We start from the raw sequence: 461,373 nt of genomic DNA on the forward strand, positions 1-461,373 counted from the left end.
GTTAATGTCCCTGTACTCAACACCTGACTACAATGGATTAGACGATGATGGAGGATTTTATGGAAAATTAATATCCCTACCCTCAGCACTAGAGTGGAATGAATTAGACGATGATGAAAAGTTATTATCCTTGTCCTCAGTACTTGAATACAAAGGATTATACAATGATGGAGCATTTGTATTTATAGAGCAGAATGAATGTAAAACGCAAGACGTAGACCTAAATACATTTGTTTTTAGCATGTCAAAAGATGATTCATATTTTTTGTCGAAGGTTATAAGCCATGATTCAAAAATATTTGAATTCTATGATTCTGAAACAGGTTGTACTATATCAATAATATTCCGTTTTACTGGAAATAACATTCTGGTTATTAGTTATAATCATGGAGATGAGAGTTTATTATGTGAGGGAGCAGTAATAGTAGATGTATACACCTTCACCGAATCAAATGCTATTGAAAAACTGATTCTTGAGTGCAGATCGATTGAAACATTGGATGATCTATATCCTTTGATTGCTAAGCATTCTCTTGAATGGAAACGGCTTTTGGATGTGGATGAGGATGACCTGGAATTTAAAAAATCGTTTAAAGAACTTAACGAAGAAGTTTCCTCTTTATTTGAATCTGAGCCTGCGGTCGTCCAGATAGAGTGGTCATCTGCTATGATAGTGGGTGATTTACTTGGTAATTTTGAGGCGTTGGAATTCATATTAGAAGCATGGGAAGAGAATAATTGCCCACCTTTGATTTTTCTTGGAGATTTTGTTGATGGGGGAAATTGTTCCATAGAGATTCTTCAATACTTATTCCAGTTAAAGATTGAGCACCCGGGTTGGGTTTTTCTGTTAAGAGGAACACACGAAACTGCAGAAATAAACAGGTTATCAGGACTTTATGATGATCTGGATGAAGATGATGAGATGTTCGCTCTTGTGAACAGTACATTTAAAAAGATGCCAGTTGCTGCTGTTTTAAATGAAAAGTGCTTTTGTGTTCATGGAGGAATAGGCCATCCTGTGACTTTAGACCTTATCAAAAAAGAACATTATCACCCTTACTTATGGAATGATCCACAGGAAGATAGGAGACTAAAGGAATCTCCGCATAAATGTGGAGCAGAGTTATTTGGTCCGGATATCTGTGAGGAGTTCCTGAGGCTGAACGGACTTGAAATGATAATAAGAGGTCGCTCCGAATTAGAGGAAGGCTACAAATGGTGGTTCAATGAAAAATTACTTTCTATATTCTCCACACCCGGATACTGTGGATCTGGTAATAAGGGTGCATTTGCACTCATTGAGGATGCAAAATGGAAGCCAGTTAATGATTCATTGAAGATATCCGTTTTCGGAAATCCGATAGTTGAAAACATGGAAAGGTATGAATCTTTAGATTTTGATATCTTCCAGATAACCAATGTCGAAAATCCATACTTTTTGATAGAGGTTGTAGGTTATGACTCTAAAAAATTTGAGTTCTATGATTATGACAACACTATATCTATTCATTTTTACAGGGAAATGAATGAGATCCTGATTAAATGGGAAAACGATGGATATGAGAATCCTTGTTTGAAAGGTGCAGAAATAGTTAATCGATATACCTTCATTGAACCCCATATTATTGACAGATTAATTGCCGAGTGCGAGTCGATCGAAACATCAGATGATATGTATGCTTTGCTGGAAAAGCATCCTCATGTGGAAGAGCAGATATTGGTAGATGTGTAGCTTTTACAAGCTACGCATCAGGATTTTAAAAGAGATTCTAACTCAGTTTTTGCAGCTAATATTTTTTCATTTTTGGGATCAATCTCAAGTGCTTTATCAAAAGCTTCAATTGCTTCATCGTAGTGTTCTATGCGACTTAATGCATCACCTTTACTTAACCAAACAGCTTTATCTTCTGGATCAATTTCTAGTGTTTTATCAAACGCTTTCATTGCTTCTTCGTAGTGTTTTAGGTGAATTAAAGCTTCGGCTTTACCGAACCAAGCACCTTGGTTTTGTGGGTTGATTTTTAGTGCATTATCAAATGCTTTCAGTGCTTCTTCGTAATGTTCTAGCTTAAAAAAAGCTTCGGCTTTTAAGTACCAAACAGTACCATTTTGTGAGTTGATTTCCAGTGCTTTATCAAACGTATTAATTGATTCGTCGTAACGTTCCAGATGGAATAATCCACTTGCTTTGAAGCACAAAGCACCTTCGTCTTGTGGTTCAATCTCGAGTACTTTATCAAATGCTTTCAGTGCTTCCTCGTAGCGTTCTAGGCTGAATAATCCAATGCCTCTATTGCACCAAGAATCTACATCTTGTGGATTGATTTCTAGTAGTTTATCATACTCTTTAATTGCTTCTTCGTAGTGTTCTAGGCTGAATAAGCTAGTGGCTTTTTTGCCTAATATCATAGGCATTAAGTACTCTTTACCTTTTTCATGTAAGTGAAGCTCTAAAACTTTATCATAAGCATCTATTGCCTCTTCATAGTGTCCTATGTGACTTAATAAATCACCTTTACCGCACCAAGCAGCATCATGTTGCGGGCTAATCTTTAATAAATAATCATAAGCTTCTATTGCTTCTTCGTAGTGTCCTATGCGACTTAATGCTTCGGCTTTACCACACAATGCACCTTGGTTTTGTGAATTAATCTCTAATACTTTATCATAAGTTTGAATTGCTTCCTCATAGCGTTCTAGATCATAGAATAATTCATTGGCTTTATAGTGCCACAGTTCTTCACTTTTCGGATTAATCTCTAGTGCTTTATCATAAGTTTGAAGTGATTCTTCATAGCGATCAAGATTGCACAGTACGTGAGCCTTAGAGTGCCAAGCATCTTTATTTTGTGGATTTATTTTGAGTACTTTATCATATGCTTTAATTGCTTCTTCGTCGCATTCATGATTGTACAATGCTTGAGCTTTAGAATGCCATACATCTTCTTTTTGAGGATTAATCTCAAGTGCTTTATCAAAAGCTTCAATAGCTTCTTCGTAGCGATCAAGAATGATTAGAACTTTGGCTTTTAAGTACCAAGCGGTATCATGTTGTGGCTCAACCTCTAATACCTTATTAAAAGCTTCAATAGTTTCTTCATAGCGATCACGATTTCGCCATACGTGACCTTTAGAATGCCGTACATTTTTTTTTACTGGATTAATCTCAGGTGCTTTATAAAAAGCTTCTATTGCTTCTTCATAGCGTCCAGAGTTACTTAGTTCAATTCCTTCATCTAGAAAAGACATTATTTTTAATCTCCATTTTTAATTTTGCAGATGATTGCCAGTTTTGCAATTTTCAGCTGTTTAATTTGGAATCAACTGTTCTTATTTTTCACAGTCAAGTTGATAAATCATTTTTAAATATATAATTCATTTGTATAAATATGTACTGTACACAAATTGGATGGTTATTATACATAATAACAAAAAGTCAAAGTGATGTTATGTATTAGCTTTTTAAAAGAGATTCGATATTACTTTTTTCAGCCAATATTATTTCACTTTGTGGTCCAATCTCAAGTGCCTTATCATAAGCTTCTACGGCATCTTCATAACGTTTCAGATAACATAATGAACGGGCTTTCTCGCACCAGGCATCTGAATGTTGCGGATTGATATCAAGTGTTTTGTCATAAGCTTTAATTGCTTCTTCAGAGTGTTTAAGATAGGAGAATCCCAAACCTTTGTAACACCAGGTCTCTTCGTCTTGTGGATGAATTTCCAGTACTTTATCACACACTTTAATTACTTCTTCGTAGCGTTCTAAATTGAATAAACTACAGACCATTCTAACTAATATCCAATCATAACTTTTTTCGTGTAAGTGAAGCTCTAGTATTTTATCATACACTTCAATTGCTTCTTCGTAGCGTTCTAAGTAGAATAGTACATCACCTTTAGCACGCCTAGCATCATTGTGTTGTGAATTGATCTCTAATAATTTATCGAATACTTTAATTGCTTCATCCCAGCATTCAATGCAGGATAATTCACTGGCTTTATAATTCCACAGTTGTTCATTTTGTGGATTTATCTCTTGTGTTTTGCTATAAGATCTGATTACTTCTTCGTGGAATCCCATCTCGGTTAATGCAAGACCTTTAGCGTACCAGGCATCTTCATTTTGTGGGTTGATCTCAAGTGCTTTATCAAACATTTTGATTGCTTTTTCATAGCATCCCGAATTACTTAGTTCAATACCTTCGTCTAGAAAAGACATATTTCAAACTCCATTTTAATGTATATTCTATAAGAACTACATCACATAAATATCTAATTAACAATTAAACATAATCTTTAAGTATTTTGTTTGTATATTAGAATATACCCACACAATAGGTGGTACTTGGTGGGTTCTCTAAAAGGGAGTGGGTTATCAATATCCCAGGTCACAACCTGGGATTCCCTTTTGAGAAATGACAAGCGGTCACAAGATCGTGGAAAAAAGGTGGGTATATTGAAAAACAAAGATACATATGAGGATGCAGACTTCGAGGAAACAGCAATGACATTAAGAAAGCTGATCCCTGAAGTCACAGGTCTGTTTTCATCTGAACCGGCACTTGTGTATAAGGATTCAGAACCCGTCATTATTGTGGGTGAACTTTTTGGTGATGTAAAGGCACTTGACTTTATCCTCAAAGAGTTTGAAGATGTGGGGAATGGATGTATAGTATTCCTTGGTGGTTACCTGAAAGCTGATAGCCCTTCACTGGATATCCTGGTTCGTCTGTTCCAGTTGAAGATTAAATGTCCTGACAGGGTTATTTTGCTTCAGGGAAGACATGAGCTTGCAAAGAACTCTCCTCTTGATCCTGTGGTAAAAGACCAGGAGTTGTTTGCTCTTGTGAAACAGACTTTTGAGAGAATGCCTGTAGCGGCAGTTGTGAATGGATCGATCTTCTGTATAAATAGTGGAGTCCCTGGGGGATTGGGTGCAAAAAATATCATAAAAGGTGCTCAGGGTAAGTTAACAGAACATGATCCTTTTCAGTATATCAAACTCCTCCCGCCTGAAATGGATAAAGATTCAGAAACATTTGGACGGGCTGTGTATGAAGGATTTATGTATTGCTACAGCTGGATGAAATTGATAGTTCAGAGTCACTCTCCGGTTCCTAAAGGGTACAAATGGTGGTACGAAGGTAAACTGCTGTCATTAGTCTCGGCTCCTGCACGAAATGAAACTTTTACTCGAGGAGCTTTTGCAGTGGTAATGAACGGGCAGCTCGACATTTTCTCATTTGGCGATCTTGAGGAGGGAGAATATCATCTTACCGATGTTGTCAAGGGTCCATACTGGTCTCTATTGTACCGATGTGAGTATGTGGATACTGTCAGGAGATGTCATACATGAAGATCGTTCCTGCTATGCTTTTTGTAAGAATGGATTGCCCCTTCTGTATGAAGGTCATTGAAGAGGTTGAAAAGTCAGGACTTGATTGTCAGGTACTTGATTTCGACAGTGATTCCAGTATCAGATATATGAGGCAGATGAACATGCTGGTTAAGGTACCGCCTCTTCTTCAGACCCCTGATAACTTCTATGTGCTGCCTGATTTCTTTTATGGCTGTGACCTCAACATGTTCGATGATACTCTGCTTGCAAAGATCATGGATGGACTGACGTATATATGGAATTGAGATTGGAGATTTCTTTGATACTAATAATTTAAAAATGAATAATCCAGGAGATAAAAACATGAAATGGACACTTGATGTAGAAAGAAAGGATATTGAACTGGATATCCGGGATGACAGATTTGTACTGAAGACAAAGGACCATGATCTTGAGTTTGACATGAACCCTCACATAGCTTACAGGATGCTCATGCAGTTAAAAGCTATTTTGCAGCCACCAAGGATTCCGGATGAGGATATGGTGGAGTTCATGGGTGACAAGACATTGATGATGGGGTTTGTACTGGATAGGAATGACCACTGGGCAATGAACTTGCAATATGGGAATTCTGGGTTCTATGGGTCGCTGTCATTCAGGGATCTGGGTAGATTCACGCAGGTGCTTGGGGAGTATTTTGAGGCTGCAAAATGATGTGGATTTGATCACTTTGACTCGTTGTATTATAATTTACAGAATATCTTATGGAAGTCTATAAATATAATCAGCATGAATGAATAAGCGAAATACATTACTACACATAATCCGGAGCAATCATTTTGGTATCAGGAACTCTCAATGCAGAACAATTGAAGGCAGTGACACACACTAAAACTCCGCTTCTTATCCTTGCTGGACCAGGATCCGGTAAGACATTTACTATTACTGAGAAAGTTGTTGGCCTTATTGATGGTGGTATCCCGGCAGAGAGGATACTTGCACTGACTTTCTCAGAGAAGGCTGCCAGTGAGATGCAGGAGAGGATCGAGAAACAGATAGGTATTGGCAGTGGTATCAGTGTTTCTACATTCCACTCATTTTGCAATGAACTGATACGTCAATTCCCATTGGATATGGGTATCAGTTATGGTACAAAACTTATCTCAAAAGAGCATTCCCATGTATGGGGTATCCAAAATATCGATACTTTTGGATTTCAGAATCTGGTCATACCTCCATTTCCTTATGATCTGATCACCAGTCTGATGGAGGGTGTTTCCCAGTTCCAGGACCATCTGATAGATCCTGATGATATTAAGGATTATGTTGCTAAGGGTTTAGCAGCTCCTTCACTTACTGATGAAGAGGAGGATGAACTCCTGAAGCTTGAGGATCTTGCAAGATTCTATAGATGTTACCAGGAGTATAAGTGGAATAATAATTTTGTTGACTATGATGATATGATCTCCATGGCCTGCTCTCTTCTTGAGGAGAACAATGTTATCAGGGACAATGTGAAGAGCAGGTACGATTACATTCTGGTGGATGAGTTCCAGGATACTAATTATGCACAACTGCATCTTGTGAATCTGCTTGCTGACAGTGGTAAAATCACATGCGTGGCCGACGATGACCAATGCATATATCGTTTCAGGGGCGCATATCTTTCTAATCTGAAGGAGCTGAAGAAACATTACTCTGATCTTGAGAAGGTAGCTCTGGAAGTGAATTACCGTTCTACTACTGAGATAGTTGAGCTATCCAAACAACTTGTGTCTCTTAATCCGGATAGGGAAATTAAGAATTTTAACTCGCATAATGGTAATGGGGAACTTGTTAAAGCAGTGAAGGCACCGGATGATGACAGTGAGGCTGAGTGGGTGGCTGCTGAGATCAAGAGGCTTGTCGATGAGGAAGGACTTGCTTATCAGGATTTCTATATACTCACAAGGAAGCGTGCCGATGGAGAGAAGTTCAGTGATGCTTTGAAGGCATTGATGATTCCAGTGGAATATGTGGGGTCTCTGCAGTTAGTCGATTTCCCGGTAATTCAGGATGCTCTTGCTTATATGAAGGTGATGGCAGATCCTTTCAATAATGGTGTTTCTTTTGCAAAGATCCTTTTCAGGGAAGGTGTCACGGAACACAACCTGCAGAAGATCAATCTTCTTGCACAGCAGGTGAGGAAGAATGACCCTACACAGGGTGATGGAATATACTCTGTGTTGCTGAATGATCTGAGCAGTACAGGAATTACACAGATGGGGCTTGTAAAGTCCGTTCTTTCCCGGCTTGAGGAGGTTGTGACATACAAGAAGAACCACCTGCCTTCCGATACTGTGAAGTTCCTGCTTACACAGAAGACTGACCTGTATCGCTCTCAGCTTGCTAAGGATGATGAGCATCCCAGGCGTAATATCAGGTTGCTGAACTCACTTGTGCAGCTGGTGGCCGACCTGGAGCTTGTTGACGGTGGTTCGGAATTTGAGGCTGTCATGGAGTATCTGTCCCTTGTGTTCGGTATGGATATCGATGAGGGAGATGCCAGTGAGGATAATACTGTTAAGGTGATGACGATTCACCAGTCCAAGGGTAAGGAGGCTAAGGTTGTCTTTGTTTGCGATTTTGCTACACGTCATCTTCCGTTGCAGTACAGGAAAAAACCGTTCACAGTACCAAAGGATATGGCAAAGGGTGTTCAGAGGAATGTTGATGAGAAGGAGTTGCATCTTGAGGAGGAACGCAGGCTTGCATATGTTGCCATGACGCGTGCAAAGGAGAAGTTGTATCTGGTATTGCCAGAACAGTATACAGCCAATGCCAAGCCTTCCAAGCCAAGTCAGTTCCTTACTGAGATAGACTTTGAGAATAATCCGCTAATTGAGATAATTATGGCAGGTCAGGCGAGTGTTAGCCATGGTCCTGTTAGTGTTTCACTCCTGCAGAGGAAGAAGGAAGAGTACGAGAACCTTGTAAGCATGTATGCCAGACAGGGACAGCTGGATCAGGCACTTGAGTCCGTTGTCGTGCTGGCACAGCTGAAGGAACTTGAAAAGAACGGCAACCTTGCAGCCTTTGACATTGACTCTTTCCTGAAGGTTTCCCCGCTGGAGCCTGCTGAACTGGATGATCTTGTGGATGGAAAAGTTCCTCCGCTTGTTGACCAGAATATGCGTTTCTCGGCTTCCAGGATCAAGGAGTACATGGACTGTCCTCTGAAATTCAAATACAATTCCGTTCTTCGCATACCCACTCCTCAGAAGGGATATTTCAATGTGGGTACCAGTGTGCATGCTGTCTACGAGGAAATGATAAGACAGAAGATGCAGGGCAAGAGTCCTTCAGTTACTGATGCAAAAACCATGCTCAAGGATAACTGGGACGGTTCAGCCTACACTTCCATAACCCAAGAGCAGCAGGATAAGAACAAGATGGAGAATATGCTTGACATCTGGTTCGATTACGAGAAGACCAATCCCAATGAAACGATAGATGTTGAACAGTGGTTCGACCTGGAGCTGGACGGCAATCATTTTGCAGGTTCCATTGACCGCATAGACAAAACCCCTGATGGCGAGTACATCATCATTGACTACAAGACCGGCAAGACCACTCTCAGCAAAAATAAGATGAAAGAGGATGTTCAGCTTGCTCTCTATTGTCTGGCTGTTAAGGAGAAGTATGGTAAGCTGCCTGTGCAGGCCGGACATTTCTACGTGCATCCTGAGCTGAGTGATATGCGACTGGTTGATGTTGTTGAGAAGGAGGTTGATGCAGTGGTTGATAGGGTGAAAGAGGCTGTTGCGGGGATATTGAGCGAGGACTTTGAGGTTGTTAAACAGCCGAATTGTCGTTTTTGTGATTATGGAGATATTTGTGAGTTGAGGAGTTGATTTTAGCCGGATATTTGTCACGATTTTTAGATTCCAAAACACTAACTATCAACATCAATTTTATAAGGTCTCACAACATTAAAGAAAAAAAAGAAGTGATGATTTCTGAAGTTCTCAGATAAAATAATAATATATAATTTGTATAATAATTATCGTGTGTGGTGTTCAACATTACTGACAAAATAGAGTGCTTAAAGCGTAAAAGAGAAATTAATGCGACAAAAGAAGAATTAGTTAGACAAAGCTATTTGGGAAATTTATTCTACTCTTTAAAGTATCCTGAAAGTCATATTGATGTTGAAGTCTCAATTCAGGATGGTTCCACCGAAGTTGTTGATGTTGAAACGAATAAAAAGAAGAGAGCTGATATAGTTGTATATGATGATGCGAAAATGCAGAATATTAAAGCTATAATTGAAGTTAAAAAGAATAAAGCAACAACAGGAGAAAAGCAAGTAAAGTCATATGGGAATGTAACTAATGCAAGGTACTTGGTATGGCATAATGGTGTTGATACAAAAATATGGATGCGTGTAAAACATAAAAATACGTGGAAGTGGAACAAAATCCCTCTTTTACCACGTTTTGGACACGAACATGGAGATGTCATTCCAACTCTTGATGAGCTTGATGATTTAGAAAATAGCATTGGTTTATTCAAATCAATAAATGATTTTATTTGGGTGAATAGTAATATCAAAAATAAAAAAAGTATATTTTTGCAATTTTTGTACATACTGTTTATAAAATTATATGATGAAATGTATAATGCGGAGTTGAATTTTTATATTCTTGAAAGTGAATATAAAGAAATTAACGACTCATCTTCTTGTCTTTCTTTTGAAACAAGAATAAAGGCAATGTTTAATGAACTCAAACAAAGTGTTGACTTCGCAACTATTTTTGATGACAGTGATAAAATTGAACTTGAACCATCTCTTCTAGCTGAAATTGTTTATCGCTTGCAATATCAAAAAATCCGCGGTTCTGACAAAAAGGGAGAGGCTTTCCAATTATTCATATCCCCTTATTATAGGGGTGAAAATGATCAATATTTAACACCAGAACCAATAATTGAAATGATTTTAGATATAGTAAAGCCTACTTTAAAGGATGTAATTTTAGATCCTGCATGTGGTTCTGGAAGATTTCTAACGCATACAATTAATCATTTATCTAGTTCTCTAAGCAAGCAAAACATCGATATAAAAAACTGGGCTTCAAGTCATGTATTTGGAATTGATGTCGAAAAAATATTGGTTAAAATTTCAAAGTTGTACATGGTTCTGATAGGGGACGGACATACTAACATACTTTGTGAAAACAGTATTAGAAAAAAGCGTAGTGAGTTTTCGAATATAAGTGACATCAGTACTGTTATAACCAATCCGCCTTTTGGATCAAGTGAAAAAATAAATGAAATTTCTGTATTAGAAAATTATGAACTAGGGCACGCATGGGACAACAATTTGAATTTAACAGGTGACATCATAAAAGGTCAATCCCAAGGTATTTTGATGCTTGAAAAAAGTTATCATTTTTTGCGAGATGGTGGAAAAATTGGAATTGTTCTGCCAGAAGGCGTGTTTTCAAACTTGAGAGATAATTATATTAGAAAATGGATAGTAACACGTTTTAATGTATTAGCTATTGTATCCCTACCTGAAGAAACATTTAGAGTAAAAACAATTGGTGCAAATGTTAAGACATCAGTTTTAATTGCTGAAAAAAAGCAAGGAGTTAAAACACACAATATTTTCTTTGCAATGCCTAATACAATTGGTTATAATTTGCAGGGTGAAAAGATAAATTCAAATGAAGTGTCAGATGTAAGCAAGTATTTTGAAACCAATAAACAAATTGAAAACAAATATTTCACCATGAGGCTTAGTAATGAACAGCTAATTGATAGGATGGATGCGTCATATTATTCATTCCAAATGGATACAGAAGATACATTTCAACTAGGGGACTTATGTGATGTATTCATTGGGAAAACTCCTACAAAAAAGAATTATCTCGATAAAGGAAATATTAAGATTTTAAAAGTCAGATGTTTAACTAATAGAAACGTTGATTGGTCTGATAAAAATCGAGACTATGTTACAGAGCGGTGGTATAAATCCAAAGATTCAGAATCATTGGATATCAAGAAAAATGATATTATTTTGGCATCTGCAGCTCATGTTGCAAAATACATTGGAGATGAAATAGACATAGTTGATTATATTCCCGATGTATACGATAATGTCATTGCTTCAGCAAAAATAGCTGTCATCAGAGTGAATAACATAAAAATATTAAATCCATATGTTTTATTATTGTATTTGAGAACAGATGAAGGTTATCAGCAAATACAATCAATCGTACGCGGTCAGACTGCTGAAATATATCCACAAGATGTCTTAAAACTTAGATTACCAAATTCATTAAAGGAAATATCTCAAAAAACAGGAACCTTAATACAGGAAGATTATGAAAATGCACTTAAAATGATACGAGACTCTAATTCTACCATTGATAAATTAGAGGAATCATGTGGACTTTCGAAGCATTCAAATATTTTACATACAAAAACATCTCAAAATAACGATTCAGAGGATTGATTTTATTATCCATCTTTAATTTGGGATTATTGGGATCCTTCACTTGAATAATGCACTTGTCTTTGGAATGTTAATCAAGATTATATTTGTTATTTAAGAGAAGGGTTCTACAAAGTTAGTAATATATTAGGACGTTTCCATTCAATTAACCTTATATATAGGTTTATAATCTCTCCCATTTTAATGAAATATGTCCACAATCACCCTTTTCGAATACGAATCCCTTCCCTACTCCTACTCCAAACTCAGTCCCTACTCTAATCACCTCGATCTCATCGACAAACTCAACCAGTCAAACGGTGAACTCCTGACCCTGCACCGCAACAGTCTCCAGGCAAAGCAGTATGTCGGGTTGATCCAGGTCAGGGACCTTTCCATAGAAATACTGCCAAAGATGTACAGGGATGGGTTAACGGAGGCTGGGCAGGTGGAGCATGCTCAGAGGAATCTGCTGTATCTGCTGCATTACTGTTATGACATACCGATCTATGAGAGTGAGGTAGCTCGTATGCAGTCCCGGAAGGCAAACTGGTTCGAGATACTGACCTTTATGTTCACAAGGACGCTTCAGGACATATTCAAGAAAGGTGCTCAGAAGCAGTATATTTCGGTTGAGGAGAATCTTCCTTACTTTAAGGGAAAGTGTTTGATACAGAAACATATCGCAGTCAATAGTTTCAAAAAACACCTGTTCTATGTCAACTATGATGAGTTCAGTCCGGACATTCCACTGAACCAGGTGCTTAAGTTCGTTGTTAATAAGTTAAAGCTCAGGTCACGGGACCTTGAGAACAGAAGGAATCTGCATATTCTGGATCAGGAAATGGACGATATATCATTGGTATCAAATCCTCTTCCATTGCTTGATAAGGTCATCTTCACGAGGTTGAATGAGAATTACAGGCCGGTCTTCAATCTGGCAAAGATGTTCATAGAAGGGAATGTCGTTGAGACATCGGTGGGTTCTACTGGTGCTTTTGCATTCACTTTTGATATGAACTTGCTTTTTGAGCGATTCATTGCTCGTTTTCTCAAAGAACACAGGGAATCTATTCTCCCTGATCATCTTCAGAACTGTGGCATCTATTCCCAGGCAGGTGGCAAAGAGCTTGCCAGGAATTCAAAAGATGGTAAGGTGTTCTGGTTAAGACCGGATATTCTCATTGAAGAAAAAGGTCAGGCACAATTGATCATCGATACAAAGTACAAGAAACTGAAAAAAGAAGACAGGAAACTTGGAATCTCTATTTCAGATATGTATCAGATGGCTGCTTATGCAAGCAGATACTGTTGTTCCAATATCATTTTACTTTACCCTCGTACTGCAGGAGGGAATGAAGCAATTCTTGAGGAATATACAATACAAGGGTCTGGTCACAAGGTCAGGATAGCAACAGTGGACCTACGAGTTGATCTGACAAATCCAATTAACAAAATGAAACTTATAAACGATCTGAAAGGGATACTATGAGAGGTTTAAGAATGGTAAATATATGGTTAATACGACCGGGTGAAGAAGCTCGTTTATGGGAAGAGTTCCAGAATAAAAAATGTATTGCGATCGGATGGGAGGATGATAGTTACTCAAAGTATCAGTCTCTTGCAGATGTAAGATTAGTACATGGTATGAACAATGCGAACTCTATCTGGTACTTCTACAAACACATGAAAATAGGCGACATAGCTGTTGCTATCAAGGGTCAGAAGGGAATCCAGGGTATTGGAAAGATCACAAGCAGATATATTGAACCAAATGATCCACAGAATCCCGGAATGGAATACGGACATGTACGATTTGTTGAATGGTTGGTCGTTGGTAAGGTAAGGGATCTCTCCTATAATCTCCCTCAAAAGACCATCACTCCACTGAAAGATAACTGGAAATGGGAAGAAATAAAGAATGAGTATATTCAGCTCGATGGAAAGTATAAGGAAATATTCGCTGAACTAGAGAGTGAGAATAAAATAGACCTTTCCCAGCTCATAAAAACGTTCGTATCTGAATTGGATTCAGATGAATTGAAAGATAGTCGAAATGATTTCATAGCACGTAGTGAGAACGTACACAATAAAATAAGAACAGAAAACGTTGACTCATTGACTGAAGAAGACATCTTCGATATTTTGAAAAATACAGAGGCTACATCTCTGGGAAGTCTTGAGTTTGATAGGATAATACAAGAGAACGACGGTTTTGACAAATTTAAAAGAAAGCTGGTGGATGTTCTCGAAACAACCAGCTTAGATGAAAGTGATGTTAGCAATCTGTTTACTTCATTTAAAGGGTTGGGACGTGCCTATTCAACTGAATTAATGTGCTTAAAGCAACCGGACAAATTCTGGATATGGAATTCACTCACAGATAAATTATTTTCAAAAATGAACGTTGATAGCGGACAAAATCTTTCCCCCGGAAAAAAGTATTTGGCTATGCAACAATACGTGTCTGATATCTTGCAGGATCTAAAAAACAATGGCTTAGAAGATGCAACCTATTTAGATGTCAACCTGTTTGCCAGATGGTTAAAAGAGAAAGATGTTTCCATTGGTTCTAATAATAATATTACAGATACCACAGCTATTCTGGATAATCCTCTACTCACAGGTGCACTGTCACATACAAAAAATGTGATATTGTATGGTCCTCCCGGCACCGGAAAAACATATACAGTTCAGCAATTCATAAAGACATTCCTGGCAGGTCAGCTATCAAAACCGAAGTCATTTGATGATATCAAAATGGAGTATCTTCAGGATCTGACATGGTATCAAATCACTGCATTATCTATGTATTTGATGGGCAAAGAGAAGAAGATAAAAGTTGCAGATCTAAAAAGTGATGAGTTCATTATATTTTACTCTGATAGAATAAAGGAAAGGGAAAAGGGTCTTTCTCAATCATTATGGGCCACACTACAAATTCATTCTAACCCTAACAGTAAAAACGTAAAGTATGAACGCCGAAGTTCCCCCATTCTGTTTGATAAAACAGAAAATAGTGAGTGGTATTTATTGCCAGATGGCATAGAATATGTTGAAACAAACCTCTCTGAAATTGTAGATGTTCTTTCAAGTAAGAAAGGGGTTAGTGAAGAAAAGACCATTGAGCAGTTCTGCACTTTCGTCACGTTCCACCAGTCATATGGATACGAGGATTTCATTGAAGGATTAAAACCAGTTGTCAATGACAATGGAGATGTTTCCTATAGAGTAGAAGCCGGTGTTTTCAAAGAGATAAGTGAAAGGGCCAGACATGATACTGAAAACAATTATGTCCTTGTCATTGATGAGATCAACAGAGGAAATATTGCCAAGATTTTTGGTGAACTTATCACCCTGATCGAAGATGATAAGCGTAGTGAAGCCAACAAAAAAGGACTAAGTGTAAAGCTTCCGTATTCAAAGACCGAGTTCTCTGTGCCTTCAAACCTTTATATTCTAGGAACTATGAACACTGCAGATCGTTCTATAGCATTATTGGATATTGCTCTGAGAAGAAGGTTCACTTTCCTGGAGATCATGCCGGATTATTCTATTATCGAGTTCAATGTTGGCGGAGTAAATATCGACTCATTACTGGAAGGGCTTAATATCACGGTTTCTGCTTTGATAGATAGGGATCACCAAATAGGTCACAGTTATTTCTGCGACTTAGCAGATCTGGAAGAGGATTTAGCTAAAGACAAACTGTATTTCATATGGTATAAAAAGATCATACCTCTGCTGCAGGAGTATTTCTATAATGACTGGGAGCAGCTCAAGCTTATTCTTGGGGATTTTGTTGTTGAGAATGGAACCCACAGAGTTCCTGCTTTGAAAGATAAGATCGTTAACAAGAGTTATGAGATTAGGGATTTTGAAGGGGATTGGGATGCTTTTTCAAGGGCTTTGAACAAGATATATGCTGGTGAACAAGACTTCACAGTTGATAAAGAGATATCAAGTTCAGAAAATGTAAATGCTCTCTAATGTGTGGAAATACGGAGTGTGCTAAATAAAGCACATAATCATGCTCAGGAATTCGATTATAGATCGCCAGAACTCCTTTGTCCTAGCATCCATAATCGTAATTCTGCCTTACCATCCTGCACTGATACCCAGCTTCTAATGATTATGAAATTTAATTGGCTTGAATGTGCTGAACACTTTAGTGGTTGTGTGACCCATAAAAACCAGGTCTATCCTTTAATCCTGTGTTCTCTGGCAAAACTGATTAACTGCTATTCCTGACAAGCTTGTGGACGCTCTATTTTTCGATGTGTTCAACGATCATGAGTGAAAAGAGACTGTATGATTGAAATATCTACAAATACTTAAACATAGAATTTAAGTATTATTACTACTTTTTATTATATAGGTTTAAAAGTGGTAATTCAAAAGATGTGTGTAGGATTCTGTTAATCCAAGTTCAGTAAATGGGAATTCTTAACTATTTTTTGTTACCATTTAATTTATATGTCAAAATATATTTATACAATTGATTATGTGTATTTATGTGGTTTAATTATACAATTTATTTCTCGCAAAAAACGTAATTATAATGCCTGGAGCAATGGTATGAGTTCTATTAATAAACAGTTGGAAGTCGCACGGCAGGGTTTATTGGATCTAACAATGCGGAATAGTCTTTTAAATTTCCGTCAATCCAAAACAAAAACAATGAAAATTATAGATGAAATTCCAAGTGAGATTTACAATCATCTAGTTATTCAAGAAAAGAAAATGGAATTTCTTCCTAAAAGAATTAACCAGAAAAAAGAGTTTGAATATGATGCTATTGCTAACGATAATAATTTGGATGCATCGAATGTTGATTTAGATTCAGAAGATGTTTCAGTTCTCTGGAAAATGCCAGAAGAAGATATGGATCTAGAAGATAAATATGTTGACAAATATCTTCAAACTGCTTTGAGAAGCGAAGACCTCCAAAAAAAACTTTATTATATCAGCAAGCAAGCACACTCGGCCCTTGAAGAACAAGGACATACTATTCTTTACCTTGCTCTTGGTTATCTGGAGTGGAATGATCCAAAAGATACATCCCAAATGAAAAAAGCTCCATTGGTTTTACTTCCTGTAGAACTGACCCGAAAAGGTGTAGGTGGTTCATTTCAGTTATCATGGACAGGAGAAGACGTATTTACCAACATTTCCCTTCAAACAAAACTTGGTGAATATAATATTTCATTCCCTGATTTTCAAATGCCTGATGAAAAAGAAGGTATCAATGCGTATTATCAGGAAGTTACAGATGCAGTTAAAAAGAAACCCGAATGGAAAGTGCTATCTGATATTAATTTGGGATTTTTCAGTTTTACTAAGTTTATTATGTATAAGGACCTTGACCCTGTTGCATGGCCAAAAGGTAATTCACCAGCAAAGCATCCTTTGATCAAAGAGATTTTTAATCCTGATAATAGCATATCTGATAATGAATGTTCACTAGGTTTCTCAGAAAAAGATGTAGATACCAAACTCAAGGCAAAGGATATCTATCATGTAATGGATGCGGATCCATCCCAAATAGCTGTGATAGAAGATGTAAAATCAGGTATGAATCTGGTCGTTGAAGGTCCTCCAGGCACAGGAAAATCTCAGACCATAACAAATATTATTGCAGAACTTCTTGCATCAGGAAAAACAGTACTTTTCGTTAGTGAAAAAATGGCAGCTCTTGAAGTAGTAAAGAGTCGTCTTGATCAGACTGGCATAGGTGACTTCTGTTTAGAACTGCATAGTAAGAAAGCAAATAAAAAAGAAGTGCTTAAAGAGTTAGAACGTACTCTTAATTTATCGCAACCAAAGTCCGTATCATTAAATACTCATTTTAGTAAGCTGGAATCTCTGAAATCTGAACTAAATGACTATGCAAGTGCTTTACGAGAACCATTTGCTAATATTGGGCGTTCTCCTTTCGATTTATTTTGTATGAAAGAAGATGCTTTGAGACATTTTGAAAAAACAGGAATCGACTTACCACCATTGATTTTATCAAACGTTGAGGAATGTAGTCAGCAAGAGTGGTCAGAAGCAATAGATGCTCTTACAAGTCTATCTGAGGTATTGCCACTCGTAACACCTATTAATAGCCATCAATGGAATGACTGTAATCCAGGAATAGTACTTCCTTCAGACGAATTAGAAATAGAAGGTATGATTAATGACTGTAAGACATCCTTAGATAATCTGACTCGTTCCATTGGTACTCTTAGCCAACTCAGCTCAGTAAAAATCTCATTGACGCTAAAAGAACTTGAATCCTCTCTTTCTGCCTCAGATATTGTAGCGATGTCAAATCCCATTGAAAAGGAAATTCTATTGAATGAAAGGTGGGATAACGAACCTGAAAGAGTCACCTCTCTAATTTCAAAAGTAGATAATTTCAATAAGCAAAATTCTTTAGTTGATACAATATTCAAAGAGGAAGCATTTGATGAGAACATAGATTTATTTATTGAAAAGTACAGTGATTTATGTAATAAATATTCTATAGTTCCATTTTTTGATTCTACATATTTAAATCATCCTTGGAAAGCAAGTACCAACAATGAATCTGTTCACTTAGATTCAAATGAAATCGAATCACTTATAGATAACTGCAAGGAATCATTGTTTGAACTTGAAAGTTCAATTGAAGAAGTGTGTGAGAAATGTTCAATACATCAACCTTTCGCAATAGAAGAAATAAGCTCTTCTATTTCTGCAGCAAGAGTTGTTGCAGCATCAAAACCTGTAGATAAAAAGGTATTATTAAATAAAGAATGGAATGAACAGAGCAGTAAAGCTGAATCCTTGATTAAAAAAGTCCAGGATTTCCAAAAACAAAAAGAGAATCTTGAGTCTACTTTTAGTGATAATGCATTTGAACAGGATATCGATTCTATAACAAAGGAATACAAAGAATTGTCTGCTAAATTCTTTATTATAAGAGTTTTTAATGGCAGATATCGTTACTTGAAAAATGAGATAAATTCTTTTTACAAAGGCATTGCTCCTAAAAAGACAGAGATTATTATTTCTGATTTAAATGATTTGTATGCATGTCTAAAGTGTAAAAAAGAAATAAATGAGTCTAATGATAGTGGACAAAGTCTGTTTGGTTCTCACTGGAAAGAAGAAGATAGTGATCCTCAAATGCTCACTTCCTTTTCAGACTGGATTGTATCTTTCAGACAACAATTATTGAAGGATGCTTTCAATGATCAGGTTGTTGATAAAGTCAGTTCTGGTATTTCCAGAGAAAATGTAGAAGAATTAATCGAGAAACTAAATAAAGCAACGGAGAATTTTATAAAACAGCGTGATAATTTAGCAAGTCTTATAGGTATTTCTCCAAATTTACTATTTTCTTCTAAAAATCAAAAATCCACATTTGAGGACATAAGCCTTCAGTTAGAACAATGGAAACATGGCATCGTAGAGCGTGATAAATGGATAAACTCTACTAAGGAGTTCTATATAAGTTCACCTCCCGAAAAAGCTGAAGATATTATTTTTGATCTTAATGAACTTTTAAAATGTATTACACTAAAAAGTGAATTAAGAGATTTAAATGAAGAAGGATTTGCCTTTTTTGGTCATCACTGGAAATGTGAACAAACTGAATTGCAGACGTTGAATTCATTTGAGGAATGGATATTATCTTTCCGTCAATGTTTATCAGAATTTAAGGAAGATGTATTTGAAAATATAAGTTCAGGTATCTCCAAAGATGAACTGAAAACTACTATTAAGGAAGTAACACAGAATGCAGATGTTTTTACAATACAATGTGATAAATTATTCAAAAGACTTGGTTTAGACTATGAATTAAGCTTTGCCTCAGAATTTGATAATTTATCATTTGAATTTTTAGATTCTCAGCTTCAATTATGGAAAGAGGCGATGCCAATGCTTCAGAACTGGGGACAATTCACTATAAAAAGGGATGCATGTCTTGATACATTTGCTTCACCTATTATAGATCTCGTCAATTCAGATCAAATAGAATATAATGATATTGTTCCGTGTTTTGAAGGTGTTTTTGCTGAAAATCTTCTCAGATGTGCATTCCGTGAAAGAAAAACATTAGCAGGTTTTATTGGCGAACTTCATGAAAAGAAAATTGATTCATTTACAGAACTTGACCGTGAGTTAATTCTAGAGAATAGGCAAAGACTTGCACGTTTACTGTATGAGAAACAACCTTCTATTTACTCAGGTGCATCTCCCGGATCAGAATTAGGTATCCTATTAGGGGAATTCAACAGAAAACGAAAGCATATGCCTATCAGACAGTTGATGAGGAATACGGGAGGCTTAATACAAAAGATTAAACCTTGTTTTATGATGAGTCCTCTTTCAATTGCGCAATTTTTGGATCCTGTTGTTAATGATTTTGATGTAGTTGTATTTGATGAGGCAAGTCAGGTTAAGCCAGAAGATGCTTTGGGAGCATTATTACGTGCAAAACAGTGTGTAATAATTGGAGATACCCGTCAGCTTCCACCGACAAGTTTCTTTGATAAAATGCTTAGTTCAATAGAGGATAATGAGGAAGAAGGGGTGGTTTCAGTATCGGATATTGAAAGCATTCTTCATTTATGCAAGCGTAGTTTTCCAATAAAGAACCTGCGCTGGCATTACCGTAGCAGACATGAGTCTTTGATTGCAGTTTCTAATGAGGAATTTTATGAGCAGAATCTTGTAATATACCCATCTCCTATGGCTGATATGGATAATCTTGGTTTGAAGTTTGTTCATCTTCCTGATACTGTGTATAAGAGCTCAATGAATAGGAAAGAAGCTAAAGCTGTGGCAAAAGCTGCCTTTGAACATTTCAACGATTATCCTGAGAAAAGTCTTGGAATTGGTACTTTTAATGTAAAACAACAGCAAGCAATTCAGGAAGAAGTTGATATACTTCTTATGCAAAATCCTGAGATGAACGAATTCTTTGATAATAAACGCCCAGATCATTTCTTTGTCAAGAATCTAGAAACAATACAGGGTGATGAAAGAGATGTAATTTTCATCAGTACTGGATATGGCTTCGATGAAAATAGAAAATTTAGACTTAATTTTGGTCCACTTAATAAAGAGGGTGGAGAAAGAAGGTTGAATGTACTTATAACACGTGCACGTGAAAAATGTGTTGTATTTTCTAATTTCAAAGCAACGGATCTTAATAGTAGTCGTGAGCTACCCGTTGGTGTTAAAGCTTTAAAGGTATTCATGGATTTTGCTGAAAACAGAACTCTTTCCAGTGTTAATAAAGAAAAAGAACAATGTTCATCTTTTGAGAAATCTGTTTATGACTTCCTTTGTGATTGTGGCTATAAAGTAGAAAAGAAGGTAGGATGTGCAGGCTATCTTGTTGATATGGCAATTGTTGATTCTAAGTGTCAAGGAAGATACATTTTAGGAATCGAATGTGATGCTGATAAATATCATTCATCTCATGTTGCACGAGATAGGGATAGACTGAGCCAGCAAATACTTGAAAACTTAGAATGGAAAGTTTATCGTGTATGGTCTACAGATTGGTATCGAAACAGGAAAGGTAGCCAGACAAAATTAAAAAGCTTCATTGATAATATTATCGAGACAAGTTCTAAACCTCTAAATATAAATAAAAAGCAGTTGAAAAGCCAAATTAAGAGAGAAGATACTATTATAGAACGAAAAGAGATTATTAATACTTCAGTATCTGAAAAAACCCCCTTAGACTTTATTCCTGAATATGAAGTATGTACAACAATTGATATTGATACAACTAGGCAGATACCTGAATTATCACATTCAGAGCTTGAAAGAGCCATAATTCAGATATTAGAAGTTGAGTCTCCAGTCCATTTAGATGATGTAATCAAAAGACTTAGGGAAAATCATGGAATAAAAAGAACCGGTAACAAAATAAAAGATGCTATTTTTGGGACAATAGATTATTCTCAAAAGAGAGGCAACCTTTCTAATTGCAATGGTTTTCTTTGGTTAGATGAACGCCAAACTCCAAAAGTTCGTCAACGTGGAAATGGAGTTCCTGCAAAGATAGAAATGATTTGTGATGAAGAAATCTCAGAAGCTATAAAACTGGTTCTTAAAACCCAACATGCTACTTCTCCGGATGAACTTGCGACTCAAACATCACGTTTGTTTGGAATAAGATCCACTAGCGAAATGGTTGCTGAGAGAATAAAATCTGTAATGAATTCTTTATTAAATAGGAATCATTTGAGAACTTTACCTAATGGTATGATTGATATTGCTGAAATATGAACAAATTTAAAAGGGAGGCATAGTCATGACTTTACTATCAAAAATATTTGGGAAGGAAAATAATTTAGAAAAGGAATCTGTAAATACAAGCACTGATGAGAATGCATCCGTAGGTGATAAAGAGCTTTTCAAAAATAGAGAAGATAAGTCTTCAATTGGAGAAAGACAAAGTATAAAAACAGAAAAAGAAAATAATTTGTTAGATAAAGGCATTGCACTAAGTGAAGCTGGGTTATATGACAAAGCTCTAAAGTTATATGACAAAGTTATAAGAATCAATCCACAAAATGAAGATGCTTGGTATCATAAAGCTGAAATATTCAGAAATATGGGCTTGTATGATGGGGCAATTGAATCTTATGATAAAGTCCTCGAAATTAACCCACAAAACAAAGATGCTTTTTTTAATAAAGAAGAAGCATTATCATTTTTAGGATGCAATGAAGAAGTATCTAATGATTTAGGAATTAATTCGCATGCTGAAGATACTTGGTACTTTAAAGTTAAAGAGTTATGCAATTTAGGACGCTATGAAGAAACAATTGAATATTGTGATAAAGCAATTGAGATTGACCCACAAAACGAAGAGGCTTGGTGTGCTAAAGCTGATATGTTACATGATCTTGAACGCTACGAAGAAGCAATTGAATCTTATGATAAAGCACTAGAAATTAATCCACAAAATGATATGAATTGGCACTTTAAAGGCAGTGCATTAAGTAATCTTGAACGTTATGAAGAAGCAATTAACTCGTTTGATAATGCTATAGATATCAATCCACAAAATGAAGCGAGTTGGGGCTATAAAGCCGCTGTGTTATATGATCTTGAACGCTACGATGAAGCAATTGAATCATATGATAAAGCATTAGAAATTAATCCACAAAATGATGTTAGTTGGCACTTTAAAGGCAGTGCATTAGATGAGCTGGAATGCTATGATGAAGCAATTGAATCTTATGATAAAGCACTAGAAATTAATCCACAAAATGAAGGTTTGTGGCATGATAAAGGTCTTGTGTTAAGCAAGTTGGGACACCACGAAGAAGCAATTAACTTTTTTGATAAAGCTCTAGATATTAACCCACAAAATGAAGATGCTTGGTTTGCAAAAGCCAATTCATTGAACGCTCTGGAACTCTATGAAGAAGCAATTAACTCTTTTGATAAAGTTCTAGATATTAACCCACAACACCTGGGTGCTTGGTTAGCAAAAGCCATTGCATTAATGACTCCTGCATTAAATGTTGAAAACTACAAAGACTACGAAAAAGCAATTGAATCTTTTGATGAAGCAATTGAATCTTTTGATAAAGCTATTGAATCTTTTGATAAGGGGATTGAATATTTAGATAAAGCACTAGAGATTGAGCCAGACAATGAAGATGCTTTGTCATTAAAAGCTACTGTTTTGTCATTAGAAACTACTGTTTTGTCATTAAAGATTAATGCCTTGTACCAGTCCGAAAGTTATAAAGAAGTAATTGAGACTTGCAATAAAGTGCTTGAAATTGACCCACAAGATGAAAATGTTTGGCACTTCAAAGCCACTGCGTTACATAATATGGAACGCTACGAAGAAACAATTGAAGTTTCTGAGAAATTACTCCGAATTAATCCACAAAATATTGCTGGATGGTATATGAAAGCCCATACATTACGCAATCTGGAACGTTACGGAGAAGCACTTGATATTTATGATAAAGCACTTGATATTGACCCACAAAACGAAGCAATATTAAATGAAAAAAAGGAGTTAGAAACTTTTATTCAAGATAATGAGTAATAAATTATAGGGATGCTAGGAGGCTGCGCAGGTGGGACATACTCAGAGGAATCTGATGTAATAGGCAATCAAAGGTAATGAAAACATGAGTTGCAATTATAATTTTGCGAAGTGGGAAAAATGGGAGAATCGGAATATTTTATCTGGAATCAACTATCCTGGTATATATTGTATAGCAATTGCAGAATATGATATCTCTGGAAAGAACTTTGAATGGATTCCTGATATTACATATATTGGCATGACAAACTCAAAGGGTGGACTCAAGAGCCGTTTAAAACAGTTTGATAATACTATTCGATGGAAAGAAGGACATGGTGGTGCTTGTCGTGTTAGAAGGAAATACCCAATTTATCGTGAACTGGTATCCAAACTCTTTGTTTCAGTTTTCTCATTCCACTGTGATGTTAATCAAATCAACCCACAGAATTTGCGGATAATGGGGGATGTTGCAAAACATGAATATGATTGTATTGCAGCTTACGTTGAAATATTTGGAGAACAACCTGAGTTTAATGATAAAGACCGCTCACCTAAAAGTGATAAAAACATGAAATCCCATTATTCAAGTGAAACTTAGTATCCGGTGATTTGATAAGAGATATTTTTAAGATTGTAATTACCAAATAGTATATCCTTTAATGTGCTCTCTTTTTCTTTCATTTCATCCAGTATCTCTATCTCTCTATCAATAATATCAAGAGGAGGAATATTTTCTAATTTGTAAGATTTTCCTATCTCAAAGGTTGGCTTTTTATCAAAGACCATACGAAAATCTGTTGCAGATTCACATTTAGTACATGAACCCAATGCATAGTTCAGTTTGTATGAGCGTCTTTCTCGTATAAGAAACGGGTTGTATCTACGTTCCAGATAATTAAGACTGTTTTTTGAAACGCGCATATCAGCATAATAAAATGTTCTTCCACGCATTATTTTAGTATTGATATCAAGCACATCTACAAAAATGAACGTGTTTTTTTCTTGCTCCAATCTTGATCTTTCAGATTTGAGCCAGCTAATCAATCTATTTAGCTTGGTATGGTCTAATCTGGGATTCGTACTTTCTTTCATTATATCTCCTCTAAAGATCACTTAAGAACAACAATTGAAGAAACAACTGAGTTTAATCCGGATTCAGCATAGATCACACCGAACAGTGCTTCAATAATGGTTCCTTTTGCATGGTTGGTTTTCTCTTTATTTGTCCGGGAAACCTTATTCGGTATCCTCGATGTATATAGATCCCATTTATCGCATACTTTTGCCAGATTCTCATTTGATGCTATATCTGAACGCTGTTTTGTAAGTTTTCCCACATTTGAGATATTTGGCTGCCATAAGACCTGAGCCAAAGCCAGATCGATTGCAGCATCTCCTATAAAGGCTAGAACTTTAGCTGCTTGATCCAAATTAAGATCTGTTTCAAAATCGTAGTCTATTCCTGCTTTTTTGTAAAACTTACTTAGTTCTCCAAAAAGACTTCTAATTCCTGGCTGAATGAAAGTTAAGACTACAAGATCAGGATCATTGAATGTGTACTGTAATTTCTTTTCTAAAAATGGGATTTTCTTGAGTTTTATAGTTTGTATTTCTTCGTTGATAGTATCAATTTGACTTATCCAGTTGTCTATTTTCTTTCTATCATTTTTATTGTTATCAGGTAACATTTTCTTTTGATCATTTAATTGATTGATAAACATAGGAAATTCATCAAAAGTTCCTGCAATATTCCATTTTAGTTTTAGATAAGACTCATTCATACTCGTGTTCAATTCAAACAAACTCCTGACATAATTAATAGTATTCAACAAATTATTATATTATTACTGTATTATGTGTATATGTATATTACGTTTATTCAAAGAGAGTATAATTTTCTGTAATTCATGAAAGTAGATTGTGCTCTCATCAATATTCAAAGAGGAATGAAAAATGGCGGGTTCTATTTCAGTACGAGATTTTGGGGATTTAAGTTTAACATTCAATGGTTTACCTTCAAAAAAAATGGATATTAGACTGCTGCTCAATGAAGATACAATCAAATGCTACAATATAGATTTTAATACAGCAAATGCTCTTGGAATAAATACTGCAAGAAATAAAAAGCCTAATGAGAAAGCTGTCAAAACCAAACTGATCAAACTCTTAAAAGAATTAGATTCAAAAACAGTCTCGTTTCTGGTTGAGAATGTAACAATAAAAGACCAGGAGCATGACAAGATTGGTTTTTGGAGATTAAGGATACATCCAGATATTCCAATATATGATCATTTTATTTTTAACAATCAAACGGTTTTTTTTGAATGTACTAGAAACTCAAGCAGGTTAAAAGTAACAAAAATATATCTCCAAAGAGCATCACGTGGATGTCTTCCGACAGAAGGAAATATTGAAGGCCCGGTTCTTGTTATTGATGATGGGAATGAGCGACTTCCTGATTCCACATACATGAGTGCTGAAGACTTAAATTGGATGCACAAATTAGTACCAAGAAGAAAGGATCTTGAACAACGATTGGAAGAATGGGAAGGCTATTTAAATCTATATCTATCCTTCGTCAGGAGCAAGCAAGCCTGGATTCCATACAAGAACATTAGACGTACTGATTCACAAACTGCAACAATATCATTATCATCCACATTCTATTCGGATAATGCAGCAAGGAGCTTTTTTACAGATGATGAAGTAAGGATTTTAGATCATCCAACACCTGCAGAAAAAAAGTGGATACCAGATGAGGAAACGAATGATCCTGTAGATTTTGGTACTATAAAAGATGCAAAGGTCATTAGACAAAATATAAAGCAGGATGCAAAGAAAAAATCAAAAGATAAGAAGAGTAAAAATGATTGGTTCGATGTTGATATCAAGCTATCTGAAAAATATATCTTCGATCCATCTCAGGAACAGAACACAAAAGAAAAGCAAAGGGCAAAAAAAGATCCTTTAGATAATTTTCCTGCTGAAGGTCTTTTTGTAAATTCCCTTTTTTCTGATGAGCTGCCTGTTAATCTTCAGAAAAAAGCTATTAGAAGATTAAAAGAGGGGAGTGCATCAAATCCAAAATTAGAAGATTTCATTTTTGATATAACCGAGGCAAGGCTTCCTTCAAGGGACGAGGAGGTTCAGAGAGATAATCTTGTAGAGGGAAGTTTGAATAATTCACAATTACAAGCTCTTACTACGTCCTTGAATTCTCCTGACATAAGTTTGATACAAGGCCCTCCAGGAACTGGAAAAACAACTGTTATCGCAGAACTTTGTTATCAAACTGTTCTCAGAGGAGGAAAAGTTCTGCTAGCTTCGCAATCAAATCTTGCGGTAGACAATGCTCTTAGCAGACTGACAACAAAAAGATCAGAGATAATGCCAATAAGGATTGGGAGGAGGACAACAGAAGAAGGACAGGACTTTGTAGAAGAAAATGTTGTTCCAAAATGGTTCCAATCAGTAAAAGAGAATGTAAGCAATACCGTTGATCAAAATAAGAAAAAGATTATCGACATGGAGAGTTCCGAACATGCTGTCAAAGATCTGGAAAGGTGTTTTAAATCAAGGTCTGAAGAAATAAAAAGAAAAGGAACTACAGAAAAACAACTTAATGATCTGAATGTAAAGTTGGAAGAAGTACGTTCCAGAAAACAGATTGTGAAAGAAGAGATCAATTCATTGCAAAAGCAAATATCAATTCTGCAGGAAGTAGACCAGAAAGGTGTGTATCCAGTACAGCAAGATTTAGTAGCGTTTACACATGTTCTCCCTGATGTACTTCCCTTACTGCAGGTTGAGATTAAAAATTTGTTTGATGATGCTGGGATCAAAATCGAAAAGCAGCTTGATGTAATTGATATTGGTGAAATTCTGAGCTACATCGAAAATCTCAGTTCAACAAACATATCCACTTCTATTGATGAACTGGATAAATTAAAAGATCTCATTTCGAAACTTGATCATTTAAAAAATGATGAAATCAAAGACTTAGAATTTAAAAGGTCAGAAATTGTTGGTAAAATAGCCGGGATGACTGATTTGGAAGAAATGGGAAGACTTTCAGCAGAATTAAGTGCGATAAATAATACAATAAACGACTTAAAAAAGAAGAACAATGAGCTGAGATTAGGAGATTTGTGGAGAGATACGCTTTCTAAATTGCGACTTCATTTTACATCTTTGCAGGACATTCTTAAGTTGATACAATCTTCAGATTTGGAAAAGCAGATAGGAACACTTCAATCATCTCTTCAACCTGCAAAAGAGTTTGAATCTGTAATTACTCAAATGAGTACTATTCTAAAAATAATTACAAGTGCTTCATTTAAGATTTCTGATGAACTTCATTTAAAAGATAAACTCTCCAATAATGAAGCAGACTTGATGAGCATAACAAAAGAATATGAAAGTTTAGAGTCACAGCTAGACACTTTACTATCATCAAGAAAAAAAGCTGAAAATGTAATTAATCATATTGAAAAACAACTTGATACAATTTCAATAGATGTAGAGGATAATTCTAAAATACTATTTAAATCCGGCTTTTTTGAGAGCGATTTCAAAATAGATGAAAATGCATTACAGTATATTAAGTCAACACTTGAAACCCAGAAATCTAACAAGAAAGAAGAGCTAAACAAATCTAAGCGATGGATTGATCTGCAATCTGAATGGGTGAAAAGAATAGACTCAGCCTCAAAAGAAGAATATGAATCCTTAATGGATACATATATCGACCTTGCAAATGTTGTAGGAGCAACTTGTACTGAAACCGGGAAATTCAAATTCTGGGGGAAAGAAGGAAGGAATTTTGACCTTGTTATTATTGATGAGGTTTCAAAAGCAACTCCTCCCGAACTTCTAATGCCCATGCTTCTTGGTAAGCAGATAATCCTTGTAGGTGATCATCAACAGTTACCACCATTGTACAAGATAAATGCAAAAGGTGATGAGCTTCCAGTAACTGAAAGTGATGAAGAAGAGATTAAGAGAATGGTAAAGAGGTATGAAAAACTCGTAACCACATCTTATTTCAAAGAAATGTTCGAGGATGCTAGTGATCCATTAAAAGCGCGTTTGACAATGCAATACAGGATGCATCCAAGCATTATGAATGCTATAAATCAATTCTATCCGGTAGGATATAAACTTGAATGCGGGATTAAGGATCCGGAAGAATCAAGAAAACATGGCCTGACAATTAAAGGCAAAACAGGAAATGAACTATCTTCACCCTTATCTCATCTAATTTGGATTGACACTGGTCAAAAAAGAATAGATGGAAAACTCGTACCTAATTATGAAACAGACGAAAAAAAGGATCAGAAAACAAAATATAATTCCAGGTACAACGAATTTGAAGTAGATACTATCAAGGAACTTCTTCTCTCTTTTAGTGAGCAGCTTATTGAGTTATATCCCGGAGATGAAACTCTGATTCATGAAATTGCACTTATTTCCTTTTATTCAGGACAGGTAAGGATGTTAAAGAAAATGGAACAGAGTTTGAAGGATCAAGGCTTGATAAGGAACTTAAAACTAAGAATAGGTACAGTTGACCGTTTCCAGGGCATGGAAAGTCCAATCGTGATAGTCAGCCTTGTCTCATCTCCTGAACGAAGGGGACCTACAAGTTTTGTCAAAGAGTTCAGGAGAATAAATGTTGCTTTTTCAAGGGCTCAATCCTTATTGGCAATTGTAGGTTCAGGTAATACATTTGAGAAAGTAGAGGTTGAGATTGACCACGATGGAAAGAAACAACCTAGAAAGTCCTATGGTGAAATATTGAACGCTGCAAAAGAGTGCAGTTCAGGTAACTTTTATGTAAGGGGGTATGATGTACATGAGTGAAGCAGGAACTTTGACAGGATCTCCATTTTTAATTAAAAAGATAAGCAACAGACTTGATATAAATGAAGTCAAGGTCAGTGCTCAGGCAATCAAAAAACGAAAGATACATTTGCTCGAATGGGCATTACTGGCACCCCTTTCAGAACTCGATGAGCCAAAACCAACCCTTAAAGAAATTGGTACAGAATTTGGTATTGAGAAGGTTGAGTTCCTTGAGCATGTAGCAAATAATCTTACCGGCCTTGGTGTTCTATCCCAAAACAATGGTGATACATATGATATTACTGAAATGGGGCAAAAACTTTACAGAAAAGGGGAGATGGTCAGTGATCCACAAAACATTAGTATTCCAATATATTACGAACCACATTCAAAAGAGTGGGTTGTTGGTGCAAAGAATATAGATGCACGTGAGTTCGTGAATCGCCATGAAGATACTGTTTATGATATTGATAAAACATCGATAACTATTCCAGATAAACTAATTAATAAACATGTCAAAGCTCTAAAACTTCTTGAGAAAGGACAGTCTATAGAAAACCATTCAATAGAAGAGGTAAATACAAAAATTACAGATGTTGAATTAAAGATATTCTTGAACAAGAAAGGTCTGGATTTTCATATTACAAAAAATCCATTTGGTGAAGAATACAATGATCTTTTGAAAAAGATATTAAAAGAACAATTGTTCACAAAAGGTGGTCTAAAACAATATCTTGATGAATACGAAAAAGCAGCTTCTAAATATAGCAATTTACCTGTAAAACAATGCTATGATCTGGATGGAACAAGGTTATATTCCCTTGCTGAAAAGAATCAGATAATAAATGAGCTTTTGACCTCACGTCCTAAATGGATGATAAATTCAAATATGTCATCAGTCAATCATATCAGGAAAAGCAAGATAAAACCAGATATAATGGTTCACTTGAATAATAATTCTAAATTTGAGATTCAAGCAACCTATCATAATTCTCTTATAATACCCAATTCAATAGAGCTTTTTGTACCAGTGACTAAAATTAACATTGGTACAGATAGTATTATCTCTAACAACAAAGTTGCTATAGTTTCACTTATCGAAGCGAGTGGCTATAAAATACCATTATACTGTCTTGAAAAGACAAAAGATGCAAGTATCTTTGAAAATGAGATATATAATCTCTTTTCCATTTCTAAAGGAAATTCAAGTGAGAAACTAGCTATTGCAATTGGAAAATTTATGTTAAGACCCGATGAGAGTCATTTCAATGATATATTGGTCTCTCTCAATACTAATAGCATAAAGGACAAAAAGTCCTCAAAAAATGCATTAAAAGAAATAGAAGAATTAAGGGGTCGTTTGTCTTCATTTAATAATATAATTATCTCAAATGCGCCTGTCTATAAAGCAATCCTTGATAATCTTGACCTTAATGACCTTATTGAACTTGATATTTCCACCATTTTACATTGCAGAGAGCTTTATCTTCAACGCTTAAAGAAAACAACTGAAAAAGGTACTAAAATTAAAGATAGTACTTGGAGTTCAATCTATGAACGAATATTGCTCAATAAGGATTCATATCAACATGTAAAGGAACTGAAAAACAAACTAACCAGTGAGAATAATCAATATTCAGGCGACATTCTTGAGGAAATAGAACACATATTAGCTATATTTGAACAAAATGTGGATGGATACATCGGTATGCTACCAAGACCTTCAAAGAAGAAAGAAGTCGAGGAAATCTATGAAGCTATTGGTGCTTTCAATCCTTCAATAAAACAAAACTATCTAAAGATAATCTATGATGGCCTTGAAGAACAAATTGATAATTTCGAGAGCAATGAACTTTTTGAGATCTACAAATTCCTTCATAAACATGGCTACAAACCAAAAGAAATCACGTTAAGTACCTTAGCAAATAAAAAATTTAAAGCTGTAAATTGGGATTTGCTTGACCCCATGTTCCCAAAGGAAATAAAATCAATAAAGAGTGATTTCAAGGTTTTTGACAATGTATTCAACATTGACTCACTTATCAAAGGGAATTTCCCATCTAATGTAGAGATGGTTTCTGATAAAAACCAAATACAGACATTGTTCAACAATCTTATTTCACTGAGAAAGACAGGAATAATAACAGTTCCAGATATTAAAAATATCCTTGAACAGGAATTTAATTTGCTAAAAAACTCCAATGATCTGGAAAAAACGCCAATTGGTCTATTCCTGCTGGCAAATATGAAAAGGCAGTTTGGAAATGATAAATTATTAGATATGTCCCTGGATGATATTTGGGATTATGCCTATCCATATTTGTCAAGTAACACGAATTCTTGGAAGAAAATAGAAGGCGATTTGAAGTTCCTTGGATTAAAAGAGCAACTGCAACAGTTCGAGAAACAGTTAAAGAATGAGCAATCAAATTCTGCAATTGAAAATAAGGACCATGGAACACAGCTTGTTTTGGATATGCCACCTATTAAAAGAATAATAATTGATGGTAGTAATGTTGCCAGACAGGATCACAAAAATGGTGAAGGAAGCATCAAGCAATTGTTAAAAGCGTATGATGACTTGGTGAACAAGTATGGCTTTGAGGATGTACGCATCATTGTTGGTGCAGGATTAAGACATAAAGCCCCTGATTTTGATAAATTGAATCCATATATAGATAAAAAGATAGCTTTGCAAGCCCCAGCAGGAGTTTCGGATGATGAGTTCATTATCAAAAAAGCTATCGAAAAAGATCTCTTGATAATGACTAATGATATGTACCGTGAGTTTAGAAGCCTTGATCAAAAATATGAAAATGAGATACAAAGACGAAGAACAGCTTATATGATTGATCCTGACACCGGTTCATTCACACTTCAGTTCCCTAATTATGAGGAGGGTAATTAAATGAGCATGAATGGAAGAATGAGAGCTGAAATGATAGCACGACAAAAAGAAGAACTTAGAAAGCAGCGTGTGAGAGAACAGTGCAATCAGATGATTTTAAAGCTGGAATCAAAATTGAACATGTATATGAATAATGTACATTATTCAGATATTTTTGAATCTGATAGTTCAGTTATAAAAGATCAGATAAATGCAACAAAAGTAGTAATCAAGAGTGATCCAGATTCAGCATTATCAAATCTTAATGAAATTTCTACACAGCTCAATAGATTAATATCTAATGTCGTAGCCATTGAAAATAAGTGGTCTGAAGAAAGAAAAGCAAGTTATCAGAAGATAGAGGAGATGATCGATATATTTGCTTCTTCAACAATACGATCAGCACAATATTCTAAAGAAAGGGACAAGCTTCTTTCAAAGCTGGAAAGTTTAAGAGATACTGCTACAAGCTCTCATGATATTGAAAATACATTGGCAAAGGTTCATTCGGAAATTGAACTGATAATTAAGATGGATGAGCAAGAAGAAATAAGGAAAGAAACAGTCAGAAAAATAGTGTCAATTCTCAAAGAACAGGGTTTTTCCATTAAGAAACCGATTCTGAAAGAAGATGCTGTGCATGTTACAGGAACTCTTCCTTCCGGAAAAAAAGTTCTTTTCCAGATATATCCAGAAGGAGCTATTGACTTTGACCTTGATGGATATTCTGGTCAGACATGTAAGAATGAGATCGAGGGTGTGATTGAAAAACTGAATGAAGGAGATGAAATTGAGTCATCTATAGAACAGTTTGCCTGGCATAATCCAGATAAGATCAAGAAAGGTTCAAAGGAATTCCCATATGGAAGTGGACAGACCAGATATATGCGAAAATGAGGGAATAATATGAATGTTCAAATGGAAAATCTGTTGAGAGAAGCGAAGATAAGAAAAGGAATTATTCTCTATGGGAATACTAGAGATGAATTCTTTGATTCAAAAGAAGCAAGATATTCACTTCTCCCTCAACATCTTCGTTCGGTCTTAAAGGACAATGGATTTGGTGTAGTTGGATTATGGAACAATACAACAGGCTTACAATTCAATGACAAATCTGAGATGCGTACTTTTGCTCAATGGTTGGAAATCAACCCTGATCAGGATCAACAAGAAGATGAAGAAGAATATGACCTCGGATTAGATGCTGACGTTAATGAATCAGAAGTACGGTCATACAATGATTTTGATGAACTCGTAGCCGCTCTTACTCCTGTGATGGAAGTCAACGATCAACCTGCAGCATTTATTCTTGACTGGACGGATTTCCAATTTGGAACAGTTCAAACACCGTTATCTCCTGAAGATCGTTCATCTCTTCAAAGATTGGGGATGTTGCTCACAGGTGACCATGGTCTGGGTAAATCGTCTGCCTTTGTAAATAAAGTTCCATGTGTGGTCTTCATAATTACATCAACTCTTAGCTCAATACCTCCTATATTATACCAGCCGGAACCGAGGATAAAATTATTCAATATGGGACTGCCTGACAGGAAAGACCGTATAAGGTTCTTTGAAGGTCATATGGAGGACATGTGCTTAAAGTCGGATCCTGAAAAATCAAGGAGCCGGATTATAGATGATTTGGCTGATTTAACAGAGGGTTTGAAGACCATAGACATGGTGCAAATCACAAAACTTGGTCATGATAACCCTAATCTTACAGCTGAAAAACTAATAAATCTCTATAGATTCGGACAGCGCAGGTCACCATGGGAAGATTTGTCGGATGAGAAGCTTTTGAACGTCGAAGAAGAACTTAAAAACCGTGTTGTAGGTCAGGATCATGCTGTAGATCATGTTGCTACTACCATTATAAAAGCTGCAATGGGTCTTTCAGGAATACAACATTCTGCTAAGATGAGCAAACCAAAAGGAGTGTTATTCTTTGTTGGACCTACTGGAGTCGGAAAAACAGAACTTGCAAAAGCAACCGCTGAATTCTTGTTTGGTGATGAGACTGCTTGTATCAGATTCGACATGAGCGAGTATAGTCATGAGGAATCTGATCAGCGACTTATAGGTGCACCTCCGGGATATGTCGGCTTTGAAGAAGGAGGTCAGCTTATCAATGCAGTTCTGGAAAAACCTTTTAGTGTACTCCTATTCGATGAGATAGAGAAAGCCCATCCAAGGATATTGGATAAATTCCTTCAAATATTTGAAGATGGAAGACTCACTGATGGAAAGGGTGTGACAGCCTATTTCTCCGAGAGTATCATCATTTTTACAAGTAATATTGGTGCTTCAACGGTTGATAACAATAAAGAATATGATGAAATGATATCCGATTATATGAGGGAAGTAAAAGACCATTTCAATAATGTTCTTAAGAGACCTGAGTTACTTAACAGGATAGGGGATAATATTATTGTGTTCAACACAATTGAGGACAAGACTTTCCGTCAGGAGATTATCAAAAGGAAATTGAAACCGCTTCAGGAAATAGTACATAGTAAATTCGATGTAGATCTACTTCTTGATAATGAGATATACACATTTTTTGAAAAGCGTGCTGAAATGTCTCATGGAGGCAGAGGATTACTCAATGCTGCAGAAAGGGATCTAATAAATCCACTTTCAAGATATCTCTTCAGGAATAAACAGTTCCTGATGCCAGGAAGATATGTTCGCGTTAGTTATGATAGCAATTCTGAAACAAAGATAAGATTCGATATAACAGAGTGATTCAATGGATGAAAGTCCTTTACTTAATGTTGCTGATGTGGTAGTAGGTAGCTATGTCAATGGTCCTGGAAAAAGAATTGTGATCTGGGTGCAGGGTTGTACAATTGGATGTAAAGGATGTTTTAACACCACACTTCAACCACATGTAGCCAAAACTCTTGTAGATCCGGAGAAATTCGCACTTAAAATTGTAAAGTTATGCAAGGACAACAACTGTGAAGGCATTACCCTTACAGGAGGGGAACCATTTCAGCAAAGCTATTCATTAGGGATACTTACGAAAGTGGTCAAAGAGAACAAGATATCTGTTGTTTGTTTCTCTGGATACACTTCAAAGAAGCTTTTGAATTCTAATGATAAACATGTTAATTCTCTTCTAGATAATATTGACATTCTAATAGCAGGTCCATTTCAAATGAATGTACATTACCCAAATAGAACTTGGTTTGATGATCCAGATAAAGAACTTGTTTTCTTTACAGACACCTATGACCGAAATGGCTCTTTTTTGACTGATAATGTAGAATATATAGTAGATGGAGAAAAGATTCAATTATCTGGATTTGTCGACGAAATTGATAATGATATTCAAGGTAATTTTAAAAACAGTGTTCGTTGAAGTTAGTGTTAGTGGAGATGTAGATTGAAGATTTGGTACTACATCATTACAGTTCATTTAGTATTATATTTAACAAATTATATATATGGATGAATCAGAATAATATTAGTTTGATTAATATGCTAACCATAATAAGCACAAAAACGGACGTTGTAACTAGCGTTATAGACATAGCAAAGATCAAACATGTTGGTTGTTTTCACACCATACCGGAAACAAAACATCGAGACTACTTATATTATGTTCCCACTCTTGAAGTATACATCATGATCCTGCCATATGATCCATTCGATGATGTTGAGATCCTGGCAATGGATGAGGTTGTAAGGTTCTTCTCCTGACCATAGAGCTTCAGTGTCCTCTCGTCTCCACCCTTGTCCTTGACATAATGATATGCTTCCAGCAGCATACCACCTGAACCACATGCAGGATCGTATATTGATTCCTTCTCCTGTGGTTTGAGGATACTACCCATTAAATGAACAACAGTTCTTGGAGTATAGAACTCTCCTGCCTTCCTATTGGTAAGGTCTGCAAATTTCTTGATTAAATATTCATAAGCCTGACCCAGCATATCAGGTTCAACATAGTTCTTGGAGAGATTCTTGCTTGAGAAATGGTCGATCAGATCAATAAGTAGTTCATCTGATAATCGATCCTTATTACTCCAGTTGACATCTCCGAAAATCTCGTATAACTTGTCCTGATTTTCCTTTTCAATCTCTCTGAAAGCATGCTGGAGTGCCTGACCAACATTGGTAGTTTTCTCTTTCACATCATCCCAATGAGCACCTTCAGGAATTATGTAATCATGCAGTTCTGGAAAAGATGCATATTCCTCGTCACCATCAGACTCATCCAATGCTTGCTTATATTCTTCATCGTAGACATCTGATATTCTCTTGAAGAATAAAAGTGGGAATATGTATGCCTTGAAATCCGATGCATCTACAGGTCCTCGCAGGATGTTTGCTGCATCCCATAGATATTGTTCAAGTTCTGAAAGAGTGATCTTTTCCATTATTGAAATGTCTCCATATTCTGTTTTGATGGCATCTAAGAAGCCCCTGAATAAATAATAAGTATGTATCAATAAAATGGTTTGAATGCTGTATGTCAGACAACTTCATAACTTTAACTTAATAAATTTAAATTTATGTTAATCGTACCTTTTCAAGGTACTTTTCAGTGTTTAATTTATCTTCTAGAAAGGTCTCCTAAGAGTGTATCTAATGTCTCTTGGAATTGTATCTCAAATATAGCATGAGAAGATAAAAGAGACAATAAAATCAACTACTTGCAACAAGCTTTTCCCATTGTTCCATGCGTTCTTTATTATGAGCATTAAGCGTAAAAGGAGTATCTGCCTTCGCATTTATCTTCATGTAATGCAACGTTCCCTTTAGAGAATCCTAGTTTTTTCCAGTCTGAATAAGAAATGCTTAGAATCTTTTTTCGTATGTCGCTTGAGTCTTGTCTCTTTGTCTCATACTGAGGGACAATGAAATCAATGTCCTTTCTTTTGTCAGTTAGATATTGAGCTAATTCTCTGGTTTTTAGGAATATGATATAACTCCACATAGTCATATTTCCTTTGTAGCTAACCCTTTTATTAAACTACAGATTTACTTATTCAGTCAGCTTCTTAGCTCCACTGGGTCTAAGCTCTCAGTCCTGATAAAGTCTGTATTATCTATCTTCTTGGACTCAATAAGGATGATGTCATATCAACAAGAAATCTGAAAGGCTCTTGAAGGTCATAGGCTAAACTGTTCTTTTATCCAGTATTCCAGTTTCCCCACCAAACTTAGCTTCAGGATGATCTACATAATCGGTTAATTATGGCAAAGCTGTTGCAAGTGAACAATAGAATTATCTTGATTAAAATAAATATATATTTTCAAATGAAGATACATTTATTAAGTCGCACAACTTCATAAATAACCGGGAATATAAAAGGTGTTGTTGAATATGAATAAAACATCAGGATGTGCTATCTGTCTAATTCTAATCATATTATGCACAGGATGTATTGAAAACAAACAAGTGCAATTGATTGATGGGGATGAATACGTGGATACACGTAATTCCCTAACGGAAGAAAAGATATCTTTAATTGATAATTTTGCTGAAGATCTAAATAATGCAGAAGAAATAGCATCCTATGTGCAGCAGATGGAAGTAATAGATTTTTATAGTCGACCTAAAGCAGGCTACATATTTGGTGAAGTCGCATTTTACAGGGATGAAGATGAATTAGAGAATTTAGAATATACGGAGTCTCTTATCCACTTTAACAGAACACCGATTCATTTTGTAGGTCTCAACAACATCGAAGAGTTTGGTGATGTAGAATACGGCAGGTCACATTTGAATGCAATCATATCTTCCGCATTCACTCCGATGTATGGTGCTGAGGATGAGCAACTTAATTGCATAATTTTTTCCAGGAATATCCTCTTAAATCATTGTTTGTCAGAGGAACACAAAGAAAGATTAGTAAGCGTCTTAAAGATAGTTGATACATGGGGACAATTCAGAGAGAGCATGATACATACTAATGTCCCAATAAACGGTTCTGACGCAAATAGGACATTTGCAATCGATAATGTTGGAGATGCAAATATAATAATGAATACTGAATGGGATCAGGATGATCTTAAACAGTATTTCGAATTTTTAGATTCATCCGGTTTTAACTCCTCTGAAGAGTTATTGTCTTTTGCACGTCAATTTACAGTTGCAAAAAAGAGCATTAATGACAATATGTCAGAAAGTACACATGTTAAGATAAACAATGCAAGAGTGTATGTAGTTGCCAATTTCCCGCAATATAGTGATGAAGGCATTCAAAAAGATGATATGCGTGCATATCTTACTCTGGATGACTACAAAGAATGAAATCTTTTGTTAGTACTCTTCCCAGAATTCTGACGTATGCACCAATTATTAACTTTCTTTTACATGAACAGAATCATTTTATCCGTTTCCAACAACATCAACAAAATTAATAACCAATATCCACATATACTTATAAAGTTGTTATAGTGTGAGGTAATGAGATGGATCATAAAAGATCAATTGTTTTTGTAGCTCTGGTTTCAATTTGTCTTTTGGTATCTGGGTGTTCTGGGCCGGAAATGACAACTGAAATTACAGCAAATAATACTTTAAGCTACAAGGATGCAAACCTTACATTGACTTTAACGCCTGAAACGGTAAATACAAGTGAACTTTCAAACCTGCAGCTCAGTTTAACAAATGAAGGAAAATACCCGATTAATGTTGATAGATTCCGTCACCAGTGTAATTACAAAATTATTTATGCTGATGGATGGGACGTTGAATATGAGTCGATGCCGATGTGTGTAGAGATAGGAGACGATTCACTTATTGAGATTATGCCCGGGGAATCGTATACAGTAAACGTAGATGATGCAGGTCATTGGCAGGGACAGTTAAGAAAAGGCAATGATTCAATATCTGTTGTGTATTATCCTACAGGTAGTAGCTATACCACTCATAAATTCTGGACTGGAAAGCTTAGATCAAACAACATAACTTACATTTCTGAAAGTGTCAAAAATGAGTCACAGGAAAACATAGAAGGCAACAAAATATTTAATGGTACGATCCAGATGGGAGACGGATATCTGGTAAATGACATTATATTCAATATTAACTATATATCAGTCGGAACAAAATATGCAACCATCGCAGTATATCAGGGTGAAGAGAGAATTGAATATATTAAAATATACAAAGGGGAAACCCGCATAGTTAATTATGAAAACAGCCCTCGTATTGCATTGAAATTAATTGATACCTTCGAGAGAGAAAATGTCGCAGGAAATTTTTCAATAACTGTTGAAAATAGCAATCTTTCGGTTAATGACGGCGGCATAGTTGAAGGTGGATTTTATGAGATGTATCTAAATGATTAAGTAAAAATGATCTCAACTTTCTTTTTTACACATTTCCCTCTTTTTTAGAATTTCATTGTCATTCCTATTGTCTTTCTTTTATTCCTTCAGTTACTTCTTTAATTAATAAAAAAATTCAAATATGAATATCTGAATATGTTGCTGAAGTAATGACTGATGAATTAGCCGGGATTGTGGTTTTATTTTTAGTAATGTGGTTAATGCCACTGACAGGTCTGATTCTCCTGAATTATGCAACAATTGAGACCAGAAAAAATGATAGTCATTACTATAGTCTTGCTATCAAATATCCTTTAATCCTTTTGTCATTAGGTTTATTATGTTTAGCAGCTGGTTTTTTTTCGCAGGAGCTATTTCAAAATGCTTACAGTTTTTACAAAATAGGTTTTTTTGTACTCATTCTTTTCACATTACTATACATTATTACTGAGTCATATTACAATTTTAAAAGCAAAAACAGGGATGAATTATCATATAATGCTACAAAAAGTAGCACACAGGATAAATCAACATCAAACCGGGAATCAGTAAAATTTGTGGCAAAATTTATAGTCAGTAAAACCAAGGAAACTTATGATTATATTTATATGTGCTTTGCGTTAATGGCTATTGTTTCTATCTATTCAATACTCGCAAATGATGTTTTATATTTTACCGCTGTACAATCCTTTGATGACTTGCTTAATCTTGACCATGCAATGATTTTTGAATTTCTGGGAAAAGTATTCCAGTTAATTATTTCTGTGGTAATCTTATTTGTATGTTTTAAGAAACGCATGAAGGAGAACACCGACAACTGACATTAAGATTTAAACGTAGTGTCCTTCTGTATAATATAAAATTATACTATTCACTATTCTTAAATACATTGAAGTTCCACATTTTTATCAATATAAGGATGTGTGGTCATATGAAGAAAATCTTATTCATAATATTGATTTGTTCATTGCTTATCAGTGGGTGTACTGAGTCTGAAAATAGCCAAAAAGTAGAGACAGGAGATCATGTTTCTGTAAATTATACAGGAACACTGGATGATGGAACTGTATTTGACACTTCCAGGGAAGAAGTTGCAATAAAAGAAGGCATTTACCAATCCGGCAGGGACTATGAACCTCTTTCTTTTACAGCAGGGGCTGGACAGGTTATTGATGGTTTTGATGATGCAGTTATAGGAATGGAACCCGGTGAGGTTAAAACCGTTACCATCCCGCCGGAAAATGCATATGGTGCTTATTGTCCGGAACTTCTGGTATCTGTGCCTGTGGAGCAATTCCATTCAGCTAATATAACTCCGATAGTTGGCCAGAAAGTGACAACTCAGAATCAGGTTGGTGTAATTGTTAATATCACTGACAGCAATGTTACCGTTGACTGTAATACCAAACTTGCAGGCGAGACCCTGACATTTACAATAGAAATGGTATCAATAGATAAAACCTGATGTTTAGGTTTTAGGATTGTAAAAAAGGAAAAGAATGAAGATCCGAAACCGGGTCTTCAAAAATATGTTTTATTGAGTTATTAACAGTAAATTTAAGCTAATTCGCCAAATGCGAACTTGCTGAGTACTTTAGTAACTTTAATTGTAACTTCGTCGCCTACCTTTGTTTCTGGTACAAAGATGACAAATCCGCTTACTCTTGCGATTCCGTCGCCTTCTCTTGCGATATCTTCAATTGTTACATCATAAGTTTCTCCAGCTTCTACCGGAGCAGTTGACTGTGTGTTGTTAAACAAATTTTTCACTTCCGTTAAATATTAGCTTAAAAAGAATACAACCATTTAGTTAAACATACGAAAAAACAGTAAATACGATTAATGTAATACCATCTAAACTTATAATTATCAAATTAGTTTAAGCCTCTATAAGCACCCTTACTTAGGGCGGATAGTATATATGCCTATTCATAGTCACAGAAATTTAAGTTCCGAATTGTCTATACTCTCATAAAATTTCCGCATTGTTGTATTCTTCAATTCTTCAAATCATGACCACAAAAACCACCATGCAAGCAATGCGATGATAGGATAAGTGATATACATTACAGGTAGGTTAAACTTTCCAATCTTCACCCATGGATAATAATTAACAAATTCCGGGTTCCATTCTGAAAAACTGACAACAGGGTTCACCAGAAACCAGGTGAAATCCTCTATAACAATACCTGTGAAGTATGCACTCACAAGTATCCCGAAAAGCCGGGTATCCCATCCATTAATGACCAGTGGCAGGGTCAGAAGCAGGGGCCACATGACAAAGAAAAGATAGAAATGATATGCTGTAAGGCTGACATGTTCACCAAACCGGATAGTCCAGCCAATCTTCCCGCGGTTGCCTGCATTTCTGCCTTCAACATACGCTTCCCAGAAAGATGTGGCTATCATAGCAGCCCATATCCATGCAAATATCAGGTAAACATTCACACTAGTATTCGCTTTTTATCGCATATATTACATTTGACAGAGAAAATCAGAATTAATTTATTCCGAGGATTAACAGGCTTGAGTAAAGGCTATCCCTTGATTTCAACAATTATTTATGAGCATAAAATCAATTAGTTTTATGGTTAAATCCCCAGAACCAAGTATAGAACCAGGTATTCATTCATCTAAAGTCACTGAGCGTATAAATGCAACAGCTCTTGAATTACTAAAGAAACATGCTAATGGTCTTCGCTGGTCAGAACTGGTCTCAATGATCATGGATTCAGATCCTGCATTTCATCCAAAAACTGTTAATGGATGTGTCTGGAAACTTGTAGAAAAATACCCTGACAGGGTTTACAAGCCATCTAAAGGGATTTTCAGATTACTGGAATATAAATAATGTTTAATACAATAGGAACAATAGCCACAAAATTTATCTAAAATCCGGACAACTAAGAGCCATTATAAGAAGATGTCAATTTTTTTGATACATATAAACACTCCTTGTGTTAAACTTTCTTATTAATAAATTCACATGCACAAGGTGAAAATTTGATACAAAACAAAAAAGAGAATCTAATCCATACTTTCATGTATGTTTGGTTTATGGCATTTGTAATGACAGGATACAACATAACAATTCATCAGGGACTATCTACGGACATACTAAAAGTAACCTGGCTGAGTTTTCCCGCTACTTTCATAGTGGCATTTACACTTGAATATTTTATTGTAGGAAAACATGGAATGAAATTGGTGTTCAAACTACAAAAACAACATCATACACCTTTTCAAAAACGAGCCATAACTGCATTGGTTTTTGTTGCCGGAATGGCAACCTTAATGTCATTATGTTTTTCAATATCAACTGTTGGTTTTTCAAAAGAACTACCTTTGACATGGGTTTACAATCTTATTATTAACGCAGTATTTGCGTATCCTTTAATAGTGTTTGTTGCAGGTCCACTTGTTGGTTTTATATTCCGGAAAATATTCCCGGAAGGTTCAATTGTTGATGTTTGAAAAACTTCATAAGCAAACTTCTTCTCATTTATTTTTTAAAAAATAATTATTTAATATGTATTATTATTAGTTTAATTGTTGAACAAGTATTATGCCATAATAATATATTGTGCAAAATTTACTTTTTTGGAAAACTATAACTAATATTGATGATATAAGGATTTTGGGGATTATTATGACAGCATCTAATTATATCCAATTGATAAAAGATGAAATGCTGAACGAAATGTCAGTAAACATTAATCAATTGTGTGGCAAATCTTCTGTTATTAAAGGACAGGATGTACTTGTAGAAAATGTGAAAATAGAAACAAGTCGTGTTGTTGATACGTACAAACATCCAATGTATAACATTTATATGAATCATCAATTGAAATACAAAGATGTTTCACTATTTGATGCAGTTTATCATGTGAGTGTACACTTTGAGAAAGAAAGATAACATAGCAGAAGGCATACCAGAAATCTTCTGGCTTAGATGGGTTAACAAATCCATTTAATAGGTTAATTACCCACTTACAGTTAGTTTTAACTTCTTATTTCACTTTCATCTTTGTTTTCTGCATAAACAGCTATCGACTATTTGTTTTGTTTAAAAAGCAATCATATTACGTTTTTTCATCTGAAAATCTATTTTTATAGTTATTCTTTGCCATAAAAAGATATTTCAATACCTTATTTATTCAAACTAGATAAAGACAGATTTTTCATAAATATAACTGCTAAATTCCTATTAATTTTGCTTAAATATTGTATATGCCTACTATTACCAGCAAAAACATTAAATTCATAGTATTTCTTTACATCATTAGTTTAAACTCGCCTAAATAGGCTTAAAGCTGGTGAAAAAAGGTTTATGGAAATAAGCACGGCTGTAAAAAAGGCAATTCGATATAGCATAGTTCAGAATATTCTGAAGCATTATCAATGCCCTGAAACCTGCGGAGCACATTGTTGCAGCCAGGGGCAGATTCACTTTTTTGAGGATGAAGTCAAAATCCTGACTCTTATGGATAAGGAAAAAGCAAAAAATATCACAAACGAAAGTTTATCTGCAGGAATCTACCAGATGAACACACCCTGCTCTTTTCTCAATAGCAGCGGCAGATGCGAAGTCTATAATAACAGGCCTACGGTTTGCGGTATGTACCCTTTCAAGGTCAACACATCCGGCACTTCGCTGGGACTGCAGCCATGTCCGATTGGATTTTTGATAATCCGGGATTTTACAGAATGGATAATTGACACTTTTTCAAGATCTGTTGTCTCAGATGAAGAAAAAAAAAGGATAAAAGAAGAATGGCAAAAGAACATAGAATTATATGAAGCAGAACTTGTAGACTTCCATTTCAAGCCGGTTTTAAAAGAGATGCAGATACCTTTTGATGAGCTTGAAATGCTTTCCATGTTCCTGTCTTCAAGAAAAACTGTGCTGTCTTTGATAGAAGATAAAAATCCTGCATAAATGTCAGAATCAATTATTGGTGAACCCTGATATGAGGTTCAAAAGTAACTTCAGCAGAGGTCATGTTTAAAAATAGGATCTCTGGTTTTAAGTTTATAATTTGTTATGGAAAATTATTAATAGTAATATGATCGCCAACAATTTATACCAATAAGTGCATATAATAAATTGGTTACAAGGAAGTAAGCTGTAAAATGAAGTACCATTCAGGATGGAATAAATCTTCTGTCCCTACCTATAAACTTCATTAACGCATGACTTTATGAAGGAAAATTCATGACAGGATAAAACCTGATCTTGTAATAAACTTCACAAATGCGTAGCCAAGAATGAAGGTAAATTCTGGACGGAATAAAATCCGATCCCGTATCAAACTTCATTACCTTGTAACCACCTTAATCTGAAAATTGCCTGCCAATTCTTTTGTTTTCGAAACCACAGTTTCCTTGTCTTATTGGAAAGTTTGTAGCCTTAAAAGATAATCCGTGATCAGGATTCAGATTTAATGGAAACACGGAAATCCCAGTTCAACTTATTTTTATTCACCGGTGAAAAATCACATCTGACCATTGCTTCCTTAAACTGCTTATTGGTGACAAAAAAGCCAGCAGGTGATTCCTCAAACAGGGTTTTGAGTGCAAAGCTTGCGTATGTCTTTTTTGTTCCTTTTTGCGGGAGAATATTCTCCATTATCCAATCGTCAATGGTTTTAATCTCACTATCACTTAGTTTGTAATCACCCATTTACTTGCTCCTTCCTTTCTAATTATAAAAGATGAAGACTTCATATAGGGTTCCTGGCTTTTTTAATGTTTGTTTATGATTTGTTGTTTTCAAGTAATGTTCTTATTAAACCTAGATGGAGTGATAAGTTTTAAATATAATCACCTCAGTAAATGCATTCCGTATATTAGCACTGTAGACATAGCTCAGAACTTAAAACAGGAGGATTTTCATGCAAAAACCAGAAACTCATATATTCGTTTGTGCAAGCACAAGACTTAACGGAATGGTAAAGGGCGTATGCGAGAACAAGAAATCACATAACCTTGTAGGAATGTTTGCCGAAGAAGTAATGGACAGAGACCTGGAAGGTGAAGTGATGGTTACTGCAACCGGATGTGTAGGTCTTTGCGAGAAGGGACCAATTGTCATGATCTACCCACAGCAGATCTGGTATGGTGAGGTTACAGCAGGTGATGTTGAGGAAATACTTGATGCAATAGAAGAAGGCGAAGTTGTAGACAGACTACTTATTTCATAAAATTAAACACAAAAACGTAAAAAGGGAAAGCGATTTGTTCAATTAATATGAATAAGTCGCTTTTATATATTCTGTAAAACTCATTCCTTTCTGGTGTCTGATTGAACAGCTTTGCGTCTATAAATAAATACAGTAACTTCTTTTATTTGGTAAAATGCATAATCATCATCTTAAATTCTATAGATTCCTGTTACCTATATTTTAATCAATTAACACTCAAATCTAAGCAGTTTGAATATATATTTTGATGCTTGCCTTATTATTTATCCATAACTTTTGATTTACTCTGTTTAAACAAGCCTGAAAGACAAAAAGTTATATGTCAGAGATACCTGTACCAAAGGTATGAAACCAGAATTCTCAAATAAGGTTCTCATCATCGGGTATGGTTCAGTTTCCCAGTGCACCCTGCCGCTTTTACTGGATAAGCTCGATGTTCCGTTAGAAAACATTACGTTAATAGACTTTGAAGACAAATCAAAATCCCTGAGGAAATACACCAATCAGGGATTAACATTTGTCCGTGAGAAGATAACCCCGGAAAACCTTAGTCAGGTTTTATCCAGACATATGGATAATGATGGCCTGATAATAGACCTTTCATGGAATATAGATGCTATTGACATCATCACCTGGTGCCATGAGCACAATGTGCTGTACGTAAACACATCAGTAGAAGTCTGGGATCCTACCGAGGATTTCCTGAACAGAAGCCTACTGGAAAAATCCCTGTATCTGCGCCAGATGAAATTGCTTGAGCTTTCCCGTGACTGGAAAGACGCACCTACTGCCGTTGTAGATCACGGTGCAAACCCGGGTCTTATCACTCACTTCGTAAAGCAGGGACTACTGGATATTGCAGAACGTACCTGTGCTGACAAAAAAGTCTCCCCCGAAGAAGCAGAAGAAATTAGACAACTTGCTGAGAAAAGAGACTTTGCTCACCTGGCTCACAAACTTGGTGTAAAAGTCATTCACTGCAGTGAACGCGACACCCAGGTTGCTAACCGGGCAAAGGAAGTCGATGAATTTGTTGGTACATGGAGCATAGAGGGACTCAGGGAAGAAGGAACAGCTCCTGTAGAAATCGCCTGGGGCACGCATGAAAATAAGATGCCACCAATGGCCCAGGTTCCTGACTTTGGTCCGCAGAATGTTATTTTCATGCCTCAGATGGGTATGAATACATGGGTAAGGTCATGGATACCTGATCAGGAGATTGTCGGTATGGTTATCCGACACGGGGAATCATACGGCCTTTCTAAATTACTGACTGTATGGGATCAGGAGAAAGCAGTATTCAGACCAACTATCCATTACGCTTACATGCCATGTCATGATACACTCTCATCTCTCTTTGAGTTGCGTGGACGTAATTATGAACTTCAGCCAAAGCTCAGGATAATGACAAATGAGATAGTATCCGGTGAAGATATACTGGGTGCCCTTCTGATGGGTCATTCTTACAATTCATGGTGGACCGGAAGTGCATTGAGTATCGATGATACAAGGTCCCTTGCTCCGGGTCAGAATGCAACCACACTACAGGTAGCTGCCGGTGTAGTAGCTGCTGTACTCTGGATGCTTGAAAATCCAAAAGAAGGAATCAGGACACCTGAGGATCTTCCACATGATTTTGTATTGAATATTGCCCTGCCATATCTTGGTAATTTTATATCAACGCCATCTGACTGGACACCACTTAAGAACCGCAAAGTGTTCTTTAAGGAAAATCCGGCAGTTGAACATGATCCGGACCCATGGCAATTTGAGAACTTCCAGTTTATTGGTTAGTTCACAGGATAAAAGTAAAAAATATATTCAAAAACAACATGGCTAAAATGGAACGGGAAATCCGTTCCAAAAAAGCTTATTGTTATTTTTACATAAGTTGAGATTATGGCAAAAAACCATTGGTAAAACTAGTGGTATCAAAAAAGTTAAACGACAGGTTAGCGATCTTTAAATCTTGTCCTGTCACCTGTATCAGGAGCTTCTGACTGTCCGGGACCTGTATCGACTCCGACGCCGGGCTGTTCACCATCTTCTCCGTTGTAATTCTCATCGCCTGAACCTGCCATGGCTATGCCACTAAATGAGGCAACAACCATAAGCAGTACCAATATCAACGTTAGTATTTTTTTCATACACACTCACCTTTTCAAATTTACAATTTATTATATTATTGCTATGTAAACAATAGATATTAGAATCTATGGACAAAACTGCATTTTGAATTTGTTCTTACTTTTAATTTTATGAAATTAATCAGAAATTGAATTTTACTCAGGCAAAATCGGAAATTGATATCTATGGTGAAAATATAATTATCATATAGTTATCCAAAAAATGCGGGTAATAATTTGGGAAGGATTTAGTATTTAAAGAGGTTTGAAAATGGATTTTGAAGAACTGACAACAGTAAGGTATTCCAGCAGAAAATATACTGATGAAAAGATAAGTGATGACACTTTGGGGCGCATTAAGGAAATGATCAGAAATAGTCCTTCTGCCGTTAATGTTCAGCCATGGAAGATCAAAATCATAGACGATGCTGAGATTAAGGAAAAACTTGCTCCGCATATATTTGGTGGAATGACGCAGGTTCCAAGCTGCTCGCATATGCTTATTTTATGCGCAAACACTGATTGGGACAGTCACATCCAGGCAAATATAGAAAGCATGAAAAAAGCTCAGGTTCCGGAACAGAACATCAAATATTACCAGATGGCAGTTGATGGCATGTTTGGTCGTGTGTCGGCCGATGAGAAACTTTCAGAATCACAAAAAAATGTGTATCTAACAGCAGCATGTGCTGTTTTTGGAGCGAAGTCACTTGGTGTGGACTCATGCATCATACAGGGGTTTGACGCTGATGCCCTCAGCAAGGTTCTGGATTTACAATCTAATCTTACACCCACGCTAATTGTAACTTTAGGTTATGCAGCAGATAAGCCTGCACCAAAAAGCAGACTCCCTGATGATAAAATATTCTTCTAACCTAACTGTGAATCGTCCTCATTTAGTTCTTTAAAAGTCAACAATAATACTGATAAAACTGATGATAGTCATTTGAATACGGAAAAGAACACGGATAACAAAAACATGTGTGAGAAAGCCAAAGAGAAAGCACCGTCCATTTCCACAACAAATTCTGTAGGAATGGATTTCATGCTTATTCCTGCCGGAGAATTTTATCTGGATCCATCTGAATTCAGCTATGATATTCCAGTTAAAGTTACTATAAAGGAATCTTTCTACCTTGGAAAATATCAGGTAACTCAAAAGCAGTGGAAAACTGTAATGGGAAATGAACCTTCCTGTTTTGAAGGTGATGACAGACCTGTTGAATGTATTACATGGAATGAAGTCCGGAATTTTATTAAAAGACTCAATGAGATGGAAAATACTGATAAATACCGTCTTCCATCTGAAATAGAATGGGAGTATGCATGCAGAGCAAAAATTGATTCTGAATATTTTTTTGGCAGCCAGGACATGGAACTTGATGAGTATGCCTGGTATTATCTGAATTCCCAAGATGGGACTCATCCTGTCGGGCAGAAAAAACCAAATCCATGGGGTCTGCATGACATGTATGGTAATGTTTGGGAATGGTGCCAGAATAGATATCATAGGAATTATGAAGAAGCTCTTGCAGAAGGTACTGCATGGGAAACAGTTGGTAGTATAGGAATAGTCCTGCGTGGTGGAGGATGGGTAAGTTATCCTGAAAAATGCCGCTCATCATGCCGAAGTAGTTTTGATTCGGATTATGGTTCTTACTCCGTAGGTTTCCGTCTTCTGATGGCATTGTGATATGCAGTTAAGTTTAAAATCTCTGGAATCTTCACTTTATTATGGAAAAAAGCACTTCAAATACAGAATTTCATAATATTGATGAATACATTGCAATGTTCCCAAAAGAGGTGCAGGATAAACTAAGAGAGATGCGTGAGTTAATACAGGAAACTGCGCCGCAAGCCGAAGAAACTATCAGTTACAAGATGCCAACATTCAGGTTAAATGGTATTCTGGTTCATTTTGCCGCCTACAAAAACCATATTGGATTTTACCCTACTCCTTCCGGAATTGAAGCTTTTAAGGATGAACTTTCAATCTACAAGCATTCTAAAGGTTCTGTCCAGTTTCCACTAGAAGAACCACTTCCATTTGATATTATCAGAAAAATTGTGGTTTTCAGAGTAAAAGAAAACAATTCAAAAAAGAATCAGTGAAATGAAATAAGGGTCATCTGATGGTCTGGATAAATCTTATAAGATTTTTCATAAGCTTTATATCCAAAAAAGTTTATTTGCATGCAAAAATATATGGAAGTGAACGCAATAAAAAAAATACCTGTTTTGCTACTATTCTTGCTGTTATCTACAATCAATTCTGCCTGCGCTGATACCGATGTTGATTACGATGCCTACAAAGAGAAGTGGGATCTGTTGTACGAAAATAAAAGCGATTGGTTATGTTTTGATTATTCAATAGATTATGCAAGAAACCATCCTGGATGGGGAATGGTAATCATGTCGCCATCACCTGCGTTCAGGTTTCAGCCCCACATGGCCAATTACATGATAGAAGGAAACACGCTTTATATTCATGAACCTCAGGCCAATCGCACATATGAGCTTGAAATAGTGAATGGATCCATGACTGTCCCTTTCTATGAAGATTTTCCCGATGATTTTTCCAGTCAATGGACACGGCCAACATATTTCCATTTCATACCCGATGAATCAGGTGTTCTCAGGACTTATTATTCACTTAACGACAATCGTGCCGAGTTCTTTGATTATGAAAATATGAGCAAAACTGATGCGTCCGTAAATACGACAATTTTGAATTCTGTGGAAGATTCAGATGTTTATCTATGTGAGAATAGCACTATAAATCAGGAACTAAAGAATAGTTCGGACATTGGAAACAAAACAGCAACTATAAATGAAGTAGACAAGAATGTTAGTGGCATTAGTAATATTGATGAAATTAGCAAATCCAAAAGTATCACTGAGAAAATTGCTTATTTTTTAAAATCCCTGTTTGGAACTTGAAAGCTGTTACTTATGATTTAACAATAGTTTTTGATTCTTTTTTGTATTATTTTCTAATTATTTTCACGCAGTGGTATGCATAGCAATGCTCATTAATTTTAAATACTATAAACTAAGTAAGAGACTTCCGTCTACAAACCCCTTCATCATAAATTCGTTAAAGAAACTAAAATCATCCGGAGTAGCTATTATGAAAATGCCTACACAAATTAAGCATGCTTTGATAGAAGCAATGATAACACAATATACTGAGGATTTTTCTTCATGCAAGATAAGTCAGGAACCTCTTACATTCCAGATAGCTGTGGGCAAAATTCTTGAGGATACGGAAGTTTTTGGGATTACAGAGTCTGATATTCAAGAAACTATATCAGTAAATCCTGGTTCTCTTACACTAACAGAAGATTCAGAATCCATACAATTTATTCCTCCGTTTACCAGAGAATGCGATTCTTACAATAAACTTTTGGATTACATGCAGGAAAGCACAAAAACCAACAGGAAGTTCGCAGTTGAATACGATCCTGCAATAAAGGAATCCCTGATATACAATTTCTTCAGCGGTAAAATTGTGCTCATGGTCCCTGAGGAAATGACAGGTCTTTCACAGTTAAGATTTGCCCTTATGGCAGGAGGAAGCAAACTTCGTGCTATAATTGATGAAACTGGCGGATGGATATATGTTTTCCCAAAACATATAATGGAAGCCATGGAATGTGGAAAAATGCCTGCCAGGGATACAAATGTAAATATGGTGATAGCAAGTTACCTTGCTGACGTTTTCCCTGATGAACAATGATAACGATAATAACAATAATATTTTAATCAGTTTGATTCAGAATAAAAAGTCCAGAGACATGATTTATCATGTCCCGGTTCCTTTTTATTTCTATATCTCAGGTTGTAAATATTCAAAAACAATATTGTTAAACCTGTCATATTGTTCAATTGAACAGACATGACCACAGTTTTCAATGATTTTAATCCGGGCATTTCCCATTTTTTCAGTGTGCCTTTGTGTGTCTTTTAAGAACAGATGATCTTCACTTCCAGATACAAAAAGAACCTGGATATTGTTGTCAAGTTCATCAAGCCATTCCAGACTTTGTTTAGTTTCAGGAATCAAATCAACCCATTTGCAAAATTCATCATAACCGAGTTTTCTGGCTTCAGCTACAAAAATGCTCCTTGACCTGCGGTGATTCTTCCTTGGAAGTATAATGTACGCAAAGAACCTGTAGAGAATCATATAGTTTATCCATTGTTTGAAGGTTATGGCAAGATAAAGCAGGAAGTTTGTTCTCAGGTTGAATTTTACAATTCCACCACCCATGATGAGAGTATCAACCTTTTCAGGATAGAGAAGAGCAAAACGCAGGCAAATCAGAGTACTAAAGGAGAAGCCCATAAAATGAGCTTTTTTCACTCCATGATATACCAATGTGCTATTGATAAGCCTGCAAACTTTATCTATATCAAGTTCATTGAATTGCGGTTTCTTGTGCATCTCAAGAACAAGCAGGTTATAATGTCCTGAAAAAAACTCAATCTGCTTTTTCCATGTCCTGGCACTGCCGCCGAATCCATGCACGAATACAAACCAATGGGCAGAGTCATTCTTAAAATGAACTTCTGCACTAAAACGTTCAGTATTTTCTTCGTCTGCCATCGGTTATTCCTTTCTTAAAAGCAAAGTACCTCAAAAATTTAGGGAAATTCTTCCGGTTGTACTCCGGCATTTCCTGGAAAAGATCAGCTGCCATTTCTTCCCATTCCTTTGCCCGTTCAAAGCTCTTACCGGCAAGCTCCTCGGCAGATTCCGGGTTTGCCAGGTGAGTTGACTTAGCACCACCAGCTTTAACCACATCGATAATTGCCTGCGGATTATCTATTAAAGGACATGGGCGGAGCGGATTATCAGAAAACGGCTGTGCCTCCCTGAATGTTGTAAAGAACTTTGACCGCAGTGCCTCCTTAAGTGAGACGTCGTATATATTAGAATCCGAATAATGGCAGAAAGCACACGGTTCCATATCACCTTTTGCGTTTATATGTGCAAAGCCAACACCAGCTCCTATGCATCCGAAGCAAAGATGACCGTTGTTCCAGAAATCAACAATCACATAATCCTGCTTTTCGCAATAATCCATGATTTTTTTGTGCACATAAGATCGTTCTTCTGCTGTGCACATAAGTGAAGTATCAGCAGTGCTTCCAACAGGAATATACTGGAAGAGCCAGCCAAACCATGCTCCCTTTGCACGCATCAGGTCAAGGAACTCATCACTTGCTATGGTCTTATAGTTCTTTGAGTGATAACATGCTGAGAATGCAAAACCGATGTTTCTTTCTCTCAGAATATCCATAGCCTTTATGGCTTTAGTGTAAACACCTTCGCCTCTTCTGAAATCAGTCTGCTCCTGAGTCCCTTCAATACTTATAAAAACATTAAGATTTCCAAGTTCAGCCATTACATCGGCAAACTCCTCATCAATAAGAGTAGCATTGGTAAAAGCACCGAATGTCATCTTATTATGTTTTCTGCAAAGCTTGATTATGTCATCTTTTCTAAGAAGAGGTTCTCCACCTGTCATCAGGCAATCCATGATTCCAAGCTCTTCCGCCTGATTCAATATATCATCAAACTTTTCATAGGAAATGTTGTGACCACTTTCATAATCTTTAGACCAGCAACCTTTGCACCTCAGGTTACAGTCACTTGTAGGGTCAATAAGAAGAACTCTTGGGATTGAGCATTTGTGCCTGAAACCGTTGTATAATTCTTTTAGTGTGATGAAATCACCCATTGTCAGATGACTTGCAACACCTTTTGCCGTAAAAAACTGTTTACTTCTGTACACGTAAGCTTTGTGATGTGGGAAAGGAGGAATTTCTTCTCTTTTCCCATTGATCATCATGTATTTCAACAGAAAACCCCGCAAACTTATTTTTTAGTCACGGATACTTTCTGTGGAATTACACCATCAAACACAAACTCGCCTTCTGAGTTGGATGACAGGCTGTTTATTTCAAGTCCCGGAACAACAGTATAGATACGTGGGAAATATTCTTCCATTGTGTTTACACTGTCTTCTTCAAGGTATTTTTCTGAAAGAGGTACAGCTCCAAGATAGAAACTTTCAGGGTCACCACTGAGTTTGTTATCTGTAACACTGATTTTTCCCTTACTGTAAATGTTAAGGGTGTCAGGTAATGGAATTGGCACATCACCGGCAACATCTGAATAAAGATCTGTCTTTAATCTGCCAATATCAGCAGTACTTGATCCTTCCATGGTTCCATCAGGCAGGACTTTTACCTGTAGGTTGTCGAACCACCAGAATCCGGGAGCAATTTCATTTAAAAGCGCTGTGGATTCTTCTGCAGTTAACGTGAATTGTTTTTCCTGGTAATCAGAAAATTCAAAGTTATAATCATTTATGGATTTCTTTTCTGCGTTCTGCTTGTACTCTTCAAGTTCTTCACCGGTCATGCCTTCAAATTCAATTTGCATTCCGGTTTTCTCAAGTGCACTTACATAATCTTCGTGGGTGTATCGCACGCCAAGATCCTTGGGTCCGAATAATGAAAAGCTTCCATATACCCAGAAAATACTACCTAATACCACCAGACCAACTGCCAATATGACAAATTTCATATTTCCTTTTTTATCGCTAATTGTATCACCAGCCACATACAAATATAATTAATCAATTATTATAATTGACAGCTCCATATATATAAACCATTATCATACCCTGATTTATAAACATAGGTTTGCATTGTCAATTGTCATGTATACTGTTCTTTCAAGCAAAGAGAAGATATTGAATAAAACAGCGACGTTTAAGCCATTGAACACAGGATAAATATAATCTTTGCTATCTGGTGTTATGCTATGAAAAAAATTTCATCACAAGTCCTAAATAGAACATTATTTCAATATCTAATTGGAGGTTGAATGACTTGTTTGCATCTATTTTCATACTTGTTCTTTGTCTTGCAGGATTTGCATTTATTCATAGTTTGCTTGCCAGCCTTCCAGTAAAACGCTTCATAAGGCGGTCTTTAGGTTCAAAAGCAGACACCCTTTATATGCCGGTGTACAATCTAATTGCAGTTATAACCATAATTCCTCTGGTCTATGTGCTTTACAAATATCCCGGTGAATTTCTTTATGTGATACCATCCCCATGGCGCTGGTTAATGGTAGCCGGACAGGTAATTGCTTTTATAGTTGGTCCGAGAGCTTTGAGGGATGCACCACACAGATTTAAGCTGCGTGCCCAGTTATCAGCACCAAATTCACCTGAAGCAGGTCACCTTGACATCCACGGAATCTATCGCTGGATAAGAGATCCTTTCCTGTTTTCAGGACTTGTTATAATGTGGTTGACACCTTTTATGACAACAAACCTTCTTGTAATTTACATCCTGACCACAGTTTACCTTGTGATAGGTTCACTTCACTGGGAAAGCAGGCTTGTAGCACAATTTGGAGATCAGTACCGTGATTATCAGAAACATGTGCACAGGATAATTCCAAGGCTTAAGCCATATTATGAAAAAGAATAATTTTATTCATTTTTCTTTTTTGAAGAAAATAAGGATAAGATGATAAAAATCTATTATGTCTTTTTTCAAGGTATTGTTACTGGAAGCTTTCTTCCATAAAATTTATACAATTTCAGTACCCTTATACAGGTGATATACATGATGCACGAAGACCGCAGCAAAATGTCCGAAAAGACTCTGAACATGAAAAGGGCTATTGATTCTTTAAGAGAGGAACTCGAAGCTATAGACTGGTATAACCAGAGAGTGGATGCATGCACCGATGAGAACCTCAAAAAAATACTCATCCACAATGCAGATGAAGAGAAAGAGCATGCAGCAATGATTCTTGAATGGATCAGACAGCACGATGATGCATTTGCACATGAGCTTAAGGATTACCTTTTCTCAGAAGAAGAAGACATAGCAAGCCTTGAAGAATAAGGCTTAATCTTTTTTTCTTTATTTTTTATCCATTACACAAGACTATATCCTAATTTTGAAAGTTCTACAAGAACAACTATTAAAGTAAAATTGCCTACCAGTAGTGGACCTATCATTTTCTTAAAAGGGAACTCCACTATTGCAAGTGCAATTGCAAGTATATCACTTGGAAGTGGTGTAAGTGAATAAAGAAATATTAAAAACATAACTATTGTATCGCCGGTTTTTTCCATATAGGATACAAAAGTGTTGACTTTGTTTTCATATCGTTTTTTAATGCATTGTTTGCTTTGTGATCCCAGGTAATAGAATAATAAATCCCCAATTGTAAGGCCTATACTTGCAAGTAACGCAACTATTATTGTATTTACACCACCAACAGCTATTGTTATTAAAGCTGTGTAGAATGTGGTTGAAGTAAAAGTAGAAACTCCGCCAACAAGTGCTATCAGGAAAATAAAAGCATAAATATTGTTAACCCCGATAAAATTTACAATATCTTCAGGTGAATAATAATGCAGAAGTACTGACCATGAAATTATGAATAGCACAATTAATATGACTGGTCTCATACTTCCATTTTCATTGCTCAATGGACAAATTTCAATTTCATCATCCTGTAAAACATCAGTAATATTTGTTTCCTGCATTTTCCCTCTTGCTTGTGATTTAGCACCTTAATGAATGTACGAAATTTTGTACTAATAATAGAAATGATAGTACTTATGAAAGACGGTGAATCCAGAGAGAACTAAATCAAAAAATAGAAGGCAACACCTCCATTTAAAATTAAATTTCACTTATTCAGTGATGTAGATATGCTGTCCAGAATAGCATACCAGAGGTTTGTGCAGATTCCTTCATCGCATCACCAGGCTGACCTGTAAGTGTTAGTTTACTTTCACCAAGCATTGATAGCACATATAAAAAAACTAATCTATGCCAGGGGAAGCTGTACGCTCAAGGAAAACTTAACAGGCATACAGACAATAGATAAAGTATGGGTGACAGGGAAAAGAATGTAGGGTTTGCCGCCTCTTTAAATATATTATTTACACTAATTGAACTTGTAGGCGGAATATTAACTAATAGTCTTGCTTTGATGGCTGATGCGTTGCATGACTTCGGTGACAGTATTGCATTGATCGTGGCTTGGTTTGCTGAAAAACAGGCAAAAAAGCCGGCAACAAACAGAATGACCTTCGGATATAGAAGATTGTCATTATTATCAGCGATATTTGTTACCATCGTTCTTATAGCAGGTTCATTGTTCATACTATCTCAGGCGGTCCCACGTCTGATGAACCCGGAAGCCGTGAATGCCGAAGGTATGATATTGGTATCAATGATCGGTATTACAATAAACATTCTTGGTTATTTGAAATTAAAACAGGGAATAAGTCAGAATGAAAAGATACTTTCATGGCACCTTATGGAAGATATTCTGGGATGGGTAGCCCTTCTTACAGGGTCTGTTATAATCAGATTATGGGATATGCCTATTGTCGATCCATTGATGACAGTTGGATTCACACTTTTTGTACTATGGGGAGTTGCTAAAAACGCAAAGGAAAGTTTTAATCTTCTTTTACAGGGGGTTCCAGAAGAAATTGACATTAACGCCGTCAAAGAATCCATACTCGTTATTGAAGGTGTAGAAACAGTACATGATATTCATATCTGGTCCATGGAAGGTGAGACAAATATTTTGACAGCACATGTTGCAGTTAAAGATAAATATCTTCATAGACCTGATGAAATCAGACTATCTATTAAAAATAAATTAAAGGAGTACCATATATATCATTCTACCCTTGAACTGGAAAGTGAAGGATATTGTTCTGAAAAAGAATGTTTTTTTGAGACCTGAAGTCAAATTAAAAGAGGAACGGAAGCCTGAAGCCTCCATTCAAAATTAAATTTTACTTATTTCATGATGATGCAGATGTTGTCCTGAATAGCAGACCATGGGTCTTTGCAGGTCAATATCCAGAGCTTCCTTGAGGACATCTTCAATTGTTTCAACAGGTACGAATTCCAGCTCAGTTTTTACATCCTCAGGCACATCCTCAAGATCACGTTCATTCTCATGTGGAAGAATTACCTTCTTTATACCTGCCCTGTGTGCTGCAAGCACTTTCTCTTTGATTCCGCCAACCGGCAGGACCGCACCACTGAGAGTGACTTCACCTGTCATGGCAAGTTTGGAATCAACCGCTTTACCGGTTATAAGAGATGTCAGTGCAGTAAGCAGTGTAACACCTGCGGATGGTCCGTCCTTGGGAGTAGCTCCAGATGGTACATGAATGTGAATATCACTTTCAGTAAAATCAAAGCTGTTTGCAGTGTTTGCAAGCCTTGACTTTACAAGACTGTGTGAGATCTGTGCTGATTCCTTCATCACATCACCAAGCTGACCTGTAAGGGTGAGTTTACCCTTACCCGGCATGAAAGTACCCTCTATAAACAGGATATCTCCTCCCACAGGGGTCCATGCGAGTCCGGTTACAACACCTGGTACATTCTCCTTACGTGCTTCATCCTGACGTATAAGTTCCTTACCAAGTATCTCTTTTAGCATGTCAACATGTACAACAAAGGGAAGTTCTGCGGTTCCTGATACGATCTTTTCAGATACGAATCTTGCAGTTCTTGCAAGCTGCTTTTTAAGACCTCGCACTCCTGCTTCCCTTGTGTAACGATCAATGATGCTTTCCAGTGCTTTATCATCGATTTGAAGCATATTCTCATCAAGACCGTGTTCTTCCAGTATATCCGGAAGCAAATGGTCCTTTGCAATTGCAAGCTTCTCATTCTTTGTATAGCCTGATATCTCAATTATCTCCATCCTGTCAAGCAATGGGCCTGGGATAGTTGAAAGTGAGTTAGCTGTTGCTATGAACAAAACCTCGGACAGGTCGTATGGAACTTCCAGGTAATGATCAGAAAAAGCATTGTTTTGCTCCGGGTCAAGGACTTCAAGCAATGCACTTGCAGGATCTCCTGAGTATGAAGATGAAAGCTTGTCTATCTCATCCAGTATGAACACAGGATTTCTGGTTCCTGCCTTTTTGATAGCCTGAAGGATTCTTCCTGGCATAGCTCCAATGTATGTCCTGCGATGTCCGCGTATCTCAGCTTCATCCTTTACACCTCCAAGACTTACACGCACATATTCCCTGCCTAGAGCATCTGCTATACTCTTACCAAGGCTGGTCTTACCTGTTCCCGGAGGACCTGTAAACAAGATTATTGAGCCCTGCTTCTCATGCTTTAGCTTCATTACAGCAAGGTGCTGGATGATTCGTTCCTTTACCTTTTCAAGGCCATTATGATTGTTCTCAAGAACCTTGCGTGCTTCGTTGATATCGATGTCCTTTTTCTCACCACTTGTCCACGGGAGAGCAAGCAAAAGGTCAAGATAATTCCTGATTATGTTAGCTTCAGGACTCTGGGGACCTGCAGATTCCAGTTTTCTAATTTCTGAAATAGCCTTCTTGTGAATCTCTTCCGGCATATCAGAATTGTCTATTCTTTCCTGATAGCCACCTTCACCTGAAATCGGGTCATCGGTTTCGTTGAGTTCTTCCTTTATCACCTTTATTTGTTCACGCAGCATGGCTTCACGATGGGTTTTGTTCATCTTTTCGCCGACTTTCTTTGCTAGTTCCATCTGTAGCTGGATGTTCTCTTTCTGCTTTACCAGTATGTAGAAGAACTTCAAGTAGCGTTCACGAATTGAAAGTGTTTCAAGCAGTGCCTGCTTTTCTTCAATATCTACAGGCAGATAAGGTGTGACATATCCCATTATCTGATCAATTGAATCCATATCATCAATGGGCTTGAGGAAATGTTCTGAGTGCTGGAAATTTTCTCCGATATTTTTAATCGTTCGCTTTATGTCGCGAAGGACAAATTCCCGCATATTCTCATCGAGATCTGCTATGTCAGGAAGCTCTTCATATGTTGCGTAGAACATTTCCTCTTTCTGATACAGGGAAGCGACTTCGACTCTTCCGGCAGATTTTGCAGATATCAGGTAACCTTCACGGGCAGGAGTTACGGATTCAATTTCAAGTAAGTTTCCTATTCTGTAAAGATCATCTTCTCTCATTTCAGTAAGCTTTGCATCTTCTTTCAGGGTCAGTCCTACTGCGTATGTTGCTTCCTGTTCATTTTCCATCTTTGAGAGCAATATCTCGCCGGCATTTCTGTCAGCCAGGAATTTGGTGTTGCTTTCAGGATAGACTACTATCTCAGAGAGTCTGATTATTATACTCTCGTTTTCTGTATTGTTTTCTTGTGTTGTCATTATAATAGTCTCAATTTCCAGCTTTTTTGGCTGCGGATAATTGTTAGTTAGTCTTTACCTAATCAATGATTTACAAAAAAAATCATTTTACTTTTTCCAGAATGTTTATTAGCATTTTTAACTCCTCCTCAGTTAATGAGTATGCCATTTTTTGAGTCAGCCGGGACAAAGCATGTTGTTCGCAGCGACATATTGTCTGTCCTTTTTCAGTCAGGCAAATATGAAAGACCCTGCCATCTTCAGGAGATCTTTTTTTATAAACACATTCCATTTGAATGAACTTATTGATCATCTCTGAAATTGTGGGCTTGGAGTTACTGGTAACTTCAGCCAGTTTACTGAATGTTATTTCTCCATACCTGTCAATTATTTTCAGGTAGCCAATCTGTTTCAGGGTAATGTCCGGTATTCCGCATCCACAAAGGATGTCAGATGAACACTCACTTTTTATTTTGAAGAGATTTTCAAAAACCAAAAATAAATGTTTTTCATTCCCTGTCATATCTCGATCCGATTATTTAGTTAGGCTTTACCTAAATATATAGTTTTGCTTTTCGATTACAATTAATTTAGAAATAAAATGCAAGGAAACATATATACACTAATAACTGAAAATAAAAATGGCGTAAACAAATGATCATAATTCAGGGGAGTAAAAAATGCCTTACGATAAATTAAGTGAATTACCTGATGGTGTAAAGGATAATTTGCCAAAACATGCTCAGGAGATATACAAAGAAGCATTTAACAATGCATGGGATCAGTATGAAGATCCGAAAGACAGAAAAGGAGATGCATCTCGTGAGGAAGTTTCTCACCGTGTTGCGTGGTCTGCTGTGAAACAAAAGTATGAAAAGAACAGCAACGGAAATTGGATAGAAAAATAAATCAAAACAAATAAGTATATTTATTTTTTGGCACGATTTCAGAATACGGTTTATCTTATAAGAGAATAAGTAATCAGTGGTACAAACCATAAAATTACAAATTTATCGCCGGGAAATCAAATGTCAGTCACTGAAAACATAACTTCTGTCCTGAATGAACTTGGAAACACAAAACTCATCTGTGTTACAAAAACCGTTGGCACTGAAAGAATTAATGAGGCTATAAAAGCAGGTGCAACTATAATCGGAGAAAACAGGGTTCAGGAGTTCGAAGAAAAAGCCGACAGTCTCCTTCCATGTGAAAAACACATGATAGGACATTTGCAGACTAATAAGGTCAAAAAGGCTGTGGAATATTTTGATGTAATCCAGTCTGTAGACTCTCTAAAAGTGGCTCAGGAAATAGATAAGAGAGCTGAAGCCATCGATAAAATTCAGGAAATATTTCTCCAGGTAAATATTGGCAACGAGCCGCAGAAACATGGCTTTAAACTTGAAGAACTAAGACCGGAAATTAATGAAATTGCATTACTCAAAAATGTCCGGGTCACAGGAATGATGTGTATTCCACCTTATGTTTCGCCAGAACATGCACGTTCTTATTTTAAAGAAATGAAAGCACTTTTTGATGAAATTAAAATAGAAACACAGGAAAAGTTCGATAACGTTGATTTAAAAGAACTTTCCATGGGAATGTCAGGTGACTACAGGGTTGCAATAGAAGAAGGAGCCACCATGGTTCGTATTGGGTCAGCTATTTTTGGTGACAGAAACTATTGAATTGTAAAAATATCATTATTTTTTCTTTTCTAATTAATTTAGCAATCTTTTTATAGAGCTACTTTATTAATCTTGTAAATAAAATTTTAATAAAATTTGATTTAAGAGTTAGTTCTTTAAGGTTGGTTAAAACGTATGCTGGAATTATTTAAAAATCCGAATGTATTTTTCAGGAATAAAATGAATGAGCCTGAAGACCTGAAAAAACCATTTTACATTATAACAGGTCTCTGGATTGCCAGATTGTTCATGCTGACTATGATTTTAATTATTTTCGCATCGAATTATTCATCAAAATCAGCAGTCGGTTTTTCTTCTATTTCTTCTGATACGTATGCGTTTCTTATAGTGATTTTGTTAATCGTTTTAATTGTTTCTTTTCTTGGAATTCTTTTTTTATGGATTACCACTGCCGGAGTATTTTATCTGTTTTCTGCTTTTTTCCGTGGAACCGGGAGCTTTAAAAGAGTACTTGAATTTACATCATATGGTTTCATCCCATATATCATAGATACAATTACCAGCCCCCTGTATTTTTGGGTAATAAGCTCGAAAATAGATTTAATTTCGATGATAGAAACTATGGATCAGACCGGGGATACCAGTGTTTTTGTAAATGAATTATTGTATGCAAACCTACCTTTAAACATATTAAGCACTCTTGTTTCTGTAGCACTGTTTATTCTGTCTTTATACATCTGGATAAACGGACTGAAAGCCGGAAGAAACCTGTCAACAAAAAGAGCAACCCTTGCAGTTGGAATTCCTGCAGTATTATATGTAATTTATAGAGGATTTATGTTCCTGCTTTATTTTATCTGAACTTAGAAACTTATGAATAAATGATATAATATGCTTTGGCATGAGCCATTTTTCTTTTCTTTTTTTTATATCTCAGTTATCAATTCAGCGTCTCTCTCGTAATAGTCATAGAGATCCTTTCCCCACTTACGCCCTTCAGGACTCATACAGATAATTTGTTTATTGCTAAATTCATTATTGCTAAAAAGTAATCTAAGTAAAAATCCATTATCTGTTATTGTAAGGGAACATACACCCATATTTTTTGAATATGAGTAGATTTTGAGATTATCAAATGAAAGAAAATACTGGCAAGTATCTGGCATTTCATTTATTAACTTATCAGCAAGCTCTTTACTATCAATTACAGAAACATTGATATTATTATCAAGTAATTGTTGTAAAACCGGAATAGTTCCCGGATGCATGAAAGTAAATACAAAGTAAACGGCCTCTGATCCAAGTGCCTCTGCAAGGTATTCTGCATTTAGCTTTTGGGCATCAACATGGTCAGGTTCTATTAGTACAAAATCCTTTATTTCCCTGATACGCTTCAGAAACTGTTCAGGGATACCATCTATATTATGAGTGGCGAAGTAGGAGTCTCCTTCATTCAGGGTTTCAAGGGTTTCCAGTAAAGGCTTTGCTTCATCTGCAAGCAGTTTACCTATTCTTGTGAGTTCATAATTGCTTCCCGAATGAAAAAGAATGTTGTGTTTTTCCATTATTTTTAGTTGAGGAAGCAATGATGTTCTTGTAGTTTTCAATTGTCCAAGAAGGAAACTAATATCTTTAGGTCCGTTATGTAGCAATACAAGCACATTTTTTCGTTTTTCCGAAGCAAAAATGACATCTAATAACGAATTTTTCACAACACTTCACCTTTTTAAATTAAGCATTAAAATATCGGATATTAAAATTATCAGATATGTGTGATAGGTTTTGAATCTTTTAAGTAATAGTCAAATAACTCTTTACCCCATAGTCTTCCCTGCGAACTCGCACAAAGAACCTGCTTATTGCTAAACTCATTACTATTTGACAGCAACCTCAAAAGAAAACCTGCATCAGTTACAGTAAGTGATGAAATATCAACATCTTTTTCATATAAATAGAATTTAACATTATCATAAGCAATATAGTGACGGAATTCATCAAGCCAACCGTCAATTAATTTGTCTACCAAATCTTGAGTGAAAATAATCTCAACATGAATATTGTTATCTGCAAGTTGTTGTAGAACCCAGGGACATCCCGGATGCATGAAAGTATAAACGAAAAAGACAGCTCTTGATGTCATTCCAACTTGAAAATATTCTGCATTCAACTCCTGGGAATTAACTATGCTTGGTTCGACAATCTGGCATCCTTGTATGTCACTAATCCTTTTCTGGAACTCTTCAGGAATACCACTAACTTTGTGTGTGGTCAGGTAACGACTGTTTGCGTCAAGAGTGTCAATAGTATTCAGGAAAGGTTTCATCTCATCAACTACAATCTTACCAATTTTAGTGAGCTCGTAACTGTCGCCTGACTGGTAAATAAGATTACTTTCCTTCAGAATTTTCATTTGCGGCAGTAATGCCGGTCGGGTAGTGTCAAGAATGGAAAGTATGACTGGCATTTCTTTTGTTTCCTCATGTAAGATCAAAAGGACTTTTTTTCGTTTTTCTGAAGCAAAAATAATATCCAGCAAGTCTTTTTTCATAAAAGCACGCTCTCTGGTAGTTTTGAATAAGGTCGTTTTGAATTATTTAGAAAAAACTCCACTGCTTTAATGAATATCATTATAAATTCCCAACCAACCAAAATAATATCAGTCTAATACCGTTCGTGTGTCCAGTGGTTCATATAAAATATATTTTAATATAGATATAATAATATTATATGCTTGTGATTCTGACAGCATCTTTCATGAAATAATCAAAAAAATCCCGGCTCCATTTGTAAGCTTCAGGGTGACAACAATATACCTGTTTGCTGCTGAATTCATTGTTAGCAAAAAGCAGCCTCAGGACAAAACAATCATCACTGATTGAAAGTGATGAAACTTTTATATCCTTATTGTAAACGTAAAATTTGACACCATTATTGCTCAATGTGTTTTGTAATTCTTCGGGATATTCATTTTTAACTTTATCAAACAATTCCCGAGAGAGTATCATGGAAATATCAATTTCCCGGACAAGATAGTATGAAAGAATTTCCAGGAAAGTAGGATGCATAAACGTGAAAACGAACATCATTGAGCTTGATTCCTTTGATTTATCAAAGAACTCCCTATTAATTTCATATGTATTTACAAGGCTTGGTTCTATAATCTTACAGTTCCTTAATTCGCTTATCCGCTCAAAAAGATAATCTGGTATTGATTCTGTATTGTGTGTACTTAAATAATCACTGTGTTTATTAAGTGATTCAATTGTATCGAGGAATGGTTTCATTTCATCAACCACAATTTTGCCAATTGTGGTCAACCCGTAAGAATCACCTGATTGATAAACAAGGGAATGTTCTTCAAGTATCCTTATCTGTGGAAGTAATGCCGGTCTGTTAGTGTCCAGTTCTTCCAGGATAACTGCCATTTCCTGAGGACCATCTTTTAACATGAGAAGTACATTCTTTCTTTTCTCAGAAGCAAAGATAACATCTATAAGTTGTTTTTTTTTCAAAATTTAACCCCCGTGAGAAAGCATCAAATACCTATCCATTTGACTAAAATTAAATTTGATTGCCAGTTAAATTTGTATTCCTTTTACTAAACATGTAGACATACTCATTCATAAGCTTTTATATTTGGACCTTATCTTCTTGCTGTTTTTTAACAGCAGAAGCTAACATATTTAGAAAGTATCTTTCGGAATAAAGTTCTAAAAGCAAGGCAGCTATTATTCAGAACAAATACTATGTTCTTTCATAGCAAATTCATTTTCTGAGATGGAAATATAAGGTTCATTCCATGGATTATAGTCTATTGTCAGAGATACAGAAGAATTGTCATCAAGAGTGCTTTTCACGTGACAGCCACACTCCTCATCAAGGAAATAAGTCTTTGCAATAAGAACTGGAGGCTTTGGTTTTTTTATCGTTTCTTCAGGGCCAAGATAAAATTCATTTTTATGTATAGATTGGTTTTGCGGGTCAAAGATTTCAACTGTAATCTTATGACCTACAGTATCCGTGTTCTTTATCTGATAAAACGGAGTGGGAGTGCCAACAATCAAAAAAGGCAATATCACATACAAGAATAAAAATGAAATTATCAGACCACCTGCAATCTTGTATGCCGTTTTCATGTTATTACCCACTTTTCAATCTATTCCAACCCATAAATTGAACTTTGTAGAAGAAATTGTCCATATACTATTTTATTCTATTTATTATACTAAAATAAATAATATAAAAAGAATCATTTTTTTGTAATTCTTTATGCTTTGTAATTATTCTATTTCAATATCATATACACTCAAAAGTGAGATTACTTCCGGAATAGAAAACTTTGTCTTTTTGAGGAAATTGTTGTTAGGGTCTATAGAATAGTTCTTTGCATTCCTGAAAGATGCATGACTCAGGTTTGCATTTCTGAAAAGACTGTTTGTGAGGTCGCAATCTTCAAAGTTTGCATTTTTAAGATTTGTGTTTACGAAATCACAATCATAAACCTGAGAGCCTTCAAACTCAGTGTTTTCCAGATCCATATCAGAAAACAAACAATACGAAAGATAGCAGTTCTCAAATCCTATACTGAATATAAAGTCATTGCATTTTGAAAAATCCAGACCTACGATTTTACAATTTGTAAATCGAACATCCTGAAGTCTGCTGTTATTCAAATCTACGTTAGATAGTTTGCAGTTCTCAAAAACACAATCAATAAATTTAGTATTTTTGAATGATTCGTCTGCAAAATCAATATCCTTGAAAGTCTCTTCCTCAAATTCCTCGTTATGGTATTCCATGATTATTAGAGGTGATAATAAGCTATAAACAATCTTCTAATTGGAAATATAAAAATATTAAAACAATCAAAAAAAGAGAATAAAATAATTCTCTTTTCCTTAATATTCAGGATTCTCAACTTTTCCCATGAAGAGTATGCATCCTGTCCGCTTATCCTCAATGAAGAACATGAAAGGATGATCAGCTTTGAATTCAAGCACCGTTGGAATTGCACCATCAGTTGCTTCAATTGCCGTTGAAGCTGCAGCTTCCGTACCCTCTTCCTGTACATCAATAAACGCCTGGTGGATTACATCATCTAGCCATAGATTATAATCCTCCGGAACTAACTGAACATTATACATACCTGAGAAATTAGCCAGGGTTCCATCAAATGCATCCACAACTCCCATGTTCCGCAATGTATCTGGCAATTCAGTTTTTACATCGATTTTGAATTTAGGTAAGTATGTATGCACAATGTACTGTGATTCCATGGACGATTTAAGTTCATTATAATCAGAAATAGTAAAAGTATCTTCAAATTCTTCTATGTTGTTTTCTTCAGGGAGAACGATGTACATACATAAATCATCACCTTTATAAGGCAGTTCTAGGATTTTTGCATTTTCAGATTCACCATAACTGAAAAATTCCTGAGTATACATCATATCCACAGGATTTTCGTTTGAGGAGGAATTATAGAAAGCTCTTTTTGCCGTATTTGCCGTATCAAATTTATTCATCCATGCACCTTTAAAATAAACAGCATTTGTAATGATTATAGCTGTATCTTCGGTAATCAGTTCTTCTGGAATCAAATCTTTGATTTTGTCGTTTGTTTTCGAAGCAACCCAATTATTGATTATTACTCTGGATTCTTCCGGTTCAGATCTGAAATCAAGATTTGTTACATTTCCACCATAGTATTCTTTTGAATTTGTTGAAAACTCTGAATTCAAAGGATACTCTTTGCGAACCCAGAGAGCATTTGCAGTACTTAAATCATAGTTATCAGTATCTGAATTGATTGTAGCCATCATATTTTTTGAAGCTTCCTCAAGAACAGGTTTACTCAATGGATAATTGAACACAGATGCTATTTGTTCCTGTGTCGTCCCTCCAGCACCACCATAACAGATCGCCATTGCAGTAAAAATGCTGTATGGGGAAAATACAAGATTCTCTTCTTTTACAATATTTGAATACATATCAAAGGCAAATGCATTGTTTGCAATTGCAATATCATATTCATCAGCCGAACTTGCATACATTGTTGAATCTTCATCTACAGCATTTGTTTCAGAAACCGGGTCATTATTTTCTATGCAGCCAATACATAGGAAAAGAAGACTAAATATCACTGCACATGTAATTTTTGTATTAATCATAAATTATGATAGATGTTGTTGCACATATAACTTACGAATGATAAAACCAGAGGAATTAGAATACCATCAATCCGACAATAAATGATACCAGATTACATGTAAATGACAGAATCAAAGCTCTTTGAACTGTCACTTTCAGAACAAAATAATAAATCACGGCTTCTACCAAAAAGACTGAGATTTCACCGATTAAAGCCAGATCCTGGTATGAATCTATGAATTGTGGCAACAGAAACCACAAATAAGGAATTGTTGAAAAGGAAGAAAAAATACCCGCAAACAAAAGAAGGGAATTGCTGAGATCATCAATTTTGAAATAAAATCTGATTAGCAGGAAAAGAACAGATGTCTCTATAATTATTGTCAGAAAAAGTGAAAACAGAAACAAGTACTCGTAGATCATATATATGAGACCGATAGTTGATCTTTATTAATTCAGCAATCATTTCCAAATAGTTTTCTGATGAAGCACAATATTGAATCTTTAAGAGTCACTCTGGTTTCTGACGGTACAACAACTTCAGTCTCATTCACTTCGTTTTCTTCCTGCAATCCAGAACTATTATCATCTGAATTGGTTTTTTGAATTTTTGTTTTTGATTCATTAATAACCAACCTCAATTCAGGTATTTCAGGCTTATCAAATGTTTCATTTTTATAAACAGTTGAACCATGGAAAGATACTCTTCTTTCTTCATAGAGTATAAGTGCAGTGTCATTAAACCCTGCTACAGAATAGTATCTTTCCTCTTTTGTAAGAGGATTGGTATCACTGGTGACATCAAAATTCATATTAAAATCAAAAGTATAAGGCAATATATTTGTGTCTGACTCAAAATCAATTTCATCTAATCCTATGCTGTCAAAATATTCTTTCTCAATAGCATAAACCGTAAGTGTATTAGCTTTATAGCATTCTGTCAGGCAGTCACTGGAATTGATTAGATATGGATTTTCACAATGAACTAATGGTCCGGTTACGTAACCAACAAAAACAACATCAGGATAATCATTAAGATTAGTGATACTTACACATCTACTGTAACCTTTAGTTCCTGGAAACAGGACATCAGCATTTGAAGTTGGTATAAGAGTTAATAATAAAATTATTGATATCATTAAACAGTTTTGAAGCTTCATATTCCCCTCACTTCCATCAATATAAGGTACCTAACATTTTATAAGTATTTTGATTAAATTTTATATTTTATATGGTGTTATTTTATTTAAGCATAAAAACTACGTACTTTTATAAGAACGCCTAAATACTACTGCCTCGAAATAATACATATAGGGAAATGTGGAGTGAAATTATGAAAAGTAAATTAATTCTTGTACTTGTTTTTGTGTCCATTATTTTAATTGGCGTACCTGTGACATCGGCTAAATCCAGTTATTTGTATTCTTTTAATCAGCGTTACGATACGGCAGATACGGTGCTTGATACATGTGATGTGTGTCATTCCGGGCCTAATGGAGGTTCTCTTGACTCATATGGCAGGGCATATTCCCACACCAGAAATTATGGAGGAATTGAAGATCAGGATTCTGATGGTGACGGATTTACAAATCTTGAGGAGATTAATGCTTTAACGTTCCCTGGGGATTCCAGTGATCATCCTCAGGTTGAACCTGTGATTGTGCAAAATTCAACTGAAGAAAGCACAGAACCTGTAGTTAATGAAACGACAACAATACCCATAGAGGAAAGTTCAATAAACGAAACTCAGGAAAACGCAACATCTGATATCGAAAATGAAAATACTACAGAAACTTCCCAAACCACTGAAGGTGACCGGCAAACTCCAGGATTTGAAGTAGTAATTTCAGTTTTCACAATAATAGCAGCATTCTATTTTAGAAAATAATACTTCGTCCTGGAAAATTATAAAACGAGTGCCTGAAATACTATATACAAAAATAATGGAGTTTATGTATGAAATATAAATTAGTTCTGGGATTGGTTTTACTGACAATTCTTCTGGGTTCTTTTACGACATCTTCTTTAGCACGACCAAATTACATGGCATCATTTTTAGAGCAATATGATGTCCGTGATACACGACTTGCAACCTGCGATATGTGTCATATAAATCCTAATGGAGGAGGTGCTCGTGATAGTTATGGCCTGGCTTATGCAGAAAATGGAAAAGATTTCCTTGCCATTGAAGAGCTAGATTCAGACAATGACGGTTTTACAAACATTGAAGAAATTAATGCACTCACATTTCCAGGTGACTCGGATGATTATCCCGAGATAATAGAAGTTACTGAAACAGAGGGAGCTGAAGCTGCTAACTCATCAGCTGATGAGGAAAGTGAAACAGATACAACTGCAAATACTGAAACTGCAACAGAAACAAGCAGCGAATCCGATGTTGAAGATTCAGCAACGGAAGTGCAATCACCGGGATTTGGAATAATACTTGTTGTTTTTGGAATGATGGCTGCTATCTACATAAAAAGGTAAAAACATGGGTGAAGAAAAAAAACCTGTCATCAAAGTATCAAAAGATGGGCCTTTTATTGTAAAAGATCTTAAAACCATTAGGAATTCAAAGGGCGTGTTCATAGAAACAAGTCCATTCATGGCACTTTGCAGATGTGGAGATACTGAGAATAAACCATTTTGTGATGGAGCACATCTGCATAATGATTTTTCCGGGAAGAAAGAAACAGGCAAATATCCTGATAAAATCGAGTCTTTTGAAGGAAAAGAAATAATAATCCATGACAACAGGGCAGTTTGCTCCCACATAGGACATTGCATCCTGAAACTACCAGGAGTTTTCAGGAAGGGTGAAAAACCATGGATTGATCCTGATGCTTCTGATCCGGAAGAGATTGCCAGAGTCATAAGGACTTGTCCTTCAGGAGCTTTAAGCTACACATTTAAAGGTCTGTTGCATAAGGATTATCCGCATGACCCGGAAATATTTATGGTAAAAAATGGTCCCTATCATGCAATTGGTGGAATAGAACTTGAAGACAAAGAAGGGGCCAGACCGGAAACTTTAGATCATTATGCACTTTGCAGGTGTGGTAAATCTAAAAACAAACCTTTTTGCGATGGAGCGCACATTGAAACTGAGTTCAAGGACAGGATAAATTAACTCCTGTCTTATTCCTGAATCCTCATTTTCTTTGAACTATTTTTATCTTAGAACTGCTTTTAATTTGCAATACTAGAAATCAGAATATTGACTTGAATTTTGAGACCATATTATCAGAAATTATGTGAACCTCTATGGAAAGCACTATTCCTCCAATACTTGCTATCATCAGGCTTGAAGGTATAAGCTCATAATCAATTCCAATAAGCAGGAAAACTGCAGCAACTATAACAAGCAGGTTTAATACGATAGACAAAGGCCCGATAACAGGATGGTGAGAAAGACCCCTGTGCTTGAATAACTCCTTGTATGGCCACCAGAGTATCCTGAGGACGCCCCATCTTTTGTAGGGTTTACTGCTGATATCAAGATCAGGACTCAGAAATAAGGTGGCAAAAATATAGGCTATTGAAAAAGCGGCTATTGTATAGTTATCCAGATAGGTAACTACAGGATTTATTTCTTCCCTGAAAGCATAGTAGAATCCAATAAGTACTATGGTCAGAACTGCTGCATTTATAGCGTCATGTGTTTTTCCGTCCGGAATTTGTTTCATCCCCTGAGTTTGCGCTCACAAAAGGTATTGACCGGATGATATATAATCTTCTTCCATTTATATTGAAATTCAGGAGGTTATATGTTGAGGTTTACAGACAAGGTAATAAAAGCATTAGTGGTTCTTGCCATAATTTCAATGGCAATTTCAGTTTCTGCCTGCATGGACAAAGATCTGAGCCGGGAAAATGATGCGGATAAAATAGTAACTAATGCAGAAAGCATATCCAATGTAACATGGGAGTGGACAGGTACAATTGAAGAAGATGCAAAAACACCGTTAGTTGTTCCTGACCCAAAGAAATACACTATCGAATTCATGGAAGAGGGTACATATTACATTCTTGCTGACTGCAACACAGGAAGCGGAACTTATGTACTTGAAAATAATCAGATGACATTAAATCCCGGACCAATGACACTTATGGCATGCGGGGAAGATTCTATTGACAACAAATATCTTGCATATCTTGGAAATGTAGATTCTGTTGTGCTTGAGGGAGAACAATTGAAACTCTACCTGAAGGACAGTGATGACAGAATGCTCTTTTCATTGCAGTATTGAATATTAAATATAGATAGAATCTATATTGAACATGGTTTGAACATTGAAATCAGTGCACAAAATATAATGCTGTTAATGAACATTTTAGCATCAAATGGATGAAGAGAAATTTAATGAACTGAAAACATGGTTTTATAATTATGTCGGCTCATTTTACACAGATGATAGTTTCATTCAGTTGAATGTGATACTAAAAGAAGAGCACAGTATCAGGGTTTGTGATAATGCAGCCCTGATAGCCGCTTCTGAAAAACTTGACGATAGTGACTATTTTCTTGCAAAAACAATTGCGCTTCTCCACGATATTGGACGTTTTAAGCAGATAAGCAAATACAGGACTTTTAAAGATAGTGATTCTGAAAACCATGCTGTCTTAGGTGTTAAGGTTCTAAAATCTGAAGGCATACTTTCAAACCTGCCAGCCACTGAGCAAAAAATAATCCTGCTTGCCGTTGTTAATCACAACAGGTTCCGGATAAAAGGCAATCTGGATGAACGGACTCTTCTTCATGCTAAACTCATAAGAGATGCAGACAAACTGGACATATTTAAAGTACTGCTGGAACACCATAATCAAAAGGATGAAATACCAAATCCTGCTCTGGAACTGGGGTTGCCTGACAAAGCGGAGTATTCCACTGTAATTGTGAAAGAGCTTCTGCAAAACAAGGTAGCAAGCGTCAGTCACGTAAAAACCTGCAACGATATGAACCTTACACGGCTAGCCTGGCTGTTTGATCTTAATTTCAGGGAAACATTTAGTCTTGTGAAGAAACATGGGTTTATTGACAAACTAATATCCACATTGCCACAAAATGCTGAAATAGAAGCCTTACGAACTCACCTGAATGAATATATGGATTAAATGCTAATAATCATAAATCAGGCAATCTAACTACTACTTATTCTACTACTGACTCCGTATTTTTATTATTTTGTCAATCAGGAAAACTTTATTTAATAATAAATAAATCATAATTGATAATTATATAGATATATGGAATACCGAGGACATGTCCGATTTAAACAGATATAAAAAAATAATTTCTGATCTTCCAATTGGTATTATTTGTTCTGATCTCAAAGGGAATATCACATATATAAACAGATTTCTGAGAGAAAAACAATGGTTTCCATATGAGAATCTAAAAGTGCAAAATAACATATTCTCATTATTGCCGGATTCCCTTGTTGAATCCGGACTTAAATCCATACTTGAAAAAATTCTCACTCACAATTCTGAAAACAATTCTGAAACTGACCAGATTATCAGGCATATCACAAATAACGGCAGTGATGTTACTCTCAGGATCAGAACAAAAACAGAGACAGATGACAATAAAAATGTCACAGGTTATGTTTTTCTTATTGAGGAGATTTTGACTGAAACTGAAATCAATAACCAGTTTCAACGGAAAATGGTTGAAGAGCTGATTGAAAAAACATATTTGAAATTTAAAGATATGTCTGTGGCAGAGATCGATGACAATATTCTGGAATCATTGCCACCCATCGGAAACATAACTGATTCAGACATAATATGCATCTTCCAGTTTGCACCCAGAGGACAATTATTTTGTGAGCATAGCTGGCATAGAAATTCAACTGACATAGTAAAAGAAGAAAAGCTTAAACAGTTTGTAATGGCAAATCCGGGTTGCTTTTCTATTTCAGACAAAAAACTGTTTTTCCTTACTCATAATGACTTGAAAAAATTAAACTGTGACTCAAAACAAGCATCTGATTTTTTCAATGAAGATAACAAACGTTCACTAATAATTGTGCCCATATACGGGCACAGAGCAAAGATAGGTTTCATCTGTCTGAGCTCTTCGTTTGAACCTGAGAATACTGAACCGGAACTTCTTCGTCTTTTTAACTATCTCGGGGAGATCTTTGTCAACGCTTTTGAACATCGCAATACCGATAAACTCCTGTTAAAAAGCGAAGAAAAGTATCACAGGATATTCAACGAAATACATGATATTTATTATGAAGCGGATCTTGGAGGAATTGTACTTACAATCAGTCCTTCTGTCCAGCATTATCTTGGATATACGGACAAAGAGTTACTGGGTCGTTCTATTCAAATTCTATACAAAAATCCTCATGACAGGAATAATTTTCTTCGTGAAATCGTAAAGAATGGTTTTGTATCCCATTATGAGATTACGCTTGCAAATAAGAATGGCAATACAGTTTATGTTTCAGTAAATGCACATCTTGTTTATGAAAATGGTATTCCTTCAATGGTAGCAGGAATGATAAGAGATGTTACTGAGCTTAAAAAAGCACACATGGAATTGAAAGAACAGAAAAAACTGCTTGCCAGTACATTTGAATCAATTCCTGATCTCCTTGCTGTAGTAGACAGGAATCACCAGATCGTCCTGAGTAATTGGAAAGGGCATGAATATTTCATAAATGAAGATATGAGTTCCGAAAGTATTTGTTACAAATCTTTCCTGAAAAAGGATAAACAGTGTGATCCTTGTTTGCCATTTGATGTATTTGATTCAGGAGAAATACTGACATATCAGATTCATAATGAAATTGATAGTACGTTCCGTGAGATACGTGTGATACCTATTTTTGACAATAAAGGAAAAGTATCAAAAATACTTGAACACGTAAGGGATATTACTGAACAGAAAAAAGCTGAAATTCAGCTCATGGATGCAAAATTAATTGCAGAAACTGCCAGTAAGTCTAAAAGTGAGTTCATTGCAAACATGAGCCATGAACTGCGTACACCTCTGAATTCAATAATAGGTTTTTCCGATTTTCTGCTTGAAGGTGCATTTGGAGAGCTTAACGATAAACAGGAAAAATACCTTTCAAATATATCCAATAGTGGCAAGCATCTTTTAATGATAATAAATGATATTCTGGATCTTTCAAAAATAGAAGCCGGTGAAATGGAACTCAGGCCTGAGTGCTTTAATTTTAATGAAGCTGTAGATGAAGTTACTACGATAATGGATTCCCAGGCCCAGAGGAAAAATATCACGCTGACAAACAATGTAACCGGTGTCCTTTCTGTTAATGGTGACCGTGCAAAGATAAAACAGATTCTTTATAACCTGCTGAGCAATGCTGTCAAATTTACACCTGTTGGTGGCCTTGTTGATATCAATGCAAATATAAACAACGAAGCAAACGATAAAATTCTGACAATAACCGTTTGCGATACGGGAATCGGCATTTCAGAGGAAAATAAGGATATATTGTTCCATCCTTTCAAGCAGATAGATTCATTCTACAGCAGGCAGCATGAAGGAACAGGCCTTGGACTTGCTCTTGTCAGTAAGTTTGTAGAAATGCACAATGGTAATATCGATGTAGACAGTAAACCCGGTAAAGGGAGTTGTTTTACAGTAAATATACCGGTAAAAAAGAATATACCTGAATAAAACTAATTCTAAATCACATACTATTCCATACAGGAAAGTATACGTAACCGGTAAAATACAACTATTTTCTGAGGATAGACAGATGATTCACATCAAGGAAGAGACCAGGCTTTTGGGTGTGATTCTGACTAAAATTACAATTATACTTATAATTATTTTAATTTTAAGTTCATCCGGATGTACAGATATTCAGGCACAGGAAGTATCAGAACAAAGTACAGAGCAAAATACCAGCTCAGATAAGACTCCTGAAGTCCTTGGTTCCGAGCCTGATAATTACATCCAGACTGTCAAGAAAACAGGAGTACTGGAAATTGATAATGGATACTCACTGAAAGTTCTGGATATCAGCAAGCAAGACAAAGATGTACGTTTGTCTTTTAGAAAAGATGGGAATGAATATACTACCGGCACACTGTTTGAAAACAAAACGTACAGCATAAAGGACACAAACGGAGAAAATATCATTTACACTATCAGGATAGACAGAATATCTGACAGCAGTTTTTCTGTTAATATCAGTTACGAAATCTATCCTGCAATATTCCTTGAGACCGGAATATATGAAGGTGAAATTACACACACCGATGTAAAGATTAACAGCAACAGCATAACACGTTCATATCGCTGGAAATATGACAATACGGATTTCTCAGTTGAATATGAATATGATACTGATGCATATGATGCATATTCCCGTAGAAGCCGTAACAGGGATTTCAGTCATTTTGTAAATGACCCTTTTGACGATGAACTCATATCCATGATTACAGAACAAATGGCTGGGCTTGCACAAGCAAATGGCTACAGCAGAGACGAAATTCCATATATTGTAATGGCTTTTGTGCAATCTCTTCCTTATGTAAGTGACAGTGCTTCAGCAGGATACGATGAATATCCACGTTTTCCCTTTGAAACTCTTTACCATGGTGGAGGAGACTGTGAGGACTCATCCATTCTACTGGCAGCTCTGCTTTATGATATGGGATACGGGGTGGCACTGGTTGAATTCCCCGGACACATGGGCGTGGGAGTTAAAGGTGCAGAGGCTCTTGAAGGCAGCTACTTTGATTATTCAGGAGTACGCTACTATTATCTTGAAACGACAAATTCCGGATGGGAAGTAGGTGTGATACCTGAGGAATATGCCGACCTTGAAGCTTCAGTAAAACCGGTTCTTAACTCATACCCGCAACTTCTGGTCAAATTTACTGGCAATGCAAGGGGAAATAATTATGTCACTTATGCTGATCTTGAAATCGAAGTAACGAATATTGGTTCTGATGTTGCTCATGATCTAGTAATTTATACCAGCCTGGAAACTACGACTCAAAATATGGTATGGGATGATCTCCAGACAGAGACACATGAGGATCTGGATGTTGATGAGACTGTGACCTATACAATATCAAATCTTAAAGTTCCTGCCGGTGAAACCTACCGTGTTGGAATTTGGGCATGGGGCTCAAATTCTGAAAACGAATATGTTTACAGTGACTGGGCAACAGCCTGAGATTCCAAGCTAAAAAGAAAAGTAAAAAATGAAGAAAAGAAGGACTGTGCCCTCTTCTATCAGATAACGTATGCTTTCAAAGGTGGTAAGCCGTTAAAAGCAATGGAACTATAACTCTGTGTATAAGCTCCGGTGGTGAATATGTAAAGTCTTTCATTCTCATGGAGACTTTCAGGGAAAACATATTTGTGATCTTCGTAGAGAATATCCATGCTGTCACATGTAGGACCCGCAAGAATTACTTCTTCTTCACATCCCTTACTTTCTGAGTATATAGGGTATTTTATGCATTCATCAAGTGTTTCAATTAATCCGCCAAACTTTCCTATGTCCAGATATACCCAATGGTACTGGTTCAGTTTTGCTTTCTTTGAAATCATTATGATTTCTGTTACAATAACACCTGCGTCAGCGACCAGGGATCTGCCAGGCTCTATTATAATCTCCGGATGTTCCTCACCAAAATCTTCCTGTATAAATCGAAGTATTTCATGTGCATAGGTTTCAAGTTCGTTAGCTGGGGACATATATTTTGCAGGAAAACCGCCACCCAGGTTTATCATTTTAAGCTTAATACCCTGAAGTGACACAGCTTCAAAGAGGTATTTACATTTTGAAAGAGCGTTGTCCCATTGTCCGATATCACGTTGCTGTGAACCTACGTGAAAAGAAAGACCATATGGTTCAAGTCCATTTTCATGTGCTTCAAGTATAAGCTCATAAATAACATCAGGGTGAGCTCCGAATTTTCTTGATAATGGCCAGTCTGCACCATCGCTTTCAGTAAGCAGACGGAAGAATACACGTGATCCGGGAGCATTTTTGATTATCTTATGAAGGTCACTCTGTGAATCTGTTGCAAACATCCTGATGCCTTTCTGATATGCATATGCAATATCTTTTTCCTTTTTTATTGTGTTACCATAACTGATCCTTTCCGGTGCAACACCAAGCCTGAGAAGCTGATCAATCTCATAAACAGTTGCAGCATCGAAGTTGGATCCTTTATCCCTTAGGACTGAAATAATCTCATCCATAGGATTTGCCTTTACTGCATAATGTATTTTAACATAAGGCATATTCCTTACAAGTTCATCATACATTTTTTCAACTTTAGACAGGTCTACAACAAGAAATGGAGTCTCCTTATCTTCAGAAAACTCTTTAACCTTTTTAAAGTCGGCCTCTGATGTGAATTCACTCAGAGGAAATTCATATTGCACTTTTCTCATATCTACTCCTTTTAAGTTTCTAAATAAGTATTATTTAAGAATATTATAGCTAAATAACAGTTTAAAATCTGTATATTAAATAAATACTTGATAAATCATCCCTATTAGTATTTTAAATATTTAAAACTAATTCTTCATTGTTTTTAATGCAAAAAAATCTAAAAAAACAAGAACATAGCAAGTTAGCTACATATTTAGTAAAAAAAACATCTAATGCATTTACGATATGAATGTAACATAATTAAACGCAGTGGAAATAAGGTTTCATACCTGATTAACAGGGATGGTAAAAAAGAACTCACTACCTTCCCCTATCGTACTTTCAACCCATATATTTCCGCCATGCATTTTCACAAATTTTTCAATTATAGCAAGACCAAGACCACTGCCCCGGTATTTGCGTGTTGAAGAACCATCAACCTGGTAAAATGGCTCGAATATCCTTTTAACGTCATCTTCCGCAATACCAATGCCGGAATCACTTACTGATATCAGTATTGTATTTTCGTCCTGCAAGTCAATTTTTATATTTACAGATCCATTTTTAGGAGTAAATTTCAATGCATTATCAATCAAATTATAAAGAATCTCTTTTACCTTGATCCTGTCAGCTACAACATCAAGTTTATCCGTATTTGATATTAATTCAAGTGAAACTCCTTTCCTTTCGGACAATATGAACATCATAGAATAAACATCCTGGACAACTCGTACAATATCAAATCTAGTAAGTTTAAGTTCCATTTCACCAAATTCAATTTGCGAAAGATCAAGAATATTATTAATCAAATTAAGAAGAAGGTTTCCACTCTGATAAATGGTCTTCAGATATTTTGTCTGTTTGTCATTCAGATCACCGGAAACACCTTCCAGAAGCAGGTCAGAAAACCCAATGATAGAACTAAGAGGGGTTTTAAGTTCATGACTGGTATTTGCCAGAAATTCAGTCTTACTGCGGTTGGCATTATCCGACATTAGTTTTGCTTTTAGTATCTCTTCTTCGGCTCTTTTTCTTTCGGTTATGTCACGGAAAAAGAAAAGGGCTCCGTTTTTACCTTCATAATTAAGAGGAACTGCCGAGACTTCTGCAACAAAAGAACTTCCATCCATACGCAGACATATCTCTTCCATTATAGGAGCTGCTTGCTTTTTAGAATCAAGGGTGCTTATTCTTTCCTTTACCTGTGAACGTGAATCAGCATGGAATTGCTCAACAACAAAATTTCCTATCAATTGTTCTGGAGAGTCAGCACCAAACAATTCCAGAGCTGCCGGATTCAGATATGCGAATTTGTTGTCTGTCTGGACAAAAATAGCTTCAGGAGCATGTTCTACAAGCAGACGGAAGCGGGCTTCACTTTCCTGCAAAGCTCTTTGTGCTTCCCGTTCTTCAGTCTGGTCACGGAAAACAAGAACTACACCGGATATATCACCAGAAGCATTTTTTATTGGGGAACCGCTGTCTGCAATGGGGATTTCATTTCCTTTTCTGGAAATAAGAAGAGTGTGATTTGCCAGCCCAACGATTTTTCCTTCCCTGAGAACCTTTCTGACAGGAATTTCAACTTCGCTTCTGCTATCCTCATTTATGATCGGAAATATATCTTCAAGCACTTTTCCTTTTGCTTCAGACTCAGACCAACCCGTCAATTCTTCAGCTATTGTATTCATCTGCTGAAGACAACCGTTGGTATCGGTTGTTATTACTCCGTCACCTATACTGTAAAGGGTGGTCCTGAAAATCTCTTCACTCTCTTTTACACGTTCTTCCATTAGTTTTCGCTGTGTAATATCAGTAATGAAACCTTCCAGTGCAATTACATTGCCCTGTTCATCAGCTACACCTTTCCCCTGTTCCCACACCCACTTTAGTTTTCCGGAAGCAGTTTTGATCCTGTATTCATCCCTGAAGAATTCTCCATTTGTCAGGATTCTCTGCCACTTTTCCCAGAGATAATCCCTGTATTCAGGCTCTATAAGGTCATTGAACGATATTTTTCGGTTGTTAATAAGGTCTTCTGCATGGTATCCTGTAAGTTCAAAACAGCCTTGGGAAATAAAACGCATTGTCCAATCTCTGTCAAGTTCACAACGGTAAGCAATACCCGGTAAGTTTGAAAGGAGAACAGATTTACTTCTTTCACTTTCCCTTAGATCATTCTCCAATCTTACACGATCACTTATGTCCCTTACAAAACAGAAAAGGCCATGGGACTCACTGCTTGTATAAATGGCACTGATTTCAACACTAATTATTTTTCCGTCTTTTCTGCGATGATGGGTTTCAAACAGGTCCTTGCCGGATAGAATCGTTTTGTCAATATGGTACGTTATTTCTTTTTTATCCATATCTGCTTCAATGTCAGACACACTCATTTCCAGTAGTTCATAGTACGAATAACCAGACATTTCACAATATTTTCTGTTTACATCAAGTATGCTGCCTTCCCTGTCTAAATACATAAAGCCATCAACAGACATTTCGGTAATAGTACGATATCGTTGGGCGTACTTTTTATCTTCATCTGTTTTCCAGCGTTCATTGTCCTTTTTTGAAATACAGAATTGAATAGAAGTAGCTAATTGTTCATCAGATGCAGGCCATACAATACAGGATGAAAATGATAATGATCTGAGCTTCGTTATTAGCTGATTATTTACATTTGAGATTACAGCAAGAACAGGAATTGTAGATAATTCACTTATAAGTTCAAGTTGAACGAGTGTTTTTCCAAACTCTGTATTTATTTTTAAAATAAGAAGGTCATAGTCAGTTTCAAAAGAAGATTTAAGATGCTCTTGCAGGCTGTTAGTGCTGATCTTTGCCTCGCAAACCACATGTCCCATAGACTGTAGTTTTTCTGATAGCTCTGCCGTATCAGAACCTTCTTCAAAAAGCACCAATATTTTACTCATCACACCATCTTTAGAATATTATTATTATTAAAAATGGGAAATAAATTATATAAATACTTGGTGGGTACAGCTTTCCATTTGATGATAAACAAAACTTATTTATTGATTTGTTCTTTTTCAAATGGAAATGATGCCAGCTCGAAAGTAGTGTTTACAAGAATCTGCTGACTTAATGGAGTTGTAAGTAAAACACCGGTTATGTAGATAACTAAATTGAAGGCAACAGGCCATCCCAGAAATAAACCTGCATAATACGGAAGTACTCCTACAAGAGCCACAAAACCTACTATCAGACTTATTATAACACTTGCTATAATGTTTGACTTTACAATTGCAGCACTTTCTGACAAAGCATCTGTTATGTCATATCCTTTGATTACATATAGTGGCAGCATATAAAGCATGAAAAATACCGGAATAAGGGCAATACAGAGAACTGCAAGATAGAGTATAGCCACTATTGCCAGAATTACTGATTCGGGTATGGAGGAACTGGAAGAACCCAGTGTAAACATAAGTCCAAATGAAAGTATTCCGACAAAAAATAGCAATATCATTGCCACTATTGAAATTAGAACAGCAATTATCATCACAAAAAGCATGTATTTCCAGCTACGGACAAAATTACCGTTCCTGAATCCATCCAGAATATCCATTCCTTTTACCACTTCATTTCTTGTGCCTTTTGCAAGCATCATGACAAAACCATAAAGCAACGGTGGAGCAGTTACAAATAATATTGAGCCAACGCTAAGAATCACCGTTGCGATTGCATAGGAAACAAAGTTTCTTAGAACAGTTTTTATTGAAGTGCCTAAAAGATTACCATATTCCATTTGATCACTTTTCTTTCATTTTTTTAACACAAGAATAATTAATTGATAAATGATATTCTATTAAAAGTTATGTCACTGTTTCATGCAGTAAACCCAAAATAAAATACAAAAATATTTGAAGTATAAATATCCTGAATTAATAAGAGGTTCTTGATTTTGAATTTGTTAATTGCAGCATCGGGTTTACTTTTAATTGTATTGTGCATTCTTCATGTTGTATTTGGCGAAAAAAACTACTTCAACACTAAAGAAAAAAGAAGTATTGCCGGATATGTTCCTTACCATCAGATCTCAGCTGTAATGTTTCTTGAAGGCGCAGGAATGATCTATTCCGCCTTTTATTTCAACATACAACTCTCAGTTTTCATCCTGGTTTTAATTCTTGCCAGCCTGACAGTTTTTGTGCTAATATGCATAAAAGAAAAAGAAGAAGAAACGATAAAAGCTTCCGTTCCTCAATTCATTCTTTTTGGAATTGTTCTCCTTCTTATTGTTCTTGGTATATATCAAGAACTTTCCATTAATCAATAATTACTCAATAATATAAGTGACCTGTACAGACATTGAAACAGTTGATTCGCCCGGACTTATCGGAGTTGACGCTTCCTCTGCCACAGGCATTTCCTGTGCTGTACTATAAATAGTAGAGATGCCACTATTATCATTTACAGATGATGTTTTTACACCTGTAATCTTTACATTCAGACTGCTTGCAAGCATATCTGCTTTTAAGCGCGAATCAGTTACAGCTTCTGAAATAAGCTCATCACGAAGTTCTTTCTGCATTGTGTCTGACACGGAGAATGACAGACTGCCTATCTGGTTAGCTCCGGCTGCAGCAGACCTGTCAATTATCTCATTGATCATGTCAAGTTTTTTAGTGGTTATATCCACACTATTTGAGGCCGAGTACCCGGTTATGGTTCTTCCTCCGGTATAATTGTATACCGGCGATACTGAAACATAAGATGTCTGCATTTCCCTATCCTCTAAACCCAGAGCCTTTAATTCATTTACTATTGAATTCATTATTACAGCATTTTCACTGCTTGAACCGTTTGCTGTTATTTCCTGGGTTACAACTCCGATACTTATTGATGCAGTGTCAGGCACTACTTTCTGTTCCGCATACCCACTCATGGAAATTGTATGTTCTGTGTTTTCCTGTGCTGTCCCCTGTGATCCTGCATACAATGTCGCTGCCATCAGCGCCAGGGCTATAGCCAGAACCAAAATTAAACTATATAGTTTATTGTTTTCCTGTGACAAATTATACACTCCCTTTTATTTCATATTAAAGATTCTTTGTTACCACTAATATAACCTCGTTCCAATAACTTCTTTTTAACTTCTATTGCAGGGATTCTGACACTTTCCTGATCTCATCCCTGCAAAAACTAAAATACATTGCATGCTCTTTTTTATTATATGAGTTCAATTCACAAAGATCTGGTTAAATCGCTCAACTCCAAACAGGAAGCATATGTAAATCTGGAACTGCCTGATCCGACAAATGGTGAATATCTTCTCGGAGTTTTCCACCTGACACCTGGTGGAAAGTTCAATATCCTGCAGGCAGCCGCTGAAGTTGCAGCCGAATCGTCAACCGGTACTAATTTTAAAGTTAATACCGAGACCTCATTTTCCCGGGTCATGAATGCTCTTGTTTATCAACTTGACTTAGAACGTGAACTCGTATGGATAGCATATCCATGGAGACTTTTTGACAGGGGAGGAAATGTACAGAACATCCTCACCTATATCGTAGGTAACATTCTCGGAATGAAGGAAGTTGCAGCCCTTAAACTTCTGGATGTATGGTTCCCTCCGTCAATGCTTGAACAGTATGACGGACCAAGCTATACCGTTGATGACATGAGAAAATACCTTGATGTCTATGACAGGCCTATTCTTGGAACCATAGTCAAACCAAAGATGGGACTCACATCTGCCGAGTATGCTGAAGTCTGTTACGATTTCTGGGTAGGTGGCGGTGATTTTGTCAAAAATGACGAACCACAGGCAAACCAGGATTTCTGTCCCTATGACAAGATGGTAAAACATGTGAAGGAAGCAATGGATAAAGCTGTTCGGGAAACCGGACATAAAAAGGTTCATTCATTCAATGTTTCAGCAGCTGATTTTGACACCATGATTGAAAGATGTGAAATGATAGTTAATGCAGGTTTTGAGCCCGGAAGTTATGCTTTCCTTATCGACGGGATTACAGCAGGCTGGATGGCTGTGCAGACACTCAGAAGAAGATATCTTGATGTTTTTATTCACTTCCACAGGGCAGCTCATGGTGCATTTACAAGACCTGAAAACCCACTTGGATTCTCAGTACTTGTCCTTTCCAAATTTGCAAGGCTCGCCGGTGCTTCAGGAATTCACACAGGTACAGCAGGTGTTGGTAAAATGAAAGGAACACCTGAGGAAGATGTAGTTGCAGCACACGAGATTCAGTACATGAGTACTGAAGGACACTTCTTCAAACAGAGCTGGTCCAAGATACCTGACACTGACAAGGATGCTATCAATATCGTGAATGTGGATCTGGCACATCATGTTGTGCTTGAGGATGATAGCTGGAGAGGCATGAAGAAATGCTGTCCTATTGTCTCCGGAGGGCTGAATCCTGTAAGACTGAAGCCTTTTATTGATGTCATGGGAAATGTTGATTTCATAACAACAATGGGGTCCGGAGTACATGCCCATCCTGGAGGAACACAGGACGGAGCTAAAGCCCTTGTACAGGCATGTGATGCATATCTCCAGAAAATTGATATTGAAGAATATGCTAAGACTAACAAAGAACTGGCACAAGCAATTGAATACTTCACTAATGCGTCAAAAGACGCTATGTGACTTTTTTTAACTACTAAGGATGGCAGGAATGAGCTTCAAGGATATCAGGGATATTGTAGACTGGAACATCTACTGGCTGCTGTTTATGGTGGCTGAATTCTCATTGCTGGCAGCACTTCCTTATGGAATTACAATGTCAGGTGATGCATTGTATGACCTGGCCATGTCAATTCCTAATATTCTGGCGGCACAGTTTGCAAGATCCACAGTCATATTTCTAATTGGTATATTTACAGGATTATATCTTGGAAAAAAAGTTGGTCTGAAAACACCGGTGCTTAGTTCACTTTATGAAGACAGGAAACTACCTTCTGATTTTAAAGACTCTTTCAGGTTCTCGATTCTCATGGGTCTGATTATATCATTTGTAATCATAATTCTGGATACTCTTGTTTTTACACGATATTCAGAATCGTTACTCATCTTCCTGACAACTCCACCCCTATGGCAGCGATTTTTGTATTCATTTTACATAGGTATCACTGAAGAGATTGTATTAAGGTTCTTTTTGATGACATTCCTTGTGTGGATTACCTGGAAAATAAAGAAAAATTCAGAAGGAAAAGCTACAGAAATTGGTGCCTGGATATCTATTTTATTAGTAACCTTGCTTTATAGCACCATTTATGTGTTTCTATCCAGAGAAACAATGGATCCGGCACTTGTTATGCGTATTGCAGTTTTTAATGGAATGTCAAGCATGGTATTCGGATGGATTTACTGGAAAAAAGGACTCGAGTACTCTATAATATCCAATACCACCGCCACTATGATGCTATTTGTAGTGTTTGGAACTCTGTTTCATTGATACTAACCTGTATGTGTTTTGAATTAAAATTGAATTTTAAGTTATTGAGAAAATCCAATACAAAGATTAGAAATCATTTAATAACAGATTTTAAAAACAAACAAGAGAAGAAGAGAAAGAAGCTGGGAATTCTTTATGACAATAACCCCGGCCCAAAGGCCTGAATCCCCTTTGCTCATACTCCATTATGAATGTGATTAACTAAAGTTTACTAAAGCCCGAACGTAACAAACCTGGTGTGTGGTTGTGGGAGTAATGTGGCAGGTTTGTTATCGTTCATGTGCTTTTGTACGTTTCGCTTTAGTTTATTTCAATCAAGGCCATATCGTACCACCGTATATGGTCATGCAGTCTTTCGCATTTCAGCTTGTGACTGCAATTCCTAGTATTATTTTCTACTATATAAATATATGTATACTTCGATATATAATGAGTATCATCATTATTATATTTAAGATTTAGACAGTTAGGTTAGTTGTTTTGTTAGTTATTTTATTACAGAGAATTATGCTTCAACCACTATAATCTTAAATGTCAGAGCCTTGCCTGCAAGTGGATGGTTAAGATCAAAGGTTACTTCATCTTCTGTCAGCTCAACAATTTTTGCAGGGATTGTCTGTCCATGAGGAGACTGTACCCAGAATGTTTTACCTACTTCCATTTCCATGTCAGACCTTACAAGATCCCTGGAAACTGTATCCTTAAGAGCATCATTGTATTCTCCATAAGCATCTTTAGCTTCGATCCTGAATTCTTTTTCCTCGCCAACTTCAAGACCTTTAACTGCTTCATCAAAGCCCTTTATCACATTACCTTCACCTACTGTGAATTCTAAAGGCTGACCGTGTGTCTCTGAAGCATCAAAAACAGAACCATCATCAAGCAAACCTACATATTCTATCTTTACTGTATCTCCATCTTTAATTGCCATATTTATCAACTCAATTAAAATTTATTTCATTCAATTATATTTAATTCTGTAAACTTTAATTCATCGGAGGTGGCGACATTACTTAGGTGTTTTGGTAAATTGATTTTGTTATCCGGATAAAATAACAGTAACTGCAATGTTATTTATAACAGGAATTCGCTAATCCTCACAAAACTCATGGAAGTAAGTATGGAACCAAAACAGGAAGTAAATATGGAATCAAATCTTGCAGCAAGAAAAGGTAACATTAATCCAACATGTAAAAATCCAGAAGAAAATCAGCCATCTAAGAAATCACCTTTAGCTGATAAAACGCAGAAACAGATAGTTCTGCTTATAGCCATACTCGCAGGTTTTATCACTCCATTTGATGGCTCGGCGGTGAACATCGCTTTACCAACCATGGGAGCAGAATTCAATATGGATGCTATTTCACTTTCCTGGGTAGCTACTGCATATCTACTTTCATCAGCAGTATTTCTGGTTCCTTTCGGGAAAATTGCTGACATATATGGGAGAAAAAAGGTTTTCCTTTATGGAATTATTATTTTCAGTCTGGCATCACTGGCAATGACCATGGTTCCCACAGAAGGGATGCTTATAGCTGTCCGTGTCATTCAGGGTCTTGGAAGTGCCATGATCTTTGGTACAGGAGCTGCCATTATAACTTCCGTATTCTCTCCAGGAGAAAGGGGTACTGCTCTTGGTATCTACATCACTGCCGTTTATGTGGGACTTTCCATGGGTCCGTTCCTTGGTGGAATTATGACACAACACCTTGGATGGAGAAGTATTTTCCTTGTTAATGTGCCAATCGGTGCCATTGCAGTTTTGCTTATACTCTGGAAACTCAAAGGTGAATGGGCTGAGTGTCGCGGAGAAAAATTTGACTTTACAGGCTCTGTAATCTATGGAGCTGCTGTTGTTGCAGTTATGTACGGTTTCTCCAGTCTCCCTGAAATAAAAGGTGCGGCTCTTATAGGTCTTGGACTCCTGGGTATCGGGCTCTTTGCTCTTTATGAAATGCGTATACCCACTCCAGTGCTTGATATCAGGCTTCTGACCAGAAATCGTGTTTTTGCACTATCGAATATGTCTGCACTCATAAATTACAGTGCAACCTATGCAGTTACATTTTTACTGAGTCTTGACCTGCAGTATACCAAGGGATTTACTCCCGGACATGCAGGTATGATTCTTATCGCACAGCCTGTCATACAGGCAGCTATATCACCTGTGGCCGGCAAGCTCTCTGACCGCATTGAGCCCCGGTTAATTGCATCAACAGGAATGGGACTTACAGCAACCGGACTTTTCTTATTGACTTTTGTTACGGAAGCAACAGCACTCTGGTATATCGTAGGAACACTTGTTCTTCTTGGTGTAGGATTTGGTCTGTTCTCATCCCCAAATACCAACGTTATCATGAGCTCAGTTGATAAAAGATTCTATGGGGTAGCATCTGGAATGAACGGCACCATGAGACTGCTTGGGCAGATGCTCTCAATGGGTATAGCCATGATGATATTTTCAGTGGTAATCGGTCCTGTGGTGATAACTTCCGAGTATTATCCCCAGTTTGTTACCAGCATGCATTATGCATTTATCCTGTTCACAATCTTCTGTATAATAGGAATATTTGCGTCTCTTGCAAGAGGAAAAAGCTCTTCAGATAATCATTGAGCTTTGCCACCAATTTCAGGTGGTTATCCTTTTGTACAAAACCGGAAGAGTCCCTGGAAGTGAACTCGCATCATCAATTATTGTGTACTGAAAATCGGAAAAAATGTTTTCAAGATACTTTCCCGGATCAGGATCTACTGTTATGCAAAAAAAGTCAATTCCTTTTGTCTTGCATTCCTGAATTGCAATCCTTGTGTCTTCTTCAGCAGTGTTTTCCTTATATGCAGATTCTCCCCGGGAAATGTCGAAAGGTTCTCCATCTGATAACAATATAATTATCTTAGTTTTTACGTCCACCTTTTCAAGTTTCCTGACAGAATGCCGGATTGCAGGCCCAAGTCTTGTATTTGATACGGGTTCCAGCAGGCTTATCCTGCGTGCAACGGTATCTGATAATTCTTCACTGAAATCCTTTATGACAAAGTATTCAACATCATCCCTGTCCTTTCCGGAAAATGCGTAAATAGCGTAGTTGTCACCGATGCTTTCAAGAGCCTGTGTCATGATAATGAGAGAATCTTTTTCAACATCAAGTATGCTTTTTTCCTCATAGTTTAGCATTTTATGAGTGGAATAACTGACATCCACAAGGAAAAGAGTTGCAACATCCCTCTCATGCTTATCCCATCTCATATAGAGTCCATCATCAGGATTGATTCCGCATTTTTTCTGGATAAGCAAGTCGATAAAGGCATCGATATCTATCTCAGTTCCATCTGTCTGCTGTTTCATTCTGCGGAATGTCTCAGGCTTCATCCTGTTGAATATTTGTTTAATAAGGGCTATCTCATTCCTGTATTGTTCTGATGCCTCGTAGTAGTAATCACCTGACATGCCAAAAGGCTCAACCTCATTAACCACAGACCAGTCTGCTTTATAATCACTGATGACAGCATCCCACTCATCGTATCTGTAACTGCCAAGAATGTTCCAGTTCTTTTTTTCGGCATAAGTTGGCTGGCTTTTAAGTATTTCTTCCTGTAAGGAGGCATTTTCTTCTGTCAGTCCAACTTTGCTTTCGGGAATAAATTGCTTGATAATATTCTCATGGGATGTGTTTGAAAGAGAATCTTTGCTGTTGTAAGCTCCAATGCTCACACCTCGGTAGTCAAGGTTTTTCAATACCCTGTACTCTTTCTGGCTTAATGGTCCTTCATGCTCGTCAAGAAATTTGTATATCTTAAAGCTTGTTTCAAGAGAATCAAGTACTGATGAATCATCTCTGAGGATGCTTTCCTCCAGAATTGGTTTTGTCTTATCCAGAAGAAGCCTTGTTATTTTATTTAACTCATAAACGGGTTCCTTTCCGATGGATATCCACAAAAGTGCTTCCATGAATTCTTCAAGGTTTACTGATGGAACAGGTCTTGCCAGGAGCATCTGCTGCCTTATTCTTTCAAGGTCTATCCTGACTCCTTTGTAGCTTTCCATTATCCTGTACTCAACCCGGGCATCTTCCAGAATTCCAAGTATTGTGCCTGCCAGAGCCTGGTTTGGAAAGAGGGCTATGACATCAGCTATACTAATGTTGCCTTCAGCCTGCATTCCTAAACTCGGGAGCCTCTTTTTCATGGTTGAGTATCGTCTTCTGATATCTTCCATTAGTTCTGCTGCTCCGTCACGTTCAAGTTCATTGGAACTGAAACGTATATGGCCAACTTCGTGCATGATGCTTAGCTTGTAAATTTTGTAGTTGTCCTCAAATTCGCCATATTTCTTAATCCTTGGTGCAAGATAGATGGTATTGCCTGCAATCACAGGGTTTATAGAATCCGGTTCTACTTCTGCTCCCAGATTTCTGCGGGATTTTATGTTGAAACTAACACCTGACAATCCAAGAGCATAATACCGGAGTATGTTGGTGATTTCACTGAGTGCCACAGAACCTCTGAGATTCTCTACGAATTCTCTTGATTCTTCTGATTTCAGGTAGAAATAATCCTTGGCCTGTGCCGGATTGGTTTCAAAAACTGTAATGCCTTTTAAAGCCCACTCTTCCAGTTCACTGACGTTTAAATCACTCAAGAGAGATGCTGAGTATGAAAAATAAGCGATTGCCAGGGCTTTGTCCTGATCAAATAACTTTAAGCCAATTCCTGCCCATTTCCTGATGCCTTCCAGACCGGTGTTTTCTGCTGCTGTGGGTATATTTTCAAGGAAAAGTCCTGTTATCATCCAGTCATTATCAAGCAGCAGCCCGATAGTTCTAAGAAATTCAGCATGGTGAGGAAAACTGCCTTTTTTCAAAACACTTAGCAAATTCTCATGATAATTTCTTCCGGGAAATCGGGATTCTATTAGCAGGAGCAACTGTTCTTTAGTGATGACTTCATGCTCAGTGTTTTCATTTGACAAGATATATCCTCTCTCAATGGATTCTCAGTTGTGATGTTGTTTATATATACAAGTTGTTCCTGCTTCTTTATATCTACTATTGCAGGATTAGAGATTGGTTTTTGGTGAAAATATATATAATTTAAGTGCCAAGAGGACGGCTGATGGCAGAAAACGCTTACGACCACAGAACAAAGGTGTACACCTTACAGAATGAGACCATCGAAGTACTGTACAATGCCCAGAAAGAAACAAAATCGACTGTCAGGGAAATTAATTCCCATCTTGGTAATCTCATTCCTCCTACAAGTCGTCAGTCCCTGTACCTGTTTCCTTTTACTGATTCTGTGAATCTCAGTATTCCTATTCAAGCCATCAAGGAAATCTTCCTGAATCAGATAATCCAGATTGAAAGTAACAATTGTCTTAAGATTTCCATCGATTATGAGGAAGTTCTGGATTTCATCGAAAATATGGAATCATATGATGCTTTTAAGATAGCCGACCATATCAAAAATGAGTATTTCTACAATGATGAACACATTTTAAAGAGAATTAAAAGTGATTGCAGACGTCTGATACCCATCGATATTACTTCTCCAACTGATGATGCGGAAAAAAGAAACGGAACTGTCATAAAATTGAAAGCATTAAAAAACCCGTATCAATCGCTTGATTGCCTTGAAAGTCTTGGAAAACTCGTTGACATAACCTTAAACAACACTCCCCCCTCAGCAGCAAAAGTTATAGAAATACAGCCCGGAGGAGCTCACATCGATGAAACGATGAAACTTTACTATTTTAAAAACGGAAACGTCCGTCTCGTATTCAATAACCCGGAGTGCACTGAAAAGATGATTGATGCGCTTGAATTGGGATGTTAGTTTTATGGAATTGAGCTGTGATTCTCCAAGTGGGCGCTGAGCAAAGTATTTTCGTAGGAATGAGCTTTTAAGCCACAGTTCACAAAACAAGGTCTTGCTTTTAGTAAAGGTTTGGTTAGCAGAGGAAAAGTATTGTTTATTAATTAGCCAATTGTAAAGCCACTATCAATAATATACCTACGATTGCAAACGGGCCTATGAGACCAAAAAGAATATCAATCAAACGTTTTTTGTAATAATTGGGGTATTGTTCACTTTCTACATGAATGGAGGAAACTATTGCCACCATTAATGCTATAAGGGTAATACTGGCAACTATCGGATTTGATGTATAATATCCATTGAGTACAAAAGCAAAAACAAAGGAATAAGAGAACGACATTGCTAAAGTGAATTCAATTGATATCAGCAACCCATTACTTTTAGAAGATGCTATAATATCTGAGTATAACAAAATTGTGCATAAAATATACACAAAAAATATAAGAAAATATATTGAAGGCATGTTTTTTGGAACTACTATAGGACTAGCAATTGTTAGTCCCATTAGTATAATGAGTGTTTGTACAAGACGATCTCTTCTTTCAAGAAAACTGTTTATATCTTCTGTATTTTTATGTCTTGCGTCTAAATTTGCAGGTTTAACCATTTATTTTTAATAGTTTTTCAAGAGTTTAAGTATTTCGACATCAATATTAATTGGCGCAAACTTATTTTCCACGTATTTTACGAATATAGTTACGAATATAAGCATCCCAAAAAAACTGACGTTCAATATTCCGAAAAGTACCGCCCACAATTAAGTAAACTATGCAGACTGCCCGTATTATTTCCCAATTTTTTATGATGATATTACGATCACAATTACCGTAATAAGTAAAGAAATAGACAAATAATCGTTTATATGATTACCGAGAGACCTTATTTTTGTTGAATTTTTGTAAAGAAAAAACATGAATATGTATGTGCCAATAATAAAAACTAATGATAAAATACTTAGTATGTTCATACAAATACATCCAAAGTTCTATCTGATTAGTATGTATACTAAATATATGTAATTGTTTAATTGGACTCTTGTTAATAGTTTTAATTGGTGTAAACTCAAAAAATCTATAATAAAAATAGCCCACCCATACAAACAATCAACACTCTAAGCCTTCGTAACCTCCCAGAAAACAACGCTTATTAAATACGCAAGAGTGACTAATCCTAAATTATCCCAATTTCCAGTGTAATACAGAATAAGGACAATTATCGCATATGTTACTGCTTCTGATAGTAATTTTTTTAACTTCATAACCACACCCAAACTTAATTTAGTTGTTTTAGTAAACTTTTAACTATATGTGTTTTTCTATTTAGTCTTGAATTTCAAAATTTAGTATGTGTAGAAATTTTCAGGGGTGTACTAGATATAAGATAGGAATCAAAAGTGATAGCGGGGTGTTTCAATTACAGACAAGAGAATTATTTTTTTCCTGATCGTTGCGTTCTTTTTAGGTATCGGACCTTTGGTAGGCATATATACTGACTATCTGTGGTTCGATATGATAGGATATACTTCTGTTTTCACAACGATATTGCAATGGAAACTGATAGCAATAATACCGGGATTCCTGCTTGCGTTCGTCTTCCTTTATGCAAATGCCAGATATGCAGGAAACTCTAGCAGAAAAATACTGGAAGACAAGGACATTAAGTACAATAACATGGATAGCTCCGGGATACTAATAGTCATTACAGCTTTCTCATTGCTATTCGGTCTCACATTCAGCAGCAGCTGGAGAATAATTCTTCTATATCTGAATAGTTCAACCTTCGGAATAGACGATCCTATCCTCATGAACGATATTGGGTTCTATGTATTTCAGTTACCATTCATTCAGATGATTCACGGGACATTACTAACGCTTGCCATCAGTTCCATCATACTGGTCCTTGGTCTGTACTTTTTCAGACTACAACCGTACTTCAAGTCAGAGGGAATAGAGATAGATGACGCAGAAGAATCATATTTCCTTTATCAGACAGGCGGACTGAAAGATACAATACCTGCAAGAGTTCTTGTCCATCTTTCATTGCTTCTTTCAGTCCTTTTCGCACTGATAGCATTTGGATACTTCCTTAACAGATATGACATATTATTCTCACAGCAGGGTGTTGTTGCAGGTGCAGGCTACACGGATGTACATGTAAGACTTCCCATATTCAATATACTTACCTTATTGTCCATGCTGACTGCCATCTCCCTGGTAGCGAATATCAAACTGAAGAAAGTGAATATACCGCTTGCAAGCGTAGTACTGTTAATCCTCTTTATCGTTACAAATTCATTTGTACCAGGTATATACCAGCAGTTCAAAGTAGAACCTACGGAAATTCAGCTTGAAGAACAATATCTGGAGTACAACATCAATTATACCAGAATGGCCTTCGGTCTGTCGGACATAGAAGAGAAACCATTTGAAGCGAATTCCGACCTTACCGCTGAAGAACTCCAGAATAATACGAATATAACCGAAAATATTCGCATATGGGACCGTAGAGCCTTAGAACAGACCTACAAACAGCTTCAGCAGATAAGGACATATTATACTTTCAATGATGTGGATACTGACCGGTATAGTATGGATGGTGGTTATCAGCAATACATGATCTCTGCAAGGGAACTTGACACCATGCAACTGGCACCTGAAGCTAAGACATGGGTCAATGAACGTCTGGTCTACACACATGGTTTCGGTGTTGTTATGAACCCCGTAAGCACAAAGACAGAGGACGGAAGACCGGAATTCGTGCTTCAGGATATTCCACCAACAGGAGAGTTTTCAGTTGATAACCCACGTATATATTATGGAGAAATAACAACCGGTTATAAGATATCAGATACGGGAAAAGATGAATTCGATTATCCGAGAGAAGGGCAGAACGTATTCGTACAATATGAAGGCCAGAGTGGTATACTTCTGGATTCATTCGTTAAAAAAGTGATATTTGCTTTCGTTTTCAGTGAATACAATTTCATCCTGAGTGAATATATAGATGACAGTTCCAGACTGATGTATCACAGGCAGATAGTGGACAGAGCACAAACAATCGCTCCGTTCCTTGAATATGATAGTGATCCATATCCGGTTATCTATGAAGGAAAGATCTACTGGATAATCGATGCATATACCACTGCTGACAAATATCCCTATTCAGAGAGCTACTATGGTGACAAGTTCTATAACATCAACTATATCCGCAATTCTGTGAAGGTTGTTGTAGATGCCTATGAAGGAACTGTGGATTTTTATGTTATGGAAAATGAACCGGTGATCACTACCTACTCAAAGATATTCCCTGACCTTTTCAAACCTTTCAGCGATATGCCGGAAGGCTTGCAGGAACACATACGCTATCCAAAGGATTTCTTCAAGGTGCAGATGGGCCTCTACGAGAATTACCACATGAAGGATGCAGAGACATTCTACAATAAAGAGGATGCATGGGAAATACCAAGGGAAGTATACCGTGGAACCAGCATAGACATGGAACCTTATTATATGATCACAAAGCTTCCAAACGATGGCGGACTTGAATATGTCCTTTTACAGCCGTTTACACCAAGAAACAGGGAAAATATGATTGCCTGGATAGCAGCCAGATGTGACAATCCGAATTATGGAGAACTCAAGCATTATGAGCTTCCAAAAGGAGAACTCATCTACGGCCCTACACAGATCGAATCCAGAATTGATCAGGACCCTGACATCTCAGAACAGCTGACACTTTGGGGACAGACAGGATCCAGGGTCATCAGAGGCAATCTGCTGGTTGTGCCGATAGGCAACTCCATATTGTACACTGAGCCAATATTCATCAGTGCCGAAGAGTCAGAAATACCTGAACTTAGAAGGGTTGTAGCTTCCTCAGGACAGAGAGTTGTTATGGGAGAAGACCTGCAGGAATCACTGCAAATGCTTGTTGAAGGCAGGATAAGCACTGAAGAAAATACTGAACAGGAAACGGAGGTTCCGACAACTGCAAAGGAACTTGCAAAACAGGCTCTTGATCATTATAACAGAGCACAGGAATATCTTGCAGATGGTGACTGGGCAGGCTATGGCGAGGAAATCGATAAGATGGAAGAGATTCTCAATCAGCTGAATCAGGTACTTGAGAAGGCGGATATCACTATATCCGGATGAATAAAAACTTCCTTCTTTAAGCAGGAAGAATGACTGGTTAGCTGGTCATCTCCTCACACTTTTTTTATAGTTGAACCAAAAAACCAGGAGTATGTAACTTTTTGTAATTGCAAAATAAAAATTTTTGTGAAAATAAGTTAATGATGTCAATATAACTATTAAAAAAAGTTGAAGTTATTTGGTAGCCCGGCACGGATTCGAACCGAGGTTGCGGGATCCAGAGTCCTGCATGATTGACCACTACACTACCGGGCTACGGTGAATGCATCTCCTTAATTGTAAAGCTTGTATATTAAGGTATCGGACGGATGGTTATTCCAGACCTTCCGGATTTTCATTTAGAACAGCAGTCCACCACCATCTGGCCATGTCAACAAGATCCTTGCTGAATTGACCTGATAAGCGATATTCATGGTCTTTATGAGTAATGAGGCCAGCACCTAACAGTTTATTGCGCATGGCATAGAATGAAGCACGTCCAATATCGAGTTCCTGAAGAAGAGCTTCCCACTCACTAGTCTTGATAGGATTACCTGCTTTTTGACGGTCCTCAACCAGCATGAGAAACTTCTGACCACGAATAGCAGTTGCCTCTTCCTGAAAGAGTCGTCTCATCAGGTTATAATAAGGGTCTCTGGAGTGAGTTATACGGGAATTGGAATCCGAACGTATAACAATCGTAGTAGACGTACGCGGTGCGTTTTTTACTATGGACATTGTAATCAGGTTTGTTAATCGCAATTCACTATTTAACAGCCTGAAGATGATGGCCTGGCTTCAAGAGCTGTTCGAATCATGTCCTCATATTCTTCCTTTAAAGAATAAACTATTGGAGTCTTGTAAGACTCTTTATGAGATCTGAGTACGCCTAGCTTGGAATAAATGTAGCCTACCATGGATGCCACTGCACTGCGTGAAATATCGTACTTTTCAGTGATATTTGCATGCAGCTCATCTACTGTTGTCTCTTTTACACTTAAGAAAATTGATAGTATATGACTGCGTAGTCCATTTACATCCAATTCGATGAACTTCTGCAATCTTCGTTTTATTTTTGCGCGAATTGAGTCCATTACTTCACCTCATATATAGCACAAACTTTTATATGTGTTTCAATCTATATATATGTTTTTAAATTTTTATCGTATGAAGCCAATATTAAGTAGTCAAAAGTAAAATGACTAATAAGATAAATGCATTATTCAAACTCTCAATTTTTCCGGTGACCATATGAATATAAAATACGATTTGGAAAACAACGTAATGCAGATCGATGATATAGACTTATATCCCGAAAATCTTGACAGTAACTTTATAGGAATATGCAATTCCTGCAATTCAGATGTCATCAGTCTCAGTTATCATGACCATGATAACGGAATGGTAGTTGCGGGTAAATGTACTGAATGCGATTTGCTTTATGCGATTTTTTACGATAATCTGTGGAACTGGCAGGGAGAAGAACCAATTGTACAGTTCTTTGATATCGATAACAGTAACAATATCAAATTCCTTGACAGTATCGATAGAAAAAAACTTGAAACCATTTTTACTCCTGCAGAAACAACAGCAATGTATGCAAAAGCAAGAGGAGAAAAATATGTCAGGCAGTATCTGTATCGTGCCAGGAAAAAATATAATGATTTCTATGAGTTATTTGGAATACAGATCAACATATAAAAGTTTGTTATATACCCATTATTGTAAAAGAGTATACTATCAAAGAAAACACAACACTTACTAATAAAAATTAACATTTAATATAATTTATTTTATAAGCATACAATAAAATAAAGCTATTTTTATAAAACTATATATCTTTCTAATTTGCTAGAGGTATTAAATAGAAAACATATAGAAAAAACTACATAATTTTTTTTAGATAAATTTACTATTTTTATTAATTGTAATACACATTATAATTAATTTATATCTGTAAACAGACACTTAAATCTCAAGTTATATCAATTTGAGTAACAAAATAGACAATAATTATAAATATCAACATTTGCATATGTGCAAATAGTGAGGGAATAAATATAATCCATTTTCCTGGTAGAGCTATGTAACACCCACTAACCATCTATATTGTACCACCATTGTTTGTTCCCTCATATCTACCAAACATTTAATTTTGATATGCAGCACCAGTTCGTATATTAAGATCCATAGTTTTCTTATTGAATAGAACTAATTAAAAATGTATAAGAATTATACTAATAAACAAAAATAGCTCAATAAAATTATAAATAGTATTGCATTGAAAGTAACTGTTGCATAGTGTAGGAGTGAATAGTCCTCCTTAGGCCTGTAAGGATAACCACTAACTGCCTAACCTAACCCTAACATGTTCTTATCAGGCCTTTATTTATTATATTACAAATTTTACTGTGCCTGCACCACTATATTCTAATTGTAAACAGGGACAAATCTGGTTCAACTATTAAATCAATAACCTTAATTTTACAATTATACTAACTTAGTCCGATTGAACTTATATATAGAATTAGCTTGAAACATAAAAAGAGAGTTGGAGTCTTCTGCTGATCCTCCTTGTTCTGATAAGAAAAACTCATTACGCTACCACCGCCAATCATATATTCTTATCAGATAATTTACTTTTTTAAACAACTTCTCTTTCTTTTTCGGTGAAAATACAATATATTATGTATATTCAACAAATAAGTTGAGATAATTATATATAATATAAAATACAGAGTAACAGTTGCACATAAATACCAGATGATTATAAAAATGTTCAGAAACTGTGCCTCCTGTTGCCTGATAAGCATCAAGTACCAAACAATAACCCTAACACACCCCTTATCAGGCACCTTTCTTTTTACAGAAACAGGTATTTATGACAATCCGGATAATGCTTGTTGCCTGATAAGCCTGAATCCAACCAACCTGTCAAACCACATCCTTTATCAGGCAACTTATTTCAATTGATTTGAATTTAACATTATGTAATATAATTAACTAAAATTAGTTGAATAAACTTATAAATAGAAGTATTCACACTGTGAACATGCTCAGGAAGGTAAAACAGAGATTGTCTGATAAGCAAACCACATCCTGGCAAAATCAACCAACCAACCCTAACATGCCACTTATCAGACAATCATATCTTAATTATCACTATTAGAATTTTAGTTTCAGAACTTTATTTCCTACTACAATAAATATACTACTGACATAAACCTTTTTAGTAGATAGGCCGTATATCGCACCAACTGAAACATAATCATTTTTAAATGATCATATGTTAGGTCCTGTCTACTTTCTCATTAACAGATAACTAATTTTTAAGGAAATCTAACCTATCATATTTGCTAGATTGTACAAATAATCCCCTTATCAATAATTCTAAACATAGATTCCTGCTGCCATAAATATTTTGAAAATATAATTTCTATTAACCATTAGGCATTAGTGGTTACCTTATGGGGCATTACCCAGTTACCCAAACTTTTCTGCCCCGTAAGGTTTTCTTCAACTCTTGATGCCTTCAAAAGCCAAATAATAATTTTGTTCTGAAACATTGCTTCTTAGAATTTAATAAGAAATAGAACATACAGCAGGAAGTCACATTGCTCAGCAGTGACATTTAACAGATTGGTGGGGGTTTACCAATTGCCTTATGAGACATGACAGTAACCCAATAATTGTTTCATAAGGCTATCATTTTACTATGATGCCTTGTTTATTTTCCTATTAGCTTGTGATCCTTAATTTATTGTCAAAAGCAGGGTCTTTGTTGTCAGAAAATTCCAGACATTGTTACTGAACCGTTAAATCAGATACATACATTTAATTAAGTAACTCAGTTTCTTTTAGTTTTATCTCTGTGAAGCGATATAAATGAAACTAACGCTTCCTTTTAAACTTTGATGCCAGCCGGAAGCGACGAGGTGGTGTCATTTGGGCCTCAAAAACACCACCATTGGAATCTTGATTTGTGGTAAAATGCCGTGCAACATAAATCAATTTGGTAACGTACGGGCAGTATTTACATAAATTAAGTGGGGAGTATAATTTAGCCCGGTTTACTGATGAGGATATAACTCGTACCACCAATATAATATCCTTATCAGCTCTTTTCTTTATCTTAATATTAGTTAATTTCCTTTTGACATTTGCATCCAGAAAGATGCCGGTGGATAAATAACAAAAAATGCTCTGAAACTAAGATTCCTACAAGATTAAATAGAAGAGAAATAATTTTTTATTAACCACAAATGTCTATGCAAAATATGTAAGGGTTAGTGGTATCTTATGGGGCAAAACAGTACCCAATTGTTGTAATTCCTCATCCTGCCCCATAAGACTAACATGTTATTGAAAAATACTAATTTATGGATCTCTTTAACATCGTGTAGGTAAACGAAGTTTACCCGCCGTCAAGAATATCATTGTGTTCCTGCATTTCTCTGTTTAATCCATATGCCCTCTTAAAAGCAGTCTTGATCTTGTTGTTCAATCCTTCAACAACACCATTACTGATACCTTGTTTAATTGATTCCAATATCCCATGAGAATTTCTTTTTATCATTTTAGCCATTAATATGGAATTGTTGTATAAGTTAGGAACTATAGAAACTAAGGTTAAATCCTGCAAAACTTCAAAGTTTCACAAAAAATAATAGATAATCTCCTAAAATCGATCATTAAATAGCATACATAAGTGCAAGGATTCCAATTTCATTGCAAAAAATTGATAGCAAAAAAATAGGGATTTATGTAAAATATACTTGTCCCTTACACATAGAATATATGGATTGAATATATGGTTTGCACCAATTTAACAATTTAAATGAATGCTAAGTTAAAGAAGAAATACAAATATCCATATGTATGTTCTACGATATTTCTCTTTCTTTTTTAAGTAGTGGACATTCTGAACATTTCTTTAGAAGACACTTATAATGCATTGATTCGCTAAAGTCAATTTTCCGATTAAAAAGGTCACAGTTCCCCGTTAAAATATTATAATGAGTGCACTCCGAGTAATCGTCCTTTTCAGTTCTATGAATTATTGCCCCCTCCAATAGTAGAAACTTTTATTCCCAATAAAAAGTCCCCTAAACCCATTTATATTTTATATATTCCTCTATATATAGATTTGTATTATTGAATTATAGCGTTTATATTACTTCCATTCCGCTAACCAAATTTCAACTTAAAGAAAGAGCTTATTTTGTGGACTGTAGCAGACTAAAACTACCTATGGAAATGGTATTTCTCAGGAGTTTACATGAGTACTGCGAAAACTTCAAAGTTTCTCCAAAAAACTAAGATGTAACTATATTTAGTTACATCTATCCTATTCTTTAGTGAATATTGCAATGTAACAATATTCTGTTACACATATAATTTAGGATTGTGACAAATTTCTTAATACATCGGCATAGATTTATAAAATTATACTTAATTAATTGTTGATTTCGTACCAATGCGAACAAAAACGCGATTTTTGGCCAATTTTGGGGATTTTGTGAACAAAATCTCAGAATTATAATTATTTGAGTTGCAAGATATTACTTTCAGTTATAATCCGGCGAAGTTACTAACTAAATTATAGAAGTTGAGAGAAATTAGTGTTTACTTTAGATTAAAATTAATAGAGTAGGATTATCTTTACTATAATTTTAACTAAGTTAATTTACAGTTAAGTATTATTTACTATGTTTGAACTCTGCAAAACCAAATTTATTATGCTATTTTTATTTAATAGTTTTTGATACGTTTACTCTAGAGTCACAGCATCGAAAATACCAATCTAAAATTTGCGCGGATTTTCTGAACAAGTCCTAAAAATGAGCTTTACTTTTTGGTAAAAGTTCTAAAGTTTAATCTATGATTCAGGAGATCCTAACAAAATAAATCCATATTCCTATAGTCTATAGGATTGAAAATGGCATTTTGTGAAAATGGCCAAAAAGGGTATGTTTTTCTGAAACTTGCCATTCCATAGTATGTATGAATACGGGGGTTCCAAACTCCAACCCCAACATTATCTACACAAAAGTACCTGGAAAAATACTAGCCATTATAATTCAATCCATATTCTTATAGTGTATGTAATTTACAGATATTGCAGGAATATCAAATGAAATACAAGAAAAACGATACCAATATAGCCATTCATGCAATTAGCACTATAGAAAGCATAACGATAAAATGGATTGGCATTCAAAATGCATTCAAAGTTAATAGAAACTCAGTTTAATAGATAAATAGAACAAAATATGCAAAACCAGAAACTAATTTATATTATTTATAATGTACATGTTTTTGAAAATAATCGAACATACTTTACATTTTTTCTTTGTTTTAATACAAAATAAGTTAGTACGTAGAATTTAATTAAGAATATATTTATAATATATTTTTTGTAACTTTTAGTCTATACTAAACAGGCCATTAAATAATAAATAAAAATATTGCAATAAAAATAGAACTTAACAATTATTTATTAGTTACTAAGAAAATAAAGATGATTTTTACAAATTTTATTTTAACAGATAGTATAAAGTATATAATAAAGTATATGCTTTGGATTAATTGTAATTGTTGTCATTTTATTTTATTATTTAAACATCTGCACTTTAGTATATCAGTACATCCGAAAGTACCTATCATTATAACTAATTTCAACTAGTTTCAAGATATAATCCCGTGAATTGCAACTTTACATATAACAGTATTTCTAAAAGCTAATTAGACTTGTTGTAATAATTGTAAAAAGATTATTGAATAAAATGTAGACTAATCTACAAAAAATCAATCCATGATTTGCCTTTGAAATACCAAATCAAGAAAAATTGATAAAAATGAATCAAGAATAGATGTATAATTAATGATAATCATGGAGGGTTTGTTGAACAATTTTTGTTTCTGGAATGAATGGAGTTGGTCTATAAAGAATCCATTTTTCTTTTTCCTTGTCAGAAAGTGCTTTAAAATGAGAAGCATACATCCAATATACTCTATTTCCTACTTCTTTTTTGTAAACATAACCTTCTTCCTCTAAAATATCCAAGTATTTCTTAACAGTTGCCCATGCAATGTCCGCTTTAGAAGATACCTGAGAAGTCGTTAATTCTCTTCCAGCCTTAAACAAAACGAACATAACTGCTATTTCATATTTGTTAAAAGACTCTTCAAGTATTGACATCTTCGACTACCTTTAATGTGATGGGAACTTCTCTGATAGTTTCAGTCGTAGTTTTTGTTTCTTCAATTATTATCTCTACTTCATCGCCTTTTCTTAAACTATAGTATTTACTGATTTCATTTGGTATGCGAATTAAAAACTGCTTCCCATCATAACTAATTTTAACTTTCTTTTTGATCTCGTTATTATTTTGCAGAATATCTGTTTCTTCGATGTGTGATTTTCTTTTTTTAAGAAATTCTGCGTTTAATTCATTGATTGGTATTCTATGGCTAGGACGCTGCGTATTTTTTAATGATCTTTTTTGATTTTCCATAGTCTCCACTCAAGCATTTTTTGCTCATAATTAAATGGCCGAAATCTTATTAATAGTTTCGTACGATACTTGATATTATATCACAAATCGTACGATTAGATTGGAGTAAGTATAAATAGCAATAAAACATTGCTAAGTTCGGTGATTCAAATGAAACTTGATAAAAAATAAGATGACATTTGAAAATGACTGAAAAAACAAAACAAAAAAAGCTAGATGATTTCTGTTTTAGCAATCATGAAAATAAAAATGTTATAGGATCAAAAATAGGACATGCTTTTAAAAGCATTATAAATCCTTCTATTTTATTTACCATGAAGCATAATTGTCTCTATTCAGATAGAGACATATTACATGTAGTAATGAGAGGAGCATTGACTAATAATTTTATAGAAAATGCTTCTGAATCATTAATATTTGATGGATATTCAAATGTTCCAAATGGAGATACTGTTCGTTATCACATCAAAAAAAATGATATAGACGAAATACTAAAAAGATTCACATTTGTTTTTGATTCTATTTTTAGGGAAGCAAAAAAACAAGGGTTACTTAATAGTAAAGTTGATCTTGCAATTGATTGGACAAGTATAAAATTTTATGGCAAACGCGATACTAAGATGGTTGTTGGAACAAAAGCTGAGAGAGGGACAACAAAAGCTTATCAATTTGCAACCGTAACTATAGTCGAAAAAAACAAAAGGTTTGTTCTAAGGGCATTACCACTTGAATCACGTGATAGTGAACATTTAAAAGCTATAGTCGAAAATCTTTTGTATTATGCTAAATCAAAAGTTCAAATTAACAGAGTTTTTTTTGATAGAGGCTTTTATTCGGTTGCTATAATCTCAACATTAAAAAAAATGGATATTCATTTTTTGATGCCTGCAAAAAAATCCAAAAATATAAAAAAATTAGCAGAAAAAGTTAAACTACCAGCAACCCGGTTATATAGGTTGAAATCGAAAAATAAAGGTACTTTAGTTAAATTGATTTTTGTAGAATCAGATAAAAGGTCAAAAAATAATAACCAAGCAAATGACGAAAAAGAAATAGGTGTATTTGCTACAAATATGTCTCTTTCATCTGATGAAATTAAAGAGTTGTACTTATTATATTCTAAAAGATGGGGTATTGAAACTAGCTATAGAATGTGCAATATATTTAGAACAAAAACAGCTGCAACAGACTATAGAATTCGTCTATTTCTTTTCCTATTTTCAATTATATTATACAATTTATGGGTTTTAATTAACGCTTGCATATTTTCAGATCCTTTCAAGCGACAAGGGAAACGTCAAATAGCAGCCATTAGTTTTCTATCTTCATTGTTAATTACAGTTGCATGCTCGCCCGCAGCAAACTTCTAGTTTATTCTATATAATTTATAAGTATAGTTTATTAAAACTCTGTTTAGTAATATCTAAATATCATAGATGTTATTTTTATTACATGGCAACTGTAAAAATACAAAAAGATGGACATAAATGTGGAAGATGTGGACATGAATGGGTACCACGTACTAAAATAAATGAAGACCCTGTGATATGTCCAAAATGTAAATCCCCTTACTGGAACAAGCCTAGAAAAAATAAGACTAAATTATCAAAAAATAAAGCTATCTAAAGAGTGAAAAAGCATGTGGGAGTACAAACAAGTTATAGTGATACCTGAAGATGTGGAATTGTCTCCCGGGAAACTTGGAGTTCAGGTTGCTCATGCATCGATAACTCCAATCCTCAAAAATCTGGACCATCTTGGTGATATTAAAGAATGGTTCGACAAGGGAACTCAGTATTTCTGTACCAGTTGCTGCAAAACACGCAAACATACTGGAAGATGCAGAACTTATACAGCGCAAGATTTATGGAAAGACCCATGTTCTGCAGCTTAACAATAAGAATATTTTCAATGCGCTTAACATATTCGCACCTATTAGAACAGTTGAAGTTGAAAAAGGTGCTACATTGCTGGAAGCACTCAAAAAAGCAGCAATTGTTGAAGTGAAAGACGTTCACGGTCAGGACAATATTGTTTCAACCAATGGTGAGGAAGGTTTCTTTGTCTATGACGTGGACGGTGTTTTCTCAGATAAGAACGTTAATGATTACGTTTTTGACAAGAGTTGCACAGTTGAGTGGAAAAAACTTGAACCTATCAGCATCTTGAAAGTTAAAGTAAATATTGCAGAAGAATAATTGTTTTGAAGAACGTTAACCCGTTCTTCCAGTATCATTTCTTGTTTTCAATCCTTGTTTTAGTGGATATTGCTTTTGAATTGCGATCACATCGAAGATTTCACACAAATAAATTAAGTGTTACGATACCGAAAACATAACATATCTATTATTATAATTCAATTTTGGCATCAAGTAAAGGGATTAGCAAAGGCTCATCTCTTGTCACGGCTTTCTTTACCTTGTCGAGTGACAAACGTTCAGTGAACCGATATCCTCTTGATTTGTCTTTTTTAGACATGTATCGGGCTTCCACAAAATGAGGTAAATAGGTCGATGCCATTCCCTCTAAACAGTTCCGAACAGTACCCACAGGGAACGGAAGAGTGGTATAGGTATCATTCGGAAGATTAATCTTTTCAAGTTCAGTATCTCTCGTCCACTCTATGCAAACATGGAGTATCTCAGAGTGGTACACATATTTAGGGATAGGATATACCTGTTCATGTATTTTGGCGAGTGCCAATAATACTATTTTTTGATTTAATGGTAGGCGTTCCATAAACCTATATCCCATATAATGTTCGCTACCATAGTCTGCAATTTCTCGGCTATACATTTCTTCATTAGACATCGGTTTGAAATCGCTATCCCTTGCCAACTTGAATCTTGATATTTTCGACACATCCATATTACCACATCCGGACATTGAGTTTCAATTTTTTATTGGCTATTGCTTTCGAATTGATCTTTTGTGTACTGTCATAAGTATCATTATGATTCAATGTTTGAGCAAGTTGTAAGTAAGATATTAGGGCAAGATGGATCAAAATCAATGTCTTTTTAGAACAATTACCTTTTTTTGATGTTCAATGTATTGAAACACACCTGTAGAGCTTTCAACATTATAATTGAATTTATTAACTGTATGAACACTGAAAAAATCAGTATTCAAGGGGATAACATACTATTGTTGGCCACAACAAAAGTCTCTTTTTCAGTAGTTGTAAAGGGAGCAAAGCATGAAGAGTGGCCAACAATAACGTGAGCGGGATAATATTTTGTTTTCGGGGTGGTTCTTAGTTGGTACCTGTATGTTATAGCAGGTTATCATCCGCGCTACATTTCTATACGGTAACATTCGTATTTAAAAACATTCGACTTAAAACAACTAAAAAAGGGTTTTATTCAAAAAGAAACTAAAAAGTCTATAGGATACTTAAAAGAGAAAAGGTGAAATAACACCTTAATCCACATCACCATCAATCATAAAATTAACAAAACAGGATATAATGATCAGACATATTAACGGTCATATCTTCATCAAGACCGTACACCTGACTTTTTTAATCACAACACTCAAAGTTAGCGTCCTTGAATGTTTTTCCTACACATATGGAACTATGTGCAGTATGAGGGGCTTAAAAGAAATATCATCAAGATTTCAATTTGATTTTAACAACTTTTTATTCGCCGTAAGAATATCGATGTCATTACAATGAAAATCGCAATCATTTGTGACGAGGATATAGTTGTTTGTTTTACAAACATCTTGTAAAATAAGATCATTGAAATCATTATTTCCAGATTTATATTCTTGTATTAATTCTGATAAATCGATATTTGCTAATTGAGAATCTGATGATACTGTTTTCGCAAGTATTTTTTCAACATTCAGAGATATTTCTTCAGAGATGGGATCAAATACAGCACTACTGTTTCTAAATGCTTTAAATTGGTTTTGTTTAAAAGGCTTTGTAGAAATCCTCAAAATTCAAGCTATTATCCAAGTCAATAGAAATTCGATATGTAACCCTTAATAATGATTGCTATCGCAGAATTTTAGCTATAGGTGCTGATTTCGATAGGTTTTCTACAGAGTCAAATTTTGAATAAATCATTATATGGTGATAAACATTAATAATATATGATATATAATGTGATATTGGCAATTAAAAGTAAAATAAATAAAGTGATGTATGTCAAACATAGCAATATCAATTTTATTGTTATTTTATTATTGTTAAAGACTTTAGGATTCATGTGTAATCTCATGAAATAATTGCTAAATATTCATGTTATACTGAACGAGATCTTCAATCATTCTTGAACCAAATAAAGAACATTGAGATAAAATCATTGACCTGCCTCCGTTAAATCATTCGAACCTTGCTTTTTTGCCTTTATATTGCAAACCAGTCATCCAATTTCAAATGGAGTGGAAGATTCCCACTCGGTATCTACGAAATGCTTGAAGATCTGAACATGCTCTTTTCCGTTGTACCATGTGGCATTGAGGCTTATTGGAACCACATCATCATTAATAGTAATAACAAGTATCCCTTTGTTGTCAATGACCAGTATTCCACCTTTAAGAGGTTGGGTTCTTTTTCCATTGCTGTACGTACGGACCTGTACTCCAGGAAACTCCTTTACAAGATCTCCCACGTGGCTCTTTTCACGTCCTGTAAGCTTCAGTTTTACACCCATAGCAATTTTCTTATGGATAGTATCCTTGATGGCATCCATTATAGGGTAAACTTCTATCACACGAGTTAGTGAAGGATAGAAGGATGCAAAAATAATCTCCTCGGTAGCAGATTCCATCATTTGCAGTATCTTATCATTGACATTCTTCACACCGTTGATATTCCATGCAGAGTTTTCTTCTGTGTGTTCCGCATTTTCACTATAGATGTTCTCAAGCTGTTCCCTGCAAAACTTGATAGCATCTTCATAGTTAGCCTTGAGTCTGTCAATAACGATATCTGGGGATAGAGCCCTATAACGCATCGGTTTTGTATTCTGGACCTCGATTATACCTCTGTCATTTAAGCGGTCTATCACACCATAAACTGCAGAACGTGGGACACCCGAAAGAGCATGGATGTCCGCTGCATTCCTGCTTCCGTACTGCGTCAGTGCAACAAGGATCTTTGCTTCATAGGACGTGAGGCCAAACAATTGAAGAGAATCTATTAATGAATTCATCATAGTACTTACGTTATTACATCCTATTTGTTATTTTCTTCATCTCTACTCCTTTTTTCTGGACCTTAAATACAGTGGTATACTGACAATACCCACCAGGACTACAGCACCTAACATAGTAGTTCCATTCAGGCTGGATTCGGACTCACCAACATTCACCGAAGCCTTGAGATCATCGGAATACTGACTTTCATCGTGTTTGTCAGTATACTTCACTTCAGTGCTGATCGCATAGGGTTTCACTGTAGCATCATCTGCCACATTAACCTCGAAAGTTGCAGTCTTTGAATCTCCGGGGTACATGTCACCAAGATATGCTTCGTCATCGCTGGTTGTGAATGGATCCACAACACTTATCCTTGCAATACAGTCGTATGCAACATCATCTCCAATGTTCGCATAGGTTATGTTGATGGTTTCCTTATCACCCTTCTGAAGACCAGATTCTGTCTTTATCACCTTGAAATATGGTTCCTCCTCTACAAAAATATCAAGGTACATTGTCTGGTTCATTTCTTCATGCCAGTAGTATGTGTCACCGTAGGGAGGAGTTACAGCAGAATCTTTTTGGTACCTGTATTTCACATTGAGTTTCAATCTGTAAGTACCAGCTTCTGCATTGTCATATACCTCTATAGGGAATTCGGCAGGTGATTCTAAGGATTTACCTGAACTAATTGAACCCAGAAGCAGGGTATCAAGTTTTATGTCTATGGGAGTATCCGGGTCTACAAGTGAAAGTGTTGCTGTTATATCCTCAGCTTTTGTAATGGCTCTGTCAGAAGCGAGTTCACTTGCCATGTAAGTCCTGGTAAGTGTCTCACCAATCTGTCCATCTCTGAAATCATCCTCAATCTCATCCTCATCGGCTTCAAGTCCTGTGATCTGACCATCGTTCATGATGTTCACGTACAGGACAGCATCTTCACCTCTCTCAAATACATCATCGCAGGCGAGGTTTGCTACTAGATGAGGGGAACCGTAAAGATCGTAGTAATCACTTGCTATTTCTGAAATAACGTCTTCATCTATGCTTGCAGACGCACTATGCATACAACTTAGCACCAAGAGTGCTATCGTGAGCATCTTTACATTTTTAAGGGATATCATACATTCACCTTGCTATATTTTGTATTTTTGTTCTCTAATTTATCTGAAGATTGGTGTTTTATTCTCCACCTATCAAGGTTTACCATGATGGGTGGCAGCACAATAACTGTGCTCAACAAGGAAAATGCAACAGCTATCACTGTAACTTTTCCAAAATCACTTATCATTGGGAACGAGGATACAATAAGGGCTGAGAAGCCAAATATGACAGTAGAACCTGATGCAATGATAGCCGGACCAACTGAAGATGCAGCCTTTTCCATTGCATCATATGGTTCCATGCCTTTTTCACGTTCCTCAAAGTAACGTTCAAGCATCAATATTGTGAATTCTGCTCCAATGCCTATTGCAAGAGCACCAAGAGTGGCAGTCAGCGGATTGTATGGCATGTCAAGGAGATACATCACTCCCCCTATCCAGCCTGTTACCATTACAATTGGTAATATTGTGGATACAGCCTTCAGCCAGTCCCTGTAGATCACAAGCATTCCCAAGAAGATAATTACCATCCCAAGATAACCCATAGTTGTCCTGCCGGATGTCAGGGCATCTATAATGGAATTTGTCATTACCTTTGAACCTGTGACAGTTACCGTAGTACCTGCTGGAGGATCATACCATTCCATGTCACTTTTGACAAGGTCAATGGCTGTTGTGATTTGCTCAGAAGGAAGGTCACTCTCAAGTTTCAGGTTTATTACAGCAAGATTGCTTCCTTCGATGTACTGATCCGTTACAACCGAGGACATGCTATCAGTGACAGAAGTAATGGTATCCTTATCTGAGGGAATCGAACCATGACTTGATTCGATCAGGGAGGCAATGCTGCTTGAACCTGTTATATAGCTATTGCTTTCTTCTTCTCTTTCAGAAAAATCTAACATCCATTGCAGCAGGTCTGGATCAAGGACATCATCTGTTCTGACAATAATGTTTATCTGATCAATTCCACCCACCACTGTTGTTAGTTTATTCAGATTCTGCAAAGCCCGCATGTCCTGTGGTACAAAATCCTTTGTCTCGGTCTGAACACCTACATGTTCATCAGCATACAATCCTCCCGCTGCAAGAACAGATGCCAGCACAATGATGATCAAAGGTCTTTTTGCAGAGAACATGGCAACATGGGAAAGTACTTTCCCAATAGCTGTTTCCTTTTGTTCTGCTTTTTTTACAGAAGCCTGTCTTGCAGGATACCTGCGTTTCTTTTTCTCTTCTCGTCTGTCAAGTAGGTATAAGATGGATACAAGAACAAACATTGAAGCAATGTAACAGAGTAGCACACCCACAAGACTCATTTTGCCGAAATCCTGTATCATAGGAACCGGGGATATTAAAAGAGCGATAAAACCCAGACATGTGGCTACAACAGCACTCCCAACAGCAGGACCAGTATGTGTGATTGTATCAATAATGGCTTCTTCGACACTCTCACCTTTTGCAAGTTCTTCTTCCACACGGTTATGGAACTGAATTGCATAGTCGGCACCAAGTCCGATAAGAATTGGGAATACTGCCATGGATGCCATCGTCATGGGTATGTTCAGATAACCCATTGCACCAAAAGTCCATATCAAACCTATAAGAACTACAGGCAATGGCATCAGACACCACCTGACATGTCTGAATACCATAAGCAATGCAAAGATCATCAGGACAAATGCAAGGATAAGCATTGTTTGGAGACTTGAGCTCATCTCTTCGGACATCGCAATCATAAAAGCAGGTTCACCTGTTGCAACAGCATTTGTGCCTGTGGGAAAATCAACCACTTCAATTGTTCTCTCTACCCGCGTAAGCACTCTTTCCTTGTTGTCTTCATCTATGTTTCCCGGCAACTGCACCATAATAATAGTATGCGTGTTGTCAGGCATCAACTGGTCAACATAAGCAGAAGGCAGTAAATCAATTATTGACAGAATGGAATCGTAATTATTGGGTATTTCAGAATGGCCGGTGACGGAATATGCAGTATTCTTAATCAGTGATGCCATACTGATAACATTCTCTACATCCTTATCTCGGGCTATCAGCGTATCAAAATCATCAATTGCTTCGATGACTTCAGATTCCCTTACATCATCAGAATCGATGAGCACCATTATAACTTCGTTTCCAAAATTCTGCTTGTAGATATGATCATAGTTCTGATAGAGGTCAGAGTCTTTTTCTACAAAAGTGTCTGTTCCACTTTTATGTTCTATCAAGCCTGCTCCTTGAAATGCAATCAGCATCATGAGAATCGCAACGATAATTATTCCCAGAGGCCATTTCTCAATCACAGCTCCAATTTGTTCAAATCTTTTTTTTGCAGACATGATATCTGTTAGTAATAGAATACTAACAATATGAATAGTTATTTAATACTAGTTTATTGTTGTACCGAAGATAGTAAATAGAAGATACTTATATCAATGTTATTATGCAATTGTTAATAGAATCTCTGCAACAATTAGGTTTGACAGCCTATGAAGCCAAAATTCTGGCAGCACTAACGCAGTACGGAAGCAGGAATGCAGCTGACCTCCATACTCTTTCGGGTGTCCCACGTTCTGCTGTGTATGGTGTAATAGACAAACTTAAAAACAGAGGGTTAATCGAGATTCAGAACTCCAAACCAATGAGATATAAAGCACAGGAACCCGAAAGAATAATCACTCTGTTGACAAAAGATTACGCGGTTGCTGTGGATTTTTCCCTGGAACAACTTGAAAATATCTATCAAAAACAGGAAGGGACTTTAGAAGATAACTCGGCATGGAATATTAATGGTGTGAAGAATGTCACTGACAAGATACTTCAAATGCTTGAATCATCCAATAAAGAGATTCTTTTTTCTTCGTCATACGTTCCATTGAACCAAATTGTTGCTGTTTATCCTATTATGGGCAGTATTTGGAAAGAGATTCGTGAAAAAATCAGTGAGGGCGTGAAGGTTAAAATAACTGTCAATGATAAAATTTATGCAGATGAAATTGCCACAGAGTTGCCCGGTGCTGAAGTCAAAGTGTATATAATAAAAAGAACAATTCTAGTCCTCTAATGGGTGGTATCCTTTCTGTTGATGAGAAAGAACTTCTTGTAGTCACTGTCAATGATGAAATATTTCCTCCTAACCTCAATGCTACATGGTACTGTGGGAAAGAGCATGTTCGTGTTTTCAGGCATTTCATTGATGCAGAGTGGAATCAATCTGCATCAATAGAATAGTCTCGTATCCATAGCAGATAAAAGTAATAAAAATGGTGAGCAAATGACTAGCAAATGCACAACAGACTGCAATTTGAGTATAAATGTAGTTTCAAAAAATAGCGAAACGGATGAGCTAAATAAAAAACAAAGGTTGCACATAAAAAATACAATCTCACTTTGTCCGGAATGCTTGGACAAAATTCCTGCTGAAATTTTCACAGAAGATGGCAGCGTTTACCTTTCCAAGTATTGTTCTAATCATGGTACTTTCCAAGATATCTATTGGTCTGATTTTGAACTTTATAATAAGTTCTGTCAATCTCATGTAGTAGGCACAGGTGTTTTAAATCCTGCAATAAAGAGCGAGAATCATCTTCTTGATTGTGGATTATGTGAAAAACATACAACCAGCACTATTCTGGCAAACATTGATGTAACAAATAGATGTAATCTTAACTGTCCTGTATGTTTTGCGAATGCAAAAAGAAGTGGATTCATTTATGAGCCAAATGAAGAACAGATTCAGAATATGCTACTTATGCTTAGAATCAGAAACCTGTTCCATGCTGTGCGGTCCAATTTTCTGGTGGTGAACCAACTGTACGTGATGATTTGCCAGAGCTAATATCAATGGCAAAAGACCTTGATTTTTTACATATTCAAATTGCCACTAATGGAGTAAGAATTGCAAAGGATGTAGAATTTGCACATAAATTAAGGACAGCTGGTCTTCAGACTGTCTATTTGTCATTTGATGGTATAGGAGAAGAACCCTATCACATTACACGTGGTTTTAATGCCTTTCCATTGAAAAATGCTGCAATAAACAACTGTCGTACTGCAGGAATTGCGAGCATTGTGTTGGTACCAACTCTTATAAAAGAAGTAAATGATCATCAAGTTGGAAATATAATCAATTTTGCTTCAGAAAGGCTTGATGTTATCAAAGGCGTCAATTTCCAACCAGTTGCTTTCACAGGTCGCATTGATCAGACAGAAAGAGAGAAAAAAAGAATTACAATTCCAGATTTTTTATTAATGACTGAAGAACAAACAAATGGGACTATCTGCAGGGATGATTGGTTCTCTGTACCACAATCAACGTCAATATCCAGATTCATAGCAGCCATGTTGAACAAACAAGTTCTACAATTCACAATACATCCTCACTGTGGAACTGTTACATATATTTTCAAAGATGGAGATAAGCTAATTCCTATTACTCGTTTTGTGGATGTAGACGGTTTGTTTGAATATCTAGATGAGATATCCCCTCAGATAAGTAATACGAATTTTCAGATAAAAAAAGCAGGTCTTACTAGTAAAGCCCTTCACAAAATATCCAGTTTCATCGATCAGAAAACTGCTCCACAGTCTATCAATGTCACGAAAATGATAATGGATTTTTTCAATAAAGGTACAGGAGAAGCTTTAAAGCCCTTCCACAGGAATAGTTTGTTCCTTGGATCAATGCATTTTCAAGATCCCTATAATTTTGATATCGAGAGGGTGCAGAGGTGTGGAATACACTACGCTACACCAGATGGACGTGTGATTCCATTCTGTGCATATAATACAATCCATCGACAGGAAGTAGAGGCAAAATTCTCAAAACCGTTTTACTCATAGACATTTACTGTCCCCAGTTGTAATATACTGACCGGAGAATGTGGAATATTTTAGAAATGGAAAAAATGGGTGTTAAATATGATTGAAGAAGCTGTAAGCCCGACATTAACAGAGAACGATTCTAGAAATAGCGATGTTGGAAATCAGGTTGGTATGGATAAGAATAGGTTGCTGAATTTCATAAAAAAAAGAAACAATTACATCAAAACGCTGCCTAAAAAGGAAAAACAAGCATTTATTGCTTCAATAAATGAACTGAAAGAAAGTAAGAATAGTATTGAAAGACTTTTTTTGAAGAAGAAATCAGGAAAGAATATCGATGACTTTCTTTTTTCATTTGATGATCTTCCTCTTTTTGGAAAAGAATATTGGTTCATGAAATTTACTGCTAATGATGGCTCAAAACGTCAATTTTTTTTGATGTTTGGTAGAACAGACGGTGACATCGAGGTTAATGGTCGCTACATAAAAGATAGCAAAGTGTCTGATAACCGAACAGAGGGTTATTGTGTTTCATGGGAATATGATGAAAAACAGAGAACGATTACAGATGACCTCTGCACCATTGAAATTAAGGATGATATTATAGCTTGTTTTAATGATAATATCAGTGCTGAATTTTGTGGTTCATTTCCTGAATATTCTCTGAATATTATGGAAGCTGGTAAAAAGTTTTGTTCTCTGACGATAAAGAAACCTGAAAATACTGAATTCATTTCCGAGTTGTCAGAGCAATTCAAAGGTTTGTTTGGTTTTCGCCTAGCTAACCTTTATTTTGATTTCGAAGGTCAGCTTTCTTGTAACGATTTCTCAGGTAAATGTTATGCTCAAAAGGTCATAGTAGTTGGTCCGTTCATTCCATGGAAATGGTCAAGGATAGTTTTCAGGAATGGTTCTATATTGACTTATTTTGTACCCTCGATTGAGGTAATGGGGGTGGAATATGATATTTACAATTCTATGAGTTTTTACGATTCCATGACTCAGAAAATGCACTATTTCGAAAAGGTTAGTGTTCATGAATATCCTTCAGAGAAAGAAGATAAAAGGTGGATTGTTACTGCTGAAGGAAATAAGGTATTTGTAGTCATGAAAAGCTACTGTAAAAAGTCATTCAGCTTCAGGAAAGATTTTGATTTTAAATACATTGAAAATCTTGTAGAAGTCATTGATCTTAAAATCGAAACTAATTATGATGTAATTACACTGGATACTACTGGAAGTGGCCAGGGAATGGTGGAAGACACATCGGGATTTGTGATCTAATACGGAATTGGTAAAGGAGCGCAGATCTATGGATTGTAGCAAACTATACTTGGTGATTTTATTTGCGCCTTCTTTGATGTACTTTACAGTAATGCTGCACAATATATTGTGAAATCGGTGACCTTGTATGTATTTTAGTATACTACAGAGATACTTGATAGTAAAACGATACAAGAAAATAATAGAGATTTTGCTAAAGATCGCAATAATCAATACATCTATTATATATTTTATTGTATCGTATTATAATCTTATATAAAAATAGGAGAATCGGTATGAACCTTAGTATACTACGCAAATACTCAATGATAAAAAGGTACAAAAAAATAATAGATATTTTGATAAAATATGAATTTGACTATCTTGTTGATCAGTTGAAACTTCGTCCGTTTCACATTCACATCTTAGATTCAAATAAACTCTATACATCAAAAGAAGAAGCAGTATCACGTCCTGAAAGATTACGGGAAGTACTTGAAGAACTTGGTCCTACCTATGTGAAATTAGGACAAATACTCAGTGTTCGTAAGGATTTGATACCGCTTGAATATGCAGATGAATTTGCAAAACTTCAGGACAATGTCCCTTCATTTGCATTGGAAGATGTTGAATATGTAATTCAAGATGAGTTGGGAGCCACTCTTGATGATTTATTTGAAACTTTTGAACGTAAACCAATGGCAGCTGCATCTATAGGTCAGGTACATAGAGCTAAGTTGAAAGATGGTATGAATGTGGTTGTTAAAATCCAACGTCCACATGTCAATAAAATTATTGAAACAGATCTGGATATTATGAATAGTCTTGCCAGACTTGCTGAAGAACGTGTTCAGGCTGCCAAGCAATATGGATTGGTCAAAATTGTAGATGAGTTTTCAAGATCAATTCGTACTGAACTCGACTACACACAAGAAGCTCAATATATTGAACGTTTCTCTTATAATTTCAAAGATGAAAAGTCAGTCTACATTCCAAAAGTATACTGGAACTATAGTAGTCAAAAGATTTTGACGCTTGAATATATCGATGGCATTAAAGCAAATGATTTTCAATCACTTGACAAATTAGGATATGATCGAGAAAAAATAGCAATGATTGGTTCCAACGCCTTTATGAAACAGATATTTGAAGATGGTTTATTTCATGCAGATATTCATCCTGGTAATGTTTTTATATTGGACAATGAAACTATTGCACTGATTGATTTTGGCATGGTTGGTCGGTTGTCGAATGACCTTCAAAATGGATTTATTGATGCACTCTTCGCAATGAAAAAGGGTGATGTTGAGCAGTTTGTAGAAATTATGTATGAGTATGATGTTATTGGAAGTGATGCAGATACTCAGAGATTAAAAAATGATATTGAAACATTCTTAGATAAATACTACGGCAGATCTTTAAAGCAAATGGATGCAGCATCAATGATTAGTGATATATTCGTTATATTGCAAGAACATCATGCAAAACTTCCACCAAATGTTGCTTTACTTTTAAGGGGAACAATTATGATTACAGGATTTGGTTCTCAGCTGATGCCCGATTTTAATCTGGCACTTGTTTTTGAACCACATGCAAAAAAATATATGAAAAAACGTTTGAGTCCTAAGAATATTACAAATTCAGCATTAAAGAATGTACCGAAATATTCTCGTGTACTGCACAAAATGCCGATGCAGATATCACAAATTCTGTCTTTAATAGAAAAAGGTGAACTAAATATCAAATTCAGGCATAATGAACTTGAAACATTACCTCAAGAAATTAATGATGCAAGTAATCGTATTGCATTTAGTTTTATTGTGTCAGCCATAATAATAGGTTCATCATTGATTTTGCAAACTGATATGGAACCACTCGTCTGGGGCGTTCCATTTCTTGGAGTCTTTGGATTTATCATAGCTTTCCTTTTAGGAATGGGGTTTGTTATCTCTATTCTCAAAACGGAACGTATTTACAATTAGATTCATTCATCTAAGCTTAAAAGCGATAAACAGTAATCTTCCAACGACATCAGAAATGAAAAACATAGAAAAAAAATAAATCATTTAAATGCATTGTATAACAACCAGGCAGAATTATTAGTGCATATATGTCAATGGTATATCGTTAAAAATAACGCTATTTATTTTTGAATACTAAATAAGTAGTTAAAGTTGATGATTTATTAATTTCCACATATGCTTGTAAATCTTTTAGAGTATGTAAGGTAACGACATTAATGACAAGGTAAAGTAAACTTTATTTATACAATTAGAAGATGTGATGTACAAGTACAACTAGATGTTTAATTATAAATATTATTTATTGATGACTGCAAATAATGGTAATAGGTTACATGTTGATATGATGTTGTCCTCTTCAATTTTATTAAATATAGTGCATAATATCGAAGAGGAAGTTTCATCTACTTTCGGATGTACTGTATATAGATTGATATCTAATGTAACATCATACAAAGTACTGTAAATCCAATTACAAATACATCCCATATAAAGAAAACCAAAATAATCTTTTTCAAAACTTAAAACTAAATAACATGCCAATGATCAGTAAATCCGTGAAAGAAGCCTATGACAAAACAACGTTTTTTTATTTACTCAACTGTGTTTCTCATAATGGGTTTATCGAATTCCGTTATCCCTGTATTACCTGAGATTGCTACTGCTTCATCGGTGGAATCAGGCACCATTAAATACACTTTACTTTTTTCCGGCTATTTTATCGGAGCATTGTTAACCCTGATACCTTTCGGATTTTTAGCAGACAGGTATGAACATCTGAAGATAATCATTTTTGCTATTTCCCTTACAGCAATTTCCGGCACAATCCTTACTGTAACCAACAACATCCATATAATGATACTAGCAAGAATACTTGAGGGCAGCGCATGTGGTGCATTTTTCCCAGCAGCATATGCAATGCTTGCCGAATATCAGAAAAAAAATCAATATCTGGGAGAATTCAATTTTCTCCTTAATGCCGGACTTGCAGCTGGTGCCGTAGCTGCAGGATTTCTGGCAGAGGAATTCATTAAAGGAGCAATTATACTTTTCACCCTGCTTTCGTTAATAGTGTTTATTTTTGGCATTATTAAAACAAGTTCACTCCAAAACAAGAACAAGAATAATAACAATGATAAAAATAATTTAATCCTGAAAACAAAAGAAAAAACACATTCAAACACCACATTTTTGATTGAAATTAAAAAGATTCTCAATATAGCATTCAATCCATTATTTATCAGAACATGGATAATTGCATTCTTTATTTTTGGAATCACCGGAGTAATGCTTGCCTATTACCCACAATACAGTAGCGGAATGCTCAGCAAACCGGAACTTGGCATAGTGATAGCTACAGTATATATTAGCTCAATGGCCACCAACCTCATTGCAGGAAGGTCAAACATTAAGTTCAGAAAAATGATCAACATAGGCATAATACTTGCTGCTGCAGGCGTCATAATCTCAATTATACAACCCCTTCCAGGTTTTACGCTTCTTGGCATAGGATCGGGAATGGCAATGATAGGTTTACCAATAGCAGTTTCCTGTATGAATATCAGTAAAAAGGACAAAGGACTGAGCATGGGAATCTTCACAACATTTACATACATGGGACTTGCATTCCTACCCATGATAATGGGCTACTTTACAAAATACGGATATCTTGCAATGTTTGCAGGAACTTCATTGCTTATGGTTCTTACACTTTTACTGAAAGACAGTAGTAAAAATAATATCAGTTAAATCAAATTAACTAAAACAAAATAGAAACTTTATTATGGAGATACTCTCTTTCTTGGATTGATGGCACCAATAAAAAACGTAAAAACGATCATCCCTGAAAGAAAAACAGATACATCACACCTGTTTTCAATGTGTTGTGTCCTCTTACTGGCATTGTGTATTTTCACATCCCAGGCAGGAGCAAATACAGTTGCAGAAATAGGGTCAGTAAACACTCCCCATGGTGCCATTATTCTCATTGTTGATGGTTTAAGTTCATGTTATGTGTACCCTGAATACACTCCTTACGCAATAGATGGCTCAATGCTTGAAAAAGCAGAAGTACCTAAAATGCAGGAAATATTCGATAATAGTTGCAGGGTACTTGATGTAACAGTACCTCAGACATTTACCGAAGGTGGTCACTCTGTGATTGCCACAGGATATTCCAGTGCGGATTCTGAACTCACCGGCTCTTCAGAAACAACATTCTTTGACGTAGCTCATGATTACGATTATCTAACGTTCGCGATTATGGAAAAAGGCGATTCAGGTGGTTTTTGCAGCAAACAAAATGTAGTCATGCATGACACAAAAAACTCCATAAACGAACCTGAAATGGTCATTCAAACAAACAGGATTACAGAAGACAATAAAGATATTTCATTTGAAATCACTGAATTGATGCAGGTTCATTCCTCCGGGTTACAGGAAAAACTTGATCAGTATCCGGAAGGCTCTATTGAACGTTACATTGAATATAACGCGTGGGTTATTGAAACCGGGATTGATGTTATTGAATACATGGAAAAAGAGTATCCTGAACAAAATTACATACTCACATTAAATGCAGGTGCTGTTGACAGTGCCGGCCATTACAAAAAGAATAGCGGTTATATTGAATGTATTGAAGGAATCGACAACATAAGTTATTCACTTTATGAAACCTGCCTTGCCAACAATCTGGCTTTTGTACTTACAGGTGATCACGGAATGGCATTCCCTACCAATGATTCAAAGGGAGGACACCAGGCAGAAAAATATTCCGTAATGACTGAATCACAAAAAGTTCCACTGGCAATAACTGCAAATGATATTGATAATGTTGTTGTGGAAGGGAAGTTCAAACAGGAAGACATTGCACCAACAATTCTTGAGGTACTAAACATCCCCGGTAAACTGAGACTTGCAGACGGAGAGGCAATTGCACTTAAAGATTACACAAATGTTGAAGTAATTATTCCGGAAGAAGGCGAACTATCTTTAACAAAAGAGGGAGAAATTCTCTTTAAAGATGATGTCAGAGAAAACATTGCTTTTCAGGGTATTGAGCCGGATAATGAATATATACTAACATTTAAACCTTTATCAGAACAGGACAATACAGTAGAGCAATCTTTCAGTGCTGGATCATATATTTCAGTCAAACTCTTAACATCAGAACACCGTTCCAAAAGTGATAAATCCTATCAGAACTCTCGTTATATAGAAGGAGGATTTCTGATAGGAGCAGTAAATCTTACAGGACTGTTGCTGATACGTAAAACACTGAAGGAATAATCCACACACTAATTCAAAGGCAGATAATTGCTATAAAGTTACTAAAAGGAATTGATGCCATGAAGCAAGAGCTACATAGACTTTTGCAGAATACATTTGAGATATTTACATCTGAGGAAGCACTGGTACGCATTAACTCATCGAAAGCCCTGATAGTAGGAGACATTCATGGGAATCTGGAAGCACTTGAATTTATTCTGTACATTCGCAAAGCGCTGAAATGTGATCACATAGTATTTCTTGGGGACTACGTTGACAAAGGACCCCATTCTTCCGAGGTTCTCGAAAGGATACTGAAAATGAAATTACGGGAGCCTGAAACTTTTATTCTGCTGAGGGGAAATCATGAAACAAGAGAAATGAACAGAGTTCATGGTTTTTATGATGAAATACTGGACGAGGAATTATTCCTTGCTGCAAACCGCACATTTGAGGAAATGCCTATTTCTGCTGTCATAAATGATTCTATTTTCTGCGTGCACGGTGGCATTCCCGGACCTGTTGATCTGAATCGCATAAATAAAGAAGAAGCTTTTCATTTTTTATGGAATGACCCAAGTGGTTGTGACGGCATAAGCGCGTCTATCCGTGGACCACGGCCCAAATGTTTCGGAGGAGACGTATTTAATGAATTCATGGACAAAAATGATCTGTCCTTAATGATACGGGGACATACAGCACTTTTTACAGGTCATGCCTGGTGCTTTGATCGAAAAATGCTTTCTATTTTTTCTTGCCCGGAATACACAGGAAAATCCAATAATGCCTCTTTTGCCTTATTAAAGGAAGATGAATTATCCATATTTACATTTGGAAGAACTGGCAATTGTTACTCACTAATTCGTAATAACTTCTGATTCACAATTGTTAAATACACTTAGTGAGTATATTTTATTGTTAAACATATTCTGAAATTCTGAATATGGGGGAAGATCATATGTCAGAAACAAACATCGATGTTAGGGGACAGACCTGTCCGGTGCCTCTTGTAGAATGCCGTAAAGTAATTCGTAAAGCTGCCCCGGGAGATGAAATTGTAATAACAGGGACACATTCTGCTTCCAAAAAAGAAATACCCATGGCCTGTGAGGCAATGGGACTTGAAGTTGTGGAAGTGGATGAAAATAACGAAAAAGAGTGGACAATCCGAATTAAGAAATGACACTTTCGGGAGAGTGGGTAGTACATGACAGAAAAGGCAGTAATAGTTGCACATAGTGGTGACCTTGACAAGATATATAGTGCACTTATAGTTGCAAACGGTGCGCTTTCCATGGGAATGGAAGCATCTATATTTTTTACATTCTGGGGTTTGCAATGTCTTAAAAAAGGAGGGCTGGACAAAGGTCCCCTTTCCAGAATGAATTTACTGGGACTGGGTAAATGGATGGTAAAAAGCAGGATGAAAAAAGCCAATGTTGTTTCACTTGAAAAACTGATGGAAGATTACAAAGAACTTGGCGGAAAGATAATCGCCTGCGAGATGACCATGGAAATAATGGGAATCAAGGAAGAGGAATTGAACAACCAATGGATAGACGAATATGGTGCTGTTGGCACTTATATAATGGAAGCAAAAGATGCCAAGATTACCCTATTTATCTAAATATCACAATATTTTGAAGAAACAAACAGGGAGTAACTATGTTAGATGAAATGATTTACCTCGATAATTCAGCCAGTACGCGCCTGGACGAAAGAGTTCTGGATGCAATGAAACCATATTTCTTTGATACATATGCAGTGGCAACATCTGAATTTGGATATTCCATGGGAATCGATGCAAAAGAAGGTCTTGAAGAAGCCAGGACAATAATAGCAAATTCCCTGGGTGCAACACCTGAGGAAATTGTATTCACATCAGGTGACACAGAATCAAGTAATATGGCAATAAAAGGCGTTGTTGCAGCTCTTAAGAAAAAGAAGGGAGAGCACATAATCGTATCAAAATTAGAGGATTTTGCAGTACTTAATACTGCTAAAAATCTCGAGAAACAGGGATACAGTGTAGACTACATTAGTGTTGATTCAGAAGGCTTTGTGGATCTTGAGGAACTCAAGAGCAAGATAAGGGATAATACTGTCCTTGTATCCATCCAGCATGCAAATCAGGAAATAGGTACTCTTCAGGACCTTGATGCCATCGCAAAAATATGTAAGGAAAAAGATGTGCTTTTCCATACTGATGCAACGCACAGCTACATGCGAGTACCAATTAATGTTTCACAAACACCTGTAGACATGATAAGCATGTCAGCCCATACAATCCACGGACCAAGAGGTGTCGGTGCACTTTATATCCGCAAGGGTACACCCATTACTAAATGGATGGATGGCGGCTATCAGGAAACAGATCGTCGTGCAGGACTTGAAAATATCCCGGGAGCTGTAGGTTTTGCAAAAGCAGTGGAACTTGTAACAGACAAGGAAACTGAATTTCTGGCTTCGATGAGAGATTACACTATAAAAAGAGTCTTCGAAGAAATACCCCATGTCACACTAAACGGAAGCAAGAAACAGAGAACGCCACAGAATGCCAATATCACGTTCCATTACGTGGAAGGTGAATCAATGACCCTGCATCTGGATATGAGAGGGTTTGCAGTAAGCACCGGGTCTGCATGCTTCAGCCGGTCACTGGAAGCAAGTCATGTTATTCTCGGCATTGGCGGAGATCACGAAAGGGCACACGGCTCCATCAGGTTCACATTCGGACGCTATAACAGCATGAATGATGTTGATGCTGTGGTAGATGCAATCAAAGAGATAGTAAAGCAACTCAGGGACATTAGTCCCCTGTATAATAAAGAGGCATGAGGCGATAATATGAAATTTCCATACACAGAAAAGGTACTTGAGCATTTTAAGAATCCACGCAATGTAGGAAAAATGGAAAATCCGGATGGAAAAGGACTGGAAGGCAGCCCTGCATGTGGAGACATGGTTGCAGTCTATCTTCAGGTGAACCCGGACACCCAGGTAATCGAGGATATCAAATTCGAGTCATACGGATGTGCTTCTAACATTGCAACAGCCTCCATAATAACTGAGCTTGCAAAAGGCAAGACGGTTGAAGAAGCTAAAAAGATAAGCTGGCAGGAGGCTACCGAAGAGCTGGGAGGACTTCCACCTGTAAAAGCCCATTGTTCCGTACTTGCAGTAGAAGGACTTCGTGCAGCCATAAGAGATTATGAGGAAAAGCACGGCCTTGTAAGTGAACAGGAACCAACCACTGTTGATGTTATCAGAAGCAGGTTGAAGCATGTGATGAACCCAATGGCAGGGCTGGATATTATCAGGACCGAGCTGGTCACCAAAATGGAGATCAACGATGGTGTTGTCAGAATACTTATTGACCTGCCGTCAAACCATCAGTTTGCAGCAAACATCAAGGAAGAGGTCACAGAGAAGCTTGAATCCCTCTGGGATGTTAATGAGGTTAATGTTGTCTTTACTGAGTAAGACAACATCTATTCATTTTCTTTTATTCACTCAATCTCTGCTATAATCACAACATAATTTTTCCCATATTTTTTTGCGCATTTCGGACAGGTAGTATACCACATGAACCATTTCTTTATTTCATATCCCTGTTCTTTTGCATAAGCTTCAAAATCATCACACCATTTCTTAGTGTCCTTAAAAGGACCTTCGTAGACTTTGCTTAAGAACTTTCCACTCAACAGTATATTATTTGCATCAGGTATGTTTTTGTCAACTGCAAGATAGACATCCATGTTCCATTTTGACGTATGATCCGATAGACAGAGATTATCAATAATACCTGCTCCTGCATCCCTGACTTTTCTGTCAAGCTTTCTCATTACTCCGCCAAAGTTGACCGGCATATAGAAAAGTGTTAACACTTTGTCTTTTACGAATTTCTTGTTATCCCACTCGATTACTTTTCCATCCCATGGCATGGGATCAAATTTTGGACAGCATTCTTTTTCCATGTGAAATCACCACTCCCACTTAGATAATTGAATTTTGATAATACAGATATAAAAATAGTATGCTTTACGTCAGGATCTGTTTCTTTGAACCTGCATTGTGCCAGCAACCTGCATTACGGATATTTTTTAAACAATTATACTCAATAAACAGATAGGATGAAAACATAAGTGCAGTCATCGTTTAAAGAGGCAAAAAAGTGAGAGTTAATCCGGATTTGAGTGTTAATGAGAATGACCTTGAAGAGTTCCAGGAGATTATAAGCTTTAAATTCAAGGACAAAAGCTACCTTGTACAGGCACTTTTACATGGCTCACTTTTTAGCGGTGATAAGGAGAAACTGAGTGATTTCAGAAAAATTAACGGACTTGAGAACAAAGACTATGAGAAGCTCGAGTACCTCGGTGATTCAGTTCTTGGACTGATAATTGCAGAACATGCATTTCATGACACTGGCATAAACGAGTATGCCAGGTTAAAAGGACTTACAATAGAAGGAGTTGCTACAAAAATAAGAACGGTACTGGCTTCCAATGAAAGTCTTAAACCTGTGGCAGGAAAAATAAAACTTTCACGTTTTGTCCTTTCAGAAGGGCATGTAAACATTGACGGAAAACTATCTGACATCATGGAAGCACTTATCGGTGCTATTTACATTGATGGAGGGCAGGACAATACCAGCAAGACTGATGAAGCTGAAGGAAACTATTCTGCTGCAAAGGATTTTGTTTACCAGTTCTTCGAAATTGACAGTGCACTGGAAAAAATTGCTGCTTTTAATCCCAAAGGCATGATACAGGAGATATTCCATCACAATGGACTTGGAAATCCAATCTACAAAGTGATGGAAGAAGAAGGACCTGATCATGAGAAAAAATTTACAGTTGGGCTTTACCTTAATGATAAATTGCTTGCAATGGGTTCCGGAAACAGTAAAAGAAAAGCTGAGAAAGCGGCGGCAGAGCTTCATTTGAAGCATTTGCAGGATGAATCACCTGAAATATCACAGGATATTGAGTAAAAGTCATCCTACATTGTTTTTCAATGCATAATAAGTATTTTTACAATCCATTGACCCTAGCAATAAGTATAAATAAATTATCACTATTTTTCATTACAATGTTTCGACTAGTAGTCACTATAAATGTGCAGATGCAGGAAATCGAATATCTGTACATTTGAAACATGCATTAAATTGAAGGTGGTAATAAAAAAATGCTTTATCCAAATCCCCAGAAGCAGCATCCTAAGATAAGTGAAACAGCATGGATATCTGAAAATGCAGTCATCGTAGGTGATGTTACAATAGGAGAGAATGTTTATGTGGCCCACAATGTCATAATCAGGGCTGATGAACCCGGATCATCTATTGTAATCGGAGATAATTGTAATGTCCAGGACGCCGTAATAATACACGGGCTTGGAGGTTCAAAAGTTGATATCAAAAATAATACTTCACTTGCACATGGCTGCATTGTACATGGACCCTGCACAATAGGAGAACGATGTTTTGTTGGATTTGGAGCCGTTGTTTTTGACTGCAATATAGGTGATGATGTAGTTATTTTGCATAATTCAACAGTTCGTGCAGTTGACATACCATCATGTAAAGTGGTAACTGACGGACAGGTTATTACTGAACAAAAACTGGTAGATGAACTTGATGATATCTGCCATAATCTTGAAAAATTTAAGGCATCTGTTATTGACGCAAACCTTGAACTTGTGGAAGGATACTGCAAACTGGCACAAGATTCAGATTAAAAGAAAATGATTTTTTGAATATGGTTTTTTAAAAATGAATTCATAAAAGCAATTATATGCCTCTAAAAACTGAGAGTTCAGAGGCAATATTGCCAGCAGTTAGTACGAAACACTATCAAACAGAACCTATAGCAAATATATACAAACAAAGTCCGTGGAAACTGGATTTATCGGCACCTCAGATGAATTTGCCTTCCATTTCCCTTATTACATTTCTTCCAGCGTCGGTTAACATGTATTTTTTCCATGTGCTTTTTGCAGGATTAATACACTCAATTAAACCTCTGCTTTCGAATTCTTTCATAGCACGGCTCATGTTCTGGGTTGACCTTCTGGTTACCTGAGCAACATCAGAAGCTTTGCCAACTACATTCCTTTTCATATATTCCATCAGCACAAGTCTGCGGTCAACGCTTAATATCCACCTGACATGGTCATCTGAGTCAGGTTTTATTGCTATTTGACACCTCATGTTTTTCACCTCGTTTTTGATAGCACATCATGCATGCTGCACAATGATGCAAATTACAGTTCGTTTTTCGTTCAGGTTCTACCTTACTAAAGCCAGGAACTCTCCGGAATGAATAACAACCAGACCATAGACCAGAATGATCATTTACGTGGATTATTGTGTCATTGTTGAGATTATAGTCTAAATACACTACAGTATAGTGTATATAGAACCTAGCCTCAATTCTTTCCAATAATTATGCCTGCAATTACGGCCATCCACATTAATTGAGATTCATGTACCTTATTGTTCACTGGACCTTATCAGGAACAAATTCACAATTGTGTTTTAAGTATATAAAAGAAACTCTAAGCTGTATATACATATTAAACATCGTTTCCACATATATTTTTAAGAAAGTTATCAACTTTTGCATAATAAAAAGTCTGTTTTAGTTTGAACTAAAATTTTGCATTTAAATTATAAAAAGCAATGAGAACATATTTGAAATTATGAACTGAATATATAATAAACATATGATAAATAGTATATTAAACTTTTAAGAATGCTTAAGATGCTTGGTTTTTAAAGAAAAAAAAGCCAATTTTACCCAATTGATGCTATGAATAACTATTTTTTAAGATATAAATTATTATATTAAAAAATACAGAAATTGAGAGATTAGTTTTTAATAATCTCAGATTATAGAACTATTTTAAAGTAAGCTGAAATACGAACTGTTCGTACATAGGCGAATATTGGAGTACAAAAAAACAATGTCAAAAGTTTCCAGACTTATTATAGTTGAAGGAATCGTACAGGGAGTAGGTTTTCGGCCATTTGTGTACCGCATAGCGAAAAATCACAGTATTTCCGGCTCTGTAAAAAATAACGGAGGAAGAGTTGAGATTATAGCTGAAGGTAGTTGCGGCAATATAGACTCATTCCTTTTAGACTTGGAAACAGAAAATCCTCCAGTAAGCCAGATATATTCTATAAAATCAAAAGATATCGCTATTGAAGGCCATAATGACTTTACCATTGTCAAAAGCAGCACAGAGAAGACACCCAACTCAATACTTGTTCCGGATATTGGAATCTGCAAGAACTGTACACAGGAACTTGGTGATCCTGAAAACAGACGCCACGAGTATCCATTTATCTCATGCACTGAATGCGGCCCCAGATATACGCTTACAAGGACATTGCCGTATGACAGGCAGAGCACATCCATGTTCGATTACAAACCGTGTGCAGTATGTGATGATGAATACACATCACCTGCTGACCGCCGTTTTCACGCCCAGACAATATGTTGCCAGGACTGCGGACCAGAACTCACATTTACAGATAACGCAGGTAACTCCATTTCAAAAGGAAAAGAAGCTATTAGCGATTGTTCAAAAGCCATCAATGAAGGGAGGATTCTCGCAATCAAAGGATATGGTGGATTTCACCTTTCATGTGATGCATTCCAGACTGAAGCCGTAAAACTGCTGAGAAGCAGAATTGGAAGACCACAGCAGCCATTTGCAATTATGGCAAAAGACATTCAAGCTGCAAGGCAGATAGTTCACATAAATGACGACGAAGAAAAACATCTCCTGAGCAGCAAAAGACCTGTTCTTATACTTGATAAAAATGAGGATTCAAATAAGTATTCAGATTTAGATTATGATCTTGAAGAGATTGCACCTCAACTACATAATGTTGGAGTGATGCTACCATATTCAGGTATTCACCACATGCTCTTCAAAAACACATCAAGTAATGCTTATATCATGACATCAGCCAATGTTCCTGGATTACCTATGGTCATCGAGGATGAGGTGGCTATTCACGAACTTGGACACATAGCTGACAATTATCTACTTCACAACCTGAAAATTGAGAATCGTATCGATGACTCAGTAATCAGGACTTTTAAGGACAATCATGTATTCATCCGTCGCTCCCGTGGATATGTTCCTGAACCCATCGAACTGCCTTTTGAGATAAGACCATCTGTTGGTGTTGGCGCAGAACTTAGTAACACCTTGATATTTGCTTCAGGTAACAAAGCATATATTTCCCCTCATATTGGAAATACCAACCATTATGAGACTGCCATGTACCATGCGGAAGTTTTCAACCGGTTCTCAAAGCTCACATCCATAGAACCTGAAAGCTGGGGATGTGACATGCACCCACACTTCAATACCACCAAATTTGCAATGGAGACCGGTGGGAACAATGTTGTACCGGTGCAGCACCATCATGCTCACCTCGTAGCCCTCATGGCAGATGCAAAACTTGACCGGGATTCTGAGATAATAGGAATTGCCCTTGATGGCGTCGGATATGGTTCTGATGGAACTGTATGGGGCGGAGAGATATTACAGGCAAACTATACGGAACACAGCAGACAGGGACACCTGAAAGCTCATGCTATGCCAGGAGGAGACTTCTGTTCCTATTATCCTGAAAGAATGGTTATTTCAATGCTAGGGGGCCTAGTTGACGATGATGAGCTATTTGCCTTACCGTTTGAGCTTAAACATGGCAAAATGGAACTTAAAATGGTAAGAGAGCAATTGGAAAAGAACATTAATGTTGTAATGTCCAGTAGCTCGGGAAGAGTACTTGATGCAGCGGCAGCACTCCTTGGAATATGTAAATACCGTAGTTATCAGGGCGAACCTGCCATGAAGCTGGAATCTTATGCAAGAAAAGCAACTGAAAAGTCACTGGAACTTTCGGTTACTATCAAAGACAATGTGTTTGATACAGGAATGCTGCTTTTTGAGCTTTACAATAAACTCAATGAAAATGAGTATTCCATACCTGAACTTGCATGGGCGTATGAAGATGCATTTGCCCGTGGAGTTTCTGAGATGGCTGTAAGGGCGGCAAAAAGAACTGGTATTGATGTTGTTGGACTTACAGGCGGTGTTGCATATAATGAGCACATAAGCTATCGTATACGCGACATAATTAAAGAGAACGACCTGAAGTTCATTTCTCACTCAAAAGTCCCATGTGGAGATGCTGGCATATCACTGGGACAGGCAATTGTGGCAAGCCTGAAAAGTGAAGAGTAAAATGTGAGGATAAAGAAAATAATATGACATTTTAGAGTAGCCACGTGGCTATCTAACTTATTTCTTTTTTCCTTTTCCTGCGCCCATGATTCTCACGATTATAAGACTTAACTCGAAGAAAACCACCAGAGGCACACCTACCATCATCTGACTGATGATATCAGGAGGAGTGATTACCGCACCTACTATCAGACAGACTACATAGATGTGTTTTCGGTATGTTACAAGGGTTTGATACTGGACTATATCATAACGTGTCAGCAATGTCAATACAAGTGGAGTCTCAAAGACAAGACCAAATATCAGAGTAGCCTGTACTGCAAATGATATGAAACTGAAGATTGAATAAGTGGCCATCACACCTGAAGCTGCAGCGTTCAGGTAGAGATAATCGATAAAAAGTGGCAGCATAATGAAATATGCATACGAGGCACCTGCAAGGAATGAAAGAATAGCAAAGAATGAGACAATTACAACAGGACCTTTCCTTATTTTGATTGTAACAAGTTTCCTTTTCATAAGAGCCCTGACTGCAAAGAAAATCAAAAATGGAAGCAGACAGAACAATCCTACAAATAATGCTATTTTCATCTTAAGCATCATGATTTCCAGAGGAGAGACATAGACAAGCTTTGCTCCTTCCGGCAGGAGGTCGTCCTTGATGGTGCTTATAATTAGACCTGCAAACTGGAAAGATATCATGAAAAGAACAAAGAAAACTGAGAACAGCAGTGCCAGTTTCTTTCTGAGTGAAACTATGACTACACTGATATCTTCCATAAATGAATTCAAAATATCACCTTTACGTTTTTTCGGGTACAATGTTTTTATCCTATATATCCCAAACCTATTATGATTTTATGGATGACGAACAAAACAAAAACGAAAAACAAAAAACCGAAACCATAAATTCAGCAACTATAGGAGTTGCAGGAGATTATAGTGAACATGTCAGATACCATCTGAAGGAGCTGCGCAACCGATTAGCCATCATAGTTGGTGCAATGATCCTTTGTGTTCTAATTGCTTATCCATTCACAGAGTATCTGCTAACCCATGCATGGAGCATGTTCCTGGGTGAGCAGGTTGGTATGAATATCTATACCCCATTTGAATGGATGTTTGCCAGGATTAAGATTGCATTACTGATAGCATTAGCATTTACGTTCCCGTTCACATTTTATGAGCTTTTCAGATTTGCATCAAGGGGATTGTATCCAAATGAGAGGAAGTTCATAAAAAGTGTAGTCCCGATATCATTCCTGTTTTTCATTGCCGGAGCTGCAATTGCACTTGTGTTTATTTTGCCGCTTATGTTCAATTATATAATCCTTTCATCTGACACTGTAGCTGAGAATCAGATATCTGTAAAGCAGACAGTGTCTGTTGCAGTAACACTCATAGCGGGTACAGGACTTGTATTCCAGATACCTGTTTTGATGTTCTTTGCAACCAGAATGCAGATAATCAGGCGTCAGACACTCCGGAAAATGAGACTTCTTGTGTATGCATCACTTCTGACACTCTCATTATTTATTACACCAGACCCCACTTTCATTGCTCAGCTTGTCTGTGCAGTTCTTCTGGTAGTGTTATTTGAGATAGGATTACTTGTTTCAAAGTAGACGAACAAATAAACTATATATTCCAGAAAGGAATTAAGGTCTATTGATATCATGATAGGTTCGCTCGAGATAGTTGTAATTTTGGTCGCTGCGTTGCTTATCTTTGGTCCGGACAAGATTCCAGAACTTGCGCGGGCTGCAGGAAAAGCATGGGGTGACTTCCAGAAAGCACAACTATCAGCTGAACTTGGATTATCTGACCTTGATATGAGTCCGGCTAAGGCTCCTGAAGAACCTGAACCGACTGAAATGGATACCAAGATCAGACAAATTGCAGAATCAGCAGGAATAGATGTGCAGGGAAAAAGCACAGAAGAACTTCTTTCCCTTATGGAAGAAGCCGCAAAGGCCAAATGATATTAAAGTACTAGCATACGGTATAAATTATATACTAGTAATGTATACTAAAAATGTATACTGCAAAAGTATACCAAAAACGCATAAAAACGGAGTAGTGATAGTTAATGATAGGCGGATTAGGCCCTACTGAACTTTTACTGATCTTTGGAGTAATCTTTTTGCTCTTTGGAGCTGCCAAATTACCGGAACTTGCACGTTCCATGGGAACATCCATGGGTGAGTTCAAGAAGGCACAGAAAGAGTCCGAAGTTTCAGTAAAGGAATTTGAACGTTCCCTTAAGAACCAGGTTAACACAACACCAGCAGAAGAAACAAAAAGTGAAGCTGATGTTAAACAGGTAGCTTCAAACCTTGGCATTGACACAAACGGCAAGAGTGATGATGAGATCCTCGCCGAGATCAATACCATGCTGAAAAAGTGAGTTTAACACCTGTTCTTACTCACTTATCTTTTGTTTTAAACCGTTTCTCATATTTATTCACTTATACTCATAACGAGTTTCACATACTCCTTTTTTTGAATCTGCAAAATGAGAAGGGCACGGCGAAGCCGGTATTTTCCCACAGAACAAAAAAATAACTTATTGTACATTCCTTAATTCTACTCTAGCTATATGATGATTAAGATAATTCCACACCTCTTGTAGCTCATATGGAATTGTGTAAGAAAGTGTTATACGTCCATCTTTTCCTTTATTAGAATGATAGAATGTCTGAGGAGTCCGGGATAAATCTCTAACTTTATCAAACTCTTTAAATTCACCTATGTCTTTAATGTCGAGTTTAGGGATAATTTTGACTTCAATGCTATTTTTACCCTCTATCAGACTACGAAATTTGCAATTATTATACCAAAACTGATTATCTCTAATTTCATAAGCATCATCAACTGCAATTGGTTCTTTATCCATATTTCCACCTAACTATTAAGATATTATTACCAAAGCTTAAATTTATCGTTTTGATCCCATCTAAAAATCTATATTTTGGTAGTTTCCTAATATTTTAAAATACCACCAATTACACATTTCATCAGATAAAAAAAACGAAAAATCAAATATATATATATATATAAAATTCTTGAAAAGAGATATTGAAGTTTTTCTGACGCTTTCTACAGACAAAATAATACAAAAAACAATTAGAGCCTGCTTTCAGCAGACTCTTGGAATAGGATCGCCAACAGGCATTCCAAGCTGACGCAGGCTTCCAATGGACGTCCTGAGCAGAACCTTGCCCTTGTGCTCGCTGACAGCCTTACCAACTATTCTGGCATTCTGGCCATATTTGTGAGACTTCAAAAGCTCAAGAACCTGCTCTGCGTATTCGGGACGAACTCCTATCACAGCCTTTCCTTCATTGGCTATCTCAAGAGGATTCAATCCGAGCATCTCACAGGCCGTGCTCACGACCATATCAATTGGAATATCGCTTTCTTCAAGGATAATACCTACACCGCTTTTCTGAGCCATCTCATTGATGCTTGAGGCCAGACCTCCACGTGTAGGGTCTTTCATGGCACAGATAACCGGCTGGTCGTCTTCAGTTCTCAGTTCTAGTGGAGCTTTAAGAAGTCCGTTAACTGGAGCGACATCAGAAACAAGCTTTGTTTCAAAATCAAATCCTTCCCTGTGGGAGAGTAAAGCTATGCCGTGGTCACCAAGATTTCCTGTGACAATGATTACATCATCAGGAGAGAGGCCGTTATCCCTGACAACTTTAGGAGTGACTCCAACACCTGTTGTGTTGATTATCATAGAATCCAGCTTGTTGCCCTGGATTGTCTTGGTATCCCCGGTTATGATGGCAACCTCAGCTTCTTCTGCTGCACGGTTCATAGACTTGATGACCTCTTCAAATTCAGAGAGTTCAAAACCTTCAGGAACAATAATTGCACATGTCAAAGCCAGCGGCTTTGCACCCATAACAGAAAGGTCATTTACAGTTCCACATACAGCAAGTCTGCCAATATCTCCGCCGGGGAAGAATAGAGGGTCAACAACATGACTGTCGGTTGTCATAACGATCTCATAGTCATCTCCCATTCCTTCAGGTATTGAGATTGTTGAACCGTCATCAAGGTCATCAAGACCAACTGTTCCGGCTGAACGTCTGGAGATGTTCTGAAGGATTATTCCGCCAATGAGTTCCTGCATGAACTCTCCACCAGCACCATGTTCCATGCTAATTCTGTTTTTTTGGGACATGAATATCAATCCTTATTGTCCTTATTTTTCTTCTATTAGTTTGTCTGCCATGGACGAAATGGTTGAGAACCACTTTTCCATGCTCTGCGCATCGTGTATTGAAGTTTTAAGAACCGGAATTTCAGAATTGAGATGTCTGACATCCTCTTCCATCTTCTCAGCGCTGGCAAATACAGCTTCTGCAAGGTCTTTCTTATGGATGATTGCAATATCGGTGCTCTTGAATATCACCGGATGTTTCAGGACAATATCATCGCCCTCGGTAACACTTACAACCACAACACGCAGGTGTTCTCCGAGTTTGTAATCTGCAGGACAGATAAGATTTCCAACATTCTCCATTAGCAGAATGTCAATATTCTTGAGGTCAATGGATTTCAATGCCTTTTCAACAAGTTTTGCATCAAGGTGACATTCCCTTCCGGTGTTCACAGGAATTGTAGTAACACCAAGCTTTGCTATTCTTCCGGCATCCATGTCAGCTATCACATCACCTGCAATAACAGCAAGACGATATTTATCACCAAGATTCTCAACCGTCTTTTCAATGAGTGTGGTTTTTCCGGAACCTATGGCTCCCATGAAATTAATTGCCAGAACACCATTCTTGTCGAGAAGCTTCTGGTTCTTGGCTGCAAGCTTATCGTTTGCCTTAAGAACATCATGGCCCACATTGATCACATGCATTAACATAATAAAGGTCTCCAAATTGTTCGTTTTTTGTCAATCTACTGTTCGATATCGATACTTTCGATAATAAGCTCCCTGCCACCTGATGCATGCATCATTTTTCCGCATTCGGGACATGGAACTTCAAGAAAAGCCCTGATATCATCTATAACCTCATCACCCACAATACAGAACTGTTTACCTTCGCCTGAATAACCACAATGGCACTGCATTTCAGGATAGATCTCATTGAGGATTATCTCTGCACCTGTTGCGACATTATCCTCACACAAAGACTCAATGCAGAACATCAACTGATCCGGGTTCACGTGGGCAAGTCTTCCCACACCAACGGTAATCGAGTTAATTTCCTTTGCCTCGTTTTCCTGAGCAATTGAGAGAACATTATTCATGATCTCACATGCCAGTGAATACTCATGCACTGTCAACACCTCTGTAACGGAACCAGTTGTAGCACATGCCTTCCTGGCTTACCATACACGATCCTACCGGATTTGAAGGAGTGCATTTTTTAGAGAACAACGGACAATTGTCCGGTTTTTCCTTGCCTTTGAGGATCTCAGCACAACGACAAAGTGATGAAAGTGAGTTTTCGTATGAGATGTCTTTCATCTTCTCAGCTATAAGGTCTGCATAGATAATCGAAGCATTGTATTGTGAAAATTCAGGCCTCATTACCATTCCGGAATCCGGGATAGTTCCAAGACCACGCCATTCAGAGTCTGTTACTTTAAAGACCTTATCCATCATTTCCTGAGCACGAACGTTTCCTTCATCCTTTACAGCCCTTGGATATGCATTCTCAACTTTGTACTCTCCAGCCTTCAACTGCTCAAGTATCATGAGAATAGAAAGAAGCAGCTCATCCGCTTCAAATCCGGCTGCGATTATTGGGAACCCTTTTTCTGCAAATTGCTCGAAAGGATGAATACCGATAATAGTACAAACATGTCCGGGAGCAATGAAAGCATCAACTTCTATCTCATCTATCAAAGCCTCAATTGCAGGAATCGTGAGTTTGTGTGTTAGCAGCAAGCTGAAATTCTCAGGCGGTTTGCGCAGGATCGCTGCTGCATTTGTAGGTGTTGTGGTTTCAAAACCAATGGCAAAGAACACAACCTTACTTTCAGGGTCTTTTTCTGCAATGGCAATGGCATCATCAATACTGTATACCATCCTGACATCACATCCCCTTGACCTGGCATCCATTAGACTGCCACTGCTTCCGGGGACTCGCATCATATCACCAAATGAGGTGACAATGATACCTGCTTCTGCCAGAGCGATTGCCCTGTCTATTTCTTCTTCAGGAGTAACACATACCGGACAACCGGGACCACTGAGCACTTCGATCTCTTCTGGCAGAACGTCACGTAAACCATAGCGTGAGATGGTTCTCTCATGGGTTCCGCAGATGTGCATAATCTTAACGGGACGAGAGAGTGTGCGTATTTTTTCCAGAAGTTCTGACTCAGCAGACATTGTTATTCTCCTGCAACAAGCTCTCCAAGGAGCTCTAAGGTTTCTTTACCTTCTTCTTCACTAAGCAAAGAGATAGCATAGCCAACATGCACAAGGACATACTGCCCAAGGAGCGCGTCATCACAGTCGCCAAGGAGATCAAGTTTGACCTGCCTTTCCACGCCTCCAAAATCGACAATGGCAGTATACTCATCCAGCAATGAAGTCACTTTGCCGGGGATTGCAATACACATGGAGTCTGAATTAGCACTTGTGGTATATAAAAGATACTTACTTAAAAACTGAATAGCTGTGAGAAATTATTAAAGAATATTATGAAAAATTAGAGACAGTGGAAAAGCTTTATTAGCATGAACAATCATGACATTCCGTTCAACAATCACAATTGTAATTATCCATCCATTTATAGGAGTTTAGCCCCATGGAAAAAACAGAAAAACAGGACTTCTTAAGTATGGACAGACGAACGTTCCTCAAGGTGGTAGGAGCGATCGGAGCGTCCACATTTCTGGGATTACACCGCACCCAGATAACAAAAGCTCTCGAACTCTCAAAGACAAAAGTAATCTGGCTTCACGGTGCTGAATGTACCGGATGTTCTGCTTCTCTTCTCGATGCAGGAAACCCTGACATCATGCAGGCAATCAACAAGCTCAGTGTAGACCTTGTATTCCACGAGACAATCATGGCTCACCAGGGAATCTTTGTAGATGGTGCTCCTGCAGGTACATCAGAACTTAACTCAGAGATCCTTCTTGATGAAGCGATTGAGGAAGGAGACTACATCCTTGTTGTAGAAGGCGCAATCGCAAACGGACCAGATGGCTCAGGTAAATATTGCATGTACGGAGAGCGTACTTTCAAAGATATGTTTGAGAAGGCAGCAAGCAACGCCAGTATGATAATGGCTGTAGGAATGTGTGCAGCATTCGGTGGTATCAATTCAGCAGACAGTGACATTGCAGACCTCACAGATTTCAGAGGTGTGGACTTCGTAAAGGAAAGCCACTCCAAGGGAATGCTCACTGAGCTTGGAATTGACAAGCCCGTCATCAACATCGCAGGATGTCCATCACACCCTGACTGGGTACTTCTCACACTTGCAGCAGTAATTCTTGGAAAGTTCAGTCTTAATGACCTTGATTCAGTTCTTGACAAATACAAGCGTCCAACAGTGTTCTTCCCGGAAACAAACACAATGCACGACAACTGTCCACGCAGGGGCTATTATGACAGAGGCATTCTGGATGACGACTTCTCAGGAGAAGGATGTCTCCTTAAGGTCGGCTGTAAAGGACCATACACCAGATCAGACTGTGGACTCCGTAAGTGGAACAACGGTGTCAGCATGTGTACACAGGCAGGTTCATCATGTATCGGATGTGCAGAACCTGGTTTCCCTGACAGTACATCACCATTCTATGAGATGGGAGAAGACAAGCCACTCATGGGCGGTGTGACCATTGACACAGCAGCAAAGGTAGGTACAGCAGCAGCAGTAGCAGGTGTTGGAGTACACGCACTGCGCAGATTCGTATTCAAGGACAAGGAAGAGTAAAGGAGGTATGAAAAATGACAAAAGTAGTAGTAGATCCATTAACACGTATCGAAGGACACCTCCGTGTATCAACTGAAGTTGACGATAATGGTGTAATTACAGATGCACAGAGCTCAGGAATGCTTTTCAGAGGTATTGAGCGCATTATGATGAACCGTGATCCAAGGGATGCAGCACGTCTTGTCCAGAGAATCTGTGGTCTCTGTCCAACAGCACAGTCAATGGCTTCAGTAAATGCTCTTGACGACCTTTTCGGTGTTGCAGAATCAATACCAAAAGACGCACTTGTAACAAGGAACATCATCCAGGGTCTTAACACTCTTACCAGCCACGCAACACACTTCTATGTACTGTGGATGCCTGACATAGTAAACCCTGCTTACAGGGACATCCTGGCAACAGTAGACAACACAGGCCCTGCACTCTGGAAAGAGTTACTTTCACGCTTTGCACCTATCAGCTACAAGATGGACGGAGAAGCTATCACTCCAGGTACAGGATACATTAACGCCATCAAACAGAAGAAGAATCTCGAAGAAGCAATGGCACTCATCGGTGGAAAAATGCCACACCAGATGTCAACCATCGCTGGTGGTGTAACATACCTCCCAACCGTTGCTGACATCGGAAAACTTACTTCTTATTATCTTAACCTCATGGACTTTGTGAACACTTCAACCTTAAGTGTTGATGCAGAGACATGGCTTGACAACACTTTCAGAGCAAGCTCCCCACAGAAAGCTGTGAATTTTGTTATGGAGCACCTTCAGGAAGTTGTGGACGGTTCACTTGCATCCCAGAACTTCTCAAAAGCAAAGGGATGGGGAGACCTTGAACTCTTTGCAGCATTCGGTTCCGAGCTTATCGGAGAAACACTCGGACTTCCTGCAACTTTCAAATTCGACAGGACAGGACAGTACGCTGAGGATGCGAATGTCGGTTACCTGACATACGGTGTATTCTACGATGTTGAGAATGGTGACGGTTACAACCCAACAGAATTCGGAAAATCAGGGTTCCAGCAGGCTGCTTTCATTAACAGCTCACTTGAGAAGAAATCCTTCAACCATGAGTACATCACTGAGGAAACCACACACGCATTCTACGAAACTGATGAAGGTCTCCATCCATTTGACGGTGTTACAGAACCTGTCAGAACAGCAGACGAGATCAGTTATGAAGGCGGCAGTGACAGCAAGTACACATGGATGAAAGCACCACGATACAATGGAATTCCATGTGAGGTCGGACCAATTTCCCGTATGCTTGCAATGGAAGAGCCACTTACAGTCGGTCTTATGAACCTCTTCAAGGACAACGGTTATTCAGCTGCTAACAGCTTCACAAGAATGATCGCTAAGATGCAGGAAACACTCATACTCTCAGAACAGTTGCTCAAATGGGTGACCGTGGATCTTGATCCAAACGGAAAATACTATGTGAACACTGACCTGAAAATGGCAAAGGATTCCGAAGGTATCGGTCTGTGGGAAGCACCTCGTGGAGCTCTCGGACACTGGATCAAATCCGGTTCAGACTCAATGGTAACAAACTTCCAGATGGTTGTTCCAACCACATGGAACGCATCACCAAGAGACAAGAACGGTGTAGCAGGTCCTCTTGAGCAGGCTCTTATCGGTACAAAGATCTCAGCAGCAGAGAATATGATGGGAATTGACAACACCAACCCAACAGGAATTCTGCACACTGCAAGATCATTTGACCCATGTATCGCATGTGCTGTTCACACAATTGACCTTAGCAATAAAGGCAAAGAACAGGGCACATTCACAATTGTATAATCCAAGGAGTGGAGGAAATGAGGAGAAGACAAAGACTAACTCCCGAAGATAAGAGGATAATTAATCTTCACGACGGGGAAAGGCATATCGAGAGATATTCCTTCCTTGAGAGGTTTGCACACTTTGCACACCTCCTTTCACTGTTTGTCCTGTTGTTCACAGGTTTTAAGATCTACCTCGGCTGGGATTTCATGAGCTATCACCTGGCTCTTTACATCCATATGATATTTGCCATTGTGTTCATCCTGGCAAACTGGGTACTTATCCCTTACAACATTGCAACCACAGAAGTCCCTCACTGTGAGAAATGTAAGTCAGGTGAACACAATGAGTTTATTCACTCAGCTATGAACATTGCAGGCAGGTACCTTCTTGGTCCACAGGACTTCAAGAACATGTACCATATTATGCTCAACTTCATTGGAAAAGGCGACTACCCTGCCTTTACCGTATATGATGTGAAGAACAAGGGTTACATTGGAAAACTCCACCCTGTTACCAAATTCCTTCTTGTGTTTGAAGGTATGGCAGTAGCTGTTATTGTATTCACAGGTATTGTGATCTATAATATCAACTGGGGATTTTTCGGAATTCCTGTAAGCCCAATATTGCTTGCAATAGGTGACTTTGTTGCACCACTGTTTGGTATGGGAACAATATTCTTCATGCGTACACTTCACCTTGCAATGGCTTACTTCTTCATTATAGAAGTGATAATCCACGTAGGTATCATCGAGATGGATCCAAAGGTATGGAAATACCACAAAGCGATCTTTATCGGTGGACATGAAGATATCTGTGACCACAGCTATGTAAAGCTCATCAATACAGAGACAGAAGCAGAAGCCTGAGGGTGATTCTACGATCCGGATACTTGGTTGTGGTAATCCCCTTGTGGGTGATGACGGAATTGGCATCCATGTAATTGAGAAGTTAAGCGAGATCAGGGACGAGCTTCCTGATGAAGTTGAACTTATCGATGCTGGTGTCTGCGGACTTGAAATGTTAAACATGCTGGAAGATGCCAGCAATGTTATCATAGTCGATGCAGTCAAGGGTGCCGGTAACGTCGGTTCTGTTCATCGGTTGTCAGTCGATGACGTAAAAGGAGCCGAATCCGGTAATGACGGTCTGTCTGTTCACGATATCAGTCTTGCAGACGTGCTTAACATAGCCGAACAGGTTCAGGAAATGCCAGACCAGCTTACGATCTTTGCCATAGAGGTTGAGAAGGCCGATGAAATTTCACTTGACCTGTCGGATAAGGTACAGGGTTCACTGGACACGACTGTTAAGCTGATAATTGATGAAATCAGTGCGATGAAAGCTTGTTGAGGGTTACCTGATCCGTCCCTCAACAATTATCACTGCACTATATACTTCTGAATATGAGTTCGCTCATGTGCAGGCTAGTTTAAAACTTTGAATTAAGAGAGAAAAAGTATCATTGAAACAACCACCAACAAACAATGAACACAGAGTAATAGTTGATTAAAAAACATACTCAGGAGATAACAATGGAAAATCCACGCTCAACTCCGTTAGAGGAACTACTTGTCTGGATCCTCAGTGTTGACCGCCGTGTCATCCTTATGGAGTCTATAGACAATCATCAGGTCATTAAAGCATCTGATGTCGCACAGAAAACGAACAGATCAACTCAAAACATAAGCCGTGCTTTGAAGGAACTCAAAAATAAAGGCATTATTAAATGTCTTACACCTGAAAAGACTACCTGGAAAAGGTATATGTTAACAGATACGGGAAAAGAGGTTAGACAAAGATTACAACAGTACCACTGACCTCTAAACTGTAATAACTGACACTGTTAACGTTTGAAATGGGCTTTTGCCCATTTGTTTTTCTTTTTTGTGAATTTTTTACTTCTACATTTGAGATTTGCCGTACTAAATAGACTAGCGAATCTTCTTGCACAAATTGATATAAATATCTATTTTATCCTTTTGAACGAGTTCTTCAATCCAGGCCATTCCTCCACCCTGATCTATGCGAAAACTGAGTTCTTTGAAAAATTCAATTTCATCATCACTGAAGTAAATCATTTTTCCCATTTTACATTCCCTCTGTTATGAGATAGATTATCTTTAGCTATTATCACATATATAGTATTCAACCATACTATTAACTCTTAGTGTATTGAGTAATGGTGTGGATACTAGGAAACAAACTTTTGATTTCTCTATGATAAAAATGAGAATCATATCTACTTTTTATGCAGATGGTACACAAGTTCTATAATACCAGACTCATATTCCTGTGATGATTTTAGATCAAGCCTGATGTCCTTCCTGATATCTCTGAAAAGAGGGATCCCTTTTCCAAGAATAATTGGTTGTATTGCAATCCTCAGCTCACTGATAAGTCCTTTGTTAAGAAGAGGTGATATTATGGAAGAAACACCAACGACCCATATGAAACCACCGGTTCCAAGGATAAGATTCTCTGTGACACCTACCGGGTCGTTGGAAAATATAATCCAGTCATTTATTTTTTCGTCCTCAGGATATGGACTCCGGGTTGTAAAAACGTAACATTCTTTTCCTTCATATGGCCACTTGCCAAAACCAAGTACCTGCCTGTAGGTTTTGTGTCCCATGAGCAGAGTGTCTGTTTTAGCAAGAAAGCTATCAAAATCATATTCGTCTTCACCCAACAGCCAGTCGACATTACCTTCTTCGTCTGCAATATAGCCATCAAGACTACATGTTATCAGTAATATTACCTCACGCATTTAATCCCCACTACTAATTAGGTGCCCTGATTATATTTGCTTAATGGCAATGGTAAAAACTGACAATGATAGATGTATCATGTCAGTGCGTATGGGAACTCTATGATTTTCCATTCATCATCCTGCTTTACAAGATCAAGTTCCTTTGTAACCTCATTGTATTCTGGTTCAACTTCAATGAAATTCTCAAGAGAGAATTTGATAGCAACAGATGACTCATTTACAAGAACATCAACGACTGCAGTATTCTCGTTGACATATTCATTTGTCACTTCTATAAACTCATACTTGTCAGGATTTACATCCTTGCAGATATCTACAAAATCTGAAAGCGATGTCCCTTCTTTGTAAGCTGTTGACATCATGTCATAACAGGTATCATAGTTTTCCTGGCTATATTCTGATGCAAAATTCTCCACGGTCTTTGTAGGACTGCTTCCGATACCTGCACATCCTGCAGTGAGGAGAGCCAGCGTTATAATTAGGATTATTATTTGTTTTTTCATAAGCACACCTTAGTTTAAATTGTACTGTAGTAAAGATTGTTTCTTTTTGTATAAATGTACAGTCGTGAGTATGCAAGAAAAATAAAATTGGAAAAAGAAAAATATTATTCCTTCTTCCTTGAAACTACCAACATTAACCCAACAATAACCAACATTGGGATAGTTATTGTTGAAAATTCAGGTATTTCTTGATCATCTACAACCTCAGTTATATCTGAACAATAAGCAGACTCATGCTGCTCACAATTTACTACAGCAGAATTAGTGATAATACCACATACCACTGCTTTTGTTGTAACAAAGAAACTTACAGATTCATCTGGAGATAATTTTACAACATGCATAGTCACACTGTTGGTACTAAAATTGAATTCAGCATTAGATACAGATACAAAATTTAATTCAGAAGGAATATCATTGAGAATTGAAACATTTGTAAGTTCCATGCTTCTTTTGTTCTTCAATGTTACCTCATAAACGAGTTCAGAACCAAGTGATGTTTTATCTACGTTATCTGTAATTGTAAAAACAAACTCTGGTTCTTCAGAATCATCTTTGACAACAATACAAATGGACTTTAAATCTGTTGACCCGTGTCCATCACTGACTTCAAAAAAAACATCATAGATACCTGCATCATTATGGCCTGTGAGCCAGGAACCTTCACCGGTTTTATTATTGAAATTCTGGAAAAGATCTTTTCTGGAACAATTGAAGAATGGCACATCACCATCAAGGTCTTCAAAATCTGAATATATAGAAACAATATCTCCTTCAGTTACTTCAATATCATAAATTCCTGTTATTGTAATAGGATTATTGTCTAATTGAACATTTGATGAAATAGGTCTTGATAGTTTATTCTTGCTTTTATTGAAAGCATAGACAACTATCGAAGATGTTCCATGTGGATCTAGCGATGTGTCGTTGAAATAATGATATGTTGTTGCATTATGCCAGATACCATTTACACTGACATTGAATGAATCTGTATTTGCACCGGAATTCCATGACCAATTTACATAGAAATTACCTTTGTTAAAAGAGAGATCTGTTGGTGTTGATGGCATATCTCTATCAATGAATACACGTAAATATGGGTATCCATCATTAATATCAGGATGAATAGACCATATATTCTCAAAATCCCAGTTAACGTAAGTATTAGACATGTAAGGATATTTCATTTCAATAATGGTTCGAGCTTCCCCACCTGCACTTGTTGACTGACCTGATGTTTCAGTGTTCCAGTAAGAATCATTTATCGTTGCATTATACCAATGCCTTCCGACAAAACCACCTGCTCTGCTATTTCCTGAAACTTCCCCTATAGAATATGAATTGCTTATGGTCATTGGACCGAACATATTACATCCTATAAATCCCCCTACCTGGTCGTTCCCTATAACGTCTCCAATAGAATATGTGTTGTTTATTGTAGTCAGGCTATTAGATCCAATAAATCCTCCTACCTGATCATTTCCACTGACATATCCGGAGGAACATGAACTACTTATTATCGATGTTTCATAACCTCCTAAAGATTGAGTATACCCAACAAGGCCACCCACCATATTATTTCCCGAAACTGCACCAGTGGAATAGGTATTTTCAAGAATGGATTGATAACTATGTCCTACAAGTCCACCCACCTCGTCAACTCCAAAAACATTTCCAATAGAATGTGAATCTATTATCGTAGCATATCTACTGGATCCAACTAAGCCACCTACCCTTCCCTTTCCTAAAACGTCACCGGAAGAATCTGAATTGCTTATTGTGCCACTGCCAGTATTGTAACCAACAAGGCCACCTACACTAGTATTTGCACTAACATTTCCTCTGGAATAAGAATCAGATATAATTGATCCTGAGTTCTGGCCAACAAGCCCGCCGATATAGTAGTTTCCAATTACTTCTCCCATAGAATATGAGTTCGCTATTATGGCATCATTATAGTTCCATCCAACAAGCCCTCCCACATGATTATCGCCAATGACCATTCCAGTGGAATTGGTTCTGCTTAGTGTGCCACCTTCATTATATCCAAGAAGTCCACCGACAAAATAATACCCCGTAACTTCACCTGTAGAATAGGAATTTTCTATTTCTCCGTACCAATTCCTTCCAACCAATCCACCTATACGACCATTTCCGGAAACATCACCTGTAGAATAAGAATCTATTATGCATCCATCATGCCCGGACCATCCATTAGTTCCAACGAGTCCACCAATATGCATATCTCCAGTGACATTTCCAGTAGAATAGGAATTGATGACTTCGCTATCACAATTCCCTCCAACGAGTCCACCTACTGTATCGTATCCAGAAATGTTTCCAGTAGAATGTGAAGAAGTAATTCTACTACCATGATTGTTTACTCCGATAAGGCCTCCTACCTCTGAACCTTCTGTAATATTTGCATCTGAATAGGAACAACTTACTACTCCATTATCATTATACCCAACGATTCCACCAACACGTAAATATCCGGTAATTTCTCCGGAAGAAGAAGAATCGGTTATCGTACCGCCATCATTGTGACCAATTAATCCACCTACATCATTTCTTCCAGTAATTTCTCCAGTAGAATGTGAATCGCTGATGATGCCACCATTGTTATATCCAGCAAGACCTCCAACATAGTAATTCCCCGTAACATTAAATTCTGTAAGGCCAATATATTTGATTTTAGAACCCTGTCCAGTATATCCAAATAATCCTACATAAAAAGATGAAGACCTGTTGATGTATAAATCATTTATACTGTAGTTGTTTCCTTTCAAAGAACCTGTGAATTGAAGATGTGTTTTGTAACTCCCAACCGGTTCAAACCCAGCGCCATCGTTCCATTCAGATGTAGCGCTTGCATCAATATCATTAATCAGTACATAATGTGCAGTCAGATTCTGGTTCATGTCCTGCAACTCATAGACATTAGATATCTGATATGGATTTGTTTCTGAGCCATCACCACCAGAAAATGCTGATGCTGGTGAGAGGAACAGCAACACAAATAATATAGATGTAAGTGAACGTAAAAGTAATAAATATGCATTAATTTGTTTCAACTGTTTAGTTCCAAAAATATCTATATACAAATATGTTAAATTTTGATACTCCCACATAAAAATACCCCAAAAAACATTAGATTTTTCAATGTATATAGATATCTAAAATCTCTTTTTGATAGTTATTATAATGAATACTAAATTTTTATAGCATTGACCGGAAGTGCACTTCCGCCTTAACTCTCAGACAGGAATAAACGCCCTGTCAAAACAATGCAGAACAGCAAATTTCAGAAATGAAATGTTGAATCAATGTGAGAAGATATGAGAACTTATGAGAGACTGTGAAAAGTTTCGGGAAAGGTTTAATAGCATGAATAATCATGAGGTATCTGATGGCTAACACCATCATTAATCATGATAGATTATTGATGCCGGAGACCTGAACCATGAAAAAAGCAGAAAATGCAATAAAACAACTAGAATCCAGAACATTTCAAAAAATGCAAGATAAAATTTATAACCAGAAAAAGGAGGAGTTGTTTTGTTGAAGATGATGGAAGCACCCAGCATGGAGAAAACTGCTCAAAATCATACGTCAGATGAGGATCTCATAGCATGGGCACTTAGTGTTGATAGACGCCTTGTTGTTCTTGAGTCAATGAAAAACCACCCAATACTTAAAGCGTCTGATATTGCCCAGGAAACAAACCGGTCGACACAGAACATAAGCCGTGCTCTTAAAGAGTTCAACGAAAAAGGTTTCATTATGTGTCTTAATCCTGAAAAAACCACATGGAAAAGATACACAATTACAAGTGCCGGAAAAGAGTTACTGGAAAAACTCGACGACATTTATTTCGATCCGAATTAAGTGAGAGGTGGCTAACGTCAGGGTCAGCTTTCCTCTTTACCTTTTATTTTCATTTCATGGATTACACTTTTGTTTCTATTTCAGTTCTAAAGTTCCAAATATACTATATACACATTTTTAAGAATCATTTTCAACCTGCTTAATATACGGACCAAGAATCATGTCCTTATATGCTCCACCGGCAGGAACCTTTGGATAAAGAACTTCTTCCCTGTCTGTACAGACCTCAAGGAAGCATGGTCCTTCTGAGTTAAGGAAAGCTTCCATTCCGTCTTTCAGATCTTTCCTGTCAGCAATCCTTTCAGCAAAAGCAAACCCGAAAGACTCTGCAATCTCCGCAAAGTGGACATCCTTTGGTCTTTGTGTTCCTGTTCTTTTACCATCATAAGCTGCATCCTGCAGGTTCTGGACCATTCCATCACTCCTGTTGTTGAGCATGAGTATCTTGATTGGCAGGTCAAGTGATGCGATTGTATGCAGTTCACCAAGGTTCATCCGCAGACTTCCGTCACCGTCTATTGCTATGACCCTTGCTTGCGGATTAGCATAGTGAACACCAATGGATGTTGGCATGGAGAATCCCATTGTTCCAAAGGACCCAGAACTCATGAACGATTTTGCTTTCTGCATTGGAAGATACTGTGCTGCAAGCATCTGCTGATTTCCGACACCTGTTGTAACCATCGTATTGCCATCAACATATTCTGACAGAAGTGACATAACCTCAGCAGACTGGATAAATTCGGACTCCCGGTTATAATCCAGCGGCCAGGACCTCTTCAGGAATCTTGCACGTTCCTGCCATTCATAGATGTTCAACGTGATGTTATGCTTTTTAGCATAGTTGAGCAGGTCCATGATAGCTGTGGCAGCATCTCCGATAAATGTGAATTTAGGTCCTCTTTCAATCTTTATCTGATGCATTTTCTCAGGATTTATGTCGATATAAGCTATGTCTGTACCTATTGCAAAACCAACTTTCTCTGCAACCCTGTCATCCCAGCGAACCCCTATTGCAAAGAAGAAATCATTCTCCTGTATTAGCATGTTGGCGTATGGTGTTCCAAACATTCCAAGCATTCCGAGATTGAGGTCATCCCGACCATCCAGGACTCCTTTTGCCATGAGGGTGTTAACCGACGGTATCTGGAAGTAGTTGTTAAACTCCCTGATTGCATGGCTTCCGGCTTCAGAATTGAGACCTCCTCCAAGATAGAGCAGCGGCCTTTTTGAGTTAAGGAATAACTGGAAGAATTCTTCACACTGTTCCTCGCAGAGATGCCTGTCATCATGATAACTTTCCTCAAACCTCATGACGTTCATGTCCTGGTACTCATGCATTTTCTGCTGTTTATCCAGCGGAATATCTATGACAACAGGCCCCGGCTTTCCTGATTTTGCAAAGTAATATGCATCTTTGATTATTGACTCAAGGTCATCACCATCAGAAATAAGCATGACTTTCTTGGCAGCTTCCCCGAATATGCCCTGTACATTGATATGCTGGAATGAATCGGTGCCTATCTTATGTCCGGGGACCTGACCTGCAAAAACAAGCAATGGAATGCTGTCACCATAGGCATCGGCGACACTTGTGAGTGTGTTGGTAATCGCAGGTCCGGATGTGACTATGGCAACACCGACCTCGTTACCTGACCGGGAGTAACCAGCTGCACTGAAAGCTGCTGACTGTTCGTTCGAGTTAATGACTATCTCGATGTCACTCTTTTCAAGTGCATGGAAAACCGGCAGTATCGCCGCTCCGGTGTAACCGAAAATTTGTTTGACCCCGAGGTCCTCCAGACTTTTAACTAATATTTCTGCTCCATTCATTTCTTCCATTATAATTCTCCGTGAAAGAAACGATCCCGGCGCAGGATACACTAATCAGTAAAGTAACCAAAAAACAGTGCACTTGAGCCAGAAAAGTTTCGATTATCGTGCTCAAGCGTTTAGCACTACCACTACTAAAGACACAGATACATTACGTAAAGTGTGAGTTGTGGTAGAGTTTTGCATTAGTTTAGGATTGGAGGTAGTGGTATTTAAGAGTGTTGGAACTTAAATGGTAGATAATATAATTTATTTTGAAATGCCGAGAAAACGTTTGTTCAAATTTGTTTTGTTTATATATAATGAGTACTATATATTTTACATATAATAAAGCACACTTTTAATTTGGTACACTTTTAACGTTGGATATGGGAACTGATAAAAATGGAGCTAGAAGATTCAGAAATACATCCATCTGACAAGAATGGAACTCATGATGAAACAGAATTTTCACTTAAACAAAGGCTTGAGTATGAGCATGCTACAGTACAATGCATGCGAATTCTGCTAAATCCAGGGAGTATAGATGAGATCTTACCCAAGATACTGGATATAGTACACAGGGTTGCTAACAATAGCAGAACCTACATCTTCAAAAATGAAATTGATCCTGATCAGGAACTTTGTATGTCTCTTATATATGAAGTAGTTTCTGATGGTATAGATTCACAGATAGATAATCCGGATCTGCAACAGATTCCCTATAATAAAGCTGCACCTACATTACTCCCGGTTCTTAAATCCAGACAACACTTTGCACTTTTGGTAGAAAAACTGGTTGATCCGGAGAAAACAATCCTTTCAGAGTATGGTATTCTTTCAGTACTAATTATTCCTATTTTTTCCGGTCAGAAGTTATGGGGCTTTTTAGGATTTGATGATTCTATTAAAACACATGAATGGGATGAAAATGAGATCAATCTCATAAAAATGGTTGCTGATGGCATTGGAGCTTTTATATCCTACAGGGAAAATGAACAAAAATTGCTTGAGAATGAGGGAAAGCTGAAACTGTTCATTGAGCATGCGCCAGTAGCGATATTAATGCTAGACCATAATTTGCGACACGTGGCTGTGAGTAACAAATGGCTAGAGATCTTTAATCCTGTTGGCCAGGATATTATAGGGATTCACCATTATGAACTATATCCATACCTGAGTGATGAAATTAAAATAGCTCACCAGAAAGCTCTGAATGGGGAACATGTTCGCAAAGAAGAAGAGGCTATAATGCTACCAAATGGTAGTATGATGTGGACTAAGTGGGAACTCTGGCCATGGATGAGAAACGATGATTCAATTGGTGGAGTTCTTATCTTTACTGAAAATATCACAAAACAAAAGATTGCTGAAAAAAGACTACGTGAAAGTGAAGCTCTTTTGAGTGAAGTTGGTAAGATAGGAATAATTGGTGGATGGGAAAATAATCTTATTACAAAAGAAGTTAAATGGACACCTGAGCTCCGAGAGATCTTTGAATTAGATAATGATGAAATATTAAATATTGCAACCCTATTGAAGTGTTTTCATCCTCCAAAGTCAAGAGATGAAATTCGAAATTATCTCAACAAACTCTACGAAAAAGGAGAGCCATTCGATATTTCGAATGAAATTATTTCTCATAAAGGTACACATAAATGGATCAGATCAATTGGAAAACCAGTAATTGAAAATGATAAAGTTGTAAAAATACTGGGAATAACTCAGGACATAACTACTCTTAAAAAAGCAGAGATAGAACTGCAAGATAAAGAAACTCTTCTCAATGAAGTGGGGGATATTGCTAAAATTGGCGGATGGCATTATGATATAATTGCTGGAACCGCTAAATTTACACCTGAAATTTTTTCTATCTATGAAGATGATCTTGGTACTTATTTGAACATTGAAAATTATGTTGAGCATTTCTTACCAGATTCAAGAAAAATTATTACAGAAGCATTCAATGACGCGATTGTAAAAGCAATACCTTACGACCTTGAACTGGAATTAGTCACAGTAAAAGGAAATCATAAGTGGGTACGGGCTATTGGACGCCCAACAATAGAAAATAGAAGAGTTGTAAGGTTAATTGGATCCTTACAGGATATTACTGAGCATAAACAAGCTGAAGAAGCTCTCAGGGAAAGCGAAAGGAAGTTCAGAACCTATGTAGAAAGTGCACCACACGGTATTTTCATCATGGATGAACACGGAAACTACCTTGATGTCAACAAAGCAGCCTGCATTTTAACCGGTTATGCTGAAGAAGAACTTAAGCATATGAATTACATTGACATCACTGAACCGGGATCATTTACAAGAGCCAGGCAGAGTCTGGATGAACTAAAAACAACAGGATATACTTCCGCTGAACTGCAAATTAGACTGAAGGAAGGAACTGCCATATGGATCAGGAGAGACGGAGCAAAACTTACAGATAATAGATTCCTTATGTTTGTCAATGATATTACTGATAAAAAAATAGCAGAGCACTCTTTAGTAGAAGCCAAAATGCTGGCTGAAGAAGCAAACGATATGAAAAGCCAGTTCCTTGCGAATATGAGTCATGAACTTCGCACTCCTCTTAATGCAATAATAGGTTTTTCAGATATCTTACTAGAACAGAAGAGTGTGACTTCAGCTGAAAAAGAACGTAGATATGTGGAACATATTAATAAAAGTGGGAAGAACCTTCTTGAAATAATAAATGATATTCTTGACCTGTCAAAAATAGAAACTGGTAAAATGATGATAGAATGTGAGGAATTCCATGTTTCTAAGCTTATTTATGATACTCTGGAGTCCATGTATCCAATATCTAATAAAAAGAACATTAGACTCACATTTAATACCAGTATCAATGATGTCTATATACACGCAGACAAAGTCAAATTCCGGCAGATATTGTACAATCTTCTTAGTAATGCTATCAAATTCACTCCTGAGAACGGTGAGGTCTTTGTCAGCATAGAAAAGACAGGTAATGGAATACAGGCTTCTGTTACCGATACTGGCATTGGAATTTCAGCAGAAAGACAGGAAGAGATTTTCAGTCCTTTTACACAGGTGGATGCTTCAAGCAAAAGAAGATATGGTGGCACAGGCCTTGGACTTGCCCTTGTAAAAAAGTTTGTTGAAATGCATAACGGAAAAGTCTGGCTTGAAAGTGAAGAGGGAGAGGGCAGTAATTTTACTTTTACCATTGAAGATCAGAAAAAGAATGAGTGAGTTTTTCTGTTTTTTCCGAATTACGGATATATTGTCTTAAAATCAATTCTGAACTTCTTTTGCACCTACAAAGGTTATCCATATTACCCAGACAAGCTCACCCATTGTGAAATAATCAACAAAGGATGGCACATATCCTATGAGGAAATATGAGACGGTTGCTCCCAGGTACCCTAAGGATCCGACATATAATAGATATCCAATCCATTTCGGGAACATTCCTGATTTAATTACCAGTGTACCAATTGGTATAAGCCACAGTCCCCAGAAGACTTCTGCTAAGTGCATTGCTTCAGGCATGATTATTGCCATCATTGAGAAAGGTACCCCTAATAAACCGAATACGACTATCAGGGATGACTGTTCCTTATCGGTTTCCATGAATAATTTGTACAGCAATAATGCAATCACTATCTGGAACACCTGTACAACAATCTGACCTAACTGACCAACTTTAAAGAGTGTAGATTCGCTTGCAAGTGTCGGCGCATATAACAACGAAAATATGCTTATGACAGTCCATACCGGATAAAGAATTCTGAGCTTTGTTATGGTCTTCATGATAATAATTTTGGTGGGTTAGCATATATATTTTGGGTTATTGATAATATTGGGGGAGGGGAAGTAAGTAGGAATTCCGGCATTAAATTCATTATTCCGTAAATTGACTAAAAACTTGAGTTAGAATTGTTTCTAAACTATACAAGCAAAACGGAGAAGAAATAATGGTTGTTGTTTGCAGAAAATATCTAGTCGGAATTAAATGATTTAGTAATATAATTAAATATCATGCATTATTAATTACACTTTTATTTTACAACGTATATTCCAGATAAAATGTGCAGTAATCCAAAATTCAACAATATTATATATTTTAAAGTTACCTATTATTTAGTAACAGAAAGGTGATTCTATTAGAAGTGAATTACTAAAAATAATCTTTAAGTCCTTTGTGGAAAATGATCAAGATGGTTTTCGTACAGTTGCAAATGAAATTATAAGAGAGGAACAAAAAAAGAAGCACCATCTATTAGCAAAAGACTTGAAGAAAATATTAGAGACAGAAAATCAAAAAGATTTGTTGAATTCTACTACACTATCTTCAAGATATAAAAATAATATTCAAATACCTCGAGATAGCGAAAAGGGTTTTCCACTTCTAGAAATTAAAGAGAGTTACCTAAATTTAGGTGACGTTATAGTAGATTCTGAGTTGCATCACCGTATATCCAAGTTAGTTGATGAAATGAACTCTAGAGATGTATTTGCGACTTATGGTTTAAAGCCTAAACAAAAAGTACTATTTTGTGGTCCTCCAGGGACAGGAAAAACCCTCACAGCACATATTTTAAGTTCATTATTGGGATACCCATTGGTTCACGTTAATTTTGATTCTATAGTTTCTTCTTTTTTAGGAGAAACAGCAACCAATCTCCGTAAAGTATTCGATTTTATTGAACATGGAGAGTGGGTTGTTCTTTTCGACGAGTTTGATGTAATAGGTAAAAAAAGAGACGACCCACATGAGCACGGAGAAATTAAACGCGTAGTAAATAATTTTATGCAAATGATGGATGGATTTAATGGTAAAAGTCTTTTAATAGCTGCTACTAATCACGAATATCTTCTTGATTCTGCAATGTGGAGAAGATTTGATGATATTTTATTATTTCCTTTACCAAACTCATCTCTGAGAGAAGAGATTTTCAAAAGATATTTAAGTGTTGCCCACAAAAATAAGGACTTGGATTTCAAATATTTAGTAGATAATTCGGAAGGTTTTTCACCAGCAGATATTGCACAAGTTTGTGAAGAAGCCATTCGAACAATTATCTTAGAGGATAAAAAGGAAGTTAATTTTGAAATTATGAAATCAGCTCTTGATTATCAAAATCAGAAAAAAAGTATAATTTCCAAGGATAATGAATTATGGAGTCAAAACATGAACATTTAGGTTTGTCTTATATTCCCGATTCTTTTGTCCGTCGTCCTCCTCGTTTTCCAGGTGGACCAAAAAAAACAAACAAAACCAATCAAGAATCAGCTGATGATATTCTTCAATCATTTAACCAGTTGAAAGATGACTTGGATAAAAAGAAAAAATTATATCCAAATGATTTGAAGCCACACTTAATTTTTAAAATTGAAACAAATCAAGATGTACATGAAGAAACATTTAAAGCTCATTTGCGTCGTGCAGGCATATCCATAATATCAACATCCCCAGATAAAAAGGGATTTTGGGTTGCATTTAGTGCTGATGATGAACTAAATGAGTTTCGAAGAAGACTAGATAAACATGTACAAGAAGACAGCTATAAGTTCATTTATTCTATTGAGAAATTTGAAAAAATATCTCCAGAAGAAAAAGAAGGGGATATTTTAAAAAAAGAACCATTTGGTAAAAACGAAATCAGTTATTTAAATGTAGAAATATGGAGGATGAGTGATGCAACCTTAAATGTATTTATTATGAAGTTAAATGAATTTATCTTTGAAAATGGTGGTGAAGTTACTGATCTTTTGACCAAGAATAGTTTTTGCTTATTACGAATTAAAATGAATTGGGAACTTTACAACAACATTATTCAATGGCCAGAAGTCAAGCAAATAGACAGGATTCCAAGAATTAAAATAGAATCTATTTTATCAAAAGATATTGACGAACTATTTGTTGATGCACCTCCTTCTGATGATTCATGTGGCGTTTTAGTTTTGGATTCTGGTATTCTTTCTAATCATCCTCTGTTAGAAAAATGTGTGGCTTATGAAACGGTTGCAAAAGCAAGTGATACTTCAGAATTAAGCGATGATTTTATTTCTGATGATGTCGGGCATGGCACTGAAGTAGCTGGAATAGCAGTTTATGGAGATTTAAAAAATCGTATTTCAACCAATAATTTTTCATCAGATGTATGGTTGTTTTCAGTAAAAATCCTGTTTAATGATGGATATGGATATGCGACATTCAATGAAAAAGAATTAGTTGAACATCAACTTGATAATTCTGTAAGAGAAATTGTTTCTGCCTATCCTAACTGCAAAATAGTAAACATCTCTTTTGGAAATGAAGAATATATCATGTTTGAAAAACGGCATCAATTTACCTTAGCCAGTTTGCTTGATGAGTTATCAAAGGAACTTGATATTATTTTTGTTGTTTCGGCTGGAAATTATGGCTATGCAGAAGAAAACTCATCAGAAAATTATCCTAATCACTTGTTAAATAAAGATGGAAAAACAAGTATTATAGATCCAGCAACAGCAGCTTTAGCCATAACAGTGGGATCCTTGTACAAAGAAGCAAATGTTGGTCTTGCTCGCTTTTGTAAAGATGATGATTTGTGTCACGACTATCCCTCTCCTAGAACTAGGGTCGGCCCTGGTTTCCAAGGCATGGTTAAACCAGATTTCGTAGAATATGGTGGTGGTTACGGTGAGGAAGCAGACGTTGTTACTTTAAACTATAATTGGATTAAGGAAGGAAAACTTTTTTCTCATGGATCAGGTACTAGTTTAAGTGCTCCAAAAGTAGCATATTTTTTAGCTCAATTAATCAATAAATATCCTTATTCATCACTAAATTTAATAAAAGCGTTATTACTCTCTTCAGCAAAAATACCTATTCCTGAAATGCGACCATCTCCTCTTTCTGAAATTGATTTCTATAAAAATGCTCAGAGTTCTTTGGATTTATTGAAGATTTATGGGTACGGTAAACCAGATTTAAACAGAGCATTATTTTCGGAGTCTAACAGAGTCTTATTGACTCGTGAAAATAGAGTTAAATTAAACAATTTTCACATTTATGAACTATATCTACCTGAGGACTTTTCAACACACAGAGGTAACAGAAAAATTGATGTAACTTTTGTCTACAATCCACCTGTTAACAAAAATAGAATTGATTATCTTGGATCAATTTGTGAAGTAAACTTGTTCAAAAACATTGATCTTGAAACACTAAAAATTGCCTATGAAAAACTTGATTTTGACAATATAGACGATGATTTAATTCCTAATCAAAAAGAAGTGCAGTCTAAAAAAATAGACTTGCATCCAGGAGTTAATTTAAGAAAGAAAGGTGTCCATCAAAGATGCTCAAAAATATTTAAGCAGGAAAATAACATTGACACAAGTAATCCTCTGTATTTAGTTGTAGTCTGTAAAAAGCGATGGATAAATGATGATGACTATGAACAAGACTATGCGGTCATAGTTACAATTGAATATGAAGATAACACAGACATATATGACGAAATTCGTTTAAGGAATACAAGCAGAGTAAGATTGAGACAATAATTGTTACTTCAATTATTCTGTATATCATTTAAATTGAATCCTAAAAATAATAGAGGAGAATCTTCCCCTCTATCCCTAAAAAACTTACTCGAAAGCAACGCCATCTACATACAGTGTGTAACCGTTCAGATCTATGTTATCTGTGGTTCCACTGAGTTCTGTAACGTAGCTGTCACCTGTTAGTGTCCATGTGCTTGTATCATCGAGTGTTACTGATAGCAGTGAAGCTTCTGTTCCGTCTGAGTTTATTGCACCGGTATATGTTGAACCGTCTGATATTGACAGGGTCATTTCGGATATTGAATCAACCATTATGTCACCTGTTGCAGTCTGCTCATTGAAGTTGACTTCGCATATACCGCCATTGGAACCTTCAGATCCCCAGCCATTTGAACCATCGTTACCGGCTATGACCATAAGGTAGGTGTCATCAGCAAGTGTCAGGTCAACATTTGTCAGAGTGATGACACTTTCAGTATTGGTGACGTAGAACATATCTCCATTGTTGGAAACAAGGGATCCATCAGTCATTGTGAATGAACTGGTTCCAACTTCTGCATCACCGGACATACTCTGGTATAGCATCACATTGTGGATGTTCTCTGAACTGTCAGCGCCATATACACCTTCCATGCTTCCTGTTACATCACAATTGTTGATTACAACGGAATTCAATCCTTCAACAACAACTGCTTCAGAAGTTTCTGCTATAAGTGTTGCATTGCTTACTGTAACATCTGCTGTGCTGTAAACTGCAGGTGCACCTGAGCTTCCGCTGGTTGTGTATGTTCCGCCATCAACAACCATTGTTCCGCCGCCACGGTCACTGCGTATTGCAGCTTTTACTGTTGAAAAGACATTGAGGTTAGTTGCGTACATTGTTCCGCCACCGGCAACTTCTATACCACCGGCATTTCCTCCGGAAACATCGATCTCAGTATCTTCTATGTATATTGTTGCACCATCATATGCGAAAACACCATTCGAACCTTCAGTTGTAGCTGTAACTGAACCGCCATTGATGTAAAGGACCGCATTATCCAGTGCAAGGATTGCAGAATTCAGACCATAGAAACTTGAAGCATCACTACTTGATGCAGAACCATCTGTCTTCTCTACGGTAACATCGGTAAGTGTTGCAGTGGTTTCATCTTCAGCCCTGATTGCATTTTCATCGTCATTTATAGATGTATATGTCCCTCCATCCAGCTCTTCACCGTCAGTTAAAACATATGCTCCAGTTCCGGTATCTACACTGGTAGAACCTCCACTGCCTCCGGGGGGTGTACCCATTTCACCTTCTGGCATTCCATCTGGCGGTGTCATATTCCCGTCCATTCCTGCTGGTGCTTCCCCCATTTCCTCCATTTGAACATCAGATGAATTTGAATCACTTGATGTTTGTTCTTCCTGTGTAGTGGTACAACCTGAGGTCAGAACCACTAATACAAGAAAAACCATTAGTGTATAAAGTTTAAAATTTTTCATAAAAGTACCTTCCTATTCTTTTATCCTATTTTCTTATTTTTTATCCATAATTCCATAATTATATTAAATTAATTTGTGTACATCTTTTAAACTGAAATAATTAGAATCATTTCTTAAAATTAATGAAAAGGTGGTTGAGATAGGATTTGAACCCTATCTCAAATTGGTGGTATTGTGGATAGTTTACAACAATCGTTTTTCTTATCTTGCAATCATTCTTCGTCTTTAACGTGCTTTTTAGGTAACACAGCCTTGAGCACAACGGCTGTTGCAGCCACACAGGCCATACCTTTCAGGATCTTATGTTTCATTCATATCCTCCTTTCAGTGATTTTTTCCTATTGTTGATTGGTAACTCAGGCAACAACACCTGCAGCAAAGCCCTGAACATTGCAAACAATAGCAATATCGGACCCACAAATGTCATCCATGTATCTCTCATTACATTTCCTCCATCGCCGTTTTGTAACTTTAGTGCTTTTTTGTCAGATTTCTTCAGGACTCTAGAATCTTAGTCCGAGTCACTGTTCTGCCGACAAATCCCTGATTAGCTGGCTTTAATATAAGCATACTTTACAGGAAAAAGATAGATTATAGTGTTAAAATGGAAAATAAAGCTTTATAAAAGCTTCATTTCCAGAGATATTCTTTTTAAAGTATGAAAAAGATAAAAAGAATTTACAGGTTCTTTATCACCTTTCAGCCTAACATTTCTATATACATAAGAATAAAAGATATAAAGTAAAAACGTGTAATACTTCTCCGTTTGTTTGGTACAATTAAAATGGCTAAAATAGTATATTCATGCAATTGGGGTTTGCATGAATTGAATAGTCTGAAATTTAAAGATCACATGCATAAAAGCAGGTGAACAAATGGACGAGAATATTCAAAAACTGAACGAAAAGGCAATCCATTATTCGGAACAGATTGAGAAACTAAGAACAGAGATTCAAAATACAATAATCGGACAGAATGAAATTATTGACAGCCTTCTGATAGCACTCATGTCACAGGGACATGTGCTTCTTGAAGGAGTACCTGGTCTTGCAAAGACCCTTATGGTCAGGACAATCTCAGAATGCCTCGAATGTGATTTTGTGCGACTGCAATTCACACCGGACCTTTTGCCTGCAGATATCACAGGTACCAAGATATACAACCACAACGAAAGCTCATTTTCAACACTTAAAGGTCCTATATTTTCTAACTTCATTCTTGCTGATGAAATAAACCGTGCCCCTCCTAAAGTACAGTCTGCACTTCTGGAAGCAATGCAGGAAAGACAGGTCAGCATCCAGGGAGACACGTTCCATCTTCAGCGGCCTTTTCTTGTAATGGCAACACAGAACCCTATAGAATCCGAAGGAACCTACAAACTTCCTGAAGCCCAGGTTGACAGGTTCATGTCAAAACTTCTCATCGATTATCCAACAAAGGATGAAGAGATTGAGATTATCGAAAGGTTCACCCAGGGAGTCAAAACCAGCGTTTCAAAGATGCTCACATCAACCGAGATAATTGAGATACAGGATTTCATCCCACAGGTATACGCCGACAGGAAGATTATGGACTATGTAGCCCGGATAGTTGATGCAACACGTCATCCGCAGAATTATTCCGTTGATACGGAGGGGCATATAGAATACGGAGCCTCTCCCCGTGCATCCCTCTGGCTCATACTTGCTGCCAAATCACATGCAGTCCTCAGCGGCAGGGGATATGTGATACCTGAGGACGTAAAAGCAGTGGCATATCACGTGCTTCGCCACCGCGTGCTTCTCAACTATGAAGCAGAGGTTGAGGAGATTAGCAGCGACCACGTGATAACTGAGATACTCGAAAAAGTAAAAGTCCCTTAAGCCTCCGGTTTAATCCGAAGACGATAATAACCTGGGGTATGTGCCATGCAACATGCAAAAGAGATTATCAGACAGGTAAGAAAAATAGAGATCAGTACAAAACAACAGGTTGACGGACTGATAGCCGGAAACTACCACTCAGTATTCAAAGGTCAGGGGATCGATTTTTCAGAGATACGTGAATACCGGGCAGGAGACGATGTCCGTGCCATTGACTGGAAAGTGACTGCAAGATTCAATCGTCCTTTCATTAAAGAATTCGTTGAGGAAAGAGACCTGCGTGTCTATTTTGCCATAGATGTTTCAGCTTCAGGAAGCTTTGGAAGCAATATCAGCAAAATGCAGAAAGCAACTGAGATTGCTGCAACCCTGATGTTCTCGGCCATGAAGAACAATGATAATGTTGGTCTGTTCCTCTTTACAAACGATGTCGAGAAATATATCCCTGCAAGAAAAGGCAGGAAACATGTCCTGAAATTGCTTGGAAACATGGTTTCTTACGAGCCACTTGAAAAAAGAACTGACATCATGAAGAGCATGGAATCCATATCTAAAATGCTCAAAAGAAGAAGCATTGTTTTTGTTATTTCAGATTTCATCTCCGACGATTTCTCCAGACCCCTGAACATCATGAAAAACAGACATGATATCGTGGCTTTAAGGGTCATGGATGCACGTGAACAGGAACTTCCTGATGTTGGTCTCATAGAACTTGAGGACGAAGAAACCGGTGAGCAACTACTTGTAGACACTTCTGATGAGGAAATAAGAATGCGCTACGCAGAACTTGTCAAAGAGCATAATGAAAGTTTGCAGAAGCTCTTCAGGAAACTGAAAATTGATATGGTAGATCTGGTAACAGATGAACCTTATGAAGCTGCACTAAATAAGTTCTTTAAAACCAGAAAAATAAAGGAGATACGATAATGGCAGGTTTTGATTCTCCTTACATTCTGCTATTCCTGCTTTTAATTCCTCTTATCTATTATCTTCAGAAAAAAGCAAGAACACAGAAAAAGAATGAAGCTATAAAGTTCAGTAACCTTGCGTTCCTTAAATCCGCAATCGGAGATAGCAGGAAATCAAAAAGGGATATGCACCTCTTTTACCTCTCACTGCTTACCATCGGACTTATGGTAATCGGTTTTGCAAATCCCCACATTCCTCTGGAACAAACCAAGGAAGGAGTTAACGTTGTGCTTGTAATGGATAATTCCGGAAGTATGCAGGCACAGGATTACCAGCCGACAAGACTTGAAGCGGCAAAATCATCTGCAGAGATTCTGATTAAATCTCTCAAAGATAAAGACTATGCAGGAGTGGTGGTCTTTGAATCCGGAGCAACCACCGCTGCTTATCTTAGTCCTGATAAGGACAAAGTGATAGATAAACTACAGGATATTACAGCAAAAGAGGGAGCTACTGCCATAGGAGACGGACTGAGTCTTGGAATTGACATGGCATCATCCATACCTAACAAGAAAAAAGTTGTGATTTTACTCAGTGACGGAGTTAACAATGCAGGATATATCAGCCCGGATGAGGCCATACAGTTTGCAAAAGCCAATGACATTCAGGTATACACAATAGGAATGGGATCCACAGGTCAGGTTTTGCTAGGATATGACTGGTTTGGAAACCCGCAGTATGCGGAACTCGATGAGGCCACGCTTCAAAGTATCGCAGAAGAGACGGGTGGTAAATATTTCAAATCCGTTGATGACGACACACTGGATGAAATCTACAAGAACATCGGAGAGAACATAAGCAGGGAAACTGAAGAAACAAACATCAAGGGCTGGTTCTTTTTTGCAGCATTTGTGACCTCACTTGTCCAGCTCTATTACAGGTACGGAAAAGGGAGGATATTACAATGAGCAGGAAAAACATTGCATTAGATCTTTTTGTTTTTGTATCCCTGTTGATGATAATGCCTGTGGTATCCGCACAGGATATCACTTTCACATTACCACAGGATGAATACTATTTCCTGACAGGCGAGCAGGCCTCTGTTCCTCTCTATATGAACAACTCTTATGGAACTGATATTAACGGAATGCTGCAGGCTACTTTCACCCAGGAGATGAATACAGGTTCTGTACACTTTTCCAGTTCCAATTCAAAATCAACAAGCTTTCAGGTCCCTGCCGGAGACTCAGGAACAAATCTCGGTTTTGGGACAAGCGACGACCCTGAAACTCTGAAAGTGTCGCTTACTTTCAGTTATGATGAAGATGGAGCTAAGACTGTAACTCTTGGAGATATACTGGTACATTTTGTTGATGATGAATCAGAGATCCAGAGCAATTCAAATGCTGTGCAGAGTTCATCACAGGATGCCTCATCCACCCAGCAGTCAACTGACCCGTTTGCTCAGCAGGAACAGCAAATGCAACAGGCGATGCAGCAATTTATGAACCAGCAGTCCTCCACGCAGTCCTCTTCACAATCCTCCCAGCAGGCTGCACAGAACAACCAGCTGGATCAGGACACCTCTGCCCTCAAAGCACAGATGGAAGAGCAGATTCAGGAACAAGAGAAAATAAAGCAGGAATTCCAGGAAAATCTTGCATCAAATGTGGATTTCCAGGAAGCTAATCAGGAACTGGAGGATATGGGTTATAACCTGACAGATGTCAGTGTAAATCCATCTTCAAACAATACCGGAAGCTTTACGGCAAATTATGAAAAGCCAGATGGAGAGACTGCAACTATTCAGGGAGAAATGGAAGATGGAGATATCAAGGAGATTCAGGAAGATACTGCTGAAGACAGGCAAAATCTAAGAGATATACTTGCCCGAAATGAAGAATACCAGAAGTATCTGAAGGAACTGGAAAGCGATGGGTTCATAGAAACAGATGCTACTTTCTCACTAAATGGTAATGAAACCGATCTCCAGATACAATATGCAAATCCAGCGAACGAAACTGCCCTGATAAATGCTATATTCACAGATGAAACTGTGGATAGCGTGGAACTTGTCAGGGACAGGGAAAACAACAATTATTCGCTTTATGTGATTATTGCTTTACTAATCCTTGCTCTCGCTTATCTGGCATATAAGAAATACAAACCTGAGAAAGCAGAGGAAATGCCAATTGCCGTTAATACTGAAGCGAAAAAGGAGAAAATTGACTTCAGGAAAGAAGCAAAGGAACTTGTGGATAAATCAGTTCATCTCTATGAAGATGGACAGATAGAAGATGCATATGGAACTGCTGCCCAGGCTTTGAGACTATATCTAAGTCATTTCTACGGACTCAGGAAAGAAGTGACAAATGCAGAATTGATCCGACACCTGAAGGTGAAGGGAAAGGAATGGAAGGAAATCGAAGATTGTCTGGAACTCTGTACTCTGGTGGAATTTGCAAAACATTTGCCGGAAGAGGATGAGTTTGAGAAGCTGATAAGAACAGTGAAAAAGGCTGTGAATTACTGAATATTTAACCTTAAATAAAAAAGAATAGATGCTTATTAGCATCTATTTTTCATCTTTTTTGTACTTTACAAAACATAACATTATCACCGTTCCACATATCAATATCCGGCAATACATCATCAAAAAAACCGATATCCTCAAAACCTTCCGGCTTTAATATCTGTTTCAGATCATCAGAAGCAAAGAAATGGGTCCAGAAGCGATAGACATCGATATTTTCAGATTCATCAGCAATCACAATATGCTGGTAAAGTATAACCTTCTCATCCGGGTAGAGGAAAGAATCTGAAAGTATAAGGTATGGCCTGTCCTTCCAGAATCCACTCATTTCCACCTCCCATGATCTTTCTGAGACTTTTGTCTCAAGATTTTTGTCACTCAGAACATCAAATACAAAGATTCCACCTGGCTTTAAGGCCCTGTGGACGTTCCTGATAAGTTTTTCTCTTTCATGTGGTTTTAGTACGCCGAAGTCTGTGAAGACCATCATCACAAGATCGTATCTGCTATCCTCATTCAGTTCGAGATAATTCAGGTTCACATACTCGATATCCAGACATTTGTTTGCGGCCTGCTTTCTGGCATACTCAATGGAATTCTTCGAAAAATCGACTCCTGTAACATTGTGTCCTCTCTTTGCAATGAGTTCGCAATACAGACCAGGGCCGCATCCCAGATCGAGTATGGTCATCTTTTCCTTATTCTGCAGATTGAGAATCCATTCAACTGTACTCTCAATGGATGAACTCCGCCTGCTTGCCAGATCGATATCCGGATTGAGATGAATGTTCAACAACTGTTCTGAAATGTGGGCATCCGTCCACATAACTGCATTTCCTTCAGCGTATAGCTGTGGTTTCTGTGTAAATTCAATAATATCTTTAAAATCCATAATGAGCCCTCCTTAATGGCAAAAACCCGGGACTCGAAATCTTCGATTAATAGCTAACAACTTTCAATAGAACAGGATGCTTAGTTGTAGTTCATCAGCGCTTATATGAAAAGATATTAAATTTAAACTTAATGGTACACAATCTTTTTAGTATCTGTAAAACAATCTCATATTTAAGTGGGATTTTATGGCAGCACCAAATATAGCCTACAATATAACTCCTATTCCCATGGGAAAATCCAATGCTTACCTTGTTTCCGCTCCTGACTTAGTTATTCTCATCGATACTGGCTGTTCCAAAAACCTGAAACCATTGGAACAAGTCCTGAGACAAAAAGAACTTCAAATCACTGATATTAATTACATTGTCGTGACTCATGCTCATTATGACCATGTAGGCCACCTTGCTGAAATCAGGGAAAAAAGCGGTGCTAAGGTTTTAGCTCATAGAGATGCAGTTGATTATCTCAAAAATGGGCATACACCTTTTCCAAAAGGGACAATGCTTCTCTTTAAAATCATCAGTAATGCTGGAAATCGTTTCTTCTCTGTTGGTGGTAAATTCACTCCAGTTAAACCGGATATTTTAATTGAAGGTGATTATGACCTTTTGAAATCTGAACTAACAATTCGGATAATTCACACACCGGGTCATACTTCCGGTTCAGTCTGTTTGATAATCAATGATGAGTCTGCAATTGTTGGTGATACTCTTTTTAATGTGCTTCCAGAAACAGTTTATCCACCTTTTGCCAATGATGAAAATGAACTTATCAAAAGCTGGGAAAAGTTACTGGCTACCGGATGCAGTGTTTTTTATCCGGGACATGGAAAGCCGTTTTCACGGGATAAGTTCAGGAAATGTTTTGAGAAGAAGAAAAAGTAGGATTATTCTATAACTTTCTATATTTCCATATATGATAACAGTTCATTTATGTCTCATTCTTAGATGATTTCCAGAAATACGTTGCTTTTGATACTGTATTTTTAATCTTTTGACAAAACAGTAGACTATTTTATTATATCTAAAAATATTCAATTTCTACATTAATATTAATAACCTTTAAATAGCATTTGTTGTATTATTGTTGTCATGACAACAGTTGTATAAACAACTGTTGTAAAAAACGGAGGACTCATCGTGCCAACCATAATGGAGAACATAAAACAGGAAGAAAATATCCAGAACACCATCGATGACCAGCTTATCGCATGGGTGCTTGATGTCGACAGACGAATGGTTTTAACAGAATCCATGAAAAAACATACAATCCTGAAGGCATCATTCATTGCTCAGGAAACAAACAGGTCTGTACAGAATATCAGTCATGCGCTTAAAGAATTCAAAGATCAGGGATTTGTCATGTGTATCAATCCGGAAAAATCAACATGGAAAAGATACACAGTTACCGATAATGGAAGAAAATTACTGGAAAAACTTGACAGTATCCGCATTTATCCAAATTAGACCTATCCGGATTTGAATTATCCTAACTAAAAAGAATGCTGAATTACCTTGGCATTCATCTTTTTTCTAATTTAAAGTCGACAAAACTATTCTGAAAAAGAATTATTTGCAACAACATTCTTAAATATGTTATTAACAGTAGGATGTCGTAACAACAGTTGCTACGACAACATTTAAGAGGAAAACTAATGGACGAAATACCCCTCGGGGCATACATTTCAATGGCATATCGCAGTCATTTTGTAAGAATAAACAAGCAGATGAAAGAACTTGGCCTCTCATCCGGCCAATTCCATGTTCTTATGGTACTTTCCGATCAGCAGGGAATCACGCAGGATTATATGGCAGGATCACTGCTCATTGACAAAGGAACCGTTGCCAGAGCAGTAAATGTTCTTGAGAAAAATGGGATAGTCAGACGTATTCCAGATGAAAATAACCGCAGGGCTGTGCTTGTGTATCTGACAGAAAAAGGTGAACAGCTTATTCCTCAAATCGAACAAATTGACAGAGAATGGGAAGAAGCTGCATATTCAGGATTTACGGAAGAAGAGAGAAAACAGGCAAAATTGTTTCTTCGCAAAATCGCACAAAACAGCTACGAAAATGCTTACGAAAAAGGTGACAGAAAATGGAAGGAATTCCCCCTGAAAAACCAGTAACAGGTCAAAAATCAAAGCAAAAGTCTCAAAGATACGAGACTTTAAAACTCATAGTCATTCTCAGTGCATCCATGCTCACTATCATGGGTTCAGCTGCCGTTGCACCGGCACTCCCGGAGATGCTGGAATTCTTTTCAGATGTACCGGAAGCAAGCCTGCTTGTGTCCATGGTTGTTACTCTCCCTGCACTTGGAATAATCATCAGTTCACCTTTCATCGGAATTCTTGCTGACAAATACAGCAGAAAGAATATGCTCATGATAGCTCTTGGAATATTTGCATTTATAGGAGCTACAGGTGCTGTTCTTAATTCACTCTACATTATACTTGCTTTCAGAGTGCTACTTGGTGTCGGTATCGCAGGAATGACAATATGTGCCACAGCTCTTCTTGCAGACAATTATTCCGGTGCCGAGCTTAAGAAAAAGATAGGACTGCAATCTGCCTGTATGGGTTTTGGGGCTGTGGTACTTGAAGTTGCAGGCGGCGCTCTTGCAGATATAAGCTGGCATGCACCTTTTTACATCTACCTCATAGCACTCTTGATAATTCCCGGAGCCATGATATCGCTCAGCGGATCAAAAAAGAGTAATGGAAATGAGCAAAATAATGAAGAAAAGCATCATGCTGTAAACAACAATGTTGGAAAGCATTTTAAAGAAAAGAAGCTGCCACTCAAAAGTATTGCTCTTATCTATGTCGCTACATTCACCCTAATGGTGCTTTTCTTTTCAGTACCAACGAAACTTCCATTCGTACTGGATGAAAAAGGAATCACATCAGCCCTGATTATCGGTGCTTTGATATCAATTCCAGGACTATTCGGTACTGTTGGAGCACTGGCGCAGGTTAAGGTCTCGGGTTTTGTTACAGAGATGAAGACAAATCTCTTTTTCTTCATAATGATGGGAGCAGGCGTATTCATCCTCTCGGTTGCACCTGATATGCCAACTCTTATAGCCGGGCTGATAATAACAGGAATCGCTTTTGGAATTATAAACACTACAAACCTTAGCTGGCTTGGAAGAATTGCACCTGAAGAATCACGTGGAAAGATATTCTCAGGATTTACCACCGTGCTTTTCCTGGGACAGCTGGCAAGTCCTCTGGTTATTCAGCCAATCCTCAAGACGGGAACACTCTATGATGCATATGCTTTCCTCGGTATTGCAGGTATTTGTCTTGGACTGGTGTTTGGAGTTGTCAATGGTATGGGAATCATTGAGCAGACACCTGTAGTTTCCGGACATCCTGTGGGAATTGAGGCAGAAGAGTAGTATAAGGAAAATATAAGAGATAATAAAGAAAAAAGAAAAGATAAAGGATTGCTGAATGTCAAAATCCTTTTAACTTCTTATTGCATAACAGGCAGAAAAGTCTCAGCGGGATTCCCATCAATCCTGCTTTTAAGGGTGCTAAAATGGATAGGGAAATAAACATTCTCGGTGGAGGAATAAGCGGTCTTGCTTGTGCCATAATACTTCGCAAGAACGGATATGATGTTAATATCTATGAGAAAAGGGAAGTCACAGGTAAAAGGTTTAACAGCGACTGGCAGGGAATAGAAAACTGGTCCGAAGAAACAGATGTACTTGATGAGCTGAAATCGTTCGGAATTGACCTGTCCTTTGATTATGTTCCGGTTTGCGAACTTGACCTTCACTATTCTGACAAGATACGCACCCTTACAGGCGACAATGCCTGTTATCTTGTAAAACGTGGTACAGCCGATGATTGTCTTGACACATGCCTTTTGAATCAGGCTAAAAATATGGGAGTTAAGATTCTCTATGGTACAATGCCTGATGAGAATACACCTGTTCATGTGATTGCAACCGGTCCTGAAAAAGGGAACATTTTTGCAAAAGGAATAAAATTCCGGACTAACAGTCCTGATAATTACCACATGGCATTTGGTGATGATATTGCAAAAGGTTTCTACTCATATCTCCTCATCAAGAATGGTGAAGCTACTATTGCAACGGTTTTTGACAATAAGAACCTGCATGATTCTGAGAATTTCCTGAATAACACTATTGATTACTTTTCCAACTACTACAACCCTGAAGAAGTCAAATCAGGCAGGAAGTTCGGAGGTTTCGGATACTTCGAGATCAGAAAAACTCTCCACGATGACAACGGCGCAATGCTCATAGGCGAAGCCGGCGGCCTTCAGGATTACCTCTGGGGATTTGGCATGAGATACGCATTCCAGAGTGCAAATTTCGCTGCAAGAAGTATCATGACTGGAGAATCCTATGATATTCTGATAAGGGAAAATCTCCACCAGAAACTTAAACACTCACAGAGAAACAGGAAACTCTTTGAGATACTTGGACCTCTGGCATGCCCACTGGCATATCATCTGTTTAACAGAAGCAAGGATCCGCTGAAGCTTTTGAATGTGGTGTATAGGTAAGAGTTTTTGGTTTGACTTGTATCTGTGGGGAATTAATTTTAGGATATAGGTAAGTGTGAAAAACGGAACTCTAGTGACAAATAATAACAGTTAATCAAATCTCAAAATTTAGTATGAGTACAAAATGTATTTATCAGTTTTTTTTCTAGCATTGTGACCATCAATATGCCAATCACTCTTTATTACAGTAAGGTTACTATCGGAATTTGGAATAATAGTTACCGAATAAATATATCCATCTGAATGTTTAAAAATCTCAAGAGGATAATAAAATTGTGCTTCCAAATCACAAAAGGCATAGTCATATTTTGAATGAGAATAAATTCTACACATTGTAGTAATCAACTTTTCTGTAATACTGTCTATTTCCTCATCGGGATAACTGGTTGATTTAAAAATATCTGCTTCCTCAATATCCAAAAGAAAACCAAAAAAATTAGTTTCTTTTACAGTTCTTATTGTATAATCTAGTTTTTTACCCTTTATTATTTCAGAATTGAGTAAAATTTCACCGTAATATCCACTTGAAAAGTCCTTCAGATTTTCCAGTGAAAAAAAAAGCGAGTCTAAATTAATTTCCTTCCAATTTTCTCCATCCGCATTTTCACTATATTTTGCAACTTTGATAGTTCCATTGGAATCCAAAAAATACTCTATTATATTTTTTAATTCTTGTTGTAATTTTTCAACGGTAGCATCATCGTAAACAAGAGTTTTCAAATTTCCAATTCCATATGTAAGACCAATTGATATTCGTGCTCCCATTAAATCATCCTCCCCACATTTCCAACCTTTGACAGATTATTTAAGAAAAGAAATTATTGAACCATAGGAAGAAAATAAGAATTACAATATATATTAACACTATCAAAATAATTGATTTGATTGATTTATCTTCACTATAAGCTTTTGTAGCATATATAAAATACACAAATGTCAACAATGTTACAGGAATTAATAATCCTTTTTCAATTAGTAGTTGAATCATCATTAACCCCATTATTTTACATGTATTTTATATTGGAACATATTACTTTTTTTGATAATCCTTCCTTCTTTTATTAAATAATCAATGGTGATTTTCATGACTCTTGAGGATACAAAAAATGCTAGAGTAGAACTAATTACAAGTTGCATAGCTATTACAAATTTAGAATAATTGCTAACAGATGCATTAAATCCTAATTTATAAGGAGTATAAATGATTACCAGAAATGTTAGAATAGCTGAAACAATGTAAATTAATACAATTGAAATTACAATTAATCCATATTTATTATCCTTGTACAATAATGAAATATTAAAGCCTTTGTAGGCTATTATTAAGAGTATAATAAGATATGTGATAAATAGTATGTCCGCAATTAATTCAATCATATTCAATTTGCTTTAGTAGTTTATCGCATTTAAATTTTGTTTTATAGTTATAACTTAGTAACCTCTTCACCGCCGGAGTATTCAGATTCAAGTCTCCATTATACTATGTTTGATTCCCTGAAACCTGCTCCTTGAAACTCCGAAAGCTTTCGCTTCAGATTGTGACATATGGAGAATGTTATTCATTTTCCAGAGAATATATCTCCTTTCGAGTGTTGCAATATCACTCTCTGATCTATAACTCCGGATGATGAACACACTGTAACTTAGAACAGTTCTTCCACACATTCTTTAAGTTCACGGTAAGCGCGGGTTTCTGCTATGGTCTGCGGACCTGTAGCGAAAGCTTCCAGCATTGAGCGGTAGTACCATTCCTGTTCTTTTTTTGGGGCGTTGAACTTGTCCCAGAAGCATTCTCCATCTATACTTAGTTCGCTGATGAGATCCCTGATGTTTGCAAGCTTGTCCGCACATGAGAGAAGCTTGATCTCCCGGTCAGCACTTTTTATCACACTTATGGTATGTTCCTTGCGCTGCTTCCATGTATGTGCCTTATTACCACTGGCAGGCTGCCTGAGCTCTTCCGGTTCGGTAACAGCGTTCACGTAATCAGCAACTTGTTGACCGTATTTACTTGATATTGTTTCAATGTCAACATCGGTATCTTCAACAACATCATGGAGCAATCCTGCCATTACAAGTTCAAGAGGTGCATTCTCTTTAAGAAGGATGGACGCTACATCCATCGGATGCGAGATATATAGAGTACCGGATTTCCTCGTAGCGTTATTGTGTGCACCAACGGCAAATGCAAACGCATCAGCAAGTCCTGTCAGGTCTGCCTCCTTGTGCACCTCATATTTTTCCTGAAGGCCATCCAGCTGTATCCTGTAGTTTGCCATCCTCACATGTTCGTAAACAGTTAATTTGCCATCTATCTCAGTTGCTATCATCCTGTATTGATCACTGGCCCATATCTTTCTAAAGGGTTCCTCTGACAGGTAACCCAGATAACTGAACAATTCAGGTGCCTCAATGGGCTCAGGAACATCGAGTGTGTATATAGTGATACCGTTCCCTTTTTTCTCAGTACTGCTGCAATACTGGCTGATTAGCTCGCGTATTTTCATGATGATAACTCCAAGATCGATGTAGATGATCTTAATACTGAATTTGCAAGTCCCTATCCATATGCTTTAAAGTTAATGGTAGCCCATTCCTGTCAATAGAATAAAGTGACAAGTAAAATCATCAGGCAGATTCAATTCTTCTCGTCCCTGAATTCAACATCGTAGTGACTGCCGTCACAAAATGGTTTATTTTTTGATGCACCGCATCTGCAAAGTGAATAATGGTCCTGTGTTTCGGGTACTGAACCATCTGGATCATTAAGTTCTATCCCTGTGACATTGTAAGGTCCGTCTTTCATAATCGAGATTTCCGGCTCTTCCGAGTAATCCTTATGCAATTCCCCGTTGATAGTATAACTCAATGCACCGGAAGGACATGACCTGATAAGAGCTGCTATCTCTTCCTGATCTGCAGCATCAGGTTCTGCCCACGGATCTCTACCTCTTTCAAAAACGTCAGGCAGGTTGTGAACACAGTAACCTACATGACAACACACACCTCTGTTACGATGGATGCTGATATTTTTCCCGACATAAGTCTCAACTTTATCAGGAACACGGTCTTCTTCTTTTTCCCCGGAAAAACCTATCTTTGCATGTGTCCCATCACAGAATGGCATATTCGCTGACCCTCCACACCTGCAAAGTGTCATAACGGGTTTTGTCTCAATTAAATCACCCTTTGAATTCCTGAGTGTTTTAACGTCTTTCGCAATGTATGGACCATTTTTTGATACTTTTATTGAAGGTCTGGGCTCTTTATCCACTGACACACCTCTGTAAAGATAAATCTGTGTGCATCAGATTTCAAATTTTTGCAGGGGAGATTTGTTGTAATGGGATTGGAGAAAGTATCAATTGGAATTTTCTTTTGTTTGAATCCTGTCTAGCTCATGGCAAGTTTGGGATATAGTTACCTAGAAAAAACGGAACTCTCGTGTAAAGTATATGAAGTCAGATTAGAACTAACAATTAACAAATTTCTTGGATTTCATGTTTTAATAAAATTCACTTCTTTAGCAGTTATAAAAATAGATTTCACAGATACTTGATCGTAAATCACGAATTCTAGTTTTTCGTTATAATCATTGATTTTAGTTAATTTCACTAAAAGTATCTCATCATCTAGAAATCCCAAAGGCTTTGGATACGTATCAAAATAGGAGATTTCTTTGAATATTAATATGATTTCGATAATTTCAGGTTCCTTTTCTGTATAGTATGATTGCCTCCAATTGCACAATTCAATTGATAAAACTAGTTTTTCAGGTAACTCCGTCATATCTAAACTAGTGACACTGCTATCATGAAAATCATACTTATCTATAAGTTCTGAGAGCTCCATAAAATACAACTCAACAAATGGTAATTCTATTAGACATAAGCTTCAAGTAATTCTGGATGCTCTGCAAGAGCTTTTGTAACCTCATAAGCAACAGCTCCATAACCACCAAGTCCATAAAATCCTATAGTAGAAGGTTTATAATCCAATTTTTGTCCAATTGCAGAATAATAAGAGAGTACACTACGCTTTCTCTCAAAACCATAATCTAAATTTAAATCTTCACAAGTTAATTCCATATTTCCCACTGTGAAAAAATAGCCCATTGTCCAACCTGTAAAGTTTACAATTTGTGGAGGAATCAGTAGTTCATTTGAATCTAAATAATCAGGTAATTCTAATTTTTTTGTTGCTTGTTTGTAAACAAGAATTACTGCAATGTTAACCCCTTCGATACTTTGGAATATATTATTGATTTCAATTACCTTCCCATAAAAATAAATGGATTCTCTTGGCTGAATTACAAAAACATCTCCAACCTTTGGCTTTTTCCTTGACCTTTTAATTGGGAGAAGTTCATCGGTCATGTGGGTTTTATTCTCATCCATTGTTATCTCCTACAAAGGAAATTTATTCATATTTTTCTAGCTCGTCCGGTAAGAATTCATCTTCTACCCAATTACCTGCATCATCCAGAAATTCAACATCATAAGCTTCATCCGGCTTACTAAAAGCTACAATTACAGTACCTCTGTGCCCTTTTTTAATACCTTTATCAGGAATAGCTTTTTTTGTTATTACAGTATCCAATTCTGAAAATTTCATATTAACACCCTTCCCACCTCTCCAACCTTTCCCTTACATGAACATTCATAGTAAATGGCTTATCCACTTCACCACTCAATTTCATGCAACCGGCAATACTTTTCACCAATCACCCAAACACGATTGGCACTCAGAAGCAGCCCTCTCTTCCAACACCTGAATGTTCTTCAACACCTGCTTTTCAGAGAAATCCCTGTCGTTTACGAGATAATCGAACAATGAATCAGAATCAGGTTTTTTCCACTTGAAACTGTAATCCTCTGTGACAGGAGGGTTCATGAAAAACTCCCTTATCTCTTCAAGCGGAGCACATGCACGAATATCCTTATCCTCTTCTCTGATAAGTGTCTCGATGTCACCGTGTTTTTTGATGAGTTTCAGGGCTGTTTTTGCACCTACACGGTGCATTCCTTCGTTAAAATCAGTACCGATGCAGATTGCAAGGTCAATCAACTGCTCACGGCTTAGTTCCAGTTCTTCAAGACTGGAAGAAAGTGAGATGTGTTCGGGAGTTTTTGTGACGTACTTCTTCTGTCCGGGTAACTTTCGCTTTCCTGTACTTCCAAGATTGCGAATTACATTCTCGGCTCCAAACAGGAAAACATCATAATCCTGTGAGCCTACATAATCCACATCTCCACGGGAAACCATATAAGATGCCTGAGCCTCTGCTTCGGATTCTGCCTGCATCCAGGGGATTCCCATGAGTTCAAGCAGCCTTTTTGAATCAGCAAGGATCTGCGGAGTTATACGGGATGTAGCCTGGGCGTATTTTTTCATATCCTCAAGGTTGCCTTCATCCTTGGCAATCTCATAATTTAGGGCTGCATTTTCCTTGCACTCCTTGCGTTTTTCAAGGGTATCCTTCTTCATTTCCGGTGGTTTGCCGTCAAAAATGTAAACCGGTTTGATATTTGCCTCCCTGAGCCTGCTTGTCCTTGAAAAAAGCCCTGTAAGGTGAGATACTGGATTACCTGAAGAATCAGTGAGCATTGAACCGTCACGCTGGCGAATGGCACTGAGGAACTGGTAAATTGTATTGTATGCGTCTATTGCTATTACATTTCCTGAAATTTCCTCGTAGGTTATCGAGTTTTTGGTGAGTAATGTGCCTATTTGTGTGCCCATATTTTCCATCCATTTTTAGTGATACCTGATGATTTTTTGTGCGTTTTATGCTATCTTTGTTTATAGTAGTATCCTGAAATGTATATCTTTGGTGATCTGAACCCAGTGCTTATCAATCATGCAGTATAAATTAAACCAATATTTAAAATTCACAAAAGGGGGAGGCTAATATAGCAAATATAGATGAGAAGGTACCTGAGAATGTTGAGGGACCTTACTATGTGGATAAAAGTTGCATATCCTGCCAATTGTGTGTCGACAGGGCACCGGGGCATTTCAGGATGGCAGAAGCAAATGCAAACTCATATGTTTTCAAGCAACCGGAAACGGACATGGAAAAGAAGAATTGCGATGATGCTCTGGAAACTTGTCCAGTGGATGCCATTGGAAATGATGGATGAAAAGACCACTTCAAAATAGTATCGTCCTGGCAAATATCCTGATATCCCGGTCTTCCACAAATCATAATACTATTCAAAGACAATAATACCTACACCTAAAGAAAATTAGGGTTCGAGTGGGTATAAAATGACAGGCAGCAAATACGTTAGCTGGTTTAAGGAAATTAGTATCGATGACGTGCCTTTAGTTGGAGGCAAAAATGCATCCCTTGGCGAAATGTACAGGGAGCTTACAAACAAGGATATCAAAATTCCAAACGGCTTTGCCATAACTGCGGATGCATACTGGCATGTTTTAGAGTCTGCAGGAATAGTTGATGAGCTGAAAAAGACACTTCATGGACTTGATATCGATGATGTCACTGACCTTGCTAAAAGAGGAAAGAAAGCAAGAAACCTGATACTTGATGCGGGAATCCCGGATGATCTCTGGGATGAGGTCAAAGATGCTTACGATAAACTCTGTGAGCAGTATGGAGAGGATACTGACGTGGCAGTTCGTAGTTCTGCAACAGCAGAAGACCTTCCCAATGCATCATTTGCAGGACAGCAGGAAACCTATCTAAACATTCACGGCTACCATTCACTGAAAGATTCCTGTAACAGGTGTTTTGCATCACTTTTCACTGACAGAGCTATTTCCTACAGGGTGAATAACGGTTTTGACCATTTCAAAGTCGGGCTTTCCATTGGTGTTATGAAAATGGTTCGCTCAGACCTTGCGTCCAGTGGAGTTATATTCACAATTGATACGGAAACCGGTTTTGAGAATGTTGTATTTATCACCGGAGCCTATGGTCTTGGTGAAAACGTTGTACAGGGACTTGTAAATCCTGACGAGTTCTATGTTTTCAAACCTACTCTAAAGGAGAACTTCAAGCCTATAATCAAGAAGGAAAAAGGAAGCAAAGAGATCAAGATGATCTATGGACGTGGGGATTCCCGTGTTCTTACCCGTAATGTTGACGTTCCTGAGGCTGAAAGAAAGCAGTATTGTATTAATGATGAGGAAGTACTGCAACTTGCTAACTTTGCAGTGACTATTGAAGACCACTACTCCCAGAAACGAGGAAAACACGTCCCAATGGATATTGAGTGGGCAAAGGACGGTGAGACAGGTGAGCTGTTTATAGTTCAGGCAAGACCGGAAACGGTTCAATCCCTGAAGCGAAAGGATGTTTTAGAGACTTATTATCTGGATGATTCCTCAGATGTCATTGTCACCGGAAGAAGTGTTGGAGCTAAGATAGCAGCCGGAAAGGTGCATGTGATTCCTGATGTTTCACAGTTAAGCGAATTTAACACCGGAGAAATTCTTGTGGCAGACACCACAACACCTGACTGGGAACCTGTCATGAAACGTGCTGCTGCAATTATTACAAACAAAGGTGGCAGGACATGCCATGCTGCTATAGTGAGTCGTGAACTTGGTATTCCGGCAGTTGTCGGTGCTGAGAATGCCACGGAAATCCTGAAAAATAATATGGATGTGACGGTGAGCTGTGCAGAAGGTGATGCAGGCAGAGTGTATGAAGGAATCCTGCCGTTCCATACTGAGACTGTTGAACTGGAAGGTCTGGAGAAAACTAAAACTGAGATCATGATGAACCTCGGAAACCCGGAGGAAGCTTTTGCGCTGTCCATGATACCTAATGACGGTATCGGACTTGCAAGACTCGAATTCATCATCACAAGCTACATCAAGGTGCATCCCATGGCGCTTATCCACCCTGAAAAGGTTGAGGATGAGGAAGTGCTGGAGGAAATTGACAAACTCACTGGCAGGTACGAGAATAAGGCTGATTTCTTCGTGGAGAAACTCGCCCAGGGTGTTGCAACCATTACTGCAGCATTCCACCCGAAACCTGTGGTTGTGCGTATGAGCGACTTCAAGTCCAATGAATATGAGAGCCTTATCGGCGGGGAATATTTCGAATTCGGGGAAAACAACCCCATGTTGGGCTTCAGGGGAGCTTCACGTTATTACGATGAACGCTACCGGGAGGGCTTTGCTCTTGAGTGCAAAGCCATGAAAAAAGTGAGAGATGATATAGGACTAACCAACCTGATTCTTATGATCCCATTCTGCCGCCGTATAGAAGAAGCCGAAAAGGTGCTTGAGGAAATGAAAATGAACGGGCTTGTCAGGGGAGAGAATGGCCTTCAGGTCTACATGATGACCGAAATCCCAAGCAATGTCCTGCTAATAGATGAGTTTAGCCAGTACTTCGATGGATTTTCCATCGGCTCAAACGACCTCACACAACTGACACTTGGGGTTGACCGAGATTCTGAGATCCTTGCTTCCTCTTTCGATGAACGAGATGAAGCTGTAAAGAAAATAGTATCAATGGCTGTACAGGGTGCAAAGCGAAACAATAAGCACAGCGGTCTCTGCGGCCAGGCTCCAAGCGATTTCCCGGAGTTTGCGGAGTTTTTGGTTCGGGAGGGAATAGATTCAATTTCACTAAACCCTGATTCTGTGATGAAAATAGGGTTGAAGGTGCTTGAGGTTGAGAAGGGGATAGAGAAGAAGTGATATGGAGGGAATTTTCTTTTTTGGTTTAGTGCTTTATTTAGAAGTAAAATAAATTCATAACTGTCAAATATACTATCAATAATATTTAAAATACCTTAAATATGATTAGTGCAAATAGGTAAGAATGTGGGAATTGAGCTATCTGGCTTGAATTTAAAATCAGGTAAGAAAAAGGGAATTTCTGACCTGTGAGTGAAGTAACTGTTGAATAGCGATGTTTCTCTAAGTTATGAAACATACGAGGACAGAACGATAAAGGGGAATTAAAAATGGGATCTTTAAAAAAGTGTCCGGAGTGTCATGGAGACTTTCACAGACTTCCAAATGGGATACAGGTCTGTAAAACATGTGGCTACTGGACAAGAGAAAACACTGCAAGAATGGAATCTTTGATGTTGTATGAAGAAGCTATGCTTAGTGAAGGAGGACTCAGAATGGAAAATCAGCCGGAAAAATCCTGCAAAAACTGCAAGAATATGCTTAAAAGACAAAAGCTTGGAATGAACATCGTTTATTACTGTTCCAACTGCGGATGCATGACCAGTGCTGATCTTCTGTGAAGATTGGTTCAACTGGTTGATTCTTTTAAAGACAGTTAGAATTGGAATATATACTTTGCATTTTTCATTTAATGTTAAATATCTCTATGATTTCAACGAAAATTATAATGAATATCTTTATATCCATTAAGAAGATTTTATACAGTAATGTTAAGGGGGTTTGTTTATAGCAATACATCATGTTAACAAAATAGGGGTTCTATCCCTTGGAAAAATATTTGGTGCAGTTTATGGAATAATGGGACTTATATTAGGGGCTATAATGACCATGATGTCACTAATGATGGGGTCCCTTATGGGTAACGAAGGAGCATTTGCAGGACTTATGTTCGGGGTTGGATCAATAATAACACTGCCTATATTCTATGGAGTTCTGGGACTTATCTCAGGAATAATAACAGCATTGATATACAATGTCGTAACAGGATTTATCGGCGGACTGGAAATTGAAGTAGACTGAAATATTTCATCTGCAGGTAATTTTACTTACCTGAACCCTTTTCCTTTTTTAATTATTACTTTTAATTATTACTTTTAATTATGATTTTTGCATTACATTAACCAATTACTGTCAACATCTTCTTATGTGATATCAGTACATTACATTTATTTAGGAGATGAATGTAAAAATGGTAGAAGTAAATATTACGAAAATTAATCCATTTTCTCTGGGAAAAGTCATTGCACTCATCACAGGAGTAATAGGCCTCTTTTTTGGACTAGTTGGAATATTATTTGCAGGAACCCAGACCATGGGCAGTATTGGTACCACAGAAATAATAGCAATACTAAGTATGGTTTTGCTGGCACCTTTAATCTATGGAATTCTTGGTTTTATTACAGGTCTTATTGCTGCAACCATATTCAATGCTTCAAGCGGATATATTGGCGGTTTGGAAATAGAAATTGAAGAAAAAATATGATTAAGGTTCAATCCATACCTCAAGCACCCTGTCCTTGATCTCATAATCCTTTACAGTTGTGAGCTTCATGTCCTTTGGATTCTCTATCCAGCCAAGGTCATAATCCTTCTTTTCCCTGCCACCGCAGCAGACTTTTCTTGTTATTCCAAGATTCAGTTTAACGCGGTCAACATCTGCCTCACTTATTTGTTCAACTTCATCCTGATATCTTCTTTGAATAAGGATCATAAGAATTACCCGGTAAAAATATACCGTCCTGAGAAGATAATCGTTTCTATCTACTGCGAATATTATGGTAATTATAGCAGTAATTACTACACGACTACATCAGTAGCTTTGCCAGCAGAGGAGCCAGGAATACAGTTACAAGACCTGCAATTCCTATTGCAAGTCCACTCATTGCGCCCTCTGTTTCGCCAATCTCAACAGCCTTGGTAGTTCCAAGAGCGTGGGAAGAAGTTCCGATAGCCACACCAATAGCAACCTCATTTTCAATTTTGAACAGCTTGCAGACCATTGGTCCAAGCAACACACCTGCAACACCCGTAAAGACAATTGCAGCCACAGTAACCGAAGGCAGACCGCCAAGCTGGTTGGATATCTCAATTCCAATAGGAGTTGTAACTGATTTTGGAATCATGGAAACACTGAGTATCTCATCAAGTCCAAACATCTTGCACATAATGATGATGCTGGCAATTCCAGCTGCAGAACCGATGCTGATTCCGGCAATTATAGGAACAACATTTTCCTTCAGCAGACTAATTTTGCGGTACAGGGGAACTGCAAGGATGACAGTAGCAGGTCCAAGGAAGAAAGATATGAACTGGCCACCGTTATTGTAGTCATCAAAACTTATGTGGAAAGTCAGAAGCAGGGCTATTATCATAAGCATGCTGAGAACCAGTGGATTCATCAGAGGAGAGCCTGTTTTTCTGGAAATCTGAACACCTGCGGAAAATGTCAGCAGAGATATTCCAATTCCAAATACAGGAGACTGGACAAACTGAGTTATAATCTCACTCAAGGGACTGCCTCCTTTTGATAAGTAGCTGTACCGTCGCACCGGTAACAACTGCAATGATAAAAGTGGAAACCACAGAAATTGTCACAAGTGCAGTCCATTTTCCTTCAAGTACCGTGAAGCAGGTAATAAGTCCGACTGCTGCCGGGATAAAGAAAAATGCCAGGTGCTTAAGCAGGAAATTGCTTACATCCTCAATCATAGAAAGCTTGACAACTCCTGTTAAAAGCAGTATCAGGAGCAAGACCATTCCCAGAACATTTCCGGGAATTGGGATGTGAAAATAACTGTGGATCAGGTCACCAAGATAGCAGATTGCAAGAATAATGGCGAACTGGAGAATATATTTCATTTAAGGTCACTTACGTTTTTTATGATCATTGGAGGACTGCATTTTTACAGTCTGATGAGATGGTATAAGGTTAATAGAAGATATTAGTGTTTTCGGTTCGCATGCAGTGATAACAATTACCGATTGCTGTAAAAAAACTAAAATAGAGTAACAGGTTTGTAACCTGTTTACATATCATTTCTTTTATTATGTCTTATTACCAAATCTGGAAGCCGGTGATCCACCTTTATTATTACCCTGACTGGAACTCTTCTGCCGGGTAGAAGTATTTTTGCTCCTGGAATTATGGGATTGGATAGACTTTGCCTTCATATTCCTTTTTGGCTTTTTATTTCCATCACCGTTTGGCGAGGATTTCGGAGAAGATTTTTTGGGGCTGGCATCGTTGCCTGCGTTTTTATCCTTGTTCCGATTATTACCACCGCTTTTCCTGCCGCCTTTATTGTCTCCATTTTTGCCTCTGCCCTGTCCTCTTTTAGAACCGCTTCCCCTTGGCCTTCCATATTGTCTTGGTGCAGGTTTGGCATTATCACCGGTGGCATTCTTGGCTTTTTCAGAATGGTACTCATGCTCTGCAATTTCTACCTCCATTCTGATTAATTTCTCAATCTCACGGAGGAAATCACGTTCATCTGCAGCACAGAATGAGAATGCTGTTCCATCGGCTCCTGCCCTTGCTGTACGACCGATACGGTGTACATAGCTTTCAGGGATGTTTGGCAGGTCATAATTGATTACGTGTGAAATGTCCTCAACATCAATTCCACGGGCTGCGATATCTGTTGCAACCAGCACACGAAGTTTTCCTGATCTAAAATCCTGAAGGGCTTTTGTACGGTGTGTCTGGGACTTGTTTCCATGAATCGCATCAGCAGGAATCCTGTTCTTGTTAAGCATCTGGGCTACTTTGTTGGCCCTGTGCTTTGTACGGGTAAAGATAAGTACACATTCCAGATGTTTGCTCCTGAGAAGCTGTAGTATCAACTCGTTCTTGTTCTCTGAATCAACAAAGAATACGAACTGGTCTATGCGCTCTACAGTTGTTGCCTGAGGAGTCACTTCCACGGTTACAGGGTTTGTCAGCATTTTCCTTGCAAGTTTTGAAACGTCAGGAGACATGGTTGCTGAGAAGAAAAGCGACTGTCTCTTTTGAGGCAGCATTTCCACGACTTTATAGACGTCATTGACAAATCCCATGTCAAGCATCCTGTCTGCTTCATCAAGCACGAAGTACTCAACCTCTGAGAGATTTACATGTCCCTGGTCTACCAGATCCAGCAGCCTTCCCGGAGTCGCTACAAGTGAGTCTACGCCCTTTGAAATGGCTTTAACCTGTGGACCCTGTCCTACTCCACCAAAGATAACTGTGTGCTTATATCGTGTATAGCGTCCATATGAACTGAAACTGTCACCTATCTGGGCTGCAAGCTCTCTTGTTGGTGCAAGCACAAGCACGCGTGGATATTTCTTACGTGTGTTCCTGTGAGCTGCTGACATGTTGTGTAAAATTGGTAATATGAATGAAGCAGTCTTTCCCGTACCTGTCTGGGCAATACCAATCATGTCCCTGCCGCCAAGAAGATGCGGTATGGATTGTTTTTGTATAGGAGTAGGTGTTGTGTACCCTTCCTCTTTTAATGCACGCTGTAATGGGTAAATTAGATTAAGATCATCAAATGACATGTGAACCTCGGTTGTATTAGTAGAATCAGAGTTGTGCGACACATTAGCGTCTGCAATGTGAAATTCGTAATATTGGTAAATTTATCGATTATGTTTTTATTTCTACACAAACGATATCAACAAAGTTAAACAGTCAAAATCTTAACAGAAAATGTGAATGCTAACTTCAATAATTTATTTGTAAAAATTGTATGGTGCTCCGGCCGGGATACAACCTCATATTATGATGATGATATCCCGTCCGGCTCTCCCTTACCCGATTAATGTAACGTTTGCGAGATTCGCAGGTTACCAAGAAAACGAATCTCGGCTTTCAACCTGTTGGAGCAGGTAGCCACATGTCAGGCAACATACAATATTTACGTTTGTCTATATATCTTTTTTTCCTGTAGATTTTGAATGATTTTGAACTTTATTTAGTAGGACTGCGAACTATATACTAATAAGATAATAATGTGTCGTTATCCAAAACGTATATATACAAAATAAATTAAATTCAGGATGTCAAAGTTTGGAGACTTTGGCAACACCTTAACAGAAGGTTACCAAAATGAAGAGTATTAACACAGATAGCGAAAGCTCTAGTCATGCTAGTGCACGTATTGATAGTGAAAACCAGAAGAAACTCGAAGAACTGCATTTTGATTATATCCTGCCAGTAATGCAGGAGGTCCAGGCATGAATGGCATAGAACCCGGACAGCTCAGACCAGGAATGCGTGTCATATACCATCCATACATAGGAGCTTCAGGTGAAGAGCATATTGTTGCCAGTGAGCCTTGGGAGCTTGGTTCTGGTGATTGGGTTGTCAAGCTCAAGGATAAGTCCGGAGGCGTTGGTGTTGACTTCATTTCTGAGATACTGGAGGACTGAGCATGAGCGAAGAAAGAAGCAGGTACCAGTATGCTGTGGAAGTCCTCAAACTGGCCATTGATAATGAAGCGGATAAACAGGACCACTTCAACAGGCTAGGACCTGACACCTACAAAGACCACATTGCACAGTCACAAGTCCGTGCTGCAGAATGCTCCGGTGCAATAACTCTCCTGGAGGGTCAGCAATGAGCTCTGATAATGATTACAAGTACACCAGGGAAGAGATTGTACAGATGGTCATGGAAGAGTACCAGCGTGCAAACAAAGAGCTGAAAACCATTGTATCACTGGCCAGGCCAAACTCTCAAACTCAGATTAATTCCCATTTTATCGCTAAAAAAGCAGCATACCACCTTGTACTGGAAATGCTCACTGAAGTCCATACAAATGATGAAGAGGCAGGAGAAAACCCTGACATAACCAACCCCTTAGCCGATCTCCTGCCTTCCCTCCTATACGATGAAACTGCAGGAGAGAATGGCCACATCGTACACCATCCGCCAGCCTCCATCCCCTCTCCTGCATTCACTCCACAAACAGAGCCAGAAGCTCAGGAGGTGATCTGAGTGCCTAAATTCATAGAGTCGCCAGGAGGAGCACGTGCAGCTTCTCTTTTAACAGGTATTCCGCTTCCAGAGCTTAGACGTGATTTTGACACGGATGTCTCGATATATGACGACAAGATAGTGGATCTATTTGCTTCTGCAGCTGAATCTATAGGTGTCTTCGGTGGTGGTGGTGCTGTTATCGTTTTGTATTACATTTTCTACAATGTTTTTGACTTCATCTTTTTCTTAATCGTCTGCATGTTCCTGTTAATTAGTCTCTGGTACAGACGCAGAGCCATACTTGCTCAGTATTTCAAATTAAAAAAAGCTGAAGAGGAGGTGATCTGATTGAAGAAACCTTTCCTGAAGACAGAGATAAAGAGAGCTATTATAGAGCCTGAAACGGACCTTGATGATGTTTGTATAGTACCAGGAATGAATCCCAGGTATATAGGTTCAGCTGTAATTGATGTATCAGAAGATGGCTATGCTTTTGTTTCCTGGTTGCAGCCGGTCATAGACTGGAAATATCACACATGGGGCATATTAAACGGTTTCTTATTCTGGATACTTTTGTATTGTGTTTCTATGGTTGTTTTTGGTGTGGCCATCACTCTGGCTGCAATCAAATTAGAAATTCTGGGAGTGATCTGAATGTCCCTTCCAGAAAATATTCCTGCAGATGATAAAGAACGCCAGAGGCAGGAGGACGATGATGTTGGCTATATCACCTGGATTCAGACGTGGAAAACAGCGTTTGCATCTTTTTTTGTGGGTGTTAGTTTATTTCCGGTAACAGTGCTCGTGAGCACATTTTATCCAGACAGTGGCCATATTATAACGCACCTGGCAAAATTACTGCTAGTACTTCCAATTCCTGCCTTTGTTATCACCGTTTTGCTCTATGCTGCAGAACGACATGAAATAAAGCAATTTGCCATAAAGTACAGGGGGGATGAATAATGCCAGGTCCTTACATAGTTCAGGACCATGTCAGGCCTGACAAACAAACTCACAAGTATGCAGGAAGGCGAAGGCTGACAGGCACACGTTATCCCTGGTCCCGGACTGTTGCCTCTGTACGGCCAGTAACCAGGAAAGTAAAGATTTTCCCCGGGGGATTCTGAATGGTCCGTGCTTCAATAATCACACTGGATAAATCCGGAACACCTGTCTCCAGGGAAGTTGATAATGCAAGTTATGACGATGAAGCAGGGTTCCTTTATGTGCATGGAACAGAAATGTTCCAGGTTGACGAAGTAATCAACATGAAAAGCCCTGCATTCTGTTCTGTTCGCTTCCTGAGAGAAAAGGCAAGGGAGGCTCTGGCATGAGCTTCCTTAAACAAATATGGCCTGTTCTGGCCTTCTATGTCCTGGGAGATCTTCTCACCACCATCATAGCTATGGAGATGGGAGCTCCGGAACTTAACCCTTTTTTAGCCAGTGGTATAAGCTTATACGGCTATCCGTTTTTGATACTCTATAAACTGGTTGTCCTTGCAGTTCTTATCCTGGTATATCGTTCCTGCAGATCTTCCAACTGGTGGAAAGTTTCCAGGTATTCCCTGGGAGCTCTCGGTCTGGTCCTGTGTTGCAACAATGTCTCTGTAATTGGAGGTGCTCTGTGATGGTAAGCAACTCGAAAACAGATTTCTTCTGGATCCTTGCAGGATTGGCAACCGTTGTACACATTTTCTATTTCAAGTTTTTTGCCCATGGTGTCACACCAATTGGGATTGCACTGGAATTTGGATATGTAATTGATGTTTTGGTAATGGGTGCTTATTTCGGTTTTCTTTTCGCTGTTGGGCTAAGTTTGGCATATCAAAAGCTCACTTCTCCGGAGGGTCAGTGATGAGGGGAGACTTTATTTTTTGGATCGCAGTTGGAGTATTTTTGGGAGCTGGCTTAATGGGTGCTCTGGTTGTTTCTACAGGTCCTGATTTCCAACCCATCTATGTCAACGAAAATAATACAATCAGCTATTATCCTGAAGCTCGTATCTCAGAAGCTGCCTGGTCTGATGACTATATAATCTACGTTGAAAACGGGGCTCTAATGCAGCGTAATATTGGAGACGAGATGGATGGAGAATGGTTCAAAGAAACATATAATGGTACCGTAACTGTTTTTGTTTTCAGGAGTGGTCAGTGTGGAGCATAAAAGATGTCCGTTTGCTGATCATATTGCTGGAAGCAGCACGTGCAAAAAAGAGGAATGCGGAGTCTACAACCCAGTCATTAAAGGCTGTGGTCTTATGTGCAGTGCCTTGCCGATGGGCGAGGAGCTGGCTGCCTGCAGGCATGAACTTGCAGGAATTTCTAAGCATCTGGCAACTCTGGTTAGTGTGCTTAGCTCTGGTTCTGACAGGATAATTAATGCAATAGAGGGTGTGGAGCTTGCATTAGAAAAGCAGGCAGAGCATGTTGATGAGGTTCTGTTTAAGTGTGAGGAAATGGCTGCCACTCCCTATGAGGTTCCGGAAGAAGTCCTGGAGGGAGAGCTGTGAGCGAAACTATCGATCATGAAGGAACCCGGAATCTAGTTTGTCCATGGTGTGGATATGAGGATCTCGATTCATGGGAGTATCATCATAATTCAGGTGATGATATGTGCAAGAACTGTGGTAAGCCGTTTGGTTATGAAAGGGATGTTTCTGTCAGTTATACTACATGGAAACCGGGGGTGAAGGTATGACCGGACCACTTCAAGGCCTCTCACCATCAACCAGGCATTGCAGGGCTTCAAAATGTGACCATCTGCAGCCTTACAGAACTGATGTTGTGGGCAAAAAAGAACGTGTGAGTTACTGGTGTGACCTGGCAGAAAAGATTCCGGGAAATATGGGACAATGTCCTCTGGATGTTCCGGAGGAGATCGATGAGATGAAGGTACTTTCCTTCAGACAACCTATTGCTTCTATGGCAGCTGAAGGTATTATGGTTCTTAACATAAGGCCTACAGACTGCCATTATAGAGGTCCTGTGGCAATCTATGCGACACAGGGTCATGTCAGGAGGAGAGACAGGAAATACTTTGAGAAGGTCCTTGGACGAGAGATCTTCAAAAAGGAAAATGGAAAGAATAAGTCACTCCTCCCTCATGGAAAGATCATAGCTGTGGCAGATATTACAGACACTATTCGCTTTGATAATCCGGATAAGTTTGATGCATACTCTGAGTGTCACTACCTCTCTCCATTCTATTTTGAAAAGGGCATGGTCTGTTATGGATTAGTTCTGAAGAACATTAGACCACTTACTGCAGAGATTGGCTGGAAGATGCCAAAGGGTTGCAGGAATTGGTCGAAGATCAGAACCTCAGTGATTAATCCTTACCTTCCTGCAGCTGTGGAGGTGGTGGCTTGAATCTATCCACCAGACTAGCTTTAGAACATTATGATAGAGCAATAGCTGCAAGGAAGATAAGAAGGGGAAAGGACAGACCAATTACAAAAAAGCAGATGCAAAGTGAGCTTGAAAAGCTGAAAGCTAAAGTTCATGAGGCTGAGTGGGACGTGGCAATAGCGGAAGATGAGTTGGCTACGGCTGAGGCTAAACTGGAATATTTGCAAGAGGAAGAAGATGTTCTCAAAGAAATGCTGGATCCTCTTCTGCGTCCATGGGAGCGTCCTAGACCTGAGAAAGAATGTAACCTGTTGTATTTCGGGGAGGGTGCTGCATGAAATTTACAATATCCTCCGGACCTTTTGGGGTTCCTCTTATCAAACACGTGATTATTGTAAAAGGAGATTCAGCTGCACAGATTGAATGGAACTGGATGCTCCTTAAACCTGAATTGGAGAGTGCTTTTCCTTTCCTGGCTAAATGTTCAGACATGCTAATAATGGCCAAAGAGTACGATGAGGAAACAAGGCAGTATCCTCTGTATATTTTGTCATTGGTTGAATTTGAAGAGCAGATCCTCAGAGATATCTGTGATAGGGTAGGAGGTGAGTACCTGTGAGAGGTTTTCATGTTGTCTGGAAAGATGGCAAGTACAGATTACTTGTTGATTGTTGCGGATATTCTGAGAAGGTAACGGATGAGGAACTACCTGAGAAGCTGCAGGAATGGCTAGGTTCCTGTTATCAGGAGTTAATTGCAAGAGTCTGGATCTGCCAGGCCTGCCGTCCTGGTTGTAGAGCATGTGCAAAGATCTGCAATACTGAACCTGACAGGTGCATATATGAGTCTGACTATTCTGATGATGAACTGCAGGAACTTCAAGATGAGGGACATAGAGCTCCTGTGGACTGGACAGAAGGAAAGGTACACAGACTCCCTGTTGAGTTCCTGAATAAGTTAAGAGCTAATGGACAGAATAGCTTTGCAGATAGGTCCTGGCATGAGCTCACCATTAAACAGGCTAAGTTCTGTCTGGGAGATGATGAGGAATGACTGGCCAGAAGTTGATCATAGTTGACAACTGCAGGTCCTGTCCTTATGGATCTCCAAATATGTATGGAACATATTGCAGCGACCTAAAGACACAGATAGCAGAAGGTGATGATCAGAAGGACACTCATCCGGACTGCAAGCTGGAAAGTGCTAAGGGGTTCCTATGAATCCGAAGATCTACACGTCCATATCTATCCTGGGAGCTGCCTGTGCTGCAGCTGGCCAGGTAGGAGCTGCTAACTTTGCATGGTCTGTATCTAATCCTCTCCTGGTAGCTCACAACTGGAGATCCGGACAGAAGGAACAGGCTGCAATGTTCTCTATTTTTGCTGTGCTGGCCATGATAGGAGTGCTCAGAGAGGTGCTGCTATGAGTGGAGATATCGGCAAGGATGATCACAATGTATGGGATGGAAGCAGAGATACTCACCAAGATAAAAGCTATGAACAGCTGAAAGAGGAGGTTGCTGCTCTCAAGAATGATTATGCTGGTTTATTGAGAATTGTGGAAGACCTTGACGCTTTTTCTAATTTGCTTGCTGAGAATATCAAGGATCTCAAGGATAAAAATAGGAGTCTGTCAGATGAACTTAATCACCTAAGAGCTGTAATGTCAGGAGGAGTGAATAAGACCACACAGAGAGCTTATCTGCTAGCTGATGCAGTTAAGGCTTCAAGCTCTGGATTTATTACAAGACCTCAAGCACGCTCAATCCTTGCGGAAGAGGGTGTTAAACTTCATACAAAGACCACTGATGACGCTATGCAAGCAGCTGCAGAAATCTTTGGTTTTGTATATGGTAAGAACATGAGTGGGAAAGTAATATTGAGGGTAAAATGATGTTCTTTTTTTTCACGTTATTACTTCACCTAGCTTCACCTATGAGTGAGGGTGGGGGTGAGGTGGTAGCATGATTAAAAGTTTTTATTTAAATAGTCGAGGTGGTTCTGGCTAAACATCTACAAAAATATAACTAAATGAGATGGGTTACAGGCTAAAAACCTGTTACTTGTAAGGTAAAAATATTCTATTTTTATATACTAACTATTTTTAAATGTTTTTTTAAAATTGTTTTTAAAATTGTTTTTCCCGATAACGTATGTTCTATCAAACCTCACTCACTGGTGACATCTCACCTATAATATCTAAAAAAGAGTTGAAAATGCAATCAGTTTACATCTTTAAAAACTCACCATTTGGTGAGATTATTAAAAAAATAGAAATGTTAAACAACTTTTACATGTTCTTTGTCAGGTTTTATTAAATCTCCGCTTCTTCTCATCCTTGATATCAGGTCTTCAGTACGTTTCTGGTCAAGTTGATGCTGTGCGTTTGCTTCTGCGTAGACTTCTTTCAAAGGAGCTTTTCCTCCTGGATGCTTTTCACCTACTGATTTTATTATCTCTTTGATTTTCTTGATGTCTTTTCTTTGACTAGTTTCTCCAGCATCTTTTGGAGTTACTTTGTTCTCGGTGTCATTCTTTGAAGGCTCGCCCTTATCAAGTATTTCAATTGAAGTGGCAGTTAATGTGTATTCTAGATCCTTTGGAACCTTGCCTTGTTTGTCAGCTGTGGTATTGAGTATGCCTTTCACAATAACAACATCTTTTTCATTAATCCCGTTCACCAGGTCGCCTTCAAGGTCTACTGAAATTGAATATTTTTTGACACTATCCCCATGCTCAAAAATGTGTGCAAGTATCATTTGTAAGTAATTAGTGTATATTGATTTTTCATCTGACAAGATCAATCCATCTGATCTCCCACAAGTTTCATTCTCACAGACTGAATCTTCCCAGGGCCCGGTTGTGACTTCTGTTTCACAATACTTGCACACGAAAGCAGCTGTCAGAAGCTTTGGTCTGATCATATCTAAATCATGAACAATTCCTTTTATGAAAACTTCCTTGCCGATGTATTCAGCTCGGAGATCTCTTACCTGCAAAACATCTGTGGTATTAGTGCATTCGTCCATAATATCAGTTAAACAATGTTTTTCTCTGCACAAAAAATTAACTAAATCTTCTTGGCACTCTCCTGCATCCATTTGACCTGAGCCGCAGATCCTGCAGAGTTCTTCCTGGAACGTCCCAGGAATCCAGGCAAACCACCTGGTCAGATCCGGAGGGCGCCAGGGGTCCAGGCCAGGAGAACAAAATACACTCTTTCTTTTTACTGCTATCGTTTTTCTCTGGATTTAATTATTTTCGGTGTAAGTATGTACATACTAATGTATCATTGACTATTCACCGGTATAACTGGTACTTTCTTTTGAGTATATATTATAATATTTGCTTATCTTGTCAATAACCGTTAAAACTGGTACTTTCTACACTGTATAAATAAAATGCCTATAAAAGTCCTAATTTGATTACTATGGCAAAAGCAAATCAAAATGCTAATGGTGTTGCGCTTGTTAAAGGCGGAACAGACAAGAAACAGAATGCAACGTGGAAGAGTAGAGCCTTGCTGTGGGTAGGAACCTGCATGGTCATGGCAACATGCCTTGTAGGTAGTGCCTCAGCAGCCACCATCAATTGGACAGAAATGATAGATCTTGTTAACGGTGTAACTGGTGTCATGCCATCATTTGGTAACCTTATCATGGCAGCAGTCCCAATCATATTGATACTATCTGTAGTAGGATTTACTACTGGACTGTTTGACAGTATCCTGGATGGGATCTCCAGCGCATTCAAGGTGTTCAAAAGGTAAAATTAAGGAGAGGGTAACACGAAAAAGTACACCACCTTTTTGATCTTCACTCTGGCTGTTACCCTCTTGATTCCCTCTGCAGCTGCAGACAACATCAGCATTTCTTTTTCAGATCTTCAGTTAGGCAGAAACATTGACATTGAAGTTTACCAGCCAACAGCCGGAGGAGCTGTCCTGGTAGCTCAAACAAACAGTACAGGATCATTGCAGCTTGACACCAGCTCAGACTATGTGTTCATCATACGACCAACTGAGGACGTATGGTTCCAGAATCCAATGAATGCACTGGAATTATTGAAACTGCAAATGCCTACAATGCTCTCGTACTTACTATGGGCAGTAGTTGTTTTTGGCGGTGCTTATGTAGTGCTCAAGAGGTTGTAAAATGAGAAAAATAATATTAATGGCACTGTTTTTTTGCTTGCTGGTATTGCCTGCAAGTGCTGACGATGAATTAATTTCAAACGGAAATTTTTCTGATGGTTCTACCGGTTGGACTCTTTTTGGTAATGCTGCTTCTGTGAGTTCTAATGCTGGGTATATTTATTTACAAGGTGCATACCAACCAAGTGGTTTTTATCAAACTGTAGATTTAACAAATGTTGATACGTTAACTTATCGGTGGTGGTTTACTTCTGCATCAGGTTCCAGTTATGTTGTTCTATATATTGATGGGGAGTCTGTCAAAACGTTTTCAAGTGGTTCAGATTCTGATTCTATCGATGTTTCTAATTATACAGGAGATTGTGAGATCAAATTTCAGAGTATCATCACGGGTACTGAGATTAAACGATTTTTTTTCGATGATGTTAGTGCCATTAAAGTTGATTCTGCAATTTCATGGGATGAATCCACATATTCAGCTGGGGATATTGCAAACATTACCTATAACTATCCTTCTTACAGTGCCAGCAGTGAAAACTTCATAGATATTAGGTCTTACAACCCTACTAGCACAGTGTGGGAGCTGGAAGAGCGAAGAATGGTATATAGTGATTCAGGCTCAATACAATATGTTGTTCCTGCATATGAATCAAGACAATTCAGAGCCGAGTTAATGACTCGTGCAAGTGTTCTGTTTAATCCTACTGAAATAGGCAATGCAACAATGCAGATGACCTCAGAAGGTGCAGCCCTGGAATTTACAAAATACACGTATGACAGGGATGAGAACATGACATGGAACTATTACAACATGCCAGAAGGTTCCTTTATCGTGTTCCACAGTGGTCCAACTGCTGCAGATGCAACATACTTCCAGCAGTACAGTGTTTCAGGCAATGGATCTGCAGGATATCAGCTTCCAAGTAATGGACCTTATGGCGAGCTGTTCTACATTAGAGCGTATGACAGTGATGATAATTCACTAAGCTACGACTATGCTTATACAGAGAATGCTCCAACCGGCGAGGCCACACTACACGGACGTGTAAGGGATGCAAGCACTGAGGCAGTGATCTCCGGAGCAACTGTCACTGTTGCAGGTGAAACAACCACAACGGACAGCAGCGGAGATTATAGCATAACGATCTCAAAAGGAACCTGGGATATTGAGGTTTCAGCATCTAACTACGTTACAAAGACAGTATCAGATTTCACTTTCTCCGGATCCACGTATAGCTATAACCCCTATTTGACTCCAGCTCCTGCAGCGTCATCCACGCTGTACGGTAGTGTGTCAGCTGCAGATGATGGAGGATCTATTTCCCAGGCCACAGTGACAGTGTACAACAGCACTAAAACAAAATCCGATGTTACGCATTTAGGAGCCTTTGAGATCAACGGTCTGGCAGATGGCCAGACATACACTATCAAAGTAACACAGGACTATTTTGAGACTTACCAGGACACCTTCACTTTTGACGCTGAAAACAACGTGTTATCTATTGAACTTACCAGAGCGTCAGAAGAGACAGAGGAAGAGGATGAGAGTGGCTCATCCGGTGGTCTCTCTGATGAAGACGATGACAGCAGCTCAGACGATGAATACAGGCCAGGAAGGGCGGCAGCGAGAGGAACACTAGAGCAAGCTGAGGCTTCTATTCCAGGAATGTTCTCTGTCCTTATGATAATCGTATTCATGGCAGCAATTAAAAAAGGTTTAAAATGAAGATTAGGATCTTAGCTCTTTGTCTCCTTTTGTTGTGTTTCACATCCATAGCTACAGCTGCAGAAACTTATGAGCAGGATGATATCACATACATTGATTATGAGGTTGTGGATGGCTATTTAATTAGTACAGTAGATCTTGGGAACATTGATTCGGATTTTAATAGCATTATAGTGCTGGATTCCTTTGGAGAGGAATATGTCCTCTATATCAATAATACAAAATCATGGGGCTATTGGACTTTTGATATAACACTAGAATCTCCAACGGGCACAACCGAAACACAAACACTAAAAAAGTTTCTGCCGTATGCAACTGATACGGATATCCATATTCAATATTTTTATGGTGAGTATGATTTAGGATACGGACTTGATGTTGATGTATATTTAGGATTAAGCCCTCTAACTGCAAGCTTTGATAATAATTTAGTCAGTGAAAACAGCAGTACTTATCAAGAGTACTTAGAATGGACGGGATTGTGGAGTGCCTATTCCAGAAGAGCATTTAGTGACGTTCAAATATCCTGCTCCAATGAATTTGATTTCAAAGCTACGTATGTGGATCTTGAAGAGTTTGAGGCGCAAAAAGAAGAATCACTGGCAGAATGGCTGAGCGGCACATCTGAGCTTTTCTTTGATTGGGCCTGGGACTCTATCCTAGCATTCGTTGAAATGATTCCAGGAGTGGGGCCTTACCTGGCATCAGCTCTGGAAATGAGTGCTTTCATCGTTGGAGAGGTTTTTTTCTATCTGGACCTGCTTTTCATCGAGTATCCGGAAACAACTATTCTGACAATAGAGTTCCTGATTCTGGCTGCAACTATACTAAAAACAGACAAGAAAAGCAGCATCTGGGATATGGCAGAGACTTACATTTCAATGCACAAAGCTGTAATAGAGTTCTTTTATAATTTTGCAATACGCACCATCGAATTACTTGTAAAGATTGTACAAATGGTTGCGGATATTGTGGGGGCAATCAAACCACTGTGAGGTTATAGTATGGGAAGAAAAGACAAAAAAGAGAATGCAAAAGCCCTCATTATAAGACCTGGGCTTGATGGTATTGACCTGCAGACAATCAACATAGATGATGAGGTCGGCAAGGATCCTAAAGTGAATAAGGAATATGCTCTTCCTGAGTCAACAATTACGCTGACAATCAACGGAAAAAAGACACAGAATGTCTATCTCATTGATGGAGCAAAGGGGACCTCTGTAAAGCTTATCAGATCGGACGAGTCGGAGGAGGTAGGCGAGGGAGAGAACAAGCAGGAAGTCTCTCTCCTGACCATGAAGACAAGTCCCAGGAAGATAGCTGCTATCCTGGACACCACAATGATGCAAAGAGCCTACACACTGAAACCTGACAGGCGTACTCTGGGACTTGCTTTCTTTATAGGTATAGGCGTTGGATTCTTTACAGGGCTCTTTTTCTGAGGTGAACATATGGACTCTGAGACAGCAAAGGAATTACTCAAAACAACAGCCAGCAATTACTCCAGCGAGGCTCAGAAGAACCAGGAGATATCAAAGCTCATCACAGATGATTCTGACTCAATGCTGGACCTGTCAGAGCAGCAGATAATCGTCATGGCCATGTACAGATCATTCCATGAGAACGTCCTGCCTTTACCTCAAACAATGTCTTTCCTGGATAACTATGGAGGCCTTAGCAGGTCTAGGGATCGTATGGGTCGACAGGAGTTTGTCGAGTGCCATGCTCGAAGGCCCACATACATAATCAATCCACACGACACTGACAAAGAGCAGATACAAATGGCCAGCCCTCAGCAGCCTAAAAAAAGCGTATGGGATAAGTTGAGGAGAAATAGGAACCAGTGATATTATGGCCAAATCAGCTCTTTCTTTTCATCTGTCAGAGGCTCTTATGTCTCTGATCTACAACTCAAACGGATCTCTTTACCAGAGGACCAACCTGATAGCTATTATTTTTTCTGATGTAGAGGCCATGCTGGATAAAAAAGAGGACTTGCTCAAACCGATAAGGGAAAACATGAAGCTCCTGAGAGAAGGCTATGAGCCTATTATGGACCGTGATATCACTGTGATGGCTAAGAGACTGGCCTATGAGCAGGTCCTTGACGATACCAGGACAGCACTGATCAAACTGATAGACAAGGAAAATCTAGTCTCAACAAGTAATCTGATGACGGTAAAAGCAACTAAATGGGGAAATAATGATGAGTGAGCACATAATGATCACCTGGCTGGACTACCAGAAAGCCTGCTTTGTTGTAGGTCTTACTTGCATGTTCGTTGGCATGTTCATTGGTGAGTTGAAATACAACCGTGACGGCCTGAAAAAGAAGCTAAGCAAAATCATGGAGAGCCTGGAGTGAGCTGGCAGGATCGTTTCAAGAGGGAATTTATCCAGCGACCAGGAGAGCACCTGCTTAACCTGGGAATCACTGGATCCGGGAAGACTCAGGACCTCATCTGGATCCTGGATGCTCTCAGGTCCGGAGCTCCGGAGGAGACTATTCTCTGGAACGATGCCGGAAAGTCTAATGAGCTTCTCCTGGTTGGCCAGTTCGGACCGTTGCATATTCTCCTACCTGAAGGAATGGATATTGACATTACATCCGATTCAGTGGAATATACAAAGACTTGGTTCACAGATCCTGCAGATGTGTGGAGATCCCTGGAACGTGGAAAGATCAACGTGCTCTGCATAGAGCCTTTCATCCGCAAGCCTCAGTACTTTACTCCGGTAGTTACAAGCATATTCTCCAAGCTTATTGACCTGGCACACGATCACCATTTGCCTGTCCCTCTTTCGATCTTTTATGATGAGTTCCACAGGGTTGCACCTGGAAAGGGACAGGCCTATGACTCCAAACACGCTGCCTTTGGTGCCGAGATACAGTACAATATCGAGACATTAAGATCTCTTAGGGTTCGCTTTGTGGCCAGTACACACGGATGGACCAAGCTCCGCAAAGGTGTGAGATCTTCGTTCAATTGGTTCATGATCAACAGGGGAGGCTCATTCACTTCCTCAGAACAGCCCAGGCTATCCAGGTATAACAAGAAATTCGAGACACTGGAGAACAATGAGGCTATAATTGCATTTCCTGATAAGGTGTTTACCGATATAATGGAAATACCCTACTATGGTGAAGGATGGCAACATGGATCCATCTATTACAGCGGAAAAATTACACCACAGAATTCTCCATTTATCAAGCAGAAAAAAGAGGTCAACAGGGATGATTTGCAGTCAATCAAGGACATGCTCTTAAATGACCTAATGAGAGCTGGCAAGGAATCAGTAGAAGCAACAAACTGATACATAAAAGTGAAATTTATATATACTACTAATTAGCTCTATATATCTGGTGTTAAAAAATGGCATCTTCTCTTGTAATGCGTAGATTATCATGTATTGAGCCTAAAAATCGGGTTAGGATGGAGGTACGTCTGGAGGCTGAACTGGCCAACATCATAAGGAAAAATGCTCTTAACCCTTCAGATATTGCAAATATCGGTATTGAAAAGGTACTGGTTGGACAGGGATATTTCCCCGCCATTGCAGTAAAAGCAGATCCTTGTCTCCTCCTGGATCCGGAGGTCCTCACAACCATCCAAGACAATAATATGAACGTCTCTACAATCCTGAACACTGGTGCAAGGATATTGCTGAGGGAGAAGGGGCTGCTAGCTTAATTGTCCTTTTTGTGTCACTCTGCAGCTGACAACTGAGCTCAGGCCTGTGAGATATCCAGACATAATTCTGGTGCTTGATATCGTTGTACAAAGCGGCAAATATTAAGTTAATCGATAATTAGATAGTATAACACACCCAACACAATAAATATAGGTGCAATTTGCGGTTGAATAAATCTCCACTGCTCTATAATTGGTTCAGCTTGTAACATATAAAAACCAGAGCCTACCATGAATAAAACTACTACTACTGTTGATCTTTCCATTGTACACCACTTAAAAGAAAAACAGCAATCAGTAATAACACTTGCTAAATATTAACATATACTTCTATAGTAAGTACATTTTTTACCCATATCCCAATAGTTCAGGAACGCATCGTTCATACTGATCTCTTACCAGTTCCAGGTCAATGTCGAGGTAATGACTGGCCCATGTTTTCTTTTTAAGCGAGTCGCCTCTAAGCCACATTATATACACTTCATCCATGCCCGCACGCTGCAGTTGTGTGGTCAAAAACCCTCTTAGGCAATGTGAGGTTAATTTCTTGTATAGCGGACCTGAGCGGTCATGCAAGCCCAAAGGTTCAGCATAATGCTGTATTACATCATTGGGGTAGTCTTTGTCTATCCTGTAGCCATTGTCAGTGATGAACAAAGCCGGAGACTTTGGTCCTATCCATTCCCTGAATCTAAAGTACTCTTCTAAAAGCACATGTAATTCACTATCAATAAATCCTATTCTCTCTTTGCGTTTCTTCTTATCAGGCCAATAGATTAGATCTCTTTTAAGGTCAATATCATCTTTATCTAACGCAAGGATCTCGCCTTTGCGACCTGCTGTCTTTGCAAAGAATGCCACCAAAGTTAATTCTCTGACGTACGCAAAGTCAATAGATCCGATTAATTCCCTCACTTCCTTGAGGGAGGGGATCTGTCTCCGTTCCTGCCTGTAAGGTGCCTGTAAGTACCGTGTGCGTATTTGTAGGACCGGATTGACGTTTACCTCTTCCATAAAGAGAAGCCAGTCATACAGGCCGGATATGGCCGAGAAATCCCGCCTTATAGTTCCTGTTGTGATGTCCTTGGTCTGCAGATGTCGCAGGTACTGGAGAAGATCTTCCTTAGTACATGCTACCGGATCCGGGTATTGGGTTAAAAACGCTTTTACACTGCTTTTGTATGTCTGGCAGGTGCGCAACTCAAGTCCTCGGAGCTTGCAGTCATCAAGATAGTTGTCTAATATCTCCATTTTTTAACAACCCTGACACTCAAAATAAAAAAACCTCTATATATTTTTTCTATTTATAGACTCTATAGATTAATATATAGTACTTTTTCTAGGGTATATCTATATAAAATTATAAAAAGAGTTGTTGATTAACATAGTTAATTATTTTAACATAAATATAAGAAAAGTGAGTAAGGTGCTCCGGCCGGGATTCGAACCCGAGTCTTCGGCTCGAAAGGCCGGAATGATTGGCCGGACTACACTACCGGAGCACGTTGATTTCGCTTTAGTGAAGCGACTCCAACATAGCAGATATTCTATATAAACCTTTCGCCGGAATCAGCACATTTCACCTGTTTCCTCATTATCATTGAGGTTTTCGACCCATGCAGTAAGCTTTCCACAGATCTCAGGCTGGCATGCATCCCTGCATCCGGCGCAAGGAGAGAACATTTCTCCTGACAACAGGAGATCGAAGCAGGGCTTCTCCTCTTCCTTAACTTTCAAAAGATAAGTTCTGGCCCCATTGGAAACAGCCTGCTCACGGATAATAAGATCCTCATCAAGGAGCTTAGAAACTACCCTGGAACATTTACGACTGTCAATTTCCAGCATTTTCCAGAGCTCGTTCTGGAAAATACCTTCTTTGCTCTCACGAATAAGATTGTATGCACTCTCTTCGACACTCATACTGGTTTCCACTGAGAGTTTATTCTTCCATAGGAACAACAAGAATGATATTGTTTCCACGCAACACGACTGAACCAAGGGAACGCAGACGCTCACCGTTTGCGACCTCTACAGTGTCGACCATATGAAGATTCATATAATCGTCTGCACTTTTTAAAGTTCCTTCGAGAAGGTGAAGGTCACCTTTCATCTCTACCTGGACTTTGGATCCAACTAATTTCTGGACTTTCTTACTTGGGAACAAAATTAATCCTCTCTTTCATTTAAAAGAATAATATTACTGAAACTATTCAGTTTACAGGCTAGTATAAATAGCCAATATTGTATTTATTCTTGGCGACATATCCCTTCAAAAAGATACGAATACTCGCCACAAACAACATGTATAGATTTCTTGCATAAATAATTGACAGTTCATATCAAATTCAAAATGATGATTAGTTCAACAAAAACTGAACTTACCCTTCTGGAATTACATATATCCCTGTATCTCAGTACTATCCTGAACAGGCTCCGGCTTTTTCTTAACTCCCATCTGCGGCTTTGCAATAGGACCAAAAGCAGCCTCATAGTTCTGTATATGCTGATTCAGCCAGCGCACAAGCTCAACTGCTGCCAGAGGTGACATAATAACCTCGGTCTCAAGTCTTCTCTGAATAACCTGCTCTCCTGACTTGTCAGTTGCCATTGGCATATCATTGTAGAAACCAATCCTGAAATCGTACGGACTGTGACCGCCTACAGCTCCGATAGAGTACACCTGCTTAAAATCCTCAGGTTTATGAAGTTCGATTCTCACAGTCTTCTTTTTCTTAGCATCTTCCGGTTTATTGTTCATTACAACACCTTCGTTTTTTTCTTTGTCCATAATATCATATCCTCACAGCATTCTAATCTGGCAACATAACTATTATAATTTTTCATTTCAAACGCAAGAGAAAGAAATCAGTTTATCCCTCAACCTGTTTTCTAAGACTCCTTGCTCTGTATGATAGATCACGCTTTGAATAAGCCAAAGCTATCATCTCAACAGCCTCAAGGTTGCGTACCACATTATCAAGATATCCAAGCACATCACCCGGATAAGCCGTAATACCATAAAGATACTCAAGCTTTTTCACGATACCTTCAGGCTCATATCCTTCCGCCCTGATGGAAATTATTTTCTCAGAGAACTTACGTTCTGCGCAACCACAATACGGGGAATCACGACAATTACATGTCAAAAAATCAGCCGCAAAATCGAACAACTGGTCACGCAGGGTAACATCCAGTTTGTCCATATTTTCGCCTTCAAAGAGAATATCCAGGGAAGCACCCTGAAACACCCTGGAAGGAAGGTTCACATTCAAAGCCGAAGAAATGCGATTCGCATATTTGTAATAAACAGAATCAAAGAATTCAAGATTGGAAACCGTAACAATAGGATCCTGTTCCACAAGAACAGAATCGCGTATAAGGAAAGCCTTTGATACCGACAGGAAATGTCCTGCTGCTATCTTACCAAATTTGGTGAGAGATACAAGATCTCCTTTTTTATGAATGAACTTATTCTTTGCAAGTTTGCCAAGAAGATAATCCACATTAAAATCAGCCAGCATGGATGAATGAATATTTTGGAGATCATTCTTTGATGAAGTCACAGCAACCGAAGCCAGCACTTCCTCAAGCTGTTCATCTTCCCCATATTCTACTTTTGTATGTTCCATCTCGCCTTTAAGCAGTTTCAGGGCAACAGCATCCTCAGTATCACCCTTGTCACCTGAATACTTCTTATTAGGAACAGCTAAAAGCACAACTTCACCACGATCATGGTAATCCGGCCTTCCGGCACGTCCGAGCATCTGAAGGAAATCCTGCATTGTAAGCCATTCAATACCCATTGCAAGGGACTCAAATATAACCTGTGATGCCGGGAAATCAACTCCGGCAGCAAGTGCAGCAGTTGTAACCACAACAGGCAATTTACCCTTAAGGAATGCTATCTCAGTCTTTTTTCGTTCCTGACTTGTAAGACCGGCATGATAGGCCGCAGCAGATATCGGAAGTCCCTCAGCTATACGATGGCAGTTTCTTCTTGAATTGGTAAAAATAATAGTCTGTCCTTTGTGTCCTTTTGACGAAGTAGTGGCAAATTCCTCCCTAACAAGCCGGGTCATAATCTTGTTCTTGGAATGTTCCGGACACAGAATTAGATGCCTTTCAATGGGCACAGGACGATACTCATATTCCACAAGTCTTGCGCCAAACTGTTTTGCACGCAACTTAGGTTTTGCCACAGTAGCTGAAAGATAAATGAACTGGGCACCAGGAGCAACATATTTCAGCCTGCCAATAACACCATCAAGCCGGTGTCCTCTTTCTGAATCCTCAATTGTATGCACTTCATCAATAACTACAGTACCTATTTTTCCAAGCAGGTCAGCACTGCCTGTCCTTAGCAGGTAATCCAGACCTTCGTATGTTCCCACAATAATATCTGAATCCAGAGTTCTTTTCATGGATGCATTTTTTGCGGTCTTGATACGGGCACTACCAACCCTGATGGAGGTTTTCAGTCCAATTGGAGAATATCTTTTTGTAAACTGGTCATATTTCTGGTTTGCAAGAGCCACAAGAGGTACAAGATAAAGCATGCGTCCTTTACCACGCAGTATATTTTCAATACCTGCAAGTTCTGCTATCAGTGTCTTTCCGGTGGCTGTCACTGAAGTTACAAGCTGGCTCTGACCTTTCAGAAGGCCATTCTCTATGGACAGTGACTGGACCGGCAGAAGAGTTTCAGATTTTGCAAGCAATATTTTCTTGAAGCTGTTATGCAAAGGCAGGCTCTTAATTTTCCCTGTAGGAACCTCTGTGTTAGCTGCAATGGAATCAAACCTTGTAAGCTCACGGTCAAGATCTTCCGGACTTACCATGGCCATTGTACGGTCAAGGTCCTTAGTTTTGAGCATTATTTCCTCAAACCTCTGACATGCCTCATCGGCATAGTTTACATGAGAACTCTTAAGCATCCTGTAAAGCTCTTCCCCGGCACAGTCTTCACATATCTTATCCCTGTGATACCTTATGGAGCGTCGGTTAAGGAAATTAAACCTGTTTTTTAAGAGACAGAACCTGCAGGCATTAACAAGATCTGCACTGAGCTGGAATCCCTGAAGCATTTCAACAAATTCTGATGTTTGCTTTTCATCACCGTCCTTTGCTATCATGATACGGTCAGCTATTCTCAAAAGATCTATAAATTCAGAAGGTGGCCTGTATTCCCCCTTCCCATCACTTTTTACCTTGAATTTGTGAGGGCGTGGGCCTGCATCAGTATTCCTCAGGATAAGTTCACCAACAAAAAGAGGGACCTTCTTCTTATCCCGTATAGGCAGAATAATTATCTTTGACCTTTCAGGGCTTGCAAGTATCCAGAGTGTCATTGCTGCTCATTGATGACTTTCAGTTTATAAAAACTGTTGGTACTGAAGAAGCATACAACTATTCAAATATTATTTCATATTATCTAAACCGTTAAAGAAGAGTTTTATAATATTAAACTATATATAAATGTAGCAAAGCAGAGGACATATTATGCTGGATCCTAAAAACATGTTAGAAAATGAAAATACTACTCCTGATGCTGAAGAATTCAGAAATAATTCGGAAGGCTCCCTGTATGACAGCATCAAAAAACCGGATAAGAACCAGGTTATACACAAAGGTGTTAACCTGAAATCGACAGGCATTCTTGTCCTTGACAGAACACTTGGAGGAGGAATACCAGCCGGTTCACTTACATTTTTTTCAGCTGATCCCCGTTCAATGTCAGAGATTTTTCTTTACCAGTTCACCCAATCCAGAAAAACATATTACTTCACAACAAACCGAAGGCCACGATACGTACTGAATGATGTTATTAATCTTGGTTTTGATCCTTCAAACATTATATTCGTAGATATATACAGTGAATATTACTGTACCTCATGCGGTGAAATATCTGATAACCTGAGTAACGAATTTATCGATTCAAAAATACTGGAATTTACCGAGTATAATCTGCGTAACATTGCAAACGATTCCAGCGGTGAGGATGTAAACATAATCTTTGATTCTTTTTGTTTCTTTACAGGACTCACAGCCAACAAGGGACTGATAAAACAGCTAATTAACGTTATATACGAAACAACAAAGGAGCTAAATTGTCTTACCTATCTTTATGGCTCAACCTGCAATGATGATGGCCTTAGATCATTCGTATACAGTTTATGTGACGTAATATTTGAATCCATGCTTGATCAGGGCGCTGACAAAGTTATAAGCAAACTGTCCATCCCAAAAATAAGGGGAATGATACCAAACACTGAAATAATAAAATTCAAGATCGGTGATGGTGTCCAGATCGATACATCCAGGGATATTGCCTGAAGATTTAAAAAAATTAAGTTTAAAGTTCTGCATCAGAACAGGCATACCTGCAATTACATAACCTGTTATCGGTTTCAGGAAGTGCGCAAATTACACTTGCCAGAATGTCCTGCAACCTTTCTTTTATTTTGTCGAGTGTATCAAGGACATCACTTACTGTCATTTTTCCATTTCCAAGACCACATGCATTATTGGTAATAGTACAGATGGAAGCATAACACATGTTCATCTCTTTTGCAAGAACTACTTCCGGCAAACCTGTCATACCAACTACATCGCCAAACTGCCTCATCATACGTATCTCTGCCCGGGTCTCAAAACGCGGACCTTCCGTACAGACATAAACACCTTCAGAATAACCGATATTATTCATTTCAAGATAATCGCCCATTAATTTTCTTATTTCGGGACAGTATGGTTCAGTGACATCTGCATGGACAGTCCTGTCATTATAAAATGTGGATGGGCGGGTACGTGTTAAATCAAGAAAGTCTTCAGGCAGGAAAAAACTTCCAATTGGATGATTCTTCATTGTTCCCACTGAATTTGTGGAAATTACCCTTGAAATCCCAAGTTTATGTATTGCATAAATGTTTGCCCTGTAATTGATCATATGGGGTGGCAGGTGACCATCATTTCCTGAATGCCTGGGTAATAATGCAACATTCTTTTCACCAATAGTACAGAGATAAGCAGTAACATCACCATAAGGAGTACTGACTATCAATTCCTCTGACATTTTATCGGATGGAAATGCAACACCACCTATCAAGGCAGCCTGAAGATTTAAGTCCCTGTAGTCCTGTATGTTTTCTTTGGAATACTGTGAACTATCCGGAGATTTTATACAATTGAGTTCTTTTCCAGTCATGTTTCTACCTTTTTGATTTTTTCCCCTGTTCCCGGGGTTTGCTGGAAACCCTGATTCCTGCCAGTGCAAGAACTATGGCAAACACAATGGAATATACAAATATCTGCAAACCGTCCTGCAGACCTGTTTCAGTTCCTCCCATTACAGGATTTATGGATATAAGATAACGTGTAGCCCCCCAGAGGAGAAATCCTAATGAAGTGACAAAGAATGCAGGACTCATATACCTGAAAGTTGGCTCTGAGTGTTGCTTGCAGTCAATTATCTTACCTGCATCTGCAAACAGAATTGCCAATACGTATATCCAGATAGTACTGTTAATGAAAGACGTTATAAGCGGAATAATTCCGTAATACCATATTCCCTGTGAAGTGTATAAGGACCACACATTCATCAGGCCTACCAATGAGGCAATCAGCACCAACAGAGCTGCTGTTGCATAGGTGAAAAATGTAAGCCTGCCTGAATAGAAGGAATCTTTCAGTTTTTCCCAGTAAAAGTCTACTGTATCACTGAAACCTCTGTAAAGCATGTAAAGACCCACAGCTGCCAGAATACCTATTATGGCGCCCTGGGAATAGTCAATTAAAAGGAAGAATGCATAAATAAGAGCCGCAAGACCCACCGGCACAAAGAATGTCTGGGATATTTTCGGATCATTGAATGCATGCTTGATTATGTAATATGTGCTTTCAAGATTGGCACTCTGCATTACTACTATACGCCTGACAGAATCTATCTTCATTCTGGACTGGACAATTGGGATAAGTGTTTCATCTTCAGCACCGTCAGAAACAAATATAGCAGATTCTGCAGGGAACTTTTTTAATAACATATCAAGCTGATTTGCAATTTTCTGGTCAGATATGATACCGATATTCCTGTCGCCTGCAAGGGTGATTATCTCTGCATCTACTCCTTTTGCCAGCAGTTCGTCAAGTATCTTGACCCCACCGAAAATAGTATTGGTATCAGAATCTTCAGGGTCTGCCGTTGCAAGTTTTACTGCTGCCTCTATGTTTGCTTCCCTGCCTATAAGTGGAGCAAGTACATTTGCTTTGTCTCCAAGGTCATTGTCCCTGTCAATACATATTACCAGTGTTTGCATGCAACTCCAGTAGGTATTTAGAACGAAAATATAAATAGATTCTGATAAAACGTTACCTGTAAGTAACTTGGAAAAAAGATAAATTGAGTTTTAAAAGAGTTATGGATTTAGTCTTTCAATTAGCAGGCGAGCCCATTTTAGTTTTCTCTTCTTAACTGGATTGACATTTTCATCATCAAAGTCAAAACCAACAAGAGTTATACTAACAGCACCGAATTCCTTTGCCAGATAAGCACACCTGTCTCCGTCACTGAAACCACCGAAATTAAACACATTTTCCAGTGGAGAAGCCTGAGTACTACCTACGATATTGTTCAATTGTGGGACATAGCTATGGAGTTTGTCAATATTGTCCCCATGGCTGTGTACTACCATAATTGACCCTGCCTTGTTGGCAATGATCTCTTTTTCAACATTGCCATCAAGATCGGTTACAATAATATCAGGAATTATCCCTCTATCAACAAGTACGGCAGTAGCTCCATCGGCTGCTATTATCACAAAATCATCGGGATTGATAAGTTCAAGTTCCTGTGCAAGGACAGGAGCATTCCCGCAGACCAGAATATCTTTTCCCTCAATAAGTGCTTTTAATTCGGAAATGTCTGCAGAATTAGAAGTATCGAGCATAGCAGAGAGGATGAGAGCTGCCTGCTCATCACCTTCCCTGCTAAAGCCCATGTCCTTTAGTATGGACTCGTAAATGGGTTCCCATTCATTGAAGTCCATTGTAACCTCAGTTTGTTTTTGAAATGCCGATGGTCATGGATATGCCTTCGACATCCCAGTCTTTTTCAAGTGAACCTGCTGTATCAACATCAAGACCAATGACCTGAACATTTGCACGGGTTTCCTTTGCAATGAACTGTTCGCGGTCAAGTACAAGGTCAAGAACTCTCTGATCGTTTATCTGTATGTGGGACTTGATATTATCATCAACTGCAAGGTTGAGTTCCTTCCTCATATCCTGAACCCTGCGGATAACTTCCCTTGTGTACCCTTCGGATTCGATCTCACGTGTCAGGTTTGCATCCACATAGATTATACCTGCACTGGACTGGGCACTTGCAACCATTTCAGGCAGTGCTTCTATGAAGTTGACCATTTCAGGTTTGATAATAGCTGTTCCTCCCGGGATCTCCAGTTCAAACTGGTCTTCCAGAGCAAGTGCTTTCTTAAGCTGCATTGCATCTGCCTGCTTAATTGCACCAACAACCTTGCCGGCATCGCCCTTGAACACAGGACCTATCTTCCCGGGATCGGGATTTGCCTCAAATCCGAGTTCATCCCATGATTCCCCTACTCCGGTAAGCACGATGTCCTTGGAGTTAGTCTGGTCCATGAGTACGGATTTCAGGTTTGTGACTGCATCTGCTGCCTGCTGGTTTACAGGACTGAGAACTATGCGTGATACTGGCCACCTGAGCTTCCTTCCAACCTTCTGGCGGGCATTGGATGCGGATTCCACAATTGAGCGAACCATGTCCATGTGAGCTTCAAGTTCCCTGTCAACAATATTCTCATCAACCTGTGGCCAGTCGTTCATGTGAATTGTTACCGGTGCATCAGGATTTACATTTCTGACAAGGTTCTGGTACATTTCCTCTGCCAAGTGTGGCATAAATGGTGCAATTACCTTTGCTGTCAGAACGAATACATCATAGAGTACACGATAAACAGCAAGCTTGTCAGGATCATCTGCTTCTACCCATGTTCTTGGCCTGATGAGCTGGATATACCATCTTGAAAGATCTTCAAGAACGAACTCGTTGATTGACCTGAGTGCCCTGTGCAGTGTGCACTTTGACATTGCATCATCAACTTCAGCAACAAGTGTCTGTGCCCTTGAAAGAATCCACCTGTCTTCCTTGCGAAGATGTGGTTTTACGGATTCAAGTGAAACCTGCTGCGGATCAAATTTGTCAAGCACCATGTAAGGAAGCGGGAAACGATAAACATTCCAGAGGATGTTGATAGTCCTGTTGATATTACCCAATTCACTGCTTACGAATTTGAGATCATCCCACGGAGCACTTGAAGATAGTACAAAACTACGCAGGGTATCAGCACCGAACTGCTCTATTACATCACCTGGAGCTACGACATTTCCAAGGCTCTTTGACATTTTCTTGCCTTCGCTGTCAAGGGTGAAACCGTGCATGAGCACACTCTTGTAAGGTGCTTTGCCAAATGCAACCATACTTGCACCAAGCTGTGAGTAGAACCATCCGCGTGTCTGGTCCTGCCCTTCTGTAATAAAATCAGCCGGCCACCATTTGTCGAAATCTTCCTGTTGCTGCGGGAACCTGAGTGTTGCCCATGAAGCTACAGCTGAATCAAACCATACATCGAAAACGTCTTCAACACGCTTCATCTTGCCGCCACATTCACAGTCAAGCAGGATCTCGTCCACATAAGGTCTGTGAAGTTCGATATCATCGCTGACACCGGACATTTCCTGAAGTTCTTCTTTAGTACCGACTACGTGCATCTTGTTACAGCTATTACACTTCCAGACAGGTATTGGTATACCCCAGTATCTCTGACGGGAAACACACCAGTCACGTGCTCCTTCTACCCAGTCCTTAAACCTTGCAGAACCGGCCCATTCAGGATACCATTTTACCTGTGCTATCTCTTCAAGCATCTGTTCCTTGAGTTCACCGATCTTGATGAACCACTGTTCGGTAGCAAGGTAGATGATAGGTGTCTTACAGCGCCAGCAATGTCCGTACCTGTGTTCGATTGTTCCTTCAGAAAGCAGGTTTCCACGCTCGTTAAGATCCTCGATGACTACCTTGTTAGCTTCACGAATGTGCATTCCTGCATATTCACCTGCTTCTTCGGTGTATCGACCATCTGGTCCAACAGGACAGAATATTGGAAGACCATTCTTCTTACCAACTTCAAAGTCATCCATTCCGTGTCCAGGAGCTATATGTACACAACCTGTGTTCTCTGCAGTCACATAGTCTGCAAGATATATGCTGTGTTTCATCTCAGCTTGTATTGGCACCTTGTCAGCTATCGGACTTTCGTATGAGAGTGATGTGAGATCCTCACCAAGCATTGTACCGAGAACTTCATAATCTGTGTATCTTCCTTTTCGAAGTACGTTCTCAACAAGCTCGGAAGCGACTATGAGTGTTTCCTCTTTTCCTTCCGCACTTACTGCTTTTACCTTTGAGTACTCAAAAGAAGGATGCACTGCAACTGCTACGTTTGATGGAATAGTCCATGGTGTTGTGGTCCAGATGACCACAAAGGTGTTTTCCTCACCTATTATCGGGAATTTTACGAATATTGAAGGATCTTTCCTTTCCTCATATTCGACTTCTGAGTCTGCAATGGCAGTTTCGCAACGTGGACACCAGTTGACAACACGCTTACCCTGTTCAAGAAGACTCTTCTCCTGTGCCTGCTTCATTGTCCACCAGGCAGCTTCGATGTACTCATCCCTGAGTGTCATGTAAGGGTCGTTCCAGTCAAGCCAGGCCCCAAGGTCCTGAAACTGGTCTGTCATGTCATCCTTCTGGTTAAGTGCGAATTCCTTACATTTCTCTATGAAATTGCCGACACCGTAGGTCTCAATATCCTTCTTGGATGTGAAACCAAGTGCACCTTCCACTTTTACCTCAATAGGAAGACCATGCATATCCCAGCCTGCCCGGTCAACGATGTCAAAACCGTTCATGGAACGGTACCTTAAAATGGAGTCCTTGATAATCTTGTTCCAGGCTGTTCCCAGGTGGATATGTCCGGTTGTATATGGCGGACCGTCTACGAAAAAGAACTTTTTACCACCTTTTCTGTGCTCACGTACCTTGGAATAGGCATTCTGCTCGTTCCAGAGAGCGTGTACCTTCTCCTCTATTTTCTTTGGGTCATACTGGTTGGTGATCTCCTCTATCATCTAGGATTCTCCATATGAATGTGAATTATAATTGTTATCTGAATTTAAGTCTGAAATTCTATGTAAACACTTCGTGTAAACCTATTGTGCTTATCCTACTGCAATATTGAATTTAAATATAATGGATGATAGTCGCATAGGTTGTAGTTAAATGTTGTTAAAAATGTGCAGAGGATTGTTTGTGGAAATTATCTAAGATGAAGTTGTACAGAAGATTACAACACAGTAATTAATAAACAACTCATTCAGGAACTGTTGACATCTTTTAAAAACATCCATTTCTCATATCTGTTTCCCACGCTGTCATAGAATCTTACCACGCAGTAAGTTACTGTTCAGTAAGTATAAAGAATATAGATGAACTATCCTCCTTCAACCAGATTTTCGCTGGAAACCTATAACTACTATAGCAGCTATAGTGCAAGTATGAGTGAAACCACTACAATTCAGGTAAAAAGAACTACCAGAGATGCATTACGCTCTATCGGTCACATGGGGGAAGATTACAACACCGTGATCGAAGGACTCATCAGAGAACATAACCGCAATGAACTTGTGGAATACAGTCACAAGGTCGTGGCTGAGCGTAAGGATGAGTTTGTGAGCATAGATGAGCTTTGAAGTTTTAGTTCTACCTGACCTTTTTACAACACTCCCTCCTGATATCAAAGAGAATATTAAATCAGCACTCAAAGAATTAAAAGAACCTTTTCCCGGAACAGGAAGAGGCAGCAAAAAAGAGATAAAAGGTGCTGATAATGTTGCATATCGGTTGAGGGTGGGATGTTATCGTGTTTTCTACCGGATAAGCCGGGAAAATCATAAAGTATATGTTTTCGATATTCTGGCGGCAGAGCAGGCGCATAAGAAGTATGGAAGATTGTGAAGGAAACATAACTTCATTAATCTTCTTGGCTATCCCTCTCATCATCACGGAAGAAGTAGCTGGTGGCAGTACCGTTCTCAATCTCGTAGAACTGGTTGACGCATATGGTCCAGTGCCCTTATTTTCACAACTTCATTTAACCAGTGATAAGAGTTGCTTTATGAGAGCATCCGAATCATTTTGCGATAACCTGCCATATTTTTCGATACCTTCGTTTGTTTCGTACACGGTGCGTAAGGATTGTTCGAGGAAAGGATACTTTTCTAGCAGCTCAGCGAACACGTAAATATCCAGTTCTCTTCCACCGTGACCGGGGTCAAGCAGTGCAAGGATATCTGCCCTGTCTTTTATAAGTTTTCCATTTTCCCATAAAGGGTCATGGCTTAGCAAATTATCGATTCTGTACTGCCGGTCCCATATGGCTTTGAGCTTCAGGATGATCAATGCTCCCCGAGTTGGAACGGTCATTTCAATACCGCCACGTATTGTTCTCATTTCGGTGTTCTTTTTAAGGATGCGGAAATCCAGATAGTTGTCATCGATTCCTTCAAAAGGGAAAGGCTTCTGCCAGGTGGCAAAGTCGATGATCACAGGGCCTGCGTCGGTCATTTTCTGGACACTTGTGGAGATGCCGGGAAGTCTGTATGGCTTAAAACCCCTGTTCTCTCGCAGATGGAACATTATGCTCTTACGAATTTTGCTGCTTGTGATGAGGTCTATATCGATTGATCCGAACCAGGGGTTATAGGAATCTACTGCCCAGCCACCGATGAGCACGGTGTTTGAGTCTTTGAGATTATCATTCTTTTCGTGCAGGTAGCGGATAATCTCATTCAATTCTTCCAGAGAAAGAGCAATTATCCTTTGTGTGGGTTCATATTGTGGCATAGACCGACACCAACTGTTTTGTTATATCCATTGCAGAGTAGCCCATTCCTGCCAGGTCAAGCAGTGTCTGGGAAGGGGATACTATCCTGATACCTTCCTTTTCCCGGACATCACGGAAGACGTCCCTGTCAGTACGGTATATGTATGCATGAGTTCCTTTGTCAGAATTGGATGTGAACAGTTCCCTGAAGTAACTGAGATTTTCTTCCTGCATGTAGAGATATACGGCATCATGGCGTACTCCGTAACCTGTGTACAGTGATGCTGCGGTGTAGGATGTGAAGCCGAATGGTATGTCATTCTGAGCTTTGAGGGCTGATGTTATCTCTTTTGCGGCTGTTGTGGATTCTTCGAAGTCTATCCGTATCTCTTCGATCATGAGATTGGAGAACGGACGTTCCCATGCAATGCCGCTGAGGAGTTTGTTCACATCGGATATGCTGACATGACCGTTATCCTGCCTGATTATGTTCTGCTGTATGAGTGCCTTTATGGTCTTGTGCGCCCAGCCGTAGGATACGTTCTCCATTAAGGAAAGTTGCCTTATGGATGTCTTTTTCTCTTTGAGTAGACGGGATACTACTTTCCATGATTTCTCTGATGTTATCCTGTGACTGGCCGATGTGTACTGTTCCCTGTTTTCAGAGACCAGTGACCGGGGAAGCTTTATTGCTTCTATGCCCAGTTTATCCATGAGCTCTTCTTCCATCTTCGGGATATATTTTGCAGCAAGCACAGGCACGACCTGTTTCCCTCTCCCCTTCTCCCGCTGCCAGAGATCACGGAAGAGATTCAGCCGTGATATCGCATCTATCGTTACCCTTGACCTTATTTCAATGACATAGAGCATGTCCTCTTTTTCCAGTATCAGGTCCGGACTGAATGGCAGACTGCTCAGGGAAGTCCCTGATGCAACAACCCCCGCGCCCTCAGGAATCCCCAGATGTTCCATGATGTACGCACGGGTGTCGTTCTGTTCGTCTCCACTTTGTTGTGTCATCTTAGTTATCACTATATAGTGATAACTATATATAGGTATCAGTGATATGTATCACTGATTGGTGATAGGTAGATGAATGTATCAGTGATAGGTTTGAGAGTGGGTTCATGATTTTTGCTGTCTGCTTGGCTATGCGCTCGTCGTCGCGGAAGAAGTAGCTGGTTGCAGTGCCGTTTTAAATTTAAAAACAAAACATTCTATGATTAAAACTCAAAACTTCAAAAATAAGAAAAAAGGATGATACCCAAACCGGATATCAAATCTCTTTCACAAGACGGAAACCAATATAATTCATACGGCTTCCCTCACCGATACTTTCCCTTGCAGCGGAACGGCAGTTGACTTCAGCATTATCCCAGCTTCCACCACGGATAACTCTTCTGTCTACACCATTTGTCCATTCACTACCGTCAGTTGGTGCTTTGTTGTAATTACTGTGATATTCATCCTGCACCCATTCAGCAACGTTTCCATGCACATCATAGAGACCCCATGGGTTTGCTTCCTTCATACCTACCGGCCTTGTCTTGTCCTCAGAGTTATCATCGAACCAGCCATAATCAGGCATCATCGAAGCATCATCACCGAAAGAGAAAGCCGTGTCAGTACCTGCCCTTGCAGCATACTCCCATTCCGCCTCTGTAGGCAGGCGGTAGCTTTCAGTTCCTTCCATCTCATTGAGAGCTTCAATAAACTCATTAACCTGTGCCCATGATACTTTTTCTACCGGAAGGTCCCCATCGCCTGTGAAGGAAGAAGGATTCTCACCCATAACTTCTTCCCACTGGTCCTGGGTTACTTCATAAACACCGATATAGAAATCATTTCCAATGGTCACCTGGTGAACAGGTCTCTCTTCCTTATCACTGTATTTTTCATCTTCAGGAGCACCCATCAGGAAATCACCGGCAGATACCTTCACAAATTCCATGTCAATAGAATTGGTGAATGTGCTGTCATCAACTTCTGTTTCTTCAGGAGTTGAGAACACATCCTCTACAACTTCCTGGGTTTCATCTTCATTTGCAATGTCATCAGATCCTGTACAGCCACTTATCATGACTGCAGCCAGAACTACCAGACACATTATAAAAGTCACGTAAAATCTTTTGATCATAAACCTATCCTCATATGTATTTACTGTAATAACAACCGAAATAACATTGGTTTTTGTCCAAAACCTGATTTAAATGCTTTGGTTTATTCCGAAAAACAAGTAAGACTACTTTCAGTAAAAAGTTCAGTAAAAAACATAAAACCTAGAAATGAATTGAATGGCACCTTTTATTCGTTAAAAGGTGCCTGTGAGTTCTCCAACCAACACACAATAAGACAATTCCAACCTGTCTCTAAGATTATTAGTAATTATGAGATATAAAGTGTACGGATATTGTAATTAAATATCATTAACAATATTTTACTCCAACATATCCTCATTTAATTCTTGATCGAATTAGCATCCCGCTCAAGAATCATTTCTTTACATCTTTTAAGATCATCAGCCGTATTGATATTAAGAGCAAATTCAACATCATCCATCACAAGACTTACATAATCCTGCTCATGATCTACATCCTTTCCATCAAGTATGTTAACGCCTGAAGGAACTATCAGCTTTCCTTCACCACCCCAATTAAACACCGTATCAGGCCTTATCCCAAGGCTTTTACAAACAGATATCGGAGAAAATATAGACATAGCCGGCTTACCACATACCTTATATTCAGCAATTACCTTTTCAAGAAGCTCAGGAGTAAGCAGAGGTAAATCAGACATAAGTACCATAAGCGGATCGCTTATACAGGCGGCCTTCACAGCATATACCATATCACCAACATAGTTGCCACCACCTGTTGGTATCACCTGTACTTTACCATCATATTCTTCTTCCACATAAGATGCGGTTTTAGGGGTTGCCGGGGATACAGCAACGTAAATGTCGCCTATGTTTTCTGTTTTTTGCAGCGCATCGATTACATATGATATCAGAGGCTTTCCAAGTAACTCGACACAGGGTTTTTCCCCCATACCAAGCCTGCTTCCAAATCCCCCTGCCATTATTATAGCGTCCAAACAATACCTCCATACATCACTACCAATGTCACGGCTATAAGTGCGATTATCCTTCCTACCTCATTGGAAGCACCGATAACATCACCATTTACGCCACCAAAATGTCTCTTGCTGATATTGAGCAATACAAAAGTTGCCAGTATAGCTGCAATGAATGGAATTATACCAGTCATACCAAAACCAAGATAAAATGACATTGCAACACAGGCAACAATACCAATTACAAATCCTATAAGGTATTTAGGTACTGTGGTATTCTCGATAAGTATTGATCCCAGTCCTTCATGTATTGATTTACCGAATGCGGCAACTGTCAGCATGGACTGCATAGCACTAATCTCTGAGACAAACATTGCAAAGAAGAATATTTTTGCAACGTCGGCAACAGATGCATATGCAATGGCAGACTGTTCATTTAATGCCATCAGAGTCGCATAAAATGCAATAATAATAAGAGCGGCATAAGCAACACCACCTATTCCTAAGGACATGTCCTTCAGTGCTTTAAGTTTCTTTTCCACAGAACCATGAGCTGTAAGACCATCACCAAGGTCTGCCACTCCATCCAGATGGTTCAGTCCCGTAATATAGTAAACGAATGCTATTACAAGCACAGAGGCAATAGATATTGGAAGATAACTTACAAGAAGATAAGCAACTGCACCCATTAACAATCCAAGAACAATTCCCACTACCAGATGCAGGTATGTTCTTTTGAAGAACTCATCGAGTCCTTCCATGGTGATACCTACAGGAATTGTAGAAAGGAATCCGAAACTTGATCTGAGAGCTAATAAGAATCCGTTCATCCTGCTATCACATCACTTTTGCTTTCAGGATCTGGTTTCTTCTTGCTTTCATTCTTAGCCTTTTCAGCTGCTTCTGCCATTGCTCTTGTGTACATGTTGGCAGATACACCGCCTATTAGACCACCGATTATGTCATCCATGAAGGGACCAAGCTTTGCAAGAATTCCAGGTTTTTGTTTGTCAAAACGTACAAACTCAAACATTCCTTTATCACCACTGATATACTTGGAAATACTCATGCCAAGGACTTCATCAGCAATTATGAATGTAAGATCTTTTTCGTATGAACTTCTGCTGATATTGGGTAAACGCCCTTTTTGACCTTCTTTTTCAAGTAAAACACCAGAATAGATAAGAAGACAAAGGTTAGGATCGGATACTGCGATGTCAAGTTCTTTAAGGAACTTTTCCTCTGCAAGTTCTCTTGTTTCTATACCCGGATGTGGTGCATAAAGCTCAAGTGCCGCATCAACAAGCATCTGAACTGTTATTCCTTCCTCTTCAAGGATCTCGATTATATCCCTGGTGATCTCACCATCCAGTTCCCTGGACTGGTTCTTTTTCAGGTCTTTTGATTCTATATCCGATAATTTCATTGCCATCACTTCGGGGAGATTTCTTTATAAGATTGTTGTTTGAGATTGGATTGTTATGATTGTTATATTTCCGGATTTCAATTCTTAGATTTGAATATCAGATGTAATTGTGATTTTAAACACATTTATAGTATAATTATTAATGAAGATGCGATAATCGCAAAGAATGATGCCACAAGGATTATCCAGGATGTGAGTTTGATATCCTCTGACACAGGATAAACAAAACCATCACCAAGAACATAGGTGTTTGGTTTTTCCAGTTTTATTTTCAGGGCACCTGCAATTGAAGCCATTGGAAAACCTGAATTAGGAGAGGGAGTTTTTAGCCCATCCATGATACCTGTTTTAAGAGCAGTCCTGTAATCCGGAATCTTGACTTTACGATATACCAGACTCACAACAAGAGTTGCAGCTGACAGGAAGAGCACAGAAAGACGTGCAGGTATCCAGTTAAGTACATCATCAAACTTCGCAGAGAACCAGCCTACTTCAAGGTGGCGTTCATCTGTGTATCCTACCATGGAATCCAGAGTGCTTGTAGCTTTGAAAATGTATGCAGCAATGAGCCCGTATGGACCGAAACAGGCATAGAACAACAAAGGAGAAAGAATTCCATCCACATAATTCTCTGAAGTTGTCTCGATTATTGCCGAAGAGACCTGTCCCTCTTCCAGCTTTGAAGTATTTCGACTTACATACATTGAAAGCTTCTGCCTGGCACTGTCAAGTTTACCTGCATCCAGTTCTGTTCTTACTTCATTAGCTGCACCATAAAGGCAGCGAATTGCAAATGTTGCCTTAAGGAAATAAGCAGCCACAAGATAACGAAGAACAGCTGGAATGGACTCAATACTCATGAATAACATTGTAAGATAAGCAATCAGACACCCGAAAAGTATCGTTGTCAGACCAATGAATATTCCATAAAGTCTGCGATTGCTTTTAGGTATATTTTTCTTGAAAAAGCCTATCAACCTGCCCATCCAGACAACAGGATGGACTGCAAATGGAGGTTCACCAACTGCAATATCAAGGACATAGGCTAGAAGAAGCACTATAACCAGTTCACTGGCCTCTGGCTGTACCGGCACCGGCAGGATCATAGATTTTGCTCCATAACTTCCTTCCAGGCTTTTCTGATACTTTCATCGCTAAGACCTTCAGCAATGAAAATGGATAACAGGTCATCAACTATCTTTTCCTCATGAACGATAGTACAGTTCAGGCAGCTCCACACCTGACCGCCGCTTGAGCTTTCAATCCAGTTGCCACCTGTGCGACTGTCCTCACACGGATAGAATGGACAGAAACAGAAGGTGCAGTCCTGTCCTTCAAAATGGCATGGGTAATAGTCACAGTCAATATTGCTTCCTTTACGACCATCTTTTGCAGCTACCTTAATGTTTTCATGAAGCTGCATCTCAGCCTGTTCCCTGCCCCATTCATAAATCACCTGACGGATTGTATCTGCAATTCGCTCATTCTCTTCCCTTGTGCGTATTGCCACTCTTATGTGATTCTTGCCATTATTCTGGAAAGACTCACAATCACGTATCAGTACACCATGAGATGCCATTCTTTCTGCAAGTTCTGATGAATTAAGAGAGAGATCAGTAATATCGACATAAATGTAATTTACACAGCTCTCAGCAGGTTTGAATCCCCTGCGGGAGAGTTTATCCATAAGGAATTCACGTTCCTGTTCTATGAAAGCTCTTGAATCAAGGAGATACTTGCTGTTCACACCGCCCTTCATACTTAGCAAGGCAGTAGCAATTGTATCTGAAACACATCCCATGTTCCAGGAAAGTCTTGCATTGTTAAGCACACATGCAAATTTAGAAGAAGCAACTCCGAATCCCATTCTGATTCCCGGAATTGCAAATGATTTTGTTAAAGAACGCTGGATGAAAAGATAATCGTTGTTTTCCACAAGATACGCAACACTCTGCTCCGGTTCTGCCAGTTCAATGTAAGCCTCATCCACAAAGAGTATGGTCTTTTGAGCTGCACATTGTTCTGCAAGCTTTTCCATCTTTTCTCTGTCAAACAATTTTCCGGTCGGGTTATTAGGATTACACACAAAGATTATCTTGGCTTCTGCAAGAATCTCATCTTCAAGATTGAAGATACCATCCTGATCGATGTACTTAATTTTGGCACCCATTACACTGCATTGTAATTCATATTCACTGAAGGTAGGTCTTGGAATTAGTACAACATCACCTTCAGCTACAACACACTCTGCCACCAGTCGTATAATCTCAGTTGAACCGTTTCCGGGAATAATGTTCTCATAGGTCATTCCCATTCCAACAAATTCTGCTGCAGCCGTGCGGTACTCAAGATAGCGGTTGTCCGGATACTGCTCAAGTTTTTCAAGTCCTTTATCCAGAAGCTCCTGTAAATTCAGCTCAGGCTCTGGCTGGTCAAAAGGGGTTCCTAAAGGGTTAAGACTGGCACTTGCATCCAGAATATCAGATTCGGGAATGCCGTATTTCTGGGAACTTTTTCTAATCAGCCCACCATGAACACATGGTTCAAGGCTTAGAAGATATTTTTTTACCGGAAGCGGTGGTCTTTGGTCTGTCACAATAATCAAAGCATGTAGAAATCAGGGAATATATTAACCTGCTCAGCTTAACTCCACAGAATCAAAGCAGGGGCTCAATGATCTCCTTCCATGCCCTCCTTATATTATCATCAGTGTCTCCATCTGCCATCAGTGCATCAAGCACCATTTTGGCAACTTTTGGTCTATGCAATAAAGTACAATGTTCGCAGCTCCACACCTGCCCTCCGGTGGAGCTTTCGATCCATTTGCCTCCTGTCCGTTCTTCCTCGCATGCATAAAACGGACAGAAACAGAAAGTACAATCCTGCCCGGTAAAATGGCAGGGATAATATTCACAGGTACCACGGCCTGCACAGGAACTTCCACCGTGCTCTATGGTCTCTTCTAGTTTTTCCCTTGCATCTTCCCTGCTGGTTTCAGCAAAGACAGTATCAAGAGTGTGTATTAATTTTTCGAAATCATCCCTTAAGCGGACTGATATTCTCACATAACGTTTATTCCCGTCAAAGAAATCACTACATTCACGTATCAATATTCCATGCAGAGCCAGCCCTTCGCTGAGTCTAACAGAATCAAGGAAGAGATCCTTTACATCAATGAGTATATAATTAGTACTGCTTTCAACAGGATCAAAACCGTAAATTCCTGAGAAACGTTTGACTATGTATTCCCTTTCTTTTTTAATAAACTCACGGGATCTTTTAAGATATTCACTATTAGGACCACCTGGCATGCTAAAGAAAGCCAGGGCTATAGCTTCGTCTGTCACACCGATGTTCCATGAAAGACGTGCAGCATTGAGTATGTTTGCAAGAGAAAGGGATGCAATTCCGTATGCCAGTCTGATTCCCGGCATTGCCGTAATGTTTGATACCGACCTTATTACGAAAAGATAATCATTATCAAGCGTCAGGTCAGCAATACTCATATCAGGATCAGACAGTTCAATTGCTGATTCATCAACAATAAGCAAAGTACCATGTTCAGCACATTTTCGGGCAAAAACGGAAAGCTTATCCCTGGGTACAAGACGGCCTGTAGGATTATTCGGATTGCCAAGAATAATAACCTTAGCCTTATCAAGTGTCATTTTTGGAAGATTTAATAATTCATCAGTAGTAAAAGAATGGATACGTGCTCCGAAAATCCCTGATATATGGCGATACTCACCGGATGAAGGTGAAGTGGTGATTACAATATCATCTTCATTGACAACGGTTTCCATAATCAGACGTAAAAGTTCACATGTACCATTTCCAGGCACAATATTGTCTGCAGAAATATTTTGACCAATATAAGCAGCAGCAGCCGTTCTGAGTTCCAGGTACCTGTTATCAGGATACTGTTCTATCCTTTCTGTAGATTCAAAAACAGCTTGTTTCAGGTCAAGGTTACTTGCCTGGAAATTGAACGGTGTGCCAAGTGGATTCGTGTTGGAACTGAAATCAAGAATATCTGATTCGGGACCTTTGAATCTCATTGCCAGATCATGAGTCCTCCCGCCGTGTTTCCTTGCCTGCAGTGCAAGCAAATAATGCTTCAAATGAAGTGGAAAATTTTTTCGGTACACACTTATCAACTGGTGGTTACGCACAGGAGCTATATTAAACTATTCAAGTTGAGTTGTGCAAAAGCCCACAGAATACGCATACCTGAGATAAAGCAATAAATACTGGTAACGCAAATCTCTATCACAAGTTCTTCAGGAACAGTAAATTGATTGAATTAGAGGAATGATAGATGGCTGATGAAATAGATTATAAGATTATTGGCGACGACATGCAGCTTGTAGAGATAGAACTGGATCCTAACGAAGCTGTAAGAGCAGAAGCCGGTGCTATGATGTATATGGGCCCCGGAATCAGAATGGAAACCTCTACCGGCGGCGGGCTCCTTAAAGGTTTAAAACGTGCTGTAACAGGCGAAAGCTTCTTTATAACGAGTTTTGTCCATGAAGGAGAAAATAAAGGATATGTGGCATTCGGAGCACCATACCCCGGTAAGATAATACCACTGGACCTCAGTAAGTTCGGAGGTAGTTTCCTCTGTCAGAAAGATTCGTTCCTCTGTGCTGCAAATGGAATTGAAATTGAAATGGCACTTACAAAGAAAATAGGAGCAGGACTTTTCGGAGGAGAAGGATTCATACTCCAGAGACTGAAAGGTAATGGAATGGCCTTTGTACACGCAGGTGGAGCCATTGTAGAAAAAGATCTGGCACCCGGAGAGACAATCAGAGTGGATACCGGATGTCTTACCGCATTTGAGGAAACTGTGGGATACGATATTACATGGGCAGGCGGTTTTAAGAATGCACTCTTTGGAGGAGAGGGGCTTGTACTGGCAACACTTTCCGGACCTGGAAAAGTATATCTCCAGAGCCTGCCGTTCTCACGTCTTGCAGACAGGATAGTTGCTGCATCAAGATACATGAACAGCAGCCAGCGAGAAGAATCCTCAGGAATTGCAGGCATAGGCAGCAGTGCACTGGGAAGCATTCTTGGTGGAGACCGCTCTTTCTAACTGAAAAGTTAACAGTAGTACAAACCGGAGATAACAAAAAATGAGATTGTTCGCTATAGCAGACCCGCATGGAAACTATTCCAGGATAGAAGCACTGCTAAAGATTGCAGGTGACGTGGATCTGGTACTGATAGCAGGTGACATCACAAATTTCGGACCGGATGAAAAGGCACTTGAACTTTTTGAAAAGTTCAGCCAGCAAATACTTGCTGTCCCCGGCAACTGTGATAATCAGTCTATTATCAAAGTGATTGAGAAATCAAAAGCCACTAACCTGCATAAAAGATCAATCTCAATAGATAGTGTCAGGTTTATAGGTATGGGAGGATCTAACCCCACCCCTTTCTGCACACCATTTGAAATAGAAGAATGTGATTTTGAAGATAACGTCAACAGCAGGCTGGAAGAGGTAAAAGCAGATGAAGTACTTGTGACCCTTACACATACTCCTCCTTTTGGGGTGCTTGACATGGTAGGGGATACAAATGTAGGATGCAAGGCACTCAATATATTTCTTGAAAGAGCTGACCTGATGGTGTGTGGACACATACATGAAGCAAGGGGAGTGGAGAAGGCTGGAAAAACCACAATTGTCAACCCAGGGATGGCTGCTTTGGGATTTGCTGCTGTTATAGACATTGAAATTCAAAATAATACTCCAATTATAAATGTTCAACTTATAGAAAGTGATAGTGAAGTTATTTAACCATCGGAAATATATTCTAATGCAGGTGATCCAATGAAGATGAAATTTTTTATGATACTCCTTGTCATGCTTTCTCTGGTAGTTGCCGGCTGTGTCGATGACACTGAAACCCCAACAGAAGAGAATGCATCCATGAACGATTCGATGACAGATGCAGCAAATGATACGGTTGCAGAAAATACTGACAATGTCTCTGTTGAGGAATCAGGTGAAGAAGAAGAAGAAGAAGTCATTTCTGACGAAGAGGACGAAACACTGGAAGTCATTGAATATGAGGGAGCAAAATCCTATACAGTATATATGAGAAACTTCAACGTGCAACCACATAACCTTACTATAAACGAAGGTGATTCTGTTATCTGGTTCAATGATAATGACCCTGTAAGGACCTTTACGCTTGTAAGCGGTGAAGGACTCTGGGAAAATGTAAGTATAGTTAACAGGAGAAATTTCATATACACTTTCAATGAGAGTGGTACCTTTACATACAGTGTGAAAACCTGGGACGCAATGAAGGGAACCATTATTGTTAAATAAGAATGTATCTTCTGGGAACCAAATGAATGTGAGATCTGTTAAAGAAGGAGATACTGAAGTTCTGGTTCCTGTTCCTGAAGAAGGGGCAAATTTTGCTCCTTCTGCAGCACCTGTTTTTTTTAATCCGGTTATGGAAATGAACCGCGATATTTCCATAGCTGCAACATCTGCTTTTCTTAAAAGAATGGAACCTGACCCTGAGAAGAGAATAACTTATGTTGATGCACTTTCAGCGTCAGGAATACGAGGCTTAAGAGTAGCTAATGAAATTGGCATTGAAACTACACTGAATGACTGGAGTGAAGATGCCTATAAGCTAATACAGGAAAATATTGAAAATATGGGAATTGGTGACCATACATTTGCAAGTCACAAAAATGCCAATGTTCTGTTACATGAAAAACATTTCAATATTGTTGACCTCGATCCTTTTGGCACACCTGCACCATTCCTTGCATCTGCTGCCCGTTCTGTAGTAAATTTACTGGAAGTCACAGCAACAGATACAGCACCTCTTTGCGGTGCACACCTGAATTCAGGAATCAGAAAATATGCTGCTATTCCACTTAATAATGAGTATCACAGTGAAATGGGAGTACGCATTCTTCTTGGCAGGGTTGCAAGGGAGCTTTCACTTCATGATAAAGCCATGGTTCCCCTTCTGTCACATGCTACCAGGCATTATGTAAGAACTTATCTTCATATCAGAAGAGGAGCAAAACAGGCAGATAAAATGCTGAAGAAAATGGGATTCATTGCACAATGTGAATGTGGGAACCGTGAGAAAGTTTATGGGCTTGCTGTCCATATCAACGATAAGTGCAGCCTCTGCGGTAAAGAATATCTTATTTCCGGACCCATGTGGCTTGGAGAATTACATGAACCTGAGTTCTGCGATGAGATCATTGAAGAAATGGAACAGCGAGATCTGGGAACAAAAGAGATGTCCGTTAAAATGCTGGAATTCTGCAGGGATGAGCTAAGTATTCCTATGTTTTATGACCAGCATCTCCTGTGTAAGAAACTTGGAGTATCTGCATCAACCATTGACACCCTTATCACTGCACTGAGAGACAATGGATATAAAGCATCAAGAACGCATTTTAGCGGTACTTCATTTAAAACGGATGCAGAACTACCTGATATAGAAAGAATTATTGTTAATATCCGATAGAAATATATAGTATTTTTATTTTAATGATATATATTAAAATATATAATTCCGGGTATTATGATGTTTTTTAAAACAAGGGTTCTAAAAACTAAATTAGAGGGGAAATCGTATGACAAAAGAATATGCTGAACAACTATTTTTACAGGAAAAACCAACCCTTGCCCTTCTGGCTATCTGGTCCCTTCAAAAAACCTATGCATCTGTTATAACTAAAGAGATTAATTCCACCTTTGCACACACTACTAAAATACTGGCCAAAATGGAAGAACATGGCCTTGTACAATTCTCAGTTGAAGGACGTGTAAAATATGTGGAACTTACAGATCATGGTTACAGGGTTGTAGATGCTCTTAAAAGCCTGATAATGGCAATTGAAGGTGAAACGCCTGAAGAGTCATCGGAAGAGAACAACACTGAAAACGGTGAAGGGAATTCAGAAAATACCGATGAAGCAAGGAAAACAACCCTTGATCATATAGACAGGCTGCACCAGCAGATTATGACCACTTATAACGATCTTGCAGAAAATGACACTGAGCTTCAGGTTATGAGAATGAAAATCGGTCCTTTCAGCAGGGATATCCAGTTACTCTTAAATTCAATAGAGGAGAATGAGGAGCTCATTGATGACGAGGGCCTGGATAAGCTTACAGAGATGCAGAATATCTTTGACCTTGTGATGAAACAATAACTAAAAGGACAATTTTAAGGATAATAAGTTTAAGGATAAGAATAATGGTCACCAAACTATTGATCAAGATTTATGGCAACAGGGAAAGAGCAACACATTCTGCTGAAGTGCTGATTAGTAATGAGTTAAAAGAGCTCGATGCTTCTGCTGAATTCTCTGTTAGTGATGATAACTGGTTTACTGTTGATATTGCCGGAGAAGATAATGAATTTGCATCTAATTTTCTTATGCAAAAATTCGGCACACCAGTAACAGAAATAGTCAAAAATGAAACCTATCACGGATTCATACGACAGATACATGATGATGAAATTGTTGTTGATGTCGGTGTTCTTGTAACCATACCACGGAAGAATCTCAACAATCTAGGAAATGGAACAGCTAAACAGATAGCTACCCGTTTTGGTATAATCAGACACCTGCCGGTAAAAGTAGAGATTACTGATGAAAAGGCTAAAATTGGGGTTTTTACAAGGGAACAGGCAGATCTATGGTGGAGCTGGAAGAAATCCGAACAGGACAGGGTTATTGCAAATTCAGTAACCAGATCAGAACTTAAAGCTGCCATCAAGAAAACAGGCCATGCAAGAGATATTTATGGTATTGAAAGGCTTGGACTTATGGAACACATGATTACATGCCGGGAAAATACTGACGGACCGGGAATTGTTGCTGCTATTGGCAAACTTGTAAAAGGTGAGCTTGGGGTTGTAAGAACCTCAAATTAAAGATATTGGATCTCCTCAAGATTGAGTGGGTAATTTAATATTCTGTTCATCCAATCCATATTGGATGGACGATAAACTCTTGATTCAAATGGCTCTGGGAATAACCCCTCCATGGTATGTGAAAGACATTGATCTTAATGTTTCTAAGAAAAGAATGGATATTTATCTAGATTTTACCAAGGGAACGAAGTTCCCTTGCCCAGTTTGCAACAAACTGTGTGATCTCCATGATACCAAAGAAAAAGTATGGAGACACCTTGATTTCTTCCATCATGAAACATACATTCATGCACGAGTTCCCCGAACAAAGTGTGATGGAGATGATGTAAAACTTGTAGAAGTTCCATGGACAAGACAAAATACTGGATTTACATTATTTTTCGAAGCACTAATCGTTGCAATGTCCAAAGAAATGAGTGTTTCTTCAATTGCTGAATTGATCAATATTCATGAAAATTCTGTATGGATAATTCTAGCTCATTATGTTGAAGAAGCCAGAGCAAAGATGGATCTCTCTGAGTTAGATACTATTGGAGTAGATGAAATATCTGTCAAAAAAGGTCACAGCTATGTGACCTTGTTCTATGATCTAAATCAATCAAGAGTAATTCATATTGAAAATGGAAAGAAAAGAAGTGTTTTCAAGAACTTCAGGGAAGTTCTTTCCAGAAAAATAGACCCTGATAATATCAAGTATATTTCAATGGACATGTATCCTGCTTTTAGGGGTGGAGCAAGGGAATATTTCCCAAATGCTAAGATCGTTTACGATAAGTTCCATATTGTCAAAATGATGAATGATGCAATTGATAAGGTTCGAAGAAAGGAGTATCAAACAAATAAAGATCTGGGTAAAACGAGATTCATGTGGTTGAAAAATCCTGAAAATCTATCGGATAGGGAAATAGCTAAGATTCGATCAATCAAAGATTTGGATACTAAAACAGCAAAAGCTTACAGATTTAAGCTTGGACTTCAACGTCTGTGGGATATAAAAAATATAGAGGTAGCGAGGGAATATCTTGACAAATGGCATTATTGGGGAACACATAGCAACATCAAGGAAATTATCACATTGGCCAAGATGATTAAAAGAAATTCTCATGGGATATTGGAATCAATCAAACAAGGTATCAGCAACGGTGTTGTTGAAGGATTGAACAACAAAATTAAAACTGCTTTTAAGAGATCATATGGATTGAAGACTGAGAAGTGTAGGAATACAATGATATTCTTGATGGCGGGTAAACTTCGTTTACCCACACGATGTTAAAGAGAGCCAAGATATTTAATATCAATCCGAACAGAAGAATAAATGGATTTTGTTCTATAATTTTGTCATCTGGAAAAGGCAGGAACCGCAATTGTCGTTGCATTTGCTGAGCATTTGCATTACACATTCCTCGCCCATTTTTGCCCTGAATACACCTTCAAAAACACCCTGGGCAAACGAACATAATGTTTTTTCTTTAATGGGGATAGAGCGGCAGTCAAAAAAGTTGTGTACGGCAAGTTTAATGGGGTCATTTTCAAGGACGGTAAAACTTCCAATTTCATTTTCCTCCCAGAAATCCAGCATTTCCTGAAGAATACTGGCAGGTTCCTGGGAAACAATATTTTTTGATAGGCTGTTTCCTATATCATTGCCTATCTTACGCATGATTGGGTCACAATTAACACCATGAGCCCTGAAACCATATTGGACAGCGTGGAACAGGCATTTTAAACAACCAAAAGAATGCACATCGGGAGAAGCTATAAGATCCAGCATCTCAGTATAATGCTTCATTCCCGGTTCCTGTGAACATGCCACGTATTGACATCTCAGGAAATAAACCTTTTTTCTTTTGTCGTTAGCATCAATAGTTTCCTCAAGGAGATTCTGAGTCTTCAGGTCGTTAAGATGAACGGAGATTGTTGATTTTGCTTTTCCTGTATGCTGTACAATTTCATCAAATGATTTACAGCCTGTTTTGAGAAAATCGAGTATCTTAATCTTTACAGAACCATTAAGAGCAATAACTCCAATATCAGTGGAAAAAATAGCTGTGTTGTCTCCGTTGTTCATGTATTTATGAATAAATACGACAACGTATTTAAATGTTCGCTATTCAACGAATGAGTTTATCAATATATAAAGACATGATTACAATCACATATGTAGCTTTATATATTATTTTGAGAAAATATACCCCGCCCCAATGACTATGAACAAAAGTATCCGCGTACCGCTAAAAAATGCGGAAAAAATAAGAATTGAACTGGCAGAATCAGGAAGACTGGATCCGCACCGCAAGATAAAGCTTATTGGCACAAACCAGCGTTTTCTCGAAATACCGGTTACTGAAGACATTGAAGGTTTTGAGACTTTCATACAGGAAGATGCGGAGTTTTACAATAAATGGCAGTCACTTGAAGAACTGCTGAAAACTGAGATATCCGCAGATGAACTTAAGAAACTGCCTTCGGGATGGCAGATTGTCGGGGAAATTATAGTTGTCACTATTGACTTTTCAATCGACTACCTTAAAATGCAGATAGCTGAAGCATTGCTACAGATGTACCCTTCATGCAATACAGTTGTACGCGACCTTGGAATAAGCGGCCAGTTCAGGTTGCCCAAAAGAGAAGTCCTTATTGGAAATAACACTGAAACTATTAACAAAGAACATGGCTGTCTTTTCAAGCTTGATGTTACAAAAGTGATGTTCTCCAAAGGAAATCTTCATGAAAAGAAGCTCATGAGTAATATTGGAAATGATGAGACAATAGTTGACATGTTTGCAGGAATCGGATATTTTACCATTCCTATGGCAGTTCATGCAAAACCCAAAAAGATCATTGCAGTTGAAATAAACCCGCAGTCTTACGGATACCTTAAAGAGAACATATCCCTGAATAAAGTAGAGGACATTGTTGAAGCTCGAAACGGAGACTGTGCGGAACTGACACCAAAAGGAGTTGCTAACAGAGTCCTAATGGGATATGTGAACACAACACACCATTATCTTGACGCGGGTATTGCCGCGCTGAAACCTGAAGGCGGCATAATCCATTATCATGAAACAACACCTGAAAGTATGGTGTTTTCAAGACCTGTTGAAAGAATAGAAACTGCAGCTCTGAAAGCTGGAAAGACGGTTGAAATACTGGACTGCCGTAAAATCAAAAAATATTCCCCGGGCGTCTGGCATGTTGTTGTAGACGCCAGGATTTCTTAAAAATAAAATAAGAAGAATTAGGTATTTAAGTTTACAGTTTTTTGATCTCGTTTGTCATATCTGCATCAATTATGTAATCAAAGTCAATGTGACCTGGCCAGTTGCAGTTTATTAGCATTGACTGGAAGCAGACACCGATAATAAGTTTCTTGTCAGCATCTTTGGTTAGTTCATCAACAAGTTCTTTCATCTTTTCAGGCTCAACGCCTATCTTTGGCATTGCAAGACCGCCAAGAATGACTACAGTATCAGCAGAAGGATCTGCCTTTTCATCAAGCTGCATTCCGTATGATGAGAATACCATTGAACGTGCTTCATCTGCACGCAGATCCGGAAGGAAAATAGTCTCTTTATCGCTGCCTCGTAAAACAAATGCCATAAGCTCGGCAAATGGTGTACAGAAACCAACGGTTCCTATAAAAGTAATCTTTTTAGAATCACTAACAAGTTTCCTGAATTCTGTAAGCTGACCACCGATACCTTTTGAAGTACTTATGATTTCCATTACTATCTCCAAAAGAAAAAAAGTAATACAACCTTTAAGGTTGTATCGGTATTATTTGAGTATGTTAAAGGCTTAAATCTCTTTTATGCCGAAGGATTCCAGCAGAATGCCAGGGTTGATCCTTCCGCTTGTAAAGGACTTCTTGCTCTTGACATCATTAACTGTAATCTTTGCTGGTGCAAACATTCCTGCGTCAACCTTGAAGAAGTCAAACTCTGCTTCCTTAAAAGTTGTGTAGAATGGCTTACCGAAGTCCCTTGATGTTGTGGATGGTGCCTTCTTTACAAGCTCTTCCAGTTTCTCAACATCTCCATACTCAACGGTGTAGTATGTCTCACCACAGTAGATGATACAGTCGTTGGTTGAACCCATGCACTTTGTATCGTCACCGACAACAGGTGCAATTGGAGCAACACCGAAACCGCTCTTGATTGTGTTGATGTCGTATCCGATGGATTCGAGCTTGTGGATACCTGTCTCAACAATACGTGCTGAGATCTGTACGCATCCTGCAATTGATGCTGTTGGTGCAACAGCGATATAGACGTTCTCAGGGTCGACACTGCAGTGTTTTGCAATGTACTCAACAACCTCTTCGTTTGGTATTTCACTTGATTCCATTACAAGGACTGCAAATTCGGAGTCATCCTTGTAGCCAATTTCTTCGTACAGTTCTTTTGGTTTAAGTCCAAGAGCCCTTGCAGGACCTGAACCCATACCGAAATATTTACCGACTGCAATTCTCCAGCCTGCGTATTGGGATGCCATACATGCGATGGTTGGGTGATCTGTTGCTACCTGAATAGCTGGTACCGGAAGACCGTCCAGGTCGAACTTGGTGTAGCTGATGTCTGCAAGATCTGCAAGACAGAGACGGGAAAGATACATACCTGCATCATATCCACCTTCTACATTCACACCACAGTCAATGACAGTAGCGCCGTTATCAAGCTCTATGGACTTGACTTTCAGTTCCTCTTCCCAGTCAAGCATCTCATCAATTATAGCTAATCCCTTTTCGTTGACACTTATCACGTTTATCACTCTTAACCTGTTAATCGAGTGACATTAGGCACTGGAGCATATATACCTACCGTCTTTTCAGGCAATAAATATACTCAATTAGCTACCTATGGTATCACTCACTGCTCGCTAATATGAAAATATATGATATGAAAGTTGTGATTACTTTTGAGATAAAGACTCGATTTACTAAATAATCGATGATTACATCCTGATTTTTATTATCGGCGTTATAAAGTATATGAAATTACTGATTAAGAGATTTCACAGCAGTTTTTCATCTTTAATGAAACCATTTTTCCATAAAGTGATAACAACATCCATTTGACTATTGTGTGATTTTGATTCACCGGCGACTTCTAACCAAAGAGCTTTTTTGTCATGCACTAAATTTGATGTTTCTCTCAGAATCTCAACAGCTTTTAATGCATATTTTTTATTTTTCTTAGAATCAGTATAGTTACCCTTTGGTATTCCTCTAATTAAGCCTTCTTCACATAAGCCCAGAAATGCATTTCGTGGACAAACTTTTCTCTGACTAGAAGTTCCTGCCCCAAATATATCAGAGGCAATCAGATTCCAAATATCTTCTGGATTTTCTCCTTTGTTCGCTGCTATTGCCTTCGCTGCTTTTATGGCGGTTTCCCCATATTTTCCCATCATATAACCTCCTTGCATAGTTGAATTTAATGATTACTTTATGCTAAGAAGTATGATATTCAAGCTACTTAAGTCAATTTAAAAAATCAGAAATACTGGCGAATTAAGAATCTTTCTTAAGCGTCAGCCAGAAAACACTACCCTTGCCTTCAGGATTGTCATCCACATCGATGACCTCTTTATGAAGATCCATAATCCTCTTAACAATTGCAAGACCTATACCAGTTCCACGAATATTTTCCTTATGGAGCCTCTTGAAGCGTTCAAAAACAGTTGCCTTGCTTTCGTTTGGTATTCCGTCACCCTGATCAATGAAACTTAGCTTCCACTTGTCCCCGATATCCATGACATAAATTGTAATAGTGCTGCCTTCAGGACTGTATTTTATGGAATTGGACACAAGGTTTACAAAAACTCTTTCCATCATAGGATTTGCAAGGGCAAAACAGGATTCATCCATGTTGACACAAATTTCCATATTCTTTTCCATGGCCTGATGTTTAAATCCATTAACTGTGTCATTTATCATTGAATTCAAATCAATGCGCACAAAACTGATATCATCAACTGATTCCAGTTTAGCAAGATGAGCCGCATCCTCGATCATAGAAATCAGTTTTTCAGTTGCAGTGCTGACATTGTTCAGCAGGTTCTTCTTGCTTTCATCAGTTTCAATTTCAAAAAGTAATTCTACAAATGACTTAATAAGACCTGCGGGATTAAGCAGATCATGCCTCATGACATCGGTAAAAAGGTCTTTGAGATCATTAGATCTCTCAAGCTGGTAAGCATATTCCTTTAGCTGCTTTTCAGCTTCTCTCATCTCAGTGATGTCCTCACCTGATATCAGAATACCCACATTATTGCCTGAATTGTCCTTCAAAGGTGAATCGTAGCATCTAAACAGACGTTCTTCACCCGTATTTACAATAATGGGAAACTCACTATATTCATAGGGTTTAATACTGCCAGAAACAAGACCATCGTAATGAGCTCTTATATCGCTTACCCAGTCATGAGGGATAAACGACTCTATCCAATCCCTGCCAATTATTTTGTCAGGACTGTAACCCAGAAAATCAGATCCTTTCTTATTTATTGTAGTAACCTTGAAATCAAGATCAAGAACAGCTACCAGAATACCAACGTAATCAAGGTAATAATACGCTTTGTTCTTCTCAACCAGAAGGTTGTCATGCTGCTCTTTTATTCTTAGAAGAGAGTCAATTTTCTTCTCAAGCTCAAATTTACCAACTGGTTTTTTCAGAAAATCATCTGCACCAGCCTCGATTCCTCTCTGGTGATCTGCTTTGTCGGTTAAAGCTGTGACCATTATAATAGGTATAAAATCCATTTTGAACTCATTGCGAATCACCCTGCAGACATCATATCCATCCATCTCTGGCATCATTACGTCCAGTAATATCAGATCAGGACATTCATCTTTGACTTTTGCAAGAGCATCTTTTCCATTATAGGAAGTTACAATATCATAGTCATCCCCAAGATATACAGACAATAATTCCACATTCAGAGGTTCATCATCAACAATAAGGATCTTATCTTTTGAGGCTGTCATCTAACATTCAATATAATTCTACATTTATATAAAGGTGTCTAATAATTTCAATGCCACAACAGTATGATCACTAAAAATGAAATTGCACAGATAACACAACTATGCATAATTAAGATTTTAACTTTTCACCACAGAAAGGACAAAACTGAGGTGAAACTGCCATCTCAAGACTATCACCACAATAAGGACAAAAAGATAATTTTCTTTTTCTGCCTGGTTTATTGGATTTGTGACCTGACAGATTATCATTTGCAGTTTCTGCAAGTTCTTCACCCTGAGAAGCAACCTCAACCATCATGACTTCATTACTTATACGTAAAACATGATTCATTGCCAGTTTGCGCACCCATTCATCAGGATCTTCCTGACCTACTTTTTCAAGAATAGACAAACTTTCGTCATTACCAATAGTAACAAGTGCCTCAACTGCAGAACTCCTGACATGCTCGTTTTCATCATTGAGAAGTTCATTTAATGTAGCAGACGGAATTTCTACCTTAAGAGCCAGTAATTCTTTTATTGCAACACATTTAACATTGAAATTTTCATCTTTCAACGAATCTATAAGATATGGTGCAGACTCTTTTTTAATACAACTGTTCAGGGCTTTTGTGGCACTACTTCTTACATCAACATCAGAGCTTTTTAAAACCTGAAGCAACAAAGGAACTGCAAAAGGACTTCCCGTATCTCCAACTAAACTGAGCAGACGGATTTTATAGTACCGGTCAGCATTTTCGATAATTTCTGCGATGCATGGAATCATGTCCTCGGCCTTAAAAAGCTTCAGGGATGAAGTTGCAAGAGCCCTTATTTCTTTATCATTACCATTGAGACACCTGACTAACACACGAATAGAATCTGCTGTTTTTATCTTTCCAATACACTGGACAGAGAACTTTTTCCTGTTAATGCTTCCTGATGAAAGCATTTCTATAAGAAAAGGCAGGTTTTTTCCGTTAACACATGAGTCCAGAGAAGAGATAATTGTTTTTTGATTATCTGAAGATTTATACTTACTATTAAAAACCAATTCAAATAAGGTCTCTGTTGCCCTTGAATCACCAAAAACACCAAGTGACTGGATAATGCATGTGCTCACCTGTCCGTCAGTTTCTTTTTCAAGTGCTTCCAGAAGATATGGTACAGCATCCGAGTCCCCCTGATTTTCAAGGGACTTTACAGCATCGCATCTTTTGTTTGCATTTGAAAAGATACCTTTTTGCAGCTTTTTTACTGAAGAGATAAATTCTTTGTTTTTCCCGGATGTATCGCTCATCAACAACCCCGAAGCACTATTAGGTGCGGTGAATAAAAATCTAGCTATATAGATTTAGTACTGCTAGATATTGTTTTTGAAAATATAGAATCTACAGGGTCACCTTATATTAGTGCAAAGCAGGGAAGGATCAGGAACAGATTTAAAAACACATTTGTAATAAATTATATCTAAGTTCAAAATAATCCATATTACAGTTGTAATTTTAGAAATTCCAACGATTTTCATAATAGTTAATCACAAAGAAAACAGAATGATGGGGCTGTGGTTTCAAATAAATGATACGTTTCATACTATTGTTACAGTCAAAATATATCATTTGTTTCATCCCTTGTGATAATTGTCAACAGTGAGATGATGACTTGATAAGGGAAAGAACAAAACTAATAATATCAGCAGGAATTCTCATACTTGCAGGAATAATTGCAGTGAGCACACTGCTGCAGGATGCTCCTGTAGTTATACAAATCGAAGGGGAATCATTCAAGATAATTGAGATTCCTTATTCTTACACTACAGGTGAAGCATACCTGTTGTTACTATCCGGTTTTTTCTCAGGTTTAGCACTATGCCAGATATTATTGTCTCTGGGTATCTATCCATTTATATACAAAAATATTCATGAGTCTTATTCTGATATTAATTTAAAAACAAAAGATAATTCTCAAATACTGCAATCTGCCAAAAAAACAGAAAGCTCAGATTGGGAAGAATCAGCAGAATCGGCAACATCGCCTGACATGAAAAAAGTACTTCTTATGGCTCTGGAAGGAGATGAGAAAAAAATCGTCAGGACAATTGTGGATAATAACGGACAGATGCTCCAGAATGAACTTGTGAACAGACTTGATTTTTCCAAAGCTAAAACATCACGTATTCTTTCCAATCTCGAAAAGAAAGGCATAATCTCAAAACAGAAGTATGGCCTGACAAATTGCATCTCACTGACCGAAGAGATAAGGGGTGAGAACAGATGAGAAAAGAACTTCCGTTGATTATTGCAGGAATAATCCTTGTTTCTGCCATAATCTGGTGGCACTATGATAGTAGTGTCGATGTGAAAATTGTCGAGATTAATGCACCCCGGACTCTGGGGGTGGATACTATCAGAACTGACAGCATGAACGAAATTGAACTGGTCATACAGAATAACGAATCAAAAAATGTTGAAGTAAAGATTGAAACTGAAAATGCCTTTGTAGATGAAAATGGAAAGAGTGCTGATACTTTCATCGTTTTTGGATATAATGGTTATCACTACAGTGATTATATTTCAACACAGGATAAAATAAGCCTTGAACCAGGAGAGAACAGGCTAACCCTGTTGCTTGGATATCAGGTTACAGGAGAACAGAATGTTCACATCAGAATTGTAAACAATGAGGTTGTCCTTGACGAAGAATCATTTACTGTGGATGTTTTACCTCCCGAACTTTCAGTCGAATTGAATTATGAACTGGAATCTATCGGAGAGCTGAATATCTACAATATTGACGCTTATGTGATAAATAGCGGCCTTGGAAGAGCCGAAAATGTTGAAACAACTATCAGTATAATTGATCCTGATACAAAAGAAGTTATGTCTTCTGAAAACAATAATTTTGATGTTCCTGCTTATTCTAAAAGTTCTTTCAGCACATGGAAAGATTCGCACGCTGGAGTTATCGAACTTAGTTCCGGCGAGAATTCGGATGAGAGTTACATGCCTGCCCAGGCAGTGGTTAAGGAGAAAATTGGAAAGCAATATATTGTGAAAGTTACTGCTGTCTGGAAAGAACAGATAGCTGAAAAGGAAATAATTGTTCCTGAAAATAGTTCTGTACTGGAGGTCGAACTATGAAAACAGCAGGTAAGACTTCATTAAAGCTGGCCGTAGCAATCTTCATATTTGTTCTTGTATCGGGAACCTGTGTTTCCAGCGAACAGAATAATCAGAGTACAAACGATAGTCAGCTAACCGACTATTCCAGCATCCTTTCATTCATTGTGGAATCTTTTGAATCCATAGTTTATAATGAAGAAGATAAGAACATTACAAAATGTATCGATATTCTTGAAGATAGCTCTGAAACGGATAGAAATAGAAAAAATGCAGTTTATATGTTGGGTGAAACAGGAAACAACAGAGCTGCAAAACCACTTGCAAGAATTCTTGTCAACACGGAGGAATCCGAATCATTGCGCGGTGCTGCTGCTCGTACTCTTGGGAGTGTCGGGAATGAAAAAGACACAGATTTGCTTATCAGAATGCTGGATGATGATAACTTGGATATAGCAATATGGTCTGCTGCTTCACTGGGAGAAATTGGTGATCCCAAAGCCGTTGAACCTCTCATGGAAATTATCGCTGATACAAATATTTCAGTAGATTTCCGCAAGTATGCTATTATTTCTTTAGGAGATATCGGAGATGAAAGAGCAATTGAACTTTTGATTTACACATTAAAAAACGGTGAAGAAACTTTAGCCTCAGCAGCAGCAACTTCACTTGGAGAGATGGGAGATGAGAGAGCTATTGAGCCTTTAACTAATGCACTTGAAGATAAAAGATATACAGTAACTCTCAGATCTGCGGAATCACTTCAGAAAATGAATGTGCCAATTACCGATATTGTCATTGATAATCTTAATAACAGAAATGTAGATGTCAGAGATAACTCAGCTACCCTACTTGGTGACATAAAAGCAAAAAATGCTACCGATAAACTCCTTGAAGTCGTAGAAAATAGAGACGAAGATGATGAAGTCAGAGCATCTGCAGTCAATGCACTCGGAGATATAAGAGACAATAATACCATAGAACCGCTTATTAAAATACTGAATGATCCAGATGAACCAAGGGCAGTGAGACTAAATATTCCATCGGTCTTAAGAAGAACAGATGAAAATGCCGCAATCGAGCCACTTCTGGATAACCTGAATGATACAGACCCGGAAGTAAAGATTAGAATCATGGGTTCCTTAGAGGATATTTCCTCAGATAGAGCAATAGAACCTATAGAATACCTATTATTGAATGATGAAAAATGGAGAGTCAGACAACATGCAGCAATTACACTTGGAAGGATGAGTGGAAGCAATTCAACAAATGCATATACATTGGCATTAAATGATGAATCTACTGTTGTTCGTTATACTGCTGCATTGAATCTAAAAAAATATCCCGATAAAAATGCAACTGAAGCATTGATCAGCGCTCTAGGAAATGAAACTGATCAGTCAGCACGGCATACAATGGTGCAGGCATTAATTATAATGGAAGATCAGCGAGCCATTCCAATACTCACTCAAATAGCTGAAGATGAAAATGAATACATAGGTGTTCGAACCTCAGCCATATCAGGTCTTGGTAATTTTAGAAACAGCAATTCCACAGGACTTTTAATTCAGATATTGGAAAATACTGATAATTCACCTTATATGAGATCAGCCGCTGCCACTGGCCTTGGAAAAAGCAATAATACAGAAGCTATTGAAGTTCTGATAAAGGTGGCAGAGGACGAGAGAGAATTCATTCCAGTTAGGGAAAGTGCACAGCAGGCACTAGATAATATAGGACAGAACAATTCAGGAATTGTTTACACGTCCAATATTGTAGAGATGGGACTTAATTTTTCATCGATTATAGATTTTTTCAAATCATTTGTCCATACAGAAAGAAACGATAATGTAAGCCAGTGGATAGGTGTTCTTGAAAATGAATCCGAAAGTGAGGATGACAGACAACATGCCGCTTACATGCTGGGAGAATCAGGAGACAGCAGAGCTGTAAAACCATTCATAAAAGTAATTGAAAATACTGAAGAACCGGATTCATTGCGTCAGTCAGTTACCATATATTTAGGGAAGGTAGGAAATGAAGAACAAACTGACATGCTAATTGAAATGCTGGACGATGATCTTCTTGATATCACAGCAACTATTGCTTTAGGTGATCTGGGAGATGAAAAAGCAGTAGAACCGCTTATGGATATACTCGCAAATGAAAGCCAGTCAGAAAACATGCGAGGAAATTCAGCAAAATCGCTTGGGCAGATCGGAGATAAGAGGGCAGTTGAATTGCTTATTGAATGTCTGGATGATGGACCATGGCAGATACAACCGGAATCTGCCTGGTCTCTTGGAGAAATCGGTGATGAGAGAGCAATTGAACCTTTAACCAATCACCTGGAGGATGAGTATGAATTTACAGTTACAAATTCAGCTGTAGCTCTAAAGAAATTAGGAGCACCGGTAGAAGAGATGCTTATCGAAAATCTTGATAATAGGGATACAACGGTTAGAATCAATTCAATCCATGCACTTGGCTCTATTGAGGAAACGAATGTTTATGATATATTTCTTAGCATCGCAGAAGATAGTACTGAGGAAGATAAAGTACGAATAAATGCTATCGGAGCACTTGGAAAATTAAGAAATAAGGATGCCATCGAACCTCTTGTCCATATACTGGAAAATGAAAATGAAAGAAAGGATGTAAGAAAAAGAGTTCCATGGGCATTAATGAAAATTGACGAAGAAACGGCTATGAAAATACTTCTGGATGAATTTGATATCGAAAATATGGAAGTCAGGTCAAGCATCGTATCATCATTTAGAGGAACAGAAGAAGAAAAGAAAAACCTATCAGTAGCAATCGAACCACTTGCGTATCTTTTACTGAACGATGACCAGTGGCCTGTGAGGAAACAAGCAGCAATCGCTCTGGGAGGTATAGCCGGAGAAAATGCATCGGATGCTCTGGCACTGGCATTGAGTGATGATAATTCGGAAGTCAGATCTGTTGCAGCTAAGTATCTTTCCTCCATGTCTGATGCAAATTCTACAGAGTATCTGATAGATGCTCTGGCAAATGAAACAAACAAGTATACACGTAGTGATATAGCACGTGCGCTTGGACATACAAATGACAGCAGAGCAGTACCTGTTCTTGTACATCTGATGCAGGATAAGGGAGAATACCTGAATGTACGACTCCATGCCACAGAAGAACTTGGAACCATGGCAAACAAAGATGCTACGGAATCTCTAATGCAGGCACTTGAAAATACAGAAGATTCACCTGATATCAGAAAGGCGGCAGCAGTTTCATTAGGGCAGATCGGAGATAAGAGGGCAGTTGAATTACTCACCGAGATTGCAGATAATAAAGAAGAATATCCTGCAATCAGGCAGAGTGCAGAACAATCGCTTGAAATGATTCAGGAGGCAACTTCCTCCTGAATTCTAATTTTACGTGAATCCTCTATGTAAATTGTTTTAAATTAGGATTTGTGGATTTTCTGTGTATAAGGACACAAACATTGATCATTTTCATGTACATAAAAACAACCTGCAATCCAAAAATAAAGTAGCTATCCGCCGAAGGCGGCACATTCCGATATTACTACACAGAAGATAAGCACAATGGTGATTTGAATTTATACATAGAATTCTGCAGAAATCCTTAGAAAAAGGCACAGGGTATTTGTCAATTATTTTATTTCTTATCGTGGGAATACGCTGGCTTCGCCGGACCCTTCGGGATTAATCAAGTTATTCATAATTTATGACGGATCAGTTTAGAAATTAATACATATTTCAGGAAGGATTTCTACAATACCTAAAACTCATCGTCCTGAGCATAACTTCTTCCCAGTTTCAGGGCGAGTTCCGCTTTTTTGAGTTCCTGTCCCAGATAAGCAGCATGTTCCATTCTTGAAACAAGTTCCATTTTAAGAATCGTGTCCATGACTTCCCTGGCAGTCTTTCCGACAATTGATGTATTATCATGTTCAGCAAGGATGCATCCGTCTTTCATTCCAAATTGATCAGGGATAATGCTTATCCTGATACTGCCTTTGGGGTCAACAGTCCACATCTTGCTTTTTTCTGCACTTACAAAGGTTTCCGGTAGTACAGAATCAGTACGTCTTCTTTTCTCTTTAATCTCAATCAGATCGATTCCCAGATCCTTTGGTGAACTTTCACGCTCTTTTGCCAGCATCATCATCTGGGATGCTCTTTTGAGCTCATTAATGGAACCCTGTGTTTTATTACTATATTCAGGAGTAAAAAGAATACTTGCTCCTACGTCTGCACCGATGCCGCAAAGTGTGGCGTTGACACCGGTGGAATCCACATCTATAAGTTCCGTGACGTTGCCTATTCCATAGAAAACAGGAATATCAGGGTTCTTTTCATGGAATTCCTTGTATCTTACAATAGAGACGGCAATTCCATGACCTATCGGATCAAGTACCGGATCGGCAATTAGTTTCTCAATGCCGGCCTTGCGGGCAAGTTCAATGTTTTTCATGAGACTGTCATAAGCTTCGCCCTGATCAGGTATTACAACAGCAGGAATGTCACAAGAAGCAATTTCAGAAGCAATTTCTTCAATATTGCTACTATCCAGACTTAGAACCATGTCAATTCCGCAATTGAGGGCTTCCCTGATAAGCACCGGGTCAAGAGTGTCAATACTCACAGGAAGATTCGTTGTCCTGCGAGCAATATTGATAGCTCGCTTTACATCATCAGGATTAGCATGCAGGGATGCGCCAAGATCAATCATATCCGCACCCTTCATTTCAAAACTACGGATGCGTAGTTCAAGTGCTTCAGGAGCAAGTCCCGTGGCATCGACAACCTCTGCCAATACCTTCATACGGGAATTGCCTCCAATTTTCATTCCACGTAATTTCAGTGGACAATTAGCAGCATCCTCAATTTCTTCAACCTTTTCAATAGCCATGGCGCGTCTTACGTCTGCCAGAAGTTCACAGGCAGGAATTTCTGTTGAAAATTCCATGCTTTCCGTGAATGGAAGAACAAAACCGAGATCATAGGCATGTTTGGGACCAAGACGTATTTTGCATCCCAACTCCTGTTCTGTTTTTTCGAAGTTTCCGGAAACAAGACCAGGAATGAATATCAGATCATAATTAAAAACTGGAATTTGATCTTTGATCGCAGCAAGCAGTTTACGGGGAGTAATGAATGCGGCAACCTGGGTGTCGGCAACAACAACATCGGCATGATTACCTATTGCATTCCTTACAGTCTGTTCAGCAAGTCTGCCCGTAGCTATCAGTATTTTCATGAATGGAAATAGTAGTGAAAGTAAAAAAGAATATCTGCCAATCCTAATAACTTATTTTGGAAAAATTGACAGATCCGGCTTAATGCCGGACTGATGTTAATTAAAGCAATCAGTGAATGATATCAATGATTGATCCGCCGTTGTTCTTTGACTGAATTGGCTCAACAACGGAGCGGCTGACCTTGTTCACAGATGGGCTTGCGCGCCTGTATGCACGTGGTGCCTCTGCATGAACAGGTTCACGTACACTATCATATGATATACTACTGCACTGTGGCTGTCCGAGAATCTGTGCTGACTGGACACCTGTCATGATAGCCATTACACGCACCCTGCCTTCATACTCAGGGCTGATACGTGCTCCCCAGATTACATTTGCACTGGAAGAAAGCTCGTATGTGAGTGAAGCAGCGATTTCTTCAGCCTCTTTAAGACTGAGATCCGGGCCACCTGTGATGTGTACAAGACTGCCTGTTGCACCTCTGTAATCTACATCAAGGAGTGGGTGGTTAAGTGCTGCACGAACTACATCGTCGCTCTTGTCCTGGTTTTTACTCTCACCAACAAGCATTACTGCAACGCCGCCGCATCCCATGATAGCTCTGATGTCAGCGTAGTCAATGTTGATAAGTGAAGGCTGTGTGATTGTTTCTGTGATTCCCTTTACGGTCTCAGAGATAATCTGATCCATTACTGAGAATGCCTGGTCGATTGGGAGATTTGGTACATACTCAAGGAGTCTGTTGTTGTCAAGTACAATAACAGTGTCTGCGGCTCGGCGGAACTCTTCAAGTCCTTCCTCTGCCTTAACTGCTCTTGCCCTTTCAACTCTGAATGGGCTTGAGACCATACCAACAACAATTGCGCCCTGCTCCTTTGCGACCTCAGCTACTACAGGAGCGACACCAGTACCGGTTCCTCCTCCCATACCTGCTGTAACAAAAACAAGATCTGCATCTTTGAAGATCTCTTCAAGGGTGCCGCGGGCAAGTTCTGCTGCCTTTGCACCAACTTCAGGGTATCCTCCTGCACCAAGACCGCGGGTAAGAGTCTTGCCCACGAGAATCTTCTTGTCTGCACGAATGAGGTCAAGGTGTTGCTTGTCAGTGTTAATAGCTACTGTCTCAGCACCCTCAATACCCATGTTGTAAAGTCTGTTGATTGTGTTATTACCTGCACCACCGCATCCGACGATCATAATTCTTGGCTGGCCAAGAATATCAAACTGGTCATCGTTAATTGCAATTGACTGGCGGTACGCTTTCTCTTTCTCTGTGTGTTTTAACGCTTCCTGAACTATTGACTGCACTTTCATCCCCTCACGGATTTAGTAACATTACGGTATAGTGTTCTGGTTTTTAGTTGTTGCTCGAATTTTACTGTAACCATTCATCAACGTTTATCAACGTTTTGTAATTCTGTAATTGCTATATTTCCTTTATTCTTTTTATACTTATCCTTTTATGCAAGTTTGAAACATCTTACAAAATAGGACCCGGAAAGCTGGCAAACATTAAATATTACATTTGAGTAAGAAACTATATAAATTTAACCTGCTTGATTTTTATATTTACTTATATCATAAAAATAGTAAGACCGGTTATTTCAGAATATTTCACTTCGATTTCTGCCCAATCAATTATATATCATTCTTATCATTTTATATGACAAAGATATATACCTCGTAAAAAGAATTACCAAACAAATCTAATTGAACATGAAAAAGATTTAAGGTTAATATTAAATTGACTAATTAACACTTCAACCGAAAATACCAAACGCCGGAGAGTTTTTTTGGACGGAATATACATTGCAGTTGCAATTCTTTTGCTTTACTGGATCGTTGTAATAGCACTTGACAGAAAAGGAATACTTGAAAAATACAATATCAGCGCCTATGGCCCTGTTCTGATGATCAGGACTACAAAAGGACTGAAATTACTTGATAAGCTTGCCATACCTAAAAAAGCATGGAGAATCTATGCAGACATCGGTATCAGACTTATGTTTATAGGAATGATAGCGATGTTTTTGTTTGTTATACTTTCAGACCTTGCCATGCTGGCATCATATGAAACAAATACAATGCCGGAACCCGGAAAGTTCAATGCCGCAAGGAACATATTCCTGATACCTGGTGTCAACGAGTTCATACCTCTTGTATGGGGTACAATAGCACTACTTGTCACTCTCGTTGTCCATGAATTCTCGCATGCAATACTATGCAGGGTGGAAGATATCAGGGTCAAGTCCATGGGAATCCTGCTTGCTGTTGTACCTATCGGTGGTTTTGCAGAACCTGACGAAGAAGAGCTTTTTGGAAAGAAAGAAGAAGAAGAACTCACTGATGAAAACGACCCTTATGGAGACCGGCGACTTGGAATCGTAATTGACAGAAAAGAAGAAGAAGAAAAGAAAGTTGTCAAAACCGATGAAAAAATAGCCACGCGTACCCAGAGAGCAAGAATACTTGCTGCAGGTGTCATGGCAAACTTCGTGGTGGCATTTCTGGCATTTGCACTGCTTTTTGGACCTGTACTCGGTTCACTGGAACCTCTTGGAGATACAATGGTCATGGACATTTCCGAAGATAGCCCCGCATATTCTGCAGGCATCAGGGAAAACATGATTATAACACAAATTGATGATACGAAAATCAGCAATGTAAATGAAATGCTTGATTATCTTGATGGACTTGAAACAGGCACAGCTGTAACTGTTTATGCAGCTGCCGAAAGGGTAGAGTCCAGCTATGAACTGGAAGTTGGAAATACGGATATTGGACCCGAAGGCATCCTTATCCAGAGCATAGTGGAAAGTAACCCTGCAGAAGCAGCAGGGATGGAAGCAGGTACTCATATTCTCTATATTGATGGGAATCCGATCTATACTTATAGTGATTTCAGCGAAGTTCTCAGTGAAAGCACTCCGGGACAGGAAATTTCAGTTGTGGTTGAAAACGATGAAGGAGAAACAACTGAATATGCAGTTACCCTTGCAGAACATCCGGATTATGAAGGCAGAGGTTTCCTTGGGGTGCGAACTACTTCAGGAGAAAGTGTAGAAACATCACTTGGGTTCTCCGTTGGTGAATATCCTGCAGCTGGATATCTGGAATTGCTAAAGAGTGTTCCGAGCATGCTTGGCGGACTTGCAGGATGGTACATTATTCTTGTACTGCCAATAAGTGGGTTTGCCGGTGAAGGATTCCCGGGTTTCAGTGAAACACTTTCCCAGTTCTATGTGCCGGTTGGATGGGCAGAACCTTTCGGAATAGGAGTATTCTGGCTTGCAAACACACTCCTGTGGGTAGGCTGGCTTAACTTCTATGTAGGCCTGTTCAACTGCCTTCCAGCCGTACCTCTTGACGGAGGACACGTTTTCAGGGATTCTTTGAATGCTTTCATTTACAAGATCACAGGAAATGAAGAAAAGGCAGAAAATGTGTCAGCATTGATTACAGCCACATTTGCAATGATGATATTATTCTCATTCATCTTCATGGTCATAGGACCTTACCTTGTACACGGATTCTGAGAATGGATGAAAGGAACTGTTTGATACAATAACAGGGGAACTCACATGAAAAGAAGGCACCTTTGGCATAAGACACTTCTAAAATCATTCCTTGGAGCTCTTGCCATAATAGTGGTGTACATGATAATCTTTGTGGAGATTATGATATACGAGGGCCAGACCGAGTATGTCAATATCTATGATGCTATTTACTGGGTGATAACCACTCTTACAACAGTAGGTTACGGCGATATTACAATGGCATCCCCAATAGGAAAATTATATGCCGTTTTTGTCCAGTTGACAGGAATACCACTGGTATTTGGAATACTTTTCACCCTTGTAATTATTCCCTGGATGGAAAAAAAGATCCAGTCCAATATTCCTTCCAAAGCTTCGAAGAAGCTTACAGATCACATAATTATCTGCGGATATAACAGGCTTATTGAGACACTTATTGAGGAGCTGAAAGAAAACGACATACCATACATCCTTGTTGAAGAAGAATCTGAACTTGTGATGGAACTGTTGAAGAGAAATATCCATGCCATCTATGGGCTTGTCAGTGAGGAAGAAACCCTCAGAAATGCAAACATAAAAGAAGCACGTTTCCTGATAGCAAACAGAAACGATGAGATGAATGCAAATATTGTGCTCACAGCACGCAATATCAGCGATGTGAATATCATTGCAATTGTAGAAGACAGAGCCAATAAGAAATACCTGAAATATGCAGGAGCAACAAGTGTTGTTTCACCTAAGGAACTCTTTGGAAGGTTCATAGGAAGGAAGGCTGCGGACCCGTTTGTTAACAGGCTAACCGGTGCAACTGAATTCTTTGAGGGAGTCAGTATTGTTGAATTACCTATCTATCCGAAAAGCCCGTTGATGGGCAAAACCATGAAAAATGCAGCCATAAGGGAAAAGACCGGTGCAAATGTTGTTGGAATGTGGAAAGGTGGAAGCCTGACATTTATTATTAAACCCGATGATATTATCAAAGATAACTCGGTGCTCCTTGCAATTGGTTCCAATGAACAGCTATCGAAACTTAAGAAATTGACACAATCCGGGGAGTAAATGTATGGAAAATTATATGGAAAATCCAGGACATAAAGATCATATTGTAGTTCTCGGATCCGGAGATGTTGGCAGAAGGGTTGTTGAAACACTAACTTATGCAAACATCAAATTCGTAGTTGTTGATTCACAGGCGCATACTTTTGAGAATGCTGACTATGATTATGTTGTGGGAAATGCAACTGAGGAAGAAATCCTGATTCAAGCTGGTGTTCCACAGGCATCTACAATCATAGTTACCCTGAATGATGACACACATGTGATGTTTGCAACACTGATATCAAGAGGACTTAATCCCGATTCAACAATAATTGCCAGGGCAAATTCATATAAGTCCATAGACAAGATTTACAAGGCAGGTGCAAATTATGTTGCTGCGCTGCCTATTGTTGCCGGACAGATGCTTGCAAAAATGACTTCAAGATGTATTGATGTCTCATGTAAAAAAATGGATGAAGATATCATGCTTTATGAAGGTGTGGATATTGAAAAACACACGATTACCAATTCAGATGATCTTGCAAACAAGACAGTGGCTGATATAAGTCTCAGGCATAAAGTTGGTTGTACTATTTTAGGAATCGAAAGAGACGGAAAGATTATAACAGATATACTTCCATCCACAAAGATGCTGAAAGGTGATATCATTGCAGTAGTAGGCGGGAGAGAAGAAATATCCCGTTTCAAGGATAAATATGTGAAGAAAACGTGATTTTCAAAAGGATCGTCTGTAAATGCAAACTATATTCTTTGCCGTAATTGTCTTCTTTGCTTCCATCCTGTTCTCAATGATAGGACTTGGTGGGGCAATATTTTATGTGCCTTTCTTTTACTGGGTAACCGGGGATTTCATATTTTCAATTACCATTGCACTCCTTCTGAATATAGTAACTTCTGCATCCGCAGCAATTACCTATATTCGAAAGAAACTGGTGGATTTTAAAATTGCCATTCCGTTTATTATCGCATCAATGACAGGAGCACAAATAGGAGCCTATTTTACACAAATAGCACCTGTAGAGTTGCTCCTTGGAATGCTTACAATGCTTATGTTTATTGTAGGCGAAGAGATGATCTTTTCCAGAATACGATTCATGTATCAGGAAAAAGAAATTAAAGGACAGGAAAAATACATCTTTGTCACTATGTTCGGATTTCTTGTAGGATCTATTTCCGGAATGCTGGGAATAGGTGGAGGTACTTTCATAGTTCCTTTGCTGTTGATATTTGGATTCGGGATTAAAAGAGCAGCAGCAAGTTCCGGTTTTATTGTCCTTTTCACATCAATTTCGGCGTTTGCAGCACATGTTGCTTCCTGGACTCCTGATATTAACCTTATTGCTGCAGTATCAGTTTCATCATTCCTTGGTGCACAGCTGGGTTCGTACCTGATGCATAACAAGATCAATGCCGAAACACTCCAAAAAATATTTGGTATTGTACTCTGGTTAATGGCGATAAGAATGCTGACAGACTTTTTATGAGTGATAATTAATTTAAATTATCATATAATGCCATGTGTAATAGAAACCTTTAATACTGCCAGAAGCTATCAGTAGTTGCCTTGCGGGCCTGTAGGGTAGCCAGGATATCCTGATGGGCTTCGATGTTACCATAATGGTGCGAAGATACCCATCGACTCGTGTTCGAATCGCGGCAGGCCCGTTCTTTTGTTTATTATTTTTTATTTTTCAAATTCTTTGTTTATTTAATCCGGACTTTGAATTTGTAGTATTGAGATTTTAGAATACATCAGGCATCGAAATTGGAAGTTACTACTTTTTTGCATTGATACGAATATACCGACATATTAATAAATTCATGGATATATGATAATATTTGATATAAAATTTAAAGAGATTTTAAATGTATAAAGTTATTAAATGGCTTATGTTATTGGTTTGTATATTTGTATTTCTATCTGATCCTGCAATAGCAATTGAAAGCAATGAGCAAAATACTTCTTTTACAAATAACAGTAATTTCTCAGACTATAGAACTATTATTATTGAAGAATTAGAAGATGATCCCGATCTGATTGCTATCCGGGGAACTATACCTGAAATAAAGAATTCGGAAGAACTAAAAGAATGGTATGAGGATATTCATAGTCATAGAGAAAAGATAGGGTCTTTGATTGAACCATATATGGCTTCAAATGGCGGTCCGGTAGTAGCACTTGCGTATAATAGTGATGGATATATGCTTGTTTACCTGGATAAATACCTGGAAACTGAAGTTAATGATACAACAATTGATATGATTTACCAAACAATTGAAGAAGGGTATAAGCAAGAAGGGACTGACAATATTCCTGTAGTTTTCATGTTCAGATATCGAGCTATTGAGACATTGGAAGATGAAACATACTTATCCGGATTTAGTTCAATTTTGTGTATATTGGTTATTATGTGTCTGATAGCATTGAAAAAGTATAATTAACTATCAACTTGCTGTCATTTTCTTCTCAGATTTTACGGACAATTATCTTTTAATCAAATTATCACACCTTACATTGAAAATATAATATATAACTCATAAACCGTTTAGCGCATATCTTTTTATACCATTGTGTTCGTCAGAACATATCGGTAAAAACGGTTAATGTTTAACAGGTGTTGTCATGAACGTAAAAAATGGTACATTACTCCTCATTTTGATAGTTTTGCTGGCTGTTACTGCATGTGGATGCATGGAACAGACCGAAGCAGAACAGGTACAGGTTACTACAAATAACACGGTGCAAATCACGGATATGCTTGGCAGGGAACTAACGGTACCCGAAGAGATCACATCGGTTTACGCTACATCCCCTCCTTCTACAATTCTTGTTTACATGCTTGCACCTGAAAAAGTTGCAGGCTGGAATTTTCTTAACACTTTTAACCACACATTGATGAACGATGAATATCTCAATTTACCAATTCTTGGTGGGTGGTTCGGTACGCAGACAGGAAATTATGAAACAATTATCAATATTCATCCTGATATCGTAATGGAAGGATACACAACAGATGGTCAGATAGATGAAGCAATCAAGCGCAGGCAGGAATCTTTTGGAAATATCCCGGTTGTTGCCATTGATGATTCAATCATTTTTGTAGAAGAATCAGACCCGACAATTGAGTACGTGGGAGAACTCCTGGATTGTGAGGAACAGGCAGCCGATTTTATGGAATTCAGGGCTGATATTCTCGATGAAATAGAAAATAAAGTCTCCGATATTCCTGACGAGGAAAAGGTAAGAGTCTACTATGCAGAAGGACCCACTGGTCTTAAAACCGATCCATCCGGGTCACAACATTCGCAGGTTATCGATATCTGTGGAGGTATAAATGTTGCAAATTGCTCCCTTACTCCCGGAAACGGAATGACACCTGTTTCAATTGAACAGGTGATGGAATGGAATCCTGAAATAATCCTCACATCAAATGCCCAGTTCTACAATACAGTTTACTCAGATCCACTGTGGGAGAACATTGATGCCGTACAGAACGAGCGTGTTTACCTGTCACCCCTTAACCCATTCTGCTGGATAGACAGGCCACAGGGACCACATCTCATAATCGGAACTGCATGGACGGCCACCGTATTGTATCCTGATCTTTTCGAAGATATGGATATGGAACAAACTACACGTGATTTCTATTCACAGTTCCTGCATTATGATCTTACAGAAGAGGAAATGGAATCACTGTTGAATCCTTAACCGGGTTCAGAAACTAATGATAAGCACAGGTATTCGCACAAACCTTCCTATCTGTGCTTTCTTTTAATTATAAAGCAAAAGGTGGTGAATAAATGGATAAGAAATTCTGTCCAGTTAGTTCCTTTCTATTAATTCTTATTTTAGCAACCGCAATCAGTGGTTGTACTGACCAGACACAGCAATCCATAGTACAACAAGAAGAATCTGTGGAGACTGTAGAAGTAACCGATATGCTGGGTCGCAACCTTACAGTTCCTTCTGAGATAGATAGTGTTGTGACTGCAACTGGCCCTTATTCAATATTAGTGTACATGCTTGCACCTGAAAAACTTGCAGCATGGAATACATTTACTCCTGTGGACAACATGCACATGGATGAGCTTTATACCTCACTTTCTGTAGTCGGTTCATGGGGAAGTGCCCAGACAGCAAACTATGAAACGGTCATCAGTCTTAATCCTGAAATTGTTATTGAAGGATATACTGTAAACAAGAAAGGACAAATCAGTGAACAGGTCACTGAGAGGCAGGAGAAATTCGGAAGCATTCCTGTAGTTGCTATCAATGGTTCAATTATTGCCATAGAAGATGGAGATGACACAATCGAATATCTGGGACAATTGCTTGATTGTGGAGAACAGGCAACTGAGTTCATCAATTTCAGGTTATCTGTTATTGACAATATTAATGACAAAGTCGAAAGTATTCCGGACGATGAAAAGGTCCGTGTATACTATGCAGAAGGATCTACCGGTCTAAAAACAGATCCATCAGGTTCATTGCATTCTGAAGTAATCGATATATGCGGCGGTATTAATGTTGCAGATTGCCAGGTAACACCAGGAATGGGAATGACACCGGTTTCCATAGAACAGGTTGCTGAATGGAACCCTGAAGTAATACTGATAACAGATTCCGAGTTCTACAATTCTGTTTATTCAGATCCATTATGGGCAAATATTGATGCTGTGCAGAATGGACGTGTATATCTGGCGCCACAAAACCCTTTCTGCTGGATAGACAGACCATATGGCGTACATCGCGTGATAGGAGCTGCATGGACAGCTAATGTACTCTACCCGGAACTGTTTCCAGATACTGAACTAGAAGAATTAACAACTGAGTTCTATTCACAATTCTTCCATTACGACCTCAATAATGAAGAACTGAAGAATTTGCTCTACCCCGAAGAGGAGGCATTGGCATGAAGCAGGATGATAAGTTGCATAATTTCCCGGATATAGCAGAGAATGTGTTTGCACCAATTTATCCTGTGATAGCATCCGACATAATTGCTTCCAGTGGCATAAAAGAAGGAATATGCATTGACCTTGGGTGCGGGCTTGCATCACTTGGAATTGCTCTGGCAGAACAGACATCTCTTACGGTTTATGCTGTGGACATCTCAGAGAAAATGTACGAACTGGCAACGGAAAAAGCTTCCAGACACGGTGTTTCTGACAGATTAAAACCAACATTGGCAGATGTGCATAAACTCCCATTTAATGATGATTTTGCAAATCTCATAGTGAGCCGCGGCTCTGTATTCTTCTGGAATGATCTACCTGTTGCCTTCAGTGAAATTGCCAGAATACTTGCCCCCGGAGGTGAAGCCTGGATAGGTGGTGGTTTTGGTACCGCCGAACTTCGCCAGCAGATAGCAAAAACAATGGAAGAACGTGATCCTGGCTGGCAGGAAGGTTCTAAAAAAAGGCTCAGCCCGGAGAACAAGCAGGCAATGAAGAATGCCTGTGTCAGTACAGGGCTGCTATTCAGGGTTGTGGATGATGGTGCTGGATTCTGGGTGGTTCTGAATAAGTAATATTGAAAGGAGGCAAAAAATGAAGTGCAAGATATGTGAAATGGCTTGTGATATCAACGAGCACAGTACCGGCAGATGCAAAACCTACCAGCTTGATGGTGACAAAATAATTCAGGATCCAGAACTTGGGTATCTGGGAGCGTTTCCTGTTTCAATAGAGACTATACCCATGCTCCACTATTATCCTGCAGGAAAATTCCTCCAGGTATTCAGCACAGGTTGTAACTTCAAATGTCCGGGATGCATTGCAAGACTTTTGGCTTCAAGAAGGTCGCTTGGATGGCCAACACTGAGCCCTGACCAGGTTATTGAAACTGCACTGAAACTTGGGTGCATTGGAATAGTTTCCACCCTCAACGAACCGGCTGCGAATTTCTATATGTTCCGCGAACTGGCACTTAAAGCAAAAGAAAAAGGTCTCCTCATTGGTTGTTCTTCTAACTGCTACTTTACGGAAGAAACTATTGAGGAGCTTTCAGGTTTTGTCAATTTCATGAATGTAGGCATAAAGGGACATTCTGATGACGCTTACAGGAATTGTGGAGTCCTGTCCTCAAAACCAGTATTTCGTAATATCGAAAAACTACACAGGATGGGCGTACACGTTGAAGTCTCAGCAGTCTACATGAAAGGAAAGGAAGAAGACGTTATTCAGGTTGCCAGAACCCTTGCAAACATATCAACCTCAATTCCTCTGCAACTCATGAGATTCATCCCATTTGGCGATGCACCAATAGCACTTGAACCGTCCATAGGCGCATCTGAAAGACTGTGCAACAGCCTGCATGATCACCTTCAGCATGTTTACCTCTTTAATTCCCCGGGCACAGGACTAATGGATACATTCTGTCCTGAATGTGGGGAAGTAATAATAGAAAGAGAGTTCTACGGCCCCATGGGTTCCAGACTCCTGAAACCATGGAGCAATTACAGCTGTGAATGTGGCCACAGTATTCCAGTTACCGGCACAGGTGCCATCGAAAGCTTCAGTGAATCCGGATTTATGGGTGGATACAGGATAAGCCGTGCTTTTGGAATGGTTCATGCGGTCCTTACATGCCTGGGAATTCCCGAAGAAGAAAGGATGCTTGAAGTATGGAAAGAGATTTCCAGCTCAGAAGCTCTCATGGATATCCATCACATGATACAGAATCCGACATCATATCTGGAATATATCAGGTTGATTGCTGACAAGGCGGGCGTACAGGAAAAGGGTGAAGACCTTGTCTCATTCATCGGCAAGCGTCTTGAGCTTATTGAACGGGTCGCCTCTGAAAATGATGGCGGAAGCGCATACTATTGCATGGGTTCACCGCTTTTTGCACTGAACGCCGGAAGAATGGAAAACAATCTTGTTAATTTTGCCGGAGGGCAGAGTATCAACAAATTACTTCAGAAAGAAGGTAAGCCTGGTTTCAATGTTGAACCTGGATTTATCAACAACAATAACCCCAAAACGATATTCATCTCCGGTTTTCTTTCCCGTCCGCTATACGAGTTCTATGGTCTCTGTAAGTATTATGGAATTGAAGTGGATGCAGTAAAGCAGCAGAGAATCTATGCACTTCCACCTTCATGGGATTTTGGAAGCCCACGCTGGATACTCGGACTACTTTATATAGCAGATAAACTGCATCCTGGTAAACTTGAAATAGACATTGAACAGGAAGCAAATACATTCTACAGGCGTTACTACGGTATATATTATAGCGAAGCAAAGCCTAACAGGTCTTTCCACAGGCCATCTTCAGGAATCTGGCCAGGGGAACTCACGGGGTGTACTCATGCCTGATTACAGGCGATGTGCCACCATTTCAATTTATTTGCTTCCAATATTGCTATTAGTTGCTTCACTCTTTGTTGGCAGGTACCAGATGCCAGCATCACTTGTAATTGCTGATATCGTGAATACAGTAATTTCCTTTATATCAGGAACTGCAAGCCCGGTATCCACACAACATACTGTGCTTTTCAGTGTAAGGTTACCAAGAATTCTAGCATCCTTGCTCGTTGGTTCATCACTTTCGCTTGCAGGAGTATCTTTCCAGGGAGTATTCCGAAATCCACTGGTATCACCTTATATTCTTGGCGTGGGAGCCGGCGCAGGTTTTGGTGCATGTGCAGGTATTTTACTCTGGGACAGCCAGCTCGCAATACAACTGCTGTCATTTGCCTGTGGACTGATAGCAATGTTTGGAGCCATCAGTATGGGAAAGGTCAGCAAAGGAACAGGAACTCTTGTATTCGTTCTTTCAGGAATAATCGTAGGTTCGATATTCACAGCCCTTATCTCACTTGCAAAATACGTGGCTGACCCTTATGATGATCTGCCGGAAATTGTGTTCTGGCTCATGGGAAGCCTGTCTTCAATAAGATATAACGATCTGCTCTGGATTATTGCACCAATGCTCCTGGGAACATTGGTGCTTTTCCTCCTGAGATGGAGAATCAATATCCTGTCACTGGGGGATGAAGAAGCACGCTCTCTTGGAGTAAATGTTGACCAGATACGCCTGATAATTATTATCTGTGCCACTCTTATCACATCGGCTGCTGTGAGTATCAGCGGTGTTATCGGATGGGTGGGACTTGTGGTACCACATATTGCAAGGATGATCGTAGGTCCGAATTACAACCGGCTTCTGCCAATGAGCATGGTGATCGGTGCATCCTTCATGCTTCTGGTAGATGACCTTGCAAGAACTGTAACTGCAACAGAAATACCGCTGGGAATAATCACTTCCCTGCTTGGTGCACCGTTATTTGCATACCTTCTGAAAAGGGGGCGTATGGGATGGAATTAGAATTAATCTTAGAAGTAGATTCACTGGCATATTCGTATGGTAAAGGACCGGTCTTTGAGGATGTATCATTTTCAATGAAAGGCGGGGAAGTAATGTGTGTGCTTGGACCCAACGGAGTTGGTAAATCCACACTTATCAAATGCATTGCAGGTATTTTCAAACCTGTTGCAGGTTCTGTCCGTATACAGGGTGAAGATACTCAAACAATGACTTCAGGATCTATTGCAAAGAAAGTCGGATATGTGCCTCAACAGAACGAGACCGTTTTCCCATTCGACGTACTGGATTTTGTGGTAATGGGAAGAACACCTCATCTTTCACTCTTCGGTTCACCTGGAGAAGATGATATGGAAATTGCATGGAAGTCCCTTGAAACAGTCGGTGTTGAGCACCTTTCTGACAGGACATTGAATAGTCTCAGCGGAGGACAACGGCAGATGGTGCTTATTGCCCGTGCTCTTGCACAGGAACCAGCACTTTTATTATTGGATGAACCTACTGCGCATCTTGATTTTGGAAACCAGGTGTTGGTTCTTGAAACCGTAAAGAAACTTTCAGCATCAGGAATGTCGATTGTTATGAACACTCACATGCCTGACCATGCTTTCCTTGTAGGCAGCAATGCAGTTGCTCTGACAGGTGGTAAACTACTTGCCTGCGGACCGGTTCCATCGGTTGTGAACAGTCAGACAATGTCATCTGTTTATGGTATAGATGTCACTGTAAGAGACATATCTGATATTAACAGAAAAGTCTGTGTCCCGTGTGGAAGTGGAAAGTGCTGAACCTTTCCGCTTATAACAGTGGCAGAAATGCATTGTTATTTTGTGAAGTAAATAATTCATAATTTTTTCATTAATATTACAGATTTTGAATTCAGATAAACTATAAATACCATTATGTTTGTTAGAACATAACGCTAAAAATAACAATTGTTGTTATGGATGGACGAACTTACTCGGAGGCTAAAAATGATACAACAATTTGGAAAAACAATAATATTGAGTATAATACTACTTTTTGTTCTTGCAACGGCCTCTCCCTGTCTGGCCACAAATGTGGATATAAGGGGGGCTCCTATAGATACCGGTTCTACGGATTCTGGAAATATTTCCTGGGATTATTCTACTTTTCCCGGAATGTTTTTTGCTGCAAATAAGTACACTCAACTCGTCAAAGGTGCCGGGGAACACCTGTACTATCAAGATGACGGAAGAAATCCTGCAATAGGTTCAGCCAATCCAACAGCAAATGTAATCGATGAAGGTGAACTTATATACACAACAAGTCAGCTTGCTTCAAAATACAGTGTCTATTCTGAAGAGCAGAACGTAACAAAGGTGACAAAATTCTATACAATCTCCATATTTGGAACTTCATACTGTGCAGTTGACAACGATGCTACTACGCTTGCAAAGATATTGATGAAACAGGATAGTTCCGATAAGAAGACACTTAAAAGTGGTGATAAGTGGGAGATGAAGAATGGATATTCTCTTGTGATGAATGCTGTGGACATTGAAGGTTCAAAATGTTATGTTACCCTTTACAAGGGCGATGAAGAGCTTGACACCGGCGTGATTTCAACAGAAGCTACAACAGATGACAGGATATACACTGTTGAACAAGAATGTGCAGATGGTTCGGAACATATATATTTCCTGACATATGTAGATTCCATATTCGCAGGCCAGGAGGATAATTTTGCAGTTCTCAAATATACGTGGCTTGCAGACAAGGACAGTTATACAGAAATAGAAAACGGTGATGAGTTCGGTAATTTTGAAGTCGATGAAGCTACGGAATCCGGACTTGTACTATCCAACAGTAATACTATTACTATGACTGTAAGTGCCGGATCTTCTACAGCAATTACAGGTGACTGGTTCTTTATGTCCTCTGACAAGGAAAAAGGCAGTAACGGAGGATATGTATTCTATCCTGTAAAAAGAGTTGTTATAGAGGATACACCTACAGAAAATGCAGTTACAGAGGAAACAATCGAAGCTTCGGAAGAAGATGATGAGGATACTGTAATAGTAGATATGTCTGAATCAGAGGATGATGTTGATGCTTCAACTAGTAACACGGATCAGCCCTCACCAGATGATTCAGTTCCAGATGATTCTGCTGTAGAGAATTCCATTCCTGGATTTGAGGGTTACATAGCCATTCTTGTAATTTCTATGTTGCTCTTCTTCCGCAGAAATAAATTATAAATTATAAAATAAGAACAAGAACACTCTGTATAAGAGTGTTTTTTCTCTTTCTTACTGCTGGTGTAATGTATGTATCTCATCATTCTGTGAGAAGTAAACACATCAACTGAAATGATGAAGATCAATCAAGAAGATCGATCTCAAATCCTACAACTGGCTGACCAAGGCCGAAATTAACTATAACCTGAGGGAACAGTTCTCCCATGACACCTATTTTTTTGCCATTTACAAGAATGTCAGCCCTTCTGCCTTCCATGAAAGCCGGATCTTCTGATTCCACAACCTCGTATTCCACAAGTCTTTCACGCATAAGAGCATCCACAAGTTCCCTTACTTCTGTGAAATTTGCCTGTGGGCTTATGGAAACAGCTGCAAGGTGCAGGCCGTTCTTACCGTTGATAACAACATCACCAGCTTCAAAAATCTTCTGTGGAAGCTCCCTGTGCTGGTTCATGGAAAGTATCTCAATGAGATTCGGCAGGATAGTTGTCCTGACCATTGTCTGGTCTTCGCTTATCGGATGCATTACATAGGTGACATCATCGGTCTTTTCCCTGCACATCCAGTCAAAGTGAACCCTGTCACTTGTAAGTGTGAACGGCATGACCTGAAGATATCCAAGTCCAGTCATGATCTCACGCATATCAGTGCTTATGTCTGAAAGCATGTGAGACTTGCCTACTGTTGCATTCATCGGAAATACTGCAGGAATCTTGTCAAATCCGTATCCGACTGCGATATCTTCAATGATGTCAGAGTTATCAAGAATATCTGCACGGTAGCGTGGTATCTGAACTTCAATACGTCCGTCCTCAAGTTCTTTTGCACCAAAGCCCATTCTTCCAAGCTGGTTAATTATCTCGTCAGCCGGAAGTTCCATACCAATAAGACCATCGATCTCTGCTCTTTCAAGCACCTTTACTCTTGGGCCCAGGTCTAGAGGAATATCCTCGGTTCCGTCTGCATTGATAACCTTAACATACTCTATTTCTCCGCCACGTTCTGCAAGAGCTGTTGTGACTATGTTGAGTGCAGTGTACACTTCATTGCTAAGTCCTGTGACATCCACCAGAAGATCGGTTGTATCTTCAGTTACCATTGTGAGTGTACCGTTAATTATTGGCGGGAATGAGAGCACATTGTCGTTTGCATCAAGGATAAGTGGATACATGTCAAAACCATCAAGGATATGTGCGAAGCGTGTTCCTTTTGGATGCTTCTCAAGTATTTCCCTCATGGTCATTGGTTCTGTAAAATCAAGAGGAACAAAACTGAAATCCGGGTCTGCTGCAATATACCTGAAAGGAGGCTGAACCTTTGAGAGATCGTGCACACCTATTGAGACTTTTTTACGGTCACGTCCAAGTCCCCAGTGGAGTGATTCCTGAAGGTCCATCAGCGTCTTGATAGCACTTGAACTGAAATTTACACCACGGACGATTGCACAGCCAAAAACCGGACGAACTGAATCTATATTCTCGTCTTTTCTAATCTCAACTGTGTAAGGCTTGACCTCATATTCCCTGAAACCGGGTTCTATATCAAGAAAACCACGCAATGCACGTGCAACGCCCTCTACACTGTAAAGGTCCGGGCGGTCAGGGAAGAATTCGATATCAATTGACTCCTCTTCTATACGCTCGATATCTGCGCCTATCATCGGCACGCGCTCAATAATTGTATCCTTGTCTGTTCCGGTTAATTGTTCAAGGTCATCATATGGTAAGGTTATAATAGGCATAGGGTTTTCCTCAGTTCCTTCCCTGTTTTGTTCTAGCTATAATCTAGCAGAACATATCCACCTTTACATTTAATATTTGTGTTTAAATGCAGCTAAATGTAGACTTCAGGGAGACATGCAGTTAGTTTGGAGAGTTCTTTTTTGTTTTTGCTTTTTGTAGAGGAATCAGAACCCTATGCTTGAAACATATTGAATGCTAATATTGATCCATATTTAATGTTGAATTAAATGCTTAGAAAACACTGAGCATTGTAACGTACTTTCCAGCAAAGATGAAAATCGACCACATAATTGGTTCAAATGCTGCAAAGATATAAGATGTGTATTCTTTTCTGGACTTTACAACCCTGTTAATGTAACTTACAGCGTAATAGAACATTGGAATTACTGCAAGTGTGAAAACCGGCAGAAGACCGATTAAAACACATCCCAGTATGAATACAACTGACACGATGTTAATAAGTCTGAGAATGAAAGGATATTTCTTGTCTCCAAGAATTGCAGGAACTGTCAGAAGGCCATCTTTACGGTCACCTTCCAAATCTCTTACATCAAAGAGAATCTGTATATTCATCATACGAATGAAGACGAACAGTGCAAGCATAATTGCACCGTATGTTATTGGCACTGAATAATAGATGAATGCGAAAATTGCCATGAATGCCCAGACGATAGAAACAAAGACGTTCTTAAATGCCGGGATCTTTTTTGTGAGTTTCTTAAAATGACTTCCATAGAGAAGACCAAGAATAAGGATTGACATTCCAATTATAGTTATAATAACTGATGTGAAGACCATCATTATGGTGAGAAGTACCAGAGAAGTGATAATGACTGTACACTTGCTCTTGTTCTTACATAACAGATACTTTGCACGACTGCTGTTTGTAGTTTCATCAGAGCTTGCACCCTGAGTATAATCGTAAAGGTAGATTGCGTAGAACAGAAGATATGTCACAAAAAGAATATCCCAGCTTACAGGAATCATAAACACAATTGAACAAGCCATTACAACAGAAACTGACCCTAAAGCAAAGAGATGGCCACCAAATACCAGTTCTCTCCAGAGAATACTCATAAGCATTACGATATCATTTCTAAATCCGAATCCGGAACTGACTGCATGTACATTAGAACTCATAAAAGTTGATTACTTTGGACACGCATGTCAATATAATGAATATAATTATAGTTTTATATTAAAATTTATGAACATTCAGTATATACCAATGAACATACCCTTCCTTAATTAGTATCTACGAAAATGCAAGGGATGAAAATAAAAAGTTACGTTCAGTTTTGCAATTAAATTTGTTAGATATTGCAAAAAAAACAGAAACTGTACAGCATTGTAAGACAGGAAATTTACATTCTTACAATACCTTTAATTACCAGTATAGTATAATTATAATAAGTATATAATATAATCAATCATGCTTCTGGCACCTTCAACATTACGAATTAATTAACAATGATTTATAACATCAAATTATCCATCCAGCGGTGAAACAATGGCCGATGACCAATCTAATGTTTCTGAGGAAGAATCTTCCATTCATATTAAAAAAGAAAATACTGAAGAAGTTTCCAGTGATCAGGAAACTGATGATGAAATCCTTAACACTGATATAATGAAGGAAATGTCGGAAATAGAAAAAGACAGAGAGAAATTTGAAAAGGATTTTGCTCAACTGCTCAGTACTACTGAGGAAAACACCGCAGAGGATGAAGAAGAGCAAGAGGCAGATGAAGAAGAAAGTGATGAGAATTTTGGAATTTTGCTCCCAAGATCGCCTAATTTCGGCCCTTCAAAACCATTAATAACTGGAACTGGTGATGAGGAAAAAACTCCGGAACCTCTGCCAGAAGAAGATGAAATAATTGAGAAGGAAGATTCTATAGATACACAAACAGAAGAAATTGAAATCATTGCACCGGAAGAAGAACTAATTTCCCCGGAAAGTCCCGAATCAGAATCGGAGGATAAAACAGAGGATGCACAGGAACAGTCTGATGAAAAGAAAGTGAAGCCTGGATTTGTTGACAAAATAAAAAATATCTTCAAACAAACCGAGATGGAACTCGATCCATATGATCCTGAAATACATGGACCTATTACGGAATTTAAAGGCGAGGAAGGATATGAAGAGATTGAGCGTTACTGGGTAAATGAACCATACGCATTCATCGTTATCTTATTCAATGAAGACCGCAACAGTCATCTTTACTATATTGTAGAACCTGAACTTACTGATTTTGAACATACTTTCCTCCTTGAAATTAAAGACCGGTTAAGAGACGTGCTTCTTGTGGAAGAAATCAACGAGGAAGAAGACGATAAGGAAGCAGTACTTGAGTCTAAAATACGTTCCATAATTAAAGATTACACCATTGAAATAACTCCTCCAATGCTGGAAAAAATATCATATTACATCAAGAGAGACTTTGTCAGGTTCGGAAAGATTGATGCCCTGATGATGGATGACTCCATTGAAGATGTGTCCGGCAATGGCCATGACGTACCAATTTTCCTTTATCACAGGGCGCACCAGAATATCGCTACCAATGTAGTCTATGAAGAAGATGAACTAAACTCTTTTATTATCCAGATGGCCCAGAGAAGTGGTAAACACATTTCGGTTGCAGAACCTATGGTTGATGCGACCATGCCGGATGGTTCCAGGATCCAGATGACTCTGGGTACAAGTGTTACCGCACACGGCAGTACATTTACCATCCGTAAGTTCAGTGATACACCAATAACACCTGTAGACCTTATAAAATGGGGAACTTTCTCCTCAGAATCCATGGCATATCTCTGGCTCTGCATTGAAAACAACAAGAGTTTGATCTATGCAGGTGGTACTGCATCAGGTAAGACCTCTTCACTTAACGCAGTTTCACTCTTTATTCCAGAAAAAGCCAAGGTCATCACACTTGAAGATACAAGAGAACTCAAACTACCTCATCCAAACTGGATCCCAAGTATCACCAGGGATTCGTTCACCGCAGATGAAAGAGGAGCCGTCGATATGTACGACCTGCTAAAGGCAGCTCTGAGGCAAAGACCTGAATTCCTGCTTGTGGGTGAGGTAAGAGGTAAGGAAGCACTCACTCTTTTCCAGGCAATGTCAACAGGACACACTACATTCTCAACAATGCACGCTGACTCTGTTGCATCTGCCATTCACAGACTTGAAAATCCACCTATCAGTGTTCCACGTACAATGATCCAGGCACTGGACATCATGAGCATCCAGTCACAGACGTACACCAAGGGCAAGCGTGTAAGAAGGAACATCAAACTGGTAGAGATTGTTGACATCGATCCGAATACAAGGAACATAAGGACAAACGATATCTTTGTCTGGGATTCTGAGGCAGACGTGTTCGTCCGCACAGGTGAATCGAAAGCCCTTTTTGACATCAAGATGAGACGTGGTTGGGCACAGGGTAAGGTCGATCAGGAATTGTACTATCGCCAGAAGATCCTGGAATACATGGTAGAGAATGGAATCAATGATTTCCAGGAAATTTCGGACATTATCAATGCTTACCAGTCCACACCGGAAAAGGTCCTGAAAAAATTACAACTTGAATGATGCTGGTGTGAAAAGTGGTTGTGATATTGTGACTGAGATTAAAGAAAGTTCTGAAAGGCAGGCAGAAGATCTCCCTGAAGAGATTATCACTGAAATAGAAGAGGACATATCTGCTGAAACCCAGACAACTCAGGAACCGCTAAGTGATGGTAAAAAGGGAAAAAAGAAGAAATCCAAAAAATCAAAGAGCAGTTTTGATTTTGACCATTACGTGAAAAAGATCTTAATTTACGTAGAGATATTTAAAAAAATACCTTATGTACTTATTGGAGATAAGATTAAAGCCAGAAAGGAAAGCTATGAAAACCTTCAAACACAGCTCAACCAGGCACGTATACCCATCTCTCATGAGATGTACATATCAAATGCTATCTTCTATTCCCTTGTTGCGGGAATTGTAGGTGCTCTTATCGGGTTATTCCTCACATACACTGTTGTTGTACTTGTAGGATTACCTGAGCAACTGACAAACCTGACATTCAGTCCGAGATTTGCATGGTTGCTGTCCTTTAAAGAAATATTTGTCGGTTTTTTCATTACTGGCATTTTTATAGTAGGAATGGGCGGAGTCGTCTATGGCCTGTTCATGCTTTTACCCGGATTCCAGGCAAGTGAAAGAAAAGCCAAGATAGACATGCAGCTTCCTTATGCTGTTACGTTTATGTACGCCCTCAGTAAAGGCGGAATGAATATTATCGATGTTTTCAGAGCTATTGCAAGGTCAGAGGATACATACGGAGAAGTATCCAAGGAGATAGATGCCATTGTAAGGGATATGGACTATTTCGGACATGACCTGAGAACTGCACTTTCAAATGCTTCGGATACAACACCTTCTGACAGGTTCCAGGATCTTATGTATAACCTTCTTACTGTTATTGACAGTGGAGGTAATATTCCAAACTATTTCCGTGACAAATCAGAACAATATCTTATAAAGGCGGAAGTTGACCAGAAAGGATTCCTTGAAACACTGGGACTGCTGGCAGAATCATACGTTACTGCCTTTGTAGCTGGTCCGCTGTTTATTATCATCATGGGTGTCATGATGGCCGTTATGGGTTCAGGAACCACCACCATGGTATATGCTATTATTTACGCTGTACTGCCTATTGGTTCTGTAATGTTTGTTGTGATGATCAGTATTATCACACCTACCGAACTTGGAGAACCTAAACTGCTGCCTACCACTGAAACTCTTGACCACGGAATACCTGATGTTCCGGCAAACCTTAAACAGGTTTATGATGAAGAGGGTGAACTTGTAGATGAAACTGATGAAAAAGTCCGCAACAGAGGCTATTTCACAGATTTCATTAAGTCTAAAAAATCTCTTGCTTTAAAGAGTATTGCATTAAACCCTCTAAAACCAATGTTAAAAGAGCCACTTACAACACTTGTTATTACAATTCCATTGGCTTTGTTCGTTGTTTTTATGCCAATGCTAATGAACATGAACAGGATAAGAAATCCTGCATTCTTTGTGGATTTTATCGATGACAAGATTGTACTGGCACTGTTTATAATCATTATTCCACTTTCCATATTCCATGAAATAAAATCCAGAAGAAAGAGAAAACTTGAGAACAGCTTCCCGGATTTTATGAAGAAACTTGCCAGTACTAATGAAACCGGTATGACACTCAGAGACTCAATCAGACTTATGGCGAAGTCAGATACTGATACACTGAGCAAGGAAATAAGGAAAATATGGCATGACATCTTCTGGGGACTTGAAATAAATGACGCACTGATACGATTTGCAAATCGTCTGAGAACCCAGGTTGTAACCAGGTCACTCTCACTTATCACAAAGGCAAACGAGTCAAGCGGAGATATCGGCGAGGTTCTGCTGGTAGCTGCGAGGGATGCAGCGTCAGAGCAGGGTATGAAAAGAGAACGTGCAATGAGTATGATGATCTACATTGTCATCATCTACATATCGTTCTTCGTCTTTGTCGGCGTTATATTTGTCATTTCAACAACATTCCTTACCGAGATGGCAGAAGCAGGACAGCAAATGGCAGAATCGGGCTCATCAAGCGGAGGATTCCTCGGAAGCTTTGACCTTGAAGCATATACACGCCTTTTCAAGCATGCATCCATTATCCAGGGAATGAGTTCAGGACTCATGGCAGGTGCCATGGGAGAAGGAAATGTTATGTCCGGCCTGAAACACTCTGTTATCATGGTGGCAATAGGATATGCGATATTCACTCTCTTTGTCTGAACAGGCAATTTTACAAAATAAATGCCAGGTAAAATATCAGGAACTTAAAACAGAAACTAACAGCAGAAACTAAACTGCCCTGGCAAATACTTTTTTAAAATCAGAATCCTTTGTACTGTTAGCAGAGAGGATTTGTTCATGAAAATAGCCGGATTAGACGAAGCTGGAAAAGGGCCGGTAATAGGACCAATGTGTATCGGCGGTGTTATGCTTGACGATGCAAAGGAAAGTACACTAAGGAATCTTGGAGTTGCCGATTCAAAAAAAATCAGTCCTAAGAAAAGAGTACAGCTTGCAGGCCAGATAGAAAAATATTCTGAGAAGGTTTTTGTTCTGGAAGTATCCGCTGAGCAAATAGATGAGCTCAGGACTCTTATGAGCATGAACGATATTATGGTGGTTGCATTCTCAAAAGTGCTTGAACAGCTTCATCCAGAAACAGCCTATGCCGATGCTGCCGATGTTAACGAAGAAAGGTTTGGCTTCAGACTTCTGGAAGAATACCGTAAGAACAATCCTGAAAAAGCTGATAATCTTACAATAATTTCTAAGCACAAAGCGGATGCAAGTTATCCGATAGTTTCTGCTGCATCTATCGTTGCCAAGGTACGCAGAGACCAGCTTATAGAAGATTTAAAAGCTGAACATGGAGTGGATTTTGGAAGCGGCTATCCATCTGATCCTAAAACTAAGAAGTTCCTAGCCGAATGGTATGGAGAGAATGGAGAATTACCTGATTTTGTGAGACATTCCTGGAAGACGGTGGAGAATGTTATTAAGAATGCTGAAGCTGAAAATCAGCAGGAATAATCAAGAGTGGTTCACAAAAACAACCTTTAATCTAAAAACAAAATAACCATACGCCGAAGGCGGCACATTACGATGCTTCTATACAGAAGATTGTGCCAAAGATTTATGATTTTATACAAATGCCTTACAGACTTTTTGGTAAATAGGAAGTTCAGAGTAGCAAACAAAGTACTTTGTTTCATCTTATGGTAAAGTGCCGGCTTCGCCTGAGTCTTCGTGTTCGCTTTAGTTATTCGTGACCCGGAATAAAGAGTTAAAAATGAAAAATAAATCAAAGTTAATTGAAAAAAAGAGTAGAATCAATTTTTGGAAATAAATTCCATCATTGATTCGAATATCTTTATACCGTCTTTTGAGCCGAGTATTTCCTCTGAAGCTCTCTCAGGGTGTGGCATCATACCGAGTACATTCTTCTTTGCACTTACAATACCTGCAATGTTTTCCTGTGAGCCGTTAGGATTTGCCTCGTCTGTTACTTTGCCTTCCTTGTCCACGTATCTGAATACAACCTGATCGTTGTTTTCAAGTTTTGAAAGGGTTTCTTCATCTGCGTAGAAATTACCTTCCATGTGAGCGATAGGAATGCTGACTACCTCACCTTTCTTGAATTTTGAAGTGAAAGGAGTGTCAGTTGTCTCAACTCTCAGAAGTGTAGATTCACATTTGAATTTTGGATAGTTGTTAGTTGTAAGAGCTCCGTCAAGAAGACCTGATTCGGTCAGTACCTGGAAACCGTTGCATATACCTATTACAGGTTTGCCTGCTTCTGCAAGTTTCTTGATTGAAGCCATGATAGGAGTACGTGCTGCAATGGCACCGGCTCTGAGGTAATCTCCGTATGAGAATCCTCCGGGAACAACTATACCGTCAAAACGAGAAAGGTCTTCTTCCTTGTACCATACGAGTTCAGCGTCTGCTCCGATTACATCTTTAAGGACATGCAACACGTCAAGGTCACAATTGCTGCCACCAAACTGTACAATACCTATACTCATTGCAGTTCCCTCAGGGAGATTTCATAATTATGGATGATCGGGTTTGCGATGAGCTTCTGGCACATCTGCTCGACTGTCTCTCTGGCATCATGGATGTTCTCTGCCTGAAGATCAATTGTGTATTTCTTAGCTGTTTTCACACTCTCGGTTTCATATCCAAGGTGTTCAAGTGCCCTTTTGATGGTTGTGCCTTCAGGGTCAAGCATACCGCTTTTAAGTTCAATGGTTACATCTGCCTGATATTGCATTTGGAATCCTCATTTGATGATGTATATTGATAATAATATAACAGTTAACTAGGCAATTAATAATAACGCCTTATATTATAAGCTTTGCATTGGAAGACATCATTCCCAGTTCCTGAATACAAAAATAAAAACAACAATAATAAACAATAATAAAATCATCACAAAAAAATCATGAAAGCTCTTTTTTTGCATAGAGCAAACGCTGCACCATTGTTATGTGTGTAAGAATAACTATCAGGACAATGGATTCGACAAGATATCCACTAAGTGAACCTAATACAAGGATAATCATGCGTTCAGGTCTTTCGGCTATACCGATATTCATTGAACTTACACCTGCGCTTTCTGCTCTGGAACGCACGTAACTCACCATGTATGATCCAATGACGGCAAAAATAACCCAGAACCACATTGGCACTGAGAACAAGCTGGGTTGGACGATAGTGCCGGTAACGGAACCATAAATGATTCCTGCAAATACAATTGCATCTGCATACCTGTCACAAACGGAATCCAGAACCGCTCCGAATACTGACATACGATTCTTTGCCCTGGCAACGGCACCGTCTATCATGTCAAAGAAACCGCTGAAGAGTATTAGTAAAGCTCCTGCTATCATGTTGCCTGTGGCAAAAACAACAGCCGCCCAGATGCTTATAAGAAGACCAATGATGGTGAGAGAGTTTGGAGATAGCGGTATCCATTTCACTAGCGGTAATATCGATGACCTGATAGTATCTTTGAGTTCACTGAACATTATATGCCTCTGTCCTGCAACTGTTGTAACTATTTACAATCTCATTCTATTTTATCTGTTGCATTTTATGTAACTAATGCCAACATTCCAAATATGGCATATCATAATAATGATGCTCATTAGACAGAATAGTAGAGAAAACGTTAAATATCAAATTGAGAAAGCATCAATTGCAGTTAGTAATTTCGCAGGATAGGAAATATCAATTTGTGAAAATACCTGGGGTTTTGTACCCGTTCTGCTAAAAACAAAACGAGGAAAATAAATGAAGACCGAACGCAAGATTCTGGTATGCGAGAACGGAAAGCTGGTACTTAGGAATATATCACTTGCCTACACGGACTCTAATGGAGAAACAGCATATCTGTTCGAGCCTGAAAAGAAGGCAGAAAACCAGACAGAGAGCTATTACGACCGTATAGAAAACAATTTCCTGCTCATAGGTCTTCTCAGGAAAGTTGACATGTCAAAGCTCAGCAACGAAGAGGTTCAGGATCTAATGCTCAGAAAGCATGAAAAAGAAGAAACCTTCCTCAGGGCCGGAAGAGCCAACGGATACAACCTTGGACTTGACATGAACCCTGATGATATTCTGAGATTCTATATCTCACTTTCACCCGAAGAACGTGTTGCTCTGGAATGTAAGCCCTGAGCACATCTAAATAATGAAAAAAATTTAGGCATGCTATTCATGTAGAATTAGTTCCAATTGGCCTATTTCATTATCAGAAAGTGGTGTTTTATACAAGTTATTTACTAACCACAACCCACTTTCCCTAATCTTTTTCTTTGGTGAATTTTTTCCAAACCAAGTTTCAGTAGATTTGCATTCGGTGCAAAGAGAAATTGTAGATATTAATTTGGATTCAAGTTCTATCCTTTTATCCTTGTCACTCACTTCGAATACAACAAAGGAAAAATTATCCTGAATATACTTACTAACTCTTTTTTCAGTTTTCTCCTGCTTGTTAAAATCAATAATATTGAAATACTTCTCTTTGTTTTCTCTCGTTGTAAGATCTAATTCCCATTGATCAATAAACGTATCATTGTCCATATTCAAGAAAGTTCGACCTATATTCTTGCGGAAAATACTTCGGTCTTTATTCTCATTTATGAAATGTTGCTTAAGCCTTGATCTCAATTGATTTTTGCCAGTATGCGTACCCACACGTACTATTCTATCAGTACCATGTCCATATTCCGCCTTTTCAAACAATATGTAAATACCATTCTCTGGAATATTGTTTTCATCAAATGGAAAATACATTCTTTCAAGTTCACTAAACAACTGATGCAACTTTTTACACTTCTCATTTATCGTTGACATAATTTCTTGAGATGTTGTAGTTGTTCGCCTATTCTCATTCCTTCTAGTGGAATTTCGTAGTTTGATATATGCGGCAAAAGATTTTTTCTGTATGAAGCGCCTGCCAGAAACAGAAAATTATCATTTTTAATGTCTGTAGAATCTTTCAATTGAGAGAGGACTTTATTTGACCACTTTCTAATTTCCCCAGCTTTCATGTTGTTCAGAGTTTGATTATAAGGTTCAATTTCTTCTTCGAGATTCAATAAACCATGTTTAGCAGATAAGATAAATATTCTGTCTGCACCTAGAGACTTGGCATACTGCAGATTATATTTAAAAAGAGTACTGATATATAGATCTTCAGCTTTGGATTTATGATCTAGTTTCTTACTAACACATGATATGAGTATATTTTTTGCCATTTCAACACTCAGCAAAGATAACAATTTTATGTCTTAATGAATCTAGCTTTAAATTCTTTTAATTTAGAGCTTTTTATATGTTTGGTTAGTTAACTTTGATAAACTTTTTGTGTCCTATTTTTATCTTTATTTATAATTCAAACCACTGTACTCAAAGCATTTATCAGACTTCAACGCTTCTTTGAACTAAAAACAGGTCACCGATCAGAATATGTGCTCAATTACAGGCTTTTTTAATAATGATAATTCACTGGAACATGCTCTGAGTTCCCTTGAAATTACAAAGAACAGAGGACTTGACGGAATTGGAATCTGCACCAATGAAAACGTTTTCCGTGCAGAGGATGTCGATTCACTTAGTATAGATAGTGAAATCCCTGAGAGAAACGTAATGGGACACAGACTGCACTCCATGGTTAACTTTGTTCTGCAGCCTCTTGTTTATAAGGGAAAAATAGCTGCCAACTGTGAGATATACAACTGGAAAGAGCTCGCAGAGAAATATGATATCAAAGCCAAAAATGACACTGACCTGCTGATCCAGCTTATCGAGAAGAAAGCCGAAAACCGTGAAACCGAAATGATGCAGCTCATAGACGATGTGCTCCGTGAGGTAATTGGTGTCTATGCAATCGCCTACTGGCTGGATGATACAGTTTACATTGCAAGGGACATTGTTGGCCTTAAGCCACTCTGGTACAGTAATTCTGATGGCTTTGCATTTTGCTCTGAGAAAAAAGCACTTGCAAGAAATGGATTTGCCGATATCAAGGAACTAAATCCAAGAGAGATACTGGCTTACAACATCAAAACCGGAAGCCTTGAAAAATTCAACAGGGAATTCTTCTCTATTATACCTGAGCACGAAGGCAGCATGGCAGAACTTGAAAAAGTAATGCTTGAGAAACTGAAAGATTCAATATCCATACGGATGCCTGAAGAGAAATTCGGAATCCTGTTCTCAGGAGGACTTGACTCCACAATAATCGCCTGTCTGTGCAAACTTATGGGTAAAAATCCGGGAATTGATTTTACATGCTACACTGCAGGTCTTGCAGGAGTACAGCTTCCACCGGATGTAGAATACGCAAAGAAGATGGCTTATGAACTGGGACTTGACCTGAAAATCAAAATTATTGATCTTGATGAAGTTGAGGAATATCTCAAAGATGTTGTCCCTCTTGTTGAAGATAGTAACGTCCCAAAAGTTGGCGTTGCTCTCACAATGTATGCAGCATGTGTAGCTGCAAGGGAAGATGGCATCCGTGTAATGTTCTCTGGTTCAGGAGCCGATGAGATATTCGCAGGTTATGACCGCCATAAGCGTTCTACGGACATAAGCAGGGACTGCTATGCTGATGTGCTGAAAATCTACGAAAAAAACACCTATCGGGATGATGTCGTTTCAATGAACAACAATATCGAGCTGCGTGTTCCTTATCTTGACAAAAGGTTTGTGGACTATTGCCTGAAAATCCCACCTGAATATAAAATAAATGAAGAGCAGAATAAACTCATACTGCGCATGCTTGCTGAGGAGATTGGTATTCCTGCCGAAGTCAACCAGCGCAGGAAACAGGCAGCTCAGTATGGAAGTCGCTTTGACAAGGCCATCGGGAAACTTGCAAAGAAAGCAGGATGCAAAACAAAGACTGAATACCTGAAGCAGTTCTACGGACAGCCAAACCTCAAACTTGGTGTGCTTTTCAGCTCAGGTAAGGACAGCAACTATGCTATGCATGTGATGCAACAGCAAAACTACTCAATTGAGTGCCTTATTACAATCAAGAGCCAGAACCTTGATTCATACATGTTCCACACTCCTAATATTGACCTTGCACGCCTTCAGGCAGAAGCAATGGAACTCCCACTCATCGAAGAACTCACAAAGGGAGAAAAAGAGAAAGAACTCGATGACATGAAAAATGCCATCATTCGTGCAAAGGATGAGTACGGTATTGAAGGAGTTATCACAGGAGCTCTTTATTCAAATTACCAGCGTGAGAGGATCGAGAAGGTTTGCGATGAACTAGGACTCAAAGCTTTTTCACCACTGTGGCACATTGATCAGGAAAAAGAGATGTACCAACTCCTTGACCTTGGATTCGAATTCATATTCAGCAGCGTAGCTGCGTATGGCCTTAACAAAAGCTGGGTCGGGCGTATAATCAGTGAAAAAGACATCGAGAAACTTGTCAGGCTCAACGAGAAGATAGGACTCAATGTTGCCGGTGAAGGCGGCGAATTTGAGAGTTTTGTAACTGACGGACCGATGTATCACAAAAAAATAGAGATTCGTGAAATGGAAGTCATCGAGAGGGATGAGTACACTGCAAAGGTGGTTATCACCAATGCAGTGCTTGTGGATAAAGAGTGATGTAGTTAATATCACTATTTTATCTTTTGTTTTTTAGAATCATATAGATTTACCAGACTATCAGTCTAATTTGCAATTCATTGTTATGAATTTAATAAAATAACAAAGCATAAGCACAATATTAAAAGAAATAAGGTGAATCCCGATGTTGTTTTCGAAGGAATATCCTCAATTCCTGTTTCATTTGTTGTATTCTCATCTCCACCTAACAAATTAGTATTGTTGGTTTGATTGATCTCTTCTTCTACCATCATTCCAGAATTAGCAGGGTTTAATTCAATACTATCATCTATTGCATCATCATTTTTTGTAATACTCCACCTAAAAACAATAGGAACATTAGATACACTTTGATTTATCCAATTAGTATTAACCATCATATACAAATCATTGATAACATCATCATCAACTCTTTCTTTTTGATCACTATCTATATCTATGACAATATATCCATAGATATGATATCCATAACCAAGAAGAATACCTCCATTTTCTCTCATCTGAAGATGGAGTTCATTTGATGAGTGATCTATACATCTATCAAGTTGCTGTAACCATTCTTCTTTTTTCTCATCTTGTTTAATCTCAGGAATTTCTCCCATAACAGCAATAACAGAGGAATCATTCTCCAGATCATGCAAAATATATTGACCATAATCAGGAATTTGAAGTTGTTCAGGAGGATTATCTGAAGTAGAATTCATAGTATATCCACTGCTAAAACCAGATAACTGTACTAATAAAAATAGAACCATGGCCAAAACAATAGTTTTTCTTTTTTTCATATCACATACACCATATATTTTAATTTAAAATGACTTTTTTTAGATAAATAGAACTACATCAAATATAAACATATAGAGTTAATAAATTACGTTAGTATGTTTATGGAACTGTATTCATGAAACTCAGTAAAGAAACAGTTAAAAAAGAAAATAAACAAAATAACTAACATTATCATTTTTTATAATCGAATAACAGAAGAAAAATTTAAGATTAAGGTAAAAACTGTGTTGATAAAGAGTGATGTAAACTCACATCTCCCTATTATCAATAACTCTCTTACTCTTCTTTTCACTACGTGGCAATGCTCCGATAGGAACGCACTCCACATCAACGCTTACACCGATGAAATCATGGAAAGCCTTGTTCATCTGTTTTGATCTTTGTTTATTGACCTCAGGATCATCAGCATTCTCTATCTCAACCCTGAAGAGCATACTGTCCCTTCCACCTTCTCTTTCAAGGATAATCTGGTATTCACTGCTCACACCTTCCACCCTCATGATTACATCCTCTATCTGTCCGGGGTAAACATTCACAGCCTTGATCTTGATGCGGTCATCAGTACGACCAAGAAGGCGGTCAATACGCGGGAAAGGACATCCGCATTTACATGGTTCCGGATAGATACGAGTCAGATCTCTTGTCCTGTAACGTATGAGCGGTGCACCTTCCTTTGTAAGCGTGGTGATAACCAGCTCACCAAGAGTTCCATCCGGCAGAGTTTCCCCGGTTACAGGGTCTATGATCTCAAAGAGCAGATGGTCAGACCAATAATGAAGACCATCATGTAGTGAACAGTCAAGAGCAATTCCGGGACCGTATATCTCGGTGAGGCCGAAGATGTCATATGTATCAATTCCCAGTTCATTCTCAATACGGGCCCTCATCTTAGGACTCCAGCGTTCTGAACCTATAATGCCTGTAGTCAGGTGAATCTTATCTTTCAGCCCTCTTTTTGTAATCTCTTCAGCAAGTAGGAGAGCATAGGATGAAGTGCTTGCAAGAGCTGTGGATTTGAGGTCCTGCATCATCTGGAGTTGCTTTTCAGTATTTCCCGGACCCATAGGAACAGCCATTGCACCCAGAAGTTCCGTACCAGCCTGGAATCCGATTCCAGCAGTCCATAAACCATAACCTGGAGTTATCTGTATCCTGTCTTTATTTGTAAGCCCTGCCATCTTATAGCAGCGCATCATCATGTCAGCCCAGACTTCTACATCCCCTTTTGTGTAAGGAATAATTACCGGGCTTCCGGTTGTCCCTGAAGATGAATGTATCCTCACGACTTCCTCATCTGGAACAGCTTGTAATCCCAATGGATAGGCATCCCTGAGTTCTTCTTTTGTGGTGAAAGGAAGCTTGCTGATATCTTCAAGAGAGTTAATCTCGCTAATATCAACACCGGCTTCTGCAAACTTTTTCTTGTAAAATGGACTGCCTTCGGTTACTCTTTTCAGAAGGTCCATGAGACTGGCAGTTCTTGTTTCCACGGATGTATCATAGTCACAGAGATTGCGGTAATCAGCATCATCGTTCTCTTTATCTGCAAGCTTCTTGCTGTTGTTATCGTGACAGTTACACATTCAACTCACCCTGTGGTTATTTATCCTCGTTTATTTCCCTGCCAGCCTTCTTTGAAACACTTTCAATGGCTCTGTCAAAAACCCTGCGGTTAACTTCCCTGTACTTTTCAGGAATCATCTTCTCAAGTACACCCCACAGATATTCATCAGAGAACGGCAAAAGACCAGCACCTGCAGATGCTGCTATCATGGCAACGTTAGCTGCCTTGTATGTTCCTGCATCCTTTGCAAGTCCAGTGAAATCAGCAGTAATTGTTTGTGGACAACTTTTTTTCAGGAACTCCAGTATTTTCTCCGGGTCATATTCATCGCAACCCTGTGTTGAAGGCATTATAGCATGCTCATTGACAACCATATTACCATCTTTGCCGAGGAAAATAATGTTCCTTGCAGCCTCTGCAGGTTCAAGACCAATAAGCAAGTCTGCTTTTCCCTGTGGTATCAGTGAACCAGAAACATCCTCGCCAATTCTTACATGGCTGGTAACAGAACCTTCTCTCTGTGCCATTCCTATGGTCTCAGCAGTAGCAACATGGAAACCTGCATCCATGGCAGCGGTAGCAAGCAAACGGGAAGCCAATACAACACCCTGGCCACCAACACCTGCTATAAGAATATCGAATTTCATTTTCAGGCCTCCTTCAGTACAATTGCACCAGCCGGACAAATCTGTGCACACAGACCACAGCCACTGCATGTATCCTGTATTACCGGTATGCCTGAGGATATTGAGAATATTGCAGGACAACCAAGCTGGTTTATGCACAACTTACAGTTGGTACATTTTTCCTCATCAACAACATATTGTCCTGTTGGCTTGCATATTGCAACGCATTTACCTTTGAACACCACAGCAGACGGACCTTCGAATTCCATCGCCTCGGCGGCTATATCCATACACTTATCGAGGTCATCAGTTTCAATTGTTTTGACCATCCCTACACCGCAGCTTTTGAGAACTTCTGCAATATCAATCATCTTTGCAGGTGAGCCCATGGCCGTTAAACCTATACCGGGATGGGGCTGGTGTCCTGTCATTGCAGTTGTTCGATTATCAAGAACTGCAATTGTAATATCAGCATTGTTATAGACAGCACTTACAACAGCAGCGATACCGGAGTGGAAGAATGTGGAATCACCTATGAATGCAACCTGTTTTGCTTTCTCACCCTGCATGAATTCAGGAGTATGGGAAAGACCTGCTGCCACACTTATACCTGCACCCATACAGAGGCAGGTGTCCACCATATTAAGAGGACGTGCATTTCCAAGTGTGTAACATCCGATGTCACCGGAAAATACTGAATCAATACCCGCCTGTTTTTTCAGTTTAGCAGCGGTTTTCTTAAAAGCGTAAAATACTGTGCGGTGCATGCAACCTGCACATAATGTGGGAGCACGGATAGGAAGAGCTGGAATATCCTCTGGTTTTACAGCTGCTACAGAATGAGAAAGCCTGATGCTCGCAGCAGCACTTTCAGCATCTTCAGAACCTATATTTTCAAGTGCACGATTAATGCTGTCTGTAACAACATCAACATCATACTCGCCGCTTACAGGGAAAGAGCCGTTCTTCTTTCCGTGGATATTGATATTAAGATGATATTTTCCTGCTATCTGCAGAAACTGTTCTTCCATATAAGGGTCAAGTTCCTCAACAACTATCAGGTCGTTTAAACCTTTCATGAATTTCAGGGCTGCTTTTTCAGGAAAAGGATAAGCTGTACCTGATTTAAAAAAGGAGAAAACATCAGAATGCTCTTTTATTGCTTCCTTTGCATAAAGAGCGGAAACACCAAAAGCTGCAATTCCTATCCTGCTGCTTCCTTTTGTGATCGAGTTGAATGTATTATCGTTAAAGTACTCTGAAAAGTGGTCAGACATTTTTACCTGAAGTTCTTCCAGAAGAGGATGACGCTGGGCTGTCAGCTTCGGGAATATTGTCCATCTGGTGTCCTTCACAAAACCTTCAATGTCCCTTGCTGTTGGCTCGATATCCTCGATGAGAACATCTTCACAGCCGTGGGAAACTCTTGTTGTAGTTCTTAAAATTACCGGAGTTTCAAGCTCATGTGAAAGCTTAAAGGCCAGTTTTGTCATGTCATAGGCTTCCTGTGGGGTTGATGGATCAAGAACAGGAATGTTGGAAAAGTGACCGAATGCTCTTGTGTCCTGCTCTGTCTGGGATGAATGTGGTCCCGGGTCATCGGAAACAAGAATTACAAGTGAACCTTTGATGCCTATGTAGGAAAGACTCATGAGAGGGTCGGAAGCTACATTCAGACCGACCTGTTTCATTGTTACAATAGTGTTGGCACCGGAATATGCAGCACCGACTGCAGTTTCAAGCGCTACTTTCTCATTGGTTGCCCACTCGGCATAAATGCCGTACTTTTTTGCATGTGAAATAATTGTTTCCATGACCTCACTGGATGGTGTGCCAGGATAACCGCTTGCAATCTGGAGGCCAGCTTTCATGGCTCCAAAAGCAATGGCTTCGTTGCCCATTAGTATACGTTTACCGGTCAATGTCATTCCTCTCGAATGAAGATAATTAGAAGATTAGAAAATGAATTTACGGATATTCATATAGGAATATGAATTGCATAAATCAATTAATGTTGACCTATGCACTTATTTGATGAAATATAAATGTTTTGACGGTGGGTTTTTGGAGTTTAGAGAACTAATCAAAAAATCAAAAAAGATTAAGAATGCCACCATGAACAGATGGCATTTAGCTTAATTTAACTTTTAAAGTGGTCCGAGCATATTACAACAGATACACCTGATTTTGTAACAATCTTACACAGGTTCTCTATCATTTCAGAATACTGCCCTACATCAACTGGTTTTCCCTTACAGAGAGTTTCCTTCAGTAGATCGTCATCCACATAGATGCAATGTGTACCATGCATGGAAAGACGGTCATACTTAGCCTTTGCCTCTTCTTTTTTATCAGCAGGATATGAAATTACCCTTGCCTTTACAGACTTGCATCCTTTATCAGGTGATACCTGCTTGTATTTTGTTACCATACCCGCTGCAGCAGTTTGATTCGTATGCGGGTCAATTACTATGAACGAACCCGTAGCCCTGTTCTCTGAATAGATATCTGCAAACACCGGACTCTTCAATTCAACCTTAACCTTACCGATGCTGTTAAGTCCCAGGGATTGCGATGACTTCATACTGATATCATCCGGGTCGAACTCGTGGATAACTTCTTCGAAATTGCCTTTTACCATGCTGGTTGTATGCTTGATAAGATAGTCCTTACCAATCTCCATGGGAGTGTTATCCATCCAGACAATATTTGCCTCAAAACTGCCTGCAATGGCTGGTAGGTCGTCCACTTTTGCGATCATATCACTGCGGCTTATATCGATGTCATCTTCTAGACAAAGAGTCACTGCCATAGGAGAGAAGGCATAATCGAGGTCTCCATCATACGTGACAATCCTTGAAACCGTACTTGTCTTACCGGATGGAAGAACCCTTATTTTATCGCCCTTGTGAACCACACCTGAAGCTATTGTACCGCAATATCCTCTGAAATCATCGCCTCCTCCCCAGTTCACATACTGGACAGGGAACCTGAAATCGTTCAGGTTACGTCCACAGGAGACATTCACATTCTCCAGATAATCAAGCAATGTGGAACCCTTATACCAGGGCATATTCTCGCTTCGTTCAATGACATTATCGCCCTCAAGCGCGCTTATTGGAATATAATAAACAGATTCATCAGATAATTTATCGGCAAATGCATTGAATTCATTCACAATATTCTCAAACACTTCTTCCGAATAGTCTACCAGATCCATCTTGTTGACAGCAATTACAAAATTACGGATACCCAGCAGGGATGAGATAAATGAGTGCCTTTTAGTCTGTGTAACAACTCCGTTCCTTGCATCAATGAGAATCAGGGCAAGGGATGCATTGGATGCACCTGTAGCCATGTTCCTTGTATACTGCTCATGACCCGGAGTGTCAGCTATAATGAAACGTCTCTTTGGAGTGGAAAAGAACCTGTAAGCAACATCTATAGTAATTCCCTGCTCTCTTTCCGACTTCAGACCATCGGTGACCAGTGAATAATCTATTTCCTGATTCCTGTGGGTTCTTGAGAAAGTCTTAATAGTGTGTAACTGGTCCTCGAATATTGATTTTGAATCATGTAATAATCTGCCAATGAGAGTGGATTTACCATCATCGACACTACCTGCAGTAGCAAAGCGCAGAAGATCGATGTTCTGACTCTGCTCGATGAGAGATTCGGAACTCAAAAGTATCCCTCCCTCTTCTTTTGCTCCATGGAGCTATCCTGATCGTGATCAATCACCCTTGTAATACGTTCGGAGTGACGTGCAACCATCATCTCCTCAATGATCCTCTCCAGAGTGTCAGCCTCTGATCTCACTGCGCCTGTACAATAATGGCATCCAAGCGTCCTGAAGCGACACATAACATCCCTGACCTCGTCCTCATACTCGTCCGTATAAACTGGAATCAACTGACCGTTCTTTTCGATAACAGGTCTTTCCTTCGCAAAATAGAGGGGAACAATATCGATCTTCTCATGATAAATATAGGTCCAGATATCAAGCTCTGTCCAGTTAGAAAGTGGGAACACCCTTATGGATTCTCCCTGGTCTATCTTTGAATTGAAGAGATTCCAGAGTTCAGGCTTCTGGTTTTTCGGATTCCACTGACCATGTTTGTCACGGAAAGAATATATCCTCTCCTTTGCCCTTGATTTCTCCTCATCCCTTCTTGCACCTCCGAATGCAGCATCATAGCCGCCTTCTTTTAATGCATCAAGAAGAGCTTTTGTCTTAAGCTCGGCACAACACTTAACAGTTCCAACTGATAGGGGATTCACTCCTCTTTCAAGGGCTTCCTCGTTCCTGTGAACTCTCAGTTCAAGACCATTTTTCCTTGTATATTCGTCCCTGAACTCATACATTTCAGGAAACTTGTATCCGGTATCGATATGCAACAACGGAAAAGGTACCTTTTTCGGGTAAAAAGCTTTGATGGCAAGATGGGTCATTACCGATGAATCCTTTCCCACGGAATACAGCATCACAGGGTTATCGAATTCCGCAGCTACTTCCCTGATGATACCAATACTTTCAGCTTCAAGTGTTTTCAGATTTGAAAGATGGTATGATTCTTCCGTAGTTATCATTCAGACCCTCTGTTAATTTGTAAAAATAATTTTATATGTAATTTCAGTGACATTTTTAATTTTCCCTGGAATCTTCCTTTAATATGATATTCCGGTCTTCTGTCTTCTTTCAGTTTTGAGGCTTTATGTTTCCTGAATGCAGACCACATTCTTTCTTTGTAGCCTCTTCCCACCACCAGCGTCCTTCACGCTCATGCTGTCCCGGCAGGACAGGTCTTGTACATGGTTCACAGCCGATACTGACATAACCTTTCTCATGAAGCTCATTATAAGGGACATTGTTCTCTCTGATATAGTCCCATACCTGTTTTGAGCTCCAGTTTGCCAGAGGATTGAACTTTATGAGATTGCCATCCCCAAACGCAGGATCTAACTCTACCACAGGAATAGTTGAACGTGTGTTAGGACTCTGATCCTTACGCTGGCCTGTAATCCATGCAGCCCTTGTGCTTAGTGAACGCCTGAGAGGATCCACCTTTCTGACAGAACAACACTCAGCATGTCCGTCTTTGTAGAATGAGAACATACCTTTTTTCAGGACAAGTTCCTCGGTCTTCTCCCGATTAGCGAAGAAAATCTCAAGCTGGAGGTTATAGTGTTCTCTTACAACATCGAAAAATCGATACGTTTCTGGATGCAGACGACCTGTATCCAGGGAGAAGACACTCACATCAGGCATTATCTTTGTGGCCATGTCGATGAGCACAACATCCTCGGCGCCACTGAATGCAATGGTAATATCCTTGCCAAACATGTTTAGGGCATAATCGAGTATCTCCTGCGGAGAACTGTCTTTATACTCATCAGCCAGCTTCTCTAGTTCTGTTTTTTCGGGCATAGTTAAATTCCATATAATGTTGGATTAAAATATAAGATCATAAACAGATACTGTATATACATCTAAAAATGAACTACATCATAGATATATGCTACCGCCCATCTTAATTGCATTTAATTCTGCATAAAGTAATCAAAAGCTTTTTAAATATTAATGTTTTTTATTGCACATTATAGTACATATAAGTTCATTGAAGGAGGAGAATAATACTTGGTGTTGATACACAACATTTTAACTGAAGTTTACTTCAAACCCCGTTATCTGGATGAACGGAGGAAAAACTAATGCCATTGCCTTATCTGTATTTAATCGCAGCAGTTATTGTTATGCTTGGAATAACTTTCTTTTTCGTACTGAGGCAGGACCATGATTAACCATATACTTCTTGTTCTGTATGTTATCGGAATTCTGCTGTTGTCAATTAAACTCAAACAGGGAACATTTTCAGGATTCGTGATATCTGACCGTAATATCACACACCCTGCTGTTATCGGTATAGCATACATGGCAGCATATTTCAGTGCAGCCTCATTCCTTGGAGGCGGCGGATACGGACTTGTTGCCGGACTTCCCTGGGTAATCTGGGCAGTATTTTTCCACGTTGCATTTGCATGCATTGCCTTCCTTGTTGCACCTAAAATATGGGCAGCTTCACAGCAGTACGATGCAAAGACAGTTCCACAACTTCTGGAACGCCGCTACAATTCACAGAAAGGAAAGGTGCTTCTTGCAGCAATAATGCTCTTGATGTACACCGTTTATCTGGTTGCAATCTTCAAGGGATGTGCAAATCTTTTCCAGGGACTTCTCGGAGTAACTTATGTTCAGGGACTAATAATAGCTGTCATAATTGTCGCCCTCTATTATGTGATCGGTGGACTGCCAGCCATTCTATGGATCAGTTTCCTTCAGGGACTTATCATGCTCGTTGGTGCCGTATTCCTGTACGGAGGACTTCTTTCAAGTGGCGGTGGTGCTGATATATGGAATGCCATCCCGGCAGACATACTGAATATGGGTGGAGCTATGGTTCCATGGCAAAAAACGTTTGGAACTGCCTTTGCAATTAGTCTCGGACTGCTGGCACTTCCTGATCTGCTTATAATGCTGTTCTCGGCAAAGGATAAGAGAGTTGTACGTTTTGCAGGAATCTACGGACCTATTTCCATCACAATTTATGCACTCTGCATTTTCTCACTGGGAATTCTGGCATACGGAGCTTTCAGTCAGGAACAGCTTGCACCTTACATAGCTAACCCTGACGGACTGGTGCCATTCCTTGCAACATCACTTCTCCCTGCAGGATTTGACAGTATTGTGCTGCTTGCAGCTATTTCAGCCGCAATGTCCACAATGAGTGCAATTGTACTTGTTACAACAACATCCCTTACTTCAGACATACTGAAGTACTTCAAACCTGAAACAACAGACGATAAGATACTCAAGATAACAAGGATTGTCGGAGTTATAATTATCATTGTCTCCGCTTTCTTTGCAATTGATGTACCACAACTTATCGTGCCACTGGTTTCTGTTAGTATGGGAGTTATTGCATGCTGTGTTTTCGTACCACTATTCTTTGGACTATACTGGAAACGCGGTACATCAACTGGATTTATCGCCAGCCTCGTTGCAAGTTTTGGCTCAATTGTCCTGTGGCAGCTCTTTGGCAACCCGCTTATCCATCCAGTATTCATCGGACTTATATGCGGAACCGTAGCTTATCTAGGTGGCAGCCTTGCAAGTTCTCCAAACGGAGCAGACAACTAATAGCTCACTTAGATTAAACTGTGCGGAGATTTACTCCGCAATGTCTTTTTTTATACATTATTGAAGTTGTCTGAAATTGTACCATAAAAACTGTTTTAAGTCTTTAGATCTATGAAAATATCAGGTGTTCTGATTTGAATAATGTAATAAGCAAAAGTTTCGAGATTAAGGACTATATGCTTGATAACACTGTGATGAATGGTTTCTGGATGAATCTCATAGACAGGGAAAAACTCACTACTGAAGTTGTTTATTCTCCAGTTAATGCTGAAGTTTTCAGTTCAGATGAAACTGAAAAACTTGCTATAGAGATCGCAAGGAAATGCGATGATTTCAAATCACAGCTTTCTGAAAACATAAACTGTGAAGTTGTCTTCAAAGATTTTGAAGATATGAAATATTCAGCAAATGATAATGAGATTCAGTTCGATGCAAAAGAACTGGATGAGATAAGAGTTGTGTATCGCTTTTGTGTCGGATACCATATCTGATATGTGACATTATTTTTGACTCTGTAGAAATCCTGATTGTGGCTGATACAGCCTTTATGCTATTTTTCCACAAAAACACTGAGCTAAAACAAAGCAATTATCCGCTGAAGACGGCATATTTCGATGATTCCATACAGGAAATGTTGACAAACAATGTTGCATATCAACTGAGAATTTTACAGAACTCCTGCAAAAACTATTCCTGAGTATTACGCAAATCATTTTGTTTATTTTTATGGAAAAGTGCCGACTTTGCCGGACCTTTCGGAACATTCAAATTATTCATGACCTGCGATTAATCATATCAATCTAAGAAAAAACATGCACACCTTAAAGTCCAGATGGCAGATTTTTACACGATATAAAATAAGATGTAAAAGAAACTAAAGTAAAAAAAGAAAGTGTAGAGAGCTTAAAGCCCTCTTTCAACCTTATTTTATTTTCTTCTCATCAGGAACGCAAGTGAAACAAACACAATTCCTGCAAAAGCAGTGAGTCCTGGAGTATCCGGCGTTTCTTCTTCTACAGGTTCTTCTGCAAGCTCTTCAACAGAAGGAGCTGATGCAGGTACCTGTTCTGTGGTTTCAGCGACCTCATCTCCTACAACTTCAAAGATTGAGAATCCAGGGGTTTCGGCGTAGAAATAGATATACTCACCTTCTTCTCTTTCCTGATGAGTGGGCAGATCATTCCACTGTTCACCATGATACCTGCTCATACGTATTGTAGAAACATCAATGTTATTCTCCTCTATCCATTCACGACTGACTTTGAAACGAATCTGGATGTTGTCAGCATTGTGTGTGGAGATAGTCCCACTGGCACCAACGTCGATACTCATGACAGAATAAGAGCTACCTTGTGGTGCAGGTACATCAGATGGTCGTTCCTTAAAGACCTGAACTTTTGAAACTATAAGACCTTCATTATCTTTTGCATCAAAGCTTATAGCCATTACAGGATCGTCTCCACCAGAAAGATCGAATTTTACAGGTGTGCCTCCCATTACATATTTTACAGACGTATCGGTTGAACTTACTGTTGCAGGATCCAGGCTTGGGCCTGTTGAAACACGATTGTGTGAGTCACTTTCTTCAGGAACATTAACTGTTAAAACAGACCTGTTGGTAGAAGTGTTGTAATAATAACTTGTGTTATAGAACATAACTGCAAAATTATAAGTTCCTCCAGCAGACCGTGTCGTATTAAAACTCACATTACCATCGGTAACAGCTTTTGGATCGCCTATAGCATTACCATTTAGTGTCAAAACTGCATTACCTACAAATGTTTCATTATACTCACCTTTTGCGCTGGCATTGATCCATATCAGAGTTCCCGGATCGACAGAGTATGAAGGCTCAGGGTCTGAAGTGATTATGATATCCCTGTTAGTGATATTCAGGGTGAAGATATCAGAATCATTAACTGCAGAAGAATCAGTTGAAGTTCCATTCAAGAGAACTGATATTTCCTGAACAGTTGAATTAGAAAGGGTCTGATTATGCCACTCAGTGTCGCCTGAATCCACTACGCCCTGATTGCCGTCTGGAATCCATGAAACATTGTAGTTCAGAGATACCCCATTAGCAGGATCTGCTGTTGCAAGAATCGAATGATTTAAGTTGAAATCCCGGCCCCAGTCACAGGTTATATTATTAACATTTCCAATGGATAAAGTGGAGATAACATCTGTAACATTAACTGTGATTGTATGAGTTGTGGTACCATTTACAGCCTGTCCGTCATCAGCCTCAATTTCTAATGAATAACTGGTCTTTGCCTCATAATCCAGTGTGTTCACACCAACACTGTTCAAACGAACTTCACCGTCATCAGAATCGATGTCAAACAGAGACTGTCCATCTCCACCGGTGATTGAATAAGTGATATCCTGATCATCCGAACCACCATCTGAGTTATTCGCCTGTGCATCATAGAATACCATTGTCTGGTTTGTCTCATTCTCTGACAATGTGAAGGTGGTACCTGAATTGAATACTGGAGCATCTCCATAAACGAAAAGTGTGGTTGTAGTTGAGGATAACTCACTGTCTGCATCTTCAGCATTTATTGTCAGAGTTCTTCCAGATGTTACTGTTCCTGAAGGACTGCCGTCGGTATAATTATGAGTGATAGACCGTGCCAGAGAAGTAACAACACTATCTGTTACAAGCATTGCACGAATATTGTCAATACGCATAGTAGCTCCAACAGCCTGTCCACCTGAAGCATCATAACTACCAACAATAAACTTGAATTGCAAATCATTACTATTTTGGGTTACAGTTACCTCTTCTGTCTGCCAGCTGCTGGTTGAACCCTGGTCTGCAAACAAAACGGTACTACCACTATTTTGGTTGTCTATGAGTAATGCGTAAGCCACATACCAATCACCGTCATTGGTAGCCATCCAGTCAAATAATATCTTATCTCCGGCATCAGCCGTAAAACTGGAACTTACTGCTGATGGCCCCCAAACATAACCATATGCTTGTGTACTATGGGCTCCGGCGTTGCTAAGCTTCAGGGCATATGTTCCTTGATTTGCATTGGTATCTATAGATGCTACCTGGGTTATTGTATCGCCGGTATTATCCAGATCATAACCACCATCAGCATCAGGGTCTCCATCAGCAGTTTGCTCCATTATTGCCAGAAGTTCCGGAGTACTTGGAACTGTAGCAATGGATGTGTCTGTGGTCCATCCGGTCAAATCCCCGGATTCAAAATCATTATTTGTTGGTACACTACCACTTTCGGTAATAAAGTCAATTTTAAGTTTTTGACCATCCTGGCCATCATATGTTGAGTTAATAGTACCTATCTGAACAGTACTACTGCCTGTTCCGACATATACATTGCTCCCTGTTACAGAGATTGCACCACTTGTTGTTGGAGAGCCTGAACTTTGTATGTCCAGGTCATCATAGGAAGTTGAATTCGATAGATTGAATTCGATGTAACCGCTTCCAAATCCAGTACCATCTGAATTAGTTACAGTAACATCACTATCAATAATCGTGACCGTCTGTTCTGGAATATTGACATTACTTAAACCGGAATAAGAAGGACCTGTTGCCATTGCCGGTGCTAAAGTTGCCAATACTACTGAAAAAATTGTTAGAAAAAGTACTAATTTATTAAATATACGACCCATTTTATTGCTCCTTTTAATCACAGTTGCAAGATTAATAAAATAATATATGATGCAAATATATAAATACTATCTTATCGAAAGTGGCAAGAACTGAAAAATGATAGCTGGCAAGACTATTAAATTTAATTTAATTTAATTTAATTTAATTTAATTTAATTGGCTCTCTTTAACATCGTGTGGGTAAACGAAGTTTACCCGCCATCAAGAATATCATTGTATTCCTACACTTCTCAGTCTTCAATCCATATGATCTCTTAAAAGCAGTTTTAATTTTGTTGTTCAATCCTTCAACAACACCGTTGCTGATACCTTGTTTGATTGATTCCAATATCCCATGAGAATTTCTTTTAATCATCTTGGCCAATGTGATAATTTCCTTGATGTTGCTATGTGTTCCCCAATAATGCCATTTGTCAAGATATTCCCTCGCTACCTCTATATTTTTTATATCCCACAGACGTTGAAGTCCAAGCTTAAATCTGTAAGCTTTTGCTGTTTTAGTATCCAAATCTTTGATTGATCGAATCTTAGCTATTTCCCTATCCGATAGATTTTCAGGATTTTTCAACCACATGAATCTCGTTTTACCCAGATCTTTATTTGTTTGATACTCCTTTCTTCGAACCTTATCAATTGCATCATTCATCATTTTGACAATATGGAACTTATCGTAAACGATCTTAGCATTTGGGAAATATTCCCTTGCTCCACCCCTAAAAGCAGGATACATGTCCATTGAAATATACTTGATATTATCAGGGTCTATTTTTCTGGAAAGAACTTCCCTGAAGTTCTTGAAAACACTTCTTTTCTTTCCATTTTCAATATGAATTACTCTTGATTGATTTAGATCATAGAACAAGGTCACATAGCTGTGACCTTTTTTGACAGATATTTCATCTACTCCAATAGTATCTAACTCAGAGAGATCCATCTTTGCTCTGGCTTCTTCAACATAATGAGCTAGAATTATCCATACAGAATTTTCATGAATATTGATCAATTCAGCAATTGAAGAAACACTCATTTCTTTGGACATTGCAACGATTAGTGCTTCGAAAAATAATGTAAATCCAGTATTTTGTCTTGTCCATGGAACTTCTACAAGTTTTACATCATCTCCATCACACTTTGTTCGGGGAACTCGTGCATGAATGTATGTTTCATGATGGAAGAAATCAAGGTGTCTCCATACTTTTTCTTTGGTATCATGGAGATCACACAGTTTGTTGCAAACTGGGCAAGGGAACTTCGTTCCCTTGGTAAAATCTAGATAAATATCCATTCTTTTCTTAGAAACATTAAGATCAATGTCTTTCACATACCATGGAGGGGTTATTCCCAGAGCCATTTGAATCAAGAGTTTATCGTCCATCCAATATGGATTGGATGAACAGAATATTAAATTACCCACTCAATCTTGAGGAGATCCATTTAATTTAATTTAATAAAGACTCATCGAAACAAAAAATACATTTAAAAATATGATTGGAAAAATAAGAAAAAAAACATTAAAAATGCTTTTCTCCATTCAAATTACTGCCTTTTGCTCAAAAAGTAAACAATTGAAACAAATAAGATTCCTGCAAGAACAGTAAATCCTGTAGTATCAGGTTTTTATTTTCTAATAAAATCCTCACCTAACACACTTTCCGCCAGCAGCACCGAAACATCCTTAATTTTCATTTCTTCATCCTTTGACTTGCAGGCCCCTTCCATATGATGAACACAGAAAGGACAGTATGAAGCCAGCATCTCAGCCTTGTCCTTATAACCCTGAACCGTCAGCATGGCAATATCATCAGCTATCTCCGGGAAATTAGGTTTAAGACCACCTGGTCCGCCACAGCATACCTGTTCTCCGTCAAAAAGTTCATTGACTTTCACACCCATGCTTTCAAGAATACTACGTGGAACATCCTTTGAATCTCTCATGGGACACGCATCCCTTACAGAAACAGTCAGTTCTAGCTTCTCTGGTTTAAGTGTACCATCTTCTATCATGTCCTTAAACACATTAAGGGAATGCTCAACCTCAAAATTCAGTTCACGATAGAGTTTTGGATACTCCTTACCAAGAACCATGTAACAACCTGGACAGGAAGCTATTACCTTCTTCACCCCAAGTGATTCTATATAATCAACGAACTTTTTCGCGTGCTCTGCAAGATCTTCAAGATGCCCATTATCAAGAAGGAAAAGTCCGCAGCATTTCTCTTCTTTAAGTATCATGGGTCTTATTCCAGCATGATTAAGCAGGCGGATTGTAGCTCTGGCAATGTCCGGCTGGCTGTATGAGACCCAGCAGCCTGCCATGTAAGCTATCTCTGAACTTTCTGCAATGCCAAGATCATCGGTTATCCAGTCAAATCTCTTTTCAGGATCTTTGGCTCCTGGGCTGTTGTGCTCAATTATGTTATTTGAAATTGCCGTGGTCTTTGCAGGCTCCCTGCCCTGCTCTGCCAGTAGTTGCCTTTCATACTGGATTATGTCTGTGATTGGAATATTCACCGGACACACATCATCACATGCACCACAGCGAGTTGAAAGATAGATGTTGTCGTACTCTTCCTGTGTAAGTTCCTCACCTGCAGCAATCTTTGCAAGACTCTCAATTTTGCCCTGCGGAGTGTAAATATTACCTTCTGTAACTTTATTCACAGGACAAACATCCCAGCACTTCTTGCAGTCGATGCAATAACTTACCTCAAGTTCGAATTTGTTCATCATTTCACCCTTTACTCTTTATTCCATTCGTTATCCCAGTAATCTTTTCCCCTGCTTTCATCCACAGGTGCTTTCAGTTCCTCAGGATAAGGATACAAGAACCTGTCCTTATGCGACTCTTCACCAAGAGTCCTGAAAGAAAACATCCTGAGAACTTCTATAACAGCATCCCAGCTTATTCTGTTTTCACTAAAACGCCTAAGCATATTGTCAAAGAAAAGAATTTCGTTATTGTCTTTGTCATCAGAAGTTAAAAGCATCTTCTTTGCAGTTTCAATTTTCAGGACTTCAGAACCTGGTTTTCTCAGCATCTCCTTCAAAAGCGAAGTATATTCGTCAAAAACCATTTTTTCATTTTCTGTTCCTGAAATAAGTCCTGACATTTTATCTAACAACAGCGGACTGTATGACATGAAAAGAAAAACATTCTTCCTGTGAAAGTCCATAAGCAAGTCCATAGAACCCTGGTTCTTTATTTGCCTAAAATGTGCAAAGGCGTAGAGACTTGTCAGGAAATGATGCCTGATGTGTACGTTAAGCAGCCTTTCACTTTCCTCCATAGGATATCCATGATATCTGTCAATAACATGTCCTGCAAAAAATCCTGAAGACCTTTCAACAACCGGGGACATTTCAGCCTTGCCATAGACCTTCACATTCCCAAGACCCATGCTAGGAGAAAGTCCTTTGAAAATAAAACCATCAACCTCTCCCAATTCATCAAGGAACTTTTCAGCAAAACTATTCATCCTCTCTGTGAAATCGAGGCCTCCCTTTGTCTGGATAAGCCTATGTTCACCGTTTATCCTGACAATCCTCAGTGTTTCCCTTGGGACACCAAGACCAATTTCAACTTCCGGGCAAACTATTTTCATATCTGCAAATTGCATCAGATCCCGGACAATAGGAGAGCTGACCTTCTGCCCGTTATACCGCACATTATCAAACTCAAGACACCTGCTTACCAGTAGTACCGGTCTTGGAAAACCTTCCATAAAATAATATTGTAACTGATAGATTATAATAATGACCTAAAAAACTATTTAGGATGCCAGTTCCAAAAAACAACCTGTAAACTAAAAAACAAAGAAGCATCTGCCGAAGACGGTACATTCCTACGCTTCTATGCAGAAGATTATTACAAATATTCGGGACATGATGCAGACAATATAATTCAGGCTCATGGGAAAACGCCAGCTTCGCCAAACACTTCGGGATAACTGGGGTTTTCAGGATCTGCGAGATTCTTATTTCTCAATTCTTACTTTCTGCTTGTGCCTTTTTTAGCCTTTCCTTTCTTTTTACCTTTTCCACCTTTTTTCTTTTCCTCTTTTTCAGTAAAAGATTCCAGTAGCACTACCATGAAATCCCATATTTTCCTGATGGAAGGAATGTAAAGACATTCATCCGGTGAGTGGGGATTTTTAATTGTAGGTCCGAAGGATATCATATCTATATTCTCATACTTTGAACCGATAACAGCACACTCAAGACCTGCATGAATCACTTCTATCTTTGCCTTTTCATCAAAAACAGAGGAATAAACTTCCATGCAGCGTTTCAGTAAAGGTGAAGACATATCTGGCTGCCACGGTGGATAACCGGAATTATGTTCATAAGCTGCACCATATTTTTTTGCAGTTTTTTCGATTGATGAAGTAAGAACTGCCAGTCCAGAATCAACGGAACTGCGCTGGCTTGAGACAATTATAAGTTTTCCATCTTCATCTTTGCCTGTCTCTTTGTCTCTACCTTTGATATTTACAGTAGCCAGATTGCTTGATGTTTCAACCAGTCCTTCCACATCTTTGGACATTGAAGCAATTCCATGTGGAAGATCCTGCAAAAGTCCTATTATCCGGTTTGTTGTTTCAGAATCTGCTCCTTCGTTTTGCAAATCAGAAGAAGGAGAAATAGGAGGAGAAAGAGAAGACGGAGATTCTTCAATTCTAATGGAAATCCCGGATTCAATCTCTGAATACTCAGACCTCAATTTGCTTTCATATTCGGACACAATTGCAGATAATTCATCCTGCCTATCAGCTGGAACAGCTACAGTTGCCTGAGCATATCGTGGAATTGCATTATGAGCAGAGCCACCATTTATACCCTGAATTCTGAGATCCATTTTGCCAGCAATCAGGCTTAGCGCACCTGCAATTAGTTTATTGGCGTTTGCACGCCCTTCATGAATATCAACACCTGAATGACCGCCTGCAAGACCATCTACCATCAGGTTGAAACTCAGCATGTTTTCAGGCAGAGATGAAAAAACGAGTGGCATCTCAATTTTAGTATTAAGACCCCCGGCACATCCTACTGTAAAAATACCCTCATCCTCAGAATCTACGTTGAGCAATATTTCACCGGAGATGAAATCAGGCGTAAGAGCATTAGCCCCGGTCAGACCTGTTTCCTCGTCCACTGTGAATAGAAGCTCAAGTGGGGGATGTCGTAAACTTTTATCTTCTGCAAGTGAAAGTGCAATAGCTATTGCTATTCCGTTGTCAGCGCCCAGGGTTGTTCCCTGTGCCCTGAGCCACTCACCGTCCACAACAGGAATTATCGGATCCTTGCTGAAATCATGTTCACTTTCCTGAGTCTTCTCACAGACCATATCCATGTGACCCTGTATCACAATTGAAGGCAGGTATTCGCATCCTTTTGAACCCGGAACTCCGATAACAATATTGTTCACACTATCAAACTTTACACTAAAACCATGATTCAATGCCCATCCTTTAAGCCACATGGCAATTTTTTCCTCATTCTTTGAGCATCGTGGTATGCTACTGACTTCCCTGAAATGTGAAAGTATGATTTCTGTGATTTCATCCATAGGTCTACCTGCCATTTTCCATTCAACTATTATGCCATCTTACAATACCATTCTGCAATGCAATTCTACAATGCCACTCTGCAACTGGTACTGAAATAATTCTCCTCGATCTTACAATAAACTGCCTGCTCTGTATAAAATATATCACACAACAAAGATAAGAACTATCTTGATAATCTCATTTTATAGTAAAATCTGCAAATACATGATAAAATGAGGAACTAGCATGAGCTATCATGATACTATCAGTGTTATCCTGGGTGATATCGTTGAGCAGGAAGTTGATGCAATAGTAAACGCAGCCAACAATTCCCTGCTTGGAGGAGGAGGTGTTGACGGTGCCATTCACCATGCAGCAGGAGAAAAACTTCTGGAAGAATGCCGAACCCTTGGAGGATGTCCTACCGGCGAAGCAAAGATTACCGGAGGCTATCTGCTCCCTGCCAGATGGGTAATACATACGGTTGGACCCATATGGAATGGAGGACATCAGAAAGAGGACGAGTTTCTTGTAAGAGCTTACAGGAATTCCCTTCTGCTGGCAGAGGAATATGACATCAAAAGTATCGCATTCCCTGGAATCAGCATTGGAGCCTATGGTTTTCCTGTTTACAGGGCATCTGTGCTGGCCGTGAGGACTATTCTTGAACATATGAAAAACGGTTGCTTGCTTGATGATATCAGGTTAATCTGCTTTAACGATGAAGCCTATCATTTTTATTCGAACGCCCTTGAGCTGGCTGTATCAGAAATATACAGCAATAAATAAGTATAATAAGTACTGCATCATCATTATGAGAATTAGCATATCCTGAAAAAACGATATATTTATGTATAATGAATTCAAGGTAAACAGATAATAAGTTTGATTACAATATAAAAAAATCAGACTTAAAAAGCCGTGCAGGCATTACTCTTATCGTATGGTACGATAGATTGGTTGGTTGGTAAAAAGTTGGTTGGTGGTTACCGGAGTTTTCCGGTATGCAGACCCGTTGAACGGGATTCCTGGCAAAAAACGAAATATGGAATCCTGTTCAGGGTACTCTTTTATTATTCTGTTTTTACAACTGCTGTGATTTTTCCATAGCTGAACTTATTCATAAATCATTTATCCGAATGCTGCATACTAAGTCTTCATGAGCCTGCTTATCGTAAAGAACATCACCAGGGAAGGACCCGGGATACTGGAAAAAATACTGCATGAAAACAATATTGGTTTCCACATAGTAGATCTGGATGCGGGAGATAATCTTCCTGAACCTGACAATTATTCTGCACTCATTGTATTTGGCGGGCCGGACAGTGCCAATGATAAAACTGAAAAAATGCACCAGGAACTTGCAATGATAGAAAAGGCGATTGACCTGGAAATTCCTTATCTTGGAATATGTCTTGGAATGCAGACTCTTGCAAAGTCCCGGGGAGCTCTTATTCGCAAAAATGAAGTAAGGGAAATCGGGTTCACATCCGAAGATGGAGAGTATTATTCTGTAAACATTCAGGATGAATTTGTAAATGATCCACTGTTTGCAGGGCTTGGAAATCCTTTGAAGATATTCCACCTGCACGGTGAAACAGTAGATCTCACTGATAACATAGAACTGCTGGGTACCGGAAAATATTGCAAAAACCAGATAATCAAAGCAGGTAAGAATGCCTATGGAATTCAGGGTCATTTTGAGCTTACACCTGAAATGTTTGAAGTCTGGCTGGACAACGACCCTGAACTTATGGAGCTTGACAGAAACATGCTTTTGCAGGATTTTTATGAGCTGGACGGGGAATACAGCAACAATGGTTATACACTCTTCAGCAACTTCCTGAAAATTGCCGGCTTACTTTAAACCTGCGGGAATTTTTCAAAACTTTTTTGTATGAGTCGGGAAAATAGCAAAGCATGAGGATTCCCCAAAGGCTGGAAACGGATCGTCTCATTATTAGAAGATATACTGAAGACGATCTTAAACAGTTGCATCAATTCCTGAACAATAAAGAGGTTATTGGTTTAACCGATATGCCCTCAAATACGAGTCAGGAAGAAACAGAAGCTTTTCTTGGAATGCTCATAGATTCGTATACAACTGAAAAACCTGTTGCTGCAATGGCTATCTGCCTGAAGGAAAGTGGGAATGTTATTGGATCCTGTGGATTTGCTGCTGTTGATTTCTCAAATGATACACAGATATATTATGCCCTTGACCCTGAATACAGGAATAATGGATTTGCAACCGAAGCCATGGACAAATTAATTGAATACATGATACTTGTTCTTGATATTGACAGGATCTGCATTTATTGCCATCCTGAAAATATTGCATCCATGAACCTTGCAAAACGAATCGGAATGCAATGGCAGACCGGTGTTCAAAAAAAAGATAGTGACTCACATTATTTTCTCCTCACAAGGGAAAACTATCTTTCCGGGAACAAAGCTTAAATCATACGAACCCATAATTTGCATTGAGAGGAAAATGCACACATGTGAAATATGTGGAAAAACGGTTAAAAATGCACTTCTTATACGCAGCAAAAGAGTTTGCATGAACTGTATTGCCGATCTGTCTCTGGAAGAGTTATCCGCAGAGAGATTGGATAATAGTGCCTGCATTTAGACCTTTTTTCAAAACGAACTGGCTCCTGAAGAGCAATGATTTAAAATTGTCATCTATACTGCTAAGTATCCAACATAAATAATAAAATATAAATATATAATAACTAATTTATTTCTCACATAAAGGTGTGAGAATGACCAGGGTACGAAAAGAACGGGAATATAGCAGAAAAACAAAGCTGCAATTAAAACCACGATTTCTGAATATTCAGATAATAGTTACAACAATTCTTCTAAGTATTCTTATTTTTCCGGCATCTGCATCTTCTGTCGTAAGTGTTGAACTGGTATCACAGGAAGTACATGCAGGAGATGATTTTGAAATTTATATCAACATAACACCATCTACAGCAATTGCAGGTGCACAGCTTGATCTCAAATTTGACAGCAGTGTAATAACAGTAACTAATGTTGAAGAAGGCGATTTCTTTGACAGGAATTCTGTTATGTCTATTTTTATTCCCGGCACAGTTGATAACCAGCAGGGACTTATCAGCGGACTGTTTGCAGTCACCCTGGGGCAGGCTGTGATAGAATCTCCCGGAAACTTTGCACATATCACTTTTACAGCATGTGACCAGGCAGGGGAAAGTAGTATCAGCCTGTCAAATGTAATAATAAGTGACGCAAGCGGCAATGAAGTCCCGGTTACCGTGGAAAATTCACAGGTTATTGTTATCGGAACTTCCACCACAGATACCACAGAAGATGCATCAGCCAGTTCCGGCGGTGGAGGAGGTGGCGGTGGTGGAGACACAGGAGAGAGCACCGACAATATTGAACTTAAGGAAGTCAACAAATTGTATATCACAGGAAACAGCGATGTCACTTACAATTTTGATGACAGCAATAATCCTGTAAAAAGCATCAGCTACACCTCACTTAAGAATGCAGGTTTTATCAGCACCACCATTGAGATCCTTAAAGATGTGTCAACAACAGTTTCATACAAGCCAGAGGGTCTTGTCTACAGAAATATGAACATCTGGATAGGAAAAGCAGGATACGCAACTGAAAGCAATATGGAAAACATGAAGATCTCCTTTGCTGTACACAAAAAATGGGTGCAGGTTAATAATGTTAAAACAACTGACATCCGTCTGAACCGCTACCATGATAATGAGTGGCAGATACTTGAAACCGAAATGACCGGGGAAGACAATGATTTCTACTTCTTTGAGGCAAAAACTCCTGGATTCTCCCCGTTTGCAATTACGGCAGATGTAGCAAATCTGGCAGATACGGAAAAGGAAAGTGAGTCAGAAAACGATCTTGTTAATGCTGCTTCAACTTATGATAGCAATGAACAAATAGAGGAGATTGAAATAGAAGATGTTTCTGATTCCACATCTGCCTGCATAAAGGATAAAACCGGTTTTGCAAAACTATCCCAAAATGGTATTCTTCTATGCATGTTTTCTATTTCATTAGTAGTCCTTCTGGGTCGCCGGGAAAGATTGTGATAAAAAAAAGAATACCGGTCTGAAAAAGAATAAATCCTCTGCAAACTATTCTAATTAGAGGTAAATGGGAGGAGAGATTAACCAATGATTGGAATTATGAGTGATTCACATGACAATATGGATGCTATCAAAGCTGCTGTGGAATTATTCAATAAGAAGAAAGTAAGAACCGTTCTGCATGCAGGTGATATAATATCACCTTTTACTGCATCTGCTTTCAGCAAACTTGAGGCAGACCTGTACTTTGTATTTGGGAATAATGACGGTGACAGGTTACTCCTAAAACAGAAATTTGATGAAATTGGTGCGGAATGCTGTGGCGATTTTGGTGATCTTGAGATCGAAGGAATGCGTATCGCACTTATTCACGGAATATATGAAGCACCTGTTGATTCTCTTGCAGAATCCGGGGATTTCGATGTGGTTGTAAGAGGGCACACCCACCACGCCGGTGTTACTGAAATTAATGACACGCTTCTGATTAACCCTGGTGAAACAGCCGGAGTACTCACTGGCAAACGTACCGTTGCACTGCTGGATCCTGAACTTGATGTTGAGATTGTGGAAATCTAAAAAATAATTTGGAAACAAATTCAGGTTAACAAAAACTAAACCTATTTGAAAAATATAGAGTCTCAGAGAAGTTCTGAGACTTTTGCAAGTACATCCTGAACCTGCTGCGGGTCAAGATCAAGATCCTTGTTCTTTTTAATATCAAGTTGTTCTGAAAGCAGAATGTGTCTGTCTATTTCGATACCTGCTTCTTCCATTGTTGCTTTAGCACAATTTACAGGGCAACCATCGATGACAATGATACGCTCACAGCCTTCTGCGGATTTGAGCAGACCTGTCTTTTTTCCACCAATGCCAACAGTACACATCATTGTACCTGTACCCTGCTTGTGCAATTCCACAGCAACTGCATTGCTTAGCTGGCCAACATTGGAAGCACCTGCACATGGAAAAATTCCTACATGATCAGAACCACATGAACATTTTACGCCTTCAGACATGTGAAAACCTCATCACCTTAGTTTTTGATCCATTCAAGGACTTCGTCGACTTTTGGTACTCTGCCAACGATCTTAACTTCACCGTCAACTACAACAGCAGGAGTTATGAGAACACCGTATGCAATAATATCATCCATATTCTCAACTTTAACTATCTCCGCATCAACGCCAGCCTGTGCAACTGCTTCTTCAACAAACTTCTTTGTCTTGTTACATTTTGCACAACCTGAACCCAGAATTTCTATTTTCATACTTTTATCTCCTTTATTGAATTTCAAATTTTAACATTTTTCCAGTTACTTAAGGGAATACTTTTATAGCGTCAAAATCACAGGCTGCAACGCAATCCAGGCAATATTTACATGACTTCATCCTTGCCGGGAAGCAGATTCCATCTTTAAGCTCAAGAATATCGTTCTGGCATGCATCCACGCATGAACCACAGCCTGTACATTTTTTATCGTAAACTGCAACAAATACCATTAGAATACATCCTGTCCTTTAATGAGACTTGTAATGAAATGTCAGTACCCTCTCTTTAATATAGCTATCAGTTCCTCAGGGTGAGGCATTGATTCTTTAATTTTCCGGCATGTTTTGTCAATATCATAATCAAGTCTGATTAACTCAGCTTCACCTGAAACTGTGTCAAAAACCGCACAACTGGCTTTACAGTTTTCATCTCTTGGCTGGCCTACTGAACCAGGATTTACTATCAGCATATCTTTAAATTTCCTGACAAACGGCTGATGTGAATGTCCTATGAAAAGAACATCTGTCTCAATTCCACATATCATTTCTTCAAATTCATCATCAGGAGTTTGCGGTCTCATGTACTCATAATTAGACCTCGGGCTTCCGTGTGTGAAATACAGTTTTAATCCATCAATTTCTTTCTGAATGCTGAATGGAAGATGACGTAAAAAATCCATCTGTTTTTCAGATGTCACTTCCCATGTGTAATCACGGGTTGCAACTGAAAGATGTTTATACTTGTATCCACAGCCACATTCTATACGTGAACCTACGGCAGCATCATGGTTTCCAAGAACTGATTCAATTTTGTTCTCCATGATAAAATCAATACATTCTGATGGTGATGGACCGTAGTCTGCCAGATCACCAAGACAGACCACCATGTCATGAGAAACTGACATTGCAGCATCAAGAGCTTCCTTGTTTCCGTGGATGTCGGATATCAATAATATTCTCATCTTAGCACCGGGTCTTTTAGACTTAATCTTTTAGAGTTTTTAATTTCAGTTTTGAACATCTGGAATTGCCTGCTTATAGAATATACATTCCAAACACATATCCTGCCACTGCTGCTACCACGACAACGAGACCTATGTATGTCATTCCTTTCTGAAATCCCATTATCCTGTTTATTACTATCATATTCGGAAGACTCAATGCAGGACCTGCAAGCAGCATTGATAGAGCCGGACCTTTTCCCATTCCAAGAATGGTAAGTGCACTTATGATAGGGACTTCCGTCAGTGTTGAGAAGTACATAAGAGCCGCAGCAACTGAAGCAATGATATAGGAAGTTACATTGCTGCCACCAACGTATTCCACAACGTATTCTGCCGGAAGAAGCTCAACAATGATACCTGCAAAGAAGACACCGATAAGCAGAAGCGGTGTGATTTGTTTTACAAGGAACCAGGTTTCTCCCATCCAGCTTTCAAGTTCATCCCTGTCAAACCATTTAAGGGATACATATACTGTGATAAGTATCAGTGGAATTTCCACAGCAAGCATTGGATACCAGCTTGTGAGAATCTCAGGAGTTACAAGGATTGCAAGCAGCAAAAGGAAAAGCCATACAGTGTGAGCGTGCTTTTCATCACCGAATGTCTTTATTCCTTTTTTCTCAACATCCTTTCTTTCATACACAAAGGACATTACAAGGCCGATGAATATTGATAGCAGGATTGCAATGACAGCTCGTGCAACACCAAGATCATATCCGAGAATCTTAGCAGTATAAACAATGGCCAGTACATTAATAGCCGGGGCTGAGAACAGGAACGTAGTTGCTGGGCCGATCCCAGCGCCTCTCTTATAGATTCCTGCAAAAAGCGGCAGGACCGTGCAGCTACACACTGCGAGGAGACAACCGGAAACGGCGGCAACCGAATAGGAAACATATTTTGGTGCGTCAGCCCCGAAAAATTTCAGTACGGACTCTTTCGAGAAGAGTGAAGCTATTGCCCCTGCCAGGAAAAAGGCAGGAATAAGGCAAAGAAGTACGTGCAATGCAAGGTACTCCCTGACCGATGCAATGCCAATGTAAGCCAGGTCTATGATGTAAGATGTCATTATTTCAAAATATGTTGAAATGCTATTTATAGGTTATGGTTTCAAATGATTTTGAAATACATTGAATAAAAACTACTTGCTATAATAGTAAGAACCCGGTAACCACTAAAGGTATATCTTAAAAATGCAAATGTGTGCAGTATGTCACTGAAAGCCATTGGAAAAGTATCAAATTTTGCAGATGAAAAAACAATGCAGCTCCTTGCTCTCTGGAAAGAGAGTGTAAGCATTGTTGAGCTTGAGGACACAGATGCAGAAAGTCTGGTTTATGAAGAATACACGCATTACATAGTTGTCCATGCCCCTCTTGATATGAAATTCCCGGAAAAGAGGGATGAATGGAACAAAAGGTTCTGCAAAACGGCAGGCGTGTCTGTTGTTGAACTTATAAAAATCAATGGCAAGCAGATTTATTTCAAAGGGCTTTTTGCAGCTAACCATGCTCCGGTTTATGGTATTGTCCCTTACACATCATTTGACAAACAGGATGCCGACTTTCCGGAAGCAGGCATGGAACTATTGAAGAAACAGACCATGGAAGTTGCACTTCCGGAAGCTAATGGTAAAACCATACTTGATGTAGGATGTGGAGTTGGCAGCCTGACCTTACAGATGGCAAGGATGAATACTGATTCACAGGTAATGGGAATTGATCTTCTGGAAAAAACCATGGAGCAGTGCCGTCTGAACGCTTTTGCATATGATATTAAAAATGCGGCATTCAAGGCTGAAAGCGTTTATGAGCTTCCTTTTGATGATGAAAGCTACGAAACCGTGACATGCTTCTTTATGTTACATCACCTTGATGATATTCCAAAGGCACTCTCTGAGGTAAAGAGAGTAGTTTCAAAGAACGGTACGGTACTGGCAGTTGAGCCTCTGGACCATCATCATGGAACTGAAAGAGGTATTCAGGACTGGGTAGACCACTTTGAAAAAGCAGGTTTCTCAGTTGAGACGCAACAGATAAGCAGGGCGGTTTTTGTAAAGGCAAAAGTCAACTGCTGATGACTTATTAATTGCAAACAATGAATTAAAAGAACAAGTATTGTTGACCACAAAATGGATGTGGATGGTGCTGGAAAGTGTGGCCAACAATAATTGAAGCAGGATTTTAATGGTTTGGGGGGAAGGGTGGTACACAGTTGGTTGTGCCTTAAAATTCCTGCCTCAACTAAGTACCGTTGAGAAGGCATCATATTTAAGCATATTCTATTTTTGCGAAGTTAATAGTGCCTACTGCTCACGAAATAAACTTAAAACAACTTATAAATGGTTTATTTTATGCAGTTAATCGTAGAGGGATTACTTAGCTATAAACCCTTTTTTGGTAGAGATTTATCTATCAAAATTATTTGATTAGCAATAATAAGGAGGAGCGGACTTATATAGCCCGCAGAAAAAAGACGTGCAATGTCCTCTTTTTAGAGGAAGTGCCTGACATGATTTTGTCATTGCACCGTTTTAGGTCAGTGTTACAAACACTACTTGTTTTTAACACTAAAATATAGTGTGACTCTTTTTTATTTAAAATTTATGCCATTACAGATATTTTTAATTCCTCAATTATATCGAAAAGTTAAAGTATGTTTCATGGTAACAGTTGACATTATTACTATTGGAGTTGCTAATTATGCTGGGAATAACAGACCCACAAATATGGATTGCATATATCTTATGCTTTGTAAGTGCCATCGGATGCATCATCTATGGACTTATACACTGGAACGATGACGACGGGGAGGAAGACTGATGGCTGTCAGTACTCCTATTCTCGGACTGGCCGTACTAGCCTACATGATGGTGGTTTTCTACCTGGGCTGGGTCGGTTACAAACAAACAAAAGACAATGATGACTACATGCTTGCAGGAAGGAAAGTGAATCCTTTCGTACTCGCATTCTCCTATGGTGCTGCATTTATCAGTACATCAGCCATCATAGGATTCGGAGGTTATGCCGGAGCATTTGGTCTTGGAATACTGTGGCTGGTTTTCATGAACATTTTCGTGGGAATCTTTATCGCCTTTGTAGTATTTGGATCAAGAACCAGACGTATGGGTGTAAACCTCAAGGCTGTCACCTTCCCTGAACTTATTGGAAGAAGGTTCCAGTCAAGGTTCATCCAGGGATTTTCAGGTGCACTCATCACCATATTCATGCCACTGTATGCAGGCAGTGTGCTGATTGGTGGTGCACGTTTCATGGAAACCGCCCTGAACATCGATTATAATATCGCGATTTTAATTCTTGCAATAATAGTTGCAGCATATGTAATCACAGGCGGACTAATTGCTGTTATGTACACAGATGCCCTGCAGGGTGCCCTTATGTTTGTAGGAATGGCAATTTTGCTCATAATAACCTATTCCAAACTTGGCGGAGTTACCGAAGCCCACCAGGCACTCACAAATATGGCATATCTAGTACCGGATAACTTTGCAGCTATCGGTCACACCGGCTGGACCACAATGCCGGCATTTGGTTCACCAACATGGTGGACACTTGTATCAACAATTATACTTGGTGTCGGTATCGGTGTACTTGCACAGCCACAGCTTGCTGTGAGGTTTATGACCGTAAAGAACACACGTTCCCTGAAAAGAGCTGTTCTTTCAGGCGGTCCTTTCATCTTCATGATGGCAGGTGTCGCATATATTGTCGGTGCACTTTCAAATGTTTACTTCTTCAACACCCAGGGAATGATCTCCCTTGAGGTTGCAGGTGGAAACATCGATAAAATCATGCCTGAATATATTAACAGTGCAATGCCTGATTACTTTGTAGTCTTCTTCCTGCTGACCCTTCTGGCAGCAGCGATGTCAACTCTCAGTTCACAGTTCCACACAATGGGAACCTCAATAGGACATGACCTTTACCGTGAATTCATTAAAAAGGGAGAGCTTGGACAGACCATCAACATAACAAGAGCAGCAATTGCATTCACCATCCTTGCAAGTGTCGTACTGGCATACATACTTCCAATTAGTATCATCGCCCGTGCAACTGCAATCTTCTTCGGACTCTGTGCAGCAGCATTCCTGCCAATGTACACAGGCGCTTTGTTCTGGAAACGTATGACAAAAGAAGGGGCAATCGCAAGTCTTCTTGTAGGAACCTTCAGTAGTCTTTTCTGGCTGGCTTTTGTGCACAAATCAGAAGCTGCCCCACTTGGAATCAGTAAAGCCCTTTTTGGTGTTGACACCATACTCACAGGAACCTGGACAGTCGTAGACCCGATACTTGTAGCTACCCCAATTGCATTTATAGTAGCTATTGTTGTCAGTCTTATGACAAAACCAACACCACAGGAACACCTTGATGTCTGCTACAAGAAATAGAAATTAAAGAGTTAACTTAAAATTCGGGCATTAATTGCCCACACCTATTTTTTGTCTGTCATTTTTTAGTCAACTAAACTGATTCATTCAGCCTGATAAAAGACATTGTCTTCCGAAACAATCAAAGGCAGATCAATGTGGAAAGTTGAGCCTTCATTAATTCTGCTCTCAACACGGATATTGCCTTTATGACAATTGATTATCCTCTGGCAGATATTAAGTCCAAGTCCCATACCTGAATACTTTCTTGTCAGGGAACTGTCATTCTGGTAGAATTCCTCAAATATCCGGGGAATATTCTCTTCAGCAATACCGACTCCGTTATCCCTGATGCTCAGATACAGGCGGTCTTCTTCCTGTTTTGCAGATATGGATATCGTACTGCCTTGCGGAGAGAATTTTATTGCATTATCCAGAAGATAACTCAATGCATGGAACAGTTTTTTGCTGTCACCATGAATAACAGGCATATCATCAGGAAATTCCGTATGCAATTGCAGGTTCTTTTCTTTTAGTGCACGTGCAGAATGCACCAGAGTAGTTTCTACAAGGTCAGAAAGGTTCAACGGAAGGAAATCATATATGTGCATATCTGAGTGGTCATTTCCCATATATTGCAGAGAATCGACTATCCTTTCAAGTTTGTTAATATTAAGAAGGGATTTATCAAGGGCTTCGGCCTGTTCATTGCAAACCGGTCCCAGGATACCATCATAGAGAAGTTCATTATAGCCTTTAATAATTGACAGGGGTGTTCTCATTTCATGACTGAAAATTGATATAAGTTCTTTTTTCATCTTATCTAAAGAACTTAATTTATCGCTGTTTGAAGAAAGCTCTTTTTCATATTCGATAAAACGTGCCTCATAATTTTTGAGTTTCAAATTGAGCTTTCCGGCATTTACAAGTAAATCCAGGAATTTGTATGAACGTGATATAAACATCTCCAGGTCTGAATTGGAAAGAACCGGCACATCACACACAACTCCCTTACAACCTATTTCATGCTCCTGAAGGAAAGGACCAATATAAATCGAGGCAATGTGCCTGTTCTCAAAAACAAATGGAAACATGGCATGCATCAGATCATGGTCACATCGGTATAAATTATAGGTTTTTCTGTTATTTTTAGCATCTGATAAAGCATCTGAGTTCTCTTTTGCATAATGCAGAGCGCCGGACATTGAACATTGAATTGTGTTTTCCCTGTTGCAAGGTACAAACTGACTTCCAGGCAAGAACAGAACTGTGTTGTTAAGTGTATCAAGTACGGTGTAGGATATACTATAATCCTTACAGAACCCATCCATAAGTTCACGTAGTTCTGCTATATTTACAAGGTCCGTAAATCCATAATCCATAGTTACCACTACTCGATAGTTCTCACTGTTACATAAAAAGCAACATTATTGCATTTTTGTTGTCTTAATTACTCGATTCCATATATAATAATAGGAAACATAGTTACATTTCTAAAAAATATATTAATAATGATTGATAAAGACTAATTGAGTCGAATAATAAACGCAAACCCTTAAATAATAGATAATAGTACAGTTTATTCCGAGTACCTATAAATCATGCGGCACATAAGTTAAAGAACAAAATATCAACAGAATCTAATTATAGTGGCAAAAGCCGTATGACGAGAACTAGAGGGGATATATGTTATAAATAAATGTAACTCGACTTTTGCCTAATCATCCTTCGACATAATGAAATATAAAGCTATCCGTAGTATATAAATGAATAATTAATTATTTTATAGCGGATACATTATAAAATAATTGGAGAGTCAATTTCCATAATAAATACATCCGCATTGGACACTGTTTTTACAAGACTTGCAAAATACTGTGAATCCTGTAAAATAGCTTCATAGGTATTGTAATGCATTGGTACAACTATTTCCGGACGCAACATCTCCACTGCCAGTGCGGCATCTTCAGGTCCCATGGTATAACGCCCACCTATAGGAAGAAGTGCAATTTCCGGATTGTACAATCTGGATATAAGTGCCATATCGCCAAATAGTCCGGTGTCTCCTGCATGATAGATTGACCTTTCACCTGCTTTTATAACAAAACCTGCGGCTTTGCCACCATCTATCTCCCTTCCGGCTTCATCAATAGAAGAAGAATGCATGGCATTGGTCATTGTAAAACTTATATTCCCAATGACAATTGTCCCACCAATATTCATACCTTCGGTTTTTATATCCTTAGACTTCAGGTACTGGGACAACTCATGTATGCAAACAACTGTGCATCCTGTTCTTTTAGCAATTTGCACAGTATCTCCAAGATGATCCCAGTGTCCGTGAGTAACTGCAATAATATCCGGACAGAGGTCATTCACATTGACCTTTGCCGAAGGATTTCCTGTTATAAATGGATCGATAAGGATCATGATGTCATCCACATCTATCCTGAAACATGAATGTCCAATCCAGGTAAGTACAACATTGTTCATGTAGCAAAAACAGTACAGCGGAATAAGAGTTTATCGACAGGAACAACAATGAATTCAATATTAGATATAGTCTCAGATACTACAATGTGAGCAATAATAGACGTAATAATTAATTTAAGTTGGGAGACTGAATACCTATCATGGAAATAGGCATTGTCGTGCACGGACCCGATGTAGTAGATTCCGGAATGGCTGCAAAACTTATTAGCAGGATAAAGAAGCTTGGAGACATTTCTGTTGTTATGGCAGGAACCATCGGGAAAACTGCAGTTCTTGATGCACACCTTGAGAACATAATAGATATAAGTAAAAGTCTCAAACCCAGCAGGTGCATAGAAGAATTCTTCCTGACAAAGGATCTGGTCATACTACTAAACCATGGCAAGACAACTGAGAATGGTCTTCTTTTTGCAAATATTGTCATTTCAAGAATTAAAGACAGAAATGTAAAGCCACTCATCCAGATTGAACGTCCTGGTTTGGCAGATGGCAAAGTGGTTCCCTGGAACTTTAAATCCACGGATGAAGCTGAAAGGTTTTCTAAAATGTTTGGCATGGAACTTGAAGACGTCCCTAAACTTGTCACACCAATCAGTATAGAAGACCACGGACATCGAATCATAAGAAACGTGTACGGCGTCCACGTAGGTGAAAAGATCATGGTCAACGGAATAATCGTAGGATTTGCAGAGTCCGAATATATCCGTATCATCAGTGAGAATGGCTTTATCCGCGAAATTGAAGGTGCCAGAATAAAGGAACATGGCCTTGAAAAACTTCATGGTTACAATAACAGAATTCCAATAGACTTACGTACATGCTGGGTCAAGAGCGGACCTCTAAGAAGTGGTAAGTTCTCTGTTCGCAGGAGAGAAAAAACTCCGGAAAAATCACACGAAGCTTCCGAAAAAATTGTACATTTCCTACCCAGCACCAATAAAAGAAACCAGCGCTTAAGAAAGATAAAAGCCGTTATCATCGACCATGAGGCAGAAAGGACATTTGAACTAATAGGTGATGCAGATATTGCAGTAACTATAGGTGATGATACAACAGACATTGCTGCTGACATTCTCTACAGACTAAGGATTCCGATTATAGGAATTACAGATGGGGATATTGACGGATTCTCACACATGAAGCATATATATCCCGGTTCCGTAGTGATACGCCTTGAACCAGGAAACGATGACATTATAGGGAAAAAGATTCGAGAGACTATTTTCAATGGGAAGCCTGTTGCTGAATTCGACTCGATAATATTATTAAAGAACAATATATTCACATTGTCGAATAAATTAATCATATTTAGAAAAGATTATTAATTATTATCTGCTTTAATTTTGCGCATATATAACTTTAAATATAATAATGTCATATTAGGTGGTAGAGCTCATTAGAGCATAACGTAATAAGGGGTTATTATGAAAGATTTTGAAGTAAAGATACTTGATGACACAGACTACAAGTTCATTGAAGCACTGAAAAGCCTGGGAATGTCCAGGAATGTAGCAACCACACTTACCTACCTTTCAAATGTGGAAGAAGCATCTTCTCAGGAGATTGAGATGAGCACCGGTCTGAGACAGCCAGAAGTAAGCGTTGCCATGAGGCATATGCGTGAAAGAAATTGGATTGATATCCACAACAAGAAAACAGTTGGAAAAGGCAGACCTACTAAGATCTACAGACTTTCCGCTCCAGTTGAAGATATCATCAAACACTATGAACAGAAGATCATAGAAGACACAAAGACAACGATGGACGCCATCACCAAGCTTAAAGATATTACAAAAAGAATGTAAGTTTTTGAGTGTGTCCGGTCAGGATCATCCCTGTGAAGCAATACACATAATGGTCAGATTACCGGGCACAGCAATTCCATCTATTGGAACAGCTTTTTTATCTTTTAAAAGAAGGACAGTTTCCTGGTTTATACCAAGAATGTCCAGAACGTTTTCATAAGTAGTATCAACCGGAACAGTCAGTTTTTTATTTGAAAGGTCCGAATTGATCAGTTCAATATCAAGTGTTATTGTCACTCTACGATCTCACCATCCGGGGATTTCAAATCTTCGAGGTTTTCCTGTATAAGCTTTGCATCTAGTTCTTCGTACTTCTTTTCACCTTTACGCTCATAGTCTCTTTTATGGAACTTTGACATACGAAAACACCTCGAATAAAATCTGCTGCAATAGGTATTAACCCTTTCGGAAAAAAGGAATACTTTATGCAAAAATATCAGATGAACTTTTGTTAAAAATTAAAAACCATCGAGAGTTCAGTATCAATTAGAAAGGTATAAATGCTCGCCGGTACAGTATAATTATACATCACATATAATAAAATGGCAGTGGTAGCGATAGAGATGGGTATTAGTACGCATGAGAGAACACTCGTAGATTTTCTTGCTGTGCTCAGGGGAAAAAGTTCAGTTTTTTGTTATAAGGATGATTTGCAGGCACCAGAACTTGTGACAATTATCACACAGGAAATAGAAAATGAGGAAAAAATTCCCGTAATCCGAATCTGCTGGAATGAAAATGAATTGGAAAGCAAGCATTTTCCAGATAATACCAGTTCATTCTACATATTTAAGAATTTTACTACTGCACTTATCAAAATTGAAAAGATGCTTACCCAGGGAAAACACCTGATACTCGTATCAGACATAAGCAACCTTGAAAAGGAGCAGAATTCACGTCCATATATTCGTTTCCTGTCAATTCTTTTGCGTAAAAGTGAAGAATATGATAGCACCATGATAGCCATGGTTGGTGAAAAATGCAGCAATCCACTGGTTAAGGCTGAACTGATACCTCATTTTAAAAAAGTATTCCTGCTAACAGAAAGCAAGACAATTAAAAGCATAGATGGATCCCCTGAAATGAGATATTCCATAGAAAATGGCAAACTCTATCTTGAAACACAGCTTCAGGACGATATGAACAAAATAAAAGAGATTTTCAGTCTTACACCCGAAGAAAAGAAAGAACTTGACAGGATAGTCGGAGAAAGTCTTGAGGAATACAGGACATCCCTATAACATATCCTATCCAGATTTTTAATTATTTAGTTAACAAGCTTTTCTGCTATCTTTTTTAACTCAGTGCAATATTCACATTCAGGATCATCCTGCATTGCTATTTTTCTGGACCATGATTTAGCAACATAGTCATCATAAGCAATAAGTCCTAAAAGCTCTGTTCCAAGCTTATTGCTGAAATCAGAAACAATAGACATTATATCATCTCTTTTTTCAGCTGGTATCCTGTTAAACAGAAGAGCTGCATGTGTTTCCAGTTTTGCAGACATACTGGAAAGTACATATGTTCCCCTGATATCCTGAATATCAATCGTTGACACAATTACAGCCTTGTCAACTATATTCATGGTTAAAAGACTTGACTTATTGATACCGGGACTACAATCAAAAAGAAAATGATCGATATCCAGTTTTTCTCCAAGTTTCTTTACCAGGGCAAGTAATTTATCCCTTGCTTCACCCGGTGTGTTAAACATTGCAGATATATCTTCTTCACATGCTTTGGAAGGAACTACGTAAACATCAGTTTCTCCGTATTTATAAACGATATCATCTGCACTACATACGCCCTGCAGATAATCTATGAGTGTCATATCATATCTTATATCAAACAAAGAATGCAGACCCGGACCATTTACATCGGTATCGATTATGCAAACTTTGCTGCCCTTTTGAGAGAGCATGACCCCCAGATTTCCAACAAATGTCGTTTTACCCGTACCACCCTTATAAGAATGAAAACTCAAAAGCATTTTACTCACCCAAGTAACTGGTCAAGTTTGGTTTCTACTTCTTCAACCGCAGACCAATGTTCATTGTTCTTGCTTTCAACTTTCTTACTCAGAGAATAATAGATCTTTTTACCTTTTCTTTCCCTTTCAAGCCATCCGGCCCTGTAAAGCTCATTAAGGTATTTGTTTTCTATTGAGCGATGTCTTCCTGTGATATCACTCACTTCATCTGCTGTGCATGAAGTCAGTTTTGAAACTGCAAACAATGATTTACGGATAGAATCTGGAACTGTCAGGAAAACAGCCATTTTATCATTGATTGCCGGGGAATTACGGGCTTCAAGATCTGCAATGCGTAATTCCAGTAATTTCAAACGCTCGTTTATATCATTAAGATATTCCAAAATCCCGTTGTTGTTTTGAAGGTCAGCCATGATAATCAACATGAAGAAGAATTATTTGATTGTAATATCCAATTTAATAGGGCTGATAATATATAAGCTTGCTTAAATACATTTGATATTAAATGATAAACTGACGTTAATCTTTTTAATATTACGACAACCTTATAAAATATCAGTACATAAATAAAAAAAGTGGATGAAATGAGAAGCCCATCATATATCGCAAAGCTGGATGATCTTCTTTACGGGGGACTGATTAAGCCATCATCCATTTTGATTGCAGGTTCTTGCGGGACTGGGAAGACAAATTTGTGTATGCAATCACTTTTCAATGCTGCCAGAAAAGGTGAGAAGTGTGCTTATGTCTCACTATTATCGGAATCAAATGAAAAGATAGTCAGAGCCATGTCCTCATTCTCATTCTATGATGGAAAACTTGTAGGCGACAAACTAAAGATCTTTTCAATTGGTTCAGATGTTGTAGCTAAAGGTGATTTTGCAATCTTTGAATACATCAATGAGAATATTCTGAAAGATAATCCATCCAGAGTTGTAATAGATACAATGAATGTACTTGAAGACATTGAAAGTACCTTTGATGAACGTCCATTCCATAAATCCGAGCTTCGCGCCTTTGTACAGAACCTTTTTCAGGAGTTTGACGACAATAATATTCTCCTGATAGCAACAGGTGAAATACCTGCTGCAAACATCAAATCAAGTCAATGGTCATATCTTTTTGATACAGTAATCACACTTGGTACCATAGATAACGATGAGAGTAACTATCGTTTCCTTGAGATAATCAAAGAAAGAGGAAGTGATTTTATCGCAGGTAAGCACAAGTTCAGTATCACAAAGGATGGAATCACTTTTTAAGAGGACATCAATATTACATGAAAGTGACATATTTCTAAGTTTCATGAGCTAACCAGAATATGTCCGGTATCATATCCCGGTCACCTCTTCTTTTGTAGAAGTTGCTTTGCAGGAAAAATGCTTGTTATATTACAATTACAGGAGGTAGTAGATTTTTCTAACACAAAGCAACCATTATTATAGCATTATTACTATCATTGTAGCATTATTATAATTATGCCTGAAAGAGAGGTGTAAACCACGATTTTGTTGGTTGGTATAATCCATGGCAAACCTCTTTCAGGCTAAATTGAAGCATATTAATCATATATGTACCACAGGTTTCATTATATGATTAATACTCACTAAACCCACTCCCCAGTGTGTTTATTCCCTGACCCCAATTACATAATATGTTTTGCAAGTTATATCAATTAACTGCATTTTTATTCATTATAGCTTTTGAATAAATAACAGCGTTATTTATTTTAACGCCGTTAAAATAGATAAAAAATAAGAAGAGAAACACCAGTAAGCATTTAATAAAAGTTTTGAAATAGTCACGGAAAATGAACTCAAAGATGAAGAGTCATGTCATCCAGTTCACGCTTACAATGATTCTTGATAATATTGTTAAGTCGCATGCGTACTGTTTTCAGACCTTCCTCATCGGTGAAATGAGAAAGCACATCTGCAAGCTGGTCTACCATTAATTGATAATCCCTCTCAGTGCCCATATCCCTTAGTTTTTGCATTGCAGACTCTGCAATTTCAGGAGTCCATTCCTCATTAGTATAATAGGTCTTGTCTTCAACCTCAAGCTTTTTCCTTGCTACGTCATTATTGACCCTGGCAAAAATAAGCTCCACGGTATGAGGATCACCAACAAATTCATTCATAAACTGCATGATGTCCATGACAACTTCAAAATAAGGTATTTCCGGATTCTCAGAATCCTTGAAAATCTGAGACAGCTCCAGTCTTATGTTTCTCTCAGCTGGTTTTAGAAGATAACTGGTTATATCATCAATAATATCTGCACAATTACCGCCATCCATATTTGAGGATAATTCATACGTATTAGCCGGTAATACGTTAAATTTCCCGTAATACTTTAATAAATTCTTACGCAAACGCTGGACATCTAAATTTGCCAAAATATCACCTGAAATTTTAAGTTATTTTAAATCAAATCCCCTGATAAAAGAATTCATTTCGCCTTTCAGTTTACTATCCAGAAGTTCTCTGGAACTTTCAAATAATGTCAAAAAATCACTTATATCATCAGAAGTAATGTTTTTTCCCATGTTTCGTCTGAACTTGAGAGCTTCATAGCTGCCAATCAGCTCAGGCATTACCATTCTTGGATAATCTCCTGCCATTGTTTTCAGCATGTTTCTTGCACGCGGATACGGAAGCATCAGGTATCCTTTATACCTTGATGAAAGGCCGCTGCTTTTAGGATTAAGTGTCGTAAATCCCAGTTTATTTTTGAAGAAGCGTGCAGCACCAGGATTATCTGGCATTGTTATTACATTTGTCTTTAAATGATTTACAGAAGTTGCAAAAAGAAGGCGCCCTATACCAACATGCCTGTGTGCAGGATGGATCTCAACACTTCTTAACAGATGAATGGAATGATGCACTACATTGGTCTTTCCACGATAGGTTTTTTCTGTTTCCTCAGATAATTGTTCAAACCTTGCAAAACCAAGCAGCTTATTGCTGCCTTCTACTGCTACAAATAATGAATGACCTGAACTCAGGGAGCTTTTTAGCAGAAAATCATATGGCATCCCAAACTTGTTATGGAAATAATTAAAACCTATATTGTCAGAATTTCCAATATCTATGTCAAGCTGATCCACCGACGAGCCTGCTTCAAGTATACCATAGCTGACATTTCCTGCTACGTGCAGTATGTTCATACCTTCAATTGACATTTTTAATCATCTGATCTCAAACATTTACAGTTCCCGCAACCGAATAGAAAGTGTATCTACCTTTTTTGACAGTATCCACCATCTGTTCCTGCTCCAGATAACCCATTACAAGAGAGAGCTTTTCAAAGTCTATAGGATAACCACTTGACTTTATCTGTTTCTCAAGCTGCTTGAGAGTTGCTGAACCTGCAATCGAAAGCTGACCGATTATAACTTCCTCTATAGGCATGTCTTTTAATCGTATGGGCTGTGGCTGCTCAGGAGCTTCCTCTGTAACGATGTCAGCTTCTGACAATGTCAGTCCCTTTGAATTTTCCAAAATCTCATCAGGACTAAGATCAAGAGACTCGAGATCAAGAGGAACTTCTTCAGGAACAACGTCAGAAGACTCAAAGTCAACCGGGACTTCAGCAGGACTCAGGTCCAATGAATCAAGATCAAGAGGAACTTCTTCAGCAACATCTTCAGAAGACTCAAAGTCAACCGGGACTTCGGCAGGACTCAGGTCCAATGAATCAAGATCAAGAGGTACTTCTTCAGCAACATCCTCAGAAGACTCAAAGTCAACCGGGACTTCATCGGGACTAAGATCTAAAGACCCAAGGTCAAGAGGAACTTCTTCAGAGGAAAGTTCAGAAGACTCAAAACCAACTGAAGCTGCATCAGGACTCAGGTCCATTGACTCGAGGTCAAGAGGAAACTCTTCAGGAACAACTTCAGGAACAACTTCAGGAGATGCAAAATCAACTGGAACTGCATCAGGACTCAGGTCCAATGACTCGAGGTCAAGAGGAACTTCTTCAGGAACAACTTCAGGAGATGCAAAATCAACTGGAGCTGAATCAGGACTCAGGTCCAATGACTCAAGGTCAAGAGGAACTTCCTCAGGAACAACTTCAGAAGATTCAAAATCAACTGGGACTTCATCAGGACTCAGGTCCAATGACTCAAGATCAAGAGGAACTTCTTCAGGAACAACTTCAGGAGAATCAAAATCAACTGGAGCTGCATCAGGACTCAGGTCCAATGACTCAAGGACAAGAGGAACTTCTTCAGGGACAACTTCAGAAGACTCAAAATCAACAGGTATTTCTGCTTCAGGAACCAGATTATCCTGATCCGGAGCGAAGTCCTCAAGATTCAACGGTTCTGGAGTGAGTTCAGCTGTTTCAGCCTGAGCCGGTGACTGCTTTTCAAAGATCTGATCAGGTTCAGGAGTGACTTCTGATGGCTCCGGTAAGAACTCTTCCTGCTCTAATTGATCTGCCTGTGAATTAATATCAGTAGAATCTTCAGGGAAAACGTCTTCAATGGCATTATCCTGCATAGGAACTTCAGTCTGATGTACAATTTGATCATCAGGATAATCATGAATAAATGATTCCTCATAGCCAGGAATATGGATATGGAGCTGTTCCTGCAGGGAATTAAACATTCCACCTACAACTACCTTAAAAGACTCTATTTCGCCTGCAATTGCCATTATTTGTTCTTTGCTTGCATTTGGAGCATCACTTTCCTGCGTAGGAATTGGTGAGTTTGCAAGCTCTTCACTGCTCTTTTCTGCAGCGGCAGCAACAGACTCAGTAAAGTCCAGTTCTTTTAGTGTACGATTCAGCTTGGTTATTGCTTTGGTATGCAGATTCACAGCCTTTGCAATGCTTTTTATCTGCTCCATGATCTCTTCGAGTTGTTGTGTATTGGAAGCAGCTTCTTCAAGCTGGTTATTCTGAAGCTCTGCCATAAAGCTAACATTTTCTGTAAGATTGTCCAGCTCACCTTTGTGTTCGGTTAAATCTGAAACTATCCTGTCAAGATGTTTTTCGTGAGCAACGACCTTTTCAATTGTATATTCCCGACTTCCGGTCTCAACAAAAGAACGGAAATCCTGGGAATTATAATTAGGAACATACTGGGACAGCATTTTAAACAGTTCAACATAAGTGCCATGTATCTGCTTAACAGAAACTATCTTGGAAGAAATGGCATCTGAAAGTCCCCTGACAATAAAAGCCTCATTCTCGAACCTGAAAAAGTCAACACCTGCACTGAATTCACGCACCCTGTCCCTTGCAGTTTCTACCATATCAAAAGATTCACGTTCACCATAAATGGCTATCATAGCACTTAAAATATCATTCAGGGTCTTAGCATAAGTGATTTCAAGAACATCAGAAGGCACTTTTGTAGGGTCCAGTGATTCGGCATTTACAGAATCCTCTGCCTGGACAACACGCCTGAGTCTCTTGGAAAAAAGATCGAAATCCTGCCTCAGTCGTTTATAATCAGATTCATGTGCTTTAGAATACAGATCACTTTCTAAAGTGGATAGCTTATCACCACTTGATTCAAGTTCATCAGTCATTTTTTTCTGCATATCGTTGAACTTTTCTTCAAACATGAATAAACGAGTTTCAAGCTCATTGTAACGACTTTCCGCATCTTCAAGCCTTGTAACAAGTTCAGAATTTGCAAGTTCCAGATCGGACTTAATATCTGAAGCTACATGAATACCTTTATCCCTCTTTTTTCGAAGGACTGAATTATCATCCACAATTATAAGGGACTTGGCATCTGCCGGAACAGGTCTTTCTGAATGCGCAGAGCTGTCATCCATTATGTTTTCACTGTTGCCTATTTCTGCATCTGCCTTACCGGTCTGCTTCAAATTATCATCTGTAATATCTTCAACGTAAGTTTTTGGGTCTTCCATTGACCCTGTAGAATCAGAAGCCTTTTCGTCTTCGCTAATCTCCATGTCATAATCCCGTGAGCTGCTTTGTGAAACTTCTGTATCCATAATCTCAGTATCACATTTTTCCATTGTGCATATTTCGTCATCCATAGCATCTCACCTGTCACACGAAGGACTCAAGTTTGTGTTTAATATCCGGTATCCATTCGGCTTCACACACATCCGCTACATAATCCCCATGTAGCGGACGAATCTGGTCCCTGATAATCATTTCAACAAGAAGCGGCCACAGGTCTTCAGTCATCCATTTAGGTGAAGAGGCAATTTCGTTAAAAGCCATTGCAAGTACCTGCTCAACTTCTCCCCTGCCCATGACACCTGTGATCTTCTCTTTGATGTCAGCAAGTATTTCCATATTCTTCTTGTATTCGGAAGACTGGGTATACATCTCATCAAACACGATTTTTGCCAGGATACGCAATTCACTTGCCACTTCTTCAGGATAAGTTGCAAGCTGCTCTTTTGTCATTGGACGCTGTTCGAAAACATGACGTATAACAGCCTTGGCAATTTCAATTTTATCCATATTTTCAGCAAGATCGGCTTTTCCCGTAAACAGGGATATTAAAAGAGCTCCGCGTCCCACTGATGAGAAAATAACTGTGCCAAACTCGTATTCAATTACTGACTGTTTCAGCCCCATTTCAAGCTGCTGGCTAACATGCAGCAGGTTGTTGCTGATAAGATTGGTCAGCTCAAATATTTTAGGGCCAATACTCTCCGGTATGTAGGATGCATAGATCTTTCCGTCAGCACCGGCAAAGAGCAGTACATCTACATCACTGGATTGGTGTGTCCTTTTAAGCTGTGCGACCAGAGCAAACTTCAAAAGGGAAACATCCTCAAGGTCATCTTTTGTTTTTCTAACCGACACGTCAACCCACCTCAATTACTCATTGGATCATTTCTTCCAGTTCGCTAAGATTGTCTATATCAATAAGCGGTTCATCTTCCTGTGAAGGCTCTTCTTCAGGTACTATATCTTCATCCTGCTGCATGGAACCCGTAAGTTCAGAAACTTCCAGTGCTGCAGCTTTTGTGGAGGATTCTTCCCTGCGCTTCTCAAGTTCTTCCCTGGTAATGGCATCATTAAGACCCTGAGACTCGAAGAATATCTGTAGTGTTTCCTTCGGGGAGAATGGATATGACCAGTTTTCCTTGACATATACAAGCCTTTCAAGCATTCTCTCACTGGCACCCAGATCAGCGGCAGTGCGTATGGCTTTGTCAAAGACATCGTCATACTTGCGTACATCTTCTGCAGATACCAGAGGCGTAGTTCTTACAACCACACCAACACCACGGACAAAAATGTAAGGATAAACTTCCTCACCATGCCTGGTTGCACGCATCTTCACAATTTCAAGAGCCCTGTTAAAAGCTCCGCCAATTGGCCTGTATGTCAGGTGAACTGCACCATCGGACATGTAGATAGGAATCAATACATCCTCACCGATAGTCTCACCGGGAGATGCGTGTTCTTCTGTTGTAATAAGAACCGGACCAAGTTGCTTTAGTGTGTAGAACAGTTTTGTGATAATCTCACGCTGTTCCTGCTTGTCCTGTATCGCCCATATAAGCGGGGTCAAAGGATCAATAATTACACGCGTCTTTACTGCATAGTTCTTATTTGCCTCCACAAGAGCCGGAAGCTGCTCGTCAACAAGTTTGACAAAATCCTTACCCTTTGAGTGGAAGAAGAATAATTCTTTTTCATAATACTGATCAAGGTTAAATCCAAGCATCTTTGCTTCTCGCATTATTTGCTCAGGTGGCTCTTCCATACTGATATAGAGACCATTTTCTCCGTGCTCAAGTCCGTAATTCAGATATTGCATTGCAAAGGTTGATTTTCCGGTACCACTGGAACCTACAACCAGGAGTGTGGAATTATCACGCACACCTCCTTCAATCACTCTGTCAAGACCTGCAATTCCGGTTGGTATCCGTGTTTCACTGCTCATTTAAATTCCTCCGGAAGTATTACCTCATCGAGGCTGCTTAATTCACTAATTTCTGTAATCTCAAGATTTTCTGCAAACTCATCCAGTCCTTCGATAACGGGTTGAGGATCTGGAAGCTCTGACCCATTTTCAATTGAAAGAATGAGAGATTCATTACTGTCAAAAGGAAAACTCTTCTCAATATAGACCGATTCTATTGAGTGACCCATGACCAGCATATAGTCACTAAGTTCTACCCATCCGGTTTCATTTTTCTTAACAACATTTTTAAGAATCACATTGTTATTTTTCCGGTCTATTTTTTCACATTCACCTCTGTAATGTGAACTAGTTGTAATCACTCTTACATTCTCACCTACAAATTCATCCAGATGAGAATATGGTGAAACTGATCTGTATCCTGCCATAAAAATCACTGCTGCTCCTTCTTCATTTTAGAAAGAAGCTCGGCAAAGCTGTCTGTCTTTTTAGCTTCTTCCTGTAATTTTGCGGTTTCTTCAGATACAGGTGGTTTGGGTGCAGCCGGTGCGGAATTATCTGGCACCTGTATCTTTTTGGCCATTTCACCAAAAGCACCACCAAAAGTGCTGTGAGAATCAGCTATGGAAGAAAGTTCTTCCTGAAGTTTCCACGGAGGGTCAAATACCTTCTCCTGTACCGGCATATTATTGGCAAACTGCATGTAAGCGTTACCAATTTCTGACAGACGACCGCTGTCCAGTAATTTATAAATTGTAAGTGTCCGTACCCTGTCCCTGAGTTCATTGTCATCAACAGGCGGTCTGATACCGGATAAGATCTTCTTATCGTACTCATCAAGCATGACCTGATATGCGGATATAGGCTGGAGGTCAACTTTGAATTTGCAAACCGGATCACCATTCTTTATGCACTCGGTTTCCTCAACAGAGCATTCAAGTTCAAGGTCTTCCCTGAAGAACCTGTGAAGGGCATCGGTTGTGGCTACACATACTTTCTGGTTCTGCAGTGCAGGATAGAAATTACATACAGGGTTATTGGGAACTGCAAATATGTAATGCATCGGTGCATACGAAATAAGCTGCATGTTTCCAAGTCCGATATCCTTGAAGAACTTCATGTGGAACTTATAAAGTGAAGTTCCCCTTATCAGCTCTATTGTGCTTGCTTTAAGGAACTTTCTTGTTTCGTTCCACGGGACTTTGGCTTTTGGGAACTTGTCACTAATATTCTGCTGGAGTTTCAGCAATGCTCCAAAAGCTCCCATGGACTGCCCGAAACTTCCATCCATTGCCGGAGGCGGACCGCCGGCTGAATTTGTCATAAACGGAGGGAGACCAGGATCTGCCATTTATAATGCCCCCTCTGTGGTCATTAGATTCATTTCACATCATCTCCTTGATCTGCTTTATACCCTGTTCAGTAAGTTTTCCTGAAGTGTCACACATGTTTGCTTCCCTCAAATTCTTGAAACTGGCTGCAAGGGTGTCATTATCGACACCAATGAAGAATGTCAGTTTCTGCAAATCGTTCACACCTGTGTAAAGCATGTAAAGGAGCTTTTTATCAATATCAGAAAGTGATTGTTTCTTTGGAGGTGTGCCACACATTGGTTGCAGATAAGCTTTGAGCGTATTGATAACGGCTTCATTACCTGCAAGTAAAGCGGTAGCCGGAGCTGTGGCTCCTTCTACTACTGATGATGCCTGGAGATAATCTATCATAAGGATGTGTGAAGTCCCGATTGTACGCTGGGCTTTTACACGGATTGGATCCGAAACTTCCCTGCCTACCATACTTACACTTTTCAAAGGAATTGTTAACCATCCCCCGCCTTCTGAGAACCACAGGTTAAGGTTGGTAAGATAGAGAACACCTTTCTCCCAGTTGTCAGAGTAAAGGGAATTACCCATCATCACTGCTTTATAAATATAACTAAGATCAACTTTTGCGATACCCTGCTCTTGAGCCATAATGAAAAGACCCCATATGAATAAATTATATATCTAGTATTATAATTATAGATACTATTGTATTAACGGTATTAATACCCTTCTGTTGAAATGTGAAAAATAGTAATTTTTGCACAAATAGAGTGAATTCTATTATGCAGGTAGCTCTAAAAATCTCGCAAAATAAAAAAGTTCAACTTTTAAATAAATTTTATTACTTCTTCTTCATCGGAAGGAAATACCTTTCAACACTGCAATTAGTACATATAAACGCAGTACCACTTCTTTTGCCTGAAACCATATATTTGTTCACAAGGAAATTTCCACACTTACATGGAGACATCATTTTTTGTTCTCCAAGGAACTTACCTTCAAAATCCACAGGACTTGACATGTCTTCAGGAGGCTTATCACCGGGAACACTTGTAGTAACATGTCCGGAACCTTCAACAGGAGAATCTGCTTCTGATACTTCAGGTTCCTTTTTCATATTAATAAGTGAATCTGAAACTGCCTCCTTAGGGAAAAGTTTGTGCCTGCATGCTTTTACATTATCCTCATAAGGGATAATTCCTTCACAAGCTACTACATGTTTTCTGCTTTCCTCAAGTATAAGGTAACCGGGATAATTACCCAGATCAACAGGACTATTGTGAGTTGGCTCTACAAAGTCCAGTGACTCAAAAAACAGTTTTGCAATCTTGTTTACCGGTTTTGTAATAATGTGTCCGACAAGTATTCCCGAAATAAAACAGAATATCTTTTTTCCCATACCTGTCCTGGCAAGCTTTGGTAAAACTTCAATCCCACGAAGTACATATGTAGGTCTGCTGTCCTTTGCAGGAGAGCTCCATTTTTCATTCATGGACCAGCCAAGTACAGTGTTATCCTTAACAGCAACGACAAGAACCACAGTCGGTCTTTTAAGCCAGCTCTGGAAATTTGACAGGTAATCAGACATACCCAGGTATTTCCTGAAATAAGTGAATTCACCTATTGTAAACTTGTCAAGCTCAAAAGCATGTTCAAGTTTATAAAATATAATTCCATCTTCACTTTTTCCAAGTTCGAACATTTAACCAACTATCCTTTAAATGTGACCCCAATATGGCTCCAGCCTGGCTTTTAGAAGGGACAGATTATTATTAAACTCTTTTCTGGTTTTGGCATGTCTTGATGCAAGCAGGTCAATCTGATCAACTTCATCCTTAATATTCTCAAGTCCGGCCAATGCACGCAGGACAACGGATGCAAGAAGACCAAGATCATCATGATAGCCACCCTCCAGCAGGGTTACAACGCTCCATTTACTTGCAAGTTTAAATATTATTCTGTAGTAACCATCAACAGTGAGGTTCAGCTTGGCCAATGGTTCTTTATGATAAGCATCAAAACCGCACTCCAGAATAATTAACTGTGGGTTGAACTTGTCAAGTACTTTTTCAGCAACCTCATCATAAAACAGGGAATATTCAGGATTACCTGATTCAGCAGGCATTTCCATATTTATACAATATCCAAGCGCAGGTCTCACGCCAATATCTTTGATGAAACCCTTAAACGGATAAAGTGTTTTCTGATCCTGATGCATAGATATGCACAAAACTCTCGGATCAGCTTCAAAGGCAGCATATGTACCATCCGAAGCATGTGCATCAATATTGATTATGGCGATCCTTTCAAGGCCTTTTTCCTCAAGCATATATCTGGCCAGAATACCTGAATTGTTGAATATGCAGAACCCATTACATGAATCAGGACCTGCATGGTGTCCCGGCGGACGTATCAGCGCATAAGCATGCCTGCACTCACCTGTTGTAACCAGGTCCCCGGCTTTCAGAACACATCCCAATGCATGAAGAGTCACATCAAATGAAGATGGACAAACATATACATCATTACCAGGGCTCTGCCGCGGATCTCTTGTACATGCTTTGATTAGATCTACATATTCCCTTGTATGCACCCTTAATATATCCCTGACAGATGCAGGAGAAGAATCATAAAAACGGAATATTTCACCATCAATAAGACCGCTACTTTCAAGATATTCCAGTATATTCTTGATTCTTTGAGGATTTTCAGGACACGGATAGCCATTCAATAAAGAATCATGCAAATGATGGTTTTTATTGAAAGTGATACCTACCCGGGTCATCAGGCCTCCTGTGATAACAGAACCGGATGATGACTTTTTGTTTCTGAAACCTTTTTCTGTAGCTCTGCAAATATCTGTTTCTGCTGTGTCTGTTTATAGCTTGATATTTCCTGTTTGTCCTGAACCGGATTTGGACGTCCGTGCAGAGAACTCAAAACACTATGACACAACTGGCCATTAAAATCATGATAACCACCTTCAAGAAGGAAAACAACAGGTCCTTTAAAGACCGAATGCAATTTAGCTGTCATCTGGTGATATGCATCTGAATCCAGTGCCAGGCCGATATTCATCTCATGATAATGTGCATCAAAACCACAGCTAAGTACTATAAAATCCGGATTGAAATGTTCAACCATAGGAATAACTGCCTCATCAAAAGCATACATATATTCCTCATTACTTGAACCTGCAGGCATTTCTACATTCATTGTATACCCTTTGCCGGCATTCTCACCTGTTTCATTACTGAAACCTTTTCTGGGATAGAATCCATGTGGATCGCGATGAAGTGAAATAAGCATCACAGTCGGATCTTCATAGAATATTTCCATGGTACCATCACCTGCATGTGCATCCCAGTCAAGTATCAGCACTTTCCCAACTTTCCTGTTATGCTGAAGATGCCTTGCAAGCACTGCTGCATTGTTAAAAAGACAGAAACCTCCGTATTTCTGGGAGCTTGCATGATGACCGGGAGGACGTGTCAGGACAAAAGCATGGGTGAACTTTTTGTCCACAAGCAGGTCCCCGGCCTGTATAGCGGCACCAGCAGCAGTTTTTGCGATATCATAAGATCCTGATGTCATGTACGTACTGTCGCCAAGGAAACCGCCCCCAGAGCCTGAATATGATTTTACGAAGGAAACATACTCCTTACCATGAACCCTGTGCAGATCCTCTTCATTAGCAGTCTGGAAATCACTGATTAACGTGCATGTGCCATCAGTAAAAACTTTGTTCTTTTCCAGGTACCACATGGCTTTGATTATACGTTCAGGTTTCTCGTGAGTAATAATAGAAAGTAATGATGCATCATGTTTCATATGATCCTCACTGTAAAGGAAGGCAATGTTCACCGGACCTGCAGGTTCATTAGAAACAGCCTTTTTTGCTGCAACAGTGGTTTTTGAAGCAGGACTTGCCGGAGGGAACACCTTAGAAACCAGAGGTTTAGGAGCAGCTTTAGCCGACTGTGCTGATGCAGGTTTTACAGAAGAAACTGGAACCTGTTTTCCTGAATTAATATTAACCCCGGAAACAGATGGATTAGGAACATTATTTGCAACATTTCCTGATTTTGGTTTTGCCGGAGTTTGTGATTTTATCTGTTCAGAGGGTGCTGCTTTAGGTACAGATTTACCTGCATGAGCCTGTACATCTGACTTCTGTACAGTCTTTGCTGGCTGTGGAGGGACCTCTTTTTTTGGAACAGGGACCTGTTGAGCAGGTTTTGCCTCTACTGTCTTTTTGCTAACTGTTTTTGGAGCTTGTGGCTGCAAATCTGAAGTTTGGGAGCTACCTGAATGCTGGTAAGAAGAAACTTTGGGAACCTTCGGAGTTTTTTGCAGAATCTCGGATACGGCTTTTGAGTAATCCTTTTCTTCATCCTTAACATTACTTTTCTCTTCATCCATTTCAATTTCAACAGATTGGTAGGAAACATCATCAAAAGCACCGGACAAAACATCAGGTACTTTCGCTTCAAATGAAGGGAAGGTAGAAGGTTCAATTTGCATATCCTGAGAATCAGAATAAGTTATAGTCTCATCACCGGCCTCAATAAAACCTTCACCTATAACAATCATTTTTTTGGCTTCAGTGCCTTTTTCCTGATTGCCGGTTTTTTCATCCACAAAACCTGATTTAATAAGATCAAGGATGGCATTCTTTTCTGAAAGGTCAATACTGCTTTTACCAGGCTTTTCACCATCAAAATAAGATAAAAATGCCTCATTCAGCTTTTTCATGACATCAGAAGATAACTGTTTATTTTGTTCCTCGTTTTTTTCTGCATCTGAAGACACCCATATCACCCACAATATAATTGTTTTACAAAATTACTGAACCTGCAACCACACAGGATCAAGCACACCGATGTACTTATTCCCTCCGAAATTGAATACCACGGTTGGTTCTTCAATGGAGGCCCAGCCTGAAAGTTTTGGTTTCACTACCCATGTCCGCTTCACAGTTTCCCCTGGAGCTATCGTATCAAAGAAAAGGTTGATTTTTTCAGGCTCAAGGGAATTTGAAAACTTAGCTTTGATAGCAAAATCATTGTATGGCTGCTGCGTGAAGTTCTTAACCCATACATCAACCGTTGCTGGTTTACCAATTGTAATTTGCTGTGAAGGAACAAATTTTACATATTGTGCAATGGTTTCTTTCTGTATTGGAGTTGCACCTGAAACATCAATTGTCCTGCTGTTTTGTTTTTTCTTGGCTTTGTCTCTCTTATCGATATATAAACCAAGACCAAGCATAATTACAGCGCCAATAAATATAAGCGGAGCATTGTTTGCAATTACATCTATTTTTGTAGATTCAACTTCAACATCAACAACTTCTGCATTGCCCAGTGTCAAAGGAACAGTGAATGAAACCCTGGTAACTATCCATCCAAGCTGGCTGTTCTGAAGTGTGAAATATATGGGAACAACACTAGTTCCGCCGTCTGAATTTGACACGGTACACTCAGCTTCAACAGCTGCTATATTTTCACTGATTTCCTGGGAAACAATGTTAATATCTTGAATTGAACCCGGCTCTATTCCTTTATTGCTGAATATCATTTTAATACTTGCAACTGCAAGGAAATCCTTACCTGTGTACATATTAAAAGCCGTATTGAAATCTCCATCATTAATGGCAGTTAAAAATGTGGTCACTGTTTCAGGTACTTCTTCTTCTGGATTATTGCTGACACAACCACTACTATACACGCTAATCAGGATAACAAATACTAGGATAACTGAACAATACTTGTGTTTCATTTAAGCACCTGAGATTATCAAATATTATTATTATACAATTATAATATAGACATAGTACTTAATTTTATTTGTAGTAATTGTATATATTGCTTGTTAGAAAAAAGAAAGGAAGATAAAAATTAGAATAAAGAAGGAAAACGGGACAAATCTGCAATAAACTTTGATTTGCCGGTTTCAATCATAACGGCATATTCAAATGTCTGTCTTCCATCAACAATAAATGAGCGGATACCGCTACGCCCTTCAATTAACTGCCTTCCTGAATCACAGGAAGTCTGAAGTTCATCAATGCCGTCAATATCTGTCACCAGCATTTCAGAAGGAAGATAAATGCTCATTTTTTCAATTGCAGGATGCCCAATAACCCATATACTATGCGTACCAGATTTCAATGATTCTGGCGCGCCATAAATAATATTAGTTGTGACTTTTATCTGCGAAGTATTTACATTACCTTCCGCACCTGAAACCTGCATATCAAAGGAATCCAGAGAAAGAACTGTATTTCCATCATCTATCAAAACATAACCCAAATATTGCCCTGTGCTGTTTCTTTTGAATTCATCAACAAAACTCTCAACTTCCTTTTGACTTACGACGCTATTGTTGTCATAATCAAGACCCAGCCTGAAGGCTTCAGCATCGACACCCGTATATATTTCATTAATTGTAAAATCAATTGATGTATCGTGGACCTGCAACTCATTTGTGAAAGTTGCGTCTGCCGATGAAAGTGGAATTGATGACAAAATCAGTATCAAAGATATTAATAGAATTTTTTGTGACATAGAATCCCTCAAAAAAGTTAAGGTGAATATTATTTCACCTTAAGGATATAATTGTATCGTTTCTCTGGTACCGTACGATGAAGGAGTTACAAACTCAGCCATGGTAGTAGCTCCGGCCTCAGGAGTCATCACTATTGTAACTGTAGTGCGTGGTTCTAGATCCAGATTAGAATCTTTCTGGTTACCACTGGTTGTTACACCATCTATTGTTGTATAAGAAGTGTCACCATCTGACACAACAGAAACATAAATAGTCACCAGGTCACCTGTATTCATTATAGGATTACCCTGTGAAAATGAAACATCTTCATCTCTTATTTTCTGCACTGTAAAGAAGTATCTGCCATTTGCCCCCGGAGAACTTTGAGTGTCCGTCAGTAAATGACCCAGATTTACACTTGCAGTGTTAGAAGATGAGAAGTTTTCCATGGCACTACCGTATGTTTTATCGTTATTGGCATATATCAGGTCATTTGTGTTAGTTCCATCAGTTATTGTAATAATTAACTGATTGAGATCCACAGGAGAACTTCCAACATTAAGGCCCACTTTTACTTTAAGAAGGGACATATTAGAAGCCATAGTAGATCCGGTTTTTGCACGTACACCTTCAATGCTTTTGACGATCAGATTAGATGATACTTCCTGTGTAGCCTGCTTACCGGTTGACTGTGCCTGTTGCTGAAGTGTGCCGGATGTCTGGATAAGCACAGATGCAGCTACAGCAGCAATCAGCACCATAGCTATGAAAATAATCAAAGTACCTATACCCACCTGGGCAGCATTGTCTTTTGTAAAGCTGGCATTAGAGATCATGATAACCTCTTAATGAAAAAGATCTGCAGTGAAAGCACTGCAGTTCTCTTACATTATGGATAGAGCTGTACCGTTTCCTTAACACCGTATGATGAAGGTGCGACAAAGTCAGCCGTTGTTGCTGCACCAGATTCCGGAGTCAGGACAATGTTTACAGTAGTCCTCGGGACCAGAGATAGACCTGATGACCTCAGAGCAGAAGTTACAGAGGTAGTTCCTAGATCGGAATAACCTGTTGCACCACTAGATGTTGTAGCAATATAAAGTGTAATCAAGTCACCGGTATTCATTACAGGATTAGCCTGCGAGAAGGAAGAATCTTCATCACGAATCTTTTCTACTGTAAAATAGTGATCAGCATTGGTAATAGTATTAGGTACTGTTGATTGATTTTGTAGAAGAGTGGCTAAATTTCCAGATGCATCATCTCCAAAATAATCCATATCACCATTTTCATTGCCTGCATCAGCATATGATTTTGTATTTCCTGCATAAACCAGATTATTTGCAGTTGTTCCATCAGTTATTGATACAACTACCTGATTTACATCAACAGGAGAACTACCTACATTAAGACCTACCTTGAGTTTCAAAAGGTCAATTGTGTTGGACATATCAGTAGCACTGTTTTTAGCACGTACACCTTCAATGGTCTTAACCATCAAGTTAGATGACACTTCCTGAGTTGCCTGCTTACCGGTTGACTGAGCTTTTTGCTGAAGTGTACCGGAAGTCTGAATCAATACAGCAGCCGCAACTGCTGCAACCAGAACCATAGCGATGAATATGATAAGAGTACCAATACCCACCTGAGCTCTGGTATTTTTTTTCAAATATAATGCGTTGTTTGCTTTCATGCATATCCTCCTATAATCCAAATATATGGATGAATTTATATATCATTTAATAATATATATATTGATTGGTTGGAAATCTCAAACGTCAAACTATGCAAGTTCGGCGTGAGGAAGCATTATATATTAACAATGTGTAAATAATAGTCAGAGGGATTAGATGAATGCAGGCTTATTAGTAAATGCCACAATATGTTTTGCAATAACAATATCATCATTTGCTTTTGCGTGGGTGCTTGCCCGCAGTGAAGACGAGCATAATGATAAGAGTAAACCTGCCCTCTGGTCACTTGTAATATTATGGTCGCTTGTAGGACTTACTTACCTGCCTACCACCATCAGAATGGTAGCTGCATATTTAGGAAGAGAAAATCTGGATCTTGTGATGTACAGTCTTGCAGCAGTTCCTTTTTCCTTTGTAGCAGTCCCACTGGTCTTTTTCATATTGTATGTAATAGTAGGCAACAAGAAAATAAGCGCATACATTTCACTTCTCTTTGTACTCTTCGGCGCAGCATACCTAATGCTACTCTTTACAAATGGAGTAATTGGACCCATAGTTTCAAGTTATTCATCTCTGTTTACTATAAACAGTGACATTGCAATTAACATATACTTAATGGGACTTTTTGTGATACCTACTGCAATGATCATAGGATTTTTACTGCTCATATTCCTGCAAAAAATGCCAAAACATCTCAGATACAGGACAGCATTGCCACTTGTAGCAATATCTTTTGTATTTGACTTCATGCTTACCGACATGATCACAATGGTGGATGTAATGCAGCTTGTTGCAAGGATATTTGTACTCATAGGAACCGTACAGGCATTTCTAGCGTATTTCCCACCAATGACATTACAGGAAAAACTGGGTATTAAAAAATACCAGTACGAGCTTTATGATGAAGATTTCGACATTGATGGAGAGGAGGACAGCATAGATGTCTGATGATATTGATGTCGAACTTGAACAGGCAGTGGCAGAATTCTACCAATCATTGGGAATTCACCAGGGACCAGGAGATATTCAATACAGACTTATCTTGAAAGTCCTTGGAAGGAATGAAGGAAAAATTACAGAATTCTCAGAAATCAGGAAATACACCGATCAGTTTGCAGACAAAGGTAGCATCGGAAGCAAGATGAAAACCGTATTTCAACTTGAAGGATTGGTTGAAAAGGTAAAACGTGGCGGATATGTTATTACTGATAAAGGAATTACTGCTTCTAATTTCCTTAAAGACAGCACCGCATTCTACAAGAAGAATAAGAGAATGGGCGAGATTATCGAGAGAATGCCCTGAGATTCATTTTTGGCTCTGTAAAAATCCTCTAAATTTAAACAATTATGCAAATCCATAAAACTTATAGATGTCCCCTGAATAGTAATTATTTTTGCTGAATTATAGCTACCGACAGTGGTTTTCAATATATTTTCGACAGAACCTATTTTTTATTAACTATTATAAACAGCTCTCATGGAATCAGAAACGTTAATAATCTATTTTCAGCAAGTTACTTGCAATGGTTCTGATAACTGCGTATAATGATTCTTCCTTTTCATACAATTAATTGACTTATGAAGATATCCGGATTAATTCTGATGTATTCTAATTAATAAATGCCCTGCAAGAGCTTACAGTAAATAACCATCGAACTATGCTGGATGAACAAAAATCTTGTTTTGGTTTTCTCTGATGCATCAATATGACTATAAGCCCAGACCAGACTATCGTTTTTAAAACAATAGATTAGCAGAATGAAAATTCAGAAAAACTAAAGTTAAGATAAAAAGAATTAATCAGAAACATTAGAAAATACGACTTTAAAAAGAAGAAATAAAGTGAGATATAAAACTAGTATCTCACATTATGGATACAGCTGTACATTTTCTTTGGTACCATATGAAGATGGCGTGATAAAGTCAGCAGTGGTTGCGGCACCGGATTCAGGCGTCAATACAATACTGACAGCAGTTCTTGGAGCAACGACTAGACCAGTATCTTTCTGACTAGTAGCTACATTAAAAGAACCAATATCACTAAATCCTGTATCACCAACTGCTACAGTTGAGATATAGAAAGTCACAAGATCTCCCGTATTCATAACAGGTTCCCCCTGTGTGAAAGAACCATCCTCATCACGAATCTTTTCTACTGTAAAGAAATATTTAGCACTGTCACCAGGACCACCATTACTGGTCATCATTTGAAGCACATTTGTAGCGGCTGATGCACTTTCATTGAAACCCTGCATAGCACTTCCATATGTCTGTTCATTATTTGCATAGATCAGATTATTAGTAGTAGTTCCATCAGTAATTGATATTACAACCTGATTTACATCTACAGGAGAACTTCCAACATTAAGACCAACTTTGAGTTCAAGCATAGAAATATTCGCTGCCATATTGGTAGATGAAGATTTTGCCCTGAGACCTTCTATGGTTTTGACCATAAGGTTAGATGAAACTTCCTGAGTTGCCTGCTTACCGGTTGATTGAGCTTTCTGCTGCAGTGTACCAGATGTTTGAATCAGAACTGCGGCTGCAACTGCTGCAACCAGAACCATTGCAATGAAGATAATCAGAGTTCCTATGCCTACCTGTGCGCTTGTATCCGATTTTATGAATTTACTATTTGCTTTCATATTTATCAGCTCCTAAAAATGTGCGAAGGAATCGCACATTATTCATTATGGATACAATTGTACGGTCTCCTTTACACCATATGAAGATGGGGCTACGAAGTCTGCAGTTGTTGCTGCACCAGATTCCGGTGTAAGAACGATGTTTACAGTAGTCCTCGGTACAAGATAAAGTCCTGATGTTTTTAATTCTGTAATACCACTAGTTGTTCCCACATCAGTATAACCAGTTGATACTGCACTGCTAGATGTTGTTGCAATATAAACTGTAATCAAATCACCAGTATTCATTACAGGATTGCTCTGTGAAAATGATGAGTCTTCATCACGAATCTTCTCTACAGTATAATAGTGATCTGAATTGTTGAATGTAGTTGTTAAAACGGTAGTATTACCTGTCAATAACTCCTCAAGATTTTCTGCTGCAGTAGAACCCGCAAAGTCGCTCATAGTACCATTATTAGCACCTGTTGAAGCATACGATTTTGCATTTCCTGCATAAACAAGATTATTTGCAGTCGTTCCATCAGTTATTGATACAACTACCTGATTTACATCTACAGGGGAACTGCCTACATTAAGACCGACTTTGAGTTTCAAGAGATCAATTGTGTCAGACATATCAGTTGGATTGTTCTTAGCACGGACACCTTCAATGGTTTTTACCATAAGGTTAGATGATACTTCCTGAGTTGCCTGTTTACCGGTTGATTGCGCTTTCTGTTGAAGCGTACCGGAAGTCTGAATCAATACAGCAGCTGCAACTGCTGCAACTAGAACCATAGCGATGAATATGATAAGAGTACCAATACCCACCTGAGCTCTGGTATTTTTGTTTAAATGTAATGTTTTGTTTGCTTTCATGTACGATCCTCCTCTTATATCCAGATATTTTTGGATATATTACTATTATAGTAATGAATAATATAAATACCATTTGGTTGGAAATCTCAAACATCAAACTCGCAACTTTTGAACAATGAAAATATATAAATAAAAAGCAACTAATTAGTAGTAGACAGGAATGAACCCGGGACTGCTGCTAAACGGAACAATATGTTTTGCAATTACATTATCATCCCTTGCATTTGCATGGGTACTTTCTAAAAACAAAGATAGTTACAAAGAAAATAGCAAGCCTGCTCTTTTTTCACTGATTGTATTCTGGACGATGGTTGGACTTACTTACCTGCCAACAACAATCAGAATGTTTGCAGCGTATATGGACAATCAGGAAATTGATGCCATAATGTATTTTGTTACAGCGATTCCTTTTGCATTTATATCAGTACCGCTTGTGTTTTTCATAATATATGTGATTACAGGCAGCAAAAAAATAGGAGAATACATCTCCCTCTTTTTCACACTTATAGGAGCAGCATATCTTACTTTTCTTTATGATAGTGGGATAGTTGGACCCATAGTTACTGAATGGGGTTCAATTTTCATGATCAACAGTGATGCTGCAATTAATTTGTATCTAATGGGGTTATTTGTTATTCCAACTTCCATGATACTGGGATTACTGCTGTTGATATTTCTGCAAAGGATGCCAAAAAGAATCAGGTATAGGACAGCGCTGCCACTGGTAGCTATTTCTTTTGTATTCGACTTTATGCTTACCGACACAATTGCAATTGTTGATGCAATGCAAATGTTTGCAAGACTATTTGTCTTTATAGGGACAATACTTGCCTATCTTGCTTATTTCCCCCCGGTGACAGTTCAGGAGAAACTGGGGATACATGAGCAGACCAACTCTGAGCAGGAAAACCATACTGATCATAATATTGAATTTTACCTGAAAGAAGAAATTAATAATACCTAAAACACATCCTGTTTTATGATTTTATTTTAGGACATTCCTGATATATTTTGCAACAAAAGAATACTGCAAGGAGATTTATTTTTGTTGGAAGACCGGCAGTCTTATATAGATTTACATTCATGTACGTTTTTGTACATTACAGAACATACGTGGTTATTTGATGCATGCCGTAATAAATGACATAATTAGCTCTACTGAAAAAAGAGTACAGAATCTTAAGATTAAAACAGAACCAGCTTCGCTTAAGTCTTCAGTTAAAGAAAGAGATAGCAATAAAAGAGACATAATTGGTGCTATTACTGAAAGAAAGCAGCGGGGAAAGGTTGCAGTCATAGCAGAAGTAAAGCCTGCATCCCCGGGAAAAAAACTCAGGGATATTAATCCAGAGGATGCAGCTATAATTGCAGCAGAAATGGAAAGGGCCGGAGCAGTAGCAATATCTGTTTTGACTGAGCCAGAGTTTTTCCACGGTTCAACAGATAATCTTAGATCTGTGAGAAATGCAATTTCACTTCCTGTTTTACGTAAAGATTTTATTGTTGATGAAATCCAATTCAGTGAAATTGAAAGCGATCTTATATTACTAATAGCAGGCATTCTTGGAGAAAAGCTTGAAGAAATGGTAGACATGGCAATGTCAAAAGGATTTGAACCACTTGTTGAAGTCCACAATGAAACTGAACTTAAAAATGCGCTTGAATCAAAAACAAGAATAATTGGAATAAATAACAGGAATCTAAGCAATCTTGAGATTGATCTAAATACTACATTACAACTTATACCGCTTGTTAAAGACTATGATACAAAAAACGGACAAAATCATATTATAATCAGTGAAAGTGGAATGCATACCATAGATGACGTAAGAATGGTTGTTAAAGCCGGGGCTGATGCGGTACTTGTAGGCACATCCATTATTAAAAGCGGAGAAATATATGCAAAAACAAAAGAGCTTGTTGATTCACTTTACTATTAACTAACACACGGAGAATGATAATGAAAAAATCAATGTATGGCAAATTCGGAGGACAGTTTGTTCCCGAAGTGCTCATGCCGGCACTTACTGAGCTTGAAGAAGCTTATGAACGTTACAAGGATGATCCTGAGTTTTTAAAAGAACTTGATTATTACATGAAAGAGTTTGCAGGCAGGGAGACTCCACTTTATTTTGCCAAGAACCTCAGCGAGAAATACGGAATTAAAATTTATCTGAAACGTGAGGATCTTGTTCATGGCGGTGCCCACAAGTTAAACAATACTCTTGGACAGGCACTTCTGGCTAAATACATGGGAAAGAAACGTCTTATTGCCGAAACCGGAGCAGGACAGCACGGAACTGCAACAGCAATGGCTGCTGCCAATATGGGATTTGAATCTGAAGTATACATGGGAGCAAAGGATGTTATTCGCCAGCACATGAATGTTTACAGAATGGAGCTTATGGGCACTAAAGTGAATGCTGTTGAATCTGGTTCAAAGACCCTCAAAGATGCGATTAATGAAGCATTCAGAGACTGGGTCACAAACGTTGAGAACACACATTATCTTATAGGTTCAGTTGTTGGATCGCATCCATACCCAATGATAGTGCGTGATTTCCAGAGCGTTATTGGAAAGGAAGTCAAGGACCAAATAATGGAAAAAGAAGGAAGATACCCCGATTCCATTATCGCCTGTGCAGGTGGTGGAAGTAATGCAATGGGTATTTTTTATCCGTTCATTGAGGACAAGGAAGTCAAGCTTTTCCCTGTTGAAGCAGGGGGTAAAGAAATGAGAACCACTGAAAAAGAAGCACTTCACTCTGCATCGCTTTGTGTTGGTGAAGAAGGTATTCTTCAGGGTGCACATACACTCATACTTCAGGATAAATATGGCCAGATACTTGAATCCAGCTCCATATCCGCTGGGCTGGACTATTCAGGAGTTGGACCGGAGCTTGCATATCTGGCAGATATTGGCAGGATAACTCCATGTTATGCAAATGATGACGAAGCACTGGAAGCTTTCTATGAACTCAGTCGCCTTGAAGGAATTATCCCTGCACTTGAATCATCGCATGCAATTGCTTATCTTATGAAAATGGCAAAGATGGGAAAACTTGGAGAGCTCGGTGATCTTGTTGTTATCAACCTATCAGGGAGGGGAGATAAGGATCTTGAAACTGTATTTAAATTAAAGGAAGAAGAGTCAAAGGAGGATTGTCTGTGAAAATTGAAGACAAGTTTGCAGAACTTAAAGAGAGGAATGAAAAGGCACTTATTGCCTATGTCTGTGCAGGTGATCCTTCATCTGAAGCTACAAAAGAAATTGTAAATGCACTTGTAAAAGGCGGAGCAGATATTGTTGAGCTGGGTCTTCCATTTTCAGATCCTGTTGCAGACGGACCTACGATACAGGCAGCATCAACCAGAGCTTTGGAAGCAGGCATGAACCCGGATCTTTATTTTGAAATGGCAGCATCAATTAAGGAAAATGTTCCTCTGGTATGCATGACATACTATAATCTAATATACAAAAGAGGAAACGAGAAATTTGCCAGGGATTGTGCTGAGGCAGGAATTACAGGAATTATTGTACCAGATCTTCCTGCAGAAGAAGCAGACGAACTACATGCTGCATGCAAACAGAATGGCGTTGACCTGATATTCCTTATCACACCCGTCACAACAGGAAAAAGGATGGAAAAGAACCTGGAAAAAACATCCGGTTTTGTCTATATCGTTTCAAGACTTGGAGTCACCGGAGAAAGAGTTGATGTTGCAGAGTCTACAAAGAACATACTTTCCCGCATTGATACAACAGTTCCAAAGGCAGTTGGGTTTGGAATATCCAACGGACAGCAGGCTGCAGAAGTTATCAAAGCAGGTGCTGATGCCGTAATTGTAGGTTCTGCTTTTGTAAACATAATCGCTTCAGGTGAGAATGTAAACGAAAGAGTAGAGAAACTTGCATCAGAATTAAAGAAAAGCTGCAGATAATTTACTGCCAGCTTTTTTCCTATTTTAAATTAGAATCAATTTTTAATTTAAACTGTTTTTAAAAAAGCAAATTAGAGAATGCAAATCATTCTCCAAAAAGCTGATCCACAAACCACTGAGGATCGAATTTGCGAATGTCGTCATATCCCTGTCCCATTCCAAGGAATAATATTGGTTTTCCTGTGATGTATGCAATGGAAATTGCTGCACCACCTTTGGAATCGGCATCTGTTTTTGTCAGAATTGAACCGCTTATAGGAACTGCATCATTAAACTGTGCTGCCCTTTCTACAGCATCATTACCTGCAACTGCCTCGTCCACAAAGATAATGAGGTCTGGAGGAGCTACACGGCAGACTTTTTTAAGCTGCTCCATGAGGTTAATATTGGTATGCATCCTGCCTGCGGTGTCAGATAATACTACATCCACATTATGTGCTTTTGCATGCTGCATTGCATCATAAATAACAGCAGCCGGGTCACCCTGCTCCTGATGTTTTATTATCTTTACGCCAATCTTCTCAGCATGGATTGCAAGCTGATCAATGGCTCCTGCCCTGAATGTGTCACCTGCAGCAACTACAACGGACATGCCCTGATCCTTGAAACGTTTGGAAAGCTTGGCAATTGAAGTTGTCTTCCCTGTTCCGTTTATACCGATAAAAACAATATGTACCGGCTTTTCAGCTTTTTCCACATATTCATCAAGGTCAAATACATTGGCACTCATCACATCATAGATTGCATTTTTCAGAGCATCTTCAACAATGTTACCCGTATTGCTACCAATACGTCTTCTGGTCCCAACCAGCTGGCTCTTTACTGAGTTTACAATTGCTTCTGAGACTGAAAGTGCAATATCACTCTCAAGAAGTGCCATTTCCAGATCCCAGAGAGGTTCTTCGAGATCATCCTCTTCCAGAATGAATTCTCTTTCAAAAACAAGAGCTTTAGCTTTTTGTGCGAAACCAAATTTCTTAGTAGTTTTGCTCTCCTCTTTTGGATCAGTCCGGGTTTCTTCAGCTGGAATTTCAGGTTTTTCTTCTAATACTTCCTGTGAAGAAGGAGAAATTGAAACAGGAGATTCCAGCTCTTCATCAGATACTACAATTTCCTCTACAATTTCTTCAACGGGTTCGATAGCTACAGCTTTTTCATCTATTTTACTGCCAATCTTATCCTTGAATCCACTGAGTTTTGCCTTGAGTTTATTGAACACGTGATACAACTCGCAAGTTTGTTAAAAATAGAAAAAATAGAAAAAAAGGTTCACTGGGAACCTGCATTACCTTGTGGCTGCTGGAGCTTTGCAAGGAATGACTCAATAGCCTGCATCTGCTGGCTTAACTGGGCAAGGGTGTTATTCATATTATCAAGAGCTGTTGTAAGCTTTTCTCTGCGGCGCTGGAGAATTTCCTTTGCTTCAGGAAGAGGTCTTTCAACAGTTAACCCTGCACCGATATCAACCACTGCTTTGTCAGTGTGACTGATATTGGCATATATAAATGAACCGGAACCTATAGGAAACATTATTTCAGAACCAGCGGAAACAGTGTTAAGCTCATCTATTGTGTTAATTGCTCTATTACAATCTTCCAATGAGATCTGGACCATGCTCATCTGCTGCTGAACCATCTCCGCACGCTTTTGAAACTCACGGTGCTGGTTTGCAAGAACCCTTGGATCCTGTCCATTCATATCCGCCATGGATCATGCCTCAGTTATACTTTCGATCTTTATCAAGTTTCTTTTAAGACCATGTTGACTGCCGACGAGTGAATACACTTTGTCCTCTGCATTCTTCTCGTTCTGGCTCTCAATGACCTTTGTAAACTTTTCCCATGCTATTCCGGCCTTGAATGTGCCTTTGACCTGAAATGTCTTCATTTAAATCACCTAAAACCATTATTCTAATAAGTCCAGGGCATCCTCTATTCTTCCCAGTTCATGTCCCGTAGTCTTCGAACCTGCAACATAACCTTTGGAATTTGCAATCAATCCGGAACCAACCATTTGAGTTCCATAATTGGATGTCCCAATATCTACCGGGAGATCGAACAACTCTTCGAGCATTTCAAGCTCGGTACTGGTTGCCCTCGGATTTACAAGCAAACCTTTATTGGTTGCAACTCCGGCCATCCCTACAGTTTTTGCACCGCCTATCGTGCCTCTTTTAACATCTACCTTGAGAGCTTTCTCAATAGTTTCCACAGATTTATCATTGAGTTCCGGATGTACAAGTGCCGCAAAATCATTTGCAAGCACAACATTACCGATAGCATTCAGCTTACCTGGTAATTCAACAACAGGAACATCGATCTTTTCTATGCCTCTGACATTGGAATCCATTGGAACAAGCACTGCGTTGGAATTTCCCCGACAAAGTGAACCCACAATAGTACTTCCATTGATAAGGGTTTCCACTACATTTGCCTGCAAGAACTGGCCTATCTTTTCACGGACAGGCTCAGGCGTACCCAAGGATACAAGCACTATATTTTCGGTGCATGTTGCAAAAGCCCCTATGACGGGGCTTTCCTGTATAGTTATAGTTCGTAACATTATATTCTTAAACTGGAATGATACCCGGGAGCATTTATGCGAGTTCCGCCTGAACTTCGCCATCCTCGAACTTTGCAGCCCTTATACGGATGGAGAGAGGTGGTTTCTCAGAACCATGTTCCCATACTTTCTCATTGATAGTCTTGTCTAACTTGATCATGTCAGGCTCAACTTTCATGTGCTTTGTAAGGTATGCTCTGATAACTTTTACAGCCTTCTTTGATCTCTTCCAGCGAGGGTATTCCTTCACTTCACGGAGAGGGATCGTATAGATCTGCTCTTTTACTATATCTTCTGCCATTATCATCACCTACTTATTTCACATCGAGACTGCTTCTTCTCCAGTGTCTTCTCTTTGGATGGCTTACGACCTTACGACCGGTCTTAATGATAACCCAGGTAGGAACCCTGTGGTTCTGCCTGTGTGCTTTTGCCAACCTTGTCTTCTGTCCTTTAGTATTGTGGCTCACTTGTCTCACCTATGCTATGATTTGTATTATAGTATCGATTGAATTTTGAACTTATAACATAATTATTGTATAAATCCTTAATCATGTTGTTCCGTTCGCTGTTTCATTCCTTCACGCTTATCTTGCGTTCGATAACATGTGATTGTACATGAGTGGGGAATATTTCTTTAATCTTTTCAGAACCATGACTTTGAACTATCATTTCCCTTAGTTCAGTTTCATAATCTGCTTTAAGTACATCCTCACTCAGACCTTCTTCGATGACCAGATGCTTATTCACAAGTTCATTTACTGCAGCACGCCCAAATCCTTTCAAAGGGCATATATAGTGAACACCAAACCGATCCTCAATGCTTCTTATCTGTGATAATTCAAGCATAGGAACACGATCATCACGGCGAATTCCGTCAGCAATGAATGCGACATTAGAGTCGGCCGCCAGATGTTCTATAACGCTTCTGTGAATGAAATTGATAGCATTTTTGGGGAAGCCATCCTCCATAATCATATCGTATGCCTTTTCAAGAATTGAAACATCAGGTTTGATAATCCTGTGCGCAAAACCAAGCCTTTCTGCAGTTTCAGCAGCTACTTCCCCAACAGGAAGCAGTGAAAAACTACATGTTACTAGTTCAACTTCAAAGAAAGGCTCCAGCAGTATTGCGGACAAAGAACTGTCCTTTCCACCACTGAACATTACCGATACATGCATGAAGGGCGCTCACATACGCTTAATAGTAGTTTCCCTCTTTTTGGGCTGCATCTGAACCAGAAGCTGTTTGAGTTTTTCATCGTCGATCATGGATTGTAGCCTGCCACTCTGTGCAAGCATGATCAACTGGTTTTCAAGCTGCTCAACAAGTTCCTTACGGGACATGCGTAGATTTGTCAGCCTTTCACGTGCTTCCGGAGTCAGGATCTGACGCATCAGAGCCTGCTTCTTTGCTTCCATCTCAGCCTGCATTTGCTCCTGTTGCATTGCAGCCTGCATATCAGCTCCGCCTGCCTGTTGTTGAGCTGCCTGTTGCTGCTGCTGGATTTGTGCAAGTCTTTTTCTTCTTATCTCTTCAAGGTCATCAGTCATGAAAGTCACCTTTGCTTATAAGATTAAGCAGTGATTCCTTATAGAAGTTATCGAACTGGAATCGCACTCAGTATTTTGCAAGACCTGGAATGGTTTCCAGAAGATCCTGTTTTACCTCATATGCAACATTGTCAAGCATGGACTGTCCCTGTGGGGATACCACACGACCGCTCTTGAGAGTGCGTACAAAACCTGCTTCTTCAAGCTGCTGAAGTGCAGTTCTTGCTATTGCACCGCTGCCCTTTGCCTTTTTGCCAGGAGCAACGCCTCTGTCCTTCTTTCCACCATAGACAGATCTCATTCTCTCAACACCGATTGGGCCCTGAGTGTATACAGTTCTAAGTACTGCTGCACATCTTGTGTACCACCATTCAGTATCTGTTGGTGGAAGTTCCTTGTGCACACCTGTCTTCACGTATGTTGCCCACTCAGGTGCATTTACTTTATCGTTATCTTTCAACTTTTCTGCTACCTTTGCTATAAACTCGGCTGCAGGAACGTCATATACAGTTGTCATTAATATTCTCCTGAATTATAATATCTGTTAAGATACCCACCATCTGCAGGACTCAATTGCATCAAGTGATTAGTTCAGCTGGATTTGTGATGTTTAAACTATTGAGTAGTATATACGTTTTTCGGCAGTTTTCGCCAAAAAGTATTATTTTCTGAAGGTCTGCTCCCTTGCAGGACCTACAGAAATAATATCTATCTTTACACCCATCTTATCTTCAAGATAAGTTACATAGTCCTGGGCTGTCTGTGGAAGATCGTTGAATTCCTTCACACCGGTAAGATCACTGTCCCATCCCTGAAGGTCTTCATATACCGGTTTGCATCTTGCAAGTTCGGAAGTATCTTCAGGAGGATAATCTATTACTTTTCCATCCAGCTCATAAGCAACGCAAACTTTTACCGTGTCAAGATTGGATAAAACATCTAATTTAGTGAGTGCAATGGATGTGTAACCATTCAGGTAAATTGCTTTCCTTAGCAGTGGAAGGTCAAACCATCCACACCTTCTGGATCTGCCGGTAGTAGTACCAAACTCCCCACCAACATCCTGTATCTGCTTACCGATGTCATCAAAGAGTTCTGTAGGTAATGGGCCTTCTCCAACCCTTGTGATATATGCTTTCACAATCGCCAGCACTTCACCAACCCTTGTTGGCCCTACACCAATATTGGCACATGCAGAACCGGCAATTGTACAGGAAGAAGTTACAAACTTCTGGGTTCCATGAATTACATCGAGATGAGTTCCCTGTGCACCTTCAGCAAGGACATTTTTACTTTCATCAAGTGCCTTGTTAACTTCATAAGAAACGTCAGTTACATAAGAAGCAAAACGCTCACCAAGTTTCACATACCTGTCAATAAGATCCTGATCCATAACTATAGAAGGATCACCACCAAGCTCTTTTATAGCTGCTTCCTTTGATGCTGCCAGATCTTCAAGTCTTTTAAGGAACTTTTCTTTATCAGCAAGATCACCCATACGGACCTCATCCCTGGCAACCTTATCAATATATGCAAAACCAATACCACGTTTTGTAGTGCCTATCTTTTCAGTCCTCTGCGATTCTCTCAGGCCATCCAGTTCAATGTGATATGGCATTATAATACTGGCTTTGGCATCGACACCTACCCTTGTCGCATCTAAATTAATGCCACCTTCTGCAAGCATATCAAGTTCTTCTGCCAGCACTTCGGGATTAACAACAGTACCCGGACCTATTAATACTCTTGAATCTAAAAGAAAACCAGATGGAATGAGGTGAAGCTTGTATACATCCTCACCTACTTTAACAGTGTGTCCCGCATTGTTTCCACCCTGGAAACGGACAACCAGATCATAGTTACCGGATATTAGGTCAACTATCTTACCTTTACCTTCATCGCCGAATTGAGCACCAGTAATAATTGTAAACATGGGTGCAGAATTACCCTGTTGGCTTAATAAAGTTTTGATTGGGCTTCAGATATCCTCTTCAAACGCAAGCATACGGCAGCCTTCATCACAGAAGCCTGATGAATCTACCTTACGACAACGTAAAGCCTTTGTAACTCCCATATCCACAAGAGTATCGATCAGTTTCTCCGCCACGGTGATACTTACGTTGAACTCAGATTGAAGCATGTATATGGCATCCGGCCTTTTTATAGAATAGAAACAAGCACGCGATCTTTTGTCTGACTGACAAGTATCATATGCATCACATTTCATAACGCGGGAACTGTTCTTAAAATGAATGGCAAGCCCCTGCCAAGAGTGTACGTTATGCATACCCTTTATGCCATAGATATTTGCCTTCGTTTTTTCCTTGTGTCTTAACATATATACTTACTAGCAAAACAAAAATATAATTACTTTTTGTTCAAAATATGAACAATCGCTATTTTGCCAAAGGGGAGCTAAAAAAACTAATTAATTGACATAGGCTTTTAAATCACCCTAAAAACACATTGTAGACATATCATCCTAAAAATACAAAAAGTAAGCAACATAATTTCACAAGGTATTAATAGTATCATGGAGTTTTAATAGACGAGTGGAGATCAAATGCTGACAAGCACAATAATAACCACAACAACCAGTACGATATCTTCAGCAGCGAGTGCCGTGTCAATGACGACACCAGTAGGACTGCCGGAATACGGTGTACTGGCCGTCGTTGCGCTGATCTTGTTGCTTTCGGCAAAAGAAATTTTATCTGCTTCTGACAAGTGGAATAAATCTCTGGATTGTTCATTAAATATGACAATCCTGCCGTTGTTGGTATCGTTTGTAGCAATAGTGATCTTCAAGGTATCAGAAATACTCTGATGCCTTTTTCTTTTTTAAATTCCCATATTTGTTAATAAACAATGTTGACCGGAAAAATACCCGGTCAATTAAAATCAAAAATAGTAGTGATTACTTATAGCGATTCTTACGGAACCCTATAAAAATGGCCCCCAGACAAAGCACACCGACTACAGCACCCATCACACCAAGTTCCGGGATTTTACTCTGTATACCTGATGAAGATTTGTTTTCCAGAATGTAACCATCTACCTCACCGGTGTCACTGTCACCTTCTGAGCTTTCATCCTGTGTGGATTCCATATCAGCATTGTGGAGAATCTTCTCAACTTCATCACCAACACCGGAAGATTCTTCATCATCATTGCCAAGTGTGTCTGCATCAACAATCTTAAGCTCTGTCCCCGTGTGACTGCTGCTTTTTTTAGTGGAAGAAGATGAAGATGTGGAAGATGAACTACTGGAACTGTCGTCATCATCACTGGAACCATCGGTTGTTCCTAAGGGAATAGACAGAGTCTGCCCACCTACCGTAAGAGCAAAATTACCCTCAGGCATGTTTTCTGTTGTATACGGATATTCAAAATACCCATCGGAATCTGCAGTAATAGAACCTTTCCCTCCGAAACTCAGAGTAACTTCGCTACTTGAAGAAGTGCCACTTACTCCTATATCATATGTGCCACTTGTTATTTTGCTAGTTCCAAAAGTAGCAACCCCGTTGTTCACAGTAACAGGTAGAGATGGCAATCCTTGACCTAAAACATACAGAGTTATATCCAGACTGTCAACACCTTCTGCCCTTAAGCTAAAAGATTCAGAGCCATCCGGTATTGTAATTTTTCCTATATGATACTCATAGCTCCCATCTGAAACAGATTGAATTTTTTCAAAACTAACTGATACAGATATTTCCTCATTCGGAGAAGCCGTCCCACTAACAGTTACCGTATCTCCAGGAGAAGGATTAGGTGGTGAATAACTAAGATTAGTAACTTCTGCCATTGCTGTTGATGTCATTAACAATACAGCGGTAACAAGAACCAGCAACAATAATGAACTTTTTTTCATGAGGCCTGTTGGACTATGGAACAGGCTTTTTTTGTGAATCATATAAGATGCATCTCCATAAACAATTCTAAGGGATGTTTAGCGCACATACTAATCATTTATTCTTATATTATACTGGTCATCTATTTATTTAATAATTCCTGTAAATTTTTTTAAAAATATAGATCTCATGTAATATCATGCAATTATACTTTAGAAATTACAATAAATAGACAAAACTGGCAGAAATAGTTCAGGCCATCAGAGGTATTATTCCAAAAAGGAATATGTTTACCAGACCGTGAGCAAGTGTGATTAAAGGTAAACTGTTTGTTTTCTGGAACATATATCCAAATATCAAACCTGCAAATCCGGTGAAAAATATCTCATAAATAGTTCCATAACCAGAGTGCATTACACCGAACAAAAGACTTGCAAGCAACAATCCCTTAAAGTCTCCGAAAGATTCTGAAAACCTGGTTTGAATTAATGACCTGAAAACCAGTTCCTCCATAAGACCGACAAAGAAGATCATGATAATTGAGATCTTTAAAAGACTTGCAATTGAAAGATCAGGTATAAGATTGCCTGCATGAATAGTGAAATGTTCACCCTGTGCAATAATTATACCCACTATAAATGCAAGAGGAACATACTTAGCCATATTTTTGAAGTGGACACCTAAGGTCTCTTTTGAGATGTTTTGATGACGTATTACCAGATATGCCGGCACTATCAATGGAGCATATATGTATACATAAAGATTAATCGTCATCTCAGAAAACACCGGCATAGACATGTTCAAAAGACGAAGAATCGGGAGCAATGTCAAAACCTGAAGACTCCTTGCTACATGAGTCCCATCTATCCATATTGATGAAACAGACAATGCAATTAACGTAATGACATGTAATGTTACTCCTGCCCTGTAATTCCCGGAATATAAAAGCAATTCCGCAAGTATTATCATAAGCATAGCAATAGAAATAACATAAGTATCTGTCAAACCCGGGATAACAGACTCTACATTCTCAGTTCTCGCTTTTTTGAAACTGTCACGTAAATTCCAGGAACCTTTCAGTTTCTTGTGTTTCATCAGGCAGCCTCCGTTACATTTATCCATAGATGCAGATCCCTGTAAGGTTCTGTCATATTGTCATCACGGTAAAGCAGATATTGTAATTTCATATCCTCGCCGGTGATACCGGGAACAAATGAAACCGGTTTTTCCCACGTCACATTATGGGCAAGTGCAATATGATTAAGGCTTGGAGGAGTTTCAATAGTTTCATTATTCAGCCGTATCACAAGAGAATAATTCACCACAGAATATTCATGGTTAACTATCCCTACAACAACATCCACACTTTCACCAATCTCAAGCTGAGTCTTGTAGTTATCAGCCATTCTCTCCGGACCCAATATGTAGAATTCAGTAAACTTTTCACCCTGTTTAGGTGTAACAACAACATATACAAGAGTCATTACTGATGCAAGTATGGAAATTATCAGAATTATCGTAAGAATTCTATCGAGTCTTGATTCCGGCTTCTCATTAATTTCAGCCATGACAGACTCATACATTTCCCTGAAAGGAACCGAAAATGCATCTGCTCCCAGTGCCTCACGTCTATAGACTGCCACAATGGACATCAGTATAGTAAAATTTGTCAGGAATACCAGTATTGGAACAAGTCTTATGCCCCAGGGAGTGTAATTCAGACCCAGACCGATTAAAGGAACAACTGCTATACTAAGCCCAAAACTCAGGGCAATGCGTTCTATGCCATCAAGATCATCTTTTCCCGGAAAGAGAGCAGCTATCAAAGCATAACCTGGCAGGAACAGAACCATTGGCAGGCCAAGCACAGTACGTATAGGACTGTCACTCAGGAAAGGAATAAGCACAAAAATGTCTGTAAGCAGAACAAGTGCGATGACAAGTTTGATGTCCGTAGGAGTATGTTTTTTATCGGGCATTTCTTTTATTAGGTACAGTATATAGTATATTTAATCTTTCTGAAAGGTTTACCGTTCTGAATAAGACTATTTACATCACATCTAATATAAATAACACAGACATATAATTTTAATATATATGTCTTTTGCAAGCCAATATATAAATATTATACTATACTAATCCCTAATGTTAACCATTTCAAATATATCGCAGATCTTGCACAAACCGCATAATTTGATGCAGACATCGAGAAATAAATATAGCTACAATTGTGCTGAATTCATAAATAACAACGATAAATATGTACATTCCGTCATCTGAAATTGTTGGTATTGTTGATGCCATTGAAAACCTGAATGTAAAAAACAATGAAACTATCCTTTTACTAATGGCAGAGAGAAATCTTCCAGATATCGATAATCTCGTATCTGAACTAAATAAACTAAAAATAGATTTTATTGGTGCCATATTTCCGGGAATAATACATAATACTGATACATATGATACTGGAACTATAGTTCATGTACTTCCGACAATTCAAAAACCAATACTAATCAAAGGAATAAACACCTCGCAAAAAAAGCTGGAACAAAGTATATCACCCTTCAGCCCATTGTGCAAAAAAGGGACAACTGCCTTTATAATAGTAGACGGAATGACAACAGATGTTTCTCCTTTTCTCACTTCGATGTATAATTTATTTGCAGACTCAATAGAATACCTGGGTTGTGGTGCTGGTTTTATAGATATGGAACAAAGACCATGCATCATTTCCCCTGATGGGTTTTTTGAAGATGCTGCTTTAATTTTATTCCTTGATGCTTCATGTAAAATCGGCGTTCAGCATGGGTGGGTGCAGGACATAGGACCGCTGGTTGTTACAAAAAGTGAAGATAACATCATAAAGGAATTGAACTGGAGAAATGCTTTAGGAGTTTATCGGGAAGCGCTCCTGACAAATTATCAAGTTGATATCAACATTGACAATGGTTATAATGTACTAAGTCACTACCCTTTTGGAATCTATGTTGAAGGGCATGAAGATCTCATAAGGGAAGTATTCAAAATCAATGAGAAAGGGGAACTTGTCTGTGCAGGCAATATTCCTGAAAATGTAGTCCTCTACATATTAAAAAGTGATAAGAAGAAAATGCTCCATGCTGCTGAAATGGCTGTTAAAGAATGTCTGGAAGAAAATGAAATTGACGCAGAACATTGTCTTGTAATGGATTGCATTGGAAGGTCATCTTACCTCCAGGATGATTTTATAGAGGAACTATCAACCATTAAAAATGGACTTGAAAATAAAAATATAGACCTGATACCGGAAGGTGTGCTCTCCGCAGGGGAAATTGCTTCCATGAAAGGAGATGTGCTGGAATATTTTAACAAAACCATTGTTATAGGAGTTCTTAATGGACCACGAGAAAAAGTATGCAGAGATATTTAACCAGATATCGTTGTTATACGAACTTTCACTTTCAGTTGGTAACTCACTGGATATAACCGAAAATTGTGATAGTTTCCTGAAAAAATTAATGTCCAGAAAGAAAGTTAATTTTGTTTCAGTCTGGATAAAAGATGAATTCCTTGATTTTAAAATATCTGAAAATGCAAGCCAGGTCTATGCAAACCCTGAATATTATGCCAATATGAAAAAAATACCAGTATATCATCCCATTTTCAAAGAAACCACACCCAACATACCATTCGTTGTCAGTGCAAATGAAGATAACTTCAAGCAAATAGTCATTGAAGACAGTTTTAATTCCGGAATGTGCATGCTTTTTCCGCTTAAAGATTTTGGAGTTCTTAAGCTTTACTGGATAAATGATTTGAAAGATCCGCTTTATGTAGCAAATCAGCTCAGTAAAGTTATATCAAAATTCGCATTTTCTCTTGAAGCCTGCCTGTTACATAACAGAGCCCTGTGGGAAATAAAAGAAAAGAACAAAGAGTTTGAGGCACGACTGAATGCAGAATCATCTAACCGTGCTAAAAGTGAATTTCTTGCAAATATGAGTCATGAGCTTCGCACACCGCTAAATTCCATAATAGGTTTCTCGGAAATGCTTACCGAAGGAAATTTCGGAGGTCTTAACGATAAACAGATCAGGTATGCAAACAACATTTCCAATAGTGGAAAACATTTACTGACAATCATCAATGATATACTGGACCTTTCAAAGATAGAAGCTGGAGAGATGAAACTTAACTATGGAGAGGTTTCTGATAAGAAACTTATCTTGGAAGTAATAGCCATCCTTAAACCTCTTGCAACAAAAAAACAACTATCATTGGAAACAAAGTATATTGAAGACATTACCGTACAGGCTGATCAAAGCAAACTGAAACAGATACTTATCAATCTTGTAGGAAATTCTCTAAAATTTACACCTGCTGGTGGATATGTGTATCTTTCTACGCACATGGAAAATAATAACTTATACATTCAAGTTGAAGACACAGGGATTGGCATTTCCCAGGAAAATAAGAAAATCCTTTTTGAACCATTCAAACAAATTGATTCCAGTCTTAACCGCCAGTATGATGGAACAGGCCTTGGCCTTTCACTTGTAAGAAAACTCATAGAAATGCATAATGGTAAGATTACTGTGAAAAGCGAAGAGGGAAAAGGTAGCATTTTCACAATAATATTACCAATTGACAACAAACCAACTGACACCAATAATGCTCGATAGGTATTTATTTCATAATCCCTGATTGGAACAGGAGTATCATAATATTATAGAAATGATACTTAGGGAGTGAAAGAAAATGCCAGCTGTTGTTGATAAGAATACATGTACAGGATGCGAGCAGTGTGTAAATTCCTGCCCGGTAGAAGCTATCTCAATGAACGATGACGTCGCAGTCGTTGATGCAAACGAATGTGTCGACTGTGGCGACTGCGTTGACGTTTGTCCGGTAGAAGCAATCACTTTAGAGTGATGCTTTTTTCTTTTTAATCCTGAAATGACTGCCTTTTTTGAACTACTTTTTTCAATACTTTAACAGCTAAGTTTTTCCATGCAAGCTGCAAGTCTTTTGATTCCCTCTTCGATATCATCAGGATCAGAATTGGAATAATTCAGCCTAAGTGTGTTGGAACCTGCTCCCTCTTTAGTATAGAAAGGACTGCCAGGAACAAATGCAACATTCTCTTTTATCGCCAGATCAAATAAATCCATGGAAGAAACATCTTCAGGTAATGTTACCCAGACAAACATGCCGCCTTCTGGTCTGGTATAGCTGATACCTTCCGGGAAATATCTGGCCATCATGTCAATCATGTGATCGCGACTTGAGCCATATGCATCCTTAATCTTTGAGATGTGCCTGTCAACGTCATTGTCCAATAGATACTGGCAGATAATTCTTTGAGAAAGATAATTGGAATGCAAATCAGCTGCCTGTTTTACAACAAGAAGTCTTTCCATGATATCTTTCTTTGCACATATCCAGCCAAGTCTGAGTCCCGGAGCAATTATCTTTGAGAAGGAACCCATGAGAATTGTATTTTCCAGATAATTCCTGATAGTAGGTACATCCTCACCTGCAAACCTAAGTTCACCGTAGGCATTATCCTCAACACAGACAACTCCATGTTTACCAAGAACCTTTGCAGTTGCTTCCCTTTTCTCTTTTGAATAAGTAACACCGGAAGGATTCTGGAATGTGGGAACAGTGTAGAATAGTTTTGCATCGCTTTCTTCCAGGGTTCTGTCAAGAGCATCAATATCTATTCCATCATCCAGAAGTGGAACTTCCCTGAACTCCGGTTCAAATATTGAGAAAGACTGTATGGCGCCAAGATAGCCAGGACTTTCAATAACAACCCTGTCTCCTTTATTCAGAAAAACCTTACCGATAAGATCCAGACTCTGCTGTGAACCGTTTGTTATAAGGATCTCAGATGGATCTATCTCAAGTCCGCTCTTTTCAAGATACCTCTGTGCAATGAATTCACGTAAAGGCAGGTACCCTTCTGTAGTACTATATTGCAGGACATTCGCCGCATCCTCTGACATGACCTTGGCAGCCGCTGCTGCAAGCTGCTCTGCCGGGAAAAGTGCAGGGTTTGGCAGTCCTCCGGCAAATGAGATAATCTCCGGCTGCTGCGTGACTTTCAAGATCTCCCTGATGAAGGACTTTCTGCTGTTCTCCATCCTTTCAGCAAATCTATATAATTGTACTGGTTTCTCTAATGAACTTTTTTCATCTGTTTTCATTATACCATCTGATTAGTATTCGTTATTAATATGGTTGATACAAAAAATAAATATTAATTTTAGCATAGTGATATAATCATGCCAAAGTTACAGTGAAATGGCAGTTAATATATTTTAACCATACCCAAAGAGATTGTTGACCTTGAAGGATGGAAAAAAGGCCAGAATATTAAACTCCGTAGAATCAGTTCTAAAGATTAAGAATATATTGCACTAATACCAAAGGAGGACTATTCCTAAGTATATTGTAGAGTTTGGAGAAATAGGTAGTAACTTATTTATGCAAACGGAGGATATTCTCTATTAATGGCCATAAATACTCATTCACGTTCAATAACAAAAATACATCCTTCCAAATCTATTGCTGTTGATTCAGTGCCATTGAATCATAGAACCATTAAACGCATAGAGGAAGCAAAAAAAGATTTGAAAGAAGGTAATGTTTGTACCCTTGATGAGCTTAAGGCCGAACTTGGAATTGAATGACGTTTGAAGGTGTTTTTACTACGGCCTTTAAAAAAGACTTAAAGGACGTAAACAAAAAGCATCCTCGAGATGTGAAAGCTATTGTTAATTCTATCGAGAATGTTATTTTAGTCAATCCTTTTAATGCTGATACTAAGCAGTTGCAGTGTTTCGAACATTATAGACACCGTATTGGGAAATACAGAATCGTTTTTGACTTCACAGATGAAAACACAATTGTTTTTCTAGCTGTTGATTTGAGAGCTTCAATATATGCCAAATTAAGGCGAAGATTCAATAAGTGCTAAAAAGAGGAATATATCGCATTAATTATAAAGGCAAACCTGATTTTCTCGCCTGCTCATAGATTATTATCGGGCGATATTTGCTATTAAAAATGACGTCGTATACATACTCGAAATAATACCACATGAACATGGATACAAGCGATTGTGATAGACCTTGTGTTTCCATTCTATTTATTAATCGCCTCCCAATAACTGGTAGTTTGGGATGTTAAACTGTAAAAATGAAATATGAAATAAAATTAAGTATTCTTGGATTAATTTTTTATATGTGTTTGCTAAACGCTTAACATTTTCAAGCAACTCAGGTTTATCAGTATCATTAAAACCAATTACTAGTATGCTAAATTAAAATTTGAAATCGGTTTTCTACAGAACCAAAGTTCCAATACACTTAAAATCTTTTCATCATCAGAATACCAGCTCATTTTTGATAATATTATAGCGGAAAGGATTGTAGCAAAAAAGGGAACAAGAATGCCATCTTGTAGAAAATAGCATTCCTAGTTTCTGCAATACAAATTATGCTTTTACTGCAATTCTTTACTTGTCGAGAATTACAACATGCAGGGAATTGCCGCGCCACATACTGAGAGTATCGAATTCCCAATTGCTTGCAAGTCCTCCTGTACCACTGAATGCTCTGCTGCGTCCTTCAAGGTAGAAGCGATATCCTCCTTCATCCACCGTGGCTGGAACATTAACTGTCCAGTCCAGTACCTTGTTGTTGTCATCAACGGCCTGATGCCAGTAACTGTCACTTCCAACTGAACCCGAACAACCAGTAAAACTGATGGCTATATCTCTCAGATGGCTTGCAGCCACATTATACTGAACCTTTAGTTCAATATCAGACCCTGCAGTCCTCCTGATGATTGGACAATGCAAAGGTGCTTCTTCCCATGCACCTCCACCCTCCCTGTATTCAAGTTTGAGGAAGTCCACTGGCGAAGGTTTACTGTTATCTATTACAACCTTTACAGGATCCAGAGCAGCAGCTATTGGATTGTGGGTTGCATCATAGAGTTCCATTCTGAGTTCGTATTTCCCATCCGGATAGCGATGTGTCCTCCAGTTTATCAGCGTATGATATGGGAAATAATCATTCGGCGGAGTAAGCACTTCATAGAAACCATTTGAATCAGGCTTTACATGATGCGAGGTTCCTGCGCTTATGTTGTAAACATGCCATGATTCAGTGAAGTGTGTTTCAGTTCCGCCCTCATACGTGTAGAAGACCTTATAATAGGTGGCAGTTCCATATTCCGGACAGCCTACAATACGAATTGTCTTGCATAGCGGTGTCTCAGCATCCGGCCTGGTAATATGTGGCATAGGGAACAGGATAAGCTGCTTTGGCCTGTTAACTCCTGTCACATAACCCTCTGAATCAAAGTACATTGGATCGATTGCAATGTCATTGAATCCCACAATACCTGCATTTGTGCATGGCTGGTAAGACTGGCCGCATGGAACACAAATAGCATTTGACCATGCTTCTATCTGCACATCGGTTGTGGATTCACTGAGGTTCCAGTTTACATCAAAATAACCTTCTTCATAGATAGTCTCCGGAACACCGTCACCGTCAATATCCTGTTCAACCTTGAATACAATATCAGGTACATCCAGGAAAAGGTTCCATTCAGGCACAATTTCCGGCCAGCAGCGCAGAAGTCTTACTATTGGTTTTGACACCCTTATCTGAGCCATGGTTGATGCGATATCTTTTTTGTTCTTACCGAGCATTTCTATCAGGAGATCATCGTCCGGAAGTGAGGGAGGAGTGATAGATTTTGGGAATGCCGGTTTGTCAAGTACAGAAGACTTGTCCTGGCTTACGGGTTCGAAAAGAGAATTCTTCCGGAACAGGTTTTCACGAACTGCTTCAAATCTGGATTTGGTAAAAAGATCACTTTTACTGCTGCTGAGATTGATGTTTGAACTAAGTTCTTTCTTTATCTCTGCTGAAATCGTCCCAATGGCGTTCTCATCCGCAGACTTCAAGTTCCTGTATTCTGTTTCTTTAATCACAGGCTCATTTGGAGGCCATGGTTCCGGTCTGGGTTTTACCCGCATTTCAGGGAGCTTTTCAAGCTCGGGATAATAACGTATGTCAGGCTTTACACCGAGATCAATTGCTTCAATTACCGAAGGTTTTCTCAGAATTTCCCACAGACAGCGGTAGCGCAATCTCCACCTGAGAACCGCGTCAATATCAAAATAAGGGATATTCACACAGAAATAACCGCATTCATCTGTTTTGGCTGTGGCTATTTCTTCCCTGCGGTGCGGGAAGAACGGATATACCCATCCCCATGGAAGACCCGGGTTTGGATACCACCAGAAGAAATTCAGGTCAACATCATACACATGCACCGTTGCTCCGGGAACAGGACACTGTTCACCGGTGCTGGGATCTGTCTTGAATACACGACCGCAGACTTTGTGTTTAAGTTGCAATAATCCCAGAACACGATCAACTGGCTTTAAAACAATATCATCCTCTTTTAAAATCCCATTGCGAGATAGAACGGTTTCTTTGTTAATGCTGGCAACCGATGCATTCTCAGATGAAGAAAGCCTTAATATTTGAGTTCCCTGTTTCATTTCATTGGGAACAATAGCTATTTTTGAGTTCTCAGGCATCTTTGAAGCATCCAGCTTTAATGCCACATCCACTTTATCTGTTGTAAGTTTCTTCTCTGCCAGTATTTTTACTTCATTCCCGTCATCCGTAAAAACTACAGCTTTAAGTGGAACAGGCGAATTTTTCACACCTTCGGCTTTTGCTGTAATCTTAACCCCTGCTGTTCTTTTGTATCTTGCCATACATGTCACCCTACCCATGTGCGAAAACAGGCTCAACACATTAAATAAAATACAAACTGCTGAGCTGGATAATCGGTAAAGGATTCATTATGAGATGAACTGATTTTCGAACATACATAACATGGATACCCGTATCATTACCCGGCAAATCAATGTAAACACGTAGACCTGTTCCCCACAAAACGGTATCTCTACATATATAAATTCAGTTATAGTTATATTTAAAATATCCGTATTAAGATAATATGAACAGTCCGGCTTTTATATACGTAAAATATTTTAACTTAATGAACTCTTTTATATACCTGTAAACTAAAGTAGTGCCAATGACTGGTATTTCTTTTGCTAACGAAGTAATGAGAAAGGGAGTACACCTTACTTCAATACTCATAGTTCTTGTTTACGCATTTATGGGAAAACAGGCATGCCAGATACTTTTAATAACATATCTTGTGCTGATATTGAGCATCGAACACCTGAGACTTGACAGGGGATTCAAGCTCCCGGTTTTGCATGTTGTTTTACGCCAGAAAGAAAAAGCCGCTATCGGTTCATATGTTTATTTCACCATTGGTGCACTGATTGTAGTTTCGGTTTTCAGCAAAAATGTAGCATTTGCAGCTATCCTTATGACAACATTCGGGGACATGAGTGCAGCACTTATTGGAAAGAAATATGGCAGGATAAGAATTAGTAACGGTAAAAGTCTGGAAGGTTGTATAGCTGAATTTATAGTAGACCTTACAATAGCTATTCTTTTACTAGAGAATCCTATTATCTCGCTTCTTATGGCATTTACTGCAACCTATGTTGAGACAATCTTTGTAAAAATAGATGATAATCTGGCCATCCCCATATTCTCTGCTTCAGTTGCAGAACTTGCATTCATTATACTGGCTCTGCCATAAGACAATGACATGGATTTATTTTCTGCGCCAGTATACTTCATTTACAGAGATAGGTAGCTCGACAAAAAATACGGATCCTTTTCCGGGTTCACTCTCAACCCACACTTTTCCTTTATGCAAAGACACCAGATCCTGAACAATACTTAATCCAAGACCAGTTCCTTTATAACCCGAATCCTCCACGTTACCTAGCTGCTCAAATGGACGGAATATTTTTTCCATGTCATCGGGGCTCATTCCAGGGCCGGTATCCGATACTTTCATGAGCATTATATTATCTCGTATTTTTTTAGCCATAATTGATACTGATCCTTTTTCAGAAGTGAACTTGATAGCATTACTCACGAGATTGAATAATATCTGCTTTATTTTCAGCCTGTCAGCATTCAGTAAACCAAGATCAGGAGTTACCTCATAGGAAATAATTATACTTTTCTTTTTTGCAAGAGCAGCAATTATGGCACTTACCTCATCAAAAAGATCCTGCAACTCAAATTCCTCAATATTTAGCTCAAGCTTTCCCGATTCTATTTTAGCAAGGTCAAGCAGCTGGTTTATCAGATGTAACAGATGTGTACCGCTTTTGGATATTGTATACACATAATCTTTCTGTTTTTCATTCAATTCACCGACCATACCATCAAAAAGAATGTCAGAAAAACCAATAATTGCATTCAAAGGAGTACGAAGTTCATGGCTCATATCAACAAGAAATTTACCCATACTGGTTTTAGCTTGGTCTGCTTCATTCTTTGATTTCAGGAGATCCTGCTCAAGTTTCTTTCTGTTCTGGATTTCCTTTAAGGCATCCTTCCACCTTCTGAATGAAAACAAAGAAAAAGCTAATGAAAAATATATGCTCAATACGAATAATTCATCTATTTCCCACTTTTCATGAGATATTGCAAAATCATGGATTAACTCAAATAGATCAAGGTGTGCTGTGATAATAGCAACTAGCACCGCACCAATGAAGATGATAAACATTTCTTTTTTGAGTGTGTATCTTTCATTCATTTGCAACTAACCTACTATAATTGAAACTTCAGGAATCGAGAAATAAGGCAATTATCTGTAAAAAAACCAAATATCCTCCCTTATTTGTGATAGTGTTGCTCATAAATAAAACTATGTATAACAAATGCTAATTGGAATATTCTTTAATTTGACCATCAGAATCCTTTAATAACCATGAATCCAATCTAAAGAATATGAGCGAGAACAAGAAAGATGAAAATAAATTAGCAGAAGAGATGGAAGGAAAAAGTACTTCAAGGTTGTTACTTGAAAACACATTCTACAAACCTTTTGACGCTGAAACTCCTTCTGCACCAGGTTTTAAAATTGAATTCACACAGCACAAATCTGCCGGCCTGCAAAGTGCATCTGACATGTGGATAGATAAAGACAGGCTCTTTGAAGGTGTCAGAGACAAAAAAGATATTGAGAAAATAAAGAAGATGTCGGATCTTTAAATTTTCATATTATTTTCATTTTCACTTATTTTTTGAAACAATCTACTTTAGTGATAGAAAATTAATTTTGCTATCTCTTTCTTCACTTGGATATCTCCCTGATATCAAGCCAACTTGATTTATAGGCAAGAACATTTTTTGACAAGGTATTTATACAACGCGATAATACGTAATTATATACTCAACTTAATTACACACCAGAGGTTAAAAATATGGCACCATGGGAATATGATATCAAAGCTGTTCGCTACGGTGAATGGGACAGCACAAAGGAAGACCTGAACAAGATTGGAATAGAAGGCTGGGAGCTTATTCGTTTCTCAGAGGATATCGATGACAACGGAATGATTAAAGCGTTCTTTAAAAGGCCTGTTGACTGTCTTGAAGTCTGAACCTTTTATTTCATTATTTCTTTTATTTTAAATCTTTTTCATAAACTTGACTTGTTTTATTGAATTTACTTTTTCAGATAACAGAAAGATATTTTATGCCTTCAATCCCGATTTAAACGTGTTCACCCAGTCATTTCTTAATCAGGAACCGGAAGAATCACATGCACGGTTGTTCCGACATTCTCGGTGCTTTCAAGCCAGATGTCTCCACCATGGCTTGTAATTATCTTCTTGCTAATGAAAAGTCCTATTCCTGCTCCACCATATTTTCTGGTAGGAGAACCATCTACCTGGTAAAAATCATCAAATACAGATTCCAGTTTTTCATGTGGAATACCAATGCCCGTATCTTCCACTGATACGTGAATCCTGTCACTTAGAAGTGAAGCAGAAAGAATGATATTTCCACCGGAACCTGTAAACTTGATGGCATTATTAAGCAGGTTCCAGAATACTTTAACCAGATATTCCTCATCACCTTTTATTGCAGGAAGTGATGGGTCTGCATTAAGTGACAGATTTATTCCTTTAGATTCTGCATCGTGAGAGAAATTGCTGACAATTTCAGAAAGTAATTTACTAAGATCCAGATATACCAATTTGCATTTCAGACCTTCTTTGCGGGAACTGGCAACATAAAGTAAAGAATCAATTAGCTTTTCAAGATCCTGTGAACTTTGGATAATTGTACTAAGAGCATTTTTCTGCTCGGTGTTAAGTTCACCCATATTCCCATTATGCATCAATTCTGCAAATCCTTTTATGGAATTCATAGGAGTTCGCAATTCATGACTTACATTTGATATGAATTCATTTTTAAGCATGTCAAGCGATTTTAATTCATCATTTTTTATTGAAAGTTCTTCAGCAAAGTTTTTAAGAGTGGTTTCCGTCTCTTTTCTTTCAGTAATATCCTTACCAGCAGCAAGCATTCCTGTGATATCACCAAACTCATCTTTAATAGCAGATGCATGCCACATAACTAACCTCACTTTCCCATTTTTAGTAAGAGTTGCAGATTCGCAATACTGGCTATCATCATTTTTGTTACCTAGCATTGCATCGCAGACTTGCTTCATATGCTTGCGATCATTTTTTGGAATGAGTATTTCCAGCCAATTAGCACCTATTATCTCAGATCTGGTGTAACCTAAAAGTTCCTCCACCTTTTTGTTCACAAGAGAGATGTTCCCATCAATATCAAGTATTAAAAACATCACACCGGAATCATCCAGGTATTTCTGTGTTAGCTCTTTTTCCATCCTGAGCTCGCTTGTCTGTAAAGCTACGGATGTTTCAAGATCCCGTTGTCTGCTGAAAACAAAGTAGAGCATAATTGAGATTAAAATAACCGGAAGAATAGTTATAAGTTTAAAAAGAGCTACCTGTTTGGCAACAGATGCTTCCCAGCCACCTTCAGGTATTCTGGCAAGTTCCCATTCTTTGTTATACAGTGAAATAGTCTGGGTAACAGGGTCCTGTTCAAAAACATCAGGATTGCCAATTATGGTTTGATTGTCAGTTCTCATGGCAATATCGGAATTGTTGAAATTTATGCCTGTCTCTTCAAAAATGTAAGGCATATCTATGACCATTGTCACCAGGGCGAAGAAATCACCATCTGTGTATATGGCTTTCCTGGCCACCAGCCCAAATCCTCCCTGCCGCAATTCATATGGCCCACTTAGAATCAAATCTCCTGTTGATATAGTTAAATTGACATCTTTTCTCACATTTTCCCGGCTGTCGTTGATAAGGTCATGACCTAACATAGATCCGGCTTCAGATTCAGGATAGATATAAGTCTGAATTCCTCCGGGTGCAACCGCAAAATTACGAATTCCACCTGATACGAAATAAAAACCTTCAATATAAGTAGTGAAATGTTTTTCTAAACTGTCGCAACTGTTGTGCACTTGTGTAAAAGATGCAAGGCCTTCCAGCAGGGAAATTCTTTTATTAACACTTATTGAAAGAGAATCAGCCTGCAAGATTAATGTTTTAGTCTCTTCAGCTCTTATTTCTGAATAAAGATCCTGCTCATACCAGTGACAAAACTGAGCCCATACTATAAGCAGGATGATAAATATGCCAATAGTTACAGCAATGTTCATGGAATGAATTGAAGATGTTTTGTCATTTCCAGTGTTTTTTCCATTCCCATGGCTAAGACTATCATTTTTCCCCATGTTACCCATTTAAAGTGAGTATGTAAACTTTATAAACTTATGGGTCTTTGAAGAACATTATTGTACAATACATCATAGATTATTTTATATTAAGTAACAATATTCTGAAATATAGCCAAGATCAAAATAAACATAATATTTAAATATTATAAAGACGGTAAAAGGATTCTGTTTACTGAATAACTACGAATAAGAGTTAAGTAAACAAGCAAAACACAAACAGGCAGATAGATAATATGACAGAAACTGTTACGAATTTGAACACTCTCCAAATCCCAGAGGGCTACAGTCTGAAGAAGATACAGTTCTACTTCTGGCTAGGAATGTTTTCAGCTGTATTCCTTAGGTTGATAATAATTGCAGATTATTACAACGGGATTTTGTCAAAAGCTCTATTCTACCTGGGAGTACTTGGATATCTGATATTTTTCGCACACAGATATCATGTTGCAACACGCAGGGTTGGAGTTTTGAGAAACCTTGAGTTGCTCAGTAAGATAGAGAATAGGACTTCTTTGAGTGAAGAGGACTACCGCGGACTACAATATATTATGTGGAGTTTGTCAGTTTCAAAGGAACGTATGAATTACCTGGTAATATTTGCTTTCTCTGTAATAGCAATTGTATTATCACTGGCACTTGACCTGAGTATTGTTTGAAGAACAAAAATAAAGAATCAGAAAAATGACCTAATAAAATGAAAAACACCAAAAAATAGGTGAGATATATGAACCCAACTAAGGAAGAGATCTTTGACAAGGCAAAGCATGCTGTAATGGATCTCGATGAAACAGCCGTCGAAAAGATAGCCCACGAAGCCCTGGATGCAGGAGTTAGTCCGGTAGAACTGATAGAATTTGGATTTGTGGAAGGCATGAAAGCCGTGGGAGACCTTTTTGAGGAAGGTAAGTCACAGCTTGCAGAAATATTTGAAGCATCGCACATTGTAGAGTCAGGTATCGATGTACTCAGACCTGCGATAATGGGTTCCAAAAATGATGTATGTTTTTTCGGCAACCTCGTTGTCGGAATGTAATTAATACTTACACCAATTGTTTTGTTCCTTACAAAACAATTCCTCCTTCTTTTTCTCCTTCGTCTTGAAATGTCTGAAAATAAACAATTTTCCTATGATTGAAATTATTCTATAGAAAATCATAGTCTAAATAGAAATATCAGATCTACTAAGACTAACTTTATACCTTAGGTAAATTCTTTTACAAATGTTATTCCTATACCCAATACAATTAGTATCCGGACATAATCCGGGAAATGCATAGTTATTGGGCACTAGTAGGGTGGTACGACATGAAAATAAATGTATTAATTACAATAGTATTGTTGATGGCATTAATTACCAGTGCCACAGCAACAGCTGAAAATCTAAGAGATAATCCTGAAACTAAAGTAATGGTGATGTCACCATCTGCAAGTTCAACCTCAACTTTCACAACAACCGATCTTGATACAACCTCCAAAGAACAGATTGTTTCTACTATACTTGGATCAGGTGTCACCGTAAAAGACATCAGGGTCACAGGTGCAAACACAGCCATAGGTACATTCAGTGATACTGAATCCGTACTTGGAATTGAACAGGGGATTATCCTGAGCACAGGAGATATTGCAGATACATCGGGCCCAAATAATGCCGATGACACAACTAAAGCTCATGGACTGGCTGGAGACACTGATCTAGACGGACTTGTCCCTGAATACGAAACACACGATGCTACTATCCTTGAGATTGATTTTATTCCTGAAGGATCACAGCTTGAATTCAATTATGTATTCGGATCTGAAGAATATAATGAATACGTAGATACTAACTTTAATGACGTTTTTGGATTTTTCCTCAATGGACAGAACATTGCATTAATTCCCGAAACAAACGAACCAGTTGCAATCAACAATGTAAATCTCAATAAGAGTTCTGCCTACTATAAAGATAATGATTTTGGAGACCTGAACCCGATTCCATACAACACAGAGCTTGATGGTTTCACTAGCGTACTAACAGCTACAGGACAGGTCACTCCCTCTGAAGTAAACACTATCAAAATTGCAATAGCCGATTCCGGAGACTTTTGGTATGATTCTGCTGTATTGATAGAAGCAAATAGTTTCAGTTCAGCAGATTTCTTCCTTACACCTGAATCCGCAACAAACAATGTTGGTGAAACACATGAAGTCACAGCAAAGCTTGTGGAAAGCACACAAAATGGAGTATTTCCAATAGTAGGCGAAAATGTGAACTTTGAAATCATAAGCGGTCCTAATGCAGGAAAAAAAGGTTCAGATATAACAGACCTGAAAGGACTTGCAACCTGGAGTTATACCAGTTCAACCCCAGGTACTGATACCATAAAAGCATTTGTTGACTCTACTACATATCCTTACATGGTATCAAACGAAATTACTAAAAAATGGATTGGAGAGCAAAATGACGCAGAAGTTCCCGAATTCCCAACAATTGCACTTCCGGTGTTGGCAATTATAGGAATAGCATTGTTCTTCCAGCGCAGAAACTAATACACGAAATTATTTTAACAGAAGAACAATGATGTTCTTCTACTTTTTTATTTCAATTAAAATCACAATCTTACCTCAGTAAGATATCTTCAATAGTAGCATGCAGAAGGCAAAGTTATTTATTCCAATGCGGGTTCTTATATCCAAGTCAGATAGTCCTGCAAAAAGCATCATGAATGTTTACAGATGCTTAAAAATTACACGTGAAAAGGACTGTTCAAAAGTATAATACTAATGATCCCGGTATCAACCCCGGTTTTAACTTTGCAGATAACCGCTTAACTGAAATTGCATTTGAATAGGTGACATTTATGAAATGTGATAATCTTAAAGATTCTTTTGGATCTAAACAAACTATTACTATCGCTGATAAAGAGGTAACATTCTATAGCTTAAAAAAGCTTGAAGAGGCAGGTATTGCCAATATTTCCAAATTACCTTACTCAATCAGAGTACTGCTTGAAGATATCCTGAGAAACGTTGATGGAAAAGTTATCACAGAAGATGACGTCAAAAATCTTGCAAGCTGGAGCCCAGATGGTGTGCTTGCTGTAGATATACCATTCATTCCTTCAAGAGTTTTAATGCAGGACTTTACAGGCGTTCCTGCAGTCGTAGATATTGCAGCCATAAGATCAGCAATGGAAAGACTTGGAGGTGACCCTTCAGCAATTAATCCGGTCATTCCTGCAAATCTTGTTATCGATCACTCAATTCAGGTAGATTATTACGGCACATCATATGCACGTAACTGCAATGAGAAATATGAGTTCCACCGCAACACGGAAAGATACGAGCTGCTCCACTGGGCACAGAACGCTTTTGATAACCTGAAAGTAGTACCGCCTGCAAGCGGAATCATCCACCAGGTCAATCTTGAGTACCTTGCATCTGTTGTTCACCTGAATGAAAAGTGCGGCGAACTTGTTGCTTATCCTGACACCCTTGTAGGTACAGACTCCCACACCACCATGATCAACGGACTTGGTGTGCTCGGATGGGGAGTAGGCGGTATTGAAGCTGAAGCTGTGATGCTCGGACAGCCATATTACATGCCAATTCCTGAAGTTGTCGGATTCAAGCTCACTGGAGAACTCAGGGAAGGCGTTTCAGCAACTGACCTTGTACTCACAGTCGTACAGATGCTCAGGGAACATGGAGTTGTTGGAAAGTTCGTGGAATTCTACGGACCAGGATACAAGGCCATTGAACTCACAGAGAGGGCTGTACTTGCGAACATGGCTCCAGAGTACGGTGCAACAATGGGATTCTGCCCTGTTGATGAAGTTACACTTGCATACATGACCATGACCGGCAGAACTGAAGAACAGGTTGAACTTGTCAGGCAGTATTGTAAAGAGCAGGGACTCTTCCTTGAAAATGACGCACCTGAACCTGAATTCACATCTACACTTGAACTTGATATAAGCACCGTGGAACCATCACTTGCAGGACCAAAGAGGCCACAGGACCGCATACCAATTCCTGAAATGTCAAGGGCATTCCACCAGACTATGAAGGAAGTGTTCGCTGCAAAGAGCGGAAAGGAAGCATGTGAAACCGATCCTGATTACGGACGCTGGCTTAACGAAGGCGGTTACAGTGTTTCCGAAATAACACATCCACATCACACTGGCATTACAAAAATCAAGTGTGCAGACGACGTTGTTTCTGTAACACATGGTTCTGTTGTAATTGCTTCTATCACATCATGTACTAACACATCCAGCCCTGCACTTATGATCGGAGCAGGACTTCTCGCGAAAAAGGCTGTTGAAAAGGGACTTAAGGTCAAACCATTTGTCAAGACAAGTCTTGCACCTGGTTCCCGTGTAGTTACCGACTACCTTGAAGAAGCAGGTCTTATGCCATATCTTGATGCACTGGGATTCCACCTTGTTGGCTACGGATGTCTCACATGTATAGGTAACAGCGGACCACTTAGAGAGGCTGTTTCAAACGAAATAGAAGACAAAGACCTTACCGTTGCAGCAGTTCTCAGTGGTAACAGGAACTTTGAAGGCAGGATAAACTCCCAGATAAAGGCAAACTACCTTGCATCCCCAATGCTTGTTGTAGCATATGCACTCGCAGGAACAGTTGATATTGACCTCATAAATGAGCCAATTGCCTGTGATCCAAACGGACAGCCTGTTTACCTGAAAGACATCTGGCCAGGTAAGGAAGAACTTAATGAGTGCATGCAGGGTGCAGTCACACCTGAGATGTTCAAAGAACAATACTCCAACGTGTATGAGGGTACAGAACTCTGGAGAGAACTTGATGCACCAAAAGGTCTGCTCTACGATTGGGATGCAGATTCCACCTACATACAGGAACCACCATTCTTCAAGGATTTCCCATTGGAAGTAGAGGCACTTGCAGATATTAAGAGCTCAAAGGCTCTGGCATATGTTGGAGACAGTATAACTACAGATCATATTTCACCTGCCGGTTCTATCCCAACATCATATCCTGCAGGCCAGTACCTAATTGCAAAAGGCGTGGATGAAAAGAACTTCAACTCATACGGTTCCAGGCGTGGTAACCACGAAGTAATGATGAGAGGAACTTTTGGAAACGTACGTCTTAAGAACAAACTTGTTGGAAAAGAAGGTTCATGGACAATGTACCTGCCAGAAAACAAGGAAATGCCAATCTATGATGCTGCAATGAAATATATAGAACAGAAGATTCCACTGATTGTTGTTGCAGGAAAGGAATACGGTACCGGAAGCTCACGTGACTGGGCAGCAAAGGGAACCCAGCTTCTTGGAATTAAAGCTGTTATAGCTGAATCATTTGAAAGGATACACCGCAGCAACCTTGTAGGTATGGGTGTACTACCGCTTCAATTCAAGGAAGGAGAATCAGCTGAGGCGCTTGGACTTACCGGAACAGAGACATACGACATAACCGGAATTGAAGAACTCAAACCATTCGGAGAACTTACCGTTGTAGCAAAGTCCGATGATGGTGAAGAGAAGAGTTTCATGGTTGATGTCCGTCTTAACTCAGAAATTGAAATTGAATACTACATGAATGGAGGAATTCTGCACAAATTCCTCAGAGACAGAGTAAAGGGTGAATGAGAATTCACTCCCCACCCTCGTTTTGATTTTCTTGCTTGATTTAATAAATAATTATTATAAATCATATTGAATTCAAGCAAACTTTAATATATGGACAATTGAAAGGTATTATTGAACATATTCTATCAAAACGTACATTTGATCCATCGGGGGATTTTTAAATGGAAGAGATGAAAAAAGGCCTAGAAGGCGTAGTAGCTTTGGATACCAAAATTTCCTATATAGATGGTATCCAGGGAATCCTGAAGTATAGGGGTATCAAAATAGAGGATCTGGCTGATCTCTCTTATGATGCTGTTTCCTATCTTCTCATCAATGGAAAGATTCCCGGTGAAGCAGAGTTGTCCGAATATTCCCGGATGCTTAAAGAGAATCGACGTATTAATGGAAAGCAGATCGAAGTGCTGAAAGAGTTTGAGTTTGGTACTGAAGCCCTGGATGGTCTTCGAACAGCCATATCCTGTACTGCACACTTTGATGAGGAAAATAATCATCATACACCTGATGCAAACAAAAATAAGTCAATAAGACTTGTTGCAAAATTTCCTACTATAGTTGCAGCCCTGCACAGGGCAAGTTTCGGTGAAAAACCAATTGAACCTATGGATAATTTATCCCACGGAGCTAATTTCCTGTATATGTTAAGCGGTAAAATTCCTACTGAACTTGAAGCTGAAGCAATGGAAAAAGATCTCATACTCAGTGCTGAGCATGAGCTGAATCCGTCTACATTTGCACTGAGAATAGCTGCTTCAACACTCTCTGATCTTTACTCAGCGGTTATCTGTGGTCTTTGTACACTAAAAGGACCTCTCCATGGCGGTGCCAGAAAAGGAGTTATGGACATGCTGGATGAGATCGGAAGCATCGAAAATGTAAGAGATTATACCCTGGGAAAACTTGAAAATAAAGAAAAGATCATGGGTTTTGGTCACCGTGTGTATAAAACACTTGATCCCAGAGCAAGAATATACAAGGATGTTGCCAGGGCACTTGCAGAGGAAAATGGCGACACATATTGGTTTGACATGGCAGAAGAAATAGAGCATATTCTTTACCATGAGTTCATAGAAATCAGAGGAAAGCCAATCTATCCGAATGTTGATTTCTATTCTGCAGTGGTGTACAAATATCTTGATATTCCCGCCGAACTTGCAACTTCCATCTTTGCAATGGGAAGGGTTTCAGGCTGGATAGCGCACTGTATGGAACAATATTCAGACAACAGAGTTATCAGGCCGAGGGCACACACTGTGTGAAGCCCTTCTTGTTTCTCTTTTCACATTCATTTTTCAGACTTGAATTCATTTTCTCAAAACCTGCACGGGTTTTCTCACCCAGCACATACAGTATCAGCGGAGCAAGTATACCTTTGAACCTTTCACACTGGATTAACCTTGTACGACCGTTTTCAAGTTCTTCAAGCCTGAAGGCATGTTCTCCGTCAAATATTCCTTTGACCCAGAGATTTCCTATCCACCTGAATTCATTAAATGGTTCTACTTTTGTAATAACCGGGGACATATCAATTCCTTTTGTCCCTGGCGGATGAAGATGAACTTCCAGCTTAGAACCGAGTTCAAGTTTTCCTTTTATTTTTGTGATAAAAGGATTCCATGTTTCAAAATTATGAAAATCTGTAAGGAGGTCCCAGACCTCATTGATAGGTGCTTCAATTACTATATCAGTACATATTTTATGCATTGTGAGGATAACCTCCGGAAAAAAGGGCAAAATAAGAAGAAAATGTTAGATTGTTCACACTAATTACCTGCATTACTTTTCAACCGTTTTAGAGCTAATCAAATATATATTTTTAGATGATATACAAACATAGGTCATAATTTACAATATCACCTACTAAATGAAAAGAAGCAAATAAAAAATTGATTCATAAACATATATTTGTCGCCTACTTTCGCTAATGGCCTACATTATTTAAAAGCCTTGCTATATACATCGTGTAATTAGGAATCATGCCCTGCAATCTCAACTTTTTTATACAAATAAGCTATGTTATAATTAAAAACTATAAGGTGATTAACATGGGTGGATCAAAAACACACGGCGTTCCGGCGCTATTATCATTTTTTATTCCCGGTCTTGGGCAATTAATTAAAGGAGAAATATTCAAAGCAATAGGTATATGGGTTGCACTGGGAATCTCTTTCGTACTGCAATTTGTCCTTATTGGCTATGTCACAGGGCTTATTGTCTGGGTCTGGCAGATCTACGATGCCTACAATAATTAATGTCATTTGCAAAAATCACAGAAAAATCAGGATTTCAGGAATCAGAAAATCTCACTGATTCCGGTAGCTTTTTCTCCCCTGGCACCCTGAACTGTGACTTCAAAATTCTTGAATTTTGGAACTCCGGTGCCACCTGTTTCATCAGGTACAAGAGAATTAGACCATGGACTGTTTACCATATAAGCAACCCCTGAATGTGACTCTTCATAATCTGATTTGACAGCTGTGACAACAACTTTTCCAGAGCTATTTTTAACAATCACAGTCTCACCATCTTTGATAGAAAGTTTAGCAATGTCTTTTGGATCCAGTTTAATGACAGCTGAAGACTTCTCATATTCTTCCCCAAAACGGGAAGTTTCCTGAGCAGTGTTCTGGAACACATCTCTGTACGTTATGACTTTCAGTTTAATTTCAGGTGCTGCAAGAAATTGTCCAAATCCCATTAAATTGCCTCCGTGATTTTCCTGAGAATCTCAGCATCCGGGAGATTTTCAGTATCAAGTATCTTTTTAAGCTCGACTTCAACTCCATCCATTCGAACAGCAGTTCCACCATATTCCACACCTCCAAGGGCACATGGTATCGTTACTTCCGCTTTAGATGAGGTCAGATTTCTACATGGATCAATAGTAATCAATGGAATATCAGCAAGATATCGTGAAACTGACAATGGAAGACTGGACAGAGGATCGGAACCTATGATAAGTGCAGCATCAACACTTTTTTCCCTGAGAGATTCCACAACTGAAAACTCCGGTCCGTGTTTTGCTTCACCGGTTTCTGAATTAAATTTGACACGGTTGATAAAACCTGTTTCTTCGTAAAGATTCTGGTTAAAACCTCTCATATTGTACTGGCCAACCATTGGCATGAGACTGAACTCTGAAACTTCATTGAGTTTGTCAATTAACCGGAACAATGGCTCCAGATCTTCCAGAGAATAAATTAGTCCGAGTCCGACACAAATTACACCGAATTTTGCCTTTTTCAGTACATTTGCAAGTTCAAGTATTCTCTTTGCATCAAATCCGAATGATGTTTTTGGAACCTTACTGGAGAGTGCACTTACCAGTGCATCCATAAACTCTTCATCTCCACCCATTGGTATCTGGTAAAAACGATTGGCACCACAGATAACTGCAGTTTCGGATTTCCTGACATCAACACAAATAGCAGTCCTGTCTTCTTCCCAGCCTCTCTGGCGTTCCTTGCCTCTTGGGAAATAAGAATATCTTGAAAGATGACGTGGGTGTGAGTTTGAAGGGTCAGCACCCCAGAATATGATTACATCAGCCTTGTGCCTGATATCATCAAGAGTGCATGTTCTGAGTTTTTCCTGCAGTATCGCCTCTATTACCGGCCCCTGGCAGAAAGATGAAGTATCATCCAGATATGCACCTGTCTTTTTTGCAAGACCGATGGACAGTTTCTGAGCTTCTGAACTTGAGTTACCATGACCAAAAATCAATGGGTTCTCTGCTTCACGGAGAATCTCAGCGGCCTTTGTAATTGCAGAATCAACATCAGTTTTTTCACCATCCACAGTACATTCCAGAGGATCGCTGCAACCTTTCATGCGGGCAACACCTTTACGGCATGCTGCATGAACTGTTTTTATTTTGCTGTTTTCAATTTCAACTTCTATGTCATCACAAAGAAGTGCACAGCCCGTACAAACATAATATTCACTCAAATCATCACCACACTGAAAAATAAGAAAAATAAGAGTTCATACGAACTCAATGGCCTTGGTTGGACATGTATCTATGCAGGCAACACAAAGAATCCTGTTCTCACCAAAGCGGCGGCATTCCTGAACATTGCGGGCTTTAACAACACCATCTTCAACCTTGAAGATTACTTTATCAGATGTTGGTGCTTTCCCACTGCCAGCTCCAAGTGGGTCATTGGCTACATTTACAGGACATGCAACAACACAGTTTCCACATCCTATACATTTATCCTCATGAACAATAAGGCCCGTATCAGTTACACCGCTAACAGGAGCTATCATCTCTGACAGTTTGTCATAACCTGCTTTGTACTTAGCATCATTTACAAGAGGGGGACAATCATCCACACTGACCTTACGTGCCAGCAAATCCACAGCAAATGCCATACATGTACTTTTTCCACATTCCTTACAATTTGTTTTTGGAAGCAACTGGTATATTTCCATCACATTTGCCATGATCATCAACCTTCGTTTATGTTAATTTAAATAATCGGTTCTGAGTCCTATGTTGTTTTATTTTGTTTTGTTAATTGTTTACAGGAAAATCAGACTTTGAAGAACAAGGAACAGTGACAGTTGCCATCATTCTCTATCTCATCCTCATGGTAAACACATGGACAGATGATCTTACGATCTTCTTCGGTATCACCTGTTCTCAGTCTGCATGGACAGTACTGCTTCCCATGTTCATGTTTATTTTTAGAAAGACCTTCAATAACCATCATAAGCATTTCTTCGTCAGGATTGAGAATAAATCCCTTTTTCTTTGCGTATTTTGATGCCCATTCGTGGGTCTTTTCCATTATTGGTGCAAGGTCTGTCATAGATAATCTCCGATAGAATGAATTATAGTATGAATGGTATATTCAGGATATCATTATTTAACGCCTTCGACTAAATGGAACCTGCAGTTGCTTGAATTAAATTATATGATTAAGCTAATTTTTTATAAATAAACATATAAATATAATGCAGATTGATTTTATTTTGCACAGTGGGGGAATTGAAATAAATCTAACTGTGCCTCCTGTAGTCTGGCAGGTTCTCCGATCAACACCTTCCATGAATCCTGTCAGGCTATCCAGATAACCTGCTGAAAAAAAAGAATACTGGAAAATCAAAAGGTGATTTCCAGTTTACATCATTTTTGTCTGTTCGGTCTGACGTGGCACCTTTACCACAAGGAAACGGAACAGACTGTCGCTTTCATTCATGAGCCTGTGAGGAATTTTAGCGGGACTATCCACCAGCATATCCTTAGTTATAGTCTCCTGCTCATCACCAATCTCTACTATGCCTTCACCTTCAAGCACATAGAAGAAAACATCAACCGGAGTAGAGTGCTTCTTTAGAGCTTCACCGGGCTTGAGCTGCATGTGCATAACCTGGGCATGTTCGGTGTCATAGAGCTTGTGTACGGTTACTCCATGAGGGTTATCTTTCTTTTCTGCATCTTTATAATTTGTAATTTTCATAATACACTTCCTTAAATATTAAATAAAAAGGAAATTAGAGATTTTAATATAATCATTCCTGAAACGGCTGTTAAAGATTTAAATGAGGGTTTTAAGATCCTCATCTACTGTGGTGTTTGGCATGATATTGAAGTTCTCAACAAGCACATTCAGTACATTTGGTGAGACAAATGCCGGGAATTTGGGACCAAGCATTATGTTCTTGACACCAAGACTTAGCAGTGCAAGCAGGACAAGACATGCTTTCTGCTCATACCATGCAATATTGTACGCAACCGGCAGGTCGTTGATATCCTCAACACCAAAGGCTTCTGCAAGAGCCTGTGCAATGACTACTAGTGAGTAACTATCGTTACACTGACCTGCATCAATAACTCTTGGTATTCCGCCAATGTCTCCAAGTGCAAGCTTGTTGTAGCGATACTTTGCACATCCTGCTGTAAGAATAACAGTGTCATCAGGCAATGCTTCTGCAAAGTCTGTGTAGTAGCTTCTCTCTTTGTGTCTTCCGTCACATCCGGCCATCACAACAAACTTCTTGATCTGGCCGTCTTTTACAGCCTCAATTATCTTGTCGGCAACGGAAAGTGCTGATACATGAGCAAAACCACCCATGATAGTACCTTCCTCAAGTTGTTCAGGTGAGCTGCATGCCTTTGCCTGCTCAATGATTGCGGAGAAATCCTTTCCTCCATCCTCAGCGGCACTTATGTGTGCTACACCATCAAAGCCGACAATTCCGGTTGTGTAGATCCTGTTGAGGTAACTTTCCTTAGGAGGAACAATACAGTTTGTGGTCATAAGTATAGGACCATTGAACTTTTCAAACTCTTCCTTTTGTCTCCACCATGAACCACCGTAGTTGCCTACGAAATTATCATACTTCTTGAAAGCCGGATAAGAATTTGCAGGCAGCATTTCGCCGTGAGTGTAAACATCAACACCTGTGCCCTTTGTCTGTTCAAGGAGCTGTTCAAGGTCTCTCAGGTCATGACCGCTGATAAGAATACCAGGTTTTTCTCCCACGCCAATGTTGACTGCGGTTGGCTCCGGGTTACCGTAGGTTGTAGTGTTTGCCTTGTCAAGCAGTGCAAGAGTTGTTACACCAACTGAACCACATTCGAGTACCAGCGGAACCAGTTCATCGACACCCATGTCATCATCCATTGTGGCAAGGAGTGCTTTTTCCATAAATGCCATTACATCATCATCCTTGTATCCAAGGACGTTTGCATGGTGAGCGTAAGCTGCCATTCCTTTGAGACCATATATCAAAAGTTCCCTGAGGGAGCGGATGTCCTCGTTCTCAGTGGCAAGAATTCCGGTATTTATATTGGCCAGTGTTGCAGGTGTGACTTTTGCCATTACAGGCAAATCCTCACCGGCATTTGGAGCAGCACCAAGGAGTTTTTTCTTAATCCATCTAGGGAATGATGAGCCGGATTTTTCATTGATTACTTTTTCATCCATCAGCTTCTGCTTGATGCCATCCTTTATTTCAAATCCTTCATTAATAAGTCTTTCAATATCGGTTTTACTGAAATTGGTGTTTGTAATGGTTGCAAATAATCCGTCAAGGATGAACTCATCGGTCTTTGCATCATTCAGATTGTTTGCCCTTGCCTTTGAATTATAGAAAGCAATACTCTTCAATAGATAGATTAAATCATCCTGAAGGTCAGCAACTTCTCCTTTTTTTCCACATACACCGTTCTTTGTACAGCCGGTACCATTCATAGTTTCTTCACATTGATAGCAGAACATTTTATTCACCATGCTTCCTTTAATTAGTATCTTTAAGATACCAATATATTGTGGATACTTGCATATAAGGAGGACAGTTTCCAGTTGGATACTGCATACGAAATATTCTCATTAACTAAAATGATACAAAATCCTGAAATTTCAAAACACAGATTCTATGACCGGTAATGTCACTCTCCCATTCCCATACATTTACCCATATGTAGTTGGATGCCGGACTTTATAAATATATCTAGTATAAAACTCGTATAAATACAACATTGAAAAAAGAAATCAAGCTAACCGGAAAAAATAGGTTAAAATATATCAAAAAAAATCAGAGGAGATTATTACTCCTCTTTCCTGCTGTGGAAGACAAATGCAAGTCCTATTATTGCTGCTATTGGAAGAGCAATGGTTGGAAACTCCGGAATTTCATTGTTGTTATTGTTGTTTCCAGACTCCTCCCAGACACAGTTTACCTCGTTGGAAGTGATTACTACTTCCTGATTATCGATGAAACTTGCTTCAATTACATCTGTTCCTGCAGCTGTACCGGTGTATGTAAAACTAACCTGACCATTGGTATCTGTAATTCCAGCATAATCGTAACCTGCATGGGGTCCAGATTTCACGTTAATGTTAACTCTCTTTGATTCAACAGGATTTCCACTGTCATCCTGAACTGTTGCGGTTACTGTGTAGGAATCTCCTACCGTAGCAGTTGCTGATGAAGGACTGAGAAGAATTCCCTCTCCTACTATAGCTGTAGTTGATTTCAGGTTGAAGTATGCAAAGAAAATATTGTCGTCATCGGATGGATTTTCTGTGTATACTGTTATTGTATTATCACCATCGTTCACAAACGGAAGGATGTCGTACAACTCATCATCCTGGCGTGGATCGGAATATGCTCTTGCATCCGGATCTGCTGGATTTTTATTGCTGTCACCAAGACCTCCTACAGTTAGAAGTTCTCCGTCTGATGATTCACCATCATCCTCGCCACCTGCTGCTGATGTAAGTCTCTGTCCATTTACATCTACTATGCTGTACTGATCTGAGCCTGATTGATAACTGAATGAAATACCAAGTCCCATGTCAAAACTCATATCAGGAACACTTTTGTCAATAGGATCTGCCAGTAGCAGGTTAAATGTATCTCCGTCTGTACTCTGGGCACCGAAAAGGAGAACAATTGTATTATCATCTACCTGATTAGGATCATCAAAAATCACAACAAGTACTGTTCCATCAATATTGAAGGAATTGTACTCTGTTAATGTGAAATCAATTGTTCCTGCAGGAGCTACATCAATCTTTTCTTTTACAAGGGAAGTGACATCAGCCCAGTGATTGTAAGTATATTTATGAACGAAGTAGTCCCAATTTACATTCTGACCATCTATTTTTACCTGACCATCTGCTATTGGGGCCGCAGACCAGAGAGAGGCTCCAGCCATATATGCTGATCTTACAGTTGCTCCTTCTGGTTTTTCAACCTGGATGATTCCGGTACCTGTTGTTCCAAGTCCATCTACTGAAAGGCTGATCTTCCCAGTCTCTGTAACTACAGGTGAAAGACTTGTAGAAGAAGCAATTGTTGGAATCGGACCTGCGCTTGCAGTTCTAACCGCTGCTGACGGAGCAGCAGTTCCTGGCTCTGTTGCTGCACTGACTGGCATAGCGAAAACTGCTGAAATCACAGCAAGACAGACCAGTGTAGCCACTATATTTTTAAAAAGGGTTGTTTTTATCATATTACCACCCTCACTTTGTACTTTTCAGTAAGCAAACAAGTGAGAAGTGCATATAAGAAAGAATCATATTTAAATGTAATTTATATAGTAATTGAAAAATAGTGGCTAATGACCCCATTTATTTTAGAATATTCATGACAAATTTGAAAAATGTGATGCTTCTAAAAATGGAGATTTGCCAGTTTTCAGCGTATCCTTTCAAACAGCGGTAACTCATCAGGATGATAACCTTCCCTTAAGGAATAATTCTTATATTTACCACTGATTTCAACTTCAAGACAGTCGATTTCCTCAAGTGTCCTGATATGGGAACTTACAGCCCCTTTGGAAAGACCGAGTTTCTCACAAAGCTCCATATTGGTTATTCCCGGATTTTCATATATCACGCTGCACACTTTCTTGCAGGTTGCCCCCGGCAGATGAGGTTCGATACGTTTGTGATTCTTATTCCATAGTGCGCTCTCATTTCTGAAAAGGCTCACATAGTTCCCGTTTCTGAACATGAGAATTTTGCCCGCATCCTTTAAATTACTAACATGATACCGCACAGTTCCACGCTTGATACCAAGATCAGTCTCTATCGCATTAACTGTGCTTCCAGGATTTTTTTCAATAAAACTAAGTATTCTCTGGCGATTTTCATTATTGGGATCTTTTTTAGCCCATGCTGTGAGAATGGCAACGAGTTTCCAGCCGAGGCCGAGGATGATCGCACCAAGTGCTATGAATTTGAAGTATAGAGGGAGATCCCAGAAATGATACGTTCCTTGGAAACCAGTCATGTCCTTCTGTGAATCAAAAGTTGAACCATGAGGCTGAACATAAGGTTCTCCGGCAGAAGGTGCAACTACAATCAAAAAAAGAATAAGAAATATGTATGATAATTTATACATACATAATCTACGTACTTTAAATAGAATAATCTTCTGTTCCGCTAACGGAATAACCGTAGACACGACAAGTCCAAGTTCCTTGTTCAATTCCAGAATTATCGACTACATCAATATTAATACGTCCATCTCTTTTACCATCAGCTGAATCGTAATAGTAACCAATTAAATCGTAATTTGGATCATATATGTAAAGCTTCAATGAATCGGTTTTATCACCCCAATTCAAGTCAACATTGAAACTCTGAATACTACTAGTAATTGGTTTGTAATGCCAGTTAGTCTCTCCCTGGGTAATTGTATATCCTACTGATAATATTCCAATACCACCATCAGAACCTGATGATACCGCATCTATTGCTGTTTCAGATGAACTTGCACTTGCGACGGAAACGCAGAGCAAGAATGCTAGAAATGCTATTGCTATTCTTTTCATGTTTGTACTCCTACTAGCTTTCACTAGTTATTCAAAAAGATGAAAAAAACTAGTATATAACTTTTCTAGCCATCGTTTAAACTAAAAAAAAGTAACCTAATGAAGGAATTTTATTGCGGAGTCAGACATGGTTTGTGTGGAATGAGGGAGTGAGAGGACATAAAAATGTCCTCCGCACTTCCCTCAATTTCCGTGCAGGTTTGTGCTGGTTGGGTACAAACAATTCCTAAAAGTCAAAATGATAATAAAACCATTATGGCCATCGTTTAAACTGAAACGCCCTGAATAATCATAATCCACCGATAAGTTTGAAATAATCAAGTTTTAGATTTTGTTGCTTTGAATCTAATTCTCATAAATTAAACGAGCTGCACATTAATAATTTAATAATCAAGTAAAAAGGGCAACTGGAAGGGAAGAGGATATCATTCATCCCCAATTCCCAGTTGTTTCCCGCACATATGCGCAGGAAGGTAAAACACTTCCTAATAGGCATATTTATAATATAACCATTATGGCCATTGGTCAAACTGACTTATATAGTCAAGGTAGTTTTCGATTACTAAGTTAATTATTGAATATCCTCATCCTTATCTTACTAATGCTATTGCCTAATGTTGCTATAGTGAAGAACATGCAAAACTATATCTTTATCAAAATCATCATTTCCTGCTATAGGGAGCCAACAATATGCGAATCGGAGTTTATATCTGCCATTGCGGACTGAATATCGCACATACCATCAACGTCGAATCACTAAGAGACAAAGTCAGTGAATTAAATGACGTTGCTCTGGTCAAGGACATACAATTCATGTGTTCCGACTCGGGACAGGACTCCATAGTCCAGGACATAACTGACCTGGATCTTAATCACATACTTGTTGCAGCCTGTTCTCCTCACCTGCATGAGCAGACCTTCAAAAGAGTGCTTGAAAAAGCAGGTCTCAATCCTTTCATGCTGGAAATGGTCAACATCCGTGAGCAATGCTCATGGGTCCACATGGACAATCCACAGATGGCAACCCAGAAAGCCTTCGATCTCATCAGAATGGGAATTGCCAGGCTCAAACTGCTTGACCCTCTGCAGCTCAAAAAAGTTCCCGCAAAAAAAGATGTGATGGTAATCGGCGGCGGCGTAGCTGGAATTGAAGCCGCTCTCACACTGGCGAATTCAGGACATCATGTAATAATGGTCGAAAAAGAACCTACCATCGGCGGAAAGATGGCACTCCTCAATGAGGTATTCCCGACCAATGACTGTTCTATCTGTGTTCTGGCTCCAAAGATGACGGATGTGAACCAGCATCCGAACATTGACCTCATAACACTTGCAGAAGTAACTGATGTAAGCGGACCTGTTGGAAATTTCAATGTAACAGTAACCAGACAGCCAAGATATGTTGACGAAGACAAATGCAAAGGCTGTGTGGATGAATGTGGACGAGTATGCCCCGTAGAAGTTCCAAACCGATTCGATTCAGGACTTGGAAAAACCAAAGCTATCAACATGCCAATTCCACAGGCGGTTCCTCAGGTAGTCTACATTGACAATGAATACTGTGTAGGATGTGGACTCTGCAAACTTGCCTGCCCGGCTGATGCGATTCACTATCATCAGAAAGAGGAAAAAGTCGAATTTACAGTGGGAGCAATCATACTTTCAACCGGCTACAGTCACTTCGATGCAAGCAGAAAACCGGAATATGGTTACGGGATCTATCCAGATGTAATCACAAATATGGAACTGGAACGCCTGCTCAACGCTGCCGGTCCCACAAAAGGCAGAGTTCTCTCGCCTTCAACACTCAAGGTTCCTGAAAAAGTGTCCTTCATCCAGTGTGTCGGTTCAAGGGATGAACAGGTAGGAAATCCATACTGTTCAAGGGTATGCTGCATGTCCAGCATGAAAAATGCCCAACTTCTCAAGGAAAGATACCCTGATGTTGATATTACAATTCATTATATCGATGTCCGTGCATCCGGTGAGATGTACGAGGAATACTATATACGCAGCCAGGAAATGGGAATCAATTTTGTCCGTGGAAAAGTAGGAGAAATTCTGCAGGACTCTGACGGAAAACTGAAACTACGTTATGAGGACACATTGAGCAGTGAACTATTCGAAGAACCAACAGACCTTGTTGTCCTTGCAACCGGAATGGAGAATGTAAAAGATGCTGATAAGATATCAAGAGTTCTGAATCTTACAAGACGTACAGACCGTTTCTTCTCTATTGCTCATCCGAAGATGAGACCGGTAGATTCCCACGTAAAAGGAATATACATAGCAGGATGCGCATCCGGTCCTAAAGAAATACAGGTATCTATAGCTCAGGGAAGCGGAGCAGCAGCCAAAGCAATGCAATTGCTTTCAAAGGGTGAGCTTGAAATGGACCCACTCAGTGCCCATGTGAATCCTGATAAATGCATTGGATGTGGAATCTGTGCTGACACCTGCAAGTTTAATAAAATAACTATGGTCGACCACAAAGCAGTTGTTGACGAACTCTCATGCATGGGATGCGGAGCTTGCAGTGCATCATGTCCTGCTGATGCCATATGGATGCGAAACAGTACCGATGCACAGATAGTAGCTCAGATACATGCTGCAACAGAAGTCAAATCTGAATCACCATTAATCGTTGCTTTCCTCTGCAACTGGTGCAGTTACACCTGTGCTGACCTTGCAGGTACTTCAAGGATACAATACCCGACGAATATACGTGTTATACGTGTTATGTGTGCAGGACGTGTTGATCCATCCTTCGTTCTTGAAGCACTGGAAAGAGGTGCAGACGGAGTACTTGTAGCTGGCTGCCGTCTTGGGGAATGTCACTATATTTTTGCTAATTATAATGCAAAACAAAGGATGGAAGCTTTAAAAGAAGTCCTTGGAGATGTTGGAATTGACCCCGGACGTCTCAGTGTTGAATGGATATCAGCTTCTGAAGGTGAAAGATTTGCAAATTCCATCGAAGGCTTTGTTGATTACCTGAAGAAGATCGGTCCAATAGGTTCAGAACTTAAGGAGGCTGAACAATGACCGAAGAGTGCAGGGAGAATTCACTCTGTGTTGAGAAAGACATGGATATGGATGGCTCACATTTCATCTACCGCCAGATAAGCAGCAAATCCATAAAGTTCCTTGATTATGATTACAAACGATGCGTTGGATGTGGAATCTGTGTAGATATCTGCCCGACCACAGCTCTGGAACTCGGACCCATGCAGGAAATATCCACGGGTCTGGATGCACCACCTGTGATGATGGACCTTGATAAATGCACATTCTGTTCAATGTGTGCTAATTTCTGTCCGGTTAATGTTTTTAAGATGACAGAGGAAGGCGAACTTCCTGAGAAAGAAGAGTTCCCTACATTTGACTCATATGTCAGGATGAACGAGAAATGCCTGCCATGCGCACTCTGCAAGGCTGCGTGTCCTGAGGAAGCCATTGAAGTGGAATTCACGTTCCCGAAGAAAGAGGAGATCGCACCATTTAAGGAAGATGCAGAAGGCGATATAGAGATAGATACCGAGAAATGCAATTTCTGCGGAGTCTGCGCTGAATTCTGTGATGCGTTCCTGCTTGTGGAAAAGGAGAAAACTCCAACTGACCCTCAGCCATTTGATATGCTTCTGGTTGACGAGGATAAATGTGACTACTGTGCGCTCTGCCAGGACCTTTGTCCTGAAGATGCTATCAAGGTCAAAGGTGAAAAAAGAGGCGAAGCTCCTGAGATTGAAGGTAACGTTACAGTAGATGACGAAAAATGTACACGCTGCACATGGTGTCAGGTTGTCTGCCCTTATGATGCAGTAGATATCAAAAAGCAATTCGAAGGCGAGCTAAGTCTGATCGATGTCAACGTTGACAAATGCGATCCGCAAGGATGCCATGGATGTTTTAACGTCTGTCCTTCCCATCTCTGGTACGTACCGGAAGAAGGAGCAAAGATAGCAGCAAAATATGACTACTGTACCTATTGCGGTGCATGTGTCAATGCATGTCCCAAGGATGTCATGACAGTTTCCAGAACGAAAGTAAATCATACACCAGTTCCTGATTCCCCGTGGGCAGAACAGTGGAAGGATGCGATAGATTCCATGGTTACCGGAAAGAGAAATTATCCCGATGTTTCCAGAACCCTTGAGGTTGAACCTGAAGCTCACAAGGAACACGTTGAAGTTGAACTTCCACAGGTTGATGGTTCACTGCTCAAGCTTGCAAAAGAGCGTATTGAAAAAGCAAAACCATTGCTTGATAATGTAAAACTTAGAATGATGATCGAAAAAGAGGATCCTGAAAAGCTCAGTGATGAAATTAAAAAGAGGTTAAACTGAACTTTTCATGAATCATTTGGTCAAAAAGTAACTCAAAATGGCAGATGGCGGCCTTCTTTCGGAAAAGGAAGCAGATGAGATTTTCCAATCGTGTGCAAGCAACACGAAAAGCTAATTGAAGCCCTCGCACGGAAGTGAAGTGCATGTCGGAAACAAAAAAATCGGTGACCTCTGAAGGTCATTCCACAGGCGGATTCCCGACTAACGAGGAATTCGAGAGATTATTACCGATTGTACTTGAAGAAAACGACGAATTAATCAAGGCCCTTGCAAAAAAGTAAGAGCAATCCCTTTTAATCCTCCCTTATCCAATAAACGGAAACTGGTGTTACATTCCCCGTTTCATCTTCATCATACAGAGCTACTACACCCATTGTATTTTGGAGTTCGACTTCGATTGGGTACAATCCCATGTTTTCACCGTCCAAAGTGACGTTGAAGGTAAATTTATTACTAGATAGTGGCAGTGTTGACAAAAATGGTCGTTCTTCTCTGGCATATTCCATGTACTCTAGTGTGTATGTCTCTTCCATTATCGATTTGTCACGTGAATTTAAGACCTCCACAGTAACTATATGCTCGTTTGCATCAAAGTTGTGAACGGAGTATAATGGGTCAATCTGTCCTGAATATAGTGGCGATATATAAATGAGAAAGGAACAGGACAAAAGAACAATGCCTAATAATGCTGCAATGAGTACTTTACGAGAATACATGATATTTTTACTCCGCTAATAACAATATAATAACTGTTGTTTGCAGCTTATATCTTGTGGTCTGTTCAATAAGTTGAAGGTATTCTGATACCAAGGATAACACATGCCAGTGTTCGAAAATCCACTCATTTTCAAAGATTGAAATGAACTTTTTAGGATTGGTTGGTGATAAAACAACTGAAATTTAAGATAACAAGAACAATAGTGTCCATGAAAACAATCTGAAATCCAAAAACAAAGTAACTATCCGCCGAAGGCGGCGCATTTCGACCATCCCATATAGAAAATCATCCCAAACAATATTGTATTTGGGATGATAGTGCTGCATAACTCCTTCAAATAAAAGATTCTAGGGCATCATGCCAATCATTCTGTTTAGTCTTGTGGGAAAACGCCGGCTTCGCCGTACCCTTCGGGATAACTCAAGTTATTCATGATCTGCGATGAATCAATTTGCTGCTTCCTTTAACCTTTAATGCCATGATTTCTACAGAGCCCTATTTTATTCATTATTCAATGTGACTGAGCATACCTTTCTGCTAATGTTGCCCTTTTAAGTTTGAACTGAACTCTCTGACGGTCCCATTGATACTTCTCAGCAAGGAACCTTATGAGCCTCTTCTTGGAAGCTCCTTTGAGTTCGTTCTTAGTCATCATTTCTTCAATGAACTCTTTCTGCTGCTGACTGTCAAGTTCTGGCATTAGCATCCCTCCATTGATATGATAGTTGATGCTCCTGTAGCTACAGGAAGCTTCTTTGCTGTGAGCACAAGACCGTCCGGAAGTGCTTCAACCCTGAACTTCATCTTAAGCTCGCCTCTGTCACTCTTCAGGTTCACATATCCACCTTTTTTCAGGCCGAGTTTCCTGACAGTGTTCCTGTTAAGGAGAACAAAATCATTGTCATCCTTCTGGTCAAACCACATAAAAGGATTGTAGAGGTACTTTAACTCGTACATGCCTTCTGGAATTTCAGGTGAAGAAACATTAGCATCGGAAGCTGCACATTCAGCAGCAACTGCTGGATTCTCATTCTGAGCTTCAATTGCTTTCAGAACAAGATAGTTCATCTCATCATAAGTGAAAGCCTTTCCACCGATACCGGCATTGAGCAATGAAAGTGCATCCACACCGGCTTTGCCTGTACCACTATTTTCCTGAAGCTTTCCTTCAGTATTGAGGAAAGTACCGGCTTTGCTGTAAATTGGTTCTGTGGCAATCACAACGTTTGCAAGATCAGTAACCGGACTGCTTCTTGAACTGAGAACGATAAGGTTATTGAGCTTCTTCAATGATTCAATAGTAGCTTCATTATCTGGCATCAGCTCTGTAAGGTCGCTTTCAAGAGTTACAAGCGTCCTGATATTTCCAAGTTCTATGTCCTCAAGCAGTTCTGCAAGACCGACCTTCTTACTTTCCTGATCCCCTGAAAGTCCGGTTCCGAAACTGTTCATGAAAGGTCTCATGAACTGTATCTTTGCACCGGTATTTTGAGCAAGAGCAAGAAGATGCTTTGCCATTTTGATATCTGAATTCGGATGAATATCTGCAATTATCAATGACTCATTATCGAGTTTCAGTTCATCATACTGCTCTGGTTTCAGGTCAAGAATTTCATCAGCCAGATTCAACGGCATTGTTCCAACAGACACTATGCTTGCACCATTTTTCTTAGCTGTAAGCAGTCTCCTGACAATAAGAGGATACTGAACGTAAGGGTCAACGAAAAGCACTATTCTTTTTGCCTTTTCAATTTCAGAAAGTGAAGCCTCGGGGACGTTCTGACATTCAGAGCTCACACCAGTCTGAACAATAGTCTCTAATGTAACAGCCAGCTTTGTAAATGCAATCTGTTCTTCATTTGTAGTATTTCCAACGGATAACAGAACAGTACTGCTGCTGTCAGCTTCCTTTAAAATTTCAACTGCTGCCTTGATAGCAGTTTCAGCATCAACAGCAGAATTGTTTACCTGACTTACAGCGTTGTTCTCTTTAGCATAGTAATGTGGAAGCTTCATTCCGAACCTGCAAAGTTTTCCCAGATTAACAGGACTGCTCTTCATGTGGTCGATGCTCAACTTTCCATCTTCATTTTTCCTGATGTAAAGTCCGCATCCGATACCACATCCCGGACAGATAGTCTGGTATATCATTTCCTTCATCTTGGCATCACCTCCAGGAATGGTGGTCTCTCAAGTGTCATTCCGGCCTTGTAGTTGTACTTCTTCTGTGACTTGTCTGCAAAGCGTCTGAATATTGTTGTTACCGGAATATCTGCAGGACAGACATCGGTACACTGACCACAACCAATGCAACTGTCGGACAGGTGCATCAGGCGAACCATGTGGAACATGCTCATCCTGTAATTATCCTCAAGGTTGTGATACATTGTACACTTGGAATCCTCACCACAGGTACATGCAGGACAGACTTCTTTACAGGCACCGCAGTTTATGCAGTCTGCAAACTCTTCCATGTAATACTGAGTACGCTGCTCATCAGGAATTTCTGTGAATACCTTCTCTGACCATTTCTCACCCATGGAGAGCATGACATTGTTCACTTTTTCCCTGATGGCTATGGCCTTTTCACTTGCTGGTTCGATCTCTATATAACCTGCCTCGATGGCATTCTCAAGAAGACGGACACCTTTCTCGTTCATTACTTCACAGAAGGTTGCGTTTCCTGTGAGCTCACCGATGACACCCCAGTTTCCACATGCAAGATCAGCGTTGACAGGAATCTTAACGTCACAGTAGCGGCAACTTAGACGTCTTCCGTATCCTGCTTCCTCGAGCTCATCAATGGAAATGCCCTTTTCCTCTCCAGATTTTGTCCTGAAGATGAGATTTCCTTTCTCGATGTTTTCACCTGTGACATCCTTAGGATCTATATCATACATGTTGACAAGCATCTCCTGGGTCTGAACAGGGTACATTGTTCCTCCGCAGTTCAGACCGATGAGATATGTGTTGTCAATATTGACCTCGTTGCGCTTTGCCTGTTCGATAACACCCCTGATGTCACAGGGTTTTCCTGGCATTGCAACATTCTTGCCAACAGCATACTTTGCAAGGTTTACAGGAACAGTGTGCATACTGCCTGCGGACGCAAGTACGTCTTCAACATCGCTGGTGATTATTGGAATTGCCTCGTACTCGTTAATGTGTTTGAGTACAACAACTTCTTCCACCAGTCCCTTTTCAAGAGCTGCTGCAAGAATTGCTGTAACAAGACCACCGGAAGCTCCCTTGTTTCGAACTCCGGGATCGGTTGAATAACCTATAACTTTGTCTCCGACTTCGACCATTTTAGTTCACTCCTTCTGGTTTGAGAGGGCTTGGCCCGAGTTTTCTGACCTGTTCTGTTACTTCCCTGACAAAGTTGGCGAATTTCTCACCTTCACTGGCACTTATCCAGCTCAGGTGGAGTCTTTCAGGTTCAAGACCAAGTTCTTTTACCATGTCCTCCATGAAATCATATCTGACCTGAGTTTTGTAATTCCCATTTAGATAATGACAATCTCCGAGATGGCAGCCTGTTACAAGAACTGCATCAGCACCTTCGAGGAATGCATTGAACACGTGCAACGGGTCAATTCTTCCGGAACACATGACACGAATGATCCTGAGGGATGCAGGCTGCTGGAATCTTCCCATACCTGCAGTGTCAGCTCCACCATAACTGCACCAGTTACAGCAGAATGCGACTATCTTTGGTTCCCATTGTTTATTCTCTGTCATTTTCATTCCTCCTCAAAGGTGAATACATTCTTAACCTGTGCCAGAAGCTGGTCATTCCTGAAATGGTTCTGCTGCAATGCACCGGTAGGACAGGCTACTGCACATGTTCCACAGCCTTTGCAGAGTGCTTTGATGATATTCAGTTTTCCATCTTCAATCGAAAGTGCCTGGAAAGGACACATTGGTACACAAAGTCCACATGCAACACAGACATCATGATTTACTTCAACGGTGATTCCTTCAGTGATCGCCTTACCCTGTGCCAGATAGCGTGATGCACGGGCTGCACATGCACTTCCCTGTGAAACAGAGTATGGGATATCCTTTGGCCCCTGGGTTACACCGCCTATAAAAATACCATCCAGTGTAGTGTCAACAGGCTTAAGCTTTGGATGCGCTTCCATCATGAAACCATCAGCAGCCCTGCTTACTTTAAGGATCTGCCTGATACGTTCGGTGCTTTCACTTGAAACTGCACCGACACTGAGAACCAGCAGGTCAAGGTCAAGGTTGATGATATCGTTGGTAAGCGTGTCCTCAACACGTACCTTCAGGCCATTATCCTCATTCTCGGTAACCTTTCCGGGTTTACCCCTTATGAAGCGGATTCCCATATCCCTTGCCCTGTCGTAGAATTCCTCATAGTTCCTGAACGGAGTTCTCATGTCCATATACATGATGTAAACTTCAGAATCCGGGTATTTCTCCCTGATAAGCTGGGCATCCTTAAGGGCGTACATGCAGCAGAAACTGGAGCAATATCTGTTGCGTTTCTTGTCCCTGCTTCCTACACACTGGATAAAACCGACCTTATTCGGTGGCTTTACATCACCTGGTCTGACAACCTTACCCATTGTAGGTCCGCTGGCATTTATCAGGCGTTCAAGCTCCATGCCTGTAATTACATTATCGTAAAGTCCATAACCGAAATCGTGTGTTGGCTCCGGGTCATAAACATCAAAACCTGCTGTGACAACTATAACTCCGATGTCGAGTTCGGAGAATGTGTCCTGCTGTTCCATTATTACAGAATTGCTGCTGCATGCTCTGGAACAGGCACCACAGTCGATACATACTGACCTGTCAACAACAGCCCTGAGTGGAACAGCCTGTGGGAACGGGACATAGATTGCTTTACGGGTTCCTATTCCTTCGTTGAACTCGGTGTTTGGAACTTCAACAGGACATTTCTGGACACAGAGTCCACAGCCGGTACAGGTATCAGTATCAACGTAACGTGCCTTGTGCCTGACCTTTACCTTAAAGTTTCCAACATAACCGTCAACCTCCTCAACTTCGGAATAGGTCATAAGCTCGATATTCTTATTCCTGGCAACCTCTACCATCTTCGGACCGAGAATACAGATACTGCAATCGTTGGTCGGGAAAGTCTTGTCAAGCTGTGCCATCTTGCCGCCGATGGATGGATTCTTTTCCACAAGATAGACCTTGTAACCCATATCTGCAATATCAAGAGCAGACTGCATACCTGCAACACCGGCACCGATAACGAGTGCTGTGTCTGTTACCGGAACCTCATTGGATTGCAGGGGTTCGAGTTTTGATGCTCTGGAAACACCCATGCGTACAAGTTCGCATGCTTTCTCTGTTGCAGCATCCTTTTCCTGCATGTGTATCCAGCTGCAGTGTTCCCTGATGTTCACGAACTCAAAAAGGTAAGGGTTAAGTCCTGCTTCTTCCACACAGGCCCTGAATATCGGTTCGTGTGTCTTTGGTGTACATGCTGCAACAAGCACACGGTTGAGATTATTATCCTTAATTGCCTGCTTGATCTCTGACTGACCAGAGTCACTGCAGGTGTATTTGTTTACCGAGGAGCGTATTACATCCGGAAGTGTGCCTGCATAATCTGCAACTGCCTGGCAGTCAATGACACCTCCTATGTTAACTCCGCATTCACAGATGAAGACTCCAATTCTGGGTTCATCGATTTCATCCGTGTTTATATTATTGTTAATTTCACTCTGAGCCAAATTTCATCACCCATTTTTCGTGGCGTAGACTAGCGCCGATTAAAAATAAAAATAAAAAGTACGTTTTTCCGTTTTTCCGTATTTCGTTTTTAATGCCGTTTTTGAAGTCGTTTTTAGTTTCGTTTTTCCGTTTTTATCATCGTAAAGAAGATCAAGGATGAATTCAGGCAGTGACAAAGCCTTCCTTCATCCTTTGAACGAACACAGTAGTGTCTGTGCTGTTAAGGTTAATTCCGAGTTCCTCGGGTGAGAAACCCATTGCAAGTCCCAGAAGTTGGGTGTAATGCAGAACTGGAATCTCGTAATTTGTGCAGGAGTCTTTATTGATGTCCTGCTGTCCTGTATCGAACTGAAGGTGGCAGAAGGGACATGCATTGACAATACAATCCACCTTTGCTTCGGTCATACTCTGGAGCTTTTTCTCGGTTATCCTGAGGGTTGCATCCTGAACAGCAGCCCTTGCTCCTCCACCGGCTCCGCAGCACATCATCTTATCCTCATAATCAACACTCTTAGCACCTGTAGCTTCCACGAGTTCATCAAAGAATGTGATGTCATCTGTGACAAGCTCGGACTCTGCTTCCTTGAGAGGTTGTACAAGATGACATCCGTAGTGAACTGCGACCCTGAGGTCCAGCGGATTGGAAATCATTTCCCTGATACCATCAACACCAATGTTCTGATAGAGATACTCAATAACATGGCGTACATCGTGCTGGCCCCTGAACTCATGGCCGGTTTCAAAGAGCTTTTCATTGACTTCTTTTTTTAGTCCGGAATCTTTTTTCAGTTCTGTTTCAGCTTCTTTCAGTGTGCTGTAGCATCCGTTACATATTGTAAGCAGGTCGTCGTCCATTTCCTCAGAGAGAGCTATGTTTCTGGAAGCAAGTGTCAGCCAGGTGGTTTTATCGAATGACCTGAAAACTCCTGGAGCAGGACAACATGATGCGCCTTCAAGGTCATCAAGCTCTATTCCAAGTTTTGAAAAGGTCTTCTTTGTGGCAGCCTCGATACCTGGATAGCGGTTCGGTGCCACACAGCCGAGGAAAAGGGACAGGTTGCTCATGCTTTCTCCTCAACTGCCTGCTGCTGTGTGAAGCATGTCTGGTGCATCATTGCTGCACTCTCAGGAAGTTTCTCAACTTCAGATTCTGCAACTAGCTTGTCAAATCCTGTAAGTCTAAGGAGAGTCTTGATTTCGCTGAGTCCTTCTATTGAAGCCTGAACTGTAGGTGATCTTTCCTCAAGACCGAGAAGTGCTCTCTTCTCCATAGCATCTGTATTGGTTGGTACAGCATGGCCGTAGTTTATGAGCATCTGACCTACTTTCTTATGAGCTTCAAGCATCTTTCCTTTATGAACGGCTTTTTCCCTGATAGCCAGAACTGCGTCCACAAGGTTCACACCCTGCGGGCAGTTATCCTGGCATTTGTAACAGGTGGTACAGTAAAATATGAATGGAACCATCATGCTCTCTTCAGTTTCAAGACCAAGCTTTTCCATCTGAAGGAACCTGCGAATCCTGTAAGTTTGTTCCTGTTCTCCCATCGGACAGACAGATGTACATTGACCACATTGGTAGCAGCGTTCTATATTGGATGACATATTAAGACCTTTGTAGTTTATCACGATTAATAATTTATTTTAACAACCCTTTCAATAGAATTGTAACATATAAACGCTTCGCATATCGTTTTCATTATTTTTCATAATCATTCATTAACAACAATATACTCAAATTTATTTCAATTGAAAAATAGATAATATCGCGATTCTCGGCGTGAACTTTGTAAAACTTGCGGCACGTGAGAAAAACGTATCTGCCGGATTTAAGAAGGATTTCCAACAATAACTTTATACATCCTGAGGCTGTTTGATGTGTAAACCGACGTATGCGAAACTAACTTGGTGAGATTACTTATGAGCGATAAATTCGATTACAGAGAACTTGGCCTGAAATGCGGGCTTGAAATTCACCAGCAACTTGACTCAAAATGTAAGTTGTTCTGCAATTGCCCGACACAGATTAGAAATATAGAAGAATCAAACCATGAGTTCTTCCGCTATCTCCGCCCAACAGCCAGTGAAATGGGAGAAACTGACAGGGCTGCCCTTGAACAGTCCAAGCTCAGACGTAAGTATATCTATAAGGCATACGACACGACCTGTCTTGTCGAGAATGATGATGAACCTCCAACAGAAGTAAATAAGGAAGCTCTGGGAATTGCTCTGAGTATCACTAAACTGCTGAACATGGTTCCTGTTGACCAGGTTCACATGATGCGTAAGATAGTAGTTGATGGATCCAACACATCCGGTTTCCAGAGGACAGCTTTCCTTGCAAAGGATGGTTACCTTGATACTTCAGTAGGCCCTGTTGGTGTCGGTGTGCTCTGTCTTGAAGAGGAGGCTTGCCAGAAGATCGAAGACCAGGGAGATTCTATAATATACTCTCTTGACCGTCTTGGTATCCCACTTGTTGAGATCGGAACTGACCCGGATATTATCTCACCACAGCATGCAAAGGAAACCGCACAGCAAATAGGTATGCTGCTTCGTTCCACCGGAAAGGTAAAGCGTGGACTTGGAACCATACGTCAGGACGTTAACATTTCAATCGCAAAGGGTGCACGTGTAGAACTAAAAGGTGTTCAGGCACTCGATATGATAGAGACCATTGTAGAGCGTGAAGTAGAACGTCAGGTCAATCTTATTGAAATGAGGGATGAATTGCTTGAGCGCAATGCATCCGTATGTGACACTATTTTCGATGTAACAGATATTTTCAAGGAAACAAAATCCAAGGTCATCAAGAAGACAATCAAGAAAGGCAAAGTCTATGCTGTACTTCTCCGTGGTTTTGACGGATTTGTCGGCAGGGAAGTTCAGCCCGGAAGACGTCTTGGTACCGAATTCTCAGACCGTGCAAAGACATCAGGTGTCGGAGGAATCTTCCACACTGATGAACTTCCTGCCTATGGTGTTTCCGAAGAGGAAGTCCAGGCAATGCGTGCAGAACTTGGTGCTGAAGAGAACGATGCTGTTGTAATGGTCGCTGACCGTGAAGTACGTGCAAGAGGTGCCATGGAAAGTGTGATAATCCGTGCAAAGGAAGCTCTTGAAGGCGTTCCGGAGGAAACCCGCAGAGCACTTCCAGATGGAAATAACTCTTACCTCAGACCACTTCCGGGAGCAGCAAGGATGTATCCTGAAACCGATGTTCCACAGGTGAATATCACAAAGGAGTACTTTGAATCCATTGAAATGCCGGAACTTCTCACAGAGCGTGCAAAGCGTTTTGAATCAGAGTTTGGACTCCACAGGGAACTTGCAGAGAAGATTGCATATTCTACATACCTGCCACTCTTTGAAGAGATAATGGAGATCCTTGGAGACAATGAGAATGTCAACGCAACACTTGTTGTGAGAACCCTTACCGGAACACTGCCGGAACTGAAACGTGACGGAGTTGAGATAGACAATCTTGAAGATAAGCACTTCATTGATGTCTGTACCCTGATAGCAGAAGGCGGTGCTGCAAAGGAAGCAATTGACACATTGCTCCGTGCACTTGCATGCGAACCGGGACTCTGCGCAAAAGATGCAGCAGAGAAGATGGGACTTGGAAGTATTGACCTGTCAGATGTTGAAAGCATGGTTGAGGCTGTAATCAGGGAACGTCAGGATTTCGTGAAGGAAAAAGGCATGGCAGCAGTCGGACCTCTTATGGGAGTTGTCATGACCGAGGTCAGAGGAAAGGTAGACGGCAAGACTATCAGCGAAATATTAAAACAAAAGATTAATGAATATCTTGGTGCATAATATATTTTTGATGTGGCCACTTTTTACTATTCAGTCAAGGGATTTAATAAGCAGGAAAATTACAGGCAAAAAATGCAGAAACATTTTCCTGCTCACTTTTTTAGTATCATTCATAATATTGTTCATTTCATATGCATCAGCAGCTCCTGTAATTGAGAGTGATGTAAAACTTACAAATACAACAAATGCCAACCACCCCTCATGGAGTCCGGACGGTAGTAAAATTGTCTATGCTGCTAATCAGGCAATATGGATCATGAACAGTGATGGTTCCGGACAGAAAAAACTCTATGACGGCATGGCATGGGAAGGAGAACCTGTCTTTAATGAAGACGGTTCAAAGATCTATTTTGCAGCAGAGAGTAAAAAGGCATTTTCCGCACGCTACATCAGTATTCACGCAATGAACATTGACGGCAGTGATGGTGTGAAACTTACCGAAACGGCTGATTCCAGAAATCCTGCTTTAAGCCCGGATGGGAATCTGGTGGTATATTCCTCAAGGGTTTCCGGAAACTATGACATATGGATAATGTCATCAGGCGGTACAGATAAGGAAAGACTTACTGATGCACAAGGAGATGAAAATTCTCCTGCATGGAGCCCGGACGGGAATACTATTGTTTATTCTGCAATGGGAGATATTTTTACCATTGGCATTAATGCTTTCAGGCCTGTGCAACTTACCAGTGATGCATATAATAATATAGAACCATCCTACAGCCCGGATGGAAACTCTATTGTCTATGCGTCTAATGTCGGTGGAGATTATGACATATGGATACTAAGTGCCGATGGCAGTTCACATATTAAACTCACCAGTGACCTTACAGATGAAAGAGCACCTGCATGGAGTCCTGACGGAACTAAAATCGCCTACGCTTCTAACAAGGACGGCGAATTTAACATATGGGTAATGACTGTTGAGAACGGCAGTGTTGAGCTTGAAGAAATTGAAGATACTCCTGTTGCCAGTGAAAAAGTCATCAATAATGAATATGTCATCAAACTGCGTGACTATGCAGCAAACAAGCCCAGAGAGTTCATAGGTATAGTTCTTTTGGGTTCATTCCTCTTTGTGGTCCTTATAGTAGGAACGTTCCTGCGTAAGATCTCATAATCTTTAACAACAAGCCTTCACTCTCTACAAAAAATAGAGAGGCCATCGCAACGCTTATAGCCTATTCTTTACATGTATTTGCAGGTTCTAAAGATGAATGCAGTACTAGGATTAGAAGATGGGACAATTATAAAAGGCACCGGCTTTGGTGCTGAAGGTATCGTTTCCGGCGAACTTGTTTTCACAACCCAATATACTGGCTATGAGGAGGCTCTCACAGATCCTTCATATAAAGGCCAGATTCTTATGTTTACTTATCCTCTCATCGGTAATTACGGTGTCAGCGGCAACTGTATGGAATCCGATGCTGTTAAGGCTGAAGGTCTTGTGGTCAGGGAGGCATGTCCCAAGCCATCTCACCACTTAGGAAAGAAGACCATTTATGAGCTTATGGAGGACGAAGGCAAGCCCGGTATCGCAGGCGTGGACACACGTATGCTTACTATTAAAACACGTGAACATGGAACTATGCGTGCAGCCCTCATCAACGGTAGTGATGACGGTGAGGAGGCAGTAAGACTTGCCCGTGCACAAAAGAGCATTTCTGATATTGATTTTATTTCACAGGTAACCTGTCCTGAACCTTTCAAACTTGAAAGCCCATGCAGAGACCCTAACAACCCACTCAATGTTGTGCTTGTGGACTGTGGTCGTAAGCTCAGTATTGAAAGGAGTCTGCTGGCAAGGGGTATGGATGTAACTGTAGTACCAGGAAACTCATCCATTTCAACCATAGAATCCTATGACCCTGACCTCCTGTTCATATCAAACGGTCCGGGAGACCCATTGCAGGCACAGGATGCAATTTCTGCAGTTAAGCACTTCACAGGTGAACTTCCAATTGTGGGAATTTGTCTTGGTCACCAGATAATGTCCCTTGCACTTGGAGCAGAGACATATAAACTTAAGTTCGGACACAGGGGTGCAAACCAGCCAGTTAAGGACCTTGAGACCGGAATTGTACACATCACTTCCCAGAATCATGGTTTTGCAGTAGACGGTGACTCCTTTGAAGAGGCTGAAGTGGAAGTTACACAGTATAATACCAATGATAAAACAGTGGAAGGTATAGCACACAAATACCTTGACATGTTCAGTGTGCAGTATCACCCTGATGCACATCCGGGTCCAATGGATTCTGAAAAGATCTTCTTTGAAAAGGTTCTCAAACTTGCAGGAGGCAAGAAATAATGCCAAAACGTGACGACATTAAAAAAATACTCCTGATAGGTTCAGGACCTATTATGATCGGACAGGCAGCAGAGTTCGACTTCTCAGGAAGCCAGGCATGCAAGTCCCTTAAGGAAGAGGGACTGGAAGTTGTACTTGTGAACTCAAACCCTGCAACTATCATGACCGACCCTGAAATGGCAGATGCGGTTTACATCGAGCCTCTTGAAGTGAAAGCTGTGGAGAGGATAATTGCCAAGGAAAGACCGGACGGCCTCATTGCAGGTATAGGAGGTCAGACAGGTCTGAACATTACCAGTGAACTTGCTGAAGCAGGAATCCTTGAGAAATATAATGTCAAACTCCTTGGAACTAACCTTGAAGCTATCAAGAACACCGAAGACCGTGAGCTGTTCAAGCAGACCATGGAGAGCATTGGTGAAAAAGTTCCACGCAGCAAGGCAATTTCAACACTCAAGGAAGCAGAAGAGCTTATTGATGAGCTCGGTTTGCCACTTATCATCCGTCCGGCATACACTCTTGGTGGTGCTGGTGGCGGAATTGCACACACAAAGGAAGAACTCCTTGAGATTACCGAAAGGGGTCTTCGCCGAAGCCGTATCAGCCAGGTACTTATTGAAGAAAGTGTGTTGGGCTGGAAGGAATTCGAGTACGAGGTCATGCGTGATGCAAATGACACATGTATAGTAATATGTAACATGGAAAACCTGGACCCAATGGGTGTTCACACAGGTGAATCCATTGTAGTTACACCATCACAGACCCTCAATGATGAAGAGCACCAGATGCTCAGGACTGCAGCTATCAAAATAATCAGGACCTTCGGCATCGAAGGTGGATGTAATATCCAGTTTGCTGCAAAGGATGGCGACTATCGTATTGTTGAAGTAAACCCACGTGTTTCACGTTCATCAGCTCTTGCTTCCAAGGCAACCGGTTATCCGATTGCCAAGGTTACAGCAAAGATAGCTATCGGAATGGCACTGGATGAGATCCTCAACGATGTCACAAAGAAGACACCGGCATCATTTGAGCCTACCATTGACTATATTGTCACCAAGATCCCAAGGTGGCCATTTGACAAGTTCGTCAATGCTGACAAGACACTGACAACCGCCATGAAGAGTACCGGTGAAGTAATGGCAATTGGTCGTACAATTGAAGAATCACTTCTGAAAGCTGTACGTTCCCTTGATATCAACATGGACCTTGGTACAGAAGAGTGGTCTGAGAATGAAGTTAAGATGCTGCTTAAAACTCCTACAAGTGAGCGTCTCTTTGTAATGTATCATGCACTCTGCAATGGATTCTCCATAGAAGATGTTTCAGAGCTGACAGGCATTGATATTTTCTTCATTAAGAAGCTCAAGAATATCATTGACATGGAAGACATGATCCGGGAGGAAGGATTCTCCGGAGCAGTGTCCGATGAACTTTTACGTGAAGCAAAGCAGACCGGACTTACCGATGCACGCATTGCAGAACTCACCGGCAAGACCCGTGAGGAAGTCAATGACCAGAGGCGTGCTGCAGGAATTATTTCCACATATAAGATGGTAGATACCTGTGCAGCAGAGTTTGCTGCAGAGACACCTTATTATTACTCATGCTACGAGCAGATGTGTGAAGCTGATCCATCTGACCGCAAGAAGATAGTTATCCTTGGTTCCGGTCCTATACGTATCGGACAGGGAATTGAGTTTGACTACTGTACTGTACATGCAGTGGCTGCGATCCGTGAAGCAGGAATCGAAGCTCATATTATTAACAACAACCCTGAGACTGTATCCACTGACTACGATACATCAGACAAACTCTTCTTCGAGCCACTTACACTTGAAGATGTGATGAATGTTATCGAGAAAGAGAATCCTGATGCAGTGCTTGTGCAGTTCGGAGGACAGACTTCAGTTAACCTTGCACTACCACTTGAAAGGGAACTTAAGAGGCGCACTGACCTTAAGACTGTAATCCTTGGTACATCCCCCGAAGATATCGATGTTGCAGAGGACCGTGAGAAATTCAACCTGAGGATGAGCAAGCTGGGAATTAACCAGCCGGATGCAGGTTATGCAACCTCACAGGATCAGGCAATTGAGATTGCAACAAGAATTGGTTATCCTGTACTTGTGCGTCCTTCATACGTTCTTGGCGGACGCGCAATGGAAATAGTCTACGACCAGACTGACCTTGAGAGGTACATGCGTGAGGCTGTAAAGGTTTCACCGGAACACCCAATTCTAATTGATGACTTCCTTGAGGGAGCAGTTGAGATCGATGTTGATGCAGTATGTGACGGAAAGGATGTGCTCATCGGAGCAATCATGGAACACATCGAGGAAGCAGGTGTTCACTCAGGTGACTCCGCATGTGTTATCCCGCCACAGTCACTTTCTGAAGAAGTACTTGAAACCGTACGAGATTATACCCGCAAGATAGCCCTTGCACTCAATGTTAAGGGTCTTGTTAACATACAAATGGCAAAGAGAGGGGACAAGATATACGTCCTTGAAGCAAACCCACGTTCAAGCAGGACAATTCCATTCGTATCCAAAGCTGTTGGACTGCCTCTGGCAAAGATCGCAGCTCGTGTGATAATGGGCGAGACACTTGAAGAGCAGGGATATTCAACATGTGACGAACCAAAGGTCAAGCATGTTTCAGTAAAGGAAGTTCTCCTGCCATTTGACAAACTCCCAGGAGCAGACCCACTTCTTGGTCCGGAGATGAAGAGTACCGGAGAAGTAATGGGTGTTGACTCCGATTACGGAAGAGCATTCTTCAAGGCACAGCTCAGCGCAGATAACCTTTTGCCACTTACAGGAAAGGTCTTTGTATCCGTAAAGGATGAGGACAGGGACGAACTTCTTGATGTAGCACAGAAACTTGTGAGTGCAGGCATTGAGCTTCTTGGTACAAAAGGTACGGCTGATTTCCTTTCAGAACATGGAATTGAAATGGGAATTGTCAAGAAAGTGCATGACGGCAGCCCTAATGTCATTGACATGATGCGCAGATACGAGGTTGACCTTGTCATCAACACACCGGAGGACAAACTCTCACGTGAGGATGGTTCAAGGATTCGCCGTGCAGCAGTTGACTTCAAGGTGCCTTACATCACCACAATCCAGGCAGCAATTGCAGCATCTAACGCAATTGTTTCCATGAAGCAGGGTGAAGGCGAAGTAAAATCAATAAATGAATATCACAGGGAGATGGCCTGAGTTTTTAGATTCCCAGGTCTCTTATATTTTTAAGGATTACACAGGTCAGATAATTATGACAAAGAAAGTAGTACTTGCTTATTCAGGCGGACTTGACACTTCAGTGTGCATCCCGCTTATCAAAGAGGAATACGGCTACGATGAGGTTATTACAGTTGCCGTAGATGTAGGACAGCCTCAGGAAGACGTTAAACAGGCTACAGAGAAGGCACAGAAGATCAGTGACAAGCACTTCACACTTGACGTTCGTGAGGAGTTTGTCAACGATTACATATTCCCTCTAATCAAAGCCAATGGTGACTATGAAGGATACGTTATGGGCACATCCATTGCACGTCCACTTATCGCCAAAAAGGTCGTTGAAATTGCAGAGCAGGAAGGTGCTGTTGCACTTGCACACGGTTGTACCGGAAAGGGTAACGACCAGCTTCGTTTTGAGGCAGTATTCCGCCTTACCGACATGGATGTCATTGCACCAATGAGGGACATGAACCTCACACGTGACTGGGAAATTGAATATGCTAAGAAACACGGCATACCAGTAGGTGTTACAACTGCAAAACCATGGAGTGTTGACGAGAACATCTGGAGCCGCAGTATCGAAGGTGGCAAACTGGAAGACCCTGGATTTATCCCACCTGAGGAAATCTACCAGTGGACCGTTTCCCCTGAAGCAGCCCCTGAAGGCCAGACACTTGTTATCGGTTTTGAGAATGGTGTTCCTGTGTCACTTGACGGTGAGGAGATGAATGGTGTTGACCTTATCATCAAGCTCAACGAGATAGCAGGTTCACACGGTGTTGGCAGGACAGATATGATCGAGGATCGTGTTCTCGGACTTAAAGCACGTGAGAACTACGAGCACCCTGCAGCCACAGTACTGCTTACAGCCCACAAGGATCTTGAGAAGCTTGTGCTCACAAGAGCAGAGCTGAAGTTCAAGAAAAATGTGGACGAGCAGTGGTCAGAACTTGCCTACTACGGTCTTGTTGACGAACCACTTTATGCAGACCTCAATGCTTTCATTGATAAGACACAGCAGCGTGTTACAGGTACTGTGACCGTAAAACTGCACAAGGGCAGTGTCATTATTCTTGCACGTACATCCCCATACGCACTTTACTCAGAAGATCTTGTATCCTTTGACAGTGCAACCATTGACCAGAAGGATGCCGAGGGCTTTGCAAAGTACCATGGCTTCCAGGCAAGGATGTATAAGAAGGTTATTGAAAAGTAATTTTACTGATGTGTGCCAATGGAGGCATGCATACTCTTTTTTTATTGTTTTTTGATTGGATGAGTAATTATTCAGAGATAGTTCTTTGTGTCTGTTTTAATCAGAAGGTATGGGATGCACCGCCTGCGGGGGATGATTCCAACTAATTTAATCCAACTATTGACCATTCATAGAAACTGAAGTGACTAAGTATGTATGGATAAGCTCAGTCCATTTGTTAACAAAGCATCATGTTGATATATGTGTAAATGCATAGTTCTATGCATGTGGTGTTGTCATGAAAAGATTTACTATATCCATTCCAGATGAACTTAAAAAGGAAATAGATAATTTTCCTGACATTAACTGGGTTCAGATAGCCAGAGAAAGTATTGAGAAGAAATTGCTTGTGATTGAAGAAATTGAAAGTTTTGAGAGAGGTCGTGAAAACTAATGACAACCATGACAGTTCCTCTGGATGATGAGCTATATGATAGAATCCATAAATTATCATGGGTTAGATGGTCTAAGATTGCACAGGATGGAATTAGGAAACGCAAGATATTTGAAACGTATATGAGGGATAAAGAGATTTCTGAAGATGATGCTGTTTTTTGTGAGATGAACGACTGGCATCCTGTTGATGAGCTACCCCTGAAAGAAGAATTCATTGATAAAATCAAAAAGATTGCTAAAGAACCAGGCATCCCGGTTAAAGATATATCCGATATATTCCGGTGATAGTTGTGGTATATTCTCTTCAAATCACATCAGTCTGCCAAAAAGAGATCAAACGATTGACCAGAAAGAATTCACATTTACAAAACGTTCTTTCGAAGAAAATAACTGAGATCCTTGAGAATCCTACAAGATATAAACAATTACGCAATGAGCTTGCAGGATACTACAGAGTGCACATTATGACAAGTTTTGTCCTTATATTTGCTGTAGATATAGAAGAGAGAACTGTTACAATTGTCCATTTTTCACACCATGATGATGCATATCAGATATGAATAAATTTTGAAGCAACTACTATATTGTATACAGTTGTACACAGCCCACAAAAACAGAGCTGAAGTTTAACGTATCTTACACGAAGCTTAATAAGAATAATCACCAATATTGTATGAATTGTGATAATATGACTGTTAATCAGATCAATGAGTATAGAGACACTATTATCCCAATACTGTTAAAAAATGACGTTGACAGGGCTGGAATCTTTGGTTCGTTTGCTAGGAACGAGGCAGATGAGGATAGTGACATCGATATTCTTGTTCATTTCAAGGAGAGAAAAGGTCTCTTCGATCTTGCCAGATTAGAAATGGAACTTGAGAAAGTGGCCCTAAGAAAGGTCGAGGTCATTACTTATGACTCCATAACCCCACTTATAAAAGAAAGAGTCCTTAAAGAAGAAGTGAAGATATTATGAAGGATCCTGAAATCTTTATTGCACATATAATAGACTCTATAGAAAAGATAGATGATTTTAGAAGAGACTTTTGATTTAAAATGAGCCATACAGTTTTATTTATGAATGTATTTTTTATGTGAAGTAAGGTAATGTGCCGCCTGCGGCGGATACTTTGTCCAAGTCAAACCTAACTATTGTTTACTTCATAGAAAAGAATTGATTATATTAAAGCACTCAGAATACAACGAGACTGTTTATCAGATCGATCCACTCATCCCTTGTTATTTTAGCATCATTTATGATCTTTCTTAAGATACCTTTTCCCAGGTCTTTTCCTGAATGGATAGGAACAATTGTTGTTCTCCCATCAGGATGCTGCATGAAAAGATGACTGCCTTTCTGACGTATCTGAGTAAAACCCAATGATTCCAATGCTTTTATGACTTTCTTTGCAGAACTCGGTAGTATTTTGCTCATGCATCAACCCGAATCTTCTGTATGCCTACAAGATCAAGATGATCGGCCTGTTCTTTATCAGATGTAACTTCAAGATAAAGCTCGATGGCCTCTTTGATACGCTGGTTAAGTTCATCCAATGTTTCTGCCTGTGTATGGCATCCATTAAGCTCTGGTACAGAAGCCACATATATCCCATCTTCGTCCTGTTCAATGACCACTGTGAATTCTCTCATGTCATCATTCCTTCTTTTCTAAATGATAGATATGTTTATGAATAGAAATAATTACCCATTATTTGTGTATGGGAAGTATTTGTTTTGGAGATGCAGAGTATTTTAAGAAGGCTTTCTACAGAGCAGATAATTTGATGTTTAATAAGAGTTTTTTGGAATACTACTTGTACCATACAACGTTTGACGTGTCAGGATAACACTAAGACCGGAGAGTTGGAAACCGATTTCATCCAGGAGTGTGACAGGCGCATTCTTATTCTGATTATACCGTAGGAGAATCACAAGAATAATAGATGTTGATCAGGAATAGAGCAGGAGAAATCTGCTATAATGAAAAAATAAGGTCATTTTGATTTAATAATAATGGACTACTTGCTCCTATTCTTTTTTTGAAGTTATGGAATACGCCGCCTGCATCGGAACTGTTCCTATAAAACCCAAAATAACGAATTATTCACCCATTTTTACCTTCGCCCAAGAACCTGTCCTAAGGAGATTCTGTCATTCCCATATAAACTGATATTATACAAATCATTACTATATATAATTATAAATTTTCACATACCAAATTCACAAAACTTAAATATGTATAATGGACTATTACCGACGGCATACAAATATACAGGCATTTTTGCCTGAGAAAAACGTCCGGGTGTTTGGAAAAATGATGGCATATAATAGTATATCTAATCTTAATGTTCTGATTACAGATTATATTAAAATAATGAAGGGGAGAATATGAAATCATTGATCCTTGCAGGAGGAAACGGTACACGCCTCTGGCCACTCAGTCGTGAAAAAAACCCAAAACAGTTTTTGAAGCTTACTGACAAATCTCTCTTTCAGGATACATTTCTTCGTTGCCTGGAAATATCTGATGTTGAGGAGATATTTGTAGTCACAAATAAGGAACAGAGATTCTTTGTGAGTGGGCAGGTACAGGAACTTGGATATGAGCTCCCACCTGAGAATCTTCTGATTGAGTCTGTTGGAAAAAACACGCTTCCTGCCATATCCTTTGGAATGAAAACAATAAAAGATCGATACGGAGATGCAAATGTAGGCATCTTCTCATCTGATCATATTTTGGATACATCAGCAATGGATGTTATTGCTTCTGCAGAAGAACTGGCAAAGAATAATCTTGTTACTTTTGCCATAATGCCTACAAGTCCACATACCGGATATGGATACATAAAACCTGCCGAATCCCTTGGCATAGGATATAAAGTATCCGATTTCAGGGAAAAACCAGATAAAGAAACTGCTATTAAATATATTGAAGATGGCTGTCTCTGGAATAGTGGAATGTTCTTATTCAACACAGAGATATTTTTTGAAGAACTCAAGAAGTATGCTCCAGACGTATACAAATTATTTTCAGACATAGAAGATATTGATATTGTTTTCAAAAATGTTCAAAGCATATCAGTAGACTATGGAATTATGGAGCATTCTGACAAAGTAGCTGTCGTCAAACTAACTCAAAAGTGGAGTGACCTCGGTAACTTTGCTGCTATATATGAAGAATTTGATAAAAAAGGAAATTGTAATTCAATTAACGATAGTGACTCTGTGTGTATTAATTCCGAAAGGAATCTGGTACGCTCAAAATCCGGAAAGATTGTTTCCCTGATTGACATAAATGATATGATAGTCGTGGATACTCCTGATGCAATACTTGTCTGCCCAAGAGATAGCAGCCAGAAGGTCAAAGATGTTGTCAACGAACTCAAAGCACGGGATGATGAAAGAGTTAAACTTGGACAAACTGTTTACCGACCCTGGGGATCATATACCGTTCTTGATAACAGAGATAATCATATCATTAAGAATATAACTGTACTTCCCGAAAGAAAACTAAGCCTTCAGATGCACTACCACAGAAGTGAGCATTGGGTAGTTGTTAAAGGCATGGCCTGTGTTCAGGTAAATGACAAAAAATTCTTTGTTAGACCTGGAGAGAGTACTTTCATAAGAGCAGGTGAGAAGCACAGGTTGTCTAATCCAAGTAAAATACCTCTGGAGATAATAGAAGTGCAGCTTGGAGAATATGTTGATGAAGATGATATTGTAAGATTTGATGATGAGTATGGAAGGAAGTAATAACAAAAACTACTTTTACCTAGCATCAATATTAACGGAGCATATAGGTGGTATGGAATCATGGTTCATAAAATATTAATTATAAAATCAGCTTGTAGAAACACTAGAACTTGCGAATATAACAAGGGTTCATTTGCAGTTGTATCAACAACGATTGAAACACTAAAAAAGTATATTCCAGATGCGGATATTTCGACTTTTATACAGATATCCAAAGAAAATTCAGTTTATAAAAAGGTAAAAGTGATTGAAAATCCTGTTTTTGAAACAAAATATTATTCGTTAGTTAATAGCTTAATAATGGATTTTAATCTTTTAAAATGTGTGACCTGGAATTTTTTTTATCGACTCGGATTGAATTTTAACTTTCTAATCAATTCAAAATATATAAGGCATTTTAAGGAAGCAGATCTTGTTGTAGATCTCAGTTTAGATGCATATAGTGATGATTATGGAATCAGATCAATAATTGAAACCTCAAAAGAAATACTAATTCCAGTATATCTAAAAAGACCAACGATCATATATGCTCAATCGTTGGGACCCTTCAAAAAACCTTTCAATAGATTCATAGCAAAATTCACCCTCAGCAGAGTAAGCCTAATAAGTGCAAGAGAAGAGTTATCCTATGAAAACGTAATTGAACTTGGCATTGATGAAAACAAAGTTCGTCAAACAGCTGATCAGGCCTTCCTTTTAGAACCTATAAAAAGAGAAGAAGCATTTAAACTAATAGAAACAGAAGATAAGAATAAACATTTTGATAAAACCAAACCTACATTCGGTTTTGCCATAAGCATGATGAAGACTGCAAATGATAAAGGGTCTTCACTGAAAAAGCTGATGATGCTTGCGTATTCATCTTTCCAGTACATAGTACCTGACAGATTAGGCTTGTTTATTCAAAATACAATTAAGAATTCATCTTTTTTTTCAAAATTTGTAGCAAAGAATCTTGATTTTACATGGGTCAATACCGTTATCGAGCATCTAATCGATAAATATGATGCAAATATTATCCTAGTTCCTCATATTATCTCTCAGCAATACGAACTCTTTGGCGATGACCGTACTGCCATAAACCTAATATATAGACAACTAAGTGAAAAGAGCAAAAGCAGAGTTGTCCCTGTTCAGGAAGATTATTCCAGCAGTGAAGTAAAGGGTATAATAGGTCTCTGTGATATTTTTATTGGTGAAAAAATGCATGCCAACGTAGGAGCTACTTCACAAAGTATTCCAACAATTGGACTGGCCTATAGTCATAAATTTTTTGGCATAATGAAAATGCTCGGACAGGAAAAATATGTATTACAGAGCATCAATGAAAAAAAACTAATTTTAACAATTGATGAAGTCTGGGAAAATAGAGACAATATCAGCTCATCAATAAGTGAAAAACTTCCTAACATAAAATTAATGGCAGAAGAAAATGGAAAACTTGCAGCTGGATTGTTAGTATAATTACTGAATTTTGTCTGTAAGGGATTGTAAACTGGAAAATAGTGCATAACCAGTCACTATTTTCTAAAATATATACCTCCTTTCATTTTTTGTTGATTTTTTCAAATGCAAGGTTGATGAGTCCAATGACGCTCCCATATGATTTTAAAATGAACCAGTATTTTTTATTGCATGACAAATAATTGCCTACTTTATACACATATAAAAACATGTTAGTATAAAATGTTGATTTTAGTAATGGATAACTGTTGTAATCTGGAATGACACAATTTAAAGTCTTTGATTTTTGTATTAAATCACTTTTCTTAAAAGTAATATTTCGCGTACAACCAGATACAAATCTTGAAACAGAAGCAGGACTGATACCTACATATGATTCTGCATTCTTTAAAAATCCTTCACTAAAAGAGTTTCTTGATATTATCACAGAAGAACCAAGACTGTCTTTTTCAAATTCACTATCATAAAAGACATCGCCACATGAAATATCAGAGAACTCACTTGTAAAATCAATGCAAAGTCTACATCTTGTTGGAGCGAAGAACTGACCAAAACATGTATCATAGTAGTCCCAAAAATCATAGAATTTGTTTGTTCCGTCGGCAAGAGATATCTCAAGACTTCCCGGATATCCATTACCCCTGTATGAAATTCCTGTAACTTCAGATCTGGGTATTTTCAACTTATATAGCAAATATTCAGTGGCCAGAAAATTTGGGCATTTGGAACATATTATTCCAATAGTAAAAAGAATCTTATCAGCAAGTTTTCTGTTAATCTGGGCTGCCTTCTTGAGCCCATGAATATGGCATGGAAGCCCTACAACCACAAATTTTTCCCCTTCTGGTGCAGACAGAATTTCTTTTAGCCCGATGTTTAACGGAACAGGACAGTATTTAGAACCCATGGATTTAACAATTTCCTCCTTTGTACGTGCAATAAAAGGAAAAGGCTCTAAAGGATTATCTTTATCCATTTTAGTTACCAGAGCTCCATTAATCATGCCTTTTTCTAAAGCAAAAATTAACAACTGAGTAATTACTCCTCCTGATGAGGAATCGTGCCGTATATCATGGTTTTTTGAGTAACCAGTATAAAATTGCTGATAATTCCCAATTAAAGTGTTTTCAGGTTTTTTCTCAAATATAGAGTAATTCAGATTTTTAAAGTCAACACTATGCCCTGGGCAGGAATTCAGACATAAGTTACAATTATTACATGAAACAGAATTTACTTTCGGAATATAAATTCCTTTTTTCTTATCAATTTCCATCTGGATTGCTTCTTGGGGACAAATGGATACACATGTCCCACAACCTGTACATAAATCTGAACTTACTACTTGAACAATAGATTCACACCCATTCACGATAAAAACTCCAAAATTACTTTGACTTAATATATTTTATTCTTGCGTAAAACATCATAAAAATGATCATTATCGATGAAGCAATATTAGCAATATTCCAAGAATATGCAACTCCTAGTAAACCATAATTATTCATTAGGATAAAGCTTCCAACCAATGTCAATAAAGCAGTTAAACCATAAACAGAGATTGCAATCAAATAGTCACCTCTGCTTCTCATAATTCCCACATATATTGTGTTAAAAGAGAAAGGAATACTGGCAAAAACCAGTAAACATAGTAGTGAAAATGAATTTACCACATAATCACTTCCAAAAAATAAAAGGACGTATTTTCCAAATAAAAAAGTACCTCCTATAAAGCAAACAAGTAAAGTAGACATAATTTTGATTGACTTTTTCACAAGTTCAGAAATATCTTCTTTAGTTAACATCAACTCAGCAAATAAAGAGTTTGATATTGATTTTGAGAATATTATAATTAGCATAGAGATCTGCCATGCAATATAAAAATAAGCATTTGCTTCAGCACCCAATTTATTGAGAACCAGTATAGGTAAAATAAAGGTAGGGAGGGTTTCAAGTATTCTGGATAAATAATTTCCACTCGAAAAAGAGAATATTTTAATTAAAATATTTTTGTTAATTTTTAATTCAAAAGAATAAGGAAATATTTTTTTAACATAATAAGTACCGGCAAAAAAGGATAATACTGGAGTTAGTCCATAAGGAACAAGTATTCCTATACTGCCATAAACCACCAACATTGGAGGAAGTAATACCCTGAATAGAGTAATAATTGCCTGATAGAATGAGAATATTGTCATTCTGAAACCAACAAAAATACCTTGGCTTTGTAACAACTGAAGTGGAAGAACTAGAGAAAAAACAAAGAACAAAAGTACTATATTTCTATTTTCTTTGATTATTGAAAGAGACGGACTCCATAATTCAATTCCAGCAACAAATATGAGGGTTAATATCAAGGAAACAATGAGAATCACAGAAAAACAAGTATTAATCAAATCCTTTTTTTCCTCAACTTCAGATATATATTTTATTAATGAAATGTCGAACCCCATCATTGATAGGATGCTTATAAGAACGATTGGTGAAATGATTGCTGCCGCTAGACCAACATCCTGTACAGGATAATACCTTGCAACAATCATCCAGAAAAAAAACCCTGAGAATGAAGATGTTAAGGTTGATATCATCAAGAAAAATGAGTTTTTAACTAATGGGTCTTGGACTGTTTCAATTATAGGGGTATTATTAAATAAACTTTTCATCGCAACACCAGTAGTAAAGTTAAACCTTGTTTTGAGAAGTGTTCAGAAAAAATACTGTATAATACTTGTATTTTATTCAGTAGAATAATAAACCACTGATTTTCCATTTACATATATTTTGTCGGAGTCAGACAATACGTACTTATATATGTCCGTTTTTTCAATAATTATTTCTTCATTATCTTGAACCATCTTATCTTTTGAAGTGTACCCTAAGAAAATATATGCATTTTTGGGGCTTGTAAACCTGGAATGTATTAACAACATATCACTTGGATCATAGCTTCCACGCAAAAGGATGCCATCTCTAGATTTTATGGTAGTAAACCAGTCATTATTAACACCAATTTTGCTTTCTGTGGCATGTTCCTGAAGCCACTTTATATTGGATATTTCGCTATCATAAAAGACATTCCACTTTGGATTTTTTTCCAAAGATATAGCACATTCTGGTACATGATCAGCAGCAATTTCGAATACAATCCCTGAGTTAAAAAAGAAAAAGAAAATCAAAAACATTGAAAATACAGTTTTAGAATTTCTCCTTATTTTTTGCATATGTGAATGTTGTACATAGGAATAAGAATTAGTAATTCTATCTGCAACAGTATAAAAAAACCAAATGATTTTTTCAAAACCCACATATGCAATAGGTGATAAAAAAATAAGGGAGATTTGCAATATTCTATCAAATCCCATCCCTGCAGATTTTAGTGTTTGAACTAGTAGATACATATAAAACACTAATGATATAATAAAGAAGTCTTTTTCTTTAGAATTAACTTTTCTTTGAATAAAAGAAACGACTAATTTTATTATTCCTACCCCAATAAAAAATTGTAACAATATATGCATTAATTTGTATATGGCCCACAGATTACTGTTAGATGCATAAAGAGCGTATGAAATGCCTGATCTTGAATCACTTTGGAGCAAATTTGAAAAGCTAAGGTAGAGGTTATGCAGAACAGTTACAAAGTTTGTAAATATATGTCCATTTGCAGTATAAAGGTACCAATATATGCTTAGCACAATAAAAAACAATATGAAAGTTGAACTATATGTGCTTTTTGTTGTTGAAAAACGGCCATCTATAAAAATAAATCGTAGAGCCAGTACAATAAGTAATGAAACAACAAAAAGATAAGAAATTCCATAATGAATACTAACTAATGAAAAGCATAGCATTAATAGTAAAATACGTTTGCTGTTTGTTTGTAGAAGTGATAAAAGTAAAATTAAAGCTAGAAACAACTCAGCTATATGTTGTTTATTTGGTAGATCCTTAGAAAATCCATAATAGAACATAAAGACAAAAGTAGATAAAAATGCAATTGATGAATCATATTTTATGCTAAGTGAATTAATTTTTTTGTATATGCTATATAGTGTGACTGGTACAAAGGAATAAATAAAAGGATTCATTAGTTTAAATACCCATACCATTTCAAGATCACAAAGCAGTGAATATATTGGAAGTAAAATGGAAGATAATAAAAGAGGTAGTACTGTTGAATTGCTTAGCGTCCAAATTCCTTCGTAAATGCTCTTATTCGCACCAAAAAATAAAAAAAACGAGTCATAACCCCAAATGTAGTTTGATATGAGAGCAAGATTGTATAATGTTGAAAATGATACTAAATAGATTATTAGCGGATAAAACTCATCACCTGTTTTTTTGAAGAGTACAATTGAAGGCGTGATGGATATTAGTGCAAAAAGAATAATATTGATTGTATTAATATCATAAAAAGTCATTATGGTTGAACCAATAATGCTTATGAATGGAAGGTGGAAGATAATAAGCACCAAAGGACAAAAATTGATACTGAAAAAATCAGAGTAGGGTGTTTTCTCTTTTTGATAATAAGAATAAGTTAGCATAAGTAATATACTAAAGTTATAAGAATAAAATAAAGGTAAAGCAGAAATTGGTTTGCTATTGCCAATTAGTGGTAATAGAAGATTAACTACAAAACCAAGAGTCATTATAAAGAAAATGCTTAAGGCGATGGAAAAAATCAAGTTAATACTTTTATCCAAATTTCTAATGTTTAGAACTCTTAGTATAAGGAAACCTGGAATAAAAGTAAGAGCAATAAAACCAAATAAATTCAAAAAATATGGAATGAACAATAGATTCATGTTAAAATATTGATTCATCAGGAATAAGGAATCATAAGGTAATAAGATCAAAATACAAATTGTAAAAAATTTACGATTGGACAAATTATTCACTCTGAATAAATCTAATAAGTTCATAAAAATCGCCAAATTGTTTTTCGAGGTTTAAATTATATAACCAAATGAATTTGTCAAATCGTCTTTCATAATATCTTTCATTTCATTTGTGATGCCTGTATTTAAAGTCCAAACCTCTTTATAAATTGGAAATGTATTCATGTTCTCACGATGTTTTGCAATCATTGAAGTAGTTGATCCTATTACTTTGGCAGGGTTCCCTGCAGCAACACAATCATCTGGAATATCATGTGTTACTACACTACCAGCACCGATTACTACATTGTCTCCAATAGAAACATTAGGGAGAATCACACTATTGACTCCAACAAAAGTATTTTCTCCAATAATTACTTTTCCTACTTTCGAGTAGTCTAAATGAAATTTAGTACTAGCATCATGAGACAAAATTATTACTCCGCGTGTTAAATAAGAGTTTTTTCCAATTGAAACAAGCCAAGGGTATTCAGTATCTATAGTAACATTTGGACCAACAAATACATTTTTTTCCAACATCAGTTTTTTTTTCAATTTCACATCATTATATTTCTTCCTCAAGAGATATATTGATAATTTTAACATTTTATAAAATGATTTAATATTCATTCTTACCCCTTGCATTAGCATTAATGATTTTTAAGTATTCACTAATTGTTTTTTTTGCGACTTCGTCCCAAGACATCTTTCCTTTCATGAATTCATAGGCATTTTCACTCATTTCGGCCTTCAAATTATCATCAGACAAGATTTTAAAGATTGCAAGCGCCAGAGATTCGCTGTCTTTTGGTGGAATAACAAAACCTGTTACTCCATCTACGACAACATCTGATATGCATCCTACGTCAGTAACAATCACTGGTTTCTTGAAAGAGTATGCGATAGGAACAATACCACTTTGAGATCCTTCAATATATGGCAATACTACAACTGAAGCCCTTTGAAATAACTCTGCTACTTTTTCGTCAGGGATATACTCATTTATTACTTCAAAATGCTTATAATCATCAATTCTTTTTTCATATTGTGAAAAGTCTCCATTCCCTGCAACTGTTATTTTGAAGTCTGAAATTTTGGAAGATAAAATAGGTTCTGCTTCTATTAAATAATCGATTCCTTTGTATTTCAGAATTCTACCAAAAAAGAGAATGTTATTTGTTTCTTCTGGGATATTTTTTTGATTAATAGTCCCAAAAAAAGAGTAATCTCCATGTGGAACAACTGAGATTTTTTCTTCGGGGATCCCTGTTGCACTTAGCTCTGATTTTAGTTTCTCACCATGAACAAAAATTAAATTAGATGCTTTTGCAATGAAAGATGTAGTCATATTTAGAAATAAATTATCTTGATCGGAATGTAAGGCTACATCATGAATAGTTGAAACAAACATGAAATTTGTTTTTAAACTGTACAAAATAGGTAAGATGAATGGATGAATCACTGTCAGATGGACAATATCAGGTTTTAATTGTTGAATATACTTCCAAACCAAATCAATTCTGTATCCGTGCCTTCCTAAATTTGGAATTGCCATTATTTGGACATTCGAATCAAACAATTTTCTGTTAATGTTTGTTGGTGCAATTAAAAAGACTTCATTGTCGGCACTATTGTTTGATAATGAATTACAAAGTTGAGAAGCATAATGTAACATGCCACCGTTACTAATTAAGCAAATAACACATACAATCATCTATTTACACCCCAACAAATAATGTAAAAATGGATAAATAAACTACTAATCCTGTTACAAACATAACACATTCACCGTTTTTAGCCATCACTTTAATATTAGGTTTTTTTTTCAATTGAACTTAGTAAGCGAGTCATTGCATGTAAATTCAAAGCACTCGATACCGCTAAAAATCCTAAAACAAATAATAAAACCATTAAAATTGTAGGTCCAAATGGCAAAAAACCGTCTTTATTGTAGGAGGTTAGTATATACCATCCATTAAAAAAAGCCGCAAATAGCAACAATAACCCAGGCACCCCAATATAAACCAATGGATGATTATACTCCACTTCAGTAATAATCCCTGCCAACACCTTAACCCCATGCACCACAGGATTATGCGTAGAAGTATCTTCAATGTCATACCTGCAAGTAATAGGCACTTCTTCAACCTTCAAACCATGATCCTTTACCTGAAGTAAAATCTCAGATCCGGCAGACATGCCGGAATTTGCAATCTTAATCTTATTGACAGCTAAATTGGAATATGCCCTGAAGCCGCTCTGGGTGTCGCTAAATTTCATTCCTCCACCGTGATTGGTGGCCATGTCCAGGACTTTCATACCTACTGTACGGTAGAAGGGGATATTCTCCTCTTTGTGGCCTTCGAGGAATCTGGAACCTATTGAAACATCAGCTCTTTCGGCTAAAACAGGTTCGAGGACTTTTTTGATTTCTTCTGGGTCGTGCTGACCGTCGGAATCTATGATGACCATGGCACGGGCTTGCATGTCTTTGGCAGTTTCAAAGCAGGTTCTTATAGCTGCACCGTAGCCTTTGTTCACTTCGTGGTAGACTACTGTTGCACCACAAGCTGTGGCTATCATGGCTGTGGCATCACTACTGCCATCGTTGACAACTACCACCTCGTCAACATAGGGTTTACAGCCAAGGACAGTTTTGGCTATGAATTTTTCTTCGTTGAAAGCTGGCATGGCAGCTATGACCTTGCCAGTTTTCTTTGTTTGGACATCAGCAGGATCAAGAGAAGTTGTATTTAACTTACTGTTATCTTCTGTAAAAGGAATATTTTCATTAGATCCATTAGAATCGCAAGAATCAATTACTATATTAGCAAGGTGTCCGTTATTTTGCACATCTGATAGCGGATGCTCAACAGACTCCATTATTTCGGAGGACATATCAGATCACCTCATCTACATAATGCCTGGCCTTTTTAATAACATCATGTATGTGTACTTCTTCATTGAATGCAGGTATAACTGCAACTATTGTCATTGCCTATCCAACCACCGTTTTATTACTGTGCACACCGGGCAAATGAAAAAACGCCATTATGAGCCGGAATTCTTATGCACATACGTTTTTTGTACTACTGACAGTGTAAATAAAGGTTATTGAATATAAAAGTTTCTCATTTTTAGTGTCAACTGCTTTATAAAATAAGTCAAATATAACTCGTTACAAATATTTATAATTTGTTCGTAAAACTACGAAAACACTATCATGAATCATGGTAAAAATCTTATCAATTAAAAAATATGAAAAAACTGAAAAGAAAAACAATAATCTTTAGAAATATATGATCAAGAAGTTTAATTACTCAAGATATCTCGCAAATGCACAAAAGGATGGCAAACTACAGATACAGAAGAATTTGAAGATAAATCAGAAGCAAAGATTCTGTACCTGCCACAATAAACTCCACCGCCATCTTCACTACATGTCATGGCACTGGAACTGGCGTACTCACATTTGTCATAGAATTTGCATTTCATGTTTAACCCTCTGTATCAAAACCTGCAAATATAAATATAATTTATATTAATATATAGTTTTCCGAATATAAAGTGTGCATAATGTATCAGGAAACCGAATGCATAGCATTGATGTAGCTATATGGACTATGATGAGTACTTACTAATAATTGATCACAAAACTAGAATGACCATACGCCGAAGGCGGCAGATTTCGATACTACTTAAATAAGAAAGATTATCAGAATGGAATCAAAATATCAAACAATCGTTCTATATTTACTGAGCGACCATATTGTATTCCAGCATAGTTAATATATAGTAAAGAAGCAGATAGAGAACAGGTTAATTAGATGATGACTAAATATACTGCATATATAGAAAAGGATCCTGAAACCGGCTGCTATGTTGCTATCGTACCGGGAATTCCAGGAGCTCATACCCAGGCTGACACACTTGATGAACTGAATGTCAGGTTAAAAGAAGTAATCGAACTCTGTCTTGAAGAAATGGATCCCGAAGAAAAAGTCTCTATCCCTGAGTTTGTGGGCGTTTCACAGATAGAGGTAACTGTATGACCAGGTTGCCACTGGTAGATGCCAAAAAGATGGAAAAGATATTACAGAACTAAGGCAACCATAGACCAAAGGCGATACAGTACGATGCCACTGATAAACAAAAAAATGTGGTAACAGTAACTAACAATGAATACGCGAGACTGTTGAAATACTACATTATTTCAAATAATACAGAAACTCTTCCAAAGAAACATTACCCTGTTTGAGAACGCTGTTGAGAGTTCCCTTTTTAAGAGGATTGTGCAACGGTATAGTTACAGTATCCGGTCCACGCTGCAAAAAGACGTGGCTTCCTTTTTGCCTGACAACTACAAAGCCCATTTTTGTCAGGGCTTTAATAGCTTTCTTTCCTGAAGTTACTGGTAATTCAGGCACTTGCAACATCAACCTTAGTTATTTCACCAAGAACCCCAGCCTGCTCCTTTGTAACTTCAAGCACAAGCTCAATGGCTTCTTTGATGTTTTCCAGTGCTTCTTTTTTAGTATCGCCTTCACTTATCGCTGCCGGAAGTTCCAGACAACGCGCAGTGTAACCTCCTTCCTCTGCAATCTCAAGAACTATTGTATACTGCATATATTACTCATCGGTGTTTCTGCTATATTAATTTGTTACTGATCAGTGTGTCCTATGAGCTTCATCGTATTTTTATCCAACATTTTCTGAACCTATAAACCTGGGTAAATCACAAAAGCAATGCAATCGCCCCGCCAAAGGCGGCACGGTCCGATGCCACTGAAAAAGAAAGATATCAGCTGAATGTAAATCAAAATATAACTGAAATACATGATGACTTGCCAGTAAAACATTAGGCTTTAGTTTTAATCTCAAACAACTACTCAAGCAACCATACCCAGAAAGGTTTCACAATTATTTTCCAGTCACCAATCTTTATTTCATCTTCAGCCTCATCGGCGAGTATAAGACCCTCTTGCAGATCAAATGTATCCATAGCTGTTAAGAGAGCATCGATCTCCCTCTTTCTTGCATTCTCATCAGCCATATCCCAGCAGACCTGTATTGCATGCTTTACCTTTCTATCTTCAGTAAGTTTAAGCTATAATCTAATACTTATATCGGTAAGTATTCACCATATTAACAAAAACCTCCGTCAAAGACACCTTGTTCCAATACAACTATAAAATATCAGTTCACCTACTCAAGCAGCCATTTCCAGACAGGCATCACAATTATTTTCCGACCATCTTTATCGAACACATCTTCAGCGTCTTCCGTAAGTATAAGCCCTTCCTGAAGTTTGTATCTGTCCATGGCTTCTATAAGACCACCGAGCTCCCTCCCCTCATTTGACCCATGAATTCTCTGAGTCACTTGTATTGCCTTTGTGATACTTCCACTCTCCATTATTATGAAATCACATTCGTTCTTACCCGCATGGTAATAAACTTCATGCTCTCTGTTTTTCAGTTCAAGGAACACTATGTTCTCAAGCATTTTGCCTGCATCCCTTGAAAATTTGAATGCAAGAATGTTCATAAGACCTGTATCTATTACGTAGACCTTTTTCTTTGAATACATCTGCTTTTTAAGAGAGTAATCAAAAGCATTTATGGTGAATATCAGATAAGAATTCTCCAGATAATCTATATAGTTCTTTACCGTAGTCTGACTGCCTATATTCAGAAAATTCTTCAGTCGATTATAGCTTATCTCAGTTCCGGGATTGGTTATGATATAATATGCAAGCGACTTAATTGCAGCTTCATCTTTTATCCCGTACCTTACGATAATATCCTTATACAAAATGTTATCATAAAGAGTCCTTATTATGTCCTTGTTCCTGTAAATATAGTATTCAGGAATACCACCAATTTCAAGGTACTGACTGAACTCTTTTTTTATCCTTGCTCTTTCCTCGGTAAGATAGAATTCCTTCCCTGTCTCAATATCCAGAGATGCTATCAGTTCCTTGAATGAGAATGGATAAAGCTCAAGTTTCACATGTCTTCCTGTAAGTTTAGTCCCAAGCTCTCTACTCATCAATGAAGAATTAGACCCGGTTATGTAGAACTTGAAACCACGGTCATACATTCGCCTCACAAATGCTTCCCAGTTGGGTATGTTCTGTATCTCATCAAAGAAGAATATCCGGCTCTCCTTCGATACTTCCAGAAATGACTCGTAAAGGATATTGAAGTCGCTAACATTAAAATCAAGCAGCCTTTCATCCTCAAAATTCATGTAATATATGCTTTCGTCTGGATAATAATGTATTTTTATCTCCTTTAGAAGAGTACTTTTTCCAGCCCTTCTCAGGCCAGTAATAAGCACAATATGAGGAATTTCAGAAAAACTATCTATCTTTTCTATCTTCTGACGTGTTATTACCGGCGTTTCTCTTTCAAACTCCTGTTTTTGCTCTACTATGAGTTCCTTTATCTGCTTCGTGTCCATAGATAGTATTCAACAAAAAAGCATATATATATTTCCATTATAAATGGAGATTTTATGCAATAAATCTCCAATTATAATAGGTGTTTTAAACAAAATACCTCTATTTAAGATGGAAATTATATGAAGACTACTTAATGAAGTTCTATGAACACGGCTTTCCCGCCAAAGGCGGCACAATCCAAAAACCATAAAAAACCAGTCACTTTGCATCAAAATAGAAATGATTACGCAAAACAAAACACTCACAACTTCATTCCACAGGCTCATACCTGAACCCGAATCCAAGATCCTTTAACGCCAGCAGAGCCATGAACATCACACAGAATATGAAGAACACCGAAACAAAGCATGCGAAATTATAGTAGAAGAAGTCCACACCTGATAGTTTCACATTCATGACGGAAAAAATACTAAGTGGTTCATTATATACCGGATACAGGTAAGTTAGTCCACCATCTGCGATATCATCCAGCAGAAGATGTGACAGGAAAGCAGCTTCTGCAAAAATACCAATGGATGAAGCCTTGGACACATTTCTATAGAAAATATACCCCAGCAGAAACGCAAGTATAAATGCTACAATACCGAACAGCAATGAGTGAGTTGGAACAGAACCTATCCTTGTGTGCTGAAGAGTACCATTTAAAAAATAATTCCACACAGCAGGTACATCCGGGAACACCGAACCTACGCTGCCCACAAAAAACAGCAGACCCAGGTGTTTTGCATCCTTAAGAGTCATTTCTCTTCTGAAACCACTTCCTGCTATTGCAAATATCCCCACAAGTGATACACAGAAAATGAAAAATGACAGATGAAATGCTGGATATGGCATGGATTAGTATACTAATTATAATTATATAAATCTGGTGTCCATATATATGAAAACATTACCTCACACAAAATATCACCCAACCATAAAAGACAATACTTAAACCAAACCATATCAGTTAATATGTTCATCTTTGGCCATATTGGAATTACCCTTGGATTATTCATCCTAATCAAAAAGTTCCCTGTTATTCCTGATTTTCCCCGGTTTAACCTGAACATTCCTTTAATTGTATTCGGTGCCATGCTTCCTGACATTCTGGATAAACCACTTGGAGAAGTCCTGCTTGCAGATTCACTTGCAAACGGCAGGATATATGGTCACACATTACTCTTCTTTTTCCTAGTCCTGGCAACAGCATACTACTTTTACAAAAAGAAAAATAACCCTTACCTGCTAATAATACCTTTTGCCTCCTTCATGCACCTGATGGAAGACAGGATGTGGACAACTCCACAAACACTATTCTGGCCCCTGTTTGGCTGGCATTTTCCTGATGGATACCAATCAGCAGGCATACTTGACTACTTCCTCAGCATATTTAAAAATGCCTACACTCCTGCAATGAGTTTTGTGTTCCTGTCGGAATTGCTGGGTCTACTAATATTAGTAGCTGTCATTGCGAACCAAACAATTCGATCATATATAATATACAAAAAAGAAAAAGATTAATTGCAGAAGAGGAGAAACATTAAATGTACTGTATAAACAGTTCCTGAAATAAAAATCAGAAAATTAATACATATACAGTCACCCAATAAATACAGTAAGAAGAAACAAAAGCTGTATTCATTTTCGACACCATACCAAACCTTTTCAAGTAGAAAATATATAAATACCTGAAAAACTGAGATGCTGTAATACAAAAATGCGCTTTCTTAGGCCACATTCATTGATTTTATTGTATGTCCACAAGCTTGCATAACGGCAGGAATCATGACTAAAAATTATGAAGAGAATCTTAAGCTGAAAAAGCTGGTTGCTTATTCAGAAGAACTTTTCCAGAGCTCTGCAGATGAACCGGATTATGATCGTATAACCGAAATGATGAAAAATATTTCTGGTGCCAGATACGCTGCTTTTATTCTTTTTGATGAGAACATCAATGCTTATGTTACAAAAAGCATCCATGCAAGCAACGACCACATCAAAAAAGCGAGTCATATACTGAATCTGGAACTTGTGGGAAAAGTATGGGACAAGCAAACAGGCCTGGAAAATAAAATACAGAACAGTATTATCACTCGTTTCTCATCAATACATGAACTTACAAAAGGATTGTTCCCGGAAACTCCAATATTATTACTTGAAAAAACGTTCAATACAGGCCAGACAATTATTGCCAATATTGTCAGAAATGATTTTAACCTGGGATATTTTGTACTAATCTATCATGCTAAAGAAGAACTTCTCAATGAAGAGCTAATTGAAGTTTTCTCTCGGCAGGTCGGCTTGATGCTGGAAAGGAAAAAGACAGAAGAAAAACTTCAGTTCCAGTTCAGATACCAGAAAATGATGTCAAAGATAAGTTCCAGCTTCCTGAGCGTTTCTGATGATAAACTGGATAAAACCATAGATGAGGCATTGGATAAATGCAGGGAACTCTTTGAAGTGGAAAGAGCATTTGTATTTCTGTATTCTGATGACAAAAAATCACTGAAAAAATGCTATGAATGCTGCAGCGATGGAATCGAGCCACAAGCAGACAGCTTCATTGACATGAAACTTAGTGATTATCCATGGTTTGAAAATAAACTCGGAGAACACGATCACATATACGTGCCTGATACAGAGAAACTGCCACCGGAAGCTGAAGCTGAAAAGAATAAGTGGAAGGAATATTCCATAAGATCCACACTTCACATACCACTTGCTGAAAGTTCAGGAATTATCGGTTTTTTAGGTTTTAATTCCATCCGTGAACAAAAATGGTCTGACGAGCAAATAACACTACTGAAAGTCCTTGCAGGAATAATAGTCAGTGCACTTGAAAAGAGGGCTGAGAGAGAAGAGCTGCAAATTCAGAAAAAAAGGCTTAGTGATGCACAGAGAATAGGAAAAACAGGAAGCTGGGAATTTGATATGAACACAGGAATAGTTCATGCTTCAAAAGAAGCTTTCAGATTATATGGCTTAAAGGACAACAGTATAACTATTCGTCAAGTCCAGTCCCTTGTTCTCCCTCAATTCAGACCAGAACTTGACAGAGCATTAAAAGACCTCATAGAGCACAACAAACCATATTATGTTGAATTCGACATGAAAAGGCCATATGATGGTGAAATACGTCATATGTCTTCAATTGCAGAATACCAGGCAGAAAAAAACATTGTAGCAGGGACACTTCAGGACATAACCGAGCAAAAGGAAGCAGAGAAAAAGATCGCTGAAAGAGAAGTATGGAAACATGAACTAATAAAAGACTCCATGGATGGCATAGTGGTCCTTGACATGCTCGGAGGAGTTTATGAAGCAAACCAGCGTTATACAGACATGCTTGGGTATTCCCTTGATGAAATTAAGAATATGCATGCATGGGACTGGGACAAAAACATAGACATCGAACAACTGCCATGGACATTGAAATCTACACGAAAATATGACAGGTATATTGAAACCCAGCACCAGAAAAAAGATGGTACTATAATAGATGTAGAGATAAGCTCCAGCAGTGCAGTTTGTGGTGACCGGGAACTTTTGTTCTGTGTATGCAGAGACATAACAGACAGAAAACGTTCGCAAGATGAATTAAAAAATAGAACTCAATTACTTGATATTGCTCTTGATGCCACTTGTGCCGGAATATGGGATGTAGATCTGCTGACAGGAAACATAGAACTACAGGGACTTGAAAGCTGGAAAAAAATAACAGGATACGAAATCACTGATTTTTCCAATTATAACCTTACAATGTGGCAACAGCTCATCCATCTGGATGATTCCGAAGATGTCATCAGTAAATTCACAAACACAGCTTCCGGGAAAAACGATCATTATATGGCAGAATACAGAATGCTGCATAAAAAAGGATACTGGGTATGGGTACGTGCTCATGGAAGAGTTGCAAGCTATGATAAAGATGGAAAAGCCCTGCATGTTTACGGAACACACATCAGCATAGATGAAAACAAAAAAGCAGAAGAAAAAGCAAAGGCTGCAAGCCAGGCTAAATCAGATTTCCTTGCCAATATCAGTCATGAAATCCGCACACCATTAAATGGAATTATAGGATTTTCCGATTTACTTATTGAGTCCCAGCTAAGTCCTTCGCAACTCCATCATATGCAGACAATACAGGCATCTGCCAACTCACTTCTCGATCTGATAAATGATGTGCTTGATATCTCTAAGATAGAAGCCGGTAAACTTGAACTTGAAAATGAAAAGTTCGACCTTAGAGAGTTATGTGAACAGATAGCAGATATGCTGAAGTATACCGCACATGCAAAGGGAATTGAACTTTTACTTAACATCTCATCAGAGATTCCTGATTTTATCGTTGCCGACCGCATAAGACTAAGACAGGTGCTTGTGAATCTTCTGGGAAATGCCATCAAATTCACAATCACCGGTGAAGTCGAAATGGAGGTCCATATAGACAAGATCCATCCTGATTGTAAAGCTGACATCAGATTCACTGTTACTGATACCGGTATAGGAATTCCAGCAGACAGGCAAAAAGAAGTATTTGAAGCTTTTTCGCAAGCTGACAATTCTATTTCCAGAAAATACGGAGGAACTGGCCTTGGTCTTAGTATTTCAAACCGGCTCCTTGAGAAAATGGGTTCCAGACTTGAACTTAGCAGTGAAGAAGGAAATGGAAGTATCTTCAGTTTTTCAGTATTGATGCCTTACGAATATACAGGGAAATCAGACAAAAACAAGTCTCCTGAATATAGAAAAGTACTCATTGTTGATGATAATGTTAAAAATTGCCACAATATCAGATCTATCCTGAAAGATGAAGGTGTTGTCACAGAAATAGCTTACTCCGCAAAAGAAGCATTGGATATTTTTAAGGATAAATCGGATGACATCAAATTAATAATTTTAGATAATCACATGCCTGTTATGACAGGAAATGAATTGCTACAGGATATACGTGCTGATATCACATGTTTTTACCACAACATTCCAGCCATAATTATGCAGGATTCAACAGATATAAATGATGTTGAAGAAATGGAAAATGATAAATCATTAAATGGAAAAACAACTGAAAAGTTAACCCATACCATTACAAAACCTGTAAAAAAAGCAGAAATTATTGAAAGTATCGTACATTTGCTGTCAGGTGAAAAGGATACTGGAAATGAAATTTACCACAAATTGAAACAAGCTGAAAATAAACATGACGTGAAGTATAAGATACTCATTGCAGAAGACAATGAAACAAACATGCTTCTTACTTCCACCATTATTTCCAGAATTCTGCCAGATGCAGACATATTGAAAGCAACTAATGGAAGTAAAGCAGTGGAGTTATTCAGAGATGAGCAACCGGACCTGATCCTGATGGACATACAAATGCCTGAAATTAGCGGATATGATGCCACAACCATGATAAGAAATATTGAAACAACAAAAGGCATTCACACCCCAATAATAGCGCTAACAGCCGGAACATTTAGAGGAGAGGAAGAAAAATGCCTTGAAGCCGGACTTGATGACTATGCTCCAAAACCAATTGTTTCTGAAACAATACGCCAGGTTTGTGAAAAGTGGCTGTTTAAGGAAAGTGACACAGAACATACTGAAAGTAACTGGAACAAAGAAAGAGATAATAACAACCTCAATACTGCTCACTTCAATTCTGATTGGCTGCAAAGCAACACAGAAGGAAGCAAGGAATTATACAATAAATTGATAGCAATGGCAGTGAAATCATTTGTTCAAAACTATGAACAAATGTGTACTGCGCACTTTAATAATGATATGGAGGAAGTAAGTACTATTGCCCATAAAACAAAGGGAACAGCACTTAACACAGGTTTTAACATCCTTGCATCAATAGCTGAAGACATCGAAAAATCAGCAAACAGTAACTCAGAAATTAATATTGTTGAGCTACTCGACGGTATGAAGAAAGAGATCGATTATCTCTCAACTTTTTTTAATGAACAGTACAGTGAATAAACAAATCATCCATAATAGATGATATTAATATTTTTAAATTGCAGAATACCATCTATTGAATTAAATATTATGCTTTTCTTATAATACTACTAAATTATTGTATTTCTATTGATAATAAACAATACAGACTGGAATAAAATAGATTTGAAACAATATCATTGAGGGGAATATGCAAAACAACACATATGTTCACAAATCTGCTAAACTTTATGGTGCCAGCAGCGTAGGGAAAGAATCAGTCGTCCTTGAAAATGTAATATTGGGTTACCCGCAACACAGCACACTTATGGAAATCACAAAATCTGGCATAGATATTGAAGACTATGAACAACCAGGTGCTGTGATAGGTGACAATGCCTTCATCAGGGCAGGGACAACTGTATTCAGCAATGTAATAGCAGGGAATAATTTCAGGACAGGCCATAATGCCATGATAAGAGAGAACACAACAATAGGAAACAATGTTCTCATTGGAACAAATGTGATAATTGATGGAACTGTTACAATAGGAAACAATGTCAGCATTCAGGGAAATGTGTACATTCCCACACATGTTACCATTGAAGATAAAGTCTTTATCGGGCCCTGTGCTGTGCTTGCCAACGATAAGTACCCCATCAGAGGAGAATATCACCCGCAAGGACCTGTTATCAGGAAAGGTGCTTCTATTGGTGCTAATGCCACACTGGTTCCCGGTGTGGAAATCGGAGAAGGAGCCATGGTAGCTGCCGGAGCATTGGTTACAAAAGATGTACCTGCATGGAAACTTGCCATAGGATGTCCGGCAAAAATAGTGGATCTGCCACAAAAACTTGAATCTTTAAACAATATATAAATCTAAATAAATACAAACTATTTGATGCAACTAATTTATTATTGAATAATATATTATTAATTACAATTACTACCGAAATTTGTGATGAACATGATACCTATTGCAAAACCACAGCTGGAAGAGGCTGAAATTGAAGCTGTTACTAACGTGCTGCGTTCCGGAATTATTGCCGAGGGACCCCGGGTTGCAGAGTTTGAGCAGGAATTTGCCGACTACACCGGAACAGAATATGCAGTGGCAGTAAACTCAGGAACAGCCGCCTTGCATGCCGCCCTTCTTGCACATGGCATCGGCAAGGGCGACGAAGTCATTACAAGCTCTTTCAGTTTCATAGCTACAGCTAATTCTATACTTTTTACAGGTGCAAAACCTGTTTTTGCTGACATAAGAGCCGATACATTCAATCTTGCACCCCAGCTTATAGAAGAGAAAATAACAGCGTCAACAAAGGCCATTATGCCGGTGCACCTTTACGGACACCCTGCAGACATGGAAGCAATGAGAGATATTGCAGAGGATAATGACCTGATACTTATCGAAGACGCGTGCCAGGCACATGGAGCAATATATAACGGGAAAAAAGTTGGTTCCTTTGGTACAGGAGCATTCAGTTTCTATCCTACCAAGAACATGACCACAAGTGAAGGTGGAATAATCACCACAAACAGTAAGGAAATTGCTGACAGGGCTCGCATGATACGTGCACATGGCTCCAGACAGCGTTATCTTCACGAAATGCTGGGATACAACCTGAGAATGACTGACATATCAGCGGCTATCGGAATGGTCCAGCTGAAAAGACTTCCTTCATATATAAAAGCAAGACAGAGAAACGCAAAACTGCTTACAGATAAGCTACAGGGAATTGAGGGAATAGAATGTCCTGCAGTCAGGAACGGTTGTCAGCACGTATTCCACCAATATACAATACGAACAAGAAACAGAGACCAGCTATCTGATTATCTCAAAGAGAAAGGAATTGGATCGGGAATATACTATCCGATACCTATCCACAAACAGCCATATTACAAAGAACTTGGATACAAGGATAATCTGCTGGTTACGGAAAAAGCCTCAAGGGAAGTACTCTCACTGCCGGTCCATCCTGCTGTGACAGAGAATGATATAAACACAATAACTAATGCAATAAAGCTGTGGAGTGATGAAAAATGTTAAGAGTAGGTGTCATCGGTGCCGGTGCCATGGGTAAAAACCACATACGCATCTACAGTGAGATGCCTGGTGTGGAACTTGCAGGAATTTCTGATATCGATAAGGATCTTGTTGACAGTCTTGCACAGCAATATAATACTAAGGCTTTCACGGATTACAAAGAAATGCTGGCTTCAGGAGTTGATGCGGTAAGCATAGTCGTACCTACCAAGATGCACCGCCAGGTTGCCATTGATGCAATTGAAGCAGGTGCACATGTGCTTGTAGAAAAACCTATTGCAGATTCCGTGGAGAATGCTGATGCCATAATTGAAGCCGCTGAGAAGAAAGGACTCCTTGTTATGGTAGGACATATTGAAAGGTTTAATCCTGCTGTCATTAAACTCAAAGAGATTATAGATTCCGGACTGCTTGGAAAGATTGTTTCAATATCCACCACAAGAGTCGGACCTTACAATCCCAGGATAAGGGATGTTGGTGTCATTCTTGACATAGGTGTGCATGATATAGATGTGATATCTTATCTTTATGGCACCAATGTCAATCAGGTCTACGCAGTGGCCGGAGCTGATATTCACTCCTTTGAGGACCATGCCACTATCCATATGAGACTGGACCATGAATTTTCAGGGCTTGTTGAAGTAAACTGGCTCACACCGCACAAGGTTAGAAAGCTTACAGCCGTGGGTGTTGGTGGTGTTGCATATCTTGATTATATGGATCAGACTGTGGAACTTCATGACAGTGGCTGGATCAGGAAAGCTAAGATAGAACAGAAAGAACCACTCAGGAATGAACTTGAATATTTCATTGATTGTATTAATACGGGCAAGCAGCCAAATCCTTCAGGAACAGATGGAAAACATGCTCTTAAAGTCAGTCTTGCGGCCATCAGTTCATACAAAGAAGCAAAAATGATAGATATAAAGGAATGATTATCATGAGCCAGAAACTCGAGAATATTTTGAAAGAGAAAGGACCTATAAAAAAGATAGGCGTAATAGGAATGGGTTATGTAGGTATCCCCGCAGCAGCTCTTTTCGCGGATTCAGATAAATTTGACCATGTACTTGGATTCCAGAGAGATTCACCTTCATCAGGTTACAAGATAGAGATGTTAAACAATGGCGAAAGTCCACTAAAAGGAGAGGAGCCAGGACTTGAAGATCTCCTGAAAAAGGTCACAGATGCTGGTAAATTTGAATGTACCCCTGACTTTTCCAGAATATCAGAACTTGATGCTGTAACACTGGCAATTCAGACACCTTTTGCAGACCCTAAGGCACTGGAACCTGACTTTGGAGCTCTTAAGGAAGGTATCCGAAATGTGGGCAAATATCTAAAACCAGGAATACTCGTTGTCCTTGAATCAACAATCACTCCTGGAACCACCGACGGAATGGCCAGGGAAATTCTTGAAGAAGAATCTGGTCTTAAGGCGGGAGAGGACTTTGCACTTGCACATGCTCCTGAAAGAGTAATGGTTGGAAGATTACTTCGTAATATTCAGGAACATGACAGGATTGTTGGCGGTATTGACAAAGCAAGCACTGACAGGGCAGTTGAACTTTATTCGCCTGTGCTCACAAAGGGCAAGGTCATACCAATGAGTGCAACGGCAGCAGAGGTTACAAAGACTGCAGAGAACACATTCAGGGACCTGCAAATTGCAGCAGCAAACCAGCTTGCACTTTACTGCGAAGCCATGGGAATAAATGTCTATGACGTAAGAGCCGGCATTGACAGTTTGAAAGGAGAAGGCATTACAAGAGCAATACTCTGGCCAGGCGCCGGTGTTGGCGGACACTGTCTTACAAAAGATACATATCACCTTGAACGTGGGGTGAAACTTGGAACCGAAGCCCTTGATTACCCGCAGGATGCAGAATCAATTTATGTGCTTGCACGCAGGGTCAATGACTTCATGCCTGCACACATGTACAACCTGACTGTTGCCGCACTTAAGAGAATAAATATGGACATAAAGGGAGCAAAGATAGCCATGCTTGGATGGGCATTTATTAATGACTCAGACGATGCACGCAACCCGCCATCAGAACCTTACAGGGACATGGTTCTTGAAGCTGGTGCGGAACTTAAGGTGCATGACCCGCATGTTCTCAACTACCCTGATGTAGAGTTGCTAAAAGACTCAAATGAGACTATGAAAGGAGCGGATGCAGTTGTTATCTTCACAGGTCACAAAGAGTATTTCAGCCTGAAACCTGAGGACATTAAGAAACTCACAGGTAAAGAAAACACTGTTATCATTGACGGCAGGAATGTTATTGATCCTGACACATTCATCAATGCAGGATTTGTGTACAAGGGCATAGGTCGTGGTGACAAAAACAGCCATCCTATTAACCAGTAATCCCCCTGAACAGTATTTATTTTTCACCGGGATCTGTTTCCCGGTTATCATCTTTTTTCCTGCGCAGGTTCATCAGTATAAGTACTACAAAAAGCACCTGTGCTATGGTCACACCTATACCATCGGCCAGAAGATCATGCACGCTGGAGGAGCGACCCGGTACAAAGGACTGGTGAAATTCATCGGTTATACCATAGATTACACCAAGTATGACTGCAAAAAGAGCAGCATATTTCCTGAGGACAACATTATCAGAGTTTTTGAATGTCAGGTGCAGGAGAACACCCAGGCCGAAATACAGGAACATATGGGCTACTTTATCAATGTGCCCATGGGCATAATCTGCAATATCTACCAGAAAACCAAAACCCATATTTTTTGCAATATCTGCAAGTTCATACATTATGGGTATTTTGAAAACCGAGGCAGGAATGCTCAGGTTAGCCTGTGCGGATAAATAAAATATAAATCCTGCGTAAAGGATAGTCAGAGATATCAGGATCTCCTTTTTGTGCTTCATGTAATCAAAGTGTTGCAGCCATGAAACCATTTTAAGGATTAACTGTATCAATTGAAGAAAATAGAGGGCAATAAATGCAATATATTTGTTTTTTAGAAGATTCTGCATGTTGTTCTATTCTATAATTGTCTTACTAAGTTGAAATAAGTATCCGGTCATTTTCCAACAATCTCTTCAAGTCCCCTGTAGAGATCAACCTTTGGTTCAAAACCGATAGCTTTAGCCTTTTCAATGCACGATGAACTGTGTTTTATGTCACCTGGCATAGGGTCTTTGAATTCCATGTCCATAGAACTGTCAAATATATCCAGGACTATCTGTGCAAGCTCGTCTATACGGGTGACTGTACCTGTCCCCACATTGTAGACCTCACCATCTTTACCGGCACCGCCTGCAAGCATTGTTATCATATCAACTACGTCATGTGCAGAGACAAAATCTCTGGTGTTTGAGCCGTCACCGAAAATAACAGGAGGAAGACCTTCCTTTAACCGGCCTATGAATTTAGAAATTACACCTGAATAAGGATTTGAAGGATCCTGTCTGGGACTGTATATATTGAAGGGTCTTATGCTGACTGTTGGAAGACCATATGCATGATGATACATGCTGCAATATTTTTCTCCGCAGAGCTTGCTTGCACCGTATGGAGACATAGGAGTTTGAGGATGTTTTTCATCAATTGGAACATATTCCGGATTTCCATAAACAGCAGCGGAACTTATGTAGACAAAACGCTCAATATTACCGGACCTGGCACCTTCAAGAAGATTTAGGGTACCAAATACGTTATTATCTGCATCAAATAAAGGCTCAGACATGGAACGGGCAACACTTATCTGGGCTGCCGTATGAATTATAATATCATTATGAGAAGCAAGTTCCCTGGCTTCAGGAGATCTTATATCTTCCTTTACGAAACTAACATTTGAAGGCAGAACTGGCTCCTTACCGGAAGACAGGTTATCCAGAACTGTAACTTCATAGTTGTCATGCATGTTGTCAACAAGATAACTGCCTACCTGACCGATGCCGCCAGTAATAAGAACCTTCTTCATGTCCGTAAAACTGTGAACTTTCTATATAATATTACCCCAGCCACAATAACTCGAGAATACATATTAAAATAGCTAACAATTGTAGATAACAACAATAGCGAATAATTACAACAACAATAAAACCTTAATCAAAAAAAGATAAAATCGGACTTAGTACACTGTCTGTATTTGCTCTAAGCCCCTTGGGACAGTTCCAAATGTTGCACGTTCCATGCAGTGAAGAGTACAAAACATCTCCTCACGAGCATAATCCTCGTAAACATAGATAGGACTGCCACACATTGCGCATTTCTTCTCTATTAATTTCATTGTACCACCTATATAGCAATCTCAAAGCATACTAGCATGTAATGTATGCAAGAGAAGTAACTAACATTACGACAATAACCCAATTGTCAATTAAACAAAGATGATACTACTATATAAAATTATGTTCGATGCAATAAATCATACTCATCATCATTATGAAAAAACAATATGCCGGATAAAGGAAAACATTATTATATAAATCAAAACCTATGGCAGAAAAATACATTATATAACTGGAATGCGTCCCGGACACAGGCTGCATAGAATACATATGCAGTAAATACATATATAATAAATGAATAACTAAAAAAGATAATAAAGAGCCAGATTTCAATTCTACGGATGATGTTGGCTGCGGGACATAAAAATAAATTAAATATTAAATAATTCAGAGGATTTGAACAATGCTGGATCTGGATTCACCTTCTACACTGTTAGCCCTGGTTCTTGGTAGTACTTTTATAGTGCCGTTCCTGGCTACGTATGTATCAATGCCTTATTTTATAAGAAAACTTACAGACAAAGGCATCATTGCCAGGGATTATTACAAAAGAGAAGTAACAATGATACCCGAGAGAGGAGGCATAGCCATCATCCTTGTGGCCATGGTATGTTTCTCTTTAAACACACTGTTCTTCAAGTTCTCGTCAACAAATTATGTAATTCTTATTGTTATTGCCATGTTTGGTCTTTTCGGAATACTTGACGACATGGTAGATATTGGCAGGGTAACAAAACTGCTTCTTATGTATTATTGTTCATATCCGCTTATCCAGTATGCCACTCATACAGCCTTCACACTCCCAAGTGCCGGTAACATTGAACTGGGAATTCTTTACCTGCAGTTCATTGTACCCACATACGTCCTTGTAGCTTCAAACCTTGTGAACATGCACTCGGGATTCAACGGCCTTGCTTCCGGATTGTCCGTTATAGTGCTTATTTCCCTGATAATAAAGTCTGTATTTATAGGGGATGTGGACAGCATCTTTGCCGTTGTAAGTGTCACCGGAGCAACACTTGGTTATTATATGTACGACAGGTACCCTTCAAAGATATTCTGGGGAAATGTGGGTTCACTCACCATAGGCGCTGCTATTGGAACTATCATAGTGGTCCAGGGTTTTATCATCAGTGGATTTGTTATGCTTATCCCGCATACAATTAACTTCCTTATGTATGTCTACTGGAGAGCTATGAAGTTCCCGGTGGCTAAATTTGGAAAGGAAAGAGAAGATGGAACTCTTGAAGTACCAAATGCACTCACATTAAAATGGGTTTTGCCTTATTACCGCAGAGTGACTGAAAGGCAAGCTACATGGGCAATGTATGCTTTGACAATGATATTCTGTGCAATTGGAATATTCCTGCCGGGAAGAATCTGAGTAGCTGCAATTGAAGCTCAACAGATTTTTACCGATTTGTTGTACATTCTATGTGCACATTCCATTCTTGCTTATTTTTTCGTTACCATTCATCCATTCCTATTTTTGCCAGACTGAACTGAATGTAATGATTTTCTGTAGAGCGATGGAGACGGAGGAATGAACTGGTGAAGCCAGTGTTTTGTCATAAAGCAAAACAAATATCCTGCAGAATATCATAGAATGTTTTCATCGAAAGACCCCCTATGGAATTATCAGCATAAACGGCATAATTTTTAGAACAATCTTCTGTGCATAGACATCGCAATGTGCCGCCTTCGGCGGATAGCTACTTTGTTATTATATTTAAGATTGTTTTTGTGAAAATAGAAAACAGCAAAGTTATGTTACTTATATCAATAGGAATTTTACAGAGCAAATTTTTGTATTCTGCACAACAGCAATTGAACAAAAGAAAATTGGCAAGCAGTAATCTGAAAAGAGAATAAGACTAATAAAAAAGAAGTGTGCCCCAAAAGGGGCAGTTAATTAATTTTGCTTAAATTGTTTCACCGAAGTGACCGGAGACTATTGAAAGGTCCTGAATGTTTACAGTGCCATCCTGGTTTACATCCCAGCGAGGCAGGTTTTCTGTGTAGGTCTGACCGTAGTTCTGACCAACAAGAGTAATGTCAAGTACATTGACAGTTCCATCCTCATTTACATCCCATCTTGGCTGAACGTCTGTGATGGTTATTGTACCTGATGAACTGACTTCATCAGTACCGTCGCTTACTGTTACCTTAATGGTATGTGTTCCTGCGGATTCGTAGTCTGTTGTCCATGTGTAACTGGTAGCTGTACTGACCTTCACACTGTCTATTTCAATGATGTAACTCAATGAATCTCCATCTGCATCGGTTGCAGCTACATTCACACCAATGATTGAACCTTCTTCAAATGTAGAACCATCTGCTGGTTCAAAGAGAGTAATCTCAGGTAAGTTGTTCAGTGGTGTCACAGTTATGCTCACGCTTACTGTATCTGTAAGATATCCGTCTGTAACCTCAAATGTTGCTACATATGAACCTGCATCTCCCTGTGATGGTGTCCAGCTGAAACTTCCGTCGTTGAATGTTGCACCGGATGGGAGTGATGTGGATGAGTAGCTAAGGTCATCACCATCTGCATCGTTTGCAGTTACTGTGAAACTCAGGCTCTGCTTTTCTTCTACTGTCTGTGCAGAGACAGATGTGAACTGTGGAGCTGTGTCAATCAGAACTGTTGCATTAGATACTGTGTATCCTGCAGGATTGGAGTTTGCATCACTAAGTATAACATCGGAAAGTCCAAGGTCAAGTACACCTGAACTGCTACCTGCTACCATTTCGATGGTTGCCATGACACCTGATGAAGTGATGGTTCCGCTACCTACTATGGCTGCATAGACATTATCCAGAAGTCCTTCTGCATTGCTGATACTGTCATACTGGAAGGTTGTTGCAAGTCCGCTTGCTGTGAACAGGTCACCCTCATCTACTGTAGAGATGCTTGCAAGCTGGCTGTACTGCAGGTCAAATTGTGAGCCTGTAAGAGCCTGGGTTGGATCAATATACACATCCAGACTGAATGATTCTCCCGGAGCTACTGTTGTAGTTGATGGGGATATTGAGATGGATGAGTATTCAGATTCTGCTGCTGCAGACACGACTACTGTCCATGACCTTGAGATAGTTCCTGCTGCTGCAGTTCCGTCAAAGGTTACTGTATGTGTGCCTGCTGTTGTCCATGCTTCTACATGTCCTGTTGTACCGGTCTCGACCTCTGTACCGTCAACAGACCAGACTGCACTTGTGAATTCCTGAGTTGTTTCTACAGAGAATGTTGTGGATTCACCTGTTGTTGCTGTCAGTGAACTTGCTGATGGTGTGAATGAAAGACCTGTTCCAGAGGAAACTGGTGCTTCTTCAACAATCTCGCCTTCAGTTATTTCCCATGTCTGCACTACAGCTCCGTTTGAATTAAATCCGGAGAACATAATTGTAGTTGAACCAGATTCTACTTTCCATGTATAGTCCATTGAACCTGATGAAACAAGGTTTCCGTTTACATACCATTTCATGGTTGTCAGTTCCTCATCAGCCCATACCTGGAACTTCTTGGATTCACCTGCTGTAAATGGATTGTCAGAGCTTGGTGCAAATCCAGTAATCTGTGGTTCTGTGCTACTCTCATCAGGAATGATTGCAGTGATTGTATATGTTGGAATGTTTGGATTCTCACGATACCAGGTTGAGTCTGGTGTGATGTCTGTGAGAGTTACAGAACTTTTCCCATCATTTGCATTCAATGCAACTTCATAAGATCCAGTAAGATGTTCATCAAATGGATAGTTTTTGTAGTATTCGGATAAGACAGGAGAATTTTCCCTATTAACATTTGGTAATGAGGTGTGACCGTCTTCTTCAGTATAAAATAATTGAGTAGTGTGTCCATTTCCATTCAAAGATGATAATCTACTGTCAGCACCTGAGAATTTAGCTTCAGCATTACTTACAATATTGTTATTGGAATCAAGTAATTTAACATCAGCATAGTAATCCATGTTGTATTCAGCCTCTAGACCAGTAGAGAAATAAATATTTGGTACTTGTGTATTAATAAAATGAGCATTTTCAGTTACGTAAAGGATTCCGTATGATGAAAATTTACTGTCAATTACATATAGATCTTTGAGTGAACCATACGTTCCACCTGCTCCAAAACTGAAAGCAGGGCTATGATCGACTGTAGAGTTAATGATAGTTACACCTAAAGAATTGTATGCCTGTATACCGCCACCGCCTACTGGCGAGTTCAAATTATCAACAGTAAGATTGATAGTGCGATGAGCAACCAGAGCAGCCCCTGGCGAATCATAAGAACTATAATCCTTTATATATATAGAGTGAGTGACACTTGGCCCATTTCCAACTGAGTAATCAATATCACTATACTTTCCTGTATACAAGTCTTCTCTACCTGTTATTAAAAAATTCTCGGCATCTGATCCAACAACAGTCACATTTGTTATGCTTATATTCCACTGTCCATGAAAATCAACACCATTATGGCCTGAATTTTCAACATAAACATTTTCAACTACAGTATCGTGTTCATCTTGAGTTAAATCAAAACTACTCCAACCAGAACCATTGATATAAATATCATGAGCATAATTGTTTCTTCCACCTTTCAATAAAAATGCCACACCATCAGTGCTTGGATTAAGGTAATCCCCTCCATCAACTATCCTCACATTAGAAATCTCTACACCAGTCCCATTGTAGCTTTCGAATGACTGCTGAGTCATATTATTAATCTGAATTTGAGAGATTGAACCATCAAGTTTGTTATAGACAATCAAACCACTCTTAGAGTCAGATATAGAGATATTGTAGATGTCACCATAATATGGTTTGTTATTAAACATATTAATTGAATACCTTTTCAGTTTTTTGAAAGAAACATCATGTAAATCATAATAATCAAAATTTGAAATGAAATCTACATAGTTTGTAATAGAAGAAATATTAGAATTAGATACTTTCCATGTTCCTGATAAAAAACCCATGTCTTGGGATGAATCTGGATTATCAATATATATTGTGGCATTTTCAAGGGATATTGTACCCCCAGCATAACCTGTAAAAAGTCTCATATTTTTGAATGTAACAGAATCATCTGGGTTCACCTGAAAATAATTTCCATCTGTGTCTAAAACTGCATTGGAGGAATCCCAAGGAGAACCAATGTAAGAATTATTTTCTAGTTCGCTTACATGCGAAATATCACCATTGCTAAAGCGATAATAGTCATCACTATAGTAACCACTCGAAGCTGCTGAAGCTGCACAAATCATAAAAGAAAACGATAATGTAAATATCAGCAATTTTGCAATTTTTTTGCTAACGTTTTTGTAAATCATAATTATTCCCAATGGCAACTCATAATGTACACAGATATAAGACGTATGAACATAGAAAAACGTTTCCATGTAGATAAATGATTATATATAAAAAGAGTTCTATTAATTTAATAATACAATAGTCTTCTTAAAAGTTATGTCGGAAACTATTAAATAGCTGTAATCAATAGGCGAGAATAATATGGAAAATATACGAGAAAAAGGTACCATTGAAAAAATTGCAGCTAATACAGGATTTCTGTTGCTAGGAAGAGTAACTACAAAAATAATCAGTTTTTTTACAGTAATGTATTTAGTTAGATATCTAGGAGCAGAAGCATACGGAAAATACGCATTTGCGTTTGCATATATTTCTTTTTTTACAATTATTTCTGATTTAGGCTTGCATACAATACTTGTAAGAGAGACATCAAGAAAACATGAAATTAAAGAAAAAATATTAGGTAATGCAATACTTATATCGTCTATTTTATCCATAATAGCTTTTTTATTAGCGATCGTTAGTACGGACATACAAAATATTCCGTTAGATACAAAAAATATAATCAGTATTGCAGGCTTAAGTCTTTTGCTAGGAGCAATTTCACCTTACGGAGTAATATATGAAATTAGTTTTAAAATGAAGTATTCCGTATTGTTTAGTTTGGTAAGCCGCATATTTTTATTAGCAGCTGTTTTAACGGTTATTTATATGGACATTGGTATTTTATGGTTAGTTTTTGTAACTGTTTTTGCAGATGCAATACATAGCTTCTTGATGTTCATATTTTCAAAAAAGATAATAAAACCAAGCTTTAAAATTGATTTTAATCTTTGGAAACGTTTACTAAAAGAATCATTACCTCTCGCTTTATCATCATTTTTTATAATTATTTTTTTTAGGATAGACGTGATAATGCTATCAATGATGAAAGGAGACTATGATGTAGGGATATATAGTTCTGCATTCAGATTAACTGAAGCTGTTCTTTTCATACCAAGCACATTTATGATTTCAATGTATCCTTTATTGTCTCAGTATTTTGAAAAAGCGCAACAAACTTTTGTTTTTACATACCTAAAAGCATTAAAATACCTTTTTAATTCTGCTTTTTTGTTAGCTTTGTTCTTGTATTTACTATCAGAAGAAATTATACTAGCGATCTATGGAATCGACTTTTTAGAATCTGCAGATGTATTCAAAATACTTTCATGGGCTACTGCAATTCTTTTTATTAATTATTTATTTGGTAGCTTATTAGTTTCTGCCAACAAGCAATCAGTTACCACAATATCTACAGCTCTTTGTGCATTTATGAATATAATGATTAATTATATATTAATACCCCATTATAGTTATGTTGGAGCTGCAATTGCAACAGTCATTACACAAGCATTGAATATGGCAATTATGTTCCATTATATTACAAAAGATGTAACAATAGATAAAGTATATTATGGAATGAAGTCGTCATTAAAAATGGCTTTTATTGTTTGTACATATGTCTATTTTACATCAAATTTTTTATCTCTACACCTTTTGGTTATAACTACAATATTAGTATATGTAATAATAGCTTACTATATTGGCTTAGTAGATGAATACGACAAAAAAGTGCTTGCTAAAATATTGAACGCTATAAAGTCAGTAAAATAATAATGAAGAAGGATGAAATATGATAATTGCAATGGTTGGTACATTTAGTGAAGAGGGAGGAATAAAAAATCATATACATAATTTATCAACCCAATTAGCAAAAACGGAAGAACATGAAATTCATATAATTAGCTTTTCAGAGAGAGATGCATTTTTAGAAGAAAACAAGATAAAAATACATTTTATCAAATATGAACAAACATTGCATTTTAATTTATTTGTTGGGCCATCACTTGTTTTAAAAAAATTAGAAGAAATAAATCCAAAAGTTATACACGTGCATGGAGCATATTTACCTTATGCAAAGGTATTAACCGACCTAAAAAAGAGTGATAACAACATTGACAAGAAAATAATATTGACAGTCCATGGTTCTATTAGGAAGGAATTAGAAGTAAAATATAAATCACTGATAAAATATTATAAATATGCGGTACTCGCTATCCAATTACATTACGAAAAAAAAAGTATCATTTATGCAGACAAAGTTGTAGCTGTTTCAAAGTCGATAAAGGAATCAATTGAAACTATTAGCAACAATAAACCATCCATTTATATAATTCCAAATGGAATAAATATTGAAATGATAGATGAAACTCATAAACGAGAGAATCTAGAAAAACCTTCAATAATTTTTGTTGGTAGGTTAGTTAAAATAAAAGGCTGTGATATTGCTATAGAAGCAATTGAAAAGGTAAAGAAAAAATACCCAACAGTAAAATTATATATAATTGGTGATGGAAATCAATTGCATACATTGCAACAATTGACAACTCACTTCAAACTTGAGGAAAATATTGAGTTTTTAGGTTTTCTTTCAGCAGAAAGATTCTCGTATATGAAATCTGCAGATATTTGTGTAGTTCCGTCTAAATATGAAGCTTTTGGAATAGTCGTATTAGAAGCTATGGCATGTAGAACCCCAGTTATTGCATCGAAAATAGGAGGAATGAAAGATATAATAAAAGATAAAAATGGTTGTACATTTAAAGTTGGAGATTCAAACGATTTAGCAGATAAGATTACAACACTTTTAATTAATAAAGAATTATCCATTGAAATGAGTGTTAACGGTAGAAAAGAAGTGGAAATAAAGTATCAGTGGGAAAAAATTGCAAAAGACACATTTGAGCTGTACTTAAGTTAAACTAATAAAGAGGATGAAATGCTGCATTCAAATAAAGTGATAAGAATAGGATTTTGAATCTCAAACATTATTTATTAGACTGTTATACAATACTAAATGATGGTTAATATTAGTATCTAAAGAAAAATTCTCGATAACATGCTTTTTTCCAATTCGACAATCATTATTTAACTTCAAACATTCTGCAACCTTATTTCCAAGCAACTTATAATTTTTTGGAACTACAAAACTTGTATCGTACAATACTTCATTAATAGCCCCTGAATCGAAGGCTACTACACAGCATCCTGATGCCATAGCTTCAGCTGCAACAAAACAAAAAGCTTCTTCAAAAATAGAAGGAACTACAACAATTGATGAAATACTATATACTTCAGATAAATCAGGAACATTTCCAGTAAAAATAACCTTTTCTTGAATATTTCGTTGCTCTAAAATAGATTGAATTGGTTTTTTACATTCACCCTCTCCTACATAAATAACTTTTAAATTCTTAATCCCCTCCAATATTGTAGGGATAGCTTTTGCCAAATAATGAGGGCCTTTATCTGTTCTTAAGCCGATACATGAAATCACAATCTCGTCTTTAATTCCATACTTAGCCAGTATTTGATCAGTATCATTTCTTTGAGAGAACTTTTCAACATTAATTCCATTATAAATTACATCTAATTTGGTGCTTTTTATGCCATATTCAACATAATATTTTCTTCTTACAAAGTTAGATACACAGATTATTCTATCTATTCCAATATCAAACATAAGAAAGTTGATATAATAATATGGCTTTCGCAAAAACTTTTTAATTTTGTTTTTTGCTTTTTTTCCGCCCATATGATCAGTATAGATTACAGGTATACCATAAAAGAACTTTAGATAATTTACAATTGTATAGATAGGATAAAAATGAAAATGCACTAGTTCAGGACGAGTTCTTTTAATTAGAGAATAAAAAGAACATAAGTTAAGTATGCTTAACTTAGATGGTTTTAGTATTTCGATAACCGCACCTGCATCTAATAATAATTTCTCAACAGAAGGTATTGGATAATCTCTAAAGACTATTATATGTTTGAATCCATTAATTGAAAGTTCTTTGCTAAGTGATATTAAGAACTCTTCAAATGAACCAAGTTTCGAAGGAGAGATATCACATATTGAAAGAATGCACTTGTTATTCCTTGTAAGTACCATTTAAACACCATTAATATAAATATTGAGCATATGACTCAATATAATCATTTACCACATTACGCCAATTGTACCTTATAGCAAATTTTTTTTGCTCATTAACAACGTCTAAATCTATTCTATCATTAGCTATCAATGAAATAATATTACAGATATTATCTACTGATGGATCAAAAGAGCATAACTTATTCCCTTGGATTGAAACAAAATCATAAATACCTGCTTTTCTTGAAAAAAAAACAGGACAATCAGCACATGAAAATGCTTCAATATATGAAAGTGGGAAGTTATCCCACAAAGAAGGATAGATTGCAACATCAACTTTCCTTAAATATCCTTTTATTTGTTTCTTATCAATCAATCCTAGTAAAAAAATATTTTGTTGTAAATCCAGCTTGCGTACCAATTTTTCAAGGTATCCTTTTTGAGGACCATCCCCTGCAATATATAACACATTATTTCAAAGTTATTTTCAGAATGTATGTATTTATGAACTGCTTTAATTAAAATATCTACTCCTTTTTCACCAGAGAGCCGACCATGATAGAATAATTTTAATCCATTTTCTAAAGTAATTTGTTCATATTCTGAAGAGAACCAATAATCATCTACTGCATTTGGTATTACCTTTGAATTGGTTACACCATATGAATCTGCAACTAAGTTTTTAAATAAATATGAGTGTACAATGAGTTGATCGGCACTTTTTAAGATATAAGGCAAGAAAAGATAACTTGGTACATATGATAAATTAATATTTTTATTTGTTTTGAAATCAAAAGCCATCTCGGTTCTAATATCACCATGATAATTGAAAATAAGCGGAATATTTTTCATTTTCGCATATAAATGAAGAAGTAATTTACTGTTTGGAAAAAGAAGCGGGCTTATTGGAATGTGAACTAATCCCGAAGAGACATTAAAAATATCTTTTTCAGTATAAATATTGATATCTTCAAATTTATTTTTTAAATAATCTATGTTTTTTGAGTGAGAATAGAGAGATAGTTCATCAAATGGAAGAGATTTTCTCATATTAAATAATTGTAAAAAAATATTTCGACCTACAAGAGAAGGAGCACCATCACCTAAAGGATAGTAAAAAATAACATTAGACTCATTTTTCATATAGAATAGCTCCTAAATTTGGTATTAATTAATATCTAACCCACACTAATTATAACATATCCATCATATAAATATATTAATAATTGTGGTACAAACAACATAAATATTATTATGTTATAACATCTCTCCATATTGCTATTCGTGAGCCATCATAAATCTTATTGTAATGACTATCAACCACAAAAGTAACAGGTTTTGAATAATATTTATCTTGAACAAAATAATCAAACCCTTGTAGTTGATCTATATTAGATGCAGTTTGCCTAAGCCATTCCATTTTTCCAGATACAGTCGTTCCAGGCTTCACTGTGTATGGACCTTCAAAATAGAAGGCTTTGTCAAGGAAACCATATTCAACATACTCAATCTCACTCTCATTAATAAATCCGTATGCTAGATTTCCTGCACTGGCCGTGGGTGTTATAGGATGTCCTTCAGAAATCGCAAACATTCTACCCGTTTGGAACGCGGTATCTAAACCGTATGAATTATCTGGAATGTGTTCTCTACCCCATATTCCTGCAACATATGTTCCGTCATCCATATACCAAAATGATTCAGAATCTCCAGTACGATAATGATTAAAAAAGCCTGTAAAAGAGACAGACACCAATATAATTGTAACTAAAAAAACTGAAACTACTTTTTTATGGGAGTTTAAATCAACTATATTTACAAAAGAAGGACCTACAAATAAGATAATAAACAATAATAAGATGTAGGCTCCATAAATGTGAGAATATATAGCTGGCATGAACATAGTCAACAAACATAATAAATAAAGGTCATATGTGGACTTGTTCTTTTTAAATAAAGTATAAATAAATCCACCTACTGCAACAAATGCTATAGGACCTACTTGTCTGACTATAGTTATTGAGGAGGTTATAAGCCAACTATACCTAGAACCAGAACTAATAAGAGATCTACTGATAAAAGGCAAAATGATTAGTGCAAAAAGCATTATAATAAGAATATAAGGAGATAACTCTATTGCTTTAGTATAATATTTGGTTTTCTTTAATAAAACAAAAAACAAATATAACATAACAATAGGTAGCAATATAAAGCCATAATGGTGAACTGCAAATTGGAAAACCAGTAATATAAGCAACAACATTGTTTTTTTAGAGACTGCCATTTGAGATAAAAGCAAATAAATAAATAAGGGTAAAAAAATAATAAAAAGTCCTCTGCTACTAACTTCCCATGTAGAGAAAAGCATTACACCGGGAGCAACTGAAAAAAACAATGCTACAAAGTATTTATATGAAAACTTATTAGAGATTTTTCCTGCTAAAATATATGATGTAAATATAGCAATAATACCTGTAATCGTACAATAAACCAAGACAACTAATTCCATTTCTATAGATGTCAATTGATTTATTCCCGATAAGGCATATGGTACTGCACTAGCATATGAATAAGCATAAAAACCAAATACTGATAACCAGTGAACCCACCATTGCGCATCACCAAATATCGATATTGAATTGGCGAGAGAGTGAAGATAAAATGAATCATATCCTTTCTCATGCGGGATACTTGGAATCCTGAGAACTAAATTTAACAAAATTAATAGTAAGAAAAGGAGATATTTAATACCCTTTGATGTAATATCAATACTGCTCCTTGTAATTGGATTAGCCATATCATAACCTTTTTGATTAGAGAGATTTGCAATTTGCCCGTTAATATACAGCAAAACATTATATAAAAATATCTGAGCCTATTTGATCAAATAGTAATTAATTACTTCTTTATGTTTGTTTCGATAATAATGCCTCACTTCAGGTATATCTAATTTGGCTTTGTGGTGAATGACAGACGACAAATAACCATCCATATAAGCCAATCCAATGTAAAATGGATAAGAAAAACTATATTTTACAAACTTGAAAAAAACATAAAATGGGTGATAATCCCGGAAGTAGTCGGATTCACCTTTAACTCTGTATCCTTTCCACATTCCTTCAGCACTGCTTGTACGGCGGGTTTGTAAGCCAAGAATATCATCATATTTCCTCGTATCCCAGCCATTAAGAGTTGCCAGGACATTTGAAACGGCATCTGCAGAGTAACTTATTGGGAAACCTTTTGATTGCCTGAGACATTCTATCCTCCACATTCTAAGACCCCCAATTGGGAGATCATTTCTTCCTTTTTCCAGAGTTGAAAGGTCATCAAAATCATAGACAACGCTACCGCTTGCAACACCTAGATTTTTGTTATCTTCAAAGCGTGAAATGAGTTTTTCAAAAAACTGTTTTTCCAGAACCATATCAGCATCTATTAAAGAAGCATATTGGCAACTAGTTTCACATTCATCACAAATATCCATAGCTTTATTTAATGCCATGTTCACAATTCTTGCATAATGGAAACTCAGATCTCTCCGGGATTCTTCACCTTTTAATATCTTTATCCAGGAATACTGCTGCTCAAAATCTGCCAGTATTTCAGATGAACCATCTGTACTGCCATCATCATAAACAATCCATAACTTAGGTACTATGCTCTGAGATACAATCGAATCTATCAATTTTGGAAGATTTGAGATCTCGTTTTTACACGGCGTTACAATAAAATAACTGTTTGAAACCATAGAAAATCACTGTACCTTGTTTTCTATTTCATTTACTATATATTTAATAATATCATCCTTGTCAGCTAGCATAAATTGTCTCTTTTCTTCCCATTTATCCAGATAATCATTCTCACCAAATATAGAAATAGCTTTTTTTAACGCTTCATTTTTAGAACTAAAAGTATAACATAAATCATAATTATTTTCAAGATCATCCAGATATCCACGCCTTGTATTTGACACATATATCGCAGGTACACCTAGTATTGCAGCTTCTGAAGCCATTGTTGCACCTTCGCCGACACACATTTTTGAATAGAATAAGATATGATGAAAATCATCAGGATCTATATTTAAGCTATATTGACATATGATATTCCAGTTTGTTTTTTCTGAAAAGATAATTACTCGGCCATATTCACTCATTTTCTGAATAAATTCTTCTAACTCAGATTCCGAACTAAAAGAAAATCCCTGCGCACTCATATCATGATGAGAAGACAAAGCTGAAAGACGAAGGACAATATATGCCTTTTCTTTGAGTTCATATTTATCCAGAATTGATCTATCTGGAGAGAAATAAGAAGGAGACAAATATGCCAGTTCAAGATATGAATTAAATTTATTATGTTTAGTACCAAGATCAAGAGTAAAAGAATTCGAGGTATATACTGCGTCTGTAAACGGAAGCATCAAATTGATTGCAAAGCTTGCAATCTCAGTATCAATGAAAGCAATATGAGGTTTTCTTAGGAAACGGCTTACGTGGGCAGAATAAGGAGAACCAAAGCTTACAAAAATGTCCGGTTTGAAATTAAGAGCTTTTTTTAAAAGCCAGTAATCAATATATGGAATCCCAATAATTTTTGAAATAAACTTTGTGAAATGCGGACCATAATCTGCTTTAAGACCTTTTTTTTCTATTATTTTTTGAGTGTTCTCTTTAGCCCTTGCAATAAGTTTAATTTCATGTCCCCCTTCATGAAGGGCAGCAATCACATTCATAAAAACATTAATATCTTTGGGGTGACTCACATCAAGCATAATTTTCATCCACAATCACCTCACTCATTTTTTTAGCAGGCACTCCTGCAACTACAGTAAAAGCCGGAACATCCTTCGTTACTACAGCCCCGGCACCTACAATTGCACCTTCACCTATTGTAATATTTGGAAGTATTATTGCCCCTGTACCAATCCACGCATCATTTTCTACGACTATTTTCCCATAAACATTTTCCACATATGGTACTATACGTGACTTATTTGGAGAAGAAGCAGTAACAAATGTCACTCCGGATGAAATAGAAGCACGATCACCGATAAAGAGATTTTGTAGATCAGAGAGACGATCTATTACAAGGACATTATTTCCAATGTAAACGTCATTTCCAATGTTGTAAGAAGCATATCGATATAAAAGAATCCTGATACCATTAGAAGGAAACGTTGATGCAAAAAACTTAGCTATTTTTTTAATAATTTTATGCACAATCATAATAATAACCTTTTTCTTGCATATTAAAGACTTCTAATTTAGATATTTTTTTGAAATGAATAAGCGTCAATCAAACTTACTATTTTTGAAAGTTCCTTTTTTGAAAGAGTGTAATGATTTGGAATAGTCAATATTCTCCCAGCAATATCTTCTGTGAAAGAACAATCACCTTCATATCCATACTTTATTCCAGCAATTTCAGGCGTTTGACTGAATAATGTAGAAGAATCCACACCATTGGATCTTAAATAATCACATAGTAAATCACGCTGATAAGCTTCAGGAACTAAAATGGGGAACAAATAATAATTGCAAAGAGTATCTGGTTTTTCAAATGGAAGAGTTAACGGACTATGTCTTAATTCATTTAGCAAAAACATAGAATTATCTCTTTGTTTTGAAACTTTTGCATCGAATTTTTTTAACTTTTCAATTGCAACATACTTATCAGAACAATTTATTTTCTTGATGTCAAAGCTTTTCTTGTCCATGAGATCAACTTTTCCTTCAATGCTTAACCCTATTGGAAGTGCAAAAAGTCCAAACCATGGTTTGTGATAAAAAAAAGCCCGGGCATACATTACCATGATATGCATCAACTCTTCAGAAAGAGAAGGAGATTCACTGGAATTAATTAAGGATTTAAGATCATCAGTATTAGAAACCGTATTTGTGAAAATCATTCCTCCCCCACCGGCAGAAAGATACTTTGGAAGGCTAAAGCATGAATAATCACCAATAAGACCTGTGAGAGTATCTTTATACTCACTGAATATAGAATGGGCACAATCTTCAATAATAGGGATATCAGATGCAACCTCTTTAATTAAATCCATATCTGCCGGTCGCCCAAAAGTATGAATCACAATCAAAGCATCTATTTCATGGACTTTATCCGCTAAATCATCAGGATCAATAGTGTAGTTTTCATTGATATCAATAAACTTTGGAACATGGCCAGCCTTAATAATTGCATCAAAAACAACAGTACAGGAATATAAGGGAACACCTATTTTAGAACCTGGCGATAATTTAAGAGATTGTAAGATCAGACAAATACCTGTTCTGCTGTAATTTGCAAATTGAACATTGTCTGTTGAGAAAATGGAACTTATAACTCCATCATCCATTTCCTTCTTTAAGAAAATAGCACCTAAACCTGCAACCATGTCTTTCAGACGATAATCTATATTAAACCTGGGAATAAGAGATGGATTGAGTTTCATTTGAATCACAAACAATTAACCTACATGTTTCAATAGTTGAGGACCCAATACTTCTAGAACCGAATCAGGCATTTTCTTCCAGGTATTTCTGATGAAACTTGTCTTTGAATCATGCCTGTTTTGTGACATGAGTTTTGGTTGATGTGGATAATAATAGTAAGGAATCTTAAAATTATTGCATCCCCATTTCCTTTTAAAGCTCAATAAAGATTCATTATTTGGTTCAGTTCTTCCAAAATCAAAATATTTAAAACCATTATTACAGCCCCATTCTATTGATCTCCAATAAAGAAGATTATTGGGCATAAGAGAGTTATAAGCATCATTAGATGCAATATATGCAGGCATAACTATGTCTTTATATGTGTAAAACATGAGAGTGGATATTACATTATCTTCATGTTCAGCAACCCACAACTTAACTGCTCCTTTATCTTCAAAACTATCCATTATTTTTTTGAAGAACTTAAATGAAGGAGCAGGAGAACCATGTTTTTTACGAGTTAATATTTTTAATTTATGATGAGCCTTCAAATCGCTAATATCAGTCTCGGTACGAATAGTTACGTCTGACCTGATAGCTTTATTTACCGCCCATCGTGTCCTTCTGGAATCAAGTTTTTTCCAGTTATCGTCCGGATTTGAAGAAAGATCTAAAATACTGGTATGAAAATAAAGATTCTCAATCAAATTACTGTTTTTCACAACATTTTCAGAAAGCGGATTAAGCATCTTCATTTCTGCATATTTACATCCCAGATCATCAGCCACCCTCTGTGACTCCTTGATCAATTCCAGATATGCATCATCAGAAGTTGCTACTGGTCCACAATGATAAGAAAAAGGCAACGAAACTATACGATTACCTGTTATCGGGCTCTTTATCTGGAATAGAGGGAAAACACCACATACTTCACCATTGTCTTTAGCTAGCAGATACTTTGATTTGAATTTGTACTCGCTTGCCAGTATATCACGCCATTCAAGTGTATGCCATATACCTGTATGATCATGAGAAGCAGTAAATTCCCTCCATCCGTCTTCATTACCATTATTTAATAATTCAACATCCATTGACATATAGTTTCCACCTGAGTATAAATTTGTATAGAGATTGCCACCTGATAATTATGGCCTGAGTTTCCTGTATTGAATAATCCCGGCCTTGCCAACATTCTTGAGATTCTGGAAGACAAGCTCTTTGGTCCAACCCAGCATTCCATCACACCACCTGTTAGGATGTGCAAGGATACACATCTGCTCAACCTCTTCACGCTTCACAAGATTAATAACATCATCTGTAGATTTTATGGTTTTCCCATACCTGACACTCAGTTCATTATCAGGACTTGCAAGAACATCCTTTACACGGATATTGCGATCCGCCCAGGTTCTTCCGGTATCTGTGAGATAAAGCACCTTGCTGTAATCAATGGAAAAATAAGGTTCACCTACAATACCAAAATCTGTATAATTATGATCCTTCCAGAGATCCCTGTTGGACCACGAAGCAAAAGGATTTCCATGCATGCATGCAGTTGTAACCTCAGCATATTTACGTAGGTCTTCCAGTTCTGCTTTGAATATTTCCAGAGCCTTTTCCTTATCACCCTGTGCTTTGTCCATTACCTCATAATGGAAACCAACTTCATGACCAAGGTCGGCTACTTCTTCAATAGCTGAAGGGATAAAAACATCTTTCACATGTCTGAAATAATAAGTTGATCTGACACCATATTCTGCTTCCAGCCTTGCCATATCAAGGTTCCTGTCAACTGCACGGTCCACATCATGACGTAGTATGATGCACTTTCCTTCTGGTGATGACAGATAATCAAGGACTGGCAGAGGTTTATATTCCGTAGACCCTATTGCTTTAATAAGTTCTTCATATTTGGATAATGTGAAATCTCTCAAGACAGAACCTCAGTGTTAGATGATAATCAATATGTACATTTTAGTGTTTAAGTAATCAAATTCAACTGATGTGCATTAAGTATTATTGAAACAGGAACTCCCATAGTATATTACAATATCACCCTGTTATTTAGACGGATTACTAAACAGAGACAAAATATAAATTATAAACTATATAAAGTTAGCACCTGCTCAAAAAATGATGATGATGAGGACTTCAGTCAAATATATATATCATTTTAATGATTCTGTAAATGGGTACAAAAAATGCAAGATGAAAACAAAAACTTAGTAATTATCCTATTAGTACTTGCACTTTTCACGGGGGCAACAATAGAACTCAGTGAAGGTTCTACCATAATGGGTGTAATACTTTTTATAATAGCTGCAATCCTGATTTCCAGAATGAAATTAAAAGGAACAGAAGGATTACAGAGTTCAAGGAACTTCATGCTCATAGGTGGGTTCATTGTAGCTGCAGACCTTATATTTAACTATGTAAACAGCAGCGAACTGGGAACACTTGATTCAATGGTTTTTTTCCTTGGAATTTCATTGATAGCAATGGGTACAGGGAAAAAGGACCTTAAGCAGCTTGGAGAATTTGGATTTTATATATCCTCTGTGTTTACCGGATTATACTTAATATTCTATTCATTCTTCGGACATTTCAACATTGATTTCCTGCATCTGTTTGACCATTATTTTGTCCTTATGCCAACTGTGGCATTCATAAAAATGTTTGGAATCCCAATAGAAATAATAGCCACAGAAACTGTTATCTTGTATGGTGCTGAGCCCATGACCATAGTGATAGGCGGACCTTGTTCCGGACTTTATTCAATGTTCCTGTTGATAGGCATTGTTGCCGGTTATTCAAGAATTGAAAAAATGGACATGAAAAAGACATTTGGCTTATTGGGTTTTGCAGTTCTTATCGCATATATTGCAAATCTTATCAGAGTACTTATTTTGTATATCACTGCATACCTCTATGGAATGGACGTTATGATGGTAGTCCACACACATATAGGCTGGATGATATTTGCAGTCACTGCAGGCGGTATCATGTACATTATAAACAGAAAATAAAAAATAGAATGCATTCAGCGTTCTATTAATCTCTTTTTGAATATCCTGATTAAGATGAACATCATAACTATAACAGTGCCCATATAAACAAAACTAAGTCCCAATACAAGCAGGAACTTAAAATCTTTTAATATAAAAGTAATAGCCACAATAAGACCAAAAAGAATGATTGAATAAGAAATAAAACTGAACATCATTGCTTTTTGCCAGTCTTTAAGGCTTGTATAAAAATAATTGATCTCTGTAAACATGTTTAAACCTCAACCCCATCCGTTCTTTTTCTAATAATCTTTTCCTGACTTACACCAGTCCCTATGGCATCAATGGCTTTCAAACGTGAAGAAAGATCAGGCTTCATATCAAAGAGAGAGAGATGAATATCAAAAAATGAATTGACCTTGACAGGGTTCATAGCATACAGATGTACATGCCCGGGGTTAAAATACTCCATGGAATTAAGCAGTATGTCATTATATAGTCTTTTTAATGCAGATGATAATTCGACTTTTTTACCCATCATTCTAACTGCATCAGTATCAGCTTTTGAAGTGGAATCAGAAGCTCCAGCGTAAACAATCAATGAACACGGCAGCATAATGACCCCCATAACGACAAATCGTATGAATTTTGGGGCGGGATCGTTCTCCTGACCAAAGCCAGCAAGCATAGCCATCCATAAGGCAATAGTTGAAAATGAAGCAATGATACCTGCAACTAGTGCTACAAAAGTGTTTTGAGCCACCTTTCCTTCTTTTATGCGGGATAGTTCCCGTGCAAAGATCATTTCCAATTCACCCTTTTCCAGAAGATCCAGCAACCTGCGGGAAACAATAATATGAGATTTTCTCTTTGAACCAACTGTGAAAATTACAGGAACGGATGATTCAAATAAATGAATTATTGGCTTTTTTACAGAGAATACACTACAAAGAGCATCTAACATTTCAGAGATATTCCCAAATTCCCCGGATGGAAAATCATGACATCCATACCACTTCAAAATAAAACGTGATGAAGAGAGATAGATAATTCTGCACAATATGAGGACGATACAAAAACTCAAAATTCCCGGCACCAGACCTCCTAAGTAAAATGAAATTGATACTACAGGAAGAGTAATTATAATAAGCAGAAGATATATCCATACATTATTCCTAATGGTGATCCCTCATTTTTATATTAAAGCTGTTTTATTCCAAAGTTGGTATACAATGGCACCCTATACTTATATATTTTAGCAAATAATTACATTCAACCCATAAATATTTCATTCATATTTCATAACCAGAATAACTTACAGGAACAAGTGAATAAATGTTTGGCAAAAATAAATGCAGATACACCCAGGATCTGAAAATCATATATCTGATATCATTACTATCAATCGTGTTTATCCTGGTTCCGCCTTTCAGTGAAACCCCATTAAGGATACCTTTTGCATTGATATTGATATTTTTTGTACCAGGGTATGCTTTTATTTCCGCCATGTTCCCCGGAAACCGGGAAATCTCTGGAATTGAAAGATTCACACTAAGTGTTGGTTTTAGTATTGTCATCATGGTTTTTGATGGATTCCTTATCAGCCTTACTGCATGGAAATTCAGGCCAAACTCAATTACCTTTTCACTTGTATTACTTACTTTCATATTTGGAATTATAGCTTATCTGGCAAGGAAACGCCTTCCTGTGGAGGAGCAGTTTAGTTTTTCTTATAAAGATTTTATCCGCTCTCTTACAGAACCTGAAACATGCAATGATGATATGGAAGAAGGAGAAATTTGTTACGATGAAACTGTAGAAGACAAGCGTTTTGCTGCCAGGAATAGGAAAAAGATATCATCTATGCGCAAGCCATCCAGGGATAAAAGTAAACCTGCATTGCAAACCAGTGAAAAGTTATCTCCCGAGATAACAAAAACACTTATAATAGCAATGGTGCTTTCAATTATCGTTGCCGGTTCAATGTTTGCCTATGCAAAAGCCACCAGGGAAAAAGAAACGTTCACAACATTATACATATTGGGTCCGGATGGCAAGGCTGAAAACTACCCGGAGAATTTCTCAACCAGTGATCCTATACAAATTATTGCAGGTATCGAGAATTTTGAATATGCGAAAGAAAATTACACGCTTGAAATAACTCTGGACGATACTACAGTCAATACTATTGAAATAACCTTGGACCACGAGGAAAAGTGGGAAGAAGAACTTACAATAACCCCTGCAAAATCAAAGCAGGGAAAGCAGAAACTGGAACTTGCACTATATAAAGAAGATTCAGAAGGTCGTGCATATAGAACAGTGCATCTCTGGGTAAATCAGGTATTAAGCACTGAGCCTGTCACAACAAAAGAACATGAAGTAATAGATTTCGTAGAAATAATAAACCCATCTATGGAATCTGAAGACGGATGGGAATTTACTACCACAAATGACACAATAGGCACAGGTTACTACTTGAATGAATCTGGAATATATGCATCACAGGCCTATGTCATTAATGCAAGTTATGAGGGAATAATTGATCAGTATGCTACACACACACTGGAACAAATAATATACAGCGAGGAATCTGCCGATGTAATCCTTTCCTGTTATCTGAAGGACACATACACCAAAGGCACTGAAGACAAAGATGAAACACAGTCAAAGAGAATTGTGTTTAACAGGGAACTTGTCTGGATTGACGGTGTTAACGGTGATGAAGGATGGCAGCATATTGAGGTTCCTGTTCAATTACAGGAAGGAAACAATACACTTTCCTTTATACTTCTGCAAGGAAGATTACAGCAACTTTATCCTGTTGAAATGATAATAGATGAAGTTACGTTCATACCTGAATCAGCATTATCACCATACATAAAGGAAGATAACACAGTAGAATTTGAACTTCCCGATTCAAAAGTACTGGCACTTCCAAAAACTAGTAATTCAAAGTTCGTTGTAGAGTGGAATGGAACTGATTCGGGATCTGGAATTTACTACTATAACATACAGTACTCCACTGATGGTACCACCTGGAAGAACTGGATTACAAAAACAACAATGACTTCAGCAGAGTTTGAAGGAGAACAAGGAACAACGTACTATTTCAGATCTATAGCTGTTGATAATGCATTGAATAAAGAAATAGCAGACTCTAATCCGGATTCAAGCACAACTATTGATAGTTCTGCACCGGAAATTGAACTGGACATAACACCAAATCCTGCAACAGAGACAACATACCTGACAGTAGAGTCTAATAAGGAGTTATCTGAGGTAAGATGCATAGTAACCCCACAAAACTTCGGTTCCGCAGAAACAATAATTCTTGATACAGAGGATTACATAACATGGAGCAGTAAATACACAATAGATGTTCAGGATACATTCGATATTGAAGTAATAGCAACAGACTACTCCAACAATACAGCATATACATTTGGCACATTATATACTGATGAATCATTAGAAGAACTGACAATTGCTGTAATCCCTGAAAAGACTTCAGAGGATGCAGAACTGCGTATATCAGCATCTACAGCTTTAGAAAAAGAACCAACAGTAACTATAATTGATAGATATGGGTATGTAATAGAGACAACCTATGAAAGCAAAGACGATGATGAATATATATATAGTATAGAAATTGACGATGATACTCATGATGGTGTTGCGAGGATTATTGCAAAAGCAAAGACTGTTAATGATGAGCAGCTTTACGAAGAAGATACTTTTGTAATTGACAGAGAGGAACCTGAAATCGAAAGTTATTCACCTGAAGACGGAGAAACAATTTCAACAGGCACCTACACAATAACCGCATCATACACTGACGATAGAACAGGCATTGACAAGACACTATTAGTCTTGAAGGTGAATGGTGTAGATGTAACATCTGATACCGAAATTGGATATAGTTCACTGTTCTATCTGGCCAATGACTTGTTGGATGGTGAAAATACTGTAGAATTAACTGTGGTTGATCAGGCAGGTAATTCAATAAAAGAAGAGTGGACATTTTATGTATCATAATAAAAAAGCAATATCATCATAATGATGAGTATGACATCAGACAGGGATTGCAAACATATATATAGAAAAAATACAAAGGAAGCATAACAGTAAAAATCTTTGAAATATAAGAGGTGGTACGAAAATGAAGAAAATATTAGTAATGCTTTTTATAGCTATAATAGCTATGGCAGGAACTGCATCTGCCTACCAGGCAGTTTTGTATGATGCAGCCGGAAACAACGTTGCAGCAAACCCAGTACTTCTGAAGCCAGGAGAATCAATAGTACTCAGTTATTACGCTTCATCAATAATTCCAGCTGAATACAATCAATTTTTCGAATATACAATTGAAGAAGTAAGTGTAAGAGCAGGATCACCAGCAACAGCAGATGCAAGTGACGTGACTATTGAGTTCAATACTGCATACAATCCAGATGGATTTATTCCAGGTGGAGCCAGTTACATGGATGAAGGTGTAATAACAGTCTCACTTGATGAAGATGCACCAGAAGGAGCACGTTACTACATAGAAGTAGGTGCAGGTGGAGAAACCGTAGAATTCCAGACAGCTTCAAGAACTATTGAAACTATTCCGGAATTCCCAACAATTGCACTCCCAGTAGCTGCAATCATCGGTCTCGCATTCTTCATGCAGCGCCGCAAGGAAGAGTAAGTAAATTAACTTACTCCTTTTTTCTCTTTTTTATTCTAGTTTTAATTCATCTACTCTAAAACTTATATTCTTTTAAACCCATACTTCCCTGAATAACATCAGAAGATGATAATCATGGAAGAATTAATCACAAAATTATCTAATGCTCATGGGATATCCGGTAGTGAAGGAAACATAAAAACCATTCTTGAAGAAGAGCTCAAACCTTATGTTGATGAAATGAGAACCGACAAAATGGGAAATCTCATCGCAACCAGAAAAGGTGAAGGGCCTTCAATAATGCTTGCTGCACACATGGATGAAATTGGCCTGATGGTCAAATACATAGATGACAATGGTTTCCTCAAGTTTGTAAAAATAGGAGGGTGGTATGACCCAACCCTCCATAGCCAGAGAGTCATTGTCCATACTACAAAAGGACCAATACCAGGCGTAATTGGATCAAAACCACCACACGTTATGAAGCCAGAAGACAGGAAAAAACCTCCTGAAGCAAAAGATATGTTCATCGACATCGGTGCAAAGGACAAAGAAGATGCTGCGAACATGGGCATAATAGTCGGAACACCGGTATCCATGGACCGTGAAGTGAGAAAACTTGCAAACGGAAAAATAACAGGCAAAGCATTCGACAACAGGGCAGGCTGTGCAATAATGATCGATGCCATAAGACAGATTGCTGAACTTGACATAAAAGCAACCATTTATGCTGTAGGAACCGTTCAGGAAGAGGTCGGACTTAAAGGAGCACGTACCTCTGCGTTCGGACTTGATCCTGATATAGCAATAGCAATTGACACTACAATCCCAGGAGACCACCCAGGCATGAGCAAGAATGAATCCTCACTTGACACTGGAAAAGGTGGAGTTATTACAATAGCTGATGCAGCAGGAAGAGGCATAATTGCAGCACCACAGGTCATCAAATGGCTTGTTGAAACCGCAGAAAAGAATGAAATTGATTATCAGACAGATGTCGGTGATGGTGGCACAACAGATGCAACGGCGATTCACCTTACAAGAGATGGAATCCCATCTACTGTAATCAGTGTTGCAACAAGATATATCCACTCCCCTGTGGAAGTCCTTGACCTTGCAGACCTGCAGAGCTGCTCAGATCTTATAGCAAAAGCAATTCTTAGTGTGAATGACTATTTTTAGAATTAATTAGTTCAACTTTTTTGCGGGGATATCTATCCCCCGCTCTTTTTCGTGATGAATCATGACAAATTAATCGTTATACATATATAGCACTTCAGTGTATCCCTCTAAGCTGTTGCTACTCAGTAACAGACAAATATCGTGAGGGATTATATTATTCGAAAATGTCCGGTTTTTAGACACAACTCTTAGAGACGGCGAACAGACACCAGGCGTAGCGCTTACCAGCAAGGACAAGGTAGACATTGCCACAAAGCTTGATGAGCTTGGCGTTAATGTCATCGAGGCAGGCTCAGCAATCACCTCAGAAGGTGAACGCGAATCCATAAGGGCCGTAGTTGCTGAAGGGCTAAATGCAGAGATCTGCAGCTACTGTAGAATCATGAAACCAGATGTGGATTATGCACTGGCATGTGATGTCGATTCAATTCACCTGGTGGCACCTGTATCAGACTTGCATATCAACGTGAAGCTGAAAAAAGACAGGGAAGCCGTCAGGAAAATGGCCATTGAGACCACAGAATATGCAAAGGAACATGGCCTTATTGTAGAACTCAGCGGTGAAGATGCCTCCAGGGCAGACGTTGATTTCCTTAAGTCATTATATAATGACGGAGTCGATGCAGGCGCAGATAGGTTATGTTATTGTGATACTGTAGGTTTACTTGTACCTGAGAAGGCAGAACTTGTTTTCAGTGATATTTGCTCTGCAGTAAAAGCGCCCGTGAGTATCCATTGCCACAATGACTTTGGCATGGGAACCGCTAACACAATAGCAGCCTTGAGAGGAGGAGCGCAGCAGGCCCATGTAACCATTAATGGAATAGGTGAAAGAGCTGGAAATACTGCACTGGAAGAAGTTGTGATGACCATTGAATGGTTATACAAACACAAGACCGGAATTAATACAAAAGAGATCTTCAAGACCTCAAGACTTGTAAGCAGGCTCACAGGCATACCTGTGGCACCTAACAAATCACTCACCGGTGGTAATGCATTTACCCATGAGGCAGGTATCCACGTACACGGTTTACTGGCTGACACGGAAACATATGAACCGATAAAGCCGGAAATACTCGGAAGGGAAAGGAAGATCGTTCTTGGAAAACATGCAGGTAAGAGTTCTGTAACCCTTGCCGTTAAAGAAATGGGATTTGATGTTGATGATTCTCAGCTGCATGAGATACTTAACCGTGTCAAGGAGCTTGGAGATCATGGCAAAAAAGTAACCGACGCAGACCTGCAGACAATAGCTGAAACAGTCCTCAGTATCGAGAGAGAAGCAAAAGTTATTCTTGAAGAATATACTGTTGTATCAGGTAACAAAGTTACCCCAACAGCATCAGTCAAGCTTAAAGTTGAAGGCCAGGATGTTGTAGAGGCAGGTATAGGAGACGGGCCTGTTGATGCAGCCTTTGCAAGCATCAAAAAAGGAGTATCAGGAATTGCTGATGTCCAGCTTGAAGAATATCATGTCGATGCTATAAGTGGCGGAACTGATGCTCTTGTAGAAGTTCTTGTAAAGCTTTCAAAGGATGGAAAAATGGTTACAGCCAGAGGTTCAAGGACAGATATTGTTATGGCGTCCGTGGAGGCCGTTCTTAACGGAATTAACCGTCTTATCTAAATTTTAGAAACATATAAGGCAGATACTATCAATTTACGCAGAGAATTTACATTTCAGAGGTTTCATATGACTGAATCGACGGAGAAAATGACAGGTGCCCGAGCCCTCATCGAGTGCCTGTATAGGGAAGGTGTAGACACCATCTTCGGATATCCCGGTGGCGTACTGCTCCCCATATACGACGAACTTTATGATGCGGACATCCGTCACATACTTGTCCGCCACGAACAGGCTGCTGCCCACGCAGCAGAAGGATATGCAAGAGCAACAGGAAAGACGGGAGTATGTATTGCAACTTCAGGACCTGGTGCGACAAATCTTGTGACAGGAATTGCAAACGCATACATGGACTCTATACCAATGGTGGTTTTCACCGGACAGGTACCAAGCAGTCTTTTGGGCAATGATGCATTCCAGGAAGCAAATATCACCGGCATAACAATGCCAATTACAAAGCACAATTACCTTGTGCAGGATGCAAATGAGCTTCCACAAGTAATCAAGGAAGCATTCCATATTGCATCCACAGGCAGACCCGGACCTGTACTGGTAGATCTCCCAAAGGATGTCACAGTACAGGAGATCGACTTCTATTACCCTGAAAAAGTTGACCTTAAAGGTTACAAACCAACATACCAGGGAAATCTGCAGCAGGTAAAAAGAGCAGCTTCTGCAATTAAAGAATCAAAGAATCCTGTGATCTATGCAGGTGGCGGTGTCATAAGTTCCAATGCCAGCAAAGAACTTCTTGAGCTTGCAGAGAAAATAAAAGCACCTGTGACAACAACCCTTACCGGCATGGGTGGATTCCCTGTAGAACATGAGTTGTTCCTTGGAATGCCAGGTATGCACGGTGCAAAGTATGCAAACTATGCCATACAGGAATCTGACCTTCTTATTGCAGTAGGTGCAAGGTTTGATGACAGGGTAACCGGTAAACTCAAGGCTTTTGCTTCAAACGCAAAGATCATCCACATCGACATTGACCCTGCAGAGATTTCAAAGAATGTAAAGGTTGATGTTCCAATAGTAGGAGACGCAAAATGGATACTTCAGAAATTGCTAAAATATGCCGAACCCGCACAATCTGAGAAATGGCTTGACAGGATAGCACACTGGAAGAAAGTGCATCCACTTCATTATGTTGAACCGGCAACAGGTGACGGAATCAAACCACAGTACATTATCGAGCAGATAACCGAAGCATGCAAAGACGCAATAATAGTTACTGAAGTAGGACAGCACCAGATGTGGGCTGCACAGTACTTCAGATTCAGTGAACCAAGAACATTTATCACATCAGGTGGACTTGGAACAATGGGTTATGGATTCCCTGCATCCATTGGAGCAAAGATTGCAAGACCTGATAAAGTTGTTTTTGATATCGCAGGTGACGGGTCATTCCAGATGAACTCACAGGAACTTGCAACAGCAGTTCAGGAAAACGTACCGGTTATTGTTGCTGTTTTCAACAATGGATACCTTGGAATGGTAAGACAATGGCAGGAGCTTTTCCACAACAGGAGATATTCTGCAACATGCATCCAGAACAGTGTCGATTTTGTTAAACTTGCAGAAGCATACGGTGCACTGGGACTCAGAGCCACAAAGCGTGACGAAGTACGCCCTGTAATCGAAGAAGCTATTGCATCTGGCAGACCGACAGTCATTGACTTTATAGTTGAAGAGGAAGAAAACGTATCACCAATGGTACCGGCAGGTGCTGCGATCAACGAAATACTTGATCTGGAGAGGAAAGAATGAGACATACACTTGCAGTTCTGGTCGAGAACAAATACGGAGTACTCTCAAGAGTCGCAGGCATGTTCTCCAGAAGAGGTTATAACATTGACAGCCTTACGGTAGGAGTCACCGATGACCCTACAATTTCCCGTATGACCATTGTTGTCATGGGAGATGATGAAGTACTGGAACAGGTCACAAAGCAGCTTAACAAGCTTATCGATGTCATCAGAGTTACAGATCTCAAATCTGAAGAATCGGTTGATAGAGAACTGGCTTTAATAAAAGTCAATTCAGATGTGACTAACCGTTCCGAAATAATGCAGATAGCAGACATATTCCGAGCCCGCATCATCGACGTTGCTTCAAAATCAATGATTATTGAAGTGACAGGTGATGACGGCAAGATCACTGCAATCGAACAATTACTCAGACCCTTTGGAATAAAGGAAATGGTAAGAACCGGAAAAGTAGCCCTCAAGAGAGGACAGAAGAGTTCTTAATTATTCAGGCACTTATAGGTGTTTTAATTATAAATGATATATTTTGATTAGAGGAACATACAATGGCACAAATGTATTATGATAACGATGCAGACCTTAACTTGCTTAAAGGTAAAAAGATCGCAGTAATGGGTTACGGAAGCCAGGGACATGCACAGGCACAGAACCTTCATGACTCAGGACTTGACGTAACAGTAGGCCTCAGAGAAGGAAGCAGACGCTGGAAGCAGGCAGAAGAAGATGGCCTTAAGGTCATGACAGTTGCAGATGCAGCAAAGATGGCAGATGTCATCCAGATTCTCCTCCCTGATGAAGTACAGTCACAGGTATACTACAACGATATCGAGCCAGGACTTGAAGCAGGTAACGCAATAGTATTCTCACACGGATTCAACATCCACTACAACCAGATAATTCCACAGAAAGACATCGATGTCTATATGGTAGCTCCAAAGAGCCCGGGACACCTTGTAAGAAGAACCTACGTAGATGGAGCTGGTGTTCCAGGTCTTGTAGCAGTTTATCAGGACGCAACCGGTAAGGCAATGGAAATGGCACTTGCACACGCAAAAGGTGTCGGATGTACCCGTGCAGGAGTCTACAAGACATCCTTCCGCGAGGAAACCGAGACTGACCTCTTTGGTGAGCAGGTAGACCTTTGTGGTGGTGTTGCATCACTCATCAAGACTTCCTTCGAAGTACTTGTTGAAGCAGGTTACCAGCCAGAGATGGCATACTTCGAGACATGCCACGAGCTTAAGCTCATTGTCGACCTTATCCACGAGGGTGGTCTTGACAAGATGTGGTACTCTGTATCTAACACCGCAGAATACGGTGGAATGACAGTAGGTCCAAAGGTCATCAACGAGCTCTCAAGAGAAGCTATGTATGAAGCTCTTGACAGGATCCAGAACGGAGAATTTGCCCGTGAGTTCGTACTTGAAGGCAAGGCAAACAGACCGGTACTCACCGCAATGGAGAGGCAAGACAGAGAACACCCACTGGAAGTCATTGGTAAAGAAATAAGAGCTAAGATGCCATGGCTTAACAGTGAGCTTAACGAAAAGTAGACCAATTGGTCTACACAACCTTTTTTTATTCTTTACTACAAATAATCTTACAATAATTTCCCTTTAACCGGAGGTATAGATGTGCCAGAAGTAATTGACACAATCCTTTCAAGAAGAAGTATCAGAAAATACACAGACGAATCAATAAGCGATGAAAATATCATGATAATACTGGAGACAGCAAGATGGGCACCATCCGGCCTTAACAACCAGCCATGGAAATTCATAGTTATTAAAGATAAAGAAACCATGGAAGAACTCGCAGGCTGCACGCATTATTCTCAAATAGTTCAGGATGCACCCTTGTTAATAGCAGTATACCTTGACACCGAAACAATGTACAACAAAACAAAAGACATACAGGCCATCGGTGCAGCCATTCAGAACATGCTGCTTGCCTGCTGTGACCTTGGGCTGGGTGCAGTATGGCTGGGTGAGATACTAAACCAGTCAGATAAAGTTAACTTGATTCTCAACTGTCCTGCTTCTCTGGAGCTTATGGCAGTACTTGCAATAGGCAAACCCGCAGATAATGGCAAAAGCCCATCACGAAAAGAACTTGAAGACATAGTTTTCAGTGAAAAATACGGAAACAAAATTTAACTGGATATTCTACCCATCAGAAAATAAGAAAAAATGTTGGAGGCAGAGACGAATTGTGATAAATTGGAGGTATATTGGAGGTAGTAGATCGGCTTGACCCATTTTTTAGTAGACATGATCAGGAAATAGGTCTACAATTCGTCTCTAGTCCTTAAAATGGATTTTATCATATATAAGGCTTTTTCAAATTTTGCATTAAATCAAGAAAAACTGATTTAGCAAGAATTCAAATTTGATTGATTAATCATTAAAGACTACCTTTTACCCGGACATTTCCGATTACAGCAAAACTCCTTAGCATCCTGTTTTTGCTCTTTTACACGGAGGATGTGCCATCCGCAATGCTCACATAGCCTGTCAAGAATAGTAAGTCTACCTGATTTAGGCACAGATTGCGTGTGCCCGCATCTGTTGGTACAAGCAAGGAATCGGGAATCTTTTGTGGTTATCAGGAACATCGAACCATCGCATGCCGGACACGGACCTACAATTTCAGGAGGGAAACATTTCTTTTCCAGATCACAGGTAAAACATGGACCAATCCCCACTGCCCAGTTATACTTGTTACCCACTTTCATTACCGCAACACCACCTTTTTCACATTGCTGTGAGCGCAGAACAGTAAGTGCACCTGCCTTTGGCAGAGGATAAGTATTCTTGCATTCAGGATATCCAGTACAACCTACAAAGCGTCCCTTGTCAGTCTTGATCATGTGCAGCATCCTTCCACATTCAGGACAGGTTCCAACAAAGTTTTTCTTATCGGTTGCAACCTGTTCATCAACAATGGTACCTGCCATTCTGGCAGCAATGGCTTCCTTGCTCGATGTTAGCTGGGAATACATTTTTTTGATCAGCAGAGTCCCTTCTTCAAGGGCACTTTCAAGAGATTTTTTGCCATCTTCAACATCCTGGATAAGAGATTCAATACGTGCCCGAATCTCAGGCTGTACCAGAATAGGAACCGTAGCATCCAGAGTATCCATCAGGGTAAAGCCAGTATCCAGAATGGCTATTGTTTTACCTTTTGTTTCAAAATATCCTCTTTTCTTATTGGTTTCAATATGACTTGGAGCTGTGGCCTTGGTACCGATACCATGCTTGTCCATCAGAGTCAGAAGTTCAGCCTCAGTCAGGCGTTTTGGAGGAGTTGTCTCGGATTTTGTATTTTTTAGCTTCTTTACGTCAACCTCATCTTTTTCCTCGATGAATGGAAGAAGTTTGTCATTTTTAGTTTCAAATGGATAAACATCAAGCCAGCCTGCACTTTTAAGAATTGAACCTTTTACATCAAAAATTTCCCCGCCAACAAGTATTTCCATTCTTGTTTTCTCAAAAATGGCAGGCTGCATCAGGTTTGCAAGAAAATGCCTCACTATCAGGTCATAAACCTTCCATGCATTGGGCATTCTGACACTTCTTTCGACATCATCTTTTGAAGCTGCCTTGATAGGATGGATAGGAGGGTGGTCGTGTCCGTCCTTTGTGCCATTCCTGCAGCTAATATCTCCTGCAGAGATGACTTCCAGGGCATATTTCTGATAAATTCCTGATGAAAAAGCCACCAGTTTTGATTTGAAATCAAAATCATCTGCATACTTATTGGTCTCAGTCCTGGGATAACTGGTAAAACCGGAAAGATAAAGCTGTTCTGCGGTTTCAAGTGCCTCCTCCGGACTCACACCCAGGAATTTAGAAGAGCGTTTCAGGAACTCAGTTGTATTCAACGGATAAGGAGGATTGGTGCGAGCTTCCTTTACACGTTTCTTGTCAACAAGACCAGTCTTGCAATCTTTTATGCGAGCGAAAATCTCATCTGCTTTTTCTTTTTCATAAATGTTTCCGGCCCTGTGAACACCGGTAAAATCTGAACCGTTAGAATTGAAAATTGCCTCTATTTTCCAGAAGTCCTTTGGTTTAAAGTTCTTTATGAGCTTCTCCCTTTCATAGACAAATCCACAGGTAGGTGTCTGGCACGGGCCAATGGAAATAACACCTTTTGTCCGAGCTTTCTCCCTTACGGACAATGTCATAAAGCGGGTAAAAGCCGCACCCATTTTAAGATCTAGAATCTGACGGGCTTCTGCGGACATTGCCATATTGTAATCCGGCTCAACAAGATTTGAAAATGCTTTTTTGATTTCACTGGAAGAAAGTGATGAAAAGCGTGCTCTTTTAACCGGCAGGGAAGCCACTCTTTCAGCAATCTCTTTTGCTTCAAAACCAATATTCTCCCCTTCCCTGTCAAAGTCGCATGCAAGGACAACTTCTTCAGCCCCGCTTGCAAGAAGTGATATTGCAGCAGCATATGGTTTTTTAGTTACGTTTTTTACAGGAGGAGTGTCCAAAAGAACAGCCGGATCGCATTCACGCCAGTTGTTAAACTGCTCAGGAAAATCATAACCCATGATGTGACCGGCAAGTCCCATTATCCTCCATTCTTTGCCGTTCATCTTGAAGTCATATACAGGAATACTTTCCACCGAAGCCCGGTTAAAGTGCCCTCCGCTGAGAATACTTGCTATCTGGGAAGCTGCTTTGTTCTTTTCCGTAAATACGACTATAGACATGCTGCAACCCTATGTCCTGATTGTAGATAAAAATTGAGCTTGCAGGGTGAAAGTGATAATTGAAGTTATAGTTACATGATGTGACCACATAATTTCTACCGAATTAATTATATATCAAAATATAATAAAATAAAACATAAAATAAATTAGTGGCCAGTGCATGAACTTAAAAAAGAACTACAAGCATATATTGATAATTCTCGTGATATTTTCTATTTTGCTTGTAGCAATGTTTTGTGCCATCTCTGACTATCACAGAACTTCTGGCTATAATATTGAGCCTCCAATCAGACCATGGCAGATAATAGATCCCCAGTCAGAATATGGGATGGAACTGACATCCATAGCAGAAAAAGCAATCGAGGACGAAGATTTTGACAATAACTACACTTCAATTCAAAATATTGTTCAGTATGCTCCAAATGCTGTCAGGCTGAAATTCCAGAGTTCAAAGAGTTTTTCCAGTTCTCAGGTCTACGCATGCGGAGAATTTGCCGATACGGGAACCATTACGTTTTTCGAACCTGATCTTGACGTATATGACGTTTACAATTATCATATGGGAATCTACGGAAATCATTTGCCGGAAAACAGGAGAAAGTATAGCAAGAGCTTTTCAGGCACAATTCAAAAATCAGGATGGGGAAAAGATTACAACTACAGGATAAATGGCGATTCCATAGAACTTATCGACCCGGCAACAGATAATATCGTGTTCATATTGCCAGATTACAAAGTAAACCTGTATGAAGACAGGAATGATACAATAACAGAAAAGATTAATTCTGAATATCCTTTTGCCAGGCAACTACTTTCTGTTAGTGAAGAGAAGCCTTATGCAGTAATAGATTTAACGCAGGAAACAAAAGAAAGCTGGATAGTCCTTGATGTCTTTTTTGATAAAGAGGAACTATACTTATTGCATACAGAAGAAATAACACAGGATATTTACAATGTAGTGATCTCGCATACTGTAAAGTATTACAATGAGGAAGAAACAGCGCAGGACTAATTTCAATTGACTTATGCTTCAAACTATAATGACCATGCTGAGGGCTAAATATGAACTTTAAAGAAAATTACAAAATAATATTAATCAGCATTGTAATAATTTTAATTTCCTTTGCTGCGGTGCATTATGAGATGGCAGAAGCCCGCAAAAATGTCATTATAGACCCTCAATCAGAATATGGAAAAGAATTGACTGCAATTGCAGAAAAAGCCATTGAGGAGGAAGGTATTGATACAAGATACCTGCACTCCGGAAATCTTGTTCAGAAATCATCGGGCACCATAACATTAACATTTAGTGGTTCCAGAAGTTATTCCGGTGCTGAGGTCTATTCCAATGCAGACTTTGGTGAAGATGAAAAAATTACGTTTTTTGCAGCAGATCTTGACAGATATGATATCCATACGTATTCTACACAACCGGAGAATGGAAGAATATACAATAAAGATGGAGTAACAATGTCTGGGATATATGGACAGGGAAAAGATTGTAGCTATAATATACAGAACAACTCCATAGAACTGGCAGATCCTGAAACAAACAAAGTCATGTTTATTCTATCGAACTATACAGTCAATCAGGATGCTAATAAAGCAGACACAATTGCGGATGAAATTAACTCCAAATATGCCTCTGTGCAGCAACCTCTTCCTGTCGACAAAGAGAAACCTTACATCATTATGGATATAAACATGAATGATGAAAATGGTCATTTGACGATAGAAACAGCATTCTACAAAGGTGAACTCTACTCAATGCACATACAAGAAAGTACAAAAGAAGAGGATACAAAAAAAGGATTTTATACTACGACAATATCTCATGGCGTAAGATTTTACGATGAATAATAGGAAGCAGTATAGGATAATCTCAATCAGATTCATAAATGAAAAACACAAATCAACAGCATATACTGATGATTTGTTGTGTTCAGGCATCAAGAAGATCATGCCCATATGAATTATCAATTACACAAAACCAGACACCGTTTGCATCCTTTCTGAAAACATATGTAGCCTTACGCTCCTGAAGAGGGTGCCCTTTAGCTGAAACGAGAGTTTTTGCCAAAACCAATGCAGTATCCCCCGTCTCCAGAATTTTCATTCCTGTCTGCCTGACATCCAGAGTATGTTCGAAGTGAGAGGCAATACCCTCAAACGCCTTTCTTATTTGCTCTTTTCCGACTGCATTCATCCCTGGTTGAATAACTAAAACAGCATCATCTGCATATATATCTGTTAAAGTATTGAAATCTTCCTGGTTAATAGCAGTATCAGCTTTGTTGATAAGTAATTCTATTGGATGCTGTTTCATTCTTTTTCCCTCAAGAAAGCATAACATAATATCTGAACAAGTTCAAATATTACATAAGTCCTGTGAAACATATATATGTCCCTACAATGTATCTGCACCTAAAAGACACTGCATGCAGGAGATACTATGACACAAATGGAAGATGCTAAAAAGGGCAAAATAACACCACAGATGGAAGCCGTTGCCAGAGACGAGGGCATTGATGCTAAGACCATCTGTTCATGTGTTGCCAACGGGACCATAAGTATCCCGAACAACCCTGTAAGGGACTGCAGGGTCGTAGGTATAGGAAAATACCTCAGTACTAAAGTAAATGCCAATATTGGAACTTCAAGGGATTACATCAATATCGAAGAGGAAGTTGAGAAGGCAAAGACCGCAGAAACCTTTGGTGCCGATGCACTCATGGATCTCTCAACCGGAGGAGATCTTGACCTTATCAGGAAAAAGATAATGGATGCAGTGAACATCCCAATTGGTTCGGTTCCGATTTACCAGGCAGCATCTTCACAGAAAGCTGTTGTTGACATGACCTCCGATGACATGTTTAATGCGGTACGCAAACATGCAAAGGATGGAATTGATTTTGTTACAATACATGCTGCTGTTAACCAGAATGCCCTTAAGAGAATAAAAAACGCAGACAGGATAACAGATATAGTCAGCCGTGGTGGATCCTTCACACTTGCATGGATGTTGCATAACGGAGAAGATAATCCATTCTATGCAGAATACGATTATCTCATGGAAATTGCCTATGAATACGATATGGCTATCAGCCTTGGCGATGGCATGAGACCGGGATGTATCCATGATGCATCTGACGGACCTTCATTTATGGAATTCATAACTCTTGGTGAGCTTGTCAAGAGAACAAGGGAAGAGAATATCCAGTGCTTTGTTGAAGGTCCCGGACATGTTCCGTTAGATGAAGTGGAATTAAGTGTCAAAGGAATGAAGAATCTATGTCACAATGCACCACTTTACCTTCTTGGCCCGCTTGTCACAGACATTGCACCGGGATATGACCACATAACCGGAGCAATCGGTGGTACACTTGCTGGCATGTGTGGTACAGATTTCCTGTGTATGACAACACCGGCAGAACATCTTGCATTGCCAACAAACGACGATATCCGTGAAGGAACCATCGTTACAAAAATTGCAGCCCATGCTGCCGACCTTACAAAAGAAGGACAGAAAGAACGTGCAAGAGCAATTGATAACAAAATGGCACATGCACGCAAAAATCTCGATTGGGATGCGCAGTTTAAACTTGCAATTGATGGTGAGAAGGCAAAGAAGATCAGAGACAGCAGGAATACAGGCAGTGAAGCCTGTTCCATGTGCGGTGATCTCTGTGCTATGAAAATTGTCAGTAGGGCGCTTGAAGAAGAGAAGAAAAAGTGACATTTTGTCACTTCCTCTTAAAATATAACTTTTTTAACCTTTCAATCTTATTTTAGTCTATGAAACTAACCGTACTCATAGATAACAACACCCTGATTGACCGTTACTTACTGGGCGAACCGGGAGTTTCCTATTTAATTGAAGCTGACAGGAAAAAGATTCTCTTTGACACAGGCTATTCAGATGCATTTATCCTAAATGCACGAAAAATGAATATCGATCTTCTGGATATCGACCATATTGTACTGTCACATGCACATCTGGATCACACATGGGGACTTGATCCTCTTATCAAACTTTACACCGAAGCGCAGATAGAAGGCCTGGAACATCTGGAGCCGGACCTGATTGCACATCCTTTAGTATTCAATAGCAGAACATATTCTGGAGTTCAGGAAATCGGGACACTTGTTTCTGAGGAAAAGATTGCAAGAATATTTAAATTAAGAGTAAGCAGCGAGCCACTATGGATTACTGAGAATGTTGTTTTCCTTGGACAGATTCCACGGAAATTTGACTTTGAGAATGACTCGCCTGAAAGCAAGATAATAATCGATGGAAAAGAAAGTGATGATGAACTTCTTGACGACACGGCACTTGCAATAAAAACGCAACAAGGTCTTGTTATTGTAACAGGGTGTTCTCATTCAGGAATCTGCAACATGATAGAATATGCAAAAAAAGTCTGCAGTGACAACAGAGTAATTGATGTCATCGGAGGTTTCCATTTGCAGACTCCACCTGAAAAAAAGATGAAAGGAACCGTTGACTATTTCCGCAATCTTAACGCAAAGGAAGTCCATGCATGCCATTGTACAGACCTGAACTCAAAAATAGCACTAGCCGGAGTTTGTAACCTGAAAGAAGTTGGTTGCGGCCTTCAGCTTGAATATAAATAATAAAAAAGGACTCATTGAGTCCTCTACATTTATATCAGGATTGTTTCTTAAAGCACATGAACCAGTCAAGACAATACTTGCCTTCTTCTTTTGATTCAACTCTTTCCTTTGCAGTTCCACAGGATCCCGGTGGTGGTATTATCACATCGTCTCCTGGCTGCCAGTTGGCAGGTGTAGCAACTCCCTCTGCATCAGATTTCTGCATTGCAAGCAATAGTCTTTTGATCTCATCCATGTTTCTTCCGTTGGATAATGGATAGTAAACAATTGCTCTGATCTTTGCTTTCGGATCAATCATAAATACAGCCCTGACAGCCTGGGTATCAGATGCATTTGGCTGTACCATGCCGAATTTCTTTGCGACTTCCATCTTAAGGTCGGCAATTACAGGGAAATTGATTTCCATATCTTTCATACCCTTGTATTCGATTTTTTCCTTGATGGTACGCAGCCATGCAATATGCGCATAGATACTGTCAATTGAAAGACCCAGAAGTTCAGCGTTCAGTTCACTGAATTCACCCTGCATGCTGGAAAATGTCATGAATTCTGTAGTGCAGACAGGAGTAAAGTCAGCAGGGTGACTGAAAAGTATAACCCACTTACCCTTGTAGTCTTTCGGGAAATGTATTTCACCTGCTGTTGTCACAGCTGTAAATGACGGTGCGCTGTCGCCTATAAGAGGCATATTGATAGTTTCTCCATCTGACATGTGCTTCTCCCCTACACTTGCTTTTAATTTCTTCATGCTGCTGTCAAGATATTCATTAATCTCTTTTGCCTGTTTATCAAATTCCTTTTCCAGTTCCAGATCCTTAATGTTTCTGGAAATATAGTCTTTCATATCCTTGAACTGATCTTCAAGATGCTTTTTCATGTCTTTTTTCTCATCCATATACATCACCTTTAAGAAGTGCATTCTCTGAGAGTATGAACTAAAGGACAGAATCAAAAAGAACAAATCTGCCCGCACTCCATTATTTATTATGGATTCCATGCATAAGAACTTGATTGTCACACGATTAATATTAAGACAGTCCTGTGCAAAATCGAATATTGTTCAACAAAATATAAATACTGACTTATACAAATAGAAAGTGAAAGCTCTCAAAAAAGACTGACTTAAAGACACCGTTTTATGAAAAATGACAGACAGCAATGATAAGGGCACTAATAATTCCTCAATCCCCAATTGTAGTAATGAAGACTTCAAGAACCTTGTTGATGAATTGCCCCTTGGAATACTTTCGTGTGATACGAAAGGTAATATTACTTCTGTAAATGATTTTCTTTTAGAAATACTTGGATCGCCTTCAGCTAAAGCTACAATGAAAATTAATATTCTAAACTTCCCGCCTCTTGCGGAATCAGGAATATCTGCAATTGTAGAAGAAGCAATCAGAACAGGCAGGAACACTTCTATAGAGACAACTTACAGGTCAAAGTGGAATAAAGAACTGTTCTTAAGTTTCAGGGCATTTCCACGAAAAGATGCTAATGGAAATGTTAATGGATGCCATGCAATAATTGAAGACCTTACAACTGAAAAAGATACGTCATCCGAGATAGAGTATGACAGACGTAAGGATGAACTTATCTCAAAGATATCGAATCGGTTGGTAACCAGCAATTTTGAGGATATTGACAAAAATATCAACAGGACGCTTAAAGACATTGGAATATTCATAGGTGCGGAACGTGTTGTTTTGTTCATCGCTCTTGATGAGGCAGACCAGATTGTAAAAACACACGAATGGTATATTGACGGAATAATATCTAAAATACCACTCCATGATAAAATAGATGCGAAAAAGTTAGTACCCGATAAACTGCGCAACTTAGAGATAATTAGTGTCTCAGATATTGATGATATTCCAAAAGAACAGGACCTTTTACAACATACATTCCGGGGTCTTGGAATAAAGGCTCTTGCATTGATCCCCCTTTCCCGATATGGCATTTTTAAAGGTTTTTTGGGAATGGATTCGAAAAGTAAAGCACATGTCTGGAAAGAAAAGGAACTTTATCTTCTCAAAATTGCAGGAGATATGCTAATTAACATTCTGGAAAGGAAGAAAACTGAAGAACTTCTGTATGAAAAAGAAAAAGACTATGAGGATATAATCTATTCCCTGGATACAGTCATATGGAAAGCCACGTTTGATTCAGAAGGAAATTCAATCAATTCATATATATCCCAATCTCTTGCAACTCTGGCCGGATTTGAAAGCGGAAGCATTGGAGATGATTGGAATAGTTATTTTGAACATATTCACAAAGATGATTTACCCAGAGTACAGGAAGGTATAAAAAAAGCCTTCATGAATCCGGATATCCCGATTTCTATAGATTACAGAATGGTGTCCAATGATGGAAGCATCATATGGATGAATTCGCTTGGATCTGCACAACCCCTTGAAAATGGAAATTATCTGCTTTCAGGAACTACTTCTAATATTTCAGAGCGTAAACTGGCAGAAGAGAAATTGCGTAAAAATCAAGAACTTTTAAGTGAAGTAAGCCGTCTTGGAAAAATTGGTGGGTGGATAATTGACATCGAATCAGGAAAAGCGACCTTAACTGATGAGATTTTGGAAATATATGAAGATGATAATGTTGGTGGCATTGAAAATGGATTGAAAAGATTTGCACCGGAATCCAGAAAAATATTGAAAAAGGCAATCAATGAAGCTATTGAAAAACATGAATCTTATGATCATGAAGTTGAATTATTTACTCCAAATGGAACCCGCAAGTGGGTCAGGACAATTGGATACCCTGTGATAGAAGATGGCAGAACTGTGAAGCTACAGGGTACTCTTCAGGATATTACTGATAGAAAAGAAGCTGAACTTAAACTCAAAGAAAGTGAAGCACTTTTAAGTGAAGTTAGCAGAATCGGAAAAATCGGCGGATGGGAATATGATGTTAAAACAAATATTGGTAACTGGACATCTGAAATATACAAAATCCATGAAATTGAACCCAGATCGCATGTCAGTGTTCAAGAATCACTTAAATATTACACTCCTGATTCAAGAAAAGTAATTGAAAAGGCGTTTAATGATGCCATAAATGAAGCTAAACCATACGATCTGGAACTGGAATTAATTACCCCAAATGGAACCCATAAGTGGGTCAGGACAAGCTGTTTACCAACATTAAGAGACGGAAAAGTTGTAAAGATAACCGGGTCATACCAGGACATAACCGTTCGTAAGAATACTGAAAACAAATTGATAGCAAGTAGTAATCTTCTGAGTGAAGTCAGTAGAATGGGGAAAATTGGAGGATGGGAATTAGATCTGAAATCCAATAAAGCCACGTGGACAAGTGAACTATTTACAATACATGAAACTGATCAGGTAGATTCCCTGGAAAAAGCTATGAATCGTTATCCTCCAAAATACAGGGAAAAACTCAAAAGCGCCATGGAAGATGCAATTAATAAATATGAGCCATATGACATCGAACTTGAATTTATCTCTGAAAGTGGGAAACAAAAGTGGATCAGGAGCATCGGAAAACCTGTAATTGAGGAAAATAAAGTTGTTAAATTATATGGTACACTCCAGGACATTACCGAGCTTAAAGAAGCTGAAAACAAACTGATTGAAAATGAAGAACTTATGAGACTTTTCATTGAACATGCACCCGCTTCACTGGCAATGTTCGATAAAAACATGAGATATATTTCTGTAAGCAATCGCTGGCTTAGTGACCTGGGGCTTGAAAAAGACATAATTGGCAAGTGTCATTATGATGTGATTCCTGAAATGGAGGATGAAATCAAAGAATTACACCAACGTGCCCTACAAGGAGAAATCATTGTCCGTGAGGAAGACTTTTTTAAACCACCAAACAGTGGCGGACACTGGATACACTGGGAAGCAAGACCCTGGAAAACTGCAGAGGGACAAATTGGTGGTATAGTACTCTTTGCAGAGAACATCACAGAACGCAAGAAAAGTAAAGAGGAAATAAAACGAAATGAAGAAAAATACAGGGCACTTTTCGAGCAATCAAATGAGGCAATATTACTATTGAGATATGGCGGTATTATTCAGGAACTTAATAGTAAAGCTCTTGAGGTTTTTGAGTGTACTGAAGAAGATCTTTATGGTATAAACGTTATTGATCTGGTTCCGCCTGAAATGAAAGATAAAGCCCTTGAATATCTCAAATTGTTCCGCAAGGGTGAACTTAACAAATTTACCTTTAAAGCAGTTACCTTCAAGAAAAATGTACTGGATGTGGAGGTCAGTGCTAAAGTACTGAAAGGACAGGAAGATGTATCCCAATTAGTTATCAGGGATATTACTGCACGGAAAAAAGCAGTTGAAAAATTAAAACGCAATGAAGAAAAATACAGGGCACTTTTTGAACAGTCAAATGATGCAATTTTCCTGAATCATATTGATGGTACAATAGTTGATGTAAACGAGAAGGCCTGTGAGATATTCGGCTATACCAGAGATCAATTTAAAACTAAAAATGTAGTTGAA

Annotated in this window: 442 protein-coding genes, 3 tRNA genes and 2 pseudogenes (2 of these 447 only partly in view); 232 read left to right on the plus strand and 215 right to left on the minus strand. The window is 38.6% G+C overall.

Annotated elements, in window-relative coordinates; all coding sequences use genetic code 11:
• Positions 1-1,735 carry the 3' portion of a metallophosphoesterase gene (locus tag V7O61_RS07460; protein WP_288067653.1) on the plus strand. The gene continues 662 nt to the left of window position 1, outside the view, so only the last 1,735 of its 2,397 coding nucleotides appear in the window; the start codon falls outside the window, past its left edge; it ends in the stop codon at positions 1,733-1,735.
• Positions 1,736-1,752: 17 nt separating this feature from the next.
• Here the strand turns inward: V7O61_RS07460 and V7O61_RS07465 are convergent, their stop codons facing one another.
• Together V7O61_RS07465 and V7O61_RS07470 are read right to left on the minus strand one after the other, a co-directional pair.
• Positions 1,753-3,252: a tetratricopeptide repeat protein gene (locus tag V7O61_RS07465; protein ID WP_288067652.1), complete on the minus strand. Its 1,500-nt coding sequence runs from the start codon at positions 3,250-3,252 to the stop codon at positions 1,753-1,755.
• A gap of 205 nt (positions 3,253-3,457) precedes the next feature.
• Complete coding sequence (locus V7O61_RS07470) at positions 3,458-4,228, minus strand: lipopolysaccharide assembly protein LapB (RefSeq protein WP_288067650.1); 771 nt, start codon at positions 4,226-4,228, stop codon at positions 3,458-3,460.
• Positions 4,229-4,357: 129 nt separating this feature from the next.
• Between V7O61_RS07470 and V7O61_RS07475 the strand changes: the two genes are divergently transcribed.
• From V7O61_RS07475 to V7O61_RS07520, 10 genes are all read left to right on the plus strand, one after another.
• On the plus strand, positions 4,358-5,365 hold the full coding sequence (locus V7O61_RS07475; RefSeq protein WP_288067648.1) for a metallophosphoesterase: 1,008 nt from the start codon (positions 4,358-4,360) through the stop codon (positions 5,363-5,365).
• Positions 5,362-5,652 (plus strand): hypothetical protein, encoded by a 291-nt coding sequence (locus V7O61_RS07480; protein WP_288067646.1) that lies wholly within the window; start codon positions 5,362-5,364, stop codon positions 5,650-5,652. Before V7O61_RS07475 ends, V7O61_RS07480 begins: the two co-directional genes overlap by 4 nt.
• 58 nt (positions 5,653-5,710) lie before the next feature.
• Positions 5,711-6,061 carry a hypothetical protein gene (locus V7O61_RS07485; protein ID WP_288067645.1) on the plus strand — a complete coding sequence of 117 codons (351 nt, stop codon included), beginning with the start codon at positions 5,711-5,713 and terminating at the stop codon, positions 6,059-6,061.
• Between the two features lie 125 nt (positions 6,062-6,186).
• Positions 6,187-9,240 carry an ATP-dependent helicase gene (locus tag V7O61_RS07490; protein ID WP_407282267.1) on the plus strand — a complete coding sequence of 1,018 codons (3,054 nt, stop codon included), beginning with the start codon at positions 6,187-6,189 and terminating at the stop codon, positions 9,238-9,240.
• A 161-nt stretch (positions 9,241-9,401) separates the two neighbouring features.
• Complete coding sequence (locus V7O61_RS07495) at positions 9,402-11,846, plus strand: N-6 DNA methylase (RefSeq protein WP_407282266.1); 2,445 nt, start codon at positions 9,402-9,404, stop codon at positions 11,844-11,846.
• A 190-nt stretch (positions 11,847-12,036) separates the two neighbouring features.
• Positions 12,037-13,317 carry an McrC family protein gene (locus V7O61_RS07500; RefSeq protein ID WP_407282265.1) on the plus strand — a complete coding sequence of 427 codons (1,281 nt, stop codon included), beginning with the start codon at positions 12,037-12,039 and terminating at the stop codon, positions 13,315-13,317.
• A gap of 11 nt (positions 13,318-13,328) precedes the next feature.
• Positions 13,329-15,815: an AAA family ATPase gene (locus tag V7O61_RS07505; protein ID WP_407282264.1), complete on the plus strand. Its 2,487-nt coding sequence runs from the start codon at positions 13,329-13,331 to the stop codon at positions 15,813-15,815.
• A 486-nt stretch (positions 15,816-16,301) separates the two neighbouring features.
• Positions 16,302-22,103 carry a DUF3320 domain-containing protein gene (locus V7O61_RS07510; protein ID WP_288069067.1) on the plus strand — a complete coding sequence of 1,934 codons (5,802 nt, stop codon included), beginning with the start codon at positions 16,302-16,304 and terminating at the stop codon, positions 22,101-22,103.
• Between the two features lie 25 nt (positions 22,104-22,128).
• On the plus strand, positions 22,129-23,889 hold the full coding sequence (locus tag V7O61_RS07515; RefSeq protein WP_288069065.1) for a tetratricopeptide repeat protein: 1,761 nt from the start codon (positions 22,129-22,131) through the stop codon (positions 23,887-23,889).
• 85 nt (positions 23,890-23,974) lie between these two features.
• On the plus strand, positions 23,975-24,469 hold the full coding sequence (locus tag V7O61_RS07520; protein ID WP_288069063.1) for a hypothetical protein: 495 nt from the start codon (positions 23,975-23,977) through the stop codon (positions 24,467-24,469).
• On the opposite strand, the gene V7O61_RS07525 is transcribed toward V7O61_RS07520, so the two are convergent.
• Both V7O61_RS07525 and V7O61_RS07530 read right to left on the minus strand, forming a co-directional pair.
• Positions 24,466-24,963 carry a hypothetical protein gene (locus V7O61_RS07525; RefSeq protein WP_288069061.1) on the minus strand — a complete coding sequence of 166 codons (498 nt, stop codon included), beginning with the start codon at positions 24,961-24,963 and terminating at the stop codon, positions 24,466-24,468. The two genes, V7O61_RS07520 and V7O61_RS07525, sit on opposite strands and share 4 nt — an antisense overlap.
• Before the next feature lie 17 nt (positions 24,964-24,980).
• A complete protein-coding gene (locus V7O61_RS07530) occupies positions 24,981-25,652 on the minus strand; it encodes a ribonuclease III domain-containing protein (RefSeq protein ID WP_407282263.1) in 672 nt (223 codons plus the stop codon).
• 172 nt (positions 25,653-25,824) lie between these two features.
• On the opposite strand from V7O61_RS07530, the gene V7O61_RS07535 reads away from it, so the two are divergent.
• Genes V7O61_RS07535 through V7O61_RS07555 form a run of 5 tightly spaced genes read left to right on the plus strand, consistent with a single transcriptional unit; the run spans position 25,825 to position 35,966 of the window.
• Positions 25,825-29,733 (plus strand): ATP-binding protein, encoded by a 3,909-nt coding sequence (locus V7O61_RS07535; RefSeq protein WP_288069058.1) that lies wholly within the window; start codon positions 25,825-25,827, stop codon positions 29,731-29,733.
• Entirely contained in the window at positions 29,726-32,623 is a 2,898-nt protein-coding gene (locus tag V7O61_RS07540) for an NYN domain-containing protein (protein WP_288069056.1), read from the plus strand. Before V7O61_RS07535 ends, V7O61_RS07540 begins: the two co-directional genes overlap by 8 nt.
• Positions 32,624-33,499 carry a hypothetical protein gene (locus tag V7O61_RS07545; protein ID WP_288069055.1) on the plus strand — a complete coding sequence of 292 codons (876 nt, stop codon included), beginning with the start codon at positions 32,624-32,626 and terminating at the stop codon, positions 33,497-33,499.
• Positions 33,500-33,508: 9 nt separating this feature from the next.
• On the plus strand, positions 33,509-35,347 hold the full coding sequence (locus V7O61_RS07550; protein WP_288069053.1) for an AAA family ATPase: 1,839 nt from the start codon (positions 33,509-33,511) through the stop codon (positions 35,345-35,347).
• Positions 35,348-35,351: 4 nt separating this feature from the next.
• Positions 35,352-35,966: a 4Fe-4S single cluster domain-containing protein gene (locus tag V7O61_RS07555; protein WP_288069051.1), complete on the plus strand. Its 615-nt coding sequence runs from the start codon at positions 35,352-35,354 to the stop codon at positions 35,964-35,966.
• A 238-nt stretch (positions 35,967-36,204) separates the two neighbouring features.
• Here V7O61_RS07555 and V7O61_RS07560 read toward each other — a convergent pair whose 3' ends face one another.
• On the minus strand, positions 36,205-36,987 hold the full coding sequence (locus V7O61_RS07560) for a class I SAM-dependent DNA methyltransferase (protein ID WP_288069049.1): 783 nt from the start codon (positions 36,985-36,987) through the stop codon (positions 36,205-36,207).
• A gap of 950 nt (positions 36,988-37,937) precedes the next feature.
• Between V7O61_RS07560 and V7O61_RS07565 the strand changes: the two genes are divergently transcribed.
• The 4 genes from V7O61_RS07565 (at position 37,938) to V7O61_RS07580 (ending at position 41,354) form a co-directional block, all read left to right on the plus strand.
• Positions 37,938-38,867, plus strand: a complete 930-nt coding sequence (locus V7O61_RS07565; protein ID WP_288069047.1) for a hypothetical protein — start codon at positions 37,938-37,940, stop codon at positions 38,865-38,867.
• A gap of 161 nt (positions 38,868-39,028) precedes the next feature.
• On the plus strand, positions 39,029-39,910 hold the full coding sequence (locus tag V7O61_RS07570) for a hypothetical protein (protein ID WP_407282262.1): 882 nt from the start codon (positions 39,029-39,031) through the stop codon (positions 39,908-39,910).
• Positions 39,911-40,059: 149 nt separating this feature from the next.
• A complete protein-coding gene (locus V7O61_RS07575) occupies positions 40,060-40,710 on the plus strand; it encodes a hypothetical protein (protein WP_288069043.1) in 651 nt (216 codons plus the stop codon).
• A 110-nt stretch (positions 40,711-40,820) separates the two neighbouring features.
• On the plus strand, positions 40,821-41,354 hold the full coding sequence (locus tag V7O61_RS07580; protein ID WP_023846545.1) for a peptidylprolyl isomerase: 534 nt from the start codon (positions 40,821-40,823) through the stop codon (positions 41,352-41,354).
• 92 nt (positions 41,355-41,446) lie between these two features.
• On the opposite strand, the gene V7O61_RS07585 is transcribed toward V7O61_RS07580, so the two are convergent.
• Positions 41,447-41,650 carry a TRAM domain-containing protein gene (locus tag V7O61_RS07585; RefSeq protein ID WP_023846546.1) on the minus strand — a complete coding sequence of 68 codons (204 nt, stop codon included), beginning with the start codon at positions 41,648-41,650 and terminating at the stop codon, positions 41,447-41,449.
• A 249-nt stretch (positions 41,651-41,899) separates the two neighbouring features.
• Entirely contained in the window at positions 41,900-42,337 is a 438-nt protein-coding gene (locus tag V7O61_RS07590) for a hypothetical protein (RefSeq protein WP_023846547.1), read from the minus strand.
• Positions 42,338-42,476: 139 nt separating this feature from the next.
• On the opposite strand from V7O61_RS07590, the gene V7O61_RS07595 reads away from it, so the two are divergent.
• From V7O61_RS07595 to V7O61_RS07610, 4 genes are all read left to right on the plus strand, one after another.
• Positions 42,477-42,740, plus strand: coding sequence for a hypothetical protein (locus V7O61_RS07595; RefSeq protein ID WP_023846548.1), 264 nt, complete (start codon positions 42,477-42,479; stop codon positions 42,738-42,740).
• Positions 42,741-42,946: 206 nt separating this feature from the next.
• Complete coding sequence (locus tag V7O61_RS07600) at positions 42,947-43,363, plus strand: DUF2798 domain-containing protein (protein WP_245596146.1); 417 nt, start codon at positions 42,947-42,949, stop codon at positions 43,361-43,363.
• A 175-nt stretch (positions 43,364-43,538) separates the two neighbouring features.
• The gene (locus V7O61_RS07605) at positions 43,539-43,805 is read left to right on the plus strand and encodes a hypothetical protein (protein WP_023846550.1); all 267 of its coding nucleotides are present in this window, start codon (positions 43,539-43,541) and stop codon (positions 43,803-43,805) included.
• A gap of 414 nt (positions 43,806-44,219) precedes the next feature.
• Positions 44,220-44,828 carry a YkgJ family cysteine cluster protein gene (locus V7O61_RS07610; RefSeq protein WP_407282261.1) on the plus strand — a complete coding sequence of 203 codons (609 nt, stop codon included), beginning with the start codon at positions 44,220-44,222 and terminating at the stop codon, positions 44,826-44,828.
• A 489-nt stretch (positions 44,829-45,317) separates the two neighbouring features.
• On the opposite strand, the gene V7O61_RS07615 is transcribed toward V7O61_RS07610, so the two are convergent.
• Positions 45,318-45,572, minus strand: coding sequence for a hypothetical protein (locus tag V7O61_RS07615; protein WP_407282260.1), 255 nt, complete (start codon positions 45,570-45,572; stop codon positions 45,318-45,320).
• Between the two features lie 211 nt (positions 45,573-45,783).
• Between V7O61_RS07615 and V7O61_RS07620 the strand changes: the two genes are divergently transcribed.
• Together V7O61_RS07620 and V7O61_RS07625 are read left to right on the plus strand one after the other, a co-directional pair.
• Positions 45,784-46,092 carry a (2Fe-2S) ferredoxin domain-containing protein gene (locus V7O61_RS07620; RefSeq protein WP_023846553.1) on the plus strand — a complete coding sequence of 103 codons (309 nt, stop codon included), beginning with the start codon at positions 45,784-45,786 and terminating at the stop codon, positions 46,090-46,092.
• Between the two features lie 345 nt (positions 46,093-46,437).
• Positions 46,438-47,886, plus strand: a complete 1,449-nt coding sequence (locus V7O61_RS07625) for a saccharopine dehydrogenase C-terminal domain-containing protein (RefSeq protein WP_023846554.1) — start codon at positions 46,438-46,440, stop codon at positions 47,884-47,886.
• A 158-nt stretch (positions 47,887-48,044) separates the two neighbouring features.
• On the opposite strand, the gene V7O61_RS07630 is transcribed toward V7O61_RS07625, so the two are convergent.
• Entirely contained in the window at positions 48,045-48,239 is a 195-nt protein-coding gene (locus V7O61_RS07630) for a hypothetical protein (protein ID WP_407282259.1), read from the minus strand.
• Between the two features lie 250 nt (positions 48,240-48,489).
• On the opposite strand from V7O61_RS07630, the gene V7O61_RS07635 reads away from it, so the two are divergent.
• From V7O61_RS07635 to V7O61_RS07655, 5 genes are all read left to right on the plus strand, one after another.
• Positions 48,490-49,092 carry an NAD(P)H-dependent oxidoreductase gene (locus tag V7O61_RS07635; RefSeq protein ID WP_407282258.1) on the plus strand — a complete coding sequence of 201 codons (603 nt, stop codon included), beginning with the start codon at positions 48,490-48,492 and terminating at the stop codon, positions 49,090-49,092.
• Between the two features lie 72 nt (positions 49,093-49,164).
• The gene (locus V7O61_RS07640; RefSeq protein WP_407282257.1) at positions 49,165-49,911 is read left to right on the plus strand and encodes a formylglycine-generating enzyme family protein; all 747 of its coding nucleotides are present in this window, start codon (positions 49,165-49,167) and stop codon (positions 49,909-49,911) included.
• A 41-nt stretch (positions 49,912-49,952) separates the two neighbouring features.
• Positions 49,953-50,330 carry an iron chaperone gene (locus tag V7O61_RS07645; protein ID WP_407282256.1) on the plus strand — a complete coding sequence of 126 codons (378 nt, stop codon included), beginning with the start codon at positions 49,953-49,955 and terminating at the stop codon, positions 50,328-50,330.
• Positions 50,331-50,411: 81 nt separating this feature from the next.
• The gene (locus V7O61_RS07650; RefSeq protein WP_407282255.1) at positions 50,412-51,158 is read left to right on the plus strand and encodes a hypothetical protein; all 747 of its coding nucleotides are present in this window, start codon (positions 50,412-50,414) and stop codon (positions 51,156-51,158) included.
• Between the two features lie 190 nt (positions 51,159-51,348).
• On the plus strand, positions 51,349-51,957 hold the full coding sequence (locus V7O61_RS07655) for a hypothetical protein (protein WP_288070676.1): 609 nt from the start codon (positions 51,349-51,351) through the stop codon (positions 51,955-51,957).
• 90 nt (positions 51,958-52,047) lie between these two features.
• On the opposite strand, the gene V7O61_RS07660 is transcribed toward V7O61_RS07655, so the two are convergent.
• From V7O61_RS07660 to V7O61_RS07670, 3 genes are read right to left on the minus strand one after another with little or no spacing between them, the layout of a single operon-like run.
• Positions 52,048-52,827 (minus strand): alpha/beta fold hydrolase, encoded by a 780-nt coding sequence (locus tag V7O61_RS07660; protein WP_407282254.1) that lies wholly within the window; start codon positions 52,825-52,827, stop codon positions 52,048-52,050.
• A complete protein-coding gene (locus V7O61_RS07665) occupies positions 52,805-54,076 on the minus strand; it encodes a radical SAM protein (RefSeq protein ID WP_023846562.1) in 1,272 nt (423 codons plus the stop codon). The genes V7O61_RS07660 and V7O61_RS07665 overlap by 23 nt, the downstream gene beginning before the upstream one ends.
• Positions 54,077-54,102: 26 nt before the next feature.
• Positions 54,103-54,852 carry a hypothetical protein gene (locus V7O61_RS07670; protein WP_288070680.1) on the minus strand — a complete coding sequence of 250 codons (750 nt, stop codon included), beginning with the start codon at positions 54,850-54,852 and terminating at the stop codon, positions 54,103-54,105.
• 272 nt (positions 54,853-55,124) lie between these two features.
• Between V7O61_RS07670 and V7O61_RS07675 the strand changes: the two genes are divergently transcribed.
• Positions 55,125-55,733: a methyltransferase family protein gene (locus V7O61_RS07675; protein ID WP_407282253.1), complete on the plus strand. Its 609-nt coding sequence runs from the start codon at positions 55,125-55,127 to the stop codon at positions 55,731-55,733.
• A gap of 138 nt (positions 55,734-55,871) precedes the next feature.
• Positions 55,872-56,156 (plus strand): ferritin-like domain-containing protein, encoded by a 285-nt coding sequence (locus tag V7O61_RS07680; RefSeq protein ID WP_023846565.1) that lies wholly within the window; start codon positions 55,872-55,874, stop codon positions 56,154-56,156.
• Between the two features lie 32 nt (positions 56,157-56,188).
• On the opposite strand, the gene V7O61_RS07685 is transcribed toward V7O61_RS07680, so the two are convergent.
• Positions 56,189-56,806 (minus strand): VTT domain-containing protein, encoded by a 618-nt coding sequence (locus V7O61_RS07685; RefSeq protein WP_407282252.1) that lies wholly within the window; start codon positions 56,804-56,806, stop codon positions 56,189-56,191.
• Positions 56,807-57,156: 350 nt separating this feature from the next.
• Between V7O61_RS07685 and V7O61_RS07690 the strand changes: the two genes are divergently transcribed.
• The gene (locus tag V7O61_RS07690; protein WP_407282251.1) at positions 57,157-58,026 is read left to right on the plus strand and encodes a cation diffusion facilitator family transporter; all 870 of its coding nucleotides are present in this window, start codon (positions 57,157-57,159) and stop codon (positions 58,024-58,026) included.
• A 45-nt stretch (positions 58,027-58,071) separates the two neighbouring features.
• Here V7O61_RS07690 and lon read toward each other — a convergent pair whose 3' ends face one another.
• A complete protein-coding gene (gene lon / locus V7O61_RS07695) occupies positions 58,072-60,468 on the minus strand; it encodes an endopeptidase La (RefSeq protein ID WP_407282250.1) in 2,397 nt (798 codons plus the stop codon).
• A gap of 82 nt (positions 60,469-60,550) precedes the next feature.
• Complete coding sequence (locus tag V7O61_RS07700) at positions 60,551-60,943, minus strand: MarR family winged helix-turn-helix transcriptional regulator (RefSeq protein ID WP_245596150.1); 393 nt, start codon at positions 60,941-60,943, stop codon at positions 60,551-60,553.
• Between the two features lie 184 nt (positions 60,944-61,127).
• Here V7O61_RS07700 and V7O61_RS07705 point away from each other — a divergent pair, with 184 nt between their 5' ends.
• From V7O61_RS07705 to V7O61_RS07715, 3 genes are all read left to right on the plus strand, one after another.
• Complete coding sequence (locus V7O61_RS07705) at positions 61,128-61,355, plus strand: ChaB family protein (RefSeq protein WP_288068469.1); 228 nt, start codon at positions 61,128-61,130, stop codon at positions 61,353-61,355.
• 120 nt (positions 61,356-61,475) lie between these two features.
• The gene (locus V7O61_RS07710) at positions 61,476-62,135 is read left to right on the plus strand and encodes a YggS family pyridoxal phosphate-dependent enzyme (protein ID WP_407282249.1); all 660 of its coding nucleotides are present in this window, start codon (positions 61,476-61,478) and stop codon (positions 62,133-62,135) included.
• Between the two features lie 180 nt (positions 62,136-62,315).
• Complete coding sequence (locus V7O61_RS07715) at positions 62,316-62,957, plus strand: YIP1 family protein (RefSeq protein ID WP_407282248.1); 642 nt, start codon at positions 62,316-62,318, stop codon at positions 62,955-62,957.
• A 65-nt stretch (positions 62,958-63,022) separates the two neighbouring features.
• Here the strand turns inward: V7O61_RS07715 and V7O61_RS07720 are convergent, their stop codons facing one another.
• From V7O61_RS07720 to V7O61_RS07750, 7 genes are all read right to left on the minus strand, one after another.
• Positions 63,023-63,808 carry a helix-turn-helix transcriptional regulator gene (locus V7O61_RS07720; RefSeq protein ID WP_407282247.1) on the minus strand — a complete coding sequence of 262 codons (786 nt, stop codon included), beginning with the start codon at positions 63,806-63,808 and terminating at the stop codon, positions 63,023-63,025.
• Positions 63,809-63,858: 50 nt separating this feature from the next.
• The gene (locus V7O61_RS07725) at positions 63,859-64,644 is read right to left on the minus strand and encodes a helix-turn-helix transcriptional regulator (RefSeq protein ID WP_407282246.1); all 786 of its coding nucleotides are present in this window, start codon (positions 64,642-64,644) and stop codon (positions 63,859-63,861) included.
• Positions 64,645-64,819: 175 nt separating this feature from the next.
• The gene (locus V7O61_RS07730; protein WP_288068474.1) at positions 64,820-65,608 is read right to left on the minus strand and encodes a winged helix-turn-helix domain-containing protein; all 789 of its coding nucleotides are present in this window, start codon (positions 65,606-65,608) and stop codon (positions 64,820-64,822) included.
• Positions 65,609-65,824: 216 nt separating this feature from the next.
• Positions 65,825-66,232, minus strand: a complete 408-nt coding sequence (locus tag V7O61_RS07735; RefSeq protein WP_023846575.1) for a hypothetical protein — start codon at positions 66,230-66,232, stop codon at positions 65,825-65,827.
• Between the two features lie 144 nt (positions 66,233-66,376).
• Entirely contained in the window at positions 66,377-66,895 is a 519-nt protein-coding gene (locus tag V7O61_RS07740) for a pentapeptide repeat-containing protein (protein WP_288068476.1), read from the minus strand.
• Between the two features lie 99 nt (positions 66,896-66,994).
• Positions 66,995-68,266 carry a serpin family protein gene (locus V7O61_RS07745; RefSeq protein ID WP_288068478.1) on the minus strand — a complete coding sequence of 424 codons (1,272 nt, stop codon included), beginning with the start codon at positions 68,264-68,266 and terminating at the stop codon, positions 66,995-66,997.
• A 435-nt stretch (positions 68,267-68,701) separates the two neighbouring features.
• Complete coding sequence (locus V7O61_RS07750) at positions 68,702-69,406, minus strand: hypothetical protein (protein ID WP_288068480.1); 705 nt, start codon at positions 69,404-69,406, stop codon at positions 68,702-68,704.
• Between the two features lie 173 nt (positions 69,407-69,579).
• Here V7O61_RS07750 and V7O61_RS07755 point away from each other — a divergent pair, with 173 nt between their 5' ends.
• The 3 genes from V7O61_RS07755 to V7O61_RS07765 all read left to right on the plus strand — a co-directional run bounded on the left by V7O61_RS07755 (position 69,580) and on the right by V7O61_RS07765 (position 71,379).
• Positions 69,580-70,134, plus strand: coding sequence for a hypothetical protein (locus V7O61_RS07755; protein ID WP_288068482.1), 555 nt, complete (start codon positions 69,580-69,582; stop codon positions 70,132-70,134).
• Positions 70,135-70,202: 68 nt separating this feature from the next.
• On the plus strand, positions 70,203-70,736 hold the full coding sequence (locus tag V7O61_RS07760; protein WP_407282245.1) for a hypothetical protein: 534 nt from the start codon (positions 70,203-70,205) through the stop codon (positions 70,734-70,736).
• Positions 70,737-70,740: 4 nt separating this feature from the next.
• Entirely contained in the window at positions 70,741-71,379 is a 639-nt protein-coding gene (locus V7O61_RS07765; protein WP_407282244.1) for a CDGSH iron-sulfur domain-containing protein, read from the plus strand.
• A 79-nt stretch (positions 71,380-71,458) separates the two neighbouring features.
• On the opposite strand, the gene V7O61_RS07770 is transcribed toward V7O61_RS07765, so the two are convergent.
• Entirely contained in the window at positions 71,459-71,935 is a 477-nt protein-coding gene (locus V7O61_RS07770; protein WP_407282243.1) for a metal-binding protein, read from the minus strand.
• A gap of 81 nt (positions 71,936-72,016) precedes the next feature.
• On the opposite strand from V7O61_RS07770, the gene V7O61_RS07775 reads away from it, so the two are divergent.
• The 4 genes from V7O61_RS07775 (at position 72,017) to V7O61_RS07790 (ending at position 77,425) form a co-directional block, all read left to right on the plus strand.
• Entirely contained in the window at positions 72,017-72,499 is a 483-nt protein-coding gene (locus tag V7O61_RS07775; protein WP_407282242.1) for an META domain-containing protein, read from the plus strand.
• A 94-nt stretch (positions 72,500-72,593) separates the two neighbouring features.
• On the plus strand, positions 72,594-73,364 hold the full coding sequence (locus V7O61_RS07780) for an HD domain-containing protein (RefSeq protein ID WP_407282241.1): 771 nt from the start codon (positions 72,594-72,596) through the stop codon (positions 73,362-73,364).
• A 286-nt stretch (positions 73,365-73,650) separates the two neighbouring features.
• The gene (locus V7O61_RS07785) at positions 73,651-75,912 is read left to right on the plus strand and encodes a PAS domain-containing sensor histidine kinase (protein ID WP_407282240.1); all 2,262 of its coding nucleotides are present in this window, start codon (positions 73,651-73,653) and stop codon (positions 75,910-75,912) included.
• Positions 75,913-75,994: 82 nt separating this feature from the next.
• Positions 75,995-77,425 carry a hypothetical protein gene (locus V7O61_RS07790; protein WP_407282239.1) on the plus strand — a complete coding sequence of 477 codons (1,431 nt, stop codon included), beginning with the start codon at positions 75,995-75,997 and terminating at the stop codon, positions 77,423-77,425.
• A gap of 59 nt (positions 77,426-77,484) precedes the next feature.
• Here the strand turns inward: V7O61_RS07790 and V7O61_RS07795 are convergent, their stop codons facing one another.
• The 3 genes from V7O61_RS07795 to V7O61_RS07805 all read right to left on the minus strand — a co-directional run bounded on the left by V7O61_RS07795 (position 77,485) and on the right by V7O61_RS07805 (position 82,409).
• Positions 77,485-78,657 carry a type III PLP-dependent enzyme gene (locus V7O61_RS07795; RefSeq protein WP_288068499.1) on the minus strand — a complete coding sequence of 391 codons (1,173 nt, stop codon included), beginning with the start codon at positions 78,655-78,657 and terminating at the stop codon, positions 77,485-77,487.
• A 264-nt stretch (positions 78,658-78,921) separates the two neighbouring features.
• Entirely contained in the window at positions 78,922-81,573 is a 2,652-nt protein-coding gene (locus V7O61_RS07800; protein WP_407282238.1) for a PAS domain S-box protein, read from the minus strand.
• Positions 81,574-81,668: 95 nt separating this feature from the next.
• A complete protein-coding gene (locus tag V7O61_RS07805) occupies positions 81,669-82,409 on the minus strand; it encodes a hypothetical protein (protein ID WP_407282237.1) in 741 nt (246 codons plus the stop codon).
• 156 nt (positions 82,410-82,565) lie between these two features.
• On the opposite strand from V7O61_RS07805, the gene V7O61_RS07810 reads away from it, so the two are divergent.
• Positions 82,566-82,940, plus strand: a complete 375-nt coding sequence (locus V7O61_RS07810) for a hypothetical protein (RefSeq protein WP_407282236.1) — start codon at positions 82,566-82,568, stop codon at positions 82,938-82,940.
• Here V7O61_RS07810 and V7O61_RS07815 read toward each other — a convergent pair whose 3' ends face one another.
• Entirely contained in the window at positions 82,941-83,678 is a 738-nt protein-coding gene (locus V7O61_RS07815) for an SIMPL domain-containing protein (protein ID WP_407282235.1), read from the minus strand.
• 159 nt (positions 83,679-83,837) lie between these two features.
• Between V7O61_RS07815 and V7O61_RS07820 the strand changes: the two genes are divergently transcribed.
• Together V7O61_RS07820 and V7O61_RS07825 are read left to right on the plus strand one after the other, a co-directional pair.
• Complete coding sequence (locus V7O61_RS07820; RefSeq protein ID WP_407282234.1) at positions 83,838-85,277, plus strand: ribulose-bisphosphate carboxylase; 1,440 nt, start codon at positions 83,838-83,840, stop codon at positions 85,275-85,277.
• A gap of 28 nt (positions 85,278-85,305) precedes the next feature.
• Positions 85,306-86,085, plus strand: coding sequence for a type II CAAX prenyl endopeptidase Rce1 family protein (locus V7O61_RS07825; RefSeq protein WP_407282233.1), 780 nt, complete (start codon positions 85,306-85,308; stop codon positions 86,083-86,085).
• A gap of 505 nt (positions 86,086-86,590) precedes the next feature.
• On the opposite strand, the gene V7O61_RS07830 is transcribed toward V7O61_RS07825, so the two are convergent.
• Positions 86,591-87,016, minus strand: a complete 426-nt coding sequence (locus V7O61_RS07830) for a peptidylprolyl isomerase (RefSeq protein ID WP_023846595.1) — start codon at positions 87,014-87,016, stop codon at positions 86,591-86,593.
• A gap of 189 nt (positions 87,017-87,205) precedes the next feature.
• On the opposite strand from V7O61_RS07830, the gene V7O61_RS07835 reads away from it, so the two are divergent.
• Complete coding sequence (locus tag V7O61_RS07835; protein WP_407347364.1) at positions 87,206-88,699, plus strand: MFS transporter; 1,494 nt, start codon at positions 87,206-87,208, stop codon at positions 88,697-88,699.
• A 15-nt stretch (positions 88,700-88,714) separates the two neighbouring features.
• Here V7O61_RS07835 and V7O61_RS07840 read toward each other — a convergent pair whose 3' ends face one another.
• Entirely contained in the window at positions 88,715-91,054 is a 2,340-nt protein-coding gene (locus V7O61_RS07840) for a nitric oxide reductase activation protein NorD (RefSeq protein ID WP_407282231.1), read from the minus strand.
• Between the two features lie 143 nt (positions 91,055-91,197).
• Between V7O61_RS07840 and V7O61_RS07845 the strand changes: the two genes are divergently transcribed.
• The gene (locus V7O61_RS07845) at positions 91,198-91,917 is read left to right on the plus strand and encodes a hypothetical protein (RefSeq protein WP_407282230.1); all 720 of its coding nucleotides are present in this window, start codon (positions 91,198-91,200) and stop codon (positions 91,915-91,917) included.
• Between the two features lie 139 nt (positions 91,918-92,056).
• Here V7O61_RS07845 and V7O61_RS07850 read toward each other — a convergent pair whose 3' ends face one another.
• The gene (locus V7O61_RS07850) at positions 92,057-92,566 is read right to left on the minus strand and encodes a hypothetical protein (RefSeq protein ID WP_407282229.1); all 510 of its coding nucleotides are present in this window, start codon (positions 92,564-92,566) and stop codon (positions 92,057-92,059) included.
• 865 nt (positions 92,567-93,431) lie between these two features.
• On the opposite strand from V7O61_RS07850, the gene V7O61_RS07855 reads away from it, so the two are divergent.
• Positions 93,432-96,113, plus strand: a complete 2,682-nt coding sequence (locus V7O61_RS07855; RefSeq protein WP_407282228.1) for a UPF0182 family protein — start codon at positions 93,432-93,434, stop codon at positions 96,111-96,113.
• 179 nt (positions 96,114-96,292) lie between these two features.
• Here the strand turns inward: V7O61_RS07855 and V7O61_RS07860 are convergent.
• The 3 genes from V7O61_RS07860 to V7O61_RS07870 all read right to left on the minus strand — a co-directional run bounded on the left by V7O61_RS07860 (position 96,293) and on the right by V7O61_RS07870 (position 97,186).
• A tRNA-Gln gene (locus V7O61_RS07860) sits at positions 96,293-96,368 on the minus strand.
• Positions 96,369-96,425: 57 nt separating this feature from the next.
• Entirely contained in the window at positions 96,426-96,830 is a 405-nt protein-coding gene (locus V7O61_RS07865) for a hypothetical protein (protein WP_023846602.1), read from the minus strand.
• Positions 96,831-96,862: 32 nt separating this feature from the next.
• Positions 96,863-97,186: a DUF2551 domain-containing protein gene (locus V7O61_RS07870; RefSeq protein ID WP_023846603.1), complete on the minus strand. Its 324-nt coding sequence runs from the start codon at positions 97,184-97,186 to the stop codon at positions 96,863-96,865.
• Positions 97,187-97,343: 157 nt separating this feature from the next.
• Here V7O61_RS07870 and V7O61_RS07875 point away from each other — a divergent pair, with 157 nt between their 5' ends.
• The gene (locus V7O61_RS07875; RefSeq protein ID WP_407282227.1) at positions 97,344-97,793 is read left to right on the plus strand and encodes a hypothetical protein; all 450 of its coding nucleotides are present in this window, start codon (positions 97,344-97,346) and stop codon (positions 97,791-97,793) included.
• A 2,688-nt stretch (positions 97,794-100,481) separates the two neighbouring features.
• On the opposite strand, the pseudogene V7O61_RS07880 reads toward V7O61_RS07875, so the two are convergent.
• The 3 genes and pseudogenes from V7O61_RS07880 to V7O61_RS07890 form a co-directional block, all read right to left on the minus strand.
• A pseudogene (locus V7O61_RS07880) lies at positions 100,482-100,683 on the minus strand (transposase); the annotation flags it as partial.
• Between the two features lie 2,289 nt (positions 100,684-102,972).
• Positions 102,973-103,293: a helix-turn-helix domain-containing protein gene (locus V7O61_RS07885; protein WP_209616403.1), complete on the minus strand. Its 321-nt coding sequence runs from the start codon at positions 103,291-103,293 to the stop codon at positions 102,973-102,975.
• Positions 103,280-103,609, minus strand: a complete 330-nt coding sequence (locus tag V7O61_RS07890; RefSeq protein WP_209616406.1) for a hypothetical protein — start codon at positions 103,607-103,609, stop codon at positions 103,280-103,282. The genes V7O61_RS07885 and V7O61_RS07890 overlap by 14 nt, the downstream gene beginning before the upstream one ends.
• Positions 103,610-103,794: 185 nt before the next feature.
• On the opposite strand from V7O61_RS07890, the gene V7O61_RS07895 reads away from it, so the two are divergent.
• The 4 genes from V7O61_RS07895 (at position 103,795) to V7O61_RS07910 (ending at position 105,807) form a co-directional block, all read left to right on the plus strand.
• Positions 103,795-104,979: a transposase gene (locus tag V7O61_RS07895; RefSeq protein WP_209616409.1), complete on the plus strand. Its 1,185-nt coding sequence runs from the start codon at positions 103,795-103,797 to the stop codon at positions 104,977-104,979.
• A gap of 82 nt (positions 104,980-105,061) precedes the next feature.
• A complete protein-coding gene (locus V7O61_RS07900) occupies positions 105,062-105,235 on the plus strand; it encodes a hypothetical protein (RefSeq protein WP_209616412.1) in 174 nt (57 codons plus the stop codon).
• Between the two features lie 13 nt (positions 105,236-105,248).
• Positions 105,249-105,503 (plus strand): peptidyl-tRNA hydrolase, encoded by a 255-nt coding sequence (locus tag V7O61_RS07905; protein WP_209616428.1) that lies wholly within the window; start codon positions 105,249-105,251, stop codon positions 105,501-105,503.
• Entirely contained in the window at positions 105,406-105,807 is a 402-nt protein-coding gene (locus V7O61_RS07910; protein WP_209616689.1) for an ArsR family transcriptional regulator, read from the plus strand. The genes V7O61_RS07905 and V7O61_RS07910 overlap by 98 nt, the downstream gene beginning before the upstream one ends.
• 151 nt (positions 105,808-105,958) lie before the next feature.
• Here V7O61_RS07910 and V7O61_RS07915 read toward each other — a convergent pair whose 3' ends face one another.
• From V7O61_RS07915 to V7O61_RS07930, 4 genes are all read right to left on the minus strand, one after another.
• The gene (locus V7O61_RS07915; protein WP_407282226.1) at positions 105,959-106,477 is read right to left on the minus strand and encodes a hypothetical protein; all 519 of its coding nucleotides are present in this window, start codon (positions 106,475-106,477) and stop codon (positions 105,959-105,961) included.
• Between the two features lie 1,508 nt (positions 106,478-107,985).
• Positions 107,986-108,780 carry a TrmB family transcriptional regulator gene (locus tag V7O61_RS07920; protein WP_407282225.1) on the minus strand — a complete coding sequence of 265 codons (795 nt, stop codon included), beginning with the start codon at positions 108,778-108,780 and terminating at the stop codon, positions 107,986-107,988.
• Positions 108,781-108,822: 42 nt separating this feature from the next.
• Positions 108,823-109,887, minus strand: a complete 1,065-nt coding sequence (locus tag V7O61_RS07925) for a COG1361 S-layer family protein (RefSeq protein WP_209616438.1) — start codon at positions 109,885-109,887, stop codon at positions 108,823-108,825.
• Positions 109,884-112,205 (minus strand): hydrophobe/amphiphile efflux-3 (HAE3) family transporter, encoded by a 2,322-nt coding sequence (locus tag V7O61_RS07930; protein ID WP_407282224.1) that lies wholly within the window; start codon positions 112,203-112,205, stop codon positions 109,884-109,886. Before V7O61_RS07930 ends, V7O61_RS07925 begins: the two co-directional genes overlap by 4 nt.
• Positions 112,206-112,309: 104 nt before the next feature.
• Here V7O61_RS07930 and V7O61_RS07935 point away from each other — a divergent pair, with 104 nt between their 5' ends.
• The 13 genes and pseudogenes from V7O61_RS07935 (at position 112,310) to V7O61_RS07995 (ending at position 124,724) form a co-directional block, all read left to right on the plus strand.
• Positions 112,310-112,930 carry a TrmB family transcriptional regulator gene (locus V7O61_RS07935; RefSeq protein WP_407347366.1) on the plus strand — a complete coding sequence of 207 codons (621 nt, stop codon included), beginning with the start codon at positions 112,310-112,312 and terminating at the stop codon, positions 112,928-112,930.
• Positions 112,930-113,097, plus strand: a complete 168-nt coding sequence (locus V7O61_RS07940; protein ID WP_407347368.1) for a hypothetical protein — start codon at positions 112,930-112,932, stop codon at positions 113,095-113,097. Before V7O61_RS07935 ends, V7O61_RS07940 begins: the two co-directional genes overlap by 1 nt.
• Positions 113,098-113,140: 43 nt before the next feature.
• Positions 113,141-113,704: a hypothetical protein gene (locus tag V7O61_RS07945; RefSeq protein WP_407347370.1), complete on the plus strand. Its 564-nt coding sequence runs from the start codon at positions 113,141-113,143 to the stop codon at positions 113,702-113,704.
• Positions 113,686-114,708: pseudogene (tes, locus tag V7O61_RS07950) on the plus strand (tetraether lipid synthase Tes); the annotation flags it as partial. The gene V7O61_RS07945 and the pseudogene tes, both read left to right, overlap by 19 nt.
• 78 nt (positions 114,709-114,786) lie before the next feature.
• On the plus strand, positions 114,787-115,974 hold the full coding sequence (locus V7O61_RS07955) for a hypothetical protein (protein ID WP_407282223.1): 1,188 nt from the start codon (positions 114,787-114,789) through the stop codon (positions 115,972-115,974).
• A 275-nt stretch (positions 115,975-116,249) separates the two neighbouring features.
• Positions 116,250-117,935 carry an AarF/ABC1/UbiB kinase family protein gene (locus V7O61_RS07960; protein WP_245249965.1) on the plus strand — a complete coding sequence of 562 codons (1,686 nt, stop codon included), beginning with the start codon at positions 116,250-116,252 and terminating at the stop codon, positions 117,933-117,935.
• 654 nt (positions 117,936-118,589) lie between these two features.
• Positions 118,590-119,723 carry an MFS transporter gene (locus V7O61_RS07965; protein ID WP_407282222.1) on the plus strand — a complete coding sequence of 378 codons (1,134 nt, stop codon included), beginning with the start codon at positions 118,590-118,592 and terminating at the stop codon, positions 119,721-119,723.
• 60 nt (positions 119,724-119,783) lie between these two features.
• Positions 119,784-121,262: a phosphoglycerate mutase gene (locus V7O61_RS07970; protein ID WP_407282221.1), complete on the plus strand. Its 1,479-nt coding sequence runs from the start codon at positions 119,784-119,786 to the stop codon at positions 121,260-121,262.
• Between the two features lie 59 nt (positions 121,263-121,321).
• Positions 121,322-122,119 (plus strand): metallophosphoesterase, encoded by a 798-nt coding sequence (locus tag V7O61_RS07975; RefSeq protein ID WP_407282220.1) that lies wholly within the window; start codon positions 121,322-121,324, stop codon positions 122,117-122,119.
• 80 nt (positions 122,120-122,199) lie between these two features.
• Positions 122,200-122,424 carry a sulfurtransferase TusA family protein gene (locus V7O61_RS07980; RefSeq protein WP_407282219.1) on the plus strand — a complete coding sequence of 75 codons (225 nt, stop codon included), beginning with the start codon at positions 122,200-122,202 and terminating at the stop codon, positions 122,422-122,424.
• A gap of 24 nt (positions 122,425-122,448) precedes the next feature.
• Positions 122,449-122,868 (plus strand): DsrE/DsrF/DrsH-like family protein, encoded by a 420-nt coding sequence (locus tag V7O61_RS07985; RefSeq protein ID WP_023846609.1) that lies wholly within the window; start codon positions 122,449-122,451, stop codon positions 122,866-122,868.
• A 38-nt stretch (positions 122,869-122,906) separates the two neighbouring features.
• Positions 122,907-124,079 (plus strand): cysteine desulfurase family protein, encoded by a 1,173-nt coding sequence (locus V7O61_RS07990; protein WP_407282218.1) that lies wholly within the window; start codon positions 122,907-122,909, stop codon positions 124,077-124,079.
• 9 nt (positions 124,080-124,088) lie between these two features.
• Positions 124,089-124,724 carry an iron-sulfur cluster assembly scaffold protein gene (locus tag V7O61_RS07995; RefSeq protein ID WP_023846611.1) on the plus strand — a complete coding sequence of 212 codons (636 nt, stop codon included), beginning with the start codon at positions 124,089-124,091 and terminating at the stop codon, positions 124,722-124,724.
• A gap of 26 nt (positions 124,725-124,750) precedes the next feature.
• Here the strand turns inward: V7O61_RS07995 and V7O61_RS08000 are convergent, their stop codons facing one another.
• Entirely contained in the window at positions 124,751-125,218 is a 468-nt protein-coding gene (locus tag V7O61_RS08000; RefSeq protein WP_407282217.1) for a hydrolase, read from the minus strand.
• Positions 125,219-125,415: 197 nt separating this feature from the next.
• Here V7O61_RS08000 and V7O61_RS08005 point away from each other — a divergent pair, with 197 nt between their 5' ends.
• Positions 125,416-126,237 (plus strand): ribonuclease III family protein, encoded by an 822-nt coding sequence (locus V7O61_RS08005; protein WP_407282216.1) that lies wholly within the window; start codon positions 125,416-125,418, stop codon positions 126,235-126,237.
• A gap of 194 nt (positions 126,238-126,431) precedes the next feature.
• A complete protein-coding gene (locus V7O61_RS08010) occupies positions 126,432-126,980 on the plus strand; it encodes a carbonic anhydrase (RefSeq protein ID WP_023846616.1) in 549 nt (182 codons plus the stop codon).
• Between the two features lie 178 nt (positions 126,981-127,158).
• On the opposite strand, the gene V7O61_RS08015 is transcribed toward V7O61_RS08010, so the two are convergent.
• Complete coding sequence (locus tag V7O61_RS08015; protein ID WP_023846617.1) at positions 127,159-127,452, minus strand: hypothetical protein; 294 nt, start codon at positions 127,450-127,452, stop codon at positions 127,159-127,161.
• A 755-nt stretch (positions 127,453-128,207) separates the two neighbouring features.
• Between V7O61_RS08015 and hypF the strand changes: the two genes are divergently transcribed.
• Positions 128,208-130,511, plus strand: coding sequence for a carbamoyltransferase HypF (gene hypF / locus V7O61_RS08020; protein WP_407282215.1), 2,304 nt, complete (start codon positions 128,208-128,210; stop codon positions 130,509-130,511).
• A 57-nt stretch (positions 130,512-130,568) separates the two neighbouring features.
• Here hypF and V7O61_RS08025 read toward each other — a convergent pair whose 3' ends face one another.
• A complete protein-coding gene (locus V7O61_RS08025; RefSeq protein ID WP_407282214.1) occupies positions 130,569-131,303 on the minus strand; it encodes a twin-arginine translocase subunit TatC in 735 nt (244 codons plus the stop codon).
• Between the two features lie 68 nt (positions 131,304-131,371).
• Here V7O61_RS08025 and tatC point away from each other — a divergent pair, with 68 nt between their 5' ends.
• The 3 genes from tatC (at position 131,372) to V7O61_RS08040 (ending at position 132,918) form a co-directional block, all read left to right on the plus strand.
• Positions 131,372-132,136 carry a twin-arginine translocase subunit TatC gene (gene tatC, locus V7O61_RS08030; protein WP_407282213.1) on the plus strand — a complete coding sequence of 255 codons (765 nt, stop codon included), beginning with the start codon at positions 131,372-131,374 and terminating at the stop codon, positions 132,134-132,136.
• Between the two features lie 51 nt (positions 132,137-132,187).
• Complete coding sequence (locus V7O61_RS08035) at positions 132,188-132,493, plus strand: twin-arginine translocase TatA/TatE family subunit (RefSeq protein WP_407282212.1); 306 nt, start codon at positions 132,188-132,190, stop codon at positions 132,491-132,493.
• 107 nt (positions 132,494-132,600) lie between these two features.
• Complete coding sequence (locus V7O61_RS08040; protein ID WP_407282211.1) at positions 132,601-132,918, plus strand: twin-arginine translocase TatA/TatE family subunit; 318 nt, start codon at positions 132,601-132,603, stop codon at positions 132,916-132,918.
• A 159-nt stretch (positions 132,919-133,077) separates the two neighbouring features.
• On the opposite strand, the gene V7O61_RS08045 is transcribed toward V7O61_RS08040, so the two are convergent.
• The 6 genes from V7O61_RS08045 to V7O61_RS08070 form a co-directional block, all read right to left on the minus strand.
• Entirely contained in the window at positions 133,078-133,407 is a 330-nt protein-coding gene (locus tag V7O61_RS08045; RefSeq protein WP_407282210.1) for a hypothetical protein, read from the minus strand.
• 243 nt (positions 133,408-133,650) lie between these two features.
• Positions 133,651-134,679 carry a hydrogenase expression/formation protein HypE gene (hypE, locus tag V7O61_RS08050; protein ID WP_407347372.1) on the minus strand — a complete coding sequence of 343 codons (1,029 nt, stop codon included), beginning with the start codon at positions 134,677-134,679 and terminating at the stop codon, positions 133,651-133,653.
• Between the two features lie 45 nt (positions 134,680-134,724).
• Positions 134,725-135,396 carry a hydrogenase nickel incorporation protein HypB gene (gene hypB, locus V7O61_RS08055; RefSeq protein ID WP_407282208.1) on the minus strand — a complete coding sequence of 224 codons (672 nt, stop codon included), beginning with the start codon at positions 135,394-135,396 and terminating at the stop codon, positions 134,725-134,727.
• A gap of 35 nt (positions 135,397-135,431) precedes the next feature.
• Positions 135,432-135,815: a hydrogenase/urease maturation nickel metallochaperone HypA gene (locus tag V7O61_RS08060; protein WP_407282207.1), complete on the minus strand. Its 384-nt coding sequence runs from the start codon at positions 135,813-135,815 to the stop codon at positions 135,432-135,434.
• A complete protein-coding gene (gene hypD / locus V7O61_RS08065) occupies positions 135,808-136,875 on the minus strand; it encodes a hydrogenase formation protein HypD (RefSeq protein WP_407282206.1) in 1,068 nt (355 codons plus the stop codon). Before hypD ends, V7O61_RS08060 begins: the two co-directional genes overlap by 8 nt.
• A gap of 2 nt (positions 136,876-136,877) precedes the next feature.
• Positions 136,878-137,108 (minus strand): HypC/HybG/HupF family hydrogenase formation chaperone, encoded by a 231-nt coding sequence (locus tag V7O61_RS08070; protein ID WP_321498395.1) that lies wholly within the window; start codon positions 137,106-137,108, stop codon positions 136,878-136,880.
• A 188-nt stretch (positions 137,109-137,296) separates the two neighbouring features.
• Between V7O61_RS08070 and V7O61_RS08075 the strand changes: the two genes are divergently transcribed.
• From V7O61_RS08075 to V7O61_RS08095, 5 genes are all read left to right on the plus strand, one after another.
• The gene (locus tag V7O61_RS08075) at positions 137,297-138,433 is read left to right on the plus strand and encodes a hydrogenase small subunit (protein ID WP_023846629.1); all 1,137 of its coding nucleotides are present in this window, start codon (positions 137,297-137,299) and stop codon (positions 138,431-138,433) included.
• A 14-nt stretch (positions 138,434-138,447) separates the two neighbouring features.
• Positions 138,448-140,235: a nickel-dependent hydrogenase large subunit gene (locus V7O61_RS08080; protein WP_407282205.1), complete on the plus strand. Its 1,788-nt coding sequence runs from the start codon at positions 138,448-138,450 to the stop codon at positions 140,233-140,235.
• A 17-nt stretch (positions 140,236-140,252) separates the two neighbouring features.
• Positions 140,253-141,086 (plus strand): cytochrome B, encoded by an 834-nt coding sequence (locus V7O61_RS08085; RefSeq protein WP_407282204.1) that lies wholly within the window; start codon positions 140,253-140,255, stop codon positions 141,084-141,086.
• A 43-nt stretch (positions 141,087-141,129) separates the two neighbouring features.
• The gene (locus tag V7O61_RS08090; RefSeq protein ID WP_407282203.1) at positions 141,130-141,570 is read left to right on the plus strand and encodes a hydrogenase maturation protease; all 441 of its coding nucleotides are present in this window, start codon (positions 141,130-141,132) and stop codon (positions 141,568-141,570) included.
• Between the two features lie 182 nt (positions 141,571-141,752).
• Complete coding sequence (locus tag V7O61_RS08095; RefSeq protein ID WP_023846633.1) at positions 141,753-142,037, plus strand: helix-turn-helix domain-containing protein; 285 nt, start codon at positions 141,753-141,755, stop codon at positions 142,035-142,037.
• Between the two features lie 114 nt (positions 142,038-142,151).
• On the opposite strand, the gene V7O61_RS08100 is transcribed toward V7O61_RS08095, so the two are convergent.
• The 4 genes from V7O61_RS08100 to V7O61_RS08115 all read right to left on the minus strand — a co-directional run bounded on the left by V7O61_RS08100 (position 142,152) and on the right by V7O61_RS08115 (position 146,567).
• A complete protein-coding gene (locus V7O61_RS08100) occupies positions 142,152-142,307 on the minus strand; it encodes a hypothetical protein (RefSeq protein WP_407282202.1) in 156 nt (51 codons plus the stop codon).
• A 152-nt stretch (positions 142,308-142,459) separates the two neighbouring features.
• A complete protein-coding gene (locus V7O61_RS08105; protein WP_407282201.1) occupies positions 142,460-142,987 on the minus strand; it encodes a dihydrofolate reductase family protein in 528 nt (175 codons plus the stop codon).
• A gap of 77 nt (positions 142,988-143,064) precedes the next feature.
• Positions 143,065-143,493 (minus strand): NTF2-like N-terminal transpeptidase domain-containing protein, encoded by a 429-nt coding sequence (locus tag V7O61_RS08110; RefSeq protein WP_407282200.1) that lies wholly within the window; start codon positions 143,491-143,493, stop codon positions 143,065-143,067.
• Positions 143,494-143,597: 104 nt separating this feature from the next.
• Positions 143,598-146,567: a GLUG motif-containing protein gene (locus tag V7O61_RS08115; protein ID WP_407282199.1), complete on the minus strand. Its 2,970-nt coding sequence runs from the start codon at positions 146,565-146,567 to the stop codon at positions 143,598-143,600.
• Positions 146,568-147,060: 493 nt separating this feature from the next.
• Here V7O61_RS08115 and V7O61_RS08120 point away from each other — a divergent pair, with 493 nt between their 5' ends.
• On the plus strand, positions 147,061-147,381 hold the full coding sequence (locus V7O61_RS08120) for a sugar-specific transcriptional regulator TrmB (protein WP_407283413.1): 321 nt from the start codon (positions 147,061-147,063) through the stop codon (positions 147,379-147,381).
• 117 nt (positions 147,382-147,498) lie between these two features.
• Here V7O61_RS08120 and V7O61_RS08125 read toward each other — a convergent pair whose 3' ends face one another.
• On the minus strand, positions 147,499-149,223 hold the full coding sequence (locus tag V7O61_RS08125; RefSeq protein ID WP_407282198.1) for a thiamine pyrophosphate-binding protein: 1,725 nt from the start codon (positions 149,221-149,223) through the stop codon (positions 147,499-147,501).
• 375 nt (positions 149,224-149,598) lie between these two features.
• Here V7O61_RS08125 and V7O61_RS08130 point away from each other — a divergent pair, with 375 nt between their 5' ends.
• Positions 149,599-152,424 (plus strand): PAS domain S-box protein, encoded by a 2,826-nt coding sequence (locus tag V7O61_RS08130; RefSeq protein ID WP_407282197.1) that lies wholly within the window; start codon positions 149,599-149,601, stop codon positions 152,422-152,424.
• A 42-nt stretch (positions 152,425-152,466) separates the two neighbouring features.
• On the opposite strand, the gene V7O61_RS08135 is transcribed toward V7O61_RS08130, so the two are convergent.
• Positions 152,467-152,985: a DUF4386 domain-containing protein gene (locus tag V7O61_RS08135; RefSeq protein ID WP_407282196.1), complete on the minus strand. Its 519-nt coding sequence runs from the start codon at positions 152,983-152,985 to the stop codon at positions 152,467-152,469.
• 391 nt (positions 152,986-153,376) lie between these two features.
• On the opposite strand from V7O61_RS08135, the gene V7O61_RS08140 reads away from it, so the two are divergent.
• Both V7O61_RS08140 and V7O61_RS08145 read left to right on the plus strand, forming a co-directional pair.
• Complete coding sequence (locus V7O61_RS08140) at positions 153,377-154,378, plus strand: AAA family ATPase (protein ID WP_407282195.1); 1,002 nt, start codon at positions 153,377-153,379, stop codon at positions 154,376-154,378.
• The gene (locus V7O61_RS08145; RefSeq protein WP_407282194.1) at positions 154,354-156,726 is read left to right on the plus strand and encodes a S8 family peptidase; all 2,373 of its coding nucleotides are present in this window, start codon (positions 154,354-154,356) and stop codon (positions 156,724-156,726) included. Before V7O61_RS08140 ends, V7O61_RS08145 begins: the two co-directional genes overlap by 25 nt.
• 84 nt (positions 156,727-156,810) lie before the next feature.
• On the opposite strand, the gene V7O61_RS08150 is transcribed toward V7O61_RS08145, so the two are convergent.
• Both V7O61_RS08150 and V7O61_RS08155 read right to left on the minus strand, forming a co-directional pair.
• Entirely contained in the window at positions 156,811-158,187 is a 1,377-nt protein-coding gene (locus V7O61_RS08150) for a hypothetical protein (RefSeq protein WP_407282193.1), read from the minus strand.
• Positions 158,188-158,521: 334 nt separating this feature from the next.
• Entirely contained in the window at positions 158,522-158,656 is a 135-nt protein-coding gene (locus tag V7O61_RS08155) for a hypothetical protein (protein ID WP_023846239.1), read from the minus strand.
• A 433-nt stretch (positions 158,657-159,089) separates the two neighbouring features.
• On the opposite strand from V7O61_RS08155, the gene V7O61_RS08160 reads away from it, so the two are divergent.
• Genes V7O61_RS08160 through V7O61_RS08175 form a run of 4 tightly spaced genes read left to right on the plus strand, consistent with a single transcriptional unit; the run spans position 159,090 to position 163,518 of the window.
• Complete coding sequence (locus tag V7O61_RS08160; RefSeq protein ID WP_407282192.1) at positions 159,090-160,076, plus strand: AAA family ATPase; 987 nt, start codon at positions 159,090-159,092, stop codon at positions 160,074-160,076.
• 45 nt (positions 160,077-160,121) lie between these two features.
• Complete coding sequence (locus V7O61_RS08165) at positions 160,122-161,003, plus strand: DUF58 domain-containing protein (protein WP_407282191.1); 882 nt, start codon at positions 160,122-160,124, stop codon at positions 161,001-161,003.
• Positions 161,003-161,953: a VWA domain-containing protein gene (locus V7O61_RS08170; RefSeq protein ID WP_288068898.1), complete on the plus strand. Its 951-nt coding sequence runs from the start codon at positions 161,003-161,005 to the stop codon at positions 161,951-161,953. Before V7O61_RS08165 ends, V7O61_RS08170 begins: the two co-directional genes overlap by 1 nt.
• The gene (locus V7O61_RS08175) at positions 161,950-163,518 is read left to right on the plus strand and encodes a hypothetical protein (RefSeq protein WP_407282190.1); all 1,569 of its coding nucleotides are present in this window, start codon (positions 161,950-161,952) and stop codon (positions 163,516-163,518) included. The genes V7O61_RS08170 and V7O61_RS08175 overlap by 4 nt, the downstream gene beginning before the upstream one ends.
• Positions 163,519-163,567: 49 nt before the next feature.
• Here the strand turns inward: V7O61_RS08175 and V7O61_RS08180 are convergent, their stop codons facing one another.
• Complete coding sequence (locus tag V7O61_RS08180; RefSeq protein WP_407282189.1) at positions 163,568-164,410, minus strand: class I SAM-dependent methyltransferase; 843 nt, start codon at positions 164,408-164,410, stop codon at positions 163,568-163,570.
• Positions 164,411-164,597: 187 nt separating this feature from the next.
• On the opposite strand from V7O61_RS08180, the gene V7O61_RS08185 reads away from it, so the two are divergent.
• The 5 genes from V7O61_RS08185 (at position 164,598) to V7O61_RS08205 (ending at position 168,959) form a co-directional block, all read left to right on the plus strand.
• Positions 164,598-165,296, plus strand: coding sequence for an MBL fold metallo-hydrolase (locus V7O61_RS08185; protein ID WP_288068903.1), 699 nt, complete (start codon positions 164,598-164,600; stop codon positions 165,294-165,296).
• Between the two features lie 255 nt (positions 165,297-165,551).
• Entirely contained in the window at positions 165,552-165,878 is a 327-nt protein-coding gene (locus V7O61_RS08190; protein ID WP_407282188.1) for a sugar-specific transcriptional regulator TrmB, read from the plus strand.
• A gap of 188 nt (positions 165,879-166,066) precedes the next feature.
• Positions 166,067-166,540 carry a MarR family winged helix-turn-helix transcriptional regulator gene (locus V7O61_RS08195; protein WP_288068905.1) on the plus strand — a complete coding sequence of 158 codons (474 nt, stop codon included), beginning with the start codon at positions 166,067-166,069 and terminating at the stop codon, positions 166,538-166,540.
• Complete coding sequence (locus tag V7O61_RS08200) at positions 166,510-167,817, plus strand: MFS transporter (RefSeq protein WP_407282187.1); 1,308 nt, start codon at positions 166,510-166,512, stop codon at positions 167,815-167,817. The genes V7O61_RS08195 and V7O61_RS08200 overlap by 31 nt, the downstream gene beginning before the upstream one ends.
• A 143-nt stretch (positions 167,818-167,960) precedes the next feature.
• Entirely contained in the window at positions 167,961-168,959 is a 999-nt protein-coding gene (locus V7O61_RS08205; protein WP_407282186.1) for an NAD(P)/FAD-dependent oxidoreductase, read from the plus strand.
• Positions 168,960-169,067: 108 nt separating this feature from the next.
• Here the strand turns inward: V7O61_RS08205 and V7O61_RS08210 are convergent, their stop codons facing one another.
• The 8 genes from V7O61_RS08210 to fen form a co-directional block, all read right to left on the minus strand.
• Positions 169,068-169,724, minus strand: a complete 657-nt coding sequence (locus V7O61_RS08210; protein ID WP_407282185.1) for an Imm64 family immunity protein — start codon at positions 169,722-169,724, stop codon at positions 169,068-169,070.
• Between the two features lie 234 nt (positions 169,725-169,958).
• On the minus strand, positions 169,959-170,336 hold the full coding sequence (locus tag V7O61_RS08215; protein ID WP_407282184.1) for a hypothetical protein: 378 nt from the start codon (positions 170,334-170,336) through the stop codon (positions 169,959-169,961).
• Positions 170,337-170,602: 266 nt separating this feature from the next.
• Complete coding sequence (locus V7O61_RS08220; RefSeq protein ID WP_407282183.1) at positions 170,603-171,466, minus strand: HD domain-containing protein; 864 nt, start codon at positions 171,464-171,466, stop codon at positions 170,603-170,605.
• A gap of 131 nt (positions 171,467-171,597) precedes the next feature.
• Positions 171,598-172,233, minus strand: a complete 636-nt coding sequence (locus tag V7O61_RS08225) for a CDGSH iron-sulfur domain-containing protein (RefSeq protein WP_288068912.1) — start codon at positions 172,231-172,233, stop codon at positions 171,598-171,600.
• Between the two features lie 224 nt (positions 172,234-172,457).
• Entirely contained in the window at positions 172,458-172,811 is a 354-nt protein-coding gene (locus V7O61_RS08230) for a hypothetical protein (RefSeq protein ID WP_288068913.1), read from the minus strand.
• Positions 172,812-172,840: 29 nt separating this feature from the next.
• A complete protein-coding gene (locus V7O61_RS08235) occupies positions 172,841-173,356 on the minus strand; it encodes an immunity 26/phosphotriesterase HocA family protein (protein ID WP_288068915.1) in 516 nt (171 codons plus the stop codon).
• Between the two features lie 22 nt (positions 173,357-173,378).
• Positions 173,379-173,573 (minus strand): DUF4926 domain-containing protein, encoded by a 195-nt coding sequence (locus V7O61_RS08240; RefSeq protein ID WP_407282182.1) that lies wholly within the window; start codon positions 173,571-173,573, stop codon positions 173,379-173,381.
• Positions 173,574-173,675: 102 nt separating this feature from the next.
• Entirely contained in the window at positions 173,676-174,701 is a 1,026-nt protein-coding gene (gene fen, locus V7O61_RS08245; RefSeq protein WP_407283412.1) for a flap endonuclease-1, read from the minus strand.
• Between the two features lie 281 nt (positions 174,702-174,982).
• On the opposite strand from fen, the gene V7O61_RS08250 reads away from it, so the two are divergent.
• The 5 genes from V7O61_RS08250 to V7O61_RS08270 all read left to right on the plus strand — a co-directional run bounded on the left by V7O61_RS08250 (position 174,983) and on the right by V7O61_RS08270 (position 179,124).
• The gene (locus V7O61_RS08250; RefSeq protein ID WP_407282181.1) at positions 174,983-175,102 is read left to right on the plus strand and encodes a ferredoxin; all 120 of its coding nucleotides are present in this window, start codon (positions 174,983-174,985) and stop codon (positions 175,100-175,102) included.
• Positions 175,103-175,229: 127 nt separating this feature from the next.
• Positions 175,230-177,641, plus strand: a complete 2,412-nt coding sequence (gene ppsA / locus V7O61_RS08255) for a phosphoenolpyruvate synthase (RefSeq protein WP_407282180.1) — start codon at positions 175,230-175,232, stop codon at positions 177,639-177,641.
• A 269-nt stretch (positions 177,642-177,910) separates the two neighbouring features.
• Positions 177,911-178,201 (plus strand): hypothetical protein, encoded by a 291-nt coding sequence (locus tag V7O61_RS08260; RefSeq protein ID WP_407282179.1) that lies wholly within the window; start codon positions 177,911-177,913, stop codon positions 178,199-178,201.
• Positions 178,202-178,361: 160 nt separating this feature from the next.
• The gene (locus tag V7O61_RS08265; protein WP_407282178.1) at positions 178,362-178,661 is read left to right on the plus strand and encodes a hypothetical protein; all 300 of its coding nucleotides are present in this window, start codon (positions 178,362-178,364) and stop codon (positions 178,659-178,661) included.
• Positions 178,662-178,830: 169 nt separating this feature from the next.
• The gene (locus tag V7O61_RS08270) at positions 178,831-179,124 is read left to right on the plus strand and encodes a hypothetical protein (RefSeq protein ID WP_407282177.1); all 294 of its coding nucleotides are present in this window, start codon (positions 178,831-178,833) and stop codon (positions 179,122-179,124) included.
• Here V7O61_RS08270 and V7O61_RS08275 read toward each other — a convergent pair whose 3' ends face one another.
• The 4 genes from V7O61_RS08275 to V7O61_RS08290 all read right to left on the minus strand — a co-directional run bounded on the left by V7O61_RS08275 (position 179,125) and on the right by V7O61_RS08290 (position 182,183).
• Positions 179,125-179,352: a hypothetical protein gene (locus tag V7O61_RS08275; RefSeq protein ID WP_407282176.1), complete on the minus strand. Its 228-nt coding sequence runs from the start codon at positions 179,350-179,352 to the stop codon at positions 179,125-179,127.
• Between the two features lie 94 nt (positions 179,353-179,446).
• Positions 179,447-180,151 carry an LrgB family protein gene (locus V7O61_RS08280; protein ID WP_407282175.1) on the minus strand — a complete coding sequence of 235 codons (705 nt, stop codon included), beginning with the start codon at positions 180,149-180,151 and terminating at the stop codon, positions 179,447-179,449.
• The gene (locus tag V7O61_RS08285; protein ID WP_023846265.1) at positions 180,144-180,500 is read right to left on the minus strand and encodes a CidA/LrgA family protein; all 357 of its coding nucleotides are present in this window, start codon (positions 180,498-180,500) and stop codon (positions 180,144-180,146) included. The genes V7O61_RS08280 and V7O61_RS08285 overlap by 8 nt, the downstream gene beginning before the upstream one ends.
• A 186-nt stretch (positions 180,501-180,686) precedes the next feature.
• The gene (locus V7O61_RS08290) at positions 180,687-182,183 is read right to left on the minus strand and encodes a DEAD/DEAH box helicase (RefSeq protein ID WP_407282174.1); all 1,497 of its coding nucleotides are present in this window, start codon (positions 182,181-182,183) and stop codon (positions 180,687-180,689) included.
• 550 nt (positions 182,184-182,733) lie between these two features.
• Between V7O61_RS08290 and V7O61_RS08295 the strand changes: the two genes are divergently transcribed.
• From V7O61_RS08295 to V7O61_RS08395, 21 genes are read left to right on the plus strand one after another with little or no spacing between them, the layout of a single operon-like run.
• Positions 182,734-182,865 carry a hypothetical protein gene (locus V7O61_RS08295; protein WP_407282173.1) on the plus strand — a complete coding sequence of 44 codons (132 nt, stop codon included), beginning with the start codon at positions 182,734-182,736 and terminating at the stop codon, positions 182,863-182,865.
• Entirely contained in the window at positions 182,862-183,056 is a 195-nt protein-coding gene (locus V7O61_RS08300; protein WP_407282172.1) for a hypothetical protein, read from the plus strand. The genes V7O61_RS08295 and V7O61_RS08300 overlap by 4 nt, the downstream gene beginning before the upstream one ends.
• Before the next feature lie 2 nt (positions 183,057-183,058).
• Entirely contained in the window at positions 183,059-183,247 is a 189-nt protein-coding gene (locus V7O61_RS08305) for a hypothetical protein (protein ID WP_407282171.1), read from the plus strand.
• On the plus strand, positions 183,244-183,624 hold the full coding sequence (locus V7O61_RS08310; RefSeq protein WP_407282170.1) for a hypothetical protein: 381 nt from the start codon (positions 183,244-183,246) through the stop codon (positions 183,622-183,624). The genes V7O61_RS08305 and V7O61_RS08310 overlap by 4 nt, the downstream gene beginning before the upstream one ends.
• Complete coding sequence (locus V7O61_RS08315; RefSeq protein ID WP_407282169.1) at positions 183,625-183,954, plus strand: hypothetical protein; 330 nt, start codon at positions 183,625-183,627, stop codon at positions 183,952-183,954.
• Positions 183,955-184,260, plus strand: coding sequence for a hypothetical protein (locus V7O61_RS08320; RefSeq protein WP_407282168.1), 306 nt, complete (start codon positions 183,955-183,957; stop codon positions 184,258-184,260).
• Positions 184,261-184,569 carry a hypothetical protein gene (locus tag V7O61_RS08325; RefSeq protein WP_407282167.1) on the plus strand — a complete coding sequence of 103 codons (309 nt, stop codon included), beginning with the start codon at positions 184,261-184,263 and terminating at the stop codon, positions 184,567-184,569. It abuts the gene before it with no gap.
• A complete protein-coding gene (locus V7O61_RS08330; protein ID WP_407282166.1) occupies positions 184,569-184,733 on the plus strand; it encodes a hypothetical protein in 165 nt (54 codons plus the stop codon). Before V7O61_RS08325 ends, V7O61_RS08330 begins: the two co-directional genes overlap by 1 nt.
• Positions 184,734-184,940, plus strand: coding sequence for a hypothetical protein (locus V7O61_RS08335; RefSeq protein WP_023844543.1), 207 nt, complete (start codon positions 184,734-184,736; stop codon positions 184,938-184,940).
• Positions 184,937-185,236 carry a DUF5658 family protein gene (locus V7O61_RS08340; protein ID WP_407282165.1) on the plus strand — a complete coding sequence of 100 codons (300 nt, stop codon included), beginning with the start codon at positions 184,937-184,939 and terminating at the stop codon, positions 185,234-185,236. Before V7O61_RS08335 ends, V7O61_RS08340 begins: the two co-directional genes overlap by 4 nt.
• Entirely contained in the window at positions 185,233-185,463 is a 231-nt protein-coding gene (locus V7O61_RS08345; protein WP_407282164.1) for a hypothetical protein, read from the plus strand. Before V7O61_RS08340 ends, V7O61_RS08345 begins: the two co-directional genes overlap by 4 nt.
• Complete coding sequence (locus tag V7O61_RS08350; RefSeq protein ID WP_407282163.1) at positions 185,463-185,771, plus strand: hypothetical protein; 309 nt, start codon at positions 185,463-185,465, stop codon at positions 185,769-185,771. The genes V7O61_RS08345 and V7O61_RS08350 overlap by 1 nt, the downstream gene beginning before the upstream one ends.
• Complete coding sequence (locus tag V7O61_RS08355) at positions 185,761-186,117, plus strand: hypothetical protein (protein ID WP_407282162.1); 357 nt, start codon at positions 185,761-185,763, stop codon at positions 186,115-186,117. Before V7O61_RS08350 ends, V7O61_RS08355 begins: the two co-directional genes overlap by 11 nt.
• Entirely contained in the window at positions 186,114-186,305 is a 192-nt protein-coding gene (locus V7O61_RS08360) for a hypothetical protein (protein WP_023844538.1), read from the plus strand. The genes V7O61_RS08355 and V7O61_RS08360 overlap by 4 nt, the downstream gene beginning before the upstream one ends.
• Positions 186,302-186,976 (plus strand): hypothetical protein, encoded by a 675-nt coding sequence (locus V7O61_RS08365; RefSeq protein ID WP_407282161.1) that lies wholly within the window; start codon positions 186,302-186,304, stop codon positions 186,974-186,976. Before V7O61_RS08360 ends, V7O61_RS08365 begins: the two co-directional genes overlap by 4 nt.
• Positions 186,973-187,293, plus strand: a complete 321-nt coding sequence (locus tag V7O61_RS08370) for a hypothetical protein (protein ID WP_407282160.1) — start codon at positions 186,973-186,975, stop codon at positions 187,291-187,293. Before V7O61_RS08365 ends, V7O61_RS08370 begins: the two co-directional genes overlap by 4 nt.
• On the plus strand, positions 187,290-187,574 hold the full coding sequence (locus V7O61_RS08375; protein ID WP_407282159.1) for a hypothetical protein: 285 nt from the start codon (positions 187,290-187,292) through the stop codon (positions 187,572-187,574). Before V7O61_RS08370 ends, V7O61_RS08375 begins: the two co-directional genes overlap by 4 nt.
• A complete protein-coding gene (locus V7O61_RS08380) occupies positions 187,571-188,008 on the plus strand; it encodes a hypothetical protein (protein ID WP_407282158.1) in 438 nt (145 codons plus the stop codon). Before V7O61_RS08375 ends, V7O61_RS08380 begins: the two co-directional genes overlap by 4 nt.
• Positions 188,005-188,175, plus strand: a complete 171-nt coding sequence (locus V7O61_RS08385) for a hypothetical protein (RefSeq protein ID WP_407282157.1) — start codon at positions 188,005-188,007, stop codon at positions 188,173-188,175. Before V7O61_RS08380 ends, V7O61_RS08385 begins: the two co-directional genes overlap by 4 nt.
• On the plus strand, positions 188,172-188,381 hold the full coding sequence (locus V7O61_RS08390) for a hypothetical protein (RefSeq protein WP_407282156.1): 210 nt from the start codon (positions 188,172-188,174) through the stop codon (positions 188,379-188,381). Before V7O61_RS08385 ends, V7O61_RS08390 begins: the two co-directional genes overlap by 4 nt.
• Positions 188,378-188,848 (plus strand): hypothetical protein, encoded by a 471-nt coding sequence (locus V7O61_RS08395; protein WP_407282155.1) that lies wholly within the window; start codon positions 188,378-188,380, stop codon positions 188,846-188,848. Before V7O61_RS08390 ends, V7O61_RS08395 begins: the two co-directional genes overlap by 4 nt.
• Positions 188,849-189,233: 385 nt before the next feature.
• Here the strand turns inward: V7O61_RS08395 and V7O61_RS08400 are convergent, their stop codons facing one another.
• Positions 189,234-189,983 (minus strand): hypothetical protein, encoded by a 750-nt coding sequence (locus tag V7O61_RS08400; protein ID WP_407282154.1) that lies wholly within the window; start codon positions 189,981-189,983, stop codon positions 189,234-189,236.
• Positions 189,984-190,384: 401 nt separating this feature from the next.
• Between V7O61_RS08400 and V7O61_RS08405 the strand changes: the two genes are divergently transcribed.
• From V7O61_RS08405 to V7O61_RS08450, 10 genes are all read left to right on the plus strand, one after another.
• Entirely contained in the window at positions 190,385-190,723 is a 339-nt protein-coding gene (locus V7O61_RS08405) for a hypothetical protein (RefSeq protein WP_407282153.1), read from the plus strand.
• A 66-nt stretch (positions 190,724-190,789) separates the two neighbouring features.
• Positions 190,790-191,107, plus strand: a complete 318-nt coding sequence (locus tag V7O61_RS08410) for a hypothetical protein (protein WP_407282152.1) — start codon at positions 190,790-190,792, stop codon at positions 191,105-191,107.
• Between the two features lies 1 nt (position 191,108).
• Positions 191,109-192,833 carry a carboxypeptidase regulatory-like domain-containing protein gene (locus tag V7O61_RS08415; protein ID WP_407282151.1) on the plus strand — a complete coding sequence of 575 codons (1,725 nt, stop codon included), beginning with the start codon at positions 191,109-191,111 and terminating at the stop codon, positions 192,831-192,833.
• Entirely contained in the window at positions 192,830-193,828 is a 999-nt protein-coding gene (locus V7O61_RS08420; RefSeq protein ID WP_407282150.1) for a hypothetical protein, read from the plus strand. Before V7O61_RS08415 ends, V7O61_RS08420 begins: the two co-directional genes overlap by 4 nt.
• 9 nt (positions 193,829-193,837) lie before the next feature.
• Positions 193,838-194,275, plus strand: a complete 438-nt coding sequence (locus V7O61_RS08425; protein WP_407282149.1) for a hypothetical protein — start codon at positions 193,838-193,840, stop codon at positions 194,273-194,275.
• 9 nt (positions 194,276-194,284) lie between these two features.
• Complete coding sequence (locus V7O61_RS08430; RefSeq protein WP_023844523.1) at positions 194,285-194,680, plus strand: hypothetical protein; 396 nt, start codon at positions 194,285-194,287, stop codon at positions 194,678-194,680.
• Between the two features lie 4 nt (positions 194,681-194,684).
• Positions 194,685-195,047, plus strand: coding sequence for a hypothetical protein (locus tag V7O61_RS08435; protein ID WP_048135133.1), 363 nt, complete (start codon positions 194,685-194,687; stop codon positions 195,045-195,047).
• Entirely contained in the window at positions 195,037-195,198 is a 162-nt protein-coding gene (locus tag V7O61_RS08440; RefSeq protein WP_156916241.1) for a hypothetical protein, read from the plus strand. The genes V7O61_RS08435 and V7O61_RS08440 overlap by 11 nt, the downstream gene beginning before the upstream one ends.
• Positions 195,195-196,148 carry a hypothetical protein gene (locus tag V7O61_RS08445; protein WP_023844520.1) on the plus strand — a complete coding sequence of 318 codons (954 nt, stop codon included), beginning with the start codon at positions 195,195-195,197 and terminating at the stop codon, positions 196,146-196,148. The genes V7O61_RS08440 and V7O61_RS08445 overlap by 4 nt, the downstream gene beginning before the upstream one ends.
• 59 nt (positions 196,149-196,207) lie before the next feature.
• The gene (locus V7O61_RS08450) at positions 196,208-196,525 is read left to right on the plus strand and encodes a hypothetical protein (RefSeq protein WP_023844519.1); all 318 of its coding nucleotides are present in this window, start codon (positions 196,208-196,210) and stop codon (positions 196,523-196,525) included.
• A gap of 348 nt (positions 196,526-196,873) precedes the next feature.
• On the opposite strand, the gene V7O61_RS08455 is transcribed toward V7O61_RS08450, so the two are convergent.
• The 6 genes from V7O61_RS08455 to V7O61_RS08480 form a co-directional block, all read right to left on the minus strand.
• Complete coding sequence (locus V7O61_RS08455) at positions 196,874-197,776, minus strand: tyrosine-type recombinase/integrase (protein ID WP_407282148.1); 903 nt, start codon at positions 197,774-197,776, stop codon at positions 196,874-196,876.
• 176 nt (positions 197,777-197,952) lie between these two features.
• Positions 197,953-198,027: transfer RNA gene (locus tag V7O61_RS08460), tRNA-Glu, on the minus strand.
• A gap of 67 nt (positions 198,028-198,094) precedes the next feature.
• Positions 198,095-198,445 carry a TFIIIC protein gene (locus tag V7O61_RS08465; protein WP_023843752.1) on the minus strand — a complete coding sequence of 117 codons (351 nt, stop codon included), beginning with the start codon at positions 198,443-198,445 and terminating at the stop codon, positions 198,095-198,097.
• 19 nt (positions 198,446-198,464) lie between these two features.
• On the minus strand, positions 198,465-198,689 hold the full coding sequence (locus tag V7O61_RS08470; RefSeq protein WP_023843753.1) for an LSM domain-containing protein: 225 nt from the start codon (positions 198,687-198,689) through the stop codon (positions 198,465-198,467).
• Positions 198,690-198,917: 228 nt separating this feature from the next.
• Positions 198,918-199,313 carry a DUF3467 domain-containing protein gene (locus V7O61_RS08475; RefSeq protein ID WP_288070822.1) on the minus strand — a complete coding sequence of 132 codons (396 nt, stop codon included), beginning with the start codon at positions 199,311-199,313 and terminating at the stop codon, positions 198,918-198,920.
• Positions 199,314-199,395: 82 nt separating this feature from the next.
• A complete protein-coding gene (locus tag V7O61_RS08480) occupies positions 199,396-201,873 on the minus strand; it encodes a DUF5814 domain-containing protein (protein ID WP_407282147.1) in 2,478 nt (825 codons plus the stop codon).
• Positions 201,874-202,024: 151 nt separating this feature from the next.
• Between V7O61_RS08480 and V7O61_RS08485 the strand changes: the two genes are divergently transcribed.
• Positions 202,025-202,858: an RAD55 family ATPase gene (locus V7O61_RS08485; protein WP_023843756.1), complete on the plus strand. Its 834-nt coding sequence runs from the start codon at positions 202,025-202,027 to the stop codon at positions 202,856-202,858.
• A gap of 19 nt (positions 202,859-202,877) precedes the next feature.
• On the opposite strand, the gene V7O61_RS08490 is transcribed toward V7O61_RS08485, so the two are convergent.
• The 4 genes from V7O61_RS08490 to ileS form a co-directional block, all read right to left on the minus strand.
• Positions 202,878-203,729 carry an MTAP family purine nucleoside phosphorylase gene (locus V7O61_RS08490; protein WP_407282146.1) on the minus strand — a complete coding sequence of 284 codons (852 nt, stop codon included), beginning with the start codon at positions 203,727-203,729 and terminating at the stop codon, positions 202,878-202,880.
• A 4-nt stretch (positions 203,730-203,733) separates the two neighbouring features.
• Positions 203,734-204,837, minus strand: coding sequence for a DUF373 family protein (locus tag V7O61_RS08495; RefSeq protein ID WP_407282145.1), 1,104 nt, complete (start codon positions 204,835-204,837; stop codon positions 203,734-203,736).
• Between the two features lie 99 nt (positions 204,838-204,936).
• Positions 204,937-205,566, minus strand: a complete 630-nt coding sequence (locus tag V7O61_RS08500; protein WP_407282144.1) for a 6-hydroxymethylpterin diphosphokinase MptE-like protein — start codon at positions 205,564-205,566, stop codon at positions 204,937-204,939.
• 7 nt (positions 205,567-205,573) lie between these two features.
• Positions 205,574-208,750 (minus strand): isoleucine--tRNA ligase, encoded by a 3,177-nt coding sequence (gene ileS / locus V7O61_RS08505; protein ID WP_407282143.1) that lies wholly within the window; start codon positions 208,748-208,750, stop codon positions 205,574-205,576.
• A gap of 426 nt (positions 208,751-209,176) precedes the next feature.
• Here ileS and V7O61_RS08510 point away from each other — a divergent pair, with 426 nt between their 5' ends.
• Both V7O61_RS08510 and V7O61_RS08515 read left to right on the plus strand, forming a co-directional pair.
• Positions 209,177-209,371 carry a hypothetical protein gene (locus tag V7O61_RS08510; RefSeq protein ID WP_407282142.1) on the plus strand — a complete coding sequence of 65 codons (195 nt, stop codon included), beginning with the start codon at positions 209,177-209,179 and terminating at the stop codon, positions 209,369-209,371.
• A complete protein-coding gene (locus tag V7O61_RS08515) occupies positions 209,361-209,636 on the plus strand; it encodes a type II toxin-antitoxin system RelE family toxin (RefSeq protein WP_407282141.1) in 276 nt (91 codons plus the stop codon). Before V7O61_RS08510 ends, V7O61_RS08515 begins: the two co-directional genes overlap by 11 nt.
• Before the next feature lie 132 nt (positions 209,637-209,768).
• Here the strand turns inward: V7O61_RS08515 and V7O61_RS08520 are convergent, their stop codons facing one another.
• The 9 genes from V7O61_RS08520 to V7O61_RS08560 all read right to left on the minus strand — a co-directional run bounded on the left by V7O61_RS08520 (position 209,769) and on the right by V7O61_RS08560 (position 219,111).
• Positions 209,769-210,524: a hypothetical protein gene (locus tag V7O61_RS08520; protein ID WP_407282140.1), complete on the minus strand. Its 756-nt coding sequence runs from the start codon at positions 210,522-210,524 to the stop codon at positions 209,769-209,771.
• Positions 210,511-211,524: a hypothetical protein gene (locus V7O61_RS08525; RefSeq protein ID WP_407282139.1), complete on the minus strand. Its 1,014-nt coding sequence runs from the start codon at positions 211,522-211,524 to the stop codon at positions 210,511-210,513. Before V7O61_RS08525 ends, V7O61_RS08520 begins: the two co-directional genes overlap by 14 nt.
• Before the next feature lie 256 nt (positions 211,525-211,780).
• Complete coding sequence (locus tag V7O61_RS08530) at positions 211,781-212,641, minus strand: formylglycine-generating enzyme family protein (protein ID WP_407282138.1); 861 nt, start codon at positions 212,639-212,641, stop codon at positions 211,781-211,783.
• Positions 212,642-212,961: 320 nt separating this feature from the next.
• Positions 212,962-213,597, minus strand: coding sequence for a GTP--adenosylcobinamide-phosphate guanylyltransferase (locus tag V7O61_RS08535; protein WP_023843767.1), 636 nt, complete (start codon positions 213,595-213,597; stop codon positions 212,962-212,964).
• The gene (gene cobS, locus V7O61_RS08540; protein ID WP_407282137.1) at positions 213,585-214,406 is read right to left on the minus strand and encodes an adenosylcobinamide-GDP ribazoletransferase; all 822 of its coding nucleotides are present in this window, start codon (positions 214,404-214,406) and stop codon (positions 213,585-213,587) included. Before cobS ends, V7O61_RS08535 begins: the two co-directional genes overlap by 13 nt.
• Positions 214,403-215,002, minus strand: coding sequence for an alpha-ribazole phosphatase CobZ (cobZ, locus tag V7O61_RS08545; RefSeq protein ID WP_048135580.1), 600 nt, complete (start codon positions 215,000-215,002; stop codon positions 214,403-214,405). Before cobZ ends, cobS begins: the two co-directional genes overlap by 4 nt.
• Before the next feature lie 125 nt (positions 215,003-215,127).
• On the minus strand, positions 215,128-216,108 hold the full coding sequence (locus tag V7O61_RS08550) for a cobalamin biosynthesis protein (RefSeq protein WP_023843770.1): 981 nt from the start codon (positions 216,106-216,108) through the stop codon (positions 215,128-215,130).
• Complete coding sequence (locus tag V7O61_RS08555; protein ID WP_407282136.1) at positions 216,105-217,598, minus strand: aminotransferase class I/II-fold pyridoxal phosphate-dependent enzyme; 1,494 nt, start codon at positions 217,596-217,598, stop codon at positions 216,105-216,107. The genes V7O61_RS08550 and V7O61_RS08555 overlap by 4 nt, the downstream gene beginning before the upstream one ends.
• A 61-nt stretch (positions 217,599-217,659) precedes the next feature.
• On the minus strand, positions 217,660-219,111 hold the full coding sequence (locus tag V7O61_RS08560) for an aminotransferase class I/II-fold pyridoxal phosphate-dependent enzyme (RefSeq protein ID WP_407347375.1): 1,452 nt from the start codon (positions 219,109-219,111) through the stop codon (positions 217,660-217,662).
• Between the two features lie 209 nt (positions 219,112-219,320).
• Here V7O61_RS08560 and V7O61_RS08565 point away from each other — a divergent pair, with 209 nt between their 5' ends.
• From V7O61_RS08565 to V7O61_RS08595, 7 genes are all read left to right on the plus strand, one after another.
• The gene (locus tag V7O61_RS08565; protein WP_023843773.1) at positions 219,321-220,103 is read left to right on the plus strand and encodes a TIGR00266 family protein; all 783 of its coding nucleotides are present in this window, start codon (positions 219,321-219,323) and stop codon (positions 220,101-220,103) included.
• Between the two features lie 40 nt (positions 220,104-220,143).
• Entirely contained in the window at positions 220,144-220,809 is a 666-nt protein-coding gene (locus tag V7O61_RS08570; protein WP_407282134.1) for a metallophosphoesterase, read from the plus strand.
• A gap of 33 nt (positions 220,810-220,842) precedes the next feature.
• On the plus strand, positions 220,843-221,346 hold the full coding sequence (locus V7O61_RS08575) for a hypothetical protein (RefSeq protein WP_407282133.1): 504 nt from the start codon (positions 220,843-220,845) through the stop codon (positions 221,344-221,346).
• A gap of 22 nt (positions 221,347-221,368) precedes the next feature.
• Positions 221,369-222,520 (plus strand): tRNA (guanine(10)-N(2))-dimethyltransferase, encoded by a 1,152-nt coding sequence (locus V7O61_RS08580; protein ID WP_407282132.1) that lies wholly within the window; start codon positions 221,369-221,371, stop codon positions 222,518-222,520.
• A 109-nt stretch (positions 222,521-222,629) separates the two neighbouring features.
• Positions 222,630-223,211, plus strand: coding sequence for a MarR family transcriptional regulator (locus V7O61_RS08585; protein WP_407282131.1), 582 nt, complete (start codon positions 222,630-222,632; stop codon positions 223,209-223,211).
• Between the two features lie 44 nt (positions 223,212-223,255).
• Positions 223,256-223,939 (plus strand): DUF2110 family protein, encoded by a 684-nt coding sequence (locus V7O61_RS08590; protein WP_023843778.1) that lies wholly within the window; start codon positions 223,256-223,258, stop codon positions 223,937-223,939.
• 64 nt (positions 223,940-224,003) lie between these two features.
• Entirely contained in the window at positions 224,004-225,212 is a 1,209-nt protein-coding gene (locus V7O61_RS08595) for an ISL3 family transposase (protein ID WP_023843742.1), read from the plus strand.
• Between the two features lie 54 nt (positions 225,213-225,266).
• On the opposite strand, the gene V7O61_RS08600 is transcribed toward V7O61_RS08595, so the two are convergent.
• The gene (locus V7O61_RS08600; protein ID WP_023843779.1) at positions 225,267-226,007 is read right to left on the minus strand and encodes an ArsR family transcriptional regulator; all 741 of its coding nucleotides are present in this window, start codon (positions 226,005-226,007) and stop codon (positions 225,267-225,269) included.
• A gap of 133 nt (positions 226,008-226,140) precedes the next feature.
• On the opposite strand from V7O61_RS08600, the gene V7O61_RS08605 reads away from it, so the two are divergent.
• Positions 226,141-227,160: a class I SAM-dependent methyltransferase gene (locus V7O61_RS08605; protein WP_407282130.1), complete on the plus strand. Its 1,020-nt coding sequence runs from the start codon at positions 226,141-226,143 to the stop codon at positions 227,158-227,160.
• A gap of 31 nt (positions 227,161-227,191) precedes the next feature.
• On the opposite strand, the gene V7O61_RS08610 is transcribed toward V7O61_RS08605, so the two are convergent.
• The 5 genes from V7O61_RS08610 to V7O61_RS08630 form a co-directional block, all read right to left on the minus strand.
• Positions 227,192-227,665 (minus strand): DUF2124 domain-containing protein, encoded by a 474-nt coding sequence (locus V7O61_RS08610; protein WP_023843781.1) that lies wholly within the window; start codon positions 227,663-227,665, stop codon positions 227,192-227,194.
• 72 nt (positions 227,666-227,737) lie between these two features.
• Positions 227,738-228,700, minus strand: a complete 963-nt coding sequence (mch, locus tag V7O61_RS08615) for a methenyltetrahydromethanopterin cyclohydrolase (RefSeq protein WP_048135589.1) — start codon at positions 228,698-228,700, stop codon at positions 227,738-227,740.
• 252 nt (positions 228,701-228,952) lie between these two features.
• A complete protein-coding gene (locus V7O61_RS08620) occupies positions 228,953-229,351 on the minus strand; it encodes a DUF6979 family protein (RefSeq protein WP_407282129.1) in 399 nt (132 codons plus the stop codon).
• A 100-nt stretch (positions 229,352-229,451) separates the two neighbouring features.
• Positions 229,452-230,927 (minus strand): response regulator, encoded by a 1,476-nt coding sequence (locus V7O61_RS08625; protein WP_407282128.1) that lies wholly within the window; start codon positions 230,925-230,927, stop codon positions 229,452-229,454.
• A gap of 109 nt (positions 230,928-231,036) precedes the next feature.
• A complete protein-coding gene (locus tag V7O61_RS08630; RefSeq protein ID WP_023843785.1) occupies positions 231,037-232,206 on the minus strand; it encodes a HEAT repeat domain-containing protein in 1,170 nt (389 codons plus the stop codon).
• A gap of 362 nt (positions 232,207-232,568) precedes the next feature.
• Here V7O61_RS08630 and V7O61_RS08635 point away from each other — a divergent pair, with 362 nt between their 5' ends.
• From V7O61_RS08635 to V7O61_RS08645, 3 genes are read left to right on the plus strand one after another with little or no spacing between them, the layout of a single operon-like run.
• A complete protein-coding gene (locus V7O61_RS08635; RefSeq protein WP_407282127.1) occupies positions 232,569-233,183 on the plus strand; it encodes a helix-turn-helix transcriptional regulator in 615 nt (204 codons plus the stop codon).
• Positions 233,180-234,046 (plus strand): hypothetical protein, encoded by an 867-nt coding sequence (locus V7O61_RS08640; protein ID WP_407282126.1) that lies wholly within the window; start codon positions 233,180-233,182, stop codon positions 234,044-234,046. The genes V7O61_RS08635 and V7O61_RS08640 overlap by 4 nt, the downstream gene beginning before the upstream one ends.
• Complete coding sequence (locus V7O61_RS08645; RefSeq protein ID WP_407282125.1) at positions 234,043-237,429, plus strand: HEAT repeat domain-containing protein; 3,387 nt, start codon at positions 234,043-234,045, stop codon at positions 237,427-237,429. Before V7O61_RS08640 ends, V7O61_RS08645 begins: the two co-directional genes overlap by 4 nt.
• Positions 237,430-237,808: 379 nt before the next feature.
• Here the strand turns inward: V7O61_RS08645 and V7O61_RS08650 are convergent, their stop codons facing one another.
• Positions 237,809-239,290, minus strand: a complete 1,482-nt coding sequence (locus V7O61_RS08650; protein WP_407282124.1) for a dihydropteroate synthase-like protein — start codon at positions 239,288-239,290, stop codon at positions 237,809-237,811.
• Between the two features lie 109 nt (positions 239,291-239,399).
• Positions 239,400-240,599 carry a cell division protein FtsZ gene (gene ftsZ / locus V7O61_RS08655; RefSeq protein ID WP_023843790.1) on the minus strand — a complete coding sequence of 400 codons (1,200 nt, stop codon included), beginning with the start codon at positions 240,597-240,599 and terminating at the stop codon, positions 239,400-239,402.
• Positions 240,600-241,084: 485 nt separating this feature from the next.
• Here ftsZ and V7O61_RS08660 point away from each other — a divergent pair, with 485 nt between their 5' ends.
• The 13 genes from V7O61_RS08660 (at position 241,085) to V7O61_RS08720 (ending at position 254,440) form a co-directional block, all read left to right on the plus strand.
• The gene (locus V7O61_RS08660; RefSeq protein ID WP_407282123.1) at positions 241,085-242,827 is read left to right on the plus strand and encodes a site-2 protease family protein; all 1,743 of its coding nucleotides are present in this window, start codon (positions 241,085-241,087) and stop codon (positions 242,825-242,827) included.
• 45 nt (positions 242,828-242,872) lie between these two features.
• On the plus strand, positions 242,873-243,886 hold the full coding sequence (locus V7O61_RS08665; RefSeq protein WP_288068858.1) for a TrkA family potassium uptake protein: 1,014 nt from the start codon (positions 242,873-242,875) through the stop codon (positions 243,884-243,886).
• A 4-nt stretch (positions 243,887-243,890) separates the two neighbouring features.
• Positions 243,891-244,598: a potassium channel family protein gene (locus tag V7O61_RS08670; protein WP_407282122.1), complete on the plus strand. Its 708-nt coding sequence runs from the start codon at positions 243,891-243,893 to the stop codon at positions 244,596-244,598.
• A 22-nt stretch (positions 244,599-244,620) separates the two neighbouring features.
• Positions 244,621-245,370 carry a sulfite exporter TauE/SafE family protein gene (locus tag V7O61_RS08675; protein WP_023843794.1) on the plus strand — a complete coding sequence of 250 codons (750 nt, stop codon included), beginning with the start codon at positions 244,621-244,623 and terminating at the stop codon, positions 245,368-245,370.
• Positions 245,371-245,454: 84 nt separating this feature from the next.
• Positions 245,455-245,551 (plus strand) — tRNA-Arg (locus V7O61_RS08680).
• Between the two features lie 201 nt (positions 245,552-245,752).
• Positions 245,753-246,328, plus strand: coding sequence for a hypothetical protein (locus V7O61_RS08685; RefSeq protein ID WP_407282121.1), 576 nt, complete (start codon positions 245,753-245,755; stop codon positions 246,326-246,328).
• Positions 246,329-246,509: 181 nt separating this feature from the next.
• The gene (locus tag V7O61_RS08690) at positions 246,510-247,595 is read left to right on the plus strand and encodes an iron ABC transporter substrate-binding protein (protein WP_023843796.1); all 1,086 of its coding nucleotides are present in this window, start codon (positions 246,510-246,512) and stop codon (positions 247,593-247,595) included.
• Positions 247,596-247,687: 92 nt separating this feature from the next.
• On the plus strand, positions 247,688-248,803 hold the full coding sequence (locus V7O61_RS08695; RefSeq protein WP_407282120.1) for an iron ABC transporter substrate-binding protein: 1,116 nt from the start codon (positions 247,688-247,690) through the stop codon (positions 248,801-248,803).
• A complete protein-coding gene (locus tag V7O61_RS08700) occupies positions 248,800-249,417 on the plus strand; it encodes a class I SAM-dependent methyltransferase (protein ID WP_407282119.1) in 618 nt (205 codons plus the stop codon). Before V7O61_RS08695 ends, V7O61_RS08700 begins: the two co-directional genes overlap by 4 nt.
• Before the next feature lie 19 nt (positions 249,418-249,436).
• Positions 249,437-251,209: a radical SAM protein gene (locus V7O61_RS08705; RefSeq protein ID WP_288068868.1), complete on the plus strand. Its 1,773-nt coding sequence runs from the start codon at positions 249,437-249,439 to the stop codon at positions 251,207-251,209.
• Entirely contained in the window at positions 251,202-252,221 is a 1,020-nt protein-coding gene (locus V7O61_RS08710; RefSeq protein ID WP_048134958.1) for an iron ABC transporter permease, read from the plus strand. Before V7O61_RS08705 ends, V7O61_RS08710 begins: the two co-directional genes overlap by 8 nt.
• Complete coding sequence (locus V7O61_RS08715) at positions 252,212-253,006, plus strand: ABC transporter ATP-binding protein (protein ID WP_407282118.1); 795 nt, start codon at positions 252,212-252,214, stop codon at positions 253,004-253,006. Before V7O61_RS08710 ends, V7O61_RS08715 begins: the two co-directional genes overlap by 10 nt.
• A 186-nt stretch (positions 253,007-253,192) precedes the next feature.
• A complete protein-coding gene (locus V7O61_RS08720) occupies positions 253,193-254,440 on the plus strand; it encodes an S-layer protein domain-containing protein (protein ID WP_407282117.1) in 1,248 nt (415 codons plus the stop codon).
• 121 nt (positions 254,441-254,561) lie between these two features.
• Here the strand turns inward: V7O61_RS08720 and pheT are convergent, their stop codons facing one another.
• Together pheT and V7O61_RS08730 are read right to left on the minus strand one after the other, a co-directional pair.
• A complete protein-coding gene (gene pheT, locus V7O61_RS08725) occupies positions 254,562-256,181 on the minus strand; it encodes a phenylalanine--tRNA ligase subunit beta (protein WP_023843803.1) in 1,620 nt (539 codons plus the stop codon).
• Between the two features lie 232 nt (positions 256,182-256,413).
• Positions 256,414-257,322, minus strand: coding sequence for a UbiA family prenyltransferase (locus V7O61_RS08730; protein ID WP_023843804.1), 909 nt, complete (start codon positions 257,320-257,322; stop codon positions 256,414-256,416).
• A gap of 370 nt (positions 257,323-257,692) precedes the next feature.
• On the opposite strand from V7O61_RS08730, the gene V7O61_RS08735 reads away from it, so the two are divergent.
• The 3 genes from V7O61_RS08735 (at position 257,693) to rnhB (ending at position 262,823) form a co-directional block, all read left to right on the plus strand.
• Positions 257,693-259,783 carry a type II/IV secretion system ATPase subunit gene (locus V7O61_RS08735; RefSeq protein ID WP_407282116.1) on the plus strand — a complete coding sequence of 697 codons (2,091 nt, stop codon included), beginning with the start codon at positions 257,693-257,695 and terminating at the stop codon, positions 259,781-259,783.
• A 28-nt stretch (positions 259,784-259,811) separates the two neighbouring features.
• The gene (locus V7O61_RS08740) at positions 259,812-262,013 is read left to right on the plus strand and encodes a type II secretion system F family protein (protein ID WP_407347377.1); all 2,202 of its coding nucleotides are present in this window, start codon (positions 259,812-259,814) and stop codon (positions 262,011-262,013) included.
• A 138-nt stretch (positions 262,014-262,151) separates the two neighbouring features.
• Positions 262,152-262,823: a ribonuclease HII gene (rnhB, locus tag V7O61_RS08745; RefSeq protein WP_407282114.1), complete on the plus strand. Its 672-nt coding sequence runs from the start codon at positions 262,152-262,154 to the stop codon at positions 262,821-262,823.
• Positions 262,824-263,122: 299 nt separating this feature from the next.
• Here the strand turns inward: rnhB and purQ are convergent, their stop codons facing one another.
• The 3 genes from purQ to V7O61_RS08760 all read right to left on the minus strand — a co-directional run bounded on the left by purQ (position 263,123) and on the right by V7O61_RS08760 (position 264,823).
• A complete protein-coding gene (gene purQ, locus V7O61_RS08750) occupies positions 263,123-263,818 on the minus strand; it encodes a phosphoribosylformylglycinamidine synthase subunit PurQ (RefSeq protein ID WP_407282113.1) in 696 nt (231 codons plus the stop codon).
• Positions 263,815-264,066 carry a phosphoribosylformylglycinamidine synthase subunit PurS gene (gene purS, locus V7O61_RS08755; protein WP_023843809.1) on the minus strand — a complete coding sequence of 84 codons (252 nt, stop codon included), beginning with the start codon at positions 264,064-264,066 and terminating at the stop codon, positions 263,815-263,817. The genes purQ and purS overlap by 4 nt, the downstream gene beginning before the upstream one ends.
• Positions 264,067-264,235: 169 nt before the next feature.
• Positions 264,236-264,823, minus strand: coding sequence for a CDP-alcohol phosphatidyltransferase family protein (locus V7O61_RS08760; RefSeq protein ID WP_023843810.1), 588 nt, complete (start codon positions 264,821-264,823; stop codon positions 264,236-264,238).
• A gap of 265 nt (positions 264,824-265,088) precedes the next feature.
• Between V7O61_RS08760 and V7O61_RS08765 the strand changes: the two genes are divergently transcribed.
• Complete coding sequence (locus V7O61_RS08765) at positions 265,089-265,475, plus strand: hypothetical protein (protein ID WP_023843811.1); 387 nt, start codon at positions 265,089-265,091, stop codon at positions 265,473-265,475.
• 33 nt (positions 265,476-265,508) lie between these two features.
• On the opposite strand, the gene V7O61_RS08770 is transcribed toward V7O61_RS08765, so the two are convergent.
• Together V7O61_RS08770 and V7O61_RS08775 are read right to left on the minus strand one after the other, a co-directional pair.
• On the minus strand, positions 265,509-266,114 hold the full coding sequence (locus tag V7O61_RS08770; RefSeq protein ID WP_407282112.1) for a hypothetical protein: 606 nt from the start codon (positions 266,112-266,114) through the stop codon (positions 265,509-265,511).
• A 26-nt stretch (positions 266,115-266,140) separates the two neighbouring features.
• Entirely contained in the window at positions 266,141-266,557 is a 417-nt protein-coding gene (locus V7O61_RS08775; RefSeq protein WP_407282111.1) for a DUF6884 domain-containing protein, read from the minus strand.
• A 211-nt stretch (positions 266,558-266,768) separates the two neighbouring features.
• Between V7O61_RS08775 and V7O61_RS08780 the strand changes: the two genes are divergently transcribed.
• Positions 266,769-268,934 (plus strand): diphthine--ammonia ligase, encoded by a 2,166-nt coding sequence (locus V7O61_RS08780; RefSeq protein WP_407282110.1) that lies wholly within the window; start codon positions 266,769-266,771, stop codon positions 268,932-268,934.
• Between the two features lie 83 nt (positions 268,935-269,017).
• On the opposite strand, the gene V7O61_RS08785 is transcribed toward V7O61_RS08780, so the two are convergent.
• The 7 genes from V7O61_RS08785 to V7O61_RS08815 all read right to left on the minus strand — a co-directional run bounded on the left by V7O61_RS08785 (position 269,018) and on the right by V7O61_RS08815 (position 277,338).
• Complete coding sequence (locus V7O61_RS08785; RefSeq protein WP_407282109.1) at positions 269,018-269,719, minus strand: hypothetical protein; 702 nt, start codon at positions 269,717-269,719, stop codon at positions 269,018-269,020.
• A gap of 249 nt (positions 269,720-269,968) precedes the next feature.
• A complete protein-coding gene (locus V7O61_RS08790; protein WP_342766040.1) occupies positions 269,969-271,186 on the minus strand; it encodes a phenylacetate--CoA ligase in 1,218 nt (405 codons plus the stop codon).
• Positions 271,187-271,319: 133 nt separating this feature from the next.
• The gene (locus tag V7O61_RS08795; RefSeq protein WP_407282108.1) at positions 271,320-271,931 is read right to left on the minus strand and encodes an indolepyruvate oxidoreductase subunit beta; all 612 of its coding nucleotides are present in this window, start codon (positions 271,929-271,931) and stop codon (positions 271,320-271,322) included.
• Between the two features lie 2 nt (positions 271,932-271,933).
• The gene (gene iorA / locus V7O61_RS08800; RefSeq protein ID WP_407282107.1) at positions 271,934-273,838 is read right to left on the minus strand and encodes an indolepyruvate ferredoxin oxidoreductase subunit alpha; all 1,905 of its coding nucleotides are present in this window, start codon (positions 273,836-273,838) and stop codon (positions 271,934-271,936) included.
• A gap of 212 nt (positions 273,839-274,050) precedes the next feature.
• Positions 274,051-275,595 carry a sulfate adenylyltransferase subunit CysN gene (gene cysN, locus V7O61_RS08805; protein ID WP_023843817.1) on the minus strand — a complete coding sequence of 515 codons (1,545 nt, stop codon included), beginning with the start codon at positions 275,593-275,595 and terminating at the stop codon, positions 274,051-274,053.
• Positions 275,592-276,500 carry a sulfate adenylyltransferase subunit CysD gene (gene cysD / locus V7O61_RS08810; RefSeq protein WP_407282106.1) on the minus strand — a complete coding sequence of 303 codons (909 nt, stop codon included), beginning with the start codon at positions 276,498-276,500 and terminating at the stop codon, positions 275,592-275,594. Before cysD ends, cysN begins: the two co-directional genes overlap by 4 nt.
• A 109-nt stretch (positions 276,501-276,609) precedes the next feature.
• The gene (locus V7O61_RS08815) at positions 276,610-277,338 is read right to left on the minus strand and encodes a phosphoadenylyl-sulfate reductase (RefSeq protein ID WP_023843819.1); all 729 of its coding nucleotides are present in this window, start codon (positions 277,336-277,338) and stop codon (positions 276,610-276,612) included.
• A gap of 366 nt (positions 277,339-277,704) precedes the next feature.
• Here V7O61_RS08815 and V7O61_RS08820 point away from each other — a divergent pair, with 366 nt between their 5' ends.
• Positions 277,705-279,108, plus strand: coding sequence for a sodium:solute symporter (locus V7O61_RS08820; protein WP_407282105.1), 1,404 nt, complete (start codon positions 277,705-277,707; stop codon positions 279,106-279,108).
• A gap of 134 nt (positions 279,109-279,242) precedes the next feature.
• Positions 279,243-279,599, plus strand: a complete 357-nt coding sequence (locus V7O61_RS08825) for a hypothetical protein (protein ID WP_407282104.1) — start codon at positions 279,243-279,245, stop codon at positions 279,597-279,599.
• Between the two features lie 436 nt (positions 279,600-280,035).
• Here V7O61_RS08825 and V7O61_RS08830 read toward each other — a convergent pair whose 3' ends face one another.
• From V7O61_RS08830 to V7O61_RS08850, 5 genes are all read right to left on the minus strand, one after another.
• Positions 280,036-282,705: a PGF-pre-PGF domain-containing protein gene (locus tag V7O61_RS08830; RefSeq protein ID WP_407282102.1), complete on the minus strand. Its 2,670-nt coding sequence runs from the start codon at positions 282,703-282,705 to the stop codon at positions 280,036-280,038.
• 220 nt (positions 282,706-282,925) lie between these two features.
• Positions 282,926-284,134, minus strand: coding sequence for an ISL3 family transposase (locus V7O61_RS08835; protein WP_023843742.1), 1,209 nt, complete (start codon positions 284,132-284,134; stop codon positions 282,926-282,928).
• 242 nt (positions 284,135-284,376) lie between these two features.
• Positions 284,377-285,489 (minus strand): (Fe-S)-binding protein, encoded by a 1,113-nt coding sequence (locus V7O61_RS08840; protein WP_407282101.1) that lies wholly within the window; start codon positions 285,487-285,489, stop codon positions 284,377-284,379.
• An 8-nt stretch (positions 285,490-285,497) separates the two neighbouring features.
• Positions 285,498-286,481, minus strand: a complete 984-nt coding sequence (locus V7O61_RS08845) for a YbgA family protein (RefSeq protein ID WP_407282100.1) — start codon at positions 286,479-286,481, stop codon at positions 285,498-285,500.
• 266 nt (positions 286,482-286,747) lie between these two features.
• Positions 286,748-288,325, minus strand: coding sequence for an aminoacyl-histidine dipeptidase (locus V7O61_RS08850; protein ID WP_407282099.1), 1,578 nt, complete (start codon positions 288,323-288,325; stop codon positions 286,748-286,750).
• A 226-nt stretch (positions 288,326-288,551) separates the two neighbouring features.
• Between V7O61_RS08850 and V7O61_RS08855 the strand changes: the two genes are divergently transcribed.
• The 5 genes from V7O61_RS08855 (at position 288,552) to V7O61_RS08875 (ending at position 292,975) form a co-directional block, all read left to right on the plus strand.
• Positions 288,552-289,094: an O-acetyl-ADP-ribose deacetylase gene (locus V7O61_RS08855; protein ID WP_407282098.1), complete on the plus strand. Its 543-nt coding sequence runs from the start codon at positions 288,552-288,554 to the stop codon at positions 289,092-289,094.
• Positions 289,095-289,464: 370 nt separating this feature from the next.
• Positions 289,465-290,172, plus strand: a complete 708-nt coding sequence (locus V7O61_RS08860) for a type 1 glutamine amidotransferase (protein ID WP_407282097.1) — start codon at positions 289,465-289,467, stop codon at positions 290,170-290,172.
• Between the two features lie 53 nt (positions 290,173-290,225).
• Positions 290,226-290,765: a GNAT family N-acetyltransferase gene (locus V7O61_RS08865; protein WP_407282096.1), complete on the plus strand. Its 540-nt coding sequence runs from the start codon at positions 290,226-290,228 to the stop codon at positions 290,763-290,765.
• A gap of 308 nt (positions 290,766-291,073) precedes the next feature.
• On the plus strand, positions 291,074-292,402 hold the full coding sequence (locus tag V7O61_RS08870; protein WP_407282095.1) for a PGF-pre-PGF domain-containing protein: 1,329 nt from the start codon (positions 291,074-291,076) through the stop codon (positions 292,400-292,402).
• Between the two features lie 84 nt (positions 292,403-292,486).
• Positions 292,487-292,975: a metallophosphoesterase gene (locus V7O61_RS08875; protein ID WP_407282094.1), complete on the plus strand. Its 489-nt coding sequence runs from the start codon at positions 292,487-292,489 to the stop codon at positions 292,973-292,975.
• A 62-nt stretch (positions 292,976-293,037) separates the two neighbouring features.
• Here the strand turns inward: V7O61_RS08875 and V7O61_RS08880 are convergent, their stop codons facing one another.
• From V7O61_RS08880 to V7O61_RS08900, 5 genes are all read right to left on the minus strand, one after another.
• Positions 293,038-293,415 (minus strand): putative zinc-binding protein, encoded by a 378-nt coding sequence (locus V7O61_RS08880; RefSeq protein WP_023843833.1) that lies wholly within the window; start codon positions 293,413-293,415, stop codon positions 293,038-293,040.
• Between the two features lie 17 nt (positions 293,416-293,432).
• On the minus strand, positions 293,433-293,666 hold the full coding sequence (locus V7O61_RS08885; protein WP_023843834.1) for a thioredoxin family protein: 234 nt from the start codon (positions 293,664-293,666) through the stop codon (positions 293,433-293,435).
• A 49-nt stretch (positions 293,667-293,715) separates the two neighbouring features.
• Complete coding sequence (locus tag V7O61_RS08890) at positions 293,716-293,898, minus strand: 4Fe-4S binding protein (RefSeq protein ID WP_288068723.1); 183 nt, start codon at positions 293,896-293,898, stop codon at positions 293,716-293,718.
• A gap of 41 nt (positions 293,899-293,939) precedes the next feature.
• Positions 293,940-294,629, minus strand: coding sequence for a metallophosphoesterase (locus V7O61_RS08895; protein WP_023843836.1), 690 nt, complete (start codon positions 294,627-294,629; stop codon positions 293,940-293,942).
• A 73-nt stretch (positions 294,630-294,702) separates the two neighbouring features.
• The gene (locus tag V7O61_RS08900) at positions 294,703-295,740 is read right to left on the minus strand and encodes a permease (RefSeq protein WP_023843837.1); all 1,038 of its coding nucleotides are present in this window, start codon (positions 295,738-295,740) and stop codon (positions 294,703-294,705) included.
• 141 nt (positions 295,741-295,881) lie between these two features.
• Between V7O61_RS08900 and V7O61_RS08905 the strand changes: the two genes are divergently transcribed.
• The 3 genes from V7O61_RS08905 to V7O61_RS08915 all read left to right on the plus strand — a co-directional run bounded on the left by V7O61_RS08905 (position 295,882) and on the right by V7O61_RS08915 (position 299,079).
• Positions 295,882-296,748, plus strand: coding sequence for a class I SAM-dependent methyltransferase (locus V7O61_RS08905; protein WP_023843838.1), 867 nt, complete (start codon positions 295,882-295,884; stop codon positions 296,746-296,748).
• A gap of 625 nt (positions 296,749-297,373) precedes the next feature.
• Positions 297,374-297,493, plus strand: coding sequence for a symporter small accessory protein (locus V7O61_RS08910; RefSeq protein WP_023843839.1), 120 nt, complete (start codon positions 297,374-297,376; stop codon positions 297,491-297,493).
• A complete protein-coding gene (locus tag V7O61_RS08915) occupies positions 297,493-299,079 on the plus strand; it encodes a sodium:solute symporter (protein WP_407282093.1) in 1,587 nt (528 codons plus the stop codon). Before V7O61_RS08910 ends, V7O61_RS08915 begins: the two co-directional genes overlap by 1 nt.
• A gap of 83 nt (positions 299,080-299,162) precedes the next feature.
• On the opposite strand, the gene V7O61_RS08920 is transcribed toward V7O61_RS08915, so the two are convergent.
• Positions 299,163-300,440, minus strand: coding sequence for an ATP-binding protein (locus tag V7O61_RS08920; RefSeq protein WP_407282092.1), 1,278 nt, complete (start codon positions 300,438-300,440; stop codon positions 299,163-299,165).
• A gap of 415 nt (positions 300,441-300,855) precedes the next feature.
• The gene (locus V7O61_RS08925) at positions 300,856-301,551 is read right to left on the minus strand and encodes a metal-dependent hydrolase (protein ID WP_407282091.1); all 696 of its coding nucleotides are present in this window, start codon (positions 301,549-301,551) and stop codon (positions 300,856-300,858) included.
• 140 nt (positions 301,552-301,691) lie between these two features.
• Here V7O61_RS08925 and V7O61_RS08930 point away from each other — a divergent pair, with 140 nt between their 5' ends.
• Both V7O61_RS08930 and V7O61_RS08935 read left to right on the plus strand, forming a co-directional pair.
• Positions 301,692-302,876: a DUF2117 family protein gene (locus V7O61_RS08930; RefSeq protein ID WP_023843846.1), complete on the plus strand. Its 1,185-nt coding sequence runs from the start codon at positions 301,692-301,694 to the stop codon at positions 302,874-302,876.
• A 99-nt stretch (positions 302,877-302,975) separates the two neighbouring features.
• Positions 302,976-303,356: a transcriptional regulator protein gene (locus V7O61_RS08935; protein WP_407282090.1), complete on the plus strand. Its 381-nt coding sequence runs from the start codon at positions 302,976-302,978 to the stop codon at positions 303,354-303,356.
• A 24-nt stretch (positions 303,357-303,380) separates the two neighbouring features.
• On the opposite strand, the gene V7O61_RS08940 is transcribed toward V7O61_RS08935, so the two are convergent.
• Together V7O61_RS08940 and V7O61_RS08945 are read right to left on the minus strand one after the other, a co-directional pair.
• On the minus strand, positions 303,381-303,593 hold the full coding sequence (locus tag V7O61_RS08940) for a hypothetical protein (RefSeq protein ID WP_023843848.1): 213 nt from the start codon (positions 303,591-303,593) through the stop codon (positions 303,381-303,383).
• Entirely contained in the window at positions 303,590-303,715 is a 126-nt protein-coding gene (locus tag V7O61_RS08945; RefSeq protein ID WP_023843849.1) for a hypothetical protein, read from the minus strand. Before V7O61_RS08945 ends, V7O61_RS08940 begins: the two co-directional genes overlap by 4 nt.
• 183 nt (positions 303,716-303,898) lie before the next feature.
• Here V7O61_RS08945 and V7O61_RS08950 point away from each other — a divergent pair, with 183 nt between their 5' ends.
• Positions 303,899-304,597 (plus strand): hypothetical protein, encoded by a 699-nt coding sequence (locus tag V7O61_RS08950; RefSeq protein ID WP_407282088.1) that lies wholly within the window; start codon positions 303,899-303,901, stop codon positions 304,595-304,597.
• A 26-nt stretch (positions 304,598-304,623) separates the two neighbouring features.
• Here the strand turns inward: V7O61_RS08950 and V7O61_RS08955 are convergent, their stop codons facing one another.
• Together V7O61_RS08955 and V7O61_RS08960 are read right to left on the minus strand one after the other, a co-directional pair.
• Entirely contained in the window at positions 304,624-305,349 is a 726-nt protein-coding gene (locus V7O61_RS08955) for a MinD/ParA family protein (RefSeq protein WP_407282087.1), read from the minus strand.
• A gap of 5 nt (positions 305,350-305,354) precedes the next feature.
• Positions 305,355-305,762 carry a hypothetical protein gene (locus tag V7O61_RS08960; protein ID WP_288070245.1) on the minus strand — a complete coding sequence of 136 codons (408 nt, stop codon included), beginning with the start codon at positions 305,760-305,762 and terminating at the stop codon, positions 305,355-305,357.
• Positions 305,763-305,933: 171 nt separating this feature from the next.
• Between V7O61_RS08960 and V7O61_RS08965 the strand changes: the two genes are divergently transcribed.
• Positions 305,934-306,611 (plus strand): ATPase domain-containing protein, encoded by a 678-nt coding sequence (locus V7O61_RS08965; protein ID WP_288070252.1) that lies wholly within the window; start codon positions 305,934-305,936, stop codon positions 306,609-306,611.
• Positions 306,612-307,165: 554 nt separating this feature from the next.
• On the opposite strand, the gene V7O61_RS08970 is transcribed toward V7O61_RS08965, so the two are convergent.
• The 15 genes from V7O61_RS08970 to V7O61_RS09040 all read right to left on the minus strand — a co-directional run bounded on the left by V7O61_RS08970 (position 307,166) and on the right by V7O61_RS09040 (position 322,798).
• Complete coding sequence (locus V7O61_RS08970; RefSeq protein ID WP_023843854.1) at positions 307,166-307,747, minus strand: hypothetical protein; 582 nt, start codon at positions 307,745-307,747, stop codon at positions 307,166-307,168.
• A 21-nt stretch (positions 307,748-307,768) separates the two neighbouring features.
• Entirely contained in the window at positions 307,769-308,533 is a 765-nt protein-coding gene (locus V7O61_RS08975; RefSeq protein ID WP_023843855.1) for a GNAT family N-acetyltransferase, read from the minus strand.
• Between the two features lie 16 nt (positions 308,534-308,549).
• Positions 308,550-311,378, minus strand: a complete 2,829-nt coding sequence (locus V7O61_RS08980; protein ID WP_407282085.1) for a hypothetical protein — start codon at positions 311,376-311,378, stop codon at positions 308,550-308,552.
• A gap of 13 nt (positions 311,379-311,391) precedes the next feature.
• A complete protein-coding gene (locus V7O61_RS08985) occupies positions 311,392-312,162 on the minus strand; it encodes a hypothetical protein (RefSeq protein WP_023843857.1) in 771 nt (256 codons plus the stop codon).
• A gap of 19 nt (positions 312,163-312,181) precedes the next feature.
• Complete coding sequence (locus V7O61_RS08990; RefSeq protein ID WP_023843858.1) at positions 312,182-313,252, minus strand: ATPase domain-containing protein; 1,071 nt, start codon at positions 313,250-313,252, stop codon at positions 312,182-312,184.
• Positions 313,249-313,659, minus strand: a complete 411-nt coding sequence (locus tag V7O61_RS08995) for a hypothetical protein (protein WP_407282084.1) — start codon at positions 313,657-313,659, stop codon at positions 313,249-313,251. The genes V7O61_RS08990 and V7O61_RS08995 overlap by 4 nt, the downstream gene beginning before the upstream one ends.
• Positions 313,660-313,664: 5 nt before the next feature.
• The gene (locus tag V7O61_RS09000) at positions 313,665-314,582 is read right to left on the minus strand and encodes a hypothetical protein (RefSeq protein WP_407282083.1); all 918 of its coding nucleotides are present in this window, start codon (positions 314,580-314,582) and stop codon (positions 313,665-313,667) included.
• A 34-nt stretch (positions 314,583-314,616) separates the two neighbouring features.
• A complete protein-coding gene (locus V7O61_RS09005) occupies positions 314,617-315,204 on the minus strand; it encodes a hypothetical protein (protein WP_407282082.1) in 588 nt (195 codons plus the stop codon).
• 193 nt (positions 315,205-315,397) lie between these two features.
• Positions 315,398-316,258, minus strand: coding sequence for a hypothetical protein (locus V7O61_RS09010; protein WP_407282080.1), 861 nt, complete (start codon positions 316,256-316,258; stop codon positions 315,398-315,400).
• A 15-nt stretch (positions 316,259-316,273) separates the two neighbouring features.
• Entirely contained in the window at positions 316,274-317,341 is a 1,068-nt protein-coding gene (locus V7O61_RS09015; RefSeq protein ID WP_407282079.1) for a histone deacetylase family protein, read from the minus strand.
• Positions 317,341-319,368, minus strand: coding sequence for a hypothetical protein (locus V7O61_RS09020; protein ID WP_407282078.1), 2,028 nt, complete (start codon positions 319,366-319,368; stop codon positions 317,341-317,343). The genes V7O61_RS09015 and V7O61_RS09020 overlap by 1 nt, the downstream gene beginning before the upstream one ends.
• A gap of 33 nt (positions 319,369-319,401) precedes the next feature.
• Complete coding sequence (locus V7O61_RS09025; protein WP_407282077.1) at positions 319,402-320,337, minus strand: hypothetical protein; 936 nt, start codon at positions 320,335-320,337, stop codon at positions 319,402-319,404.
• Positions 320,338-320,456: 119 nt separating this feature from the next.
• A complete protein-coding gene (locus V7O61_RS09030) occupies positions 320,457-321,125 on the minus strand; it encodes a hypothetical protein (protein WP_407282075.1) in 669 nt (222 codons plus the stop codon).
• A 39-nt stretch (positions 321,126-321,164) separates the two neighbouring features.
• Positions 321,165-321,941: an archaellin/type IV pilin N-terminal domain-containing protein gene (locus tag V7O61_RS09035; RefSeq protein WP_407282073.1), complete on the minus strand. Its 777-nt coding sequence runs from the start codon at positions 321,939-321,941 to the stop codon at positions 321,165-321,167.
• 53 nt (positions 321,942-321,994) lie between these two features.
• Positions 321,995-322,798, minus strand: coding sequence for an archaellin/type IV pilin N-terminal domain-containing protein (locus V7O61_RS09040; protein WP_407282072.1), 804 nt, complete (start codon positions 322,796-322,798; stop codon positions 321,995-321,997).
• Positions 322,799-322,955: 157 nt separating this feature from the next.
• Between V7O61_RS09040 and V7O61_RS09045 the strand changes: the two genes are divergently transcribed.
• A complete protein-coding gene (locus V7O61_RS09045; RefSeq protein WP_407282071.1) occupies positions 322,956-323,747 on the plus strand; it encodes a hypothetical protein in 792 nt (263 codons plus the stop codon).
• Positions 323,740-324,102, plus strand: a complete 363-nt coding sequence (locus tag V7O61_RS09050; RefSeq protein ID WP_023843870.1) for a hypothetical protein — start codon at positions 323,740-323,742, stop codon at positions 324,100-324,102. The genes V7O61_RS09045 and V7O61_RS09050 overlap by 8 nt, the downstream gene beginning before the upstream one ends.
• A 565-nt stretch (positions 324,103-324,667) precedes the next feature.
• Here the strand turns inward: V7O61_RS09050 and V7O61_RS09055 are convergent.
• Positions 324,668-325,447 (minus strand): archaellin/type IV pilin N-terminal domain-containing protein, encoded by a 780-nt coding sequence (locus V7O61_RS09055; protein ID WP_407282070.1) that lies wholly within the window; start codon positions 325,445-325,447, stop codon positions 324,668-324,670.
• Between the two features lie 45 nt (positions 325,448-325,492).
• Entirely contained in the window at positions 325,493-326,308 is an 816-nt protein-coding gene (locus tag V7O61_RS09060; RefSeq protein WP_407282069.1) for an archaellin/type IV pilin N-terminal domain-containing protein, read from the minus strand.
• Between the two features lie 160 nt (positions 326,309-326,468).
• Here V7O61_RS09060 and V7O61_RS09065 point away from each other — a divergent pair, with 160 nt between their 5' ends.
• The 4 genes from V7O61_RS09065 to trpA all read left to right on the plus strand — a co-directional run bounded on the left by V7O61_RS09065 (position 326,469) and on the right by trpA (position 330,250).
• Complete coding sequence (locus V7O61_RS09065; protein ID WP_023843873.1) at positions 326,469-327,272, plus strand: hypothetical protein; 804 nt, start codon at positions 326,469-326,471, stop codon at positions 327,270-327,272.
• A 160-nt stretch (positions 327,273-327,432) separates the two neighbouring features.
• Positions 327,433-328,248, plus strand: a complete 816-nt coding sequence (locus V7O61_RS09070) for an indole-3-glycerol-phosphate synthase (protein WP_023843874.1) — start codon at positions 327,433-327,435, stop codon at positions 328,246-328,248.
• Between the two features lie 20 nt (positions 328,249-328,268).
• Positions 328,269-329,480, plus strand: a complete 1,212-nt coding sequence (trpB, locus tag V7O61_RS09075; protein WP_288070838.1) for a tryptophan synthase subunit beta — start codon at positions 328,269-328,271, stop codon at positions 329,478-329,480.
• The gene (gene trpA / locus V7O61_RS09080; protein ID WP_023843876.1) at positions 329,477-330,250 is read left to right on the plus strand and encodes a tryptophan synthase subunit alpha; all 774 of its coding nucleotides are present in this window, start codon (positions 329,477-329,479) and stop codon (positions 330,248-330,250) included. The genes trpB and trpA overlap by 4 nt, the downstream gene beginning before the upstream one ends.
• Positions 330,251-330,335: 85 nt before the next feature.
• Here the strand turns inward: trpA and ftsY are convergent, their stop codons facing one another.
• From ftsY to V7O61_RS09155, 15 genes are all read right to left on the minus strand, one after another.
• Complete coding sequence (ftsY, locus tag V7O61_RS09085; protein ID WP_407282068.1) at positions 330,336-331,469, minus strand: signal recognition particle-docking protein FtsY; 1,134 nt, start codon at positions 331,467-331,469, stop codon at positions 330,336-330,338.
• A gap of 50 nt (positions 331,470-331,519) precedes the next feature.
• Complete coding sequence (gene pfdA, locus V7O61_RS09090) at positions 331,520-331,957, minus strand: prefoldin subunit alpha (protein WP_023843878.1); 438 nt, start codon at positions 331,955-331,957, stop codon at positions 331,520-331,522.
• A 3-nt stretch (positions 331,958-331,960) separates the two neighbouring features.
• Positions 331,961-332,137, minus strand: a complete 177-nt coding sequence (rpl18a, locus tag V7O61_RS09095) for a 50S ribosomal protein L18Ae (protein ID WP_023843879.1) — start codon at positions 332,135-332,137, stop codon at positions 331,961-331,963.
• Positions 332,138-332,155: 18 nt separating this feature from the next.
• The gene (locus tag V7O61_RS09100) at positions 332,156-332,812 is read right to left on the minus strand and encodes a translation initiation factor IF-6 (protein WP_407282065.1); all 657 of its coding nucleotides are present in this window, start codon (positions 332,810-332,812) and stop codon (positions 332,156-332,158) included.
• A gap of 34 nt (positions 332,813-332,846) precedes the next feature.
• Positions 332,847-333,113 carry a 50S ribosomal protein L31e gene (locus V7O61_RS09105; RefSeq protein ID WP_023843881.1) on the minus strand — a complete coding sequence of 89 codons (267 nt, stop codon included), beginning with the start codon at positions 333,111-333,113 and terminating at the stop codon, positions 332,847-332,849.
• A gap of 13 nt (positions 333,114-333,126) precedes the next feature.
• The gene (locus tag V7O61_RS09110; protein WP_023843882.1) at positions 333,127-333,282 is read right to left on the minus strand and encodes a 50S ribosomal protein L39e; all 156 of its coding nucleotides are present in this window, start codon (positions 333,280-333,282) and stop codon (positions 333,127-333,129) included.
• Between the two features lie 103 nt (positions 333,283-333,385).
• A complete protein-coding gene (locus V7O61_RS09115) occupies positions 333,386-333,994 on the minus strand; it encodes an alpha hydrolase (protein WP_407282063.1) in 609 nt (202 codons plus the stop codon).
• A 9-nt stretch (positions 333,995-334,003) separates the two neighbouring features.
• Entirely contained in the window at positions 334,004-334,366 is a 363-nt protein-coding gene (locus V7O61_RS09120) for a DNA-binding protein (RefSeq protein ID WP_023843884.1), read from the minus strand.
• Positions 334,367-334,433: 67 nt separating this feature from the next.
• A complete protein-coding gene (locus tag V7O61_RS09125; RefSeq protein WP_407282061.1) occupies positions 334,434-334,883 on the minus strand; it encodes a 30S ribosomal protein S19e in 450 nt (149 codons plus the stop codon).
• A 144-nt stretch (positions 334,884-335,027) separates the two neighbouring features.
• Positions 335,028-336,299: an adenylosuccinate synthase gene (locus tag V7O61_RS09130; protein WP_407282059.1), complete on the minus strand. Its 1,272-nt coding sequence runs from the start codon at positions 336,297-336,299 to the stop codon at positions 335,028-335,030.
• 45 nt (positions 336,300-336,344) lie between these two features.
• Positions 336,345-336,704, minus strand: coding sequence for a hypothetical protein (locus V7O61_RS09135; RefSeq protein WP_023843887.1), 360 nt, complete (start codon positions 336,702-336,704; stop codon positions 336,345-336,347).
• 221 nt (positions 336,705-336,925) lie between these two features.
• A complete protein-coding gene (locus tag V7O61_RS09140; protein WP_048134984.1) occupies positions 336,926-337,174 on the minus strand; it encodes a hypothetical protein in 249 nt (82 codons plus the stop codon).
• A 109-nt stretch (positions 337,175-337,283) separates the two neighbouring features.
• Positions 337,284-338,285: a hypothetical protein gene (locus V7O61_RS09145; RefSeq protein ID WP_407282058.1), complete on the minus strand. Its 1,002-nt coding sequence runs from the start codon at positions 338,283-338,285 to the stop codon at positions 337,284-337,286.
• A 190-nt stretch (positions 338,286-338,475) separates the two neighbouring features.
• The gene (locus V7O61_RS09150; RefSeq protein WP_407282057.1) at positions 338,476-339,318 is read right to left on the minus strand and encodes a CPBP family intramembrane glutamic endopeptidase; all 843 of its coding nucleotides are present in this window, start codon (positions 339,316-339,318) and stop codon (positions 338,476-338,478) included.
• A complete protein-coding gene (locus V7O61_RS09155; protein ID WP_407282056.1) occupies positions 339,318-340,202 on the minus strand; it encodes a DUF1616 domain-containing protein in 885 nt (294 codons plus the stop codon). The genes V7O61_RS09150 and V7O61_RS09155 overlap by 1 nt, the downstream gene beginning before the upstream one ends.
• Before the next feature lie 281 nt (positions 340,203-340,483).
• On the opposite strand from V7O61_RS09155, the gene V7O61_RS09160 reads away from it, so the two are divergent.
• From V7O61_RS09160 to V7O61_RS09170, 3 genes are all read left to right on the plus strand, one after another.
• On the plus strand, positions 340,484-341,632 hold the full coding sequence (locus tag V7O61_RS09160; protein WP_407282055.1) for an FIST signal transduction protein: 1,149 nt from the start codon (positions 340,484-340,486) through the stop codon (positions 341,630-341,632).
• Positions 341,598-342,884, plus strand: coding sequence for a sensor histidine kinase (locus V7O61_RS09165; protein ID WP_407282053.1), 1,287 nt, complete (start codon positions 341,598-341,600; stop codon positions 342,882-342,884). Before V7O61_RS09160 ends, V7O61_RS09165 begins: the two co-directional genes overlap by 35 nt.
• Positions 342,885-342,960: 76 nt before the next feature.
• Positions 342,961-343,134 (plus strand): 4Fe-4S binding protein, encoded by a 174-nt coding sequence (locus tag V7O61_RS09170; protein ID WP_023843894.1) that lies wholly within the window; start codon positions 342,961-342,963, stop codon positions 343,132-343,134.
• A gap of 59 nt (positions 343,135-343,193) precedes the next feature.
• On the opposite strand, the gene V7O61_RS09175 is transcribed toward V7O61_RS09170, so the two are convergent.
• On the minus strand, positions 343,194-344,414 hold the full coding sequence (locus V7O61_RS09175; RefSeq protein ID WP_407282051.1) for a PLP-dependent aminotransferase family protein: 1,221 nt from the start codon (positions 344,412-344,414) through the stop codon (positions 343,194-343,196).
• A gap of 306 nt (positions 344,415-344,720) precedes the next feature.
• Here V7O61_RS09175 and V7O61_RS09180 point away from each other — a divergent pair, with 306 nt between their 5' ends.
• Together V7O61_RS09180 and V7O61_RS09185 are read left to right on the plus strand one after the other, a co-directional pair.
• A complete protein-coding gene (locus V7O61_RS09180) occupies positions 344,721-344,900 on the plus strand; it encodes a hypothetical protein (protein WP_023843896.1) in 180 nt (59 codons plus the stop codon).
• Positions 344,897-345,187, plus strand: a complete 291-nt coding sequence (locus tag V7O61_RS09185) for a type II toxin-antitoxin system RelE/ParE family toxin (protein WP_023843897.1) — start codon at positions 344,897-344,899, stop codon at positions 345,185-345,187. Before V7O61_RS09180 ends, V7O61_RS09185 begins: the two co-directional genes overlap by 4 nt.
• A 540-nt stretch (positions 345,188-345,727) precedes the next feature.
• Here the strand turns inward: V7O61_RS09185 and V7O61_RS09190 are convergent.
• Complete coding sequence (locus V7O61_RS09190; protein WP_407282050.1) at positions 345,728-348,016, minus strand: hypothetical protein; 2,289 nt, start codon at positions 348,014-348,016, stop codon at positions 345,728-345,730.
• Positions 348,017-348,342: 326 nt separating this feature from the next.
• On the opposite strand from V7O61_RS09190, the gene V7O61_RS09195 reads away from it, so the two are divergent.
• The gene (locus V7O61_RS09195) at positions 348,343-348,924 is read left to right on the plus strand and encodes a diacylglycerol/polyprenol kinase family protein (protein ID WP_407282049.1); all 582 of its coding nucleotides are present in this window, start codon (positions 348,343-348,345) and stop codon (positions 348,922-348,924) included.
• Positions 348,925-348,939: 15 nt separating this feature from the next.
• Here V7O61_RS09195 and V7O61_RS09200 read toward each other — a convergent pair whose 3' ends face one another.
• Positions 348,940-349,941, minus strand: coding sequence for a sensor histidine kinase (locus V7O61_RS09200; RefSeq protein ID WP_407282048.1), 1,002 nt, complete (start codon positions 349,939-349,941; stop codon positions 348,940-348,942).
• A gap of 194 nt (positions 349,942-350,135) precedes the next feature.
• Between V7O61_RS09200 and V7O61_RS09205 the strand changes: the two genes are divergently transcribed.
• Together V7O61_RS09205 and V7O61_RS09210 are read left to right on the plus strand one after the other, a co-directional pair.
• Complete coding sequence (locus tag V7O61_RS09205; protein WP_407282047.1) at positions 350,136-350,399, plus strand: hypothetical protein; 264 nt, start codon at positions 350,136-350,138, stop codon at positions 350,397-350,399.
• A gap of 212 nt (positions 350,400-350,611) precedes the next feature.
• Complete coding sequence (locus V7O61_RS09210) at positions 350,612-350,791, plus strand: hypothetical protein (protein ID WP_023843902.1); 180 nt, start codon at positions 350,612-350,614, stop codon at positions 350,789-350,791.
• Positions 350,792-350,928: 137 nt separating this feature from the next.
• Here V7O61_RS09210 and V7O61_RS09215 read toward each other — a convergent pair whose 3' ends face one another.
• Positions 350,929-352,980 carry an ATP-binding protein gene (locus V7O61_RS09215; protein WP_407282046.1) on the minus strand — a complete coding sequence of 684 codons (2,052 nt, stop codon included), beginning with the start codon at positions 352,978-352,980 and terminating at the stop codon, positions 350,929-350,931.
• A 236-nt stretch (positions 352,981-353,216) separates the two neighbouring features.
• Here V7O61_RS09215 and V7O61_RS09220 point away from each other — a divergent pair, with 236 nt between their 5' ends.
• The 5 genes from V7O61_RS09220 to V7O61_RS09240 all read left to right on the plus strand — a co-directional run bounded on the left by V7O61_RS09220 (position 353,217) and on the right by V7O61_RS09240 (position 359,863).
• Positions 353,217-353,639, plus strand: a complete 423-nt coding sequence (locus V7O61_RS09220; protein ID WP_288069020.1) for a hypothetical protein — start codon at positions 353,217-353,219, stop codon at positions 353,637-353,639.
• Positions 353,640-353,707: 68 nt separating this feature from the next.
• A complete protein-coding gene (locus V7O61_RS09225) occupies positions 353,708-354,016 on the plus strand; it encodes a B12-binding domain-containing protein (protein ID WP_407282045.1) in 309 nt (102 codons plus the stop codon).
• A gap of 272 nt (positions 354,017-354,288) precedes the next feature.
• Positions 354,289-355,512: a choice-of-anchor L domain-containing protein gene (locus tag V7O61_RS09230; protein WP_407282043.1), complete on the plus strand. Its 1,224-nt coding sequence runs from the start codon at positions 354,289-354,291 to the stop codon at positions 355,510-355,512.
• A gap of 311 nt (positions 355,513-355,823) precedes the next feature.
• Complete coding sequence (gene acnA, locus V7O61_RS09235; RefSeq protein WP_407282042.1) at positions 355,824-358,604, plus strand: aconitate hydratase AcnA; 2,781 nt, start codon at positions 355,824-355,826, stop codon at positions 358,602-358,604.
• A 161-nt stretch (positions 358,605-358,765) separates the two neighbouring features.
• Entirely contained in the window at positions 358,766-359,863 is a 1,098-nt protein-coding gene (locus tag V7O61_RS09240) for a citrate/2-methylcitrate synthase (protein WP_023843908.1), read from the plus strand.
• On the opposite strand, the gene V7O61_RS09245 is transcribed toward V7O61_RS09240, so the two are convergent.
• On the minus strand, positions 359,838-360,308 hold the full coding sequence (locus V7O61_RS09245) for an SRPBCC domain-containing protein (RefSeq protein ID WP_023843909.1): 471 nt from the start codon (positions 360,306-360,308) through the stop codon (positions 359,838-359,840). The genes V7O61_RS09240 and V7O61_RS09245 overlap by 26 nt on opposite strands.
• Positions 360,309-360,649: 341 nt before the next feature.
• On the opposite strand from V7O61_RS09245, the gene V7O61_RS09250 reads away from it, so the two are divergent.
• Positions 360,650-360,856, plus strand: coding sequence for a hypothetical protein (locus V7O61_RS09250; protein WP_023843910.1), 207 nt, complete (start codon positions 360,650-360,652; stop codon positions 360,854-360,856).
• Between the two features lie 41 nt (positions 360,857-360,897).
• Here the strand turns inward: V7O61_RS09250 and V7O61_RS09255 are convergent, their stop codons facing one another.
• The 9 genes from V7O61_RS09255 to V7O61_RS09295 form a co-directional block, all read right to left on the minus strand.
• Positions 360,898-361,302, minus strand: a complete 405-nt coding sequence (locus V7O61_RS09255) for a molybdopterin dinucleotide binding domain-containing protein (RefSeq protein WP_407282041.1) — start codon at positions 361,300-361,302, stop codon at positions 360,898-360,900.
• Positions 361,302-362,552, minus strand: coding sequence for a formylmethanofuran dehydrogenase subunit B (locus V7O61_RS09260; protein ID WP_407282040.1), 1,251 nt, complete (start codon positions 362,550-362,552; stop codon positions 361,302-361,304). The genes V7O61_RS09255 and V7O61_RS09260 overlap by 1 nt, the downstream gene beginning before the upstream one ends.
• 36 nt (positions 362,553-362,588) lie before the next feature.
• A complete protein-coding gene (locus V7O61_RS09265; RefSeq protein ID WP_023843913.1) occupies positions 362,589-363,050 on the minus strand; it encodes a (Fe-S)-binding protein in 462 nt (153 codons plus the stop codon).
• Positions 363,051-363,139: 89 nt separating this feature from the next.
• Entirely contained in the window at positions 363,140-363,418 is a 279-nt protein-coding gene (locus V7O61_RS09270) for a ferredoxin-thioredoxin reductase catalytic domain-containing protein (protein ID WP_023843914.1), read from the minus strand.
• Positions 363,419-363,730: 312 nt separating this feature from the next.
• Positions 363,731-364,069 (minus strand): cupin domain-containing protein, encoded by a 339-nt coding sequence (locus V7O61_RS09275; RefSeq protein ID WP_023843915.1) that lies wholly within the window; start codon positions 364,067-364,069, stop codon positions 363,731-363,733.
• Positions 364,070-364,147: 78 nt separating this feature from the next.
• Positions 364,148-365,833 (minus strand): hydroxylamine reductase, encoded by a 1,686-nt coding sequence (gene hcp / locus V7O61_RS09280; protein WP_407282039.1) that lies wholly within the window; start codon positions 365,831-365,833, stop codon positions 364,148-364,150.
• A gap of 329 nt (positions 365,834-366,162) precedes the next feature.
• The gene (locus V7O61_RS09285; protein ID WP_407282038.1) at positions 366,163-367,572 is read right to left on the minus strand and encodes an Ig-like domain-containing protein; all 1,410 of its coding nucleotides are present in this window, start codon (positions 367,570-367,572) and stop codon (positions 366,163-366,165) included.
• A gap of 185 nt (positions 367,573-367,757) precedes the next feature.
• A complete protein-coding gene (locus tag V7O61_RS09290; RefSeq protein WP_407282037.1) occupies positions 367,758-368,429 on the minus strand; it encodes a winged helix-turn-helix transcriptional regulator in 672 nt (223 codons plus the stop codon).
• A gap of 52 nt (positions 368,430-368,481) precedes the next feature.
• Positions 368,482-368,898 (minus strand): peptidase domain-containing protein, encoded by a 417-nt coding sequence (locus V7O61_RS09295; protein WP_407282036.1) that lies wholly within the window; start codon positions 368,896-368,898, stop codon positions 368,482-368,484.
• 690 nt (positions 368,899-369,588) lie between these two features.
• Between V7O61_RS09295 and hdrA2 the strand changes: the two genes are divergently transcribed.
• The 3 genes from hdrA2 to V7O61_RS09310 all read left to right on the plus strand — a co-directional run bounded on the left by hdrA2 (position 369,589) and on the right by V7O61_RS09310 (position 373,525).
• On the plus strand, positions 369,589-371,943 hold the full coding sequence (hdrA2, locus tag V7O61_RS09300) for a CoB-CoM heterodisulfide reductase HdrA2 (RefSeq protein WP_407282035.1): 2,355 nt from the start codon (positions 369,589-369,591) through the stop codon (positions 371,941-371,943).
• On the plus strand, positions 371,940-373,244 hold the full coding sequence (locus V7O61_RS09305) for a 4Fe-4S binding protein (protein ID WP_407282034.1): 1,305 nt from the start codon (positions 371,940-371,942) through the stop codon (positions 373,242-373,244). The genes hdrA2 and V7O61_RS09305 overlap by 4 nt, the downstream gene beginning before the upstream one ends.
• A 143-nt stretch (positions 373,245-373,387) precedes the next feature.
• Positions 373,388-373,525: a hypothetical protein gene (locus V7O61_RS09310; RefSeq protein ID WP_407282032.1), complete on the plus strand. Its 138-nt coding sequence runs from the start codon at positions 373,388-373,390 to the stop codon at positions 373,523-373,525.
• 12 nt (positions 373,526-373,537) lie between these two features.
• Here the strand turns inward: V7O61_RS09310 and V7O61_RS09315 are convergent, their stop codons facing one another.
• From V7O61_RS09315 to V7O61_RS09350, 8 genes are all read right to left on the minus strand, one after another.
• Positions 373,538-373,960, minus strand: a complete 423-nt coding sequence (locus tag V7O61_RS09315) for a hypothetical protein (protein WP_407282031.1) — start codon at positions 373,958-373,960, stop codon at positions 373,538-373,540.
• Between the two features lie 513 nt (positions 373,961-374,473).
• On the minus strand, positions 374,474-374,662 hold the full coding sequence (locus tag V7O61_RS09320; RefSeq protein WP_407282029.1) for a hypothetical protein: 189 nt from the start codon (positions 374,660-374,662) through the stop codon (positions 374,474-374,476).
• Positions 374,662-376,122 carry a hypothetical protein gene (locus V7O61_RS09325; RefSeq protein ID WP_407282028.1) on the minus strand — a complete coding sequence of 487 codons (1,461 nt, stop codon included), beginning with the start codon at positions 376,120-376,122 and terminating at the stop codon, positions 374,662-374,664. Before V7O61_RS09325 ends, V7O61_RS09320 begins: the two co-directional genes overlap by 1 nt.
• Positions 376,119-377,270, minus strand: coding sequence for a Coenzyme F420 hydrogenase/dehydrogenase, beta subunit C-terminal domain (locus V7O61_RS09330; RefSeq protein ID WP_407282027.1), 1,152 nt, complete (start codon positions 377,268-377,270; stop codon positions 376,119-376,121). The genes V7O61_RS09325 and V7O61_RS09330 overlap by 4 nt, the downstream gene beginning before the upstream one ends.
• 1 nt (position 377,271) lies before the next feature.
• Positions 377,272-377,709 (minus strand): hydrogenase iron-sulfur subunit, encoded by a 438-nt coding sequence (locus tag V7O61_RS09335; RefSeq protein WP_407282026.1) that lies wholly within the window; start codon positions 377,707-377,709, stop codon positions 377,272-377,274.
• The gene (locus tag V7O61_RS09340; RefSeq protein WP_407283411.1) at positions 377,706-379,655 is read right to left on the minus strand and encodes a 4Fe-4S binding protein; all 1,950 of its coding nucleotides are present in this window, start codon (positions 379,653-379,655) and stop codon (positions 377,706-377,708) included. The genes V7O61_RS09335 and V7O61_RS09340 overlap by 4 nt, the downstream gene beginning before the upstream one ends.
• Positions 379,656-379,860: 205 nt before the next feature.
• Positions 379,861-380,763: a CoB--CoM heterodisulfide reductase subunit B gene (hdrB, locus tag V7O61_RS09345; RefSeq protein WP_023843927.1), complete on the minus strand. Its 903-nt coding sequence runs from the start codon at positions 380,761-380,763 to the stop codon at positions 379,861-379,863.
• Positions 380,760-381,302: a 4Fe-4S dicluster domain-containing protein gene (locus V7O61_RS09350; RefSeq protein WP_407282025.1), complete on the minus strand. Its 543-nt coding sequence runs from the start codon at positions 381,300-381,302 to the stop codon at positions 380,760-380,762. The genes hdrB and V7O61_RS09350 overlap by 4 nt, the downstream gene beginning before the upstream one ends.
• A gap of 315 nt (positions 381,303-381,617) precedes the next feature.
• Here V7O61_RS09350 and gatE point away from each other — a divergent pair, with 315 nt between their 5' ends.
• From gatE to V7O61_RS09395, 9 genes are all read left to right on the plus strand, one after another.
• Positions 381,618-383,519 carry a Glu-tRNA(Gln) amidotransferase subunit GatE gene (gene gatE, locus V7O61_RS09355; protein WP_407282024.1) on the plus strand — a complete coding sequence of 634 codons (1,902 nt, stop codon included), beginning with the start codon at positions 381,618-381,620 and terminating at the stop codon, positions 383,517-383,519.
• Positions 383,520-383,526: 7 nt separating this feature from the next.
• Positions 383,527-384,639, plus strand: coding sequence for a TolB family protein (locus V7O61_RS09360; RefSeq protein ID WP_407282023.1), 1,113 nt, complete (start codon positions 383,527-383,529; stop codon positions 384,637-384,639).
• A 93-nt stretch (positions 384,640-384,732) separates the two neighbouring features.
• Complete coding sequence (gene carA / locus V7O61_RS09365; RefSeq protein ID WP_407282021.1) at positions 384,733-385,830, plus strand: glutamine-hydrolyzing carbamoyl-phosphate synthase small subunit; 1,098 nt, start codon at positions 384,733-384,735, stop codon at positions 385,828-385,830.
• Positions 385,830-389,054: a carbamoyl-phosphate synthase large subunit gene (carB, locus tag V7O61_RS09370; RefSeq protein WP_023843932.1), complete on the plus strand. Its 3,225-nt coding sequence runs from the start codon at positions 385,830-385,832 to the stop codon at positions 389,052-389,054. Before carA ends, carB begins: the two co-directional genes overlap by 1 nt.
• A 55-nt stretch (positions 389,055-389,109) precedes the next feature.
• A complete protein-coding gene (locus V7O61_RS09375; RefSeq protein WP_407282019.1) occupies positions 389,110-390,291 on the plus strand; it encodes an argininosuccinate synthase in 1,182 nt (393 codons plus the stop codon).
• Positions 390,292-390,568: 277 nt separating this feature from the next.
• Entirely contained in the window at positions 390,569-390,724 is a 156-nt protein-coding gene (locus V7O61_RS09380; protein WP_023843934.1) for a hypothetical protein, read from the plus strand.
• Positions 390,724-391,011, plus strand: coding sequence for a hypothetical protein (locus V7O61_RS09385; RefSeq protein ID WP_288070882.1), 288 nt, complete (start codon positions 390,724-390,726; stop codon positions 391,009-391,011). The genes V7O61_RS09380 and V7O61_RS09385 overlap by 1 nt, the downstream gene beginning before the upstream one ends.
• A gap of 56 nt (positions 391,012-391,067) precedes the next feature.
• On the plus strand, positions 391,068-391,286 hold the full coding sequence (locus V7O61_RS09390; protein WP_245596051.1) for a type II toxin-antitoxin system RelE/ParE family toxin: 219 nt from the start codon (positions 391,068-391,070) through the stop codon (positions 391,284-391,286).
• A 128-nt stretch (positions 391,287-391,414) separates the two neighbouring features.
• Positions 391,415-391,705 (plus strand): nucleotidyltransferase family protein, encoded by a 291-nt coding sequence (locus V7O61_RS09395; protein ID WP_288070879.1) that lies wholly within the window; start codon positions 391,415-391,417, stop codon positions 391,703-391,705.
• A gap of 216 nt (positions 391,706-391,921) precedes the next feature.
• Here the strand turns inward: V7O61_RS09395 and V7O61_RS09400 are convergent, their stop codons facing one another.
• On the minus strand, positions 391,922-392,164 hold the full coding sequence (locus V7O61_RS09400) for a type II toxin-antitoxin system HicA family toxin (protein WP_407282018.1): 243 nt from the start codon (positions 392,162-392,164) through the stop codon (positions 391,922-391,924).
• Positions 392,161-392,379, minus strand: a complete 219-nt coding sequence (locus V7O61_RS09405; protein WP_023843938.1) for a type II toxin-antitoxin system HicB family antitoxin — start codon at positions 392,377-392,379, stop codon at positions 392,161-392,163. The genes V7O61_RS09400 and V7O61_RS09405 overlap by 4 nt, the downstream gene beginning before the upstream one ends.
• A 738-nt stretch (positions 392,380-393,117) precedes the next feature.
• On the opposite strand from V7O61_RS09405, the gene V7O61_RS09410 reads away from it, so the two are divergent.
• Complete coding sequence (locus tag V7O61_RS09410; protein ID WP_407282017.1) at positions 393,118-394,485, plus strand: mannose-1-phosphate guanylyltransferase/mannose-6-phosphate isomerase; 1,368 nt, start codon at positions 393,118-393,120, stop codon at positions 394,483-394,485.
• Positions 394,486-394,545: 60 nt separating this feature from the next.
• Positions 394,546-395,949, plus strand: coding sequence for a polysaccharide pyruvyl transferase family protein (locus tag V7O61_RS09415; protein ID WP_407282015.1), 1,404 nt, complete (start codon positions 394,546-394,548; stop codon positions 395,947-395,949).
• Positions 395,950-396,031: 82 nt separating this feature from the next.
• Here the strand turns inward: V7O61_RS09415 and V7O61_RS09420 are convergent, their stop codons facing one another.
• From V7O61_RS09420 to V7O61_RS09450, 7 genes are all read right to left on the minus strand, one after another.
• Positions 396,032-397,318, minus strand: coding sequence for a Coenzyme F420 hydrogenase/dehydrogenase, beta subunit C-terminal domain (locus tag V7O61_RS09420; RefSeq protein WP_407282013.1), 1,287 nt, complete (start codon positions 397,316-397,318; stop codon positions 396,032-396,034).
• Between the two features lie 16 nt (positions 397,319-397,334).
• A complete protein-coding gene (locus V7O61_RS09425; RefSeq protein ID WP_407282011.1) occupies positions 397,335-398,609 on the minus strand; it encodes an oligosaccharide flippase family protein in 1,275 nt (424 codons plus the stop codon).
• Positions 398,610-398,681: 72 nt separating this feature from the next.
• Positions 398,682-400,652 (minus strand): DUF2206 domain-containing protein, encoded by a 1,971-nt coding sequence (locus V7O61_RS09430; RefSeq protein ID WP_407282009.1) that lies wholly within the window; start codon positions 400,650-400,652, stop codon positions 398,682-398,684.
• Between the two features lie 246 nt (positions 400,653-400,898).
• On the minus strand, positions 400,899-401,456 hold the full coding sequence (locus tag V7O61_RS09435; protein WP_407282007.1) for an acyltransferase: 558 nt from the start codon (positions 401,454-401,456) through the stop codon (positions 400,899-400,901).
• On the minus strand, positions 401,446-402,501 hold the full coding sequence (locus V7O61_RS09440; RefSeq protein ID WP_407282005.1) for a glycosyltransferase family 4 protein: 1,056 nt from the start codon (positions 402,499-402,501) through the stop codon (positions 401,446-401,448). Before V7O61_RS09440 ends, V7O61_RS09435 begins: the two co-directional genes overlap by 11 nt.
• Positions 402,502-402,638: 137 nt before the next feature.
• Positions 402,639-403,724 carry a glycosyltransferase family 2 protein gene (locus V7O61_RS09445; protein WP_407282003.1) on the minus strand — a complete coding sequence of 362 codons (1,086 nt, stop codon included), beginning with the start codon at positions 403,722-403,724 and terminating at the stop codon, positions 402,639-402,641.
• Between the two features lie 414 nt (positions 403,725-404,138).
• Complete coding sequence (locus tag V7O61_RS09450) at positions 404,139-404,321, minus strand: hypothetical protein (protein WP_288068708.1); 183 nt, start codon at positions 404,319-404,321, stop codon at positions 404,139-404,141.
• 332 nt (positions 404,322-404,653) lie between these two features.
• Between V7O61_RS09450 and V7O61_RS09455 the strand changes: the two genes are divergently transcribed.
• The gene (locus tag V7O61_RS09455) at positions 404,654-404,878 is read left to right on the plus strand and encodes a type II toxin-antitoxin system HicB family antitoxin (RefSeq protein WP_023843950.1); all 225 of its coding nucleotides are present in this window, start codon (positions 404,654-404,656) and stop codon (positions 404,876-404,878) included.
• Positions 404,879-405,034: 156 nt separating this feature from the next.
• Here V7O61_RS09455 and V7O61_RS09460 read toward each other — a convergent pair whose 3' ends face one another.
• The 5 genes from V7O61_RS09460 to V7O61_RS09480 all read right to left on the minus strand — a co-directional run bounded on the left by V7O61_RS09460 (position 405,035) and on the right by V7O61_RS09480 (position 408,126).
• Positions 405,035-405,253 carry a type II toxin-antitoxin system HicA family toxin gene (locus V7O61_RS09460; RefSeq protein ID WP_407282000.1) on the minus strand — a complete coding sequence of 73 codons (219 nt, stop codon included), beginning with the start codon at positions 405,251-405,253 and terminating at the stop codon, positions 405,035-405,037.
• Entirely contained in the window at positions 405,246-405,452 is a 207-nt protein-coding gene (locus V7O61_RS09465; RefSeq protein ID WP_288068704.1) for a type II toxin-antitoxin system HicB family antitoxin, read from the minus strand. The genes V7O61_RS09460 and V7O61_RS09465 overlap by 8 nt, the downstream gene beginning before the upstream one ends.
• Before the next feature lie 259 nt (positions 405,453-405,711).
• Positions 405,712-405,879: a hypothetical protein gene (locus tag V7O61_RS09470; RefSeq protein WP_288068702.1), complete on the minus strand. Its 168-nt coding sequence runs from the start codon at positions 405,877-405,879 to the stop codon at positions 405,712-405,714.
• Positions 405,880-406,031: 152 nt separating this feature from the next.
• On the minus strand, positions 406,032-407,291 hold the full coding sequence (locus tag V7O61_RS09475; RefSeq protein WP_407281998.1) for an ATP-binding protein: 1,260 nt from the start codon (positions 407,289-407,291) through the stop codon (positions 406,032-406,034).
• A 250-nt stretch (positions 407,292-407,541) separates the two neighbouring features.
• A complete protein-coding gene (locus V7O61_RS09480; protein WP_023843953.1) occupies positions 407,542-408,126 on the minus strand; it encodes a metal-dependent hydrolase in 585 nt (194 codons plus the stop codon).
• A 120-nt stretch (positions 408,127-408,246) separates the two neighbouring features.
• On the opposite strand from V7O61_RS09480, the gene V7O61_RS09485 reads away from it, so the two are divergent.
• The 6 genes from V7O61_RS09485 (at position 408,247) to V7O61_RS09510 (ending at position 417,641) form a co-directional block, all read left to right on the plus strand.
• A complete protein-coding gene (locus V7O61_RS09485; RefSeq protein ID WP_407281995.1) occupies positions 408,247-408,795 on the plus strand; it encodes a metal-dependent hydrolase in 549 nt (182 codons plus the stop codon).
• A gap of 264 nt (positions 408,796-409,059) precedes the next feature.
• On the plus strand, positions 409,060-413,259 hold the full coding sequence (locus tag V7O61_RS09490; RefSeq protein WP_407281993.1) for a PAS domain S-box protein: 4,200 nt from the start codon (positions 409,060-409,062) through the stop codon (positions 413,257-413,259).
• A gap of 169 nt (positions 413,260-413,428) precedes the next feature.
• Positions 413,429-414,094, plus strand: a complete 666-nt coding sequence (locus tag V7O61_RS09495) for an acyltransferase (protein WP_288068694.1) — start codon at positions 413,429-413,431, stop codon at positions 414,092-414,094.
• An 84-nt stretch (positions 414,095-414,178) separates the two neighbouring features.
• Entirely contained in the window at positions 414,179-415,270 is a 1,092-nt protein-coding gene (locus tag V7O61_RS09500) for a DegT/DnrJ/EryC1/StrS family aminotransferase (protein WP_407281990.1), read from the plus strand.
• Positions 415,264-416,202 carry a UDP-N-acetylglucosamine 3-dehydrogenase gene (locus tag V7O61_RS09505; RefSeq protein ID WP_407281989.1) on the plus strand — a complete coding sequence of 313 codons (939 nt, stop codon included), beginning with the start codon at positions 415,264-415,266 and terminating at the stop codon, positions 416,200-416,202. Before V7O61_RS09500 ends, V7O61_RS09505 begins: the two co-directional genes overlap by 7 nt.
• Positions 416,203-416,207: 5 nt before the next feature.
• Complete coding sequence (locus V7O61_RS09510) at positions 416,208-417,641, plus strand: nucleotide sugar dehydrogenase (RefSeq protein ID WP_407281987.1); 1,434 nt, start codon at positions 416,208-416,210, stop codon at positions 417,639-417,641.
• A 16-nt stretch (positions 417,642-417,657) separates the two neighbouring features.
• On the opposite strand, the gene V7O61_RS09515 is transcribed toward V7O61_RS09510, so the two are convergent.
• The 3 genes from V7O61_RS09515 to V7O61_RS09525 all read right to left on the minus strand — a co-directional run bounded on the left by V7O61_RS09515 (position 417,658) and on the right by V7O61_RS09525 (position 419,528).
• Positions 417,658-418,212, minus strand: a complete 555-nt coding sequence (locus tag V7O61_RS09515; protein WP_169729087.1) for a VanZ family protein — start codon at positions 418,210-418,212, stop codon at positions 417,658-417,660.
• Positions 418,213-418,316: 104 nt separating this feature from the next.
• The gene (locus V7O61_RS09520; protein ID WP_407281985.1) at positions 418,317-419,219 is read right to left on the minus strand and encodes an NAD-dependent epimerase/dehydratase family protein; all 903 of its coding nucleotides are present in this window, start codon (positions 419,217-419,219) and stop codon (positions 418,317-418,319) included.
• Between the two features lie 150 nt (positions 419,220-419,369).
• Positions 419,370-419,528, minus strand: a complete 159-nt coding sequence (locus tag V7O61_RS09525; RefSeq protein ID WP_023843962.1) for a hypothetical protein — start codon at positions 419,526-419,528, stop codon at positions 419,370-419,372.
• Between the two features lie 404 nt (positions 419,529-419,932).
• On the opposite strand from V7O61_RS09525, the gene V7O61_RS09530 reads away from it, so the two are divergent.
• A complete protein-coding gene (locus tag V7O61_RS09530; RefSeq protein ID WP_023843963.1) occupies positions 419,933-420,913 on the plus strand; it encodes a glycosyltransferase 4 family protein in 981 nt (326 codons plus the stop codon).
• Between the two features lie 538 nt (positions 420,914-421,451).
• Here V7O61_RS09530 and V7O61_RS09535 read toward each other — a convergent pair.
• Complete coding sequence (locus V7O61_RS09535; RefSeq protein WP_407347379.1) at positions 421,452-424,859, minus strand: Ig-like domain-containing protein; 3,408 nt, start codon at positions 424,857-424,859, stop codon at positions 421,452-421,454.
• A 181-nt stretch (positions 424,860-425,040) separates the two neighbouring features.
• On the opposite strand from V7O61_RS09535, the gene V7O61_RS09540 reads away from it, so the two are divergent.
• Both V7O61_RS09540 and V7O61_RS09545 read left to right on the plus strand, forming a co-directional pair.
• A complete protein-coding gene (locus V7O61_RS09540) occupies positions 425,041-426,495 on the plus strand; it encodes a flippase (protein ID WP_407281983.1) in 1,455 nt (484 codons plus the stop codon).
• 19 nt (positions 426,496-426,514) lie between these two features.
• Positions 426,515-427,642 carry a glycosyltransferase family 4 protein gene (locus V7O61_RS09545; protein WP_407281982.1) on the plus strand — a complete coding sequence of 376 codons (1,128 nt, stop codon included), beginning with the start codon at positions 426,515-426,517 and terminating at the stop codon, positions 427,640-427,642.
• A gap of 60 nt (positions 427,643-427,702) precedes the next feature.
• Here the strand turns inward: V7O61_RS09545 and V7O61_RS09550 are convergent, their stop codons facing one another.
• From V7O61_RS09550 to V7O61_RS09595, 10 genes are all read right to left on the minus strand, one after another.
• The gene (locus V7O61_RS09550) at positions 427,703-428,836 is read right to left on the minus strand and encodes a glycosyltransferase family 4 protein (RefSeq protein ID WP_407281981.1); all 1,134 of its coding nucleotides are present in this window, start codon (positions 428,834-428,836) and stop codon (positions 427,703-427,705) included.
• A 10-nt stretch (positions 428,837-428,846) separates the two neighbouring features.
• Entirely contained in the window at positions 428,847-429,287 is a 441-nt protein-coding gene (locus tag V7O61_RS09555) for a glycosyltransferase (protein ID WP_407281980.1), read from the minus strand.
• Positions 429,197-429,961 (minus strand): glycosyltransferase, encoded by a 765-nt coding sequence (locus tag V7O61_RS09560; protein WP_407281979.1) that lies wholly within the window; start codon positions 429,959-429,961, stop codon positions 429,197-429,199. Before V7O61_RS09560 ends, V7O61_RS09555 begins: the two co-directional genes overlap by 91 nt.
• Positions 429,962-430,070: 109 nt before the next feature.
• Positions 430,071-431,615 (minus strand): hypothetical protein, encoded by a 1,545-nt coding sequence (locus V7O61_RS09565; RefSeq protein ID WP_407281978.1) that lies wholly within the window; start codon positions 431,613-431,615, stop codon positions 430,071-430,073.
• Between the two features lie 78 nt (positions 431,616-431,693).
• Complete coding sequence (locus tag V7O61_RS09570; protein WP_407281977.1) at positions 431,694-432,569, minus strand: glycosyltransferase; 876 nt, start codon at positions 432,567-432,569, stop codon at positions 431,694-431,696.
• Between the two features lie 6 nt (positions 432,570-432,575).
• Positions 432,576-433,604: a DUF354 domain-containing protein gene (locus V7O61_RS09575; RefSeq protein ID WP_407281976.1), complete on the minus strand. Its 1,029-nt coding sequence runs from the start codon at positions 433,602-433,604 to the stop codon at positions 432,576-432,578.
• Positions 433,588-434,049 carry an acyltransferase gene (locus V7O61_RS09580; RefSeq protein ID WP_288068659.1) on the minus strand — a complete coding sequence of 154 codons (462 nt, stop codon included), beginning with the start codon at positions 434,047-434,049 and terminating at the stop codon, positions 433,588-433,590. Before V7O61_RS09580 ends, V7O61_RS09575 begins: the two co-directional genes overlap by 17 nt.
• A gap of 38 nt (positions 434,050-434,087) precedes the next feature.
• Positions 434,088-435,275, minus strand: coding sequence for a DegT/DnrJ/EryC1/StrS family aminotransferase (locus tag V7O61_RS09585; protein WP_407281974.1), 1,188 nt, complete (start codon positions 435,273-435,275; stop codon positions 434,088-434,090).
• Between the two features lie 15 nt (positions 435,276-435,290).
• Complete coding sequence (locus tag V7O61_RS09590) at positions 435,291-436,355, minus strand: GNAT family N-acetyltransferase (protein ID WP_407281972.1); 1,065 nt, start codon at positions 436,353-436,355, stop codon at positions 435,291-435,293.
• A 48-nt stretch (positions 436,356-436,403) separates the two neighbouring features.
• Positions 436,404-437,192: a hypothetical protein gene (locus V7O61_RS09595; RefSeq protein WP_407281971.1), complete on the minus strand. Its 789-nt coding sequence runs from the start codon at positions 437,190-437,192 to the stop codon at positions 436,404-436,406.
• Between the two features lie 267 nt (positions 437,193-437,459).
• On the opposite strand from V7O61_RS09595, the gene artC reads away from it, so the two are divergent.
• Positions 437,460-438,284: an archaeosortase C gene (artC, locus tag V7O61_RS09600; RefSeq protein WP_023846224.1), complete on the plus strand. Its 825-nt coding sequence runs from the start codon at positions 437,460-437,462 to the stop codon at positions 438,282-438,284.
• 14 nt (positions 438,285-438,298) lie between these two features.
• On the opposite strand, the gene V7O61_RS09605 is transcribed toward artC, so the two are convergent.
• Both V7O61_RS09605 and V7O61_RS09610 read right to left on the minus strand, forming a co-directional pair.
• Complete coding sequence (locus V7O61_RS09605; protein WP_023846223.1) at positions 438,299-438,535, minus strand: hypothetical protein; 237 nt, start codon at positions 438,533-438,535, stop codon at positions 438,299-438,301.
• 2 nt (positions 438,536-438,537) lie between these two features.
• Positions 438,538-439,359, minus strand: coding sequence for a M48 family metallopeptidase (locus V7O61_RS09610; RefSeq protein ID WP_407281969.1), 822 nt, complete (start codon positions 439,357-439,359; stop codon positions 438,538-438,540).
• 239 nt (positions 439,360-439,598) lie between these two features.
• On the opposite strand from V7O61_RS09610, the gene V7O61_RS09615 reads away from it, so the two are divergent.
• The 8 genes from V7O61_RS09615 (at position 439,599) to V7O61_RS09650 (ending at position 449,663) form a co-directional block, all read left to right on the plus strand.
• Entirely contained in the window at positions 439,599-442,301 is a 2,703-nt protein-coding gene (locus V7O61_RS09615; protein WP_407281968.1) for a DUF1616 domain-containing protein, read from the plus strand.
• Positions 442,302-442,425: 124 nt separating this feature from the next.
• Positions 442,426-442,956 (plus strand): PEF-CTERM sorting domain-containing protein, encoded by a 531-nt coding sequence (locus V7O61_RS09620; RefSeq protein ID WP_023846220.1) that lies wholly within the window; start codon positions 442,426-442,428, stop codon positions 442,954-442,956.
• Between the two features lie 114 nt (positions 442,957-443,070).
• Positions 443,071-444,117 carry a M42 family metallopeptidase gene (locus V7O61_RS09625; protein ID WP_407281967.1) on the plus strand — a complete coding sequence of 349 codons (1,047 nt, stop codon included), beginning with the start codon at positions 443,071-443,073 and terminating at the stop codon, positions 444,115-444,117.
• A 148-nt stretch (positions 444,118-444,265) separates the two neighbouring features.
• Entirely contained in the window at positions 444,266-445,744 is a 1,479-nt protein-coding gene (locus V7O61_RS09630; protein WP_407283410.1) for a (R)-citramalate synthase, read from the plus strand.
• A 66-nt stretch (positions 445,745-445,810) separates the two neighbouring features.
• Positions 445,811-447,508, plus strand: coding sequence for an acetolactate synthase large subunit (locus V7O61_RS09635; RefSeq protein WP_407281966.1), 1,698 nt, complete (start codon positions 445,811-445,813; stop codon positions 447,506-447,508).
• Positions 447,505-447,990, plus strand: coding sequence for an acetolactate synthase small subunit (gene ilvN, locus V7O61_RS09640; RefSeq protein WP_023846216.1), 486 nt, complete (start codon positions 447,505-447,507; stop codon positions 447,988-447,990). The genes V7O61_RS09635 and ilvN overlap by 4 nt, the downstream gene beginning before the upstream one ends.
• Positions 447,991-448,052: 62 nt before the next feature.
• Complete coding sequence (ilvC, locus tag V7O61_RS09645) at positions 448,053-449,060, plus strand: ketol-acid reductoisomerase (RefSeq protein WP_407281965.1); 1,008 nt, start codon at positions 448,053-448,055, stop codon at positions 449,058-449,060.
• A gap of 81 nt (positions 449,061-449,141) precedes the next feature.
• Entirely contained in the window at positions 449,142-449,663 is a 522-nt protein-coding gene (locus V7O61_RS09650) for a nitroreductase (RefSeq protein ID WP_288067911.1), read from the plus strand.
• A gap of 254 nt (positions 449,664-449,917) precedes the next feature.
• Here the strand turns inward: V7O61_RS09650 and V7O61_RS09655 are convergent, their stop codons facing one another.
• Complete coding sequence (locus V7O61_RS09655; protein WP_407281963.1) at positions 449,918-452,233, minus strand: DNA topoisomerase; 2,316 nt, start codon at positions 452,231-452,233, stop codon at positions 449,918-449,920.
• A 160-nt stretch (positions 452,234-452,393) separates the two neighbouring features.
• Here V7O61_RS09655 and V7O61_RS09660 point away from each other — a divergent pair, with 160 nt between their 5' ends.
• Entirely contained in the window at positions 452,394-453,245 is an 852-nt protein-coding gene (locus tag V7O61_RS09660) for a hypothetical protein (RefSeq protein WP_407281962.1), read from the plus strand.
• Between the two features lie 50 nt (positions 453,246-453,295).
• A complete protein-coding gene (locus tag V7O61_RS09665) occupies positions 453,296-454,093 on the plus strand; it encodes a hypothetical protein (RefSeq protein WP_023846211.1) in 798 nt (265 codons plus the stop codon).
• Positions 454,094-454,175: 82 nt separating this feature from the next.
• On the opposite strand, the gene V7O61_RS09670 is transcribed toward V7O61_RS09665, so the two are convergent.
• The gene (locus V7O61_RS09670; RefSeq protein ID WP_023846210.1) at positions 454,176-454,559 is read right to left on the minus strand and encodes an SgcJ/EcaC family oxidoreductase; all 384 of its coding nucleotides are present in this window, start codon (positions 454,557-454,559) and stop codon (positions 454,176-454,178) included.
• A gap of 126 nt (positions 454,560-454,685) precedes the next feature.
• Here V7O61_RS09670 and thiC point away from each other — a divergent pair, with 126 nt between their 5' ends.
• Complete coding sequence (gene thiC / locus V7O61_RS09675; protein WP_407281960.1) at positions 454,686-455,969, plus strand: phosphomethylpyrimidine synthase ThiC; 1,284 nt, start codon at positions 454,686-454,688, stop codon at positions 455,967-455,969.
• A gap of 59 nt (positions 455,970-456,028) precedes the next feature.
• Complete coding sequence (locus V7O61_RS09680; protein WP_023846208.1) at positions 456,029-456,868, plus strand: MBL fold metallo-hydrolase; 840 nt, start codon at positions 456,029-456,031, stop codon at positions 456,866-456,868.
• A 34-nt stretch (positions 456,869-456,902) separates the two neighbouring features.
• Here V7O61_RS09680 and V7O61_RS09685 read toward each other — a convergent pair whose 3' ends face one another.
• Positions 456,903-457,556, minus strand: coding sequence for a peroxiredoxin (locus V7O61_RS09685; RefSeq protein ID WP_211232215.1), 654 nt, complete (start codon positions 457,554-457,556; stop codon positions 456,903-456,905).
• Between the two features lie 457 nt (positions 457,557-458,013).
• On the opposite strand from V7O61_RS09685, the gene V7O61_RS09690 reads away from it, so the two are divergent.
• Positions 458,014-461,373, plus strand: partial view of a PAS domain S-box protein gene (locus V7O61_RS09690; protein WP_407281958.1) — the 5' portion only. It continues 1,302 nt past the right edge of the window; 3,360 of the gene's 4,662 nt are visible here — the first part of the coding sequence; its start codon is at positions 458,014-458,016; its stop codon lies beyond the right edge, outside the window.

This window comes from Methanolobus sp. WCC1, assembly GCF_045690315.1.
Classification (GTDB): Archaea; Halobacteriota; Methanosarcinia; order Methanosarcinales; family Methanosarcinaceae; genus Methanolobus; species Methanolobus tindarius.

Bases quoted from the DNA above. Each gene is read 5' to 3' on its own strand.
- V7O61_RS08585 (WP_407282131.1), top strand. From the start codon at position 222,630: ATGACAAAAGAATATGCTGAACAACTATTTTTACAGGAAAAACCAACC.
- V7O61_RS08650 (WP_407282124.1), bottom strand. From the start codon at position 239,290: ATGAAAATACTGATAGCTACGGGCAGACTTGCTGAACAGACTGTAAGG.
- V7O61_RS08645 (WP_407282125.1), top strand. From the start codon at position 234,043: ATGAAAACAGCAGGTAAGACTTCATTAAAGCTGGCCGTAGCAATCTTC.
- V7O61_RS07485 (WP_288067645.1), top strand. From the start codon at position 5,711: ATGAAATGGACACTTGATGTAGAAAGAAAGGATATTGAACTGGATATC.
- V7O61_RS09050 (WP_023843870.1), top strand. From the start codon at position 323,740: ATGTCTGATGATATTGATGTCGAACTTGAACAGGCAGTGGCAGAATTC.
- V7O61_RS08440 (WP_156916241.1), top strand. From the start codon at position 195,037: ATGATGAGTGAGCACATAATGATCACCTGGCTGGACTACCAGAAAGCC.
- V7O61_RS08365 (WP_407282161.1), top strand. From the start codon at position 186,302: ATGACCGGACCACTTCAAGGCCTCTCACCATCAACCAGGCATTGCAGG.
- V7O61_RS08080 (WP_407282205.1), top strand. From the start codon at position 138,448: ATGACAAAAGTAGTAGTAGATCCATTAACACGTATCGAAGGACACCTC.
- V7O61_RS08480 (WP_407282147.1), bottom strand. From the start codon at position 201,873: ATGACACTCTGGATACTTGCAAGCCCTGAAAGGTCAAAGATAATTATT.
- V7O61_RS08870 (WP_407282095.1), top strand. From the start codon at position 291,074: ATGACCAGGGTACGAAAAGAACGGGAATATAGCAGAAAAACAAAGCTG.
- V7O61_RS07755 (WP_288068482.1), top strand. From the start codon at position 69,580: ATGAAAAGTAAATTAATTCTTGTACTTGTTTTTGTGTCCATTATTTTA.
- V7O61_RS08490 (WP_407282146.1), bottom strand. From the start codon at position 203,729: ATGACTGGAAAAGAACTCAATTGTATAAAATCTCCGGATAGTTCACAG.
- trpB (WP_288070838.1), top strand. From the start codon at position 328,269: ATGAAAAAATCAATGTATGGCAAATTCGGAGGACAGTTTGTTCCCGAA.
- V7O61_RS08455 (WP_407282148.1), bottom strand. From the start codon at position 197,776: ATGGAGATATTAGACAACTATCTTGATGACTGCAAGCTCCGAGGACTT.
- V7O61_RS08525 (WP_407282139.1), bottom strand. From the start codon at position 211,524: ATGACACAACAAAGTGGAGACGAACAGAACGACACCCGTGCGTACATC.
- V7O61_RS07500 (WP_407282265.1), top strand. From the start codon at position 12,037: ATGTCCACAATCACCCTTTTCGAATACGAATCCCTTCCCTACTCCTAC.
- V7O61_RS07480 (WP_288067646.1), top strand. From the start codon at position 5,362: ATGAAGATCGTTCCTGCTATGCTTTTTGTAAGAATGGATTGCCCCTTC.
- V7O61_RS09580 (WP_288068659.1), bottom strand. From the start codon at position 434,049: ATGATTGTGCATAAAATTATTAAAAAAATAGCTAAGTTTTTTGCATCA.
- V7O61_RS07655 (WP_288070676.1), top strand. From the start codon at position 51,349: ATGAAAATGCCTACACAAATTAAGCATGCTTTGATAGAAGCAATGATA.
- V7O61_RS08070 (WP_321498395.1), bottom strand. From the start codon at position 137,108: ATGTGTATTGCAATCCCCGGCAAAGTGACTTCATTGCTGGATGAGTAT.
- V7O61_RS08530 (WP_407282138.1), bottom strand. From the start codon at position 212,641: ATGATCAAAAGATTTTACGTGACTTTTATAATGTGTCTGGTAGTTCTG.
- V7O61_RS08450 (WP_023844519.1), top strand. From the start codon at position 196,208: ATGGCATCTTCTCTTGTAATGCGTAGATTATCATGTATTGAGCCTAAA.
- V7O61_RS08885 (WP_023843834.1), bottom strand. From the start codon at position 293,666: ATGAAAATAGAAATTCTGGGTTCAGGTTGTGCAAAATGTAACAAGACA.
- V7O61_RS07610 (WP_407282261.1), top strand. From the start codon at position 44,220: ATGGAAATAAGCACGGCTGTAAAAAAGGCAATTCGATATAGCATAGTT.
- V7O61_RS08945 (WP_023843849.1), bottom strand. From the start codon at position 303,715: ATGTCAAAGTTCCATAAAAGAGACTATGAGCGTAAAGGTGAAAAGAAG.
- V7O61_RS09525 (WP_023843962.1), bottom strand. From the start codon at position 419,528: ATGAAATTAATAGAGAAGAAATGCGCAATGTGTGGCAGTCCTATCTAT.
- V7O61_RS07875 (WP_407282227.1), top strand. From the start codon at position 97,344: ATGAATATAAAATACGATTTGGAAAACAACGTAATGCAGATCGATGAT.
- V7O61_RS07715 (WP_407282248.1), top strand. From the start codon at position 62,316: ATGAATGAGCCTGAAGACCTGAAAAAACCATTTTACATTATAACAGGT.
- V7O61_RS09310 (WP_407282032.1), top strand. From the start codon at position 373,388: ATGTCGGAAACAAAAAAATCGGTGACCTCTGAAGGTCATTCCACAGGC.
- V7O61_RS07770 (WP_407282243.1), bottom strand. From the start codon at position 71,935: ATGAAACAAATTCCGGACGGAAAAACACATGACGCTATAAATGCAGCA.
- V7O61_RS08120 (WP_407283413.1), top strand. From the start codon at position 147,061: ATGATGGAAGCACCCAGCATGGAGAAAACTGCTCAAAATCATACGTCA.
- V7O61_RS08250 (WP_407282181.1), top strand. From the start codon at position 174,983: ATGGCAGAAGCAAATGCAAACTCATATGTTTTCAAGCAACCGGAAACG.
- V7O61_RS07520 (WP_288069063.1), top strand. From the start codon at position 23,975: ATGAGTTGCAATTATAATTTTGCGAAGTGGGAAAAATGGGAGAATCGG.
- V7O61_RS08550 (WP_023843770.1), bottom strand. From the start codon at position 216,108: ATGATCCTGCCGGTGCCGGTACAGCCAGAGGCCAGTGAACTGGTTATA.
- V7O61_RS08785 (WP_407282109.1), bottom strand. From the start codon at position 269,719: ATGAAAAAAAGAAAAACTATTGTTTTGGCCATGGTTCTATTTTTATTA.
- V7O61_RS08595 (WP_023843742.1), top strand. From the start codon at position 224,004: ATGGACGATAAACTCTTGATTCAAATGGCTCTGGGAATAACCCCTCCA.
- V7O61_RS08980 (WP_407282085.1), bottom strand. From the start codon at position 311,378: ATGGATGACGAAATATGCACAATGGAAAAATGTGATACTGAGATTATG.
- V7O61_RS07820 (WP_407282234.1), top strand. From the start codon at position 83,838: ATGAGTTCAATTCACAAAGATCTGGTTAAATCGCTCAACTCCAAACAG.
- V7O61_RS08385 (WP_407282157.1), top strand. From the start codon at position 188,005: ATGACTGGCCAGAAGTTGATCATAGTTGACAACTGCAGGTCCTGTCCT.
- V7O61_RS08100 (WP_407282202.1), bottom strand. From the start codon at position 142,307: ATGGGAAAAATGATTTACTTCAGTGATGATGAAATTGAATTTTTCAAA.
- V7O61_RS08160 (WP_407282192.1), top strand. From the start codon at position 159,090: ATGGACGAGAATATTCAAAAACTGAACGAAAAGGCAATCCATTATTCG.
- cobS (WP_407282137.1), bottom strand. From the start codon at position 214,406: ATGAACGGATTCTTATTAGCTCTCAGATCAAGTTTCGGATTCCTTTCT.
- V7O61_RS08350 (WP_407282163.1), top strand. From the start codon at position 185,463: ATGAGGGGAGACTTTATTTTTTGGATCGCAGTTGGAGTATTTTTGGGA.
- V7O61_RS08200 (WP_407282187.1), top strand. From the start codon at position 166,510: ATGGAAGGAATTCCCCCTGAAAAACCAGTAACAGGTCAAAAATCAAAG.
- V7O61_RS08575 (WP_407282133.1), top strand. From the start codon at position 220,843: ATGAAGATGAAATTTTTTATGATACTCCTTGTCATGCTTTCTCTGGTA.
- V7O61_RS08105 (WP_407282201.1), bottom strand. From the start codon at position 142,987: ATGCGTGAGGTAATATTACTGATAACATGTAGTCTTGATGGCTATATT.
- V7O61_RS08840 (WP_407282101.1), bottom strand. From the start codon at position 285,489: ATGATGAACAAATTCGAACTTGAGGTAAGTTATTGCATCGACTGCAAG.
- hcp (WP_407282039.1), bottom strand. From the start codon at position 365,833: ATGTTCTGCTATCAATGTGAAGAAACTATGAATGGTACCGGCTGTACA.
- V7O61_RS08695 (WP_407282120.1), top strand. From the start codon at position 247,688: ATGGATAAGAAATTCTGTCCAGTTAGTTCCTTTCTATTAATTCTTATT.
- V7O61_RS07765 (WP_407282244.1), top strand. From the start codon at position 70,741: ATGGGTGAAGAAAAAAAACCTGTCATCAAAGTATCAAAAGATGGGCCT.
- V7O61_RS08135 (WP_407282196.1), bottom strand. From the start codon at position 152,985: ATGAAGACCATAACAAAGCTCAGAATTCTTTATCCGGTATGGACTGTC.
- V7O61_RS09285 (WP_407282038.1), bottom strand. From the start codon at position 367,572: ATGATAAAAACAACCCTTTTTAAAAATATAGTGGCTACACTGGTCTGT.
- V7O61_RS09565 (WP_407281978.1), bottom strand. From the start codon at position 431,615: ATGGCTAATCCAATTACAAGGAGCAGTATTGATATTACATCAAAGGGT.
- V7O61_RS08605 (WP_407282130.1), top strand. From the start codon at position 226,141: ATGACTATGAACAAAAGTATCCGCGTACCGCTAAAAAATGCGGAAAAA.
- V7O61_RS08995 (WP_407282084.1), bottom strand. From the start codon at position 313,659: ATGGCAGGATACAGATCAGTTTCACCATATTCTCATCTGGATGAATTT.
- V7O61_RS07870 (WP_023846603.1), bottom strand. From the start codon at position 97,186: ATGGACTCAATTCGCGCAAAAATAAAACGAAGATTGCAGAAGTTCATC.
- V7O61_RS08435 (WP_048135133.1), top strand. From the start codon at position 194,685: ATGGCCAAATCAGCTCTTTCTTTTCATCTGTCAGAGGCTCTTATGTCT.
- V7O61_RS09015 (WP_407282079.1), bottom strand. From the start codon at position 317,341: ATGACCCGGGTAGGTATCACTTTCAATAAAAACCATCATTTGCATGAT.
- V7O61_RS08390 (WP_407282156.1), top strand. From the start codon at position 188,172: ATGAATCCGAAGATCTACACGTCCATATCTATCCTGGGAGCTGCCTGT.
- V7O61_RS09185 (WP_023843897.1), top strand. From the start codon at position 344,897: ATGACGTTTGAAGGTGTTTTTACTACGGCCTTTAAAAAAGACTTAAAG.
- V7O61_RS09130 (WP_407282059.1), bottom strand. From the start codon at position 336,299: ATGTTTACAATTATTACTGGTGCTCAATTCGGCGATGAAGGTAAAGGT.
- V7O61_RS09275 (WP_023843915.1), bottom strand. From the start codon at position 364,069: ATGAAAATTACAAATTATAAAGATGCAGAAAAGAAAGATAACCCTCAT.
- V7O61_RS09305 (WP_407282034.1), top strand. From the start codon at position 371,940: ATGACCGAAGAGTGCAGGGAGAATTCACTCTGTGTTGAGAAAGACATG.
- V7O61_RS08395 (WP_407282155.1), top strand. From the start codon at position 188,378: ATGAGTGGAGATATCGGCAAGGATGATCACAATGTATGGGATGGAAGC.
- V7O61_RS08270 (WP_407282177.1), top strand. From the start codon at position 178,831: ATGGTAGAAGTAAATATTACGAAAATTAATCCATTTTCTCTGGGAAAA.
- V7O61_RS07470 (WP_288067650.1), bottom strand. From the start codon at position 4,228: ATGTCTTTTCTAGACGAAGGTATTGAACTAAGTAATTCGGGATGCTAT.
- V7O61_RS08670 (WP_407282122.1), top strand. From the start codon at position 243,891: ATGGAAAATTATATGGAAAATCCAGGACATAAAGATCATATTGTAGTT.
- V7O61_RS09335 (WP_407282026.1), bottom strand. From the start codon at position 377,709: ATGAAAATGACAGAGAATAAACAATGGGAACCAAAGATAGTCGCATTC.
- V7O61_RS07525 (WP_288069061.1), bottom strand. From the start codon at position 24,963: ATGAAAGAAAGTACGAATCCCAGATTAGACCATACCAAGCTAAATAGA.
- thiC (WP_407281960.1), top strand. From the start codon at position 454,686: ATGACACAAATGGAAGATGCTAAAAAGGGCAAAATAACACCACAGATG.
- V7O61_RS09465 (WP_288068704.1), bottom strand. From the start codon at position 405,452: ATGCAGTATACAATAGTTCTTGAGATTGCAGAGGAAGGAGGTTACACT.
- V7O61_RS09625 (WP_407281967.1), top strand. From the start codon at position 443,071: ATGGAAGAATTAATCACAAAATTATCTAATGCTCATGGGATATCCGGT.
- V7O61_RS09670 (WP_023846210.1), bottom strand. From the start codon at position 454,559: ATGAAACAGCATCCAATAGAATTACTTATCAACAAAGCTGATACTGCT.
- V7O61_RS08015 (WP_023846617.1), bottom strand. From the start codon at position 127,452: ATGAGGTGTCAAATAGCAATAAAACCTGACTCAGATGACCATGTCAGG.
- V7O61_RS09155 (WP_407282056.1), bottom strand. From the start codon at position 340,202: ATGCCCGATAAAAAACATACTCCTACGGACATCAAACTTGTCATCGCA.
- V7O61_RS09030 (WP_407282075.1), bottom strand. From the start codon at position 321,125: ATGTCACAAAAAATTCTATTAATATCTTTGATACTGATTTTGTCATCA.
- V7O61_RS08215 (WP_407282184.1), bottom strand. From the start codon at position 170,336: ATGATTGAATTAATTGCGGACATACTATTTATCACATATCTTATTATA.
- ppsA (WP_407282180.1), top strand. From the start codon at position 175,230: ATGACAGGCAGCAAATACGTTAGCTGGTTTAAGGAAATTAGTATCGAT.
- V7O61_RS09115 (WP_407282063.1), bottom strand. From the start codon at position 333,994: ATGCATGTATCGGTAATGTTCAGTGGTGGAAAGGACAGTTCTTTGTCC.
- V7O61_RS08515 (WP_407282141.1), top strand. From the start codon at position 209,361: ATGAGCTTTGAAGTTTTAGTTCTACCTGACCTTTTTACAACACTCCCT.
- V7O61_RS07760 (WP_407282245.1), top strand. From the start codon at position 70,203: ATGAAATATAAATTAGTTCTGGGATTGGTTTTACTGACAATTCTTCTG.
- V7O61_RS08565 (WP_023843773.1), top strand. From the start codon at position 219,321: ATGGCTGATGAAATAGATTATAAGATTATTGGCGACGACATGCAGCTT.
- V7O61_RS07645 (WP_407282256.1), top strand. From the start codon at position 49,953: ATGGAAAAAAGCACTTCAAATACAGAATTTCATAATATTGATGAATAC.
- V7O61_RS09445 (WP_407282003.1), bottom strand. From the start codon at position 403,724: ATGTCCTCCGAAATAATGGAGTCTGTTGAGCATCCGCTATCAGATGTG.
- V7O61_RS09145 (WP_407282058.1), bottom strand. From the start codon at position 338,285: ATGATTCACAAAAAAAGCCTGTTCCATAGTCCAACAGGCCTCATGAAA.
- V7O61_RS07625 (WP_023846554.1), top strand. From the start codon at position 46,438: ATGAAACCAGAATTCTCAAATAAGGTTCTCATCATCGGGTATGGTTCA.
- V7O61_RS09585 (WP_407281974.1), bottom strand. From the start codon at position 435,275: ATGAAACTCAATCCATCTCTTATTCCCAGGTTTAATATAGATTATCGT.
- V7O61_RS08240 (WP_407282182.1), bottom strand. From the start codon at position 173,573: ATGAAATTTTCAGAATTGGATACTGTAATAACAAAAAAAGCTATTCCT.
- V7O61_RS09550 (WP_407281981.1), bottom strand. From the start codon at position 428,836: ATGGTACTTACAAGGAATAACAAGTGCATTCTTTCAATATGTGATATC.
- V7O61_RS08175 (WP_407282190.1), top strand. From the start codon at position 161,950: ATGAGCAGGAAAAACATTGCATTAGATCTTTTTGTTTTTGTATCCCTG.
- V7O61_RS08625 (WP_407282128.1), bottom strand. From the start codon at position 230,927: ATGACAGCCTCAAAAGATAAGATCCTTATTGTTGATGATGAACCTCTG.
- V7O61_RS08415 (WP_407282151.1), top strand. From the start codon at position 191,109: ATGAGAAAAATAATATTAATGGCACTGTTTTTTTGCTTGCTGGTATTG.
- V7O61_RS08570 (WP_407282134.1), top strand. From the start codon at position 220,144: ATGAGATTGTTCGCTATAGCAGACCCGCATGGAAACTATTCCAGGATA.
- V7O61_RS07830 (WP_023846595.1), bottom strand. From the start codon at position 87,016: ATGGCAATTAAAGATGGAGATACAGTAAAGATAGAATATGTAGGTTTG.
- V7O61_RS07465 (WP_288067652.1), bottom strand. From the start codon at position 3,252: ATGTCTTTTCTAGATGAAGGAATTGAACTAAGTAACTCTGGACGCTAT.
- pheT (WP_023843803.1), bottom strand. From the start codon at position 256,181: ATGCCTATTATAACCTTACCATATGATGACCTTGAACAATTAACCGGA.
- V7O61_RS08640 (WP_407282126.1), top strand. From the start codon at position 233,180: ATGAGAAAAGAACTTCCGTTGATTATTGCAGGAATAATCCTTGTTTCT.
- V7O61_RS09165 (WP_407282053.1), top strand. From the start codon at position 341,598: ATGGACCACGAGAAAAAGTATGCAGAGATATTTAACCAGATATCGTTG.
- V7O61_RS07575 (WP_288069043.1), top strand. From the start codon at position 40,060: ATGACTGATGAATTAGCCGGGATTGTGGTTTTATTTTTAGTAATGTGG.
- V7O61_RS07685 (WP_407282252.1), bottom strand. From the start codon at position 56,806: ATGCAGGAAACAAATATTACTGATGTTTTACAGGATGATGAAATTGAA.
- V7O61_RS08295 (WP_407282173.1), top strand. From the start codon at position 182,734: ATGAAGAGTATTAACACAGATAGCGAAAGCTCTAGTCATGCTAGTGCA.
- V7O61_RS08330 (WP_407282166.1), top strand. From the start codon at position 184,569: ATGCCAGGTCCTTACATAGTTCAGGACCATGTCAGGCCTGACAAACAA.
- V7O61_RS08895 (WP_023843836.1), bottom strand. From the start codon at position 294,629: ATGAGAATATTATTGATATCCGACATCCACGGAAACAAGGAAGCTCTT.
- V7O61_RS08850 (WP_407282099.1), bottom strand. From the start codon at position 288,325: ATGGATGAAATCACAGAAATCATACTTTCACATTTCAGGGAAGTCAGT.
- V7O61_RS08590 (WP_023843778.1), top strand. From the start codon at position 223,256: ATGGTCACCAAACTATTGATCAAGATTTATGGCAACAGGGAAAGAGCA.
- V7O61_RS08710 (WP_048134958.1), top strand. From the start codon at position 251,202: ATGCCTGATTACAGGCGATGTGCCACCATTTCAATTTATTTGCTTCCA.
- V7O61_RS07775 (WP_407282242.1), top strand. From the start codon at position 72,017: ATGTTGAGGTTTACAGACAAGGTAATAAAAGCATTAGTGGTTCTTGCC.
- V7O61_RS09120 (WP_023843884.1), bottom strand. From the start codon at position 334,366: ATGACTGATGACCTTGAAGAGATAAGAAGAAAAAGACTTGCACAAATC.
- V7O61_RS08340 (WP_407282165.1), top strand. From the start codon at position 184,937: ATGAGCTTCCTTAAACAAATATGGCCTGTTCTGGCCTTCTATGTCCTG.
- V7O61_RS09560 (WP_407281979.1), bottom strand. From the start codon at position 429,961: ATGAAAAATGAGTCTAATGTTATTTTTTACTATCCTTTAGGTGATGGT.
- V7O61_RS08155 (WP_023846239.1), bottom strand. From the start codon at position 158,656: ATGAGAGATACATGGATGACATTTGTGGGTCCGATATTGCTATTGTTT.
- V7O61_RS09180 (WP_023843896.1), top strand. From the start codon at position 344,721: ATGGCCATAAATACTCATTCACGTTCAATAACAAAAATACATCCTTCC.
- V7O61_RS07735 (WP_023846575.1), bottom strand. From the start codon at position 66,232: ATGAAAACGGCATACAAGATTGCAGGTGGTCTGATAATTTCATTTTTA.
- V7O61_RS09175 (WP_407282051.1), bottom strand. From the start codon at position 344,414: ATGAAAACAGATGAAAAAAGTTCATTAGAGAAACCAGTACAATTATAT.
- V7O61_RS07550 (WP_288069053.1), top strand. From the start codon at position 33,509: ATGAATGTTCAAATGGAAAATCTGTTGAGAGAAGCGAAGATAAGAAAA.
- V7O61_RS09200 (WP_407282048.1), bottom strand. From the start codon at position 349,941: ATGAATGAAAGATACACACTCAAAAAAGAAATGTTTATCATCTTCATT.
- V7O61_RS09400 (WP_407282018.1), bottom strand. From the start codon at position 392,164: ATGAGCAAAATACTACCGAGTTCTGCAAAGAAAGTCATAAAAGCATTG.
- V7O61_RS09195 (WP_407282049.1), top strand. From the start codon at position 348,343: ATGACTGGTATTTCTTTTGCTAACGAAGTAATGAGAAAGGGAGTACAC.
- V7O61_RS08735 (WP_407282116.1), top strand. From the start codon at position 257,693: ATGGCCGATGACCAATCTAATGTTTCTGAGGAAGAATCTTCCATTCAT.
- ileS (WP_407282143.1), bottom strand. From the start codon at position 208,750: ATGATAGAGGAGATCACCAACCAGTATGACCCAAAGAAAATAGAGGAG.
- V7O61_RS08935 (WP_407282090.1), top strand. From the start codon at position 302,976: ATGAAAGATTTTGAAGTAAAGATACTTGATGACACAGACTACAAGTTC.
- V7O61_RS07615 (WP_407282260.1), bottom strand. From the start codon at position 45,572: ATGGGTGATTACAAACTAAGTGATAGTGAGATTAAAACCATTGACGAT.
- V7O61_RS09435 (WP_407282007.1), bottom strand. From the start codon at position 401,456: ATGAATATTAAATCATTTTATAAAATGTTAAAATTATCAATATATCTC.
- V7O61_RS08205 (WP_407282186.1), top strand. From the start codon at position 167,961: ATGGATAGGGAAATAAACATTCTCGGTGGAGGAATAAGCGGTCTTGCT.
- V7O61_RS09220 (WP_288069020.1), top strand. From the start codon at position 353,217: ATGACAGAAACTGTTACGAATTTGAACACTCTCCAAATCCCAGAGGGC.
- V7O61_RS08700 (WP_407282119.1), top strand. From the start codon at position 248,800: ATGAAGCAGGATGATAAGTTGCATAATTTCCCGGATATAGCAGAGAAT.
- cobZ (WP_048135580.1), bottom strand. From the start codon at position 215,002: ATGAAATTATCGGATATAGAATCAAAAGACCTGAAAAAGAACCAGTCC.
- V7O61_RS08290 (WP_407282174.1), bottom strand. From the start codon at position 182,183: ATGTCATTTGATGATCTTAATCTAATTTACCCATTACAGCGTGCATTA.
- V7O61_RS09325 (WP_407282028.1), bottom strand. From the start codon at position 376,122: ATGAAGGAAATGATATACCAGACTATCTGTCCGGGATGTGGTATCGGA.
- V7O61_RS07565 (WP_288069047.1), top strand. From the start codon at position 37,938: ATGAATAAAACATCAGGATGTGCTATCTGTCTAATTCTAATCATATTA.
- V7O61_RS09105 (WP_023843881.1), bottom strand. From the start codon at position 333,113: ATGGCAGAAGATATAGTAAAAGAGCAGATCTATACGATCCCTCTCCGT.
- V7O61_RS08185 (WP_288068903.1), top strand. From the start codon at position 164,598: ATGGCAGCACCAAATATAGCCTACAATATAACTCCTATTCCCATGGGA.
- V7O61_RS07580 (WP_023846545.1), top strand. From the start codon at position 40,821: ATGAAGAAAATCTTATTCATAATATTGATTTGTTCATTGCTTATCAGT.
- V7O61_RS09385 (WP_288070882.1), top strand. From the start codon at position 390,724: ATGACAACCATGACAGTTCCTCTGGATGATGAGCTATATGATAGAATC.
- hypD (WP_407282206.1), bottom strand. From the start codon at position 136,875: ATGTCTGCTGAGTCAGAACTTCTGGAAAAAATACGCACACTCTCTCGT.
- V7O61_RS07530 (WP_407282263.1), bottom strand. From the start codon at position 25,652: ATGAATGAGTCTTATCTAAAACTAAAATGGAATATTGCAGGAACTTTT.
- V7O61_RS09065 (WP_023843873.1), top strand. From the start codon at position 326,469: ATGAACCCGGGACTGCTGCTAAACGGAACAATATGTTTTGCAATTACA.
- V7O61_RS08075 (WP_023846629.1), top strand. From the start codon at position 137,297: ATGGAAAAAACAGAAAAACAGGACTTCTTAAGTATGGACAGACGAACG.
- V7O61_RS09655 (WP_407281963.1), bottom strand. From the start codon at position 452,233: ATGTCTATAGTCGTATTTACGGAAAAGAACAAAGCAGCTTCCCAGATA.
- lon (WP_407282250.1), bottom strand. From the start codon at position 60,468: ATGACAACACAAGAAAACAATACAGAAAACGAGAGTATAATAATCAGA.
- V7O61_RS07795 (WP_288068499.1), bottom strand. From the start codon at position 78,657: ATGAGAAAAGTGCAATATGAATTTCCTCTGAGTGAATTCACATCAGAG.
- V7O61_RS09315 (WP_407282031.1), bottom strand. From the start codon at position 373,960: ATGTATTCTCGTAAAGTACTCATTGCAGCATTATTAGGCATTGTTCTT.
- V7O61_RS09255 (WP_407282041.1), bottom strand. From the start codon at position 361,302: ATGGGATTTGGACAATTTCTTGCAGCACCTGAAATTAAACTGAAAGTC.
- V7O61_RS09190 (WP_407282050.1), bottom strand. From the start codon at position 348,016: ATGGCAAGATACAAAAGAACAGCAGGGGTTAAGATTACAGCAAAAGCC.
- carA (WP_407282021.1), top strand. From the start codon at position 384,733: ATGAATGCAGTACTAGGATTAGAAGATGGGACAATTATAAAAGGCACC.
- V7O61_RS07985 (WP_023846609.1), top strand. From the start codon at position 122,449: ATGACAGAAAAGGCAGTAATAGTTGCACATAGTGGTGACCTTGACAAG.
- V7O61_RS08665 (WP_288068858.1), top strand. From the start codon at position 242,873: ATGAAAAGAAGGCACCTTTGGCATAAGACACTTCTAAAATCATTCCTT.
- V7O61_RS09380 (WP_023843934.1), top strand. From the start codon at position 390,569: ATGAAAAGATTTACTATATCCATTCCAGATGAACTTAAAAAGGAAATA.
- V7O61_RS09070 (WP_023843874.1), top strand. From the start codon at position 327,433: ATGCATGCCGTAATAAATGACATAATTAGCTCTACTGAAAAAAGAGTA.
- V7O61_RS08690 (WP_023843796.1), top strand. From the start codon at position 246,510: ATGAACGTAAAAAATGGTACATTACTCCTCATTTTGATAGTTTTGCTG.
- V7O61_RS09055 (WP_407282070.1), bottom strand. From the start codon at position 325,447: ATGAAAGCAAATAGTAAATTCATAAAATCGGATACAAGCGCACAGGTA.
- V7O61_RS09025 (WP_407282077.1), bottom strand. From the start codon at position 320,337: ATGAAACACAAGTATTGTTCAGTTATCCTAGTATTTGTTATCCTGATT.
- V7O61_RS09265 (WP_023843913.1), bottom strand. From the start codon at position 363,050: ATGGCAAATGTGATGGAAATATACCAGTTGCTTCCAAAAACAAATTGT.
- V7O61_RS07690 (WP_407282251.1), top strand. From the start codon at position 57,157: ATGGGTGACAGGGAAAAGAATGTAGGGTTTGCCGCCTCTTTAAATATA.
- gatE (WP_407282024.1), top strand. From the start codon at position 381,618: ATGAGCGATAAATTCGATTACAGAGAACTTGGCCTGAAATGCGGGCTT.
- iorA (WP_407282107.1), bottom strand. From the start codon at position 273,838: ATGACATTGACCGGTAAACGTATACTAATGGGCAACGAAGCCATTGCT.
- V7O61_RS09415 (WP_407282015.1), top strand. From the start codon at position 394,546: ATGGTTCATAAAATATTAATTATAAAATCAGCTTGTAGAAACACTAGA.
- V7O61_RS08780 (WP_407282110.1), top strand. From the start codon at position 266,769: ATGTGCTCAATTACAGGCTTTTTTAATAATGATAATTCACTGGAACAT.
- V7O61_RS08000 (WP_407282217.1), bottom strand. From the start codon at position 125,218: ATGGAAAAAGAATGCTGTCCAAAATTTGATCCCATGCCATGGGATGGA.
- V7O61_RS07710 (WP_407282249.1), top strand. From the start codon at position 61,476: ATGTCAGTCACTGAAAACATAACTTCTGTCCTGAATGAACTTGGAAAC.
- V7O61_RS08835 (WP_023843742.1), bottom strand. From the start codon at position 284,134: ATGGACGATAAACTCTTGATTCAAATGGCTCTGGGAATAACCCCTCCA.
- V7O61_RS08125 (WP_407282198.1), bottom strand. From the start codon at position 149,223: ATGGAAGAAATGAATGGAGCAGAAATATTAGTTAAAAGTCTGGAGGAC.
- V7O61_RS09620 (WP_023846220.1), top strand. From the start codon at position 442,426: ATGAAGAAAATATTAGTAATGCTTTTTATAGCTATAATAGCTATGGCA.
- V7O61_RS07745 (WP_288068478.1), bottom strand. From the start codon at position 68,266: ATGATTAATACAAAAATTACATGTGCAGTGATATTTAGTCTTCTTTTC.
- rpl18a (WP_023843879.1), bottom strand. From the start codon at position 332,137: ATGAAGACATTTCAGGTCAAAGGCACATTCAAGGCCGGAATAGCATGG.
- V7O61_RS07905 (WP_209616428.1), top strand. From the start codon at position 105,249: ATGTGGGAGTACAAACAAGTTATAGTGATACCTGAAGATGTGGAATTG.
- V7O61_RS07725 (WP_407282246.1), bottom strand. From the start codon at position 64,644: ATGAAAAAAGACTTGCTGGATATTATTTTTGCTTCAGAAAAACGAAAA.
- V7O61_RS08905 (WP_023843838.1), top strand. From the start codon at position 295,882: ATGTCACTGAAAGCCATTGGAAAAGTATCAAATTTTGCAGATGAAAAA.
- V7O61_RS08820 (WP_407282105.1), top strand. From the start codon at position 277,705: ATGATTAACCATATACTTCTTGTTCTGTATGTTATCGGAATTCTGCTG.
- V7O61_RS09170 (WP_023843894.1), top strand. From the start codon at position 342,961: ATGCCAGCTGTTGTTGATAAGAATACATGTACAGGATGCGAGCAGTGT.
- V7O61_RS08495 (WP_407282145.1), bottom strand. From the start codon at position 204,837: ATGCAAACACTGGTAATATGTATTGACAGGGACAATGACCTTGGAGAC.
- V7O61_RS09530 (WP_023843963.1), top strand. From the start codon at position 419,933: ATGCTGGATCTGGATTCACCTTCTACACTGTTAGCCCTGGTTCTTGGT.
- V7O61_RS07885 (WP_209616403.1), bottom strand. From the start codon at position 103,293: ATGTCAATACTTGAAGAGTCTTTTAACAAATATGAAATAGCAGTTATG.
- V7O61_RS08845 (WP_407282100.1), bottom strand. From the start codon at position 286,481: ATGGAAGGTTTTCCAAGACCGGTACTACTGGTAAGCAGGTGTCTTGAG.
- V7O61_RS08960 (WP_288070245.1), bottom strand. From the start codon at position 305,762: ATGGCTGACCTTCAAAACAACAACGGGATTTTGGAATATCTTAATGAT.
- V7O61_RS07805 (WP_407282237.1), bottom strand. From the start codon at position 82,409: ATGGAATATGGTAATCTTTTAGGCACTTCAATAAAAACTGTTCTAAGA.
- V7O61_RS09040 (WP_407282072.1), bottom strand. From the start codon at position 322,798: ATGAAAGCAAACAACGCATTATATTTGAAAAAAAATACCAGAGCTCAG.
- V7O61_RS09660 (WP_407281962.1), top strand. From the start codon at position 452,394: ATGAACTTAAAAAAGAACTACAAGCATATATTGATAATTCTCGTGATA.
- V7O61_RS09375 (WP_407282019.1), top strand. From the start codon at position 389,110: ATGACAAAGAAAGTAGTACTTGCTTATTCAGGCGGACTTGACACTTCA.
- acnA (WP_407282042.1), top strand. From the start codon at position 355,824: ATGAAATGTGATAATCTTAAAGATTCTTTTGGATCTAAACAAACTATT.
- V7O61_RS09035 (WP_407282073.1), bottom strand. From the start codon at position 321,941: ATGATCTCTAATGCCAGCTTTACAAAAGACAATGCTGCCCAGGTGGGT.
- V7O61_RS08110 (WP_407282200.1), bottom strand. From the start codon at position 143,493: ATGAAAAAACAAATAATAATCCTAATTATAACGCTGGCTCTCCTCACT.
- V7O61_RS07560 (WP_288069049.1), bottom strand. From the start codon at position 36,987: ATGGAAAAGATCACTCTTTCAGAACTTGAACAATATCTATGGGATGCA.
- V7O61_RS09320 (WP_407282029.1), bottom strand. From the start codon at position 374,662: ATGCCAGAACTTGACAGTCAGCAGCAGAAAGAGTTCATTGAAGAAATG.
- V7O61_RS09590 (WP_407281972.1), bottom strand. From the start codon at position 436,355: ATGTCAATGGATGTTGAATTATTAAATAATGGTAATGAAGACGGATGG.
- V7O61_RS08880 (WP_023843833.1), bottom strand. From the start codon at position 293,415: ATGTCTGAAGGCGTAAAATGTTCATGTGGTTCTGATCATGTAGGAATT.
- V7O61_RS08325 (WP_407282167.1), top strand. From the start codon at position 184,261: ATGTCCCTTCCAGAAAATATTCCTGCAGATGATAAAGAACGCCAGAGG.
- V7O61_RS08010 (WP_023846616.1), top strand. From the start codon at position 126,432: ATGCTTTATCCAAATCCCCAGAAGCAGCATCCTAAGATAAGTGAAACA.
- V7O61_RS09270 (WP_023843914.1), bottom strand. From the start codon at position 363,418: ATGACAGACCTTGCACCAATAATGGAAAAGACCCACGAATGGGCATCA.
- V7O61_RS08875 (WP_407282094.1), top strand. From the start codon at position 292,487: ATGATTGGAATTATGAGTGATTCACATGACAATATGGATGCTATCAAA.
- V7O61_RS07605 (WP_023846550.1), top strand. From the start codon at position 43,539: ATGACAGCATCTAATTATATCCAATTGATAAAAGATGAAATGCTGAAC.
- V7O61_RS08860 (WP_407282097.1), top strand. From the start codon at position 289,465: ATGAGCCTGCTTATCGTAAAGAACATCACCAGGGAAGGACCCGGGATA.
- V7O61_RS07965 (WP_407282222.1), top strand. From the start codon at position 118,590: ATGGGTTTATCGAATTCCGTTATCCCTGTATTACCTGAGATTGCTACT.
- hypB (WP_407282208.1), bottom strand. From the start codon at position 135,396: ATGTTAATGCATGTGATCAATGTGGGCCATGATGTTCTTAAGGCAAAC.
- V7O61_RS07595 (WP_023846548.1), top strand. From the start codon at position 42,477: ATGGTTAAATCCCCAGAACCAAGTATAGAACCAGGTATTCATTCATCT.
- V7O61_RS07650 (WP_407282255.1), top strand. From the start codon at position 50,412: ATGCAAAAATATATGGAAGTGAACGCAATAAAAAAAATACCTGTTTTG.
- V7O61_RS07620 (WP_023846553.1), top strand. From the start codon at position 45,784: ATGCAAAAACCAGAAACTCATATATTCGTTTGTGCAAGCACAAGACTT.
- V7O61_RS09160 (WP_407282055.1), top strand. From the start codon at position 340,484: ATGTACATTCCGTCATCTGAAATTGTTGGTATTGTTGATGCCATTGAA.
- V7O61_RS08275 (WP_407282176.1), bottom strand. From the start codon at position 179,352: ATGATCCTTATTCAAAGAAGATATCAGGATGAAGTTGAACAAATAAGT.
- V7O61_RS08095 (WP_023846633.1), top strand. From the start codon at position 141,753: ATGGAAAATCCACGCTCAACTCCGTTAGAGGAACTACTTGTCTGGATC.
- V7O61_RS08630 (WP_023843785.1), bottom strand. From the start codon at position 232,206: ATGAGCGATACATCCGGGAAAAACAAAGAATTTATCTCTTCAGTAAAA.
- V7O61_RS09510 (WP_407281987.1), top strand. From the start codon at position 416,208: ATGAGCCAGAAACTCGAGAATATTTTGAAAGAGAAAGGACCTATAAAA.
- V7O61_RS08180 (WP_407282189.1), bottom strand. From the start codon at position 164,410: ATGGATTTTAAAGATATTATTGAATTTACACAGAAACCACAGCTATAC.
- V7O61_RS08195 (WP_288068905.1), top strand. From the start codon at position 166,067: ATGGACGAAATACCCCTCGGGGCATACATTTCAATGGCATATCGCAGT.
- V7O61_RS08865 (WP_407282096.1), top strand. From the start codon at position 290,226: ATGAGGATTCCCCAAAGGCTGGAAACGGATCGTCTCATTATTAGAAGA.
- V7O61_RS09395 (WP_288070879.1), top strand. From the start codon at position 391,415: ATGACTGTTAATCAGATCAATGAGTATAGAGACACTATTATCCCAATA.
- hypF (WP_407282215.1), top strand. From the start codon at position 128,208: ATGTCAAAAGTTTCCAGACTTATTATAGTTGAAGGAATCGTACAGGGA.
- V7O61_RS08035 (WP_407282212.1), top strand. From the start codon at position 132,188: ATGATAGGTTCGCTCGAGATAGTTGTAATTTTGGTCGCTGCGTTGCTT.
- V7O61_RS09240 (WP_023843908.1), top strand. From the start codon at position 358,766: ATGGAAGAGATGAAAAAAGGCCTAGAAGGCGTAGTAGCTTTGGATACC.
- V7O61_RS08925 (WP_407282091.1), bottom strand. From the start codon at position 301,551: ATGAACAATGTTGTACTTACCTGGATTGGACATTCATGTTTCAGGATA.
- V7O61_RS09010 (WP_407282080.1), bottom strand. From the start codon at position 316,258: ATGTTCGAACTTGGAAAAAGTGAAGATGGAATTATATTTTATAAACTT.
- tatC (WP_407282213.1), top strand. From the start codon at position 131,372: ATGGATGACGAACAAAACAAAAACGAAAAACAAAAAACCGAAACCATA.
- V7O61_RS07835 (WP_407347364.1), top strand. From the start codon at position 87,206: ATGGAACCAAAACAGGAAGTAAATATGGAATCAAATCTTGCAGCAAGA.
- V7O61_RS08305 (WP_407282171.1), top strand. From the start codon at position 183,059: ATGAGCGAAGAAAGAAGCAGGTACCAGTATGCTGTGGAAGTCCTCAAA.
- V7O61_RS09230 (WP_407282043.1), top strand. From the start codon at position 354,289: ATGAAAATAAATGTATTAATTACAATAGTATTGTTGATGGCATTAATT.
- V7O61_RS07900 (WP_209616412.1), top strand. From the start codon at position 105,062: ATGGCAACTGTAAAAATACAAAAAGATGGACATAAATGTGGAAGATGT.
- V7O61_RS08220 (WP_407282183.1), bottom strand. From the start codon at position 171,466: ATGAAAATACGCGAGCTAATCAGCCAGTATTGCAGCAGTACTGAGAAA.
- V7O61_RS09210 (WP_023843902.1), top strand. From the start codon at position 350,612: ATGGCACCATGGGAATATGATATCAAAGCTGTTCGCTACGGTGAATGG.
- V7O61_RS07920 (WP_407282225.1), bottom strand. From the start codon at position 108,780: ATGATGAATTCATTAATAGATTCTCTTCAATTGTTTGGCCTCACGTCC.
- V7O61_RS08235 (WP_288068915.1), bottom strand. From the start codon at position 173,356: ATGGATGAGAATAAAACCCACATGACCGATGAACTTCTCCCAATTAAA.
- purQ (WP_407282113.1), bottom strand. From the start codon at position 263,818: ATGAGTATAGGTATTGTACAGTTTGGTGGCAGCAATTGTGACCTTGAC.
- V7O61_RS07995 (WP_023846611.1), top strand. From the start codon at position 124,089: ATGAAATTTCCATACACAGAAAAGGTACTTGAGCATTTTAAGAATCCA.
- V7O61_RS09540 (WP_407281983.1), top strand. From the start codon at position 425,041: ATGGAAAATATACGAGAAAAAGGTACCATTGAAAAAATTGCAGCTAAT.
- V7O61_RS08720 (WP_407282117.1), top strand. From the start codon at position 253,193: ATGATACAACAATTTGGAAAAACAATAATATTGAGTATAATACTACTT.
- V7O61_RS09410 (WP_407282017.1), top strand. From the start codon at position 393,118: ATGAAATCATTGATCCTTGCAGGAGGAAACGGTACACGCCTCTGGCCA.
- V7O61_RS08620 (WP_407282129.1), bottom strand. From the start codon at position 229,351: ATGATGGGAAAATATGGGGAAACCGCCATAAAAGCAGCGAAGGCAATA.
- V7O61_RS07555 (WP_288069051.1), top strand. From the start codon at position 35,352: ATGGATGAAAGTCCTTTACTTAATGTTGCTGATGTGGTAGTAGGTAGC.
- V7O61_RS07515 (WP_288069065.1), top strand. From the start codon at position 22,129: ATGACTTTACTATCAAAAATATTTGGGAAGGAAAATAATTTAGAAAAG.
- V7O61_RS08085 (WP_407282204.1), top strand. From the start codon at position 140,253: ATGAGGAGAAGACAAAGACTAACTCCCGAAGATAAGAGGATAATTAAT.
- V7O61_RS07945 (WP_407347370.1), top strand. From the start codon at position 113,141: ATGACTAGCAAATGCACAACAGACTGCAATTTGAGTATAAATGTAGTT.
- V7O61_RS07665 (WP_023846562.1), bottom strand. From the start codon at position 54,076: ATGATGATCAATGGGAAAAGAGAAGAAATTCCTCCTTTCCCACATCAC.
- V7O61_RS08500 (WP_407282144.1), bottom strand. From the start codon at position 205,566: ATGGACTTCAATGAATGGGAACCCATTTACGAGTCCATACTAAAGGAC.
- V7O61_RS08145 (WP_407282194.1), top strand. From the start codon at position 154,354: ATGGAGTCAAAACATGAACATTTAGGTTTGTCTTATATTCCCGATTCT.
- V7O61_RS07510 (WP_288069067.1), top strand. From the start codon at position 16,302: ATGTCAAAATATATTTATACAATTGATTATGTGTATTTATGTGGTTTA.
- V7O61_RS07570 (WP_407282262.1), top strand. From the start codon at position 39,029: ATGGATCATAAAAGATCAATTGTTTTTGTAGCTCTGGTTTCAATTTGT.
- V7O61_RS07630 (WP_407282259.1), bottom strand. From the start codon at position 48,239: ATGAAAAAAATACTAACGTTGATATTGGTACTGCTTATGGTTGTTGCC.
- V7O61_RS09490 (WP_407281993.1), top strand. From the start codon at position 409,060: ATGACTAAAAATTATGAAGAGAATCTTAAGCTGAAAAAGCTGGTTGCT.
- V7O61_RS08400 (WP_407282154.1), bottom strand. From the start codon at position 189,983: ATGGACGAATGCACTAATACCACAGATGTTTTGCAGGTAAGAGATCTC.
- V7O61_RS09440 (WP_407282005.1), bottom strand. From the start codon at position 402,501: ATGTTACATTATGCTTCTCAACTTTGTAATTCATTATCAAACAATAGT.
- V7O61_RS09635 (WP_407281966.1), top strand. From the start codon at position 445,811: ATGACTGAATCGACGGAGAAAATGACAGGTGCCCGAGCCCTCATCGAG.
- V7O61_RS07975 (WP_407282220.1), top strand. From the start codon at position 121,322: ATGAAGCAAGAGCTACATAGACTTTTGCAGAATACATTTGAGATATTT.
- V7O61_RS07890 (WP_209616406.1), bottom strand. From the start codon at position 103,609: ATGGAAAATCAAAAAAGATCATTAAAAAATACGCAGCGTCCTAGCCAT.
- V7O61_RS08910 (WP_023843839.1), top strand. From the start codon at position 297,374: ATGCTGGGAATAACAGACCCACAAATATGGATTGCATATATCTTATGC.
- V7O61_RS09520 (WP_407281985.1), bottom strand. From the start codon at position 419,219: ATGAAGAAGGTTCTTATTACTGGCGGCATCGGTCAGGTAGGCAGTTAT.
- V7O61_RS08510 (WP_407282142.1), top strand. From the start codon at position 209,177: ATGAGTGAAACCACTACAATTCAGGTAAAAAGAACTACCAGAGATGCA.
- V7O61_RS08475 (WP_288070822.1), bottom strand. From the start codon at position 199,313: ATGGACAAAGAAAAAAACGAAGGTGTTGTAATGAACAATAAACCGGAA.
- V7O61_RS09060 (WP_407282069.1), bottom strand. From the start codon at position 326,308: ATGAAAGCAAACAAAACATTACATTTAAACAAAAATACCAGAGCTCAG.
- V7O61_RS08285 (WP_023846265.1), bottom strand. From the start codon at position 180,500: ATGAAATATATTCTCCAGTTCGCCATTATTCTTGCAATCTGCTATCTT.
- V7O61_RS08855 (WP_407282098.1), top strand. From the start codon at position 288,552: ATGAGCTATCATGATACTATCAGTGTTATCCTGGGTGATATCGTTGAG.
- V7O61_RS07990 (WP_407282218.1), top strand. From the start codon at position 122,907: ATGTTAGATGAAATGATTTACCTCGATAATTCAGCCAGTACGCGCCTG.
- V7O61_RS07915 (WP_407282226.1), bottom strand. From the start codon at position 106,477: ATGGATGTGTCGAAAATATCAAGATTCAAGTTGGCAAGGGATAGCGAT.
- V7O61_RS08420 (WP_407282150.1), top strand. From the start codon at position 192,830: ATGAAGATTAGGATCTTAGCTCTTTGTCTCCTTTTGTTGTGTTTCACA.
- V7O61_RS07790 (WP_407282239.1), top strand. From the start codon at position 75,995: ATGATTCACATCAAGGAAGAGACCAGGCTTTTGGGTGTGATTCTGACT.
- V7O61_RS08730 (WP_023843804.1), bottom strand. From the start codon at position 257,322: ATGAGTTCTAATGTACATGCAGTCAGTTCCGGATTCGGATTTAGAAAT.
- V7O61_RS09150 (WP_407282057.1), bottom strand. From the start codon at position 339,318: ATGAAACACAAGAAACTGAAAGGTTCCTGGAATTTACGTGACAGTTTC.
- V7O61_RS08600 (WP_023843779.1), bottom strand. From the start codon at position 226,007: ATGAACAACGGAGACAACACAGCTATTTTTTCCACTGATATTGGAGTT.
- V7O61_RS08775 (WP_407282111.1), bottom strand. From the start codon at position 266,557: ATGGCAAAAAATATACTCATATCATGTGTTAGTAAGAAACTAGATCAT.
- V7O61_RS08425 (WP_407282149.1), top strand. From the start codon at position 193,838: ATGGGAAGAAAAGACAAAAAAGAGAATGCAAAAGCCCTCATTATAAGA.
- V7O61_RS07935 (WP_407347366.1), top strand. From the start codon at position 112,310: ATGCAATTGTTAATAGAATCTCTGCAACAATTAGGTTTGACAGCCTAT.
- V7O61_RS09405 (WP_023843938.1), bottom strand. From the start codon at position 392,379: ATGAGAGAATTCACAGTGGTCATTGAACAGGACGAAGATGGGATATAT.
- ilvN (WP_023846216.1), top strand. From the start codon at position 447,505: ATGAGACATACACTTGCAGTTCTGGTCGAGAACAAATACGGAGTACTC.
- V7O61_RS09045 (WP_407282071.1), top strand. From the start codon at position 322,956: ATGAATGCAGGCTTATTAGTAAATGCCACAATATGTTTTGCAATAACA.
- V7O61_RS08260 (WP_407282179.1), top strand. From the start codon at position 177,911: ATGGGATCTTTAAAAAAGTGTCCGGAGTGTCATGGAGACTTTCACAGA.
- V7O61_RS08310 (WP_407282170.1), top strand. From the start codon at position 183,244: ATGAGCTCTGATAATGATTACAAGTACACCAGGGAAGAGATTGTACAG.
- fen (WP_407283412.1), bottom strand. From the start codon at position 174,701: ATGGGCACACAAATAGGCACATTACTCACCAAAAACTCGATAACCTAC.
- V7O61_RS08045 (WP_407282210.1), bottom strand. From the start codon at position 133,407: ATGGATAAAGAACCAATTGCAGTTGATGATGCTTATGAAATTAGAGAT.
- V7O61_RS08335 (WP_023844543.1), top strand. From the start codon at position 184,734: ATGGTCCGTGCTTCAATAATCACACTGGATAAATCCGGAACACCTGTC.
- V7O61_RS08705 (WP_288068868.1), top strand. From the start codon at position 249,437: ATGAAGTGCAAGATATGTGAAATGGCTTGTGATATCAACGAGCACAGT.
- V7O61_RS08375 (WP_407282159.1), top strand. From the start codon at position 187,290: ATGAAATTTACAATATCCTCCGGACCTTTTGGGGTTCCTCTTATCAAA.
- V7O61_RS09245 (WP_023843909.1), bottom strand. From the start codon at position 360,308: ATGCATAAAATATGTACTGATATAGTAATTGAAGCACCTATCAATGAG.
- V7O61_RS07850 (WP_407282229.1), bottom strand. From the start codon at position 92,566: ATGGTTAAACCTGCAAATTTAGACGCAAGACATAAAAATACAGAAGAT.
- artC (WP_023846224.1), top strand. From the start codon at position 437,460: ATGCAAGATGAAAACAAAAACTTAGTAATTATCCTATTAGTACTTGCA.
- V7O61_RS07660 (WP_407282254.1), bottom strand. From the start codon at position 52,827: ATGGCAGACGAAGAAAATACTGAACGTTTTAGTGCAGAAGTTCATTTT.
- V7O61_RS07865 (WP_023846602.1), bottom strand. From the start codon at position 96,830: ATGTCCATAGTAAAAAACGCACCGCGTACGTCTACTACGATTGTTATA.
- V7O61_RS09470 (WP_288068702.1), bottom strand. From the start codon at position 405,879: ATGGCTGATGAGAATGCAAGAAAGAGGGAGATCGATGCTCTCTTAACA.
- V7O61_RS08210 (WP_407282185.1), bottom strand. From the start codon at position 169,724: ATGGGAGCACGAATATCAATTGGTCTTACATATGGAATTGGAAATTTG.
- V7O61_RS09485 (WP_407281995.1), top strand. From the start codon at position 408,247: ATGTTCATCTTTGGCCATATTGGAATTACCCTTGGATTATTCATCCTA.
- V7O61_RS08675 (WP_023843794.1), top strand. From the start codon at position 244,621: ATGCAAACTATATTCTTTGCCGTAATTGTCTTCTTTGCTTCCATCCTG.
- V7O61_RS09215 (WP_407282046.1), bottom strand. From the start codon at position 352,980: ATGGGGAAAAATGATAGTCTTAGCCATGGGAATGGAAAAAACACTGGA.
- V7O61_RS09100 (WP_407282065.1), bottom strand. From the start codon at position 332,812: ATGTTACGAACTATAACTATACAGGAAAGCCCCGTCATAGGGGCTTTT.
- V7O61_RS07600 (WP_245596146.1), top strand. From the start codon at position 42,947: ATGGCATTTGTAATGACAGGATACAACATAACAATTCATCAGGGACTA.
- V7O61_RS09605 (WP_023846223.1), bottom strand. From the start codon at position 438,535: ATGTTTACAGAGATCAATTATTTTTATACAAGCCTTAAAGACTGGCAA.
- V7O61_RS08930 (WP_023843846.1), top strand. From the start codon at position 301,692: ATGGAAATAGGCATTGTCGTGCACGGACCCGATGTAGTAGATTCCGGA.
- V7O61_RS07540 (WP_288069056.1), top strand. From the start codon at position 29,726: ATGAGTGAAGCAGGAACTTTGACAGGATCTCCATTTTTAATTAAAAAG.
- V7O61_RS08465 (WP_023843752.1), bottom strand. From the start codon at position 198,445: ATGAGTGTCGAAGAGAGTGCATACAATCTTATTCGTGAGAGCAAAGAA.
- V7O61_RS08990 (WP_023843858.1), bottom strand. From the start codon at position 313,252: ATGAGCAGTGAAACACGGATACCAACCGGAATTGCAGGTCTTGACAGA.
- V7O61_RS07705 (WP_288068469.1), top strand. From the start codon at position 61,128: ATGCCTTACGATAAATTAAGTGAATTACCTGATGGTGTAAAGGATAAT.
- V7O61_RS09295 (WP_407282036.1), bottom strand. From the start codon at position 368,898: ATGAAAAGAATAGCAATAGCATTTCTAGCATTCTTGCTCTGCGTTTCC.
- V7O61_RS08405 (WP_407282153.1), top strand. From the start codon at position 190,385: ATGGCAAAAGCAAATCAAAATGCTAATGGTGTTGCGCTTGTTAAAGGC.
- V7O61_RS07930 (WP_407282224.1), bottom strand. From the start codon at position 112,205: ATGTCTGCAAAAAAAAGATTTGAACAAATTGGAGCTGTGATTGAGAAA.
- V7O61_RS09475 (WP_407281998.1), bottom strand. From the start codon at position 407,291: ATGGACACGAAGCAGATAAAGGAACTCATAGTAGAGCAAAAACAGGAG.
- V7O61_RS08965 (WP_288070252.1), top strand. From the start codon at position 305,934: ATGAGAAGCCCATCATATATCGCAAAGCTGGATGATCTTCTTTACGGG.
- V7O61_RS09350 (WP_407282025.1), bottom strand. From the start codon at position 381,302: ATGTCATCCAATATAGAACGCTGCTACCAATGTGGTCAATGTACATCT.
- V7O61_RS07740 (WP_288068476.1), bottom strand. From the start codon at position 66,895: ATGGAATACCATAACGAGGAATTTGAGGAAGAGACTTTCAAGGATATT.
- V7O61_RS09425 (WP_407282011.1), bottom strand. From the start codon at position 398,609: ATGAAAAGTTTATTTAATAATACCCCTATAATTGAAACAGTCCAAGAC.
- V7O61_RS08795 (WP_407282108.1), bottom strand. From the start codon at position 271,931: ATGAAATTCGATATTCTTATAGCAGGTGTTGGTGGCCAGGGTGTTGTA.
- V7O61_RS08685 (WP_407282121.1), top strand. From the start codon at position 245,753: ATGTATAAAGTTATTAAATGGCTTATGTTATTGGTTTGTATATTTGTA.
- V7O61_RS08040 (WP_407282211.1), top strand. From the start codon at position 132,601: ATGATAGGCGGATTAGGCCCTACTGAACTTTTACTGATCTTTGGAGTA.
- V7O61_RS07545 (WP_288069055.1), top strand. From the start codon at position 32,624: ATGAGCATGAATGGAAGAATGAGAGCTGAAATGATAGCACGACAAAAA.
- V7O61_RS09250 (WP_023843910.1), top strand. From the start codon at position 360,650: ATGGGTGGATCAAAAACACACGGCGTTCCGGCGCTATTATCATTTTTT.
- V7O61_RS08765 (WP_023843811.1), top strand. From the start codon at position 265,089: ATGAAGACCGAACGCAAGATTCTGGTATGCGAGAACGGAAAGCTGGTA.
- V7O61_RS09545 (WP_407281982.1), top strand. From the start codon at position 426,515: ATGATAATTGCAATGGTTGGTACATTTAGTGAAGAGGGAGGAATAAAA.
- pfdA (WP_023843878.1), bottom strand. From the start codon at position 331,957: ATGGCGGATATGAATGGACAGGATCCAAGGGTTCTTGCAAACCAGCAC.
- V7O61_RS09450 (WP_288068708.1), bottom strand. From the start codon at position 404,321: ATGAAATGCAAATTCTATGACAAATGTGAGTACGCCAGTTCCAGTGCC.
- V7O61_RS09330 (WP_407282027.1), bottom strand. From the start codon at position 377,270: ATGGTCGAAGTCGGAGACAAAGTTATAGGTTATTCAACCGATCCCGGA.
- V7O61_RS09685 (WP_211232215.1), bottom strand. From the start codon at position 457,556: ATGCCTCTTATAGGCGACAGCGCACCGTCATTTACAGCTGTGACAACA.
- V7O61_RS07960 (WP_245249965.1), top strand. From the start codon at position 116,250: ATGAACCTTAGTATACTACGCAAATACTCAATGATAAAAAGGTACAAA.
- V7O61_RS08430 (WP_023844523.1), top strand. From the start codon at position 194,285: ATGGACTCTGAGACAGCAAAGGAATTACTCAAAACAACAGCCAGCAAT.
- V7O61_RS08230 (WP_288068913.1), bottom strand. From the start codon at position 172,811: ATGGAGCTCTCAGAACTTATAGATAAGTATGATTTTCATGATAGCAGT.
- V7O61_RS09000 (WP_407282083.1), bottom strand. From the start codon at position 314,582: ATGGCAGATCCTGGTCTCCCTCCGTTTATGACAAATTCAGCCGGCGGT.
- rnhB (WP_407282114.1), top strand. From the start codon at position 262,152: ATGAAAATAGCCGGATTAGACGAAGCTGGAAAAGGGCCGGTAATAGGA.
- purS (WP_023843809.1), bottom strand. From the start codon at position 264,066: ATGCAATATCAGGCAGATGTAACCATTGAACTTAAAAGCGGTATGCTT.
- V7O61_RS07895 (WP_209616409.1), top strand. From the start codon at position 103,795: ATGACTGAAAAAACAAAACAAAAAAAGCTAGATGATTTCTGTTTTAGC.
- V7O61_RS08170 (WP_288068898.1), top strand. From the start codon at position 161,003: ATGGCAGGTTTTGATTCTCCTTACATTCTGCTATTCCTGCTTTTAATT.
- V7O61_RS09480 (WP_023843953.1), bottom strand. From the start codon at position 408,126: ATGCCATATCCAGCATTTCATCTGTCATTTTTCATTTTCTGTGTATCA.
- V7O61_RS09680 (WP_023846208.1), top strand. From the start codon at position 456,029: ATGAAACTAACCGTACTCATAGATAACAACACCCTGATTGACCGTTAC.
- V7O61_RS07925 (WP_209616438.1), bottom strand. From the start codon at position 109,887: ATGATATCCCTTAAAAATGTAAAGATGCTCACGATAGCACTCTTGGTG.
- V7O61_RS09665 (WP_023846211.1), top strand. From the start codon at position 453,296: ATGAACTTTAAAGAAAATTACAAAATAATATTAATCAGCATTGTAATA.
- cysD (WP_407282106.1), bottom strand. From the start codon at position 276,500: ATGATAACTACGGAAGAATCATACCATCTTTCAAATCTGAAAACACTT.
- V7O61_RS07845 (WP_407282230.1), top strand. From the start codon at position 91,198: ATGGCAGAAAACGCTTACGACCACAGAACAAAGGTGTACACCTTACAG.
- V7O61_RS09125 (WP_407282061.1), bottom strand. From the start codon at position 334,883: ATGACAACTGTATATGACGTTCCTGCAGCCGAGTTTATAGCAAAGGTA.
- V7O61_RS08130 (WP_407282197.1), top strand. From the start codon at position 149,599: ATGGAGCTAGAAGATTCAGAAATACATCCATCTGACAAGAATGGAACT.
- V7O61_RS09535 (WP_407347379.1), bottom strand. From the start codon at position 424,859: ATGATTTACAAAAACGTTAGCAAAAAAATTGCAAAATTGCTGATATTT.
- V7O61_RS08760 (WP_023843810.1), bottom strand. From the start codon at position 264,823: ATGTTCAGTGAACTCAAAGATACTATCAGGTCATCGATATTACCGCTA.
- V7O61_RS08580 (WP_407282132.1), top strand. From the start codon at position 221,369: ATGAATGTGAGATCTGTTAAAGAAGGAGATACTGAAGTTCTGGTTCCT.
- V7O61_RS08610 (WP_023843781.1), bottom strand. From the start codon at position 227,665: ATGGAAATCATAAGTACTTCAAAAGGTATCGGTGGTCAGCTTACAGAA.
- V7O61_RS07980 (WP_407282219.1), top strand. From the start codon at position 122,200: ATGTCAGAAACAAACATCGATGTTAGGGGACAGACCTGTCCGGTGCCT.
- V7O61_RS09135 (WP_023843887.1), bottom strand. From the start codon at position 336,704: ATGTTAAGACACAAGGAAAAAACGAAGGCAAATATCTATGGCATAAAG.
- V7O61_RS07970 (WP_407282221.1), top strand. From the start codon at position 119,784: ATGGCACCAATAAAAAACGTAAAAACGATCATCCCTGAAAGAAAAACA.
- hdrA2 (WP_407282035.1), top strand. From the start codon at position 369,589: ATGCGAATCGGAGTTTATATCTGCCATTGCGGACTGAATATCGCACAT.
- V7O61_RS07535 (WP_288069058.1), top strand. From the start codon at position 25,825: ATGGCGGGTTCTATTTCAGTACGAGATTTTGGGGATTTAAGTTTAACA.
- V7O61_RS07825 (WP_407282233.1), top strand. From the start codon at position 85,306: ATGAGCTTCAAGGATATCAGGGATATTGTAGACTGGAACATCTACTGG.
- V7O61_RS08815 (WP_023843819.1), bottom strand. From the start codon at position 277,338: ATGCCCGAAAAAACAGAACTAGAGAAGCTGGCTGATGAGTATAAAGAC.
- V7O61_RS08485 (WP_023843756.1), top strand. From the start codon at position 202,025: ATGCTGGATCCTAAAAACATGTTAGAAAATGAAAATACTACTCCTGAT.
- V7O61_RS07505 (WP_407282264.1), top strand. From the start codon at position 13,329: ATGGTAAATATATGGTTAATACGACCGGGTGAAGAAGCTCGTTTATGG.
- V7O61_RS09205 (WP_407282047.1), top strand. From the start codon at position 350,136: ATGAGCGAGAACAAGAAAGATGAAAATAAATTAGCAGAAGAGATGGAA.
- V7O61_RS07940 (WP_407347368.1), top strand. From the start codon at position 112,930: ATGGGTGGTATCCTTTCTGTTGATGAGAAAGAACTTCTTGTAGTCACT.
- V7O61_RS08975 (WP_023843855.1), bottom strand. From the start codon at position 308,533: ATGTCAATTGAAGGTATGAACATACTGCACGTAGCAGGAAATGTCAGC.
- V7O61_RS08920 (WP_407282092.1), bottom strand. From the start codon at position 300,440: ATGGATTATGGATTTACGGACCTTGTAAATATAGCAGAACTACGTGAA.
- ilvC (WP_407281965.1), top strand. From the start codon at position 448,053: ATGGCACAAATGTATTATGATAACGATGCAGACCTTAACTTGCTTAAA.
- V7O61_RS09455 (WP_023843950.1), top strand. From the start codon at position 404,654: ATGATGACTAAATATACTGCATATATAGAAAAGGATCCTGAAACCGGC.
- V7O61_RS08520 (WP_407282140.1), bottom strand. From the start codon at position 210,524: ATGCCACAATATGAACCCACACAAAGGATAATTGCTCTTTCTCTGGAA.
- V7O61_RS08715 (WP_407282118.1), top strand. From the start codon at position 252,212: ATGGAATTAGAATTAATCTTAGAAGTAGATTCACTGGCATATTCGTAT.
- V7O61_RS08950 (WP_407282088.1), top strand. From the start codon at position 303,899: ATGGCAGTGGTAGCGATAGAGATGGGTATTAGTACGCATGAGAGAACA.
- V7O61_RS09495 (WP_288068694.1), top strand. From the start codon at position 413,429: ATGCAAAACAACACATATGTTCACAAATCTGCTAAACTTTATGGTGCC.
- V7O61_RS09615 (WP_407281968.1), top strand. From the start codon at position 439,599: ATGTTTGGCAAAAATAAATGCAGATACACCCAGGATCTGAAAATCATA.
- V7O61_RS08150 (WP_407282193.1), bottom strand. From the start codon at position 158,187: ATGGTTTTTCTTGTATTAGTGGTTCTGACCTCAGGTTGTACCACTACA.
- V7O61_RS07680 (WP_023846565.1), top strand. From the start codon at position 55,872: ATGATGCACGAAGACCGCAGCAAAATGTCCGAAAAGACTCTGAACATG.
- V7O61_RS08300 (WP_407282172.1), top strand. From the start codon at position 182,862: ATGAATGGCATAGAACCCGGACAGCTCAGACCAGGAATGCGTGTCATA.
- carB (WP_023843932.1), top strand. From the start codon at position 385,830: ATGCCAAAACGTGACGACATTAAAAAAATACTCCTGATAGGTTCAGGA.
- V7O61_RS08900 (WP_023843837.1), bottom strand. From the start codon at position 295,740: ATGACATCTTACATCATAGACCTGGCTTACATTGGCATTGCATCGGTC.
- V7O61_RS09500 (WP_407281990.1), top strand. From the start codon at position 414,179: ATGAACATGATACCTATTGCAAAACCACAGCTGGAAGAGGCTGAAATT.
- V7O61_RS07955 (WP_407282223.1), top strand. From the start codon at position 114,787: ATGATTGAAGAAGCTGTAAGCCCGACATTAACAGAGAACGATTCTAGA.
- hypE (WP_407347372.1), bottom strand. From the start codon at position 134,679: ATGGAACATGGTGCTGGTGGAGAGTTCATGCAGGAACTCATTGGCGGA.
- V7O61_RS07800 (WP_407282238.1), bottom strand. From the start codon at position 81,573: ATGAGTAAAATATTGGTGCTTTTTGAAGAAGGTTCTGATACGGCAGAG.
- V7O61_RS07635 (WP_407282258.1), top strand. From the start codon at position 48,490: ATGGATTTTGAAGAACTGACAACAGTAAGGTATTCCAGCAGAAAATAT.
- V7O61_RS09005 (WP_407282082.1), bottom strand. From the start codon at position 315,204: ATGGCTCAAGAGCAGGGTATCGCAAAAGTTGATCTTAGTTATATTTAT.
- V7O61_RS08790 (WP_342766040.1), bottom strand. From the start codon at position 271,186: ATGGACCTTCTGAAAAGAGTAACCGAAGGCAGTCCATTTTACAAGAAA.
- V7O61_RS07750 (WP_288068480.1), bottom strand. From the start codon at position 69,406: ATGAAGCTTCAAAACTGTTTAATGATATCAATAATTTTATTATTAACT.
- V7O61_RS08890 (WP_288068723.1), bottom strand. From the start codon at position 293,898: ATGGTATTTGTTGCAGTTTACGATAAAAAATGTACAGGCTGTGGTTCA.
- V7O61_RS09575 (WP_407281976.1), bottom strand. From the start codon at position 433,604: ATGAAAATTATGCTTGATGTGAGTCACCCCAAAGATATTAATGTTTTT.
- V7O61_RS09570 (WP_407281977.1), bottom strand. From the start codon at position 432,569: ATGGTTTCAAACAGTTATTTTATTGTAACGCCGTGTAAAAACGAGATC.
- V7O61_RS09505 (WP_407281989.1), top strand. From the start codon at position 415,264: ATGTTAAGAGTAGGTGTCATCGGTGCCGGTGCCATGGGTAAAAACCAC.
- hdrB (WP_023843927.1), bottom strand. From the start codon at position 380,763: ATGAGCAACCTGTCCCTTTTCCTCGGCTGTGTGGCACCGAACCGCTAT.
- V7O61_RS08955 (WP_407282087.1), bottom strand. From the start codon at position 305,349: ATGCTTTTGAGTTTTCATTCTTATAAGGGTGGTACGGGTAAAACGACA.
- V7O61_RS09225 (WP_407282045.1), top strand. From the start codon at position 353,708: ATGAACCCAACTAAGGAAGAGATCTTTGACAAGGCAAAGCATGCTGTA.
- V7O61_RS07780 (WP_407282241.1), top strand. From the start codon at position 72,594: ATGGATGAAGAGAAATTTAATGAACTGAAAACATGGTTTTATAATTAT.
- V7O61_RS08915 (WP_407282093.1), top strand. From the start codon at position 297,493: ATGGCTGTCAGTACTCCTATTCTCGGACTGGCCGTACTAGCCTACATG.
- V7O61_RS08165 (WP_407282191.1), top strand. From the start codon at position 160,122: ATGCAACATGCAAAAGAGATTATCAGACAGGTAAGAAAAATAGAGATC.